Here is a 449,436-nt window from a genome sequence, read left to right as displayed (position 1 = left end):
GGCGCTGCTGATCATCGAAGGCCCGCTGAAGGACATGGACGCCCAAGCCGCCCATGCGCTGGGGCAGCGGCTGATCGACATGGTGGAGCGGGGGCTGTAGCCTGAATGCGCCCCTGGGTCAGACAGCCGGCGCCGCACCGGCGCGATGCGCTCGCCCCATCGCGGCGCCCGAGACAAATTCATACACCGCTGATGACGGCGTCGAGCGCTCCGACGAGTTCGCTGGCCTGAGATCGCAAGTTGCCTTGCGAGGTGCCGAGATCTTTCACGCGAAAGGGTGCAGAAAGATGAGGCAGGGCGACCAGGGCATTGCCCTCCCATTGCACCTGCGGGCACAACGCGCGAGGCAATGCGGCAGGCATGTGCTTGCGCAATGCGAGCGGAATGACAAGCCGCGTCGGCAATGCGGAGAGGAGATCGCTCTGGACGTCCACCATCCAGGGAATGTCCGGACGTTGAAGCTTCGAGGGGTTGGGATAGATATCGAACTGGGCCACTGCGCGCGTTCACCAAGGTCTGAATTCTTCGCCGAAGACGCCGATGCGTTCGACGAGTTCGTTTTGCGCAGTGATCCAGTCCTTGTATGTTTCACCGAACTCCCGCTTGCGCTGGGCCATGGACTTCTTCTGCTCCAAGGCCTCCAACTCTGCAAAGCGCGCTGCGGAGACGATCACACCGGCTACGCGATCGTTCTTCATCACGTGGACGGGTTCGCGCTCGGCTTGGCCGAGGTAGTAGCCGAATCGATTCTTGGCTTCGGTGGCACTGATCTGCATGGGTGATCCTCGGAGGGGGTTAGCCATTTTAGCTATTTTTCCGCAGCGTGACTTCAGCGCGAGCTACAGATACATCTTCTGCAGCAGCCGGATCAGCGTCTCGCGTTCGCGCGCCGTGAGCCGCGCGCTCGCATCGGTCTCGAGCTGCGTCACGGCCTGCTCCGCCTCGCCGATCAGCTTTTCGCCGGCTTCGGTGAGATGCAGCCCCACCGCGCGGCCGTCATGCGGATGCGGCCTGCGCTCGATGAGGCCGCGGCTGTCGAGCGTGGCGACCAGGCTCACCAGGTTGGGCGGCAGGATGTCGAGCGTGTTGCACAGCTGGCGCGAGGTGGCGCCCGGGTTGTGCGCGAGCAGCGACAGCACCGAGAAATCGATCTGCTTGAGGCCATACGGCGCCATGCGTTCGGCGAACAAGCTGCTCACGATCAGCCAGGCGCGCCGCGCGTTGTAGCCGACGAAGGCTTCCAGCACACGGGTATCGAGCCGGTCGGACTTGGCGTTGGCAGCCGCCGGCGGCGCTGCTTTTGTTGAACTGCTCTTGGAGGGACGGGGCATGGCCCGAGCGTAACCGCGCCGGGCCGCGCGGGTCTATCCGCTAGCCGCCGGCGACCGGCAATTTTGCGGCGTCGTGCGCCATGGCAACACCTTCGCAGGCGCGCTTGACGATGCCCATCCGCATCTCGAACTCGGGCAGCACCCAGCGCCGGAAGGCTGCGGCGGGGCCGGCTCGCGCGGCGCGCTCCGCATCCGATGCCTCGGCCGCATCGATGCGCGCCCAGGCCCAGGCCATCATCGTGAGCATCACCACGCGCAGGTAGTCGTCGGCCACTTCGTACGGCAGCACGGGGTTGGCATGCGCGGCCATCGCAATGGTGGTGCCCAGGTAGCGCAGCTGCGCGAGCCGCCGCTGCACGTCGGCATCGGCGTCGCGCGAGGCGTCGAGCGTGTCGCGCAGTTCGAGCAGCACGGCCGACATGCCGGCGCCGCCGTCGGGCAGCACCTTGCGCACGAGCAGGTCGATGGCCTGGATCTCGTTGGTGCCTTCGTAGATCATGGTCACGCGCGCGTCGCGCACGACCTGCTCGATGCCCCATTCGCGCACATAGCCGTGGCCGCCGAACACCTGCAGGCATTCGCTCGCGCCATGAAAGGCCTGGTGCGTGCAGGCGGCCTTGAGCACCGGCGTGACCAGCGAGCACCAGCGCTGTGCGCGCTCGCGTGCCTTGGGGTCGGCGCCGTGCGCGGCCACGTCGAGCATCAGGGCGCTGCGGTAGGCAAGCGTGCGCGCGCCTTCGATCCAGGCGCGCTGGGTGTCGAGAATGCGGCGGATCGCGGGATGCTCGGCGATGAGGTCGGCGGCCTCGCTGCCGCGGCTCGCAGGCACGGCGCCGGGCGCGCGCATCTGGCGGCGCTCCAGCGCATAGGCATCGGCCTTTTGCCAGGCGGCATCGAGCAGGCCGATGCCCTGCAAGGCCACGTGCAGGCGCGCCGCATTCATCATCACGAACATCGCCGCCAGGCCGCGGCCCGGCTCGCCGACAAGCCAGCCGGTGGCTTCGTCGAAGCGCATGACGCAGGTGGGGCTGCCATGCAGGCCCATTTTTTCCTCGATGCGCTCGCAGTGCACCGCGTTGCGCGTGCCATCGGGCAGCACCTTTGGTACCAGCACCAGCGACAGCCCTTTCGGCCCCGCGGGCGCATCGGGCAGCCGGCACAGCACCAGGTGCACGATGTTCCGTGTCAGGTCGTGCTCGCCGCCGGAGATGAAGATCTTGCCGCCGCTCACGCGCAGGCTGCCATCGGCCTGTGGCACGGCGCGCGTGCGCACCTGGCCCAGGTCGCTGCCGGCGTGGGCTTCGGTGAGGCACATGGTGGCGAGCCACTCGCCCGACGCGAGCTTGGAAAGGTAGCGTGCGCGGAGTTCCGCGCTGCCGTGGTGCTTGAGGCAGGCGTAGGCGCCGTGCAGCAGCCCCGGCGCCATGGTGAGCCCGTGGTTGGCCGCGCTCAGCCATTCGTAGAGGATGGCTTCGAGCACCGCCGGCAGGCCTTGCCCGCCGTCTTCCGCCGCAGCCGACAGCCCGGGCCAGCCGCCATCGACCAAGGCCTGGTAGGCCTCGCGAAAGCCCGGCGGCGTGGCGACCTCGCCCTGGCTGAAACGGCAGCCGATCTCGTCCCCGCCGCGGTTCGACGGTGCCACCGCCTCGGCCACGAAACGCGCCGCTTCGTCGAGCACCTGGCCCTGCAGCGCCTCGTCGACCTCCGCGAAGGGCGCCAGTGCGCGCAGCGCCGACGGGGCGTCGAGCACCGCGTTCAGGATGAAGCGGTGGTCTTCAGGGCGGGGGCGGTAATCCATGGGCGTATCAGGACTCGGCGGTGAAGCCGATCTTCTTGACCAGCGGGCCCCAGCGCTCGTATTCGGCCTGGAGCGACTTCTTCATCTCTTCGGGCGAGGAGCCGTGTGCGACCAAGCCGACCGACAGCAGCCCCTCGGCCACGGCCTTGTCCTTGAGCGCGGCCTGGATGGCCGTGCTCGCCGTCGCGATCACGTTGGCGGGGGTCCTCGCCGGCGCGAAGAAGCCGAACCATTCGTCGGCCACGATCTCGGGGAAGCCCTGCTCGGTGAAGGTGGGCACGTCGGGCAGGTAGGCGGGGCGCTGTGCGCCCGAGGAGGCGAGCACGCGCAGCTTGCCGGCCTTGGCGAAGGGCAGGCAGTCGCCCACCGGGGTCATGCTGGAGGCGATCTGCCCGCCCACCACGTCGTTGATGGCGGGCAGCGAGCCGCGGTACGGAACATGGCGCAGGTCGGTGCCGGTGTTCAGGCCCAGCAGCGCGCCCAGGAAGTGCGGCGTGGAGCCTGCGCCGGGCGAGCCGTAGCTGGCCTGGCCGGGGTTGGCCTTGGCCCACGCGATGTAGTCCTTCAGCGTCTTCACGCTGGCCGGCACCATCGGGCCCACGGCCAGGCCGTGCGTCATCACGGCGCCGATCGAGATGGGCGCGAAGTCGGCGAGGCCGTAGCTCAGCTTGGTATAGATGTGCGGGTAGGTCGACAGCGCCGAGGCCTGCGCGAGGCACAGCACCGAGCCGTCGGCCGGCGAGGTCTTGAGCGTGTCGAGCGCAATGCGCCCGCCCGCGCCCGGCTTGTTCTCGACCACGGCGTTGCTCTTCGAATACGGCGTGTCGCCGAGCTTCTCGGCCACGCGCCGCGCCACGCTGTCGCCCGCGCTGCCGGCTGGAAAGCCGTAGTAGATCTTGGCCTGCTGCACGGCCTCGGCGAGCGCGCCGAGCGGATACAGGGTGCCGAGTGCGGCGGCGCCGCCGAATGCCTTCACGAACTGGCGTCTGTTGGTCATGGTTTGTCTCCTTGGGGGTGTGGGGCTGGGTCAGCGCGGCGCCATGCGCAGGGCACCGTCGATGCGGATCACCTCGCCGTTCAGGTGCCCGTTGGTCACGATGTGGCAGGCGAGTTCGGCAAACTCCGAGGGCTTGCCCAGGCGAGGGGGGAACGGAATCGATGCGGCCAGCGATTGCTGCACGGCCTCGGGCAGTTCCATCAGGAGCGGCGTGGCGAAGAGCCCGGGCGCCACGGTGCACACGCGGATGGCGTGCTGCGCCAGGTCGCGCGCCATCGGCAGCGTCATCCCGACAAGGCCGCCCTTGGACGCGCTGTAGGCCTGCTGGCCCACCTGGCCGTCGAAGGCCGCGACCGAGGCGGTGAAGAGCATCACGCCCTTTTCGCCGTTGTCCAGCGCATCGAGCTTGGCGCAGCGCGCCGCGAACAGGCGCGCCATGTTGTAGCCGCCGATCAGGTTGATGTTGACCACGCGCACGAAGTCCTCGAGCGGCGCCGGGTTGCCGTCCTTGCCGACGATGCGCTTCGCGCTGCCGATGCCGGCCACGTTCATCAGGATGCGCGCGGTGCCGTGTGCCGCTGCGGCCTTGTCGAGCGCGGCGTTGACGCTCTCGGTGTCGGTGATGTCGCAGGTGCAGGCGACCCCGCCGATCTCCGCGGCGACCTTTTCGGCGAGCTCGGCATTGCGGTCGAGCACCGCCACCTTGGCGCCAAGGCGTGACAGCTCCCGCGCAGTGGCTTCGCCGAGGCCCGATGCGCCGCCGGTCACGAGCGCGGCTTGTCCTTCGATCTTCATGGTGTGGGGTCTCCTGGATGAATCAGCGGGGCTTCAGGGTGAAGGGGAGGGTGTCGGCATGCAGCGCCTCGACAAGATCGGCGCGGTGCTTGAGCACGGCGCGCTGGTTGATGGAGCCCTTGTCGGTCACTTCGCCCTTGTCGATGGACGGCGGCTCGGCCATCAGGTGGAGCCGCGCGATGCGGTTGGCGCTGCCGGTGCCCATGGCCGCGAGTTCGTTGGCCACCTGCTGGAAGTGCGCTTGCACCGGTGCGCTTTCGAGTACCTGCTGCATCGTTGCGTCGGCGGGCAGGCGGGCCAGCTGCCGCACCTTCTGGGTCGGGAAGACCAGCGCGCCGACTTCCTTCAGGTTGATGCCGGTCAGCACCGCATCCTGCACATAGGGTGCACCGGCTGCGATGATCTTGGCCCGCAGCGGACCCACGCTCACGAAGGTGCCGGTGGCCAGCTTGAAGTCTTCGGCGATGCGGCCGTCGAAGCGCAGGCCGCGGTGGATGTCGTCGTCGTCGATCCACTTCACCGCGTCGCCCGTCGAGAAGAAGCCCTCTTCGTCGAAGGCCTCGGCCGTGGCCTCGGGCGCGCGCCAGTAGCCCGGCGTGATGTTGGGGCCGCGGTAGCGCACCTCGGTCTTGCCGTCGACCTCGATCAGCTTGAGCTCGATGCCGGCCGCGGGAAGCCCCACGTCGCCCGACTTGACCTCGGGACCGGTGACGTAGAGCGCGAAGGGTCCGGACTCGGTCATGCCCAGGCCCGTGCCCATGACGATGCGCTCGCCGACCTCGGCCTCCTGCGTCTTGTGCAGGCTGTCCCACACGGGCTGCGACAGCGCGGCGCCCGAATAGAAGAACATCTTCACGCGCGACAGCAGGTTGCGGCGCAACACCGCGTCGGTTTCCATGGCGTGCGCAATGGCCTCGAAGCCGGTCGGCACGTTGAAGTAGATGGTGGGCGCGATCTCGCGCAGGTTGCGCAGGGTCTCGGCCATGCCGCCCGGCGTGGGCTTGCCGTCGTCGATGTAGAGCGTGCCGCCGTTGTCCAGCACGATGCCCACGTTGTGGTTGCCGCCGAAGGTGTGGTTCCAGGGCAGCCAGTCGACCAGCACCGGCGGCTCCTCGCCCAGGGCGGGAATCGACTGGCGCAGCTGCTGCTGGTTGGCGCACCACATGCGATGCGTGTTGATCACCGCCTTGGGCATCTTGGTGGAGCCCGAGGTGAAGAGAAACTTGGTGATGGTGTCGGGGCCGGTGGCGCGCATCGCGGCATCGATGGCGGGCGTTGCGGGTGTGGCGGCCAGTGCGTCGAACGGCGTGACGGCGCGGCCTTCGACGGTGCCTTCGGCGATGACGACTTCGGTGGCCGCGGGCACCGCCGCGGCAATGGCGCGGCCGAAGCGCGCGGCGTCGGCGGCAAAGACCAGGCCGGGCGTCAGCGTGTCCATCACGTGGCGCAGTTTCTCGAAGTCCTGGCTCACCACCGAATAGGGCGGAGACACCGGGCAGTAGGGCACGCCGGCATACAGGCAGCCGAGCGCCAACAGCGCGTGTTCGATACCGTTCTCGCTGAGGATCGCGACCGGGCGCTCCGCATCCAGGCCGCGGTCGAGCAGCGCCTGGCCGATGCTGCGCGCCTTTTGCAGCGCCTGGGCGTAGCTCACGCGCTGCCAGTCGCCGGTGCTGCCGTCGGCCAGCCGCTCGCGGCGGGCAATGAAGGTGCGGGCGGGCGCGGCCTCGGCCCAGTGGGCCAGGCGGTCGGTCATGCGATTGCGATAGGGCGCGAGCGGCGTCTCGGCCCGCAGGTACTTGACGCCCGGCGGACCCTCGCGCAGCACGGCGCGGGTGACGCCGAACGCCAGCGGCCTGTATCGGATCGTGGTCATCCCTTGCTCACCTTGGCGCCGCGGCCTTCGAGGAAATCGCGCACGCGTTCCTTGGCCTCGGGCGCGTTCTGCACGATGCCGGACATCAGCGCCTCGGTGAAGAAGCCATGGTCGGCAGACTGCTCGGCAATGCGCGGCAGCGCGTGCATCAGTGCGTAGTTGGTGAGCGGCGCGTTGGTGGCCACGCGTTTCGCAAGCTCGAAGGCCTTGTCGAAGGCCGCGCCTTCGTCGACCAGGTACTGCGCGAAGTTGGCGCGCTCGCCGTCCTCGGCGTTGTACACGCGGCCGGTCATCATCATGTCGGTCATGCGGGCCACGCCGATCAGCTTGGGAATGCGCACCGAGCCGCCGCCGCCCACGAAGATGCCGCGCGAGCCTTCGGGCAGCGCGTAGAAGGTGCTGCGGTCGGCCACGCGGATGTGGCAGGCGCTCGCCAGTTCGAGGCCGCCACCCACCACCGCGCCGTGCAGCGCCGCGATCACCGGCACCGGGCCGTGCTGGATCAGGTCGAGCGCGGCATGCCAGAGGCGCGAGTGCTGCATGCCCTGGCCCGCGTCGCGCTCTTTCAGCTCGCTCAGGTCGAGGCCGGCGCAGAAGTGCGGGCCCTCGCCGTCGAGCACCGCGGCGCGCACCGTGGACGGCAGGGTCTCGAAAGTATTGCGCAGCGCGAGCACCAGGCTGTCCGAAAGCGCGTTGCGCTTGGCGCCGCGCGTGAGGCGGACGATGGCAACTTCGTCGCGGATGTCGAGGTGGAGATCGGGATTGGTCATGATTGCATTCGTGTGTGAGTTGGATTATGGTTATGATAAATAATCAATTCAAGGCACTTGGACGCCTCAATTCCTAGGGATTTACCCGTACTGGAGACATCGACATGGACCACCGGAACCTGATCGCGATCGACATCCACACCCACGCCGAAGTGAGCTGCTGGAATCCGTTCGACAACTACGGCGAGGAATACGACCGCGCCGCCGACAAATACTTCGGCTCGAGCGGCCGGCCGACCATTGCCGAGAGCGTGGCCTACTACCGCAAACGCAAGATCGGCCTGGTGATGTTCATGGTCGATGCCGAGTCGAACATGGGCCGCCGCCGCATTCCGAACGAGGAGATTGCCGAGGCCGCCGCACAGAACAGCGACATGATGATCGCCTTCGCGAGCATCGATCCGCACAAGGGAAAGATGGGCGCCCGCGAGGCGCGCCGGCTCATCGAGGAGCACGGGGTCAAGGGCTTCAAGTTCCACCCGACCGTGCAGGGCTACCACCCCTACGACAAGATGGCCTGGCCCATCTACGACGTGATCGCCGAGTACAAGCTGCCGGCCATCTTCCACACGGGCCACAGCGGCATCGGCTCGGGCATGCGCTGCGGCGGCGGGCTCCGGCTGGAGTACAGCAACCCGATGCACCTGGACGACGTGGCCATCGACTTTCCGGACATGCAGATCGTGATGGCGCACCCCAGCTTTCCGTGGCAGGACGAGGCGCTGAGCGTGGCCACGCACAAGCCCAACGTGTGGATCGACCTGTCGGGCTGGAGCCCCAAGTATTTTCCGAAGCAACTGGTGCAGTACGCCAACACGCTGCTGAAGGACCGCATCCTGTTCGGCAGCGACTACCCGCTGATCACGCCCGACCGCTGGATGAAGGACTTCGAGGCGGCCGGCTTCAAGCCCGAGGTGATGCCGGGCATCCTGAAGGGCAATGCGGTCAGGCTGCTGAAGCTGGAGGGCTGAAGGGCTAGCCGTCGGCTTCTTCCTTCACGCGCATCTCCGCCTCGCCTGCGGGCCCGTCCCAGTCGCGGCCCGAGCGCCGCTGACGCTCCTCGCGTTCGCGCGCCATCTGTTCCTCGAACTGCTGGCGGCCGGCCTTGTTGGCAGCGATCAGCTTGGCGCGGTCCTTGTAGTGCGGGTAGATGTCGTCGCTGAGCTTGATGTTCCGGCGGCGGAACCGCAGCGCCGTTTCACGGGCCTCGTGCGCGGGCCAGCCCAGCGCCTCGAGCGTCGAGCGGGCGCTGCGCAGCGACGACTCGAACACCTCGCGCTCGACCTCCGTCACCCCGCGGTCACGCAACTGGAAGAGGTGGGTCACGTTGCGGGCCCGCGCGATGATGCGCGCCTGCGGAAAGTGCTCCTTCACCAGGTCGACGATGTCCAGCGACTGCTCGATGTCGTCCACCGCCACCACGATGGCCTTGGCCGTGCCGGCGCCGGCCGTGCGCAGCAGGTCCAGCCGGGTCGCGTCGCCATAGAACACGCGAAAGCCGAACTGCCGCAGGCCCTCGACGGTGTCGGCGTCGTGGTCGAGCACCGTCACGCGCAGGCCCTGCGACATCAGCATGCGGCCGACGATCTGGCCGTAGCGGCCGAAGCCGCAGATCAGCACCTTGGCGTCCTGCTGCTCGGAAATTTCTTCCAGCTGCGGGCCGTTGCCGCGGCTGTAGCGCGGCAGCACGAACTTGTCGAGCAGCACCAGGAGGAGCGGTGAGAGCAGCATCGACAGCGCCACCGCGCCGATCAAAAGCGACGTGATCTCGGGCGGCAGCACGTCCGGCCCCGCGGCCTGGAACACCACGAACGCGAACTCGCCGCCCTGCGCCAGCAGCAGCGTGAACACGGGGCGCTCCTGGTAGGCGAGGCCCATGGCCTTGGCCAGGGCGTAGATCACCGCCAGCTTGATGGCCATGAAGCCGACCACCAGCATCGCCATGAGCCAGGGGCTCGCGATCAGCACGCCGAAGTTGATCGACATGCCCACGGCGATGAAGAACAGGCCCAGCAGCAGGCCCTTGAAGGGCTCGATGTCGGTTTCGAGCTCGCGGCGGTATTCGCTTTCAGCCAGCAGCACGCCGGCGAGGAAGGCGCCCAGCGCCATCGACAAACCCACGAACTGCATCAGCGCCGCGATGGCCACCACCAGCAGCAGCGCCGCGGCGGTGAAGATCTCTGGCGTGTCGCTGCGTGCGATCCAGCGCAGCAGCGGGCGCAGGGCCAGGCGGCCGCCGAGGATGATGCCGGCGATCACGCCGACGATCTTCAGGCCTTCCAGGGCGCGGTCGAAGCCGGTGAGCGACTGCTCAGCCGCGGTGGCGCCCGCCAGCAGCGGCAGCAGCGCGAGGATGGGAATGGCCGCCACGTCCTGGAACAGCAGGATCGAAAAGCCCGCCTGGCCGCTCGGTGTCCTGAGCAGGTTGCGTTCGCCGAACACCTGCAGCGCGATGGCCGTGGACGACAGGGCGAGGCCGAGCGCCGCCACCAGGGCCACGCGCCATTCGGCACCCGCGGCCCAGCCCACGGCGAACAGCACCGCGGCACAGCTCAGCACCTGCGCCGCGCCCCAGCCGAAGATGGGCCGGCGCAGGTTCCACAGGCGCTTGGGTTCGAGTTCGAGCCCGACCAGGAACAGCATCAGCACCACGCCGAACTCGGCAAAGTGCAGCACGTCTTCGACGCTGGAAACAAGCCCGAGCCCCCAGGGACCGATGGCGATGCCGGCCACGAGGTAGCCGATGATGGAGCCCAGGCCCAGGGCCTTGGAAAGGGGCACCACCAGGACGGCCGCGCTCAGGTAGATCAGGCTGCTGGTCAGCCAGGCGGGTGCGTGTTCCATGCTCAGGCCGCGCCTTCTTCTTTGTTGTTTTCTTCGTTGGCGGCGGACATCGAAGCCAGGCCGCGGGCCGTGGCGGACTGGAAGGCGCCGGACACCGTGTCGTCATGCTCGGGCGGCCGATCGATCTCGGGCACCGGGCAGGCCACGCAGGCATCGAGTTCGTCGAGTTCCGGCCACTGGGGATAGCTGCCCAGGCGCTGGACGAAGACTTCCACATGCGCCGCCACTTCGTCGTCGCCCGCGCTGCGCGCACCGTGGAATACCAGCGGCGGCAGGAAGCGCATGCCGCAGAGTGCGGCGGTCTGCTCGTAGGGTGGCAGGAAGGCGTCGAAGAAATAGCGGTTGTAGCTTTGCGGGTGGTAGCTCGCCTCGGGTCCACCGGTGGTGGCGACCAGCCAGCAGTCCTTGCCCTGGAGCGCGGCACCCCCGCGGCCATAGGCCCAGCCGTAGCTGAGCACGTCGTCGAACCAGAGCTTTTGCAGCGGCGGTGCCGAATACCACTGGATCGGGTGCAGCAGCACCACGAGGCTGGCCTTGGCGAGCCGGGCCTGCTCGGCCTCGACGTCGATCGAGAAGTCGGGGTAGCTGCCGTAGAGGTCGTTCACCTCCACGCCCGGCACGGCGCGCGCCGCCGCCAGCAGCTGCCGGTTCACGCGGGAATCGCGCCAGTGCGGATGGGCCGCGAGCACATAGATGCCGCCTGCTTCGGCGGCGGATGTTGTTGTCGTCATGCAGCGAACATAGCGCAAGTGTGTCGCGATGCCGACAGCCGGCCCGGCAAGCTTGGCGATAGAGTGCCCCGCATGACCAAAAAGACATTCCAGACCCTTCAGGATCTTGCCGCCTGCGTCGGCCAGGAAGTTGCCGTGAGCGACTGGATCACCGTCACGCAGGAGCAGGTGAACCAGTTCGCCGAGGCCACGGGCGACCACCAGTGGATCCATGTGGACGTCGAGCGCGCCAAGGCCGGTCCTTTCGGCGGCCCGATCGCGCACGGCTTTCTCACGCTGTCGCTGCTGCCGCGCTTCTACGAGAGCGCGTTCGACGTGACCGAGTCGCGCATGGGCGTCAACTACGGGCTGAACCGGGTGCGCTTCATGTCGCCGGTGCCGGTGGGCAAGCGCCTGCGCGCGCGCATGAAGCTGCTCACCGCGGAGCCGATTGCGGACGACGGCCTGCAGATGACCTGGGAAGCCACCATCGAGCTCGAAGGCGCCGCCAAGCCGGCCTGCGTGGCCGAGTCGGTGGTGCGCCGCTACCGCTGACGGCGCACTTCGCTGCTACATGCGGCGGTCGGTCACTTCGCCGTAGGTCGCCGCACCCTGGCGGGTGACGCCGAGCGCGCCGGCGCGCACCGCGGCGCGGTCGACGTTGCCGCCGCTCTGCCTTGCCACGCCGGTACCGCCATTGCCGATCTGCACCGGCTGGCGCGCCTGGGCCTGGACCTCGGCACGCGATTGCGTGGACTGGAAAGGCGCGGGCGGCAGCGGATTCTGTTCGCCCTGGAAAGCGTGGGCGCCGGCGCTGAGGCCGAGCGTGGCAAAGACGGCATAGGCAATCGACTGGGCATTCATGGCGTAACTCCTTGGGCAAGCGGTGGATGGGCGGGATGCCCGGTCGATCCACCGGGCATGCCTCTCATACGGCGCCGAGTGCCGATCGGATTCGCCCTTTGCGCCGCAAGGGCCGGGTTCGTTCAGCCGAAGCCGTTCTGCCGCCAGGCCTCGAAGACGGTCACCGCCACCGCATTCGAAAGATTCAGGCTGCGCTGCCCCTCGCGCATCGGAAGCCTGAGACGCTGGGGCTCGGCGAAGCCATCGCGCACCGCGGGCGGCAGGCCGCTGGTCTCCGAGCCGAACACCAGCCAGTCGCCGGGCTGGAAGCGCACGTCGTGCACGGCCCGCGTGCCGCGCGTGGTGAGCGCGAACATGCGCCCGGCTGGCGGCCGTTCGGTGTCGAGCAGGGCCTGCCAGGCGGCATGGCGCCTGACCTCGGCGTACTCGTGGTAGTCGAGCCCGGCGCGGCGCAGCAGGCGGTCGTCCATCGAGAAGCCCAGCGGCTCGACCAGGTGCAGCGTGCAGCCGGTGTTGGCCGCGAGGCGGATCACGTTGCCCGTGTTCGGCGGGATTTCGGGGTGGACCAGGACGATATGGAACATGCGCCGATTGTCGCGGCGCGCGTGACGCTCAGTGCGGCGGACCGGTCCGTGCGAACACGATGGAGGTCACGTGGGCCGCGCCGGCCAGCCGCAGCGCCGTGGCGGCCGAGAACAGCGAGGCGCCCGTGGTCATCACGTCGTCCACCAGCACGATGCGCAGGCCCTGCAGCTGGCTGGCGCGCAGCGGCTCCACCGCAAAGGCGCCGCGCAGGTTGCGAAGGCGCTCGGCGCGCCCAAGGCCGATCTGCGCCGGTGTGTCCCGGGTCCGAAGGAGCAGTGTGGCGTCGGTCTTGCCGGGCGCGAGCCGGCGCGCCAGCTCCAGCGCCTGGTTGAAGCCCCGTTCGCGCAGCCGGGCGGGCGCCATCGGCATCGGGAGCACGCTGTCGCACTGCTCCAGCGCCGGCTCCACCCACGGCACGCTGCGCATCAGCGTGGCCAGGGGGCCGGCCCAGCCGGCCTCGCCGCGGAACTTGAACTGGGCGATGCAGTCGGGCCACGGCCAGGCATAGGTGCAGGCCGCCAGGCAGGCATCGAGGGGCGGCGGTTCGCCCACGCATTCGCCGCAGCGGGCAACGCCCTCGGGAATGGGCAGCGCGCAAGTGCTGCAGCGTGCGGCCGGCGGTGCGAAGCGGGCCACGCAGGCGTCGCAGACCCGGCGCGACGGCCAGGCGCGGCATACCTCGCACTGGCTGGGCAGCCGTGCAAGAAGAGAGGTCAAAGGGCGGGCGGCCCAACGGCTGAACATGGGCTCAATATACTCACGGCCCCATGGCCACCGACCCCGCAAGAAGACCGCCGACCATCGACCCCACGGCGGCTGTACGCTGGAGCCGGCTCGCGCCCGCCGCCGGTTCGCCCTGGCTGCACGAGGAAATCGGCCGCCGGATGGAAGACCGGCTGCAATGGATCAAGGCGCAGCCCCGCACCTGGGCCGACTGGGCGCCCCTGCGCGGCGGCCTCGAGGCGCACGAACTCGTGGCCAGGCGCTATCGCGAGGCCGGCTGCTTCGTGATCGAACCCGAACCCGCGCTGGCCGGCGCGACCGGCGCGGCGCTGGCCGCGCCCTGGTGGACCGCGCGCCGCTGGCAGGCCGGCAAGGCCCGCTTCGATGCGCCGCCCGAAGAGGGTGTGGACCTGCTCTGGGCCAACATGTCGCTGCACATGGCCGCCGACCCCGAGGCGCTCATCGCCCGCTGGCACCGGCTGGTGGCGACCGATGGCTTCCTGATGTTCTCCTGCCTCGGCCCCGACACGGTGCGGGAACTGCGGGCGCTGCACGCGCGCCTGGGCTGGCCGGCCGCGGGCCACGAATACACCGACATGCACGACTGGGGCGACATGCTGGTGCATGCCGGTTTCGCCGAGCCGGTGATGGACATGGAACGCATCGTGCTTACCTGGGCGACGCCCGAGGCGGCCCTGGCCGAACTGCGCACGCTGGGCCGCAACCTGCATCCGGCGCGCTTCCCGGCGCTGCGCGGCAAGGCGTGGCACCGGGCGCTGAAGCAGGCGCTGCCCGAGCTGGCGCCGGCCCAGGAGGGCGGCGGGCGCATCGCGCTGACCTTCGAAGTCATCTATGGACACGCCTTCAAACCGGCGCCGCGCGTGGCGCTTTCGGCCGAGAGCGCGGTGTCGCTGCGCGAGATGCGCTCCATGCTGCAGCGCGGCCGGCCCGGCGCCTGAGCCGCCGGGCCGCCGGGCCGCTCCCAAGGCGAAGACCGTAGCGCGGCGGTATCGAATGAACGCCGGGGTGCGCAAGCTGCGCATCGGCGGCGGCTACCTGTGTGTCTACCCGCTACAATCCGCCGTTGCGTGAAACTCGCGGGTGTTGTTCCGCGAACGAGGGCTGTCCGATCCTGTGGAGACAAGGGGCCGGCCGGTCGTCGACGCACCGATTTGCTGAACTCGCCCGTGTCGAATTCCGTCTTTCGTTTTGCCACCGTTTCAGGCCAGAGCATCCATTGGTTCCTGAAGCGGAACTGCTCGGTGACGCCGAGCCAGCTCGGCTGGCTCTACGCGTCGCTGTGCGTGGTGTCGCTCGGCATCGGCACGGTCTTCTGGCTGCACGGCGCGCCGCTGGTGCTGCCATTTGCCTGGCTCGAACTGGCCGCCGTGGGTTTCGCGTTCATGCTGTATGCACGGCACGCGACCGACGGAGAGAAGATCGCGCTGCAGGGCGGGCGGCTGGTGGTGGAGCTCGAGAACGGTGGCGACTACGAGCGCACGGAATTTTTACCGCACCAGGTGCGGATCGAACCGCAGGCCGGCGATCGCTCGCTGATCGAGGTCTCGGGTCAGGGTCGGTCGGTCAGGGTGGGGCGCTATGTACGCCCGGAGTTGCGAGCCGCACTGGCGCGCGAGATTCGCATGGCGTTGCGTGGCGCCTGAGGGCTCGCGCGGCGCTGCACGGTTGGGTTTGTTGAAAAAATTGAGAAACGTGAACACGATGAAGAGCATTTGGCGCAACAAGTACAGGCCGGCGAATCTGTTGCTGGCGGCCGGCGCGGCTTTCAGCGGCGCGGCGCACGCAGTCAACGATCTGCCCGGCGGCCCCTCGGTGCGCCAGCTGAACCTTCCGCTGGGTGTCACCAAGATCGCGCAGGAACAGCACTTCCTGCACACGGTGATGATGATCCTGTGCACGGTCATCTTCGTTGCCGTGTTCGCGGTCATGTTCTATTCGATCTGGAAGCATCGCAAGTCGGTCGGCCACAAGGCGGCCAACTTCCATGAATCGGTGGTGGTCGAGGTCATCTGGACCATCGTGCCCTTCATCATCGTGATCGCGATGGCGCTGCCCGCCACCAAGGTGCTGGTGGCCCAGAAGGACACCACCAACGCCGACCTCACCATCAAGACCACGGGCTACCAGTGGAAGTGGGGCTACGACTACCTGAACGGCGAAGGCGAGGGCCTGGCTTTCATCTCGACGCTCGACAGCTCGCAGCGCGCCATGTCCGACGCCGGCGCCAAGGGCGCGATGCCCGACGACTACCTCTTCAAGGTCGACAATCCGCTCGTCGTGCCGGTGCAGAAGAAGGTACGCATCATCACCACCGCCAACGACGTGATCCACGCCTTTGCCGTGCCCCAGCTGGGCATCAAGCAGGACGCGATTCCCGGCTTCGTGCGCGACACCTGGTTCCGTGCCGAGACCGTGGGCGACTACTACGGCCAGTGCCAGGAACTCTGCGGCAAGGAACACGCCTACATGCCCATCCATGTGAAGGTGGTCTCGGCCGCCGACTACACGGCGTGGGTCGATGGCAAGCGCAAGGAAGCCGCGGCCAAGCTCGACGACCCGACCAAGGTCTGGGCGCTGCCCGACATGATGACGCGCGGCGAGAAGGTCTACGCCGCCAACTGCGCCGCCTGCCACCAGGCCAACGGCAAGGGCGCGGGCCCGATCAAGCCGCTGGACGCGAGCCCCAAGGTGGTCGATGCCGACCACAAGGTGCAGCTGCTGGTGCTGCTCAACGGCCAGAACAATGGCGCGATGCCCTCCTGGAAGCAGCTGAGCGATACCGATCTCGCGGCCGTTGCCACCTACACCAAGAACAGCTGGTCGAACAAGACGGGCCAGCTGGTGCAGCCGGCCGAAGTGCTGGCCTTGCGCGGCAAGTGATCGCAACGATCCCGCCCCAGCGCCCCGCGACGAAGAAATTGCAAGGAACAACGAAATGAGTGCAGTCCTCGACCCCCACGGTCACGCCCACGACGGCCACGCACACGATGAGCACCACGCAGCGCCCACCGGCTGGCGCCGCTGGGTGTTCGCCACCAACCACAAGGACATCGGCACGCTCTACCTGCTGTTCAGCTTCACGATGCTGATGGTGGGCGGCGTGCTCGCGCTGATGATCCGCGCCGAGCTGTTCCAGCCCGGCCTGCAGCTGGTGAACCCCGAGCTGTTCAACCAGTTCACCACCATGCACGGCCTGATCATGGTGTTCGGCGCCATCATGCCGGCGTTCGTGGGCTTTGCGAACTGGATGATCCCGCTGCAGATCGGCGCATCCGACATGGCGTTCGCGCGCATGAACAACTTCAGCTTCTGGCTGTTGATCCCGGCGGCGCTGATGCTCGTGGGCTCGTTCTTCATGCCCGGCGGCGCACCGGCCGCGGGCTGGACGCTCTATGCGCCGCTCACGCTGCAGATGGGCCCCTCGATGGACGCCGGCATCTTCGCGATGCACATCATGGGCGCCTCGTCGATCATGGGCTCGATCAACATCATCGTCACCATCCTGAACATGCGCGCGCCCGGCATGACGCTGATGAAGATGCCGATGTTCTGCTGGACCTGGCTCATCACCGCCTACCTGCTGATCGCCGTGATGCCCGTGCTCGCAGGCGCCATCACCATGACGCTGACCGACCGCCATTTCGGCACCAGCTTCTTCAACCCCGCCGGCGGCGGCGACCCGGTGATGTACCAGCACATCTTCTGGTTCTTCGGCCACCCCGAGGTCTACATCATGATCTTGCCGGCCTTCGGCATCATCAGCCAGATCGTGCCGGCGTTCTCGCGCAAGCGGCTGTTCGGCTACGCCTCCATGGTGTACGCCACCTCGTCGATCGCGATCCTGTCGTTCATCGTCTGGGCGCACCACATGTTCACGACCGGCATGCCGGTCACGGGCCAGCTGTTCTTCATGTACGCGACCATGCTGATCGCGGTGCCGACGGCGGTGAAGATCTTCAACTGGATCGCCACCATGTGGCAGGGCTCGATGACCTTCGAGACCCCCATGCTGTTCGCCGTGGGCTTCATCTTCGTGTTCACGATGGGCGGCTTCACCGGCCTCATCCTGGCCATCGCGCCCATCGACATCCAGCTGCAGGACACCTATTACGTGGTGGCCCACTTCCACTACGTGCTGGTGGCCGGCTCGCTCTATGCCATGTTCGCGGGCTATTACTACTGGGCGCCCAAGTGGACCGGCGTGATGTACAACGAATCGCGCGGCAAGCTGCACTTCTGGTGGTCGCTGATCTCGTTCAACGTGACCTTCTTCCCGATGCACTTCCTGGGCCTGGCCGGCATGCCGCGTCGCTATGCCGACTACCCGATGCAGTTTGCCGACTTCAACGCCGTGGCGTCGATCGGCGCCTTCGCCTTCGGCCTGGCCCAGGTCTATTTCTTCTTCTTCATCGTGCTGCCGAACATGCTCGGCAAGGGCGAGAAGGCGCCGCAGAAGCCCTGGGAAGCCGCTGAAGGCCTCGAGTGGGAAGTGCCGTCGCCGGCGCCTTTCCACACCTTCGAGAACCCGCCCAGGCTCGACCCGACTGCCACCAAGGTGATCGGCTGACCGCTTTCCGCGTGCCAGCCCGCATGACGACAATGACCACACCCGAACAGCGAAGGAACAACCGGCGAATGGGGCTCACGCTGGCCTCCATCGCCGTGCTGTTCTTCCTCGGATTCCTGGTCCGCATGATCTGGTTCAGCGGACGCTGAAGCAGCAGTGAACGGAGCCGCCCGCATGAGCCTCGGTCAACGCATCAAGCGCGCCAATGTCCGCATGGTCGGCAAGCTGGCCGTGGTGGCCTGCGGCATGTTCGCGTTCGGCTATGCGCTGGTGCCCCTGTACCGCGCCATCTGCGAAATGACCGGCATCAACATCCTCGCGCTCAGCGAACTCGAGGTGCCCGGCGGCGCGAGCGGCGGCAAGAACGTGCGCCTGCCCGACAACACCCAGGTCGACACCACGCGCACCATCACGGTCGAGTTCGACTCCAACGTGCGCGGCGGCCTCTGGGACTTCAAGCCCGCCGAGCGGACCATGCAGGTGCACCCGGGGCAGCTCAACACCGTGATGTACGAGTTCCAGAACGTGCAGAACCGCCGCATGGCGGCACAGGCCATTCCGAGCTATGCGCCTCAGCAGGCCGCGCCGTACTTCAACAAGCTCGAGTGCTTCTGCTTCAACCAGTACACGCTCGATCCGGGCGAGAAGAAGCAGTGGCCGGTGGCGTTCGTGATCGACCCCAAGATCTCCAAGGACGTGAAGACCATTACGCTGTCGTACACCTTCTTCGAGGTCGGCGGCAAGACGCCCCCGGCCCCGGTGGCCGCTGCTCCGAATGCCGCCCATGAGCCCCGTTCGTGACCGGTGCCAATCCGCCCCCCAAGGCCACGCTGTGGGAGACGGTGAAAGCCGTCTGCTGGTCGTTCTTCGGAGTGCGCAAGAAAAGCGCCTACCAGGACGACCTGGCCAAGCTGAACCCGCTGCACATCATTGCGGTGGCCTTTGCCGCGGTCATCGTTTTCATCGTCGGCCTGGTGCTGCTGGTGCGCTACGTGGTTGCGCACGCATGAGCCACCCGGCCCGAGACATCCAGAACCCATCGAATCGAGAGAAGAAAGAAAGCCAGGAGCTGATATGAGTTCAACCACCCACGGCACCACGCCTTACTACTTTGTGCCGGGGCCATCGGCCTACCCGGTCATGGCCGCCACCGGCCTGTTCTTCGTGATTCTGGGCGCGGGCCAGTGGATCAACGGCCACCAGTGGGGCGCATGGTCCCTGCTGATCGGCATGGTCGCGTGGCTCGCCACGCTGTTCGTGTGGTTCCGCACCGCCATCGGCGAAAGCGAAAGCGGCCAGTACGGCCACAAGATCGACCTCTCGTTCCGCTGGAGCATGAGCTGGTTCATCTTCTCCGAAGTGATGTTCTTCGGCGCGTTCTTCACCGCACTGTGGTGGACCCGCACGCACTCGCTGCCGGCGCTCGGCAGCCTGGAAAACGCGCTGCTCTGGCCCGACTTCAAGGCCGTCTGGCCCAGCATTGCCGCTGGCGCGACCGGCTCGCCGGCCGACATCGTCGAGCCCTTCCAGACCGTCGGCCCGTTCTGGCTGCCCACGATCAACACCGCGCTCCTGCTGAGCTCGGGCGTCACGCTCACCATCGCGCACCACGCGCTGCGCGCCGACCATCGTGCCCAGTGCATCCGGTTCATGTGGCTCACCGTGCTGCTCGGCGTCATCTTCCTGGGCGTGCAGGGCTACGAATACCACCACCTGTATACCGAGCTGAACCTCAAGCTCAGCTCCGGCGCCTACGGCTCGACCTTCTTCATGTTGACCGGCTTCCACGGCCTGCATGTGTTCATCGGCATGCTGATGCTGCTGTTCATCACGCTGCGCCTGCAAAAGGGCCATTTCACGCCGGAGCGCCATTTCGGATTCGAAGGCGCAGCGTGGTACTGGCACTTCGTCGACGTGGTGTGGCTCGGCCTCTACATGCTGGTTTACTGGCTTTGACCGAACCCCGCGGCATGCAAACAAAAAGGCGCCGGAAGGCGCCTTTTTCATGGTTCTCCTGGAACGAGCACCACCTACTTGCCGACCGGGAGCCCGGTGGGCTGGATGTAGCCGAGTTTCCAGGCCAGCAGCATGCAAAGGAACAAAAACACGGAAATGCCGATCCGAAAGGTGAGCGCGCGCGCCATGCCGCCGCTCTTGGCACGCCCGTCGCGCCCGTCTTTCAGCATGTAGAAGAGCGCGAAGGCAAGGCTCGCGAAGATGCCCACGAAAGCCAGGGCGATGAAATATTTCATGACTCCGATTATCGGCCGCGCGCCTCATCCGCTCCAGTGACCCCAGAGCCTCTCAAGCCCACCCGGGCGGCGTCCGGGCGAGGCCGTTTCCTGCTGGTCACGCTGGCCGCCGTGCTGACGGTGGCCGCCACGGTGTCGCTGGGCCGCTGGCAGCTTTCGCGTGCGGCGCAAAAGGAAGCGCTGCAGGCCGAGATCGAATCGCAGAAGCAGAAGCCTCCGCTCGCACAGGCCGAATTCCTGTCGCTCGAAGCGCCGGCCGGCGAACTGCACCGCCCGGTGCGGCTGCGGGGCCTCTGGCTGACGCCGCAGACGGTGTACCTGGACAACCGGCAGATGCACGGCGTGCCGGGCTTCTACGTCCTGACGCCTTTCGCGCTCGAGGGCAGCGACCAGACGGTGATGGTGCAGCGCGGCTGGGTGCAGCGCAATTTCAACGACCGCACGCACCTGGGCGCGGTCGACACCCCGCCGGGACTCGTCGAAGTCACGGGCCTGATCGAGCCGCCGCCCGGCCACTTGTTCGAACTCGGCAAGCCGGCGCCGGCCGCGTCGGCACCGGACGCCGCGGGGTCTTCGCCCATCCGGCAGAATCTCGACCTGGAAGCGTTCCGCGCCGAAACCAAGCTGCCGCTGCGCACCGATGTGTCGCTGCAGCAGGTCGGCCCTGCTTCCGAGGGGTTGCAGCGCGACTGGCCGGCCCCCGCTCTGGGTCTGGAGAAGCACTACGGCTATGCATTCCAGTGGTTCGGGCTCTCGGCCCTCGTGGTAATCCTCTATGTCTGGTTCCAATTCATTGCCCCCTTCCGCCGCTCGAGGCGCCGCGCACGCGATGCACGCAGCCTCTGACGAACCGCTGGGCCTGACGGTGCATTCGATGCCGTCGCCCAATCAGGCGCTCGACGGCGCCGAGGGCCGCCGCACGGCCGTCGGGCGCTGGAAGATGATCGCCGTGATGCTGATGTGCGCCGCGCCCGTCATCGCCTCGTACTTCACCTACTACGTGATCCGCCCCGAAGGGCGCAGTGCCTATGGCGAACTCATCGACCCGCAACGCACGCTGCCGGTGCTCGCCGCCACCGACCGCAACGGGTCGCCGGTCGATCTTTCCACGCTCAAGGGCCAATGGCTGCTGGTGGCGGTGGCCGACGCGGCCTGCGATGCGCTCTGCGAACAGCAGCTCTACCTGCAGCGCCAGCTGCGCGAAAGCCTGGGCCGCGAGAAAGACCGGCTGGACCGCGTCTGGCTCGTGAGCGACGCGGCGCCCCGTTCCGGCGCGGCTGGACCAGGGCCTGCACGGCGCCACCGTGCTGCGCGTGCCGGCCGCGCAACTTGCCACATGGCTCGCACCCGTCTCCGGCCACGCGCTGGCCGAGCACCTGTACGTGGTCGATCCCATGGGCAACTGGATGATGCGGTTCCCCGCCCGAATGGACGCCAAGGGCGCAAGCCGCGCCAAGCGCGACCTCGACCGCCTGCTGCGCGCATCGGCCTCCTGGGACGAGCCCGGCCGCTGACATCGCATGATCGATACCGGTTCGCTCTACGACCTCCGGCCCATCGCCTGGCTGATGGCCGCCGGCGTGCTGATCGCGCTCGGTCCGCTGGTGTGGGTGTGGCGCCGCAACGCGGGCGCCGGGCCGGCGCGCCGGCTGCACGCGCTCACGGTGCTCACGCTGTTCCTCACCTTCGACCTCACGCTGTTCGGCGCCTTCACCCGGCTCACCGACTCGGGCCTGGGCTGTCCCGACTGGCCCGGCTGCTACGGCAATGCGAGCCCGGTGGGTGCGCGCCATGAGATCGCCACGGCGCAGGCGGCCCAGCCGACCGGGCCGGTCACGCACGGCAAGGCCTGGGTCGAGATGGTCCACCGCTACCTGGCCACCGGGGTCGGCGTGCTCATCCTCGTGCTGGCGGCCGCCACCTGGGTCGTGCGCTGGCGCCGGCGCCGCCAGCCTGCTCCGGAGGGCGAGCACGCCACGCTCAGCGCATGGTGGCCCGCGGCCACGCTGGTCTGGGTCTGCCTGCAGGGCGCGTTCGGTGCCCTGACCGTCACCTGGACGCTCTTTCCCGCCATCGTCACGATGCACCTGCTCGGCGCCATGGTGCTGCTGGTGCTGCTGTGCATCCAGGCGGTGCGCTACCGGCAGGCGGCTGCGGACCGGCTGCCCGCGGCCGTGTCGCCGTCGCTGCGCAACGGGCTGCTCGCGACCTCCGCATTGCTGCTGCTGCAGATCGGGCTCGGCGGCTGGGTCAGCACCAACTATGCCGTGCTGGCCTGCACCCAGTTCCCGACCTGCCAGGGCAGCTGGTGGCCGCCGATGAATTTTGCGCAGGGCTTCGAAATCTGGCGCCACCTGGGCGTCACCGGCGGTGGCGCACCGCTCGACTTCTCCGCCCTCACCGCCATCCACTACGTGCACCGGCTGATGGCCTATGCCGTGTTCGCGGCGCTGGGCCTGCTCGCGTGGCAGCTGCGCCGCATTCCCCCGCTGCGTCCGCAGGCTCGCTGGCTCGCGGGGCTGGCGCTGCTGCAGCTCGCAACCGGCTTGGGCAACGTGCTGCTCGGCTGGCCGCTGGCGGCCGCGGTGCTGCACACCGGCGGTGCCGCGGCGCTGGCCGTGGTGCTGACCTGGGCGGTTTGCGAGAGCCGCCGCGGGGCCGCCGCCGCGGCAACCGCACTCGACAGCGGCAAGGCGCCCGGCGCCCCGCACAACAACAACCAGAGGGAGGCCGCCGCGTGAGCACGCCGATTTCCGTGCAGCAGACCAGCACCGCCAACGTGCTGCGCCAGTTCTATGCGCTGACCAAGCCACGCGTGGTGCAGCTGATCGTCTTCTGCGCGCTCATCGGCATGGTGCTGGCCGTGCCGGGCCTGCCGTCGTGGGCCGACGTGCAGCGCGCCGTGCTGGCCTGCATCGGCATCTGGCTGGTGGCGGGCGCGGCCGCGGCGTTCAACTGCCTGGTCGAGAAGGGCATCGACGCCAAGATGAAGCGCACCGCCTGGCGTCCCACCGCCCGCGGGCAGCTCAGCGACCTGCAGGCGCTGGTGTTCTCCGCGCTGCTGTGCGCGGCCGGCTCCGCGCTGCTGTGGTTCCAGGTCAATCCGCTCACCATGTGGCTGACCTTTGCGACCTTCGTCGGCTATGCGGTGGTCTACACCGTCATCCTCAAGCCGCTCACGCCGCAGAACATCGTGATCGGCGGCGCCTCGGGCGCGATGCCGCCGGTGCTGGGCTGGGCCGCGATGACCGGCGACGTCAGCCCGGAAGCGCTGATCCTGTTCCTCATCATCTTCCTGTGGACCCCGCCGCATTTCTGGGCCCTGGCGCTCTATCGCGTGGAGGACTACCGCAAGGCGGGCCTCCCGATGCTGCCCGTGACGCACGGCAACGAGTTCACGCGGCTGCAGGTGCTGCTGTACACCTTCATCCTGTTTGCCGCTTGCCTGATGCCTTTCATCTACGGCATGAGCGGCTGGCTCTACCTCGCGGTGGCGGTGGGCGTGAGCGTCGGCTTCACGGGATACGCCTTCGCGCTCTGGCGCAACTACTCCGACACGCTCGCGCGCAAGACCTTCAAGTTCTCGCTGATTCACCTGAGCGTGCTGTTCGCGGCATTGCTCGTCGACCACTACCTCCGCTGAATCGATCGAATGCCTGCTTCCATGAACAAGCGAAATGCCCTTCAACTGATGGCCGGCGGCGCGGCATGGGCGGGCATTGCCGCCACGCTGGGGCTTTCGGGCTGCAGCGAACCCAAGCCCAGCTTCAATGCGGTCGACATCACGGGCGCCGACTACGCCAGGGACTTCTCGCTGAAGGACGCCGACGGCAAGGTACGCACGATGGCCGATTTCAAGGGCAAGGTGGTGGTGCTGTTCTTCGGCTACGCCCAATGCCCCGATGTGTGCCCGACCACCATGACCGAGATGGCGCAGGTCAAGCAGCAGCTCGGCAGCGACGGCGACAAGCTGCAGGTGCTGTTCGTCACGGTCGATCCGGCGCGCGACACGCCCGAGGTGCTGAAGGCCTACATGGGCGCGTTCGACCCGGGCTTCGTGGCGCTGATTCCCACGCCCGAGCAACTCGCCACCATCGCCAAGGACTTCAAGGTCTATTTCAAGAAGGTCGAGGGCAAGACGCCCACGAGCTACTCGATGGACCATTCGGCCGCCAGCTTCGTCTACGACACCAGCGGCCGGGTGCGGCTGTACGCGCGCTACGGCGCCGGCGTGGCGCCCATGGTGTCCGACGTGAAGGCGCTGCTCAAGGCCTGAGCAGGCGCTGCTTCATCCGATGGATGCCGCCGCCGCGCTCGCCCCGGTTGAACACCTGAAGGCCCGAAAGGGCGCCTTCCGCATCGCGCTCATACCGCCCGAGGTGCTGGGCGCGCTCAACGACGGCTTGCTCGAAACCGTCAACCTGAACGAATTTCTCGCGCTCGAACTGCCGCGGCTCGCACGCAGCGTGGCGGGCCACATCGGCCTCGATTCCGCGAGCGAACGGCTGGACGACACCCTCGCCATGCTCGGCGCCTTCAAGCCGATGCAGCGGCACGGCCACATTGCGCGGGCCCTCTACGACCTCGCGGCGCAGCATGCCGAGCGCGACGCCGTGGCCCACCGGCTCGCCACGCACGCGAGCGACGCCGCGCGCTGCTGGGCCGCCCAGTGGGTCACGCTCTCGGGCCTGCCGCTGGCTGCGCAGCTCGAAGCGGTGCGGCGCTTTGCGGCCGATCCGCACTTCGGCGTGCGCGAAATCGCCTGGATGGCGGTGCGCGATGCCGTCATCGGCGCGCTCGACGAATCGCTGGCGCTGCTGCAGCCGTGGACGGCCGACGCCGATCCCAACATCCGCCGCTTTGCCAGCGAGCTCACGCGCCCGCGCGGCGTGTGGTGCGCGCAGATCGACGCGCTCAAGGCCGAGCCCTGGCGCGCGCTGCCGCTGATCGAGCCCCTGCGCGCCGACCCCAGCCGCTACGTGCAGAACTCGGTGGCCAACTGGCTCAACGATGCGAGCAAGACCCAGCCCGAATGGATCGACCGGCTCTGCGCGCGCTGGGCAGAGGAATCCGACTCGCCGTCCACCCGGTACATCGTCAGGCGCGCCATGCGGACGCTGTCGAAGCAGGCATGAAAAAGCCCGGCATGGCCGGGCTTTTTCAGGGAGGCAGAGCGGCGCTCAGGCGTAGTCGGCCAGCGCCTTCTTCATCTTCTTCATGGCCGCGACTTCGATCTGGCGAATGCGCTCCGCGCTCACGCCGTACACCGCCGCCAGGTCGTGCAGCGTCATGCCGCCCGAGCCGTCGTCGTTGACCTTGAGCCAGCGCTCTTCGACGATGCGGCGGCTGCGGTCGTCCAGCGCTTCCAGCGCGGTGGCGATCCCGTCGCTCGAGAGCCGGTCGCGCTGCTGCGATTCGAGCAGCGCGGTCGGTTCCTGCGAGGCGTCGGCCAGGTAGGCGATCGGGCCGAAGGCTTCGTCGCCGTCGTCCGACGGGCCCGGATCCAGCAGCACGTCGCCGCCCGACAGGCGGGTTTCCATCTCGAGCACTTCTTCAGGCTTGACATTGAGCCGCGTCGCCATCTGCGACACCTCTTCGGGGCTCAGCGTTTCGCGGTGCGTGCCGTTGTCGGCCGCGGCCGAGTCGGCCTTGAAGCCCTGCTTCATCGAGCGCAGGTTGAAGAACAGCTTGCGCTGGGCCTTGGTCGTCGCGACCTTGACCATGCGCCAGTTCTTCAGGATGTACTCGTGGATCTCGGCCTTGATCCAGTGCATGGCGTAGCTCACGAGCCGCACGCCCTGGTCGGGGTCGAAACGCTTCACGGCCTTCATGAGGCCGACATTGCCCTCCTGGATCAGGTCGCCGTGCGGCAATCCGTAGCCCAGGTACTGGCGCGAGATGGAAACCACGAGGCGCAGGTGCGAGAGGATCAGCGCACCGGCCGCTTCGAGGTCGTTGTGGTCGCGCAGACGGCGTGCGAAGCCCTGCTCTTCTTCGAGCGTGAGCATCGGCAGGCGGTTGGCGGCCGAGATATAAGCATCCAGGTTGCCCAGCGGCGGCACCATCGACCATGGGTTGGCGACGGCGAGCTGGTTGGCAGAGGCTCCAGACAGCGTGGTCATCAGGGGAAACTCCTTTGTATTGGGCATATTAGCACTCGATTAGAGGGAGTGCTAAGCCAAGGGTTCCCCCGGAGTTTCTATCGGGCCGATAGGCAAAACCGTCAGCCGGAGGACGGTGTGGCTGGCGGCGCGGTCCGACCCGGCGCTCTACCAGCGGATACCCAGGCGCAGAAACAGCCTCGAAAGTACAAAAAGGGGCCCTACCCAAAGGTATTGGATGTCTTCGAAGAAGGAAGGTTTCCTGTCTTCCATCTTGTGGCCGACGAATTGGAAGATCCATGCCACGACGAAGATGGCGGCGGAAACCGGCAGTACAAGGGCCCCCATGGCATGCACCGCCGCCAGTACCAGCGCCGTTCCGGCGAGCATCGTGGCCAGGAACACCGGTGAGCGCAGGGTGGCGTAGTACACGAGGCTCGCCGCCACGAAGCCGTAGGCCACCCAGGGGTGCAACGCGAACAGCAGGCCGACGATGCTCAGCATGATGGCCGGGATCGCGACGAAGTGGATCAGCTCGTTGGTGGGATGGCGGTGGCTTTCGCCATAGTGGGCCAGCAGCCGGTCGACCTTGCGGTCGCCGGTCGCCAAGGGGGCGTCGGCGGTGTGCAGCATGTTGTGTCTCCAGGGCGCCGTTCGGTGCGGCGGGTCTCCGGATGGTGCCCCTGCGAGCAGCCGGTGGCAAGTGCTATGAATCCGGGAGCAAGCGGCTGCCGCGTCAGCCCAGCAGTGCCTGCGCGAACTCGCGCGCGTTGAAGGTCTCGAGGTCCTCGAGCTTCTCGCCCACGCCGATGAAATAGACCGGGATCGGACGCTCGCGCGCAATGGCGCACAGCACGCCGCCCTTGGCCGTGCCGTCGAGCTTGGTCACCACCAGGCCGGTGAGGCCCAGCGTCTCGTCGAAGGCCCTGACCTGCGCCAATGCGTTCTGGCCCGTGTTGCCGTCGATCACCAACAGCACCTCGTGCGGCGCCGTGGCGTCGGCCTTGGTGACTACGCGCTTGATCTTCCTGAGCTCGTCCATCAGGTGCAGCTGCGTGGGCAGCCGGCCCGCGGTGTCGACCAACACCACGTCCTTGCCGCGCGCCTTGCCGGCCGTCACGGCGTCGAAGCTGACGGCGGACGGGTCGCCGCCTTCCTGGCTCACGATCTCGACAGTGTTGCGGTCGGCCCAGACCAGCAATTGCTCGCGCGCCGCGGCCCGGAAGGTGTCGGCCGCCGCGAGCAGCACCGATGCGCCCTCGTTGGCCAGGTGCTTGGTGAGCTTGCCGATGGAGGTGGTCTTGCCGGCGCCGTTGACGCCCGCCACCATGATCACCGTCGGCGTGAACTGGCCGATCACCAGCGGCTTCTCGAGCGGCTTGAGCAGGTCGGTGATGGCGTCGGCCAGCAGCCGCTTCACCTGCGACGCGTCGGTCGCCATCTGGCGCTTGACCCGGCCGCGCAGGTCGTCGAGCAGGAATTCGGTGGCCTTGACGCCGGCGTCGGCCATCAGCAGGGCCGATTCGAGCTCCTCGTAGAGCGCCTCATCGATCTGGGCGTTGACGAACACCGCCTGGATGCCGGTGCCGGTCTTGCGCAGGCCGGTCTTGAGCTTGTCGAACCAGCCCTTGCGCTCGGCCGCCAGGGCCGGGTCGGCGAGGGGTGCGGGCGGGGGGGCAACCGGCTCGGCAGGCGCGGGTGCCGGCTCAGGGGCGGGAGCAGCGGCAGGGGTCGGAGCCGGCGCGGCGGCCAAAGGCGCGGGGGGAGCGGGTGGAGGAGGGAGAACGGGCGGCGGCGGTGCCACGGGCGCCGCAGGCGCAGCTTCCTCCACGGCGGGCTTCGAGCCGAACCAGCTCGACGGCGAGAACACCGAGCGCGCGGGCGCGGGCTCGGGGGGCGGTGCAGGCTCGGCGGCCAGGGAGGGCGCCGGCACGGCCGGGGATTCGGCAGGCGGTTTTTTCTTGAAGAAACTGAACATCGGAAGCTTTTTACAATCCGACCCATTCTATGAAACACCCCTCGCCACGCCGTGCTGCGTCCGGTGCGGTGCTGGCAATGGCGCTTTCTGCGCTGTGGGCCATGCCTGCGCAGGCCCAGTCCACACCGGCTCCAGCCGCTCCATCGCCCGCCGCCGCAGCGGCACCCGCGCCCCAGCAGTTCACCCTCGCCAACGGCATGACGCTGCTGGTGCTGCCCGACCGGCGCGCGCCCACCGCGGTGCAGATGGTCTGGGTACGCGTGGGCTCGGTCGACGAGGTGGACGGCACCTCGGGCGTGGCCCACGTGCTCGAGCACATGATGTTCAAGGGCACCAAGGACATCAAGCCCGGCGAGTTCTCGCGCCGCGTGGCCGCGCTGGGCGGGCAGGAGAACGCGTTCACCACGCGCGACTACACCGGCTACTACCAGCAGATCCCGGTGGCGAGCCTGGAGCAGGTCATGAAGCTCGAGTCGGACCGCTTCGCCAACAACCAGTGGTCCGACGACGAGTTCAAGCGCGAGATCGAGGTGGTCAAGGAAGAGCGCCGCCTGCGCACCGAGGACCAGCCGCGCGCCTTGCTCGGCGAACAGCAGAGTGCGGCCGTCTTCACCGCATCGCCCTACCACCGGCCCGTGGTCGGCTGGATGAGCGACCTCGACGCCATGACGCCCGACGACGCGCGCGCCTTCTTCCGCCGCTGGTACGTGCCCGCCAATGCCGCCGTCGTGGTGGTCGGCGACGTCGACGTGGCGCAGGTGCGCGCCCTGGCCGAGAAGTACTACGGCGGCATTCCGGCCCGCGCCGTGCCCGCGCGCAAGCCGCGCACCGAGCCCGCGCAGCGCGGCATCCGCCGCATCGAATTCAAGGCGCCGGCCGAGCAGGCCTACGTGTCGCTCGCGTTCCGCATTCCGCAGCTGGACAGCATCGACGCCGCCGACTCCGATGTGTGGGCGCTCACGGTGCTGTCGGCCGTGCTCGACGGCTACACGGGCGCGCGGCTCGACCGCGCGCTGACGCAGGGCCCGAACCGCGTGGCCGATTCGGTCGGCGCCTATTCGGGGCTCGCGGGACGCGGACCGCAGCTGTTCATGCTCGTGGGCGTGCCGGCGAACGGCAAGAGCGCCGAGACGGTCGAGGCCGCGCTGCGGGCCGAAGTGGCACGCGTCGCGAAGGAGGGCGTGGGCGAGGCCGAACTCGCGCGGGTCAAGACGCAATGGGTGGCGAGCGAAACCTACAAGCGCGATTCCGTGATGGCGCAGGCCCGCGAACTCGGCAGCAACTGGGTGCAGGGCCTGCCGCTGGACACCAGCGCGCGGGTCGTCGCCAAGCTGCAGGCGGTGACGCCGGCGCAGGTCCAGGCGGTGGCCGGCAAGTACTTCGGAGACGACCAGCTCACCGTGGCGACCCTGCGGCCCCTGCCGCTGGACGCCAAGCCCCGCGGCCGCGGATTTGCAGCGCCCCAGGGCGAGCTGCGCTGAGAGGCCGCATCCCATGACCCCCATGAAAAAAACCCTGCGATCCGTTCTGTTCGCCGCCCTTGCCGCCACGGGCATCCACGCCGCGCAGGCGGCACTGCCGATCGAGCACTGGACGCTCGCGAGCGGCGCGAAAATCTACCTCGTGTCGACCCAGGCGCTGCCCATCGTCGACGTGCAGATCGACTTCGACGCCGGCAGCCGGCGCGATCCGGCTGCGCAGGCCGGCCTGGCGAGCGTGAGCGCAACCATGGTCGAGAAAGGCGTGCGTGCTGGCAAGAACGGCGAGCCGGCACTCGACGAGAACGCGCTCGGCGAAGCGTGGGCCGACCTGGGCGCGGAGTTCAACGCCAGCGCGGGCAACGACCGCGCGAGCTACTCGCTGCGCACCTTGTCCGACCCTGCGCTGCTGGCCAAGGTCGTGGCACTGGCCTCCCGCGAAATCGGCGAGCCGGCGTTCCCCGACGACATCTGGCAGCGCGAGCGCGAGCGCATCAATGCCTCGCTGAAAGAAGCCAACACCAAGCCCGCGACCATCGCAGGCCGCGCCTTCGCGCAAGGCGTCTACGGTATGCATCCCTACGGGCAGGAGGTCACCGAAGCCACGCTCGCGCGGATCGACACCGCGGCCATGCGCCAGCGCTACCAGCAACTCATCGTGCCGTGCCGCGCCAAGCTCAGCATCGTGGGTGCCGTGACCCGGACCGAGGCGGAAGCCATGGCCACCGCGCTGCTCTCGCGGCTGCCCGGCCCCGAGGCCTGCACGCCGCTGCCCGCGATTGCACCTGTGACCGCACTCGCGGCGCCCAAGGACGAGCGCATTCCGTTCGCTTCGGCGCAGGCCCATGTGCTGATCGGCCAGCCGGGCTACCCGCGCAAGGACCCGGACCACTTCGCGCTCACGCTCGGCAACTACGTGCTGGGCGGCGGCGGCTTCGTCTCGCGGCTGACCAGCGAGGTGCGCGAGAAGCGCGGGCTGGCCTACAGCGTGTACAGCGGGTTTTCGCCGGGCCTGGATGCCGGTGCGTTCCGCGTGGGTTTCCAGACGCGGCCCGACCAGGCCGAGGAAGCCGTCAAGGTCTCGCGCGACGTGGTCGCGAAGTTCGTGGCCGAGGGCCCGACCGCCGCCGAGCTCAAGGCCGCGAAGGACAACCTGATCGGCGGCTTTCCGCTCTTGCTGGACAGCAACCGCAAGCTCATCGGCAACGTCGCCAACATCGCCTGGTTCGACCTGCCGCTCGACTACCTAGACACCTGGACCGCGCGCATGAACGCGGTCACGGCGGACGAAGTCCGCGCCGCCTTTGCGCGCAAGCTGCAGCCCGCGCGCATGGTGACCGTGGTGGTGGGCGGAAAGCAGTAGGCGGCCTTTTCAGCCCAGCGCGTGCGCGCCGCTCGCGGCGGCGGTGCGCACCGCCGCCTTGAGCCGCTCCAGCAGTTGCGGCGCCGCGCGCGCCTGCTGCCAGTAGAGCGGCACCTGCAGCGTGGAGTCCGGCACCAGTTCGACCAGCGCGCCCGTGCGCAGCGCTTCGGCCGCCATGCTGGCCGGAAGCATCCCCCAGCCCATGCCGGCGCACGCCGCGTCGACGAAGCCGGGCGCGGAGGGCAGCCAGTGGCGGGGCGTCTCGATGCTGCGATGGCAGATGCGCCGCACCCAGCGCGCCTGCAGCCGGTCCTTGCGGTCGAACACCAGGCTCGGCGCCTGGGCCAGGGTCCGCGCACCCACGCCCTTGCCGAAATGGCGGCGCACGAACCCGGGGCTCGCGGCGGCCACGTAGTGCATGGCGCCCAGCGCTTCGCTGTTGCAGCCCGCGACCGGCTGCGCCAGTGCGGTGACAGCGGCCAGCACCGCACCGCTTCGCAGGCGCTCGGCCGTGTGGTCCTGGTCGTCCACGGTCAGGTCCAGCAGGGCGGATTCCTCCTGCCGTGCAAAGGCGGATGCGGCCGCCATGAACCAGGTGGCGAGGCTGTCGGCGTTCACCGCCACGCGCACCGTGACCCGCTCGGCCGCGCTGCCGCTTGCGCCGCCCATGCCGAGCGCCGGGAGCGCGTCGCGCAACTCGTGCTCCAGCATGCCCACGCGCTCGATGTGGCGGCACAGCTGCTGTCCGGCCTCGGTAGCCACGCAGGGCTGGCCGCGCACCAGCAGCGCGCCGCCCGTGCGCTCCTCGAGCAGCTTCACGCGTTGCGAAACGGCCGAGGGCGTGACGTTCAGCGCGCGCGCCGCGCGCTCGAAGCTGCCTTCGCGCACCACGGCGGCCAGTGCATTGAGGGCGGCGTAGTCGAGCATGCATCCTCCGGATTAGGAAAACTGAATCTGGCTTAGGAAGTTTAGTTTGAGTTAACGGGGCCGCGGCGGCAAGCTTGCGCCATGGCTTACGAACAGATCACCGCCGCATTCATCAACGGGCTCTTCATGAGCCTGGTGCTCATCGTCGCCATCGGCGCGCAGAACGCGTATGTGCTGCGCCAGGGCCTGCGGCGCGAGCACGTGAGCGCCGTGGTGCTGTTCTGCGCCGCCAGCGATGCGGTGCTGATCGCAGCGGGCGTGGCCGGCATGGCGCAGGCGCTGCAAGGCCGGCCCGCATTCGCCACCGCGCTGGCGGGACTCGGCGCACTGTTTCTTGGCGCGTACGGCTTGCGGGCGCTCTGGCGGTCGCGGCGCGCCGGCACGCTGCAGGCGGCCGCGCAAGGCGCATCGCTTTCGCGCGCGGCCGTGCTGGCCCAGGCGGCGGGTTTCACCTTGCTGAACCCCCATGTCTATCTCGACACCGTGCTGCTCGTGGGAAGCACCGGCGCGCAGTATGGCGGCTCGCTCAAAGGCTGGTTCGTCGCGGGCTCGGCGCTGGCCAGCGCGCTGTGGTTCTCGGCGCTGGGTTTCGGTGCGCGGTGGCTGGCACCGGTGTTTGCGCGTCCGCGTGCCTGGCGAATGCTCGACGCGTTGATCGGCGGCACGATGCTGGTCCTGGCGGCGTTGCTCGCGCGGCGTGCCCTCCTGGGCGCCTAGGGAACGTCTGCACAAAGCCACCTTGAGGCGCAGTCGTGTCTTTGGTTTGAATCTTTCGGAAAAGTGTGTTTCAAGCGATGCCGACTCGACAATAATACGTATTACTTTGTCATTAAGGTCGGCAAAGACTCAAGTTGCCGATCGCATTTCGTTCCTCGCGACCGGCCCCTTGCGCGCGCAGGCGAATGCCACTCCTGGGCTCGGCGCCTTCGACCCTTCAAACAAGGAATTCGCCTTCATGCGCCCAGCCCGCCACGCCCCAATGCCTCCCGAAACTTCACAGGCCGGCGTCTCACGCCGCCGCTATCTGGGCCTGGCGGCGGCGGGGCTGGCCTCGCCCCTGCTGCAGGCCTGTGGCGGTGGCTCCAGCGGGCCCTCGTGGTCCGCCGTACCGACGGAGCCCGAGGCTGAGCCCGAGTCCGTGCGTTGGTGCCGCGACGCAATACGCACGGCGCTGGGCCGCAGCGACAGCCAGACCGCCGCCGTGTCGGTGGCCCTGCTGGCCGGGGATCGCGTGGTGTGGCGCGAAGCCTTTGGCTTTGCCAACCGCCAGCGCAACCTGCTGGCCACGCCCGACACGCGCTTCAACGTGGCATCCATTTCCAAGGTGGTCACGGCGCTGGCCGTGATGATCCTGCGCGATCGCGGCCAACTTACGCTGGACCAGCCGCTGGCCGAACTGCTGCCCGCCTTTCGCATGCGCTCCGAGGGCTACACCCGCATCACCGTACGCCATCTGATTTCGCACGCATCGGGCGTGCCGGGCAACAACTACCGCAATGGCGGCAATCCCGTGCCCTACCCGGACTACGCGCAGGAAACGATGGCGGCCATCGCGCAATCGCGCCTGAAGCACGAGCCAGGCGACATGGCGATGTACTGCAACGACGGCTTCACCCTGGTGGAGCCGCTGGTCAAGCAACTCAGCGGGCTGGCCTTTCCCGCCTTTGTCGAGCGCGAAATCTTCGCGCCGCTGGGCATGAGCCACACGGGCTATGCGCTCGCGCCGGCGGCCGAGGGCAGCTTCGCCCAGGCGCACAGAAACGGGCAGGCCTTGCCACAGGAGTTGCCCGCGAACTATGCGAGCGGCGGCGTGGTCTCCACGCCCACCGACCTGATGAAACTGGCGCGCCTGTTGCTGGACGAGGGCGCCTACGAAGGCCGGCGCATCGTGTCGGCCGACGGGGTGCGCGAAATGGGCCGCGACCAGCGCGCCCACACGCGCGTCATCCCCGACCCTGCGTCTTCCCTGTGGCGCTGGGGACTGGGTTGGGATTCGGTTCAGCAGCCGGCGCTGGAAGCGGCCGGCGTGCGCGCCTGGAGCAAAGGCGGCGCTTACGAGTTCTACGGCACGCAGCTGTTCGTGCTGCCCGAAGCGCGCCTGGCCATGCTGATCACCGGCAGTGGACTGGACTACGACCCGACCGCGCTGGCCGAAGGGCTGATGGTGCGCGTGGCCGCCGAACGCGGCGCGCGCCGTGCGGCACCCCTCGCGTCCGCCGTGCCCGCACCCGTCTCCCCTGCGCCCGAGCGCGCCGCGCTGGAAGGTGTCTATGCCAACTTCAGCGCGCCCCTGCAAGTGCGGGCCGCCGCCGACGGCTCGCTGACCTTGCAACGATGGGAGTCGCCCTGGGTCGTCGTGCAAACCTTGCGCGCGCGCAGCGATGGCTATTGGTGGGCCGAGGGGCAAAGCAGCATCTGCTACCGCTTCCAGACGGTCGGCGGCCACCGCTACCTGAGCCAGCGCACGCTTGCCAGTCATTCGCTGTACTGGGCCGAGGAGCCCATCGGTGAATGGCTGCCGCCGCTGGACACCCCGCTGCCAGCCGCGTGGCAGGCACGGCTGGGCAGCCGATGGCAGCGCGTGAACGACCTGAAGGATTCGCTGCCGGGGTTCAAGCCATGGATCTGGGACATTGGCGAGCTGGCCGAGTTGCCGGGCTACGTCCTGCTGGACAACGGGCAGGTGGTCCGCGTGATCGACGACGATCAGGCCGGCATGACCGTGCAGATCCCCGTCATCGTCGGGCGAGACCTGATGGAGCTGAACATGGTGCGCAGCGACGGCAAGGAAGAGCTGCATGCCGGCGGGATGATCTTCCAGCGCATCCCGGTTTAGACAAGGCCGTCTGGCGGGCCGCCCAGGCGGTCCTTCGACGCGCCGCTGCTTCAGCCCCGCCCGCACGGCGGCGTTAAGCTCGCGCCATGCCCCAGAAGAAAGCCGCAGCCGCCCAGCGTTCCCCCTCGAAGCCATCGACACCGCCCGCGCGTGCGAAAGCGCTGCCGCGCGAGGTGCGCATCATTGGCGGCCAATGGAAGCGCAGCCGCCTGCCGGTGGCCGACAAGCCGGGCCTGCGCCCGACCCCCGACCGCGTGCGCGAGACGCTGTTCAACTGGCTCGCGAGCATGGCTGGCGCGAGCGGCGGCGAGCTGCCGGGCTGGCATTGCGTCGATGCCTTCGCGGGCACCGGGGCACTCGGGCTCGAGGCCGCGTCGCGCGGCGCCGCCAACGTGCTGCTGTGCGAGCAGGACGCCGCATTGGTGGCCCAGCTCCAGGCCGCCAAGGCCAGGCTCTCGGCCGAAACCGTCCGCATCGAGCGGGGCAACGGGCTCACTGCGCTCGAACGCACCGCGGCGGGCAGCCTCGATGCCGTGTTCCTCGACCCGCCTTTCGACAACGCGGCGCTGTACGAACCTTCGCTGCGCGCCGCGGCACGCGCCGTGAAAGCCGCGGGTGCGGTCTACCTGGAAGCGCCGCGCCGCTGGAGCGGCGAAGAGCTGGCTGCCGTCGGCCTTGTTGAATTTCGTTACCTGAAGGCAGGTGCGGTCCATGCGCATCTGCTGCGGCCCGCTGCAAACGGGACTGCATAATCCGCCGGACAAGCCGCACCGGCTGCATGAGGAAGAAGACCATGGCCAGCAACGTGATCGCGGTTTATCCCGGCACTTTCGATCCCATCACCCTCGGCCACGAGGACGTGGTGCGGCGTGCAACCCAGCTTTTCTCGAAGGTCATCGTCGCGGTCGCGGCGGGCCATCACAAGAAGGCGCTGTTCTCCCTGCAAGAGCGCATCGAGATGGCGCGCGAAGCCGTGCAGCCGTTCAGCGACCAGGTCACGGTAGAGAGCTTTTCGGGCTTGCTGCGCGACTTCGTCGTGGCGCGCGGCGGCAAGGCCATGGTGCGCGGATTGCGCGCCGTGACCGACTTCGACTACGAGTTCCAGCTCGCGGGCATGAACCGCTCGCTGATGCCCGACGTCGAAACCGTATTCCTCACGCCGAGCGACAAGTACCAGTTCATCTCGAGCACCTTCGTGCGCGAGATCGCCATGCTCGGCGGCGAGGTCCACAAGTTCGTCTCGCCCGATGTGGAGAAGCAACTGGCAGCCAAGGTGCGCAGCCTGGGTCGTGAATAGCCGACTCCCTTTGCCTCGCCTTCATCCGCTTGGCGACGCGGCGCTGCTGTGCGAGCTGCCGCCCCCGGCCACGCTGGCGCACCAGCAGCAGATCTGGGCGCTGGGCGCCGAGGTGCAGCAGTGGGCCGGCGTGGGCGAGGTGCTGCCGGGCATGAACAACCTGACGCTGACTTTCGATCCGACCGCGATCGGCATCGATGCGCTCATGGCGCGCGTGAACGAGGCATGGCCGCGGCTGCCTGCAGCGGCCATCGAAGGCCGGCGGGTGGAGATTCCGGTGACCTACGGCGGCGAGCACGGACCCGACCTGGCCGACGTGGCGGCCCACACCGGGCTCTCGCCGGCCGAAGTGGTGCGGCGCCACAGCGCGGCCGAATACGTGGTCTACCTGCTCGGCTTCCTGCCGGGCTTCGCCTTCATGGGCGGACTCCCGCCCGAACTGGCCACGCCGCGCCGGTCGGAGCCGCGCACGGCGGTGCCCGCGCGGTCGGTCGGCATCGGCGGCGAGCAGACCGGCATCTATCCGCTGGTGTCGCCGGGCGGCTGGCAGCTGATCGGCCGCACCGCGCTCGAGCTCTTCGATCCGAAGGCCGAGCCTCCGACCCTGCTGCGACCGGGCGACCGCGTGCGCTTCGTCGTCGAAAGCGTGCAGACATGATGCTGGTCCAGAAGCCCGGCATGCTGGCTTCGGTGCAGGACCTCGGCCGGCATGGGCAGCGCCAGCTGGGCATCTGCCCCGGCGGCGCGCTCGACGTGCTGGCGCTCACGCTCGCGAACCGGCTGGTCGGCAATGCCGACGGCGCGGCCGGCCTCGAGATCACGATGGGCGGCTGCGAGCTGCGCTTCGAGACCGCGACCCGCATCGCGCTGGTGGGAGACGGCTTCGGCGCACGGCTGGACGATGCGCCGCTCTGGCCCTGCTGGAGCGTGCCGGTGGACGCGGGCGAGGTCCTCAGGCTCGCTGGCGCCAACGCCGCAGGCGTGAAGAAGGCCGGGCTGCGCAGCTGGCTCGCGGTGGCGGGCGGCATCGATGTGCCGCTGGTGCTCGGCTCGCGCAGCACCGACCTGAAGGCGGGGTTCGGCGGCCATGAGGGCCGCGCGCTGCGCAAGGGCGACCGGCTTGCGCTGGGCCCTACGGCGCTCGATACCGCAAGATTGGCTAGGCGTCCCTTCGGCCTGCGCGGCCCCGACTGGGGGTCCGAAGAAGATGAATCCATCGCCTTGCGCGTGCTGCCCGGCCCCGAGTTCGACCAGTTCACCACGGCCTCGCAGGCACAACTCTGGAGCGAGCGCTGGCGCATCACCACGCAGAGCAACCGCATGGGCAGCCGCCTCGCGGGCCCCGAACTCAAGCGCAAGCGCAGTGCCGACATGCTCTCGTCGGGCGTCATACCCGGCACCATCCAGGTACCGCCCTCGGGCCTGCCGATCATCCTCATGGGCGACGCGCAGACCACCGGCGGCTATCCGCGCATCGGCGTGGTGATCCGCGCCGACCTGTGGAAGCTCGCACAGGCGCCGCTCGAGGGCAGGCTGCGGCTCGTGCAGGTCGACATGGCCGAGGCGCTCGAGGCCTGGGCCGAGCAGCAGCGCTACCTGGCGCAAGTGGCGCACGGCCTCGCGGCTGCGGGCTGGACGAGACCGGCATAGACTTGGCGGCTGCAGGCGCACGCCGGTTCGGCGATGCGCCACCAGGAAGGACAAAACCCATGCACATCGACCTCAATGCCGACCTCGGCGAAGGCGCCGGCAGCGACGAAGCACTGCTCGGCCTCGTGAGCTCGGCCAACATCGCATGCGGTTGGCATGCTGGCGACCCCAAGACCATGCGGCAATGCGTGCGCTGGGCGATCGAACACGGTGTCGCCATCGGCGCCCATCCGAGCTTTCCGGACCGCGAAAATTTCGGCCGCAGCACCATGCACCTGCCGCCCGACGAGATCGTCTCCAACGTGCTCTACCAGGTCGGCGCGCTGGCCGCGATCGCCAAGGCAGAAGGCGGCAAGCTCTCCCACGTGAAAGCGCATGGCCAGCTCTACAACCAGGCGGTGAAGGAGCCCGAACTCGCCGACGCGCTGTGCGAAGCGGTGCGGCGTTTCGATCCCTCGCTCAGGTTCTTCGGCCTGGCGGGGAGCGGCATGATCGAGGCCGCGCGCCGCGCCGGGCTCACGCCCGTCGAAGAGGTGTTTGCCGATCGCGGCTACATGCCCGACGGCAGCCTGGTGCCGCGCAGCCAGCCCGGCGCGCTGATCGAGGACGAAGAACAGTCGCTGGCCCAGACGCTCTCGCTGGTGCGCGACCGCAAGGTCACGGCCATCGACGGCAGCACCGTGCCGGTCAATGCCCAGACCGTCTGCCTGCACGGCGACGGCGCCCACGCGCTGGCTTTTGCGCGCCGCATCCGCGACCGACTTCAGCAAGAAGGCATCGCGGTTCGCGCGGTGTCCTGAAACCGCCATACAGCCGTGGCGCAGCGAACCAACGTCCTCCTGACTGGCTTCGATCCGTTCGACCGCGAAGCCCTCAATCCCTCATGGGAAGCCGTGCGTGCGCTGGACGGCTGGCGGTGTGGCCGCGCGACCGTGCATGCGCGGCAGATGCCATGTGTCTTCGGCCAGGCGATCGAGACGCTGGCCGCTGCCATGGACGAGCTGCAGCCCGAACTGGTGCTGTGCATCGGCCAGGCCGGCGGCCGCGCCGAGATCACGCCCGAGCGGGTGGCCATCAACATCGACGACGGCCGCATTGCCGACAACGCGGGCCGCCAGCCCATCGACGTGCCTGTGGTGCCGGGCGCGCCGGCGGCGTATTTCTCTACGCTGCCGATCAAGGCCATGGTGCGCGACCTGCGCAAGGCCGGTATTCCCGCATCCGTGTCGAACAGCGCGGGCACCTTCGTCTGCAACCACATCTTCTATGGCCTGATGCACCGCATGGCCGCGGTCCCGGTGCCGGGGCAGCGCGGCGGGTTCATCCACATCCCTTACCTGCCCGAACAGGCGGCACGTTTCCCGGGCCTGCCGAGCATGTCGCTGGCCACGATGGTCGAGGGGCTGCGCGTTGCGGTGGCCACCGCGCTGGCCGTTGAAAAAGACGTGGCCGAAACCGGCGGTCAGCTCCACTGAGCCAGCCACGAGAGCAGCGCCGCATTGACGACTGCGGGCTTCTCCATCGTCAGCATGTGGCCGCATTGCGCCACCCACACCACCTCGGCGTGCGGCACCAACGCCGCGATCTCGCGCGTGCAGTCGGGCGGGGCCAGCCGGTCGGTATCGCCGCAGACCAGCAGCACCGGTGCGCGCAGCGCGGGCAGGTGGGTGCGGGCATCGGGGCGCCGCATCACGGCGCGGTTCTGCCGGATCAGCTGCTGTGCGCCGGCGTCCAGGATGATCTCGAGGTAGCGCTGCACCAGCGCCTCGTCGGCCGCCTGCGCCGGGTGGAAAGCGAAGACCACGTTCGGCTCGATCACCTCGCGCAGGTCGCCCTGTTCGAACAATTCGATCGCGCCTTCGCGCAGCTCGTACATGTCGGGCGCCTCGGGCCGCGGATTGGTGCCCAGCAGCGCGAGCCCGGCGATGCGCTCGGGTGCTTGCCGCGCGGCTTCCATCGCGATCATGCCGCCCATCGATGCGCCGCAGAGCACGAGCGGACCGGGGTGCTCGCGCAGCACGGCCGCGGCCATGGCCTCGATGGTGTCGTGCCGCGCATGGGCATCGCTCACACGCGCTTCGAATTCGGGCGGAATGACGGGAAGCTGCGCTTCCCAGAGGCGCTCGTCGCAGGCGAGGCCGGGCAGCAGGACAAGGTGGGGCATGGGCGCATTTTGCGTGATCCGGCGACCGGCAGGCTGCGGGTGGCGGCCATGCAACAGATGCCGCCATCGGGCGCTCGGCCGTCACGCATGCGATGGAGAATGGGCGTTCCATGCCCACGTCCCCACCCGATTCCCCGACCGAAATCATCCTGATCCGCCACGGCGAAACCGCCTGGAACCGCGAGCTGCGCTTCCAGGGGCATGCCGACGTGCCCCTGAACGACATGGGCCATGAACAGGCTCGCCGCCTGGGCCTGCGGCTGGCGGGCGAAACGGCCCAGCACATCGTCAGCAGCGACCTCATGCGCGCGCAGCAGACTGCCGCGCCCGCGGCTTCGCAGCTGTCGCTGCCGGTGGTCACGTCGGTGGGGTTGCGCGAGCAGCATTTCGGCATCGTCGAAGGCATGCGAGCCGACGAGATCCAGGCGCTGCATCCGCGCGCGTGGGAGCAATGGCTGGAGTTTCGCGAGGACCATGCCATGCCCGAGGGCGAATCGGCGCGCGAATTCCACACCCGCATCGTCGCGGCGCTGGGCACCCTGGCCAGCACGCACCGCGGACAGCGCCTGATCGTCGTCACCCATGGCGGCGTGCTCGACATGGTGTGGCGCACCGCGCGCGGGCTCAGCCTCAGCGGGCCGCGCCAGAGCGACATTCCCAATGCGGGATTCAACCGCATCCGCATGGCCGACCCCGCGATGCCCGACGCGATCGAGATCGTCGACTGGGCCGACACGCGGCATCTTGCCGACCTGCCGCCGCAGCCGGTCTACGACCAGCGGCGGCATCTCGAGAAGAACTGAGCCGCTGGCGCAGGCCCGCCTCTCCAGCGGGGCGGCCGGCTTGTCGTCTCAGAACCGCGAGGCCAGTTGTTCGAGCCCGAGCCGCGCATAGACGGCGCCGGCCTGGCGCCGCAGGCGCAGCGACTCGGGCTGGCCGTTGAACTGCTGCTGCAGCATGCCTTGTGCGCCCGTGAGCGTGGCCTGGCTGCCGGCGCGCACGAGGGCGTCCAGGTACACCTGCTCGAACAGGTCGCGCTGCGCGTGGCTGCCGCCAATCTCGAGCAGTCGGGGCAAGGCCATGCCCAGCCCTTCGATGGAGGAAGCGAAATCGCCACGCGCATGCGCAACGAGGCCGCGCGCGGCCGGCACGCACACGTGCTCCCAGGCGGCGCGAACGGAGAGCGGCGCGCGTGGCGCATGGGCCTCGATGTTGCGCAGCAGCACATCGGCCTCGGGCCGGCCCGCGCGGGCCAGCCCATACAGGTACTGCAGGTCGAGGAAGGGCAGCACATGGTCGGCCGTGCGCTGCACAAGGTAGCCGCTCACGTCGTCCCATCGCGTACCGACGTCGATGCCCGCGAGCTCGAAGCGCGCGAGCAGCGAGACGGCGCCGATCTGGTCCTGCGAGTAGTCCTTGACCACGCCCCACACCTCGCGGTCGTACACCTCGAGCGCTTCGGCATCGCGACCGAGCTCGATGAGGAACAGCGCCACATGCCACCAGTTGTGCGTGACCATGAAGGAGTTGAGCCCGGTCCAGGTGCCGCTCACTTCCTGCATGAACGCCAAGCCTTCGGAGAGCCGGCCTTCGGTGAGCATCACATGCGCCAGCGCATGATGTGCCCATGGTTCCTTGCGGCACATGCCGATGGCGCGGCGGGCGCTGGTTTCGGCCTCGCGCATCAGGTGGCACTGCTCGTAGCCGAAGGCGGCCATGCCGTGCACGTAGGGCACGTCGCCGGCGGCCGGCAGCGCCGCGAGCGCCAGGCGCAACATGCCGGGGCAGTCGCCGGTGTTGAAGCAGTGGTATTGCCCCAGCTTCACCGAGACGAGGTCGCGCGGATGGTCGCGCGCCTGCTCCGTGTGCAGCACGATGGCCTTGGCGATGTCGCCTTCGGCCCAGGCCTCGATGGCCGCGATGTAGCGCTGCTCGCGCGGAGTGGCGCGGTGTGCTGCGGCGCGGGCCTTGACGAGGAAGGGCTGCGCATGGGTCACGGCATCGCGCGATTCCGCGAAGAGGTGCAGTGTCGCGCAGTAGGCCTGCACGAGGGGGCTCGCGTCGCGGTCGGCCAAGGCAAGCAGGTTGACCGCGCGCGCCTCGCTCGACAAAAAGCCCACGGCGAAGTCGTCGACGAACGGCAGGCTCGCGGCGTCGTCGAGCGTGAGCGGGTTGCCGAAGCTGTCGGCATGCAGCGTTGCAGGAGGCATGGCGCCGATGGTGCCACGCCCCGGCGCAGGCTTCAAACGCCCGCTTGCTGGTGGCGGTATTCCTGGGTCTTGCCGCCGTAGCCGTAGGCCGCACCGCGCGCATCGATCACGTGGATGTACGACACCTCGTGCAGGTCGGGCCGGATCCGCGCCATGGCGGCATGCACCTCGCGCAGGTAGCGCGCCTTCTCGGCCTTGGTGTTGGTCTCGTCCGTCACGCTGATGTCCAGGTGGAAGGCCGACTTGCCGAGCGAGGCCAGCGACTGCCCGCCGATGAACCAGGTGTCGGCGGGAATGTACTGCACCGTGATGGCGATCACCGGCAGCTGCTTGCCGAGCACGCTCTGGGTCAGCTCGGCGACCGTGTCGACGGTCTTGCGGGTGAGCTGGGCGTCGGGCTGGCCCGACAGGTGAACAACGATATGCGGCATTTGGAACTCCATGAATGAATGAACAATGGGGTCATTGTGGAGATCGCCTATCAATCGGAAAAGCGGGAATATATGATTGATGCCATCGGTAAAACGTATGGATAGAGATGCAGACCTTCGACCTGGAACAGCTTCGCACCCTGGCCGCCGTGATCGATGCCGGCAGCCTCACGGCCGCTGCGCCGCGGGTGTTCCTCTCGCAGTCGTCGGTCAGCGAGCAGATCCGCAAGCTGGAGGAGCGGGCAGGGCAGTCGCTGCTCACGCGCAGCAAGGCCGGCGTGGCGCCAACCGAGGCGGGCGTGCGGCTCCTGGCCTATGCGCGCCGCATCCTCGCGCTCAGCGACGAGGCGTTTCGCGACCTGCATGGCGAGATCCTGCAGGGCGAGCTGAGGCTCGCGGTGACCGACTACTTTCGCCCCGGCGATCTCACGCGGCTCCTGGGCCGACTCGGCGAGCGCTATCCGCGGGTGCGGCTGAACGTGAGCATCCTGAAGAGCGACGCGCTCCGGGCCGCCTATGCGAATGGCGAATTCGACGTGGGGCTGGCGATGAATATCGCGGGTGCGGCGTCATCGCCGGAGCGGGCCCCGAAGGCACCCGTCATCCGGCGCGAATCGCTGGCTTGGCTCGGCGCCGCGGGCATGCGGCTGGAGCGTGGCGAGCCGCTGCGCCTGCTGGCCTTGCCGGACACCTGTTCGCTGCACCAGTTCACCGTGGCGCTGCTGCGGCGGCGCCGGGTGCCGTATGCGCTGGCGCATGTGGCTTCGGGGGTGGCGGGCCTGCAGTCGGCATTGGCCGCGGGGCTGGGGGTGGCCTGCCTGAACGAGTCCGCGGTGTGCGACGGGGTGGTGCGGCTGGCGGCGCCGCATGGGTTGCCGGCCTTGCCCCGGGTCGCGTTCCAGTTCTTGCCCGGCCGCAGGGGTGAGACGGAATTCGTGACGCGGGCCAGGGAAATGCTGGCGACGCACCTGGTGTAACACACCTCGGGGTAGCGCTTGATTTGGGCGCTGCTGTTCAGGGCGCGAGCGCGGCCCCGAACAGCAGTGCTAAGGTCCGACAGGCCAGGGCCGCTGCGGTTCACGAATCTGCTCGAACGCACGCGAGACGCGCAGCACGCCGAGGTCGTCGAAGCGCTTGCCCGCAATCTGCAATCCGATCGGCAATCCGTCGGCCGAGTACCCGCAGTTCACCGACGACGCGGGCTGCTCCGACATGTTGAATGGCACCGTGAACCCGATGTGCTCCAGCGGCCGCAGCGGATCGTTGGTCGGCGAGGGTGCTTCGGCGGCGGCGGGCATGTTGGGCGACACGGGTGAAATCACGTAGTCGAAGCGCGCGCAGGCCTGCACCGCCGCCACGCGCGTCGCATGGAACTGGCTGAAGCCGCGGAACACGTGCTCGCCGCTGAATTCCGCCGCGCTCTCGGCCCATTCGCGGATGTAGGGCAGCACCTTGGCGCGCTGGTCGGGACGCAGGGCCTTCATGTCCACCAGCGAGCGCATGCGCCACAGGTGGTCCATGCCGTCGAGCATGGTTTGCGACATGAACGGCTGCATCGTCTCGACGACGGCGCCGGCCTTTTCGAACAGCCGCGCCGCATGCTCGACCGCGGCCTGGATCTCGGGCTCCACTGCGAGCCCGCAGCCCGCGTCCAGCAGCAGGCCGATGCGCAGCCCGCGCAGATGGTCGGGCGAGACGTCGAAGTTGGCCCAGTCGATGTCCTGCGGCGGCAGGCTCATGCTGTCGCGCGCGTCGGGCCTGGAGAGCACCTGCATCATCAGCGCGGCATCGCCGACGCTGCGGGTCATCGGCCCCGCGGCGCGGCCCATGTACGGCGGATCGATCGGGATGCGGCCCAGGCTCGGCTTGAGCGTGAAGATGCCGCACCAGCTCGCGGGCAGCCGCAGCGAGCCGCCGATGTCGGTGCCGATGTGCAGCGGTCCATAGCCGGCGGCGGCGGCCGCACCGGCCCCGGCACTCGATCCGCCCGGCGTCTTGCGCAGGTCCCACGGATTGCGCGCCAGCTTGTGAAAGCTCGACAGCCCCGAGGACAGCATGCCGTAGTCGGGCATGGTGGTCTTGCTCACGACCACCGCGCCGGCTTCCTTCAGGCGCGCGGCCGGCGGCGCGTCCGCTGCCGCCGGCTTCAGGTCGACGGCGGCGGTGCCGGCGGGCATCGGGTCGCCGCGCGTGGCGATGTTTTCCTTGATGGTGGCCGGCACGCCGTCGAGCGGGCCGAGCGCTTCGCCGCGCTGCCAGCGTGCCTCCGAGGCGCGCGCCTGTTCGAGCGCGGCTTCGGGCCTGAAGAGCCAGGTGGCCTGCAGCTGCGGCTCCCACCGCTCGATGTGCGCAATGACGGCCTGCGCAACCTCGACCGGCGAGAGGCGCTTTTCGCGGTAGGCGGCCGAGAGTTCCCGCGCGGAAAGGTCGTTGAGCGAAGAAGAGGACACGTCCGCGCTCATCCCCAGGAGAGGGCCGAGAGGTCGTTCACGAAGATCGGGTTCTCCTTCCAGAGGCCCTTCACGTTCTTCTTCGCAATGGTCGGGAACTGCGGCTGGTAGAGGAAGCCGTTGGCCGCGTCGGTGGCCAGCAGCTTCTGCGCTTCGCCGAGCAGCTTGTTGCGTTCGGCCGCATTGCCCGTGGACTTGATCTTGTCGAACAGCGTGTCGAAGGCCTTCGACTGGTAGCCCCAGTAATAGTCCGCCTTGGCGTAGTTGCCGAGGTCGAAGGGCTCGACGTGCGAGACGATCGACAGGTCGTAGTCCTTGTTGCCGTAGGTGCCGCTGAGCCACTGCGCCCACTCCACGTTCTGCACCTTCACCGTGATGCCGATCTTGGCCAGCTGGGCCACGATCACTTCGCCGCCCTGGCGCGCGTAGGGTGGCGGCGGCAGGGTCATGGTGAGTTCGAGCGGGGTCTTCACGCCGGCTTCGGCGAGCAGCTTCTTGGCCTTCTCGATGTCGAAGGGGTTGATGCCGGTGGTGTCGACATAGCCCGCGGCGCCCGGCACGTAGTGGCTGCCGATGGGCACGCCAAAGCCGTCGGCCGCGCCCTCGATTACCGCCTTGCGGTCGATGGCCGCGAGGATGGCGCGGCGCACGCGCACGTCGTCCAGCGGCTTCTTCCTGTTGTTGATCGACAGGATCGTCTTGGCCCGTGAGCCGGCCAGGATGGTCTGGAACTGCGGGTTGTTCTTGAACTGAGGCACCACGCGCGTGCCGATGCGCGTGAACACGTCGACGTCGCCGGCCAGGAGCGACGCAGCTTGCGCGGCGGCGTCGGCGATGAAGCGGAAGGTGACCTTGTTGATCTTCGCGGTGCCCGGGCTGCGGAAGCCCTCCCACTTGCTCAGCGTGAGCGACGAACCCTTGGCCCAGCTGTCGAGCTTGTAGGGGCCGGTGCCGACCGGCTTGGTGGCGTTGGTGTCGGCGCTCTTGGGCTCGACGATCACGGCCGTGGCCTGGCCCAGTACGAAGGGAAGGTCGGGATCGATTTCCTTGTTGATGATCACTACGGTGTGCTCGTCCACCACCTGCGTGCTCAGGTTCGCGAACGTGCGCTTGTCCTTGTTGGTGCTCTTCTCGCCGCCGGCGCGGTCGAACGCGAACTTCACGGTGTTGGCGTTGAACGGCTCGCCGTTCTGGAACTTGACCCCACGCCTGAGCTTGAAGGTGTAGGTCTTGAGGTCGGGCGAGACTTCCCAGCTTTCGGCCAAGAGAGGCGTCACGTTGCCGTCGGCGTTGATCTTGGTGAGCGTCTCGAGGATGTTGTAGTGCACGACCTCGGCAATGGCGGCCGCGGCCCCGGCAGTCGGGTCGAGCCCCGGCGGCTCGAGTGCCATGCCGATCACGATGGCGTCCTTGCGTCCCTGCGCCATGCCGGCGATGGGAGAGGCCATCGCGACAGTGGCGCCGGCGGTGGCAAGGAGGGTGCGACGGTTCAACATACGTTGTGATCTCCGGAAAAACGGTGAGTGCGAATGACTGCTTCCACGGTGGGCCGCGCCCCGATGGGAGGCGCCGCGCCGCGAAGGAAGGACACGCAGCACGAAAGATGCCACGCGCGCAGCAAAGTCATTCTCTCGCAGCGGGCGCCTTGCCGCTGTGCCCGGGAGTCGGTTTTTCCTCCGGACGTTCCCGGATGCCGACTCAGCGCCAGGAAAGCGCGGCAATGTCGTTGACGAAGATCGGCGTGTCTTTCCAGAGCCCGCGCAGGTTGCGCGCCGCCACCGTGATGAACTGCGGCTGGTAGAGGAAGACATTGGCCGCCTCCTCGGCCAGGAGGCGCTGCGCATCGCCCAGGTAGCGCAGCCGGTCGGCGGTGCGAGCGCTGTTGCGCGCCTTGTCGAACAGCTCGTTGAAGCTGGCCGACTGGTAGCCCCAGTAGTACTCCGGCTTGGTGTAGTTCACGAGGTCGAAGGGCTCGACGTGCAGGATCAGCGAGAGGTCGTAGTTCTTGTTGCCATAGGTGCCGCTGATCCACTGGGCCCACTCCACGTTCTGGATCTTGGCGACGATGCCCACCTTGGCCAGCTGCGCGGCGATGAGCTCGCCGCCCTGCCGTGCATAGGGTGGCGGCGGCAGCACGAAGTCGAGTTCGAGCGGCGTTTTCACGCCGGCCTCGGCGAGCAGCTGTCTCGCCCTCTCGGGGTTGTACGGGTTGATGCCTGTCGTGTCCACGTAGCCCGGCGCGCCCGGCACGTAGTGGCTGCCGATGGCCACGCCGCGGCCATCCGCGGCCGCCTCGATCACGGCCTTGCGGTCGATGGCCGCGGCAATGGCACGCCGCACGCGCACGTCGTCCAGCGGCTTGCGCCGGTTGTTGATGGCCAGGATCGTCTTGCCGCGCGAGGCGTTGAAGACGACCTGGAAGCGCTTGTCGCCCTCGAACTGGGGCAGGCTGCGCGAGACCGAGGCATGCGGGAACAGGTCGATGTCGCCCGAGAGCAGGGCCGTCGTCTGCGCGGCCGGCTCCGAGATGAAGCGGAAGCTCGCCTTGCGGATCTGCACTGACTCGGCATTGCGCCAGCCGTCCCACTTGGCAAGCACGATGGACGATCCCTTGGCCCAGCTGTCGAGCTTGTAGGGGCCGGTGCCGACCGGCCTGGTGGCGTTGGTCTCGGCCGTCTTCGGCTCGACCATGATGGCGGAGGCCTGGCCCAGCAGGAAGAGCAGCTCGGGCTCGATCTCCTTGTTGATCAGCACCACCGTGTGCTCGTCGATCACCTGCACCGCCATGTTCGTGAAGGTGCGCTTGTCCTTGTTGGTGCTGTTGGCCGCGGCGGCACGGTCGAACGAGAACTTCACCGTGCCGGCATTGAAAGGCTCGCCGTTCTGGAACCGCACGCCGCGCCTGAGCTTGAAGGTGCAGGTCTTGAGGTCTGGCGAGACTTCCCAGCTCTCGGCCAGCAGCGGCGTCACGCTGCCGTCTGAATTGATCTTGGTGAGCGTTTCGAAGACGTTGTAGAGCACCACCTCGGCGATCTCTGCGCCGGCCTTGGCGGTGGGGTCGAGGCCTGTGGGTTCGAGCGTGAGCGCCAGCACCAGCGCGTCTTTTTTTCGCTGCGCCAGGGCGATCGTCGGCAGCGCAAGGGGAGCCAGGGCTGCGGCGCCGGTGGCGAGCAGGGTACGTCGTTGGAGCATGAAGCAATGTCTTCGGAAAAGAGGCAGGCATCTTCCCCGAGCGGCGGCCGGCGCGCAACCAGATGCTTATGAGCCACTCATCCTAGGGGAGGCGCGCGACGCCCCGATGTCAGACCGTGCGGCGGCGCGAGAGCTCAGGCCGCCAGCAGCGTGCCGCCGGTGGGCGTGCGCGGCACGGCGTCGAGCAGCGTGCGCGTGTACGGATGCTGCGCATTGCGGAACAGCTCGCCGGGCGGCCCCTGTTCGACGATCTTGCCCTTCCAAACCACGCAGACCTCGTCGCACAGGTGGTTGACCACCGCGAGGTCGTGGCTGATGAGCAGGTAGCTGATGCCGAACTGCTGCTGCAAGTCCTGCATGAGGTTGAGCACCTGGGCCTGCACCGAGACGTCGAGCGCGCTCACCGGTTCGTCGGCCACGATGAGCTTGGGGCGCGTGATGAGCGCGCGGGCGATCGCGATGCGCTGGCGTTGGCCGCCCGAGAATTCGTGCGGGTACTTGTCCATGTCCGTGGTGCGCAGGCCCACGGCGGCGAGGGCCTCCGAGGCCTGCTCACGCTGCTGTGCGCGGGTGGTTGCGGCCAGTGCCTCGAGCGGCTCGGCCACGATGCGTGCCACGGTCTGGCGCGGATCCAGCGAGCCATAGGGATCCTGGAACACCATCTGGAAATCGCGCCGGGCGGCGCGGAGTTCGTTCCGCGGCAGCTGGTGCAGGTCGCGGCCCAGCATGCGCACGCTGCCCGACGTGGGCGTGTCGAGCGCCATCACCAGGCGCGCGATGGTCGACTTGCCCGAGCCCGATTCGCCGACGATCCCCAGGCTGCGGCCCGCTGCCACCTCGAAGCTGACGCCGTTCAGCGCCTTCACGAGCGGCGGCGGGCCGAAGAGCTTTTCTCGCGGCAGGGCATAGTGGCGAACGAGATCGGTCACCTCTAGCAAGGGTTGATCGCTGGCAGGCTGGCTCATGATGCGAGTGCGCCTTCCGCCGCAATTTCCTCCAGCCGGATGCAGCGCACGGCATGGTCGTGCCGCAATACCGTGGGCGGCGGACGGGTTGCGTGGCAGGCATCGACCGTGTACTTGCAGCGGCCCGCAAAGGGACAGCCGGGCGGCAGGTCGACCAGTTCGGGCACGCTGCCGCGGATGGTCGCCAGGCGAACGCCGCGCGGCGCGCCGAGCGCCGGCCGCGCTGCGAACAGGCCCTGCGTGTACGGATGCGCGCGCTCGGCAAAAACCGATTCGGTCGGGCCGCTCTCGACCACGCTGCCGCCATACATCACCAGCATCTTCGAGACCGTCTGGGCAATGACGCCGAGGTCGTGCGAGATCAGGATCAGTGCCATGCCCCGCTCGGCCACCAGGCCCTGGATGAGTTCGAGGATCTGCTTCTGGATGGTGACATCGAGCGCGGTGGTGGGCTCGTCGGCAATCAGCAGGTCGGGGCCGCAGGCCAGGGCCATGGCGATGCCGATGCGCTGGCGCTGTCCGCCCGAGAACTGGTGCGGGTAGGCATCGAGCCGCGAAGCCGCATCGGGAATGCCCACGCGATCGAGCAGCGCCAGCACTTCCTTGCGCGCTTCGGCAGCCGATAGCCCGCGGTGAAGGCGCAGCGGTTCGCCGACCTGGCGCACGATGGTGTGCACCGGGTTCAGCGCCGTCATCGGCTCCTGGAAGATCATGCCGATGCGGTTGCCGCGGATCTGGCACATGGCTTTTTCATCGCGCCCCACGAGTTCGGTGCCGTCGAAGCGGATGCTGCCGGTCACCTTGGCGGTGGACGGCAGCAGGCCCATCAGCGACTGCACCGTGATCGACTTGCCGCAACCCGATTCGCCGACGATGCCCAGCGTTTCGCCGCGCTCGAGCGTGAAGCCGATGCCGCGCACGGCCTCGGCCGGGCCGCGCTGCGTTTGCAGTTCGATGTGCAGGTCGTTGACTTCGAGAAGAGGCATGGTGCTTAGCGGGCGCGCGCCAGGCGCGGATCGAGCAGGTCGCGCAGCCCGTCGCCGAGCAGGTTGAGGCCGAGCACCGCCATCGCGATGGCCATGCCGGGGAACACCGCGAGCAGCGGCGACTGGAACATCATGGTCTGCGCCTCGCTGAGCATGCGGCCCCACGAGGGCTGCGGCGGCTGCGTGCCCAGTCCGAGGTAGGAGAGGGCGGCCTCGGCCAGGATGGCGATCGCGAAGCGGATGGTGATCTGCACGATCAGCACGGCCGAGATGTTGGGCAGCACGTGCTGCATCGTGATGGCGAACGAACCCTTGCCGCAGGCGCGCGCCGCCGCCACGTACTCGCGCGACCAGATGGCGTTGGCCGACGCGCGCGTGATGCGCGCGAAGGTCGGGATGTTGTAGATGCCGATCGCGATGATCGCGTTGACGATGCCGGCGCCGAACACGGCCGTCATCATGATGGCCGACAGGATGGCCGGGAAGGCGAGCGAAAAGTCGGTGAGCCGCATGATCGCCTCCTCGACCCAGCCGCGCCGTGCCGCCGCCAAGAGGCCCAGCGCCGTGCCGACGACGAGGCCAATGCCCACGGCGATCACGCCCACCAGGATGGATGCGCGCGCGCCCACCAGCAACAGCGACGCCACGTCGCGCCCATAGGTGTCGGTGCCCAGCCAGTGCGAGCCCGAAGGCGGCTTCAGCTTGCTGGCCATGTCCATCTCGTAGGGCGACCAGGGCGTCCACACCAGCGAGACGGTGGCGGCCAGCAGCAGGAGCAGCGTCAGCACGCCACCGAGCACGAAGCTGCGGTGCCGCACCGCCCGGCGCCAGAACCCCGCCACCTTGAGTGCCGCTGCGCTGGGAACGGTCATCGCCGTCATATGTCGCTCGCCTTGATGCGCGGGTCGATCACGGCATAGAGCACGTCGACCACGAAGTTCACGATGACCACCATGGCCGCGAGCAGCATCACGCAGTTGCGCACCACGATGAGGTCGCGGTTGCTGATGGCCTGGAAGATCAGCCGGCCCAGGCCCGGGAGGTAGAACACGTTCTCCACCACGATGGTGCCGGCCAGCAGTTCGGAAAACTGCATGCCCATGACGGTGACCACCGGGATCATGGCGTTGCGCAGCACATGGGTCCAGAGCACCGCGCGCTGCGAGACGCCCTTGGCGCGCGCGGTGCGCACGAAGTCTTCGCGCATCACCTCGAGCACCGCCGAGCGCGTGATGCGCGCGAGGATGGCGGCCTGGACCACCGCCAGCGAAAGCGCCGGCAGCAGCAGCGACTTGATGCCCGCCAGGATGCCCTCGCTCCAGCCCTCGAATCCGCCAGCCGAGAACCACTGCAGCTGAACCGAGAACACCAGGATCAGCAGGATGGCGAACCAGAAATTGGGAATGGCGATGCCCACCTGGGTGAGCCCCATCAGGCCGACGTCGCCGAGCTTGTTGTGGCGCGCCGCAGCCGTGACGCCCACCAGCAGCGCAAGCACAGTGGTCAGGGCCATCGCGAGCAGCGCGAGCGGCACGGTGAGCGCGAGCCGTTCCAGGATCAGGTCGAGCACCGGCGAGCTGTAGGCGTAGCTGTCGCCCAGGTTGCCGGTCAAAAGGCCGGCGATCCAGTGCCAGTAGCGCGTCCAGGCGGGCTGGTCGAGGCCGAGCTTGGTGGCGAGGGCGGCCACTGCCTCGGGCGCGGCATCGGGGCCCATGAGCATCTGCGCGGCATTGCCGGGCAGGATCTCCAGGACGAGGAAAACGATGACCGAGGCGCCGATCAGGGTACCGATCAGCGTGGCGAGGCGCTTGAGAATGAACAGGCTCATGGGGCGGGGCGCAGCATAACCCGACTCCTGCAACAAGCGTGCCTTGTTCGCGATAATCGGGTATGGCCCTCATGATCACCGACGAATGCATCAACTGCGATGTCTGCGAGCCCGAGTGCCCGAACGATGCGATCTACATGGGCGCCGAGTTCTACGAGATCGACCCGCACAAGTGCACCGAATGCGTCGGGCACTTCGACGAGCCCCAGTGCGTGCAGGTGTGCCCCGTCGCGTGCATTCCGATCCATCCCGAGCATGTGGAAAGCCGCGAGACGCTGTGGCAGAAATTCGAACGGCTCACCGCGGCCAAGGCCGCAGCAGCCGCTGCACTCGAACCGCGGCCTCCGGCGCCTTCAGCCGGCGCTTGAGTCGGACGCGGCCTTCCGTTTTTTCTTCTTGCCGCCGTCGCCCGGGGTGGCCGCCGGCTTTCCATCGGCCGGGCCGCTGAAGCGCGCGCTCGACTTGCGCGGCTCGGCGCCGAGTTTCTGCGCGCGCGCCCGCGCCAGCTGCTCGGAAGACGCGAGCCGGCGTTCGGCAATGGCGGCTTGCCGCGAATCGCTGGCCGACCGTCGGCCCCGCTCGTAGGCTTCTTTTTCCTGCGACAGCCGAATGCGCTCCAGCTGGTCGGCACGGGCTTCGGCCTGGCGTGTGCCGGCCTCGGCCGCGCGGCGGTCCGCCTCGGTGCGGGAGTCGTCGACTTTCACCGGCTTTCCGCCCTCGCAGGGGCGGTCGGTGTAGGTGTTGCCGCAGCGGTAGGCCTCGGCCCTGGCCTGCGCCGCGGCGGGGTTCCAGAAAGCGCCGGAAGCTATCAAGAATATAGCCATGCCCGCTCTTGCGGCGGTGATTCTCTTTGTCATTTTTCTCCCTTTCTTCTCTCGCTCTTCGCGCCCTGAGGCCGGCTGGGTCAGGGGGCCGCGGGCGCGCCTCCATCGCCGGGCTCCCGCCGCGGCGGTTTGGGCCGTGGCGGTTTGCTCGTGTGAATGATCAGGGTGGCTTTTTCCATCTCGCCTGCGACCAGTGCAGGTGCCGCGTGCAGGGTGCGCACGATGGCATCCTCGATGGCTTCGCGCTGTTCCTTCAGCGGCTTCTTGAGCACCCAGTTGATGACCTCCGACTTGACGCCAGGGTGTCCGATGCCCAGGCGCAGGCGCCAGTAGTCGCCGGTGCCCAGTTGCGCATGGATGTCGCGCAGGCCGTTGTGCCCGGCATGGCTGCCGCCGAACTTGAGCTTGGCCTGCCCGGGCACCACGTCGAGCTCGTCGTGAGCCACGAGGATCTCCTCGGGCGCGATCTTGAAGAAGCGCGCGAGCGCGCCCACCGACTTGCCCGACAGGTTCATGAAGGTCTGCGGCTCCAGCAGCCAGACGCTCTGCCCGCCGATGTTCGCGCGTGCCGCAAGGCCGTGATAGCTGCGCTCGGGCGCGAGATTGAGCTTCCAGTCGCGTGCGAGCGCATCGATCCACCAGAAGCCCGCGTTGTGCCGGGTGGCTTCGTATTCAGGCCCGGGATTCCCGAGGCCGACAAACAGCTTGATCATGGGTGGAATTATCCCGCCGCCCCAAAAGCAAAAGGCCCGCACGAAGCGGGCCTTTTGCAGGGTGCGGGAAGAATTACTTCTTCGCGGCGGGCTTGGCCGTCTTGGCGGCAGGCTTGCCGGCAGGTGCGGCGCCTTCGGCAGGTGCTGCACCTTCGGCGGCAGCGGCCGGCTCTTCGGCAACCAGCGGAGGCACGGCCGACACGATGACGGGGTTCAGCTTGCCGTGGCTCACGAACTTCACGCCCTTGGGCAGCTTGATGTCGCTGACGTGGAGCGTGGCGTTCTTCTTCAGGCCGGAGAGGTCGACCTCGAGGAACTCGGGCAGGTCGCTCGGCAGGCAGCTCACTTCGAGCTCGTTCATGACGTGCGTCACGAGGTTGTGGTCGAGCTTGACGGCGTCGGACTCTTCTTCACCCTTGAAGTGGAGCGGCACCTTCATGTGCAGGCGGGTCTTGGCATCGACGCGCTGGAAGTCGATGTGCTGGACCAGCTGGCGGAACGGGTGGTACTGCACGTCGCGCAGCAGCACTTTGCTGGTGGCGCCGCCGAGTTCCATTTCGAGGATCGACGAGTGGAAGGCTTCCTTCTTGAGGGCGTGCCACAGCGCGTTGTGATCGAGCTCGATCAGCTGGGGCTGGCCTTCACCACCGTAGACGATACCGGGCGTCTTGCCCGAGATGCGGAGACGGCGGCTCGCACCCGTGCCCTGCTTGGCGCGCTCAAAAGCGACGAATTTCATAACAACTCCTGTGAGAGTCCACCGCGACCAGTGCGACTCCGGTTCAACAAGGGCGCCATGCCCCAAAAGGAAAGTGGCGCCCGCTTTTTGCTCGGGTCAGAACAGGTTGTCCTGGTCCGAGAACAAACTCATGACCGACTCGCCCTTGGCAATGCGCTGGATCGTTTCTGCGATCAGCGGCGCCACGGAGAGTTGGCGGACCTTTCCGCACGACAGTGCGCCGTCGGAAAGGGGAATGGTGTTGGTCACGACCACTTCGTCGAGCGCGGAGTGGGTGATGCGCTCGATGGCCGGGCCCGAGAAGATCGGGTGCGTGCAGTAGGCGTAGACGCTTTTCGCGCCGCGCTCCTTGAGCACTTCGGCCGCCTTGACCAGCGTGCCGGCGGTGTCGATCATGTCGTCCATGATCACGCAGTTGCGGCCGTCGATTTCGCCGATGACGTTCATGACCTCGCTCACGTTGGCCTTGGGGCGGCGCTTGTCGATGATGGCGAGGTCGCAGTTCAGTTGCTTGGCGAGCGCCCGTGCGCGCACCACGCCGCCCACGTCGGGCGACACCACGATCAGGTCTTCGTAGTTCTTCTGGCGCAGGTCGCCCAGCAGCACCGGCGACGCGTAGATGTTGTCGACCGGGATGTCGAAGAAGCCCTGGATCTGGTCGGCGTGAAGGTCCATGGTGAGCACGCGCTCGACGCCCACGGTCTCCAGCAGGTTGGCCACCACCTTGGCCGAGATCGGCACGCGGCTGGAACGCGGGCGGCGGTCCTGGCGGGCATAGCCGTAGTAGGGAATCACCGCGCTGATCCGCTCGGCCGACGCGCGCTTGAGCGCATCGACCATGATCAGCAGTTCCATCAGGTTCTCGTTGGTCGGTGCGCAGGTCGACTGCACCACGAACACATCGCGCGCCCGGACGTTCTGGTTGATCTCGACGGTGACTTCGCCGTCGGAGAACCGGCCCACGCGCGCGGCGCCCAGCGAGGTGCCGAGGTTGTGCGCGATTTCCGCGGCCAGGCCAGGATTGGCGTTACCGGTGAAAACCATGAAATCAGGGTGATTAGCCTGCATGAGCGCGTCCCGGCAGTGCGAATTGGCTTTTAGGAAGCCGCCAAAGAATTTGAGTCATGGCGACCCTGGGGCCGCCGATTATTGCAGCGGGCAGCTGCAGAAGAAACACTGCGGCCGGTGGGCCGCAGTTTGAAAGCGCTGCGGCGGTGAAGCCGCAGCCTAGAAGAAATTTGGCAGGGGAGAAAGGATTCGAACCTTTGCATGCTGGAATCAAAATCCAGTGCCTTAACCAACTTGGCGACTCCCCTACACGGGTCGATGGTTTTCACCACCAACCGTTATGTCGCATCAGACCCGTGACGGCCCGATCATCTTCAGGTCGCCCATCCCCAAAGTGGATGAACGGCCAGGTTGCTGCATTGGCGAACCTGCCAGCCCGCGGGGGCTTCGGCCAGTTCCGCTTCTTGCGGCCCTTGCGGCAATTTCGCGAACACCGAACTTCCGGAGCCGGTCATCCGGGCTTTCAGCCCTTGGGCGCCGAGCCAATCGATGGCCTCGGAGACCGCGGGGCAAAGCCGCTGTGCAACCGGCTGCAGGTCGTTGTGGCCAAAGTCGAAAACCTTGAAAGCGCTGCTTTCGCGGTCTTGGGCTTCAAGCTGTTCGCTATCTGCAGCAAAGCCCGAGATTATAGCAACAGGAGTTGCGCGTTGAAGCTCCGGGTCAGAAAAAATTAGCCGGGTGTCGAGTCCCTCGGGGGGCTTGACCACCACGAACCGTGCCGCAGGAATGTTCACGGGCGTGATTTTCTCGCCGATTCCCTCGACCCACGCGTTGCGCCCGCCAAGGAAGAACGGCACGTCGGCGCCCAGTGTCACGCCGATGTCGGCCAGGCGCGACAGCGGCAGGTTCAGCTTCCAGAGCCGGTTGAGCGCCAGCAGGCAGGTGGCGGCATCGGAAGAGCCGCCGCCCATGCCGGCCTGGGCCGGCACCTGCTTGGCAATGCCGATGTGGGCGCCCAGCCCGGGCGCCGCATGTGCCTGCAGCGCGCGCGCCGCGCGCAGCACCAGGTCGTCGGGCGGCAGTGCGGTCGTGAGGTCCTCCCGGCTGAGCTGGCCGTCGCGGCGCAATTCGACATGGAGCGTGTCGCACCAGTCGATCAGCATGAAGACAGACTGCAGCAGGTGGTAGCCGTCTTCGCGCCGGCCGGTGATATGCAGGAAGAGATTGAGCTTGGCCGGTGCGGGAAGGTCGTAGATCGCCTTCATGACCGTTCGAACACGATGCGCAGGTCCGCCGTGGGACTGGGGGCTTCGCGCGTGGCCTGCAGGCGCCCGTTGGCGACCTGTTCCAGGTTCGGGCGCCAGCCGGGCACGGCTTCGTCCCGGCCCGCGAGCCAGCCGAACAGTGCGCCGACGGGAATCGCGGCACCGGTGGCGGCTTCGATCAATGCGTCGACAGATTCGTAGCGGCGCACTTCGCTGCCGTTCTTGAGCAGCGCTTCGCCGGGTGCCCAATGCAACTGGGCCAGCGTGCTGCCGATGGGGCTCGTGAGCGAGAGTTCACCCGTCTCTGGCGAGCCGCGCAACTCGAACAGCGCGGAGAAGGTCTGCACGGGCTGGCTGTCGATGCGCAGCGACATGCGTCCGCTCCATGCGTCCGCGGTGCCCTGGGGCCGGGGGCTGCCCGGAAGCTGCGCGCAGCCCGATGCGAGCAGGAGCGCCGCGGCGCCCGCTGACAGCACCACCCGTCGGCCACCCTGGGGACGCGGGGAAGGCAGCGCTGTCACGGCTTGACCCGCAAGCGCTTCAGCGTCTCCTGCAGGGTTTCGTTCTCGGCATCGCTCAGCAGCGCTTCCTTCCAGATCGTGACCGCGCGGTCCTTCTGGCCAGTAGCCCAGAGCACTTCGCCGAAATGCGCGCCGATTTCCGGATCGGGCCGGGTCTTGTAGGCGGCTTCCAGAATGCGGATGGCCTCGGTCGTGTTGCCGAGGCGGAATTCGACCCAGCCCAGGCTGTCGGCAATGAAGGGGTCCTGCGGCGCCAGCTGCACGGCCTTCTGGATCAGCGTGCGCGCCTCGTCGAGCCGGATCTTTCGATCGGCGAAGGAGTAGCCGAGCGCGTTGTAGGCGTTCTGGTTCTCGGGCTTGAGTTCGATCAGCCGGCGCAACAGCCGCTCCATCTCGTCAAGGCGGTTGAGCTTCTCGGCCACCATGGCCTGGTCGTAGACCAGGTCGCTGTCGTTGGGCGCGGCAACGGACGCCTGGGCCAGCATGTCGTAGGCCGCCTGGTATTGCTTGGCGTCCCTCAGCAGTTGCACTTCGGCAAGGAATTTCTGTTTCTTGTCCTCGGCCGTGCGCTCGGGCAGGGCGCGCACGATTTCGCGCGCCTGGGGCAGCTTGCCCTGGCGTGCCAGCAGGCCCGCGCGGCGGGTCTGCGCGACGACGAGGTCGTCGGTGCTTTCGACGCGGGCGAGCCAGCGCTCTGCGGCCGTGTAGTCCTTGCGGCGTTCCGCCAGCTGCGAGAGCACGAGGTACGCCTGGGTCACGCCACGCTGGCGGTCGTCCGCGTCCTTCTGGCTGCCTGCCAGGTCGATATAGCGCTTGAGCGATGTTTCGGCCGCCGCGTCCTGGCGGGCCTGCGCCTGCAGGCTGCCGAGCAGCAGCCAGGGCTCCGCGAGTTCAGGCCGGGTCGAGGTGAGCGTCTGCAATTGCGCAGCGGAATCCGGGAAGCGGCGGTTTTCGACCAGCACGCGTGCATAGGCGATGCGCAGGTCCGGCGGCGCCTTGGGGTTGTTGGCCAGGTACCGCGTGACGATCGGTTCAGCGAGCGGCTGGTTGGGATCGATCATCTCGAGCGCCAATGCGGGCGGCGCGTCGGACGCGGGGTCGAGCTGCTGGCCCTTGAATGCGGCCTCCAGGGCGCCGGAGGTGTCGCCGGCATTCAGGCGCAACCGGCCGACCGTCGCCCAGGCCAGTCCGGCGCTGGTGGGGCTCTTGAGCTCGTCGACCAGCGCCTGCTCCACCACCGAGGCGGCCAGCTTCTTGTCCGACGCTCGGGCGTAGTTGCGCGCAATCACGGCCATCAGCATCGGACGCTCGATCTGCGGCGTGGCCGCGATCTCGGCGCGCAGCGGTGCGACGGTTTCGCCGATGCGGTTGAGCGCGATCAGGATCTGGAGTTCGATGCGGCGTGCATCGCGCGAGTTGGGCAGCGTTTCCTGCCACGCGCGTGCGGCCGCCAGGGCCGCATCGCCGGAGCGCGATTGCAGCGCGATCTCGACCGCGCGCTGGAACAGCTTGCCGTCCCGCAGCCGCCGGGCGGCATCGAGCACCAGCGCGTAGCCCGATCCCGGATCGCCCGCCCGCGTGGTCATCTCGCCCATCAGGATCTCGTAGAACAGCTCCGCAGTCAGGGCGGAGGGCTGCGAGGGGGGTTCGACAGCGGTCTTGGCGGCAGCGGGCTTCGCGGCCGCGGGTGGCGCGGCAGGCCTTGTTCCCGGGCGGGGCGGGGCCGTCCGCTCGATGATCGGCGCCGGACTCTTGGGCGACGCGGGGTCGGAGGTCTGCGCCTGCACGGCGCAAGCCAGCAGGACGAGAGACGCGGCCGCCGCAAGGCGGTGTCGGCGGGGCGATGGAATCATCGAACCATAATAATCCAAGCTTTTGAGCCAGCATTACGTGGGGCTTCGTCGCCGCCCGGAGTTTTCAATTTCATGCCTGAGCTTCCCGAAGTCGAAGTCACGCGGCGCGGTTTTGCCGAACGCATTGCCGGTGCGCGCATCGATGCGGTCCGCATCGGCAAGCCTCTGCGGTGGGCGCTCATGGTCGCGCCCGAGGCACTGGTTGGCCGACGGGTGCTGCAGGTGCGCCGGCGCGGCAAGTACCTGCTGATCGACCTGGACCGGGGCCTGCTCCTGCTGCACCTGGGCATGTCGGGCAGCCTGCGCTTCGATATGGCGCTTCCCGCGCCCGGGGTCCACGACCATTTCGACCTGGTGACCGACCGCGGCACGCTGCGCCTCAACGACCCGCGCCGCTTCGGTGCCGTGGTCTACGTCGAGGACGAGGCCGCGCCTTGGGCCATCAAGCTGCTCGGCGGCCTCGGCATGGAGCCGCTGGGCGACGCATTCGACCTGGATGCCTTCCATGCCGGGCTCCGCAAGCGCCGCACTGCGGTGAAGCAGGTGCTGCTCGCGGGCGACGTGGTGGTGGGCGTGGGCAATATCTATGCGTCGGAGGCCCTGTTCCAGGCGGGCATTCGGCCGACGCTCTCGGCCGCGCGCATCAGCCGGCCGCGGGCCGCCAGGCTGCATGCCGCGGTGCGCGAGATACTCGCCAGGGCGGTGGAGAAGGGCGGCAGCACCCTGCGCGACTTCTCCAATGTCGATGGGCAGAACGGCTACTTCCAGCTCGAGGCGACGGTCTACGGCCGTGCCGGCGAGCCCTGTCGGGTCTGCGCAACGCCCATCCGGCTGCTGCGCCAGGGGCAGCGTTCGACTTACTATTGCCCCAACTGTCAAAAATAGTGTTCCGGCATCCCCTCCAAATTTCCTGCAGACGGTTGCTCCACGCGTTGCGATGCTATATTTGTAAGTCGTTTCTTACATATTCCCTTTGAGCCGCTCCTTCAATCAACAACTCGATCAGCACGGCGCCTGGCGAAGCAATTTTGCGCATCGCCTCCAGTGGCTGACCCGCTGGCTGACCGACAACGAGCTGCTCGACCAGGCTGTGGCCGAGCGCCTGCGCGGCCTGGAGCTGCAGATCCGCACCAGCAAGGTCATGGTCGCGTTCGTGGCCGAGTTCTCGCGCGGCAAGTCGGAGCTGATCAACGCGATCTTCTTCGCGGGCTATGGGCGCCGCATCATGCCGGCCAGTGCCGGGCGCACGACGATGTGCCCGACCGAACTGGGCTATGACGCCGCGCAGGCGCCCAAGCTGCGGCTGCTGCCGATCGAAACCCGCCTGGAGCCCCATTCGCTCACGCACTGGCGCGAAAAACCCACGCGCTGGACCGAGATCGCCATCGACGTGGAAGACGCCGGGCAATTGGCCCAGGCCATGGGCAAGGTGGCCGAGGTGCGCTGGGTCAGCAAGGACGAGGCGCATGCGCTGGGCTTCTGGAACGAAGAAACGCCCGACGACAACCCGGTGCAGGACGCAGAAGGCCGGGTCGAGATCCCGCGCTGGCGCCATGCCATCCTGAACATGCCGCATCCCTTGCTGGAGCAGGGGCTGGTGATTCTCGACACCCCGGGGCTGAACGCCATCGGCGCCGAACCCGAACTCACCGTCAGCCTGATTCCGCAGGCGCACGCCGTGGTCTTCATCCTGGGGGCGGAAACCGGCGTGACGCGTTCCGACCTGTCCATCTGGCGCGAACACCTCGTCACCGAAGGCGAAGGCAGTGACACGCGGTTCGTGGTGCTCAACAAGATCGACACCATGTGGGACTCGCTCAGCACGCCCGCGCAGATCGAGCTGCAGATCGAGCGCCAGCGCGAAGTGGCGGCCAGGTTTCTCGAGGTCCCGCTGGTGCAGGTGCTGCCGGTGTCGGCGCAGAAGGGCCTGCAGGCAAAGATCCAGCGCGATGCCCGGCTGCTCGACGCGAGCCGCCTGCCGGCGCTCGAAACCCTGCTTGCCGACGGCGTGCTCGGCAAGCGCGAAACCATGCTCCGGCTCGCAGTGGATGCCGGCATGGTGGCGCTGCGGGCCGAGGCCGAGCGCATCCTGAAAGTGCGCCAGCGCGACCTGTCGGAGCAGGCGCTCGAACTGCAGGGCCTGCGCGGAAAGAACATCTCGGTCATACGCCACATGCGTGCGCGCATCGACCAGGAGCAGAACGAGTTCGAGGGCAGCAACACGCGCATCCTGGCGCTGCGCTCGGTTCAGGGCAAGCTGCTGCGCGAGGTCTACGCCGTGCTCGGCCGTACCGCGCTCAAGGCCGACATGGTGCGGCTTTCGGGCGCGCTCAAGCGTCCGGGCATCAAGCTCAATGTGCGCAAGGTGTACGGCGAAACCTTCGACTCGCTGCGCAACAACCTGCGCGAAGTGCAGGCGACCACGGCCGAGATCCAGTCGATGCTGCACGCCACGTTCCGCCAGCTCAACGCCGAGCAGGGCTTCACCCTGCAGGCGCCCGCCGAACCCGACCTGAGCAGCTTCGAGCAGGAGCTGAGCCAGATCGAGCAGAGCCATATCCATTACCTGGGCGTCGGCAACATGCTGAAGCTGGCGCAAGCGGATTTCTGCGACAAGCTCGTGCGCGCGCTCGCGAGCCGGCTGCGGCTGGTCAACGAGGCTGCAATGACCGAGGTCGAGCGCTGGAGCAAGGGCGCCAGCGCACAGATCGATGCGCAGCTGAAGGAGCGCCGCCGCAATTTCAGCAAGCGCATCGAGGCCATCGAGCGCATCCAGAGCGCGGCAGGCAATCTCGACGAGCGCCTGCTCGAACTTTCCGCGCAGGAGACCAGCCTGTCCGAGCTGCATGTGCGGCTGCAGGAATTCACGTCGATGATCACCCAGCAGGGAAGGCCGGCCGCCGCCATCGGCGAACTGCGTGCGGCCTGATCGTCCGGTGTTGTCCGCAGCGGCTCCGCATCCGCAGGAATCGACTGGTTTCGCCCAGCGCATCGTCGATTGGCAACGCAGCCACGGGCGCAGCGAACTGCCGTGGCAGAACACGCGGGATCCCTACCGCGTGTGGCTGTCGGAGGTCATGCTGCAGCAGACCCAGGTGTCCACGGTGCTCGGATACTTCGCGCGCTTTCTCGAACGCTTTCCAAACGTGTCGGCCCTGGCTGCCGGCACCGAGGACGAGGTCTTCGGGCTCTGGAGCGGCCTTGGCTACTACAGCCGCGCGCGCAACATGCATCGCTGCGCAGGCGAGGTGGTGGCCCGTTTCGGCGGCGAGTTTCCGCGCACGGCCGCAGAGCTTGCGACGCTTCCCGGGATCGGCCGTTCCACCGCCGCGGCCATCGCGGCCTTCTGCTTCGGGGAGCGGGTCGCGATTTTGGACGGCAACGTGAAGCGCGTGCTGACACGCGTGCTCGGCTTTGGCGGCGACATGTCTTCGGCCGCACAGGAGCGCGCGCTGTGGGACCAGGCCACGCAGCTGCTTCCGCCGGCCGAGCAGAAAGAAGCCATCGCGCGCTACACGCAAGGGGTCATGGACCTGGGCGCCACCGTCTGCCTGCCGCGCAAGCCGAGCTGCATGATCTGCCCGGTCAACTCGGCCTGCGTGGCGCTGCGGGAGGGCCAGCCGGAACGTTATCCCGTCAAGACCCGCAAGCTGAAGCGCAGTGCCCAGTCGCTCTGGGTGCTGCTGGCGCGGGATGCCGTAGGCCGCGTCTGGCTGGAGAAGCGGCCGGCGAAAGGCATCTGGGCGGGGCTTCACTGCCTGCCGGTGTTCGACAGCCGCGAAGACCTGGAGGCCGCGCTGCCGCCCGCTGGACAACGCCACGTGCAAGACCTCGCGCCCTTCGTGCACGTGCTCACGCACAAGGACCTGCACCTCCACCCGGTGCTGCTGGGCGGCGTGCAGCCTCAAGGCGAGGGCGCGCGCTGGGTGCCGGCGGACGAGTGGCGTCGCCTGGGGCTGCCGGCGCCCGTGCGCAAGTTGCTCCTGGAAACCAGCCCAAGTTAGCGTTCCGGCTCCTTCGTGGAACACCGAGGAACCGGCTTTGCCGGGCCTCTGGTGTTGGGGGGGTGGTGTAGCGACACGAAGTGCGCGAAGACTGGGGGCGAGCCTAGTTCGCGTCGAGTTCGCGGTGCCGCTTGAGGGCACCCCAGCGCGTTCCGAAGGCGCGCGCCAATTGCTCGACCAGGAACACGGAGCGGTGCTGGCCGCCGGTGCAGCCGATGGCCACCGTCACATAGCTGCGATGGTCGCGCGCCAGCGCATCGAGCCAGCGCGAAAGAAACTGCTCGATGTCGTCGTACATGCGCGCCACGTCTTCATGCTCGCGCAGCCATTCGATCACCGGCGCATCGCGGCCCGTGAGCGGGCGCAGCGTGGCCACGTAGTGCGGGTTGGGCAGCATGCGCACGTCGAACACGTAGTCGGCGTCGAGCGGCACGCCGCGCTTGAATGCGAACGACTCGAACACCAGCGTCAACGGGCTCTGCGGCGCCGAGATCAGTGCCTTGATGTAGCTTTGCAGCTGGGCCGGGCGGATGAGGCTGGTGTCGATCACGTCGGCACCGTCGCGCAGGTCGGCCAGCAGCTCGCGCTCGAGTTCGATCGCCTGCACCAGCGCGCGCTCCTGTTCGGGCGCATCGGTGCGCCCCTCCTGGCGCGACAGCGGATGGCGCCGGCGGGTCTCCGAATAGCGCCGCAGCAGCGCATCGGTGGTCGCGTCGAGGAACAGCGACCGCAGCGAGACGCCGTCTTGCCGCAGCGCATCGAGCTGCTGCGGAACGATCGGCAGCGACACGCCGCTGCGCACGTCCATGGCAATGGCCACGCGCTGGGCCTGCTGCTCGTGCTGCAGCGCGATGAAGGGTGTCAGCAGCTCCGGCGGCAGGTTGTCGACGCAGTAGTAGCCCGCGTCTTCCAGCGCATGCAGCGCCACCGACTTGCCCGAGCCCGACATGCCGGTGATGAGCACCAGGTCAAGGGCCATCACAGCGCTGCCGAAGTCTTGTGGCCCAGCATTTCGCGGGCATGTGCCAGCGAAGTCTGCGAGACCTTCTCGCCGCCGAGCATGCGGGCGATTTCGCGTGCGCGGTTGTCGTCGTCCAGCCGTGCGACGCCGCTTTCGGTGCGCGGGCCGTCCTGGCCCGCCGCGGTCGTCTGGCGCTTGGAAACCACCAGGTGGTGATCGGCGCAAGCCGCCACCTGCGGCAGATGGGTCACGGCCAGCACCTGGCGGTCGCGCCCGAGCTGCTTCATGAGCCGTCCCACGGTCTCGGCCACGGCCCCGCCCACACCCGCATCGACCTCGTCGAAGATCAGCGTCTGCGCGGTGCCGAGCTGGCTCGTGGTGACCGCAATCGCCAGGGCGATGCGGGACAGCTCCCCGCCCGAAGCCACCTTGCCGATGGGGCGCGGCGTGCTGCCCGGATGCCCGCTCACCAGGAAGGCAATGTCTTCGAGGCCGGCGCGGCCAGGCTGCGCCAGCGCGCTGCAGTTCGACCTCGAACCGCCCGCCCTGCATGCCCAGCCCCTGCATGGCCTTGGTGACCGCTTCGGCGAGGCGCGGCGCCGCCTGCTTGCGCAATTTGGCCAGCGCCCGGGCTTCCTTCATGTAGCCCTGCTGCGCGCTTTGCTCGGCGCGCTCCAGCCCTTCGAGATCGCCTTGCGCATCGAGCGCCTTCAGCTCGTCCTGCCAGCCCGCCAGCAGCGACGGCAGGTCGCCGGGCGTGCGCTTGTAGCGGCGCGCCAGGGACATCCAGAGCCCCATGCGCTCGTCCAGTTCGGCCAGGCGCTGCGGATCGGCCTCGGCGTCGCGCAGGTAGCCGTGCAGCGAATGCGCGGCGTCGGACGCCTGCGCCACGCTGGAGGCCAGCACCTCGCCCAGCGCGCGGAATTCGGGCTCGATGTGCTCGCAATCCTGCAGCAGGGCGACCGCGCGCGAGAGCGCCGCCAGCGCGCCGCTGTCGTCGTCTTCCAGCGCCTGGCTGGCACCCTGGGCCGCCTCGATCAGGGCCTGCGCGTTGGAGGCCCTTGCGTGCTGGGTCGAGAGCTCGTCCCACTCGCCTTCGGCGGGGGCCAGCTTCATCACCTCGGCGATCTGCCATTGCAGCCGCTCGCGCTCGCGCTGCAAAGAGTCTTGCGCCGAGCGCGCATGGTCGAGCGCGGAAAGCGCTTGCCGCCAGCCTTGCCAGGCCGCGTCCAGCGCGTCGGTGCGCACGCCGGCATAGGCGTCGAGCAGGCCGCGCACGGCTTCGGGCCGGGTCAGGCTCTGCCACGCATGCTGGCCATGGATGTCGAGCAGGCGGTCGCCAAGCTCCCGCAGCTGCGTGGCCGTGGCCGGGCAGCCGTTGATCCAGCCGCGGCTTCGGCCCTGCAGGTCGACCGTGCGGCGCAGCAGCAGCGCGTCCCCGGATTCGAAGCCGCCTTCATCGAGCCAGGCGGCAAAGGCCGGATCGGCGTCGAATTCGGCGCTGACGTCCAGCCGCTCGGCGCCCTCGCGCACCGCGCCCGCATCGGCGCGGTTGCCGAGCGCGAGCTGGAGCGCGTCGATCAGTATGGATTTGCCCGCGCCGGTTTCGCCGGTGAGAACCGTGAAGCCGCCGGACAGATCGAGTTCGAGTGATCGCACGATCACGAAGTCGCGCAGTGCGATGCGTCGCAGCGCCATCTCAGGAGCCCCCTTCGTTCCAGTGAAGTTTCTTGCGCAGCGTGTCGAAATAGCTCCAACCGCGCGGGTGCAGGAAGCGCACCCGGAAGTCCGAGCGCCGCACCACCACGCGATCGCCGATGGCCAGCGACGCCAGCGACTGCATGTCGAAATTGGCGCTGGCATCGCGCCCCGACACGAGTTCGATCACGATCTCGTCCGCGTCGGGCAGCAGCACGGGGCGGTTCGACAGCGTGTGCGGTGCAATCGGCACCAGCACCCAGCCGGGCACCGCGGGGTGCAGCAGCGGCCCGCCGGCCGACAGCGCGTAGGCCGTGGAGCCGGTCGGCGAAGCGATGATCAGGCCGTCCGCGCGCTGGTTGGCCACGAAATGCCGGCCCACCGAGACGCGCAGCTCGACCATGCCCGAGGTGGCGCCGCGGTTCACCACCACGTCGTTCATTGCGAGCGCATCGAACACCGAGGCGCCGTCGCGCATGACCTGCGCATGCATGAGGCTGCGGTGGTCTTCTTCGTATTCGCCGGCCAGCATCGGCACCAGCGTGGCCTGGTAGTTGTCGAGAGGAATGTCGGTGATGAAGCCGAGGCGGCCGCGGTTGATGCCGATCAGCGGAATGCCGTAGCACGCGAGCTGCCGGCCGATGCCCAGCATGGTGCCGTCGCCCCCCACCACCAGGCCGAGGTCGCATCGTTGGCCGATTTCCTCCACACTCAGCGGTTCGTAGCGGCCGCCGGCGAGGGCGTCGGCATCGGCCTGGCCATCCGCCGATTTTTCGACGAACACCTGGCAACCTTGGGATTCCAGGAACGCACCGATATCTTCCATCACGCCGTCGCGCGCGTCTGCCTGCGCCCGGGCGCCTGAAGCCTGGTATTTGCCGATCAGTGCAACGTGGCGGAAGCGGGAAGTCATATGTACAAATTACAACACTAAAATCTTGCAATGCTGGACGACCGTGCCAAGTTGCTCCTCAAGACGCTGGTCGAGCGTTACATCGCCGAAGGCCAGCCGGTCGGGTCGCGGACTTTGTCGCGCGCGCCCGGTCTGGACCTGTCCCCCGCGACCATCCGCAACGTGATGTCCGACCTCGAGTCGCTCGGGCTGATCGTCAGCCCGCACACCTCGGCCGGACGCATTCCCACCGCGCGCGGCTACCGGCTTTTCGTCGACACCATGCTCACCGCGCAGCGCGAACAGATGAGCGCGCCGAGCCTTGCGCCCGACCAGCCGCAGAAGGTGATCGCCAACGCGGCCAACCTGCTGTCCAACCTGTCGCAATTCGTCGGCGTCGTCATGGCGCCGCGTCGCGCCTCGGTCTTCAAGCAGATCGAGTTCCTGAAGCTCTCCGACCAGCGCTTGCTGGTGATCATCGTCTCGCCCGATGGCGACGTGCAGAACAGGGTGATCTTTCCGGAAGCCGACTATTCGCAGTCGCAGTTGGTGGAAGCATCCAACTACATCAATGCCCACTACGCAGGCCTCACGATCGAGCAGGTGCGCGACCGGCTCCAATCCGAAGTCGAGAAGCTGCGCGGCGAAATTGCCGCGCTGATGCAGGCGGCGGTCAAGGTCAGCTCCGAGGTGCTCACCGAGGCGCAGGAAGACGACGTCGTGATTTCCGGCGAGCGCAACCTGCTCTCCGTGACCGATTTTTCGAGCGACATGGGCCAGCTGCGCCGCGCGTTCGAGCTGTTCGAGCAGAAGGCGCAGCTCATGCGGCTGCTCGACGTGTCCAGCAAGGCCGAGGGCGTGCGCATCTTCATCGGCGGCGAGAGCCAGGTGGTGCCGTTCGAGGAGCTTTCCATCGTCAGCGCCAACTACGAAGTCGACGGGCAGGTGGTGGGCACGCTCGGCGTGATCGGCCCCACGCGCATGCCCTACGAGCGCATGATCCAGATCGTGGACATCACCTCGCGGCTGGTCAGCAATGCGCTGAGCCACCGCAAGTAGGCGGCGCCGAGAATAGAATCGTGGCCTCTCGTGGGCCGTTAGCTCAGTTGGTTAGAGCAGCGGACTCATAATCCGTTGGTCGATGGTTCAAGCCCATCACGGCCTACCACCTGCTTGGCATTCATTTGCTGCCTGGTTCGCCGGGGCCAAAAATGGATGCTATAATCGATAGCTGTGCGGCTGTAGCTCAGTTGGATAGAGTACTTGGCTACGAACCAAGGGGTCGTGGGTTCAATTCCTGCCAGCCGCACCACTCTCTTGAATGGCCCAGAAGGTTTCGATCTTCTGGGCCATTTTCTTTTGGGGTCTTCGCTGGCGAAGCCGCCGCGGGCACGCCACGCCGCGAATCCGGCACGCCGGTGCGCGTGGGGCTAAAGTCAGCCACACAGACAACTGCGCAAGACATCATGAGCATCTCGGCACAGCGGCTTGCAATCCTGTTCTTCGTCCTGGCCTGGGCAACGGGCGCGGCATCGGCGGGAACCATCACGTGCGTTCCGGCGGCAAGCAACAGTCAGGCAGCGCCATTCAACTGGGTCCGGAGGATCGCGATCGACGAGCACTCGCGCACCGTCAACATGGATGTCGTGCGTTCCCGGACCAAGGACACCGAAACCATGGGCAAGATGAGGGCCGACCTGGTCCACATGGAAGACAGCCCGTCCGGCGAGCCGGTGTATGTTTTCAACTCGATTCCCACCGCGGGCGCGGAGGCCACGCACCTTTTCAGGCTGTCCAAGGCCGGCGAGTGGCGACTGATCAGCGCCTCGGTCGTTGTCACGAACAAGCTGCCGGCGCTGCGGGCCGTCGAGCAAGGCGTGGTCTTCGACTGCAAGCGCTCGGACCTGGGCTGACAAAAGCAGATTCGGAGCTTCTACCGTGAGCAAGGCATTCACCAAGGAAACCGACGCCGAGAGCGACGACGACGGCGCGGACGGCAGCGTTCCCGCGCTGCCCAGCGGCAGCAAGAACTACATCACGCCGGCAGGGTATGCGCGGCTGCGCGACGAATTGCTCCAGCTGATGGACGAAGAGCGCCCCAAGGTCGTGGAGGCCGTGCACTGGGCTGCCAAGAACGGTGACCGTTCGGAGAACGGCGACTACCTCTATGGCAAGAAGCGGCTGCGCGAGATCGATCGGCGCATCCGCTTTCTCACCAAGCGGCTCGAGATTGCCGAGGTCACCGACCCGTCGGTGCACCATGGCAGCGACCAGGTCTTTTTTGGCGCCACCGTGCGCTACGTCGACGAAACCGGCAACGAACGCAGCGTGACGATCCTCGGCATCGACGAGGCGGAGAGCGCCAAGGCGCAGGTCAGCTGGATTTCTCCCATTGCGCGCGCGCTGCTCAAGTCACGCGAGGGCGACGTGGTGAAGCTCGTGACGCCGGGCGGCACGCACGAGGTCGAACTGCTGTCGGTCAGCTACCCGGCGCCGGGCACGAGCGCGGCATAGCACGCTGCGGCGCTGCGGCTTGACTTCAGGGCGCAGGCACGGTGCGCGCGGCGGTCAGCACCGAGGCGGTCCGGCGCGCGGCGCGCAGCACGGCGTCCAGGTGGGTCCGGTCGCGCACCGCGATCACGAAGCGCAGGTCGGTCGAATCCTGCGGCGTCTCGTCGGCCATCTCGACGTGCGTGATGTCGGCTTCGGCATCGGCCAGCGTTGCGGCCACGCGGGCCAGCACGCCCTTGTCGTTGCGCACGGTGATGACCACGCCGGTCTCGAAGGCGCGGGTGGGTTCATCGGCCCATTCGACTGCGAAGAAACGCTCGCTGTCCTTGTGGCGCAGGCGCTGGCCCACGCCGCAGCTTTCGGTGTGCACCACCAGCCCTTCGCCATGGCCCAGGTAGCCGACGATCTCGTCGCCCGGGATGGGCCGGCAGCACAGCGCAAAGCGCACCGATGAGTTCTCGCTGCCGTCGAGCGTGACGGCGCCTTGCGAAATGGTTTCGTGCGAAATGAAGCGTTCGCGGCTCAGCAGCAGGGCGTCCGGCCGCTCGCCAAGTTCAGACAGCATGGCCACGAGGCGTTTGGCCACGATGCTGGCAATCCGCTTGCCCAGGCCGATGTCGGTCAGCAGTTCGGCGCGGGTCCGGTTGCCCGTGAAGCGCAGCAGTTTTTCCCACAGCGGCTGGTGTTCGGCATCGTCGGCCGGCAGCTTGCTCAGGCCTTCGGCGCGCAGCGCCTGGGCCAGCAGCTTCTCGCCCAGGCCTTCGGATTCGGCATGGGCCAGCGTCTTCAAATAGTGGCGGATCTTGGAGCGCGCCCGGCCGGTTCGCACGAAGCCGAGCCAGGCCGGGTTGGGCGTCGACACCGGCGCGGTGATCACCTCGACCACGTCGCCGTTCTTCAGCTCGGTGCGCAGCGGCACCTGGTCGCCGTTGATGCGTGCGGCCGAGGTGTGGTCGCCGATGTTGCTGTGGATGGCGTAGGCAAAGTCGACCACCGTGGCGCCGCGCGGAAGGGCGAGGATCTGGCTCTTGGGCGTGAACACGTAGACCGCGTCCGGGAACAGGTCGACCTTGACGTGGTCCCAGAATTCGGCGGCGTCGCGGGTTTCGTCCTGGATGTCGAGCAGCGACTGCAGCCACTTGGTGCCGAGCCTGTCGTTGCTGGCCGCATTGGGTTCCGCGGCCTTGTAGAGCCAGTGCGCCGCCACGCCTGATTCGGCCACCACGTGCATGGCCTCGGTGCGCAATTGAAACTCCACGTTCACGCCGGCCGGGCCCACCAGCGTGGTGTGCAGCGACTGGTAGCCGTTGAGCTTGGCGATCGCGATGTGATCCTTGAACTTGCCCGGCAGCGGCTTGTACATCTGGTGCAGGATGCCCAGGCCGGTGTAGCAGGCGATCACGTTCGGCACGATCAGGCGGAAGCCGTAGATGTCGGTCACCTGGGCAAAGCTCAGGTGTTTTTCTTCCATCTTGCGGTAGATGGAATAGAGCGTTTTCTCGCGCCCCGCGATGCGCAGCGTCATGTTGGCGTTGGCAAAGGCGGACTCGACCTCGCGCTGCACCTTCTGGATCAGGTCGCGGCGCCGGCCCCGGGCCCTGGCCACGGCCTTGGACAGCGTGGCGTAGCGCCACGGTTTCAAATGGCGGAAAGACAGTTCCTGCAGCTCGCGGTAGGTCTGGTTCAGGCCCAGCCGGTGCGCGATGGGTGCGTAGATCTCGAGCGTTTCGCGCGAGATGCGGGCCCATTTTTCGCGCGGCGCATCGTCCAGCGTGCGCATGTTGTGCGTGCGGTCGGCCAGCTTGACCAGGATGACGCGCACGTCGCGTGCCATCGCCAGCAGCATCTTGCGGAACGATTCGGCCTGGTTCTCTTCGCGGGTATTGAACTGCAGCTTGTCGAGCTTGGTGAGCCCGTCGACCAGTTCGGCCACCGGAGCGCCAAAGCGCTCGATCAGCTCCGGCTTGGTCACCCCGCAGTCCTCAATCGCGTCGTGCAGCAGGGCGGCCATGAGGGCCTGCGCATCGAGCTTCCATTCGGCGCATTGCGCCGCCACGGCAATCGGGTGCGTAATGTAGGGCTCGCCGCTGTTGCGTAGCTGGCCCAGGTGGGCCTCGTCGGCAAAACGGTAGGCGCGGCGGACCAGTTCGGTGTCTTCGGGGCTCAGGTAGTCGAGCCGGGCCGTCAGCGCGGCAAAGCTTGCGGCGGCCGCATTCAGCGCCGCCGGGCTCGGCTTTGGCGTGCCCGAAGGGGCATGGGACTGATGTTTGGCGACCGCACTCATGGCTATCACTTTAGCGTGACCGCTGTATGGGCGCGTCCAGACGTAAAAAAAGCACCGCTTTGCGGTGCCTTTTCGTTGCAGGGGTGCGTCAGATCAGCCCGGCACCTTCTTGAGCATTTCGATGCCGATCTTGCCTTCGGCGATCTCGCGCAGGGCGGTCACGGCGGGCTTGTTCTTGCTCTCGATCTTGGGCGCGTGACCTTGGCTCAGCATGCGCGCACGGTACGTGGCGGCCAGCACCAGCTGGAAGCGGTTGGGGATCTGAAGCAGGCAATCTTCGACGGTGATGCGGGCCATGATGGAGTCTTTCGGTCAGGTGAGCAGGGAAATCAGGGGATGTTCAGGGCGGCGAATGTGTCGGCACGTGCGCGGCGCTGTGCAGAATACCGAAGCCGCTGAGCGTGGACGATCGCCTTGAGATCGAAAAGCGCGCGCTCAAATAACTCGTTGATTATAACGAAGTCGAATTCCCCCGCCCGGGCCATCTCTTCGGCGGCATTCTTGAGGCGAAGCTCGATGACGGCCGCGCTGTCCTCGCCGCGGCGTTCCAGCCGCGAGCGCAGTTCTTCCCAGCTGGGCGGCAGGATGAAGATCATGACCGCATTGGCAAAGGTCTTGCGGATCTGGATCGCGCCCTGGAAATCGATCTCGAGGATGACGTCGGCCCCCTGGGCAATGCGCTCCTCGATGGCTTTCTTGGAGGTGCCGTAGCGGTGCCCGTGCACATGGGCCCACTCCACGAAGCCGTCGGCCGCGATCATGGCCTCGAACTCCGAAGGCGAGGTGAAAAAGTACTCCCGGCCGTGCTTTTCCTGCCCGCGCGGTGGCCGCGTGGTGTGCGAAACCGAAGGCTGGACGGCCGTGTCCAGCTCCATGAGCGCCTTGACCAGGCTCGATTTGCCGGCACCGCTCGGTGCCGCGACGACAAAGATGTTGCCCGGATAGTCCATTCGCTCGCTCATTCGATGTTCTGTACCTGTTCGCGCATCTGCTCGATCAGCACCTTCATGTCCACGCCGATGCGCGTGAGCTCCAGCGCGGCCGACTTGGAGCCCAGTGTATTGGCCTCGCGGTGCAGCTCCTGGATCAGGAAGTCGAGCCGCTTGCCGATCTCGCCGCCCTTCTTGAGCAGCCGCTCGATCTCGTCGAGGTGCGAATTGAGGCGCGTGAGCTCTTCCGCCACGTCGATGCGGATGGCAAAGGCCGTGGCCTCGTTCAGCGCCCGGTCCTGGGCCGCCTCGGGCAGGGTGCCGCCCGTGAGGCCCATGGCCTCTTGCCAGCGCTCCAGGAAACGCGCCCGCTGCTGCTCCACCAGCTGGGGAATCAGCGGGCCGGCCTGTTCGACCAGCGTGCGCAGCTGCGCCAGGTGGGCCTCCAGCATCTTGGCCAGCCGCGCGCCTTCGCGCTGGCGGGCGGACATCAGCGCGTCCAGCGCCTTGCCGGTCACGTCGAGCAGGTCGCCGCCCCAGTCGCCACGCGCGGCGCTGTCGCCGCCTGCCAGGCGCAGCACGTCGGCCACGCTCAGGTCGCGGGCGCTGGGCAGCCAGGCCTTGATGCCGTCCTGCACCCCGTTGAGGCGCTGAAGCAGCTTGACGGAGGGCTCGACCACGCCCGCCTGCGCGGTGTTCTCGATGGCGGCCCGCACCTCGACCTTGCCGCGCTTGAGCTTGCCCGTGAGCAGCTCGCGCAGCGCGGTTTCATGCTGGCGCAGTTCCTCCGGCAACTTGAAGGTGAGGTCGAGGAAACGGCTGTTGACCGAGCGTATCTCGACCCCGAGTCGTCCCGCGGCGGTAGGCCGTGCTTCGGCTTCGGAGTGGCTGCCAACGGGGCCGTTCTGGCCACTGGCATAGCCGGTCATGCTGTAAACTGGCATTGCGCCTCACTGTGGTTTTTGCTTGCATGCACCGAGGCGACGGCATGGCGTTCGCTTGCCGCACCATCGCCTTCGGGCGAAACTCCCGGATTATGTCAAAGGTCAAGCCTTCGCCCCTGCCGCCCGATACGGTCATTGGCGGTTACCGCATCGTTCGCCGGCTTTCAGCAGGCGGGTTCGGCGTCGTCTATCTCGCCATCGACCCCAGCGGACAGCAGGTAGCCGTCAAGGAATACCTGCCGTCTTCGCTGGCTACGCGCGGGCCGGGCGAACTCACGCCCGAGGTTCCGCCCGAAAAGCTCTCGCTCTACCGGCTGGGCCTGAAGAGCTTTTTCGAGGAAGGGCGCTCGCTGGCCCAGATCTCCCACGCCTCGGTGGTGAGCGTTCTCAATTTCTTCCGCGAGAACGAGACCGTCTACATGGTCATGAACTACCTGGAGGGCGCGACCCTGCAGGACTTCGTGGTGACCGCGCGCGACCTCAAGCGGCCCAAGGTCTTCCGCGAATCGACCATCCGCTCGCTGTTCGATGAGATCCTCCGGGGCCTGCGCATCGTGCACCAGTACAAGATGCTGCACCTGGACATCAAGCCCGCCAACATCTTCGTCACCGACGAAGACCGCGCGGTGCTGATCGACTTTGGCGCCGCGCGCGAAGTGCTCAGCAAAGAGGGCATCTTCATCCGCCCGATGTACACCCCCGGCTTTGCCGCCCCCGAGATGTACCGGCGCGATTCGTCCATGGGCCCCTGGACCGACATCTATGCCATTGGCGCGTGCATCTACGCCTGCATGCAGGGCTACCCGCCCAACGACGCGCCGCGGCGCATCGAGAAAGACCGGCTCAGCCTGTCGCTGTCGCGTGTGCGCGGCGTGTATTCCGACAATCTCATCGAAGTGGTCGAGTGGTGCATGTCGCTCGATCCGCTCTCGCGCCCGCAGTCCGTCTTTGCGCTGCAAAAGGAACTGAGCCGCGAAGGCGAGCGGCGCTACACCAAGCTCACCGTGGGTGAAAAGGTGCGGCTTTCATTCGACAACATCCGTTCCTTCGACAAGAAGGCCGCGCCCAAGGCGGCGGCACCAACCACGCGTCCGGCATGAAATTCTCGGTATTCCAGGTCAGCCGCAAGGGCGGCCGTCTCAAGAACGAAGACCGCATGGGCTATTGCTACACGCGGGAGTCCGGCCTCTTTGTGCTGGCCGACGGCATGGGCGGCCACCCCGAGGGCGAGGTTGCGGCCCAGCTGGCCCTGCAAACCATCGCGGCGCTCTACCAGCGCGAGGCCCGCCCGACCGTCAAGGACGCCAAGGCCTTCCTGGCCGAATCGGCCATGGCCGCGCACCAGCAGATCATGCGGTACGCCAGCCACAAGGCCATGCTCGACACGCCGCGCACCACAGTCGTCGCGGCCCTGCTGCAAGGCACTACCGCCACCTGGATGCATTGCGGCGACTCGCGCCTCTACGTGGTGCGTGACGGGCGCCTGCTCACCCGCACGCGCGACCATTCGCATGCCGAGCGCCCGCGCCCGCACGGTTCCGACATGCCCGTCAACCGCAACCTGCTGCTCACCTGCCTGGGTTCGCCGACCACGCCGCTTTTCGATATTGCAGCCCCGCTGCAGCTGCAGCGCGGCGACCGCATCATGCTGTGCTCCGACGGCGTCTGGGGCGTGCTCGACGACGCCGTCATCGTGCACACCCTGTCTTCCGACAAGCCGGTGTCCGATGCCGCGCCCGACCTGGCCGAAATGGCGCTGCGCAAAGGCGGCGTCCACAGCGACAACGTCACGCTCATCGCGCTCGAATGGGAGCAGCCCGATTCCACGCGCGAAGACCGCGGCGTTTCCACCGAGACCATCGACGAAGGCGTCTTTGCCTCGACCATCCAGGCCGGCATGCCCTCCGACGGCGAGCTCGAAGACATGGACGAAGACGCCATCGAGCGCTCCATTGCCGAAATCAACGAGGCCATTCGCCGCTCCGCGAAAAAGAAGATCTGACATCCGGCGTGCCGCGCCTTGCGTGGCCGCGGCCGATGCGTTCCGTTCCACATCCACGCACCCCTCACAAACAATGACTGCTTTCACACGAAGCGGCGGCCGTGCCGCCGACCAGCTGCGCCCGGTGCGCATCACCCGAGGTTTCACCATCCATGCCGAGGGTTCGGTGCTCATCGAGTTCGGCCAGACGCGCGTGCTGTGCACCGCTTCGGTCGAAGAGCGCGTGCCGCCGCACAAGCGCGGCAGCGGTGAAGGCTGGGTCACGGCCGAGTACGGCATGCTGCCGCGCGCCACCCACACCCGCAGCGACCGCGAGGCCGCGCGCGGCAAGCAAAGCGGCCGCACGCAGGAGATCCAGCGCCTCATCGGCCGCTCGATGCGCGCCGTGTTCGACCTTGCCGCGCTGGGCGAACGCACCATCCACCTCGACTGCGACGTGCTGCAGGCCGACGGCGGCACCCGCACCGCGGCCATCACCGGCGCATTCGTTGCCGCGCAGGACGCCGTCAACAAGCTGCTGGCCACCGGCAAACTGGCCGCTTCGCCCATCAAGGGCCACGTGGCCGCCATCTCGGTCGGCATCGTGGCCGGCACGCCGCTGCTCGACCTGGAATACACCGAAGACTCGGCCTGCGACACCGACATGAACGTCGTCATGACCGGCGCCGGCCATTTCGTCGAAGTGCAGGGCACCGCCGAAGGCGCCGCCTTCTCGCGCGACGAGATGAACCTTCTGCTCGGCCTGGCCGAAAAGGGCATCGGCGAACTCGTCGTGATGCAGCAGCAGTCTCTGGTTTCGAAGTAATTTCAAGTGAAGGCAATGCAACTGGTCCTGGCCTCCAACAACGCCGGCAAGCTGGCCGAGCTCCAGCAGCTGTTTGCAGAGCTGGCCGTCACGCTCGTGCCCCAGTCGGCACTGGGCGTGGGCGAGGCCGAGGAACCGTTTCGCACCTTCGTCGAAAACGCGCTGGCCAAGGCCCGCCACGCCAGCGCCGCGACCGGCCTGCCCGCCATGGCCGACGACGCCGGCCTTTGCGTCGATGCCTTCGGCGGGTTGCCCGGCGTCGACACCGCCTTCTATGCCACGCAGTTCGGCTATGCCAAGGGCGACGCCAACAACGTCAAGGCCCTGCTCGAGCAGCTCGACGGCGTGGTCAACCGGCGCGCCGCGCTCGTCAGCACGCTGGTCGCGCTGCGCGGGCACGACGACCCCGAGCCGCTCATCGCCTTCGGCCGCGTGGTCGGCGAAATCACCCGGGCACCCATTGGCGACAACGGCTTCGGCTTCGATCCCGTCATGTACCTGCCCGGCTTCGGCAAGACCTTTGCGCAGCTGCCGCCCGAAGTAAAAAACGCCAACAGCCACCGGGGCCAGGCGGCCAAGGCCATGCTGGCGCTGATACGCGAACGCTGGTTCTGAGCATGGCCACTGTCGTCCCTATCCAGTCTGCGCAGCCCACCGGCGCGCCGAAGGCCAACGACGTGCTGCACTGGATGCGGCCCGGCCCGCTGCAACTTGCGGCGCTGCCGCCGCTGTCGCTCTACATCCACCTGCCGTGGTGCCTGCGCAAGTGCCCCTATTGCGACTTCAACTCGCACGAGTGGCGAGCCACCAATGAGGCCGAGGCCGACGGCATTCCCGAGGCAGGCTACATCGACGCGCTGGTTGCAGACCTGGATGCCGCGCTGCCGCTCATCTGGGGCCGCACCGTCCACACCATCTTCATCGGCGGCGGAACGCCCAGCCTCTTTTCGCCGCAGGCCATCGACCGCCTGCTCGGCGACGTGCGCGCGCGCCTCAAGCTGGCACCCGACTGCGAGATCTCGCTCGAGGCCAACCCCGGCACCTTCGAGCGCAACCGCTTTCGCGCCTATCGAAGCGCAGGCGTCACGCGCCTGTCGGTGGGCGTGCAGAGCTTCAACGACGAGCACCTGAAGGCATTGGGCCGCGTGCACGACCGCGGCCAGGCCATTGCCGCCGTCGAAGAGGCCGCGAGCGCCTTCGACACCTTCAACCTCGACCTGATGTACGCGCTGCCGGGCCAGACCGTCGAGGGCCTAGATGCCGACCTGACCCAGGCGCTGGCGCTCGCGCCGCCGCACGTCTCGGTGTACCACCTCACCATCGAGCCCAACACCTGGTTCGCCAAGTTTCCGCCCACGCTGCCCGAGGACGACACGGCCTATGCCATGCTCGACCGCATCACCGAGCGCACCGCCGCAGCTGGCATGTCGCGCTACGAGGTTTCGGCCTATGCACGCCCCGGCCACACCTGCGCGCACAACCTCAACTACTGGCAGTTTGGCGACTACCTTGGCATTGGCGCCGGTGCGCACAGCAAGCTCAGCTTCGCCCACCGCATCGTGCGCCAGGTGCGTTTTCGTGAGCCGCGCCTGTACATGGACAACGCCCGCGCGGGCGCCGCCGTGTCGCAGAGCGAAGAAGTCGCGCTGGCCGATTTGCCGTTCGAGTTCATGCTCAATGCCCTGCGCCTGAAAGAAGGCTTCACGCTGCCCCAGTTCAGCGAGCGCACCGGCCTGGCCATGACCAGCATCCAGAAAGGCCTGGAAGAAGCCGAGCGCAAGGGCCTTGTCGCTCGCGACCTGCACCGCGTGTGGCCCACCGAGCGCGGGCTGGATTTTCTGAGCGACCTGCAGACGCTTTTCCTGCCCGAGGGTTGAGGCCGCAGGTCAGCATAAAATCGACGGTTCGGAGAGTTGGGTGAGTGGTTTAAACCAGCAGTCTTGAAAACTGCCGACGTGAAAGCGTCCGTGAGTTCGAATCTCACACTCTCCGCCAGAAGCCTGATATCTCGATCGTGAGCCAGGCAGCAAGCTTCTCGGCATCGGGACCGAGCTTGCTTGAGTCAGCCCCCGGTCGGTATGCGGAAGCATTTCGGGATTGCCGCAATGGCAATCATCGACCTCGCTCCGGCCAACTCGTCCTGATTTTCCGGCCATCAATGTGGGACCGTGCCCGCGCTGTTCCCTTTCGCCCAGGTCCGCTACCAGTGGCATTGCCCGTCGACGCGGATGCAGGGCAGGACAAAAGTACCAGGCTTTTGAGTGGCGATCCGGGACTTATCGATAGAGAACGCAGGACATTCTCTCCGTGTGCTCGCCTTGCTGGCGCGATCTAATTTGCGAACAAAAGCAATTCAGAGTCGATATCGGCACGCGCCGGCATTCCGGCGTCCACCAAGGAAGCACATGACCACCATTACCGGCTCCAATGGCAATGACGTTCTCACCGGCACGACCGGCAGCGACACCATCAACAGCGGCAACGGGGACGACAGCGTCAACGGCGGAGCTGGGAACGATTCATTGAATGGCGGCGCGGGAAACGACACGCTCGATGGCGGCAGTGGTAGTGACCAGCTCAACGGAGGATCGGGGGCCGACACCCTGATCTACAACGTCAGCGAAAACACCGCGGCAGGCACCAGAGACGTGTACACCGGCGGAGCGGGCGTCGATGCGCTCCAGATCCAGTTCACGCGGGCCCAGTGGCTGGACTCTGCCACCCAGACGCAGATCTCCGCCTATCTGGCCCATCTTGCGGCAGTGACCAACGCGAAGACCGGTGAAGTTTCCAATGGCTCGGCAAGCGATTTCGTTTTCAGTTTCGGATCGTCCACGCTGACCGTCCAGATGACCGAAGTCCTGAGAGTCCTGGTGGATGGGGTCGAGGTCAATCCGGCCAACGAAGTTGCAAGGGCATTGGGCGATGCAGGCACGACGACGGAAGACGGCCCGGGGATCCAGATCCATGTCTTGCAGAACGATCTGGTCCCTGACCTGGTCAAGAGCTTGGCGCTGGCCTCGGCGCCGGCCCACGGGACTGCGACGCTCGTGCAGCCGGCAATGGGCGATCCGTCGACCTGGTATTTCCAGTATCAGCCCCATGCTGCCGATTTTCAGCATCTCGCCGCGGGCGAGAACGCAACCGACACCTTCAGCTACCAGGTGACCGACGCCGATGGCGGAACGGGACTGGCCACGGTGACGGTCACCGTCACCGGCACCAACGACGGTCCGGTGATCACCTCCCAGGATTTGGCGGGCGCGGTGAGCGAGCAGATCGCGCCGGCGGGCGTGCTGAGCGACAGCGGTGTCATCGGCTTCAGCGACCTGGACCTGAGCGACGTGCATCTGGTGAGCGCTACCGGCACGCCGGTTGGCAGCGTGCTGGGCAGCCTGACTGCAGTCAAGAACGCCGACACCACGGGAACCGGCACGGGCGGCCAGCTCACCTGGACTTACAGCGTGCCCGGCACCGCTGTCGAGTACCTGGCCGCCGGCCAGACCCGGATCGAGAGCTTCACCCTCACATTGAACGATCAGCACGGCGGCATCGTCACCCGGCAGATCGACGTGACCATCGCCGGCACCAACGACGTGCCGACGATCGGTGCGGCAGATGCCACCGCAGCGGCGACCGAGGATGCAGCGTCGCCCACCCTGGTCAACAGCGGCACGATCACGTTCGACGACGTGGACCTGAGCGATGCGCATAGCGTCAGCGTCGCGGCCGGTCCAGGCAACACGCTGGGCGGGGTATTGATGGCCGGCGTCAGCGATACGGCCACGGGCACGGGCGACGGCATGGTGAGCTGGCACTACAGCGTCGCCAATGCGGCCACGCAGTATCTGGCCCAGGGTCAGACGGCGACGGAGACCTTCACTGTCAGCATCGGCGATGGAAACGGCGGCACGGTCCAGCAGCAGATCACCGTGGCGGTGACCGGGACCAACGATGTCCCGGTGATCGGTGGTGTGGCCACCGGCACGGTCAACGAGGATGCCTCGACCCCGAACCTGAGCACCAGCGGTGCTCTGACGATTGCCGATGTCGACCAAGGCCAGTCGACCTTCGCGCCTCAAGCAAGCACCGCCGGCAGCAATGGCTACGGCAGCTTCGCGCTGGCGGCCGATGGCAGCTGGACCTACACGGCGAACAACAGTCAGGCGGCGATACAGCAGCTGGGCGCAGGCCAATCGATCATCGACAGCTTCACGGCCGTGTCTTCCGACGGGACCGCCAGCCAGCTTGTGACCGTGACCATCACAGGGACCAACGACGTGCCCGTGATCGGTGGTGTGGCCACCGGCACGGTCAGCGAGGATGCCTCGACCCCGAACCTGAGCACCAGCGGTGCTCTGACGATTGCCGATGTCGACCAAGGCCAGTCGACCTTCGCGCCTCAAGCAAGCACCGCCGGCAGCAATGGCTACGGCAGCTTCGCGCTGGCGGCCGATGGCAGCTGGACTTATGCGGCCAGCAACGGCCAGGCAGCGATACAGCAGCTGGGTGCGGGCCAATCGATCATCGACAGCTTCACGGCAGTCTCGTCCGACGGGACCGCCAGCCAGCTTGTGACCGTGACCATCACAGGGACCAACGATGTCCCGGTGATCGGTGGTGTGGCCACCGGCACGGTCAGCGAGGATGCCTCGACTCCGAACCTGAGCACCAGCGGTGCTCTGACGATTGCCGATGTCGACCAAGGCCAGTCGAACTTCGCCCCACAGGCGAGCACCGCCGGCAGCAATGGCTACGGCAGCTTCGCGCTGGCGGCCGATGGCACCTGGACTTATGCGGCCAGCAACGGCCAGGCAGCGATCCAGCAGCTGGGCGCAGGTCAGTCGCTCATCGACAGCTTCACGGCAGTCTCGTCCGACGGGACCGCCAGCCAGCTTGTGACCGTGACCATCACAGGGACCAACGACGTGCCCGTGATCGGTGGTGTGGCCACCGGCACGGTCAACGAGGATGCCTCGACCCCGAACCTGAGCACCAGCGGTGCTCTGACGATTGCCGATGTCGACCAAGGCCAGTCGACCTTCGCGCCTCAAGCAAGCACCGCCGGCAGCAATGGCTACGGCAGCTTCGCGCTGGCGGCCGATGGCACCTGGACTTATGCGGCCAGCAACGGCCAGGCAGCGATCCAGCAGCTGGGCGCAGGTCAGTCGATCATCGACAGCTTCACGGCAGTCTCGTCCGACGGGACCGCCAGCCAAGTGGTCACGGTGACGATCACTGGCACGAACGACATTCCAGTGATTGGCGGCGTCTCGAGTGGGGCAGTCAGCGAGGATGCCTCCACGCCGAACCTGAGCACCAGCGGTGCTCTGACGATTGCCGATGTCGACCAAGGCCAGTCGACCTTCGCGCCTCAAGTAAGCACCGCCGGCAGCAATGGCTACGGCAGCTTCGCGCTGGCGGCCGATGGCAGCTGGACCTACGCGGCAAGCAACGGCCAGGCAGCGATCCAACAGCTGGGCGCAGGTCAGTCGCTCATCGACAGCTTCACGGCAGTCTCGTCCGACGGGACCGCCAGCCAGCTTGTGACCGTGACCATCACAGGGACCAACGATGTCCCGGTGATCGGTGGTGTGGCCACCGGCACGGTCAACGAGGATGCCTCGACCCCGAACCTGAGCACCAGCGGTGCTCTGACGATTGCCGATGTCGACCAAGGCCAGTCGACCTTCGCGCCTCAAGCAAGCACCGCCGGCAGCAATGGCTACGGCAGCTTCGCGCTGGCGGCCGATGGCAGCTGGACCTACGCGGCAAGCAACGGCCAGGCAGCGATCCAACAGCTGGGCGCAGGTCAGTCGCTCATCGACAGCTTCACGGCAGTCTCGTCCGACGGGACCGCCAGCCAGCTTGTGACCGTGACCATCACAGGGACCAACGATGTCCCGGTGATCGGTGGTGTGGCCACCGGCACGGTCAACGAGGATGCCTCGACCCCGAACCTGAGCACCAGCGGTGCTCTGACGATTGCCGATGTCGACCAAGGCCAGTCGACCTTCGCGCCTCAAGCAAGCACCGCCGGCAGCAATGGCTACGGCAGCTTCGCGCTGGCGGCCGATGGCAGCTGGACCTACGCGGCCAGCAACGGCCAGGCAGCGATACAGCAGCTGGGTGCGGGCCAATCGATCATCGACAGCTTCACGGCAGTCTCGTCCGACGGGACCGCCAGCCAGCTTGTGACCGTGACCATCACAGGGACCAACGATGTCCCGGTGATCGGTGGTGTGGCCACCGGCACGGTCAGCGAGGATGCCTCGACTCCGAACCTGAGCACCAGCGGTGCTCTGACGATTGCCGATGTCGACCAAGGCCAGTCGAACTTCGCCCCACAGGCGAGCACCGCCGGCAGCAATGGCTACGGCAGCTTCGCGCTGGCGGCCGATGGCACCTGGACTTATGCGGCCAGCAACGGCCAGGCAGCGATCCAACAGCTGGGTGCAGGTCAGTCGATCATCGACAGCTTCACGGCCGTGTCTTACGACGGGACCGCCAGCCAAGTGGTCACGGTGACGATCACTGGCACGAACGACATTCCTGTGATTGGCGGCGTCTCGACCGGCGCGGTGATTGAGGATGGCTCAGCACCGAACCTGAGCATCAGCGGTGCTCTGACGATCGCCGATGTCGATGCGGGACAGTCGACCTTCGCGCCTCAAGCAAGCACCGCCGGCAGCAATGGCTACGGCAGCTTCGCGCTGGCGGCCGATGGCAGCTGGACTTATGCGGCCAGCAACGGCCAGGCAGCGATCCAGCAGCTGGGTGCGGGTCAGTCGATCATCGACAGCTTCACGGCCGTGTCTTCCGATGGGACCACCAGCCAAGTGGTCACGGTGACGATCACTGGCACGAACGACATTCCAGTGATTGGCGGCGTCTCGACCGGCGCGGTGAACGAGGATGGCTCAGCACCGAACCTGAGCGTCAGCGGCGCGCTGACGATTGCCGATGTCGACCAAGGCCAGTCGAACTTCGCCCCACAGGCGAGCACCGCCGGCAGCAATGGCTACGGCAGCTTCGCGCTGGCGGCCGATGGCACTTGGACTTATGCGGCCAGCAACGGCCAGGCAGCGATCCAGCAGCTGGGTGCGGGTCAGTCGCTCATCGACAGCTTCACGGCCGTGTCTTCCGACGGGACCGCCAGCCGGGTGGTGACCGTAACCATCGCTGGCACCAACGATGCACCTGTCCTGAGTGCTGCCGCGACACCCCTCCTGGTGTCGGTCAACGAGGATGCCGGCGCACCGATCGGGGCCGTCGGGACGCTCGTATCCAGCCTGGTGAATCTGAATCCGCCGGCCGGCGGCCTCGACAACGTGACCGATGCGGACAGCGGCGCCGTCACCGGCATCGCGTTGACCGGTGTGAATGCCGCCAACGGAAGCTGGTGGTACTCCACCAACGGAGGCACCAACTGGGCGGCAGTGGGTGCGGTGTCGGGCGCGTCAGCACTGCTGCTGGCCGCGGACGCGAATACGCGTGTCTACTTCCAGGCGAATTCGAACTTCACCGGCACAGTCAGCGACGGCATCACCTTCCGCGCCTGGGATCAGACGAGCGGGACGGCGGGAACCACGGCGAGCACAGTCGCGAACGGGAACAGCTCTGCGTTCTCGAACACCACCGACACCGCGAGCATTGCCGTCAACGCGGTGAACGACAACCCGGTCGCCGCGGCCGACAGGATCATCGTGTCGAGCAGCACGCTGGTCACGCTGTCGGCGAGCTCGCTGCTCGCCAATGACACCGATATCGACGGTCTCGCCTTGACGATCACCGGCGTCAGCGGCGCAGTCGGGATTTCGGGCCTGACCCTGGACGCCGCCAATGGCACGATCAGCTTCACCAGTGGCAGCACGGCGGGTGCCACGGCCGGCAGCTTCCAATACACCGTGTCGGATGGAGCCGGGGGCACTACCACGGCTACGGCAACGATCGACGTCAGGGCAGTGTCCGGCGGCAACGGCGCCGACACGATCGATCTCAGCACGAGCGGCACCTACCAGGCCTCCTTCATCGATGGCCGCGGCGGTGCCGACGACCTGACCGGCGGTGCGGGAGGCGACGTTTTCATCGGAGGAAGCGGCAACGGGGCCGACACGCTGCTCGGATCCTCCGGGAACGACCTGCTGATCGGCGGCGACGGCAATGACGCACTGTCGGGCGGCGCGGGCAACGATGTGCTGCGCGGCGGCCTCGGCAACAACGACGCAATGGACGGCGGCGCCGGCAGCGAAGACCTGCTCGACTTCTCGGACGGCACCGTGGCGCTCAATTTCACGCTGGTCCAGAGCGCCGCATCGACTAGCATCGCCAACGGCACCGCCGGGCTCGGCAACGGCGACACCTACCTGAACATCGAAGGCGTGATCGGCACCGATCTGGGCGACACCCTGACCGGCAGCGCAGCGAACGATATCCTCCGGGGTGGCAAGGGCAACGACACGCTCGACGGTGCCGGCGGAAACGCGGACCTGCTCGACTTTTCCGACGGCACCTCCGGCCTCACCTTCACGCTGACCCAGAGCAGCAGCACGACAAGCTTCAATGCCAGCGCTGCGGGGCTCGGGACCGACAACTACAGGAACTTCGAAGGCGTCATGGGAACGGCCTTCAGCGACACTATCACCGGTTCGGCGTCGAGCGACCAGTTGCGCGGAGGGGGCGGCAACGATGCGATCAACGGCGCTGCCGGCGACGACCGCATCGTCGGCGGAGCTGGTGCCGACATACTCACCGGCGGCGCGGACAACGACACCTTCGTCTTCGACTCGGCACCCAACGCGGTGGATTCGGTCACCGACTTCGATGCGTCCGGATCGGCGGCGAGCGGCGACCTGATCGAGTTCTCGCGCGGCACGTTCACGGCCCTGACGACCGCGAGCGGGGGCACGCTGTCGGCGGCTGAATTTGCATCCCTGGACGGCGGTGGTGCAGGAGGCACGGTAGGGGCAGGCGTGCATGTGATCTACGACAGTGCGACCGGCAACCTGTACTACGACACCGACGGCCTGAGCGCCGCCAATCGCACGCTGGTGGCGACGCTGACGCTGGCCAATCCGGCCGACACCTTCGACAGCAACGACATCAAGGTCGGCCTGTGAGCTTCCGCCTGCCGCCTGCGGATGCGGGTGGCCGCACACCAGAGAGATCGACATGAAGCCTCTTCTCCAGCTTCTTGAGCGACCGCTTCTTTTTGTCGCGGGCTTCTCGTTTTTGGTGAACCTGCTGCTGCTCGCCCCCGCGCTATTCATGCTGCAGGTTTTTGACCGCGTGCTGACGAGCCAGAGCCGAGAGACGTTGCTGGTGCTGTTGCTTGGCGTCGCCGTGGCGCTTGGCCTGATGCTGATGCTGGACTATCTGCGCAGCCGGTTGCAGGGCGTCGCGGGCAACCTGATCGCCGACCAGCTGTCCCCGGTCGTGGCCAGGGTCATGCTGGCACGCGCAGCACGCCGCGCCGAGCGCGCGCCTTGCGAAGGCTTGCGCGACGTCGCGGCGCTGCGAAATCTGTTTTCCTCCCAAGGGCTGCTCGCCCTGTTCGATGTGCCATGGACGTTTGTCTATGTCGCGGTCATCTGGCTCGCGCATCCGATGCTCGGTATGGCCGCGGCCGCCGCGTCGGTATTGATGCTCGTACTTGCCGTAGTGAACGATCGCATCACGCGCCGCGATATCGAATCCTTGCAGAAGGAAGCGGCCAGGGCCACGCGCTACCTGGAATCCTCGATGCAGAACGCAGAGCTGGCGCAGTCGCTTGGAATGGGGGAGGCGGTGATCGGGCGCTGGCGGCATCTCAACGCCGGCGTTGCTGCCCTGCAGGGGCCGACCGCGCGCAAGTCGGTGGCGATGGCTGCGCTTACGCGCACCACGCGACAGGCGGTGCAGGTGCTGCTGCAAGCACTGGGTGCCTACCTCGTCATCACGGGGGAAGGCACGCCGGGCATCCTGGTGGCCTGCACCATCCTGCTCGGCCGGGCACTTGCGCCGATCGAACAGGTGGTGGGAAGTTGGCGCGTACTGGCCGAGGGGCGCTTGGCCTTCGCGCGCCTGTCCAAGGTACTGGGCGCTGCCGAGCGTCAGCCGCCGCGCATGGCGCTGCCGGCGCCGAGCGGCCGCCTGCATGCGGAGGGCCTCGTGTTCCGGCCCGCGCAAGGGGAGCGGATGATTCTCGCCGGCGTCTCTTTGAGCCTGGAGCCCGGCGAGTCGCTGGCAATCACAGGCTCGAGCGGTGCCGGCAAGTCGACCTTGGTGCGTCTCTTGACCGGCCTGTGGGAACCGAATGCTGGTGTCGTGCGGCTGGACGGTGTCGACCTCGCTCAATGGCCGCGCGAAGAACTCGGCCCCTGGCTCGGCTACGTGCCGCAGGATGTCGAGTTGTTCGCCGGTACCGTTGCCGCCAACATCGCGCGGCTGGGCACGGTCGACCCTGACAAGGTCGTGCAAGCGGCACAGCGTGCCGGCGTGCATGCGCTGATCCTGACGCTGCCCGAGGGCTACGACACCGTCGTCGACAGCATGGGCGTGATGCTGTCGCCGGGCCAGCGCCAGCGCATTGCGCTGGCCCGCGCGCTTTATGGCAATCCAAAGCTGCTGGTGCTGGACGAGCCCAACTCCAACCTGGACGGGGCGGGCGAACTGGCGCTGGGCGAGGCCCTGAAGGCGCTGCGCGGGGAGGTCACGGTGGTCGTCGTCACGCATCGCAGCGCTCTTGTGCAGCACATGGACAAGCTTCTGGTGCTGGAGGCTGGCCGAGTCAAGCAGTACGGGCCGGTGGCCGAAGTGATGCAGACGATCAGGCGTTCGGGACAGGGCACGGGCAGCGCCCAGGTGGTGGTGATGCCGCCGCGCACTGCGGAGAAGGTGTCATGAGTACAACGCGCGGCCGCTCCAGGCAAGATCGCACAGCCGTGCGCAGCATGGAGGTTGCCCGATGATTCATCCGGGGCATGCGATCGCGGCCAACGACCCGCTGGCGCTCCACGTGCGCGAAGCGCGTCGCCTGACGCATTGGGGCCTGGCCGTTCTGGTCTGTGGGCTGTTCCCGGCTGCTGCGTGGCTGGGCTTTGCGCCGCTGTCTTCCGCCGTTGTGGCACAGGCCCATGTGAAGGTGGATCTGAACCGGCGGCCGGTACAGCACGCCGAAGGCGGCATCGTGCGTGAAGTCCTGGTGCGCGATGGCCAGCATGTGCGGCAGGGGGAGCCCCTGCTGGTGCTGGGCGATGTCTCGGTCGATGCCGACCGCAACAGGCTCGATCACCGCGTCAAGACCGAGCGCGCCAGTCTCGCGCGGCTGGACGCGGAGCAGACCATGGCGCGCGCCATTGCCTTTCCTCCCGACGTGATCGAGACCGCGGCGGCCGACCCGCGCCTGGCAGCGCAGCTGGACAAGGAGCGCGCACTGTTCGAGGCGCGGCGTGACGCGTTGGTCGGACAGGTGCGGCTGCTGCGTTCGCAGCGCGAGAAGGTGGCCGAGGAAATTGTTGCGCTGCGCGCCCAGATCATGCAGGCGAGCGAGTCGATGAAGTTCCAGAAGAGCGATCTGGAGACCAACCGCAAGCTGCTCAAAGACGGCTTCGTTTCGGCCGCGCGTATCGCGCAGTTCGAAGGCACGGTGGCCGACTATGGCGTGAAGATCGAGGAGCGGCGCGCGGAGCTTGCGCGTGCCGAGCAGCGCACGGTCGATGCAGACCTGCGCATCCGCTCGCTGGAGAGCGAGTACCGTCAGCAGGCGAGCGATCAACTCAAGGTCACGGCGGCCCGGCTGGCCGAGATCGAGCAGGAGCGGCGCAAGTCGGCCGATGCCTCGGCGCGTCAGGTGATCACGGCGCCGGCCAGCGGCGAGATCATCGACCTGAAGTATTCCACGCCCGGCGCAGTGATTCCGCCTCGCGAGACCATCGCCGACGTCGTGCCGGACGACAGCCGGCTGATGACTGACGCGCGCGTGCGTCCCGAGGACATTGGCCGGATCCAGCGCGGGCAGGCGGCCGACATCCGCTTCACGGCGTTCAAGTACCGCACCACGCAACTGGTGCGCGGCAAGGTGGTTTACGTATCGGGCGACCGTCTGATCGACCGTGCGACCAACGCTCCTTACTACTCGGTGCTGGTCGAGGCCGATCCGCCTTCGCTCGCCACGGCGGGAGACCTGAAGCTGCTCGCAGGCATGCCGGCCGAAATCTACCTGCAGGGGGAGGAGCGCACTGCGCTCCAGTACCTGATGGAGCCGATCACCCAGGTGCTGCGCCGCGCCGCGCGCGAGCGTTGATGCGCCGCGGCCCCGTGTCTGGCGCTCAGGCCTCCTGAGGCTTCTCTGGCCTATCGGCTGCCCTTCCGCACAGGGCCCGACGGCTTGTCGAGGTCCCTGAAAAACTCGGATGGCTGAACCCCCAGCCCTTCGATGATCTTCAGAATGTTGATCAGCGCGAGGTTGTGTTCGCCACGTTCGATTCCTCCCATATAGCTGCGATCGATGCCGCAGAAATCACCGAACGGTTCCTGGGAATAGCCAAGGTCCTTTCTGCGGCGGCGAACGGCCGCGCCGAAGGCAACAAGTTCGGGTGCCATCTGCTTGTCTGAAGTACCTGTCTTGACCATGCAGCAATGGTCGAGTTGTACCGCATAAACCTCCACGGGATGAAGTTTCACGGTGTCAGCTACCGTCACTCGAACCGGATCTGCGCGACGGTCGGCGCGTTCGGTTCCCGCGTGTTGGCATTCGCAATGGCGCCGTCCTTTTCGTTCCTGAACCAGTAGCGGCAGCCGGTGCGCGCAATCATCGTCACGCACATGGAGCCGTCGGGGTTGATGAACCATTTGCCGGATGCGCGCCCGGGGCCGCTGCGGTTGGCAAAGTCGACGCGGCCGTCCGAATAGAACTGCCAGTGCGACACCATGCCGGTCGCAAGATTGTTCGAGACGATGGCCTTGCCGATGAGGGTGCTCTCGATCTCCGCCCTGCTCAGGAAGACGCGATCGTGGATGGGCGCCGGTTCATCCGCCATGGCGGGGATGGCAACAATGCAAATGAGCGCGGGGATGGCGTAGCGTGTGAACATGGCATGCCCTTCTGACGTTGCCGGAAACGTCACGCAAAAAGGGGCAAGCTCGACCAGAACGTGGGTCCGCCGCGCTGAGGTGTGCGCGGTGGCGAAGGTCTTCTTCGACAAGTCTGCTCAGTGGATTCGATTCCTCGGGTAGTGGTGGGCTGGGCGGGTGCATACAGGGGCACTGGCCCCGCGTTGCGTGCGCCCGCCGCCGGTGGCGTTACATGAAACTAACGAAATAGTGCTACGCCCACGTGCACGACGTGCGTTGCGCATGCGCGAGCCAGGCCTGTTTTTCCCGACGTCGCAATGCGGCACCTTGGCGCCGCACGCAAGCCACGTGTGCAAGAAGGCGGTCTTCGATTGCAGCGGTGGCACGGCTTGTACTCCGGTGGGGCCCCCGGACGAAGGCCGAAGGGCGTTGATGGCAACCGCCGGTCGAGAGCGCCCTGGCAAGGCGTCCGCAACGGCGGGAGAGCACTATGGAGTCAACGCGGGCCCCGCCTGTATGGCCTTGTGTCTCGCGTATCGCCCTTGTAAGCGCGCCCGCACGGGGCCGCAGCGCGGCCGAGGCGAATGCTTTGCGCTCACGCCGTTGTCCAAAACCATCAGAGTCGAACACGATGGTTACGGGATATTTTCCGCCGAACGCTTTACACAGCGCCTGCTCATCCACATGGCAAAACGCGTGATCCGCGCTGTCGAGGTCTCGCCGAGCCCTCTCCACTGGGGGAGTAGAAACCCGAATGTCTTTTCATGCAGGACGAGGCCTTTCGTCGTCAACCCCGTCGACCCCGGCCGCCGTGTAGGACCTTAGCTCGACCCGACGGTCGGCAAACATGTGAAGTTTGCACATCTTGTTGCTCACCGAAGCAGTCGTAAAGCGCCTTTGGCCGTACCTTTGTATTGCACTGCAACATGCGGACGCGGCGGCCCCTGGGCGACGACGGCTCCGATCAGGTTGCAGGCAAGTTCCTTTTCATTCATTGGATGTTGCGCCGGTCCTTCGGCGCACGCCGTCGCTCAATCAAAGAGGTGGGGTATGCGTGTGTCGAAACTGCCTTTCATCGTTTTTTCCCGCGGCCAGCGCCGCGCCGGCAGCCCCAGGGCGCGCCACACTCCGCGCGGCGCTTGCAAAGGCCGACAGGGAGGCGCCTTCGTTCCCAAGCTGGCGGCCTACGCGCTGCTGGCCTTCGTGCTGTGGCTGATGATCGCAACGCTGGTCCAGCCGCTCTTGTCTTCGCAGGCGACGCGTGCGGTGCTGCAGGCCCCCGTTGGCCTGATCACTTCGCCGATTGCGGGCGTGGTCTCCCAGATGGTGGTGCATGCGCGCGACACGGTGGAGCCCGGCACCACCGTGGCCACGGTGCGCAACCCGACCGTGAGCCAGGAAATCCTCACCACGCTGCGGTCGCAGCACCTCGCGCTGCAAAGCCAGCTGGCGCAGTTGGGCAACCAGTTCAAGGCCGACAACCAGGAGATGCGGTCGGTCGGGCAGGAGGCCACGGTGCACCGCGAGGCGTCGGTGGCGCAGGCCTGGGAGGCCTGGCAGATCGCGCGGCGGCAGCGCGACGTGGCGCACAGCATGGTCGAAGAGCAGGAGAACAAGGTCAAGACCAACCAGGCCTTGCTCGCAGAGGGCGCCATCAGCGAGCAGGTGATGAACGCGTCCCAGGCGCAGCTCAACACCGCGCGCGCCGCTGCGTCGGTCGCGGAGCAGGCCTTTGCCGGACAGGCCCAGACCGTGGCCAGTGCCGGTCAGGGCGCCTTCGTGGGCACCGGCGGCAACAGCCTTTTCCAGACGCTCGCCAGCCGGCGCGAGGTGCTGCGCAACAGCGTGGGCCGTGCGCAGCAGGACGGCGCGGCCATCCTCCAGCAACTCAAGCAGGTGATCCAGCTCGAAGACGAGGAGCGGCGCCGGGTCGAGAAACTGTCTGCCTACGAAATCAAGGCGACGCAAGCCGGGCAGGTTCATTCCGTGCTCGCACCTGAAGGCGCCTACGTCACGGCCGGTGCCTCGCTGGTGCGCGTGACCGATTGCAGCCGGCTCGGCGTGGTGGCGGTGTTTCCGGCGCGCGTGGCCAAGCGCCTGAGCATCGGCTCGCTGCTCGACGTGACGCTCACCGAGAAGGGCGCCGCGGTCCCGGCACGCGTGGAGCAGCTGCTGCCGGTGGTGTCCGAAGAGCTGCAGAGCACCTACAGCGTGCCCTTCCCCTATGCCGAGCAGGGCTCCATCTACGCCGTCGCGCGCATCGAGGGCAAGGACGTCCAGACGGCCACCGCGGCCGAGGGCGGCAACCTGTGCGCGCCCGGCAAGGTGGTGACGGCCACGCTCAAGTCCTGAGCGCAGGCAGGAACGTCCCACCCCGCAACGAAAGCCACCCATGCAGGTCTTCCCCTTGTCCCGGACCCTGGCGCATTGCGCCCTGGCATCGATGGCCCTGGCGCTCCCGATGTCCGCGGCCCTGGCCCAGCAGGCCCGGCAGCCCGCAAGCGCCGCGCAGCAGGCGCTGGCGCGGCAAAGCTGCGAGGGGTTGCGGCGTGCCGTGGTGGAAGACCAGAAGGGCGCTTCCTCGGGGCCGCTCTTTCTCACCAGCTACCGGCTGGCGGACGCGAGGCAGGGGACGCCCCTGGAGCCCGCACTGGTGGGCGTGGCCTTCACCTATGACAACGCACTGGCTGGCATCGCCTTGCTCGCGTGCGGCGACACCGCATCGGCCAGGCGCATCGGCGATGCAGTGGTGCGTGCGATGGAGCGCGACCCCAACGTGGCCGACGGGCGCGTGCGCAATGCCTACCGCGCCGGCCCCATGGCCGAGGACAAGGCCGCATTGCCGGGGCGCTGGGACACGGCCAAGAACCAGTGGATCGCCGACGCCTACCAGGTGAGCACGGCCACCGGCAACGTGGCCTGGGCCGCCTTGCTGCTGCTGAACCTGAACGAGGCCGAGCCTTCGCCCGCCTACCTGGCGAGCGCGCGCAAGCTGCTGGGCTGGATCGAGCAGCGCACGCGCGCGAGGAACGCGCCCGACGGCTACAACGGCGGCTGGTATGGCTGGGACAACGCGCAGCGCGCGCAGACCTGGAAGTCGACCGAGCACAACATCGACATCGCCATGGCGGCCGCATGGGCGGCGCGTGCCGCGGGCGGGCAGGCCGACGCCGAGCGGCAGCAGGCGCGCACCGCGCTGGAGTTCGTGCGCCGCATGTGGAACCCGTCGGAGCAGCGCTTCCATATCGGCACGAAGGAAGACGGCGCCACCATCTCCACCGAGAGCTCCGGCCTGGATGCGCAGCTGTGGCCATTGCTGGCCGCGCCCGAGGGCTCGTGCCCCTGGACGCGCGGGCTGGACTGGGTGGACAAGAACCATCGCTCCGGCGAGGGCTATGGCTTCTCGCGCAATCCCGACGGCATCTGGACCGAGGGCACCGCGCAAGCGGCCGCCACGCTGGTGGCACGCAAGGGCGCGGCACCCGAGCCCCTGTGGCAGTTGCTGGCATCGCAGCGCGCCGCCAACGGCCTTTACTACGCAACACCGAGTTCGCGCATTTCCACCGGCCTGGCCATCGGCCCCGACTCGGCCGGAGCCGACTTCTTCTACTACCGCTGGCCCCACCTGGGCGCTACCGCCTGGATCGCGCTTGCCGCGACCGGCTTCAACCCCTTTACCGGCAAGACCACTGCCGCAGGAGCTACTTCAACATGTCCCACCTGATCGCCACACCGGAGTTCCAGCTCAACGCACTGGTTGCGGGGCTCGCGCTCCTCCTGATGACCTGGGGGCGGGTGCAGCGCGCTTCCGACCGCATGCTGTTCGGCGGCCTCACGGCGCTGCTGCTGATGCGGTATGCGGTATGGCGCGTGGTGGCCACCATGCCGCCGTCGGACCTGGGCTTCGAGACGCTCTTCGCCTGGGTGTTCCTGGCGTTCGAGCTGACGGCCATCGTCTACACGCTGATGTCCATCCACATGCTGGTGCGGCGGCGCGACAACCACCACCTGGCCGACCGCGGTGAAGCCGAGCTGCGCCGCCTGGGCGCGAAGGTGCCTGCGGTGGACGTGTTCATCTGCACCTACAACGAAGAACTGGACGTGCTCGAGAAGACCATCATCGCGGCGCAGGCCATCGACTATCCGCAGTTGAAGGTGTGGGTGCTCGACGACACCCGGCGCGACTGGCTGCGCGACTATTGCGAGCGCAAGGGCGTGCACTATGCGCGGCGGCCGGACAACAGCCATGCCAAGGCCGGCAACCTGAACAACGGCCTGCGCATTTCGGCGGACGTGACCAACGCGCCCTACATCCTGGTGCTGGACGCCGACTTCGCGCCGCAGCGGCAGATCGTCTACCGCATGCTGGGCCTGTTCTCGGACCGCAAGGTGGGGCTGGTGCAGACGCCGCAGTTCTACTACAACGCCGACCCGATCCAGCACAACCTGCGCGCCACCGACAGCTGGGTGGACGAGCAGCGCGTGTTCTTCGACGTGCTGCAGCCCGCCAAGGATGCGGTCGACTCGGCCTTTTGCGTGGGCACGTCGTTCATCGTGCGGCGCGACCTGATCACGGCCGCCGGCGGCTTCCCGGTGGGCAGCGTGTGCGAAGACATCCACACCACCTACCTGCTGCTGCGCCACGGCTACATCACGCGCTGGCTCGGCGAGCGGCTGTCCAACGGCTTGTCGGCCGAGAGCATCATCGACTACATCAACCAGCGCAGCCGCTGGTGCCTGGGCACGGTGCAGCTCGCGCTCCTGCCCCAGGGGCCGCTGCGCGGCAAGGGCTACAGCCTGTCCGCGCGCATGCACTTCCTGCACGGACTGCTGCACTGGCTCGGCAAGCCCTTCATGGCGCTGATCATGCTGGCGCCGGCGCTCTACTGGTACGCCGGCGTCTCGGTCTTCCATGCCACGCCGCAGGCCTTTGCCGCCTACGGGCTGCCGCCGCTGGTGATGTTCTGGGCCTACAGCTACTGGATCAGCGAGCGGCGCTGCCTGCCCGTGTTCAGCGAGGTGAGCCAGCTGGTGGCGGCCATGGCGGTCACCAGCACGCTCGCGAGCGCCATGCTGCGGCCCTTCGGCCGGCCTTTCAAGGTGACGAACAAGGGGCTGGACCGCACCAAGACCGTCGTTCACTGGAAGCTGGTCGCCATGTTCGGCGGGCTGCTGGTGGCGCTGCAACTCGGCGGCGCATCGGTGGCCCTGAGCGGTGAGGCGCTCACGCCGGGCGACGAACTCAACCTGGTGTGGACCGGCATTGCGCTCTTGCTGTGCCTGGCCGCGCTCATGGCCTGCGTCGACCTCCCGCGCCCCGACCAGGAAGAGCGCTTTCCCTGGCGCGCGCGCACCAGGGTGCGCACCGCGGCGGGCGAGGGCGAGGCGCGCTTCGTCAACATTGCGCTCGATGGTGCGCTGATGGAAGCCAAGGCGCCGCTCAAGCGCCTGCGCGCAGGGCAGCCGCTCGAGGTCTACGTCGATTCCGTGGGCTGGCTGCCGGCGCTCGTGGCCGGCAGGAATTCCGCCGGCGCCGAGCTGAAATTCGCCGGCATCACCGAGGCCCAGCGCGAGAGCCTGGTGAGCCACGTCTTCAACGTGCCGCCGAGCCACGTCGCCGTGCAGGTGCGGCCATGGGGCGCGGCTTCGGCGCTGCTCGCGAGTGCGGGGTTCGGCGCGCCGGGCGCGGGATTCATGCGCCTGTTCCTGCGCATCTGCCTGCTGGTGCTCGCGACGAGCGTGGTGCTGGTGGTGAGCGGATGCAATCTCACGCCGCCGCTCAAGCAGCCCGACACGGCCCTGCCCGGGCAGTGGCCCGCGGGCACCGCGGTGCCCAAGGCGGAGCCGGTGGACTGGCGCGGCTTCGTGCAGGACGACGAACTGCGCGGGCTGATCGCCACTGCGCTGACGCAGAACCGCGACCTGCGCGTCTATGCCGCCAAGGCGCGCGAAGCGCGGGCCATCTATGCCGGAAGCCGCGCCTCGCTGTTCCCGCAGATCGGGTTGTCCGGCCATGCCCAGCGCGCGCAGACCACGCCGCAGGGCTCGCTGAGCCCGATCGGCAACGTGCCGACCGACGGCGGCGTGTCCAACAGCTTCGACGTGCAGGCCGGCGTCACCTCGTACGAGCTCGACTTCTTCGGCCGCCAGCAAAGCACGGCGCAGCAAAGCGGCGCGCTGGCCGAAGCAGGCGACAAGGACTTTGCGGCCGCGCGCATGAACCTGGTGGGCGAGGTGTCGAACGCCTATCTCACGCTGCGCGCCGACCGCGCCTTGCTTGCGCTGGCCAATGCCAACGAGTCCGGCTTGTCTTCCAATGCCGACATGATCGGGCGCGCCAAGGCGGCCGGCGGCGCCGCACAGCTCGACGTGTACCGCGCGCAGTCGCTGCTGCAGAACGCGCGCGTGCGGCAGGAGGAATACCGCATGCGCGTGGCGCAGGATCTCCAGTGGCTCAATGTGCTGGTCGGCCAGCCGGTGCCACCCGACACCGGCAGCACGCGGCCGTGGCCCGAGCGTTCGACGGCGCCGGTGACGGCGGGCCTGCCTTCCAGCCTGCTGCAGCGCCGGCCCGACCTGCTGGCTGCCTATTCAAGGGTCGAAGCCGCCAACTCGGGCGTGGGTGCAGCCAAGGCCGCGATGCTGCCGACCATCTCGCTCACGGCGCTCGCGGGCGGCATCAGCGGGGATCTGTCGTCGCTGCTCAGCAGCGGCAACCGCAGCTGGGCGGGCGTGCTGGGCGTGTCGCTGCCCTTGTTCGACTGGGGACGTCGGTCGGCCAACATCACCGCCAACGAAGAGCGGCTTGCGGCGGCCATGGCCTCGTACGAGTACGCGGCGCAAGTCGCATTCAAGGAAACCGCCAACGCGCTGATTGCCGAAGACCACCTGCGCCCGCAGCTGGAGGCGCAGCAGGCCCGCGTGCAGTCGCTGGAGAAAGTGGCCAGCATCTCGCGCACGCGCTTTCGCGGCGGCCTGGAAGACTACTTTTCGAGCCAGGATGCGCAGCGCGAGCTCTATGCCGAACAGCAGCAGCTGATCGAGCTGCAGCTCAAGGCGGCCGTGAACGTCGTCAACCTGTACAAGGCGCTTGGCGGAGGCTGGGGCGGCGCGCAGGGCTGAGTGGCTTGCGCGCGGCCGGTTGCAGTTGAAAGGGGAAGGCGGTCAGGCCGCGTTGATGGCGTCCTTCAGCGCCTTGCCGGCGGCGAACTTCGGGCTCTTGCTCGCCTTGATGGTGATCGCCTGGCCCGTGGACGGGTTGCGGCCGGTGCGTTCGGCACGGCTTGCCACAGTGAACGTGCCAAAGCCGATCAACTGAACGGACTCGCCGCGCACCAGGGCGCGCGACAGCTGTTCGAGCGCGGAATCGAATGCGCGGCCCGCGTCGGCCTTGCTGAGGTTCGTGTCTTCCGCAATGGCGGCAATGAGTTCGGTCTTGTTCAAAGCAGGGGTTCCTTTTCAGTAGAACGGTGGGGAAATTCTGGGCTGGCCAAACAGAGAGAGAGAGTTTGACGGAATGCGCGGCGTGATTCTCGATCAGTGCTGTGAAGGATGTCGCTGATCGTTCATCAAATCCTCGCGCGTCCTCTCATGAGCGTGAAGTACTGGGCAGAGTTGCATCTTAGATAGCCCCGCCGGCGTAAAACAAATCCGAGCGTGAAACATTTCCTCGAAGGAACCGGCGGCGCCGCCTATCTTGGCGCCCTTTGCCGGCGTGCTGGCGCTGTCCGGAACGGTTTCCCCCTATTTCACGCGACCAATGAACAAATCTGAACCCGCGAGCTTTCGCCTCCAGAGCTGGCGGGGAACATTGACGGCCGCCTTGGTCGGCCTCCTGATCGTGCTCGCAATGGCCATGAAGTGGCTCGTCGAACTGCAGGTCGAGGCAGCCGAGGAACGCCGCTCGCTCGAGGCGGTTGCGCGCGCGCTGGAGATGCGCTGCTTCGAGCTTGCTTCGCATCGCGCCACGCAGGCATGCCGGGCGGAAGTTGCGGCCCAGCAGGCCTCCGCCCCCTGAGCAACGGCTACTGCTTCCGAGGTTTTTGCGCCCGCGTGGCAGGGGCCTTCGGCTTCTCGCGCGCCGCAGCCTCCAACGGCGCGCATCCTGCAAACTCCTGCGGCGTGCCCACGTTCAAAAGCGGCAGCAGCGCGGCAACCGGTGCCACCGCACCCAGCGCCACGGCGGCGCCCAGCTTAAGCGCAACCGCACCCTTGTCGACGCCTACATCGGGGTTCTTGAGCGTGCCCTTCACATAAAGCGGCGAGCGCAGCGAAAGGACCCGCAGCGCCTTGTTGCGCGGCTGGATCTCGAGCGCGAGCTGTTCGGTCGCCAGGTTGATGAGGCCCGTCACCTCGATGATGGATTCGTCCGTGTCCAGCACGAAGGACCGCGCCTGCATGACGCCCTGCGTCACCTTGAAGTCGCTAACCAGGCAATTGAGCTGAACCTGCCGGTCGCCGAAGAGCTGGGTTGCGACCACGTTGCCGATGTTCAAGCCCATGGCTTCGAGCAGGAACTTGCTGATGGTGCCCTTGCTCACCAGGGCTTTCACCTCGCCGTTAGACGTGCCCAGCAGGGTCCCGATCGAATTGCCCGAGGCGGACAGCGCGGCATCGCCGCCCACCTCACCCAGGCTGGCCCGCATGGTGTCCATGCTCGGAATGAGCTCCTTGATCTTCAGGCGGCGTGCCGAGAGCTGCAGGTTCGCACGGATCGGGTTTTGCCGGCCGTCGAGCTTGACCGTCGCGGCCAGCGTGCCGCCCGCAACGCCGAAGCTCAGGGGCGTGAGCGAGAGCACGCTGTCCTCCAGATGCAGGTCGGCCACCAGGCTCTCGATGGGCAAGTCCTTCGCATGCAGGATCTTGCGGCCCGCGAACTTCACCTCCGCGTCGATGCTGCCCCAGCTTGCCGTGTCGAACTTCTCCACCGGCAGCACCTTGCCGGCGGGCTGGACGGCCGCGGCCCCGCGCTTGGCCTTGCTGGCGTTGGAGTCCGCACCGATCAACGGTGCCAGGTCTTCCAGCCGCAGCTGGTTGGATTGGACCTGCCCGCGCAGCAGCGGCCGGGGCTGGCGCGAGATGTATTCCAGCGTGCCTGCAATGTCGCTGGCGCCCACGCTGCCCTTGAAGTTTTCGTACAGCCAGCGCCCGCCCGCCTTGTCGAGCTTGCCGACCAGATGGCCTTCGGTGCTGAACGGCGGCGTGTTGGGCAGCGTGATGCCCGTGATCGGGTACAGGTGCGCCATGCTGGCACCCGAGAGCTTGAGCCGCAGGTCCAGCGCCGCCAGCGCGTCGGGCTTGGTCAGCGTGCCGGCCACATCGATGCGCGTGGCGCCGATCTGCACGCCGGCTTGCAGCGGGTAAGGCTTGCTGTCCTGCTGCAGCGAAAGCACTGCACCGGCCTGGCCGCTTCCGCGCACCGGCGTGTTGCGGAACGTGCCGCCGAGCTTCCAGCCGATGCCGTAGCCCTCGGCGCTCTCCTGCGGGAGGCTGTCGATGTCGATCTTCATGTCGATCTTGGCCGCTGCATCCACGAGCTTCACCGTGCCGTGGCTCAGCACCAGCCGCTGCAGGTCGAGCTTCCAGGCCGATGGCGCCGCGTTGTCGGCGGCGGCCAGCGTCCAGTTGTTCTTGCCGTCGGCGGTGCGTTCGAGCGAAAGCACCGGTCCGTCGAGTTCCAGCGTGGGAATGCGGATCGTGTGGTTCAGCAGCGGCAGGGGGTTGAGCGAGAAGGTCAGCTGCCTGATCTGTGCCAGGTGCGGGCCCGATTGACCCCAATCGGCATTGCCCAGGGTGATGTCCTGCGCTTTCAGCCGGGGCCACGGCACCCAGCGCCGCCAGCCGGTTTCTGCCTCGGGGCTGTCCCATTGCAGCACCAGGTCGCCGTTGATGGCGAACGGGCGGCCGGTCGCTTCGCCGACGCGTTGATTGATCCACGGCCTGGCGCGGTTCCAGTCGAAGTTCAGGGCCACCACGAAGCAGATGGCGACCAGGACCGACAGGAGAAGCAGGGTCCAACCCGCAATGCGGGGGAACATCGATTTCATTCAGACTCCCTTGAGACGGCGTTGGCGTGAGGCAGCCATGCCGTGCACTGTACCTTTCGCAGCGCCGCGTGGCTGCGAGGGGCGCCAGCGGGGTCTAGCGCAGCACCAGCACTGGAACGTGCGAATGCGTCAGCACGTGCAGCGTCTCGCTGCCCATCAAGAGCCGCGCAAAGCTGCGGCGTCCGTGCGAGGCCATCACGATCAGGTCGCATTGCTGGTTCTTGGCCGTGGCGATGATCGACTCGGCCACGTGGTTCGACTTCATGACGATGGCCTGCGCGCTGCGAACCCCCTTGGCGGCGGCGGCGCTGCGAACCGCGTCGACCAGCCGCTGGCCGCTCTGGTCGGCCTGTTCCTGCGAGGCTTCGATCTCGCGCTGGTCCAGCATCATGGAGCCTTCGAAGTAGCCGTAGGGCTGGACCGGCACGACGTTGACGCCGACCAGTTCGGCCTGGGTCAGCACGGCGAGGTCGATGGCGGTTGCAACCGCCTTTTCGGAGAGCGACGAGCCATCGGTGGCGACAAGGATGCGCTTGTACATGGCCGACTCCTTGGCCCCCGGCACTGCGGGTGCCTTCGCATCCAGTCTAGGCACGGGGCGACGGCCCTTCAAGCAAAGCAGCTTGGCTGCGGCCTCTAATCGCGCGCACTCCCGCAAGCGCGCGGCCTGGCCCGTCGAGACCGGATGAACGGGCTGTGCGGGTGGCTCAGCCGAGGTCGAGCTTCCTGTGCTCGCCGAGCGATGGGGGCTGGTCGCCGCCGATCGCGGCCCTGGCCATCTTCAGCAGCTGGACCATCTTGCTTTCCTTCACGTCCCAGTATTCGGCGCCGACGATCTCGACGGCGAGCAGGGCCAGGTTCGGGTCGGCCGCGCCGCCCGGGAACCAGGCCTTGGCGGCGCTGTTGAAAAGCGATTCCTTCCGCGCCTGGTCTTCCTGGATCAGGGCGCGGCCGGTCACCGACACATAGCTGTCGGCATCGGTGTTGGCGTAGGCCACGTTCACGCTGGGATCGTTCGCCACGTGGCGCGCGATGTCGCCATCCCTCGGAACGAAGAAGTAGAGCGTGGAGCCTTCCTCGAGGTTCTTGCTCTGCGTGGTCAGCGGATGGCTGTGCAGTTGGCCGTCGTCGTGGCGATGGGTCAGCATGCCGTAGCGGGTGTCCTTGATCAGGTCCCAGAGCTTGGCGTGTTCGTCGGTGGTGGTCATGGGTGCTCTCGGCGTTTTCGCGCGTGGTTCGGTAAATCGGAGAGGCCACCGTAGGTGGCCATCGGCCGGCGCCATGAGGAAGTTGGGCGCGTGCGCGTGTCATCCGATGCCGACGCCAACGCGCGGCAGGTGCAGATGCAGTACGGCCCGGCTGCGACGCCGGGCGTGGATTCAGGCAGCCGTGAGCATGCCGCGCGTTTCGATGAAGGCCACCACCTCGGCCAGGCCCGCAAGCGTCTTGAGGTTGGTCATCACGTAGGGGCGCTGGCGGCGCATGCGCTGCGTGTCCTGCTCCATGACGTCGAGGTTGGCGCCGACGTAGGGGGCGAGGTCGGTCTTGTTGATGATGAACAGGTCGCTCTTGGTGATGCCGGGTCCGCCCTTGCGTGGAATCTTCTCGCCGGCGGCCACGTCGATCACGTAGATGGTCAGGTCGGACAGCTCGGGGCTGAAGGTGGCCGCGAGGTTGTCTCCGCCCGATTCGACGAACACCACGTCGGCATCGGGAAAGTCCTCGAGCATGCGGTCGATGGCCTCGAGGTTGATCGAGGCGTCTTCGCGGATGGCGGTGTGCGGGCAGCCGCCGGTCTCCACGCCCATGATGCGCTCGGCCGGCAATGCGCCAGCCACGGTCAGCAGGCGCTGGTCTTCCTTGGTGTAGATGTCGTTGGTGATGGCGACCAGGTCGTACTTGTCGCGCATCGCCTTGCAGAGCATTTCGAGCAGCGTGGTCTTGCCCGAGCCGACCGGTCCGCCGATGCCGACGCGAAGGGGCGGCAATTTCTTGGTGCGATGGGGAATATGGTGCAGTGCGGAGGTCATGGGCGTTGTCCGGTTCGATCAGCTTCTGAAGAGGCGCGAGTATTGTGTTTCATGGCGTGCCGACAACACGGCCAGGAGGGGCGCAAAGGCTTGGCGCTCATCGTCGCCGAGGGCCATCGCGCGCTCGACGGCGGCGGGAATTTCATTCGCGAGCCGCGCCAGGATGCGCTGGCCCGCGCTCTGTCCGAGCGGCACGGCCTTGACCGCGGCGGCCACCATGTTCTCGGCCCAGCCGAAGGCGAAGGCCAGGCAGCCGTCGGTGGTCGTGGCGCCGGTGCGGCTCAGCGCGAAGGCGAAGGCAACGGGGTAGCTTGCGGGCAGGTCCGCAAAGACCTCCGCCGTGTCGGTGTGATGCAGCTTGAGCCACTCGACGAACGAGCGGCCCATCTGCTCGGTCTGAAGGAAGAACTCGGCCGATTCGCGCGTGGCGAGAACCCATTGGTTGAGCGCGCGGATGCGCTCGGCGTCGCCGGCGCGCCAGGCGGGTATGGCTTGCGCGACCAGTGCAAGGTCGCCGCGCGCGAAGCCCAGATGCAACTGGTCGGACAGCCATTCGATGGCCTTCGATTCCGAGTCGATGCCGGCCCATTCGACTGCGGCTTCGACGCCTTCCGAATAGGAGAAGCCGCCGACGGGCAGGGCGGGGGATGCCAGCCAGATGAGCTGCAGGAGGCTGTGGGCGTCGGGCATGTCAGCTTTCTGGGTGCTGCAGTTCAGGGCGCGTCTCAGTGAGAGTGGCCGTGATGGTCATGCTCGTCCAGAAGCTCCGGCGCGAGCACAAGCGGCCTCGGCCCCTTGTCGTTGCCATGCGATTGAGCATGGTCATGACTGTGCCCACCGCCATGCGAATGCTCGTGCGACCCGTAGGCGCCGCCCTCCGGCTCGAAGGCTTCCTCGACGGCCACCACGATCAGGTGCATGGAGCGCAGCATGTCGGCCAGCACATGGTCGGGCTCGATCTTCAGGTGGTCGGGCTTGAGTTCGATCGGCACATGCCGGTTGCCCAGGTGATAGGCCGCCCGCGTCAAGTCGAAGGGCGTGCCATGGGCCGTGCAATGCGTGATGCGCAGCACCGGCTGCGGCGCCGCAATGACGCGGACCAGCGAGCCGTCTTCGGCCACCAGCACGTCACCGCCGCGCACCGCGGTGCCGCGCGGCAGGAACACACCGATCTGCCGGCCCTGCGAGTCGGTGACGTCGAAACGGCTTTTCTGGCGCACGTCCCAGTCCAGTTCGATGGTGGCGGCGCGCTTCCGCAGCACGGGCGCAAGGCCGCGGCCCTGGGGCATGAGTTTGTTGGCGGTGAGCATGGGAACTTGCTTTCAGCGGGAAGACGTCGTTAATATAACGTCTGTTATAACTTTGGAGCCCTGTATGCCGGCACTCAAATTGACCCAGATCGGCAACTCCGTCGGGGTGATTCTTCCCAAGGAAGTGCTGGCGCGGCTCAAGGTGGAAAAGGGCGATACGCTGTTCCTGACTGAGGCTGCCAATGGCGTCACCCTCACGCCGTACGACCCCGACGTCGAAGAACAGCTGAAGCTGGGCCGCGAATTCATGCGTGAGTTCCGCGATACCTTCCACCAGCTCGCCAAATGAGCGCCTGGCGCTGGATCGACGGGCGCACCCTGATCCTGTTGCATGACGAAAGCCTTGCCGAGCATGGCGGGGCCTCGGGCCTTCGCGATGAAACGATGCTGCAGTCCGCGCTGTCGCGCCCGCTCCACCTTGTGAACTACGGATCGCCCGACGTGGCTGATCTCGCGGCGGCCTACGGTGTGGGCCTGGCCAAGAACCATCCGTTCGTCGATGGCAACAAGCGCGCAGCATTCCTGTCCGTCGGTCTGTTCCTTGCCCTCAACGGCCAGCGGTTGGTGGCGACGCAGGCCGAGGCCACGCTGGTGATGTTCGACGTGGCCGCCAGCGCCATGGACGAAAAGGGCTTTGCCACCTGGATCCGTGGCCACATGGCAGCTCGTTCGGCCTGAGGCCCGCAGCATCTAGAACAGGAAATACCGCTGCGTCAGCGGCAGCTGCACCGCGGGATCGCAGGTCAGCAGATGCCCGTCGGCGCGCACCGCATAGGTCTGCGCATCGATCTCCATCTTCGGCGTGTAGCTGTTGTGGATCAGGTCCTTCTTGCGCACGTTGCGGATGTTCTTCACCGCGCTGAGGTGCTTGGCGAGGCCGTAGCGCTCCTTGATGCCCGCGGCCAGCCCGGCCTGGGAGACGAAGGTGAGCGAGCTCTTGGCCAGCGAACCGCCATAGCTGCCGAACATGGGCCTGTAGTGCACCGGCTGCGGCGTGGGGATCGATGCGTTGGGGTCGCCCATGGCCGCCATGGCGATGGTGCCGCCCTTGATGAGGGTGAAGGGCTTCACGCCGAAGAAGGCGGGTTTCCAGATCACGATGTCGGCCCACTTGCCGACCTCGAGCGAGCCCACCTCGTGTGCGATGCCGTGCGCGATGGCGGGGTTGATCGTGTATTTGGCCACGTAGCGCCGGGCGCGAAAGTTGTCGTTGCGCTCGTTGCTGTCCACCGAGCCTGCACCCGCGCCGGGCGCGGGTGGCAGCCAGCCGCGCTGCAGCTTCATCTTGTGCGCGGTCTGCCAGCAGCGCAGCACCACTTCGCCGACGCGGCCCATGGCCTGGCTGTCGGAGCTGAACATGCTGATGGCGCCCAGGTCGTGCAGCACGTCTTCGGCGGCAATGGTTTCCTTGCGGATGCGCGACTCGGCGAAGGCCAGGTCCTCGGCAATGCCGGCATCCAGGTGGTGGCACACCATGAGCATGTCGACGTGCTCGTCGAGCGTGTTCACTGTGTAGGGCATGGTGGGGTTGGTGGAAGAGGGCAGGAAGTTCTCCTCGCCCACCACGCGCAGGATGTCGGGTGCGTGCCCGCCGCCCGCGCCTTCGGTGTGGAAGGCGCAGATCGAGCGGCCGCCCACGGCGGCGATGGTGTTCTCGACGAAGCCCGATTCGTTGAGCGTGTCGCTGTGGATCGCCACCTGGGTGTCGGTGGCGTCGGCCACGTCCAGGCAGTTGCTGATGGCAGAGGGCGTGGTGCCCCAGTCTTCGTGCAGCTTCAGGCCGATGACGCCCGCTTCGATCTGCTCGTGGAGGGCGTCGGGCAGGCTGGCGTTGCCCTTGCCGAGGAAGCCGAGGTTCATGGGGAACGCGTCGGCCGCCTGCAGCATGCGTTCGATGTGCCAGGGGCCGGGCGTGGCGGTGGTCGCGAAGGTGCCTGTGGCAGGCCCGGTGCCGCCGCCGAGCATGGTGGTCACGCCCGACGCCAACGCTTCCTCGATCTGCTGCGGGCAGATGAAGTGGATGTGGCTGTCGATCCCGCCGGCGGTGACGATGTTGCCCTCGCAGCTGATGATCTCGGTGCCCGGGCCGATGACGATGTCCACGCCCGGCTGCACGTCGGGGTTGCCGGCCTTGCCGATGGCGGCGATGCGGCCGCACTTCAGGCCGATGTCGGCCTTCACGATGCCCCAGTGGTCGAGGATCAGGGCGTTGGTCAGCACGGTGTCGACAGCGCCGCCGGCGGTGGGGCCGCTGGCCTTGCCGTCGCGCGTGCGCTGCGACTGCGCCATGCCGTCGCGGATCGTCTTGCCGCCGCCGAATTTCACTTCTTCGCCATAGCCGCCGGCGCGCAGCGTGTAGTCGGCTTCGACCTCGATCACGAGGTCGGTGTCGGCAAGGCGGACCCGGTCGCCCACGGTGGGGCCGAAGATTTCGGCGTAGGCACGCCTTCCGATCGTTGCCATGGGTTAGAGCTTTCCCTGGATGAGGCCGCGAAAGCCATAGACGACGCGGTCGCCCGAAAAGTCGACCAGCTCGACCGTGCGCTGCTGGCCCGGCTCGAAGCGCACCGCGGCGCCCGAGGCAATGTTGAGCCGCATGCCGCGCGCGGCCTCGCGGTCGAAGCCGAGCGCGCCGTTGGTCTCGGCAAAGTGATAGTGCGAGCCGACCTGGATCGGCCGGTCAGCGGTGTTCTGCACCACCAGGGTGAGGGTGCGGCGGCCGGGGTTGAGCGTGTGCTCGCCCTCGTCGGTGAAAAGCTCGCCGGGGATCATCAGGCGGCCTGGGAGAGCAGCGTGGCACCCAGCGCCACCACCGCGGCGCCCGCCACGCGCGGCAGCCAGGCATTCGCATGGCGCAGCGCCCATCCCGCTGCAATGCCAGCGAGGTGAAGCAGCACGGTGGCCGCGACCATGCCGGCCAGCGTCAGCGCCGCACCCTGCGCGTGCACGAGTTCATGACCGTGGGCCAGGCCATGGAAGACGGCGAACAGGCCCGCCACTGCCGCGGCCGCGGCCGCCGGCAGGTGGATGCGCGCGGCCACGAGCAGGCCCAGCACCAGCAGCGAGGCAGCAATCATCGGTTCGACCGCCGGCAACTGCACGCCTGCGAGGCCCATCAGCGCGCCCGCGAGCAGCATGCCGGCAAAGGCCAGCGGCGCCCACAGCAGATCGGGCCAGGCGCGGCGCGCGGCCAGCGCGCTCCAGAGGCCGACCGCGACCATGGCCGCCAGGTGGTCGGCGCCGGTGAGCGGGTGCATGAAGCCGGCCGCGAAGCCGTGGTGCATGCCGGCGTCCGCGCCGGTATGGGCGGCGGCGGCGAACGGCAGCAGCAGGGCGGCAAGGGCAAGGGTCTTGGAAGCGTTGTGGCGCATGGCAGGTCTTTCTTGTTCTGGCGGGGGAGTCAGACGATGGGCTGGTGGACGGTGACCAGCTTGGTGCCGTCGGGGAAGGTGGCTTCCACCTGGATGTCGGGGATCATCTCGGCGATGCCGTCCATCACGTCGGCGCGGGTGAGCACCGTGCGGCCTTCGCTCATGAGCGCTGCAACGCTCTTGCCGTCGCGCGCGCCCTCCATCACGGCGGCCGAGATCAGGGCCACGGCTTCGGGGTAGTTGAGCTTCAGGCCCCGGGCCTTGCGGCGCTCGGCCAGCAATGCTGCAGTGAAGATCAGCAGCTTGTCTTTTTCGCGCGGGGTCAGTTCCATGGGGGCGGCATCGGATGGCGGAGGTCGGCCATTATTGGGCAGGCTTGGGCTTTGCAACAGTCGTGCCGGTGTTCGCCAAACGACGTATGGATGGCACGAAAGATGCACCGAAACGGTGTGAATCCCGCCGAGACACCCCCCACCACCGATGACGCGCCGCAACGCATCGTCAAGGTCCGGCGCGACTACAACAGCTGGGTGGCGAGCGAGACGCTCGAGGACTACGCCCTGCGCTACACCCCGCAGCGCTTTCGCAAGTGGTCCGAATGGCGGGTGGCCAACACGGCGTTCGGTGCGGCGTCGTTCCTCATCCTGGAGGCGGTCGGCGCCACGCTGCTGGTGCAGTACGGCTTCGCCAATGCGTTCTGGGCCATCGTGGCCACGGGCCTCATCATCTTCCTGGCGGGCCTGCCGATCAGCGTGTATGCCGCGCGCTACGGCGTCGACATGGACCTGCTCACGCGCGGCGCGGGCTTCGGCTACATCGGCTCCACGCTCACCTCGCTGATCTACGCGTCGTTCACCTTCATCTTCTTTGCGCTCGAGGCGGCGGTGATGGCCTATGCGCTCGAACTGGCGCTGGGCGTGCCGCCGGTCTGGGGCTACCTGGTGTGCGCGCTGGTGGTGATCCCGCTGGTCACCCATGGCGTGTCGGCCATCAGCAGGCTCCAGCTCTGGACGCAGCCGCTCTGGCTGGTGATGCTGGTGGTGCCTTTTGTCTTCGTGCTGGTGCGCGATCCTGGTGCATTCGCGGGCATCGTGCACTACAACGGGTCGAAAGCCAGCACCAAGGGTTTCGATCTGCACCTCTTTGGCGCTGCGCTGACCGTCGGCATTGCATTGATCACCCAGATGGGGGAACAGGCCGACTACCTGCGCTTCATGCCGGCGCGCACGGCGGGGAGCGCCCGGCGCTGGTGGGCCGGCGTGCTGGCAGGCGGGCCCGGCTGGGTGCTGCTGGGCGTGCTCAAGATGCTGGGCGGCGCGCTCCTGGCCTACCTTGCGATCACGCACATGGTGCCGGTCGAGCGTGCGGTCGACCCGAACCAGATGTATCTCGCGGCCTACGAGTACGTGTTTCCCAACTATGGCTGGGCCGTGGCCGCTACCGCGCTCTTCGTCGTGATCTCGCAGCTCAAGATCAACGTGACCAACGCCTACGCGGGCTCGCTGGCCTGGAGCAATTTCTTCTCGCGCGTGGCCCACAGCCATCCGGGGCGGGTGGTGTGGGTGGTGTTCAACGCGCTCATCGCCTTCATGCTGATGGAGATGAACGTGTTCGAGGCGCTGGGCGACGTGCTCGGCCTGTTCGCCAACATCGCCATCGCCTGGATGATGGCGGTGGTGGCCGACCTGGTCATCAACAAGCCGCTGGGCCTTTCGCCGCCGGGCATCGAGTTCAAGCGGGCGCACCTGTGGGACATCAATCCGGTGGGGGTCGGTGCGATGGCACTGGCCTCGCTGTTGTCGATCACCGCCCACCTGGGCCTCTTCGGGCCGCTGGCGCAGGCTTTCTCGGCGCTGATCGCGCTCGGCACGGCGCTGGTGGTCTCGCCGCTGCTGGCTTGGGCCACCGGCGGCAAGTACTACCTCGCGCGAGGCACGGCGGCCCATGGCGCGGTCGCGTTTGCGCCGGCTGCGGGCGGGCGCGCGGTCCGCTGGGCGCGCGTCGAGAACGACGCGGACGGGCGCGGCGCCGAGGGCAGCTACCAGCGCCTCAAGGTGCAGCACTGCGTGATCTGCGAGCGCGAGTACGAAGGGCCGGACATGGCCCATTGCCCGGCCTACCAGGGTGCGATCTGCTCCCTGTGCTGCACGCTCGATGCGCGCTGCGGCGACCTGTGCAAGCCGCATGCGAGCCTGTCGGCGCAATGGTCGTCGGTGCTGCGCTGGCTGCTGCCGCGCTTCAGCTGGCGCTATCTGGACACCGGGCTGGGGCACTTCCTGCTGCTGATGCTGATCATCGTGCCGGTGCTGGCGGTGGTGTTCGGCGTGCTCTACCAGCAGGAGCTGCGCGCCATGGCCGACAGCGTGCTGCAGATGGCGTCGCAGTCGGAACTGGCCGAAGCCCTGGCGAATGCCCAGCAGTCTGCGTTGCGCTCGGGCTTTCTCAAGGCCTACATGGCGCTGCTGGTGATCGCCGGCGTGGTGGCCTGGTGGCTGGTGCTGGCGCACCAGAGCCGCCGGGTCGCGCAAGAGGAATCGAACCGCCAGACGCACCTGCTGATGCGCGAGATCGAGCTGCACCGCGCGACCGACCGGGCGCTGCAGTCGGCCAAGCAGACGGCGGAAGAAGCGCGCGAGGTGGCCGAGCAGGCCAAGCTCGCAGCCGACCTGGCGCGCCGTGCCGCCGACCAGGCCAACCAGGCCAAGAGCCGCTATATCAGCGCCATCAGCCACGAGCTGCGCACCCCGCTCAACAGCATCCTGGGCTATGCGCAGCTCATGGGCGAAGACCATTCGGTGCCGCCGCACCGCCAGCAGGCGGTGGCGGTGATCAAGCGCGGCGGCGAGCACCTGCTGTCGCTCATCGAAGGCACGCTGGCCATTGCGCACATCGAAGCCGGCAAGCTCACGCTCCATGCCAGGCCCATGCGCTTTGCCGATACCCTGCGCGAACTGGCCGACATGTTCGAGCTGCAGGCGGCCGAGAAGGGACTGCGCTTCCGCTTCGAGACGACCGGCAGCTTGCCCGAGGTGGTGCGCGCCGACGAGAAGCGCGTGTGCCAGATCCTCATCAACCTGCTGGGCAACGCCATCAAGTTCACCGGCGCGGGCGAGGTGACGCTGCGGCTGTCGTATGCGCGGGAGTTCGCGTCGGTCGAGATCGAGGACACCGGGCCCGGCATGACGGCCGCGGACATCGAGCGCATCTTCGAGCCCTTTGCGCGCGGCCATTCGGCGGCGGCTTCCACGCCCGGCGCCGGGCTGGGCCTCACCATCGCCAAGATGCTGACCGACCTGATGGGCGGCGAGATGAAGGTGCGCAGCACGCCGGGAGAAGGCTCGCTGTTCTGCGTGCGGCTCTTCCTGCCGCGCGTGCACGATGCGGCGGTTGCCGCAGGCCGGCCGGTTCCAATGCAGCGCCCGCGGCGCGGCTACGAAGGCCCGCGCCGGCGGCTGCTGGTGGTCGACAACGAGGAGGCCGACCGCGACCTGCTCGGCCATGTCCTGGCGCCGCTCGGCTTCGAGCTGCGCACCGCCGCCAGCGGGCATGACGCCCTCGACCTGATCGCGGCCGGCTACCGGCCCGACGCGGTGTTCGTCGACCTTGCCATGCCCGGCATCGACGGCTGGGAGACGATCCGGCGCGCGCGCAAGCTCGGGCTGGCCGATGCATCGGTCGCCATCGTGTCGGCCAACGCCTTCGACAAGGGCCTGGACAACGACGCCGGCATTGCGCCGGAAGACTTCTTCGTCAAGCCGGTGCGCCACACGGAGTTGCTCGACTGGCTCGAACGCCGCCTCGGCCTGCGGTGGACGGACACTGCGGCCAAGCCCGCGCCCGCCGCCTTGCCGCGCGCCATGCTTGCGCCTGCGGTGTCGCGGCTGCGCGCGCTGGACGAAGCGGTGAGCCTGGGCTATTTTCGCGGCATCATGAACCAGCTCGACGAGATCGATGCCGAACAACCCGAATGCGCGGCATGGACCGAGGCGCAGCGCGTGCTCGCGCGCCAGTTCCAGTTCGAGGCCATGGGCCGGGCGCTGGCCGCCGCGGTGAGCGCGGCCTGAAGAACAAGGCCCCCATGGAAACCACTCCGCTCGCAAGAACGCTGCGCGAACAGGGCGCCAACAGTGACCTGGTGCTGATCGTCGACGACGTGCCCGACAACCTCGCGGTGCTGCACGACGCGCTCGACGAGTCGGGCTACACCGTGCTCATCGCCACCAGCGGCGAGCAGGCGCTGCAGCGCGCCGCGCAGGCGCGCCCCGACATCGTGCTGCTCGACGCGATGATGCCGGGCATCGACGGCTTCGAGGTGGCGCGCCGCCTCAAGGCCGATGCCGCGACGGCGCACATTCCCATCGTCTTCATGACCGGGCTCACTGAAACCGAGCACCTGGTGGCCGCACTGGAAGCTGGCGGCGTCGACTACGTCACCAAGCCGATCAAACCGAAGGAAGTGCTGGCCCGCATGAACGTGCACCTGCAGGGTGCCCGCCGCGCCCGGCAGGATGCGCGGCAGGCCGGCCAGGCGCGCAATGCGCTCGACGCCTTCGGCTACGCCAGCATCACCGTGCGCCTGCCCGAGGGCCGGTTGATCTGGCAGACGGCGCTGGCGCGCGACCTGCTGCAGCGCTACTGCGACACCCGCGCCCCCGAGACGCCGCCGGCGGTGCTCGAATGGCTGCGGCGCCATGCCCCCGATGCGCGGCAGCAGGGCATCGAGCCGCCGGCGCTTTCCATCGTGCGGCCGAGCGTGGGGGGCACGCCGAGCGCCGCCGGGCCGCCCCAAGGCGAGAGCGGCCCCCTCGGGGGGCAGCGAGGACACGCAGTGCCGAGCGTGGGGGCCACGCCAACCGCGAGCAGCCTCAGCCTGCGCCTGCACCGCCAGACCGGCCAGGACGACGATGGCGACGAATGGATGATCGTCATGCGCGAGGTGTCCGACACGGCGGTGATCGAGGCCATGAGCCTGAGCCTGAAACTCACGGCGCGCGAGGCCGAGGTGCTCTACTGGGTGGTGAAGGGCAAGACCAACAAGGACATCGGCGAAATCCTCGGCAGCAGCCCCGCCACGGCCAAGAAGCACCTCGAGCGCGTGTACGTCAAGCTCGGCGTCGAAACCCGCACGGCTGCGGCGGGGGTGGCCATCAAGCGCATCCGCGAGCTGCAGCCGCAATTCGAGATCTGAGAGGGCCGGCCGTCCATAGAATCGCCGGGTCCTCGGGGGATGCTGGCGATGAACGACAACAAGCGCAGAACAACGATTCGATGGCCGCGAACCGCGTGGCTGCTGGCGGCCACCTGCGTTTTTGCAAACGCGGCGCGGGCTGGCGGCCATTTCGACGTCGACGATGCCGGGACGCTCGATCCGGGCCAGTGCCAGTACGAAGCCTGGTGGGGGCGCACCGGCCCGGAACCGGTGAAAGTGCTGCATGTCGGCCCGTCGTGCCGTGTGGGCCCGTTCGAACTGGGGCTGAGCCTCGACCGGCTTTCCGTAGGCGGCGTGCGCTCGATCGTCGGGGGCCCGCAACTCAAATGGAACTTCCTGGGCCCGGCCGCGGATGCGCCGCTGAGTGCGGCGCTGTCGCTCGGCGCCGCTTTCGACCTGACGCGCGGCGGCCGTGCAGGCGGGCAGTTCGTGTTGCCGGTCACCTGGCGTCCGGCCGGTAGCCTGCAGATCCATGCCAACCTCGGCGCCGACTGGGCCACGGGCACCGGCGTCCGGACGGGGCGTGGCGGGCTGGCTGCGGAGTGGGCGCTGGATGACAAGCTTTCCTTGATTGCGGAACGCAGCCGCGCCTCGGGTCTCTGGACGTCGCGCGTGGGCGGGCGCTTCAGCCTCACGCCGCTGATCAGCGTGGACGTCAGCGCCTCTATCGCCGGGCCGCAGCGCGTGCGCGGCTTCGTCGTGGGGCTGAACCACGAGTTTTCCTGGCGGTAGTCCTTCGGGGGAAGCGCGGTCAGCGCCCGGATTGCACCTTGATCCGGATCGTGTTGACGTCCCAGCCCTGGCTGCGCAGCCGCGTGACCAGCATCGGCGACAGCTGGCGCAGCTTGGCGGCGGCGGCGCTGCCGTTGACCAGGAGGCACCATACGTCCCCTTCGGCCGGCCCGGCCTGGACGGCCGGGCGCATGGCGGGCGGAATCAGCCCCTCGACCGCCCGCAGTCGCTCGCTGGCGTCGCGGGCCCGCGCAATCAGGCTCGCCAGGGTGGGCGAACCTTCGGCGGCCTGCTGCAGCGTGAACGGGGGGACGGAGCGGCGATTCATGGGTAATCCGGGGGATGGAACAAGACAGCTAAAATGCCCGGTTTGCCGACGCTTGCGCCGGCAGATCGGTCTGGAGCCGCTTGCTTTCGAGGCTTGCATTCGAAGAAGGCGCGCCCAACTGCTTTCACCATATCTTAGGGAATCCGGTCGCAGTGCCTGTCGTGTCAGGCGCCCGCCCATCTCCACGCCAATGGCAACCAACTTCCTGACCCAGATTTTCGGCAGTCGCAACGATCGGCTCCTCAAGCAGTATCGCAAGACGGTGGAGCGCATCAATGCGCTCGAACCCGAATTCGAGAAGCTCACCGACGACGGGCTGCGCGCCAAGACAGAGGAGTTCAAGGGCCGCATCGCCAAGGGCGAGACCCTCGACGACCTGTTGCCGGAAGCATTCGCCACCGTGCGCGAAGGCTCCAAGCGCGTCATGAAGATGCGCCATTTCGACGTCCAGTTGCTCGGCGGCATGGCGCTGCACAACGGAAAGATCGCCGAAATGCGCACCGGCGAGGGCAAGACCCTGACCGCGACGCTGCCGGTCTACCTGAACGCGCTCTCGGGCAACGGCGTGCACGTGGTCACCGTGAACGACTACCTCGCCAACCGCGACGCGCAGTGGATGGGGCGCTTGTACAACTTCCTGGGGCTGTCTGTGGGCATCAACCTGCCGCAGATGCCGCGGGAAGAAAAGCAGCAGGCCTACGGCAGCGACATCACCTACGGCACCAACAACGAGTACGGCTTCGACTACCTGCGCGACAACATGGTGTACGAGCCCGGCGACCGGGTTCAGCGCCGCCTGAACTACGCCATCGTCGACGAGGTGGACTCCATCCTGATCGACGAGGCCCGCACGCCGCTGATCATCAGCGGCCAGGCTGAAGACCACACCGACCTGTACCTCGCCATCAACAAGGTGGTGCCTCTCTTGACCAAGCAGGAGGGCGAGGCCGACCCGCGCACGGGCGAAGGCGTCACGGTGCCGGGCGATTTCACGGTCGACGAAAAGACCCACCAGGTGTTCCTGACCGAGGACGGCCACGAGAAGGCCGAGCAGCTCTTGAGCGAATTCAAGCTGCTGCCCGAAGGCGCTTCGCTCTACGACCCGGCCAACATCACGCTGATGCACCACCTGAACGCGGCGCTGCGTGCACGGCACTTGTACCACCGCGACCAGCATTACGTGGTGCAGCAGGGCGAAGTCGTCATCGTCGACGAATTCACCGGCCGCCTGATGACCGGCCGCCGCTGGAGCGACGGCCTGCACCAGGCCGTCGAAGCCAAGGAAGGCGTGCAGATCCAGGCCGAGAACCAGACGCTCGCCTCGATCACCTTCCAGAACTACTTCCGCCTGTACAACAAGCTGGCCGGCATGACCGGCACGGCCGACACCGAGGCCTACGAGTTCCAGGAAATCTACGGTCTCGAGACCGTCATCATCCCGCCGAACCGCGTCAGCAAGCGCGACGACCAGCTCGACCGGGTCTACAAGACCACGCGCGAAAAGTACGAGGCGGCGATCCAGGACATCCGCGAGTGCTACGAGCGCGGCCAGCCCGTGCTGGTGGGCACCTCGTCGATCGAAAACTCCGAGATCATCGACGGCCTGCTCACCCAGGCGGGCCTGCCGCACCAGGTGCTCAACGCCAAGCAGCATGCGCGCGAAGCCGACATCGTGGCGCAGGCCGGCCGCGCCAAGATGATCACCATCGCGACCAACATGGCCGGCCGCGGGACCGACATCGTGCTGGGTGGCAACATCGAGAAGATGATCGAGGCCATCGAGAACGACGAAGGCCGGGACGCAGCCGCCAAAGAAGCCGACATCGCGCACGTGCGCGCCGAATGGACCAAGGACCACGAGTTCGTGAAGTCGCTCGGTGGCCTGCGGATCATCGCGACCGAGCGCCACGAGTCGCGCCGCATCGACAACCAGCTGCGCGGCCGTTCGGGCCGCCAGGGCGACCCGGGCTCCTCGCGCTTCTACCTGAGCCTGGACGATCCGCTGATGCGCATCTTCGCGGGCGACCGCGTGAAGGCGATCATGGACCGCCTCAAGATGCCCGACGGCGAAGCCATCGAAGCCGGTATCGTCACGCGCAGCATCGAGAGCGCGCAGCGCAAGGTCGAGGCGCGCAACTTCGACATCCGCAAGCAGCTGCTCGAGTACGACGACGTGTCGAACGACCAGCGCAAGGTGATCTACCAGCAGCGCAACGACATCCTCGACGCGGCCGATCTCACGGCGCAGATCGCGGCGCTGCGCGAAGGCTGCTTCACCGACCTGGTGCGGCAATACGTGCCGTCCGAATCGGTCGAGGAACAGTGGGACCTCGATGCCCTGGAGAAGTCGCTCTTCAACGAGTGGGGCATCGACATGCCGCTCAAGAAGGAAATCGAGGCGGCCGAGGCCGTGAGCGACGAGGACATCGTCGAGAAGGTGGTCAATGCCGCCAACGACAACTTCGGCGCCAAGGTGGCGCTGATCGGCCAGGAAAACTTCACCCAGTTCGAGCGCATGGTGCTGCTGCAGAGCATCGACACGCACTGGCGCGAGCACCTGGCCTCGCTCGACTACCTGCGCCAGGGCATCCACCTGCGCGGCTATGCGCAGAAGCAGCCCAAGCAGGAATACAAGCGCGAAGCCTTCGAGCTCTTCGGCCAGCTGCTCGACTCGGTCAAGAACGAAGTCACGCGCCAGCTCATGACGGTGCGCGTGCAATCGGGCGAACAGTTCGAAGAGGCCGCGGAAGCACTCGAGAGCCGCGGCGAGAACGTCTCCAACATCACCTACAGCGCGCCGACCGAGACCGGCGAAGTCGAGGTTCGCCTGGACGAGGAAAACCAGCGCCGCATCGCGGCCGCGGGCATGGGGCTCGGCACGCTCAGCGCCGAAGCCGCAGCGTTCGCGCGTGTCGGCCGCAACGACCCGTGCCCGTGCGGCAGCGGCAAGAAATACAAGCACTGCCACGGCAAGCTCAGCTGACCCAGAAACTTCCGAAGAGAAATAACCGCCATGCCCGTGAACCTGTCCGCTCCTGATCCTGCCGCCTTGTTCGCGGTGCCCGGCGTCCGCATCGGCGTGGCCGAAGCGGGCGTGCGCAAGGCCAACCGCAAGGACCTGACCGTCGTTCTGATCGACGAGGGTTCGGCGGTCGGCGGCGTGTTCACCCAGAACCGCTTCTGCGCCGCGCCGGTGCAGGTCTGCCGCGACCATCTGGCCGCCAACTACGGCATTCGCGCGATGGTGATCAACACCGGCAACGCCAACGCCGGCACGGGCGAAGACGGCCTGATGCGCACGCGCTCCACCTGCATCGCGCTCGCGCGCCACCTGGAAATCGCGCCGGAGCAGATCCTGCCGTTCTCCACCGGCGTGATCATGGAGCCGCTGCCGGTGGACCGCATCGAGGCCGGCTTGCCCGCCGCGCTGGCCGATGCGTCGGAGAACCACTGGGCACGTGCCGCCGAGGGCATCATGACCACCGACACGATCCCGAAGGCTTTCAGCCAGCAGGCCGAGGTCGGCGGCGCCACCGTCACCATCACCGGCATCAGCAAGGGCGCGGGGATGATCCGCCCCAACATGGCGACCATGCTGGGCTTCATGGCCACCGACGCCAAAGTCGATCCTGCGCTGATCCAGCCGCTGGCCAAGCTGCTGGCCGATGCTTCGTTCAACCGCGTGACGATCGACGGCGACACATCCACCAACGATTCCTTCGTGGTCATCGCGACGCAGAAGGCGGCGCACGCCCCCATCACCTCTCTGGACTCGGCCGACGGCCAGGCGCTGGTGACCGCGATGCAGAACGTGGCGCGGCAGCTGGCACAGGCCATCGTTCGCGACGGCGAGGGCGCCACCAAGTTCATCACCATCCAGGTCGAAGGCGGCCGCACGGCGGACGAGTGCAAGCAGGTGGCCTACGCCGTCGCGCACTCGCCACTGGTCAAGACCGCGTTCTTCGCCAGCGATCCGAACCTGGGCCGCATCCTGGCGGCGGTGGGCTATGCGGGCATCGCCGATCTGGACCAGACCGGCATCGACCTGTTCCTGGACGACGTGCACGTGGCGGTCAAGGGCGGACGCAATCCCTCGTACCGCGAGGAAGACGGCCAGCGCGTGATGAAGCAGAGCGAGATCACCGTGCGCATCGGCCTGGGCCGCGGCAATGCGAGCGAGACCGTGTGGACCTGCGACCTGAGCCACGAGTACGTGACCATCAACGCCGACTACAGGTCATGATGGCCCCCACGCTCCGCACTTCGTGTCGTCGCTGCCCCCCGAGGGGGCGCTCAACGCCCTTCGGGCGGCCGGGCGGGCGTCGATGAACGAGCAGTTCCAGAAGCTGCTGGAGCGTGCCGAACAGCTGATCGGCCGCATCGAGTCGATCCTGCCGCAGCCGCTTTCGGCGCCGGCCGACTGGAACGCGTCGATCGCCTGGCGCTACCGCCGCCGCAGCTCGGGCCACGGCGTGCTCGAGCCGGTGATGCACGTGGCCGGCATGGCGCTCGATTCGCTGAAGGAAATCGACGTCCAGAAGGAAAAGATCGAGCGCAACACGCGGCAGTTCGTCGAGGGCAAGCCGGCCAACAACGTGCTGCTGACGGGTGCGCGCGGCACCGGCAAGTCGTCGCTCATCCGCGCCTGCCTGCAGGCCTACGCGCCGCAGGGGCTGCGGCTGATCGAGGTCGACAAGGCCGAGCTGACCGACCTGCCCGACATCGTCGAGGTGGTGTCGCAGCGGCCCGAAAAATTCATCGTGTTCAGCGACGACCTGAGCTTCGACGAAGGCGAGCCGGGCTACAAGGCGCTGAAGTCGATCCTGGACGGTTCGATTGCGGCGGCCACGCCCAACGTGCTGATCTACGCGACCAGCAACCGGCGCCACCTGCTGCCGGAATACATGAAGGACAACCTCAGCTACACCCACACCGAAGACGGCGAAGTGCACCCCGGCGAGGTGATCGAGGAGAAGATCTCGCTGTCGGAGCGCTTCGGCCTGTGGGTGAGCTTCTATCCCTTCAGCCAGAACGAGTACCTGGCGATCGTCGCCGAGTGGTTGTCGTCGTTCGGCGTGGATGCCGCGGCCATCGAGGCGGCTCGGCCCGAGGCGCTGGTGTGGGCGCTCGAGCGCGGTTCGCGCAGCGGCCGCGTGGCCTACCAGTTCGCGCGCGACTACGCCGGGCGGGCTTCTGCATGAGCGCACAGCCGCAACCCCAGGATCGCAAGCACACCGAGGTGGCAGTGGGCGTGCTGATTCGCCCGCACGACGATGCCCTGCTGCTGTCGACCCGGCCCGAAGGCAAGGCCTATGCAGGCTACTGGGAATTTCCAGGCGGCAAGATCGAGGCCGGCGAAACGGTGGAAGAGGCCCTGCGCCGTGAACTGCACGAAGAGCTGGGCATCACCATCGCCGCTGCCGAGGTCTGGAAAGTCACCGAGCACGACTATCCGCATGCGCTGGTGCGGCTGCACTGGTGCAAGGTCACGTCCTGGAGCGGCGAATTCGAGATGCGCGAAGGGCAGGCCATGCGCTGGCAGCAGCTGCCGCTCGACGTGGCGCCGGTGCTGCCGGGTGCGCTGCCGGTGCTCGAGTGGCTGACCCAGGAACGCGGGCTGCCTGCGTCGGCGGCGCTGGCGGTTTCGACCCTGGCCTGATGGACAGGGCCGCGCGGTCGGGCGCACGCGCACCGCGGGCCTGAGGCACGGCATGTTGCATCCCAAGTACCGCGCCGACATCGACGGACTGCGTGCCGTGGCGGTGGCTTCGGTGCTGGCCTTCCATGCGTTTCCCGACGCGCTGCCGGGCGGCTTCATCGGCGTCGACATCTTCTTCGTGATCTCGGGTTTCCTGATCACGACGATCATCATGCAGAGCCAGGCGGCGGGCGACTTCAGCTACCGCGACTTCTATGCGCGGCGCATCCGGCGGATCTTTCCTGCGCTGACGCTGGTGCTGCTGGCCACACTCGCCTTCGGCTGGTTCGCGCTCCTGCCCAGGGAGTTCACCGAACTCGGCAAGCAGGCGGCCGGCGGCGCCGCCTTCATCGCCAACTTCATCTTCTGGGGCGAGGCCGGCTATTTCGATACAGCCGCGGAGACAAAGCCGTTGCTGCACCTCTGGTCGCTGGGCATCGAGGAGCAGTTCTACATCGTCTGGCCGCTGCTGCTCGCACTGGCGTGGCGCCGGCGCTGGCCGGTGCTGCGGGTGCTGTGGGCGCTGGCGGTGGTTTCGTTCCTGGTCAATGTGCTGACGATCCATCCCTTTCGCACGGCGGCGTTCTATTCGCCCGCTTCGCGCTTCTGGGAACTGATGGTGGGCGGCATCCTGGCCTGCATGCGCCTGGGGCCTGCCAGGGGGCCGATGCCGGCCTGGCGCAGCCACCTGCAGTCTTGCGTGGGGGTCGGGCTGATCGTGCTGGGGCTCGTCATGACGCGCAGCGACAAGGCGTTTCCGGGCTGGTGGGCGCTGCTGCCCACGCTGGGCGCGGCAAGCTGTATCGCGGCCGGACCCACGGGGGTGCTGAACAGGCATGTGCTCGCCAGCCGTCCGATGGTGTGGATCGGACTCATCAGCTATCCGCTCTATCTGTGGCATTGGCCACTGCTGGTCTACGCACGCATCGTGAACGAAGGCGAACCGTCGCCATGGGTTCGTGCGGCCATGGTGCTGGCGAGCGTGGCGCTGGCCTGGCTCACCTACCGGTTCGTCGAGCGCTTCACGCGGGCGCGCGCGAACCTTGGCATGCTGCGCACGCTCGTGGGCGGCAGCATGGCGATTGCCCTGGCCGGACTGCTGGCACTGGGTGGCATGCCGCCGCGCAACGGCAGCGACCTGCTGCGCAAGGTGACCGATGCCACGGCGGACGACAACTACTACGCCGGCTTCGCGCAGCAGAAGCTCGGCGCCTTTCCGGTCAAGCGCGTGGGCGACGGACCGCGCAAGGTCCTGCTGATCGGCGACAGCCACGTTCAGCAATATGCACCGCGCGCACTGGCGCTCGCACGCAGCACCCCGGAGCGCATGGCCACGGCGTACTTCGCGACTTACGGCGCCTGCCCGCCGGTGCCCGGCATGGTGGCCGAGGGCAACCCCGGCTGCGGCCAGGCGCGGCGCGAAATGCTGACACTGGCCATGGATCCGCAGATCGACACGGTGGTGGTCGGCGCCTGCTGGAACTGCTACTTCACGGGCGACTTTCCGCTGCCGTTCTATTTTCAGGACGGTGCTTCGGCCTACCTCGTGAACAACGGCGGCGCGGGCCTCGGGCGCTCGCTGGCGGCGCTCGAGAAGCTGCTGGCGCAGCTGGTGCAGCACAAGAAGAAGGTCTACCTGCTGCTGGACAATGCGAGCGGCCCCGACTTCGAACCGCGGCGCCTCATCGAAGGCAGCCGCATGGGCAGGATGGTGGCGCTCACCAGCACCCCCGTGGCGCCCCTGCCGGCCGAACAGGCGCGGCTCAACGAGCAGCTGCGCGCGATCGCGCTTTCGAGCGGAGCCGAACCCATCGAGCCGATGGCAAGGCTGTGCGAGAAGGGGCAGTGCCTGCGCGCCACCGTCGACGATGCGCCGGCCTACAAGGACCGCGAGCACCTGCGCCCGGCGTACGTTCGCCGGTACGCAGACTACATGGACCGCGTCTTCCTGGGGCCGTAGCGCAACACGCGCCTACTGGACCTTCGTGGGATCGCCGAAGGGCTCGTCATCGGCCGGCGCTTCGGTCGGCATGCGGAACTCTTCGCTGGCCCAGGCGCCGAAATCGATGCCCTTGCAGCGAGCGCTGCAGAACGGGCGATAGGGATTGCTCTCGGCGTAGACACTGTCGCCGCCACACGCAGGGCAGCGGACGATCCGCTCGCCGATCTTGTTCACTTCGCTCATCAGGTAGCCTCCGTGCTCCGCACTGCGGTGCGAGCCCCCTTCGGAGCGGCCGGACTGGGGCTGCTCATGCGCAAAGGGTGAGTTCGAATGCCGCGTCGTCCGTGCTCGGGTGCAGCCGGTCGTCGGCTTCGTGCCGCATCAGCCGTACCGAGACCATGAGCCGGTTGCCGCTGATCTCGGGAATGAGCCCGAGCGCGGGGTCGATGCGCAGCCGCAGTAGCTGGAAGCTGCGGCCTTGCGGCAGGTTCTGCTGGAACTGGCCGCCCGAGGCGATGACCTTGTACGGCACATCGGCATCGCGCAGCAGCTTGAGCAGCAGGTAGATGGATTCGGCCAGCGGCGACAGCGTGGCGGACCAGCGTTCGAGGTCGGCGCGGCGGCTCGCGGCGCTGCGGTGCTGCCAGGCGTAGTAGGCAGGCAGGTCGAATTCGCAGGTGCCGCCCGGAATGCCCGCGCGGCTGCGGATGCTCATCAGCCACTCGTTCTCGGTCAGGGCCTGGCCGGCCTTGCCGGCGACACCGTTGAGCGTGGCGAAATTGCGCTCGAGCTGGGCCACCACCTGGTCGAGCACGGCCTCCGCGATGGCCGGATTGCCGCGGTACCCGTTGAAGACGTTCTTGTGCTTGTCGAGGTCGCGCATCACGTCGGCCTTGAGGTCGGCGCGCGCGGCAACGTCCATGATCTCGAAGATCGTGACGAGCGCGTAGTGATGCGAGAGCGCGGACTCGGAGGGCACCAGTTCCCCGAGGCGGCGGAACAGGTGCTCCAGCCGCAGGTAGGTGCGGATGCGCTCGTTGAAGGGGTACTCGTAGAGGATCACGCGTATGTGCCGGTTTCCTGACGGGCCATCATAGCTTCAGGGCGATTTCGATGGAGGCGTGGGCAGCACTTCGCGCACGGCGGCGAGCATGCGTTCGCCCAGCGCGAGCTGGCCGTGCATGGACATGTGGGTGTCGTTCGAGAAATAGAAGTCCCGTATCTGCGTGTGTTTTTCGCGCGTGAAGGCGTAGAGATCGGGCCCGAGGCCGGAGGCGCGGAACCCTGCCTCGAAATCCTTGGAGTAGTCGGGCTTCAGGTACACGGTGGTCTTGTTGGGAATCACCATCCACATGATAGGAAGCTTGCCGTGCGCCTTTGTGAAATTCTTCATCCACTCCAGGTGCGCGGGAGTCAGCGGGCCGTTGTCGTCATCTTCGGCGAAAAAAGGCATCTTGTCGCAGGAGCGGTGCGAGAAGAGCTTGCAACCGTCAGGCACCGGCCGGACCCAGGTGTTCCAGTCGAAGTGGACGTCTGTTGCAGAATTTTTCGCTTTCCAGGTGTTGTAGTAGGTCGTGATCCCCGTCAAGAACTGCACGTTCCAGTTGGGCGCGGGGCTGGGCACGGTCTCGTCGGGCGTGATCAGCGGATGGTCCATGGCGTCATAGGGCCGGATCATCTTCTGGCACTTCACGCTGTCCTTGGTCCGGTCGCCCAGCAGGCGCTCCACGCTCTCGATGATGATCAGCTTGCCTTTGAAACCCGTGCGCTCGATCCACTGGTCGAAGTCGCTGCACAGCGCGTTCTCGTACTGGCCCCAGTAGGTGGTCGAGACCCGGTAGCCCGCCTTGGCAAGCACCGACTGCCAGCGGAAGGTCATCGAGAAGCTGTCGCCGATGACCAGGATGTCGGCCTTGTCGACCGGCGTGCCTTTCAGGAAGGCGGGATCGACCTTGGGCGGCGGGTCGGTCCAGCCGAATTCGCGTTCGGACAGGCGCCCGATCCGCGTGAGGTCGCCGTAGGGCACGGGGCTGGTGAGCGAAACGATCCACAGCGCCATCAGGGCGACGTAGCCGAAGAGAAAGAATCGCAGCCAGACTTTGGCGGGCGTCGTCATGTCGAATCAGAATTGGAAATAGAGGAACGGGCTGTAGTTGCCCAGCTTCGAGACGCACCAGGCGAAGAGCAGGAAGGTGCCGATCGCAAGCACGGCCGAGGAGACCCAGGCCATGACGGGCTGGCCCGCAACCGCCTTCGGATGGGGAATCCAGCGCTCCAGCGAGATCGTCGGGGGCAATGCAAGGCAGATGATGATGCCGACCAGCATGGTCTGGAAGAACTCGGGCTTGCGGAACGGCACGGGACCCAGCTCGCTGAACGCCGAAGCCGGGGCGCCGTGCATGCCGAGCATGCCCTTGTAGATGGCCATGGCCGTGTGCACGCCATCGGCGCGGAAGACGATCCAGGCCACCACCACGCAAAGGAACGTCAGCAGCCAACCCAGCACGTGGGCCACGCGTCCCGGCTTGGCATTGCGCCGCACCCTGGCATTCCAGAGGTGATTGATCATCAGGAACACGCCGTGCATCGCGCCCCAGATCACGAAGGTCCATGCGGCGCCGTGCCAGAGCCCGCCGAGCAGCATCGTGAGGAACAGGTTCAGGTAGCGCCGCGCCGGGCCCTTGCGGTTGCCGCCCAGCGGCACGTAGAGGTAGTCGCGCAGGAAGTTGGACAGCGAGATGTGCCAGCGCCGCCAGAACTCGATGATGTTGGTCGACTTGTAGGGCGAGCGGAAGTTGAGCGGCAGCTGCACGCCCAGGCACAGCGAGAGGCCCACGGCCATGTCGGAGTAGCCCGAGAAATCGAAATAGATCTGCAGCGTATAGGCCAGCGCGCCGAACCACGAGGTATAGAGCGTGGGCTCGATGCCCTTGTGCACGCCGTTGAACATCATGTCGGCGTACTGCCCCATGGGGTCGGCGATCAGCAGCTTCTTCGCGAGGCCGAAGGTGAAGATCGCCACGCCGAGCGCCACCTTGTTGGGGTCGAGCCGGTAGGTGGCCGGGTTCGCGAACTGCGGCATCATCTGCGCGTGATGCAGCACCGGGCCCGCGATCAAATGCGGAAAGTAGGTGACGAACAGCACGTAGTGGATGAAGCTGCGCTCATGCACCTTGCCCTGCCAGCAATCGACCAGGAATGCGATCTGGGTGAAGGTATAGAACGAGATGCCGATCGGCAGCACGATGTGCAGCAGCGGAATCTGCGACAGGCCGGCCGAAGCCAGGCCTTCGTTCACGTTCGACACGAAGAAGTTGGCGTACTTGAAGACCGCGAGCACGCCCAGGTTGACGACCAGCGCCACCACCAGGAGCGTCTTGCGCTTGCGGTCGTCCCGGCCGGGCGCGGGCGAAAGGTGCAGGCCGAACCAGTAGTTGATGCAGATGGACGCCACCAGAAGCGGAAGCGCCTTGACGCTCCACCAGCCGTAGAAGAACAGCGAGGCCAGGGCGAGAAAGCCGGCTGCGGACCGGGCGTTGCGCTTGCCGATCAGGAAGAAGCCGATCAGGACCAGCGGAAAAAAGACAAAAATGAAGGGATACGAATTGAAAAGCATCGCGGGAGGAGGGGCACTCCGGCGAGCGCCTTTTTGTCTTGGTCGTTATGCGGCCGCTCTGGCGGCAAGTCTCGGATTATCGCGTGCCGGGCGATGCCCACCGCTTCCACAGACTCCGGACCTCGACACCGAGTTCCTCCAGCGAGAGCGTCTCGTTGAAAATGACCGCGTCGGCGGCGGCCCGGCGCAACCTGCGTGCGGCCTGCTGGGCGATCACCGCGTGCACGGCTTCGGGCGTCCATCCGGAGCGTGCCACGACGCGCCGCAACTGGGTTTCCTCGCTCGCATCCACCACCAGCACCCGGTCAACGTTGGCCCGCCAGCGGCCTGATTCGACCAGCAGCGGAACATCGAACACCACCACGGCACCCGGCCCCGTGGCCGCTGCCATTCGCTCCGTCTCGGCGCCGATCAGCGGATGGAGGATGGATTCGAGCCGCTTCCTTGCGCTGTGGTCGGAGAACACGAGTTGCCGCATGCCTGCCCGATCCAGGCCACCGTCGGACGCAATGACGGACTGCCCGAAGGCGGCTTCGATGGCCGGCATTGCAAGGCCTCCGGGCTGTGCGATGCGGCGCGCGATGGCGTCGGTGTCGACCAGCACCGCACCCTCTGCCACCAGCAGTGAGGCGACGGTGCTCTTGCCGCTGCCGATGCCTCCGGTCAGGCCGATGCGCCGCATCACTGGCCTTTCAGCGGGCGAATGCGCCAAGGGGGAAGGCGAAGGGAATCCATTGCCGCACGAGCTCGGGGCTCGCAACGAGGCAGACAAGGCCGGCGCCGGCCAGGAAGGGACCGAAGGCCATCGGGATGTCCTTGTGCGCCAGCTTGCCGATCAGGCGCAGTGTCAGGCCGATCACGGCGCCCACCAGCGACGAGACGAGGATGATGGCAATGAGGTAGTCGGCCCCCAGCCAGGCACCGAGCGCTGCGAGCAGTTTGAAGTCGCCATGTCCCATGCCTTCCTTGCCCGTGACCAGGCGATAGCCATGGTACACAAGCCAGAGGCTCAGGTAGCCGAACACGGCCCCCCAGACCGCCGAACTCAGCGCGACGCCGGTCCAGCCCATGGCCGCGCCGACAAGGCCCAGCCAGAGCAGCGGATAGTTGAGCGCATCGGGCAGGAACTGGGTGTCGAAATCGATCAGGAACTGGCAGATCAGCAGCGCCGCGAAAGCGGCCCAGAGTGCGGCGGTCGGCGTGACCCCGAAGCGGTAGGCGCAAAGAGCGAACAGCGCACCGGTGATCAGTTCGACCAGCGGATAACGCAAGCTGATCGACGTCTTGCAGGCACCGCAGCGGCCCCGCAGGAAAAGATAGCTCAGCACCGGAATGTTCTCGTACCAGCGGATCTTGTGGCCGCAGGCCCCGCAGCGCGAAGCCGGGCGCGCCAGGTCGAAGGGCGGCAGGCCTTCGATCGCGAGCGCTGCCTTGTCCGCCGCGGCTTCGAGGCCTTGCGGCGGCGCTGTCTTGGCGCCGAACACCAGCGACCACAGCGACGGCATGTCCTTGGACGACATCAGGTTGGCGACGGCGTCGCCGAGCCATTCCCGGTACATCATCACCGGAGTGCGGTAGATCACGACGTTGAGGAAACTGCCGACCAGCAACCCGAGGACGCCGGCAAAAGCGGCGTCGATCTCCTGCGACACCAGCATCAGACGACCTGGCCCAACTTGAAGATGGGAAGGTACATCGACACCACGATGCCGCCGATGATCACGCCCAGGAACACGATGATGATGGGCTCCATCAGGCTGGAGAGGCCCGCGACCATGTCGTCCACCTCGGATTCGTAGAAGTCCGCGGCCTTGCCGAGCATGTGGTCGATGGAGCCGGACTCTTCGCCGATGGCCGTCATCTGGATCACCATCGAGGGGAACAGGTTGACGTTGGTCATGGCGGTGGTGAGGCTGGTGCCGGTGGAGACCTCCTGCTGGATCTTGGCCGTGGCATCGCTGTACACCGTGTTGCCCGACGCGCCGCCGACCGAATCGAGCGCCTCCACCAGCGGAACGCCGGCGGCGAACATGGTGGCCAGCGTGCGGGTCCAGCGGGCCACGCACGATTTTTCGATCAGGGTGCCGAAGATCGGCACGCGCAGCAGCGCGCGGTCCATGAATCGTTGTACCCGTTCATTGCGTTTCCAGGCCTGCAGGAAGAAGTAGGAGCCACCGCCGATCACGCCGAAGATCAGCCACCAATACGAGACGAAGAATTCGCTCATGGCCATCACGAACAGCGTCGGCGCGGGCAGGTCGGCGCCGAACGACGTGAACACCTGCTTGAACGCGGGAATCACGAAGATCATGATGACGGCCACCACCACGAACGCGACCACGACCACCGAGGTCGGATACATCAAGGCCGACTTGATCTTGGACTTGATCGCCTCGGTCTTCTCCATGTAGGTGGCCAGCCGGTCCAGCAGGTCTTCCAGGATACCGGCCGCTTCGCCGGCCTCCACAAGGTTGCAGTAGAGGTTGTCGAAATACTTCGGAAACTTGCGGAAGGCGGCGGAAAGCGAGGTCCCGGTCTCCACGTCGCTGCGGATGTCGTTGAGCAGCTTGGCAACGCTCGGATTCGCATTGCCACGGCCGACGATGTCGAACGACTGCAAGAGCGGCACGCCGGCCTTCATCATCGTTGCCAGCTGGCGCGTGAAGATCGCGATGTCCTTGGGCTTGATCGACTTGCCCGAGCGCATGCGGCGCTTCTTGACCTTGGACGCGAGAACGCCCTGGCGCCGCAGGGCGGCCTGCACCTGGTTCTCGCCGGCGGCCCGGAGCTCGCCGCGCACCAGCTTGCCGTTGCGGTCCTTGCCCTCCCACTCGTAGACGAATTCCTTGAGCGTGTTTGAGCCACGGGTGGATGCCACTGTTGCCATTCGATCTCCGATTTCTTGCAGTGTGTGCGTTATTCGTTGGTGACAGCCACCACTTCTTCGAGTGAGGTGAGACCTTGCATGACTTTTCTGAGTCCGGACTGCCGCAGCGAGCGCACGCCCTCGGCTTCCGACTGGCGGGCGATGTCCAGCGCGCTGCCGTCGCGCAGGATGATGGCCTGGATGGCCTCGGAAATCGGCATCACCTGGTAGATGCCGACCCGGCCCTTGTAGCCGCCGTTGCACGCAGCGCAGCCGACCGGCCGGTACGGCTTCCAGGTGCCGTTGAGTTCCGCTTCCTTGAAGCCCGCGTCGAGCAAGGCCTGCCGCGGCACATCGGCCGGCGCGCGGCACGCATGGCACAGGCGGCGGGCCAGCCGCTGCGCGGTGATCAGGATCACGCTCGATGCGATGTTGAACGGCGCAATGCCCATGTTCCGCATGCGCGTGAGGGTGGTCGGCGCATCGTTGGTGTGCAGCGTCGACAGCACCAGGTGGCCGGTTTGCGCGGCCTTGATCGAGATGTCGGCGGTTTCGAGGTCCCGGATTTCGCCGACCATGATGATGTCGGGATCCTGCCGCAGGAAAGCGCGCAGCGCCGTCGCGAAGGTCAGGCCGGCGCGCTCGTTCACGTTCACCTGGTTCACGCCGGGCAGGTTGATTTCGGACGGGTCTTCCGCCGTGGCGATATTGACCCCGGGCTGGTTCAGCAGGTTCAGGCAGGTGTACAGCGACACCGTCTTGCCCGAGCCCGTGGGTCCGGTCACCAGCACCATGCCGTAAGGGCGGCCGATCGCGTTCAGCAACCGCTCCTTTTCGTCGGCGTCATAGCCGAGCGCATCGATGCCCAGGCGCGCGCTGCTCGGGTCGAGAATACGGATCACGATCTTCTCGCCGAACAGCGTGGGAAGCGTGCTCACGCGAAAGTCGATCACCCGGTCCGGGCCGATCTTGAGCTTCATGCGGCCGTCCTGCGGCACGCGCTTCTCCGAGATGTCGAGCCGCGAGATCACCTTGATACGGGAGGCGAGCTTGTCCTTGATGAGCGTGGGCGGGCTCGCGATCTCGCGCAGTTCGCCGTCGATGCGAAAGCGCACGCGGTAGTTGTGCTCGTAGGGCTCGAAGTGGATGTCCGAGGCGCGCATGCTGACGCCGTCGAGCAGCATCTTGTGAAGGAAGCGGACAACCGGCGCGTCATCCACCTCGGCGATGGCTTGTTCGTTCGCATCGCCCGACGTATCGGCCGCAACGTCGTCGAACTCGAACTCCACGGTTCCGACGATGCTGTTGAGGCTTTCCGACGCAGTGACGGCGGCGGCTTCGATCATGCGCGACAGCTTGTCGTATTCGGCGATGACCCAGTCCACGCCCATCTGCGAGGCAAACTTGATCTTCTCGACCGCTTGCTGGTCCGAAGGGTCTGCCGTTGCAACGATGAGACGGTTGTTGCGCTTGCTGAGCACCACGATCCGGTAGGCCTGGCACAGCTTCGGGTCGAGCAGGTCCTTGGGCAGGCGCTGGTGGTCGATGGCGTCCAGGTCGAGCAAAGGAGCGCCGAACGCCGAGGAAAGGGTGTGGGCCAGGTCGGCGGCCGACACGGCCCCGCTGCCGGTCAGCTCTGCAATGAAGCTGGTGCGGCCGCTCAGCGACTTCTGATAGATGTCTTCCGCAGCCTTTGCCGGCAGCTTGCCGGCCGAGACCAATGCGCGCGCAAGGCCCGGCAGGGCGATTTGCGTATTTTCTTTAACAGGAAGTTCGGCAGCGGCCATTCAGCGGAATTGCAAGAGATGTGAAAAAGTGCTTCACGATCATCGCTGAACGCCCTCGCCATGTAAATCGCTACGCAGCAACAGGCATGGGCATTATTGGTGCCAGCCGAAAAGACTGGTCGGGGTGAGAGGATTCGAACCTCCGGCCTCTACGTCCCGAACGTAGCGCTCTACCAGGCTAAGCTACACCCCGATTTGGTTGCAAAAAAGAGAAAATCGTCCTTGCCAACTCTGGTGAGGTGTTCAGGCACGTCGCTCAAGCAACTGAGCCGCCAATTGTAGCAAACCGTCGGCGTGCAAATTCGACGGGAAGTCGCGAAGCGCATCAATCGCGCGTTTTGCCTCGTCGGCCGCGGCCGCGCGCGAGGCGTCCAGCGCACCCGTGCTGTGGACGATTTCGACGATCTTGCCCAGTTGGGCCGTGTCGCCCGCCTCGATGGCCGCGCGAACCAGCGCGGCCTGGTCGGCGCTGCCGCGCTGCATGGCGAAGATCAGCGGCAGCGTGGTCTTGCCTTCGCGCAGGTCGTCGCCCACGTTCTTGCCGGTTTCGTGGGCGTCCCCGGCGTAGTCGAGCACATCGTCGATCACCTGGAACGCCGTGCCGAGGGCCTGCCCGTAGGTGGCGCAGGCTTCCTCCACTTCGGGCGTGGCGCCCGCGAGCACGGCCGCAAGCCGCGTGCTGGCTTCGAACAGCTTGGCCGTCTTGGAGCGGATCACGCGCAGGTAGGCGGCCTCGTCCAGCGACGCGTCGTGCATGTTCATCAGCTGGAGCACTTCGCCCTCGGCAATCACGTTGGTCGCCTCGGCCAGGATCTGCATGATGCGCATGTTGTTTGCATCCAACATCATCTGGAAGGCGCGCGAGTAGAGGAAGTCGCCGACCAGCACGCTGGCGGGGTTGCCGAACGATTCGTTGGCCGTGGGCCGTCCGCGGCGCAGGGTCGATTCGTCCACGACGTCGTCATGCAGCAGCGTTGCGGTGTGGATGAATTCCACCACCGCTGCCAGGTTGAAGCGCTGCTCGCCGGTGTAGCCGAGGGCGCCGGACATCAGGAGCAGCAGCGCAGGCCGCAGGCGTTTGCCGCCCGCGGAGATGATGTATTTGGAAACCTGGCTGACCAGGGGTACGCCGGTATCGAGGCGCCGCGCAATCACACGGTCGACTTCGACCATGTCGCCGGCGATCAAATCCAGCACGGTGGCGGTGGGGGAGGTATCGGCGGCGTGAACTGGCAAAGCGTTTGCGCGCGGCGCGTCTGAATACGAAGGTGGCAGCGGCACAAGGCCGCAAAGGCGCAGATTATAGGGAGCAGCGCGTGCGATCCCGGCACGACCCACGCCAAACCATGTTAGCGCACGCATACCGTGCTAGAATCTTGGGCTCTGCGGAATTCGCCGCGGAGCTCATATTCCCAAGAGGTTCACATGTACGCGGTCATAAAAACCGGCGGCAAGCAGTATCGCGTTGCTTCCGGCGAAAAAATTAAAGTAGAACAGATTGCTGCGGATGTAGGCCAGGAAATCGTGATCGATCAGGTTCTCGCAGTCGGCAACGGCAGCGAAATCAAGGTCGGTACGCCCCTGGTGTCCGGCGCAACGGTGACAGTCACGGTACTGTCGCACGGCAAGCACGACAAGGTGCACATCTTCAAGATGCGCCGTCGCAAGCATTATCAGAAACGTCAAGGCCATCGCCAGCAGTTCACCGAACTGCAAATCGGCGCGATCGCCGGCTAAGGAGCAGATTCCATGGCACAGAAAAAAGGCGGCGGCTCAACGCGAAACGGGCGCGATTCCAAGCCCAAGATGCTCGGCGTGAAGGCGTTCGGCGGCGAACTGATCAGCGCAGGCTCGATCATCGTGCGCCAGCGCGGCACCCAGTTCCACCCCGGCGTGAATGTCGGCGTGGGCAAGGACCACACGCTGTTTGCGCTGGTTGACGGCCACGTGTCGTTCGGCTTCAAGGGCGCACTGAACAAGCACATGGTCAACGTGACCCCCGCGGCATAAGCCCAGGTCACTTCGATCAGCTCGAAGCCCCGCTTTGCCGGGGCTTCTTCATTTGTACACTGGATACCCCATGAAGTTCGTCGACGAAGCCTTCATCGACATCGCCGCTGGCGATGGCGGCAACGGCTGCGTGTCGTTCCGTCATGAAAAATACAAGGAATTCGGCGGCCCAAACGGCGGCGATGGCGGCCGCGGCGGCCACGTCTACGCGGTGGCCGATTCCAACCTCAACACCCTGGTCGATTTCCGCTACTCGCGCCGCCACGAGGCCAGGCGCGGCGAGCACGGCATGGGCTCCGACATGTTCGGCGCCGCCGGAGACGACATCGTGCTGAAGATGCCGGTCGGCACCATCATCTCCGACGCCGAGACGGGCGAGGTGCTGTACGAGCTGCTGAAGGAAGGCGAGGTCGTCACCATCGCCAAGGGCGGCGACGGCGGCTTCGGCAACATGCGCTTCAAGAGCGCCATCAACCGCGCGCCGCGCCAGAAGACGCCAGGCTGGCCCGGCGAGAAGAAGAGCCTCAAGCTCGAGCTCAAGGTGCTCGCCGACGTCGGCCTGCTCGGCATGCCCAATGCGGGCAAGTCGACCCTGATCAGCGCCATCTCGAACGCGCGTCCGCGCATCGCCGACTATCCCTTCACCACGCTGCACCCGAACCTGGGCGTGGTGCGCGTCGGCCCGGAACAGAGCTTCGTGGTGGCGGACCTTCCCGGCCTGATCGAAGGCGCATCGGAAGGTGCGGGCCTTGGCCACTTGTTCCTGCGCCACCTCCAGCGCACGCGCCTGCTGCTGCACGTGATCGACATGGCGCCTTTCGACGACGCCGTCGATCCGGTGGCACAGGCCAAGGCCATCGTCGGCGAGCTCAAGAAGTACGACACCGCGCTTTACGAGAAGCCGCGATGGCTCGTGCTCAACAAGCTCGACATGGTGCCCGGCGACGAACGCGCGGCGCGCGTAAAAGAATTCGTCAAGCGCATGCGCTTCAAGGGCCCGGTGTTCGAGATCTCCGCGCTCACGCGGGAGGGCTGCGAGCACCTGGTGCAGGCGGTCTACCAGCACATCAAGGCGCAGCAGGTGGCCGAGCAGGTGCCGGTCGAAGTCGACCCGCGCTTTGCCGAATTGCCGCCATCTGCCGATCCGACCTGACGGCCTGGGGAAAAAACCAGAGCACCGCCAGCCGGTGCAATTGCACGAACAGCCGCACATCCCGTATTCACGACACGACCGCACAGCCCTCCATGACCTCGAATTCCGGATCCACTGCATTGCGGGATGCCCGCCGAATCGTCGTCAAGGTGGGCTCCAGCCTCGTGACCAATGACGGGCGCGGGCTCGACGAGGCCGCCATCGGCGAGTGGTGCCGGCAGCTGGCGGTGCTGGTGCAGGGTGGGCGCGAAGTCGTGATGGTGTCCAGCGGCGCCATCGCCGAAGGCATGAAGCGGCTCGGCTGGCGTACCCGGCCGCATGAAATCCATGAACTCCAGGCCGCCGCGGCCGTCGGGCAGATGGGCCTGGCCCAGATGTACGAGACCAAGTTGCGCGAGAACGAGATCGGCAGCGCCCAGGTGTTGCTGACCCACGCCGACCTCGCCGACCGCGAACGCTATCTCAATGCGCGCTCGACCCTGGTCACGCTGCTCGGGCTGCGCGTGGTGCCGGTCATCAACGAAAACGACACCGTCGTCAACGACGAGATCAAGTTCGGCGACAACGACACGCTCGGCGCGCTGGTGGCCAACCTGGTCGAGGCCGACGCGTTGATCATCCTCACCGACCAGAAGGGCCTCTACACGGCCGACCCGCGCAAGGACCCGGAAGCGAAATTCGTGCACGAGGCGGCCGCCGGCGACCCGGCACTGGAAGCCATGGCGGGCGGCGCGGGCTCCAGCATCGGCCGCGGCGGCATGATCACCAAGATCCTCGCAGCCAAGCGGGCGGCCGGGTCGGGCGCCTCCACCGTCATCGCCTGGGGACGCGAGCCCGATGCGCTGCTGCGCCTCACGCGCGGCGAGCCCATCGGCACCCTGCTGGTGGCGCAAACGGCCAAGCACCAGGCGCGCAAGCGCTGGATGGCCGACCACCTGCAATTGCGAGGCGCCGTGACGGTCGATGCCGGCGCTGCAGCCAAGGTGCGCGCCGAGGGCAAGAGCCTGCTGCCCATCGGCATGACCAGCGTGTCGGGTGAATTCTCTCGCGGCGACGTGATCGCGGTGCGCGATGTCGACGGTGCGGAGCTGGCCCGCGGCCTGGCCAATTATTCGAGCGTCGAAGCCCGGCTGCTGTGCCGCAAGCCGTCGAGCGAGTTCGAGCGTTTGCTGGGCTACGTGGCGGAGCCCGAGATGGTCCACCGCGACAACATGGTGCTGATGCCCAGCTGATGAGAAACGGGGCGCGATGCCCCGTTGCCGGTCTATTGCACTTCGCGAACCGGATTGCGCAGGTTCTGGACCATGTCGCCGACCGAGTTGCGCGGCGCGTTGCCGCGGCACAGCGCCTGGGTCGACAGCGCCTTGGCGTAGCGCGAGTTCAGGTCGTTGATGCGCTTCCACTCCGGCGTCTTGGTTTCCTGCCATGCGCCGTTGTTGTAGCGGGCGTAGCTCTTTACTTCCGCGGTCGAGCAGCGCACGCCTTCATAGAACGCATTGACGCCGCCGCCGCTGCGGTTCTGCGCCACCACCACGTAGCGCACGATGCCATCGCGGGTGATCGCGATCGTGCTCGGGTCGATGCCGAATTTCAGGCTCATGTACGGAGGCATCTCGATCGGCAGCAGGCGGCTTTCGCTGAAAGCCGGCGGCGGTGGGGCGGCGGTTTCCACCCACTCGGCATCGGCCTCCGACCGCTTGGGCGGTGGCGGCATGCCTGACTGCGCCCAATCGGGGTTCTCGGTGTCGTGGTTGCCCGAGGCACAGCCGGCGAGGACGCCGAAGCATGCAAGCAGAAGGATGCGTTCAGCGTTGCGACGGAAAGAAAGGCGTTTTGCTGGGAGGAGAAGGTTCATCGCTCGCGGTGTTGATGTCGGGATGCGGGTCGAAACTGCCGCCGGGCGGCAGGTCCAGGCCTGCGGGTGCACCGCCGTCTGGCGTGTGGCGCTCGAATTCACGGGCGCGCACGTTGCTGCGCAGGAAGCGGTTGCGGAAATCCTGCCGCGGCAGGTAGCGAGCAAGCTCGGTCAGCGCCATTTCGTAGACGCCGCGCTTGAACTCGACGACCACGTCGAGCGGCACCCAGTAGTCGTGCCAGCGCCAAGCGTCGAATTCAGGATGGTCGGTGGCACGCAGGTTCAGATCCCAGTCGTGGCCGATGAGTTGCAGCAAATACCAGATTTGTTTCTGGCCCTTGTAGTGGCCCCGTGCGTCACGGCGGATGAACCGATCCGGCACCTCGTAGCGCAACCAGTCGCGGGTACGGGCCACGATGCGCACGTGCTCCGGATGGAGCCCCACTTCCTCATGCAGCTCCCGGAACATGGCTTGCTCCGGACTTTCGCCGCGGTCTATGCCGCCTTGCGGAAACTGCCAAGAATGCGTGCGTATGCGTTTGCCCCAGAAAACCTGGTTTCTCTGGTTGAGCAGGATGATGCCGACGTTGGGCCTGAAGCCGTCCCGGTCGAGCATAATCAAACCCCAATTTTTGAACTGAGTCGATTATGCATGCCGGGTTGCACTCGGCAAGCGACCGATGCCAGGCTTTCGCGGTCTCCCCCGAGAGTTGTCCCCCACATTCCCTACCGATTCCATCACGCGCGATCCCGATGAAAGCTTCCCGATTTTTTGTCTCCACGCTCAAGGAAGCGCCCGCTGACGCCGAGGTCGCGAGCCACCGGCTCATGATGCGGGCCGGCATGATCAAGAAACTCGGCACGGGCATCTACACCTACATGCCCATGGGGCTGCGCGTGATCCGCAAGGTCGAGGCCATCGTGCGTGAAGAGATGAACCGCGCCGGCGCCGTCGAGCTCACGATGCCCGTGGTGCAGCCGGCCGAGTTCTGGCAGGAGACCGGCCGCTTCGACAAGATGGGCCCCGAGCTGCTGCGCATCAAGGACCGCCACGACCGCGACTTCGTGATCCAGCCCACCAGCGAAGAGGTGGTGACCGACATCGCGCGCCAGGAGATCCGCAGCTACAAGCAGCTGCCGAAGAATTTCTACCAGATCCAGACCAAGTTTCGCGACGAGCGCCGTCCGCGCTTCGGCCTCATGCGTGGGCGCGAATTCATCATGAAGGACGCCTACAGCTTCGACCGCGACCTCGACGCGGCCAAGGCCAGCTACCAGGTGATGGCCGACGCCTACCGCCGCATCTTCGACCGCTTCGGCCTGCGCTACCGCGCGGTGGCGGCGGACAGCGGTGCCATCGGCGGCGACCTGAGCGAAGAGTTCCAGGTCATTGCCGCGACCGGCGAGGACGCCATCGTCTATTGCCCGGGCAGCGACTACGCGGCGAACATGGAGAAGGCCGAAGCCCTGGCGCCGGCCGGCCCGCGCGCCGCGGCTGCCAAGGCGCTCGAAAAAACGCCCACGCCCGGCAAGAGCACCTGCGCCGACGTGGCCGAACTGCTCGGCGTGCCGCTTTCCACCACCGTCAAGTCGCTGGTGCTGGCCACCGACATCCTCGACGAGGCCGGCAACCCCAAGGGTTCGCAGGTCTGGCTGCTGCTGCTGCGCGGCGACCACGACATGAACGAAATCAAGGTCGGCAAGGTGCCGGGCCTGGACAAGGGCTTCCGCTTCGCGACGCTGGCCGAAATCGAAGAGCACTTCGGCTGCAAGCCCGGCTATCTCGGCCCGCTCAACCTCAGGAAGCCCGTCAGGCTTGTGGCCGACCGCGAGGCCGCCGTGCTGTCCGACTGGATCACCGGTGCCAACGAGGTCGACTTCCACATGACCGGCGTCAACTGGGGCCGCGACCTGCCCGAGCCCGAGCTGGTGGCCGATTTGCGCAACGTGGTGGCCGGCGATCTTTCGCCCGACGGCAAGGGCGTGCTCGCCATCGAGCGCGGCATCGAGGTGGGCCATGTGTTCGTCCTCGGCACCAAGTACAGCAAGGACATGAACGCCACCTATCTCGACGAAGGCGGCAAGCCGCAGTTCCTGGAGATGGGCTGCTACGGCATCGGCATCACGCGCCTGCCCGCCGCTGCCATCGAGCAGAACCACGACGAGCGCGGCATCGTCTGGCCCGACGCGCTGGCACCGTTCACCGTGGTGGTCTGCCCCATCGGCATGGACCGCAGCCCCGAGGTCAAGGCGGCCGCCGAAGCGCTCTACGAGCAACTGCTCGCGGCCGGCGTCGACGTGCTGCTGGACGACCGCGGCGAGCGCCCGGGCGCGATGTTCGCCGACTGGGAGCTGATCGGCGTGCCGCACCGCGTGGTCATTTCCGACCGCGGCCTGAAGGAAGGCCAGCTCGAATACCAGCATCGCCGCGACACCGCCGCGACCAAGGTGCCGGCAGGCGGCATCGCCGAGTTCATCACCGGCAAGCTCGCCCAATGAGCCTGGAGGGCGGCCTCTCGCGACGCCGGTGCCTGGGCGGGGCCGCGGCGGCAGGCGCGCTCTCGGTGCTGTCGCTGCCGCAGGCGGCCCACGCCGGCGCGCAGATCGAAGAGCCGCTGATCGACTCGGTGCGCACGGCGCTGAGTTCGGCCGTGCACAACAAGGCGCCGCCGGTGCCCGAGTTCTCCAGCACCGAGGCGCGCCTGACGTACCTGCGCTGGCTCGGTGAAATGAGCGAGCGGCTCAAGAAGAAAATCGCCGACTGGCCGACGCGCAAGGAATTCCTCCAGACCGTCTGGTACGAAAGCAAGCGCTCGGGGCTCGACGTGAGCCTGGTGCTCGGCCTGGTCCAGGTCGAGAGCAACTTCCGCAAGTTCGCCGTCTCCAGCGCCGGCGCGCGCGGCTACATGCAGGTCATGCCGTTCTGGACCCGCGTGATTGGCGACAGCGACCCCGCCAAGCTGTTCCACATGCAGACCAACCTGCGCTTCGGCTGCGTCATCCTGCGCCACTACCTCGACCGCGAGAACGGCGACCTGTACATGACCCTCGGGCGCTACAACGGCAGCCGGGGCAAGGCGCCGTACCCGAACGCTGTGTTCTCGAACCAGCGGCTCTGGACATTCGTGGACAGGGACCGCTCGGCAGCCTGACTTTCGCGAGCTTGGCTCGCGTGGGATATTGTCGATAGTGCATCGGTACTCAAGTACAACGTTGCCAAGACTCACAACTGGTCCGTCGGCACGAACCACGAAAACAGCAGCAGCTGTAGCCGCGTCAGCAAGCTCGAGTCGGGTTCGCTGTCCAGCACTTCGTTGTCGACGTCGCCGGTGCCGATCCATTGCACGTTCTTGCCGTCGGGCATGAGGACCACGCGGTAGACACCCTCGATGTCGTCCAGCTGGTAGGCGTAGAGCAGTGCCTGGGCCAGCTCGAAGCTGCGCACGCGCACGCCGAACTCGGTGTTCAGCCGCGCCGAACGGGGGTCGAGGTTCATGGAGCCGAGCAGCACCCATTCGCGATCGATCAGCGCCAGCTTGGCATGCAGGCGGCCACGGGCTTTCTTGAGCAGGGTCCGGAACTGGCGGTTGCGCTTGAGCTGCTCGGTGCTGACCTCGTACAGGTTCACGCCCAGCTTGAGCATGTCGACGCGGAAGCGGTTGTAGTTGATGTTGACCAGCGGCTCATCGCTGTCGGCAAGGGAGTTGGTGACGATGCTGATTCGCACGCCGCGCGCGCGCCCCTCCCGGATGCGCGCCATGCCTTCGTCGCCAGGAATGAAATAGGGCGATATGACGATCACGTCCGAGCGCGCGGTGGCTGTCATTTCGTGGAAACGCGCCGCGAGCGACTCGGCCGGTGAGGCAAGGGTGCCGAGGGCCTTGTGGGGGCTGTCGGCCGCGGCATGGGCGTCGGCGCGCATCCATTTGACCCGCGCAAGATCGGCCAGCTGGGTGCCGAGCGGCGGGTCGCCCATCAGATCGGTTCCGGAGAGCTGGGCTGGCGGCGGTGCGTTGGCCGGTGCGGTGGCGGCCTCGAACTCGGATTTCAGCGCCTCCCGGCTGCCGCTCTCGCCGGCAATCCGCTGGAGCGGATAGACCACGTCGCTGTTCCAGTACGTGTCGAAGATGCGCGCCGCTTCCGGCACCACCGGACCGGCCATGGCCAGTTCGAAGTCGATGAAGTTGGCGCCGTCGCTGCGCAGGAAGTATTCGTCGGCCAGGTTGCGGCCGCCAGCTATCGCCATGGCGCCGTCGGCCACGAAGAGCTTGTTGTGCATCCGGTGGTTCAGGCGGCGGAAGTCGCCAAAGAACTCGAGCCACCGCGTCGCCGAGTGATCGCGGGCGTTCACGAAAGGATTGAACAGCCGGACCTCGGCATTCGGCTCCGCGGCAAGGCCGAGCAGCAGGCGGTCCATGCCTGTCGTGTAGAAATCGTCGAGCAGCAGGCGCACCCGCACGCCGCGACGGGCGGCGTTGCGCAGCTCGCGCAGCAGCAATCGGCCGGTCTTGTCGTTGCCGAGCTGGTAGGTCTGGACATCGAGCGAAGTCTCTGCCCGGCGCATCAGCTCGAGCCGGGCGTCGAGCGCGAAGGATGCCTCCACGAGCGGCCGGATGCTCGAGAGCCCGTCTTGCGCCCCGGCGTCCAGGCTCGCCGCAGCACGGCCGAGCGTGGTGGCAGGGGAGGCCCCCATCGAGAGCGTCGGCGGCTCGGCCTCGCGTGGAGGAAGGCCGGCGCATCCTGACAGGACCATGGCCAGTCCAACAGCCACCAGCCGCAGCGCCAAGCCACGCAACGAGGGAAACGACGGGGCAATGAGCTTGAGCATGGGGGCCTGCCAACGCACAGAACGTGCGGCCGGATCGTAGCCGCTTTGCATCCGGCCACGGAGGCCCGCCGCAGAGGCTGAACGCCCCTTGTCGCTCCGGGGAAATCGAAACAAATGAGGCCTTCTCATTATTAGAATGCGAATCGTTCTTAATAGTATTCAGAGGCGGAGAAGGAATGAAGGGTTCGATGGCGCGGCGCAGGGTCGCCACGGTGCTGGCCGGCTGCATGGCCATTCATGTGCATCAGCAGGTTCTGGCCCAGACCACGGCGCCCGGCGCGCTGCCGGAGGTGAAGGTCGATGCAAATGCCGAGCCCGAGACCGCAACGTCGCCGGTGATCGGGTACCGCGCCAGGAATGCCGCCACTGCCACCAAGACCGACACGCCGCTGTCGGAAACCCCGCAGTCCGTCACCGTGGTCACGCGCGACCAGATGGTGGACCAGGGCGCCAACAACGTTCAGGACGCACTCAACTACGCCGCCGGCGTGCGCTCCGACGCCTACGGACTCGATTCACGGACCGACTCCGTGCGCGTGCGCGGCGCCACGCCCGACGTCTACCTGGACGGCCTGCGCCAAGCCTACGGCTACTACACCAGCACCACGCGCACCGAGCCCTACACGCTGGAACGTCTCGAAGTGCTGCGCGGACCTTCGGGCATGCTGTTCGGTGCCGGCACGGCCGCGGGCGTGGTCAACATGGTGAGCAAGCGGCCGCTGCAGGAGTCGCAGCGCGAGGTGGGCATTCAGTTCGGCAGCTTCGGGCGCAAGCAGATCCAGGCCGACCTGACCGGCCCCCTGAACGCCGACGGCACGGTGTCGTACCGGCTGATCGCCTTACAGCGCAAGTCGGACACGCAGGTCGACCACGTGCCCGACGACCGCAGCGTCATCGCGCCGTCGCTCACCTGGCGGCCCAGCGCGGCCACCTCGCTCACCCTGCAAGGCTTGTGGCAGAAGGACAAGAGCGGCAGCAGCTCGCAGTTCCTGCCGTGGGAAGGCACGCTGCTGCCGAACCCGAATGGGCGATTGCCGACCAGCCGCTTCATCGGCGAGCCGGGCCTCGACTACTACGACAGCGAGCGGCAGACCTTCGGCTGGCAATTCGAGCACAAGTTCAACGAGAGCTGGACCTTCCGGCAGAACTTCCGCTATGCACGCAACGAGAACGACAACCGCTACCACTATGGTGCGGCGTTCAGCGGCGCGCAAAGCTGGGATGCGACTGACCCGGTCTTCAAGCGCGTGCTCGGCCGCTACTACGACAGCTACCTGACGCGCAACCGCACACAGACGCTCGACAACCATGTCGAGGGCCATTTCCAGACCGGTGCGCTCAAGCACACGCTGCTGGTCGGGGCGGACTTCGCACGCCAGCGCGAGAACGTCTGGGGCGGAACGACGGTCGACACCATCGACGTCTACGCGCCGGTGTATGGCCACGTCGACCTGCCCGAGCGCACTGCATTGCCGCGCACGCGGCAGCGCCAGAACGGCATCTATCTGCAGGACCAGATGAAGCTCGGCAACTGGATCTTCGTCGCCGGCCTGCGCCACGACAAGGCCGTGTCCAGCGCCGCGGGCAGCGAGGCCGAGGAAAGCAGTGCAACGACCAAGCGCTTCGGCCTGATGTACGCATTGCCCTCTGGCTGGTCGCCGTACCTGAGCTACAGCGAATCGTTCACGCCGCAGTCGCCGATCAACGGACGGATCTTCACGCCGCTGCGCGGCGAGCAATGGGAGGCCGGCATCAAGTACGAGCCGAAGGACCGCGCGCTGGCGTTCAGCGCCGCGGTATACGACCTGCGCGAAAAGAACCAGATCACCTCGCCGGCGTTGAACGTGTATGCGCAGGCCGGCAAGACCAGGACGCAGGGTGTCGAACTCGAAGCCAAGGGTTCGATCGGATCGAACCTCGACCTGGTCGCCCACTACAACTACACCGACGCGGACGAGCAGATCGAGGGCCTGCCGAAGCACCAGGCGAGCGTCTGGGCCAAGTACCGTTTCGCGATCGGCAATGTCAGCGGCTTCTCGGCCGGTGCCGGCGTGCGCGTGATGAGTTCGTTCCGCGACCTGCAATTCGGCGTCGGTCCGCGCGTGCCGGGCGTGGCACTGGCCGACCTGGTCTTTGCGTACGAAAACGCGCGCTGGCGCTACGCGCTCAACATCAACAACGTGACGGACAAGGTCTACGTCAGCACCTGTCTCTCGCGCGGTGATTGCTGGTACGGCTCCCGCCGCAGCGTCGTGGCCAGCGTGACCTACCGCTTCTGACATTTCACTTTCGACGAGGGCATCGACACATGAACAGCCGAAAGATCAAGGCCTGGGCCTGGGTGCACAAGTGGAGCAGCCTCGTGTGCACGGTGTTCATGCTGCTGTTGTGCATCACGGGATTGCCGCTGATCTTCCATCACGAGATCGGCCACCTGCTGGGCACCGAGGTGGAGGCGCCCAAGATGCCCGCGGACACCCCGCGTGTGAGCCTGGACCGCGTGCTGGAAACCGCGCGCGCCAAGCACCCCGACCGCGTGGTGCAGTTCGTCTCGCAGCCCGAGGACGACGACGGCCTCTGGCTCGTCACGCTCACGCCCACGCCCGAGCCCACCGAAGATTTCAAGTCCGTCGCCATCGATGCGCGCACCGGCGCGGTTCTCGCGCAGCCCAAGTTCGACGAGGGCTTCATGTACGTGATGTTCAAGCTGCACATCGACCTGTTCGCGGGGCTTGCGGGCAAGCTCTTCCTCGGCTTCATGGGCCTGCTGCTGCTGGTGGCCATCGCCTCGGGCGTGGTGCTCTATGCGCCGTTCATGCGCAAGCTCGATTTCGGCACCGTGCGGCGCGAGAAGCGGCCGCGCCTCAAGTGGCTCGACCTGCACAACCTGCTGGGCATCGTCACGCTGGTGTGGCTGTTCGTCGTGGGCTCCACCGGCATGATCAACACCTGGGCCGACCTGATCATCAAGTACTGGCAGTACGACCAGCTCAGCACGCTGCTCGCCCCCTACAAGAACGAACCGACCGTGCCCGTGGCCGAGCGTGCCTCGGTGCAGCGCTCGATGGAGGTTGCGCATCGGCAGGCGCCCGGCATGAAGCTGTCCTTCATCGCGTTTCCGGGCACATCGTTCTCGAGCCCGCACCACACGACCTTCTTCATGCGCGGCAACGAGCCCTTCACTTCGAAGCTGCTGCAGCCGGTGCTGGTCGATGCCAAGACCGCGCAGGTGACTGCCGCCCCGAAGATGCCGTGGTACCTGACGGCGCTGCTGGTCTCGCAGCCGCTGCACTTCGGCGACTATGCGGGCATGCCGATGCAGATCATCTGGGCGCTGCTCGACATCGCGACCATCATCGTCCTGGGCAGCGGGCTCTACCTGTGGCTCAAGCGCGGCCATGCCGTGCCGGCGCCCGCGGCCGCGTGCCGGACTCCGCAGCAAGGCGAGCAGCAGCCCGACCCATCGCCGGCCATGAAGGTGCAGGCATGAAGCACCGTCACGCCTTCCGGCGCATGTGGGGCTGGCCGATTGTGCTGGGCCTGCTGACCGCCATCGGCCTGGTTTCCGCGCTGTTCAGCGACGGCGGCGCGGGCGACGTGCTGGCCTGGTTCGCGCTCGGCCTGCCCGTGGCCGTGTGCGCCTGGTACGGCTGGCGCAGGAACTGAGAGGCGCCCGAAAATGCAAATGCCGGCGCGAGGCCGGCATCGGTTGCTCTTCACAAGGGGCAGGAAGCCCCCTGGTTCAAAGGCCCGCCGCGGCGCGCAGCGCGGCCGCTTGCGTGGTCGCTTCCCAGGTGAACTCGGGCTCTTCGCGGCCGAAGTGGCCGTAGGCGGCGGTCTTCTGGTAGATCGGGCGCAGCAGGTCCAGCATCTGGATGATGCCCTTCGGACGCAGGTCGAAGAACTCGCGCACGAGCTCGGCGAGCTTGTCGTCGGGAATCACGCCGGTGCCCTCGGTGTAGACCGTGATGTTCATCGGCTGGGCCACGCCGATGGCATAGGCCACCTGGATCTGGCACTGGCGCGCGAGGCCGGCGGCCACGATGTTCTTGGCCACGTAGCGCGCGGCGTAGGCGGCCGAGCGGTCGACCTTCGAGGGGTCCTTGCCCGAGAACGCGCCGCCGCCGTGCGGGCATGCGCCGCCGTAGGTGTCGACGATGATCTTGCGGCCGGTGAGCCCGCAGTCGCCCTGCGGGCCGCCGATGACGAAGCGTCCGGTCGGGTTGATCAGGTAGCGCGTGTTCTGCAGCCATTCCTTCGGCAGCACGGGCTTGATGATCTCCTCGATGATGGCTTCGTTGAACGAGGCCTTCATCTTGGTGGACGTCTCGCTCTGGTCGGGGCTGTGCTGCGTGGAGAGCACCACGGTGTCGATGCTGTGCGGCTTGCCGTCGACATAGCGCATCGTGACCTGGCTCTTGGCGTCCGGCCGCAGGAAGGGCAGGCGGCCGTCCTTGCGCAGCTGGGCCTGGCGCTCGACGAGGCGGTGCGCGTAGTAGATGGGCGCGGGCATCAGCTCTGGCGTTTCGTCGCAGGCGTAGCCGAACATCAGGCCCTGGTCGCCGGCGCCGGTGTTCAGGTGGTCGTCGCTCGCGTGGTCCACGCCCTGCGCGATGTCGTTGGACTGCTTGTCGTAGCAGACCATCACCGCGCAGCCCTTGTAGTCGATGCCGTAGTCGGTGTTGTCGTAGCCGATGCGCTTGATGGTGTCGCGCGCGACCTGGATGTAGTCGACGTGCGCGTTAGTGGTGATCTCGCCGGCAAGCACCACGAGGCCGGTGTTGGTCAGCGTCTCGGCGGCCACGCGGCTGCGCGGGTCCTGCTCGAAGATCGCGTCGAGGATGGCGTCCGAGATCTGGTCCGCGACCTTGTCGGGATGGCCTTCGGAAACGGATTCGGAAGTGAAGAGAAAGTCGTTCGCCATTTGTTCAATGCTCCTTGAGGTGATTTGGCGCGTTGCCAACTCCGCGGAGCCCTGGCGAACGCTTTAGCAGATGCCGATGAATCGGCGGGGCACAATCGCTCTTGCGCTTGTGTTTGTCGCCCTGCAAGTTGTTCCGTAACTCGGCGACAATTTGCATTCTATTCGAGCCGCGCCTTTTCGTGCGCGCGCGTCCTGGTATTCACACTCCCTGTCTGCCCATGGTCACCTTGTTCCGCCTGCTTGCCCGCGTACCGATGCCCCTGATGCATCGGCTCGGCGCGTTGCTGGGCTGGATCGTCTGGTGGTGCGCGCCGGACTACCGCCGGCGCTTCAAGGCCAATGCCGAGAGCGCCGGCGTCACCCCCGACCAATACCGCCCCGCCATTGCGGCCGCCGGCCAGATGGCGGCCGAGCTGCCGTGGCTGTGGCTGCGCCCGCAGGGCGAGAGCGTGCTGAGGCGCGTGGTGCGATGGGAAGGCGTGGAGGCCTTCGAGGCCGCCATGCAGGCGAAGAAGGGCGTGATCCTGGTCGCGCCGCACCTGGGCAGCTGGGAGATGTGCGGCCAGGCCATCGGTGAACGCTTTCTCGACGCCTACGGACCGATCACGGCGCTGTTCCGTCCCGCGCGCAAGAAGTGGATGGCCGAGCTGATCGCTGCGGGTTCGCGCGACCGGCCCGGGCTGCAAACCCTTCCGACCAACAACACCGGCGTGCGCGGCCTGATCCGCACGCTGCGGGGTGGCGGCTACACCGGCATCCTGCCCGACCAGGTGCCGCCCCTGGGGCAGGGCGTGTGGGCCCCGTTCCTGGGCCGGCCCGCCTACACCATGACGCTGCTGCCGCGCCTCGCGCAGCAGACCGGTGCCGCCTGTTTCCTGAGCGTGTGCGAGAGGCTGCCGCAAGGCGCCGGCTACGTGGTCCGCTTCGAGCCCATCGTGGGCACGCCGCTCACCGATCCGGCCGCGCCCATCGAGGCCGCGGCCGCGGCCATGAACGACGCCATCGGCCGGCTGATCCGCAGCCTGCCGGGGCAGTACGTGTGGGACTACGCGCGCTACAAGGAGCCCCGCGGCGAAACCGTCGCAGCCACCGCCAGCGGAGAGCAGGCGCGATGAGTTTCGGATCCCGCCTCGGCATCGGCTTCATGCGCGCGATTGCGCCGCTGCCCCTCCCGTTGATCCGCGGCTTCGGCGCGGTGCTGGGCCGTGTGCTCCACACCGTCGCCGTGCCGCGCCGCCGCGTGGTGGATACCAACCTGGCGGTGTGCTTTCCGGACAAATCGGAAGCCGAACGCCGCCGCATCGCGCGCGAGACCTTCGTCTTTGTGGCGCAGTCGTGGCTCGATCGCAGCTGGCTCTGGCATGCGCCCGAAAAGGTGGTGGCCAGCCGACTCAAGGTGGTGGGCGCGGCCCGGGAGATCGATGAGATCGCCAATGGCGACGAGCCGATGATCCTCTTCGCGCCGCACTTCTACGGCCTCGATGCCGCAGCCACGGCATTGACCATGCACACGCCGCGGCCCTCGGCCACCATCTACACCACCCAGCGCGATCCCATGGTCGACGAATGGATTCGCGAAGGCCGCACGCGCTTCGGCAACGTGGCCGCGCTCAATCGCGTCGACGGCATCAAGCCGGTGCTCGGAGGCCTGCGCAAGGGCGGCCTCCTGTACCTGCTGCCCGACATGGACTTCGGCCGCGACCAGACCATCTTCGTGCCGTTCTACGGCGTGCAGGCCGCGACCGTGCCCTCGCTCTCGCGCTTTGCGCGGCTGGGCAAGGCCAAGGTGGTGCCGGTGGTCTCGAAGCTCACGCCCGAGGGCTACCAGATTCAGGTGCTGCCGGCGTGGCAAAACTTCCCGACGGACGACGTCGAAGCCGATACGGCGCTCATGAACCAGCGGCTGCAGGGCTACATCGACACCATGCCGTCGCAGTACTACTGGGTGCACCGCCGCTTCAAGACGCGGCCCGAAGGTGAAGCGCCCATCTATTGACGGGGGCGAGGCGGACGCCTCAGTTGCGCTGCAGGAAGCGCTCGATCTCGCGCGCGACCAGTTGCGGCTGCTCGTGCACGATCCAGTGGGTGGCCCCGGGCACTTTTTTGATCTCGAGATCCGGCACGTACGCGTCGAGGCCCTCGAGCAGGCCCGGCAGCAGCGCGGCGTCGTCGAGTGCCCAGAAGACGAAGGTCGGCACGTTCACGGTGAGCCGTTCGTGCGGCAGCACCGGAATGCCGTCGATGCCTTGGCCGGGCAGCGGCGGTTTCATCGGCGTCACGCGGTAGAGATTGCAGGCGCCCGTGAGGCCGGCACTCCACACCTCGCGGTACTGCTGCTTCACTTCTTCGGTCAGCCATCCGAAGCCTTCGGGCCCTGCCTTCATCAAAGTGAAGAAGGGCCACATGCGCTTGAAGTCGTCGGCCGCGAGCAGGGCTTCGGCATCGGGCCTCGCGAGAAAGTTCATGTACGCGCTGGCTTGCTGCTGCGCCGGGTTGTTGCGCAGTTCGCGCGTGAAGGTGCCCGGGTGCGGTGAATTGATGATGACCAGCCGGCCGACCTGCTCCGGAAAAGCATTGGCATAGCCCCACCCGAAGGCGCCGCCCCAGTCGTGCGCGACCAGCACGGCCATGCTGCCGTCCTTGCTTTCGGTGGCCACCAGCTGCTGGACGTCCTGGATCATCAGGTGGGCCTTGTACGCCGCCACCTCCGTCGGGGCGCTCGATTTCTCGAAGCCACGCAGGTTGGGCGCGAGGCAGCGGTAGCCGCCATGCGCGGGATCGGCAAAGTATTCGAGCAGCTCGTCCCAGATGAACGCGGCCTCCGGAAAACCATGCAGGAACACCATCAGCGGCCGGCCGGGCGTGCCGGCGGCGCGGCAGCTCAGCGTGGTGCCGTTGGGCAGGCTGCGCTGGAACGTTTCGATCATGCTTTGTCTCCTTCGACTTCCGTTGCTATTGTTTTAATAGTGAACCACGCAGATGAAACGCTGGCGAGCCGGTTTTCCCTAGGTGTCTTCCGGCGCCGGCGGTTCCACCGCTTCGGCGTCAGTCTCCGCGGGTGCTTTTCCGGGGGGATGCGCCCAGCGCCACAGCAGCTCGGCGGCTTCCCCCACGCCCTGCTTCTTGAGGGCGGAAAACAGTTTGACCTCGCCGCCGCCGGCTTGCAGTCGCGTAATGGACAGCACCTTGGCGCCTTCGCTGCGCGTGAGCTTGTCCGACTTGGTCAGGAGGATGAGGAACTTGAGCCCCTGCTGCACGCGGGGGCGGATCACGTCGAGCAGGATCTCGTCCAGCTCGGTGAGGCCGTGGCGCGGGTCGCACATCAGCACCACGCCGCGCAGGTTTTCGCGGGTCATCAGGTAGTTGCCCATGACGCGCTGCCAGCGCAGCTTGGCTTCCCTCGGCACCGCGGCATAGCCGTAGCCGGGAAGGTCGGCCAGCACGGCGTCGTCGGCCTTCTGCTTTCCGACGCCGAACAGGTTGATGTGCTGGGTGCGGCCGGGCGTCTTGGAGGCGAAAGCCAGCCGCGTCTGCTGGGTGAGCGTGTTGATCGCGGTCGACTTGCCGGCATTCGAGCGGCCGACGAAGGCGATTTCGGGCAGCTCCAGCGCGGGCAAATGCTCCAGCTGCGGGGCACTGGTGAGGAAGTGGGCGGTGTGCAGCCAGCCGAGCGCAATGCGCTCGCGCTCGGCGACGAGAGGGTCCACGGCAGGGGTCGCGCGGGAAGGGGGAGCAGCGTGCTTGCGCGACGGGGAGGTCATCAATGAGCTTTCGGAACGGGCTGCCATTGTAGAATCGCGGGGTTTTGCGCCAATAAATCGAGCCCCCGATATGAAGTTGTTTGCCAATTTTCTGCTTGCAGCCCTCATGGGCGTCGCAGCCAGCGCGAGCCTTGCGGCCGACGATCACGCCGCCGCACCGGCTGCCGCACCCGCGGCGGCCAAGCCGGCCAAGCCCGATCCCGCCAAGGGCGACGCGGTGTACAACGCAGCCGCCCAGGCCTGCGCTTCCTGCCACAACGCGGACGGCAACTCGGCCATTGCGGCAAACCCGAAACTGGCGCAGCAGCACCCCGAATACATCCTCAAGCAGCTGCAGGAATTCAAGTCCGGCAAGCGCAAGAGCGCGATCATGCAACCCATGGCCGCCAAGCTGTCCGACGAGGACATGCGCAACATCGCCTGGTTCGTGGGCACCAAGAAGATCAAGACCGGCTTCTCCAAGGAGAAGGACCTGGTGGCCCTGGGCGAAAAGATCTACCGCGGCGGCATTGCCGACCGACAGGTCCCGGCCTGCGCCGGCTGCCACAGCCCCAACGGCGCCGGCATGCCCGCGCAATACCCGCGCCTGGGCGGCCAGCACGCCGAGTACACCGCGGCACAGCTTGTTGCCTTCCGGGACAACGTGCGCCAGAACAGCGCGCCCATGACCGGCGTTGCGGCCAAGCTCAACGACCGCGAAATCAAGGCTGTCGCGGATTACATCGCCGGCCTGCGCTGAAGCGCCCGCGCACGCCCCGCGGCGTGAACTAACCGCCGATAAAAAACCCAAACAAAGGGCGGGCCGATCCAGCTGGATGGCCCGCCCTTTGCTTTTCCACTCATTCCTTCTTCCCGTCTGCCGATGTCTGTCTCCACCCATGGCCTTCGCGTTCATCGCGGCCCGCAAGCGCTTCGCGCCGGGGTGGAGCTGTTTTCGTCGATGCGGTTCGCGATTGCGCTGCTCACCATCATCTGCATCGCATCGATCATCGGCACCGTGCTCAAGCAGCACGAGTCGATCAACAACTACGTCAACCAGTTCGGCCCGTTCTGGGCCGAGCTGTTCCGCGCGGCCAAGCTGGATTCGGTCTACAGCGCCTGGTGGTTCCTGCTGATCCTGCTGTTCCTGGTGATCAGCACGTCGCTTTGTATCGCGCGCAACACGCCGCGGATCTTCGTGGACCTGAAGACCTTCAAGGAAGGCATTCGCGCCCAGAGCCTCAAGGCCTTCGGCCAGCGCGCCGAGACCCGGCTCCACGAAGCGCCCGCCGCCGCCGCCAACCGCATCGGCCAGTTGCTGGTGAGTGGCGGCTGGAAGGTCAAGCTGCAGCAGCGCGAAGCCGCGAACGGCCATGCCGAGGCGGGCTGGATGGTGGCCGCTCGCGCCGGTGGCGCCCACAAGCTCGGCTACATCGCGGCGCACAGCGCCATCGTGCTGGTGTGCATCGGCGGCCTGCTCGACGGCGACCTGGTGGTGCGCGCCCAGACATGGTTCAACGGCAAGAGCGTGTTCACCGGCGGCGGCATGATCGCCGACGTGCCGGCCCAGCACCGGCTGTCGCCGCGTAACCCGACCTTCCGCGGCAACATCCTGGTGCCCGAAGGCGCGCAGGGCAGCGTGGCCATCCTGCAGCAATCCGACGGCGTGCTGCTGCAGGAACTGCCGTTCTCCATCGAGCTCAAGAAATTCATCGTTGACTACTACTCGACCGGCATGCCCAAGCTGTTTGCGAGCGAGGTGGTGCTGCATGACCGAGAGACCGGCGCGCAGGTTCCGGCGCGCATCGAGGTCAACCACCCGGCCAGCTACAAGGGCGTGGAAATCTACCAGTCGAGCTTCGACGACGGTGGCTCCAAGGTAAAGCTCAAGGCGGTGCCAATGGCCGCCGCGGCCAAGCCCTTCGACGTCGAGGGCGTCATCGGCGGGCCGAGCACCGAGATCACCAACGGCAAGGAAAAGCTCACGCTCGAATACGCGGCGCTGCGGGTGATCAACGTCGAGAACTTTGCCGATGGCGGCGCCATGGGCAGCGGCGCCGACGTGCGCAAGGTCGACCTGCGCCACGACATCGAGTCGCGCCTGGGTGCCGCCAACAAGACCAGCAAGCCGAAGGTGCTGCGCAACATCGGCCCGAGCATCGGCTACAAGCTGCGCGATGCCGCGGGCCAGGCGCGCGAGTACCAGAACTACATGGTGCCCGTCGACACGGGAGACGGCCAGCCGGTGTTCCTGCTCGGCATGCGCGAGAAGCCCGAGGAGCCGTTCCGCTACCTGCGCGTACCGGCCGACGACCAGGGCTCCATGGACAGCTTCGTGCGCATGCGCACCGCGCTGGCCGACGCCGATACCCGCAACCGCGCCGTCGAGCGCTACATCGCCAAGGCGGTGGACCCAAAGCGGCCCGAGATGGCCGAGCAGTTGCGTGTCTCGGCGGCGCGCGCGCTGGCATTGTTTGCCGGCAGCGAACGCGCCAAGGCCGATGCCGCCACCAAGGGCGGCTGGCAGGCCATTGCGGAATTCATGGAGGCCAACGTGCCCGAAGCCGAGCGTGAACGTGCCGGCGCGGTGCTGGTGCGCATCCTCAACGACGTGCTGTTCGAGGTGCTCAACCTGAGCCGCGAAGGCGCCGGCCTGGCGGCACTGCCGAGCGACCAGGCTTCGCAGGCTTTCCTGACCCAGGCGGTGCTGGCGATCAGCGACGCCTACTTCTACCCGGCGCCGGTCGCGATGATGATGACCGATTTCACCCAGGTGCAGGCCAGCGTGTTCCAGGTGGCGCGAGCGCCCGGCAAGAACGTGGTCTACCTGGGCTGCCTGTTGCTGATCATCGGTATTTTTGCCATGCTGTACGTGCGCGAGCGCCGGCTGTGGGTGTGGCTTGCACCCGGCGGCGCAAGCGCCGGAGACAACACCACCGCCGCCACGATGGCGTTCTCGGTCAACCGCAAGACCATGGACAGCGATCGCGAGTTCGAGCACCTCAAGCACAAGCTGCTTGCGCTCCAGAAAGAAGGACAGGCCACGCCATGAACACCACCACCCTCACGCTCCACGAAAGCTGGTTTTCGCGCCGCAATCTTTTCGACTGGGTGTTTGCGGCCCTGGTGCTCGCGGGCGGGCTCTTCGCCTTCACCCGGTACGCCAGCTCGATGGACTACTACGAGAAGCCCATCCTTGCCGCGGCCATGGTCGCCATCGTCGCCATCTGCTGGTTCTGGCGTCCGCTGCGGGTGCTGGCCCTCGTCGTGGCGGCGGCCTCGCTGCTGGCCATTGCGTCCTACCAGGGAGACCTGGCGCGCGCCGACACGGTGTTCTGGCTCAAGTACTTCCTGTCGAGCCAGTCGGCCATTCTCTGGATGAGCGTGCTGTTCTTCATGAGCACGCTGTTCTACTGGTTCGGATTCTTCGGCGGCAAGCAGGGCGATACCTTCGACCTGATCGGCTCCCGCCTCGCCTGGGCCGCCGTCGCCATGGCGCTGATCGGCACCATGGTGCGCTGGTACGAGAGCCACCTGCTGGGGCCGGACATCGGCCACATTCCCGTCAGCAACCTGTACGAAGTGTTCGTGCTGTTCTGCTGGCTCACGACGGCTTTCTACCTGTACTTCGAATCGCGCTATGGCACGCGCACGCTCGGCGCCTTCGTCATGCTGGTGGTGAGCGCGGCGGTCGGCTTTTTGCTCTGGTACACGCTGGTGCGCAATGCGCACGAGATCCAGCCGCTGGTGCCCGCGCTGCAGAGTTGGTGGATGAAGCTGCACGTGCCGGCCAACTTCATCGGCTACGGCACGTTCGCCCTTGCTGCCATGGTGGCGTTCGCCTACCTCATCAAGGAACAGGCACAGGAGACGCGCTGGTACAAGCTCGCGCCGATCTGGCTCCTGGGCGTGGCGCTGTGTTTCGTGCCCGTGGCATTCCGCCAGCGCGTGCAGGAGGCTGGCGGCAGCTACTGGGTCATCTATGCGGGCATCTCGGCGCTCATCGCCGCGGGCATCCTGCTCGGGCGCCGGCGCATCGCCGCCAGGCTGCCGGCGAACGAGGTGCTCGACGACGTGATGTACAAGTCGATCACCGTCGGCTTCGCGTTCTTCACCATCGCCACCGTGCTCGGCGCCCTGTGGGCGGCCGATGCCTGGGGCGGCTATTGGAGCTGGGACCCGAAGGAGACCTGGGCCCTGATCGTCTGGCTGAACTACGCGGCCTGGCTGCACATGCGGCTGGTCAAGGGCCTGCGCGGCACGGTGGCCGCATGGTGGGCGCTGGGCGGCCTGGCCGTGACCACCTTCGCGTTCCTGGGCGTGAACATGTTCCTGAGCGGACTGCACAGCTATGGCACCTTGTAAGGCGGGCGGGCGGCTTTTTCGCAAGAATTGAAACCATGCGCTGCCATTGCGCGTAACCGAAGCAGGGGATTCCACGAACTACCCTCCGCCACAACGATTCACGCGAAAGGCCACCAACATGTCGTTCCATTCCCGCCCAGACGGTCGCAGCAGCGGTTTCATTCATCCGTTCTCCAGCGAGATCACGCCGCGCGCGGTCTACGAAGGCCGGCGCGACCTGCTGAAGCTGATGGCCGGCGGCGCCGCGGGCGCCGCGCTCGCGAGCTTTGCCGGGCGCGAGGCCTTTGCCCAGGCGACAGGCCCCCACAAGCTTGCGCTGCTTCCGGGCGCCAAGTCCACGGTGCCGGGCGCGCAGACGATGGAAAAGCTCACCGAGTACAAGGACGCGACGAGCTACAACAACTTCTACGAGTTCGGCACCGACAAGGGCGACCCGGTCAAGAATGCGGGCACGCTCAAGACCCGGCCGTGGACGGTGGAGGTCGAGGGCCTGGTCAAGAAGCCCGGCAAATACGGCATCGAGGACCTGCTGAAGCTCAGCGCGCAGGAAGAACGCATCTACCGCCTGCGATGCGTCGAAGGCTGGTCCATGGTCATTCCGTGGGTGGGCTACTCGCTGGCCGAGCTCATCAAGAAGGTCGAGCCCCAGGGCAACGCCAAGTACGTGGAATTCCTGACGCTGGCCGATCCCAAGACCATGCCGTTCGTAGGTTCGCGCGTGCTGGATTGGCCCTACACCGAGGGCCTGCGCATGGACGAAGCCATGCATCCGCTCACGATGCTGGCTTTCGGCATGTACGGGGAAGTGCTGCCCAACCAGAACGGCGCGCCGGTGCGCCTCGTGGTGCCCTGGAAATACGGCTTCAAGTCGGCCAAGTCGATCGTCAAGATCCGCTTCGTCGAAAAAGAACCGAGCACGGCCTGGAACAAGGCCGCGGCGCAGGAATACGGCTTCTACTCGAACGTCAACCCCAACGTCGACCATCCGCGCTGGAGCCAGGCAACCGAACGCCGCATCGGCGACGGCGGCGGGCTGTTCGCCAAGCGCAACAAGACGCTGATGTTCAACGGCTATGAAGCCCAGGTCGGCCAGCTCTATGCGGGCATGGACCTCAAGAAGAACTACTGAGCGGGCACGCCGCCTACCGGCCCTTGCCATGAACAAGCTGCTCATGCACCCGGCGGCCAAGCCGGTCATTTTCCTGCTGTGCCTGCTGCCGTTCGCGCGGCTCACCTACGGTGCGTTCACCGACGGGCTGGGCGCGAACCCGGCCGAGTTCCTGATCCGCGCCACCGGCGACTGGACCCTGCGCTTCATCTGCATCGTGCTGGCCGTGACGCCGCTGCGCGTGATCACCAAGGCCAATGCGCTGGCGCGCTTTCGGCGCATGCTGGGGCTGTTCGCGTACTTCTACGTGGTGCTGCACCTGCTGTGCTACAGCTGGTTCGACATGGGCTTCGAGTGGGCCGACATCGCCAAGGACATTGCCAAGCGGCCGTTCATCCTGGTGGGGTTCTCGGCCTTCGTGCTGCTGACGCCGCTGGCCGCCACCTCGTTCAACCGGGCCATCAAGGCGATGGGCGCCAGGCGCTGGCAGATGCTGCACAAGCTGGTCTACCTGATCTCCGGTCTCGGCTTGCTGCACTTCTTCTGGATGCGCGCGGGCAAGAACAACTTTGCCGAGGTGTTCGTCTATGCCGCGATCATCGCGGTGCTGCTCGGCTGGCGCGTGTGGAACCATGCGAGCAAGCGCAAGCCGAAGGCGCCCGCAGGCGTGCGCGGCAACAGCGAGAAGCCGCTGCGCAGCGCCGGCTGACCGGCGCGCGCTTCAGCCTTCGACCTGCTCGCTGCGCAGCTGGTCTTCCATCGTCTCGCGGCGGCGGATCAGCGTGGCGCTTTGGCCGCTCACCAGCACCTCGGCCGCACGGCCGCGCGTGTTGTAGTTGCTGGCCATGCTCATGCAATAGGCACCCGCGGACAGCACGGCCAGCAGGTCGCCGGCGACCACGTTGAGCGCGCGGTCGCGGCCGATCCAGTCGCCGCTCTCGCAGACCGGCCCGACCACGTCGTAGGTGGTTGCACCGCCGGCGCGGATCCGCAGCGGCACGATCTTCTGGAAGGCCTGGTACATCGCGGGACGCGGCAGGTCGTTCATGGCCGCATCGACGATGCAGAAATTCTTGTCCTCGCCGGGCTTGGTGTAGAGCACCTCGGTCACGCAAACGCCCGCGTTGCCGACCAGCGAGCGTCCGGGTTCGATCACCAGCTTGCGCTGGCCGAAGCCGCGCGCATCGAGCCGCGCGAGCAACTGCTGCCAGAGCGCATCGGCCTTGGGCGGCACTTCGCCGTTGTAGTCGATGCCCAGGCCGCCGCCGAAGTCCAGATGGTGGATGGGCACGCCGGCCGCCTCGATGGCCTCGACCAGGTCGAGTATCCGGTCGCAAGCGTCCAGGTACGGCGAAGCCTCGGTGATCTGCGAGCCGATGTGGCAGTCGATGCCGACCACCTCGAGCCCCGGCAGCCTGGCCGCATGGCGATAAGCCTCGACCGCGCGGTCGTGGGCGATGCCGAACTTGTTGCCCTTGAGCCCGGTGGAAATGTAGGGGTGCGTCTTGGGATCGACGTTGGGATTGATGCGGATGCTGATCGGCGCGCGGGCGCCCTCGGCCAGTGCCACTTCGTTGAGCACGTCGAGCTCGGCCTCGCTCTCGACGTTGAAGCACGCGATGCCGGCCGCCAGGGCCTGCCGCATTTCGCCGCGACTCTTGCCGACCCCGGAGAAGATGATCTTCGACGGGTCGGCACCGACCGCCAGCACGCGCGCCAATTCGCCACCGGAAACGATGTCGAAGCCGCAGCCCGCCTCTGCGAACACGCGCAGCACGCCCAGCGACGAATTCGCCTTCATGGCATAGCAGATCAGGGCATCGCGGCCCTCGAAGCCGCGCTGGTAGGCCGCCAACGCGTCCAGCATCCATTGCTTCGAATAGACGAACAGCGGTGTGCCGTGTTCGCGCGCCAGCGCATCCAGGCTCACGCCTTCGACGTGCAGCGCGTCGTCGCGTTGCACCACATGCGGATGGCCGGGCAGGGGAGAGGCGTTTGTCGTCACTTGGGTGCCCTGCTGCCGGTGGCCGGCGCCGGTTCGCTGCTGGCCGCAGCGGGCTTGGGCGCCGCCTCGGCCTCGGAGGTGTCGCGCGGCCCGCCCGGCGTGATCAACTGCGGCAAGGTGGCCCGGTGGGCGGCCGCCGGATCGGTTGGCAGGTAGAGCGGCCCACGCTGCCCGCAGGCAGCCAAACCGCCCGCCGAGGCAGCGAGGCAGACCATGAGCGCAGCGCGGCGCGGGGCGCTCACTAGAATTTGACGAACATTCAACATAGCGAAATTGTAATGACCGACTCCGAATACATGGACCGCGCCGAAGCCGCACTCGCTGCCATCGAGCGCGGCTGCGACCGCATCAACGACGCGACCGACGCCGATATCGACAACCAGCGCGTGGGCGGGATGATCACGATTTCATTCAAGAACGGCAGTCAGTTGATCGTGAATCTGCAAAAGCCCCTGCAGGAGATCTGGCTCGCCGCGCGCTCGGGTGGCTATCACTACCGGCACGACGGCAAGGCCTGGGTCGACACCAAGACGGGCGAAGAATTCTTCGGCAATCTGTCGCGCGAAGCGACTTTGCAGGCGGGGCAGCCGCTGGAGTTCGCGGCCGCCGATTGATCCGCGACTTCAGTTCCTGAACAGATCGAGGATGCGATTGCGTTCTTCCGGCGGTGGCGGCGGGCTCACCGGAACGCCGCTCAGCGACTCCGCGGGCGGGGTCGCCGCGCTCTCCACGCCCAGGCTGGCGACGCCGCGGCCTGGCGCGTAGTCGTCGTAGTACCACTCGCCGCCCACACTGACGATGCCTTGCGGCGGCGTGGCAGACAGTTCGGTCACGGGCACGCCCTTGATGGCGGTTTCCATGTAGTTGATCCAGATCGGCAGGCTCAGGCCGCCGCCAGTTTCGCGGTCGCCCAGGTTGCGCGGCGTGTCGTAGCCGATCCACGAGATGGCCGTCATCGTCGGCTGGAAGCCTGCGAACCACGCATCGAGCGAGTCGTTGGTGGTGCCGGTCTTGCCGTACAGGTCGGTGCGCTTGAGCATGGCTTGCGCCTTGGCGGCGGTGCCGGCGCGCGTCACGGACTGCAGCAGCGTGTCCATGATGAAAGCGTTGCGCTGGGGAATGGCGCGGATCGTCTCGTTGAGCAGCGGCGGCTGCTTGTCGACCAGCACCTTGTCCTTGTGGTCGGTGATGCGGGTCACGAGATACGGATTGACGCGGTAGCCGCCATTGGCGAACACCGAATACCCCACGGCCATCTGCATCGGCGTGACCGATCCGGCGCCCAGTGCCATGGGCAGGTAGGCGGGATGCTTTTCCTTGTCGAAGCCGAAATTGGTGATCCAGTCTTGCGCATAACGCGTTCCGATCGATTGCAGGATGCGGATCGAAACCAGGTTTTTGGATTTCATCAGTGCGGTGCGCATCGACATCGGGCCGTCGTAGCCGCCGCCATAGTTCTTGGGTTCCCAGGGCTGCCCGCCGGTGGTGCCGGCATCGAAGAAGAGCGGGCCGTCGTTGATGACGGTGGACGGCGTGAAGCCCTTCTCGAGCGCGGCCGAGTAGATGAAGGGCTTGAAGCTCGAGCCCGGCTGGCGCCACGCCTGCGTGACGTGGTTGAACTTGTTCTTGCCGAAGTCGAACCCGCCCACCAGCGCCTTGATTGCGCCATCCCTCGGGTCCATGGCGACGAAAGCGCCTTCCACCTCGGGCAGCTGGGTGATCTCCCAGGTGTTCTTGGGCGTCTTGACGACGCGGATCACGGCGCCGCGGCGAATCTTGATGTTGGGCGGCGCCTTGTCGGAGAGGCCCGACTGCGCGGGCTTGAGGCCTTCGCCGGTGATCTGCACGGGATCCCCGTTGCCGCGCACGGCGGAGATTTCCTTCGCATTGGCCTTGAGCACCACGGCGGCCATCACGTCGCCGTTGTCGGGGTGGTCGGTCAGCGCGTCGTCGACCGCTTCGTCCAGGTCCTTCGGGTCGCTGGGCAGGTCGACGAACTTCTCGGGCCCGCGATAGATCTGGCGCCGCTCGTAGTCCATGATGCCCTTGCGCAGCGCCTTGTAGGCGGCGGCCTGGTCGGCGGCCACCAGGGAGGTGTAGACCTTGAGGCCCCGGGTGTAGGTGCTGTCGCCATACTGCGCATACATCAGCTGGCGCACGGTTTCTGCCACGTACTCGGCATGCAGCCGGTTCGGGTCGGCCGCGTCGCGCAGGTGGAGTTCTTCCTTCTTGGCTTCGGCCGCCTGCTCGGCGGTGATGAAGCCGGCCTCCTGCATGCGGTCGATCACATAGAACTGGCGACCGCGTGCGCGCTGCGGATTGTTGACCGGGTTGTTCGCGCCAGGTGCCTTCGGCAGCCCTGCGAGCATGGCCGCCTGCGCAATGGAGAGTTCCTGCAGGGGCTTGCCGAAATAGGCCTCCGAAGCGGCCGCGAAGCCGTAGGCGCGGTTGCCCAGGTAGATTTGGTTCAGGTAGATCTCGAAGATCTGGTCCTTGGTGAGCAGGTGCTCCAGCTTGAAGGTGAGCAGCACCTCGTAGATCTTGCGGGTCAGCGTCTTTTCCGAACTCAGGTAGACGTTGCGGGCCACCTGCATCGTGATGGTCGATGCACCCTGGCTCTTCACGCGGTTCATGTTGGCAAGGCCTGCGCGCACCATGCCCTTGTAGTCGACCCCGCCGTGGTCGTAAAAGCGCGTGTCTTCCGCAGCCAACACAGCGTCCTTCATGAGCTTGGGGATCGCCGCGATCGGGGTTAGATTGCGGCGCTCTTCGCCGAATTCTCCGATCAGGACGCCCTCGGCGGAGAACACGCGCAGGGGCAGCTTGGGACGGTAGTCCGACAGCTCCGAGATGTCCGGCAAGTTGGGGTAGGCAACGGCGAGGGCAACCGCGATCACGCACAGGACCGCCAGAACGCTGGCTGCGGCAATCCCGAACCCCCAGACCAGGAAGCGCAGCAGCCATTTCAGCCAGGCTGGTCGTGCGGGTGGGGGAGTCTTGGCTGGCCCTTTGGGGCGTGTAGTTTCTTGCATGTGGGCCCGGAGAGTCACCGCACATTATAAAAAGCCGGCACTTCCCGGGGCCGGAACTTAGGCGCATCGTTGCGGGCTAAACCAAAAGTTACTGAATGTGGCTTCAACGTCTGGTTTTGACAACGTTCCGGGTATTCGCCGACCCGGGGTACTTGGATGCCGCTACGCGTACTGCTAGCATGCAACCGAACGCACTTTTTTCCATTGGTTACAAATGCAGGGGTAAAGGGACCTAACTTGGCTGCTTTCGGATCATTGTTTCGCCGTCAGAACGCTCCCATGCTCGGTCTGGACGTCAGTTCGTCCAGCGTCAAGCTGGTCGAGCTCGGCCGTGAAGCCAGCGGCAAGCTGGTTCTGGAGCGCTGCGCGATCGAACCCCTGGAACGGGGCTGGATCACCGACGGCAACGTCGAGAAGTTCGACGAAGTGGCCGAAGCCGTGCGCCGCGTGGTGCGCAAGAGCGGTACCCGCACGCGCAATGTCGCCCTGGCGCTGCCTCCCTCGGCCGTCATCACCAAGAAGATCATTCTTCCTGGCGGCATGAGCGAGCAGGAACTCGAAATCCAGGTCGAGTCCGAAGCCAACCAGTACATCCCGTTCTCGCTCGACGAGGTCAGCCTCGATTTCTGCGTGACCGGGCAGAGCACCGCGTCCGCCGGCGACGTCGAAGTGCTGATTGCCGCGTCTCGCAAGGAGAAGGTCCAGGACCGCGAAGGGCTGGCCGAAGCGGCCGGCCTGAAGGCGGTGATCCTCGACGTCGAGTCCTATGCTTCCCGCCTTGCCACCGCTCGCCTGATCGAGCAACTTCCGGGCAAGGGCGTCGATGCCGTCGTCGCGCTTTTCGAGGTGGGTGCTTTCACCACCAGCATGCAGGTGCTGCGCAACCAGGAAGTGCTGTACGACCGCGACCAGGCCTTCGGCGGTGCCCAGCTGACCCAGTTGATCGTGCGCCAGTACGGTTTCTCCGCCGAAGAGGCCGAAGCCAAGAAGCGGAGCGGCGACCTGCCCGACGACTACGGCTCGAGCGTTCTCCGGCCTTTCGTGGAAAGCATCGCGCAGGAAATTGCCCGCGCATTGCAGTTCTTCTTCACCAGCACGCCCCACAACCGTGTCGACTACGTGCTGCTTGCAGGCGGCTCGGCTTCGCTGCCCAGCCTCACCAGCGCCGTGACGCGCCAGACTTCTTTCGCCTGTTCGCTCGTGAACCCGTTCGACGGCATGGAGCTGGGTGCGAACATCCGCGAGAAGAAAGTCCGGCGTGAGGCGCCTTCCTATCTGACCTCCTGCGGTCTGGCCATGCGGAGGTTCATGCAGTGATTCTCATCAACCTGCTTCCGCATCGCGAAGCCGCACGCAAGCGGCGGCGCGAGGCCTTCTACGGCACCCTGGGCGGTGCCGCGGTGCTCGGCGTCCTGATCGCCGGCCTGGCCTTTCTCTGGTTCGAGGCGCAGATCTCGGCCCAGCAAGCCAAGAACACCTTCCTCAAGACCGAGATCACCAAGCTCGACGCCGAAATCAAGGAAATTTCCACGCTGCAGGATGAAATCGCAGCGCTGCGCGCACGCCAGCAGGCGGTCGAAGACCTGCAGGGCGACCGCAACCTGCCGGTGCACCTGCTCAACGAACTGGTCCGGCAGCTGCCCGACGGTGTCTATCTGACCAGCATGAAGCAGGACAACCAGACGGTCACGCTGCAGGGCATGGCGCAGTCCAACGAGCGCGTGTCGGAGCTGCTGCGCAACCTGGGCAACAACAGCCCATGGCTGGTCAAGCCCGAACTGGTCGAGATCACTTCCGCGACAGTGAGCCTGAGCCAGCGCGACCAGCGCCGGGTGGCGAACTTCACGATGCGCATCGGCCTGAAGCGGCCGACCGACGCGCAGAAGGCCGCGGCCGACAAGGCGCTGGCCGCAGCGGCGCAGGTCAAGGGGTAACGGATCATGGCAAGCAATCGCCCCTCTCAAAAAATGGATGTCGGCGCCGCACTGCGCGGTTTCGGCGACCAGTTCCGCAACCTGAATCCCAACGACCCGGCCAGCTGGCCGGCCGTGCCGCGCTATGCCCTGTGCCTGGCGTTGACCGCCCTGGTGCTGGCGGGATTGTGGTTCGTGTGGCTGACCAATTCGAACGACGAGCTCGAGAGCGAGCGCGCGAAAGAAGTTACGCTGCGCACCGACTACCAGAAGAAGGTGGCGCTCGCCGCCAACCTCGATCTGCTGAAGAAGCAGCGCGAGCAGGTGCAGCAGTACGTGACGCTGCTCGAAAAGCAACTCCCCAGCAAGGCTGAAATGGACGCGCTGCTGTCCGACATCAACCAGGCCGGCCTCGGCCGCAGCCTGCAGTTCGAGCTGTTCCGCCCCGGTCAGGTTTCGGTGAAGGACTACTACGCCGAGCTGCCGATCGCCGTGCGCGTGACCGGCCGGTACCACGACATCGGCTCCTTTGCGGCCGACGTCGCGAGCCTGTCGCGCATCGTGACGCTGAACAATCTCACGATCGTTCCCCAGAAAGACAAGGACGGCACCCTGACGATGGATGCGACGGCACGCACCTACCGCTACCTCGACGACGAAGAGCGGGCGGCCCAGAAGCGCGCTGCGGCGCCAAAGGCCAAGAAATGAGGACGACCGCCAAACTCCTGTGGCTGGCCGTGGCCGCCCTCGGCCTGAGCGCCTGTGCCGATTCGGAGCAGGAAGACCTGCGCCGCTGGATGGTCGAGCAACGCGCACAGGTGAAGCCCAATGTGCCGCCGATCACCGAGCCCAAGAAATTCACGCCGCAGGCCTACACCGAAGGCGCGGCTTTCGAGCCGTTCAACCTGCTCAAGCTGACCCAGGCGCTGCGCCGGGATTCGAACCAGCCCAGCACGTCGGAGCTGATCGCGCCTGAACTGGTGCGCCGCAAGGAGGCGCTGGAAGCTTTCCCGCTCGACACCATGGCCATGGTGGGCAGCATGAACCGTAACGGCCAGCCGGTGGCGCTGGTGCGGGTCGACAAGCTGCTCTACAAGGTGCGTGTCGGCGAGTACCTGGGGCTCAACTACGGGCGCATCACCCGTATCAACGAAACCGAAGTCGCCTTGCGTGAAATCGTGCAAGACGCCGCCGGTGAATGGATCGAACGCGTGGCGACATTGCAGCTGCAAGAGAGTGCGAAGAAATGAATCACAAAAAATCTACGATGGCACAGCGGCTGCGAGCTGCCGGGCTGGGTCTCCTGGCATTCGGCGCACTCGCGATTGCCCATGCGCAAAACGCCATCGAAGCGGTGACCAGTTCGACCCAATCCGGCGCCGAGGTGATCCGCATCGACCTGGCGCAGCCGCTCGCGGCGGTGCCGACCGGCTTCGCGGTGCAGACGCCGGCGCGCATCGCGCTTGATTTCCCAGGCGTGACCAACGCGATCGGCCGCTCCGCCATCGAGGTGAACCAGGGCAACCTGCGTTCCGTCAACGTGGTCCAGGCCGGCGACCGCAGCCGCGTGGTGCTGAATCTCAAGCAGGCGACCGCCTACAAGGCCGAGATCCAGGGCAAGTCGCTGCTGGTGATCCTCGAACCCGTGGCCGGCACGGCCCTGGCTTCGTCCACGCCCACCGTCTTTGCGGAAAACCGCAATCGCGACACCCTGCCGCTGCGCGACGTGGACTTCCGCATGGGGTCGGACAACACCGGCCGAGTGATCGTCGACCTGCCGAACAACCAGGTCGGCGTCGATGTGCGCCAGCAGGGCAAGAACCTCGTCGTGGAGTTCACCAAGTCGACCCTGCCGGAAGGCCTGCGCCGCCGCCTCGACGTGGCCGACTTCAACACGCCGGTCCAGCTCATCACCTCGCAGCAGTCGGGCGACCGCGTGCGCATGACGATCGAGGCCAAGGGCGACTGGGAGCACAGCGCCTACCAGAGCGAAAACCAGTTCGTGGTCGAAGTCCGCGCCCGCAAGGTGGACCCGGCCAAGCTGACGCAGGGCGTGGGCTACAACGGCGAGAAGCTCTCCCTGAACTTCCAGAACATCGAGATCCGTTCGCTGCTGCAGGTGATCGCCGACTTCACGAACTTCAACATCGTGACCTCCGATTCCGTCACCGGCGCGCTGACGCTCCGCCTGAAGGACGTGCCGTGGGACCAGGCGCTCGACATCATCATGCAGGCCAAGAACCTGGGCATGCGCAAGAACGGCAGCGTGCTGTGGATCGCGCCCAAGGATGAAATCAACGCCAAGGAAAAGCTCGAGTTCGAGGCCAAGGCCACGATCGAGAACTTGGAGCCGGTGCGCACCCAGTCGTTCCAGCTCAACTACACCAAGGCCATCGCGATTGCCCAGGGCCTGACCGGCACCGGCGCTTCGTCGGGCGGCGGCGGCGGCTCCGGCACCACCACGCGCATCCTGAGCCCGCGCGGCAGCGTGATTGCGGAATCGCGCACCAACCAGCTGTTCGTGTCGGACATTCCGTCGCGCCTGGCCCAGGTGGCCGAACTGATCCAGAAGCTGGACATCCCGGTGCGCCAGGTGCTCATCGAAGCGCGGATCGTGGAAGCGTCGGACACCTTCGGCAAGTCGCTCGGCGTGCGCCTGGGCGGCGGCATCGCCGGCGAGCGCTTTGCCTCGTCGTCGGGCAACCGGGCCTTCGGCAACATCGGGATGATGCCCGTCGTGAGCGCGGGTACCAATGCCACCGGCGGCGCAAGCACCGCCACCACCACCTGGACCAACTCCAACTTCATCAACCTGCCCGCAGGCGATGCCGGCGGCACGGGCAACGCGGCCGGCGCCTTCGCGATCTCGCTGTTCAATTCCAGCTTCTCGCGCATGCTGAACCTCGAGATCTCGGCACTGGAAGCCGACGGCAAGGGCAAGCTGGTGTCCAGCCCCCGCGTCATCACGGCCGACCAGACCAAGGCGCTGATCGAGCAGGGCGAAGAAATTCCCTACCAGCAGGCCACGTCCAGCGGCGCCACCTCGATCTCGTTCCGCAAGGCGGTGCTGAAGCTCGAAGTCACGCCGCAGATCACGCCCGAAGGCAACATCATCCTCACGCTCGACGTGAGCAAGGATGCCCGCGGCGTCAATACTTCGGCCGGCCCGGCCATCAACACCAAGCACGTGCAGACCGAAGTGCTGGTCGAGAACGGCGGCACGGTCGTCATCGGTGGTATCTTCGAACTCACCGAAACCAATGACGAATCGCGCGTGCCGGTGCTGGGTGAAGTGCCCTACCTGGGTGCACTGTTCCGCAAGCGCGAACGCGTTGCCAACAAGACCGAAATGCTCGTCTTTATCACTCCGAAGATGATTACCGACCGCAACGCCGCGCGCTGACGCGCAGGCGTAGCAGCCACCGCGTGGCGGTCGCACTCGTCGGGTTGCCCGGCGCCGGCAAATCTGCAGTAGGCCGGCGCCTGGGTGCGCGCCTGGACCTTCCATTCGTCGATACCGACCATGTCGTCGAGCAGCGCATCGGCTGCTCGATCCGCGACTACTTCGACCGCGAAGGCGAAACGGCCTTTCGCGACCTCGAGCAGACCGTGATTGCCGGTCTTGCGTCCCAGGCCCACGGCGTGCTGGCGACGGGCGGCGGAGCGGTGCTGCGGGAGGCCAATCGCAGGCAGCTGCGGGACCACTTCCACGTGATCTACCTGCGCTCCTCGCCCGAAGACCTGTTCCGGCGCCTGCGCCATGACGTCAAGCGGCCGCTGCTGCAGGTGGCCGATCCGCTGGGACGGTTGCGCGAACTGCATGACGCGCGCGATCCGCTCTACCGCGAAACGGCCCACGACGTGGTCGACACCGGCCGCCCGTCGATCGCCATGCTGGTGAACATCATCGTGATGCAGCTCGAGCTGGCCGGCATCGTCGCGCCGGGATCCCGGCCCGAAGAACCCACGGCCTGAACCGGCCGGGCCGCAGCGCCTAAACTCGCTGCATGTCATTGCCCGCATCTTCCGCACCCCCCGAACGCGTCGATATCCAGCTCGGCGAACGCAGCTACCCGATCCTCATCGGGGCCGGCCTGCTGGACGATCCCGGGAGTTTTGCCGCGGTGCTCCCGGCCGCCACCGCGCTGGTCGTGAGCAACACCACGGTGGCGCCGCTCTACGCCAAGGCCTTGCACGCCGCGCTGGCCGGCCGGTTCCGTACCGTGCACCTGCTCGAACTGCCCGATGGCGAAGTGCACAAGAACCTGCAGACCCTGAACCTGATCTTCGACGCGCTGCTCGGACACGGCAGCGACCGCAAGACCGTGCTGTTTGCGCTGGGCGGCGGCGTGGTGGGCGACATGACCGGCTTTGCCGCCGCGAGCTACATGCGCGGCGTGCCGTTCGTGCAGGTGCCGACCACGCTGCTGGCGCAGGTCGATTCCTCCGTCGGCGGCAAGACCGCCATCAATCACGCGCTCGGCAAGAACATGATCGGCGCGTTCTACCAACCGCAGCTCGTGGTGTGCGACCTGCGCACGCTGCAGACGCTGCCGCCGCGGGAACTGAGCGCCGGGCTGGCCGAGGTCATCAAGTACGGGCCCATCTACGACATGGCGTTCTTCGATTGGATCGAGGCGAATGTCGACGCGCTGGTGGCGCGCGATCCGGCCGCGCTGGCCCACGCGGTCAAGCGCAGCTGCGAGATCAAGGCCCTCGTCGTCGGCGAGGACGAACGCGAAACCGGCCTGCGCGCGATCCTCAATTTCGGCCACACCTTCGGCCACGCGATCGAGTCGGGCCTGGGCTACGGCGAATGGCTGCATGGCGAAGCGGTCGGCTGCGGCATGGTCATGGCGGCGCACCTGTCGCAGCGGCTCGGCGGTGTCGATGCCGCGTTCGTCGAACGGCTCACCCGGCTCATCGGGCGCGCCGGCCTGCCCACCGTCGGCCCCGCGCTGGGCGCCGAGCGCTACCTCGAACTGATGCGGGTCGACAAGAAATCCGAAGCCGGCGAGATCCGCTTCGTGGTGATCGACAAGCCGGGCTCGGCCGCGGTCAGCGCCGCGCCCGATGCGCTCGTGCGCGAAGTGCTCGCGCAGTGCTGCCGCGCGGAGTGAGTCCCGCGCCAAGGTGCACCGATGAATCTTGCGGCCTACGCCTGCCACCCTGCGCAGTCGCGCGGAAGGCGCCATGCCGAGCCGCCGGCGCCCACGCGCGATGCGTTCCAGCGCGACCGCGACCGCATCGTGCATTCCACGGCATTCCGGCGGCTGGTCTACAAGACCCAGGTGTTCCTGAACCATGAAGGCGACCTGTTCCGCACGCGGCTCACGCATTCGCTCGAGGTGGCGCAGCTGGGCAGATCGATCGCGCGGGCCTTGCGGATCAACGAAGACCTGGTCGAGGCCATTGCCCTCGCGCACGACCTGGGCCATACGCCCTTCGGCCATGCGGGACAGGATTCGCTGAATGCCTGCATGGAAGGCCATGGCGGCTTCGAGCACAACCTTCAAAGCCTGCGCGTGGTCGATGCCCTCGAACTGCGCTATCCGCAGTACGACGGCCTGAATCTCAGCTTCGAGACCCGCGAGGGCATCCTCAAGCACTGCTCGCGCGCCAACGCGGAACGCCTGGAGGCCGCCGAACCCGGCGGCGTGGCCCGGCGCTTCCTGGACCGCACCCAGCCGGGGCTCGAAGCGCAGCTTTGCAACCTGGCCGACGCCATCGCCTACAACGCGCACGACATCGACGACGGCGTGCGCTCGGGGCTGATCACCGTCGAGCAGCTCGGCGAGGTTCCTCTCTTCGAGCGCTACCGCCGCGAGGCGCTGGCCGAACATCCCCACCTGGAAGGGCGGCGCGTGCTCTACGAGACGATCCGCCGCATGCTCAGTGCCCAGGTCTACGACGTGATCGACGCCACCCGTGCGGCCATCGAAGCGGCGGGACCCGCCGATGCGAAGGGTGTGCGGCACGCCGCGCCGCTGGTCGCGTTCAGCGACGCCATGCAGGCGCAGTCCAGCGAGCTCAAGGGCTTCCTGTTCCGCAACCTCTACCGCCATCCGCAGGTCGCGCAGACAACCGAGCAGGCGCAGCAGGTGGTGCGGGAGCTGTTCGAGGCCTACCTCGAGCGCCCCGGGGAGATGCCGGTCGCCTATGCCGAGCGGCGCGACCGGTACCGTTCCGTGGCCGACTACATCGCCGGCATGACAGACCGCTTTGCCATGCGCGAGCACGAACGGCTGACCGGCCGGCGGGGCATCGCATGAGCGCCGGCCGTTCCGAAGGCGCAGCCCGCCAGGGCGAGGGCGTTGCGATGGGGCCGGCCACCGGGGCATCCGCGCGCGTTCCCGCGGCTGCATTTGCCGTGGTCTTGGGCGGTGTCAGCGCGGCGCTGCATCTGGGCAAGCTGCCGCCCGCCGTGCCTGCGCTGCAGGCATCGCTCGGCATCGGCCTGGTCGAGGCGGGTTTCCTGCTCTCGCTGGTGCAGGTCGCCAGCATGACCCTCGGGCTCGCGGCGGGGCTGGCGGCCGACACCATCGGCCTGCGCCGCAGCATGCTGGCGGGGCTGCTGGTGCTGACGGCGGCCAGCCTACTGGGCGGCGCTGTCGGCGCGGGTCTTCTCGGCGCTGCGCATGCGGTGCAGTGGCTGCTGTTTTTGCGGGCCGTCGAGGGCATCGGTTTTCTCCTGGCGGTGATGCCAGGCCCCGGGTTGATCCGCGCATTGACGCCGCCGGGGGCGGACAAGGCGGCGCTGGGCGTCTGGGGCGCGTACATGCCGCTCGGCGTGGCGCTTGCGCTGCTGCTCGGGCCGGCGCTGATCGGGTGGGGCGGATGGGGCGACTGGTGGTGGGCGCTGTCCGCGGTCTCGGCCGCCGCGGCGCTCTGGCTCTGGGCGGCCGTGCCGGCGGATGGGCTTCGGTCCGGCACTCCGGCAGCGAGCGCCACGCCGGACGGATGGTCGTCGCGCCTGCGCGCCACCGTCGGCGCCCGCGCACCCTGGATGATCGCATCGAGCTTTGCGGTGTATTCGGCGCAATGGATGGCCGTGATCGGCTTCCTGCCGGCCATCTATGCCGGCGCCGGGGTGCCGGCGGGCTGGAATGCGGTGCTCACCGCCATCGCGGCTGCGATGAACATCGTCGGCAACCTCGCGGGCGGCAGGTGGCTGCAGCGCGGCGTTGCGCCGGAGCGCCTGCTGCAAGGGGGTTTCCTGGCGATGGCGCTGGGCGGCGTGGCGGCTTTCGCGCAGGTGGGGCAGGGGGCCGATGCGCTCGGCCTGCCGCCGGCGCTGCGCTATGCCGCGGTCTGCGCTTTTTCGCTGGGCGGCGGCATGGTGCCTGCGACCCTGTTCCTGCTCGGGGTTCGCCTGGCGCCGGGGCCCGCCACCGTTTCCACGACGATCGGGCTCATGCAGCAGGCCTCGTCGCTGGGGCAGTTCCTCGCGCCCCCCGCGGTCGCATGGGTGGCTCACCGTGTCGGCGGATGGCACTGGACCTGGGCGGCCACGTTGGCGTGCTCGCTGGCCGGGATGGTCCTCGCTCGCCGCCTGGGGCGAATACGCCTGGCAGCAGGAGTGGCATGACAGGCGCAGCGACAATCGAGGCCATTCAGGCCGAAGCCGATACGCGGCGCTGGCTCGAGCGCGCGGTGATCGGGCTCAACCTGTGCCCGTTCGCAAAGGCGGTGCACGTGAAGGCGCAGATCCATTACGCCGTGTACCTGCCCGCCGACGACGCCGCGCTGGTCGACGCGCTGCTGGCACAGGCCCATGAACTCGCCGCGCTCGATGCCTCCGTGCGCGACACCACCTTGCTGATCACACCCAACACCTTGGGCGATTTCCTGGACTTCAACGATTTCACTGCGCGCGCCGAACGCAAGCTCGCCCGCGCCGGTTTCGACGGCGTGTTCCAGCTCGCGAGCTTTCACCCGCAGTTTCAGTTCGCGGGCACGGAAAGCGGCGACATCGCGAACGCGACCAATCGCGCGCCGTACCCCACGCTGCACCTGCTGCGCGAAGACAGCGTGAGCCGTGCGGTCGAGGCGTTTCCCGAGGCCGAAGCCATCTTCGAACGCAACATCGAAACCCTGGAAACACTGGGGCAGGACGGCTGGGCTGCGCTCGGCGTGGGCCCAGGGAGCGCCCGATCATCATGAATGCACAAGCGACTCGGGCGGTGAAGACCGCCAAGACCTCCAAGACTTCCAAGGCCGAAGCCGAACTGGCCGAAGTCCTGCGGCCGGGGCAATCCATCGAGCTGCTCAAGGAACTGCACATCCTCACGCGCGAAGGCCGCCTCAACCAGGACTCCCGGCGCAAGCTCAAGCAGGTCTACCACCTGTTCCAGTTCATCGAGCAGCTGCTGCGCGAACTGCCCGGTGGTGGGGCCGAGGCCACGCTCGCCGACCATGGCGCGGGCAAGTCGTACCTTGGCTTCATCATCTACGACCTGTTCTTCCGCGCCCGCGAGGGTGGCCACGTCTACGGCATCGAGACGCGGAGCGAACTGGTCGAGAAGTCGAGGGCGTTGGCACGGCAGCTGGGTTTCGATCGCATGTCGTTCCTGAACCTCACGGTGGCCGAATCGGCCCAGGCCGAGGAACTGCCGGAGCGGATCGACGTGGTCACCGCACTGCACGCCTGCGACACCGCGACCGACGACGCCATCGCCTTCGGGCTCGCCAAGAAGGCGCGCTGCATGGTACTGGTGCCCTGCTGCCAGGCCGAAGTGGCGGCCTGCCTGCGCGAGACCAAGGCGCTGGCCTTGTCGCGAACGCCATTGGCCGAACTCTGGCGCCATCCGCTGCACACGCGCGAGATCGGCAGCCAGCTCACCAACGTGCTGCGCTGCCTTTATCTCGAAGCCCACGGATACAGCGTCACCGTCACCGAGCTGGTGGGCTGGGAGCACAGCATGAAGAACGAGCTGATCCTGGCGCGACACACCGGTCAACGCAAGGCCGCCGCAGCGGCGCGTCTCGGCGAGCTGCTCGCGCAGTTCGGACTCGACGCGCTGGGCGATACCCGGTTTCGCCTGCCCTGAGGTCCTGCCGAAGCGCGCACTTTCGATCCACGCCATGGCCCGTCTGCCCCGCCTCACGCTCGCCGACATGCCGCACCATGTGATCCAGCGCGGCAACAACCGGCAGGTGATCTTCGTCGATCGGGCGGACCACGAACGGCTGCTGGGCCTGCTGGCCGAGGCCGCCACCCGCTTTGGCGTGGCGCTGCATGCCTATGTGCTGATGGACAACCATTTCCACCTGCTGGCCACGCCCGGCACCACCACGGGGTTGCCGCAGTTCATGCAGTCGGTGGGCCGCAGCTACGTGCGCTACTTCAACGACCGCCATGGCCGAAGCGGCACCCTGTGGGAAGGGCGCTACAGGTCGACCCTGATCCAGACCGATCGATACCTGCTGACCTGCATGGCCTACATCGACCTCAATCCCGTGCGGGCCGGGCTCGTGGCCGACGCGCGCGATTTTCCATGGTCCAGCCACGGCCACTATGCGGGCCTGCGCCATGACAGGCTGCTGACGCCCCACCCGCTGTACTGGGAGCTGGGCAACACGCCCTTCGCGCGCGAAGCTGCATACGCGGAGTTGGTGCGTTCCGGCGTGCGCCAGGTGGACCAGGGCACGCTCACCGAGGCCACTTTGCGCGGGTGGGCGGCGGGTGATGCCGAATTCCTCGCTTCACTTCAGAAAGCCACTGAACGCCGGGTTGCGAAGGCCAGGGCTGGACGTCCACCTTCGGCTACTCGGTCCTGACCGCGTCTGCGCGGCAAGGCCGAGCAGCGGCGTTGTCGACGAATTCAATATGTCCCTAATTAATTTCTGACCAAGAAACTCGGATTCAAATTGGAATCTGACCCCAAATAAAGTATTTGGCATTCTTTGTGCATCGCAATATCCTTCTCTTCCCTGCGAAAACTGAAGGAGTGCGCCATGACGACGGCTGCCGAGATCGAACATCTCCAACAACACGGTCTGTATTCCGGTGCCGACGAGCACGATGCCTGCGGCGTCGGCTTCGTGGCGCACATCAAGGGCGAAAAGAGCCATGCCATCGTGCTGCAGGGCCTCAAGATCCTCGAAAACCTGGACCATCGTGGTGCAGTCGGCGCCGACAAGCTCATGGGCGACGGCGCGGGCATCCTGATCCAGCTGCCCGACCACCTGTATCGCGAAGAAATGGCCAAGCAGGGCGTCACGCTGCCGCCGCCCGGCGAATACGGCGTCGGCATGATCTTCCTGCCCAAGGAACACGCCTCGCGCGAAGCTTGCGAGCAGGAAATGGAACGCGCCATCAAGGCCGAAGGCCAGGTGCTGCTCGGCTGGCGCGACGTGCCGGTGAACCGCGACATGCCGATGTCGCCCACGGTGCGCGCCAAGGAACCACTGCTGCGCCAGGTGTTCATCGGCCGCGGCAACGACGTGATCGTGCAGGACGCGCTGGAACGCAAGCTCTACGTGATCCGCAAGACCGCCAGCGCCAACATCCAGCGACTGAAGCTCAAGCACAGCAAGGAATACTACGTTCCGAGCATGTCGAGCCGCACCGTGGTCTACAAGGGCCTGCTGCTTGCCGACCAGGTCGGTACCTATTACCTCGACCTGCAGGACAAGCGCTGCATCTCGGCGCTCGGGCTGGTGCACCAGCGCTTCTCGACCAACACCTTTCCCGAGTGGCCGCTGGCCCACCCGTACCGCTATGTCGCCCACAACGGCGAGATCAACACGGTCAAGGGCAACTACAACTGGATGAAGGCGCGCGAAGGCGTGATGTCTTCGCCCGTGCTGGGCGCCGACCTGCAGAAGCTCTACCCGATCAGCTTCGCCGGCCAGTCCGACACCGCCACCTTCGACAACTGCCTCGAACTGCTGACGATGGCCGGCTACCCCATCAGCCAGGCCGTGATGATGATGATTCCCGAGCCATGGGAACAGCACGCCACCATGGACCCGCGTCGCCGCGCGTTCTATGAATACCACGCCGCCATGCTCGAGCCGTGGGACGGCCCGGCCTCCATCGTGTTCACCGACGGCCGCCAGATCGGCGCCACGCTGGACCGCAACGGCCTGCGCCCCTCGCGCTACTGCGTGACGGACGACGACCTGGTCATCATGGCGTCGGAATCGGGCGTGCTGCCGGTGCCCGAGCAGAAGATCGTGCGCAAGTGGCGCCTGCAGCCCGGCAAGATGTTCCTGATCGACCTGGAGCAGGGCCGCATGATCGACGACGAGGAGGTCAAGGCCACCCTCGCCAACAGCAAGCCCTACAAGCAGTGGATCGAGAACCTGCGCATCAAGCTCGACAGCGTCAACGCCGAGCCGGCCGCAACGGCGATCAAGGCGCCGGTGAGCCAGGTGGCGCTGCTCGATCGCCAGCAGGCCTTCGGCTACACCCAGGAAGACATCAAGTTCCTGATGAGCCCGATGGCGCAGGCCGGCGAGGAGGGTATCGGCTCCATGGGCAACGACAGCCCGCTGGCCGTGCTCTCCAACAAGAACAAGCCGCTCTACAACTACTTCAAGCAGCTGTTCGCGCAAGTGACCAACCCGCCGATCGATCCGATCCGCGAGGCGATCGTGATGTCGCTGGTGTCCTTCATCGGCCCCAAGCCCAACCTGCTGGACATCAACCAGGTCAACCCGCCGATGCGGCTCGAAGTGAGCCAGCCGATCCTCGACTTCGCCGACATGGCGAAGCTGCGCGACATCGGGACCTACACGCAGGGCAAGTTCAAGAGCTACGTGCTCGACATCACCTATCCGCTCGCCTGGGGCGACGAAGGCGTCGAGGCCAAGCTGGCCTCGCTGTGCGCCGAAGCCGTGGACGCCATCAAGGGCGGCCATAACATCCTGATCGTGAGCGACCGCGGCGTGAGCCCCACGCAGGTCGCGATCCCCGCCGTGCTGGCGCTCTCGGCGGTGCACCAGTACCTGGTGCGCGAGGGCCTGCGCACCACGGCCGGCCTGGTGGTCGAAACCGGCTCGGCCCGCGAAGTGCACCACTTCGGCGTGCTGGCAGGCTATGGCGCCGAAGCCGTGCACCCCTACCTGGCCATGGAAACGCTGGCGGCCATGCATGCCGACCTGCCGGGCGACATGAGCGCCGAGAAGGCGGTCTACAACTACGTCAAGGCCATCGGCAAGGGTCTCTCCAAGATCATGTCGAAGATGGGCGTCAGCACCTACATGAGCTATTGCGGCGCCCAGCTGTTCGAAGCCATCGGCCTGAACACCGAGACGGTGAACAAGTACTTCACCGGCACGGCCAGCCGCGTGGAAGGCATCGGCGTGTTCGAGATCGCCGAGGAAGCCATCCGCATGCACAAGGCGGCGTTCGGCGACGATCCGATCCTCTCCAACATGCTCGATGCCGGCGGCGAGTACGCCTGGCGCACGCGTGGCGAAGAGCACATGTGGACGCCCGACGCCATTGCCAAGCTGCAGCACAGCACGCGCTCCAACAACTGGAACACGTACAAGGAATACGCACAGCTCATCAACGACCAGAACCGCCGCCACCTCACGCTGCGCGGCCTGTTCGAGTTCAAGCTGGACCCGGCCAAGGCCATTCCGGTGGACGAGGTCGAGCCCGCGGCCGAAATCGTCAAGCGCTTTGCCACTGGCGCGATGTCGCTCGGCTCGATCAGCACCGAGGCGCATTCCACGCTCGCGATCGCCATGAACCGCATCGGCGGCAAGAGCAACACGGGCGAGGGCGGCGAAGATCCGGCGCGCTACCGCAACGAGCTCAAGGGCATCCCCATCAAGAAGGGCGACACGCTCAAGAGCGTGATCGGCGCTGCCAACGTCGAGGTCGACCTGCCCCTGCAGGACGGCGACTCGCTGCGCTCGCGCATCAAGCAGGTGGCTTCGGGCCGCTTCGGCGTCACGGCCGAGTACCTGTTCTCGGCCGACCAGATCCAGATCAAGATGGCGCAGGGCGCCAAGCCGGGTGAGGGCGGCCAGCTGCCCGGCGGCAAGGTGACCGAATACATCGGCAAGCAGCGTTATGCGGTCCCGGGCGTGGGCCTCATTTCGCCGCCGCCGCACCACGACATCTACTCGATCGAAGACCTGGCGCAGCTGATTCACGACCTGAAGAACGCCGCGCCGCACGCCAGCATCAGCGTCAAGCTGGTGAGCGAAATCGGCGTGGGCACCATCGCGGCCGGCGTGGCCAAGTGCAAGAGCGACCACGTGGTGATCGCAGGCCATGACGGCGGCACGGGCGCATCGCCCTGGTCGTCGATCAAGCATGCCGGCAGCCCGTGGGAAATCGGCCTGGCCGAGACGCAGCAGACGCTGGTGCTCAACCGCCTGCGCAGCCGCATCCGCGTGCAGGCCGACGGCCAGATGAAGACCGGCCGCGACGTCGCCATCGGCGCGTTGCTGGGCGCCGACGAGTTCGGCTTTGCCACCGCGCCGCTGGTGGTCGAGGGCTGCATCATGATGCGCAAGTGCCACCTCAACACCTGCCCGGTGGGCGTGGCCACGCAAGACCCGATCCTGCGCAAGAAGTTCTCGGGCAAGCCCGAGCACGTGGTCAACTACTTCTTCTTCGTTGCGGAAGAAGTGCGCCAGATCATGGCCCAGCTCGGCATCCGCAAGTTCGACGACCTGATCGGCCGCGCCGACTTGCTCGACATGCGCAAGGGCATCGAGCACTGGAAGGCCTCGGGCCTGGACTTCAGCCGCCTGTTCGCGCTGCCGATCGTGCCGGCCGACGTGCCGCGCTACCACGTCGAGAACCAGGACCATGGCCTGGAGCGTGCGCTGGACGTCAAGCTGATCGAGAAGTCGCGCCCGGCCATCGAGCGCGGCGAGAAGGTGCAGTTCATCGAGGTCGCGCGCAACGTCAACCGCTCGGTCGGCGCCATGCTGTCCGGTGCGCTGACCAAGGTGCATCCGCAGGGCCTGCCCGACGATTCGATCCGCATCCAGCTCGAAGGCACGGGCGGCCAGTCGTTCGGCGCGTTCCTTGCGCGCGGCATCACGCTGTACCTGATCGGCGATGCCAACGACTACACCGGCAAGGGCCTTTCGGGCGGCCGCGTGGTGGTGCGCCCGAGCCTCGATTTCCGCGGTGAAGCGGTGCGCAACACCATCGTCGGCAACACCGCGCTGTACGGTGCGACCACCGGCGAGGCCTATCTCTGCGGCGTGGCCGGCGAACGCTTCGCGGTGCGCCTGTCGGGTGCCACGGCCGTCGTCGAAGGCACCGGGGACCACGGCTGCGAATACATGACCGGCGGCACGGTGGCCGTGCTCGGCAAGACCGGCCGCAACTTCGCGGCGGGCATGAGCGGCGGCGTGGCTTTCGTCTACGACGAAGACGGCCAGTTCGCCTCCCGCTGCAACCTCTCGATGGTGTCGCTGGACAAGGTGCTGACCTCGGCGGAGCAGACGGCAAGCATGCATCGCAAGATCTGGCACGGCGGCGATACCGACGAGGCCCAGCTCAAGAAGCTGCTCGAAGAGCACCACCGCTGGACCGGCAGCAAGCGGGCACGCGAACTGCTCGACAACTGGGCCGAGGCGCGCACCAAGTTCGTCAAGGTGTTCCCGAACGAATACAAGCGTGCGCTGGCCGAGTTGCACGACCGCAAGGTCGAGCTCACGAGCAGCGGCAACAACGCGCACATCGGCCTGGAACCGCACGCGCTGGCCGCACAGCAGGCCACGCCAGCCGCGGCCTGAGCCGGCGACAAAGAGAACAAAAGGAAAGCAAGCGATGGGAAAGATCACAGGCTTCATGGAGCATGAGCGCGTCGAGGAGGGCTACAAGCCCGTCCAGGAGCGCGTCAGGCACTACAAGGAATTCGTCGTCGGACTGACGGTCGAGCAGGCCAAGGTGCAGGGCGCACGCTGCATGGACTGCGGCACGCCGTTCTGCAACAGCGGCTGCCCGGTCAACAACATCATTCCGGACTTCAACGACCTCGTGTACCGCAACGATTGGCAGAACGCCTTCGCGGTGCTCGACTCGACCAACAACTTCCCGGAGTTCACCGGCCGCATCTGCCCCGCGCCCTGCGAGGCCGCCTGCGTGCTCAACGTGAACGACGACCCGGTCGGCATCAAGTCGCTGGAACACGCGATCATCGATCGCGCCTGGGACGAAGGCTGGGTGGCGCCGCGCGTTGCCAAGCACAAGACCGGCAAGAAGGTGGCGGTGGTGGGTTCGGGTCCGGCCGGCATGGCCGCGGCGCAGCAGCTCGCGCGCGCCGGCCACGACGTGACGCTGTTCGAGAAGAACGACCGCATCGGCGGCCTGCTGCGCTACGGCATCCCCGACTTCAAGATGGAGAAGACGCACATCGATCGCCGCGTCGAGCAGATGAAGGCCGAGGGCGTGACCTTCCGTACCGGCGTGATGGTCGGTGCCGCGAAGGACCCGCTGGGCAAGGGCTCCAAGGTGACCAATCTCGCCAAGGAAACCGTCACACCCGAGCAACTGGACAAGGAGTTCGATGCCGTGCTGCTCACCGGCGGTGCCGAGCAATCGCGCGACCTCCCGGTGCCGGGGCGCGACCTTGACGGCATCCACTTCGCGATGGAGTTCCTGCCGCAGCAGAACCGCGTCAATGCGGGCGACAAGGTCAAGGGCCAGTTGCGCGCCGACGGCAAGCACGTCATCGTGATCGGCGGCGGCGACACCGGCTCCGATTGCGTGGGCACCAGCAATCGCCACGGCGCGGCCAGCGTCACGCAGTTCGAGCTGATGCCCCAGCCTCCCGAGGAAGAAAACCGCCCGCTGACCTGGCCCTACTGGCCGATCAAGCTGCGCACCAGCTCCAGCCACGAAGAAGGCTGCGAGCGCGAGTTCGCGATCTCCACCAAGGAGTTCATCGGCGAAAAAGGCAAGGTCACCGGCCTCAAGACGGTCCGGGTCGAGTGGAAGGACGGCCGCATGCAGGAAGTGGCGGGCAGCGAGCAGATCCTCAAGGCCGACCTCGTGCTGCTGGCCATGGGCTTCGTGAGCCCCGTGGCGCCTGTGCTGGAGGCCTTCGGTGTCGAGAAGGATGCGCGCGGCAACGCCAAGGCCACGGTCGACTTCATCGGCGGCTACGCCACCAATGTGCCCAAGGTGTTTGCCGCAGGCGACATTCGCCGCGGCCAGTCGCTGGTGGTCTGGGCGATTCGCGAGGGGCGCCAGGCTGCGCGCTCGGTGGATGAATTTTTGATGGGATTCAGCGACTTACCGCGCTGATTTTTGTTTCAGTTCTGCGGGGCCCATCGCGGCCCCGCTATCATTCGCGGAAACCGCATGCCGGGATGCCTGAAGAGGCGCCCGGCTTTTTTATTGAGATGGACCCAGCCGCACTGCCACACCCTTTTGTAGAGTTCCGCGATGTTTCGTTCGGCTACGGCGCGCGCGCGATTCTCGACCGGGTGTCGTTTGCCGTGCCGCGCGGCAAGGTCACGGCTTTGATGGGCGCCTCGGGCGGCGGCAAGACGACGGTGTTGCGGCTCATCGGCGGACAGCAGCGGGCGCAGCGCGGCGAAGTGCTTTTCGACGGCCGCGACGTCGGCAAGCTCGACGCCGCCGGCATGTACCAGGCGCGGCGTCGCATGGGCATGTTGTTCCAGTTCGGTGCGCTGTTCACCGACATGAGCGTGTTCGACAACGTCGCCTTTCCGCTGCGCGAGCACACGCAGCTCTCGGAGGCGCTGGTGCGCGACATCGTGCTCATGAAGCTCGATGCGGTCGGCTTGCGCGGCGCGCGCGACCTGATGCCCAGCGAAGTGTCAGGCGGCATGGCGCGCCGCATCGCGCTTGCGCGTGCCATTGCGCTGGACCCCGATCTTGTCATGTACGACGAGCCGTTTGCCGGGCTCGACCCCATTTCGCTCGGCACTGCGGCACGGCTCATACGCCAGCTGAACGACACGCTCGGGCTGACCAGCATCGTGGTGTCGCACGACCTCGAGGAAACCTTCCGCATCGCCGATCACGTGATCATCCTGGCCAACGGCGGCATTGCCGCACAGGGCACGCCGGACGAAGTGCGCGAAAGCGCCGATCCGCTGGTCCACCAGTTCGTCAATGCCCTGCCCGACGGGCCGGTGCATTTTCACTACCCCGCGATCGGCATCGAGCAGGATTTTGGCAATGAGGGGGGAGCATGAGCGCAGCGCTGGGCCGCCCCGAGCAAGCGAAGCCCCCCTCGGGGGGCAGCGAGGACACGAAGTGCCGAGAGTGGGGGTCCGTATGACCTGGTGGAAGCCAGCCGACGTCGGCTATGCCGCGCGCAGCAAGTTGGCCGACCTCGGCCATGGTGCCAAGCTGTTCCTGCGTCTCGTGGTGCAGGGGGCACAAAGCTTGCGTCGTTTCGGGCTGGTGCGCGACCAGATCCATTTTTTGGGCAACTACTCGCTGGCGATCATTGCGGTGTCGGGGCTTTTCGTCGGTTTCGTGCTGGGCCTGCAGATGTACTACGCGCTGCAGCGCTACGGTTCTTCCGAGGCGCTCGGCCTGCTGGTCGCGCTGAGCCTGGTGCGCGAGCTCGGGCCGGTGGTGGCGGCGCTGCTCTTCACCGGGCGGGCCGGTACCTCGCTCACGGCGGAAATCGGCCTCATGAAGGCCGGCGAGCAGCTCAGCGCCATGGAGATGATGGCGGTCGACCCGGTGCAGCGCATCCTGGCGCCGCGTTTCTGGGCCGGCGTGATCACCATGCCGCTGCTGGCGGCGGTGTTCAGCGCCGTGGGCATCATGGGCGGCTACGTGGTCGGCGTGCTGATGCTGGGCGTGGACCCGGGTGCCTTCTGGGGCCAGATGCAGGGCGGTGTCGATGTGTGGCGCGACGTCGGCAACGGCGTGATCAAGAGCATCGTGTTCGGTTTCACGGTGACCTTCATTGCGCTGCTGCAAGGCTTCGAGGCCCAGCCGACGCCCGAGGGCGTGTCGCGTGCAACCACCCGCACCGTGGTGATGGCGTCGCTTTCGGTGCTCGGGCTCGACTTCTTGTTGACCGCCATGATGTTCAGTATTTGAAGGAGCTCCGCTCCAATCGTTCTAGAGAGTGCAAACCATGCAACGTTCCAATAGCGACATATGGGTGGGCCTGTTCGTCCTGATCGGCGGCGCGGCGCTGCTGTTCCTCGCGCTGCAGTCGGCCAACCTGCTGAGCCTGAACTTCCAGAAGACCTACAACGTCACCGCGCGATTCGACAACATCGGCGGCCTCAAGCCCCAAACGGCCGTCAAGAGTGCCGGCGTGGTGGTGGGCCGTGTGGAATCCATCTCGTTCGATGACAAGTCATTTCAGGCCCGCGTCACATTGGCATTACAAAACCGTTACAGTTTTCCCAAGGACAGCTCGCTCAAGATCCTGACCAGTGGCCTGCTCGGCGAGCAGTACATCGGCATCGAAGCGGGCGCCGAGGAGAAGAATTTGCAACCCGGCGACACCATCACCGCAACCCAATCGGCCGTGGTGCTGGAAAACCTGATCAGCCAGTTCCTCTACAGCAAGGCAGCCGACGGCAATACGACGCCGGCGCCGGGAACAGCCAACAAGAAATGAAAACAAGCCTTTTTTCGTCCTTCGCTCTTAAAAACATAGCGAACCGTGCCCATTGGATGGGCGCCGCAGCTGCTTTTGCACTGCTTGCAGGCTGCGCGAGCGGTCCCCATGCGAATCCCGCGGACCCTTTCGAGCCCTTCAACCGCGGCGTCACGAGCTTCAACGACACGGTCGACGAAGCGGTGCTGGTGCCGGTGGCCACGGCCTACCAGCGCGTGCTGCCCTCCATGGTGCGTACCGGCGTGAGCAATTTCTTCGGCAACCTGGGCGACGTCTGGAGCTTTGCCAACAGCGTGGCCCAGCTCAAGCTGCAGAACAGCGCGGAGACCTTCATGCGGGTCAACGTGAACACGTTCTTCGGTCTGGGCGGCCTGCTGGACATCGCCACCGAAGCCGGTATCGATCGCCACGAGGAAGATTTCGGGCAGACGCTCGGCCGCTGGGGCGTGGGCTCGGGCCCGTATGTCGTGCTGCCGCTGCTCGGCCCCTCGACCCTGCGCGACACCGCGGCCTTGCCCGTGGACCGCGCCGGCAGTGTGCTGGGCAACATGAACGACGTGGCCTGGCGCAATTCGTTGTCGGTGCTCGAAGCCGTCGATACGCGGGCCAAGTACCTGCGCGCGGGCCGCCTGCTCGACGATGCGGCGCTCGACAAATACACCTTCACGCGGGACGCGTACCTGCAGCACCGCCAGAACGACGTGTACGACGGCAATCCGCCTGACGACGAAGGCGGCAAATAGAGGCGTGCGAACGGCGCTCGGGCGGGGCAGCGCAGCGCTCCTGCTTGCATCCGGTTTCAAGGCTTCATCTGCCCTTCAGGGAACCCGGTCGGCGTGGAACTCGTCGAACACGTTCTTTCCAGCAGGCGCTTGATCCATGCGCCTCGCGTGTACTTCAAAAATTTCAAGGGAATCGCCATGAACAACAAGATCCTGCAACGCCGCGGCTTTGGCCGCCTTGTACTGGCCAGCGCGCTGCTTTTTGGCGCGGCCGCGGCTTTCGTGCGCCCGGCACTTGCGGCCGACGAGGCCCCCGATGCGCTGGTCAAGCGCCTGTCGACCGATGTGATCGAAACCATCAAGGCCGACACTTCCATCAAGTCGGGCGACATCAGCAAGATCATGGTGCTGGTCGACAGCAAGATCATGCCCAATGTCAACTTCCAGCGCATGACGGCTTCCGCCGTGGGCCCGGCATGGCGCCAGGCCACGCCCGAGCAGCAGAAGAAGCTGCAGGAAGAATTCAAGACCCTGCTGGTGCGCACCTACGCCGGTGCGCTCGACCAGGTGAGCGACCAGACTGTCACGGTCCGTCCTTTCCGCGGTTCGCCTGAAGACACCGACGTGCTGGTGCGCACCGAGGTCAAGGGCCGCGGCGATCCCGTCCAGCTCGACTATCGCCTCGAGAAGACGCCCGGCCAAGGCGGCGGCTGGAAGGTCTACAACCTCAATGTGCTGGGCGTCTGGCTGGTCGACACCTACCGCACCCAGTTCGCGCAGGAAATCAACGCCCGTGGCATCGACGGCCTGATTGCAGCGCTGGCCGCGCGCAACAAGGGCAACAACGGCAAGAGCTGACGCCATGCTGGTGCTGCCGACCAAACTCACCCACGACGATGCCCCGGCCTGCATGCGCATGCTGCAGCAGGGGCTCAAGGGGCAGGCCGATACGTCCACCGTGGTGGACGCCAGTGCACTGACGCACTTCGACTCGTCGGCGTTGGCGGTTTTGCTGGAGTGTCGGCGCGAATCCAGCGCGCTCGGCCGCGGTTTTGCCGTGAAGGGGCTTTCGCCCCGGCTGCGCGAGCTCGCTGCGCTCTACGGCATCGCGGGGCTTCTGCCGGCAGCACCCTGAGCACCCTCAGAAAGGGGCGATCCGGCAGCGGCGGCGTCAGGGCATCGGGGCGCCGCAAAGCGGCAAGCACCGGCGCCCCGTAAAATCGCCGGCTCTCATGCCCGCGATCTCATTCCAATCGGTCTCCAAGACCTACCCCCCCTCCAAGCAGCAGCGGGCCCAAGGCAAGCAGGGCCTGCGCGCCGTCGACGAGGTCAGCTTCCAGATCGAGCCGGGCGAGTTCTTCGGCTTGCTCGGCCCCAATGGCGCGGGCAAGACCACCCTCATCAGCATGCTGGCCGGCCTGTCCCGGCCCACCGCCGGCGCGATCAGCGTCCATGGCTTCGACGTGCAGCGCGACTATGCCGAAGCCCGGCGCCAGCTCGGCATCGTGCCGCAGGAGCTGGTGTTCGACCCCTTCTTCAACGTCCGCGAATCGCTGCGCATCCAGTCGGGCTACTTCGGCATCAAGAACAACGAGGCCTGGATCGACGAGCTGCTGCAAAGCCTGGGGCTGGCCGACAAGGCCACGGCCAACATGCGCCAGCTCTCGGGCGGCATGAAGCGGCGTGTGCTGGTGGCGCAGGCGCTGGTCCACAAGCCGCCGGTCATCGTGCTCGACGAGCCGACGGCCGGCGTCGACGTCGAACTGCGCCAGACGCTGTGGCAGTTCGTCGCCAGGCTCAACAAGCAGGGCAGCACCGTGCTGCTCACCACCCACTATCTCGAAGAAGCCGAGGCGCTGTGCAGCCGCATCGCCATGCTCAAGCAGGGCCGCGTGATCGCGCTGGACCGCACCAGCGAGCTGCTGAAGTCCGCCGCCAGCAACGTGCTGCGCTTCAAGACCGATGCCATGCTGCCCTGGGCCATCGCGCAGCATGCGCGCATCACCGGGCGCATCGTGCAGTTGCCGGCGCAGAACGCCCATGAAGTCGAACAACTGCTGGCCGCGATCCGCGAAGCCGGCGTCGCGGTGGAAGACGTGGAAATGCGCAAGGCCGATCTGGAAGACGTGTTCATCGACCTGATGGCGGGCGAGCAGACGCCGCTGGAGGTGTCGAGATGATGGCTGTTACCGGGTGGCGCGCGCTGCTTTACAAGGAAACGCTGCGCTTCTGGAAGGTCGGCTTCCAGACCGTGGGCGCACCGGTGCTCACCGCGCTGCTGTACCTCATGGTGTTCGGCCACGTGCTCGAAGACCACGTGAAAGTGTATGGCTCGGTCGGCTACACCGCGTTTCTCGTGCCTGGCCTCGTGATGATGAGCGTGTTGCAGAACGCCTTCGCCAACAGCTCGTCATCGATCATCCAGAGCAAGATCATGGGCAACCTGGTGTTCGTGCTGCTCACGCCGCTGTCGCACTGGGGCTGGTTCCTCGCCTATGTGGGCTCGTCCGTGATCCGTGGGCTGGCCGTGGGGCTCGGCGTGTTCGTCGTCACGGTCTTCTTCGCAATGCCCGACTTCGTTGCGCCGCTCTGGATCCTGGTGTTCGCGCTGCTGGGCGCCGCGATGCTGGGTACGCTGGGGCTCATCGCCGGCCTCTGGGCCGAAAAATTCGACCAGATGGCTGTGTTCCAGAACTTCCTGATCATGCCGATGACGTTCCTCTCGGGCGTTTTCTATTCGATCGGGTCGCTGCCGCCGTTCTGGCAGGGCGTGAGCCACCTGAACCCCTTCTTCTACATGATCGACGGATTCCGCTACGGCTTCTTCGGGGTGAGCGACGCCTCGCCCTGGCTCAGCCTCGGCATCGTCGGCGCCGCGTGGCTGGTGGTGAGCGCCGTTGCCGTCCACCTGCTGAAAATCGGCTACAAAATCAGAGGCTGAAAGGCCCATCTCAATTCCCATGACCGCCGAAGAACTCCAGGCCCTGATCCAGTCCCATCTCCCGTGCGAGCACATCTCGCTCGAGGGCGATGGCCGCCACTGGTACGCCACCATCGTCTCGGCCGAATTCGAGGGCAAGCGCGCGATCCAGCGCCATCAGCGGGTCTACGCCACCCTGGGTGCGAAAATGCATACCGACGAGGTGCATGCGCTCTCGATGAAAACCTTCACGCCGGCCGAATGGGCGGCGATCGACAAGTAAGCAACGGGCGGCCGCGGCGGCCCTCAATTTCGCTGGATTCCTGATGGACAAACTTCTGATTCGCGGCGGGCGCCAGCTTCGCGGCGAGGTACTCATTTCCGGCGCCAAGAACGCCGCGCTGCCCGAGCTGTGCGCGGCCCTGCTCACCGACAAGCCTGTGACGCTGTACAACGTGCCGCGCCTGCAGGACGTGTCGACGATGCTCAAGCTGGTGCGCAACATGGGCGTGACCGCCGAGCGCGACGACAACGGCACCGTGCAGCTCAACGCCGGCGACCTCACCAACCCGGAAGCGCCCTACGAACTGGTGAAGACCATGCGCGCCTCCGTGTTGGCCCTTGGCCCGCTGCTGGCGCGCTTCGGCCATGCCAAGGTGTCGCTGCCGGGCGGCTGCGCCATCGGCTCGCGCCCGGTCGACCAGCACATCAAGGGCCTGCAGTCGATGGGCGCCGAGATCGCGGTCGAGCACGGCTACATGCTCGCGAAGCTGCCGGCCGGCCGTACCCGCCTGAAGGGCGCGCGCATCCTGACCGACATGGTCACCGTCACCGGTACCGAGAACTTCCTCATGGCGGCCGCGCTGGCCGAGGGCGAGACGCTGCTCGAGAACGCCGCGCAGGAGCCCGAGATCGTCGACCTGGCCGAGATGCTGATCCGCATGGGCGCGAAGATCGAAGGCCACGGCACCAGCCACATCCGCGTGCAGGGCGTCGAAAGACTGCGCGGCTGCGAGCATGCGGTGGTGGCGGACCGCATCGAGGCGGGCACCTTTCTGTGCGCGGTTGCGGCCACGGGCGGGGACGTGTTCCTGCGCCATGCCCGCGCCGACCACATGGACGCCGTGATCGACAAGCTGCGCGATGCCGGCTGCACGGTCAGCCCGGAGCAAGGCGGCGTTCGCATCGCTTCCACCGCTCCGGCCTGCGAGCACCTCAAGGCGCAGAGCTTCAGCACCACCGAATACCCCGGCTTCCCGACCGACATGCAGGCGCAGTTCATGGCCTTGAACGTGATCGCGCGGGGCGCCTCGATGGTGACCGAAACCATTTTCGAGAACCGCTTCATGCACGTGAACGAGATGGTGCGCCTGGGCGCCACCATCCATGTCGAGGGCAAGGTGGCGATGGTCGAGGGCGTGCAGCAGCTCTCGGGCGCCACCGTGATGGCGACCGACCTGCGCGCGTCGGCCAGCCTCGTGATTGCCGGGCTGGTGGCCGACGGCGAGACACTGATCGACCGCATCTACCACCTGGACCGCGGCTACGACCGCATGGAAGCCAAGCTGCGCGGCCTGGGCGCCGACATCGAGCGCGTGGCGGGAGTCGCCGCATGATCGCTCTCGCATCTGAGGAGTCGCCATCGTGATCACTCTTGCTCTGTCCAAGGGCCGCATCTTCGAAGAGACGATGCCCCTGCTGGCCGCGGCCGGCATCGAGGTCACCGAAGACCCGGAAAAATCGCGCAAGCTGATTCTCGCGACCACGCGGCCCGACGTGCGCGTGGTGCTGGTGCGCGCGTCCGACGTGCCCACCTATGTGCAGTACGGCGGCGCCGACCTCGGCGTGACCGGCTCCGACGTGCTGCTGGAGCACGGCAACCAGGGCCTCTACCAGCCGCTCGACCTGCGCATTGCGGCCTGCCGCCTCAGCGTGGCGGTGCGTGCCGACTACGACTACGCCTCGGCCGTGAAGCAGGGCTCGCGCCTGCGCGTCGCCACCAAGTACGTGGGCCTGGCGCGCGAGTTCTTCGCGAGCAAGGGCGTCCACGTCGACCTGATCAAGCTCTACGGCAGCATGGAGCTTGCGCCGCTCACGGGCCTGGCCGACGCCATCGTCGACCTGGTCTCCACCGGCAACACGCTCAGGGCCAATCACTTGGTCGAAGTGGAGCGCATCATGGACATCAGCGCGCGCCTGGTCGTCAACCAGGCCGCGCTCAAGCTCAAGCGCGAGCCGATCCGCCGCATCATCGACGCCTTTGCGTCCGCCATTCCTGCAGCCAACACGCCCTGAGTTCTTCACCGCAGCGCCATGACACTGAAAGCAGCACCCGTTCGCCTCTCCACGGCTTCAGCAGGCTTCGATGCCGAGTTCAAGGCGCGGCTGCATTGGTCCGCGGATGCCGATGCGGCCATCGAGAAGGTGGTGGCCGACATCCTGGCCGATGTGCAGAAGCGCGGCGACGAAGCGGTGCTGGAATACACGAATCGCTTCGACAAGCTCAGTGCCAAGACACTGCATGAACTTGAATTGACGCAAGCCGAACTGAAGGCCGCGTTCGAGTCGCTGCCCGCCACGCAGCGCGATGCACTCGAAGCCGCCGCACGGCGCGTGCGCAGCTACCACGAGGCCCAGAAGAAGGCGAGCGGCGAGAGCTGGAGCTACCGCGATGCCGATGGCACGCTGCTCGGCCAGAAGGTCACGCCGCTCGACCGCGTCGGCATCTATGTGCCGGGCGGCAAGGCGGCCTATCCGTCGAGCGTGCTGATGAACGCCATTCCGGCGCATGTCGCGGGCGTGGGCGAGATCATCATGGTCGTGCCAACGCCCAAGGGGGAGAAGAACCCGCTCGTTCTGGCCGCCGCCTACGTGGCCGGCGTCACGCGCGCCTTCACCATCGGCGGCGCCCAGGCCGTGGCCGCGCTCGCCTACGGCACCGCCACCATCCCCGCGGTCGACAAGATCACCGGCCCCGGCAACGCCTATGTCGCGGCCGCCAAGCGCCGCGTGTTCGGCACCGTCGGCATCGACATGATCGCGGGCCCGAGCGAGATCCTCGTGCTGGCCGACGGCAGCACGCCGCCCGACTGGGTGGCGATGGACCTGTTCAGCCAGGCCGAGCACGACGAACTCGCGCAAAGCATCCTGCTGTGCCCCGATGCGGCCTACATCGACCGTGTGCAGGCCGAAATCGACCGCCTGCTGCCCACCATGCCGCGCGGCGAAATCATCGCGGCCTCGCTCAACGGCCGCGGTGCGCTGATCCACACCCGGAGCATGGAAGAGGCCTGCGAGATCAGCAACCGCATCGCACCCGAGCACCTGGAAGTCAGCAGCAGCGAACCCCAACGCTGGGAGCCCCTGCTGCGCCATGCCGGCGCGATCTTCCTGGGCGCATTCACCAGCGAAAGCCTCGGCGACTACTGCGCCGGACCGAACCACGTGCTGCCGACCAGCGGCACGGCGCGCTTCTCGAGCCCGCTGGGCGTCTACGACTTCCAGAAGCGCTCCAGCCTGATCGAAGTGAGCGAGGCAGGCGCCCAAGTGCTGGGCCCCATCGCCGTGACATTGGCAGAGGGCGAAGGCCTGCAGGCGCACGCCGAAGCGGCGCGCTTGCGCCTGCGTATGATCTGAGGCCCTAAAACAAACGCTCCAGGGAGGAGCAAGCCAAATGATTCATCATCTTCATGGTTCGCGTATTTTCAGGTTGGCCACCGGCCTTGTTGCCATCGCAGCCCTGCTCGCCGCTTGCAGCCAGATGCCGCGCGCGCGCGACGAGTCGTCCGCCGGGTCGGAAACATCCAGCGGGGCCGCGCCGGCGCGGCTTGGTAGCGGGGCGGCGCCGGCGCGGCTCGGCACCCAGTGGGGCGAGGGCGTCGAGTCGAAGTCCCGCTCCGTGGCTGCGACGCGGCTGTCCGAGCAGCCCGACGAAGTGGCCGCCATCGGCTACAACGAAGCCTCCGCCGTGCGGCGAGACGTGGGCAACAACCCCGAGCGCCGGCTCAACCTGCCCCTGGTGCAAGGCGATGTCGAATGGTCCGTGCTCGACGAGAACGGCCGGCCCCTGCCGCTGCAGCGTGCGCGCCGCGGCGCCGAGACGTTCCGCCTTGCCGGCATCGAGGGCTCGCGCTACACGCTGCGCTTCAGGAACCTGAGCGACCGCACCTACGAGGTGGTTGCCACCGTCGACGGCCTCGACGTGCTGAGCGGCAGGCCTGGCAGCCTGCGCAACAGCGGCTACATGTTGAACCCGCAGCAGGTGCTCGACATCCAGGGCTTCCGCAAGAGCCAGGACGAGGTGGCGGCATTCCGCTTCGCCGCTCCGGGCCGCGCTTATGCGGCGAACACCGAAGCGGGCGATGTGCGCAACCTCGGCGTGATCGGGGCCGCGCTGTTCGAGCTGGAGCAGCCCCAGGCGCCCCGGCGTGCCCGCCGCAGTGCCGCGCAGACGCAGCCGAGCCCCTTCCCGGCCGACGGCTCGTACGCGCCCGCGCCGCGATACCGCCAGTAAACGCCATGAGCCCTGCCGCCGTCCTGCTGCTGCCGCGCCTTTCGGTGCTGTTGCTCGCGCTGGTGGCTGGCGCCGGTGCGCAGGCCATGAGCATCCGCGAGCTGCGCACGCTCGAAGCCAACGAGAAGGACGGCAAGGCGTACGCAAGCTACTACCTCGTCGGCGTTCTCGAAGGCCTGCGCGAAGGCGTGGAAGCGTCGCAGCGCAACGGCCAGAAGCCGGTCTTCTGCATCGAAGGCCGGCGCCTGGAACCCTCCATGGCGCGCTCTCTCTATCAAACCGAGCTGCTGCGCAATGCCGACAGCTATGAAGCCGACATGCCCGTGCAACTGGTCATGGCCGGCGCCCTCAGAAACAGCTTCCGCTGCACCCGATGACAACTTCTCCCGGCGTCCGCCCGATCGACCGCATCCGTTCCGACGTTCAGTCCATGCATGCCTACGCCGTGCAGGACGCACGCGGCTTCGTCAAGCTCGACGCGATGGAAAACCCCTTCGGCCTGCCGCCCGCGCTGCAGGCCGCGCTCGGCGCGCGGCTCGGCGCGCTGGCGCTCAACCGCTACCCCGGCGAGCGGGGCGATGACCTCAAGCGCGCGCTGGCCGCGCATGCGCACATGCCCGAAGGCTTTGCGCTGATGCTGGGCAACGGTTCCGACGAACTGATCTCGCTGCTGGCGATTGCCTGCGACACGCCCGGCGCCACGGTGCTCGCGCCCGTACCCGGCTTCGTGATGTATGCCATGAGCGCTCAGCTGCAGGGGCTGCGTTTTGCCGGCGTGCCGCTCACGGCCGATTTCGAGCTGGACGAGGCGGCCATGCTCGCCGCCATTGCGCGCGAGAAGCCCGCCATCGTGTACCTGGCCTATCCGAACAACCCCACGGCCAACCTCTGGGACGATGCCGTCGTCGAGAAGATCGTCGAGGCCCAGGGCGCGCAGGGCGGCCTGGTGGTGATCGACGAGGCCTACCAGCCTTTCGCCGCCAGGAGCTACATCGACCGCATCGCACGGCACGGCCATGTGCTGCTGATGCGCACGCTCAGCAAGTTCGGCTTGGCCGGCATCCGCCTGGGCTACCTCATGGGCCCCGCGGCGCTGGTCGCCCAGATCGACAAGGTGCGCCCGCCCTACAACATCAGCGTGCTCAACTGCGAATGCGCTCTCTTCGCGCTCGAGCACGCCGAAGTGTTCGAAGCCCAGGCCAGGCAGATCCGCGAGGAGCGGCATCGCCTGCTGATGGGCCTGGGCCGGCTGGCGGGCGTGAAGACCTGGCCGAGCGATGCCAACATGCTCCTCGTGCGCGTTCCCGATGCCGCCAAGACCTTCGAGGGCATGAAGAGCCGCGGAATCCTGGTGAAGAACGTTTCTAAAATGCACGAATTGCTCGCCAACTGCCTGCGCCTCACCGTCGGAACGGCCGACGAGAATGCGCGGATGCTCGCGGCACTCGAAGCCTCACTATGACCACCCCCCAAACCGCCGACACCGGCACCGCCGCGCGCACCGCATCGGTCACCCGCAACACCGCCGAAACCAGGATCACCGTCAGCGTCAACCTCGACGGCACCGGCAAGGCCAAGCTTTCCACCGGCATCGGCTTCTTCGACCACATGCTCGACCAGATCGCCCGCCACGGGCTGATCGACCTGGACATCGACTGCCAGGGCGACCTGCACATCGACGGCCACCACACCGTGGAAGACGTCGGCATCACGCTGGGGCAGGCGGTTGCCAAGGCCGTGGGCGACAAGAAGGGCATCCGCCGCTACGGCCACGCCTACGTGCCGCTGGACGAAGCGCTCAGCCGCGTGGTCATCGACTTTTCGGGCCGCCCGGGCCTGGTCATGGACGTGCCGTTCACGAGCGGCATGATCGGCACCTTCGACAGCCAGCTCACCTACGAATTCTTCCAGGGCTTCGTGAACCACGCCTTCGTCTCGCTGCACATCGACAACCTCAAGGGCGTCAATGCGCATCACCAGTGCGAAACCGTGTTCAAGGCCTTCGCACGCGCGATGCGCGGTGCGCTCGAACTCGACCCACGTTCCGTGGGCGTCATCCCCTCGACCAAGGGTTCGCTCTGAAATTCCCCAGCGAACAGCTATGAAATCTGTAGCAAATACCGTCGCGGTCGTCGACTACGGCATGGGCAATCTCCGCTCCGTCTCGCAGGCCGTGCAGCATGCGGCCGAGCAGGTGGGCGTGCAGGTCTTCGTCACGTCGGACCCCGAGGTGGTGCGCAAGGCCACGCGCGTGGTGCTGCCGGGGCAGGGCGCCATGCCCGACTGCATGCGCGAACTGCGCGACTCGGGCCTGCAGGAGTCGGTGCTCGAGGCCGCGGCGAACAAGCCGCTCTTCGGTGTGTGCGTGGGCATGCAGATGCTGCTGTCGCGCAGCGACGAGGGCCCGACCGACGGCCTCGGTCTCATCCCCGGCGAGGTCGTCAAGTTCGAGCTGGCCGGACGGCTGCAACCCGACGGCAGCCGCTTCAAGGTGCCCCAGATGGGCTGGAACCAGGTGCGCCAGGCCCAGCCGCATGCCGTGTGGACGGGCGTGCCGGACATGAGCTATTTCTATTTCGTTCACAGCTTCTACGCGCGGCCGGCGGACGCACGGCACAGCGTAGGCGAGGCAGATTACGGTGCGAGCTTTACCGCGGCCATTGCACGCGATAACATTTTTGCCACCCAGTTCCACCCGGAGAAGAGTGCGGACCATGGGTTGCAGCTCTATCGAAATTTCCTCCACTGGAATCCCTGACCTTATATTTCCGCCCGGGCCGAACCCTCCTCAGCCCGGTTTCCGCACACTCGCGTCACTTCCATGCTCCTCATTCCCGCCATTGATCTCAAAGACGGCCACTGCGTTCGCCTCAAACAGGGCGACATGGACCAGTCCACCATCTTCAGCGAAGACCCCGCCGCCATGGCCCGAAAGTGGGTCGAGGCCGGCGCGCGGCGGCTGCACCTGGTCGATCTGAATGGCGCGTTCGCCGGCAAGCCGCAGAACCACGCGGCCATCAAGGCGATCCTGCGCGAAGTCGGCGACGACATTCCGGTGCAGCTGGGCGGCGGCATCCGCGACCTGGACACCATCGAGCGCTACATCGACGATGGACTGCGCTACGTGATCATCGGCACCGCCGCCGTCAAGAACCCGGGCTTCCTGAAGGACGCCTGCGTGGCCTTCGGCGGCCACATCATCGTGGGGCTCGACGCCAAGGACGGCAAGGTCGCCACCGACGGCTGGAGCAAGCTCACGGGCCACGAGGTGGCCGACCTCGGCAAGAAGTTCGAGGACTACGGCGTCGAGTCGATCATCTACACCGACATCGGCCGCGACGGCATGCTCTCGGGCATCAACATCGACGCCACGGTGAAGCTCGCGCAGGCCCTGACCATTCCGGTGATCGCATCGGGCGGCCTGTCGAACATGGCCGACATCGACCAGCTCTGCGCGGTCGAGTCGGAGGGCGTCGAGGGCGTGATCTGCGGCCGTGCCATCTATTCGGGCGACCTCGACTTCGCCGCCGCGCAGGCCCGCGCGGACGAGCTCGCCGGCGCCTGAGGCCCTTGCGTAGCGCGGCGTGCTCTCCGCGCTTTCCATTGCCAACTATCGATCGCTGCGCCAGCTGACGGTGCCGCTCGGCCGGCTCACGGTGGTCACAGGGCCCAACGGCAGCGGCAAATCCAGCGTGTACCGCGCGATGCGACTATTGGCCGACATCGCCAATGGCGGCGTGATCCGTTCGCTGGTACGCGAGGGCGGGCTGTCTTCCACACTGTGGGCCGGCCCGGAACGCTTTTCAGCCGCCATGCTGCGCGGCGATACCCCGGTGCAGGGCACCGTGCGCAGTGAGCCGGTTAACTTGCGACTGGGATTCTCGGGCGTCGAAACAAGCGATTTCGGCTACGCCATCGACATCGGCCTGCCACCGCCTGTTCCGCCCACGGCTTTTTCACGCGATCCCGAAATCAAGCGCGAGGCCATCTGGAGCGGACCGGTGCTGCGGCCCGCCACGCAGCTGGTCGACCGCAAGGGCGCCTCGCTGCGGCTGCGCGGCGACCGCAGCGGAAGCTGGGAGCCCGTGGGCCGGCCCATCGCCCAGTTCGCCAGCATGATGACCGAGTACGCCGATCCGCATGCCGCGCCCGAGATGCTCACGCTGCGCGAGCAGATGCGCTCCTGGCGCTTCTACGACCACTTTCGCTCCGACGCCGATGCGCCCTCGCGCCAGCCGCAGATCGGTACCTACACGCCGGTGCTCGCCAACGATGGCGCCGACCTGGCCGCCGCGCTGCAGACCATTCGCGAGATCGGCGACAGCGAGGCGCTCGACCGCGCCGTGGACGACGCGTTTCCCGGTGCGCGCATCCAGGTGCGCGTGAACGAAGACCGCTTCGAAACCCTGATGCATCAGAACGGCCTGCTGCGGCCCCTGACGGCGGCGGAGCTGTCGGACGGCACCCTGCGCTACCTGCTCTGGATTGCCGCGCTTCTCACGCCCCGTCCGCCGGCGCTGCTGGTGCCGAACGAGCCTGAGACCAGCCTGCACCCCGACCTGTTGCCCGCGCTGGGCCGGTTGATCGCGCAGGCTGCGCGGGAGTCGCAGATCATTGTCGTGTCCCATGCCCCGCGGCTGATCGCCGCGCTCGAAGACAGCGACGACCTGCAATCGGTGGTGCTCGAGAAACGCTTGGGCGAAACCCGCATCGCCAATCTCGACATGAGCGAGATCCCGCACTGGGCGTGGCCGGCGCGCTGACTGCCGGCGCGCTTATTCCGCCTTCACCGCCATTGTCTGGAGGATCGCTTCCAGCTGCGCGCTCATCGGGAGGTTGATGCTTTCGCCGGTGGGCAGCTTGCGCAAGAACCATCGCTTGTACTGGCGCTCGATTTCGCCGTCTTCGGCCAGCACCTGGAAGGTGTCGTTGATCACCTTGCCCAGCTGCGCGTCTCCCTTGCGGTACATGATGCCGTAGGGGTCGTAGGAGAGATAGTCGCCCACCACCTCGTACTCGGCCCTGGCCGCGTCGCGGGCAATGAGGCCGTAGAGCAGCACGTCATCGGTGGCAAAGGCGTCGGCCTGGCCGCTCTTCACGAGCCCGAACGAATCGGCGTGGTCCCGCGCCACCACCAGGTTCACGCCGAGCTTGAACTTCTGCGAGAGCTCGCCCAGCGTCTTCTCGTTGGTGGTGCCCGCGGTCACTGCCACCCGCTTGCCGGCCAGGTCGCGGAACGACTTGATCGGCGAACCCTTCTTCACCAGCACCTTGGTGCCCGAGACGAACATCGTGGGCGAGAAGCTCACGCGCTTCTGCCGCTCGAGGTTGTTGGTGGTCGAGCCGCATTCGAGATCGACCGCGCCGCTCTCGACCGCGTCGATGCGCGAATCGGAGGTCACGGCCGCCCACTTGATCGCGAGGCTCTTGTTCACCGCGTCTTCGATGGCCGTGACCAGCGCGCGGCAAAGTTCGATCGAATAGCCGATGGGTTCGCCGCGCGCGTTGAGAAAGGAAAACGGCACCGACGATTCCCGGTAGCCGATGGTGATGGCGCCGGCCTGCCGCACCTTGGCCAGGGTGCCGGTCAATGTCTCGGGGGCCTGCGGCTGCGCCAAGGCGGGCGCAGCGCCAACGAGCGCAGCGGCCGCCAGCACGCCGGCCAGGAAAACCGACAGCATGGCCTTGGATTTCACGGCAGTCCTCACGCGTGTGCCGGATGGGCGAGGGTGGCCGCGGCCTCGGCGTCGAGCGCCTTGGCGTTCGATGCCGCGTCGCTCTCGGAGAGCAGTTCGCCCTCCCATTTGGCGACCACCGCCGTGGCGATGGAGTTGCCCACCGCGTTGGTGGCCGAGCGGCCCATGTCCAGGAAGGTGTCCACGCCCAGGATCAGCAGCAGGCCGGCCTCGGGAATGTCGAAGTGGTTGAGCGTGGCGGCAATCACGACCAGCGAGGCGCGCGGCACGCCGGCCATGCCCTTGGAGGTGAGCATCAGGATCAGCAGCATCGTGATCTGCGTGCTGAGCGGCATGTGGATGTTGTAGGCCTGCGCGATGAACAGCACGGCAAAGGTGCAGTACATCATCGAGCCGTCGAGGTTGAACGAATAGCCCATCGGCATCACGAAGCTCGAGATCTTGCGCTTCACGCCGAAGCGGTCGAGCGCCTGCAGGATCTTCGGATAGGCGGCTTCGGAGCTGGCGGTGGCAAACGACAGCAGGAAGGCCTCCTTGATGAGCACCAGCAGCTTGAACACCCGCGGCCCCAGGAAGGAGAAGCCCGCCAGCACCAGTACGCCCCACAGTACGAACAGGCCCAGGTAGAAGTCGCCCATGAACACGGCGAACTTGAGCAGGATGCCCAGGCCATTGACCGCGACGGTGGCGGCCATGGCGGCCATCACCGCGAGCGGCGCCAGCTTCATGACGTAGCCGGTGATCTTGAGCATGGCGTGCGAGAGTTCGTCGATGGCGGCCACCAGCGTCTTGGCCTTGTCGCCCAGCGAAGCCAGCGCCACGCCGAAGAACATGGAGAACACCACGATCTGCAGGATCTCGTTGTTGGCCATGGCCTCGGCGAACGACTTGGGCACCATGTGGCTCACGAAGTCCTTCAGCGTGAACTTGGCGGTGGCCAGGTTGGCCGAAGAGCCGATGTCCGGCAGCGGAAGGCCGAGGTTCTCGCCGGGCTTCAGCACGTTGGCCATCACGAGGCCGATGACCAGCGAGATCAGCGACGCGGTGAAGAACCAGCCGAGCGACTTGCCGAACACGCGCCCCACCGACTTGGCATCGCCCATGTGCGCGATGCCCACCACCAGCGTGGAGAACACCAGCGGGCCGATCAGCATCTTGATGAGTCGCAGGAACACGTCGGACACGATCGACACGTAGCCCGCGATCTGGGCGGCGGCCTTCTTGTCGGGAAAGCTCGTGAAGATCATGTAGCCGACAAGAATGCCGAGCACCATGGCAATCAGGATCCAGGCCGCGGCCGGCAGTTTCTTTCTCATGTCTGTCCCTTCGATGTAGGTGTGTTTCTGGGGCGCGGGCGCATCGGCCGGCAGCCTCTTCTTGCGCGGCAGGCGAAGGGTATCCAAGAAGGTCCCCTGCGTGCAACCGGCACCGGCGCGGCGGCGATGAAGCCTTAAGTGTCCAATGCCAATTCCGTGCCCGGAATTCGCTGCCTACAATTCTCCGATGGACATCAACCCGATCGAGTTTCGCGGCCGGCCCGCGCTTCACGCCGCGGCGTCCGACGGCAGTGCCTTCATCGTGTCGCTTCACGGGGCGCAGCTGCTTTCCTGGACCACCGCCGACAGGATGGAACGCCTCTACCTGAGCCCCCGCGCGGTGTTCGACGGGCAGGCCGCGATCCGCGGCGGCGTGCCCATTTGCTGCCCTCAGTTCAACCAGCGCGGCATGTTGCCCAAGCATGGATTCATGCGCAATCTGCCTTGGGAAAACCGCGGTGTCGATCCCACTTCGGGCGAATTGGTCCTGCGGCTGCGCGACGACGCGGCAACCCGCAAGCTCTGGCCGCACGCTTTCGAGGCACGGTTGCACGTCGGCATGGGCGCGGGCCGCTTGCGCACCACCCTGACGCTGCTCAATGTGGACCATGCGCCGTTCAGCTTTGCGGCGGCGCTGCACACCTACCTGCGCGTCGACGATATCGCGCAAGTGCGGCTGGAAGGCCTCCAGGGTGCCGCCCGATGGGATTCGCTGCGCGACGACCGCCATGTGGAAACGGCGCCGGCGCTGCGCTTCGATGCCGAGTTCGACAGCGTCTATGCCGCGCCCGCCAAGCCGATGCGGCTGGTGCAGCCGGGCGGCACCCTCGAGATCTCGCAAAGCGCGAGCTGCAGCGAAACTGTGGTCTGGAACCCCGGTGCGGCGCTCGGTGCGAAACTCGCGGACATGCCCGAAGACGGCTATCGGCACATGCTGTGCGTCGAGGCCGCGCGCATCGACGAGCAGGTGCTGCTCCTGCCCGGCGCCCAGTGGCAGGGCTGGCAGCAGCTGCGCGTACTCTGAACGAACCTTTCCTTACCCCCCCATGCTCGCAAAACGCATCATTCCCTGTCTCGACGTCACCGGCGGCCGCGTGGTCAAGGGCGTCAACTTCCTCGAACTGCGCGATGCCGGCGACCCGGTCGAGATTGCGGCCCGCTACAACGCGCAGGGCGCCGACGAGCTCACTTTTCTCGACATCACGGCCACCAGCGACGGGCGCGACCTGATCCTGCCGATCATCGAGGCGGTGGCTTCCCAGGTCTTCATTCCGCTCACGGTGGGCGGCGGCGTGCGCACCGTGGCCGACGTGCGCCGGCTGCTCAATGCGGGCGCCGACAAGACCAGCTTCAACTCGGCGGCCATCGCCGATCCGCAGGTGATCAACGACGCGTCGCAGAAATACGGTTCGCAATGCATCGTGGTGGCCATCGACGCCAAGCGCCGCAGCCCCGAGGAGGCCGCGACGCGGGGCGCGGGCTGGGACGTGTACAGCCATGGCGGACGCAAGAACACCGGCCTGGACGCCGTCGAGTGGGCAACCGAGATGGTGCGCCGCGGCGCCGGCGAGATCCTGCTCACCAGCATGGACCGGGACGGCACCAAGAGCGGCTTCGACCTCGAACTCACCCGGGCGGTGAGCGACGCCGTCAGCGTGCCGGTGATCGCCTCTGGCGGCGTCGGCAGCCTCGATCACCTGGCCGACGGCATCCAGACGGGCGGCGCCGATGCGGTGCTGGCCGCCAGCATCTTCCACTATGGCGAGCACACGGTCGGCGAGGCGAAAGCCCGCATGGCCGCGCGGGGAATCCCGGTGCGAATCGACTCCTGAGGGGTCTTTGCCCATCCCCGACAATAGCGCGATGAATTGGCTCGATGAAGTGAAGTGGGATGCGGCCGGCCTGGTGCCCGTGATCGCGCAGGAACAGGGCAGCAACGACGTCCTGATGTTCGCCTGGATGAACCGCGAGGCGCTCGAAAAGACCGCGGAGCTCGGCCGCGCGGTGTATTTCAGCCGCTCGCGCAACAAGCTCTGGTTCAAGGGCGAGGAATCAGGCCATGTGCAGACCGTGCACGAGATCCGCCTGGACTGCGACAACGACGTGGTGCTGCTCAAGGTCACGCAGCTCGGGCATGAGCCCGGCATTGCCTGCCACACCGGCCGCCACAGCTGCTTTTTCAGCAAATACGCCAACGGCCAGTGGACCGCGGTCGAGCCGGTCTTGAAAGACCCGGAGTCGATCTACAAATGAGCCCCGCAGTGAACACCTCCGACGCCCTCGCACGCCTTGCCGCGGTCATCGAAAGCCGCTTGCCCGCACGCGGTGGCGATCCGGAAAAAAGCTACGTGGCGCGCCTGCTGCACCGGGGCCCCGATGCCTTCCTGAAGAAAATCGGGGAAGAAGCGACCGAGGTCGTGATGGCCGCCAAGGACGCCGACCATGGCGGCGACCGCTCGAAAATAGTGAACGAAGTGGCCGATCTGTGGTTCCACACCATGGTGGCGCTGGCCCACTACGGCTTCTCGCCCGCCGAGGTGGTTGCGGAGCTCGAGCGGCGCGAGGGCACCAGCGGCATCGAGGAAAAAGCCTTGCGAAAGGCACAGGCCCGCGAGGCATCCAACGATTGAAAGGACATCCCATGCCCAACGACATCGTGAACGTGGAACCCGACGACTCCCTGAAGACCTGGGGCTGGGTCAGCTATATCCTGCACCTGATCGTGGCCATTGGCGCCGTGCTGCCCGGAGCGCAGGCTTCCGTGGTCCTCCTGCTCGTTGCGCTGGTGATCGACTTCGTGAAGCGCGACGATGCCGCCGGCACCTGGCAGGCCTCGCATTTCAGCTGGCGCATCCGCTCGGTGCTGTGGGCCGGGCTGCTGTACCTCGTCACCTCGTGGCTCTGGCTGTTGTTTCTGGTGCCGGGCTGGATTGCCTGGAGCCTGATTTCGCTGTGGTTTCTCTACCGGATCGTGAAGGGCATGATCCGCATGAAAGACAGCCGCCCCATGGAACCCCAAGATGTCATCTGATCCGAACTGCGTCTTCTGCAAAATCATCGAAGGCAAGATCCCCTCGCGCAAGGTCTACGAAGACGACGAACTGTTCGGTTTTCACGACATCGCGCCCTGGGCGCCGGTCCATTTCATGCTGGTGCCCAAGCGGCACATCGCCTCGATGGCGCAGCTCACGCCCGATGACGCGGCGCTGATGGGCAAGATCATGACGCTGGCGCCCAAGCTGGCCCTGGAGCAGGGCTGCAAGCCCTATCCCGACGGCGGCTACCGGGTGGTCGTCAACACCGGCGCGGAAGGCGGACAGGAGGTCCACCATCTCCATGTCCATGTCATGGGCGGTCCCCGCCCCTGGCTTCGCGGCTGAACATTAGGCCAAACTGTCACATTCCGCCCGACTAAAATCGGACACATTCTTAGGAGTCTTCCATGGGTTCATTTTCAATCTGGCACTGGCTGATCGTGCTGCTCGTCGTGGTCATGATCTTCGGCACCAAGAAGCTGCGCAACATGGGTTCCGACCTGGGCGGAGCCGTGAAGGGCTTCAAGGACGGCATGAAGGACGGCAGCACCACCGATGCGACTGCCGCATCGTCGGCCCCCGCGGCCCAGGTCACCGGCCAGCCTGCCAACAGCGACAAGTCGACGATCGACGTCGAAGCGCGCCAGAAGTCCTGAGCGCGGGTCATAAGTGCTCGACCTCGGCATTGAGAAGCTGGCGCTGATCGGCGTCGTGGCGTTGATCGTGATCGGACCGGAAAAGCTGCCGCGCGTGGCGCGCACGGTCGGCACGCTGCTGGGCAAGGCGCAGCGCTACGTGAACGACGTCAAGGCCGAAGTGAACCGCTCGATGGAGCTGGACGAACTGCGCAAGATGAAGAGCACCGTGGAGGATGCGGCGCGCGACGTCGAGCACAGCATCCAGAGCGGCGCGAGCGATCTCGAGAAGCAGTTTTCCGGCTCTGGCGAAACGCTTTCCGCTCTGGCCGAACCCGAGCCAACGGTGCCGGAATACCGCCATCCCCGCAAGAACTGGCGCCTGAAGCAGGGCGCCACGCCGCAGTGGTACAAGGCCCGCAACGGCGTGCGCACCAAGGCGCTGTCCGGCGCCGCGCGCGTGGCGCGCTTTCGTCCCCACAAGATCAACTAGCGGCTTTCACACCCCTCGCGTTCCTCGTGCGCCGCACGCCGGCCGAAGCCACGCTTTCCCCTGCTTTTTCTCCTCCCAATGGCCGATTCCGACAACAAGAACAAAGACGCAGAAGACGAGTTGGCGGGCACCGAACAACCGTTCGTGCAGCACCTGGTCGAACTGCGCGACCGGCTGCTCTATTGCGTCTATGGCCTGGTGATCGCGGGCGTGCTGCTGGCCATCTGGCCCGGCCCGGGCGGGCTCATCGACCTGATCGCCATGCCCATCCGCGCGCACATGCCGGCGGATGCCAAGCTCATCGCGATCGGCGTGTTCTCGCCGTTCTTCGTGCCGCTCAAGGTGCTCATGATGACGGCGGTGCTGCTGGCGCTGCCCTGGCTCATGTACCAGGCCTGGATGTTCGTTGCACCCGGCCTCTACAGCCATGAAAAGCGCTTTGCGCTGCCGCTGATCTTCTTCGGCAGCCTGCTGGCCTACGCGGGCATCGCCTTCGTGCAGTTCTTCGTGCTGGACAAGATGTTCAGCTTCATCCAGAAGTTCACGCCCGCCGCGGTGGCCGCCACGCCCGACATCTCCTCGTACGTCGAGGCCATCCTCTCGCTCTACATCGCCTTCGGCGTTGCCTTCCAGGTGCCGATCGTCGTGATGCTGCTGGTGCGCTTCGAGATGGTGACCATCGAGAAGCTCAAGTCCTTCCGCGGGTACTTCATCGTGGTGGCCTTCGTGGTGGCGGCGGTGCTCACGCCGCCCGACGTGGTGTCGCAGCTGGCGCTCGCGATCCCGATGTGCCTGCTCTACGAGGTCGGCATCATCGGCGCCCGCTACTTCGCCCAGGGCAGCAAGAAGCCGGAAGAAGAAGGCGCCGACTCCTCGGCGTCTTCCTGAACGGTCATTCGGGCTGGTTGGGAACCTGCCGCACCGGGCTGCGCGGGCGCAGGCCCGGGGTCACGTCCAGTTCCATCTTGTCGGTGCCGCGCTGCAGCGCAAAGCGCGCGGTGCTGCCGGGCTTCAGGCCTGCCACGGCGGTCAAGAGGGTCGGGACGTTGTCGATCTTTCTTTCGCCGACGGAGGTGATCACGTCGCCGGGACGGATGCCGGCCTTGGCCGCGGGACCGTTCTGCAGCACGCCCGTGATGATGACGCCGGCATTCGCCTTCACGCCGAAGGTCTCGGCCAGTTCCGGCGAGAGCTCGTTCGGCTCCACCCCGATCCAGCCGCGGCGCACCTGGCCCTCTTTCACGATGCCTTCGAGCACGATCTTGGCCATCGACACGGGAATCGCGAAGCCGATGCCCATGCTGCCGCCCGAGCGCGAGTAGATCGCGGTGTTGATGCCCTGCAGGTTGCCGGCGACGTCGATCAGCGCACCGCCCGAGTTGCCCGGGTTGATGGCGGCATCGGTCTGGATGAAGTTCTCGAAGTTGTTGATGCCGAGCTGGTTGCGCCCCAGCGCCGACACGATGCCGCTGGTGACCGTCTGGCCCACGCCGAACGGGTTGCCGATGGCCAGCACCTGGTCGCCCACCTGGAGTTCGTCGGAATTGCCCAGCACGATGGCGGGCAGCTTGTCCATTTCGATCTTGAGCACCGCGAGGTCGGTGTCCGGATCGGTGCCGATCACCTTGCCGCGCGTGTGGCGGCTGTCGTTGAGCGTGATCTCGATTTCGTCCGCGCCTTCGACCACGTGGTTGTTGGTCAGCACGTAGCCGTCTGAACTCACGATCACGCCGCTGCCCAGGCCGACCTGGGGCTGGTCGCCCTGGTCGCCGAAGAAGAACCGGAACCACGGATCGTTGCTGCGCGGATGGCGCTGCGCGGCCTTGCTGGTGTTGATGCTCACGACCGCCGGCGAGGCTTTCTTGGCCGCCGCGCTCAGGCTGCCGGCCACCGGCACCGAGGGGGCGCCGGCCGGCGCCTGGACGACCGACACCACGCCGCCCAGCGACGTGGCACGGCGGCTGATCCACTCGGGCTTGAGTGTCGCCACGACGAAGTAGGCCGCCAGCAGGACGGTCACGGCTTGGGCAAAGAGCAGCCAGGTACGTTTCATGAAACTATGATTGAACGAAGAAAACGCGCCGCCCACGCGGCGCCTCGCCCATTGTCCCTCAAGCCCCGTTTGGCAGAAACCGCGCGAACCTGTCGAGATTGGGTACCCTACGCACGGCCGGCCGGCCGGTCCGTGGCCAGCCGCGCTGCGAAGCCCCATGCCATGCGCAACGAAGATGGGAGCGCGACAATGTCGCGATGAGCACCACCCGCCATGAACTGCTGCACGCCTTCGACCTGCTTCTTGCGCCCTCGCGCTTCAAGGACTACGGACCGAACGGCCTGCAGGTCGAGGGCCGCACCGTGGTGCGGAAGATCGTCTCCGGCGTCACCGCGAGCCGCGCGCTGATCGAAGCGGCCATCCATGCGGAGGCCGACGCCATCTTCGTGCACCACGGCCTGTTCTGGCGCGGGCAGGACAGCTGCATTACCGGCTGGATGAAGCAGCGCCTGGGCTTGCTGCTGGGCGACGACGTCAACCTCTTCGCGTATCACCTGCCGCTCGATGCGCACCCCGAACTCGGCAACAACGCCCAGCTCGGCCTGCAACTGGGGCTGCTGGCGCATGCCGGGTCGGCCGGGCGCTTCGGCGACCAGGAGCTGGGCTTTCTCGGCGCGCGCGACAGCGGCGAGAGCTTTGCCAGCGCCAGGGAGCTCGCCGCCCATGCGGAGAAAACCCTCCACCGGCCCGTCACGCTGGTGGACACCGCACATCGCCCGATCAAGAACATCGCCTGGTGCACGGGCGGCGCACAAGGCTACTTCGAGGCCGCCATCGCTGCCGGGGCCGACGCCTTCATCACCGGGGAGATCTCCGAACCCCAGGCGCACTACGCCCGCGAGATGGGCGTCGCTTTCCTGGCCTGCGGGCACCACGCCACCGAGCGCTATGGCGCCCCGGCGGTGGCCGGACACGTGGCAGCCCAGCTCGGGCTGAAACACGAGTTCATCGACATCGACAACCCCGCATGAGCGCAAAGGCTCCTGGCGCACCCATCGCCATCACGCTCGGCGACCCCGCGGGCATCGGCCCGGAAATCATCGCCAAGGCCTTCCGGCAGGCATCCGACGCGACACGCGGAACTTTCGTGGCCGGCGACGTCGCCACGATGCGCCGCGCGTCCCGGGCACTGGCGGTGCCGGGGGAACCCGCCTGGCCAGTGGCCGAGATCGGCCAGGCTGCCGAGGCGTCCGATGCCCCGCCCGGTTGCATTCCCGTGCTCCAGGTGGTGGCGCCGCCCGCAGGCATCGTGCCCGGCCGCATCAGCGCCCAGGCGGGCCGCGTGGCCGGCGAATGCGTGGTGTGGGCCGCGCGGGCGGCGCTGCGCGGCGAGATCGCCGCCATCGTGACCGCCCCGCTGCACAAGGAGGCGCTGGCCGCGGCGGGCTTTCCGTATCCGGGGCACACCGAGTTGCTGCAGGCCGAAGCCGCCGCCCATGCGGGCCTTGCAGTAGAGGGCATGCCAGTGCGCATGATGCTCGCCAACGACGAGCTTCGCACCGTGCTGGTGAGCATCCACATGTCGCTGCGCGACGCGATCACGGCAGTGAGCTACGGCAGCGTGCTGGAAACGCTGCGCATCACCCACCGCGCCTTGCACCGCGTGCTCGGGCGGACGCCGCGCATCGGCGTGGCGGGTCTCAATCCGCATGCCGGCGAGGGCGGGCTGTTCGGCTCCGAGGAGCGCGACATCATCGCGCCGGCGATTGCGGCTGCGCGGGCCGAGGGCATCGACGCCGATGGACCGCACGCGCCCGACACCGTCTTCATGCGCGCGCGCGACAAGGCCGGGGTTTCGGGGAGCGGCGAGTTCGACGTGGTGATTGCGATGTACCACGACCAGGGCCTGATCCCGGTCAAGTACCTGGGCGTGGAAAAGGGCGTGAATGTGACGCTCGGCCTGCCGCTGGTGCGCACCAGCCCCGATCACGGCACCGCGTTCGATATAGCAGGCACTGGCCGCGCCGATGCGTCGAGCCTCGTCGAGGCGCTGCGCATGGCCAAGAAGCTGGCCGGCGCCTGAAAGAAGTTCAGGGCCGCTTGAGGCTGTCGCGTATCTCGCGCAGCAAGGCGATGTCTTCGGGAGGCGCCACCGGCGCTGCCGGGGCATCCGCATGGCGCCGGCGCAGCTTGTTGATCTGCTTGACCATCATGAAGATGATGAATGCGAGGATGACGAAGTTGACCGCGATGGTGATGAAGTTGCCGTAGGCCAGCACCGGCACCCCGGCCTTCTTGAGGTCGGCCAGGTTGCCCGGAACGCCGGCCGGCACGCTGCCCAGCACCACGTAGAGATTCGAGAAGTCGAGCTTGCCGAACACCAGCCCGACAATCGGCATGATGATGTCGGCCACCAGGGAGTCGACGATCTTCCCGAACGCCGCACCGATGATCACGCCCACGGCCAGGTCGACCACATTGCCCTTGATGGCAAATTCCTTGAACTCGCTGATGATGCTCATGGTCAATAGGCTCCGGATGCTTGGTGTTGAACTGACGCGAGTATGCCTGCGGAAGCCGCCGTTTAGAACAACCTTCACCTCAAACGCTTAATGCAAAAGATTTCTTTTTGCCGTTGATCTGTTTTAATAGAGCTTTCGCAATCGGCAACGGCGTAACGCTAAAGTTGCCAATTCTTTTTCGATCGGATGAATAGTTTCTGGTTAATTGCCACCGGATTCGGTGACAGCGGCTTCCTGTTGCCCGCCGCATTGGGCGTTGCGCTCTGGCTTGCAATCGATCGCGGCACGCGCCCGGCCGCGGTGCATTGGGTGCTGCTATTTGGCGCATGCGGATTTATCGTGATGCTTTCCAAGCTCGCCTTCATGGGCTGGGGAATTGGCAGCGCACATTTCGATTTCACCGGTTTCAGCGGCCACACGGCCTTGGCGACCAGCGTCTGGCCGGTGATCTTCTGGCTGGTTGCGCTGCGCCGTGCACCGATCGTGCGCTTGAGTGCCGCGTTGGCCGGGTGGGCATGGGCCGTCTTCATCGGCGTCTCCCGCCTCGCGCTGGAAGTTCATTCCACGGCCGAGGTCGTGGCGGGCGTTGCCCTCGGAACCTTGGTGAGCGCAAGCTTCGTCCGCCTCCAGTGGCACCGGAAGATGCGGGTGCATACACCCCGCTGGCTGGCGCCCGTGCTTGCTGTGCCGCTATTGTTTTTCATAGTGCTCGGCCGCCCCGCACCGACGCAGTACGCGCTGGAAAGGCTGGCGGTCTGGATGGCGGGTATCGAACGCCCCTTCACCCGCGCCGACCTTCTGCAGGCGCGCCAGCCAGCACGCGGACCGATGTGATTGCACAACTGCTTACAAAATAGTCAAAGTCCTCACAGAGACGTTTACGCCTATCTTTTGTCGTTCCAATGCGACATCTTGTCGGGTTGAGCTGTTAATTAATAGTTAACATTTTCAAATCGCCCCATCTCTCTTGTTTCGGGTCCTCGAGGGTGCTTTTCCCAATGGGAACGGGGTCCTGCTATTGGACTTTCAGATAACCCCCGGCGATGGGGGGTTGATCCGCAAACAGACACATTTTTTGCACCTATTGCGCCCAAAGTGTGCGGCTCGGGGGCGGCGACAATTCGGCCAGCCCGCCTGCCATTCATGCGGGCTTGCTTTGGCGACCGTGAAAAAAGGTCCCGGCCCGATCTGGAAGCGGGCTCGGGCCTTGCATATGAATTTGCGGTTGCGGAAAACCAATTCGTGCAATGGGGATCAATTTGACACGCTACGTGTACCCGGTGGGGTGGGGTTTTGCCCTAGTGGGCGCACTGTTGCTGCAGGGCTGCGCACCGGGTTTCAGCTCAGTGTCTGCGTATGAAGCTGACCAGAGCCTGCCTCCGGAGTTCCAATACCTGCCCGCAGACGGTGCGCCGGATGGCGTCATCACTTCCATTTCGCCCGCGCTCATCCGCGCCATGGCCGAGGCGCAGCCAACCTCCGTTTCGCCGGAGGTGAAGGCTCTTTTCGGCGAGGCGCCGGTGTACACCATCGGGCCCAGCGACGTGGTGGGTGTCATCGTCTACGACCATCCGGAGCTCCTTCCCAATGCGGGCGCCGTGATCACGCAGCAGGCCGACCCGACCGGCATCAGCGTGGCACCGGGGTTCATCGTCGGTGCGGACGGGCAGATCACCTTTCCCTACATCGGCCGCGTCAAGCTCCAGGGTCTGACCGAGATCGAGGCGTCCGACCTCATTGCGCGCCGCATTGCCGCCTACATCAGGGATCCGCAGGTGACCGTGCGCATCCAGTCCTTCAGGAGCCGGCGTGCCTTTGTCGAAGGCGAAGTGCGCACCCCCGGCCTGCAGATCTTCACCGACGTGCCGATGACGCTGGCCGAAGCCATCAGCCGCGCTGGCGGCATCACCGCGAACGGCGACCGCTCGTTCGTGACGCTCACGCGCGGCGGCAGGACCACGCTCGTCAACCTGCCCAGCCTGCAGGACCTGGGTGCCGACGCGAGCCGCATTCCACTGCAGAACGGCGATGTGATCCAGGTGCGGCACCGCGACGAGAGCAAGGTGTTCGTGATGGGCGAGATCGCGCGTCCTTCGGCGCTGCTCATGCACAACGGCCGGCTCAGCCTCAACGAAGCGCTCGGCGAAGCAGGCGGTCCCAACCTGAATTCGGCCCACACGGGCCAGATCTACGTCATCCGCAACAACGCGAGGGGCTTGCCGGCCATCTTCCACCTGAACGCCAGGAATCCCGCGGCACTGGCGCTGGCCGAGCGTTTCTCGCTTCAGCCGCGCGACGTGGTCTACATCGATTCGGTGCCGCTCGTCACCTGGAACCGCCTGGCCAGCCTGATCCTGCCGGCCGCCCAGGTCATCAATGCGGGCGACGAAGTCTGGAGCCGCCACAGATGAAATCGATCCTCACAGTCTGCATCGGCAACATCTGCCGCAGTCCGATGGCGGAAGGCATCCTGGCCGCGGGCCTGCCGCACCTTCGCGTGGTCTCGGCCGGAACGGGCGCGCTCGTGGGCAAGCCCGCCGATGCCACGGCGCAAAGCCTCATGCAGGCGCGCGGCATCGACATCTCGGGCCACGTCGCGCAGCAGGTCTCCCAGCTGCTGTGCCGCCAGGCCGATCTCATCCTGGTCATGGACATGGCGCAGCGCCGCTATCTCGAATCGGCCTACCCGTTCGTGCGCGGCAAGGTCTTTCGCATTGCCGAGGCCGCCAAGCAGGACGTGCCCGATCCCTACCGCCAGGGCGAAGCGGCCTTCGCGCATGCGCTGTCGCTCATCGACGTCGGCGCTGGGACATGGATCGACCGCATCCTGAAGATCACAAGAACCGAGCAGCAACCGACATGAACGCACCCCAGCAAGCCGCCCTGCCGATGCCAGCGCTGGAAGAGGAGGGCGACAAATTCAGCCTGGTCGAGTACCTGGACATCCTGATCGACAACCGGTGGCTCATCGCCATCGTTGTCGGCGTGATGCTGCTCCTGGGTGTTGCCTATGCCTTCTTCGGCAAGCCCATGTACGAGACCAACGTGGCCGTGCAGGTCGAGGATTCCGGCAACTCGGCCGGCAGCTTCCTGGGCGATGCCGCGTCGTCGCTGCTGAGCGTGAAGACGCCCGCCGCAGGCGAGATCGAAATCATCAAGTCGCGCGCCATCCTCGGCCAGGCGGTAGAGAACACCAAGCTGTACATCAGCGCCGTGCCGCGCTACGCGCCCGTGGTGGGCAGCTGGATGGCGAGGCGCGCCACCGGCTTGTCGGAACCCGGCTTCATGGGGCTTTCGGGCTATGTCACGGGTACCGAAAAGATCATGGTTCCGCAATTCGACGTCCCGCCGGACTTCGAGGAAAAGCAATTCACGCTGACGGCGGAGCCGGACAACCGCTACGAGCTGACCCACCCCGATCTCAAGGCGCCGCTCAGCGGCACGGTGGGAACGCCGCTGGCCGCCAGCTTGCCGAGCGGCAATCTCCGGCTCCTGGTGAGTTCGATCCATGCGAAGCCCGGCGCGCAGTTCCAGCTCGCGCGCTACTCGAAGCAGCTCACGCTGCTTGCGTTGCAGGACAACCTCAAGGTCGTCGAGAAGGGCAAGCAGTCGGGCGTGCTCGACGTGGGCTGGAAGAGCCCGAGTCCCGAGAAGCTGACGCAGCTGCTCAACGAGATCGGCCGCCTCTACGTGCGCCAGAACATCGAGCGCAAGGCGGCCGAGGCCGAAAAGACCCTGGGCTTCCTGGACACCGCGCTGCCCCAGTTCAAGAAGCAGCTGGAGCAATCCGAGGACCTCTACAACCGCTACAGGAACGAGAACGGCACGGTCAGCCTGGACGACGAGGCGAAGAACGCCCTGACCCAGACCGTCGACCTGCAGTCCAAGCTGCTCGAGGCACAGCAGAAGCGGCGCGAACTCTCCGCTCGCTTCACCGACAAGCATCCCGCGATCCAGACGCTGGATACGCAGATATCGGCGTGGAAGGGCGAGATCGCCTCGGTGGATACGCGCATCCGGAAGATGCCGCTGCTGCAGCAGAACACGGTGCAGATGCAGCGCGACATCAAGGTCAACACCGACCTCTACGTGTCGCTGCTCAACAGCTCGCTGCAGATGCGGCTGGCCAAGGAGGGCAAGGTCGGCAACGTGCGCCTGCTCGACGAGGCCATCGTGCCCGAGGAACCCGTGTGGCCCAAGCGGCCGTTGATCATCGCCGTGGCGCTGCTGCTGGGCTTGATGGCCGGTGCCGCCGCCGCGATCGCCAGGAACGCGTTCTTCGGCGGCATCCGCAATCCGAGCGAGATCGAGATGCACACCGGGCTGAACGTCTACAGCAGCATTCCGCTGAGCCCCGCCCAGCGGACGATCGACAGGAGCATCGAGAGCAGGGCGCCGGGCGCCCACATCCTCGCGCTCCAGTATTCCGAAGACCCCGCGGTCGAAAGCCTGCGCAGCCTGCGCACGGCACTGCAGTTCGCCATGCTGGAAGCGTCCAACAACCGCCTGCTCATTTCGGGTGCCACGCCGGGCGTCGGGAAGACTTTCGTTTCGGTCAATTTCGCGGCCATCACTGCGGCGTCTGGCAAAAAAGTCCTTTTGATCGACGCCGACCTGCGCAAGGGCCGGGTCAATCAATTCTTCTCCATGCCGCGAACCGCCGGCCTGTCGGAATTGATTGCCGGCACGCTGGGCTTCGACAAAGCCGTTCGCCCGTCCGTGCTGCCCAATCTGGATGTCATCACCACGGGCATGCTTCCTCCCAATCCGGCGGAATTGCTCCTGAGCGAATCCTTCACGCAGATCCTGGACAAGCTGTCGCCGGGCTACGACCTCGTGATCATCGATACCGCCCCGGTGCTGGTGGCGGCGGACACCGCGTCGGTCGCGCCTCTCGCGGGCTCGCTGCTGCTTGTTGCGCGTGCTGAAAAGACCCAGCTCGGCGAATTGAACGAGAGCGTCAGAAGACTGGCCCATGCGGGTTGTACTGCAAATGGCGTAATTCTCAATGCCATGGACTTATCCCGCAGGCATGCGGGCAACGGTGGCTATAAATACGGCGGTTACCGTTACACACACTATAAATACAAAAACAACAGGGATACCACCTAGTGCAGGGCGGCTTTCTGGGAAAATTAAATTGAATTGTGGCAATTGCCGCATAACGCGCCGATCAGTACCGCCAATAAATTCTAATAAAAAAGGTTTACGGCCATTGCGTCATTCTTTTGTATTAGGTATTTGAATTCACCGCAAGCGCGCTGATTGCCGCGCTGTGCAACCTTCAAGGCTTCACCTGACGGGCCCGCATGGGCTCGCCAATGGATTGCCACGTGTCATCGAACCCCGAAGGGGGCAAGCGCCGGCTTGTAAGACGAAAGGTACTCCTGAAAATGAGAGTTCTCGATCTGCAAATCCGTTTTCGTCACCCACGTGAAAACGGAGCATGCATATGACCAATTTCCCTCGCGAGGAGACGCTCGCACCAGGGGGCGAAGAGGTGGGCAGCGCAATCGCAGGCGAGATGGCGTGGATCAAGGTTCGTCACCCGGCCATGCTGCGCGCCGGAAAAAGAGCGGTGGATATTGCAGCGTCGCTGTTTTTCTTCAGTGCATTCGGCTGGCTGTATGTGCTGATCGCCGTGGGTGTTTTCATCAGCTCGGGGGCCCCGGTGCTGTATTCGCAGCCGCGTTTCGGGCGCGGCGGGCGCGTGTTCAGGTTCTACAAGTTCCGTTCGATGCTGCCGGACTCGGCCCGCATCCTGGAGGAGCACCTCGCGAGCGATCCCGTGGCGCGCCAGCAGTGGGACGACTACCAGAAGCTGGAAAACGACCCGCGCATCACCCGCTTCGGCAAGTTCATCCGCAAGACCAGCCTCGATGAACTGCCGCAGTTCTGGAACGTGCTCGTGGGCGACATGAGCCTGGTCGGCCCGCGGCCCTGCATGCTCGACCAGAAGAGCCTGTACGGCGCCGACTGGTCGTTCTACTGCGCCGTGCGTCCCGGAATCACGGGGCTTTGGCAGGTGAGCGGCCGCAACCAGCTGAGCTACAAGAAACGCGTGGCGCTGGACGTCACCTACGTGGAGACGCTGTCCGTCGGCAGGGACATCGGGATCTTCCTCAGGACCATCTGGGTGGTCGCCGTGGGCCATGGTTCAAGGTGAAACCGGCATCGCGATGAACAAGATCCTGATCTGCGCGGTGCCGTTCAGCGACAACCTCGGCGACGGGGTGATTGCGGCATCGCTGGCGCACATTGCGGGGCTCAAATATCCGGACGCCAAGGTCGAATTCCTGGACATTGCCGGCCGTGCGGGATTCCAGGAAGAAAACCTCCGGGGCGGCGGCGCGTTCGAGCTCTTTGCAAAACTGCCTTCGCTGCTGCGTTCGCTGATCGTCTTCCTGTATTGCCTCAAGGGCTATTTTCTGGCCTGGCGCAAGAACTGGAAGGCCGCGGTCAGCGACGCCGATCTCGTGGTCATCGGCGGCGGGCAATTGTTTTGCGACGTGGCGCTCAATTTTCCGTCGAAGCTCTATTTCCTCAGCAGGCTGCTGCGCGGAAAGCGCGTGGTGGTCGTGTCGGTGGGCGTCACGGGCAAATGGTCGTTCTGGGGCCGCTTCCTGGTCAAGCGCTTCATGGAGAACGCCCGGCCAGTGTTCTATGCCACCCGCGACCAGGACTCGGCCAACAACCTGCATGCGCATTTCAGGGTTCCCAGAAGCAGCATCCGGGTCGTCCCCGATCCCGCGCTTGTCTGCGCCGACGCATTCGCAGAGGAACTCTCTCCTGAAAAAAACTGGGACATCGGGATTTGTGTCAGCAGCCTCGACGCGCTGGTCATGAACTCGGAGTACGCGAACTCCAATTCGACCGAATCCGCCAAGTTTTTTGCCGCGCTCGCCGATGCGCTGCGCGCGCGGGGCAACCGCGTGCTCTATTTCACCAATGGCGCCTCCGAAGACAACAAGGTGCTGAGCGAAATTTCATCGGAATCGGGCGCGCTGAAATCCGGCTTCTTCGTTCCGCGGCATCCCGATGAACTCGTTTCCCTGATCAGCGCCTGCTCATGCGTTGTGGCCCATCGGCTGCACGCAAACATCGTTGCATACAGCCTGAACATTCCATCGGTGGGGATGAATTGGGACAAAAAAGTCGAATCCTTCTTCGAATTGACGAAGCGAAAGCGCTATTTGTTCGACCTGTCGCCGCGCATCGAAAAACTCGAGGAGTCGGTGCTGGGTGCCCTGAACGAAAAAACCCCCGACCGGCAAACCCTCGAGCTGCTCAAGCGCGAAGTGGTTGCCGGCATCCATGCCTTGATCTGAGGGAGCGGCGATGAAGATATTGCACATTGCCGAGACCCTCAAGGGCGGCCTGGAAACCTACCTTCGGATGGTCTCCGGATTCCAGCAGAACTCACCGGTGATCACGCAGGCCAAGTTCATCCTGCCGGGCCCGGTGGATTGGCTGAGTTCGAAGGACACCCACGTGGTTGCAACCGCGCGCAGTCCGTTGGCGCTCGCCAGCTACGCGGCCGAAGTACGCAGGATCATCCGGACCGAGCGTCCTTCGGTGCTTCACCTGCACAGCTCCATTGCCGGTGGGATCGTCCGCGCCATGGCGCTCCTCGGGCAGGTCCCGCAGGAGACGAAGATCGTCTACTGCTCCCATGGTTGGGCGTTCGACCAGATCGGCCCTTCGTACAAGAAGTCGATCTACCGGTGGACCGAATGGCTGCTTTCGTACTGGAGCGACGCCATCATCTGCATCAGCGACCATGAGCTGCGGATCGCTGAAAAATTCGGCATCAAGCGCTGCCGGTGCATCCCCAACGGGATCACCCCGGCGGCGGCGCTGCTGGAACAGGGCGCACCCGAGCGGCAACTGCCGCACACCCGGCGGCTCCTGTTCGTGGGTCGGCTGGATCGGCAAAAGGGCATCGATGCACTGCTCGAGTCTTATGCGCGCGTGCGGCCCGGCTTCAAGCTGGTCGTCGTCGGCGGCGCGGTTCGAAACGATCTCTCGCTCGTCCCGTCCGAGGACATCGAATTCAAGGGATGGCTCGAAAAGGACGCGCTCGAGGCGGCCTACCGGTCCTGCGACGCGATCATCGTTCCCTCGCGATGGGAGGGCTTCGGGCTCGTCGCGGTGGAGGCGATGGCAAGAGGCAAGCCGGTGTTCGCGTCGGCCGTGGGCGGGCTCGTGGACATCGTCGAAGACGGCCGCAGCGGGCGGTTGTTTCCGCTCGAACGCATCGACGAAATGCTCCGTGAGATCGACCAGATCCCGGCTGATGACATGGCGCGGATGGGGCGGGCGGGGCGAAGGATCTTCGAGAAGAAATACACCGCCGACCGGATGAACTCCGCCATCGTCGACCTGTACAAGGAGTCGGTGCTTTGATGATGAAGTCTTCGTTCGTTGCCAGCGCCTTGCAGCGCCTGCCGGGCCTCTTCAGGCTGTTGTGCGCATCGGCCGCTATCGCGGCGGTGTCCTGTGCGGCCCAGGCGCGCGGCATCGCCGATCTCGGCACCGACTATCCCACCGCACTGAGCGTGCAGATCGACCCGGCCGACATTTCCGACGCAGACCTGAACGAGATCAGGGCCGCGGGGTTCGAGTTGGTCCGGTTCGGTGTGCGGCCGCCCATCAAGAGCGTCAACCCGGCCCAGATCGACTATTCGAAACTGATCCGCCGCGTGCGGAACGCAAGGCTCGAGGCCATCGTCACGCTGTTCGGTGGCCGGGAGATCTGGGGCCACGAGCCGTCGGACCCGGGCGGTGGCCAGAGGGAAAAGCTGTTCGCGAACTTTGCGGCCGAATTCATGAACGCGCATGCCGCCGACGTGGCGGTCTGGGAGCTGTGGAACGAGCCCGACCACAAGACCTTCCTGAACCCGGCGCTGTTCTCCAACTTCGAGACCGCGACCGCGGAGTTCTGCAGCAGCATCGCGCAGCTGAAGAGCCCGCCGAAGATCGTCATGGGCTTCGGCTTCGCGAAGCTTCCGTTCAATGCGGGCCAGGTACCGCCGCAGCTTGAAAACGCCTTCGTCTCGGGCGCCAAGGCCAACTGCCTGACGGACATCTCGATCCACCCCTACCGCTCGGTGCCGGAAACGGCCGTGGGCGACTACGCCCGCCTTCGCGCGAGGCTCGACGAGATGCAGCTCGGCAAGGTCGGCATCGTGGCGTCGGAATGGGGCTACGCGTCGTACCTGCCCGTGCGCGACCGCAACATGCAGGCCTCGCTGATCCTGCGTGAATACCTGACCAACGTCGCCGCGGGCATCAAGCTACTGAACCTCTACGCCTGGAAGGACCGCGGAACCTCCACCGTTTCGCGCGAAGACAATTTCGGCCTCAAGTCGAAAGGCGGCGAGAAGAAGGAAGCCTTCTCGAGCCTGACCGAATTCCTCAAGATTGCACGCACTTCGAAAAAGGTTTCGTACGACAGCAACGGCAGCCTGAACAAGCTGGTGCTGAGCCGCGGAACGACCTTGCTGCACGTGGTGTGGACGCAAAACGCAGAGCAGAACGTGCTGATTCCCGCAGCCAGGGGAAAGAAGTGCACGCGCGTCGACTTCTTTCCGCAGGTGCATCACGGAAGCTGCGGCAGCCCGGTGGAAGGGGGCGTTGCGGCCAAGGCTTCCAGCTATCCGGTGCTGTTCTCCATTGCGGACTAGGGGATGGCGTCCGGCATACGAAAACGCCTCGGCGGTCCGATCCTTGCCGTTGCAGACCAGTGCATCTACAGCGCGAGCCAGCTGCTGCTGAGCTTCGCGCTCGCGCGGGCGTTGTCTCCGTCGGATTTCGGCATCGCCTCGGCATTCCTGGCGATTGCCAGCTTCCAGTACATCCTGCACACCGCGGTGGTCCATGAGCCCCTGCTGATCAGGCGCCACTACGCCAATCTTGCCGCTGTCTGGTGGAGCTGGGCGCTGGTGCTCGCGGTGTCGCTGGCCGGTTTCCTGGCCTGGCAGTTCACGAGCTTCCCGGGGCCGGCAAGCTGGGCCGGCGTGGCGCTGATCGTGGGCTACGAGATATTCTGGCTGTCTCGCAGCGTGCTGCTTGTCGGCCGCCGGTACCTGGTGCTGTGCATCTCCGGCGTGGCGATCGGCATCGGCTACGTGGCGGTCCTCATCGGGGCCAAGCCGGCCACGTGGACGCAGGCTTTGTTGTGGATCGCGGTGATCCAGCTGCCTTTTGCGGTGTTGATCGCCGGGTCGTTGACAGGCGTGATCGCACCGCTGCCCGCGCCCGCCGATTCCCAGGCACTGACGGTGAGGGAAGCCGCGAGCTACGGTTGGAAAGCCAGTCTTTCACAGCTCATGAGCTGGATCATGACGGGCGGCGCGATCCTGCTGCTGGGCTCCTCGGCAGATTCGGCACAAGGCGGCCTGCTGAAGATCTACATCACGTTCCTGCTGCCCATGCAGTACGTCTTGCTGGCACTGGGCTACTACATCCTGCCCAGGCTGGCGGCCGGCTGGAACACCGACAGGCGAGGGGAGGCTTTCAGGCTCTTCATCCAGTTCGCGCTCTTCGGTTTCGTGGTGGCCGAGATCGGCGGCGTGCTGCTGGGGCTGCTCGGGCCGCAGCTGGTGGTGCTGGCGTTCGGCAGGAACTACGGCGGCATGGATTTCTCGCCGTTCTTCTACGCGCCGGCCATCTTCGGCCTCACGATGTGCCTGCGAACGGGCTTCAGGGCCGCGGCGCGCCCCGGAGCCCTTTTGTGGTGCTCGGCGTTCGGTGCGCTGGTCTTCGCGGCCGGCATGATCGTGGCGAAGCCGCCCATCTCCTACATCCACACCATCAACGCCATGACGCTCGGCTTCGCATGCATGGCGGTGATGATGATCGGCTGGTTGTTCGTCATCATGCGCGGCGCCGGTGCTGCCGCGCCGGCGCGCTGAGTCCACGCATCGCGCATCCCGTGTTCGAACGCCGGCGCCCCGGAAACCTGGGGCGACGTCGGCATGGCTACGGACGCTCGAAGTTCAGGATGTTGTCGCCCGCCTTCGGGCCGCTGCTGTCGGGCGGCGCGAACTTGAAGGCGCTCGGGTCCCGCGCGGAAGTCATCTCGTAGAGCGGGTGGATCCGGGCCAGGCGCGCACCGCCGTCGCGCACCAGCGGCGCCCACGCGAAGTTGGCGGTGAACTTGTTCGAGCGCGGCAGCAGCGCATCGAAGGGCACGGAAAGATAGATGCCCTTGTCGAAGCTGCCTTCGCCGAACTGCCGGGCCGACACGTTGGTCTTGGTGACGTAGGCGCCGAGCACCACGCCGTTGTCGAAGCGCCGGCTGATGTCGATGGTGACCCCGCGATCGCCTGCCAGGTACTGGCCCGCACTGACCTTGGCCAGCACGCCGTGCCAGCCGGTGTCCCAGTAGAGCGTCGCATGGCCGGTGTTGACCTTGTAGTCGCGCAGGCCAAAGTCCTGCTCGAAGTCGCGTTGCCGCACATGGTTGAAATCGACGCCGATGGCCATGCGGCTGCGCCAGGGCCGATAGAGCCATTCCCCGCCGACGCCCGCATACATGCTCTCGAGCGCACCGCCGTACACGCTGTAGTACTGGTTGTCGGTGAGACGGCCGACATGGGTGAGCTGGAACACCGGCATGGTCAGCCGCTTCGAGGTGACGTACTCGCGCTGGTAGGTGCGCACGCGCGGCAGGTTGCTGGGCGCGGTATAGGTGAACTTGTCGAAATTGTCGACGAGGCGCAGGTTCAGTGCGCCGTTGACCCAGGTGCTCGGCGTGAAACGGTACTCCGCCACCGCCTGCACGCCGACCTGGAACAGAACGAACGCGTTCGGACCGCCGAGGATCTGGCCGAGGCTCGGCGTGAGGCCGATGGTGAATTTCTGCACGGGGCGCTCCCATGGCGCCAGTGCCTTGTCTTCCGCGGCGGTCGCCGTGGCGCTCCCGCCCTTCGCCGTGTCGAGGGCCGGCTGGTCGGCGCCGAGCGGCGGGGGCGCATAGTCGCGCTGGCTTGCCGCGCGCAGCTCGCCCGGCGCCTGCGCCTGGTAGTGCGCCGTGACCCATTCGCCGCGGTCGACCACCTGCGCGTGCAGCGCCAGGCCCCGTTCCGAATAGTGCAGGACAAAATTCTTGACCGACGCCGGCGCGTCGCGATGCAGCACCGCGATGATCTGCTCGACACGGGCGGTGCGGTAGACGGTGGCGCTTTCGGTGATCCACACGTGCAGCATCGGGCCCTGCGGCGCAATGCGCTGCACCGTCCATTCGGTGCGGCTTTCGATGTCCGCCGCCGTGGCCGCCCAGCCCGGTGAAGCGGCAGGCGGCTGCGGCGAAAAGCGCGGCATCGGTGCATCCGCCGTCTTCGGCATCTGCATCGTTGCCAGGTTGGTCTGCAGCGTGAGACCCACCATGACCTTGTTGCCGCGCTCGAAGCCGGCCGAGAACGTCACGCCGGGCGCATACCGGTACTCCAACCCGATGTTGAAGGGCGAGCGCTGCCGCTGGTTGTTCTGGAGCGGCTCGTTCTTGTAGTCGTTGCCTTCGTACTCGAGCTTGACGGTCAGCGGATCCCAGGGCGTGCGCCACTGCACCCCGCCGAACAGTGCGGCGGGTCCGCGAAAGAGCCGGCCGAAGTTGGCGCCGCCCCATGTGGTCTCGCTCACGCGGGTCTTGAAACGGCTGCTCAGGGCGTTGAGCGGATTGCCGATGTTGCCGCTGCTCCCCATGTAGCCCCATCCGATGCCCAGGCTGAAATCCAGGTCCCCGTGGCGCTTGCTCGCCACCAGGTACTCGGACGAAAAGAGCCCGGTGCCGCCGATGTCGCGAAAACCCAGCGCCACCTCCGGAAGGTAGGCCGACTCTTTCCAAAGCCGCGCCTTCAGGTCGATGCTCTTGTCCTTGTAGCCCTGGTTGCTGAGGCCGATGCCGTAGATCCGGTTGCTGACCGAGGTGTAGCGGAACCCGGCTTCGAGCCAGTCCAGCGGCTGGAACATCACGTTCAGCCGCGTATAGGGCGAGACATGCGTGAGGGATGTGCGCATGTCGCCCGCCTGGCCCATGCGGGCGGTGGGCGTCTGCAGCAAGCCGGTCTCGCCCCAGTCGTTGCCGCTGGACTGGAGCGCGCGGTATTGCGGCGCCGCATCGGGGCGTACCGAAATGGCGGTCGGGGCGAAGGGTGCGGCTTGCGCCGTTGGCGCTGATGGTGCTGGTGGCACGGCGCGCGCAGCCGGGAAGGGCGTTGCCGTGGCCATGGCGCCGTCTTGCGGCGACGGCCCTTGCGTGGCCAGGAACTTGATCATGCCCTCCGACAGCGCGTTCAGGTCATCCTGTCCGCGCGGCGCAGCCCAGACCCAGGCGCCTGGTGCCGGCTCGTCGGAGGGATGCGCATTCCACGGCGAGACGCCCACGCGCGCGGTGCGGCCGTCGGGCTGCGCGACCCATGCCCAGTCGTGCTTGCCTTCGGAGTCGCAGGCCGCCACGTAGTCCCACGCCGTGCGGCCCGCCTCGTGCGTGACCTGGCAAAGCTGCCCGTCGGGGCGCACGACCGCGATCGTCTTCAGCGCGGGCGGAGGACCGACGAGTTGCTGGCCCGCTTTCAGCACGGGGTCTTCTTCCGGATGCGCCTCGAGCCATCGCGGGTCCACGATGCCGAGCGCGACGCGCCCAGTCACCGGCAGGCCCTGCAGCCATGCGATCAACTGCAGGCGCTCGCCCTGTTGTTCGCGCGGTGCGCGCCGCGAGGCCGCGTCGAGCCGCAGCAGCAATTGGTTCTTCAGGAATTGCTGCGCCAGCCGCTCCTGCGGAACACGCCACGAGAGGCCGGGCGCCGCCGTCCCGGCCGGCTGGCGCAGCAGCCAGGCACTGAGCCGCTCACCGGGGCGGATGTCGGCATCGCTGGCCGGGGTCGTGCTGTCGACGGGATTCCCGAGCGACTGGGCGCCGGCGGCGCAACTCGCGGCCAGTGCGCAGGCGACTGCGGCGCGAAGGCGCCAGGGGTGCTTGGCAGTGCCACGGGGAATCAAACTGCTCATTGACCAGCGCTCGCCGCTGCGACGGGTGCTGGGGGGGAAGGCGTCCACTGCTCGAAGCTCATACACAGGTCATTGGAAATACATTGCTCGGAATAGACGACCCGGGGCGTGCCGCCCGCGTGCGAGACGCCGAAGCGCGCGGGAGGCAGCGAGGCCCCCGAAGGGCGCGAAACGCTGCGCTCTTCGTACCAGCGCAAGGACGAGGCCGCGGTGCCCGCCAGGGCGGTCTGCCCGGGCGCGGCGATGGGCGCCAGCGCAATGTCGTCGCGAATGCCGAAACGGTAGCCCGGCATCATGTCGCGCTCGCGCTGGTAAGCCTTCGGCTGCGAGGCGTCCGCGGCGCCGGGCCATGCCGGCAGCGCCGAAAAACGCACCTCGCGCCAGTCGGTGGCGAGGCCGGTGGTTCCCACCAGGCGCCCATCGAGCAGCCTGACGACTTCGCCGGCGCTGCTGTACCAGACCTCGACGGCACCTTCTGGGCGATGGTTGATGTAGCCGAGCACCATGTAGACCGGCTGCCCGCCGGCGACGACGCGCAGATAGCGGTAATTCGGGTTGAAGGTCGGCGCGGGTGCCGCGGCGGCGCCACCATAGATATGCCGCGCCGTGGCCAGCATGGCCGAGGATCCGGAAGAACAGCCGCCAATGCTCAAAAGAAATGCCGACAAAAGACAGCATTCAATCAATCGCGTGGCAGGACCGCCGCGCGGAGCTTTGGGCGAATGCCCTCCCGGCAGGAGGGCCCGCACAGTTATTTCGTGCCGGTCGTGCCCGTGCCGCCTGTGCCGCTGGTGCCGCCCGTGCCGCTGCCCCCGCCGCTGTTGCCCCCGTTTCCGCTGGCAATGGCTGCTGCCAGTCCGATGCTTGCGGCCACGCCGCCGGCCTGGTTGGCCGTGATGCGGCCCGCCGAGGAACTGGTTGCGCCGGTGGCGCTGGCCGGCTGCGGGCCGGGGGTCTGGACCGGAGGCGGATTCTGCGGCGGCGTCTGGGCGAACGCCGAAGAAATACCCAAAGCGCTTATAAAAGCTGCGAAAACCAATGGCTTAATTTTCATTGCGAATATCCTCGTATTTAGCAATTGACAGTTAGGTCAAGATTAGCAGCTAGCGTAGTGCACCGCAACAAATTCGGCCTTTTTACAGGCTTATTGGGTGCAATTCGGTGTGTCGAAATGTCTTTCAAATCCGAATTAATTAATTGTTCTTAATTGAACGGGATGGGCGGAAGGACCGCAGATTCGTGCCCGGCCGGACCGGCGCCGTTGAATATGCGCGCAACAGCCCGCTACAATCGCCGGTTGACCCTGCTCCAGCGAAGAAGACTTAGAGGATCCCCATGAGTGACATGACCTCCGGCTCCCCCCGGATCGACACAAGCAAGCGGACGTGGTTGATCGCATCCAGCTGTGCCGGCGTAGCGGGAGGCGTGGCCACCGCGATTCCCTTTGTGAGTACATTCCAGCCTTCAGAGAAGGCCAAGGCCGCAGGCGCTGCGGTCGAGGTGGACATTGCCGGCCTCAAGGTCGGCGAGAAGATCACCGTCGAGTGGCGCGGCAAGCCGGTGTGGATCCTCAAGCGCACGCCCCAGCAGATTGCCGAGCTGCCCAAGCTCGACGGCCAGCTGGCCGATCCGCTGTCCAAGCGCCACCCTGACGAATTCACCCCCAAGTACGCGCAGAACGAACACCGCTCCATCAAGCCCGACGTGCTGGTGGTGGTGGGCATTTGCACCCATCTCGGCTGCTCGCCCGTCGACCGGCTCCAGGCCGGCCCGCAGCCCTCGCTGCCCGCCGACTGGGAAGGCGGCTTCCTGTGCCCTTGCCACGGTTCCACGTTCGACCTGGCCGGCCGTGTCTTCAAGAACAAGCCCGCGCCCGACAACCTGCCTGTGCCCCCGCACATGTACCTGTCGGAAACCAAGCTCCTGATCGGTGAAGACAAGAAGGCCTGAGGCAGAAGAAGAACATGGCTGAATTCCACGAAATTTCCCCCAACGCGCCCGCGGGCGAGAAGCTGCTCAACTGGGTCGACAACCGCTTCCCGCTGACCAAGCTCTGGAACGACCAGTGGGGCAAGTACTACGCGCCCAAGAACTTCAACTTCTGGTACATCTTCGGCTCGCTCGCGATGCTGGTCCTCGTGATCCAGATCGTGACCGGCATCTTCCTCGTGATGCACTACAAGCCCGATGCGAACCAGGCGTTCGCTTCGGTCGAGTACATCATGCGCGACGTGCCCTGGGGCTGGCTCATCCGCTACATCCACTCGACGGGCGCCTCGGCGTTCTTCATCGTGGTGTACCTGCACATGTTCCGCGGCCTCATGTACGGCAGCTACCGCAAGCCGCGCGAGCTGATCTGGGTCTTTGGCTGCGCGATCTTCCTGTGCCTGATGGCCGAGGCTTTCATGGGCTACCTGCTGCCCTGGGGCCAGATGAGCTACTGGGGCGCCCAGGTGATCGTGAACCTGTTTGCCGCCATTCCCTTCGTCGGCCCCGACCTCGCGCTGCTGATCCGCGGCGACTACGTGGTGAGCGACGCCACGCTCAACCGCTTCTTCAGCTTCCACGTGATCGCTGTGCCGCTGGTGCTGCTCGGCCTCGTGGTGGCCCACCTGATCGCGCTGCACGAAGTGGGTTCGAACAATCCCGACGGCATCGAGATCAAGGCCAACCGCGGCCCCGATGGCCATCCGCTCGACGGCATTCCGTCGCACCCGTACTACACGGTGCACGACATCTTCGGCGTGGTGGTGTTCCTCACGATCTTCTCGGCTGTGATCTTCTTCGCGCCTGAAGCGGGTGGGTACTTCCTCGAGTACAACAACTTCATCCCGGCCGATTCGCTCAAGACGCCCAACCACATCGCGCCGGTCTGGTACTTCACGCCGTTCTATTCGATGCTGCGTGCGACCACCGACGACATGGTGAACGTGTTCGCGCTGATCATCGGCCTGGCCGCCGTGCTGAACTTCGTCAAGGGCCGCTCGAGCACGGCGCTGAAGATCGCGCTCGTGGTCGTGGCCGCCGTGGCGATCTTCCTGCTCAAGGCCTTCGACGCCAAGTTCTGGGGCGTGGTCGTGATGGGCGGCTCGGTCATCATCCTGTTCTTCCTGCCATGGCTCGACCACAGCGAAGTCAAGTCGATCCGCTACCGCCCGAGCTGGCACAAGTATGTCTACGGCGTCTTCGTGTTCTTCTTCCTGATCCTGGGCTACCTGGGCATCCAGGCGCCCGGCGTCTGGGGCAACCTGGTCATCGGTTCGTTCGTGCTGGACATCGCGCAGACCATTTCGCAGATCGGCACGCTTTTCTACTTCGGTTTCTTCCTGCTCATGCCGTGGTGGAGCAGCAAGGGCGAGTTCAAGACCGTGCCCGACCGCGTGACCTTCGCCGCCCATTGAAAAGCCCCACAGAGCTTGAGAGAAACACGATGAAGAAAAGCATTTCCGGCTGGCTCGCGGTGGTGGGCCTGGCATTGGGCCTGACCTTCTCCGCGGCCGCATCCGCCGAGTCCGGCGGCCTTGCCTGGGACAAGGCGCCCAACAAGACCAACGACGTCGCCTCGCTGCAGAACGGCGCCAAGCTGTTCGTCAACTACTGCCTGAATTGCCATTCGGCGGCCTTCATGCGCTACAACCGCCTGCAGGACATCGGCATCAGCGAGCAGCAGATCAAGGACAACCTCCTGTTCGCCACCGACAAGGTCGGCGAGACCATGAAGGCCAACATCGACGCCCGCCAGGCCAAGGACTGGTTCGGCACGACGCCGCCCGACCTGACGCTGGTGGCACGTTCGCGCGCCGGCCACGGCGGCACCGGTGCCGACTACCTGTACACGTACCTGCGCACCTACTACCGCGACGACACCAAGGCCACGGGCTGGAACAACCTCGTGTTCCCGAGCGTTGCCATGCCGAATCCGCTGTGGGAGCTCCAGGGCGAGCGCCGCCCGGTCTACACCAAGATCTCGCAGCATGGCCACGAGACCGAAGTGTTCAAGGGTTGGGAGCAAGTCACTCCCGGTGCCATGACGCCGCTGCAGTTCGACACCGCGGTCGGCGACCTGGTGAGCTACCTGCAATGGATGGCCGAGCCGGCCCAGAACACGCGCATCCGCATCGGCGTGTGGGTCCTGCTGTTCCTGCTCGTGTCGCTCATTTTCGTGTGGCGACTGAACGCCTCGTACTGGAAAGACCTCAAGTAGTTCCGCTCACGCCGACTGGACGCCGCGCGTCCGGTCCCACAGAGTGGGTTGCCAACGCGACCCACTCTTTTTGATTTTTAGGAGTCTCTCGCCATGATGGTCTTGTATTCAGGAACGACCTGCCCCTTTTCCCACCGCTGCCGCTTCGTGTTGTTCGAGAAGGGCATGGACTTCGAAATCCGCGACGTCGACCTCTACAACAAGCCCGAAGACATCGGCGTGATGAATCCCTACGGACAGGTGCCGATCCTGGTCGAGCGCGACCTGATCCTGTACGAGTCGAACATCATCAACGAGTACATCGACGAGCGCTTTCCGCATCCGCAACTGATGCCCGGCGACCCGGTCGACCGTGCGCGCGTGCGCCTGTTCCTGCTCAACTTCGAGAAGGAATTGTTCGTGCACGTGGCCACGCTGGAGAATCGCACGGCCAAGGGCAACGAGAAGGCGCTGGAAAAGGCCCGTGCGCACATCCGCGATCGCCTGACGCAGCTCGCCCCGGTGTTCCTCAAGAACAAGTACATGCTGGGCGACAATTTCTCGATGCTCGACGTGGCGATCGCGCCGCTGCTCTGGCGCCTCGATTACTACGGCATCGACCTCAGCAAGAATGCGGCGCCGCTCCTGAAGTACGCCGAGCGCATCTTCTCGCGCCCTGCGTACATCGAAGCGCTCACCCCTTCCGAAAAGGTCATGCGCAAGTAACTCTGCGTCCACCGTTCTCCGCTGCTTCCATGATCAACGCGCTCGAGTCGTCATCCACCCGCCCGTACCTCATCCGGGCGCTGTACGAATGGTGCACCGACAACGGGTTCACGCCCTATGTCGCGGTGCAGGTGGACGACACCGTCCAGGTGCCGCGCGAGTACGTCAAGAACGGCGAGATCGTGCTGAACATCAGCTTCGATGCGACCAGTTCGCTCAAGCTCGGCAACGATTTCATCGAGTTCAAGGCGCGTTTTGCCGGCAGTGCGCGTGAGATCGTCGTCCCCGTGGGCCGGGTGATCGCCATCTATGCACGCGAGAACGGCCAGGGCATGGCTTTTCCCGCGCCCGTGCCCGCCGGCAGCAATGCCGACGGGGGCAGCGCCGCGTCGCCGGCGGCCGGCGCGCCGTCGCCGCAGGGGCCGGCACGCATGCCGCTGCGCGATGCGTCGCGCGGCAACGAGGGCGACGCCAGCCGGATCGTCCACCTCGTGACGGACGAAGCGGCCGATGGCGGCAATGACGCCGGCTCGCCCATCGACCCGGACGATGAACCGCCGCGGCCACCGGCCGGGGGCGGCAGCCGTCCGTCGCTCAAGCGCGTGAAGTAGCCAGACAGCGGGCCGGAGCTGGACGGGCGGATTGTTCCGCACCGTTAAAATCCGGCCAGAGAATTCGTGCCGCTTTAGCTCAGTTGGTAGAGCACCCGCCTTGTAAGCGGAAGGTCGTCAGTTCGATTCCGACAAGCGGCACCACATCTTCACAGGGGATCAGCAGCGCCCCTTCTTGGCCTGTCCCGGTGGGCAATGGCCTCCGCCGCCGTGGCCTTCGCGTTCGGCGTGATGCGGTTGTTCCGCGCGCCGCCAGTCGCCTTCCCTCCACCGCCAGCCACCGTCGGCCTGGACCCAGCGTCCGGGCGCATACGCGTGGTCGGGGCGTGCGGCCTGCCAGTAGCCGGTGCGCCACACGTAGGCGCGTTCGTTCCATTGCCAGTGGCCAGGCACCCACACCTGGCCGGCCCGCGGACCCGGCATCGGCTCATAGCGCGGCGCGGGTGGCGCGACCTGGATCAGGCCAGGCACGTTGATGTTGACCGAGACCTGCGCCGCGGCGGGCAGGGCGGCCGCGGCGAGCGCGGCGGCGACGAAGAGAGTGGAGACTTTCATTGAGACCTTCAAAGGTGGGAACACGCATGCACAACGCAGGCCAGCGGAAAGTGTAGTCAGGACATTCCCCCGGATCCCCAGGCCGATGAACCGTTCGGCCGTAGGCGGCGGTGCCGCGTTCTCGCGGGCAGCCTCCGCCGAGGCCTCAGATCGCGCCCACGCTGCCCGTGATCGGCAGCACGATGCCGGTGATGTAGCTCGCGCAGCTCGGCGCGGCAAGGAACACGTAGGCGGGCGACAGTTCCTCCGGCTGGGCCGGTCTCTGCAGGTCGGTCTGCTTGCCGAAGTCCTTCACCTTCTCGGGCGGGCTGTCCGCGGGATTCAACGGCGTCCAGACCGGCCCCGGCGCGATCGCGTTGACGCGGATGCCCTTGGGCAGCAGGTTGCTCGCGAGCGACTTGGTGAACGCGTGGATGGCGCCCTTGGTGGTCGAGTAGTCGAGCAGGTGTGCGCTTCCTTCCAGGCCCGTGACCGAGCCGGTGTTGATGATCGACGCGCCCTGGCGCAGGTGCGGCACCGCGGCGCGCGCCATCTGGAAGTAGCCGAAGACGTTGGTCCGCAGCGTCATGTCCAGGCGTTCGTCGGTGATGTCCTCGATCGAGGCCGCATGCAACTGGAACGCCGCGTTGTTCACGAGGATGTCGAGCTTGCCGAAGGCTTCGAGCGTCTTGTCGACCGCTTCGCGGCAGAACGCCGGGTCGGACACGTCGCCCCTGATCGTGATGCAGCGCGCGCCTTCGGCCTCCACGTGGCGACGGGTTTCCTCGGCGTCCTGGTCTTCGTCGAGGTAGGCGATGGCCACGTCGGCGCCTTCACGGGCATAGAGTACCGCCACGGCGCGTCCGATGCCCGAATCACCACCCGTGACCAGTGCCGTCATGCCCTCGAGCTTGCCGCTGCCCTTGTAGTCGGGCGCTTCGAAGCGGGGACGCAGCGCCATTTCCGCTTCGAGGCCCGGCTTGCGGAGGTGCTGGGCCGGCATGGGATTGACGGGTTGTGGCCGCTTGCCGGTCTGCGGCGGCTGGCCGGATGTCTTGGCGGCAGGCTTGGCCTTGTCCTTTTCGTCCTGCGGACGCTGGACGGCGCGCTGCCTCGAGGCGGTGTGCGCCGCGCCTGCGCCGACCCGTGGCTTGGCCGATTTGGTGGGTGTGGCGGTGGTCGATTTCATGGTGCGTGGGCTCCTCTTGCAAAAGTCCACCGTAAAACCGCGCTGGCCCGCCTGCGTAGGAATCCGTCCCGAAAGCGCGCCCGCCGTGTCGCGCGACTTCCACTTTGCTTGCAAAGGCTGACGACGCGCGCCTACGCCCCGCCGCGCGCCGGTTGCGCAATGTCGGGACCTCTCGACTCAGGAGTACAGGCCATGGAGCCTGACAAGGACACGGCCAAGAAAGCCACGCACGGCAACAAGATCAAGAGCAACAACGGCACCGACCGCGGCGGCCTCGCGGGGCGCCGGCCGCCTCGCCAGGGACATCCCTCGATCGAGGCCCTGACGCACCGGAACATCGAGTCGATCCTCGCGCTGGAAGAAGAAAACCGCCGTGCCAAGCCCTTTCTCTACAAGGTGGTCTCCCGCATTTCGCGCTTCTGCGGCACCGTGGCCTTCCTGTGGTGGAACCTCGCTTTTTTCGCCACCTGGATCCTGCTCAACGAGCTGGTCTGGCGCATCGATCCCTATCCCTTCACGTTCCTGCTTTTCCTGGTGTCGATCGAAGCCATCGTGCTCGCGATCCTGATCCTGATCAGCCAGAACATGTCGGCCGAGGAGAGCGAGCACCGGCACCACCTGGACCTGCAGGTGAATCTCCTGAACGAACGGGAAATGACGGCATTGCTGCGGCTTGCCACCCGCATGGCGGAAAAGCTGGACCTGCCGCCGGAAACGCATGAAGAGGTGAAAGCCCTGACCGAGCGCGTCGACCCCGGCAAGGTGCTGCACCAGATCGTGCAGGCCGAGGCCTCGCACGAGGACCGCCGCTGACACGCCGGGCGGCGGCTAGGGCAGCTCGGCGCCTTCGACCAGGAAGCGCACGCGCCGCACGCCTTGCCATTCGTCGGCATCGAGCCGGAAGGCCAGCGTCACGCGCGCGGGCAGCGGGTCGGTGTGGCCGAACCAGATGCCGTCGACCGGCTGGCCCTGGTGCCGCAGCTTGAGCGCCAGGTGCTTCTCGCCCACCAGGCGCTGCGACACCACTTCGACTTCTTCGCTGAAGGTGGGCGGCGCGAAGCCCTGGCCCCAGACCTCTCGGTGCAGCGTGTCGACCAGGTCGATGCGCATGTACTCGCGCGCCAGCGGACCGTCGGTGTCGAGCCGGCGCGTCAGCGTGGCGGCATCGAGCCACTCGTGCGCCACTTCTGCCAGCGCCTGTTCGAACACCTCGAACTTGTCGCGTGCCACGGTGCAGCCGGCGGCCATCGCATGGCCCCCGAAGCGCAGCAGCACGCCGGGATGGCGCTTGGCGACCAGGTCGAGCGCATCGCGCAAGTGAAAGCCGGGGATCGAGCGGCCCGAGCCCTTGAGCTCGTGCGCCTTGCCCGGCGCGCCGCTGGCCGCGAACACGAAGGCCGGGCGATGAAAGCGGTCCTTGATGCGCGAGGCCACGATGCCGACCACGCCTTCGTGGAAGTCGGCGTCGAATACGCTGATGGCGGCCGGCGGCGCCTCGCCGCCTTCGGCCGTGGGACCGAACAGCGATTCGGCCAGCAGCAGCGCCTGGTCGCGCATGCCGCCTTCGATGTCGCGGCGCTCGCGGTTGATGCCGTCGAGCATGCGCGCCAGTTCGTCGGCCCGGCCGGCATCGTCGGTCAGCAGGCACTCGATGCCGAGCGTCATGTCGGCCAGCCGGCCGGCGGCGTTGATGCGCGGCCCGAGTGCAAAGCCGAAGTCGAAGGTGGTGGCCACGGCGGCATTGCGCCCCGCAGCCTTGAACAGCGCCGCTATGCCCGCCGGCAACGCGCCGGCGCGGATGCGGCGAAGGCCCTGTGCCACCAGGCGGCGGTTGTTGGCGTCGAGCTTCACCACATCGGCCACGGTGCCGAGCGCCACCAGCGGAAGCAGCACGTCGAGCTTGGGCTGCGAGGCCGGGGTGAAAGTGCCGCGCGCGCGCAGTTCGGAGCGCAGCGCCAGCAGCACGTAGAACATCACGCCCACGCCGGCGATGCTCTTGCTCTCGAAGCCGCAGCCGGGCTGGTTGGGATTCACCAGCACGTCGGCGGCCGGCAGTTCGGGCCCGGGCAGGTGGTGGTCGGTCACCAGCACCTGCAGGCCGCGCGCCTTGGCGGCGGCCACGCCTTCGACGCTGGCAATGCCGTTGTCGACGGTGATCAGCATGTCGGCGCCGCTGTCGGCCACGCGCTCGGCGATCGGCGGCGTGAGGCCGTAGCCGTCGACCACGCGGTCCGGCACCAGGTAGCTCACGTTCCTGGCGCCGAGCAGGCGCAGGCCGCGCACCGCGACGGCGCAGGCCGTGGCGCCGTCGCAGTCGTAGTCGGCCACGATGCACAGGCGCTTGTGCTGCGCCATGGCGTCGGCCAGCAGCACGGCCGCCTCGCGGGTGCCATGCAGGGTGTCGGGCGGCAGCAGCCGCGCCAGGCCGTCGTCGAGCTCGTCCTTGGCGAGCACGCCGCGCGCCGCGAACAGGCGCGCGAGCAGCGGATGCACGCCCGCCTGTTCGAGCGCCCAGACCGTGCGCGGCGGAATTTCCCTCGCGATGATCTTCATAGCGCCTCGAGCACGCTGGCGGCGCGCGGCCTGTCGAACAGGCTGCGTGCCCAGCCCACCAGGCCGCGCTGCTGCACCGCATGGCGCTGCGCCGAGCGGTCGCCGCACAGCGTGAGCGTGACGTCGGCGCCGGAGGTGTAGTCGGCCAGCAGGCTGGCGATCGCGCTCGCATCGAGTGCCTGCCAGGCTTCTGCCCACCCCGCGCCGTCATCGCGCAGCGCCGCCACGCGCAGCGCGTCGCTCACGGTGGGCTGCGTCGCATCGGCCAGAGGAATGTCGGTAGCAAGCGCACCGGTGCCGCTGAGCCAGAAGGAGTTGATCGGCGGCACGCCGCGGGCGGCGCGGTCGTCGTTCACGCGCTGGGTGTAGAGCAGCATCTGCATTTCGTTCTGGAGACGGCGCAGCGGACGTGCGGCTTCGGCCAGCGGCGACCACTGCGAAATCGGGTGGCCCACCGCGCGGTCGATGGAGGCCGTGGCCAGGTCCTTGAAGATCGGCGCGCGCGCGAGCCAACGTCCTGGTGTGGACGAAGGGTGGAGCGCAATGCCGTCTTCCTCGAAGAAGGGATGTGCGGCCGCCAGCAGGGCGGCCGATTCGGCGGCGTCGATCTCGATGGCCGACGGATCGCCCAGCACCACGTCGTCGATGCCGACCTGCCAGTTGCACAGCGAGACCAGTCCCCAGCCTTCGGGGTCGCCCGGTTCGGCGATGCCGGCGTTCCGGGCCTCCAGCGCCGCCCAGGGAATGCATCCGTCGGGCGCCGTGATGCCCAGCGCCCTGGCGAGCGCGCGCTCGTGGGGCGGTGAGCGCGTGCTTTCGTCCTGCGTGTCGGTGTCGGCGAGCGAGAGCCGGGAGAGCAGGGCTTCGAGGTTGGGCAGGCGCAGCGAAGTCCATGCTGCGCGGCACGCCGGGGAACCGCGGCCGGCAAAGGGAATCAACAGATGACGTGGGAGAGGTTCGGCCATTTCCCTATTGTCCGGGATGCTAGGATGAAAAGCCCCCCGAAGCGCCTTTGGCGCATCTCTCTCAAGGGGGCGCACCTGTCGGCCCGGCAAAGCGGAATCCGTGGGTGCACCTGGCTGGGCTCAAACTGAAAATATGCGACTCCCTTATGAACTGCAGCTCGGCTGGCGCTATACCCGCGCGGGCCGGGCGACGCGGCGCAACGGCTTCATCTCCTTCATCTCCGGCGTGTCGATGCTCGGCATCGCATTGGGGGTGGCGGCGCTGATCATCGTGCTCAGCGTGATGAACGGCTTCCAGAAAGAGGTGCGCGACCGCATGCTCGGCGTGGTCTCGCACATCGAGATTCTTTCGCGCGACGGCCAGGCCCTGCCCGACATCGAAGCCATCACGGCGGCCGCACGCAAGAACCCCGAGGTGATCGGCGCCGCGCCCTTCATTGCCACGCAGGCGCTCATTGCGCGCGGCGAAGACATGAAGGGCACGCTGGTGCGCGGCATCGTGCCCAAGCTCGAACCCGAGGTGACCGACATCGACAGCACCGCGCAGAAGGGCACGCTCGACAAGCTGGTGCCGGGCCAGTTCGGCATCGTGCTGGGTGGTGAGCTGGCGCGCTCGCTGTTCGTGCAGCCGGGCGACCAGGTCACGCTGGTGGCGCCGGGCGGGCAGGTCACGCCGGCCGGCGTGGTGCCACGGCTCAAGCAGTTCACCGTGGTGGGCACCTTCGATTCGGGCCACTACGAATACGACTCGGCGCTGGCCATGATCCACGAGGAAGATGCGCAGCGCGTGTTCCGGCTCGACGGGCCCACCGGCATCCGCATCAAGCTCAAGGACCTGAACGAGGCGCGCGACGTGGCCGACCAGATGGCGGTCACGCTGCCGGGCCAGTTCCTCATCCGCGACTGGACGCGCCAGAACAAGACCTGGTTCGCGGCCGTGCAGGTCGAGAAACGCATGATGTTCATCATCCTCACGCTCATCGTGGCGGTGGCGGCGTTCAACCTGGTGTCCACGCTCGTGATGACGGTGACGGACAAGCGGGCCGACATCGCCATCCTGCGCACGCTGGGCAGTTCGCCGCGCAGCATCATGGGCATCTTCGTGGTGCAGGGCGCGATGGTGGGCGTGATCGGCACCGTGGCCGGGCTGCTGCTGGGGCTGGGCATTGCCTACAACATCGACGTGATCGTGCCGGCGCTGGAACGGCTCTTTCACGCCAGCTTCCTGCCGAAAGACATCTACCTCATCAGCAAGATGCCGAGCGACCCGCAGCGCAGCGACATCATGCCGATCGCGATCATTTCGCTGGTGCTGGCTTTCCTCGCCACGCTGTATCCGAGCTGGCGCGCCAGCCGCGTGAATCCCGCCGAGGCCTTGCGCTATGAGTGATGTCGTTCTCAAGGCCCGCGGCCTCACCAAGCGCTTCCACGAAGGGCGCATCGACCTCACCGTGCTGCACGGCGTCGACCTCGATGTGCGCGCCGGAGAAACGCTCGCCATCGTCGGCGCCTCGGGCTCCGGCAAGAGCACGCTGCTGCACCTCATGGGCGGCCTCGATGCGCCCACGGCCGGCAAGGTCGAACTGCTCGGCAAGGACATCGCGCATGCCGACGCGGCCGAGCAGGGCCGGCTGCGCAACGAGCACCTGGGCTTCGTCTACCAGTTCCATCACCTGCTGCCCGAGTTCAGTGCGCTCGACAACGTCGCCATGCCGCTCAAGATCCGCCGCATGGCGCCGGCGCAGGCGGCAGCAGCGGCCACGAAGATATTGGAAAGCGTGGGCCTGGGCGAGCGGCTGCACCACCGCCCGGCCGAACTGTCGGGCGGCGAGCGCCAGCGCGTGGCCATTGCGCGCGCGCTGGTCACGCAGCCAGCCTGCGTGCTGGCCGACGAGCCCACGGGCAACCTCGACCGCAACACCGCGGACACCGTGTTTGCGCTCATGATCGAACTCGCGCACAAGCACCGCACGGCTTTCGTCATGGTCACGCACGACCAGGAACTCGCCAAGCGCTGCGACCGCGTGCTGCAACTGGTGGCGGGGCGGCTGGCGGGCTGACCCCCGGCTCCCACGATCCCTGAGCTGCCCGAGCGCCCCGACCGACGGTCCGGGCCGGCGCTCCGTTACAACTTTGTCACTAGTTTTCACGCTGCCCGCCAGGGGCCGGCGAGTGGCCACTTGTCCGAAAAAGGCCGCTCGTAACTTGTGTATTCAAATGCAATAAATGTTATATTTTCACATATCACTGCGGTCCAGGCTTCTTGTCCATCCCTGTCAGTGAGCCTGAATCTTTCATAAGCAAAGCCGCGCCACTTCGAGCCGGCGCTTTCAACACGGGTCAACGCAGCTTCGGCCGTTTGGGCGCCGAGCGTCGTCCGGAGGGACCATGACGGGCGATAACAATGTTTCCAGGGGCCAGCGTGCCTTGCTGAGCTACAGCGTCGAAGGGCTGGCGCATCGCGAAGAAGTGCTGCTCAAGTCGCTGATCCGGCTGCTCGACCACCGGACCCACCAGAACTGGTCATGGAAGGCCGAACAGGCCGACCTTCGGGTCGTCGGCGAGCAGGTCGACGCCGGAGACCCCGCCGGCCAGCCGGCAGTGCCCACGTTGACCGTCGCGCAGGTCGATCCCCGGCGCGGGCCCTTCCTGGCGCTGCCGCTGCACACCAATGCGCTGGAGGTTGCGCTCAACCAGCTCGGCGCGATGGTGGTTCATGCCCGCGGGCTCGGGCTGGGCGCAACGGAAACTGCAATCAGCGAACTAGAGGAATTCCGCATGCTGCGCTGGCCGCCTGCGGCCGTGCTCGAAGCGCCCATCCGATTGCGGCTCGCCACGCTGATGTCGAACCGGCCGGCCTCGGTGCTCTCGCTCCAGCAGCGTTCCCCCGCCACGCGCCAGGAGTGTGCGGATTTCATGGCCGACCTGCAGCGCGCCGGCTTGCTCGAGCGTCTTCATGCCGCGCCTGCCAACGCCGGCGCCCTCATGGCCGCCGCGAGCCCGGACAGCGTGTCACCCGACAGACGCCCCGCCGCCCCGGCACGCGATCCCGTGCAACCCGGCCTGCTCGCACGCATCAGGAACCGGCTCGGCCTGCAGCCGGCAGGCCCACAATGACCGTAGAACACAAGATCCTCTTCACCGGCACCATGGGCGCCGGCAAAACGACGGCCATTGGCGCGGTAAGCGAGATTCCGCCGGTGAGCACCGACGTGCGCAACAGCGACACCTCGGTCGCGAAGGCCACCACCACGGTCGGGCTGGACTACGGCGAACTCACGCTCGACAACGGCGACAAGCTGCGGCTGTACGGCACGCCGGGGCAGATGCGCTTCGACTTCATGTGGCGCATCCTGGCGCGCGGTGCGCTGGGCGTGGTCATCTTGGTGGACAACAGCCGCCCCGACCCGCTGGCCGATCTCGACATCTACCTCGACGGCTTCGCCGAACTGATCGCGCAGACCGCCTGCGTGGTGGGAGTGGGGCGCATGGAGAAGCATCCGAATCCCGGCCTCGATGCCTATGCGAAACGCATGGAGGACAAGGGCGTGGTCTGCCCGGTGCTGGCGGCCAACGTCACCGATGCGCGCCAGGTCGTGCAGTTGCTGGAACTGCTCCTGCTCCAACTCGAGGTTTGACGGCGCGGCGCTCCTGCTTGTTCCCCTTACTCAATTCAGCAGCAATGAACACCACACCAAGACTCAGGCTGGCGGCCGAATCGGCCATCGACACCTTGATGCGTGAAATCAAGGGTGTGAAAGCCGTGGTGATCTCGACCGAGGACGGCCTGGAGCTGGCCGCGCGTGTCGAGAACACCGCGCAGGTCGCACGGCTGTCGGCCATCGCCAGTTCACTGGCCGCATTGGGTGCGGTGGCCGGCGAAGAGAGCCAGCTGGGCCAGTGCGACAACGTGGCGATCGAAGCCACCCACGGCCACATCCTGATGCTGCAGGCGCGACACCCCGAGATGACGCTGATCGTGAGTGTGGTCACCAGCCGCGAAGCCATCATCGGCCAGGTCCTCTACTTCGCGAAGCAGGCGACGCTGCTGCTGCAGCAGGCCTGACACCCGCATCTGCGCACTTCCATTCCATATCGGTGGCCGCCCATTCCCTTCGCCCGGGTGGCTGCCGACTTTCAGGGGCGAGGACTAGGAAAGATTTCGATGGCAACAATCAAGCAATCCATGGAAGAGCTGATGACCTGTGATGGCGCGCAGTGCGCGGCGGTGGTCGACTCGGGCAGCGGGATGATCCTGGGCCAGATCGGCTCGGGCGTCGACCTCGAGGTGGCTGCCGCGGGCAACACCGAAGTGGTCCGCGCGAAGATGCGCACGATGCGCGACCTCGGGCTGAACGACGTGATCGAAGACATGCTCATCACCCTTGGCAAGCAATACCACATCATCCGCCCGATGCAAAAGAAGGAAGGCCTGTTCGTCTACCTGGTGCTGGACAAGGCCAAGTCGAACCTCGCCATGGCGCGCCGCAGGACGCTCGAGGTCGAACAGAACATGGTCGTCTAGGCGGGGGGGGGCGGCCGGCTGGCCGCTCCGGAGCCTGCGGGCGCAAACGCCATTCGAACAAATCGGAGGCCAGGTGCAGCCGATGCGAAATGCCGCGAAACTGTCGGTCTGGCGGCATGATGCCGTTCTATCACAGGAGCGCTCTCTCATCATGGAAACCGACGACGACACCCAACCCGCGGCCACCGCCGAGCCGCGCAATTCCTACCTGGAAGAAAAAGCCTTCAAGTCGCGCACGCTGCTGATCTTCGGCAGCATCACCGATGCGGTGGCCGCCGACGTGACGCGCAGGCTCATCGCGCTGGATGCCGACAGCGCCGAAAAACCCATCGACATCCTGGTGAGCTCGCCGGGCGGCCACCTGGAGTCAGGCGACGCCATCCACGACATCGTGCGCTTCATCAGCGCCCCCGTGAACATGATCGGCACCGGCTGGGTCGGCAGCGCCGCCACGCATCTCTACCTCGCAGCGCCGCGTGAGCGGCGCGTGTGCCTGCCCAACACGCGCTTCCTGATCCACCAGCCCAGCGGCGGCGCGGGCGGGCAGGCGACCGACATCGCGATCCAGGCGCAGGAAATCATCAAGGCACGGCACCGCATCGCGCACGAGATCGCGCGCGAAACGGGCAAGCCGATCGACGTGGTGCTGGCCGACATCGAGCGCGACCGCTGGCTCTCGGCCGCGGAGGCGGTCGAATACGGACTCGTCTCGCGCATCATCCAGCGCAAGACCGAGCTCCTGTAATTACTTGGGCTTGTAGGCCACCACGTCGATCTCGACTTTCGCATCGACCATGAGCCGCGCCTCGGTGGTCGAGCGGGCCGGCTTGTTTTCACCGAAGTAACCCATGTAGATGCGGTTGAAGGCACCAAAGTCGCGCGCATCCTGCAGCCAGACGGTGCTCTTGCAGACGTCGTCGAGCGTCGCGCCGGCCAGTGCGAGCACCTTTTTCAGGTTTTCCATCACCTGGCGTGTCTGTGCCTCGATGCCGCCCACCACGATCTCGCCTTCGGCATTGGCGGGCACCTGGCCCGACACATAAATGAAATCGCCGGCGCGCACGGCGGGGGAGAAGGGACGCGCCTGGCGGTCCGAGGCGACGGGCGGGGCGCCGAGGTATTCGAGCGGCATGGTGTGAACTCCTGAAGCAAGACAAATGGAAAACGAGGGACCCGAGTATCGGTTGAAACTGAAAAGATATTTCAGAAATGCCGTAAAACAAGGGTTAACACGGATGATTTGGCACAGATACTGCTTCAAAGTGCGGGCCGAACAGAAAGTTTCTTTCAAATCTTGCCTGCCCCACCGAAGGAGTTCCCCATGTCCCACGCCGGTCTAGTCCAGCGCCTGCCGAAGCTGTCGAAGCGCAGCCTGCTGGGCGCGTCCCTCGTCGCACTGCTCTGTGCCGCGCTGCCTCACTCGCCGGCGCAGGCGCAGGGAGCCCGCAACTTCGCCACGCTGGCGATGGTGGCCGAACCGCAGACGCTCGACCCGATGGCCTCCACGGCCGACCTGGTCGGAACCATCATGCAGCACGTGTACGAGACGCTCTACACCTTCGATGCGAAGTGGAACGTGGTGCCGATGCTGGCCGAGACCATGCCGAAGATCTCCGCCGACGGCAAGAGCTACGCCATCACCTTGCGCAACGGCGTGACGCTGCACAACGGCCGCGAACTCAACGCCGACGACGTGGTGGCCAGCCTGCAGCGCTGGATGGACCAGTCGCCGCGCGGCAAGGCCGTAGGCAAGGAGATCGAGAGCCTCAAGGCCAAGGGCGCGCTGGGCGTGGAGATCGTGCTGAAGGCGCCCTATGCGCCGCTGCTGTCGCAGCTCGCACTGCCCAGCGGCATGGCCGCCATCATGGCGAAGGATTCGATCGCCTCGCCGCTCAAGGACTTCGTCGGCACCGGCCCCTACAAGTTCAAGGAGCGCCGTCCCGACCAGTTCGTGCTGCTCACGCGCTTCGACAAGTACACGGCACGCAAGGAGCCCGCGAGCGGCTACGGCGGCAAGCGCGAAGCCGCCATCGAGGAGCTTCGCTTCGTGCCCGTGCCCAACGCCAGCACGCGCGTCGAAGGCGCGCTGGCAGGCCAGTACGACTTTGCCGACCTGCTGCCGGTCGAGGCCCTGCCGCGGCTCGAGAAGTCGAGCGGCAAGACCGTGCCGATCATGACGCCGTCGTTCGGCTTTCCGTACCTCGTGCTCAATACCAAGGAAGGCGTGGCCGCGAACCAGGCCGTGCGCCAGGCTATTCAGTCCGCGCTCGGCGAAGGCGAGATGCTCGCGGCCGGCTTCGGCGACACGCGCTTCTTCGTCGCCGAAGGCAACCACTTCCCCAAGGGCTCGCCGTTCTATTCGACCGCCGGCACCACGCTGTACAACGAGCGCAACGCGGCCAAGGCCAAGGAGGCGGCGGCCAAGGCCGGCTACAAGGGCGAGCCGATCCGCGTGCTCACCAGCCGCCAGTACGACTTCCACTACAACATGTCGCTGCTCATGGCCGAGCAGCTCAAGCGCGCCGGCTTCAAGGTGGACCTGAACGTGGTGGACTGGGCCACGCTGGTGCAGCGGCGCAACGACCCCAAGCTGTGGGACATCTACGTCACCCACTCGGGCCAGTTCCCCGAGCCGATGCTCTCGCCGCCGCAACTTGGCGACGGTGCACCCGGCTGGTGGGATTCGCCGGCCAAGAAGTCGGCACTGCAGGCCTTCAACGTCGAGAGCGATCCCGCCAAGCGCGGCGCGCTCTGGGGCAAGGTGCAGCAGGTGGTCTACGAAGAAGTGCCGTACATCAACGTCGGCAAGTTCAACGGCCTCTCGGCCAAAAGCCCGGCGCTGGACAACTACCAGCCCGCCACCTGGCCGTTCTTCTGGAACGCGCGCATCAAGTAAAGCCCGGCGCCCTGGAGTCCACCCCACATGTTCCGCTATCTCGCCTCCCGCGCCGCCGGCATGCTCGTCGTGCTGGCCATCGTGGCGGTGCTCGTCTTCGTGCTCACGCGCGCGGCCTCGGGCGACCCGGTCTCGGTGCTGCTCGGCGACCAGGCCACCGCGGCCGACGTCGCGCGCGTGCAGAAAGAGTACGGCCTGGACAAGCCGCTGCCGGTGCAGTTCGGCTACTGGCTGCGCGAAGTGCTTCAGGGCAACCTCGGCACCTCGATCTTTCTGCAGCGGCCCGTGACGCAGGCGCTGTGGGAGCGCGCCGAACCGACCACGCTGCTGGCGTTGATGGCCGTCGCCATCGCGGCGCTGATCGGCGTGCCCTGCGGCATTGTCTCGGCGGTGTTCCGCGGGCGGGTGGTCGACCAGCTGTTCACCGGCATCGCGATGCTCGGCGCCAGCATCCCGAGCTTCTGGCTCGGCATCGTGCTGATCCAGGTCTTCGCGGTGTCCTTCGGCTGGTTCCCGGTGTCGGGCTACGGCGCGCCCGATGCGCCATTTGCCGAGCGGCTGCATGCGCTGGTGCTGCCGGCCACGGTGCTGGGATTGCTCAACTCGGCGCTCATCATCCGCTTCACGCGCGCCTCGATGCTCGACGTGCTGGGCGAGGACTACGTGCGCACCGCCCGCTCCAAGGGCTTGAGCGAAAGCACGGTGGTGCTCAAGCACGCGCTGCGCAATGCGCTGGTGCCGATCGTCACGGTGATCGGACTCACGGTCGCGCTGATGATCGGCGGCGCCGTCATCACCGAGACCGTGTTCGGGCTGCCGGGCGTCGGCAACCTGGTGGTGAGTGCGGTGCTGCGGCGCGACTATCCGGTGATCCAGGGCGCCCTGCTCGTGATTGCGGCGATCTACGTGCTGATCAATTTTTCGATCGACCTGCTGTACGCCGTGGTCGATCCGCGCGTGAAGGTTTGAGATGCCAATGCCCCGAATGCTCCGCCAGCTGATGCACCGCCGCATCGTGATGGTTTCCGCGCTGGTGCTGCTGGTGATCGCGGTGCTCGCCATCGGCGCGCCGCTCTTCGCCTCCATCGATCCCAACGACACGGCCGTGCTGCAACGCCTGAAAGGCCCGAGCGCCGAGCATCTGCTGGGCACCGACGAGCTCGGACGCGACATGTACTCGCGCATCGTGCACGGCGCGCGCTACTCGCTCGCCATTGCCGCGCTCACCGCGCTGGGTTCGGTGATCGCCGGCACGGTGCTGGGCCTGATGGCCGGTTTCTTCCGCCGGCTCGACACGCCGCTGATGCGCGTGGTCGACGCGATGATGTCGTTCCCCGACATCCTCCTGGCGATCGCGCTCGTGGCCATTCTCGGGCCGTCGCTCATCAACACCGTGCTGGCGCTGGTGCTGGTGTACACGCCGCGCGTGGCGCGGGTGGTGCGCGCCTCGACGCTGGTGGTGCGCGAGCTGCTGTTCGTCGAAGCAGTGCGCGCGCTGGGCGTGCGCACCTCGCGCATCCTGTGGCGCCACATCCTTCCCAACCTGATGTCGCCGATCCTCGTGCAGGTGTCGTTCATCTTCGCCTACGCCATCCTCGCCGAAGCCGGGTTGTCGTTCCTCGGTGTCGGCGTGCCGCCCGAGATTCCCACCTGGGGCACCATGGTCGCGGGCAGCCAGCAGTATGCGCACCAGGCCTTCTGGGTGGTGCTGTTCCCGGGGCTTGCCATCATCTTCACCGCGCTCTCGCTGCAGTTGCTGGGTGATGGCGTGCGCGACCTGCTCGACCCCAAGCTCAAGAAGACCCTGTGATGACGACCACGACACCACCCCGTCTCCAGGTCAGCAGCCTGAGCACCAGCTTCCCCACTGAGGACGGCCTGATCCGCTCGGTGGCCGACGTGAGCTTCTCGATCCAGCCTGGCCAGACGACCGCGCTGGTGGGCGAGTCGGGCTCGGGCAAATCGGTCACCAGCCTCACGCTGATGCGCCTGTTGCCCAAGACCGCGAATGCGCAGGTCAGCGGCTCGGCTTCATTCGTCACGCGCGAAGGCAAGACGCTCGATCTGCTGCAGATCGGCGAGCGCGAGATGCGCATCCTGCGCGGCAACCAGCTGTCGATGATCTTCCAGGAGCCGATGACCAGCCTGAACCCGGTCTTCACCATCGGCGAGCAGATTGCCGAAAGCGTGCGGCTGCACAAGGGCCTGGACCGCAAGGCGGCCATGGCCCATGCGCTGCGCATGCTCGAACTGGTCGAGATCCCGGCCGCGGCGCAGCGCATCCACGAGTACCCGCACCAGCTCTCGGGCGGCATGCGCCAGCGCGTGATGATCGCGTTGGCGATGGCCTGCGACCCGACGCTCTTGATTGCCGACGAGCCCACCACCGCGCTCGACGTGACCATCCAGGCGCAGATCCTCGAGCTCATGCGCCGGCTGCAGGCCGAGACCGGCATGAGCATTCTCTTCATCACCCACAACCTGGGCGTGGTCGCGCACCATGCCGACGACGTGGTGGTGCTCTATGCGGGCCGCGTGGTCGAGAGCGCGCCCGTGCGGCCGCTGTTCGCGCAGCCCGAGCATCCGTACACCCAGGGCCTCCTGGCCTGCCTGCCGGGCAAGGCGCGCGTGCCGGGGCAGCCCAAGCCCAGGCGCCTGTTCGCGATTCGCGGCCAGGTGTCGAGCCCGCTCGCGCCGCCACCGGGGTGTGCCTTCGAGCCGCGCTGCGACCTTGCGATGGCGGCGTGCAGGGAAGCAATCCCGCCGCTGATCGATGTTCGCGAGGGCCGCCAGGCGCGATGCGTTCGCGTGCAGCCCGATGCGACCCTTGCGAGAGCCGCATGACCCGCGCGCTGCCCCGGTCTTGCTCCCTCTCCCGCGCGCGGGAGAGGGCTGGGGTGAGGGTGCCTCCTGCGCCCCTCGCAAGCACCCTCATCCCCCGCCTTCTCCCGCAAGCGGGAGAAGGAGCCAACACGACATCCCCATGACCACCGCCGCCCCCCTCATCGAAGTCCGCGGACTCAAGAAATACTTCGGCACCAGCGCCCGCCCGGTGCGTGCGGTGGACGACGTGTCGTTCGCCATCCAGCCCGGCGAGACGCTGGGCCTCGTCGGCGAATCGGGCTCAGGCAAGAGCACCATCGGGCGCACCGTGCTGCGGCTGGTCGAGCGCACCGGCGGCCAGGTGCTCTACCGCGGCGACGACATCGGCGCGCTCTCGGGCGAGCGCATGCGCAAGCTGCGCAGCAAGCTGCAGATCATTTTCCAGGACCCGTATGCGAGCCTGAATCCGAAGATGCGCATCAGCGCCATCCTCGGCGAGGCGCTGTCCACGCACGGGCTGCACAAGGGCGCCGCGGCACGGGACAAGCGCATTGCCGAGCTGCTGGAGACCGTGGGCCTGCGTGCCGAGCATGCGAGCCGTTTTCCGCACGAGTTCTCGGGCGGGCAGCGCCAGCGCATCGGCGTGGCGCGCGCGCTCGCGGTCGAGCCCGAGTTCATCGTGGCCGACGAGCCGCTGTCGGCACTCGACGTGTCGATCCAGTCGCAGGTCATCAACCTCTTGGCCGACCTGCGCGAGCGGCTCGGCCTCACCATGCTCTTCATCTCGCACGACCTCGACGTGGTCGAGTACCTGTGCGACCGCGTGGTGGTGCTGTACCTCGGCAAGGTGATGGAAGTGGCCGGGACCGACGAACTGTTCGCACGGCCCTCGCACCCCTACACGCAAGCGCTGCTGGCCGCGAGCCCGAAGCCCGACCCCACGCTCGCCACCGAACGGATCGCGCTCAAGGGCGACATTCCCAGCCCGATCTCGCCGCCCTCGGGCTGCGTGTTCCGCACCCGTTGCCCCCATGCCATCGAGGCCTGCGCGCAGACCGTGCCGCCGCTCGACGAGATTTCTCCCGGACACTACAGCGCCTGTATCCGAAAAGAGCTGCTCTCCCACATTGCCGCATGACCATGAACGACACCACCGCTGCCGCCGACCAGGATTTCAACGACCCGCTGCTGGGCAGCAGCTACAAGGGCTACCCGCGCACCCAGCCGCCGCGCCGGCGCAGCGAGGTGGGCGCCGCGGGCTGGAACGTGCTGGCCGGCGACCTGCCGCTGCCGCTGGCCGTGCTCAAGCGCGAGGCGCTGGAGCACAACCTGGCGTGGATGCAGTCGCGCGTGCGCGCGTGGGGCATCGACCTTGCGCCGCACGGCAAGACCACCATGTCGCCGCAGCTCTTCCAGCGCCAACTCGATGCCGGCGCCTGGGGCCTGACCTTCGCCACGGTGACGCAGCTTGCCGTCGGCGTGGCGGCCGGGGCGCGCCGCACGCTCATCGCCAACCAGGTCGTCAGCGACGAAGACCTGGCGGGCATCCAGCTGCTGCTGCAAGCGCATGCAGACCTGCGCATCGTGTTCCTGGTCGATTCGCTCGCGCAGCTTGCGCTGATCGAAGGCTGGTCGACGCGGCATCCCGAGAGCGTGCCTTTCGAAGTGATGCTCGAGATCGGCGTCGAGGGCGCACGCACCGGCTGCCGCACGCATGAAGAAGCCGTGGCGCTTGCCACCCGCTTGCGCGCCAGCGACGCGGTCAAGCTCGTGGGCATCGAGACCTACGAAGGGCAGGGCGCCACGGGCGCCAGCGAGCCCGACACGGCCTACGCCAGCACGCTGATGGACCGCGTGGAAGCCATTGCGCGCCACTGCGACACGCAGCAGCTGTTCGAGACCGGCGAGGTGCTGGTCTCGGCCGGCGGCTCGGCCATCTTCGACCTGGTCGCCGGCCGCCTGAAGCCCGCACTCGGTTCGCCGGTGCGCGGCCTGCTGCGCTCGGGCTGCTATGTCACGCACGACCATGGCTTCTACAAGCGCATGGTGAGCGCGGTCGACGAGCGCCTGGGCTGCGATTGCGGCGAGAGCCTGCGCCCGGCGATGGAAGTGTGGGCGACGGTGCAGTCGCGTCCGGAGACCGGCCTGGCCATCCTCGCGGTCGGCAAGCGCGACATCTCCTTCGATCTCTCGATGCCGGTGCCGATCGCGCGCGCCGCGCGCGGCATGCTCGAAGCCCAGGCCGTTCCCGCTGGCTGGAAGATCACCGCGCTCAACGACCAACATGCCTACCTGCGCTGGGATGCCTCCGAAGAAGCGGAGGCACCGGTGGTCGGTGACCGCGTGGGCCTGGGCATCTCGCACCCGTGCACCACCTTCGACAAGTGGCACTGGATGCCGGTGGTCGAAGAGAACTACCGCGTGAGCGACGCCGTCGCCATGCACTTCTGAACGCGTGCCGATGACCCCCTCCCTGCTTCAGAAGATCGCCGGGCTCCGCAGCAGCGCGCCCGCCACGCGGCGCGCGATTCTCGACCTGATCCTCGAAGACCCCGACCGCGCGCTCGAAGAAAGCTTCGAACAGCTGGCCGAGCGCTCGCGCAGCTCGGTGCCCACCATCATGCGCACCTGCCGCGACCTGGGCTTTGCGGGGCTGCGCGAATTCAAGCTCGCGCTGGCGCAGGAACTCGCGCTCGGCGGCTCGCCCTTGCACCGGCGCGTGAACATCGAGGACGCGGCCGACGAGGTGGTCGGCAAGATCGCGCGCAGCGCCGCGGCCTCGGTGTCGGGCGTGCGCGGGCAGCTCGACATGCAGGTGCTCGAAGGCGCTGTCGCCGCCATCGCGGCCGCGCCGCACGTGGACCTGTACGGCGCGGGCGCCACCTCGTGGTTCATGGCCAACGACCTGCAGGCGCGGCTCTTCAGGCTGGGCCTCTCGGCCAACGCCTGGACCGACTATCACCTGCAGCAGGTGGCGGGCGCGGCGCAGCGTCCGGGCGGCGTGGTCATTGCCATCTCGCACGTGGGCGGCATGCCTTCGCTGCTCGATGCCGTGGACATCGCCCGCGGGCAGGGCGCCAAGGTGGTGGCGCTCACGCGGCCCGGCACCGCGCTGGCAGCCAGGGCCGATTTCCTGCTCGGGCTCTCGGTGCCGGACGACGCGGTGATGCACGTGGGCATCGATGCCTACCTGACGCACCTCACCGCCATCGAGATTCTCACGGTGCTGGTGGCGCAGCGCCGCGGCGAGCCCGCAGTGCAGCGCCTGCAGCGCGCACGCGAGGCCTTCCAGCGCCACGGCATCGACGCCTCCACGCACCCGCTGCAAAGCTGGGACGGCGGCGGCATCGACAGCAAAGGCCGCGCATCGTGAGCGGGGCCGGAGCCGTCCTGCTCGAAGCCGGCCTCGTGGTCGACGGCTCGGGCGGGCCTTCGTGGCGCGGCGATGTGCTGCTGCGGGGCGACCGCATCGCCGCACTCGGCGAAGGGCTGCGCGGGCGCCTGCCCGACGGGCTCGCGCTGGTCGAGGTCGAGATCGTCGATTGCCGCGCGAAGGTGATCGCACCCGGCTTCATCGACGCCCACACGCACGACGACGCCATCGTGCTGCGCGATCCGCTGTGCCTGCCCAAGGTGTCGCAGGGCATCACCACCGTGGTCACCGGCAACTGCGGCATTTCGCTCGCGCCGTACCGCACGCCGCAGTCCAGGCCGCCGCTCACGCTGCTGGGCGCGGACTCGTTCAGGCATGCCACCATGGCCGAGTACCGCGCGGCCGTCGATGCGGCGCATCCCGCGCTCAACGTGGCCGCGCTGGTGGGCCACACCACCTTGCGCTTCGCAGCCATGGAGGCGCTCGACCGGCCCGCGAGCGGCGACGAGCTCGCCCGCATGGCGGCGCTGCTCGACAGCTGCATGGCCGAGGGCGCGCACGGCCTGTCGTCGGGCCTGTTCTACGAAGAAGCCTTTGCCGCGCCCGCCGACGAGGTGACCGCCCTCGCTCGCGTCGTGGCCCGGCATGGCGGCATCTACGCCACGCACCTGCGCAGCGAGATGCAGCAGATCATCGAGGCGCTGCACGAGGCCGGCGACACGGCCTTCAGCGCCGGCGTGCCGCTCGTGATCTCGCACCACAAGTGCGCCGGCCCGGCCAACTGGGGCCGCACCAAGGAGACGCTGCCGCTGATCGAGGCGCTGGCCGAGCGGCAGAAGATCTCGATGGACGTGTACCCCTACGTGGCCGGCTCCACCGTGCTGCGCGAGGACCTGGTCGACGGCGTCATCGACGTGCTGCTGACCTGGTCCGATCCGCATCCGGCGATGACCGGCCGCCTCATTTCCGACATTGCGCGCGAGTGGGGCACCACCGAAAAGGAGGCCTGCCTGCGTCTGAAGCCCGGCGGCGCCTGCTACTTCCAGATGCAGGAAGAAGACGTGGAGCGCGTCATTGCGCACCCGCTCACCATGATCGGGAGCGACGGCCTGCCGCATGACCGCCATCCGCATCCGCGCCTCTGGGGTGCCTTTCCGCGGGTGCTCGCGCGCTACTGGCGCGAGCGCCGCCTGTTCACGCTCGAGCAGGCCGTGCACAAGATGACCGGCATGACCGCGCGCAACCTGCGCATCGCCGACCGCGGCCTGCTGCGCGCGGGTGCCATGGCCGACGTGGTGGTGTTCGACCCCGATACCATTGCCGACACCGCCACCTACGACAAGCCGATGGGCGTGAGCCTGGGCATCGAACGGGTGTTCGTGAACGGCGTGCTGGCGTATCGCGGCGGGCAAGGCGAAGGCGCCCAGGTGCTTGCGCGCGCCGGGCGCATGCTGACGCGCGCCGCTACGATGTGCGCATGAATGCGAATCACCGAAAGCCCGTTCCGCTCGCCAAGGCCTATCGCCTGCTCAACCACGGCCCCACCGTGCTCGTGAGCGCCGCGCACGGCGGACAGCGCAACATCATGGCGGCGGCCTGGGCGATGCCGCTGGACTTCGATCCGCCCAAGGTGGCCGTGGTGCTCGACAAGAGCACCTGGACGCGCGTGCTGCTGGAGGGCGCGGGCACCTTCGCGCTCCAGGTGCCCACGCGCGCGCAGCTCGACCTGACCGAGGCGCTGGGCAACAGCTCGGGCCGAGAGATCGTCGAGCGTTCGGGCCACGACAAGTTCGCAGCCTACGGCCTCCAGGTGTTCGCAGGCGAGGCCACGGATGCGCCGCTGCTCGAAGGCTGCGCGGCCTGGCTCGAATGCCGGCTCTTGCCCGAGCCGCCGATCCAGCAGCGCTACGACCTGTTCCTTGGCGAAGTGATCGCGGCGCAGGCCGACTCGCGCGTGTTCGCCGAAGGGCGCTGGAACTTCACGGGGCACGACGAACTGCGCACGCTGCATCACGTCGCGGGCGGGCACTTCATCGTCGATGGCGACGCGGTGGATGCGAAGCCGCTCCCGCCCCTCTGACCCTGGTCTTCCGGGCGCCGGCCTGGTTCAGGGCGCCGGCCAGCGCGCGACGGGCGCCACCAGCAGGTGCCGCAAAGCCAGCGCGCCGCACACGGTCGCCAGGCCGATCGCCAGCAGGCCCATCACCGTGTCCGCGAACGAGAGGGTCTCGGGCAGGTCGCTGACGAGGATCGTCCCGGTGTTGTACGCCGCATGCAGCGCAATGCAGGGGATGAGGGAGCGGGTGCGCTCATAAAGCCATCCGAGCACCGCGCCCAACACCAGGCCGACGACGAACTGGTAGATGTTCATGTGCGCCACCCCGAAGAGCAGCGCCGAGCCCATGATGGCCTGCCACCGCGAATAGCGCTGCAGGAACCCGCGCAGCACGATGCCGCGGAACAGCATTTCTTCGAGCAGCGGCGCCATGACGCACACCGCCAGCGTGGCCGCGACGCTGCCGTCGGCCATGCGGCTGAACATCGATTCTTCCCATGCAGAAAGCGGGACCACCCGCACCAGCAGGTTCATCGCGGTCACGATCACGAGCATCAGCCCCGGCACCAGCAGCAGCACGGGCGGCACCACCAGCACCAGCGTGGCCCTGGCAGAGGCCGCGGACTGGTGGAAGAGCGCGCGGTAGGTGAGCTTCTGGTAGTGCATGACGCCGGCGAACACGCAGCCGTTGCCCAGGACCGCGGCAAGCACCCCCATCTGCATCTCGTTCAGCCCGAGCCACCGGTTGGCATCGCGCAGCGCCAGCGCAACGACGAGCTCGCACAGGAAGAGCGCCAGGAACAGGAGAGCGGCTTGCGCCGCGCTGGGAAAGCCCTGGCTTTTCACAGCAGGAAAGGAATGAAGCGCCGGGTGCGGCGCATGTACTCGCGGTAGCCTTCGCCGAAATGCGCGATGCACTCCTCTTCGTCGCGCAGCGCCGTGAGGACGAGCAGCGCGGTGGCGGCCAGCACCAGCGCGAGCGTGAGCCAGGTGAACTGTTTCAGGAAGGCACCCCAGGCCAGCAGCATCAGCGCCGTGTACATGGGGTGGCGGATGTAGCGGAACGCGCCGGCACTGACGATCGACGAGGTCTTTTCGAAGCCGTAGAGCGCAGGGTCGTCGCTGCGCGCCTCGGTCGGCTTGCCCTCTGCCTTGAGCAGCCTGAAGGCATGGATCGGCAGCCAGATCGACAGTGCGAGGAACACGCAGGAGAGCAACTGCGTGAAGGACAGCGGGTCCACATGCCAGACCGGCAGGTTCACGATGATCAGCACCAGCATGCATTCCCACGCGAAGAAGCGGTAGAACCCGTGCGATCCGGGCTGGCGCAGCGGCCCGCGCGAGACGTACAGCAGCGCGGCCGTGCCGGCGACGAAAAGGATGAGCTGGAACCAGAGAAGCATGGCGGCCGAATTTACACGGGCCGCCCGGCTTCAGCCAGAAATGGAAAATCCGCCGTCCACCGGTATGGCCGTGCCGGTCACGTAGTCCGAGGCCTGGCTGGCAAGAAACACGGCCGTACCGGCAATGTCGGCGGGCTTGCCCCAGCGCCCGGCGGCGGCGCGCGCCACCACGCGCTCGTACAGGCCTGGAATCTGGCTGCGGGCGCCATCGGTCAGCTCGGTCTCGAACCAGCCCGGGAGGATGGCATTGACCTGGATGTTGTCGGCCGCCCACGAGAGCGCGGTCGATTTGGTGAGCTGCACGATGCCGGCCTTGCTCGCGGCATATGCGGGGGCATAGGGCGCACCGAAGATCGACATCATCGAGCCGATGTTGATGATCTTGCCGCCGCCTGCCTTCTTCAGGTGGGGATGCGCGGCCCGGCTGCACAGGAAGGCGCTGGTCAGGTTAGTGTCCATCACCTTGTGCCATTCGTCCAGCGCGAGCTGGTCGACGGGCTTGCGCACCGTGGTGCCGGCGTTGTTGACGAGGATGTCCAGCCTGCCGCAGCGCGCGGCCATTTCGTCGGAGGCTTTCTGCACCGAGGCTTCGTCGGCGACATCGACCTCGATCGCGAAGCTGTCGCTGCCCAGGGCCTTGAGCGCTTCCACCGCGGCGGCCGACTTCTGCGCGTTGCGCGCGGCGACGATGACGCGGGCGCCGGCCTGGGCGAGGCCTTGCGCCATGCCGAGGCCGATGCCGCCGTTGCCGCCGGTGACGAGTGCTGTTTTTCCGGTGAGATCGAACATCAGAGGGGGGTAGGTTTCTTGGAGACGAGCGTCAGGATATCGTAGCTCGCGACCAGCTCGCCGTCCTGGTTGGTCACCTCCACGTCCCAGGCCACCACACCCTGGCCCTGGCCGCTCGCATCTTTCTTGTTGCGGTCGGTCTTGCGCTTGCACGTGAGCCGCGCGCGGATGGTATCGCCGATGCCCACGGGCTTGACGAAGCGCAGCGTATCGAGGCCGTAGTTGGCCAGCACCGGGCCCGGCGCGGGCGAGACGAACAGCCCGGCCGCGGCCGACAGCACGAAATAGCCGTGCGCGATGCGCTTGCCGAAGGGCGATTCCTTCGCCGCCACTTCGTCGAAGTGCATGTAGAAATAGTCGCCCGAGATGCCGCCGAAGGCGACGATGTCGGCCTCGCCGACGGTGCGGCGGTGCGTGAGCAGCGAGTCGCCGATGCGCAGGTCTTCGAAATGGCGGCGGAACGGATGCACGTCGCTCTCGCGCACCGCCGCGCCGCGCACGTGCTCGCCCGTGATGGCGGCCAGCATGGTGGGCGAGCCCTGCACCGCGGCGCGCTGCAGGTAGTGCTTCACCGCGCGCAGGCCGCCGAGTTCTTCGCCGCCGCCCGCGCGGCCCGGGCCGCCGTGCTTGAGCTGCGGCAGCGGCGAGCCGTGGCCAGTGGATTCGGCCGCGGCCTCGCGGTCGAGCACCAGCAGGCGGCCGTGCCATGCGGCGGCCACCGGAATGGCCTTTGCAGCGAGTGCCGGGTCGCGCGTGACCAGCGTGCCGACGAGGCTGCCGCGGCCGCGAGCCGCGAGCGCCAGCGCCTCGTCGATGCCGTCGTAGGGCATCAGCGTGCTGACGGGGCCGAAGGCTTCGACGTCGTGCGCCGCGTCATGGTCGAGCGGCTTGCGGCTCAACAGCAGCGTGGGCGCGAAGAACGCGCCTTCGCCCACGCCGTCGCCCACGGGCGAGAAGCCGTCGCGTTCGCCGTACACCAGCTCCGCCCCTTGCAGCAGCGTGGCGACGCGCTCGGCCACATCGGCTTGCTGTGCGTGGGAGGCGAGAGCGCCCATGCGCACCTCTTCACGCGACGGATCGCCGATGACGGTCTTCGCGAGCCGCGCGCGCAGGCGCTCGGCCACGGCATCGAGATGCTGGCGCGGCACGATGGCGCGGCGAATGGCGGTGCACTTCTGGCCGGCCTTGATGGTCATCTCGCGCGCCACCTCCTTCACGAAGAGGTCGAACTCCTCGTCGTCGGGCGTCACGTCGGGCGCGAGGATCGCACAGTTGAGCGAGTCGGCCTCGGCGTTGAACGGGATCGATTGGCGCACGAGGTTCGGATGCACGCGCAGCCTGGCCGCGGTGTCGGCCGATCCGGTGAAGGTGACCACGTCGGCGCCCTCGAGCCGGTCGAGCAGGTCGCCCGTGCCGCCGACCACCAGTTGCAGGCTGCCCTCGGGCAGGATGCCCGACTGCACGATGAGCCGCATCAGCGCTTCGGTCACATAGCTGGTCGCCGTGGCCGGCTTGCCGATGCACGGCATGCCCGCAAGAAAGCTCGGCGCGAACTTCTCGAGCAGGCCCCAGACCGGAAAGTTGAAAGCATTGATGTGCACCGCCACGCCGCCGCGCGGCACCAGGATGTGAGTGCCCGCGAAGCCGCCCTTCTTGCCGAGGGGGAAGGCCGGACCTTCATGCACCAGGTTGCCCGAGGGCAGCTCGTTGGTGCCGATGCCGGCATAGGCGCTCAGCGTGCCCGCGCCGCCCTCGATGTCGATCCAGCTGTCGGCGCGGGTGGCGCCGGTGTGGGCCGAGATGGCGTAGAGCGTTTCCTTGTTCGCGGCTAGGAACTTGGCGAGCGCCTTGAGGCGTTCGGCGCGTTGCTGGAAGTCGAGCGCCATGAGCCCCGGCAGGCCGACGCGGCGCGCGTGCTGCAGCGCCTCGGCGAAGTCGATGGCCTCGGCATGCGTGCTGGCCACGCCTTGCCCGTTGATGGCGCTGCGCAGTGGCTGCGCGCGCTCCTGGCCGATCCAGCGGCCGGCGATGTAGCTTTGGAGTGTGGTGGTCATGAGGTGTCCTTTCACTGTCTTGGTATTGCTCCTTCCGCCGCAGGGGAGGGAGAAACCCCGGGGTCATTCCTTCTTGCCGATGCCCAGGTATGTATCGATGATTCGCTGGTCGTGCATCAGCTCGCGCGCATTGCCGTCGAGTGCCACGGCGCCCATTTCGAGCACGTAGGCGCGGTCCGCCACCTGCAAGGCGGCGCGCGCGTTCTGCTCCACCAGCAGCACCGAGACGCCGTGGCTGCGCAGTTGCGAGACCACGCGCAGCACCTCGCGCACCACCAGCGGCGCCAGGCCGAGCGAGGGTTCGTCGAGCATCAGGAGCCGCGGACGCGCCATCAGCGCGCGGCCGATGGCGAGCATCTGCCGTTCGCCGCCGGAAAGGGTCGAGGCCAATTGCGGGCGTCGCTCGCGCAGGCGCGGAAAGATGCCGAACACCTCTTCCATTCGCGCGCGCTGGTCGCGCTTGCCCTTGCGCCACTGGTAGAAGCCGCCGAGCAGCAGGTTGTCTTCGACCGACATGTCGCCGAACAGCTCGCGCCGCTCGGGCACCAGCGCCACGCCGCGCGCCACCATGGTCTCGACACCGGGACGTGCGATGCGTTCGCCATGCAGCGACAGGCTGCCGCTGGAAGGCAGCAGCCCCATCGCCGCGCACAGCAGCGTGGTCTTGCCGGCGCCGTTGGGGCCGATGACCGTGACGATCTCGCCTTCGTTTACATGCAGCCGCACGCTGTGCACCGCCTCCACGGTGCGGTAGGCGACGCTGAAGCCGTCGAGCTGGAGAACGGGGACGGACATTGAATTACCTTCGCCTTCGGCTGCGGTTCGAGCTAGCTTGGGGCGGCCCGGCGCGGCGCTCATCGCGTCTCCTCCAGCAGCTCGTCGTCGGCGCCGCCCAGGTAGGCTTCGAGCACGCGCGGGTTGGCCTGCACTTCGGCCGGGGTTCCGGTGGCAATCACGGTGCCGAACTCGAGCACCGTGATGCGGTCCGCCAGGTTCATGACGAATTCCATGTCGTGCTCCACCACGAGAATGCCGAGGCCTTCGGCGCGCAGCTGCCCCAGCAGCACGGAGAGCGCGCGCTTCTCCAGGTGCCGAAGGCCCGCGGCGGGCTCGTCGAGCAGCAACACCGAAGGCTGGCCGGCCAGCGCGCGCGCGATCTCGACCACGCGCTGCTGGCCCAGCGAGAGCGATGCGGCCGGCGTATCGGCCTGCGCACCCAGGCCGCAGCGCTCGATCTGGCGGCGGGCTTCGGCCATCAGTGCCGCTTCCTCCCCGCGGTCCAGCCGGAGCATGGCCGCGAGCCAGCCGCGCCTGGCGCGCAGGTGCGCGCCGAGCGCGACGTTCTCGGCCACGCTGCGCTGCCCGAGCAGGCGAACATGCTGGAAGGTGCGCCCGAGGCCGAGCGCGGCGAACACGCGCGAAGGCTTGCCCGTCATCGCCTGGTCCGCAAGCCGCACCTCGCCCGCGCTCGGGTCGTCCACGCCCGAGATCATGTTGAAGAAGGTGCTCTTGCCCGCGCCATTCGGTCCGATGAGCGCATGGATCTCGCCGGCCTTCAGCGTCATCGAGATCTCGTTGTTGGCCACGAGGCCGCCGAAGCGCTTGCTGACGCGGGTCGCCTGCAGCAGCACCTCGCCCTTGGCGGGCAGCTCGCGATGCGCAAGCCGCACGGTGGACGCGGCAGGCCGCGCGGTGCCGTCGTCGGCAGCGGCGTGCGGCCGCACCCAGCGGGCCGCGATGCGAGCCAGCGTGGGCCAGAGCCCCTCCGCGAAACGCTGCAGCACGAAGAGCATGAGCAGGCCGAACACGATCACTTCGAAGTTGCCGCTGCTGCCCAGCAACGAAGGCAGCACGTCCTGCAGCTTTTCCTTCAGCAGCGTGATGAGCGCGGCGCCCAGCACCGCGCCCCACAGGTGGCCCGCGCCGCCCACCACGGCCATGAACAGCAGCTCGATGCCGATGTTCAGGTTGAAGGGCGTCGGGTTCACGAAGCGCTGCAGATGCGCATAGAGCCAGCCGGACACCGCCGCCATCAGGGCAGCCAGCACGAAGAGCTTCACGCGGTGGCGCGCGGTGTCCACGCCCATCGATTCGGCCATGAGCCGCCCGCCCTTGAGCGCGCGGATGGCGCGGCCTTCGCGCGAATCGAGCAGGTTGTGCAGGGCCCAGAGCGCGAGCAGCAGCACGGTCCAGATCACCACGCCCAGTGCGCGCGGTGTCGCGAGCGAAAAGCCCGCGATGACGATGGGCGGCACCCCGGTGATGCCTGTCTGGCCGCCGAGGAAGTCCATGTTGCCGAACAGGTAGTACAGGCTCAGGCCCCAGGCGATCGTGCACAGCGGCAGGTAGTGGCCCTGCAGCTTGAGCGTGACGGCGCCCAGCGCCCATGCGAGCGCGAAAGTCAGCAGCAGGCCGAGCAGCAATCCCGCCCATGGCAGGAGTGCCGGTCCGAAGAGGCCGCCCAGCCACGCCGTGGCCGCGGGCGATGTGCAGATCCATGCGGTGGCGTAGGAGCCCACGCCGACGAAGGCGGCCTGGCCGAACGAGGTCATGCCGCCCACGCCGGTCAGCATGACGAGCCCGGCCGCGACCAGCGCATAGAGGCCGATGTTGCTGAGCACCGACACCGTGAACTCGGGCAGGAAGCCCCAGGACAGCGCCAGCAGCACGACGAGCACGAGCGTGAGCTGGCGCGGCGTGGCCAGCGGCTTGCCCGACGGCAGTGCGCTGGCCTCGATGGGATTGGAAGGCGCGCTCATTCCTCGTCCTCCACGTGGTGGCTGTGCAGCGAACGCCACCACAGCACGGGGATGATCAGCGTGAAGACCAGCACCTCCTTGAACGGGCTGGCCCAGAACGAGGCAAAGGCCTCGAGCTGCCCGACCAGGATTGCGCCCGCGAGCGCCAGCGGATAGCTCGCGAGCCCGCCCACGATGGCGGCGACGAAGCCTTTGAGGCCGATCAGGAAGCCGGTGTCGTAGTACACCGTGGTGAGCGGCGCAATGAGAAGGCCGGAGACCGCGCCGATGAGCGCCGCGAGCGCGAAGCTCAGGTCGCCGGACAGCTCCGTCGGAATGCCAGAGAGCCGCGCGCCCACGCGGTTGATGGCGGTGGCCCGCAGCGCCTTGCCGACCATCGAGCGGCCGAAGAAAAAGAACATCGCGATCACCAGCGCCAGCGTGATGCCCACCACCACCAGCGACTGACCGCTGACCGGAATGCCGCCGATGTCGAGCCGCTCTTCAGAGAACGCGGTGGTGCGGTAGCCCTCGGCACCGAAGAACAGCAGGCCCAGGCCCACCAGCACGCCATGCAGCGCCACCGAGACGATCAGCAGCATGAGCACGCTGGCATCGGCCAGCGGCCGGTAGGCAAGGCGATAGAGCAGCGGGCCGAGGGGCGCGATCAGCACCAGCGTGGTGAGGGCCTGGGCCGCCATCGAGGTCGGCTTGAGCCAGAGCACGAGCACGGAGGCCAGCGCCGGCAGTGCCACGCACCAGGTGAGCGCCGAGCCCCAGTCCACCACCGTGCCGCGCTTCCAGCGCCAGGCCTCGACCACCAGCACCATGGCCGCCAGTGCCACCAGCAGCCACAGCGTGGCCGGCACGCGGCCGGTCTGCAGCACGGCCATCGAGAGCGCGCCGAAGGCGACGAACTCGCCCTGGGGGATGAAGATGACGCGCGTGACGGAGAACACCAGCACCAGGGCGAGCGCCATCAATCCGTAGACGGCACCGTTCACGATGCCGTCCTGCCCCAGGAGCAGGGCGATCTGCAGATCCATAGAAATACCTTCGGGCCTGGCCCGTGTGTCGAATCAGTGTCCGGCGCTTGTGTTGCAGCCAGGCTTGTAGTGCGCCTCCCCTCGAAGGGGAGGCGCGGGACGGTTCAGGGCTGGTACTTCCAGGCGCCGTTCTCGATCTTGACCATCACGCGCGCACGCTGGTCCAGGCCCAGGTGGTCGTTGGCCGTCATGTTGAAGACACCGTGTGCGCCCGACACTTCCTTGACCTGCTCGAGCGCGTCGCGCAGCGCGGCGCGGAACTCGGGCGTGCCGGGCTGGGCCTTCTTGAGCGCAACCGGCACGGCCGAGGTCATCAAGAGGCCTGCGTCCCACGCATGTGCGCCGAAGGTCGACACCGTGTTCTTGCCGTTCGCCCCCTCGTAGGCCGTGACATAGGCCAGGGCCGATTTCTTCACCGGATGGCTCGCGGGCAGTTGCTCGGCCACCAGCACGGGGCCGGCGGGCAGGAAGGTGCCCTCCACGTCCTTGCCGCCGACGCGAAGGAAGTCGGCATTGGCCACGCCGTGGGTCTGGTACATCTTGCCGGCATAGCCGCGCTCCTTGAGCGTCTTCTGCGGCAGTGCGGCCGGCGTGCCCGAGCCCGCGACCAGCACCGCGTCGGCCTTGGCGGCCATGATCTTCAGTGCCTGGCCGGTCACCGAGGTGTCGGTGCGCGCGTAGCGCTCGTTGGCCACGATCTTGAGCTTCTTCAGGTCGGCCGCCTTGGCGAACTCCTGCGACCATCCTTCGCCGTAGGCATCGGAGAAGCCGATGAAGGCCACCGTCTTCACGCCGTTGGCGGCCATGTGCTCGGCAATGGCGAGCGACATCATGATGTCGTTCTGCGGCGTCTTGAAGACCCACTGCTTCTTGGCGTCCATCGGCTCGACGATGCGGGCCGAGGCGGCGATCGAGATCATCGGCGTCTTGGCTTCGCTCGCCACGTCGATCATCGCGAGCGAGTTGGGCGTGGTGGTCGAGCCCAGCACGATGTCGACCTTGTTCTCGGCGATGAGCTTGCGCGTGTTGGCCACGGCCGCCGTGGTGTCGGAGGCATCGTCCAGCACGATGTAGTTGATCTTCTGGCCCGCGATGGTCTTGGGCATCAGCGCGATGGTGTTCTTCTCGGGAATGCCGAGCGAAGCGGCAGGGCCCGTGGCCGAGAGCGTCACGCCGACGTTGATGTCGGCCCATGCGGCAACGGCGGTGGCGCACAGGGCGGCAATCAGCAGGGGCTTGAGGAATTTCATTTTGCTTTGTCTCCGGTTGAAAAATCGTTGTGCGTCAGCGTTCGTCGAACGACAGGGTCACGCGTTCGGTGAGCGGGTGTGCCTGGCAGGTCAGCACGAATCCGGCGGCGACTTCATTCTTGTCGAGCGCAAAATTTCTTTCCATGCGGACTTCCCCCTCCACCAGTTTTGCGCGGCAGGTGCCGCACACGCCGGAGGTGCAGGAGAACGGCACCTCGAGCCCTGCGGCCGATGCCGCATCCAGGATGCTCGGCTGTCCTTCGGTGAAGGTGATCTCGCGCTGGAGCCCATCGCGCACAATGGTGATGCGCGCCTGCTTGGCGTCGCCCGGAAGGGCCTCGTGCACCACCGCGCCCACCGCGCCCACCTCGCCGCTCGCTGCGCCCGCTGGCAGGGCGACGCCGAAGCGCTCGATGTGGATGCGCTCTTCGGGCACGCCCGCGGCAAGCAGCGCCGCCTCGGCTTCGTCGTTCATCTGGAAGGGGCCGCAGATGTAGACATGGTCGATGCTGGCGGCCGGCACCAGCGTGCCGAGGAACTCGCCGATCTTCTCGCGGTCCATCACGCCGAAGCCCAGCGGCGAATCGGTGTGCTCGTCGGAGAACACGTGCAGCAGCACCAGCCGCGTCATGTAGCGGTTCTTCAGGTCCTCGATTTCTTCCTTGAACATCGTGGATTGCAATTGCCGGTTGCCGTAGATCAGCGTGAAGCGGCTCCGGGGCTCGCGCGCCAGCACGGTCTTCATGATCGACAGGATCGGCGTGATGCCGCTGCCGCCGGCAATGCCGACATGGTGGCGCGCGGAGGCTGGCTCGATGGGCACGAAGAATCGGCCCTGCGGCGCCATCACCTGCACCGTGTCGCCGGGCTGCAGGTGCGCGTTGATCCAGTTGGAGAACACGCCGCCGCGAACCTTGCGCACGCCCACGCGCAGCTCGCCGTCGTCCAGGCCGGCGCAGATCGAATACGAGCGGCGCAGGTCCTGCCCGTCGATGTCGCCGCGCAAGGTGAGGTACTGGCCCTGCGTGAAGCCGAACACTTCGCGCAGTTCGGGCGGCACCTCGAACGAGACGACGACGGCCTCCGGGGTGTCGGGCTCGACAGCCTTCACGCGCAGCGGGTGGAATAGGGTGCTCATCGTCTAGATCGGCTTGAAATGTTCGAAGGGTTCGCGGCAGGCCATGCAGCGGTAGAGCGCCTTGCAGGCGGTGGAACCGAAGGCCGAGAGCCGCTCGGTGCGCTCGCTGTCGCAGCGCGGGCAGGCAATGCTCTTCTCGCGGCCTGCCATGCGGCCGAAGAGGCGGATGGGCATGGCGGTGCCGGCCGCCGCTTCGGGTGTGAGGTGGGCCGGTGGCGCGATGCCGTAGGTCTTGAGCTTGGCGCGGCCTTCCTCGCTGATCCAGTCGCTGCTCCAGGCTGGCGCGCGGCGCAAGGTGGTGCGTGCGCGGCCGAGGCCGGCGTGTTCGATGGCGGCGAGCACGTCGTGCGCGATGGCTTCCGTCGCTGGGCAGCCCGAGTAGGTGGGCGTGAGAACGATCTCGAGGCCGTCGTCGTGCTCGATCACTTCGCGCACGATGCCCAGGTCGCAGACCGACACGGCCGGCACTTCGGGATCGGGCACGGTGTGCAGCACGGCCCACGCCGAATCGGTGCGCGAGGCGACGGCGTTCACCACATGCCTCCCGGGTAGGAGCGCTGCAGGTGCTGCATCTCGGCCAGGATGTAGCCCATGTGCTCGCTGTGCACGCCCTTCTTGCCGGTGCTGCGGAAGCCGGTCTCCTTGGGCATGTCGAGGCCGGCCGCGTCGAGCACCTGCTGCATCTCGGCGAACCAGGGTTCGCGCAGTTCGCTCCAGGCCGGGCCGAGTCCGCTGGCGCTCGCGGCTTCGTCCACCGCATCGCTCTCGAACAGTTCGGGCACGTAGAGCCAGAGCTGCTTCAACGCACGCTCGGTGCGGCGGCGCGATTCATCGGTGCCGTCGCCCAGGCGCACCACCCAGTCGCCCGAGTGCTGCTGGTGGTAGCGTGCTTCCTTCACGGCCTTGCCGGCGATGGCGGCCACCTCGGCATCGCTCGATGCGGCAAGGCGTTGCCACAACAGCTTGAGCAGCGTCGAAACGATGGTGTTGCGCACCACGGCAAAGGCGAAATCGCCGCGCGGCAGTTCGACGAGCGTGAGGTTGAAGTAGTCGCGCTCGTCGCGGAGGTAGGCGAGCTGGTCTTCGTCGTGCGCACGGCCTTCGCCCTCGAGCTGGCCGGCGTGCGTGAGCAGCGCGCGGGCCTGGCCGACGAGGTCGAGTGCGATGTTGGCCATCGCGATGTCTTCCTCCAGCACAGGCGCATGGCCGCACCATTCGCCGAGCCGTTGCGCGAGCACCAGGCAGGTGTCGCCGATGCGCAGAAGGTATTGCACGGCGGGCGTGCGGTTGAGTTCTATCGATGCTTGCATGGCGCGCCGCTCACATGTGGTCCACGGACTTGGGCAAGGCATAGAACGTCGGATGGCGGTACACCTTGTCTTCCGCCGGATCGAAGAACATGTCCTTGTCCCCCGGGTCGCTGGCCACGATCTGGTCCGAGCGCACCACCCAGATGCTGCTGCCTTCCTGGCGGCGCGTGTAGACGTCGCGTGCCATCTGGATCGCCATCTTCGGGTCGGCCGCATGCAGGCTGCCGCAATGCTTGTGGTCGAGGCCGGCCTTGCTGCGCACGAACACTTCCCACAGGGGCCACTCTTGTTTCTGTTCGGCGCTCATGCGGCCTCCTTCATCGGTTGCTTGTTGGCATGGGCCATGGCGGCTTCGCGCACCCACGCGCCTTCTTCCCAGGCGTCCACCCGGGCCTGCAGGCGCTCTCGGTTGCATGGGCCGTCGCCGCCGATCACGCGCCAGAATTCGCTCCAGTCGATGGCGCCGAAGTCGTGCGCCTGCCGCTCTTCGTTCCACTTCAGGTCGGGGTCGGGCAAGGTCACGCCGAGGATGCGTGCCTGCTCCACGGCGGCGTCGACGAACTTCTGGCGAAGCTCGTCGTTGCTGAAGCGCTTGATGCCCCAGCGCATCGATTGCGCGGAGTTGGGCGACTGGTCGTCCGGCGGGCCGAACATCATGATCGAGGGCCACCACCAGCGGTTCACCGCGTCCTGCACCATGGCTTTCTGCGCCGCGGTGCCGTGCGTCATCATCGTCAGCAGCGCCTCATAGCCCTGGCGCTGGTGAAAGCTCTCTTCGCGGCAGATGCGGATCATGGCGCGCGCATACGGCGCATATGAGCAGCGGCAGATCGGCACCTGGTTCATGATGGCCGCGCCGTCCACCAGCCAGCCGATGGTGCCCATGTCGGCCCATGTCAGCGTGGGGTAGTTGAAGATCGAGCTGTACTTGGCCTTGCCGCTGTGCAGCGCGTCGAACATCTGGTCGCGCGAGGTGCCCAGCGTCTCGGCCGCGGCATACAGGTAGAGGCCGTGGCCGCCTTCGTCCTGCACCTTGGCCAGCAGGATCGCCTTGCGCTTGAGCGTGGGCGCACGGCCGATCCAGTTGCCCTCGGGCAGCATGCCGACAATCTCGGAATGCGCGTGCTGGCTGATCTGGCGTACCAGTGTCTTGCGGTAGTGCTCGGGCATCCAGTCTTTCGCCTCGATGAAGTCGCCGGCGTCGATGTGCGCGTCGAAGCGTTCCTCGAGCCGCATCTCGTCGGCCGAGCGCACGGCTTTCTTCTTGCCGTCGTCGCCGGCGTCCTTGCCCATGGTGTCCATTGCCTGGGTGTACATGTGCGTGTCCTTTGTCTGCAAAGAGGTTGATGAACCGCGCGCGGCGCTCAGCGCGGGCGCATGTCGATCACGCGGCGGGCCTTGCCGGTCTGCGTGCGTTCGATGGAATCGGGGTCGAACACGCGCACGGTGGTCGAGATGCCGACCAGCGTCTTCACGCGCTCCTGCACCCAGGCGGCGATCGCCTGGCGTTCGGCTTCGTTGCTGGCGCCGTTGCGGTGGTCGAGCTCGCAGTGAACCTCGACCTCGTCGAGTGGACCGTCCCGGCGCACGTGCACCTGGTAGATGCCCGAGAGGCGCTCGTGCGCGAGCACGATTTCTTCCACCTGCGTGGGAAAGACGTTGACGCCGCGGATGATCATCATGTCGTCGCTGCGCCCGACGATCTTGCCCATGCGGCGGAACGCGCGCGAGGTGGGCGGCAACAGGCGCGTGAGGTCGCGCGTGCGGTAGCGCACGATGGGCATGGCCTCCTTGCTGAGCGAGGTGAAGACCAGTTCGCCTTCTTCGCCGTCGGCCTTCGGCTCGCCGGTGTCGGGGTCGATGATCTCGGGGTAGAAGTGGTCTTCCCAGATCACCGGGCCGTCCTTGCTCTCGACGCATTCACTGGCCACCCCGGGGCCCATCACTTCGGACAGGCCGTAGATGTCGACGGCGTCGATGCCGGCCTTGCCTTCGATGTCGCGGCGCATCGCCTCGGTCCACGGTTCGGCGCCGAAGATGCCGATCTTGAGCGAGCTGTCTTTCGCATCGAGGCCCTGGCGCTCGAACTGCTCGATGATCACCTGCATGTAGCTGGGCGTGACCATGATGATGTCGGGCTTGAAGTCCTGGATCAGCTGGACCTGCTTCTCGGTCTGGCCGCCCGACATCGGAACCACGGTGCAGCCCGCGCGCTCGGCGCCATAGTGCGCGCCCAGGCCGCCGGTGAAGAGTCCGTAGCCGTACGCCACGTGGACCATGTCGCCGGGCCGCCCGCCTGCCGCCCGGATCGAGCGCGCGACGAGGCCGGCCCAGGTGTCGATGTCCTTCAGCGTGTAGCCCACCACCGTCGGCTTGCCGGTGGTGCCCGACGACGCATGGATGCGCGCCACCTGCGCGCGCGGCACGGCGAACATGCCGAAGGGATAGTTGTCGCGCAGGTCGCTCTTCACCGTGAACGGAAACCTCGACAGGTCGGCGAGCGACTTGAGGTCTTCAGGGTGCACGCCCTTGGCATCGAAGGCCTTGCGGTAGTGCGGCACGTTGTCGTAGGCACGCTGGAGCGTGGCGCGAAGGCGCCGGACCTGCAGTGCGGTGATCTCGTCGCGGCTCGCGGTTTCGATGGGCTCGAGCTCGCCCGGTGCGGGGTGTCTGGCTGTCATGGATGGTCTCCTCAGGCGGCCACGGCGGGGCGGCCCCTGGCGGTATACGAACGGCCGCGGAACATCGCGATGCGTTCGCCGCGCTGGTTGGTGATTTCGGTGTCGTACACGCCCGTGCGGCCGGCCTTCGAAACCTCGAAGCAGCGCGCGGTGAGCACGTCGCCCTCGCGTGCCGGCGCGATGAAGTCGATCGAGAAGCCCGAGGCCACCGTGAGTTCGTCGTACGAGTTGCAGGCGAAGGCAAAGGTGGAATCGGCCAGCGTGGCCATGAAGCCGCCGTGGCAGATGGCGTGGCCGTTGAGCATGTCGGTGCGCACGCGCATCTCGAGCGTGGCCTGGCCCGGAGCGATCTCGACGATGCGCATGCCGAGGCCCTTGCTCGCGTTGTCGTTCGCGAACATGCCGTCGCGCACGTATTCGGCGGTTTGCTGGGGTGTGCGGGTCGTGCCGGTCATCAGCGGTCCTTGAACACCGGCGCGCGTTTGGCGCGGAAGGCCTCGACGCCTTCGCGGTAGTCGTTGGCGTTGCCCAGGTCGCGTTGGATGCGGGCTTCTTCGCCGAGTGCGGCTTCGAGGCCCATGTCCTGCGCCGCGGCCATGGCCTCGCGCGTGGCGACCAACGCACGGGTCGGCATGGCGGCCAGCTTCAGCGCCAGGGCGGCCACCGTTTCGGCCAGCGCCGCGTCGTCCACGCACTGCCAGATCAAGCCGATGCGCGCGGCTTCTTCGGCGGGCAGCTTGTCGCCCAGCATCGCGATGCCCAGCGCGCGCGCCGAGCCCACGAGGCGCGGCAGCAGCCAGGTGCCGCCGGTGTCGGGCAGGAGCCCGATCTTGGTGAAGGCCTGGATGAAGCTCGCCGAACGCGCGGCCACGACGAGGTCGCAGCACAGCGCGATGTTGGCGCCCGCTCCGGCGGCCACGCCGTTGACGGCTGCAATCACCGGCACCGGCATCGAGCGCAGGCGGGCGACCAGTGGGGCGTAGTAGGTGGAGATGACGTGGCCCAGGTCCTTGGGCGCGGCACCGGGCGTCGGGTCGGGCGCGACCGACGGGTCGGCCAGGTCCTGTCCGGCGCAGAAGCCGCGGCCGGCACCTGTAAGCACGAGGCAGCGCACGCCTTCGTCCTGTGCGGCAAGGTCGAGCGCCGCCATCAGTTCGGCATGCAGCTCGGTCGTGAAGCTGTTGAGCGCCGCGGGGCGGTTGAGGCGCAAGGTGCGAACCGGACCGTCGTTGCTGGTGAGAACTGAAGGTTCTGGCATGGGCTGTCTCTCATCCGAAGGGGTGGGGGTCGATCAACATGCAAACACTATTGACCGACCGGACGGTAGATTTTAAGATCGTCGGCGATGACCGCACAAGCGGGTTGGTTCGGGGTAAACCCTGGGCCGCCTCAAAAGGAGACCGACCGAATGCCCAGCTACTCCATCGACGGCGTGATCCCCGTCGTCGACCCCACGGCCTACGTGCACCCCAGCGCCGTCTTGATCGGCGATGTGATCGTCGGCCCCGGCTGCTACGTGGGCCCCTGCGCGAGCTTGCGCGGCGATTTCGGCCGGATCGTGCTGCAGGAGGGCTCCAACGTGCAGGACCACTGCTGCATCCATGGCTTTCCCGACCAGGACACGGTGGTCGAGGTCAATGGCCACATCGGCCATGGCGCGATCCTGCACAGCTGCGTGGTGCGGCGCGACGCACTGGTCGGCATGAACGCGGTGGTGATGGACGAGGCCGAGATCGGCGAGCAGGCCATCGTGGCGGCCTGCGCCTTCGTGCCGGCCGGCATGAAGGTGCCGGCGCGCTCGCTGGTGGCGGGCATTCCGGCCAAGCTGAAGAAGATGCTCAGCGACGAGGAAATTGCCTGGAAGCTCGAAGGCACGCAGACCTACCAGGCGCTCACCGTGCGCAGCCTCGCGAGCCTGCATGAAGTCGCGCCGCTCGCGCAGGTGGAACCCGGACGGCCGCGCCTGCCCGCGACCGAGGTGCGCTCGCTGATCGCGACGCGGCGCGGCTAGCCCGGCGCGCTTCATGCAAGATCGAGGGTTGCCCGCAACTGCCCATCCAGGAAGAAAGAACACCCGATGCCGCGTGGAAGATCCGCCACCTACGACGACCAGCGCGAACTGATCCTCGCCCAGGCCGCCCAGCTGTTCGCGCGCCGCGGCTATCCGGCCACGTCGATGAACCAGGTGGCCGAGGCCTGCAACCTCTCCAAGGCCACGCTCTATCACTACTACCGGGACAAGAGCAGCCTGCTGATCAGCATTGCCGAGACGCACGTCTCGCGGCTGGCCGCACTGGTGGCCGAGGAAGAGGCCTCGATCCACACCGATGAAGAGCGGTTGCGCCGCTTCATCTACCGCATCGTCGAGGAATACGCGGGCGCCCAGGATGCGCATCGCGTGCTGACCGACGACGTGCGCTTTCTGGAGGAAGCCGACCGCGAGCGCGTGCTCGACCAGGAGCGCCAGGTGGTCGCGGGCTTTGCGCGCGCGGTGTCCGCCCTGCGGCCGGGCGCGCCGAGCGACGACCTTGCCAAGCCGCTGACCATGCTGCTGTTCGGCATGATCAACTGGATGTTCACCTGGATGAAGCCCGGCGGACGGCTCGACCACGCGACGATCGCACCGATCGTGGCCGACCTGTTCCTGGGCGGCATCGGCGCCGTGAAGTCACCGGACCCCGCGGCCATGGCCGCGCCGGTCCAGGCGGCCGATCAAGCCGCCGATCAGGCCGCCGCCAGATAACGCGCCGCCGGCTTGCCGGACTGCGAAGCACCGAACAGCTCGAGGCTCGCACCGGTGAAGCGGGCGAGAAGGGCGGCGTCGTTCACCGACGGCATCGTGATCGCCTCGCCCAGGTCGAGGCCGGCCAGCGCGGCGTCGACGCAATCGTCCGCCTGCATGACCGTGCCTTCGGCCAACGCCGAGACCGGCACGCCGGAGAGCTCCCAGAGGTCGGTGGCGGTGGCCGCCGGCAGCACCAACTGCACCTTCACGCCCGTGCCCGCCACTTCTTCCTGCAACCCGCGGGTGAATGCCGCCACGAAGGCCTTGGTGCCGCTGTAGATGCTGCTGATCGGCAGCGTGTGCACGCCCAGCACCGAGCCGATGTTCACCAGCGTGCCCTGGCCTTTCGCCTTGAAGGCGGTCAATGCGGCGTGGCTCAGGTGCGTGAGGGCGTTGATGTTCACGTCCAGCATGTTCTGCAGCTGCGCGCCCGTGGTCTGCGCGACCGGCGCGAGCGTCGAGACGCCGGCGTTGTTGACCAGCAAAGCGATCGACGGATCGGCGGCCACCGCGTGGGTGACGCGTTCGAGGTCGGCAGGGGCGGCCAGGTCGGCCGCCAGCGTCTGCACTTTGACGCCGTACCGGGCGCGCAGGGCGGCGGCGACTTCTTCCAGCAGGTCGGCGCGCCGCGCCACCAGCAGCAGGTCATGGCCGCGGCGGGCCAGGCGGTCCGCATAGATCTTGCCGAGGCCGGCCGATGCGCCGGTGACGACGGCGGTGCCGAGGGTTGCTTGTTCGCTCATTTGAAATCCATTCAGAGAAGTTGGGTTGGAAGACCGGCTGATTGCAAGCATGATGACCATCATGTTTGAAGTGGCGAAGCATGATGGTTATCATGCTTAACGTCAAGCCGCTCCCGAAGTACCCCGGAACAGAAAGAGGTCGCATGCGATACCCCGCAGCAGAAACCGCCGAAAAGCACCAGAAGATCCTTGCCGAGGCTTCGCGCCTTTTCAAGGAGCGCGGCTTCGATGGCGTGAGCGTGAGCGAGATCATGAAAGCCACGGGCCTCACGCACGGGCCGTTCTACAACCACTTCGACTCGAAGGAGGCGCTGATGGCGGAATGCATCGCCTTCGCCGGGGATGCGGCGCTGGCCGACCTCGATGCGGCCGGCGAGACGCCCGAAGGCATGCGCGCCTATGTGCGCAACTATCTCAGCCCCGAGCACCGCGACTCGCGCGCCGATGGCTGCCTGTTGGCTGCGTTTGCCGCGCACGCGGGCCAGCCGGGCAGCGAGCGGAGCGTGGGAACGCCGTTGACGGTGTACCTGAAGCTGGCCATCGGCCGCTTTGCCAGCAACTTTCCGTGGCGATCGAAGAAGAACGCCCGGGCCGACGCGATCCGCACGCTGGCCTCGATGTATGGCGGAGTGGTGCTGGCGCGCGCCGTGGACGACGCGGCCTTGTCCGAAGAGATCCTGCGCGAGGTGCTGGCCGGCCTTCCCGCCGGCGCCAAGGCCTCGGCTAGAGAATCCGGTTGAACCAGAGCAGCGACAGCCCCGCCGACAGCAGCGTGAGAATGGCCGCGCCCAGCGCGAAGAGCGCGGAGATCTCGGTTTCCTTTTTCTCGACCGTGAGCCGGGAGCTCAGCGTCTCGTAGACCTTCTTCAGATCGGCCGCGGTGCCGGCGTAGAAGTATTCGGCCTGGGTCTTGTTGGCCACGGCCTTGAGCGTTTCCTCGTCGAGCCGCACGCGCATCGACCAGCCCTCGAAGCCGATGGTCTCGCCGTCCACCGTGCCTACGCCCACCGTGTAGATGCGCACGCCGCGATCCGCCGCGGCCTTGGCGGCATCGAGCGGATCGACGCCGGTGGTGCGCTGGCCGTCGGTCAGCATGATGATCGCGGCCGAGGTGTAGGAACCCGGCGCCACCGGGGTGAACTCCTTCGCCTGCTTCTCCGTCTGGTCGATGGGCGTGCCGCGCTGGCGGCTCGGCGCGCTGAACTGCGACACGTCGATGCCCGCATCGGGGAACAGGGTGGCGAGCGAGACCACGATCGCATTGCCCGTGGCCGTGGCGCGCTGCAGCTGGAAGCTGTCGATCGCGGTCACCAGGTCGTCGTGGTTGGTGGTGGGCAATTGCGCCACCTGCGCGCTGCCCGCGAAGGCGACGATGCCGACTTTGACGTGGCGCGGCAGGTCCTTGATGAAAGTCTTGGCCGCCTCCTGGGCCGCGACCAGGCGGTTGGGCAGCACGTCGGCCGCGCGCATGCTGCCGGACACGTCCATCGCGAGGATGATGGTCTGCTGGTTCGACGGCAGCATCACCACGGCCATGGGCCGCGCGGCGGCCACCAGCATGGCGGCCATGGCCAGCAGGAACAGGAAGGGCGGAATGTGCCGCCGGATGCTCTGGCCGGCGCCCATGGCCTCGCGCACGATCGAGAGGCTGGCATAGCGCACCGCCAGCTTCTTCTTGCGGCGGATCAGCCAGATGTAGAGCAACACCAGGAGCGGCAGTGCCGCCAGCAGCCAAAGGAATTGAGGCCAGAGAAAGGTCATGCTGCCACCGCCTTCACTGCGCTGGAGCCGATGCGCGTGCGGCGCTTGCGCATGTCGGCAAAACGAACGATGGCTTCCACCAGGTCGTCGCTGGTCGAAAGCTCGAGTGCGTCGACGCCCGCCTTCGCGAGCGATGCGCGCAACGTGGCTTCGCGTTCGGCCGCCAAGCGGGCAAAGCGCTTGCGAAAGCCCGCGTCATGGGTGTCGACCCAGAGCTGCTCGCCGGTCTCGGCATCGCGCAGCGGCACCAGGCCGAGATCGGGCAGCTCGAGTTCCAGCGGGTCGAACAGCCGCACGGCAATGACCTCATGGCGCTGCACCAGCTGGCCGAGCGGGCGCTCCCAGCCGGGCTCGCTGAGAAAGTCGGACACCACGAACACCGTGGAGCGGCGCGGCATCAGCGTGCCGGCGGATTTGAGCAGGTCGGCCAGCCGCGTCATGCCTTTCTGGCTGGGCGCGGCCTCGATCCTGTCGGCGCGGCGCTCCATGGCGTGCAGCAGGTGCAGCACATGGCGGCGGCCGCTGCGCGGCGGGATCACCGCTTCGAGATCGGTGCCGTAGACCAGCGCGCCCACGCGGTTGCCGTGGCGCGTGAGCAGGCGAGCCAGCACGCCGACGAAGCCGGCCGAGATCTCGCGCTTGGCCTTCTGGCCCGAACCGAAATCGACCGAGCGGCTCAGGTCGAGGACGAACCACGCGGACATCTCGCGGTCTTCGGTGAAGACGCGCACGTGCGGCGTCTGCAGCCGCGCCGTCACGTTCCAGTCGATGTGGCGCACGTCGTCGTGGTGCTGGTATTCGCGCAGGTCCGCCAGGTCGAGCCCGGTGCCGCGCATCAGCGTGCGGTAGTCGCCCTGCAGCAGGCCGTCCAGGCGCCGGATCACCGTCCATTCGAGCCGCCGCAGCGCACGCTCCGCCCCGCCGGCCTCCGCGATGAGCCGTTCGTCGTTGGCGGCCGCGGGGGCCTTACGCCACCAGCTTTTCATATGGACCGGGGAACACCGCGGAACCGGCTTTGCCGGGCCGCTGGTGTTGCCCCCTCGAGGGGGGAGTCGAGCTACACGAAGTGAGCGAGGGACGGGGGTGGGTCATCTCATGCCACCAGCTTTTCATGTTCGAGCGGTTTTGGAGGAGCGGGGACGGCCTTCATGATCTTCTCGATCAGGCTGTCGGGCGTGAGCCCCTCGGACAAGCCTTCGTAGGAAAGCGTCACGCGATGGCGCAGCACGTCGGGCACCAGCGCGGTCATGTCCTCGGGCAGCGCGTAGCTTCGGCCGCGCAGCAGCGCCAGCGCGCGGGCGCCCTCGGTGAGGCTGATGCTGGCGCGGGGGCTGGCACCGAAGGTGATGAAGCGCTGCATGTCCTTCAGGCCGTGCCGGTCGGGCGTGCGCGTGGCCGAGACCAGCTTCACGGCGTACTGGATGAGCGAGGGATCGACGTACACGCGCCGGGCCTCGGCCTGCAGCGCGGCAAGCTGCTCGGTGGTGGCGACCGGGTTGGCCTGGACCTGCGGGCCGATCACGCGCTGGACGATGACGAACTCTTCCTCGTCGCTCGGGTAGTCGACCAGCACCTTCATCATGAAGCGGTCGACCTGCGCCTCGGGCAGGGGGTAGGTGCCTTCGGTCTCGATGGGGTTCTGCGTGGCCATGACCAGGAACGGCCGCGGCACCCGGTGCGTTTCGCCGGCAATGGTGACCTGGCGCTCCTGCATCACCTCGAGCAGTGCGCTCTGCACCTTGGCCGGGGCGCGGTTGATTTCGTCGGCCAGCAGCAGGTTGGCGAACACCGGCCCGAGCGAGGTGCTGAACTCGCCGGTCTTCTGGTTGTAGATGCGCGTGCCCACCAGGTCGGCCGGCACCAGGTCGGGCGTGAACTGGATGCGCTTGAACTGGCCGCGCACGGTGTCGGCCAGCGTCTTGACGGTGAGCGTTTTTGCCAATCCCGGCACGCCCTCGACCAGCAGGTGGCCGCCCGCGAGCATGCCGACCATCACGCGCTCCAGGAAGCGGTCCTGGCCCACCACCACCCGCTTGACCTCGTAGAGGATCTGCTCCATCAGCTCGGCCGTGGCGGTAGAGGTGGAAAAAGGGGTCTCGGTGCTCATGCGATGGTCTCTCTGGATGAACGATCGAAGGGCGGGGCGGTGTCAGAAGGGCGGCGAACCTGCGGCCGACGCCGCGTTTTCGATCGGCACTGCAAATCCGATGCCAATGAAGGTGCGCTGCTGCGTCGGGTTGAGGATGGCGGTGACGATGCCGAGCACCTCGCCGTCCATGTTGATGAGCGGGCCGCCGGAATTGCCCGGGTTGGCCGCGGCGTCGAACTGGATCAGGTTGCCCAGTTCCTGCTTGCCCTCGGGCGAGCGGAACGAGCGCTTGAGGCCCGAGACCACGCCGGCCGATACCGACGGCCCGATGCCGAACGGAAAGCCGACCGCGGCCACCTGGTCGCCGGGCTGCAGGTCGGCGGTCGAGCGCATCACGGCCGGAATGAGGTCGTCGGGAATCTTCTGGGCCTGCAGCACCGCGAGGTCGTTCTCGGGCTGCACGCCGGTGATGGTGGCCACGGCTTCGAGGCCATCGGAGAACGTGACCTTGATGGTCTCCGCGCCGGCCACCACATGAAGGTTGGTCAGGATCACGCCCTTGTCGACGATGACCACGCCGGTCCCCACGCCGCGCTCGACCTCGCCCGGCGGCGCATCGGCTTCGGGCGGCTTGCCGTTGGCAAGATTGCGCCCGCGCTTCTGGGTCTTGGCCTCGGGCGTGGCTTTCTCGGGGCCGTAGCCGACCACGCGCACGACGGAGGGACGCACGATCTCGGCCGCCTTGGCCGCGGGAGAGGGGAGGGTATTGGTCTGCAGCGTGCGCAGCACGGCCGCGTCGATGTCCTTCTGCGTGAGGGCCTTGGCACCATGCCGGGGCCACCACGCGGCGCCGCCGGCCGCGAGTGCGGCGCTCAGCACGACGGAGATTGCAAAAGTGCGCCGGCCGGGCTGCCAGCCCGGCTTGCCGGGCCGCGGAGCAACGGGGGGCGCGGGAGGGGCGCCATCGCCCCCGCCCCCGGATGCGGGCACGGCAGCCTGGTCGGCACGAGGGTCGACCGCTTGCGGCTGCGTGCCGGGCGAACGGCTGTACAAAGCGGGCCTGCGCATCGGGGCACCTCCGGCAAGGGATGACGGGTGATCAGGGAGTCACAGTAGCACGCTTTCTTCTGCCTTGCATCCCTTCGGGCATCATCTCGCCATGGCTGTATTCATCGATACCCACTGCCACCTCGATGCGCCCGAATTCGGTGCGGAGATGCCGGTCATCCGCGCGCGGGCGGCCGAGCGGGGCGTGGCACTGTGTGTCATTCCTGCAGTGGCCGTCTTCAACTTTGGCACCGTGCGCGAGCTCGCGCGGGTGCAGGGCGACGCCTATGCGCTCGGCATCCACCCGCTGTGCACCGGCGATGCGCAGGCGTCCGACCTGGAGGCGCTCGATGCCGAACTTTCCTTGCACCGCGGCGACCCGCGGCTGGTCGCGGTCGGCGAGATCGGGCTCGACTATTTCGTCGCAGGCCTCGACAGCGACAAGCAGGCGCATTTCTTTCACACTCAGTTGCAACTCGCGCGCAAGCACGACCTGCCCGTGCTGATCCATGTCCGCCGGTCGGTCGACAAGGTGCTCAAGCACTTGCGGCAAACGGCGGGCGGCCGGCCATGGCGCGGCATTGCCCATGCATTCAACGGCAGCGAGCAGCAGGCCAACGCCTGCATCGACATCGGCTTGAAGCTGGGCTTCGGCGGCGCCGTGACCTTCGAGCGCGCGTTGCAGCTGCGGCGGCTGGCCGCCACGCTGCCGCTCGATTCGCTGGTGATGGAAACCGATGCGCCAGACATCCAGCCGCACTGGATCTACCGCACGCAAGCGCAGCGCACGGCCGGTGAGCCGCAGGGCCGCAACGAACCCGGCGAGCTGCCGCGCATCGCCGAAGTGGTGGCGCAATTGCGCGGCATCGGCATCGACGAACTGGCCGCGGCCACGACGAAAAACGCGTTCCACGCCATGCCTCGGCTCGAAAGTCTTCTCGCTTTGTCGGAAGGCCGGCCGCACCACGCGTAGGCCGAGGCGCCGTCTTGCGCTTGCGCAGCCGGGCCCTCGATTTTTGCTGTCATCCTTGCTGCTCGAAGTGCCGTTGCTTGTTCAGTGGCAAGTCCGCCACTCCGACAATCCATCCAAAAAAGGAGTTCTCAGATGCCCACAACTTTCGTTCGCACCCTGCCCGTCGTGCTTGCTCTCGCCCTCGCTTCCATCGGCGTGTCCGCCGTGGCACAGACCGCCACCCCGGCCACCGCCGAACCCACCACCACCGAGAAGGTGAAGGAAGCCGGCAAGGACGCGGTCGATGCGACCAAGACGACGACCAAGAAGGCCGTGAACGCCACCGAGCGCGGCACCAAGAAGGCCTGGAACGCGACCAAGCGCACCACCAAGAAGGCCACGCACGCCACCAAGAACGTGGCCGTCAAGACGGGCGACGCGATCGAGACCGCCGGCCACAAGACCGCCGACGGCATGCGCAGCACCGGCAAGGCCATCGGCGAAAAGATCCCTGGCACGGCGGAAAACGAAGCCGCCAAGAAGTAATTGGCGCCCGCCTTCCGCACAAGACCCGCTTCGGCGGGTTTTTTCATGGGCGGCCGGACAGTGCCAAGATAGAGCGCAATCATGAAACCACCCGCCGCATCCGACGCAGCCAGCCAGGTGCTCACGGGCCTTGCGCCCGTCGTCTCGCCCGCGACCGTGGTACTGATCCTCGGCAGCTTCCCGGGCGTGCGCTCGCTCGCGCTGCAGCAGTACTATGCGCATCCGCAAAACCAGTTCTGGAAAATCTTGCAAGCCGCCTGGCCCCACCACCCGCTCCCGATGGGCGCGGACAGCTACCCCCAAAAGAAGCAGTGGCTGCTCGACCGCGGCCTGGGCGTGTGGGATGTGTATGCCGCCTGCGAGCGCGAAGGCAGCCTCGATTCCGCCATCCGCGCGCCGGTGGCCAACGACATCGCGGGACTGCACCTGCCACGGCTCGCCGCCATCGCGCACAACGGCGGCGAGAGCTTCAAGCATGCGCGCCACACGCGCACCCTGGGCGTGCCGGTCTACCAGCTGCCTTCCACCAGCCCCGCCAACGCGTCGTGGAGCTTCGAGCGCAAGCTCGCGGCCTGGCGCGAGGTCTTTGTCGCCCACCACCTTCTTTGATGGCCTCGAGCAAAACCCCCGTCCTTCCCGAAGTCAATTTTTCCGACTGGGGCGACATCCGCTACCTGCACCTGGGCACCGAATGGGTCCAGGGCTCCATGAAGCTCGATGCGCCGTTCGAGATCGAACTCGAATACGTGCAGCGCATGATGGCCTGGCTGCTGTTCGCCGATCCCAAGAGCGTGGCGAGCCGCCATGCGATGCAGCTCGGCCTCGGCGCCGCCACGCTCACCAAGTTCTGCCGCAAGACGCTGCGCATGCGCACCACGGCGGTGGAGCTGAATCCGCAGGTGGTGTCGGCCTGCCGCGGCTGGTTCAAGCTGCCGGCCGACGACCCGAAGCTTCGGGTGGTGATTGCCGACGCCGCGCTCGAGATCCGCAAGCCCGAATGGCGCGGAACGGTCGATGCCCTGCAGGTCGATCTGTATGACCACGAAGCCGCTGCGCCGGTGCTCGACAGCGAAGACTTCTATGCCGGTTGCCGCGCGTTGCTGACCGAAGACGGCTGCATGACCGTCAACCTCTTCGGCCGCTCGTCGAGCTACGAGCGCAGCCTGGAGAAGATCGCCAGTGCGTTCGGGGCCGATGCGGTCTGGGCCTTCAAGCCGACGCGCGAAGGCAACACGGTGGTGCTGGCGCAGCGCACGGCGAGCCGGCCAAAGCGCGAAGCCCTTGCCGAGCGCGGCCAAACGATCCAGACTCGATGGGGCCTGCCCGCGCCGAAATGGCTGCGCGTCTTCAAACCGCTGAATCCCACACTCACCCGACCCTCCGGCCCATGAGCGCTGTCCCCGCCGTTTCCGCCCCCGCCCCGCTGGCCGCGCGCCATGAAGGCCCGCTCGACCTCAGGCGCCTGATCGAATGGCTCGCCACCGATGGCGTGATTTCCCCGGTGGAAGCCAAGCGCACCATCGCGCGCTGCGCCCAGGCCCAGAGCCGGCAGGCGCCGCTGGTGCGGCTCGCCAATGTCGCGATGACGCGCGAAAGCGATGGCAAGCCGCTCGATCTCGAAATGCTCACGCAGTGGCTCGCCGTGCGTGCGGGGCTGACCTACCTGCGCATCGATCCGCTCAAGGTCGACGTGGGCAAGGTGGCCGACACCATGAGCGCGGCCTATGCCGAGCGCCACAAGGTGCTGCCGGTGCAGGTGCTGCCCACCGAGGTGGTGGTGGCCACGGCCGAGCCCTTCCTCACCGACTGGATCGCCGAAGTGGAGCGCCAGTCGCGCCGCACTGTGCGCCGCGTGGTGGCCAACCCGGCCGACATCCAGCGCTACACGGCCGAATTCTTCGCGCTTGCCAAGTCGGTGCGCGCCGCGCAGAAGGCCGGCGGCAACACCGGCGGCGCGAGCTTCGAGCAGCTGGTGGAGCTGGGCAAGAGCACCAAGCAGCTCGACGCCAACGACCAGAGCGTGGTGCAGGTGGTCGACTGGCTGTGGCAATACGCCTTCGACCAGCGCGCAAGCGACATCCACCTGGAGCCGCGCCGCGAGCAGGGCGTGATCCGCTTTCGCATCGACGGCATCCTGCATCCCGCCTACCAGATGCCCATGGGCGTGATGAACGCGATGGTCTCGCGCATCAAGCTGCTGGGCCGGATGGACGTGGTCGAGAAGCGCCGTCCGCTCGATGGCCGCATCAAGACCCGCAACATGCGCGGCGACGAGGTCGAGATGCGCCTGTCGACCTTGCCGACCGCGTTCGGCGAGAAGATGGTGATGCGGATCTTCGACCCCGACACGGCCGTGAAGGACCTCGATGCGCTCGGCTTCGCGCAGCACGATGCGCACCGCTGGGAGCAGCTCGTCACGCGACCCAACGGCATCATCCTGGTCACCGGGCCCACCGGCTCGGGCAAGACCACCACGCTGTATTCCACGCTCAAGCGCGTGGCCACCGAAGAAGTCAACGTGAGCACGGTCGAAGACCCGATCGAGATGATCGAGCCTTCGTTCAACCAGACGCAGGTGCAGCCGCAGCTCGACTTCGGCTTCACGGAAGGCCTGCGCGCGCTGATGCGGCAGGACCCGGACATCATCATGGTCGGCGAAATCCGCGACCTTGCCACGGCCGAAATGGCGGTGCAGGCAGCGCTCACCGGCCACCTGGTGTTCAGCACGCTGCACACCAACGACGCGCCGAGCGCCATCACGCGCCTGATGGAACTGGGCGTGCCTTCCTACCTCATCAACGCCGTGATGCTCGGCGTGCTTGCCCAGCGGCTGGTGCGCACGCTGTGCCCCAACTGCAAGCAGCCCGACGACACGGTCACGCGCGAAAAGCTCGAGGCCATCGTCAAGCCATGGCAGATCACCGGCTCGGTGCGCGCCTACAAGCCCGTGGGCTGCGTCGACTGCCGCATGACCGGCTACATGGGACGCATGGGCCTGTACGAGCTCCTGAGCATCAGCGAGGACTTCAAGGCCCAGGTCAACAAGGAGCCCAACCTCGCGGGGCTGCGCCGGCAAGCGGTGATCGACGGCATGCGGCCGCTGCGCCTGGCGGGCGCCTTGCGCGTGGCCGAGGGCGTCACCACCATCGAGGAAGTGCTGAGCGCCACACCCCCGCTCGAGTGAGCGCGCACCGGATGCGTGCTGGGGGTTATCCCTAGCCTTTCGGTTAGTGGAATCCACATCGGGCTGACCACCAGCTGACTCGACAATCTCGCATCGAAATCTGTTCGAGGAGACTGTTCGTGAAAATCAAGAGTCAGAAAGACTTTTTCTCGGGCCTGATGTTTACGGTCGTAGGTACGGCGTTCGCATGGGGCGCCACCACCTACAGCGTAGGCACCGGCGCCCGCATGGGGCCGGGCTACTTCCCGTTGATGCTGGGCATCCTGATGGCCCTCATCGGCCTGGGGATCATGTTCAGCGGCCTGACCGTCGAAACCGCCGACGGCGAGAAGATCGGCAAGTGGGCCTGGAAGCAGGTGGTGTTCATCCTGGGCGCCAACCTCGCATTCGGCATCCTGCTCGGCGGCCTGCCGAGCATCGGCGTGCCGGCCATGGGAATGATCATCGCGATCTACGCGCTCGTGATCATCTCCAGCCTCGCGGGCCACGAGTTCAAGCTGCAGAGCGTGCTGATCCTGGCCACCGTGCTGGCCATCGGCAGCTATGTGGCCTTCATCTGGGCGCTCAAGCTGCAGATCCAGGTCTGGCCGACCTTCATCACCGGTTGAGAAAGCGCGCAAATGGAACTGTTTGAACACCTCTCGATGGGTTTTGGCGTTGCCTTTACCTTCACCAACCTGCTGTACTGCCTGGCAGGCTGCATCCTGGGCACGCTGATCGGCGTGCTGCCGGGCATCGGGCCGGTCGCGACCATCGCGATGCTGCTGCCCGCCACGTATGCACTGCCGCCGGTGTCGGCGCTGATCATGCTGGCCGGCATCTACTACGGCGCGCAGTACGGCGGGTCGACCACTGCGATCCTGGTCAACCTGCCGGGCGAATCATCGTCGGTGGTGACCGTGATCGACGGCTACCAGATGGCGCGCAAGGGCCGCGCGGGCCCGGCGCTCGCCGCGGCAGGCCTGGGTTCGTTCTTCGCGGGCTGCGTGGGCACGCTGATCCTGGCGGCCTTCGCGCCGCCGCTGACCGAGCTGGCCTTCAAGTTCGGCCCGGCCGAGTATTTCTCGCTGATGATCCTGGGCCTGATCGGCGCCGTGGTGCTGGCCTCGGGCTCGCTGCTCAAGGCCATCGGCATGATCGTGCTGGGCCTGCTGATGGGCCTGGTCGGCACCGACGTGAATTCCGGCGTGGCGCGCTACAGCTTCGACATTCCGGAACTCACCGATGGCATCGGCTTCGTTGCCATTGCCATGGGCGTGTTCGGCTACGGTGAAATCATTGCCAACCTCTCGCGTCCCGACGACGAGCGCGAAGTGTTCACGGCCAAGGTCTCGGGCCTGTTCCCGACCAAGGAAGACTTCAAGCGCATGGTCCCCGCGGTGCTGCGCGGCACGGCGCTGGGTTCGGCGCTCGGCATCCTGCCCGGCGGTGGCGCGCTGCTGGCGGCCTTCGCGGCCTACACCATCGAGAAGAAGACCAAGCTGCACCCGGGCGAAGTGCCCTTCGGCAAGGGCAACATCCGCGGCGTGGCGGCTCCCGAATCGGCCAACAACGCCGGTGCGCAGACCTCCTTCATCCCGCTGCTGACGCTGGGCATTCCGCCCAACGCCGTGATGGCGCTGATGGTCGGCGCAATGACCATCCACAACATCCAGCCGGGCCCGCAGGTGATGACCAGCAACCCCGAGCTGTTCTGGGGCCTGATCGCCTCGATGTGGCTGGGCAATGCGATGCTGATCATCTTGAACCTGCCGCTGATCGGCATGTGGATCAAGCTGCTCTCGGTGCCCTACAAGTTCCTGTTCCCGGCCATCGTGCTGTTCTGCGCCATTGGCGTGTACTCGACCAACAACAACACCTTCGACATCTGGATGGTGGGCATCTTCGGCCTGGTGGGCTACAGCTTCTTCAAGCTGGGTTGCGAGCCTGCGCCGCTGCTGCTGGGCTTCATCCTCGGGCCGATGATGGAAGAGAACCTGCGCCGTTCGCTGCTGCTGTCGCGCGGCGACTGGAGCGTGTTCGTCACGCGTCCGATCTCCGCCAGCCTCTTGGCCGCCGCGGCGCTGCTGCTGGTGATCGTGCTGCTGCCGGCCGTCAAGTCGAAGCGCGAGGAAGCCTTCGTCGAAGTCGACTGAGCCTCGCTGACCGATGCTGAGAACGGCGCCTTCGGGCGCCGTTTCTTTTTCATGGCCTGGCCGGTTTCGGCGGACTCATGTGCTGCCTGGCCATGGCGAGAAAAGCCATCGCCGCCGGGCTCAGGGGATGCTTGGCCAGCCGGATGGCGACGACCGGGTACTCGAGGACCGGCCGCGTCACGCCCACCGCGCGCAGGTTGCCCGGCATCAGCACCTCGACATAGCGCGGCAGCAGCGCCACGCCCGCGCCCGCCTGGATGAGCCCGAACGCGGTCGACAGCATGGACACGTGGTGCACGACCCGGGGATAGATGTTGGCCACGCTCGAGAGCTGGCGGCTCACGGCCCGCCACACGTTGGCGTCCGGGTTCACATGGATGAAGGGCAGCGATTCCAGGTGCTTGGCATCGACCACCACGCGCTGCGCCAGCGGATGGTCGTCGCGCACGAACAGCGCCATGCGTTCGGAAAAGAGAGGCTCGGTGGCCAGTTCGGAATGCTTCTGGCCAATGTCGGAGCCGAAGCCCAGGTCCGCCTCCTGCGAGAGGATGCGCGAGATCATTTGCTCCGCCGTGCTGTCGAGCAGCGTGGTGGCGAGCGTGGGGTGCTCGCGCGAAAAGCGGGCGAGCATCGGCGGAAGCAGGGCACCCGCTGTGAGATGGCCCACCGCGAGCACCACGCGGCCTTCGCGCAACTGCGATTGCGAGCGGCAGGCGTCGACAGACTCATCGATGAGCCGCAGCGCGCGCACGGCGGTCTCGACCATCACCTGGCCGGCACTCGTGAGGCGGATGCGGCGGCCCCGCACCACCAGCGGCTGGCCGAGTTCTTCTTCCATGCGCTTGACCAGGTGGCTGATGGCCGGCTGCGTGAGTTGCAAGGCTTCCGCCGCGAGCGTGAAGCTGCCCGATTCGGCGACGGCTGCCAGCGCCCGCAACTGCTGCAGCGAGATATCTTCCGTGGGCGACCTTGCCATAAACAACGCTCATAGTTGAATAAGCCCGATTATCTGGCTTGATGCACCACGGCTGCATAGCATGCAAGGTTTCTCCACACGGCCAGACTCCAAGCACCATGAAACGAATCCGGTTCCTTCAGGGCGTTGCCGTTGCGCTTTGCATGGCTGCATCGACGGCCAGCCTGGCCCAGGGCTACCCCAACAAGCCTGTGCGGCTCATCGTGCCGTTCCCGGCGGCGGGCGCGACCGACCTCTTTGCCCGCACACTGGGGCAGAAGATGAGCGAGAAGCTCGGCACCACGCTGGTCATCGACAACAAGCCGGGCGCCGGCGGTGCCATCGGATCCGACCTGGCCGCCAAGGCGCCGCCCGACGGCTACACGCTGCTGCTGGCCACCACCAGCACGCATTCGATCGGCCCGGCCATCACCAGCAAGCTGCCCTACGACACGGTGCGCGATTTCTCGCCCATCGCGCATGTGGGCGATGCGCCCAGCATCATGCTGGTGCCGGTCGACTCGCCCGCCAGGACCGTGCGCGAATGGATCGCCTACGCCCAGAAGAACCCGGGCAGGCTCAACTATGCCTCCAGCGGCAACGGCACCATCGTGCAGCTCACCGCCGAGCTCTTCAAGGCGCAGGCCGGCGTGTTCGTGACGCACATTCCCTACAAGGGCACGGCGTTGGCCATTCCCGACCTGATCAGCGGCAAGGTCGACGTGCTGTTCGACTCGCTGCCCACCGGCATGCCGCACGTGCGCGACGGACGCTTGCGCGCGCTCGGCGTCACCTCGCTGAAGCGCAGCCCGCTCGCACCCGAATTGCCTCCGATCGCGGACACGCTGCCGGGTTACGAATCGAACACCTGGTTCGGCTTCTACGGGCCGAAGGGACTGCCGGCGGACATCGTGGCGCGTGTCAACAAGGCCGCGAACGAAGCGCTGGCCGACCCCGAAGTGAAGGAAAAGCTTTCGCGCCTGGGCATCGAACCTGCGGCCCCGGGCACGCCCGAGCAGTTCGCGAAGATGGTGGCCGCCGACGCCGCCAAATGGAAAAAAATCGTGGTCGAGCGCAAGATCACCAACGACTGACGAGACGCACCAATGAACTTCGATTTCAGCAACCCCTACCTTTCCACCCGCATCCCGATCTTTGCGCGCAACGTGGTGTCGACCTCGCACCCGCTCGCCTCGCAGGCGGGCTTGCGCATGCTGCAGCAGGGCGGCAATGCCGTCGACGCGGCCATTGCCACCGCTGCCGTCATGACGCTGGTCGAGCCGGTCAGCAACGGCCTGGGCAGCGATGCGTTCTGCATCCTCTGGGACGGCAAGGAGCTGCACGGCCTCAACGCCTCCGGTCCCGCGCCCAGGGCGTGGACGCCCGAGTACTTCAAGGCCAAGTACGGCGCCGATGCGACCACGCCGCCGATGCGAGGCATCGACTCCGTCACCGTGCCCGGCGCGGTGCGCGCCTGGGGGGCGCTCTCCGATCGGTTCGGCAAGCTGCCTTTCGCCGACCTGCTGGCGCCGGCCATCGACATCGCCGAGCGCGGCTACCTGGTGCCGCCCGTGGTGCAGCAAAAATGGGCGGCCGCCACGCCGGTGCTCGAATCCGTGGCGGGCTTCGCGCAGGCCTTCATGCCCTGGGGCCGCGCGCCGGAGGTGGGCGAACTGTTCCGCTTCACGGCCGCGGCACGCGCGCTCAAGGCCATTGCCCGCACCAAGGGCGAGGCCTACTACAACGGCGAGATCGCCGAAGCGCTGGCCAGGTTCTCGAAGGAGCAGGGCGGCGCCCTCACCGTGGCCGACCTCTCGGCCTACCAGCCCGAATGGGTCAAGCCCATCTCGCGCGATTACCGCGGCCACACGCTGCACGAGATCCCGCCCAACGGACAGGGCATCGCGGCGCTGATCGCGCTCGGCATCCTCGAGAAGTTCGACATTGCTTCGCTGCCGGTCGACTCGGTCGCTTCGCAGCACCTGCAGATCGAGGCCATGAAGCTCGCCTTTGCCGACGTGTACCGCTACGTCTCGGAGCCATCGTCGATGACGGTGACCCCCGCGCAAATGCTCGATGACGCCTACCTCGCATCGCGTGCGAGACTCATCGACGTGAAAAAGGCACAGGACTTCAAGGCCGGCAACCCCGTGAAGGGCGGCACCATCTACCTCACGGCCGCCGACGAGAGCGGCATGATGGTGAGCTTCATCCAGAGCAACTACATGGGCTTCGGCTCAGGCTGCGTGGAACCCGAGTTCGGCATCAGCCTGCAGAACCGCGGACACGGGTTCAGCCTCCAGGCCGAGAGCCCGAACGTCGTGGCGCCGGGCAAGCGTCCGTTCCACACCATCATCCCGGCCTTCCTCACCAAGGACGGCCAACCGGTGATGAGCTTCGGCGTGATGGGCGGCAACATGCAGCCGCAGGGCCACATGCAGACGCTGGTGCGCATGCTCGACTACAAGCAGAACCCGCAGGCCGCCTGCGATGCGCCGCGCTGGCGCTTCAACGCGGGGCTCGAGATCAACGTCGAGGCCGCGATGAACCCGAACACGGTGCAGGGGCTGCGCGCGCTGGGCCACCAGCTCGACGTGATCGACGACTCCTACCAGGACTTCGGCGCCGGCCAGTTCATCTGGCGCGCGGGCGATCCGTCGGTGGAAGGCTACCTCGCGGCCAGCGATCCGCGCCGCGATGGCGTGGCCGCGGGCTTCTGACGCACGCGTGATGATCGAGGGATGACCAAGTCCGCCGTACAGACCGGCATTCCCTTTTCCGCAGGCGGCGCAAAAAAGAGCATCGGGGCCGGCCTCGTGCTGGCTTCGCTGGGTGCGATCGCATTCAGCGGCAAGGCGATCATCGTCAAGCTGGCCTACCGCTATGGCGTGGACGCGATCACGCTCATCATGCTGCGCATGCTGTTCGCGCTGCCGCTGTTCGCGGTCATGGCATGGTGGGCCGGGCGCGGCAAGCCCGCGCTCACCTTGCGCGACTGGCTCGGCGTGATCGGGCTCGGCTTCTCGGGCTACTACCTTGCGAGCTTTCTCGACTTTGCGGGGCTCGCCTACATCTCGGCCAGCTTCGAGCGGCTGATCCTCTATCTCAACCCCACGCTGGTGCTGCTGTTCGGCTGGCTCATGTACCGGCGGCGCGCCACGCGGCCGCAGGTGCTGGGCATGATCGTGAGCTATGCCGGCGTGCTGCTGGTGTTCGGGCACGAGCTGTGGATCGGCGGCGGCGGCAAGGGCGGCGGCGCGGCGGCCTGGGGTGCGTTCCTGGTGTTCCTGAGCGCGGTGAGCTACGCGGGCTACCTCGTCTACAGCGGCGAGTTCGTCAAGCGCCTCGGGTCGCTCAGGCTCGTGGGGCTGGCCACCACCGTCGCCTGCGTGCTGTGCATCCTGCAGTTCGTGCTGGCGCGGCCGATGAGCGCGGCGCTGCAGGTGGCGCCCGAAGTCATCTGGCTGTCGGTGCTCAATGCCACGCTGTGCACGGCGGTGCCTGTCCTGATGGTCATGATGGCCATCGAGCGCATCGGCCCCGCCATGGCGGCGCAAACCGGCATGATCGGGCCGCTGTCGACCATTCTCATGGGCGTGGTCATTCTCGGCGAGCCGTTCACCGCGTGGATTGCGGCCGGCACGGTGCTCGTGATTGCGGGCATCTTCGTTTTCACACGCACGGGGCGCTAGCGCCCCGGCGAATCAGGAGCAGGAACATGGATCTGGGCATCGCAGGCAAGACCGCGCTGGTGTGCGGCGCGAGCAAGGGACTCGGCTACGGCTGCGCCGAGGCGCTGGTGCGCGAAGGCGTGAACGTGGTGATCGTGGCGCGCGGCGCCGAGGCGCTCGACGCAGCGGCTGCCCGGCTGGCGGCGGCGGCAGCCGGTTCGCCGGCGCCTTTCGTCAAGCACGTGGCGGCCGACATCACCACCGAGGCCGGCCGCGCCGCGGTGTTCGCGCTGGGCCATGACTTCGACATCGTCGTGACCAATGCCGGCGGGCCGCCGCCCGGCGATTTCCGCAACTGGGACCGGGAGGCCTGGATCAAGGCCGTCGACGCCAACATGCTGACGCCCATCGAGCTCATCAAGGCCACGGTGGACGGCATGGCCAGGCGGGGTTTCGGGCGCATCGTCAACATCACCTCGAGCTCGGTCAAATCGCCGATCGACATCCTCGGGCTTTCCAACGGCGCGCGCAGCGGCCTCACCGGCTTCGTGGCCGGCGTGGCGCGCACGCCCATCGCGGCGCAGGGCGTGACCATCAACAACCTGCTGCCCGGATCGTTCGACACCGACCGCCTCAAGGGCACGATGGCCGGCGCGGCCCAGAAGACAGGCCAGGATTTCGACACCGTGTGGGAAGCCCGGAAGAAGAACATTCCCGCCCGGCGCTTCGGCACGCCGGCCGAGTTCGGCGCCATCTGCGCCTTCCTGTGCAGCATGCAGGCCGGCTACATGACCGGGCAAAACGTGCTCGCCGACGGCGGCGCCTACCCGGGCACTTACTGAGCTCGCCCAGCCGTCGCCCGGGCGTTGTCGAATCAGCGCCGCGACGACACCACGATGCCGCCCACGATCAGCGCGAAGGCCGCGCCGTGGTACCAGTGCGGCGGCTCGCGCAAAAAGGCCGCGGACAGCAGCGCGGCGAACAGCGGCGTGAGGTTCATGAAGAAGCTCGCGGCCTGCGGTCCCGCACGCTGGACGCCGCTGCCCCAGCACCGGTAGGCCAGCACCGCGGGTCCGATGCCGATGAAGGCCAGCGCCGCGAAGAGCGGCCAACCGGGCACCAGATAGGCATCGGTCAGCGTCCATTCCCCGGCCGCGAACACGCCCGACCACGCAAGGCCGAAGACCATCTGCGCCATCAGGAAAGCGGCCCAGTCCTGCCGCACGGCCTGGGGCTCCCGCGTGCGCGCCAGTGTCCAGCTGTAGAAGGCCCACGCGATGGTGCCCAGGATCATGTACAGGTCGCCCGGCACCAGCTGCAACCCGAGCAGTTGGCGCCATTCCCCGCGGCACAGCACCAGCAGCACGCCCAGCATCGAGAGCAGCGAGCCGGCGATCTCGCGCGCGCCGATGCGGGCGCCGAAGAAGATGGCGCCGGTCGCGAGCATCCACAGCGGCACGCTGGAGCCCACCAGCGTGACATTGATGGGCGTGGAGGTCTGCAGCGCCAGGTACTGGAACGCGTTGTAGGAGCCAATGCCGAGCAGCCCCAGCAAGGCGTAGCGTTTCCAGTGCGCCCACATGGGGCTCGCCGGGCGCAGCACCGCCCACGCGAGCGGCAGCAGCAGCGCGAAGGCGATGACCCAGCGCACGAAGTTGAGCGTGAGCGGCGACACCAGCTCGCGCACCAGGCGGCCGACCACCGCGTTGCCGGCCCAGAGCAGCGGCGGCACGGTGAGAAGGAAGACGGTGGAAAGCGTGAGGCGCTGCGGCGGTGTCTGCATGGCTGACGACTCTACCGGGCATTGCCCTTGGCCGCCGCGGCAGGGCCAAACGTGGCAGGATGCGCATCTCTTTTTTCCGCCTGCCTGGAGACTGCACAGATGATGAGCAAAGCCGTCCGAATCGACCGCCACGGCGGTCCCGAAGAACTCAAGATCGTCGACGTGGAAGTCGGCGAGCCCGGGCCGGGCGAGATCCGCATCCGCCACAAGGCCGTGGGCCTGAACTTCATCGACACCTACCAGCGCAGCGGGCTCTATCCGTTCCAGATGCCGCTTCAATTGGGCATGGAAGCCTCGGGCGTGGTCGAGGCCGTGGGCGAGGGCGTGGCGCATCTCAAGGCCGGCGACCGCGCAGCCTATGCGAGCCAGCCGCCCGGCGCCTACAGCGAGTTGCGCGTGATGCCCGCCAAGACCGTGTGCAAGCTGCCCGACGCGATCTCCTTCGAGACCGGCGCGGCCATGATGCTCAAGGGCTTGACCACCCAGTACCTGCTGAAGAAGACGCTGCCGGCGGAAGGCCTGCAGCCAGGCGACTTCATCCTGTTCCACGCGGCGGCAGGCGGTGTCGGATTGATCGCCTGCCAATGGGCCAAGGCATTGGGCCTGCAGCTGATCGGCACCGCGGGCAGCGACGCCAAGTGCAAGCTCGCGCTCCAATATGGCGCCGCGCACGCCATCAACTACAGCACCGAGAACTTCACGGCCCGCGTGAAGGAGATCACCGGCGGCAAGGGCGTGAAGGCGGTGTACGACTCGGTGGGCAAGGACACCTGGGAAGGCTCGATCGAGTGCCTGCGCCCGTTCGGCCTGCTGGCGGTGTTCGGCAACGGCTCGGGCCCGGTGCCGCCGATCAGCCTGGGCACGCTGGCATCCAAGGGCTCGCTCTATGTGACGCGGCCCACGCTGTTCACGCACATCGCCACGCGCGAAAGCACCCAGGCCATGGCCGACGACCTGTTTGCCGTGGTGCAGAGCGGTGCCGTGAAAATACCGATCGACCAGCGCTATGCACTGGCCGACGTGCAACAGGCGCACCGGGACCTGGAAGCGCGCAAGACCACCGGCTGCACCATCCTCACGCTCTGACGCGAGGGCAGGGCGGCCGCGCCGCAGGCCGCGGGCCAGCCTTGTCCTACCCGTGCTGGGGTGTCATGCCTTCGTATCGCCTGAGACGTACTTTGTAGCCTTCGACAAAGCCCGGGAGGCCAGCCCATGGACACTGTCAGAACCTTCATCGTCGAGGACAACCCGACCATCCGCGACGCCCTTGCCGGCACCTTGCGCGAAGTCGCCCGGGTCGACCCCGTGGGGCAGGCGGACTCCGAGCGCGAAGGCATTCGCTGGCTGACCGGCAACCTGTCGCAGTGGGACCTTGCCGTGGTCGACCTGTTCCTGCGGGACGGCACCGGCTTCAGCGTGCTCGAAGCCTGCCGCAACCGCGAGCCCACGCAGAAGATGGTGGTGCTCAGCAACCACCTGACGCCCGAGACGCGCCGCAAATGCATGCAGCTGGGCGCCGATGCGGTGTTCGACAAGGCCACCGAGATCGACGACCTGATCGACTTCTGCCTGCGCCGCCGGCAGGAGCAGTTCATGGCCTCGATGCCCGCAGCCCTCTGACGCCCGCCGCACAGCCGGGGGTGGCTTGCCCCTGGCCGCCGATCCGGATCGGCGCGGGTCAGCCTTCGATCTTGCCCAGGCGCGATTCGCGCAGCCGGCTCGGCGCCAGCGCCCCTGCGGACTCCAGGATCGGGTAGGCGATGGAGCAGATGTGCGAGTTGATGCGCTTCAGGTCGCTGATCAGGTCGATGTGCAGCGAACTGGTCTCGATGCTCAGCGTCGTGCGGTCGGAGAGCCGGTCGAGGTGGGTGGTGGCATAGGCCCGCTCGAGATCGCGGAAGCGGGCCTTCTCCTGCAGCAGCTTCTGCGCGTCGCGCACATTACCGTTGAGGAAGACGCTCATGCTGAGCCGCAGGTTGGCCACCAGCCGGCCATGCAGCTCGACGATCTCGGCCATGCCAGCTTCCGAGAAATTGCGCTGCGGCTTGATCTTCTTGTCTTCGATGTCGATGATCACGCGCTCGATGATGTCGCCGATCTGCTCCATGTTGATTGTGAAGCTGATGATGTCGGTCCAGCGCCGGCTTTCTTCCTCCCCGAGTGCTTCGCGCGAGATGCGCGTCATGTAGTACTTGATGGCCGAATAGAGCTCGTCCACCGTGTCGTCGAGCTGCCGCAGCTCCTGCGACAGGCGCAGATCGTTGTGGCGGATCACGTCGAGCGTGCCGATGAGCATCGTCTCCACGATGTCCGCCTGGTGCAGGGCCTCGCGCGCCGCATTCGAAATGGCGAGCGAAGGCGTTGAGAGCGCGGAGGGATCGAGATGGTGCGGCCGCATGGACGTGGCGGGCTGCTGCGGCACCGGCAGCATCCGGGTGACCAGGGCCGCGACCCATTGCGTGAGGCCGATGAAGCCCAGGCTGATGACCACGTTGAACGCCAGGTGGAACAGCACCACGCCGTGCGTCGCATTCGGCACGTGCGGCTGCACGTAGCGCAGCCAGAGCCCGACGAAGGGCGTGACGATGGCCACGCCCAGCGCCTTGAACAGCAGGTTGCCCACCGTGACCTGCCGCACCGACACGGCCGACTTGGCCGTGGTGAGCACCGCGAGCAGGCCGCTGCCGAGGTTGGCGCCCAGCACCAGTCCGAGCGCGACGTCCAGCGGCACCACATTGGAGCTGGCCATGGCCGCCACCAGCAGCACGACGGCCAGGCTCGAGTACGCCACGATGGCGAGGGCCGCGCCGATGGTGATCTCGAGCAGCACGTCGCTGTTGAGCGAGGCCAGCAGCGCGCGCACGGCCGGCGCGGAGAACAGCGGTTCCGTGGCCTCCACCACCAGCTGCAGCGCCAGCAGCATCAGGCCCAGGCCGATGAGCACCCGGCCCACCCGCCCGGCCACGCTGGCCGAGCGCGAGATGAACAGCACCACGCCGACGAAGATGAACATGGGCGAAAGCCACGACAGGTCGGCGGAGAACAGCACCGAGATCAGCGCCGTGCCCACGTCGGCCCCCCGCATCACCGCCAGCGCCGCCGGCAGCGTGACCAGCCCCTGCCCCACGAAGGAGGAAGTCATCAGCGAGGTGGCGGTGCTCGATTGCACCAGCGCCGTGACGCCGATGCCCGACAGGGCGGCCGTGAAGCGGTTGCGCATGCTCTGCACCAGGATCTTGCGCAGGTTGGCGCCGAACACGCGCAGCACGCCCGTGCGCACGAGGTGCGTGCCCCACACCAGCAATGCAACGGCGGCCAGCAGGTTCAGGAGATGCTTCATGGGGGGCGGTTTCTGTCCTTTTCGTTTGGGTTCGTTTTCGACCCCATTTTCCACATGTATGGGCTCAACGATCAAACACCGTTGTCATGGAACGGAAAAGGGCGAGCCGGCGCCCGCGCGCCGAGCCCCCGTGGGCTTGCGGAAGTTCCGGCTTCCGGCTCTATTTTCCCCGGCGGACCCGCCGGATCTCGTCGAGGATCAGGCAGATCGCGCCCAGCGTGATCGCGCTGTCGGCCGCATTGAACGCCGGGAAATACCAGTTGCCGGCATGGAAGCTCAGGAAGTCGACCACGTAGCCGTGCATCATCCGGTCGATGACGTTGCCGATGGCACCGCCCAGGATGCAGGCCATCGAGAACGAGAACAGCTTCTGCCCCGCGTGCGACTTCAGCATCCAGACGATGAAGATCGCGGCCGCCACGCCGATGGCCGTGAAGAACCAGCGCTGCCATCCCGAATGGTCGGCCAGGAACGAGAACGCCGCGCCCGTGTTGTGCGCGCGGACCACGTTGAAGAAGCTCGTCACGTAGGTGGCGTCGCCGAGCTTGTAGTAGCCCAGGATCAGCGTCTTGGTGAACTGGTCGATGATCAGGATGATCGCGGCCAGCCCGAGCCAGGGCCAGATGCTCCCGCTGCGCGAACGCGAGGCCGACATGGTGCGTGCGCCCGCCATCACGCAAAGCTCCGGGGCTCGCCGGCGCCGAACAGGTTGCTCGTGCAACGGCCGCAGATCGTCGGATGCGCCGCGTCGTGGCCCACGTCGCTGCGGTAGTGCCAGCAGCGATCGCATTTCTGCGACGTGCTGGGCGTCACCACGGTGGACAAGGCCTCGGCCGCGGCCAGCTCGACGGCCGAAGCAATGAAGACGAACTTCAGGTCATCGCCCAGCGACCCCAGCAGCGCGAAGTCGTCGGCCGGTGCGCTGAGCTGCAGATTGGCCTGCAGCGACGAGCCCACCTTGCCTTCTGCGCGCACCGCCTCGATCTCCTTGTTCACCACGTCGCGGATCTCGCGGATGCGGCCCCACTTGGCGAGCAGCGCTTCGTCGGGTGCGGCGAACTGGCTGTAGGTCTCTGCGAAGATCGACTCGCCCGGCTCGCCTGTGCTGACGAACTTCCACGCCTCTTCGGCGGTGAAGCTCAGGAACGGCGCCATCCAGCGCAGCATGGCTTGCGAGATGTGCCAGAGCGCGGTCTGCGCACTGCGGCGCGCGAGCGAGCCCGGTGCGGTGGTGTAGAGCCGGTCCTTCAGGATGTCGAGGTAGAAGCCGCCCAGGTCTTCGGAGCAGTAGATCTGCAGCTTGGCGACGACCGGATGGAACTCGTACACCTTGTAGTGCGCGAGGATCTCGGCCTGGAACTGCGAAGCGCGCGCGAGCGCGTATCGGTCGATCTCGAACAGCTGGTCGAGCGGCACCGCGTCTTTCGCGATGTCGAAGTCGCTGGTGTTCGCGAGCAGGAAGCGCAGCGTGTTGCGGATGCGGCGGTACGAGTCCACCACCCGCGCCAGGATCTTGTCGTCGCCCGCGATGTCGCCCGAGTAGTCGCTCGCGGCCACCCAGAGGCGGATGATTTCCGCGCCCAGCTTGCTGCTGATTTCCTGCGGATCGATGCCGTTCTTGAGCGACTTGCTCATCTTGATGCCCTTGGCATCCACCGTGAAGCCGTGCGTGAGCAGGCCGCGGTAAGGCGCGCGGTCTTCGAGCGCGCAGGCGATCAGGAGCGACGAGTGGAACCAGCCGCGATGCTGATCGTGGCCCTCGAGGTACAGGTCGGCCTCCGGGCCGGCGGCGTGGTGCACGTTGGGGTGCGTACCGCGCAGCACGTGATAGAAGGTCGAGCCCGAGTCGAACCACACCTCGAGGATGTCGGTGCTCTTGGTGTAGTGCGGCGCGTCTTCGGCGCCGAGGATTTCCTCGGCCGTGACGCGGCTCCAGGCCTCGATGCCGCCCTTCTCGACGATGTCGGCGGCCTGGTCGAGGATTTCCATCGTGCGCGGATGCAGCTCGCCCGAATCCTTGTGCAGGAAAAACGGGATCGGCACGCCCCAGCTGCGCTGGCGCGAGATGCACCAGTCGGGCCGGTTGGCGATCATGTCGTGCAGCCGCGCCTTGCCGTTCTCCGGATAGAAGCTCGTCTTCTCGATGGCTTCGAGCGCGGTCTGGCGCAGCGTCTTGGGCGCCTTGTCCTTGGTGAACACGCCTTCGCCTTCGTCCATGCGGACGAACCACTGCGCCGCCGCCCGGTAGATCACCGGCGTCTTGTGGCGCCAGCAGTGCGGGTAGCGTGTGGGTGATGGTTTCGGTGGTGAGCAGGCGGTTGGCGTCGCGCAGTGCCGCGATGATGACCGGCACCGCCTTCCAGATGTTCTGCCCGCCGAAGAGCGGGAAGTCGGGCGCATAGCTGCCGTTGCCCTGCACCGGGTTCAGGATGTCGTCGTACGCCACGCCGTGCGCGATGCAGGAGTTGAAGTCGTCCACGCCGTAGGCGGGCGAGGAGTGCACGAGCCCGGTGCCGTCGGTGGCGGTGGCGTAGTCGGCCAGGTACACCGGCGACAGGCGCTTGTAGCCAGCATCGGCGTCGTACAGCGGGTGCTCGAACTCCAGGCCGCCGAGCTTCTCGCCCTTGACCGTGGCCAGCACCTTGCCGTCCAGCGCATAGCGCGTCATGCACATCTCGACCAGCGAGTTGGCGAGGATCAAGAGGCCGCGCTCGGTGTCGACCAGCGAATACTCGATCTCCGGGTTCAGGTTGATTGCCTGGTTGGCCGGGATGGTCCATGCGGTGGTGGTCCAGATCACGGCAAAGATGTCGCCGAGGATTGTGTGATCGGTCTCGAAGGCCTTGAGCACCTTCTCGCGCTCATGCGCCTTGAAGGCTACGTCCAGGGTCTGGCTCTTCTTGTCGGCGTACTCGATCTCGAACTCGGCCAGCGACGAGCCGCAGTCGAAGCACCAGTACACGGGCTTCAGGCCGCGGTAGACAAAGCCGCGCTCGATCACGCGCTTGAATGCGCGCAGCTCGCCGGCCTCGTTGGCAAAGTCCATCGTCTTGTAGGGATGGTCCCATTCGCCCAGCACGCCCAGGCGCTGGAAGTCGAGCATCTGCTGCGCGATCTGTTCCGTGGCGTAGGCACGGCTCTTGGCCTGCATCTCGTCACGGCTCAGGTTGCGGCCGTACTGCTTTTCGATGGCGTTCTCGATCGGCAGGCCGTGGCAGTCCCAGCCGGGCACGTAGAGCGCGTCGTAGCCTTCGAGCTGGCGCGCCTTGGTGATCATGTCCTTCAGGATCTTGTTCACCGCGTGGCCCATGTGGATCTGGCCATTGGCGTAGGGCGGGCCGTCGTGCAGGATGAACTTGGGCGCGCCGTGGCGGGCGTCGCGCAGGCGGTGGTAGCGGCCTTCGTCGTTCCATTCCTTCACCCAGCCCGGTTCGCGCTTGGGCAGGTCGCCGCGCATCGGGAAGGGGGTGTCGGGCAGGTTCAGCGTGGAACGGTAGTCGGTGGGGGAAGCGGCGTCAGACATGTTGGGGTGCGAAACAGAGGGGCTTCGACAGGCTCAGCCCGAACTGCATTGAGCGGTCGGTGCGGAAGAAAAGCCGTTCGCCCTGAGCTTGTCGAAGGGCGGCAGCACGGTGCGTGCAGGGCTAAATTCGATCCCGCGTCGTCTGGCGATGGGTTTCGGCGTGGGTCGATGCAAAGAACGCGCGCGCGTCGCGCCCATCCTTGGCGATGCCCGCTGTGAGGGCCTCGAGGCTGGCGTAGCGCAATTCGTCGTGCAGTTTGTGCAGGAGTTCCACGCGGACGATTTTACCGTAGGCCCCTTCGGCTCCCAGATGCGAGGGCCACTCCAGGCAATGCGTCTCCAGCAATACCCGGCCGGCGTTGACGTCGTTCGCGTCCAACGAAGGCCGCACACCGAGGTTGGCGACGCCGGGCAGCGGCTGGTCGGCCAGCCCGTGCACCAGCACCGCGAAGATGCCGCTGGCGGCCGGCTTCCAGTGCTTGAAGCGCAGGTTGAGGGTGCGGAATCCGTCGTCCTTGCCGGGCTGGGAGGCGCCCAGCGCACGGCCGAGCTTGCGGCCATGGACCACGTGGCCCGAGATCGTGTAGGGCCGGCCGAGCAGGTGCTGGGCGTCCGTCATGCGGCCTTCGGCCAGCGCATCGCGCACGGCCGAGCTGGAAACCCGCAGGCCATGGACCTCGTAGCTGTTCATGCGCGCCACGTCGAAGCCGTGCGCATCGCCCGCCGCATCGAGCATGGCGTAGTCGCCGGCCCGCCGGGCTCCAAAGCGGAAGTCGTCGCCCACCAGCACGTAGCGCGCGCCCAGGCCCTCGATCAGCACGTTCTGGATGAATTGCTCGGGGGATTGGGACGCCAGCCGGCTGTCGAACGGCAGCACGATGGTCTGTGCGACGCCGCAGGCCGCGAGTTCGGTCAATTTGTCACGCAAGGTGCCGATGCGCGCAGGCGCGAGATCGGGTTTCTTGGTGACGGCAGCAAAATAATCGCGCGGGTGCGGCTCGAAGGTGAGCACGCAGCTGGGCAGCCCGCGGTGTCGCGCCTCGGTCTGCAACAGTGCGAGCATGGCCTGGTGGCCACGGTGCACGCCGTCGAAATTGCCGATGGTGAGGGCGCAGGCCGGAGCCACGCCCGGGTGCCGGAAGCCGCGGAAAACCTGCATTGGTGAGTATCTTTTTGATAGCGCCTTGCGCCCGTCGAACGGGCGAACCAGGCCGTTTTGTCACAAAGCCGGTATATTGTGACTCAGTGCGTCGCCTGAAGTGGTCTCCGGCGCGCTCCGTGTCCCTGGTCTTTCCGTGATTCTTCCCTTTTTGAGGAGGCGTGTGGTGAAGGTCTTGAAGCTGTCGGCCCAAGGGCTGCCCCAGTCATGGATATCGCTCGAACAGGCGGTCATCCACTATGCGGCGGACGAAGTCCGCTGGGAAGTGGGCGCGCAGGTGGCCGTGTTCCGTGGCGGCCACAACGCCATCACGGGCGAGCAATCGCAGATCGCGATCAACAGCATCATCGGCACCAAGGGCGTGCCGCGCATCAACCCCTTCACCCAGCGGCCAGGGCTCACCAACAGCAAGCTCTTTGCGCGCGACCGCAATGTCTGCGCCTACTGCGGCGGGCATTTCCACGAAGACGAGCTCACGCGCGAGCACATCATTCCGTTCGCGCAAAAGGGCATCGACACCTGGATGAACGTGGTCACGGCATGCAAGCCCTGCAACCATCGCAAGAGCAGCCGCACGCCCGAGCAGGCCAACATGCCGCTCCTGTACGCGCCCTATGTGCCCAGCCTCTGGGAAGACTTCATCTTGAGGAACCGCCGCATCCTGGCGGACCAGATGGAGTTTTTGATGGCGCACCTGCCGCAGAGCTCGCGGCTTCACGATAGCTAGTGCTTGTCTCGTTGATTCATAGGCATAAGAACGGCTGCCGATCTACTGGCCGGCGCACGAGTGTGGCCGACCGGGCGGCTTGTGCCCCGCCGGGCCTCGGCCAAAGCGAAGACTTTCGTGTTCATCGCTCTGTACGCCTCGCAGCGACCCCGGGTTTGCCTCGCCCTGGCAGCGTCGAAACGGCGGCATCGGCCCGTTAAGATCGCCACCTCTTTATGCCCGCATGGAGCGGGCAGTTCCTGTCGTCAGAAAATCAATAAAAGAGGGATCAGCGCCACATGGCCAATGCGTCGATCGCGAGCACACCGGTTCCGGCTTCGGCCGACGAAGCTGAATCGTGGGTACGCGGCGAACTGATCCGCAGCCTGATGCGCTCGGCGCGAGGCTCCTACATCGTCTCGGCGGCGCTCATGCCGCTGATGGTCGGGCTGAACTGGAGCTACATCCCGCATTGGGAACTGCTCACGTGGCTGGCCGCCGGCCTCATTGCCACCGCATGCCGCGCGTGGGGCGCCCAGGTCTATGCCGTGCGCTATGCGGGCCGGAGCGCGGCCGCGCAGCAGCAGTTCACCGAACGCTACGGCTTCATCTGGAGCACCAGCGCGGTGGTCTGGGGCACGTCGGTCCTCCTGTTCTTCGAGCGCACGCCGCAGGTCAACCAGTTCATGAGCTGGCTGATCGTGGCCGGCGTGGGCACCTTTCCGCTCAACGGGCTGGCGCTGCATCCGCCACTGCTCAAGCGCTACGTCAATACGCTGTTCATCACGATGCTGGGCGCGGTGCTGATCCGGCTCTTGAGCATCAACATCGTGGAGCCGCATTTCCAGTACGGCTTCCTGATGCCCATCCTGCCCATCCTGCATTGGTTCCTGCTGCTGCGGGCGGGGCGTCACATCCACGAGACGGCGCGCAACAGTCTGGAGCTGCTGTTCCACAACCACATCCTGATCAAGTCGTTGACCCAGCAGAGGCAAGCGGCGGTCGCGGCGGTGGCGATGAAGAACCGCTTTCTCGCCAGCGCCGCGCACGACATGCGCCAGCCCGTGCTGGCACTGTCGCTCTATGCCGACTGGCTGCGCAACGAGCCCGAGCTGGTGCTGGAACTCGCGCCCAAGATCGTTCGCGCGACGCATGCCGTGAACGCGCTGTTCGATTCGATGTTCGACCTGGCGCGCATCGACTCGGGCCAGGTGCGGCTGCACATCGAGCGCGTGGACGTGGGCGAGCTGCTGCATGACCTGGAGCTGCAATACCGTCCTGTGGCCGAAAGCCGCGGCCTGGACTTCCGCGTGCACGTGACCGAAGGCAGCTTTCTCACCGATCCGATCCGCGTGCGCCGCATGATCGGCAACCTGCTGGCCAACGCCATCAAGTACACCGCCGACGGTGGCGTGCTGCTGGCCTCGCGCGGAGCGGGCGAGGACCTGCGCATCGAGGTGTGGGACACCGGCATCGGCATTGCGCCCGAGAACCTGCGCGACGTGTTCCTGGAGTTCTACAAGGTGGCCGACCATGCCGGCACGTCCGACGGCTTCGGCCTCGGCCTGGCCATCGTCGCCCGCCTCTCCCACGTGCTCGGCCACCCCGTCAGCGTGCGCTCCCGCCTCGGCAGCGGCAGCGTCTTCCGCGTCGCACTGCACGACGCCGACGAAGCCGTCGCCCAAGCCCGCGTCAGCGCCTCCGGCGGCTGACGACTCCCGCACCCATAAAAAAACCGCGCAAGAGCGCGGTTTTCAGCAGCCTCCTAACGGCCGACCTGTCCCTTCCAGAAACACCGAGGAACCGGCTTTGCCGGGCCTCTGGTGTTGCCCCCGGTAGGGGGAGGGAGGAGCGCACGAAGTGCGCGGAGCCTGGGGGCGAGCTCTAATTGTTCGAGATCAACCCATTGGTGCGCGCATAGTGCAGCGCCTGCGTGCGGCTCTTCACGCCCAGGCGGCGGAACAGGCGCCACAGGTGCACCTTCACCGTGTGCTCGCTGATCTCCAGGTCGGTGGCGATGTCGCGGTTGCTCATGCCCTTGTCGAGCATCGCGATCAACTGCGTCTGGCGCTTGGAGAGCTTGCTGTTGCTGGCCAGCGCGGGCTCGTCGGCCTCTTCGGAGCCGGCCATCAGCAGGCCGCGCAGGGCCGCGGCCAGCTCGGCGGAGCTCGCCGATTTCTCGATGTAGGTGTCGGCACCCGCTTCGATGCAGGCGTCTTCCATGTCCGCCGCCGGCGCTGCCGAATACACGGCGATCGGCACGTTGGGATACACCTGCTTGACGGCGACCACGCCGGAAACGCCGTTGGTGTCGGGCAGCTTCAGGTCCAGGCAGAAGAGGGTGGGCGCACCGCGCTGCTGGACCGAACTCGCGAGCTTGTCGAGACGCTCGAGCTCGACGATATTCTCGGCCGGCCGCAGGCGACGCAACACCATCACGATGGCGTCGCGCATCAGGGGGTGGTCGTCGATGACATAAATGCTCATGTTTTCTTCCTTAGTGATCGCACCGTCTTCTCTCGTTTTTCCTCGGCGGGTAAGCCGATGGATATGGCCGGGTCAGCTCCCGTTGGTAGGGGCCGTTGCTTCCGCCAGTGCTTCCAGCGCCTCGTTCGCGGCGCGCAATTCTTCGGGGCTCGAGGGCTCGAGCTGATCGGCCATCCCGGCCAGCGCCGCGCCGCGCTGCTGCTGCAGGGCGGCAATGGCGCGGCCGGCCTCTTGCGGCGAGGCAAAGCCGCGGCTCTGCAGCAAGGCTGCGCCCTGCGCATCGAGCAGCTTGAAATAGAACAGGCCATCGCGCTCGCGGTACTGCTTGAAGCTTGGCCTGGCCACCTTGGCCTTGCGCGCGCCGGCCTTGACGCTACCCGCCGCAAGGTTGCGCAGGCCCACCGCATGGCGCAGCTCGGCCATGAAGGGGCGCGCGAGCTTACGGGCCTTTTCGGCGCCGACGAGCAGGATGCGCTCGATCTCCGCCGGGTCGTTCATCAGCGCTTCGTAGCGCGCGCGCAGCGGCGCCACTTCGAGGTCGATGCGCTCGAACAGCATCTGCTTCGCGTCGCCCCAGCCGATGCCTTCGGCAAAGGCCTTGCGCAGCGCCTCGGTTTCGTCGGCGGTGGCAAAGGCCTGGTAGATCTGGAACAGCGCCGAGCCCTCGGTGTCCTTGGGCTCGCCGGGGGCGCGCGAGTCGGTCACGATGCTGGCGATCTGCTTTTGCAGCTGCGCGCGCGGCGCGAACATGGCGATCGTGTTGCCATAGCTCTTGCTCATCTTGCGGCCGTCCAGGCCGGGCAGCGTGGCCACAGCGTCGTCGATCTCGGCTTCGGGCAGTGTGAAGTGCTCGCCGTACTGGTGGTTGAAACGCTGCGCCATGTCGCGCGCCATTTCGATGTGCTGCACCTGGTCACGGCCCACGGGCACCTTGTGCGCGTTGAACATCAGGATGTCGGCGCCCATCAGCACCGGGTACATGAAGAGGCCGGCGGTCACGTCGGCGTCCGGGTCTTCGCCCTTGGCGATGTTCTTGTCGAGCTGCGCCTTGTAGGCGTGCGCGCGGTTGAGCACGCCCTTGCCGGTCACGCAGGTAAGAAACCAGGTGAGTTCGGGGATCTCGACGACGTCGGACTGGCGATAGAAGGTGACGCGTTCGGGGTCGAGCCCGCAGGCCAGCCAGCTCGCGGCAATCTCGAGCGTGGAGCGCTGGATCAGCGCCGGCTCCTGCACCTTGATGAGCGCGTGGTAGTCGGCCAGGAAGAAGAAACTCTCCACGCCCGGCGCGACGCTCTGCCGCACCGAATGGCGGATCGAGCCGACGTAGTTGCCGAGGTGCGGGGTGCCCGACGGCGTGATGCCGGTCAGGACGCGCAGGGGAGCGGAGGGGGAGGTAGCCATGGGAGAGTGAACTTAACCTAGCAAGGCCGTGAGCGGAGAGATGAGCAGGTTGATGACCATGTAGCCGACGTCCATCAGTGGGCGCAGCCAGAAAGTGCTGACGACGCCCGCGATCACCAGGCCCATCACGATGAAGAACCCGAAGGGCTCGATGCGTGCGAGGAAGTTCTGCGCCGGGCCGTTGGGGAGCAGCCCCGCGAGCACCCGGCCGCCGTCCAGCGGAGGCAGCGGAAATAGGTTGAAAGCCCACATGACGAGGTTCACCAGCACGCCGCCTTGCGCCATCTTGATGAAAAAGGTTTCATTCACGCCGGCCGCAATGAGTGCGACCAACACCAGCGCCCAAAAAATGGCCTGCACGAAATTCGATGCCGGCCCGGCCAGGGCCACCCAGATCATGTCGCGCTTCGGATGGCGCAGGCGGCCGAAGTTCACCGGCACCGGTTTGGCATACCCGAAGAGAAAGGCTCCAGAGGTGGCAAAGTAGAGCATCAGCGGCATCAGGATGGTCCCGATGGGATCGATGTGCTTCATGGGATTGAGCGTCACGCGGCCCATCACTTCGGCGGTGTTGTCGCCGAAATAACGCGCCACATAGCCGTGCGCCGCTTCATGCACCGTGATCGCGAAGATCACGGGCAGTGCGTAAATAAGTACGGTCTGTATCAGGTTGGAAATATCCACTGTGCAATTGTCTCAGACAGAGTTGAAGGCCCCGGTGCCGCTTGTCAGAGGCCGAGCACCGCCAGCGCGCCGCGGCCTTGCCGCACCACGACCGGATCGTCGCCCGAGCCCATGGGCGTGAGATCGACCACGGTGGTGGGTTGCGACGGGCAGGCGCCCGCGTCGATGACGGCGCCGATCTGTTTCTCGAAGCGCTCGCGGATGGTCTGCGCGTCGTTCAGCGCCTCCGTTTCTCCGGGCGCGATCAGCGTGGTGGCCAGCAGCGGCGCGCCGTGCAGCATCAGCAGTTCGAGCAGCACCTTGTGGTCGGGCACGCGCAGGCCGATGGTCTTGCGCTGCGGATGGCTCACGCGCCGCGGCACCTCCTTGGTGGCTTCGAGCAGGAAGGTGTAGGGCCCCGGTGTCGCGGCCTTCAGCAGCCGGTACTGCTTGTTGTCGACACGCGCGTAGTTGGCCAGTTCGCTCAGGTCGCGGCAGATCAGCGTGAGGTGGTGCTTCTCGTCGACCTGGCGGATGCGCCGCAACTGGTCGACGGCGTCCTTGTCGTCCAGGTGGCAGGCCAGCGCGTAGCTCGAATCGGTGGGCACGGCCACGATCTCGCCGCGCTGCAGCAGCGCCGCGGCCTGCTTCAGCAAGCGTTGCTGGGGGTTCTCGGGATGGACTTCGAAGTACTGGGCCATGAGGAAAAAAACTCCTGATCAGGATTCCGCCGGTTCGATGGGCACGCGGCGCTCGCGCACCGTGAGCCAGGCGCCGGCGGCGCCGCACACGGCGATCATCGCCATGCCGATGAGCGAGAAACGGTCGGGCACATGCGAGAAGACGAGCCAGCCGCCGAGCATGGCAAAGGCGATCTGCGCGTAGAGATACGGCGTGAGCGTGGAGGCCGGCGCGCGCTGGTAGGCGAGGATGAGAATGAAATGCCCCACGGTGCCCATGAACCCCATCAGGCACAGCAAGGCCCACCAATGCCACGACGGCAGCGCGGTCCACACAAAGGGCAGGGTCAGCGAGGCAATCAGCGCGCCGACCCAGCCGGTGTAGAAATGCATGGTCAGCGGGTTCTCGGTTTGCGCCAGCTTGCTGGTGAGCACCTGGAACCATGCATTGGTCAGCACCAGCCCCACAGGCAGCAGCACGGCCCAGCTGAATGCATCGCCGCCCGGCCGCAGGATGACCAGCGTGCCGATGAAGCCTCCGGCCACCAGCGTCCAGCGCAGCGGCGAGACATATTCCTTGAGCGTGGTGGCCGCTAGCAGCGTGATGACCAGCGGCGCAATCAGCACGATCGACGTGAACTCGGCCAGCGGCATGTAGCGCAGGCTCAGGAAGGCCAGCGTGCTCGACACCAGCAGCAGTGCGCCGCGCAGCAGCTGGTAGCGCGGGTGCTGCGTGCGCAGCAGTGCGGTGCCATGCCGCGGCAGCAGCACCGCGGTGGTGGCCACGGCCTGGAAGGCATAGCGGAACCACACGCCCATGAGGATGGGCACGGCGGCGGTCGAAGTCTTAGTGGCGGTGTCGAGCGTGGCAAAGCAGGCGACGGCCACCAGCACCAGGCCGATGCCCGCGAGGATGCGTCCGGACTCCGCGTCGCGCGCTTGGCGCGAAGCGGCGCGGGCGTTCGCGAGTGCCGCTGTGGCTGCGCTGTCGGTGCCGGGCCCGGGGCTCTGGCTCACTGCTGGATTCGGTCGCTGAGCAGTTCCCACACCGGCGTGAGCGCGCCGGGCAACGGTGGCAGCTTGCCGAGATCGCAATGGCTTTCGCCCGGGCTGTGGAAATCGCTGCCGCGCGAGGCGGCGAAATCGAATTCGAGCGCCTTGTCGGCGTACTCGACGTATTCGGCTGTCGTATGGCTGCCGGTGACGACCTCGATCGCCCGTCCGCCATGCGCCTTGAATTCGAGGAACAGCGCGTATTCCTCGTTGGCGGTGAACTTGTAGCGCCCGGGATGCGCAATGACGGCCATGCCCTTGGCGGCCGTGATCCACTTCACCGCATCCTTCAGCGACGCCCAGCGGTGCGGCACGTAGCCGGGCTTGCCTTCTGTCAGGTACTTGCGGAACACCTCGGAGGTGTCGCGGCAGTGCCCCTGCTCGACCAGGAAGCGCGCAAAGTGGGTGCGCGAGATCAGCTCGGGGTTGCCGACGAACTTGAGCGCGCCTTCGTAGGCACCGTGGATGCCGACCCTGGCCAGCCCCTCGGCCATTTCCTGCGCGCGCTTGCCGCGGCCGCCGCGCGTGTCGTACAGGCCCTGGGTCATCGCGGCGTCGTCCGCGTCGAAGCCCAGCCCGACGATGTGCACCGTCTCGTTGGCGAAAGTGACCGAGATCTCGGTGCCGGTGAGATAGCGCAGGCCGTTGGCGCGCGCAGCGGCAGCCGCGCGGTGCTGGCCGCCGACCTCGTCGTGGTCGGTGAGCGCCCAGAGCTCGACGCCGTTGGCTGCCGCGCGCGCGGCCAGTTCTTCGGGCGTCAGCGTGCCGTCGGAGACCACGGAGTGGCAGTGCAGATCGGCGTTGAGAATGGTGGACACATCGTCATTCTATTGGGTCTGGAAATCGATGCGGGCGCATGGATGCTATTGGGGTTGCTATTAAATAAATAGCATTACTGCGCGTGCCGGCGCGGTTCAGCGCTTCTTGCGGAAAGCTGCCCAGGCGGCCGCGGCGGTGAAACTCGCGACGATCGCCACCACGATCCAGAACCCGTGCTTGTGCTCGGCCAGCGGAATGCCGCCCACGTTCATCCCGAACAGGCCCGCGAGGATGTTGATCGGCAGCGCGAGCACGGTCACCACCGTGAGCACGAACAGGCTGCGGTTGTTGTCCTCGTTCACGTTGGCGGCAATTTCTTCCTGCAGCAGCTTGATGCGCTCCTGCAAGGCCTGCATGTCGCGCAGAACCACCGAGAACTCCTCGGTCGAGCCGCGCAATTCCTGCACGTCGGCCTCGGCCATCCACGCCGGTGGCCCCTGAAGCAGGCGGAACAGGGCCGCGGGCTCGGGCGCCAGCAGGCGCTGCAACCGCACCAGCAGCCGGCGCAACACCCCGAGCCGCGCGCGCTTGTGGTCGAGCCGGCCGGCCAGCAGCTCGTCCTCGATGCGGTCGATGCGCGACGTGACGCCGCGCACGATCTTCACCAGCACGTCGGCCTGTGCGCGCAGCAGGTGCTCGAGCAGTTCGGTGCTGGAGCGCGGCGCGTCGCCGGCCTTGACGGCCGTTCGCAGCGCATCGACCGAGCGCAGTGGCTTGGCGCGCGCCGTGACCACCAGCCGCGGGCCCACGCTGATCCAGAGCGTGGAGATGTCCGACGGCTCGAAGCTGAACTCGAAGTGCACGTCGTTGATGACCGCGATCAGCGAATCGTCCGCACGCTCGATGCGCGTGGAGGGCAAGCCCTCGTGCAGCGTTTCGTAGAAGGTGTCGGAGAGCCGCGCGTGGCGCAGCAGCCATCGCTCAGCGTGCGCATGGCTCAGGTTGAAATGCAACCACAAGTAGGCGGGCTCTTGCGATGCGGGCGCGCCGGTGCCCAGCCAGGCCGCAGCCTGGGCCGAATCGATCGCGCGCACGGGCTCCGGCGCGCCGGCGTCGAACAGGTAGCCGCAGATCAGCCCGGCTTCGTCGCCGCCGTAGGAGTTGGCGGCCAGGTCATGGAGTGCCGGCAAGGTGCGAGTGGGTCAGGGAAGACGGGCGAATGGTTGGCCCGATGGTGTTCGCGCCACATGACAACTTCGTGTCCATGCGCCGCGGTCCGTCACGCGACGGTCATGTGCGGCGGGCAGCATGCCTTGTCCACCTCTTCCTACCTGCCCTGCCATGATGCTGACGAGCGCACTTCCCGACCACGAAGACCTGATGCAACGCATCGCACGCGACCTGATCGACAGCTATGACGAAGAGCTCGAGCTCGAGATCGAGGACCGCGGCATCGATGGGCTGGAACCCGCGGCGCACCCGGGCGACAAGGCTGCGCGGCAGGCTTACTTCAAGGAGCTGTTCCGGCTGCAGGGCGAACTCGTGAAGCTGCAGGACTGGGTGCAGCACCACAAGAAGAAGGTGGTCATCCTGTTCGAGGGCCGCGACGCGGCAGGCAAGGGCGGCGTGATCAAGCGCATCACCCAGCGGCTGAACCCCCGCGTGGCGCGCGTGGCCGCACTGCCCGCGCCCAACGACCGCGAACGCACGCAGTGGTACTTCCAGCGCTATGCCGCGCACCTGCCGGCCGCCGGCGAGATGGTTCTGTTCGACCGCAGCTGGTACAACCGCGCCGGCGTGGAGCGCGTGATGGGCTTTTGCACCGACGACGAGTACGAGGAGTTCTTTCGCACCGTGCCGGAGTTCGAGAAGATGCTGGTGCGCTCGGGTATCACGCTGATCAAGTACTGGTTCTCCATCACCGACGACGAGCAGCACATGCGCTTTCTCGGCCGCATCCACGACCCGCTCAAGCAATGGAAGCTCAGCCCGATGGATCTGGAGAGCCGCCGCCGCTGGGAGGAATACACCAAGGCCAAAGAGACCATGCTGGAGCGCACGCACATTCCCGAAGCGCCCTGGTGGGTGGTGCAGGCGGTCGACAAGAAGAAGGCGCGCCTCAACTGCATCAGCCACCTGCTGGCCCAGCTGCCCTACCAGGAGGTGCCGCATCCGCCGGTCGAACTGCCGGCGCGGGAGCGCCATGCCGACTACCTGCGCCAGCCCGTGCCAGCCCACATGATCGTGCCGGAAATCCACTGAGCCCTGCGGCCGTTTGGCCGGCCGGCGCTTTGCCCTCACACTGCGCCCATGGTCCGTCGTTCCACCGCAACCCTTTTCGCCCGCGCCTACGAGCGCAACCTGAAGGCGCTGACCAAGCTCACGCTCAGCAACAGCAAGCGCGTGACGGGCCAGGTCAAGCGCGCCACCGCCAAGCGCCTGAAGCCGCCGCCGGGCCGGGGCGACTGGCTCAGCGGCGTGGCGCTGGGCCCGGGCGGCGCGCGCGGGTATCACCTGTTCCGGCCTGCGGACCTGAAGCTCGCTGCGGGTGAAAAGCTGCCGCTCATGGTCATGCTGCACGGCTGCGGCCAGACGGGGCGCGACTTCGCGGCCAGCACGCGCATGAATGCGCTCGCCGTGCGGCAGCGCTTCCTGGTGCTCTACCTGGAGCAGGACAGGCTCGCGCATCCCCAAGGCTGCTGGAACTGGTACGAACGCCGCTCGGGCAAGGCCGACGCGGAGGCCGGCACGCTGATGGCCGCCGTCGACCAGGCCTGTGTGCTGTACCCGGTGGACCGCGAGCGCATTGGACTGGCGGGCCTTTCGGCGGGCGCCAGCATGGCCGCGTTGCTGGCCACGCGCTATCCGCTGCGCTTCAAGGCCGTCGTCATGCATTCGGGCGTGGCGCCGGGCGCGGCCAAGTCTTCGGCCACCGCCCTGGGCGCCATGCGCGGCCAGCACACGCCCCCCATGCCATCCACCGCCGTCGGCAAGGCCATGGGCGCGGCCGCCGTCTTTGCGACCTTGCCGCCGATGCTGGTGTTGCACGGCACCGCCGACGGGGTGGTGGCGCCCAGCAACGCTGTCAACAGCGCGGCCGTGTGGGCCACGGCCCTGGGTGCGAACCCGGGCAAGCCGCGCACGCTCCAGCGCGGCAAGCGGCACCCCATGCAGGTCACCGAGTTCCGGCGCAAGGGCCGCACGCTGGTCACGCTGTGCGAGATCGCGCGCCTTGGGCACGCGTGGAGCGGCGGCGCCTCGCGCCTGCTGTTCAGCGACCCGGAGGGGCCTGACGCCACGCGCATGGCGTGGGCCTTTGCGGTCGCGCAGTTCAAGCGCGAGGCCGCAAATTCGATCAAGCCCGCGAAAGCCTAGTCCTGCGTGGGCGGCGGCAGTTCAGAGAGCTTCGAGGCCACGCGCACGCATGCGGCGATCAGGTCGCGAACGATGCGCTCATCCACATTCATGTCGCCTTCGTATTCACCGAGGTTTCGTATTTCGTGGCCTTTGGCCAAGACCCTCCACACCTCGGGGCCCAACTCCAGCGTATGAGGCAACACCTGGAAGACGATGAAGCGGTTGCTCGACCGGTAGCCATGCCAGCGCAGCGCTGCGAGGCACATGGCATGCGCTGCGTTGTAGGCGAGATCGAACCGGCCTTCGACGGAGATCTGCATCACCTGGGCATCCGCCAGGCGTGCAAGGCCGGAACGCAACAGGCCCGCGAATTCGCGAGCATCCGGGGGTTCTGCGGCGAGCGGCTTGGCCGGGCCGCAGAGGTTCTCAAGCGGGGAGGTCACGCGCGTCACCGATGACCCAGAGCTTGGGCTGTTCCATGACGCGCTTCACGAACGACTCGCCGTCTTTGTGCTTTCGCATCAGTTCTTTTCTTGTGAACATGGTCGGGTTCACTGTACGGCCAAGGCGTGCCGACACTGCATCGAGGGCAAGAAACAGGTCCGCATACGCAAGTTTTTCACTGATCAGCAGCAAGTCGATGTCGCTGGCAGCCGTGTCTTTGTTCTTGGCTACCGATCCGAACACGAAGGCGGCTTCGATTTGCGCGGCAAGCGGTTCCAAGGCTTCGCGCAGCGGACCTGCAAGGCCGAAGGTCTTGCGGACAATGCTGCTCAACTCGTCGTAGATCGGCGCCGCGGCGTTCGCTTGGTAGTGCTTCTGGTTGCCTACGCGCGATGTGATGAGCAAGCCGCTGGCGGTCAGCTGCTTGAGTTCGCGCTGCACCGCGCCGGAGCCTGCGCCCGTGAGCCTGATCAATTCGGTGGCAAAGAAACTGCGGTCCGGCTGCCCGAAAAGATAGCCAAGCACACGTTGCTGGGTGGACGTGAAAAGGGCGTCCGCCAAGCTAGTGCCTTTCTGGATCTGCGCGGCGGACGACAAGGACTTACCCATTCTGGGCATTTTAAAGCCCAAAATGGGCTTTATGACCTCGAGTGACTTCACGCTAACGCATGAACGAGCCGGAGTGCGGATCCGTCGCCTGAGTACCTCCGTGTACGCCACCCGGCGTATTTCTGGCAAGCGGGCGAATCCGCAGACTCTCTCCATCGTCCGGCAGGCCCGGCGACAAAGGTTTCAACCACCCTGGAGCAGGAGTCCACATGCAACGTCGTTTCACACTCAAGGCGCTCACCGCCGCCGTCGCCCTGGCCAGCATCTCCGCTGCGCCGGCCTTTGCCGCCGACACCATCAAGGTCGGCGTGCTGCATTCGCTGTCGGGCACGATGGCCATCTCGGAAACCGTGTTGAAAGACACCGTGCTGATGGCCATCGAGGACATCAACAAGAAGGGCGGCGTGTTGGGCAAGCAGCTGGAGCCCGTGGTGGTCGACCCGGCTTCCAACTGGCCGCTGTTCGCCGAGAAGACCAAGCAGCTGCTCGGCCAGGACAAGGTGTCGGTGATCTTCGGCTGCTGGACCTCGGTCTCGCGCAAGTCGGTGCTGCCGGTGGTCGAGGAAATGAACGGCCTCTTGTTCTACCCCGTGCAGTACGAAGGTGAAGAGCTGTCCAAGAACGTGTTCTACACCGGTGCGGCCCCCAACCAGCAAGCCATTCCGGCCGTCGACTACCTGATGAGCAAGGAAGGCGGCGGCGCCAAGCGCTGGGTGCTGCTGGGCACCGACTACGTGTACCCCCGCACCACCAACAAGATCCTGCGCGCCTACCTCAAGAGCAAGGGCGTGAAGGACACCGACATCGACGAGAAGTACACCCCCTTCGGCCACAGCGACTACCAGACCATCGTCGCCGACATCAAGAAGTTCTCGGCCGGCGGCAAGACGGCCGTGGTGTCGACCATCAACGGCGACTCCAACGTGCCGTTCTACAAGGAACTCGGCAACGCCGGCCTCAAGGCCAAGGACGTGCCCGTGGTGGCCTTCTCGGTGGGTGAAGAAGAACTGCGCGGCGTGGACACCAAGCCGCTGGTCGGCCACCTGGCCGCATGGAACTACTTCATGTCGATCAAGAACCCGACCAATACGGCGTTCATCAAGCAGTGGAGCGACTACGCCAAGGCCAAGAACATCGCCGGCCACAAGGACAAGCCGCTCACCAACGACCCGATGGAAGCCACCTGGATCGGCATCCACATGTGGAAGCAGGCCGTGGAGAAGGCCAAGAGCACCGACACCGACAAGGTGATCGCCGCCATGGCCGGCCAGACCTTCACGGCGCCCTCGGGCATCGTGTCGAAGATGGACGAGAAGAACCATCACCTGCACAAGAGCGTGTTCATCGGCGAGATCAAGGCCGACGGCCAGTTCAGCGTGGTGTGGAAGACGCCGGGCCCGGTCAAGGCCAAGCCATGGAGCCCGTACATCGAAGGCAACGACAAGAAGCCTGACCAGCCGGCTGGCAAGTCGATGTAATTTCATCGGAAAGCCCTTTGCCTTGCTCCCTCTCCCCTTGGGGAGAGGGCAGGGGTGAGGGCAGCGGCGGTCATCGGGCCGCCGCGTCTTATGGAAGGCCCCCGGCCCTCACCCCAACCCTCTCCCCGGGGGGAGAGGGGGCAACACGAAATTGAACATGCTTCGACGACCCCTTCACTGTGCACTCGCCGCCATGCTCTTCATGGCAACGGCCGTCCACGCGCTGACCGCCGACGAAGCCAGGGCCATCGCCTCGGGCGAATCCGAATCGCGCATCACCGCGCTCAACAAGGCCGTGCTCACGGCCGACGATAAGACAGCGGCCTTCATCCAGGCCATGTCCGACGACACGGTCAAGTACACCGAAGACAAGGTCTTCGTGATGAAGGACGACAAAGGCTACGACCCCGTGACCGGCGCCGAAGTGAAGGTGCCCGACACGGCCGAGGACGTGGTCAACAACAACCTGATGCGCGGCGCGCTCGATGCCGCGCAGGCCGCGCTCAAGCTCACGAGCAAGGACGACGCGGTTCGCGCCGAAGCCGCGCAGGCGCTCTTCAAGGAGCCCGACGAATCGCGCATCCCGATGGTCGAGAAGGCGCTGGCCGCAGAGACCAACCCCGCCATCAAGGCGCAGCTCCAGCTGGTGCGCGCCGCCGGCATGCTGACCAGTGCCGACAAGGCCAAGCGCCTGGCCGCGGCCAAGGAACTCGGTGCCAACAGCAGCCCCGACACCAAGCTGCTGCTCAACCAGCGGCTCGCCGACGAGACCGAGGCCGACGTCAAGGCCGCCATCGTCGCCTCGATCGCCAGCATCGACGGCTCGCTGGTGTGGGGCGACCGCATCAACGCCGTGTTCAGCGGCATCAGCCTGGGCTCGGTGCTGCTGCTCGCGGCGCTCGGGCTGGCCATCACCTACGGGCTGATGGGTGTCATCAACATGGCGCACGGCGAGCTGATGATGATCGGTGCCTATGCCACCTACGTGATGCAGGGCATCTTCCAGCGCTACATGCCCGAGGCGGCTTTCGGCTGGTACCTGGTGGCCGCCATTCCGGTGGCGTTCCTTGCATCGGCGCTCGTGGGGGCGGTGCTCGAACGCGGCGTGATCCGCTTCCTCTACGGCCGGCCGCTGGAGACGCTGCTTGCCACCTGGGGCATCAGCCTGATGCTGCAGCAGCTCGTGCGCTCGCTGTTCGGCGCGCAGAACGTCGGCGTCGAAAACCCGGGCTGGATGAGCGGCGGCTTCACCATGCTGAGCAACGTCACGCTGCCGTGGAACCGCATCTGCATCATCGTCTTCGCGGTGCTGGTGCTGCTTGCGATGGGCTGGCTCATCGGCCGCACGCGGCTGGGCTTGTTCGTGCGCGGCGTGACGCAGAACCGCCCGATCGCCTCGTGCATGGGCGTGAACACCGCGCGAATCGATACCTACGCCTTCGCGCTCGGCTCCGGCATTGCCGGCCTCGCGGGCTGCGCGCTGAGCCAGATCGGCAACGTCGGGCCCGACCTCGGCCAGAGCTACATTGTCGACAGCTTCATGGTGGTCGTGATGGGTGGCGTGGGCCAGCTCGCGGGCACGGTGTACGCGGCCATGGGCCTGGGCATTCTCAACAAGTTCATCGAAGGCTGGGCGGGTGCGGTGCTCGCCAAGATCGCGGTGCTGGTCTTCATCATCATCTTCATCCAGAAGCGTCCGCAAGGCATCTTCGCGATGAAGGGCCGGAGTGCAGAGGCATGAGCAAGGTCGTATTGCCAACCAAGGGGCCGCTTCTGAGCGGCAAGGGCTGGACAGCCTTCTTCGTCGCGCTGATCGTGGTGTGCGCGGTGGCACCGGTGCTCAACATGGTGGTGCCTGCCGGCAGCCCGCTGCACATGAGCGACTACGCCGTGGCGCTGGTCGGCAAGATCATGTGCTACGCCATCTGCGCGCTGGCCATGGACCTGATCTGGGGCTACACCGGGATTCTCTCGCTGGGCCACGGGCTCTTCTTTGCGCTGGGCGGCTACATGATGGGCATGTACCTCATGCGGCAGATCGGCCGCGACGGCAACTACAAGAGCGACCTGCCGGACTTCATGGTGTTTCTCGACTGGAAGACGCTGCCCTGGCACTGGACCTTCAGCGACAGCTTCATCGCCACGCTGGTCCTCATCGTCGCGGTGCCGGGGCTCATTGCCTTCGTCTTCGGCTTCTTCGCGTTCCGCTCGCGCATCAAGGGCGTGTATTTCTCGATCATCACGCAGGCCATGACCTTCGCGGCGATGCTGCTGTTCTTCCGCAACGAGACGGGCTTCGGCGGCAACAACGGCTTCACCGACTTCAAGCGCATCCTGGGCATTCCAGTTGCCACGCAGGAGATGCGCATGACGCTCTTCGCGCTCACCGGCCTCACGCTGCTCGGCTTCTTCCTGTTTGCCCGCTGGCTCATCGGCAGCAAGTTCGGCCGCGTGCTGCAGGCCATCCGCGATGCGGAAACGCGCGTGATGTTCTCGGGCTACAACCCGCTGCCCTACAAGCTCACGATCTGGGTCATTTCGGCCATCATGTGCGGCGTGGCGGGTGCGCTGTACGTGCCGCAGGTCGGCATCATCAACCCCGGCGAGATGAGCGCGGCCAACTCCATCGAGATCGCGATCTGGGCCGCGGTCGGCGGGCGCGCGACGCTCATCGGGCCGATCATCGGCGCCTTCATCGTCAACGGTGCGAAGAGCTGGCTCACGGTGGCCTACCCGGAATACTGGCTGTACTTCCTCGGCGCCTTGTTCATCGCCGTCACGCTGTTCCTGCCGAACGGCATCGTGGGCCTGGTACGCAAGTGGCTGTCCCGCGAGAGGAAGCTGCCGAGCGCCGGCCGCGAAGAAGCGCAGCGCGCCGTCGCCGCCGCGCAAGGCATGGAGCCGGAGGTGCTGCACGTGCCGCTGGTCGCGCCCGAAGCGAAGGGAGCGCGCGCATGACGCCCGACCTGATGGAAGCCGGCGCGGAGCGCGCCGCACGCGCGAAGGGCCTGCACCCGATGAGCGGCAGCACCGAGTCGGGTGGCCGCTCGGCCGGCTTCGGCCGCATCGCAACGCCGGGCGAAGTGGACGTGACGCACGGCCGCATCCTGTACCTGGAAGACGTGAGCGTCAGCTTCGACGGCTTCAAGGCCATCAACAAGCTCTCGCTCGACATTGCGCCGGGCGAACTGCGCTGCATCATCGGCCCGAACGGTGCGGGCAAGACGACGATGATGGACATCATCACCGGCAAGACGCGGCCCGACGAGGGCACGGTGTTCTTCGGCAGCACCATCGACCTGCTGCGCCACCGCGAGGCCGACATCGCGCAACTGGGCATCGGCCGCAAGTTCCAGAAGCCGACGGTGTTCGAGCACCTCACCGTGTTCGAGAACCTCGAGCTCGCGCTCAAGACCAACAAGGGCGTTCGCGCGTCGATGCTGTTCCGGCTCGACTCGGCGCAGAGCGACCGGCTGGCCGAGGTGCTCCACACCATCCACCTGTCCGACAGCGTGTCGCGCCTGGCCGGCAACCTGAGCCACGGACAGAAGCAGTGGCTGGAGATCGGCATGCTGCTGATGCAGGACCCGAAGCTGCTGCTGCTCGACGAGCCCGTGGCCGGCATGACCGACGAGGAAACGGCCCGCACGGCAGAGCTGTTTCTCACGCTCAAGGGCAAGCATTCGCTGATGGTGGTGGAGCACGACATGAGCTTCATCCGCACCATCTCCGAGATCGTGACCGTGCTGTGCGACGGATCCGTGCTGGCGCAAGGCACGCTGGACGAAGTGCAGGCCGACGAGCGCGTGATCGAGGTTTACCTGGGCCGCTGAGGAACCGATGCCATGCTGACAGTCAAGAACATCCACCAGTACTACGGCGGCTCCCACATCCTGCGCAACGTGAGCTTCGAGGCCACGCTGGGCAAGGTCACGGTGCTGCTCGGCCGCAACGGCGTCGGCAAGACCACGCTGCTGAAATCCCTGATGGGCCTGGTTCCCATCAAGAGCGGGAGCATCGAGCTGCAGGGCAAGCCGATCCACAAGGCGACGCCGTATGAACGGGCAAGGGCGGGCATCGGCTTCGTGCCCCAGGGCCGCGAGATCTTCGCCCGCCTCACCGTCGAGGAAAACCTGCGCATGGGGCTGGCCTACAAGAGCGGCAGCACGCCCGTGCCGGCCGAGCTGTTCGAGTTGTTCCCGGTGCTCAGGCAGATGATCAACCGCCGCGGCGGCGATCTCTCGGGCGGGCAGCAGCAGCAGCTGGCCATCGCGCGTGCGCTGGCACCCAGGCCCAAGCTGCTGATCCTGGACGAGCCGACCGAAGGCATCCAGCCCAGCATCATCAAGGACATCGGCCGCGTGATCCGCATGCTGGCCGACCGCGGCGACATGGCCATCGTGCTGTGCGAGCAGTACTACGACTTTGCGCAGGAACTGGCCGACGATTACCTCGTGATGGAGCGCGGCGAAGTGATTGCGCGTGGCCTCGGCAAGGACATGGAAGCGCAGGGCGTGCGCCAGCTCGTGGCCATCTGATCGGGTCCGGGCCGCATAGCGGTACCGGCCGCACATCGACAGCGTATCGGCAGGGATTCAGGGTTTACCCTAAAATTCGGCTTCTGCCCGCGTCGCCGGGCACCCTCCCAGGAGCCCGGCCTTGAACGCCTCCCCACCCGCGCTGGACAGCGCGGACACCGACCTTTCCGCTTCGTCTTCCGCCTCGCGCGCCAACTTCATGCGTGCCGTGCTGGCCCTCGGGGTCGGCGGCTTTGCCATCGGCACCGGCGAGTTCGTGATCATGGGCCTGCTGCCCGAGGTGGCACGCGACATCGGCGTCACCATTCCGCAGGCCGGCCACGTCATCAGCGCCTATGCGCTCGGCGTGGTGATCGGCGCCCCGGTGCTCGCGGTGCTGGCCGCGGGCTGGCGCCGCCGCGCGCTGCTGATCGCGCTCATGGCCGTGTTTGCCGCCGGCAACTTCGCCAGCGCCATGGCGCCGGGCTACATGTCGCTCAACCTGCTGCGCTTTGCGACCGGGCTGCCGCACGGCACCTACTTCGGCGTTGCCGCGCTGGTGGCCGCCACGCTCGCGCCGCCGGGGCGCCGCGCGCGGGCGGTGGGCCTCGTGATGCTGGGGCTCACGGGCGCCACGCTGGTCGGCGTGCCGATCGCCGCGTGGCTCGGGCAGCTTTTCGGCTGGCGCGCGGCCTTCGTGTTCGTGGGCGTGATCGCGCTGATCGCCATGGCGCTGCTGCGCCGCGACATCCCCGACCTTGCCGCGCCCGCGGGCGCGAGCCCCTGGCGCGAGCTTGGCGCGCTGAAGCGCAAGCAGGTGTGGTTCACGCTCGGCATCGGCGCCATCGGCTTCGGCGGCATGTTCTCGGTGTTCAGCTACATCAAGCCCACGCTGATCGAAGTGGCCGGCCTGCCGCTGGGCGGCGTGCCTTTCGTGCTCGCGCTGTTCGGCCTGGGCATGGTCACCGGCAACATCGTCGGGTCGCGGCTGGCCGACAGGTCGCTGATGCGCACCATCGGCGGCCTGCTCGTGTATGCGGCGCTGGTGCTCGCGGCATTCACCTTCGCGGCGCACAACGTCTTCACGGCGGCGTTCAACGTGTTCCTCATCGGCACCACCGTCGCCATCGGGCCGGCCCTGCAGATCCGCCTGATGGACGTGGCCGGCGACGCGCAGACGCTTGCCGCCGCGCTCAACCACTCGGCCTTCAACATGGCCAATGCGCTTGGCGCGTGGCTTGGCGGCGTGGCCATTGCAGCGGGCCTCGGCTGGACATCGACCGGCTGGGTCGGCGCCTTGCTGGCGCTCGCGGGCGTGGGCATCTTCGGCTGGGCCGTGATGAGTGCACGCGCGAGCGTGCAGCCCGGCGGCGCCCAGCGCGCGACGGGCATTTTGTAAAGCGCAAAGGCCGCCGGAAAGCCTCGCGTCATGGGCGCGAAGTGATTGCACAATGGCGCCCACCATGCCCATGCACCTGCTCGCCACCGTCCGACCCATGCGGGCGCGTCCCGTGCGCAGAAGCGAATGAACGCGGCCCGGCCTGTCTCGCAAAAGCGCCGACTGCTGATCGGCGGGATGGCCGCCGCATCGCTCGGCCACCCGTTCCTGCGGCTGAACGCGCAGCCACAAAGCGCGCGCGAACTCTTCACGCTCGGCGTGGCATCGGGCAGCCCGCGGCCTGACGGCGTGGTGCTGTGGACCCGCCTCGCACCCGATCCGCTGCAGGGCGGCGGCATGGGCGAGGCGCCGGTCGAGGTGCGCTGGGAAGTGGCGCACGACGAGAACTTTGCGCGCATCGCCGCGAAGGGCAGTGCCACGGCCGATGCGTCGCTCGCGCATTCGGTGCATGCCGAAGTGCAAGGCCTCGCGCCGGGTCGACCCTACTGGTATCGCTTCACGGCCGAAGGCGTGCGAAGCCCGGCCGGCCGCACCCGTACCGCACCGGCCGAAACCGACGCCTCACCGCAGCCGCTGCGCTTTGCCTTCGCGTCGTGCCAGCAGTACGAGCAGGGCTACTACGCGGCCTACCGCGACATGGCCGAGCAGCCATTCGACTTCGTCGTGCACCTGGGCGACTACATCTACGAAAGCTCGTGGGGATCGCGCCACGTGCGCCGCCACCAGGGCGGCATTCCCACGCAGCTCGCGGAGTTTCGCGATCGCCATGCGCTCTACAAGACGGACCCGCAGCTGCAGGCCGCGCACGCCGCGTTCCCCTGGCTCGTGACCTGGGACGACCACGAGGTGGCCAACGACTACACCGACGACGTGTCGCCGCGCACCGCCGATCCCGCGCAGTTTCTGGCCGTTCGCGCCGCGGCCTACCAGGCGTGGTACGAGCACATGCCCGTGCCTGCCAGCATGCGGCCGACCGGCGCCGCGGCCACCATCTACGGCCGCCACCGTTTCGGCCGCATGCTCGACGTGTTGCTGCTCGATGGGCGGCAGTACCGCTCGCACCACGCTTGCCTGGCAGGCCGCAGCGCCTCGCCGCTGGCCGACTGCGCCGACCGGCTTGCGCCCGAGCGCAGCTTCCTCGGAAAGAAGCAGGAGGCCTGGCTGGCGAACGAACTGGCCGCGCCGCCCGCGCGCTGGACCGTCATTGCGCAGCCCACGCTGATGGCCGAGGCCGACCGCAAGCGCGGCCCCGCGCATGGGTATTGGATGGACGGCTGGGACGGCTACGCCGCGTCCCGCGCGCGGCTGCTCGACAGCGTGGCCGCCATCAAGGCGCGCGGTGGCGATGCACTGGTCATCAGCGGCGACGTGCATGCCTTCTGGGCCGCCGACCTGCGCCGCGAGCCGCAGGGCCCGGCGGTGGCGACCGAATTCGTCGGCGGCGCCATCACCTCCGAAGGGCCCAGCGCCGCCAACGTGGCCCATATGCTCGCGAAGAACGAACACCTTCGCTACGGCCGCGGCGACAAGCGCGGCTATGCGCACATGGCACTCGACGCGCACGGCTGCACGGTCGAGTTCCGCGCCGTGGAAGACGAAAAATCCGCGGACAGCGCGGTGAGCACGATGGCCCGCTTCGCGGTGGAGCGCGGCGCGCCCGGCGTGCACCTCGAAGCGACCTGAATCCCGGGCCGCCAGCAGGTTTGCGCGGCCGTGTCTATGATGGCCGCCGCCCTTTCTCTCCGTCATCTCCCTCGATCGAGACCACCATGAGCATCCCCACCACCCGCCTCGGCCGCACGGGCCTCACCGTGTCGCGGCTTGCGCTCGGCACCATGACATTCGGCCTGCAGACCGACGAGGCGGTGTCGCACCGCATCCTGGACAAGGCCGCCGAAGGCGGCATCAACTTTCTCGACACGGCCGACGTGTACCCGCTCGGCGGCACTGTCGAAACCACCGGCCGCACCGAGGAAATCATCGGCCGCTGGTTGCAAAAGCAGGGCCCCACGGGCCGTCGCCGCTTCGTGGTGGCGACCAAGGCGGTCGGCAAAGGTCGGCCCCAACAGCTGGGACCAGGGTGCCTCGCGCAAGCACCTGCTCGATGCCATCGACGCCTCGCTCCAGCGTTTGCAGACCGATCATGTCGACCTGTACCAGCTGCACAGCGACGACCGCGAGACGCCGCTCGAAGAGAGCCTGGAGGCGCTCGACGTCATCGTCAGGTCGGGCCGCGCGCGCTACATCGGCGTGTCCAACTTCCTGGCCTACCGGCTGGCGCGCGCGCTCGGCAGGGCCGAGCTCCACAAGCTCACGCGCTATGTGTCGGTGCAGCCGCGCTACAGCCTGCTGTTCCGCGAGATCGAGCGCGAGCTGCTGCCGCTGGCGGGCGAAGAGGGCCTGGGCGTGATTCCCTACAACCCGTTGGCCGGCGGCCTGCTCACCGGCAAGTACAAGCCCGGCGCCAAGCCCGAGGAAAACACGCGCTTCACGCTCGGCACCGCCGGCGGCATGTACCAGGACCGCTACTGGAACGAGCGCAGCTTCAACACCGTGACGCAACTGCACCAGCTGGCCGACGAAGCCGGCGTGCCGCTCGCGACGCTGGCCGTGGCATGGGTGATGGCGAACCCGCTGATCACCGCGCCGCTGCTGGGCGCGAGCCGGCCCGAGCAACTCGATGCCACGATCGCGGCGGCCGACTACAAGCTGGACCCCGCGCTGAAGCAGAAGCTCGACGAGCTTACGGCCGACTACCGCAAGGGCGACGCGCCACGCTAGGCCTGTCGAGTGAAACCCAATCCCGCGCTGCTGCCATGGCACAGCTGATGTCGCTGCTGGTGCAGAACGCGATCGCGATCGTCTTCGCGGCGAGCTTTGCCGCGCGGCTCGGATTGCCGGTGCCCGCGGCCGCGGTGCTGGTGGTGTCCGGGGCGCTGCTGGCGGCGGGCAGCGTGTCGGTGGCGGGCGTGGTGATGGCGGCGGTGCTGGCCAACCTGCTGGGCGACGGCGCCTGGTTCTATGCCGGGCGCCGCTTCGGCTACCGCTTCATGCGCCTCCTGTGCCGCATCTCGCTGTCGCCCGACTCCTGCGTGCGGCGCGGCGAATCGCTCATCGGCCGCTGGGGCGGGCTCTCGCTGGTGGCCGCCAAGTTCGTGCCGGGCGTGTCGGTGGTTGCGCCCCCGATGGCCGGCGCACTGGGCATGCCGGTGTGGCGCTTCATCGTCTTCGACATTGGCGCGGCACTGGTCTGGACCGGGGTTTTCCTCGGGCTGGGCTGGGTGTTTCGCGACCAGATCCAAGAGGTGCTGGCCATGCTGGCCCAGGCCGGCGGCATTGCCACCCTGGCGCTGGCGGTGGTACTGGCCGTGATGCTGGCGGTGCGCTTCTGGCGTCGGCGTGCGTTCATGCGGCTCACCGGCATGCCGCGCATCACCGTGGACGAACTGCACGAGCTGCTCGCGGGCGAGACGCCGCCGCTGGTGATCGACGTGCGTGGCGAGGCCGGCGTGCAGGTCGATCCGCGCCGCATTCCCGGTGCGTTGCCCTACACGCTCAAGGCGCTGCAGCAGCGCCATGCGGAACTGCCGCTCGTCGGCGGGCGCGACGTGGTCCTCTATTGCAACTGCCCCAACGAGGTGTCCGCGGCCCAGGCGGCACGCGTGCTGCTGGCCCGTGGTGCGCGGCGGGCCCTGCCGCTGACAGGCGGGCTCGACGCCTGGGTCGCGTCGGGCCGGCCCACCAGCGTGCATTGAGTGAACGCCCGTCAGGCGGCGGTTCGCGGCCGCACCCGGTGGTAGTCTTGCCCCCCGATGAACCTCCGCACCAAGATCGTCGCGCTGGCTGTGGCACCGCTGCTGGTGGCGCTGGTGCTGGTGGCCCTGGCGGTGCGCCACCAGGAACATGACCTCGCCCGGCGCGAGCGCGCCCTCATCGAGAAAAGCTACATGGACCAGCGGCGCAGCGAACTGCGCAGCTATGTCGACCTGGCCGTGAGTACCGTGCGGCCGCTCTACGACGCCGGCCAGGACGACGAAGAGACCCGCACCGAAGCCCTGCGCCGCCTCGCCGCGCTCGACTACGGCGACGACGGCTACTTCTTCGTCTACGACATGCAGGGCCGGTCGCTCATGCATTCACGCCAGCCCGACCTCGTCGGCAAGAACCTCTGGGACCTGCGCGACGCGCACGGCCGCTTCACCATCCAGGACCTGATTGCGGGCGCACGCGCGGGCGGCGGCTACGTCGAGTACGAGTGGCGCAAACCGTCCAGCGAGCAGATGGCGCCCAAGCTCGGCTACGTCACGGCGCTGCCGCGCTGGAACTGGATGGTCGGCACCGGGCTGTACCTGGACGACATCGAAACGACCATGAAGGCGCTCGACCGCCAGATGAGCGCTAACGTCACCACCACGCTGCTCTGGATCGCCGGCATTGCGGCGCTGTGCCTGGCGGTGGTGAGCGCCACCGGGCTGCTGCTCAACCTCAGCGAACACCGCGTGGCCGAAGCCAAGCTGCGGCTGCTCGCGCGGCGCGTGGTGCAGTCGCAGGAAGAAGAGCGCGGCCACCTTGCGCGCGAACTGCACGACGGCACCAGCCAGACCCTGGTGTCCGCCAAGCTTCTGATCGAATCCGCCGTGGAAGCGCTGCTCCGCGACAGCAAGGCCGCGCCGCCCGCACTTGCGAAGGCGCTGCAAAGGCTCAACGATTCGCTGCTCGAAGTGCGCCGCATCTCGCACCGCCTGCGGCCCGCGTTGCTCGACACGCTCGGCCTGCCCGCTGCGCTCCAGCGCCTGGGCGACGAGTTTGCCGAAGAGGGCAGCATCGATGCATCCATCATGATCGAAGGCGAGGCCTACGAGCTCTCGCAGGAAGCCAAGACCGCGCTCTTCCGCGTCACGCAAGAGGCGCTCACCAATGTGCGCAAGCATGCCAAGGCGCACCGCGTGCACATCGACCTGGGCTTCTCCGACGTCGAAGGCGTGCGCCTCAAGATCGGCGACGACGGCATCGGCTTCGACGTCGACGCCATGCAACTCGATCCGCGGCGCGGCATCGGCCTGCGCAACATGCGCGAGCGCATGGAGTCCATCGGCGGGCGCCTTCGCGTGACCTCCGGCGAAGGCGGAACCACCATCGTCGCCGAAGTGCCGACCCACAGCGCAAAGCCGGAGTAGGCCGCAGTCAGACCATGGCAAACCAACACGCCCCGCCCATCCGCCTGTTCCTGGTCGACGACCATCCACTGGTGCGCGACGGCCTGCGCGCACGGCTGGGTGCCATGCCCAATCTCGAGATCGTCGGCGAAGCCGGCAGCGCGGCCGAGGCGCTGGCGCTGGTCGATTCGCTCCAGCCCGACCTGCTGCTGATGGACGTGGGCATGAAAGACATGAACGGCATCGACCTGGCCGCGCTGGTGTTGCAACGCCAGCCCGCGCCGCACGTGGTGATGCTCAGCATGTATGACAACCCCGAGTACGTGCAGAAGGCGCTGCAGGTCGGCGCGCGCGGCTATGTGCTGAAAGACGCGCCAGCGGCCGAGATCGTCGCAGCCATCGAGGCCGTGTCAGGCGGCGGGACTTTCCTGAGCCCGGCCGTGTCGAAGAAGCTGTTCCGCAACCAGGCGCCCAGGCCGCTGCTCACGCCGCGCGAGAGCGAGATTCTCAGCGCACTAGGCCGGGGCGAATCGAGCAAGCAAATTGCGCGCGACCTGGGCCTGAGCGTGCGCACCGTGGAGGCGCACCGGCAGAGCATCAAGCGGCGGCTGGGCATCGAGGGGCAGGCCGAACTCATCAAGTATGCGGTGGAGCATGCGAGGGAGTTTGGGCGGGAGTGAACTGTTGCCCGCCGCGTGTTGGCGAAACGCTCCGGGTCAGGATTTCGCACCATCGGCACATTTTCTTCCCCCTTATGTAAGCACGCGGTTTTCGTGTGCCTGGCTCATGGTCTTCTCGCTGCACCGACGCATCGTCGGATACCCTCCTGCTTACCCCTGCCGGCCCCGCTCCGAACCTGCATCCAAATGCCCAATCTCCCCCACAGTCCCGCCGCCGACCGCAACAAGCAGCCCATCCTCGATGCCCTGAAACGCATCCTCGGCGATTGCGGCATGGCGCTGGAGATCGCTTCCGGTACAGGCCAGCACGCGGCGTGGTTCGCGGCATGCATGCCTCGATGGACCTGGCAGCCCACCGACGCCGATGCGCGCATGCTTCCCGCGCTCGCTGACCGGGTCGCGGAAGCCGCGTTGCCCAATCTGCGCCCGCCGCTGCTGCTCGATGTGATGGCGTCGCGCTGGCCATTGCGGGGCGATGAACAGGATGAGCGGTTCGATGCGATCTACTGCGCCAACATGCTGCACATTGCGCCTTGGGCCACATGCGCCGCGCTGATGCAAGGCGCCGCGCGGCATCTGCTTGCCGGCGGGCTGCTGATCACGTACGGGCCTTACTTCGAAGATGGAGTGCCGACCGCGCCGAGCAATCTGGCGTTCGACGAAGACCTGCGTGCCCGCAATCCCGATTGGGGCATACGCCGCCTGGAAGACGTGGTGGCAGTGGCCCATCGCTCAGGCCTCGCATTGCGGGAGCGGCATCCCATGCCCGCGAACAACCTTCTCCTGGTCTTTGGCCTTTGAGGCGACAAGGGTGGTCAGGGGCATTTGGCACGAAAGCCATCGACCACTTGTCCGAACAAGCGCGCCGAGGCTTCCCTGTCGGGCCGGCAGATCAGCAGCAGGCCGATCAGCTTGCGGCTGGAGACATAGCCGAAGTAGAGGAAGAGGCGTTCGGCGTTGACTTCAACGGCATAGGTCATCTCCGTTCCCTTGCCGTTCGGGTGCGGCCTCACCATCCACCGAAGCACTTCCACGCCGCCGGGGCACTGCTGCCTGTACGCCGCGATCTGCCCGTTCATGTTCGTCTCGGCCACTTTGGAGCCCTGGTCTTCCGCGATCGAGAAGAGGCCCAGCTTGACGACGATCGTTGCACCTTCCTCCTCCGACCGGAAGGTGAAGGTTCCGGCTTCCGCGCTTGGCACCGCCTTCCAATGGCCGTCGAGGTCGAGGGAGAACTCGTCGTAGGAATGCCGCGCAATGCCGCCGGAATGGATTGCGCCAGGGAGCAAGGCAGCCGGCGCTGAGAACGCGTAGTTGAGCTTCGACGCGGACTGCTCCTTGACGCATGGGTACGTACCCGGCTCCTCGACATGCGTTGCCATCGGCATCTCCTCCTGAAAGTTATTTGCGTGAGGAGTATCTCGCGGGGGTGACATTTTCCTAGTCGGGAGATCGCGGGTCGACGTGACTTTTGGCACGGAATAGCATGAACTCCTAGACTCTTCCTCCAGCAGCGCTTCGATGCCCGGCAACAGATAGTCCACCGCAAAGATACCCATGACCAATCCCTCCACCCCCTCCCGCGTCGCCGTCGTCACCGGCGGCGCGCGCGGCATCGGCCTGGCGATCGGCCGCTGGTTCCTCGCGCATGGCTACAACGTCGCGCTGCTCGACATCGATGGCGTCACGCTCGACCAGGCGGTGGCCGGCCTGGCCGAGCCAGAGCGGGTGCTTGGCTTGCATTGCGATGTCTCGGACCCTGCGCAGGTCGGCCGTGCGGCGGAGGCGGTCGTCGTGCGCTTCGGGCATGTCGATGCGCTGGTCAACAACGCGGGGATTGCGGTGTTCAAGCCGGTGCTCCAGACCTCGTTCGAAGAATGGCGCGCGGTGCTCGCAACCAACCTTGACGGCGCGTTCCTGTGCACGCAGGCGTTCGGCGCGTTGATGGTGGCGCGCGGGCGCGGGGCGGTGGTCAATGTCGCGTCGATCTCGGGCCTGCGCGCGAGCACGCTGCGCGTGGCGTACGGCACGAGCAAGGCGGCGCTGATCCACCTGACGAAGCAGCATGCGGTGGAGCTGGGCAATGCGGGCGTGCGGGTGAACGTGATCGCGCCGGGCCCGGTGGAAACCGAGATGGCCAAGCTGGTCCACACGGTGGCGATCCGCTCCGACTACTACGACACCATTCCGCTGGGCCGCTACGGCACGCCGGAAGAGATGGCCCACACGGTCGGCTTTCTGTGCAGCGACGCGGCGAGCTACATCAATGGCCAGGTGATCGCCGTGGATGGCGGCTTCGACGCCGCAGGAGTCGGCCTGCCGACCTTGCGCAAGGGACCCGCTGCGGCCTGACCGGCAGATCAGCGCACGCGCGGAACCGCGGACGTCAGCAGCGCAAGTGCTTGGTTCAGCGTGGAGGCCGCGAAGCGTTCTCCCTTCGAGTACCCGATGCGCACCACGATGAGATCGTGCGACGGCACCACGACCACGAACTGGCCTCCGGCGCCAAGCATGTAGTAGGCCGACGTCGGCACCGACAGCGCGCCCGTTCCGTTGAGCCAGAAGAAGCCGCCATAGATCGGGCGCTTGTCCGCGGCCCATGCCGGTGCCACGCTGCTCACGAAGTTGACGAAGCCTTCGGGCAGGAGGCGCTCGCCGTTCCACACGCCGTCCTGCAGATAGAGATTGCCAAGGCGGGCCCAGTCGCGCGCGGACATGAAGTCGTAGCCCTGGGTCAGAAAGTTGCCGTAGGGATCGGTCTCGATCACCATCGAGCGGATGCCGATCTTGTCGAAGAGCGCGCGCTGGGGAAACGAGAGGTACTCCTCGCCGCGCTTTTCCACCGCGAGGCGGACCAGGTAGTTGGCAAGCACCGGATCGGTATTGCGGTAGCGGCCCACCGCGCCGGGCGGCCACTGCTGCGGCCGCGTGGCCGCATAGTTGAAGGCGTTGATGCGGCCGGTGTAGTAGTAGATGTGGTCCGGGTAGGTGCCGTTGGGATCGAAGTCCGGGTCGTCCGGCGCCTTGATGCGCAGCCCGCTCGACATCTGCAGGATGTCGGAGATCTTGATCTTCTGCCGCTCGTCGCCGGCGGTTTGCCACTCGGGTATCGGCGCGGGCTGGTCGAGCCTGTACACACCCTGCTTGATGAGCACGCCCATCATCGTGGCGACCACGCTCTTGCCCATCGACCACGATTCGAGCGGCGTCGTGGCGCCGATGCCGTTCATGTAGCGCTCGGCAATGATGCGTCCCTTGTGCGTGACCACGAAGGCCGATGTGTAGGCCTCCTGCACGCTGAAGGCGGCCTCCACGGCCTCGTTGACCTTGGCCATGTTGACCTGCGCAGGCGGCGCGTCGCCGGGCAGCACGTCGCCCATGGGCCAGGGTTGCGTCGCGGGATCGGGCAGCGTGCTCGTCACCACCACGGGCGTGAAGAACACGTCGTCGCGGCCGGCCGGCAGCGTGACGCAGCCCTGCGAGCCGAAGTGGCGCGCCACCAGCGTCGGGCCATTGGGAATCGAGATGCGGACTTCTTTCCTGGCGCGGTCGACCACCGGCTTGCCGACGTTCTTGCGCTGGTCGTACGGCCCGACGAAGTAGCCCAGGCTTTCGGCCGCAACGTCGGGGTCGATGCCGGTGATGAACACCGCGGAGCACATCGCCTTGGCATAGCCGGAGGTGTTGTGCTCCAGCACGTTGCCGGGTGGCGGCACGTAGGGCGTGTTGATTTCGAGGGCCCGTGCGCGGGCGATGAGCGCCTCGCGTTCGGGCAGCTGCGCCGTGGTGGGCGGCGCGGGCGCGATTGGAAGGCCGATGCCTGCGCCACCCCCACCGCCGCCGCCACCCCCGCCACCGCAGGAGGCCAGCACGACGGCAAGGCCGAAGGCCGCGGCAATGGTGGCGAGTGAATGGCGGAGCGAGCACTTCATGGGCGGGTCCTTGGGTCTTCGCGGGAAGCGATGGATGTGCCGCAAGCAGGGTCGGCACCCGCGGCATTCTGTGTGAATACCCTGCGGCCGGCCAGCGCTTTTCAACGGCCGCGCATGCGATGTAGCTCCAAGGTTCTCACCGGTGCGGGCAAGCCGGGCCGACGTTGTCAACGGCACATGTCGTAGCCGCCGGTCTCCAGGTGCAGGTGGTCGCGGTGCACGGCGTTGTAGTCGGGGCCGAGCACGCCATTGAAGAAGCGGCAGGCGCCGCGGTGCGCGTCGAGCAGCAGCATCGCCGCGGGATCGCTGGTGGTCTCGGCACCGGTGGCCGCACGGTCGCGGGGCCAGGCTTGCAGCACGGTGATGCGCCTGCCATCGGCCAGCACGAGGCCCGCCACATCCAGCGCATCGGCCGTCGCGTGCCGGCTGCGCGACGCACCGGGCACGGCGCCTTCGCCGCGGTTCACGTTGCGGCAGGCATAGCTGCCGAGGTGGTCGATGGCCACCACCGGCTGGCCGAAGCGCTGCATGGCGGCGGGCTGCAGCGCGTGCGTCTCCCACATGAAGAAGGACAGCGCCATCGGGCAGCTGAGCGAGGGTGCGGTCCCCAGGCGCACGCCGGCGGAACGCAGCCTCACGGCGTTCTCGAAACCGCAGCCGGGGCCGGTGACGCGATCGGGCAGCCGGTCGTACTGCATGCCGGTTTGCGCCAGCGCCGCAAGGCAGCGCGCCGGGTCGCGGCGCGCACGCGAGAGCTTGAAGCCGGTCAGCCAGTCGGGTGGGGCGGCCACGTCCAGCGGCGCCCACGGGTTGAAGCGCTCCGGAATCTCGACGGCGCCGGTGGCGACGGCCCACGCAGCCACCGCGCCCAATGCGAGCGCGGCGCAAGCCATGGCCGCGCCGAGCCGGCGCTTGCGGCGCGATGCCGTCGGCTCGACCGGGTCGTCGGAAGGCGCCATGCCGCGGATCCTGCGTGCCGCGTCAGGGCTGTGCGGCAAGCAGCGGGTCCAGCTCGGCCCGCAGGCGCCGGATCGCGACTTCGTGCCGCAGCGTCTGTGCGCCGCGTCCGTAGGTCATCGCCTTGCGCACGAGCCGCAACTGCTCGCGCTGCAGTTGCGTCTTCAGCCGCCGCGCGCGCAGGCCGAAGCGCCAGCCGATCTGCCTGCGCACCCTGTAGCGCAGCAAGGGCGCGCCCAGGCGCAGCCATTCGTCGTCGCGGATCAGGTCGCGCTCCGGCACGAAGTAGGCCGCCTGCGCATGAAGGTAGCTGCCGTTTTCGCGCGCTGCTTCGCGCCAGAAGAGCCAGGCCGCGGCCATCGCGGGAATGCCCTTGACGGCCAGCAGCAGTGCCATCTGGCCGTACCCGCCATCGAACAGATCCTCGAGCCACGGCGAATTCCAGATGAAGTGCATGGCCCACGCGAGCGCGAAGCACAGCAGGGCGCATGCGATCCTCGCTGCCATCGGGCGCTGTGGGTGGAGCAGGAACCACGCAACGCCGAAGGAGGAGATCGTGGTGTAGGCCGCATGGCTCCAGAGCCCGCTCAGCAGCCCGCGCGTGAGCAGGTTGAGGAGCACGGGGTACACCTGGTTCTCGAGCGGAAAGTGCATGGATGCATTGACGGTGTACCAAAGGTTCTCGACCACCTGGAAGCCGAGTCCCGTCATGGCGCCCACGATCAGCACCGAAAGGCAGGTCTGGAACTGGTTGCGCGCGACCAGCACCACCAGCACGACGCCGGCCAGCTTCAAGAATTCCTCGGTGATCGGCCCCGCGACGGCCGGCCCCCAGGCCGCGCCGAAATCCGGCGACACCAGCTTGGCGCACAGGCTCTGGATCGCGATGTTCGCCGGCGCCGCAAAGTACACCGCGCCCAGCCCGCCCCATGCAAAAGCCAACGCAAACGCTGCTGGCGGGTGCTGCTCCAGCAGGTCCAGCGCCCGGAAGACGAGGAGAAAGGCCAGGGTGTAAATGGCCCACACCAGGATGCCGAGCACGGCGGTGACGGGGACCACGCGGAACCCGGTCCAGAACATGTGGGCCGTGTAGAACAGGCCGTTGACGATCAGCGCCGCCAGCACCCAGAAGGCTGCGCGGCGCGGCTGGAAGAACGGGTCGGTGCCGACGGGCCAGTCGCCCGGCTCGCGTCGCGCGGCGGCGTGGCGGTTCATGGCGGCGCCTCCAGGTCCATCGACTCGAGCATGCTGCTGGCGTCCTCCATCGCTTCGCTCAGGCCGTCGGTGGCACCGTAGAAGTCGACCTGCACCAGCGACCGGCGCCGGAGGTCAACCACCTGCCAGAAGCGGCCGGCCAGCGTGGCGCTGTAGTAGGCGAAGGTCTTGCCCTGCAACCCCCAGGGCGTGACGAAGTCCGAGACATCGCCATCGATGCGCAGCCGCTGGGCGCGCTCCATGAGGCGCTGCTGGCGCACCAGCGGACCGTCGGGCCCGCCCGACCACGGGCCGGTCGTCACCATGAACTTGTGGCCGCCCTTGAACAGCATGAGCGACCGGCCCGCCTTCGAGCGCGACACGTCCATCTCCCATCCGCTGGCGGGAACGAATCGCGCGCGGCCGACCTCGATCATCTCACCCGCAGCCAAGGGCCGGTTGGCGGGCGTGTGCCTGTCCCAGAACACGAGGCCGCCCACGTAGGCGGCCATGGCCAGGAGAACGGCGAACGCCGCTGGCCAGGTGCGGTACGGTATGCGGCGGGATGGCTCGGGCATGCGCTGATCGTGCCATGCGTCAGCGCACGGCCTGCCGCCTTCGCCAGTCCCCGGGTGGCAGGCCGAAGCGCCGCTTGAACGCGCGGCTGAAGGCCGCCTCCGACTCGTACTTCGCATGATCGGCAATGGTCTTGATCGGCAGTTCGCTGCTCTTCAGGTGCTTTGCCGCGAGCTGCAGGCGCCAGTGCCCGAGGTATTGAATGGGCGGCTGGTCGAGAAAATGCCTGAAGCGTTCGCTCAGCACCGTGCGCGACACGCCCACGCCGCGTGCCAGGCTCTCGAGGGTCCAGTCCTGCAGCGGCTCTGCATGCAAGAGCCTCAGCGCCGCCCCGACCACGCCATCGTTGTATGCCGCGAACCAGCCCACCTCGTCCGCCGACAGCCCCTGCATGTGCTTGCGCAGGATCTCCACGAACATCAACTCGGTCAGGCGCGGCAGCATGCTTCGCCAGCCGGGCTGGGCCCGGCTCGCTTCGGTCACGGTATGGCGGATGGTGGTCGCGAGCCATTGATCGGCCGGCGTGGTGTCGGGGCTGATGTGGAGCACGTCGGGCAGGTGCCGCAGCACGGGGTGGAACAGCAGCTCGTCGCAGCGGATGAACCCGCAGATGATGCTGGTGCAATTGCCGCCTCCGCCATGCTCGACCACCGGCATGCCGGCCCACGGGAGCTGCGGCAGCAACTGGCCGATGTGCACCGGCGCCGTGGCGTCCGCGCCGCTCAGGCGATGCAGGCCGCCATAGGGCAGCAGCACGGCGTCTCCGCTGTTCAGCCACACGGGTTGTTCCCGGTCGGGCAGGTCGAGCCGGCAGCCGCCCGAACCGATGACGTGGAACGGAATCACCCGGCTCGTGCCGAGCGAGAGCATCGCGGCCAGCTGGCCCGAATCGGCGCTGGTCACCGACCACGGTTCGCGGAACTCGGCGCGGAACAGCACCATGCCGCTGACCTGCATGCTCTCCAGCAGGTCGGACAGCATGTCGTTCGCAGGGCCTGGCGCTGTTTGGGTCAAGACTTCCGGCATTTTGGTCATGGTCGGCCTCCGGCACGAAGCGTACGCTGCCTTCACTCAAACTCATTCGATGGAGACAGCAATGAACACCGATGCACGCGATCTGGTTGTGGTGATTACGCATGGAATCGACCATGAATTGTCCTCCGTCGGGCTCGTCATCGCGCTGGGCGGAATGACCTCGGGCCTCAAGGTATCCATTTTCCTCACGAGCGCGGGCGTCGACCTCGTGCGGCGCGGCGCGTCCGACAGCACACACGTCAAGCCGCTGGAGCCGCTGGCCGACATGCTGCGCGACTTCATCGGCCGCGGCGGCACGCTCTGGGCCTGCACCCCCTGCGTCAAGAGCCGCGGCTACACGCAGGAGAACCTGCTCGAAGGCGTCGTCATCGCCGGGTCGAGCGTGATGCACGAGCTCATCAAGCAGGGCGCGGCAACCTTGAGTTTCTGAAGCACGCGGGGGCGGTTGCGGCCCTGCGGAGGGCGAGCCTTCGCAGGGGCGATGCGATAGAGTGCGGCCACGTCCACAAGACCCGCCATGCCCCATGGATGACGCATCCGCACCCACCCGTCGCCGCATGCCGCTGCTGCTCCGGCTGCTTTCCATAGGCGCCTGCCTGCTCGCGCTGGGTTGCGCCAGCCCCCGGGCGCCGGCGCCTTCGGCCGGCTACAGCAGCTCGCCGCTCACGGCCGAACAATCGAACGGCGTCGCGATCCATGCGCTGGGCCTGGTCGGCACGCCGTACCGTTACGGTGGTAACACGCCGGAAGGCGGTTTCGATTGCAGCGGGCTCATCGGCTACGTCTACCAGAACAGCGCGGGCCAGGCCACGCCGCGCACGGTGGCCCGCATGGCGGCGTTCGGCCGGCCGGTGGCCGCGTCCGACATCCGCTCGGGCGACCTGGTGATCTTCGGCGCTTCCACCCCCACGCACGCGGGCATCTACGTGGGTGCAGGCCAGTTCGTGCATGCCCCATCGACCGGCGGCGAGGTGCGGCTCGACCGGCTCGATGGTGTCTACTGGTCGCGCCAGCCGATGCAGGCGCGGCGACTCTAGGGGTTTGGAACGCCCCGCTCAATCCGACTTAACGGACGAGCGTTGACATTGGTTCTACGGGGATGCCTGCCTTGGGGCGGAACGATCGGTGTGGCATGCTGTGCCGGTATCACCGAACCTCGGAGAGGTCCCCATGAAAAAACTCATCATCCTGGCCGTTCTTGGCCTTGTCACCGCCGTTCCGGCGTTCGCGCAGCGCGACGATTCCCCTGAAGGCGACCGACGCTACTGCGCCAGCGGCCGCTCCGGCGTCGATTTCAACACCTGCATGTGGCGCATGCAGCGCGACCGCGAGCAGCGCTACGACCGCCGCGAACAGCGCGCCTACGAGAGAGAGCAGCGGCGCGAATACGAGCGCCGGGAGCGCTGGGCCGAACAACCGCCGCCGCCGCCGGCCTACCGCCAGTGGGACGGCCCGCAGGGCGGCGAGCAGCCCCGTCTGAGCGACATGCAGCAGCGCGCACTGGACAACTGCAACCTGCTGGCGCCGCGCGACCAGCCACGTTGCCGCGCGACGGTCATGTCGACCGTCCGCTGACGCGGTCGCTGCGCAGGGAGCGCAGGGGCGCGTCGCGCGGCTAGGGTTTTCCATTAAGAGTTCCCACGCAGGGCGCCCACGCGGTCCGACGGATGCGGCTTCGCGGCCGTCGGGGAACACTCCCGGGTTCCAATCCCGAGGAGACATTCCCAATGCACAGCATCCGCCGCCACCTGGTGTGGCTCGTCGTGGCCGTGGCCGGCGCATTCGCGCTGGCCACCGTCGCCCTGACCCGTGGTGAAAGCGTCAACGCCCTTTGGGTGGTGACCGCCGCGATCTGCACCTACCTGATCGCCTACCGCTACTACAGTCTCTTCATCGCCGAGAAGGTGCTCGGGCTGGACGGCAACCGCAAGACGCCGGCGCACCGCCACAACGACGGGCTCGACTACGTGCCCACCGACAAGAACGTGCTGTTCGGCCATCACTTCGCGGCCATCGCGGGCGCCGGCCCGCTGGTGGGCCCGGTGCTCGCCGCGCAGATGGGCTACCTGCCCGGGCTGCTGTGGGTGCTGGCGGGCGTGGTGTTCGCGGGCGCGGTGCAGGACTTCATCATCCTGTTCATCTCCACGCGGCGCGACGGCCGCTCGCTCGGCGACCTGGTCAAGCAGGAGATGGGCACCGTGCCCGGCATGATCGCGCTGTTCGGCACCTTCATGATCATGATCATCATCCTCGCGGTACTGGCGCTGATCGTGGTCAAGGCGCTGGCCGAATCGCCGTGGGGCACCTTCACGGTGGCGGCCACCATTCCGGTGGCGCTCTTCATGGGCGTGTACCTGCGCTTCATTCGCCCGGGCCGCATCGGCGAGGTCTCGGTGATCGGCTTCGTGCTGCTCATGCTCGCCATCTTCGGCGGCCAGGCCGTGAGCCAGGACCCCGCGTGGGCGCCGCTCTTCACCTTCGATGGCAAGGCGCTCACGTGGATGCTGGTGGGCTACGGCTTCGTTGCCGCCAGCCTGCCGGTGTGGCTGCTGCTGGCGCCGCGCGACTACCTGTCGACCTTCCTGAAGATCGGCACCATCATCGCGCTGGCGCTGGGCATCGTGTTCGTCATGCCGACGTTGCAGATGCCCGCGCTCACGCAGTTCGCGCAAGGCGGCGGGCCGGTGTGGGCGGGCAGCATGTTCCCGTTCCTGTTCATCACCATCGCCTGCGGCGCGGTGTCGGGCTTCCATGCGCTGATCTCGTCGGGCACCACGCCCAAGATGCTCGACAACGAGCGCCACGCGCGCTTCATCGGCTACGGCGGCATGCTGGCCGAATCGTTTGTCGCGGTGATGGCGCTGGTGGCGGCTTCATGCATCGAACCCGGCATCTACTTTGCAATGAACAGCCCCGCCGCGCTGGTGGGCAGCACCGCGCAGCAGGCGGCGCAGACCATCTCGAGCTGGGGCTTCGTGGTCACGCCGGAGATGCTGGTGCAAACCGCCAAGGACGTGGGCGAAAGCACCATCCTCGGCCGCGCGGGCGGTGCGCCGACGCTGGCCGTGGGCATGGCCCACATCCTGCACCAGGTGATCGGCGGCCAGGCCATGATGGCCTTCTGGTACCACTTCGCGATCCTGTTCGAGGCGCTCTTCATTCTCACGGCGGTGGACGCCGGCACCCGCGCCGGCCGCTTCATGCTGCAAGACCTGCTGGGCAGCTTCGTGCCCGCGCTCAAGCGCACCGATTCGCTGCCGGCCAACCTGTTTGCCACGGCGCTGTGCGTGGCGGCCTGGGGCTACTTCCTCTACCAGGGCGTGGTCGATCCGCTGGGCGGCATCAACACGCTGTGGCCGCTCTTCGGCATCTCCAACCAGATGCTGGCCGCGGTGGCGCTGCTGCTGGGCGTGGTGGTGTTGTTCCGCATGAAGCGCGAGCGCTATGCGTGGGTGGCCATTGCGCCGGCCATGTGGCTCCTGGCCTGCACGCTGACCGCGGGCTGGCAGAAGATCTTCTCGCCCGATCCGAAGATCGGCTTCCTCTCGCACGCGGCCAAGTACACCGAAGGCCTTGCCAACGGCGTGCTGGTGGCGCCGGCGAAGACGCCCGAGGCCATGTCGCGCATCGTCTTCAACGACCGGCTCGATGCGGCGCTGTGCGCGCTCTTCATGTTCGTGGTGCTGAGCGTGCTGGTCTACAGCATCAAGGCATGCCTCGCGGCCCGCGCGGCCAACCGGCCGACCGCGCAAGAGACGCCGTTCGAGCCGCTGGCCGCATCGGCCGCGCGCTGAGCATGGCCATGGGTCTCGCATTGCCGGAAGCCGGGCGCTACTTCGCCCGCTCGCTCAAGCAGTCGCTGCGGCTCATGGTCGGCATGCCCGACTACGACGCCTACCTGACCCACATGGCGGCCACGCACCCGGACCGGCCGCCGATGAGCTACGAGGCCTTCTTCCGCGAGCGGCTCGAGGCGCGCTACGGCGCGGGCAAGGGACGCTGCTGCTAGCCTCAGGCGCCGGCTGAGCCCGGCTGTGCGAAATCCAGTTTCTTTTTGCAAGCGCTTGCGGTCACGATGCCTTCCACACACAACCGAATGGTGGAGAACATCGATGGCATCCGAACTGAACCTGATCACGAGCTGGTCGCTGCGCTGGCGCATTTTTCTTGCGGGCGTGCTGTGTCTCGTGGCGGCGCTTTCCGCGGCGCAGCCGCCCGGCCCGGGCGTGGTGCTGCATGCCGAGCAGCGCTTTCAGTTGGCGCTGGAAGCGCAGTCGGCCCGCGACTACCGCGCCATGCTCCAGGAGCTCAGGCAGTCGGCATCGCAGGGCAATGCCGAGGCGCAGGAGATGCTGGGCATGGTGCTGCTGGCCGGTCCCACGCTGTACGGCAACGCGATCGCGGCCGATCGCTGCGAAGCCCGCCGCTGGATGCTTCGGGCCGCATCGCAGGGCAGCGACACGGCGCGAGTCCAGCTCACGTTCCTGAACAGGCTGCGCCACGCCCCGGCCGGCAGCAACGCCTGCGAGTGAGCCTGCATCCAGGGGAGCCGTCACGTGCGGTTACCAGCGCGTGTGGGAGGATGTCTCATCGGCGAATGCGGGGCTAGACTCTTCGTTCACGCAATCCTCGGCACGAGGCCGACTCATCATGAAACCCTGGTTCATTCCCCTCGCGCTGGCATTGGCCAGCGCCGCCCATGGCGCTGAAAACTGCGAAGCCCTGCGCGCGCAGATCGAATCGAAAATTGCCGCATCGGGCGTGACGCGTTTCAGCGTCACCACCGTCGATGCCAACGCACAAGCCGGCGGACAGGTGGTGGGCAGCTGCGATCTCGGCAGCAAGAAGATCGTCTACCAGCGCGAAGCCGCCTCCCAAACGGACGGCACTCCGGCGCGCCCCGCATCGGCCCCCGCAAACGAACGCATCCTGACCGAATGCAAGGACGGCACGGTGACCGTCGGCGGCAGCTGCAGGCAGTAGGCTGCCGCCGTCCGCCCGCCGCAACTTTTTCCGGAGCCCGTTCTTGTCCAGCAAAGTCTCTCGCATCGCACTCTCGGCTTCGGCCGCCGCCATCGGAAGCATCGCGGCGTACTGGGGCCTCCTGGCCGTGCGCCAGGGCCACATCCTGTTCAACGCCAGGAAGCTCCCCGTCGTCCATCTGTCCGACGATTTCTCGACCTACTCGCACACGGTGCCCGGCGGCATGGTCCGCGGCTACGTCTATCACCCGGAGGGCGAAGACGCGCTGCAGGACCTGTTCATCTACTTTGCCGGCCGCGGCGAAGACGTGCGCGCCACCGCGCAGGCGCTGCACTGGCTGCCCGATGGCTTCGGGTTCGCCGCGGTCAACTACCGCGGCGTGGCCGATTCGCAGGGCCATCCTTCCGAGGTCGCCTCGGTGGCGGACGCCATCCAGTTCGCCGGGCATTTGCGCAAGGCCTTCCCGAAGGCGCGGTTGCATGTCGTGGGGCGCAGCCTCGGAACCGGCGTGGCAATCCAGCTGGTGGCGCAGCAGCATTTCTCGAGCCTGCAGCTGGTCACGCCCTACGACTCGATGCTCGAAGTCGCGAAGCGGCGCTTTCCGCTGGTTCCGCTGTCGCTGTTGCTGCGGCATCGTTTCGATTCGCTCACGCACTGCAAGGAAGTGGCCGCGAAGACGCAGGTGCTGCTGGCCGAACGCGACGACGTGGTGCTGCCCGAGCGCTCGCAAAAGCTCATCGCGGCCTGGCCGACGCCTGTGAGCGTGCAGACCGTTCCGGGTTCCGACCATCACAGCATCATGGGGCTCGAAGCCACCTGGCTTCACCTGATCGATTTCGCGCTGACGGCCATTCTTCCGGAGCCTGAACCCGTCGAGCCCGTGGCCGCCTGAGCCGGGCGGAAGACGCCCGCTCAGCCTTGGTTCAAGGCCGCAAAGCCGCGCTCCAGATCCGCGAGCAGGTCCGAGGGTGCCTCCAGCCCCACGTGCAGCCGCAGCACGGCGCCGCGCGCGCTCCAGTCGGTCACGCTGCGGGCCGTGCGCATGTTCGCCCAGGCCACGAGGCTTTCGTAGCCGCCCCACGACGAGCCGCGGCCGAACAGCGAAAGGGCGTCGACGAAGCGCTCGACAGCGGAATCCGCGATGCCGGGCCGCAGCTCGAACGAGACCAGCCCGTTGGTGCCGCGGCAATCGCGCTTCCAGAGTGCGTGGCCCGGGTGCTGCGGCAGCGCGGGGCAGAACACCGCCTGCACTTCAGGCCGCGCCTCGAGCCAGGCTGCCACTGCCAGCGCATGCCGCTCGTGCATCTGCAGCCGCGCCGAGAGGGTCCGGATGCCGCGCAGCACCAGCCAGGCGTCGTCGGGGCTCACCGTCATGCCGAAGGCATCGCAGCGCTCGTTGAGCGGCTGCCAGGCTTCGCGCGTGGTGGCCACCGTGCCCATCATCACGTCGGAGTGGCCCGAGAGGTATTTGGTCGCGGCCATGAGCGAGATGTCGGCACCCAGCGCGAGCGGGTGGTATTGCACGCCCGAACCCCAGGTGTTGTCCGCCGCCAGCAGCGCGCCGCGCGCATGTGCCAGCCCGGCCAGCCGGGGCAGGTCGCACATCTCGTACACCAGCGAGCCGGGGCACTCCGCGTACACGAGCCGCGTGTTCGGCTCGAAGCGTTCTTCCACCCCGCTGCCGTCCGCAGCGAAGAAGGTGCAGCGGATGCCGTAGGGGTCGAGAAAGGAATGAACGAGGTTGCGTGCCGGCTCGTACACGCTGTCGGACATCAGCACGTGGTCGCCCGGCTTCAGGTAGGACAGCAGCACCATGCCGATGGCTGCGAGGCCGGTCGGAAAGAGGCGCGTGCGAAAGCCGCCTTCGAGTTCGCTCACCGCATCTTCGAGCGCGAAGGTGGTGGGCGTGCCGCGTGCGCCGTAGCTGAACACGCGCTCGTCGCCGCGTCGCGCGCGGGCATCGCGCATGTCGGCCACGCTGTCGAACACCACGGTGCTCGCGCGCACCAGCGGCGGGTTGACGGGCTTGCCGCCCGTGTGGAGAGACTGCTTGCCGGTATGGGCAAGTCGCGTCTCCAACGCCTGCGCGGGGGCATCGTTGTGCGAGGAAGCGTGCGAGGAATCGGACATGGTGGTGGAACGCAGGGCGTGGTGCGCGGGGCCTCTATGGTGCGTCAATCGGCCTTGGCGCCCGAGAGCTTGACGACGCGCGACCAGCGCTCGATGTCCTGGCGCAACTGCGCGGCAAAGGCTTCGGGCGTGTTGGCCACCACTTCGCTGCCGCCGTCGGTCACGAGCTTGCTCACCTCGGGCAGGCGCAGCGTGCGCACGATGGCTTCGTTCAGGTAGGCCACGCGCTCGGGCGGCGTGCCGGCGGGCGCGAAGAAGCCGTACCAGTCTTCGAACCGCGCATTCGCATAGCCCAGCTCCTCGAGCGTGGGCACCTTGGCGAACACGCCGATGCGGCGCGGGCTGGTGACGGCCAGCACGCGCAGCTTGCCGCTCTGCACCATGCCCGCGACGGACGCGGTGGAGGTCACGAGCACGTCGACCTGGCCGCCGAGCAGGTCGGTGAGCGCGGGGCCTGCGCCCTTGTAGGGCACGTGGGTCATGTCCACGCCGCTGTCCTTTTGCAGCACCACGCCCACCAGGTGCGAGAGCGTGCCGTTGCCGGGCGTGGCATAGGTGACCTTGCCGGGGCTCGCCTTGGCGCGCGTGGCGAGATCGGCAAAGGTCTTGTAGGGCGAGTTGGCGTCCACCACCAGTGCGAGCGGCGCCGCATTGGCCTGCGTGATGGGCACGAAGTTCTTCAGCGGATCGAAGCCCGGCGCCGAGTAGAGCGAGGGGTTCACCGCCATGATCGAGACCTGCGAGGTGAGCACCGTGTAGCCGTCGGGCTTGGCCTCGGCGACCGACCTGGCGCCGATGTTCCCGCCCGCGCCGCCGCGGTTGTCCACGACTGCGGCCTGGCCCATGATTTCGGGCAGGCGCGTGGTCACCAGCCGGGCCGTGGCGTCGTTGCCGCCACCGGGTGGAAACGGCGAGACGAACTTCACCGTCTGCGAGGGAAAGCCGTTGCGCGCCGGCAGCGGCTGGGCCGAGGCAGGCTGCAGGACCAAGGCCGCGAGCCATGCGGCGGCGATGCAGAGGCGGGCGAGGCGCGGAACGCGATGGACAGACGGCATGGCGGGACTCCGGGGTGAGGAAACGGACAATGGCGAACGAAGAAGGAAACGAAACCGGCTCAGGCGTGCGATGCGGTGGGCAGCCTGAAGGCCGCGCGCTCTTCGGCGTCGAGCTGCGCGACGAGGCCCGTCTCCCAGGCCAGGTAGCGGCGCGCCGCTTCCTTGTTGCCGTCATGGCGGTCGTGCACGAAGAACAGGTAATCGATGCACTCGGCGTCGGCGGGCAGCCCGGGCGTGGCTTCCACCGGCAGGCCCGCACCGCGCCATGCGGCCACGCCGCCTTCGAGCAGCAGCGGGGCGGGCAAGCGGCCGGCAAGTTCGGAGGCTGCGCTCCAGGCCGCGAGCGCGGCGTCGTCGGCCACCAGCACGAGTTGGCGCGCTTCGCTCCCGGTATGGGCGTCGGCATCGGCGGCCAGGCGTGAGCGGATCGACCAGCGTGCCTGCGGAATGTGGCCGGCCCGGAACTGCATGCTCGGCCGCAGGTCGATCAGCGCCACGTCGCCGCGAGCGAGGCGCGCCGACAGTGCCTGCGCATCGATGGTCGCCAATGGCGGCGGCGCGGGAGCGTCGGCAGGCGCAAGCGCCAGGCCGCTCGCAAGGCCGCCTTCGAGCACGCAGGCGTCGTGGCCCATCTGCCGCAGCCAGCTCGCGACGGTCGGCGCGCGCACGCCGTCGTCGTCGAAGAGCACCAGCCGCGCGCCGCGCACGCCGACGTACTGGTCGCCGGCCTGCATCAGTTGGCCGCCGGGCGTGTGCTGTGCGCCCGGCAGGCTGCCGGCCGCGAATTCCTCCGGCGTGCGCACGTCGCAGAGAAAGAGCGTGCGGCTCGCGTCGCTGGCCCATTGCGCCACAGTCCGCGCGGTGACCGTGGGCACGCCGAAGCGCTCGGCCAGTGCCCTGGCGGCCGGCCGGAGATCGGCGTTGCCGCTGTCGGCCGGGTAGCGCCGCGTGCCGCCATGCTCCAGGGTGTGGTCGTTCAGGTACCAGCCCTGCGTGCCGTTCTCCAGCGCGAACACCGGGTTGGGCAGGCCGAGGTTGATCAGCGTCTGCGCGCCGATGATGCTGCGCGTGCGGCCCGCGCAATTGACGACGATGGGCGTGGCGGTGTCGGGCACCAGATGGCGCACGCGGTAGGCGAGTTCGCCGTTGGGGCAGCAGGTGGCCGTGGGGATGTTCATCTTGTGGAACTCGCTCACGGGCCGGCCGTCGAGCACCACGACTTTTTCGTTGCGCGCCAGCATGCCGGCCAGCTCGTCGGCACTGACGCGGGGCGTGTGATAGACCTCTTCGGCCAGCTCGCCGAAAGTCTTCGACGGCAGGTTGACGCCCGCAAAGAGCGCATGGCCCGCGGCCCTTCCAGGCACGGGTGCCGCCCTGCAGCACATGCACGCCGGTGTAGCCCAGCGCGGCAAGGCGCACCGCGGCTCGCTCGGCCACGCCGGCATCGCCATCGTCGTACGCCACCACCCGCACGCCGCGCCTCGGCACCAGGCGCGGCGCATCGAGTTCGAGCCGGCTGAACGGCAGCGGAATGCCGTAGAACAGATGCGCCTCGCCGTACTGGCCATGCTCTCGCACGTCGAGCAGCGCGATCTCGCCGCCGTCGTGCAGCCAGGATTTGAGGGTCTTCGGATCGATGAAGGAAGTCGTCATGGGCAGGAGAAAGAATCAGTGAAGCGAAAGCGGCCGGGCGAGCAACGCCGTGCGGCGCCGCACCGCGGCCCGCATCGAAAAACGGAAAACGGGGCGACTAGCGCCGCGTCTGCACGCCGATGCCCATCGTCTGGTACGTGCCGGCCGCCAGGTCGTACGCGGTGCGCTGGTTCAGCGTCTCGAGCGCGCGGCCGTACATGTGCAGGTGGCGGATGACCTGCTCGCCCTGGATCTCGACCGAGTGGATGTCCTCGGGCATCAGCGCGATGCCTTTGCCCGGTTCAACGACCACGAGCGCGGTTTCCTCGAGCTTGCCGACGCCCGGCACGGCGCCGTCGTCGCGGCGCTCGTACACGCGGTTGTGCTCGGTGCCTTCCACCGCGGCAATGCAGGCCCAGGTGGTGTGGTTGTGCGGCACGATCTTCTTGCCCGGCCGCATCACGTTCAGGTAGAGCGCATAGCTCTGGTCCGGGTCTTCGGCAATCAGGTAGCGGGCCTGGTGCTCGCCGGCTTCGGGGGCCGGGAAGTCGGCCGCGCCCCAGTAGCCGGTGCGTGCGGCCAGCGCGACGAGCGCATCGAGCACCGCATCGAGCTTTTCGCGCGTGGGTTCAGCGCCGCCAATGGCTTTCTTCATCTGGTCGATGGACGCGGCGACCGCCTCGTGGCGCTGGTCGGACAGGGTGCTCATGCAGTTTCTCCAGTGGGGATGCTTGTCGAGGTGTGCATTCACTGTAGTGACGCGGGCCTGGCCCGACAATCCAGCCCGCGCACGAAATACATCAATAAAATTAATGTATGCCCACGCTCGATCTTGAACTGCTGCGCTCCTTTGCGGCGGTAGTCAGCCACCACAGCTTTGCGGCCGCGGCCGTGCACCTGGGGCGCACGCAGTCGGCCATCACGCAGCAGATGCAGCGGCTCGAAGAACAGGCGGGCCATCCGCTGTTTGCGAGGCAGGGGCGGCAAAAGCGGCTGACCGAGCATGGCGAGCGGCTGTTGACCTATGCGCACCATCTGCTCGCGCTCAACGACGAGGCACTGCGCAGCCTGCGCCAGGGCGAACTGGAGGGCAACCTGCGCATCGGCGCGCCGCACGACGTGGCCGAGACCATGCTGCCGCTGCTGCTGACCGAGGTGGCGCGCACGTCGCCGCTGCTGCAGCTGGACATCCACATCGGCCGCAGCCCCTACCTCATGACATCGCTCAAGAGTGGCGAGGTCGACATGATCATCTCGAACCGCGCCGATCCGCAGTTCGACGGCGTGGTGCTGCGCAATTCACCGACCGTGTGGCTATGTGCCGCCAGCTACGTGCACGACCCGGCCAAGCCGGTGCCGCTGATCATGGCCGACGGGCCCAGCATCTTCCGGCGCATCGGGCACGAGGCGCTCGATGCGGCGGGCGTGGCCTGGACGCCGCGCTACACCTCGTCCAGCCTGATCGGCATCAAGGCCGCATTGCGCGCCGGCCTGGGCGTGACGGCGCGCGGCGTGGAACAGCTCGATGCGGGCCTTCGCGTGCTCGGCGCGGGCGACGGCATGCCGCGCCTGCCCGACCTGGCCTACTACCTGTACGTGCGCAGCCACGTCGTGAACCCGGTGACGCGGCAGGTGTTCGAGACGCTGAAGAAGCACCTGCGGCTGCCGCGCACCGACATGCCGGCCTGAACGGCAAAGGGCCTACGTGGCCCAGATGCGCGGAGTGCTCGCGGGCAATTGCCATAGCTCGGCGCGCCACGCCTGCCACACCTGCCGCAGCAGCTGCATCGCGGGCTCCACCACCGGCGTGAGCACGCGCAGCACGACGATCTCGGCATGCGGGCTCGTCGCGCCCGCGCTCTCCTCCAATCCATGCGCCTCGATCGCGCTGCGTGCAAGCGCCAGCAGCGCCTCGCGCCGCGCCTTCGTGGCCGGCGTGCCCGCCACGAAGAACAGCGACGCGATGCAGCGGTGCCCGCCAAAGCCCAGCGGGCTTTGCAGCAGCCGCTGGTCCGCCGCGTCGATGCGCCCGCGCTCGAGCCAGACGCCGGGCACTTCGATGTGCTGCAGGTAGGTGCCGCGCTCGAAGGGCTGGTTGGCGTTGGGCAGGCCCAGCGCCGTCACGTCCCAGCCGATCATCTCGGCGCCGGCTTCGGCCTCGATGGTGAGGCGGTTCTCGGCCCGGCAGCCGCTGTAGCAGATGGCCTCCAGCGGAAGCCACTCGAGCCGCGCGCCCGCGGCAAGCCGGATGCGCGTGCGCTGCAGCGCCAGCTCGCCTTCGGAGCGGTAGAAGCGCGAGGCACCGGGCGTGGTGATCAGCCCGTGGCTGCCGTCCGCCGCCTCGATGTCGATGTCCAGCGTGTCGCCGCCCACCAGCCCGCCCGGCGGATGCACCAGCACGTTGTGGCAGATCGCATCGCCCTCGGGATAGAGGCTTTGCAGGATGCGCAGCGGCCCGTCATGCCGAAAGCGCGCCACGCTGCGGGAGGATTCGTGCCGGTAGTCGAGATGAAGATGGGCGTGCCAGGACATCCAACGAGTCTATTCGCCCCGTTTCTTCGCCAGAAACACCGTGGAACCGGCTTCGCCGGGCCACTGGTGTTGCCCCCGGTAGGGGGTTGGCGTAGCGACACGAAGTGCGCGAAGACTGGGGGCGAGCCTATTTCCATGCACCGTCGTGCGCCGCGCTGGCTTCGTGCAGCAGCGCGGGGCCGATGCATTCGATCGGATGCGGTGAGGCACGGAACACGTCGCGGCACGACAGCTCCGCGTCGCGCTGGTCCTGGCGCTCGCCGCGGAACACGCGCAGCCGCTCGGCGTCGATGCCGTACACCACGCGGCCGATGTTCGACCAGAAGATGGCGCCGGCGCACATCACGCAGGGCTCGCCCGATGCATAGAGGGTGGCGCTGGCGAGCGCCTCGCGCGTGAGCCCGCGCCCCGCGAGCGCGCGCAGGGCATTCACCTCCGCGTGCGCCGTGCAGTCGCCGGTCTCGGTATTGCTGTTGCCGGCTTCGGCCAGCACCTCGCCGTCGGCCGAGACGATCACGGAGCCGAAGGGCCGGTTGCCACGGCGCCGGGCCGCATGCGACCAGACGATGGCCTTGCGCAGGTAGCGCTCGTCGCGTTCGTCGAGCGCAGTTTCTTCGGGATATGCGGTAGGGCTGCCAGTGAAATTCATGTCTTCGATCATGTCTTGATCAGGGTTCGTTCGCTGCGCAATGGCAGCATCGACGTATTGAAGATCGCGTCGGACGCGGGCTTGACCTTGAGGCCGAAAACTTCCACGACCTCGTCGACCTGCAGCTCGAGCGTGAGCTTCTTGATATCGCCCAGGCCGTGGCTGCGCGTGTCCGCCGCGCCCACGTATTGCGCCGTGACGCCCCAGCGCTCCAGCTCCAGCTTCTCGTCGAGGATGGGTTCGCGCTGGCGCATGGCGGCAATGCTGGGCCCGGGGTTGGCAAAGGTCTCGACGATGGCGCGGTTGGTGGCGCGCAGGAAGGCCGCGACCAGCTTCGGATTCTGCGCGATCAGGTTGCTGCTCGCGAGAATGGCGTTGCCATAGAGGTTGACGCCCGCGTCCGCATACTTGAGCACCGAGAGCTCCTCGCTCTTCATGCGCGCGAAAAGCGAAATGGCGGAATCGTGAAAGTAGGTGGCCGCATCCACGTCGCCGCGCACCATCACGTTGTCGCGCGCGCTGAAGTCGGTGGTCTGCCACTGGAACGCGTCGCTGCGCATGCCCTGCTTGCGCGCCACCATGGGCCAGGCGCGGCGGGTCGATTCGACGGCCGCGGCGGCCACCTTCTTGCCCGCGAGGCTCTTGAAGTCGCTCGTCACGCCGCGGTCCTTGCGGCCGATGATCACGAAAGGCGCGCGGTTGTAGTACTGGTACACGGCCTGCACCATCGGCGTGCCGGGATTTTGCGCATTGAACTCGACCAGCGAGCTGATGTCGCCGAGCCCCATCTGGTAGACGCCGCTCGCAATGCGCGTGATCGAGGCCACCGAGCCCGCCCCGGTGTCGATGCTCACGTCCAGGCCTTCGTCCCTGTAGTAGCCCTTGCTGTGCGCAAGAAAGAAAGGTGCGGTCTGGCCGTTGATGCGGAAGTCGAGCGTGAACTTGATCGGGGTCAGCTTGCCGCCGCCCTGGGCGAACACGGCGGGGGCTGCGAGAGGAAGCAGGGCGGCGCCGCTGGCGCCAAGAAAGAATCGACGTTGCATGGGAAGCCTCGGAATCTCCTGGGTCTTGAATCCCCCGCACAAGGCAGGGGGCGCTTCAAGAGCAATTTCCGGGCGGGCGCACAACCATGGTGCGTGCGCTGCTGAACGCTTCTACTCTTGCACGAGGCAATGCACGACACGTGCCAAGCCGCTTGCCGCCGTCCTGCACCCTGACGTTGCGACCGAACGCTTGGGAGATGCCACTCCGCGCCACAATGCGGGCGCGCAATTTGCAAGGCAGAAGGCGCAGAGTAGAAGCGTTCAGCCCCCGCGGCAGGAAATTGCTCTTTCACGTTCGTTCGTACCCACGCGCAACCGAAGGAGTCCCCACGCATGCTCGTCACCCGACAACCCGTCTTTCGCAAGTTCTGGCATGCCGTCATGCCGCTCACCGAGCTGGCCAGCGGCCCCAAGCCCTTCAGGCTGCTGGGCGAAGACATCGTCCTTTTCCTCGACCCCGAGGGCCAGCCGGCCGCCTTGCGCGACCGCTGCTGCCACCGCACCGCGAAGCTGTCGAAGGGTTGGTGTGTCGACGCCGAGGGCCGGGCCTGCGGGCAGGGCGCCATCCAGTGTGGCTATCACGGCTGGACCTACGACCGCAGCGGGCAGGTGATCCGCATTCCGCAGTACGAGGCCGACCGAAAGATATCGCCGGAGTACAAGACCACCGCCTACCGCTGCACTGCGCGCTACGGCTATGCATGGGTGGCGCTGGAAGAACCGATTGCCGACATCCCGGACATTCCGGAGTTCGGCGAACCGGGCTACCGCACCATCTTCCAGTTCTATGAAGAGTGGCAGACCAGCCCGATGCGCGCGCTCGAGAACTCTTTCGACAACTCGCATTTCAGCTTCGTGCACCGCGCCACTTTCGGCGTGGCCGCCAGTCCGAAACCGAGCAGGTACGAGCTGGTGGAGAACGAAGGCGGCTTCTGCGCCGAGACGGTGATCGAGGCGGCCAATCCGGCCAGGTTCCACGCGATCAGCGGCGTGGCGGACCCGATCACCACGCGCCACATGCGCAACGCCTATTTCCTGCCGTTCTCGCGCCGGCTCGACATCGAATACCCGAGCGGCGTGCGCCACATCATCATCAACTGCTTCACGCCCATCGACGACGGCCGCATGCAGCTGTGCCAATGGCTGTTCCGCAACGACACCGAGGCCGACTGCGCGGCGCAGATGCTGATCGACTTCGACGAGGAGATCACGCGCGAGGACAAGGACATCCTCGAATCGACCGACCCCGATGCGTTGGTCGACACGCGCCGGCGGGGTGTTGAATATTCGATGGAATCGGACCGGCCGGGGATGCTGATCCGCAAGCACCTGATGCAGCTATTGTCGAAGCACGGTGAGGCGGAGGTGTACCGCGGCATGACGAGCGCGACCATTCCAATTGCAAAAGCCGCGTGAGCGGCCGCTGTATCAAGCGTGTGCCGTGGCCGGATTGGGGCGCGTTGCCCGCGGCGAACGGGTCTCGTAGCGGTCCATCGCCAGCCCGTCCGTACGGATCTCCGGACGCTGGCCAGTCACGAGGTCGGAGATGAGCTTGCCCGAACCGCAGGCCATGGTCCAGCCGAGCGTGCCGTGGCCGGTGTTGAGGAACAGGTTCGCATAGCGCGTGGCGCCGACGATGGGCGTGCTGTCGGGCGTCATCGGGCGCAGGCCGGTCCAGAAGGTGGCGCGCGGCAGGTCGCCGCCGGGGAACAGGTCGCTCACCACTTTCTCGAGCGTGGCGCGGCGGTGCGGGTTCAGCCGCAGGTCGAAGCCGCCGAGCTCGGCCATGCCGCCCACGCGGATGCGGTTGTCGAAGCGCGTGACGGCCACCTTGTAGGTCTCGTCCAGCACGGTCGATTGCGGCGCCAGCGACTCGTCGAGCAGCGGCACGGTGAGCGAGTAGCCCTTGACGGGGTACACCGGAATGTCGAGTCCCAGCGATGCGACGGCGGCGCGCGAATAGCTTCCGAAGGCCATCACGTAGCGGTCGGCCGTGAGGATCTTGCCGGCGCTGGTGCGCACGCCCGTGATGCGGTCGCCCGCCATTTCGAGCCCCTCGACCGCCTGGCCGAAGCGGAAGTCCACGCCCATGCCGCGTGCGATGTCCGCCAGGCCGCGGGTGAACAGGTGGCAGTCGCCGGTTTCGTCGTTGGGCAGGCGCAGGCCGCCCGTGAGCCGGTCGCGTGCGCCGGCCAGCGCGGGTTCGACACGCGCCAGCGCATCGCGGTCGAGCAGCTCGTAGGGCACGCCGCATTCCTCGAGCACCGCGATGTCGCGCTGCACCGCATCGAGCTGCGCCTGGGTGCGGAACAGCTGCAGCGTGCCGCCGGTGCGGTGTTCGTAGTCGAGGCCGGTGTCCGCACGCAACTGCTGCAGGCAGCCGCGGCTGTATTCGGCCACGCGCATCATGCGTTCCTTGTTGACCGCGTAGCGCTCGGGCGAGCAGTTGCGCAGCATCGCCGCCATCCAGCGCAGCTGGAACAGCGTGCCGTCCGGCCGGATGGACAGTGGGGCGTGCTTCTGGAACATCCACTTGAGGGCCTTCAGCGGGATGCCGGGCGCGGCCCATGGCGTCGAGTAGCCCGGCGACACCTGCCCGGCATTGCCGAAGCTGGTTTCTTCCGCGGGGCCGGACTGCCGGTCGAGCAGCGTCACGTCGGCGCCGGAGCGCGCGAGGTAGTAGGCCGTCGTGGTGCCGATCACGCCGCCGCCAAGAACGATGACTTTCATGGGTATTTCCGCGAATGAAGGTGAATAGATGGACTCTAAAGTGCACAATGCGGTGGATTTCATCGTTGTTTATCGTTTTGCAGTGAAATCCGCTGAAAGAAATCGGATTCATGCCCCCTCTGAAGTGAAATGCCCGAACTCGACCGCATCGACCGCAAGATCCTCGACCTGCTGCAGCGCCAGGGGCGCATTTCCATGACCGAGCTGGCGGAGCGCATCGGCCTCTCGGCATCGCCATGCGCCGAGCGGGTGAAGCGCATGGAGCGCGAGGGCGTCATCAGCGGCTACCACGCGCATGTGTCGCCCGAGGCGCTGGGCAAGACGCTGCTGGTGTTCGTCGAGATCAAGCTGTCGGCCAAGTCGGGCGACGTGTTCGACAAGGTCCGCAAGGAGCTGCTGCACATGCCCGAGGTGCTCGAATGCCACCTGGTGTCGGGCAGCTTCGACTACCTCGTGAAGGCGCGGCTCAGCGGCATGAGCGAGTACCGGCACCTCCTGGGCGACATCCTCAAGAAGCTGCCCGTGGCGGCGGAGTCGCACAGCTACGTGGTGATGGAGGAGATCAAGGAAACGCTGATGCTCGCGGTGGACCGCTGAGCGGGGCTGCCGCGGGCTACGATGGCGCGGCATCCACACCCCACAAGGACATCGGCATGAGCATCACGGTCCGGCGCGACGGCACCACGGGTACGCGTCACATCCTCAAGATCCGCAACCACGAAATCGCCATCGACGCCTCGCCGGCGGGCGGCGGCAGCGATGCGGGGCCCGAGCCCCACGACCTCTACGACGCCTCGCTGGCCGCCTGCAAAGCGCTCACCGTGCTGATCTACGCACGGCGCAAGGGCATGCCGGTGGAAGACATCGAGGTGGTGGTCGACCGCGACGACAGCGAGGAGCGCAAGGGCGTCTACCGCCTGAAGTCGAGCCTGCGCGTGACGGGCGAGCTCACCGAGGCCCAGCGCGACGAGCTGCTGCGCGTGGCGGGCAAGTGCCCGGTGCACCGGCTCATGGCCGAGGTCAAGACCGAAATCGAGACCGGCTGGGCCTGAAACCCCTGGTCAGGTCCGATGCGGGGCGACGATTTACACTACCCGGTTCCCCCCGGGCGCCCTCTACAGGACACTTTCAACAATGAAGTGGGTCATTCTTGCGATCTTCGCGCTCAGCGCGCTCTACGTTCATTTCCGCGGCCAGGTGCGGCATCGCTTCTTCAGGCAGCTGTCTGATCACTCGACCTTCCTGGCGCCGCTGAACGCCTTCATGTACATCTTCTCGAAGGTGCCGAGCACGCCGTACCTGTCGCCCGCGCAGTTTCCGGAGATGCGCGTGCTCGAGGAAAACTGGCAGGTCATCCGCGAAGAGGCGCTCGCCATGCGCAACGGGGGCAGCATCAAGGCCTCGAGCCAATTCAACGACGTGGGCTTCAACTCCTTCTTCAAGAGCGGCTGGAAGCGCTTCTACCTCAAGTGGTACGACGAGGCGCATCCCTCGGCGGCCATCCTGTGCCCCCGCACCACCGAGCTGCTCAAGGGCATCGGCACCATCAAGGCCGCCATGTTCGCCGAGCTTCCGCCGGGCAGCCGCCTGGTGCGCCACCGCGACCCGTTCGCCGGCTCGCTGCGCTACCACCTGGGGCTGTGGACGCCCGGCGTGGAGGGCTGCTACATCGACGTGGATGGCCAGCGCTACCACTGGCGCGACGGCGAGGCCGTGGTGTTCGACGAAACCTACATCCACTACGCCGAGAACACGACCGACCACGACCGCGTGATCCTGTTCTGCGACATCGAGCGCCCGCTGAAATACCGCTGGGCCAGTGCGGTGAACCGCTGGTTCGCCAAGAACCTGCTCGCGGCAGCCGCTTCGCCCAACGATGCGGGCGACAAGACGGGCGGCATCAACCGCGCGTTCAAGTACATCTACCAGATCCGCGTCATCGGCAAGCGGCTCAAGGCCTGGGACAAGCGGGCGTACTACCTCGTGAAGTGGTCGATCTTCGGCGGCCTGGCGCTCTGGATCTTCTGGTAGGGCGCAAGCGCGCCGCACGGTGCACGGCCGCCGCTGACCGCCCATGTCCTTCGCAGCCAAAGACCTGTCCGTCCCCGTCGACCTTGCCAGCGCCCAGGCACTGATCGAGGCGGTGCAGGCCGAAGCCGCGGCGCAGCGGCTCGCCCTGCGCGCGCCGCCCGCCGCGCCCACCACCTGCTGCGGGCGCGGCTGCAACGGCTGCGTGTGGGAAGGCTGGCTCGCGGCCATCGCGTACTGGCGCGACGAGGCCTCGCTGCTGCTGGGCTAGTGCGACCTAACGCGCTTCCCAGAAGCCGCGGTGCGTGGCGATCATTTCTTCCGCCACCTCGGCTACCGGCCCGATCACCTCGATCTTCTTCTGCCCGCGCGCGAAGACTTCGCGGCAGGGCAGGCTCAGCGTGGGGTTTTCGGGATGGTCGCCCGTGAGCGCGAGCAACGCGCTTTCCTCGGCGCCGTAGACGACGCGGCCGATGTGGGCCCAGTAGCTGGTGCCCGCGCACATCGCACACGGCTCGAAGGTGGTGACCAGCGTGCACTGCCACAGGTAGTCGGCCGGCCAGTTCTGCGCGGCATGGCGCGCCAGCGTGGCTTCGGCGTGGTTCACGGTGTCGATGTTGCCCTGCTCGGCGAGGATCGTTTCGCCGTCAGGGGCGACGAGCACGGCGCCGAAGGGATGGCGGCCCATCCCCATGGCGCGGCGGGCCACGTCGTCGGCGCGGCGCAGCGCGCGGATGATCTGGTCGCGTGTCATCTGCAGTGCCTCATTGGTTTTGCGATCCGCGGTGCGCCCAGCCGGTGGTGTGCTTCTCGATCACGCTGAAGAGTTCGTACATCAGCATGGCCATGGCGCCGACCACCATCAGGCCCGCGAAGGCCAGGCCCATCTGCATGGCCGAGCCGGCGGAGATCAGCAGGTAGCCGATGCCTTCGTTGGCGGCGGTCATCTCGCTGACCGTGGTGCCGACGAAGGCCAGCGTGATCGCCACCTTGAGCGAACCGAAGAAGTAGGGCATGGAGCGCGGCAGGCCGATCTTCATGAGCACGTCCCAGCGCTTGGCGCCGAGCACGCGCAGCACGTCTTCCAGTTCGGGCTCCAGCGTGGCGAGTCCGGTGGCGATGTTCACCATGATCGGGAAGAAGCTGATCAGGAAGGCCGTGAGGATCGCCGGCCCGACGCCGATGCCGAACCACACGACCAGGATCGGCACGAAGGCCGCCTTGGGCAGTGCATTGAACGCCGTCATGAGCGGATAGATCGCCGCATACGCGATGCGCGAGCTGCCGATCACGAAGCCCATCAGCACGCCGACGACGATCGCCAGGCCGAAGCCCGCCATCGTGACCCAGAAGGTGCGCCACGCGTGGCCCGCGATGATTTCCTTGAATTCCCAGAACTGGGTCCAGATGCGCAGCGGGCTCGGAAAGATGAAGTCCGAGACGCCGAAGCCTGCGCAGATCACCTGCCACAGCAGGATGACCGCCACGAGCAGCAGCCAGGGCGACCAGCGTTCGAGTTGCTTGGTGTTCTTCATGGCGCGGCTCAGTGGGACGCGGCAGCGGCCGCGGTTTGCGCCGCGCTGATGCCCGTGTTGCGGATGGCGCCGATGTGCCCGCGCAGCTCCAGCACGATGTCGGTGAACTCCTTGGTGTAGGTGAGCTCCAGCTCGCGCGGACGCGGCAGCTCGATCTCGCGCTTGACCACGAAGCGGCCGGGGCTCTTGCTCATCACGTACACCGTGTCGGCCAGGAACACCGATTCGCGCAGGTCGTGCGTCACCAGGATGACGTTGAACTGCTGCTCGGTCCAGAGGTCGCGCAGGATGCACCAGAGCTCCTCGCGCGTGAAGGCATCGAGTGCGCCGAAGGGCTCATCGAGCAGCAGCATCTTGGGCTCGTGGATGAGCGCGCGGCAGATGCTCGCGCGCTGCTGCATGCCGCCGGAGAGCTGCCACGGAAACTTGTCCTCGTAGCCCGCAAGGCCCACCTTCTGCAGCAGCTTGCGCGCACGCTCGACGTATTCCTTGCGCCTGGCCTTGAAGCTGGAGCGGTAGGGCTCGACGATCTCGAGCGGCAGCAGCACGTTGTCCACCGTGGTGCGCCAGGGCAGCAGCGAGGGCGCCTGGAACGCCATGCCCGAGATCTTGAGCGGTCCGGTCACGGGCTGGCCGTCGATGCGGATCTTGCCCATCGACGGCATCTTCAGGCCCGTGGTGAGCTTCATGAAGGTCGACTTGCCGCAGCCCGACGGCCCGACGATGGCGATGAACTCGCCGCGCTTCACCTTCAGGTCGATGGCCTCGACCGCGAAGTGGTTGGCGCGCAGCAGCTCCTCGTTGTAGGCGAGCCAGACGTCCTGGAAATCGACGAAGGAAGCAGCGGCCGCGCTCGGTGCCTCCGCCATCACTTGCGCAGCACGCCGTTGAGCTCGGCCGCGGGCGGCAGCAGCGCGGCCGTCCATACGGCGTCGGGGCTCACGCGCGTCTTGGTGTTGAAGGCGTCCGACACCTGCGAGGCCATCAGCGACATGCGGCCCGCGTTGGCCGCGCCAAAGCCTTCGCTGCGCGCGTCGGCGCTGTTGATCACGGTGTCGATGGCCAGCTGCAGGCGGCGGGTTTCGAGCTTGCTGTCGATGATGCCGTCGCGCGCCTTCACCGATTCGATGGCGACCGCGGGATTGGCGATGACTTCCCTCGCGCCCTTGGCAAAGGCGGAGAGGAATTTCTTCACCGCCTCGGGGTTCTCCTTGATGAGCTTGGGCGACGCGATGATCACGTTGCCGTAGAGCTTCACGCCATAGTCGGGGTAGGGCAGCACGACGATGTCCGCCGCCTTGGCGCCGCGCGCCTCCAGGTTCAGCAGCGAGGTGAAGGTGAAGCCGGTGATGGCGTCGATGTCGCCGCGGATCAGCATGGTTTCGCGCAACGTCGGGTCCATGGCGGTCCAGTTGACGGCGCCGATGTTGTTGGCCTTGGCGAAGATCGGGAATGCGCGGCGGCCGGCGTCGAATACCGGCGCACCCATCTTCTTGCCGGCCAGGTCGGCCGGCTTGGCGATGCCGCTCTTCTTGAGCGCCATGACCGAGGCCGGCGTGTTGTTGTAGACCATCATCACCGCCACCGGCTTGTTCGGGCTGTCGGGGTTGTTGGCGTGGAATTCCATCAGCGCGGCCAGGTCGGCAAAGCCCATTTCATAGGCGCCCGATGCCACGCGCGTGACCGTGCCGCCCGAGCCGTTGCCCGCGTCGATGGTCACGTCCAGCCCCGCGGCCTTGAAGTAGCCCTTGGCGGCCGGGTGCAGGAACAGCGCGGCCGGACCTTCGAAACGCCAGTCGAGCTGGAACTTGATCGGCGTCGTGGTCTGGGCCAAGGCCGGAGAAAGGCCGAAGCTGAGGGCCGAGGCGGCGAGGAAGGACTGGAGCAGTTGGCGCTTGTTCATGCGGGATCCGTGGAAGGTGAATGCTTCTGCATTCAAGCAAAAACGGTGCCCGCACGCGATTGGTGCGAACCCCCGGGTTGCACCCGGGGGTTTGCGGCGAGCGCCTACTTCAGCGCCGTGGTCGCGTTGGCCACCGCCAGTGCCGTCATGTTGACCACGCGCCGCACGGTCGACGAAGGCGTGAGCACGTGCGCCGAGCCCGCGGCGCCCAGCAGGATGGGGCCGACCGTGATGCCGTTGGCACCCGTCATCTTCAGCACGTTGTAGAGGATGTGGGCCGAATCGAGATTGGGGCACACGAGCAGGTTGGCCTCGCCGGTGAGCGTGCTGTCGGGCAGGGCGGTGCGCCGCACTTCTTCCGACAGGGCCGCATCGCCGTGCATCTCGCCGTCGCATTCGATGTCGGGCGCCAGCTGCGCGAACAGGTCGCGCGCGAGCCGCATCTTGCGGGCCGAGCCGCGGCTCGAGGTGCCGTAGTTCGAGTGCGAGAGAAACGCCACCTTCGGCGGCAGCCCGAAGCGGCGCACCTCTTCGGCCGCCATCAGCGCAATGCTCGCGAGCAGTTCGGCGCTCGGGTCTTCGTTCACGTTGGTGTCGGTGATGAACACCGTGCGCTTCTCGAGCGTGAGCGCATTCAGCGTCGCAAAGCCCGGCGCACCGCGCTTCAGGCCGATGAGGTTGCGGATGTGTTCCAGGTGCACGTCGAAGCGCCCGACCAGGCCGCAGATCATGGCGTCGGCATCGCCCAGGTGCATCATCAGCGCGGCAATGGTGGTGTTGGAGCGGCGCACCATGGTCTTGGCGGCCTCCGGCGTCACGCCGCGGCGGCCCATGAGCTGGTGGAAGCTCTCCCAGTAGGTGCGAAAGCGCGGATCGTCCTCGGGGTTGACGATCTCGAAGTCGGTGCCCGCGCGGATGTGCAGGCCGGCCTTCTGGATGCGCGCCTCGATCACCGCGGGGCGTCCCACCAGGATGGGCTGGGCCAGGCCTTCGTCGATGGCCCATTGGGCGGCGCGCAGCACGCGCTCGTCCTCGCCCTCGGCGTAGGCCACGCGCTTGGAGGCCGCGATCTTGGCGGCGCTGAACACCGGCCGCATGAACATGCCGGTCTGGTAGACGAAGCGCGTCAGGTGCTGGCGATAGGCATCCAGGTCTTCGATCGGGCGCGTGGCCACGCCCGAAGCCGCGGCCGCCTTGGCCACGGCCGGCGCGATGCGCAGGATGAGCCGCGAGTCGAAGGGCTTGGGAATGATGTAGTCGGGGCCGAACGACAGCTCCTGCCCGGCATAGGCCGTGGCGACTTCCTCGCTGATGTCGGCCTTGGTGAGCTCGGCGATCTCGCGCACGCAGGCCAGCTTCATTTCTTCCGTGATCTTGCTCGCGCCGCAATCGAGCGCGCCGCGGAAGATGTACGGGAAGCACAGCACGTTGTTGACCTGGTTCGGGTAGTCCGACCGGCCTGTGGCGATGATGCAGTCGGGCCGCACGGCCTTGGCGAGCTCGGGGCGGATCTCGGGCTCCGGGTTGGCCAGCGCCAGGATGATCGGCTGACCGGCCATGGTCTTGACCATGTCGGCGCTCATCACGCCGGGCGCGGAGCAGCCCAGGAACACATCGGCGTCCTTGACCACGTCGGCCAGGGTGCGGGCGCCGGTGTCTTTCTGGGCGTAGCGCGATTTCGATTCGTCGAACCCGCCCGCGCGGCCCATGTAGATCAGGCCCTTGGAGTCGCAGGCATGGATGTTGGCGGGCTTGGCGCCCAGGCCCACCATCACGTCCAGGCAGGCGATGGCGGCCGCGCCGGCGCCCGAGACGGCGATCTTCACGTCTTCGATCTTCTTGCCCACCAGTTCGAGGCCGTTGATCAGCGCAGCGGCCGAGATGATGGCGGTGCCGTGCTGGTCGTCGTGGAACACCGGGATGTTCATGCGCTCGCGCAGCTTCTTCTCGATGTAGAAGCACTCGGGCGCCTTGATGTCCTCGAGGTTGACGCCGCCCAGCGTGGGCTCCAGCGCCGCGATGATGTCGACCAGCTTGTCGGGGTCGTTTTCGGCCAGTTCGATGTCGAACACGTCGATCCCGGCGAATTTCTTGAACAGGCAGCCCTTGCCTTCCATCACCGGCTTGGCGGCCAGCGGGCCGATGTTGCCCAGGCCCAGCACCGCCGTGCCGTTGGTGACCACGCCCACGAGGTTGCCGCGCGCGGTGAATTCGGCCGCCATCGACGGATCGGCCGCGATGTCCAGGCACGGGTAGGCCACCCCCGGCGAATACGCCAGCGACAGGTCGCGCTGGTTCAGGAGCGGCTTGGTCGGGGTGATCGAGATCTTGCCCCGGACGGGGGATCGGTGGTATTCGCGCGCTGCTTCGCGAAGAGCTTCTTCTGCGGGTGACAGGGGTGCAGCCATGAAAAGTCTCCTTGTTTCTGACGGGCAATGAGGCTACCGCAAAAGCATGGCCTTCCGCCTCAGGGAGAGCGAGCCGTGATGCAACAAGCCGCAAGCGCCGGGCGCCCGACTCGCTAAACTCCGCGCTGCTGCCGGGGTTGCCTGGCCGGCATCCCCGTGCATCGGCCCACCGGCCGGCCAACGTCAACAATGAAGAACGACCCAGGATGGAGCGCATGACGCCAGGACCTTTCACCAGCACAGAGCCCGACGTCGTGGTCATCGGCGGCGGGCCCGCGGGCTCCACCGTGGCGGCGCTGCTGGCCGACAAGGGGCACGACGTGGTGCTGATCGAGAAGGCGCAGCACCCGCGCTTCCATATCGGCGAATCGCTGTTGCCCATGAACATGCCGCTGTTCGACCGGCTCGGCGTCCGCACCGAGGTCGAGGCGATCGGCATCAAGAAGCACGGCGCCGAGTTTGTCTCGCCGTGGCACGACCACACCAGCCACTTCGACTTCGGCGAGGCGATGGACAAGAGCTTTCCGTATGCCGTGCACGTGCGCCGCTCGGAGTTCGACGAGCTGCTGTTCCGCCACGCCGCCAAGCGCGGGGTGCGCACCTTCGAAGGCCAGCGGGTCACCGGCGTCGACATGGACGCCGGCAAGGGCACGCCCGGCAACCGGCCGCTGGTGAAGGTCAAGGCCGACGACGGCGCCGAGATCCAGTGGCGCCCGCGCTTCGTGATCGATGCCAGCGGACGCGACACGCTGCTGTCGAACCAGTTCGATGCCAAGCAGCGCAACCGCAAGCATGCGAGCGCGGCGCTCTATGGCCACTTTGCCAATGCCGAGCGCCGGCCGGGCCGCTTCGAGGGCAACATCTCGCTGTTCTGGTTCGACCACGGCTGGTTCTGGTACATCCCGCTCAAGGACGGCACCGTGAGCGTCGGCGCCGTGGCCTCGCCCGCGTACTTCAAGCGCCGCCAGGGTGCGTCGCTGGAAGATTTCCTCATGCAGACCATTGCGCTCGCGCCCAAGCTGGCCGCGCGCCTGAAGAACGCCACGCTGATGGAAGGCGCCACCACCACCGGAAACTACGCCTACGACTCCAAGTTCTGCCGCGGCGACCGCTTCATGATGGTGGGCGACGCCTATGCCTTCGTCGACCCGATGTTCTCGTCGGGCGTATACCTGGCGATGAACAGCGGCTTCGAGGCTGCCGCCGCCGCTGATCTATGGCTCAAGGGCGAGGCGAAGGAAGCCGAGCGCGCCTTCCGGCACTATGAAAAGGTCATGAAGCACGGGCCGAAGATGTTCTCGTGGTTCATCTACCGCATCACCTCGCCCGCCATCCGCCGCCTCTTCATGGCGCCGCGCAACATCTGGCGCATGCAGGAGGCGCTCTTGTCCATCCTGGCGGGCGACCTGTTCCGCGACACGCCCATCGGCCCGCGCTTCTGGGGCTTCAAGGTGACCTACTACGCCTCGTGCATCGGCATCCTGCCGCAGGCCATCAAGACCTGGGCATGGCGCCGGCGCAACCTCAAGGAATCTCTCGAGGCCGCGAAGACCTGAGCCGGAGGTTCAGTCCGGGGTCACCGTGTGCTGCGCCAGCGCCTCGAGCGCGCGCACCAGGGCCGAGTGGTCCTGCTGACCGTGGCCGAGCGCCGCGCAGGCATTCATCAACTGGGCCGCGCCGGCCGTCTGGGGCAGCGCCACGCCCAGCGCACGGGCGCTCTGCAGCGCGAGGTTCAGGTCCTTCTGGTGCAGCGAGATACGGAAGCCCGGCGCGAAGGTGCGCTTGATCATGCGTTCGCCGTGCACCTCGAGGATGCGCGAGCTGGCAAAGCCGCCCATCAGCGCCTGGCGCACCTTGGCCGGATCGGCGCCCGCCTTGGACGCGAACAGCAGCGCCTCGCCCACGGCCGCGATGTTCAGCGCCACAATGATCTGGTTGGCCACCTTGCAGACCTGGCCGTCGCCCACGTTGCCCACCAGCGTGACGTTCTTGCCCATCTTCTCGAGCAGCGGGCGCACCTGGCCGAAAGTGCCTTCGTCGCCGCCGCACATGATCGTGAGGCTCGCGGCCTTGGCGCCCACTTCGCCGCCCGACACCGGCGCATCGATGTAGCCGCAGCCCAGCGCGAGGATGCGCTTGGCAAAGGCCTTGGTGGCAATCGGATCGATGGAGCTGCAGTCGACCACGATCTTGCCGCATGAGTCCTTCAGGCCTTCTGCCACGCCCTGCGTGCCCGGCTCGCCGAACAGCACCTTCTCCACGTCGGGCGTGTCGGGCACCATGATGAAGATCACGTCGGCCAGGCGCGCCACCTCGGCGGCCGAGGCGCAGATGGTCGCCTTCGAGATGAAGGGCTCGGGCGTGTTGCCCTGGGTGTTCACGAACAGCTGGTGGCCCGCGTCGAGCAGATGGCCCGCCATGGGCGCGCCCATGATGCCGAGGCCGATGAATCCGATTTTTTGCGATTGCGACATGTCTTCAGTTTCCTTGGGTGCTGTTGTCTGGGTTCACTTCTGCGGGGCCAGGGCCTGGCGCCATCCGAGTCCGTCGACCGTGTCGGTGCGCGGCTTGTATTCGCAGCCGATCCAGCCCTCGTAGCCGATCGAATCGATGTGCCTGAAGAGCCAGGGGTAGTTGATCTCGCCCGTGCCCGGCTCGCCGCGCCCGGGGTTGTCGGCCAGCTGGATGTGGCCGATGCGCGCAAGGTGCTTGGACAGCGTGTTGCCCAGCTCGCCTTCCATGCGCTGCGCGTGATAGATGTCGTACTGCACGCGCAGGTTCGACGATCCCACCTCCTCGATCAGGGCGAGTGCCTGGTCGGTGCGCGTCAGGAAGAAGCCCGGGATGTCGAAGGTGTTGATGGGCTCGATCAAGAGCCGCAGGCCGGCCGCTTCGAGTTCGCCGGCGGCCAGCCGCAGGTTCTCGACCACGGTCTTGTGGGCGGCCTCGGTGCTCACGCCCGCCGGCAGCTTGCCGACCAGGCAATTGAGCTGCGGGCAGCCCAGCGCGGTGGCGTAGTCGATGGCCATCGCGATGCCTTCGCGGAACTCGCCGGTGCGGTCCGGATGGCAGGCGATGCCGCGCTCGCCCTTGTCCCAGTCGCCGGCCGGCAGGTTGTGCAGCACCTGCTGCAGGCCGTTGGCGCGCAGCGCGGCCGCGAGTTCCTTCTTCTCGAAGGGGTAGGGAAACAGATATTCCACCGCCTCGAAACCCGCCTTGGCGGCGGCCTCGAAGCGTTGCATGAACGGCAGCTCGGTGAAGAGCATCGTGAGATTGGCTGCGAACTTGGGCATGGTGCGTGTCTCCGTGCTCAGTCCAGCATCTCGGCCGCAACGGCGGTGGGCGCATCGGCCGGGTGCTCGGCCAGGGGCTCGAACTCGGTGATGTTGTCGATCTCGGTGCCCATGGCGATGTTGGTCACGCGCTCCAGCATCACCTCGATGACCACCGGCACGCTGAACTCGGCCATCAGCGCCTCGGCGCGCTGGATCGCCGGTGCGATCTCTTCCTGCTTGTTCACGCGGATCGCCTTGCAGCCCAGGCCTTCGACCACCTTGAGATGGTCCACGCCGTAGCTGCTCTCGATGCCCGCATCGGGCCCCGCGTTGATGTTGTCGAACGCGAGCTGCACGCAGTAGTCCATCTCGAAGCCGCGCTGCGCCTGGCGGATCAACCCGAGGTAGGAGTTGTTGACCACGATGTGGATGTACGGCAGCTTGAACTGCGCGCCCACGGCCAGCTCCTCGATCATGAACTGGAAGTCGTAGTCGCCCGAAAGCGCGACGATCTTGCGCGACGGGTCGGCGGCCCGCACGCCCAGCGCGGCCGGAATGGTCCAGCCCAGCGGGCCGGCCTGGCCGCAGTTGATCCAGTGGCGCGGGTTGTACACGTGGAGGAACTGCGCGGCCGCGATCTGCGAGAGCCCGATGGTGCTCACGTAGCAGGTGTCGTTGCTGAAGTTGTTGTTCATGCACTGGTACACGCGCTGCGGCTTCATCGGCACGCTGTCGAAGTTGGTCTTGCGCAGCATGGTCTTCTTGCGCTCGATACAGTCCCTGGCCCATGGGCGGCGGTCGGGCAGCTTGCCGGCGGCCTTCATCTCCTCGGCCACCGCCACGAACTGCTCCAGCGCAGCCTTGGCGTCCGACACGATGCCGAAGTCCGGCGTGAACACGCGGCCGATCTGCGTGGGCTCGATGTCCACGTGAACGAAAGTGCGGCCCTTGGTGTACACATCGATCGAGCCGGTGTGCCGGTTGGCCCAGCGGTTGCCGATGCCCAGCACGAAGTCGCTCGCCAGCATGGTCGCGTTGCCGTAGCGGTGGCTGGTCTGCAGGCCGCACATGCCGGCCATCAGCGGATGGTCGTCGGGAATCGCGCCCCAGCCCATCAGCGTGGGAATCACCGGGACGCCGGTGGCCTCGGCAAAGCGCACCAGCAGGTCGCTCGCATCGGCGTTGATCACGCCGCCACCGGCCACGATCAGCGGACGCTCGGCCGCATTGAGCATGCCGATGGCCTTCTCGATCTGCGCCCGCGTGGCGGCCGGCTTGTAGGGCGTGAGCGGTTCGTAGCTGTCGATGTCGAATTCGATCTCGGCCATCTGCACGTCGAACGGCAAGTCGATCAGCACCGGGCCCGGGCGGCCCGAGCGCATCAGGTGGAAGGCCTGCTGGAACACCTGCGGCACCTGGCCGGGTTCGCGCACCGTGACCGACCACTTGGTGACCGGCTTGGAGATCGACTCGATGTCGACCGCCTGGAAATCTTCCTTGTAGAGCCGGGCGCGCGGCGCCTGGCCCGTGATGCAGAGGATCGGAATCGAATCGGCCCAGGCCGAATACAGGCCCGTGATCATGTCGGTGCCCGCGGGCCCCGAGGTGCCGATGCACACGCCGATGTTGCCGGCCACGGCACGCGTGTAGCCCTCCGCCATGTGCGAGGCGCCCTCGACGTGGCGCGCGAGAATGTGGCCGATGCTGCCGCGCTGGCGCAGCGCGGAATACATCGGGTTGATGGCCGCACCGGGCACGCCGAAGGCCTGCGTCACGCCTTCTTTTTCCATCACCAGCACGGCGGCCTGGACTGCTTTCATTTTTGCCATGGGACTGTCTCCTTGAGTTGGGCCCACTTTAGGAAGCGAAGGCCATTCGAAGAAGACGGCTGGGGACCATAAAACCTATTCCGTCTTGGAATAACTGGCTACCATCCGGCCATGGACCGACTCTTGGCAATGGAAATGTTCGTGCGCGTGGTCGAGACCGGCAGCTTCTCGAAAGCGGCGCTCGAGTTCCACACCACCCAGCCCACCGTGACCAAGCAGGTCGCGGCCACCGAGGCGCGGCTGAAGGTGCGGCTCCTCAACCGGAACACGCGCGGCGTGAGCCTCACCGAACCGGGCGCGCTCTACTACGAGAAATGCAAGAACATCGTGCGCGAGGCCGAGGAGGCCGAGAGCATCGTGCAGCTGCGCCAGAACCAGGCACAAGGGCTCTTGCGCGTCGGCACCTCCGTGGCCTTCGGCCGCCGGGTGGTGGTGCCGCTGGCACTCGAGTACATGCGCCGGCATCCGCAGGTGCAGCTCGACCTGAGCTTCGAGGACCGCTATGTCGATCTCATCGCGCAGGGCATCGACGTCGCCATCCGCATGGGCAAGCTGGCCGATTCGTCACTGGGCGCGCGCTATCTCGGCACCAACCCCTGGGCCATGGTCGCCGCGCCGGGGTACCTGAAGAAGCACGGCACGCCCAAGCGGGCGCAGGACTTGAGCGCACACGTGGCCCTCATCTACAGCAGCGTGGTGGGCGACGAGTTCTGGCGCATGCACACGCCCAAGGGCGATGCGGTGACGGTGCCCGTCTCGGGCCGCTTCCGCTCCAACAACCTGTCCGCCGTGCTGGCCGCCGCGCGCGACGGCTTGGGCATTGCGCTCATGCCGCGCTACGTTGCGAGCGAATCGCTCGCGGCGGGCAAGGTGGTCGAGGTGCTGGGCGACCACGCATTGCCCGAGCAGGAGATCCACGCCGTCTTTCCCTCGCCCAAGCTGGTGCCGGGCAAGGTGTCGGGCTTCGTGGCGTTCCTGCAGGGGCGGTTTGCCGAGGGGTGGTGGGGGCGATAGATCCGCACCTGCAAAGCGACTCGAGCCATTTGGGATCTTGTTGCCGAATTGTGATTTGGACGTGCCGCCTTGCGTGTGCCTCGCATGCCTGTTTCTTCTGTGCGAAATTGCAGGAATTCGCCAGCGATAAACAATCGACGTTTACGGCCGCGTTGGCTTCCACTGCAAACTAGCAGTCGACTCACTGCCTCATGTCGGCAGATCGCTACTCGCCGTCACCTCTTCGCTCAACCATTTCGCTCGTCTCGGTAGCGAGATTGATCTCAATGAAACCGTTTCTGATCCTCGTCGTGAGCACATTCCTGTTTGCTTGTTCCGACAAAAAAGATGAAGCAAATGCAGAACCTCAGAAAAACTCAACCGACATGTATAAGACGCCTTCCAAGCCGAATAGAGCGGCAGACAAAGGATTCTGAGACTAGGCTTAAGAATGGCGCAATACGGAATTCTCGGCGTCCATGAGGCGCCAGATCTGGGCTGAAGTTTTCCAACGGACTTTGCCGGTGGGCATGGGATACCTCCCAACAGGTTTTGCATTTGGCGTGCTGGCTGTACAAGCGGGTCTTTCGCCGCTGCTCGCAGTGGCGATGAGCATGTTCGTGTTTGCAGGTGCCCTGCAATTTGCGGCAATCGCCATGCTGACTTCTCCCGTGGGGTTGGGTGCACTGGTCTTGACGACCTTGCTCGTCAATCTTCGGCATGTGCTCTACGCAGTTCCGTTGATTGATCATCTGCCGCTGCGGCGCCTCAGCAGGGCCTATGTGGTTGCCGCATTAACGGACGAAAACTATTCCGTACTGACCACGCTGCCAGCTTCCGAACGCCCACGGCTTGCAACACGCATCAGCCTGTGCAATCACGCCTACTGGATTTTGGGAACGGGTCTCGGCGTGGTGCTCGGCGGTCAGGCGGGTGGCTGGATTCCGAATCTCGACTTGGCGCTTCCGGCGCTTTTCACCATCCTGGCAATCGAACAGTACCTTGCACGCCGACGTTGGATGCCCGTCCTCATAGGCTTGGTCAGCGTCCTCCTGGCGATCACGTGGTTTCCCGGCTATGAGTTGATCTGCGCACTAGCCCTTGGCTTGGTGGTTCTGTTGGCATGTGCGGTTGCCGCGCCACCGGTGTCGAGCAACGAAGAGGTCGAGAATTGATGCAATCGGTTGATCCTTGGCTATCTCTGGCCGCAATGAGCGGAATCACCATCCTTCTGCGGGCGGTTCCGCTGCTCATGAGCAAGTCTTTGCTGCGGGCGCCATGGATGCTGCGCCTGAATCAGGAATTGCCGCTTTGCGTCATGGTGATCCTGGTTTCAACCACCTTGACAGGGTCGCGAGGAGGTGGCCCGTTGTGGTCACAGATGGCGTTGCAAGTTCTGGCTTTGGGCTGCGTCGCATTGAGCTATCTGCGCTGGCGCAACGCGCTGGGGAGCGTTGTGCTCGGCGTGGCGGTGCTTGCCGTGCTGACGCGCTACATCCGTTGAATGAGCGAAACCACGGGTTTGCTGGCCCGTGAATCGTGGCTTGTTCGAGGCAACCGATCTTTCGCGCAATGCTCAAGCCGGCACGAACGCGCCGTGCAGCCCCAGCGGCAGCGCATAAGGCAGCGTCGCTTGCGCCACCGGTCCCGCCGCCAGCCGATCGGCCGCGAAGCACGACAGCAGCGTCTTCTGCCGGCCGAAGTCGAACGCCGTGCCCAGCACCCAGCCGGGCCCGGCGCCGTCCGGCACGAAGACATGCTCTTCCACCATGGCCTGTGCGCCGTAGCTGAAGCGTTCGCTGCCGCCGTTTTCGACATCGGTTCGCGCGATGGCGCCGAAGCCGGGCACATCGGGGCGGGTCTGCGTGGCGTGCAACACATGGCGGTGGCGCAGGCCGACGCGGCGCGGGTCGATGCGCGGAAACTCGGCTTCGGGCGCGAGCGCTTGCTGCGTGGCCTTGCCCGCGGCCAGGTCCAGCGTGGCAACGGTGAGGCGCGGATCGGGGCTCTTCACGCGGCGTGCCCGCATCACTTCGCGGCTGGTCGTGAAGACCGAGCTTGCGTTGTCCGACCGCACGTAGTCGATGTGGATGAGCGTGCCGCGCGGCGTGTCTTCTTCCCACGCGTTGCCGACGTGGAACAGGAAGCCGGCCGGCAGCGTGAGCACCTGGCGGCGCTCCCAGTTCTCTTTGTCGACCACCAGCGCGCGCATGCCGAGTTCCGGCCGCCACACGTGGGCGTCGAGAAAGCTCGCGCCGGCCTCCTTGCGCTTGCCGTCGTAGACCAGCGGCGGCATCAGGAAGACCAGGTGCCGATCCGTCACCGCGAAGTCGTGGACCATCGGCATGTCGGCAACCGGAACCACCGCCGCGCGCCGCAGGGTGCCGCCTGGCGAAATCTCGTACAGCGCCAGCAGCCCCTGGCCGGCGCTCACGCCGAAGTTCCACACGGTGCCGTCCGGATCGATCTTGGGATGCGCCGAGAACGGCATGCCCGCGAGGTCGGCGCGCCAGGTCTTCACGCCCAGCGTGGCCAGCGTATGCGCGTCGACGCGCGTGGCCGAGCCGCCTTCCCACAGCGCCAGCACTTCGCCCTGCATCGGCAGCACGCTGGTGTTGGCGACGTTCAGGCTGTCGGCCGAGGCGGGCGGCTCGACACCTGGCGGCATGGTGCCGAAGGCTTCGAAGAGGCGGCGGCCCGCCCGCACCTCGGCCTCGCGCTTGGGCGTGGCGACATAGCGGCCCTGGTGCCGCACGTCGGCCCCGTCAATCACGAAGCGGTGCACCATGCCATCGCCGTCGAACCAGTGGTGGTAGCGCTCGCCGCCCAGGTCGTGGCCCGCCGGGCCGATGCGAAACAGCGTGCCGGCCACGGCATCGGGAAAGCGCCCGCGCACCGTGGCGCGGGTCAGCGGCAGGTCGCCTCGCGGCGTGGCGAAGCCGGTCTTCCAGGGCGCGCCCGAGGCTTCGAACCGGGCTTGCCAGTCGTCGGTGGCGGCCGCGCGGGCCAGCGGTGCCAGGAGGGGGAGGGCGCCGGCCGTCGCCAGCAGGCGCAGGAGTTCGCGTCGTTCCATGGCGATGCTCCTCAGCGCAGGTGGATGAGGGTCTGCAGGTCGGCGTCGACGCTGATCGCCGCGGCATCGAAGGCCGGCGCGCCCCGGTTGCCCTTCGCATCGTTCGAGAAGCCGTAGCGCTCGGTCGGCATGCCCATGAGGTTGGCGTCGAGCTTGCCGTTGCCGTTCTCATCGGCGAACGCGCGAAGTGCATAGCGCCCCGGCGCCAGTCCCGTGAACACGAGCCGGGCCTTGCCGCCCTGCATCGGCGCGGTCTGCGAAGCCACGGCCTTGCCGTCGGCGTAGCTGGCGGCGTCGTTGTACAGCGCCACATAGAGCGTGGCTTCGGTGGCCGGGCCGTCGGCGACGGAAAGGCTCAGGTCGGCCGCCAGTGCGGCCAGCGGCGAAAGCAGCGCGGCGGCACACAGGGCGCGTGCACCGTTACGGGAGAGAAGGAAGTTCATCGAAAGGGCCTCATCGCAGTGATTGAAGCCTCGACGATCCCGCAGGCGACATGTGCCCGCCAGTGCCTTGCGATGAAACCCAGGAATGCCTGCGCGAAGTGCACGCGGAAGGCGCGGCGCGCATTCGACTGGCGCCCCGGGCAGCCCTGCCCGGGCCTTGTGTCAGTTGTTCTTCTTGTCGTCCCCGGGCTCGGCTTCCAGCTGGCCCGACTCGATGAACAGGCTCCACGCTGCCATGAACAGCGCCGCGATCACGGGCCCGATCACGAAGCCGTTGATGCCGAAGATCGCCATGCCGCCGATGGTCGACATCAGCACGATGTAGTCGGGCATCTGCGTGTCCTTGCCCACCAGCACGGGGCGCAGGATGTTGTCGACCAGCCCGATCACGAACACGCCGACGAAGATCAGGATGCCGCCCTGCCAGAAATGGCCCGTGGCGAGGTAGTAGATGGCCACCGGCCCCCAGATGAGCGCCGCGCCCACCGCAGGCAGCAGCGAGAGAAAGGCCATGAGCACGGCCCACAGCAGCGCGCCCTGCACGCCGAGCAGCCAGAACGCGATGCCGCCGATGGCGCCCTGCGCGATGGCCACCGCCACGTTGCCCTTCACGGTGGCGCGGATCACGGTGGTGAACTTGTTCAGCAGGTAGTGGGTGTGCGGCTTGGCCAGCGGCACCGCCTCGCGCATCATCTTCGACAGCGAAGACCCGTCGCGCACGAGGAAATACAGCAGGTACAGCATCACGAAGAAGCTGATCACGAAGTCGAAGGTGTTCTGGCCGATGGTGAGCGCCTGCCCCGCGATGAGCTGGCTGCCCTGCGCGGCGCCTGCGGAGATGCGGGCCTGCCAGGCTTCCATGTCGCCGAGGTTGAAGCGGTCGAACAGGCTCAGCACCCATTGCGGCAGTGCATTGAGGATCTGCTGGAAATAGGACGCGAAATTGATCTGCCCCGACCGGATGTTCTGTGTGACCTGCACGATTTCCTGCACCAGCGACACGCCGACCATGGCCAGCGGAAGAATCACGATGAACAGGCAGATCGTCAGGGTGGAAAGCGCCGCGATGTTGTGCCGGCCGGGCATCTTGCGCAGCAGCCCCTTGTAGAGCGGGGTGAACAGGATCGCAAGCGCCACCCCCCACAGCACCGCGCCGAAGAACGGCATCAGCACCCACAGGAAGGCGACCGTGACGATGGCGAGCAGGGCGAGGAACACGCCGCGCTGGAGTTGGGGTGAATTCATAGGTGATCCGGACTGTAGCCGAGCCGGAATGCACGCCCGTGTCGGCCGGGATGCCCTTGTGTTCGTCGCCGCGCCGGCACCCGGGGCCGGACCTCGCCGGCCGCGGATCAGCGCCGGGCGCGCGGCAGCGCCACCGGTGCCAGGGTGGCGCGCAGCCGGGCCGGGGCGTCGGGGCCGGCCGCGGTGTCCACTTCGAGCGAGCGCTCGACGTTGCCGATGTGCTCGAGCATCAGCGTGCGCGCCCGGGCCGTGTCGCCGGCCTCCAGCGCAGCGACGATGGCGTCGTGCTCCGCGCAGGACTGCCCGGCTTCGTGCCGGGACTGGTAGAGGGTGGCGGCCAGCGTGGTGCGGGCCGTGAGGTCGCGCAGCACGTCGACCAGCAGCTGGTGCCCCATCTGCTCGGCCAGGCACACATGGAAGTCCGCCAGCAGGAAGGCGCGCGTGGCGGCGTCGGCGCCCTCGATGGCGCGGCGCTCGTCGGCGATGTGGTCGCGCAGCTTGCGGATCACCTTCTGCAGCGGCCGGCCCTCGCTCTCGGCCAGGATGCCGGCCTCGACGATGCGCCGCGCCGAGAACGCATCGCGCGCCTCCTCGGCCGAGGGCTCCACCACGTACCAGCCGCGGCGCGACTGCACCTCGACGAAGCCGCGCGCCTGCAGCTGCATGAGCGCCTCGCGCACCATGGTGCGGCTGACCGCGAAGTTCTCGGCCAGCGCCTGCTCGCCGAGCCGCTCGCCGGGCGCGAGCTTCTGCGCCAGGATGGCTTCGACCACCCGCTCGGCAATGGCGGTGGGAGTGACGTCGGTGGCCATCGGCATCAGTGGCTGGCGGCGCCAGCGCCCAGCGGCGCCACCGGCAGCTCGGGCTCGGCCAGCGGCTCGTCGTCGGGCGAGTAGGAGCCGTCCAGCACGGCATGGGCCCGTTCGCGGTCGATGTCGCCCTCCCACGCCGCAATGGCCACCGTCGCCACGCAGTTGCCGATCAGGTTGCCCAGTGCGCGCGCGATGCCCATGAACCAGTCCACCGAGAGCACCAGCACCAGCCCGATGGCCGGAATGGCCGGAATCGCATGCAGCGTGGCCGCCAGCACCACGATGGCCGAGCCGGGTACGCCGTGCGCGCCCTTGGAAGTGACCAGCGCAATCGCCAGGATGGTCAACAGGTCCGCCATCGAGATCGGCGTGTTGGTGGCCTGGGCGATGAACACCGCCGCCAGCGTGATGTAGATCGAGAACGCGTCCAGGTTGAACGAGTAGCCCGTGGGAATCACCAGGCCCACCGTCGAGTCGCGGATGCCCATGCGGCGCAGCTTGGCCATGATCTGGGGCAGCACGCTGTCCGACGAGGTGGTGGCGAACACGATGGCGAGCTCTTCGCGCAGGTAGCGCAGCAGCTTCCAGAGGCTGAAGCCCGACATGCGCATGACCAGCCCGAGCACCACGAAGACGAAGACCAGCACCGCGCCGTAGAAGAGCGCGACGAGCATGCCCAGCTGCTTGAGCGAGCCGATGCCGTATTTGCCCACGGTGAAGGCGATGGCGCCCAGCACGCCGAGCGGCGCCAGCTTGATGATGATGCCCATGATCTTGAACAGCACCAGCGACAGAGAATCCACCACCGCGCCCACCGGCTTGCCCCGGTCGCCCAGCAGCGACAGCGCGCAGCCGAACAGCACCGCGAACAGCAGCACCTGCAGCACGTCGCCCGTGGCGAAGGCATTCACCACCGTGGTGGGGATCAGCTTCATCAGGAATTCGACGGTTCCGCCGCTCGTGAGCTTGTCGGCGTTCGACGCATAGGCGCTCATGGCGGTGGCGTCGAGCTTGCCCGGGTCCACGTTCATGCCCGCGCCCGGCTGGAACACGAAAGCCAGCACCAGGCCCATGCCCAGCGCAATGGTGGTCAGCACCTCGAAGTAGATCAGCGCCTTCACGCCGACCCGTCCCACGCGCTTCAGGTCGCCCGCGCCCGCGATGCCGTGCACCACCACGCAGAACACCAGCACCGGGATGATCATCTTGATCAGCTTGATGAAGCCGTCGCCGAGCGGCTTGAGCTTGACGGCGAACTCCGGCGCGAAGAGGCCGGCGAGCACGCCGAGCACCAGCGCGATGACGACCTGGCCGAAGAGGGATTTGGCAAAGCGGGGCATGGCGGACCTTCCAGCAGTTGAATGCAAGATCACCACAATCTTGCATACAAGCAATGTAGGCAAGAATGGCCGGCTGCGCAGCAGGGTATTCCCGCACCGGATCAACGAGGCGAAAGTCCACGGTCACGCTCAAGCGGGGCGCGGGGTACTTCAAGTCCGACGCCTACAAGGTCACCATGAAGAAGGAAGGCTTCGCGGACGTATCGCAACAAGTCGACAGCCAGGTCAGCGGCTGGTACATAGGCAACCTCATGCTCGGAGGGCTGCTGGGAATGCTGATCATCGATCCAGCGTCCGGTGGCATGTACACCTTCCCCGATGCGGTCAAGGGCACGCTGGCGCCGAACGTCGGCGGGGCCGGCGGCAATGCGGCGGTGCCAGCGCCGGTCAAGGTCAATTAGCCATGGCGCCGCATGGCCCGACCTGAAGGGGGATGCGGCGCGCTCTTCATGCCATGCGCTTTGGCCCACGAGCCAGGCTCATTGGGCGGGTCCACCGGCTTGTCCGAATGTCCCTTTGTTTCGTGCCTGATGGATCACACGAAAGCACAGCAGGGAGTCCGGAGGAGCGCGCCGCATCCGGGTTGCAGATTGCGCGGTTCAACTCGCGCCCTGTGTGTCGGCGGGACGCCGAAGCGCTGTAGGACTTGCGCCAACGCCGGGGGGCCCTGGCGTTGCGGGCTGCGCGGTTTACGATTTGCAGGATGCGAACACTGCCCCTCTCCACATCCAGCGAAATTCCGGTCCTCGGCCTCGGCACCTGGCGCATGGGCGAGGCCTCCGGCCGCCGCAAGGCCGAGGTGGCCGCGGTGCGCGAGGCCATCGCCATGGGCTACCGCCTGATCGATACCGCCGAGATGTACGGCGAGGGCGGCGCCGAAACGGTGCTCGGCCAGGCGCTGGCCGAAGCCTTGCGCACGGGCGACGTGCGCCGCGACGAGCTCTTCATCGTGAGCAAGGTCTATCCGCACAACGCGAGCCGGCGCGGCACGCCGGAGGCCTGCGAGCGCAGCCTCCAGCGCCTCGGGCTCGACATGATCGACCTGTACCTGCTGCACTGGCGCGGCAGCCATCCGCTGCGCGAAACGGCCGAGGCCATGCAGGCGCTGGCAGCGCGTGGGCGCATCGCGCATTGGGGCGTGAGCAATTTCGACGTCGACGACATGCAGGAGTTGTCGCAGGCCGTGGGCGAGGGCCCCGGCTGCGCGGCCAACCAGGTGTACCTGTCGCTCGGCGAACGCGGTCCTGAATTCAGCCTGCTGCCCTGGATGCGCGAACGAGGCATGCCGCTGATGGCCTACAGCCCGATCGACCAGGGCGCGCTGGCCGCGGATGCCGCGTTGGAAGAACTGGCCGCCCGGCTCGGCGTGACCGCCGCGCAGCTCGCGCTGGCCGCGGTGATTGCGCGGCCCGGCGTGGTGGCGATTCCGAAGGCCGTGCGCCGCACGCACCTCGAAGAGAACCTCGCCGCGGCCCGGCTGGTGCTGGACGCGGCAACGCTCGAAGAATTGGATCGCCTGCACCCGCCGCCGCAGCGCAAGACGCCGCTGGCGATGATCTGACGGCCCTCAGTGCGCTTCGGCCTGCTTGGCCGCCGCGATCACGGCCTCGTCGTCCTGCTTCGCGCCGTTGAGGAACAGGTTCAGCAGCACCGCGCTGATCGACGCCAGCAGGATGCCCGATTCGACCAGCGAGTGGATCGCGTGCGGCATCCATTGCTTGAAGTTGGGCGCAATGAGCGGGATCATGCCGATGCCGATCGACACCGCCACGATCATCGCGTTGTGCCGGTTGCCCTTGAAATCCACGCCCGAGAGAATGCGGATGCCCGTGGCCGCGACCATGCCGAACATCACGAGCCCGGCGCCGCCGAGCACCACCGTGGGCAGCGACTCGATCAGCGCCGCCATCTTCGGCAGCAGGCCCAGCACCACCAGGATCACGCCGCCGGCCACGCAGACATAGCGGCTCTTGATGCCGGTGACCGCCACCAGGCCCACGTTCTGCGAGAAGCTGGTGTACGGAAAGGTGTTGAAGATGCCGCCGATGAGCGTGCCCAGGCCATCGGTGCGCAGGCCCTTGGCAAGGTCTTTCTGCGTTATCTTGCGGTCGGTCATCTCGCCGAGCGCGAGGAACATGCCGGTCGACTCGATCATCACAACGATCATGATCAGCGTCATGGTGAGGATCAGGATCGGGTCGAACTGCGGCATGCCGAAGTGGAACGGCAGCACCACGTCCACCCACGCCGCCTTGCCGACTTTCTCATAGGTCATGAGCCCCGTGATCGACGCCACCACCGCGCCGATCACGATGCCCAGCAGCACCGAGATGTTGGCGATGAAGCCCCTGGCGTACTTGACGATCAGCAGGATGGACACCAGCACCAGCGCCGCCACGCCGAAACCCGACAGGTCCGCGTACTTGGGGTTGGGCACCGTCGGCATGATGGCAAAGCCCTTGGGCACCGCGGGAATCGAGCTGCCCGGCGACGTCACTTCGGCCAGCCACTTCGCGTAGACCGGATCGACCAGCGCCGGTGCGGTCGGCCCCACCGGGTTGCCGAAGATCCAGTTGATGCCCACGCGCATCAGGCTGATGCCGATCACCGCGATGATGGTGCCCGTGACCACCGGCGGAAAGAAGCGCAGCATGCGGCTCACCAGCGGCGCGATGAGTATCGACACCACGCCCGCGCCGATGATGGCGCCGAACAGCAGCTGCGCACCGTTCTGGCCCGGGTTGGCATTGGCGATGGCGACCATCGGGGCGACCGACGCGAAGGTCACGCCCATCATCACGGGCAGCCTGATGCCGAACCACTGCGTGGCGCCCAGCGCCTGGATCAGCGTGGCAATGCCGCAGCAGAACAGGTCGGCCGAGATCAGCAGCGCCACCTCGTCGGGCGACAGCTTGAGCGCGCGCCCGACGATCAGCGGCACCGCCACGGCGCCCGCGTACATCACCAGCACGTGCTGCAGGCCCAGGGCCGCGAGCTTGCCTGACGGCAGCCGCTGGTCCACGGGATGGATGGTCTGAACAGTGGAAGAGGTCTCGGCCGTCATCGTGCATCTCCTGGCGCAGCAAGGGGAACGGGCGTGGGCGGCGCGGGAGTCCGTGCGTCCACCAAGTGTGTACGCCAAACTGTATACAATTTATGCCGCAATATGGATGCAGGAAAACCCGCACCGGTGCGGCGGCGCTGTCAGGCGAGCAGGGCCTTGACCAGGTCGAGCTGCCGGTCCGGCTTTTCGGTGCCCAGCGCCAGGCTGGCCTCGATGCGCTCAAGGTGTTCGGTCATGCAGGCCACGGCGCCTTCCGCGTCGCCCTTGCGGCAGATGCGCAGGAACTCCGAGTGCTCGTCCGACGAACAGTGCGGGTCGTTCGACGAGTGATAGAGCATGGCGATGAGCGAGCTGCGCGCCACCAGTTCGCGCACAAGCTCGGCCAGCGTCTTGTTGCCCGTGGCCTCGGCCAGCGCCACGTGGAAATCGCCCAGCACCTTCTCGCGCACCGTGCCCGTGGTGGTGGTCTGGCGCAGCGCGGTGCGCTCGAAGCGGATGTGCTGCTCCAGCACCTGGTAGTCGCGCGGGCGTGCATGGGCAATGAAGAGGCGCACCACTTCGCTCTCGAGGATGCGGCGCACCGCGAACACCTCGCGCGCCTCCTGCACCGTGGGCTGGCAGACGAACGCGCCCTTGTCGGGGATCATCTCGATGAGCTTGTCCTTCGACAGCATCAGCAGGGCCGCACGGATCTTGGTGCGGCTCACCGAATAGACCCGCCCCAGCGCTTCCTCGCGCAGCCAGGTGCCGGGCGGCAGGCGCTTCTCGACGATGGCGGTGGCGATGTCCTGCGCAATGCCCTCGATCGAGCTGCCCTTGTCGGTGGTGGCAGCGGGCCCGTTGTCGGCCGGGGCGGCGGTGGCAGGGGAGGCGGGAGATTTGGAGCTGGCGCGGGGCATGCCGGGATTGTGGCTCAGCAGCGTGGCCGGCGCGCCCGCATCGTTCTCCCCTGATTCTTTCTATGCCGCTGGCAGCGTGAAGCTTTCGAGCGCGCCCGTCATCCGCTTGGGCAGCGGGTGGGCCAGTTCACCGTGCTTGCTGGTCCGCAGCTTCAGGGCGACGAGCGATTCGACGAGCTTGGTGGCCGCGGCCACGCCGTCGATCACCGGCACGCCGAGCAGCCCGCCGATGTGTTCGCACAGGTCGGTCATGCCCGCACAGCCGAGCACGATGCAGTCGGAGCCGTCTTCGTCGAGCGCACGCCGGCATTCGCCCACGATGCGTTCGCGAGCATTGGAACCGGGCTCCTCGAGTTCGAGGACCGGCAGCTCGCAGGCGCGCACGTTGGCGCAGAAGCGCTCCATGCCGTAGATCTCGGCCAGGTGCCAGGCCTGGCCCATCGTGCGGCCCAGCGTCGTCACCACGCTGAAGCGGCTCCCCACCATGCTGGCCAGGTGCATCGCGGCTTCAGCGATGCCCACCACCGGTCCGCGGGCCAGCTCGCGGGCCGCCTTCAGGCCCGGGTCGCCGAAGCAGGCGATCACGTAGCCGTCGACGCCCTGGCGCTCGCCCGCCGCAATCTCCTGCAGCAGGCCGGGCACGGCCAGCGCCTCGTCGTAGTGGCTCTCGATGGAGAGCGGCCCCATGGCGGGACTGGCCGCGACGATCTCGGTGCCGGCGTGCGCCACCGCGCGGGCGCAGGCGCCGATCTTCTCGGTCATGCTCCAGGTGGTGTTGGGATTGATGATCTTGATGCGCACGGCGCGGTCCTTCTCTTTCGGTGTTTCAGGTCTTGTTGCTGCGGTTCAGCAGGACATAGAGGACGAAGCCCAGCCCCATGCCGATGAACCATGCATAGTTCGCGCCACCGCGCAGCGCCGGCACCATCACGCAGAGGATCGGCACCAGCGCGGAGGGAACCAGCGCCTGGATCGCCTTCGGGTTGTAGCCGCCGCTGTACCAGTATTTGCCCTGGGTGCTCATCGAGTAGAGCGCGTCCACGTCGATGTATTGCTTCCGCACGATGTAGTAGTCGGCAATCAGGATGCCGAACAGCGGGCCGATGAACGAGCCCAGCACGTCGAGCGTGTAGTGGATCACTTCGGGGCTGTTGTAGAGGTTCCAGGGCGTGAGAAACACCGAGCCCACGGCGGCGATCATGCCGCCCGTGCGCCAGCTGATGTGCTGCGGCGCCACGTTCGAGAAGTCGAAGGCCGGGGAGACGAAGTTCGCGACGATGTTGATGCCGATGGTCGCGATCATGAAGGTCAGCGCGCCCAGCACCACGGCGGTGGTGCTGTCGATCTTGCCCACGGTGTGCACCGGATCGGTGATGAGCTCGCCGAACACCGGCAGCGTGGCGGCCGTGGTGATCACGGTCAGGAGCGAGAAGAACACGAAGTTGATCGGCAGGCCCCAGAAGTTGCCTTTCTTCACCGCGTCGAAGCTCTTCGTGTAGCGCGAGAAGTCGCCGAAGTTCAGCATCGGGCCGCTGAAGTAGCTCACCACCAGCGCAATGGCCGAGAGCATGACGGGCAGCGCATCCCAGCCCTGGAACTTGATGCCGCCCAGGTTCAGGTCGATCTTGCTCCAGCCCGCCTTCCACACCAGCCAGCCGCAGAGCACGGCCATCACCACGTACACGGCCGGGCCGGCCCAGTCGATGAACTTGCGGATCGCTTCCATGCCGTGCCAGAACACGAAGGCCTGCAGCACCCACATGATCATGAACGCCACCCAGCCCAGGGTCGAAAGGCCCGCGAAGCCGTGTTGCGCCACGTCGGCATACGGTGCCAGGTTGGGGAACATGTGCAGCGCCAGCACCATGAAGGCGGCCGATGCGAGATAGGTCTGCACGCCGTACCACGCCACCGCGATCAGCCCGCGGATGATGGCCGGGACGTTGGCGCCCAGCACGCCGAAGGGGGCGCGGCACACCACGGGGTAGGGCACGCCCGTCACCTGGCTGGGCTTGGCCACCAGGTTGCAGAAGAACTGCACGATCACGATCCCCACGAGCAGCGACACCAGCACCTGCCAGCTCGACAGGCCCAGCGCGAACAGGCTGCCGGCCGTGATGTAGCCGCCCACGCTGTGCACGTCGGACATCCAGAACGCGAAGATGTTGTATTGGCCCCAGGTCTGCTTCTTCAGCGGCGCCAGGTCTTCGTTGGTCAGCCGGGGGTGGTAGCCGGGCTTGATCAGCGCGTTGGATTCGGCATGCGGCGCATGGCCGGCTTCGCTCGCCCCCGTGGGGGCCTGGCTGACGACTGTGCTCATGGTCTTTCCTCGTGCGAATGGTGGGTTGAGGGACCGCTGTCCGGCACATTTTGCGCGCCGGAGGATCGGGTGCGTTATTTGTATACAAAAACCGTGTGCAATCAAGTCCATCCCGCGATTCATATATCCGTAGATTCCCTGATGCCGCGGCGGACGAAAAAACGGCGCCGATGGCTTGCAGCCATGGCGCCTCTCGCGGTGCGGACGTGGTGAATCTAGCCGGCGATCACTCCGCCTCGACCGGGGCTAGCATGGTCCCGCGGCAGTTCGGCGAGCCGCAGTGGCAGGGGTATTTGTCGGCCGTCGAGCCGTCGTCCGCGGTCAGCGAATAGTCGATGAACAGCTCGTCGCCTGCATCCACCGGCACCAGGGTCTGGAACTTCAGCATCAGCTCGCCCGCGTCGTCGTACTCCTCGACCGCCTCGCAATTGGGGTCGCAGGCGTGGTTGAGGTGGCGCGTGCCGTTGCCGCCCTTGGCGCCGTCGATCGTCTCGTGGTTGGACAGCGTGAACAGGTAGGTGAGCTGGTCGTTCCACGACCTGGCGGCGATCTCCTCCCGCGTGTAGCGGCGGCCTTCGTAGAGGCCGAGGAAGGCCTCGGCGGGCAGGTCGCGCGTCGCGAACGCACCCAGGCCGTGCACCCCGCTGGGGGCGACGCGGATGTTGGGCGTGGACGATGTCTGCTTGCGGGGTTTCATGTGCAAAGGAGCTGTGGAGAGGGCGGGCGGGGCAAGCGCCAAGTGTGCACCAGCGCCCGCTCATCCATTCGGCTCTTCGCCCGCCTGGGCCTGGAACATGCGCGTGAAGTCGCAGCATTCCTGCGCCAGCATCACGATGGACGAGGTGAGCGCGCTGCGGTGCTCGCCCTTGTGCATGGCCACGTAGCGCACCACCGGCAGCGGCGGCACGACCTCGATGACGGCCAGCATGCCGGCCGAGACGAGCGGCTCGAGGCACTCGCGCGGCAGGTAGCTCACGCCCAGGCCCGACACCGTGAGCCCGGTCAGCGCCACGAGGTTGCTCACCACGATGGTGTCGGACGGCTGCACGCCCTGGTCCTTCATCCAGGCGTCGTAGGCGCGGCCGGTGCCGGAGTTCTTGCCTTGCACCAGCATGCGGTACCGCGCCAGCTCGTGCAGCCGCATGCTGCCGGTGGCGGGCACCACGCCGGGCTTGCACATCCAGGCGCTCTTCACCTGGCCGATGGCCTTGCTCTGCATGCGCGAATCGGCAAAGGTGTCGGGCACGATCACCAGGTCGAGCTCGTCGGCCAGGAGCTTGTCGCGCAACTGGAGGCTGTCGTCCACGTCGGGCTCGAGGATGACCTTGGGATAGTGCTGCTGGATCAGCCCGACCAGCCGGGGCAGCCAGGTCATGGCCGTGAGTTCGGTCACGCCGATGCGCAGCCGCCGTTCCACCACGCCCGGCTTGCTGAACTGCTCGACGGCCGCATCGCGCTGCTCGAGCAGCCGTGCCGCGAGCACGTACATCTCCTCGCCTTTTTCGGTCAGCCGCGCGGTGCGCTGGCTGCGGTCGAAAAGCGGGGTATCGAACAGCAGTTCGAGCTCATGCACCCGCTTGGACACGGCCGATTGCGAGGTGTGAAGCTGGTTGGCCGCCTGCGCGAAGCCGCCGAGCCTCGCGATCCAGTACAGGGCTTCGAGCTGCTTGAAGGTCATCACGGTGCGGCTGGGTATTGATTCGTTTTATTCATGTTATTCGATCACAAAAAATCGCTTTTGGAAATTTGAGGCGACGCCGAAGATTCGTCCCGTTGCCTCGTCGCCCGTGTACTTCCTGCCTCATCTCCAAAGGACCATGCCATGAACCTCAAACTGTCCCTCGCGCTCGGCGCCAGCATCGCGCTGCTCTGCGGTACGTCTTTCGCGCAAGAAAGCCCGACGCTGCGCAAGATCAAGGAAAGCGGCACGGTGCAGATCGGCAGCCGCGACACGCAGATTCCGTTCTCCTACAAGACCGGCGCGGAGAGCGCGCCCATCGGCTTCACCAACGAGATCTGCCTGAAGGTGGTCGACGCGATCAAGGCCAGGCTCGGCCTGCAGAAGATTGAGGTGCGCTACACGCTGCTCAACTCGACCAATCGCATTCCGCTGGTGCAGAACGGCACGGTCGATCTCGATTGCGCGACCACCACCAACACGGTGCAGCGCCAGCAGCAGGTCGACTTTGCGCCGAGCCACTTCGTCACCAACATCACCGCTGCGGTCAAGAAGAACTCGGGCATCAACTCGATCGCCGACCTGCAGGGCAAGACCGTCGCCACGGTGGCGGGCAGCACTTCGATGCAGTTGCTGCGCGGCTTCCGCAAGACCGAGAACATCGAGGTGCAGGAAATCGCGGGCAAGGACACGGCCGATGCCTTCTTGCTGCTCGCGAGCGACCGCGCCGTGGCGTATGTGCTGGACGACGTGCAGCTGGCTGGCCTCATCGCCAACCAGCCCAACGCCTCCGACTACAAGCTCCTGAAGGACGTGCTGCGGCAGGAGCCCTACGGCATCATGATGCGCAAGGACGATCCCGAGTTCAAGGCCATCGTCGACCAGGCCGTGACCGAGATGATGAAGTCGGGCGCCATCGACAAGCTCTACGCCAAGTGGTTCATGTCGCCCATTCCGCCGCGCAACGTGAACCTCAACTTCCCGATGTCCGACGCCGTGCGCGAGGCCTACAAGAACCCGAACAACAAGGGCGTCTGAGAATGCCGGCCACTACTCACCATGCCCGCGGGTTGGCGTTTCCCGATGCGCTGATGCGCGAGGTGAAGAATCGCTTTCTCCATGTCGACCACGACCACCACGGGCGGGAGCGCCTCTACTTCGACAACGCGGGCGGCTCGTTCCGCCTGAAGGCGGCGGCCGAGCGCTTCATGCAGGTCGATGCGATTCCCGACAACGCCGAGCGCATCCACGCCACCGCGGTCGAGCTGCAGAAGATCCAGGCCACGGCAGCCGCCGACCTGCGCACCATCCTCAACGCAGAAGGCGGCAGCGTCTATGCGTCGCTCACGGCATCGGGCGCGATGTTCGACATGGTGCGCGCAGTGGCCGAGAACGTGCCGGGCACGAACATGGTCACCACCGTGCTGGAGCATCCTTCGTCGTTCGATGCCATGAGCCTCTATGCCGGCAAGACCGGCCGCGAGCTGCGGGTGGCGCGGAGCAACCCCCAGACCGGCGGTGTCGATGCCGACGAGATCGTGCGGCTGGTGGACAAGGACACTTGCCTGCTCAACGTGATCTATGCGTCGAACATCTCGGGCGCCAAGCTCGACATGGATCAGATCGTGCGGCGTTCGCGCGAGATCAAGCCCGATCTCTACATCGTGGTGGACGCCGTGCAGCACGCGCCCCATGGATTGATCGACCTGCAGAAGACGCCTGTCGACGGCATCAACATGGCGCCCTACAAGTTCTTCGGCTGCCGGGGCTCGGGGCTGTCATGGGTGTCGGCGCGCGCCGCGCTGCTGCCGCACCACAAGCTCGCGGGCAAGAAGCCCGACTTCTGGGACCTCGGCAGTTCCGCGCCGTGGCAATTTGCGGTGGTCACCGAAATCGTCGACTACGTGTGCTGGCTCGGCCGCCACTTTTCGGATGCGACCGAACGGCGGGCACTGTTCGAAGCCGGCATTGGGCACATCGAGCTGCACGAGCGGGCGCTGCTCGCAGCGCTGCTCGACGGAACCGCCAATGCCGCGGGGTTGCGCAGCATCGAAGGCGTGAAGGTCTTCCTGGATCACCCCGACCTGACCAAGCGCGACCTCATCATCGGCATCGGCTTCGACCACCTGGACTGCACGCAGGCGGTGGTCGAGTACGGCAAGCGCGGCGTGACGGTGTACGAGCGCGTGGCAAGCAGCATCTACTCCCGGCGAATGCTCGACTCCTTCGGGCTCGAAGGCACGGTGCGCGTGTCGCCCCTGCATTGCAACTCGCTCGCCGACATGGAGAAATTTCTCCGTGTGACCCAGGACATTGCCGTCAGCGCGAATGGGCGGAAGACAGGAAGCGCCGGATGACCGGCACCACCTGATCGAGGTGTGTCTCGAGCAGCCAGTGCCCGCCGTCCGTCAGCACCAGTTCGGCATTCGGAATGTCGCGCAGGTAGGCGCGCGCGGAAGCCTCGGGCATGTATCCGTCGTTCGGCCCCCAGACGATGAGCGCGGGCGGCTGGTGTTCACGCAAATAGGCCTGGTAGCGCGGAAACCATTCGAGGTTCTGCTTCAGGCCTTCCATCAGCTTGCGCGCAAGCTCCCGCCGCGGCGGCGTGTTCATCAGCGGCCAATGCAGCTTCCAAAGGTCCGGCGGTATCTGCGCGGCCTGCGCTTGTGACACCTCGCCGACGAACTCGGCGCGAAAGCCGTCTTCGCTCACCGCTTCGTCGAGGACTGCGCGGTTCTCCGGCGACGGGTCGCGCCAGAATTCCTGGATCGCCTTGTACTTCGGGCCGAGCGTGTCCTCGTAGATGTCGCCGTTCTGGATGATGAGCGCGGCCACCCGCCCAGGGTGCCGGATGGCCAGGCGCAGGCCGATCTGCGAACCGTAGTCGTGCAGGTACAGGCTGTACCTGTCGAGCCCCAGCCTGTTGCAGAAGGCTTCGAGAAAGCCCGCATACGCATCGAAGTCGAAGCCGACATCGCCGGACGGTGTATCGCTCAGGCCGAAGCCCGGGTAGTCGGGCGCCACCAGGCGCCACCTGTCCGCGAGCGCGGGCATGAGCCGGCGGTACTGGAAGGACGAGCATGGATAGCCGTGCGGGAGCAGCAGCACCGGTGCATCGCGTGGGCCGGCTTCGCGGTAGAAGATCTGCATGCCGTCGACATCGATGAATCGATGCGCGACCGCATGCGCATCGGCGGGCAACGAGGGCATGGGACTGCGTTCGTTCATGCGCGCCATGCTGCACGCCGGTGCGTGCCGGCGGGTGTAGGTGGCTGCTGATGCGCCGCGTCGGACGCACGCAACGCGGCGCGCAGCACCTGCTCGGAGATTCAGCCCAGCAGGTCGCTCAGCGTGCGCGCAATCACCTTGGTGGCGCGGCGCAGGTCTTCGAGCACCACGCGCTCGTCGCTGCGCTTGGCGTGCGACTCGAGCACGGTGCGCGGGCCGGCGCCGTAGATCACGCCGGGAATGCCGGCTTCGCCGTACAGGCGCACGTCGGTGTAGAGCGGTGTGCCCATGGCCTTGATGGGCTCGCCGAACACCGCCTGCCCGTGCTTCTGGATCGCATCGACCAGCGGCTTGTTGCCGGCCAGCGGCTTCATCGAATTGGCCAGCAGCATGCGCTTGATCTCGACCGTGATGCCGGTGCTCTCGGCGGCCGCGTCGGCGATCACCTTGCGGATCGTTGCTTCGACCTCGGCCGGGTTCTCTTCGGGGATCATGCGGCGGTCGAGCTTGAACACCACCTTGCCCGGAACCACGTTGGTGTTGGTGCCGCCTTCGATGCGTCCCACGTTGAGGTAGGGGTGCGTGATGCCTTCGACCTGCGACGTCACCTGCTGGTAGAGCGTGTTCTGCGCATAGAGCGCGTTGAGGATCTTCACGGCGCCTTGCAAGGCATCCACACCCGTGGTGGGGATGGCCGCATGCGCCATCTTGCCGTGCACGGTCACTTCCATCTGCAGGCAGCCGTTGTGGGCCGTGACCACCTCGTAGCTGAAGCCGGCCGCGATCATGAGGTCGGGCTTGGTGAGCCCCTGCTTGAGCAGCCAGCCCGGGCCGAGGATGCCGCCGAATTCCTCGTCGTAGGTGAAGTGCAGCTCGACGCTGCCCCGGGTGGGCCTGGCCGCTGCCTCGAGCGCGCGCAGCGCGAAGGTGAAGCTCGCGAAGTCGCTCTTGCTCACGGCGGCGGCGCGGCCGTAGAGGCTGCCGCCTTCGATCTCGCCGCCGTAGGGGTCGTGCGTCCAGCCTTCGCCGGGCGGCACCACGTCGCCGTGCGCATTGAGCGCCACGGTGAGGCCGCCCGCGCCGTACTGGCGGCGCACGATCAGGTTGGTGATCGATTCGAGGCCGTAGTCCTTCACCTCCTGCGCGGGCACCGCGTGCTTCTCGGCGTCCAGGCCGAAGTCCTCCAGCAGCTCGGCGGTGCGCTCCGCATGCGGCGCGTTGTTGCCGGGCGGCGTGTCGGTGGGAACGCGCACCAGTTGCTGCAGGAACTGCACTTCCTCGTCGAAGTGCGCGTCGATCCAGGCGTCGAGCTTGGCGTAGTCGGTCATGTCTTTTCTTTTCAGTGGGCTTGTTCGGCGGCCAGGTCGTCCAGCAAGTGCCGGAAGGCTTCGACCGCGAGCTGGATGTCGTCGTTGGTGCTCGATTCGAGCGGGTTGTGGCTGATGCCCGAGTTGATGCCGCGCACGAAGAGCATGGCCTGCGGCATCACTTCATGCAGCTTCATCGCATCGTGGCCGGCGCCGCTGGGCATGCGGAACAGCGGAATGCCCAGTGCATCGACGGCTTTTTCCCAGCGCTTCTGCCAGTCGGGTGCGCTCGGCGCGGCGGCGGCGCGCATGGTTTCCTCGAGTTCGAAGCGCAAGCCCCGGCGCTCGCAGATGGCCTTGAGTTCGCCGACCACGTCGGCGTCCAGCGCGTCGCGCTGCGCGTTGTTGGGCGCGCGCAGGTCGAGGCTGAACTTGCAGCGGCCCGGCACCACGTTGATCGAGCCGCTGGGCACTTCGAGCATGCCCACGGTGCCGACCGAATCGCCGTCCCTGGCGGCACGGCGCTCGGTGTACAGGATGAGCTCGGCGACCGCGGCGGCGGCATCGCGGCGCCGGTCCATGGGCGTGGTCCCCGCGTGGCTCGCCATGCCGATCACCTCGCCCACGTAGCGCACGCTGCCATTGATGGAGGTGACGATGCCGAGCGGAAGATCGAGTTCGGTGAGCACCGGGCCCTGCTCGATGTGGACCTCGACAAAGCCCAGGTAGCGCGACGGATCGCGCTGGATCTTCGGGATCTCGGCTTCGTCCAGGCCCGCGTGCTGCATGGCTTCGCGCATGGTGATGCCGTCGGCATCCTTCTGGTCGAGCCAACGCGGATCGAAGTGGCCGATGAGCGCGCCCGACCCGAGAAAGGTGGCCTTGTAGCGCTGGCCTTCTTCCTCGGCAAAGCCCACCACCTCGAAGCCGAAGGGCAGGCGCCTCCCTTGGCGCTTGAGCTCGCGCACGCAGGCCATCGGCACGAAGATGCCCAGGCGGCCGTCGTACTTGCCGCCGTTGCGCACGGTGTCGTAGTGCGAGCCGGTGAGCAGGGCCCGGGCACCGGGCGTGCTGCCCTCGTAGCGGCCGACCACGTTGCCCACCGCATCGATGTGCACCGAGTCGAAGCCGCAGTCGCGCATCAGGCCGGCGATCTGGGCGGCGCAGGCGCGGTGCGCGTCGGTCAGGTAGGTGACGGTGAGCTGGCCCTTTTCCGCGTAGCCGGGATCGGTGTGCGCGGAGAGCGCCTCCTGCCAGTCCCACACGTCGTTGCCGAGCGAGACGTCGGCGGCAAGCTTGTCGTCCAGGCGGATCTCGGCGATGCGGTGGATGTTGCGCAGCGCCTCGCCCAGTTCGAACGCGGGGTGATGGTGCAGCCGGCGCTCGAAGGTGTCGATGATCTCGCGCTTGGCAAGGCCCGTGCCGCGCGGCCCGCGCACGGCCAGGATGAACGGAAATCCGAACTTCGCGTTGTAGCCGGCATTGAGCTGCTGGATCTTCGCAAACTCCTCGGGCGTGCAGTCCGTGAGGCCGGCCTTGCTCTGCTCGTGGGTCGACTCGGCCGTGAGCGTCTTGCTGACCATCGCCTTGCCCGCAAGCTCGGGGTGGGCGCGGATCAGGCCGATCTGTTCATCGGCCGACGACCCGGCCAGCGCCTGCACCAGCGCATGCTTGAGGTGGGCAAGCGAGCGGAATGGCCGTGCCGCCAACGCGCGCCGCGCGATCCAGGGCGAGTGCTCGTAGATGCCGTCGAGCAGCGCGACGGCTTCGTCGGGCGTGGCGGCGTTGAGTTGTTCGAGGGTGAGGCTCATGGTCAGCTTCCTTTGGCGGCCGCTTCGAACGGGTGCGCCTGCTTCCAGTGGCGCGCGATGTCCAGGCGCCGGCAGACCCACACGCTGTCGTGCTGGGCGATGTGGTCGAGAAAGCGCTGCAGCGCCGTGATGCGGCCGGGCCGCCCGAGCAGCCGGCAGTGCATGCCGATGCTCATCATCTTGGGGCTGTTGTCGCCCTGCGGATCGCCTTCGGCATAGAGCGCGTCGAAGGTGTCCTTCATGTACTGGAAGAACGGGTCGGCGTGCGAATAGCCCTGGGGCAGCGCAAAGCGCATGTCGTTGCAATCGAGCGTGTAGGGCACGATGAGCTGCGGCACCACCGTGCCGTCGGTCTTCTGCACCTTCATCCAGAACGGCAGGTCGTCGCCGTAGTAGTCGCTGTCGTATTCGAAGCCGCCGTAGTCGGCCACCAGCCGCCGCGTGCGCGGGCTGTCGCGGCCTGTGTACCAGCCCAGCGCGCGTTCGCCCGTGAGCTTCTCGATGGCTTCCATGCCCAGGCGCATGTGCTCGCGCTCGGTGGCTTCGTCCAGGTTCTGGTAGTGGATCCAGCGCCAGCCATGGCAGGCGATCTCGTGCCCCAGTTCCTTGAAGGCCGCGGTGAGCTCCGGATAGCGTTCCAGCGCCATGCCCACGCCGAAGACGGTGAGCGGCAGGCCACGCTTCTCGAACTCGCGCAGGATGCGCCACACGCCGGCGCGCGAGCCGTATTCGTAGATGCCTTCCATGCTGATGTGCCGGTCGGGAAAGCTGGCCGGGTTGAACATCTCGGAGAGGAATTGCTCGGAGCCCGCATCGCCGTGCAGCGTCGCGTTCTCGCCGCCCTCTTCGTAGTTGAGGACGAACTGCACCGCAATGCGCGCGCCGCCGGGCCATTGGGCGTGCGGCGGGTTGCGGCCATAGCCGACGAGGTCGCGCGGGTAGGGCAGGGTGGTGTCGTAGACGGTCATGGGTGGATCAGGACAGCGCCAAGGCAATGTCGTTGGTGGGAACCTTGCGGTCGAACGTGAGGTTGGCCTCGACGTGCTCCAGGTGTTCGGTCATGAGGCGCACGGCGCGCTCCTCGTCGCGCGCGGCCAGCGCCTTGACGATGTCGGCGTGCTCGTCGTTGGAGTGCTCGGCCGCGCTGGTGCTCTGGTACATGAGCGTGATGAGGGCGCAGCGCGAGATCAGCTCGCCCAGGATCTGCGCCAGCACCTGGTTGCCCATGAGCTCGGCCATGCGCACGTGGAAGTCGCCGAGCAGCTCGGTGCGGCCCGAGATGTCTTCGCCCGACACGGCCGATTTTTCGAGCGACACGTGATCCCTGAGCGCCTTGATCTTCGCGGGCGTGACGGTGCGCACGAACTCGCGCGTCATCTCGGCCTCGAGCATGCGCCGCACCTTGAACACCTGCCGGGCCTCGTCGACCGCGGGCGCTGCCACAAAGGCGCCGCGCGCGGGCTCGAGGCGGATGAGCTTGTTCTGCGACAGCTGGAACAGCGCCTGGCGCACCAGCGTGCGCGAGACACCGAAATGGTCGGCCAGCTTCTGCTCGGCCAGCTTGGTGCCGGGCTGCAGCCGGTGCTCGACGATGGCCTTGGTCAGCGCGTCGACGATCGAACGTGTGGTGGAGGACTCCATTTTTTTCATGATAGACCCAAAGCCGGTAACTGTATACACTTTTGTCCACCGGAATTTCCCGCACCAATTTTCGACGAAGGAGCGCCCCATGGGCCTGAGCACCCACGTACTCGACACGATGCACGGCGGCCCCGCGGCCGGCATGGAGGTGGCGCTGTACACCACCCAGGGCGACGCCGCCACGCTGGTGAAACGGTTCACGCTGAATTCGGACGGCCGCAGCGACGGGCCGCTCTACGACAACGCTTCGCTCCAGGCCGGCACCTACCGGCTGGTGTTCGACGTGGCGGGGTATTTCAAGGCGCGGGGCGTGAAGCTGCCCGAGCCCAATTTCCTCGGCAAGGTCTCGCTGGACTTCGGCGTGGCCCACACCGACCAGCACTACCACGTGCCGCTGCTGGTGAGCCCGTGGAGCTATTCCACGTACCGCGGCTCCTGAGGTCAGTCGCCTTGCTGCTGCCCTTCGGTGAGCGTGTCGAGCTGGAAACGGCCGCTCTTGTCCCACAGCCAGGTGTCGGTCCACGTGACCGCGCCCAGGCGCGTGGCGGGCGGGAAGGGCGAGGCCTGCAGCACGGCGCGCTCGATCTCGGCAATGACTTCGGGCGCATGCTTGGGCGCGCGCATCCAGTGCAGCGACAGCACCTTGCCGCCCGCGTCGAGGTTGACCTGCAGCGTGCCCACGGCATAGAGCATGGGCGGCATCTGGCCGCCGTAGATGCGCGAGCGGTTGGCCTCGTAGATGTGGCGGGCGGCATCGCGGCGGTACTCGCGCGCGGTGGCCGCATTCGATGCGCGGGGCACCGCGCCGGACGCGCCGCGCCCGGGGCTGGCGTCGCTCAACTGGCCGGGAACGGTGCCCGTGCTCCCGCAGCCGGCGAGCCACAGGGCGGAAGAAAGAACGGATGCCGCCCATGCAAGGCGGCGCGGCGTAAGCTGGCGATTCATCGCCGGGGTTATACCGTGACTCCAGTGCAACACCGCAACCGAAGGTATCGGAAATGAACGGCATGGTCGATCAGCTGCTGGCCCGACTGGCACATGAAGACGCGGTGCTGGTGCGCGTCGAATCCACCCAAGGGTCGGCGCCGCGCGAGGCCGGCACCTGGATGGCGGTGTGGGCCCAAGGGCTCACCGGCACCATCGGCGGCGGGCAGCTCGAGTTCCAGGCGACGGACGAGGCTCGCGAGCTGCTGGCCGGCAAGCGCACCATCGACGGCATCCGGCGCTATCCACTCGGCCCGAGCCTGGGGCAATGCTGCGGCGGCGTGGTGTTTCTTTCGTACCGCCGTATCGGCACCGCCGATGCGGCGGCGCTGCGGCGCGAACTGGTCGCGCCGCTCAAGCCCGTGGCGCTGTTCGGCGGCGGCCACGTGGGCGCCGCGCTGGCCCGGCTGCTGGCCAGCCTGCCGTTCACCGTGCGCTGGATCGACAGCCGCGACGGCGTGTTTCCCGAGGCGCTGCCGGCGCAGGTCGAAACCGAGCACTCGGAACCGGTGCAGGACGCCGTGGCCGCGCTCGCGCCCGAAAGCCGCGTGCTCATCATGAGCTTCAGCCATGCCGAAGACCTGGACATCGTCATCGCCTGCCTCCGGCGCCTGCGTGAGCGGAACGACCTGCCCTACATCGGCCTGATCGGCAGCAAGACCAAGTGGGCGACCTTCAGCCACCGGCTCGAGGCGCGCGGCTTCAGGCCCGACGAGCTGGCCCGCATCACCTGCCCGATCGGCGTGCCCGGCATCACGGGCAAGGAGCCCGAAGTCATCGCCGTGGCGGTGGCGGCACAGTTGTTGCAATCGCTGGGGTGAACAGGGTTTCCCGCCGGCCCCGACGACAAAAAAACTATCGCGCCACTTGCCAAAACTGTATACACTTTCGGTCCACAACAAGCCGCAGCGGAGCGAGGCCCATCTCATGGAGCCTGCGTTCGCGGCACTTTCTCTGCTTACAGCGCCCGCAGTGGTGAGCAGGCTGAAGACACCCCTTCGCGGCGCCTCCATGCGCCCACGGGGTTGAGAAAGAGCACCCCCCATGGAAAGCTATTACCTCGACTGGGCCAACCTGCTGCTGCGCTGGGTCCACGTCATCACCGCCATCGCCTGGATCGGCGCCTCCTTCTACTTCGTGATGCTGGACAACAGCCTGGAGAAGCCGCAGGACGCCGAATCGCTCGACAAGGGCGTGGGCGGCGAGCAATGGGCCGTGCACGGCGGCGGCTTCTACAACATGCAGAAGTACGCGCTGGCGCCCAGGAAGCTGCCGGACCACCTCCACTGGTCGTACTGGGAAAGCTACAGCACCTGGCTCACGGGCTTTGCGCTCTTTACCATGTCGTACCTGTGGAACGCCAGCACCTACCTGATCGACAAGTCGAAGATGGACTGGCAGCCGGGCGCGGCCATCGGCGTGGCGCTGGCCTTCTTCGTCGTGTTCTGGATGGTGTACGACGGCATCTGCCAGGTCTTCGGCCGGCGCAAGAACGGCGACACCATCGTCGGCGTGCTGATCGCCGTCTTCATCGTGTTCGCGACCTGGCTGGCCTGCCAGTGGTTCGCGGGCCGCGCGGCCTTCCTCCTGGTGGGCGCCATGATGGCGACCACGATGAGCGGCAACGTGTTCTTCTGGATCATTCCGGGGCAGCGCAAGAACGTGCAGGCGCTGCGCGAAGGGCGGCCGGTCGACCCGGTGCACGGGCAGCGCGGCAAGCAGCGCAGCGTGCACAACACCTACTTCACGCTGCCGGTGCTGTTCGCGATGCTGAGCAACCACTACAGCTTCACCTACACGCACAAGTACAACTGGATCGTGCTGCTGCTCATCATGCTGGGCGGCGCGGCCATTCGCCAGTTCTTCGTGGTGCGGCACCGCTTCAAGCTCGGCAATGCGGGCCATCCGCTGCCCTATGCGCTGATCGGCATCGTGGTGCTGGGGCTCACCATCGTCTGGATGAAACCCGAGCCGGTGGCCGCGCCGGCCGCATCGCAAGCTGCACCGGCCGTTGCCTACAAGGACGTCCAGAAAGTGCTGGAGCAGCGCTGCTTCATGTGCCACGGCGCGACCGTGCAGATGAAGAACGTGCGCGTCGATACGCCCGACCAGGTGGCGGCGCATGCGCAGGCCATCTACCAGCAGGTGGTGGTGACCAGGATCATGCCGATGAACAATGCCACGGGCATCACCGAGGAAGAACGCGCATTGGTCGGCCGCTGGTTCCAGGCCGGCGCCAAGACGAATTAGACGCAGCGATGACCGCGGTCAAGAGCGCGGCACGGCACTCGCAGCACAATCGCCGGCTGGAGACAAAGCAAGCCATGAGCGCATCGACCCCTTCCTTCGGCCCCGCCCCCGATCCGCGCGAGGCACCGCGCGCCTTCCTCGAGCACCTCTACCGCGTGGCGGTGGACCGCGCGCTGCCGTTGTCCACGCTCGGCGCGCATCTGCCGCCGCCGCCCAAGGGCCGCACGCTGGTACTCGGTGCCGGCAAGGCCGGCGGTTCGATGGTGCAGGCGCTCGAAGCCCTGTGGCCGGCCGACGCGCCGCTCTCGGGCCTTGTCGTCACGCGCTACGGCCACATCCCTCCGCGCCCCGAAGGCGTGCCGCAGCGCATCGAACTCGTCGAGGCCGCGCATCCGGTACCCGATGCGGCGGGCCAGCAGGCGGCTGAGCGCATCCTCGCGCTCACCCAGGGGCTCACGGCCGACGACCTCGTGCTGTGCCTGATCTCGGGCGGCGGCTCGTCGCTGCTCGTGTTGCCGGCCGAAGGCCTCACGCTGTCCGACAAGCAGCGCATCAACAAGCAGCTGCTCGACAGCGGCGCCGGCATCGGCGAGATGAACTGCGTGCGCAAGCACCTGTCGCGCATCAAGGGCGGCCGCCTCGCCGCGGCCTGCGCGCCGGCGCGCGTGGTGACGCTCACCATCAGCGACGTGCCGGGCGATGACCCCGCCGTCATCGCGAGCGGCCCCACTGTGCCCGACGCCACCACCTGCGCCGATGCGCTCGCGATCCTCGACCGCTATGGCATCGAGGTGCCGGCGCCGGTGCGCGCCCAGCTCGAAAGCGGGGCGCTCGAAACGCCCAAGCCCGGCGACGCGGTCTTCCAGGGCCACGAAGTGCACATGATCGCGACACCGCAGCAATCGCTCGAAGCGGCAGCCAGGGCGGCGCGCGAGGCCGGCATCGAGGCGCACATCCTCAGCGACGAGATCGAAGGCGAGTCGCGCGAGGTAGGCAAGGTGCATGCGGCATTGGCGCGCGCCGTCGCGCACCGTGGCCAGCCGTTCGCGCGGCCCTGCGTCATCCTTTCGGGCGGCGAAACCACCGTCACGATCCGGCCGCGCCAACCCGGCCAGGCCAAGGGCCGCGGCGGCCGCGCCGGCGAGTTCTGCATGGGCCTGGCGGGCGCACTGATGGGCCAGCCCCAGGTGTGGGCGCTGGCCGCCGACACCGACGGTATCGACGGCGTGGAGGACAACGCCGGCGCGTTCGTCACGCCCGACACGCCGGCGCGCGCCACGGCCGCGGGCACGAAGCTGCCGGACCACCTCGACCGCAACGATGCCTACGGCTACTTCGAGGCCATCGGCGACCTGTTCGTGACCGGGCCCACGAACACCAACGTGAACGACTTCCGCGCGCTCCTGATCCTGTAGCGCGCAGGAAGGCCGGTTTCCCTGCGCCGGCGGGCTTTGTGAACTCGGGTTAATCTATGCACCCGGCGGCAAATTGCCGCCGCTGACGCAAGCGCACCCTCCAGGTGCCGCACCGCGCATCCAGATTTCCCCTTTTTCCACCCACATCCCGTCCTCGAAGGAAAAGTTCGCCATGACCGCCACCTACACCGACACCCGCCTGCTGATCGACAACGAATGGGTCGACGCCACCGGCGGCAAGACGCTGGACGTCGTGAACCCCGCCACCGGCAAGGCCATCGGCAAGGTGGCGCATGCCAGCATCGCCGACCTCGACCGTGCCCTGGCCGCCGCCCAGCGCGGCTTCGAGAAGTGGCGCAACACGCCCGCCAACGAGCGCGCCGCCGTGATGCGCCGCGCCGCCGGCCTGATCCGCGAACGCGCGCCTGAAATCGCCAGGCTGCTGACGCAGGAACAGGGCAAGCCGCTGGCCGAAGCCAAGGGCGAGACGCTGGCCGCCGCCGACATCATCGAATGGTTCGCCGACGAAGGCCGCCGCGTCTACGGCCGCATCGTGCCCTCGCGCAACCTGGCCGCGCAGCAGCTGGTGATCAAGGAGCCGCTCGGCCCTGTCGCCGCGTTCACGCCATGGAACTTCCCGATCAACCAGATCGTGCGCAAGCTCGGCGCGGCGCTGGCCACCGGCTGCTCGTTCCTGGTGAAGGCGCCCGAGGAAACCCCGGCGTCGCCGGCCGCGCTGCTGCAGGCTTTCGTCGATGCGGGCATTCCCCCCGGCACCGTGGGCCTGGTGTTCGGCAACCCTGCCGAGATCTCTAACTACCTGATCTCGCACCCGATCATCCGCAAGGTGACCTTCACGGGTTCGACGCCGGTCGGCAAGCAGCTGGCGGCGCTGGCCGGCTCGCACATGAAGCGCGTCACCATGGAGCTGGGCGGGCACGCACCGGTCATCGTGGCCGAAGACGCCGACGTGGCGCTGGCCGTCAAGGCCGCGGGCGCCGCCAAGTTCCGCAACGCGGGGCAGGTCTGCATCTCGCCCACCCGCTTCCTGGTGCACAACAGCCTGCGCGAGGAATTCGCCCGCACGCTGGTCAAGTACACCGAAGGCCTGAAGCTCGGCGACGGCCTCGCCGAAGGCACGACGCTCGGCCCGCTCGCCAACGCGCGCCGCCTCACGGCCATGGCCCATGTGCTGGACGACGCGCGCAAGAAGGGCGCGACCGTGGCCGCGGGCGGTGAACGCGTCGGCGATTCGGGCAACTTCTTCGCGCCCACGGTGCTGACGGACGTGCCGCTCGATGCCGATGTGTTCAACAACGAACCCTTCGGCCCGATCGCGGCGATCCGCGGCTTCGACACACTCGAGGAAGCCATTGCAGAAGCCAACCGCCTGCCCTTCGGCCTGGCCGGCTACGCATTCACCAAGTCGATCAAGAACGCGCACCTGTTGAGCCAGCGGCTCGAACTCGGCATGCTGTGGATCAACCAGCCCGCCGCCCCCTCGCCGGAAATGCCGTTCGGCGGCGTGAAGGATTCGGGCTACGGTTCCGAGGGCGGCCCGGAAGCGCTCGAGGCTTACCTGAACACCAAGGCTGTGTCGATCATGAGCATCTGAGCGGCTCGTTCGCCGGCTCGGGTTCTTTCGGAAGAACGGCATCGCTTCGCGGCGGTGCCGTTTTTTTTCGTGCATCGCGTTGTTCGGGGCGCCGCTCCCGCGCCCTGCACAGCAGCGCCCCGAACAAAGAGCCAAGAGCAAACATCACTGCCACCCATACCGCCTCGCATACCAGCCCTTGACCGCCTGCGTCAGCGCCGCATACCCCGCCAGTATCGCGGCCAGCCACGGAAAGTAGGCCAGCGGCAGCGCCTGCAACCTGAAGTAGTGCGCAAGCCGGCCCATCGGCAGCCAGATACCGGCCGCGACAATGGCGGCGCCCATTGCAAGCAGCGGCCAGGCGGCGCGGCTTTGCAGGAACGGGATCTTGCGCGTGCGGATCAGGTGCACGATCAGCGTCTGCGACAGCAGGCCCTCGATGAACCAGCCCGACTGGAACAGCGTCTGCTGTGCCGCGGTGTTGGCCGAAAAAGCGAACCACATCACCGCGTAGGTCAGGATGTCGAATACCGAGCTCAGCGGGCCGAAGAACACCATGAAGCGGCCCAGGTCGGCGGGGTTCCACTGCTGCGGGCTCTTGAGAAACTCCTCGTCCACGTTGTCGAAGGGGATCGCGATCTGCGACACGTCGTACAGCAGGTTCTGCACCAGCAGATGCAGCGGCAGCATCGGCAGGAACGGCAGGAACGCGCTCGCCACCAGCACCGAAAAAACGTTGCCGAAGTTCGAGCTTGCGGTGAGCTTGATGTACTTCAGCATGTTGGCGAAGGTGCGGCGGCCCTCGACCACGCCTTGCTCCAGCACCATCAGGCTCTTCTCCAGCAGGATGATGTCGGCCGACTCCTTGGCCACGTCCACCGCGCCGTCCACCGAGATGCCGATGTCCGCGGCGCGCAGGGCCGGTGCATCGTTGATCCCGTCACCCATGAATCCGACCACATGCCCGTTGGCATGCAGCGCGCGCACGATGCGCTCCTTGTGCGCAGGCGTGAGCTTGGCGAACACCTGGTGCCGCTCGGCGAGCGTGCGCAGTTCATCGTCGCCCAGCGCCTCGATCTCGCGGCCCAGCACGATGCGGCCGGCATCGATGCCCACGTCCCCGCAGACCTTGCGCGTGACCAGTTCGTTGTCGCCCGTCAGCACCTTCACCGCCACGCCGTGCGCGGCCAGCGCGCGCAGCGCGGGCGCGGTCGACTCCTTCGGCGGATCGAGAAACGCCACGTAGCCCAGCAGCGTGAGTCCCGATTCGTCGGCGACGCCGTAAGCCGGCTTGCGCGCTTCGGCCGTACGCGTGCAGCTTGCCACGGCCACCACGCGCAATCCTTGTGCGTTCAGCTCCGACGCCACGCGGTGGATGCGCGCGAGCAGGCCGGCATCGAGCGGCAGCACCTCGGCGCCTCGCTCGACGAAAGTGCACACCGACAGGATTTCCTCCAGTGCGCCCTTGCAGATCAGAAGGTGCTCTTTGCCGCGGTTCTCCACCACCACCGACATGCGGCGGCGAGAGAAGTCGAAAGGCACTTCGTCGAACTTGCGCCACGCCGTTTCCTGCCCCGCGCCGGGCTGCAGCTCGGCATGGTCCAGCACCGCCTTGTCCAGCAGGTTCTTCAGGCCGGTCTGGTGGAAGCTGTTCAGGTAGGCGAGCTGCAGCACATGGTCCGACACCTCGCCCCATGCGTTGGTGTGGCGTTCCAGCACGATGCGGTCCTGCGTGAGCGTGCCGGTCTTGTCGGTGCACAGCACGTCCATGGCACCGAAGTTGTGAATGGCTTCGAGCCGCTTCACGATCACCTTGCGGCGCGACATCACCACCGCGCCCTTGGCGAGCGTGGCGGTCACGATCATCGGCAGCATCTCGGGCGTGAGGCCGACCGCGATCGACAGCGCGAACAGCGCCGCCTCCCACCAGTCGCCCTTGGCCACGCCGTTGATCACCAGCACCAGCGGCGCCATCACCAGCATGAAGCGGATCAGCACCCAGCTCACGCGGTTGATGCCGGCCTGGAATGCGCTCGGCCCGCTGTCGGCGGCGGTCACGCGCTCCGCGAGCGCGCCGAAGAAGGTGCGCTCGCCGGTGTGCACGATGAGCGCCGTGGCGGTGCCGCTGATCACGTTGGTGCCCATGAACAGCAGGTTCTCGCGTTCGAGCACGCCCGCTTCACGGCCGGACCGGTCGAGGGGGAATTTCTCGACCGGCATCGCCTCGCCGGTCAGCGCCGATTGGCTGATGAACAGGTCCTTGGTGGCCAGCAGGCGGCAATCGGCCGGGATCATGTCGCCGGCCGAGAGCGCGATCACGTCGCCGGGCACCAGGTCGCGCATAGGCACTTCGATGCGCACCGCGCCTTGGGTGCCGGCGCCGGGCCGCAGCACGGTGGCGGTGTTGCTCACCATGGCCTTCAGGCGCTCGGCCGCGCTGTTGGAACGCGACTCCTGCAGGAAGCGCAGCACGGTCGACAGCACCACCATGCTGCCGATCACGAGCGCGGCCTTCATGTCCTCCGTGGCATAGGAGATCAGCGCCAGCACCGTGAGCAACAGGTTGAAGGGGTTGCGGTAGCACTGCCACAGGTGCGTCCACCAGGAAAGCGGCTGCTCGTGGCGCACTTCGTTGCTGCCGATGCGTTTGCGCAGCAGCTGTGCATGGCTTTCCTCGAGGCCTTGCGGCGAACTGCCGAGGCTGGCGAGCAGTTCGCCGGCACCGGCGTGCGATGCGGCGGCCAGTGCCGTGGCAATGCCGGGCGGCACGGCGGCCGAGGCCACGCCCACCGGTTTCGCGCCCAGCAGCACCTGCCAGCGCTCGAAGTGGTGCAGCATGCGGCGGCTGCGCAGAAAGCTCTCGAAAACGGACTTCAGGACGTTCTTCACTTTTTTTCCTTCACGGCGCCGGCCGCGAAGGGAAGAACCTCCCGCGTCAATCAGGCGTGGGCATCCCCTGGCGGTGCGGCGCACTGCACTTGGTTGTCATCGATCGGGCGAAACAGGGGGGCGGCGCCGAGCGGCGCCAAGGAGAAGCGGGTTCCATGGAAGGCCTCCTGGGTGCTCGATGCGGGCGTTGGGGTGTTGCGATGAGGCGGCGCTTCAGCGCTGCGCCGTGCGGGACGGTTGCTCCAGCAGCAGGAAGAAGCTGCGGATGCGCCGCGTGGTCCAGAGCGCGGCGGCCCGGTCGAGCATTTCGTTCTCGGTGTCCTGCCTGGTGGACGCGGTGCGCGCAGGTGCGTTCGCCGATGGGCGAGCGGATTCCCGCACCGGCCGCTGCGCTTGCGGCTGTTGCTGCTGACGGGACTGGAATTGACGCATGGCAAGGCTCCTTCGCAATGAAGGGCCTCGTGCACGGACACACGCAAGCTGACTGAAAAAGTCAGTGACGAAGAACCGCGGGATTTGGGAAGGGGAGAACCGTGGGCCTGAACGGCGAACGGGTCACGCTGCGTGCACGGCGGCCGCAGCGCAAGGAGCCTGCGCTAGAGGGCCGGATGTGTCACGCCTGCCGAGGCACGCGTCTTGTCACTGATCCAACTGGCACTGTCCACGCACGGGGCTCCGAAATAAAGATGCGGGATTGTTGCACTGCGTCATGAGTGCCGTCAACCCTTGGCCGCGGCATTGCGCACGGCGCGCCGGCTCAGTTGCACTGGAACAGCACGCCCGATTCGGCCGGTGCCTTGCCGAGCCAGCGGGGCTCTGCGCCCTTGGCGCTGCAATAGTCGCCGGCCTGGGTGTAGGTCGGGGCACGCAGGGCGCCGTTGCGCATGGGCACCACTTCGTTGGGAGTCGACGAGCAGCCCGTGACAAGCAAGGCAAGCAGGGCAAAAGGAAGAAGGGTGCGCCAGTTCATCGGGCCATTCTAAGACGCCACCTCTTCGCACAGCGCGCGGATCGAAGGCGGGATCGGCACCGCGCGGATGCCGCCGCCTTCGCGCCTGGCCGCAAAGATGCGCACCTCTTCGCATTCGAGGATCAGGTCGTCGCCGCGCGCCACGCGGTAGGTCTGCACGAAGCTCTTGTCGCGCCACTCGGTGATGCGCACCGCGATCTGCAGCGTGTCGCCGTAGCTCGCGGCCTTGACGAAGCGCGTGTGGGTGTCGACCAGCGGCGTGCCGATCACGCCCAGCGTCTGCGCCGTCTCTTCCCAGCGCGGGACGCCGCACTCGGCAAAGAAGTGGCGCGAGGCCGCATCGATCCAGCGGAAGAAGTTGGGGAACCAGACGATGCCGGCGGGATCGCAGTCGCCGAACTCGACGCGCGCGGTGTAGGTGATTTCTTTGCTGCTGCTCATCGGGTCATTGTCGAGGGCGTTCAGTCCGCGCTGATCTTGCGGTCGCGGATCACCGCGCCGAAGCGCTGCGAATCGGCCGCGGCGCGCTGGTGGAACTCGGCCGGCGAGCCCGGCACCGCTTCGCCGCCGAGCGCAGCGATGCGCTCCTTCACGGCCGGCAGCGCGAGCGCCCGGTTGATCTGCGCATTGAGCTGCGCCACCACCTCGGGCGGCGTGCCGGCAGGCGCGTAGAAACCGAACACGGTATCGGCGTCGAAGCCGCGCAGGCCCGCCTCGTCGAGCGTGGGCACGTCGGGAAACTGCGCGGAGCGGTGCGGACTGCCCACCGCCAGCAGCCGGAGCTTGCCGGCGCGCACCTGCTGCAGTCCGATGCCGGGGTCGAAGGCGTAGTCGATCTGGCCCGCCAGCAGGTCCTGCAGCGCAGGCGCCGCGCCGCGGTACGGCACGTGCAGCGCGAAGACGCCGGCCTGGCCCTTGAACATCTCGCCCGCCAGGTGCGGCGAGCTGCCGTTGCCGGGAGAGCCATAGGAGAGCTTGCCCGGATTGGCCTTGAGGTAGGCGATGAACTCGCGCACGTTGGTGGGCGGCAGCGAAGGCCGGGTCACGAGAAAGACCAGCACGCGCGCGGCCGCGGCCACCGGCACCAGGTCCCTGGCCGGGTCGAAGCTCATGCGCGCATACAGGTGCGGATTGACCGACACCATGCCGCCCGAACTCATGAGCAGCGTGTAGCCGTCGGCCGGCGCGCGCGCCACGGCCTCGCCGCCGACGTTGCCGTTGGCGCCCGCGCGGTTCTCGACCACCACGGGCTGCTTGAGGAATTCCTGCAAGGGCTGCGACACCGCGCGGGCGATCTGGTCGGCGGCGCCACCCGGCGGAAAGTTGACGACCACCTTGATCGGCTTGGTGGGCCAGGCGGTGGGCTGCGTCTGTGCTTGCACCGCGGGGAGCAGCGCGCAGGCCACGGCGGCGAGCAGGCTTCGGCGCCAGGCGAGGGTGTTGCGGGTCATGGTGTGGTGTCTCCTGTTCGTTATGAAGATTGCAGGTCAGGCGGTGGTGGACGGCGGCCGCTTCATCCAGCGGATGGGCTGCGCCTGCATGGGCCGCGGCGCCGCGCCGTGGCGCACCAGCGCGGCGTCGAGCGCCTTGCCGCCTTCGTCGGCCAGGGCTGCCTCGCGTGCCGCGGCGATCGCGTCGGCGCGCGTTGCCGCCGGCAAGGCCGCGCGGGCCGCGAGCTCGTCGATCACGTGCAGAAGGTTGTGCTTGCCGCGCTCGTTGGTGCTGCCGTAGCCCTTGATGAGCCGGCCGCACAGCGCCAGCTCGCGGCCCAGGGCCCAAGCTTCGCGCGTGCCGGTCTCCACGGCCGCGAGCCAGCGTTCGATCAGCACCTGCTCGTCGGCAAAGCGCTGGCCGCGCCGGCGCAGCCATTTGAGCGACGACAGGAGCCGCAGCGACGCCATGCCGAAGACCGAATGGCTGCCCACCTTGAGCGGCAGCGCCCAGGGCTCCCGGCCGCTGGCCTGCCGCCGGCGGTCCCAGGCCGTGATGCGGCGCGCGAGGCCCGGCGGCAGCAGGGCGGCGAACTCGGCGGTGCCGGGCTTGAAGTGGTCGTAGACCTTCACGAGGTCGTCGTCGGTGGCACGCACTTCCTGCCGCACGCGCTGCGCGCGGCTCGCGCGGCCCTTGAGCGCGGCCACGCGCACGATGTCGTCGAAGGCCATCCACAGCGCGAGCCAGCGCGCGGTTTCGCGGGTGACGGCAAAGCCTTGGGCGCCTGCCGGATCGGCGATGCGCTCGGCATCGAGCACCCTGGCGAGCCTCGCCGCATAGAGTTCGGCATAGGCGGCGTCCTGGTAGTCGAGCACGCGCGCATGGCCGAGCGCGAGCATGTCGTGCACGGCGGGCGGAAAGCGCTGTGCGAGTTCATCGGCGAGCGGACGCGCGGGCGGCGGCGCATCGTGCGTATCGCCCGCCATCACGCTGCTCACGAAGGCGGCTTGTGCACGCGGCGCGCTCACCGCATCGAAGGCGGCCGCAAAGCCGCGCAGGCTGGCCGCCGCCATCTTGCCCAGCTTCTCGGGCGCGCTGGTGTTGCCGCCGCGCACCACGTGCTCATAGGCCGCGCGCGGAAACGGAAAGAGGCCGCTGCCCGCGATGGCGCCGAGCATCACGGCGCTGACCACGGTGCCGGCCTCGCGCGCCACGGCGTTCATGTCGAACACATGGTGCTCCCGGCTGAACGCCTTGACCACGTCGAGCAGTTGCTGCGCATCGGCGCGACCGTCGCCGGGCTGCATGCGCTCGGCCGTGGTGAAGATGCGCGCCGACGAGCTGATGACCAGCGTGCGCAGCGGCGCGCTCATGCCATTGCCGATCTGGCGCGCGGTCTCGAGCAGCTCCGACGACACGATGGCGTCTAGCGTGCCCGGCACCGGGCTCAGGCTGAACACCGGGCGCCTGCCCCCGAGCTGCGCGAACGGCACCGGAAACACCTCGATGTAGTAGGTGGTGGCGCCGGTGCGCTGCGCCACGCCGGGAATCGAGGTGCTCTGCACCGCATAGCCCGCATGGCGGGCGATGTCGACCAGCCATTCGGTGAGCACGCCGCCGCCTTCGCCGCCCAGGGCGCAGACGAGCAGGGTGAGGGGACGGTTCTGTTCCATGTCCTGGCCCTTCATGCGGGTTGCAGCGCGCGCACGAAGGCGCCGCGCAGCGAATGCAGCAGGCGCTCGTGCCACTTGGGGTTCTGTACCACCTCGGCGCGATAGAAGCTCGGGCACAGCGTGGCCGCGTGGGCGTTTTCGCCGCACAGGCCGCAGCCCACGCAGCCGTCGATCACGGTGGCCACCGGGTCGACCTTCAGCGGATCGGGGTTGTCCTTGAGTGTGAGCGTGGGGCAGCCTGAAAGGCGGATGCAGGCGTGGTCGCCGTTGCACACGTCTTCGTCGACGCCGTACTTCACGCGCACCACCCGTTCGCCTTTCTTCAGCAGGCTGGCGATCCAGGGCTTGATGCGGCGCTGCCGCTCGAGCTGGCATTCGCCCTCGGCAATCACCACCTTCAGGCCGTCGAAGTCGCTGGTCAGGGCCTCGGTCAGCGTCTTGCGCATGCGCTCCACGTCGTAGGTGGTGACGGTGCGCATCCACTTGACGCCCAGGCCCGTCAGCGTGGCCTCGATGGTCTGGTTCTTGTCGACCAGGCTCTGCTGCTTGTCGATGGCACGCTCCTTGGTTTCGTCGTCGGGCGTGGAGATGATGTCTTGCGTGCCGGTGGCCGAGGTGTAGCCGTTCTTGAAGATCAGCAGCACCGCGTCGTCGCCGTTGAAGAGGGCGCTCTGCACGCCGGTGAGCAGGCCGTTGTGCCAGAAGCCGCCGTCGCCCATGATCGACAGCGTGCGGCGGTTCATCATCGGCGCGACGCCCGCGCGGCTGGCCAGGCTCATGCCGTAGCCGAGGATCGAATGCCCCATCGAGAACGGCTCGAAGGTGCCGAAGGCATGGCAGCCGATGTCCGCGGCGATGTGCACCGGTCCGGTCTCCAGCTGCGCGAGCTTCAGGGCCGAGAACACGGGGCGCTCGGGACAGCCGACACAGAAGCTCGGCGGCCGGGCGGGCAGCAGCGTTGCCAGTTGCCGCGCCACCGCTTCGCGGCGCTCCCTGTTGCCGGCCAGCCAGGCCTCGGCCGAGGACAGCGCTTCGCCATGTTCGATGTACCGTGCCGCGAACTTGCCGATGCCGCCCGCGAGCACCTCGACGCCGTATTCGCCCGCCGAGGGCAGCATGTCCTTGCCGTGCAGCGGCGCCTGGATATCGCGCCGGCGCAGCAGGGTCGCGATGTCCTGCTCGATGTATTCGGGCTGGCCTTCTTCCACCACCAGCACCGCGCGCTTGCCGACGCAGAAGTCGGCCACCTGTTCGGGCACCAGCGGGTAGGCCACGTTCAGCACCAGGATGGGAATGTCGGTCTCGCCGAACGCATCGGCCAGGCCCTGCTGCTGCAGGCTGCGCACCAGCGCGTTGTAGAGCCCGCCCTGCACCACGATGCCGAGGTCGGCATGCCGGTCGCCCGCGATGAGCTCGTTCAGCCCTTGTTCGACGATGTAGCGCCGCGCCGCCGGAATGCGCTCGTCGCCCTTGAGCTTTTCGTGGCGGAAGGTCACGGGCGGGTGCGCGAGCCGCATGTAGTCGAAGCCCGCGGGCTCGTTCATCGGTGCGCGGGTCGAGACCGCGGGCGCGACGTTGTCCTTGCATTCGAAGCTGCCGCGCACGTGGCAGGTGCGGATGCGCAGCTCCATGAGGCAGGGCATGTTCGAGGCCTCCGAGAGCCGGAAGCCGTGTTCGACCATGCGCACCATCACGCCCAGGTCGGGCCGCGGATCGAGCAGGCACATGCTCGACTTGAGCGCATAGGCATGCGTGCGCTCCTGGATCACGCTGGCGCCCTCGCCGTAGTCCTCGCCCACCACCACCAGCACGCCGCCGGTCACGCCCGGCGACGAGAGGTTGGAGAGCGCATCGGCCGCCACGTTGGTGCCGACGATCGACTTCCACGTGACGGCGCCGCGCAGCGGATAGTGGATGGACGCGCCGAGCATGGCCGCGGCCGAGGCCTCGTTGGAGCAGGCCTCCACATGCACGCCGAGCTCGTCCATGTAGGCCTTGCCCTGCACCATCACGTCGAGCAGGTGCGACACCGGCGCGCCCTGGTAGCCGCCCACGTAGGCCACGCCCGATTGCAGCAGGCCCTTGGTGATCGCGAGGATGCCCTCGCCATGGAAGGTGTCGCCGGCGCCCAGGCGCAGCAGCTCGACTTCCTTGCTGAATGAAACTTCCATCGTGTCTCTTTTTCTCGTGGGAGCCGTGCAGTGTGGTCGCCGCATCGCCATACATCAATAAAATAAGCAAGCTATGCGACATGAACCTCATGCATATTGAAAAGCTCGACCTCAACCTGTTGCGGCTCTTCGATGCGGTCTTCCGGGCCCGCAGCGTGAGCCGTGCGGCCGAGGCGCTGGGCCTGACCCAGCCGGCGGCCAGCCACGGCCTCACGCGGCTGCGCCTGTTGCTGGGCGATGCGCTCTTCACGCGCACGCCCGGCGGCGTGGCGCCCACGCCCCGGGCCGAGCGGCTGGCGGTGCCCGTGCAGGCGGCGCTGGCCATGCTGCAGCAGGCCCTGTCGGAACCCGAGCGCTTCGACCCGGCCACGTCGCGCAAGCTGTTCCGCATCCACATGAGCGACATCGGCGAGGGCCGCTTCCTGCCGGCGCTGATGGCCCGGCTGCGCGAGCTGGCGCCGGGCGTGCGCGTCGAGACCATGCCGCTGGCCACCGGCGACATCGCCGCGGCTCTCGACGGCGGGCGCATCGACTTCGCCTTCGGTTTCCTGCCCCGGGTGAAGGACACGCAGCGCGCCCAGCTGCTGAAGGACCGCTACATCGTGCTGCTGCGCGAGGGCCATCCCTTCGCCAGGCGGCGGCGCAGCGGACAGGCGCTGCTCGAGGCGCTGCACGAGCTGGACTACGTGGCGGTGCGCACCCATGCGGACACCCTGCGCATCCTGCAGCTGCTGAACCTCGAGGACCGGCTGCGCCTGACCACCGAGCATTTCATGGTGCTGCCCGCCATCGTGCGCGCCACCGACCTGGCCGTCGTGATGCCCCGCAACATCGCGCGCGGCTTTGCCGAGGGAGGGGGCTACGCCATCGTGGAGCCGCCGTTCCCGCTGCGCGACTTCACGGTGTCGCTGCACTGGAGCAAGCGCTTCGAGGCCGATCCGGCCAACCGGTGGCTGCGCCAGGCGATCACGGCATTGTTCTCGGAGCGCTCGTGAAGCCGGACCCCCGTTCATGCAGCGGTCAGGCTGGGATGCCACCATCGCCGCCCATGAAGAAACGCATTCCCTCCTTCCTGCGCCACGTGGGTCCCGGTGTGGTCACCGGTGCGGCGGACGACGATCCGTCGGGCATTGCCACCTACACGCAGGCGGGGGCGCAGTTCGGCACCGGGCTGCTCTGGACCGTGTTTCTTTCGCTGCCCTTCATGGTGGCGATCCAGCTGGTGTCGGCGCGCATCGGCCGGGTCACGGGCAAGGGGGTGGCGGCCAACATGCGGGAACACATGCCGCGCGGCTTCCTGGTCGTGCTGGTGGCGCTGCTGGTGGCGGCCAACACCATCAACATCGCGGCCGACATCTCGGCGATGGGCGAGGCCATGCAACTGGTGGCGGGCGGCGGCGCGCACTTTTATTCGCTGGTCTTCGGCGTGGTCACGGTGCTGCTGCAGGTGTTCGTTCCCTACCGCAAGCTGGCCCACATCCTCAAGTGGCTGACGCTCACGCTGTTCGCCTACGTGGCGGCGGTGTTCTCGGTGCAGGTGGAGTGGGGGCGGGTGCTGCACGACCTGGTCGTGCCCCGGCTGCAATGGAGCGGGGACTACTGGATGATGATCGTCGCGCTGCTCGGCACCACGATCTCGCCCTACCTGTTCTTCTGGCAGGCCTCGCAGGAAGTCGAGGAGCTGCGGCTCAAGGGCGGCCAGCGCGGCACCGAGCACGACGTGCGGCGCGACCTGCGGCGCGTGCGGCTCGACACCTGGATCGGCATGACCTTCTCCAACCTGATCGCGTTCTTCGTGATGGTGGTCGGGGCCTCGGTGCTGTTTGCGGCAGGCGTGCACGACGTGACCTCGGCAGCGCAGGCGGCCGAGGCGCTGCGGCCGCTGGCCGGCGACTTCGCCTTCTGGCTCTTTGCCGGCGGGATCATCGCCACCGGCCTCCTGGCCGTTCCGGTGCTGGCTTCATCGGCTGCCTATGCCGTGGCCGAGGCTTTCGGGTGGGAGGAGGGGCTCGAGCGGCATTGGCGCGAGGCCAAGGAGTTCTACGCCATCATCGCGGTCGCCACGCTCGTCGGCACCGCGCTCGACTTCACGCCCATTGACCCGATGAAGGCGCTCTACTGGAGCGCCGTGATCAACGGCGTGGTCGCGGTGCCGATCATGGCGGCCATGATGATCCTGGTGACGCGCGAGAAGGTAATGGGCGCGTTCACCTCGGGGCGGCGCACGCGCTGGCTCGGCTGGGGCGGCACGGCGCTGATGGGCTTCGCGGCGCTGATGATGGGATGGGACCTGGTGCGCTGAAAGGGTCCCCCCGGGCCCCATGGCCCGGGAATTGCTCCTGCTTTTGAGGGTTTCTCCCTAGGTCGCATACCCGCGCCGGCATACGCAATATGGCTCCCACGGTATGTGGGCCGGGGCGCAACCGGCTAACGTCCGGGCATGGCCGGGAAAACCGGTCGACCACGAGCCAAAAAGCATGAGCACAGAGCGCAACAACATCCAACCGGTCCGCTTCTTCCATCGCGGCAAGATCGTCGAGATCCGCGGCGTGCATCCGACCCGCTCGGTGCTCGACTGGCTGCGCGAGGACGCGCACTGCACCGGCACCAAGGAAGGCTGCAACGAGGGGGACTGCGGCGCCTGCACGGTCGTCATCGGCGAGCTGGCCTCGGCTGCCGATGCGCCCGGCGCTGTCGGCGGGCTGCAGCTCCAGACGGTCAATGCCTGCATCCAGTTCCTGCCGACGCTGCACGGCAAGGCGCTCTTCACCGTCGAAGACCTCAAGGACCAGTGCCCCGCCAATGCACCCGCCGCCACCGAAGTGCAGGGGCAGGACAAGCGCCCGCATCCCGTGCACCGCCTGCATCCGGTGCAGCAGGCCATGGTCGATTGCCACGGTTCGCAATGCGGCTTCTGCACCCCGGGCTTCGTGATGTCGCTGTGGTCCGCGTACGAGCACCACCAGGCCGAGGGCACCCAGCCCACGCGCCAGCAGCTGGCCGACGAGCTGTCGGGCAACCTGTGCCGCTGCACCGGCTACCGGCCGATCCTGGACGCGGGCCAGCGCATGTTCGACCTGCCCGCGGTGCGGCTCGATACCGAGCCCGTGGTGGCCGCGCTCACGGCCTTGCGCGGCAGCGAGGGCTTCGACTACGCCGCGCCGCTCGGCGCCCGCATGGACCATTTCCATGCGCCCCGGACGATCGCGCAGCTCGCGGCGCTGCGCCAGGAGAAGCCGGGTGCGCAATTGCTCTCGGGCTCGACCGACGTCGGCGTGTGGGTGAACAAGCAGTTCCGCGACCTGGGCGACATCATCTATGTCGGCGACGTGGCCGAGATGAAGACCGTCGAAGTCCGCCAGGACGATACGGACGGCGAGCTCTACATCGGCGCCGGCGCCTCGCTCGAATCCGCCTTCGAGGCGCTGGTCCAGCGCGTGCCCAGCCTCGAGGACGTATGGCTGCGCTTTGCCTCGCCGCCCATCCGCCATGCCGGCACCATGGGCGGCAACGTGGCCAACGGCTCGCCCATCGGCGATTCGCCGCCGGTGCTGATGTCGCTCGATGCCGAGATCGAACTGCGCCGCGGCGACGCCGTGCGCCGCATGCCGCTCTCGGCGTTCTATGTCGACTACATGAAGAACCAGCTGCAGTCCGGCGAGTTCGTGCAGGGCCTGGCGGTTCCGCTCGCGGCCATGCAGCGCCAGGTTCGCGCCTACAAGATCAGCAAGCGCTTCGATTGCGACATCTCGGCGCTGTGCGCGGGCTTCGCGATCGAATTCGACGCCGGCAGCGACATGGTCCAAGCCGTGCGCCTGGCCTTCGGCGGCATGGCCGCCACGGTCAAGCGTGCCGCGGCCGCCGAGGCCGCGCTCGTGGGCAAGCCGTGGACCCAGGCCAGCGTCAACGCCGCCAGGCAGGCGCTCTCGCAAGACTTCCAGCCGCTGTCGGACATGCGTGCCTCGGCCGGCTACCGCCTGCAGGTGGCGCAGAACCTGATCCAGCGCTTCTGGCTCGAAACCCGCACCGAAGACGCGCTGTCGCTCGAAGAAACCAGTGTCTGGAGCGCGATGCCGCATTCGACAACGATCAAGGCCGACAAGGCCGCGCAAGGGGTCTGACATGAACAAGCCCATCGACGCCCGCCTGCTGCAGCCCTCCGAGGCTTTTTCCGACTACCTCAAGAACACCGCCGCCCGCATCGACCAGGGCGCCGAATCCCTGGCGCACGACCAGGGCGCGCGTGTCGGCATCAGCCGGCCGCACGAATCGGCGCACCTGCACGTGGCCGGTGAAGCGACCTACATCGACGACATTCCCGAAATCACCGGCACGCTGCATTGCGCGCTCGGCCTCTCGCCCGCGGCCAACGGGCGCGTCACGGCGTTGTCGCTCGATGCGATCCGCGCCATGCCGGGCGTGGTGTCGGTGCTCACCGCCGACGACATCCCGGGCACCAACGACTGCGGCTCCATCATCCACGATGACCCGATCCTCTTGCCCGTGAACGAGGGCGGCGAGATCCGCTACCTCGGCCAGCCCGTGTTCGCGGTGATTGCCGAAACGCGCGAGGCCGCGCGCCGCGCCGCTTCCAAGGCCAGGGAGGCGATGACCATCGAGGCAGAGCCCCCCGTGCTCACCCCGCAGGACGCGCATGCGCGCGGCCAGTACGTGGTGCCGCCGATGCACATCGTGCGCAGCGGCGGCGCGGCCAACGAGGGCGACGAGGCCGCCGTGCGCGCGGCCATCGCCAAGGCACCGCACCGCCACAAGGCCACGCTGGACGTGGGCGGTCAGGAGCAGTTCTACCTCGAAGGCCAGATCAGCTACGCCATTCCGAAGGAAGGCGGCGCGCTGCACATCCACTGCTCCACGCAGCACCCGAGCGAGATGCAGCACCTGGTGGCGCACGCGCTGCACCTGCAGTCGAACGAGGTGCATGTCGAATGCCGGCGCATGGGCGGCGGCTTCGGCGGCAAGGAATCGCAGTCGGCGCTCTTTGCCTGCGTGGCGGCGGTGGCGGCCAGCAAGCTGCGCCGTCCCGTGAAGCTCCGGCTCGACCGCGACGACGACTTCATGATCACCGGCCGGCGCCACTGCTTCTGGTACGAGTACGAGGTGGGCTACGACGACGAGGGCCGCATCCTCGGTGCGGAGATCACCATGGTCTCGCGCGCCGGCCACTCGGCCGATCTCTCGGGCCCGGTGATGACGCGCGCGCTGTGCCACTTCGACAATGCCTACTGGCTGCCCAACGTGGCGATGCACGGCTATTCGGGCAAGACCAACACGCAGAGCAACACGGCGTTCCGGGGCTTTGGCGGGCCGCAGGGCGCGATCGCGGTCGAGAACATCATGGACTCGGTGGCGCGCGAGTTGAAGCGCGATCCGCTCGACGTGCGGCGCATCAACTTCTACGGCAAGGCCGAGAACAACGTCACGCCCTATCGGCAGACCGTGACCGACAACATCGTGCACGAGCTGGTCGCCGAGCTCGAGACCAGCAGCGACTACCGCGCGCGGCGCGAGGAGATTGCCGCCTTCAACGCCAAGAGCACTGTGCTCAAGCGCGGCCTGGCGCTGGCACCGCTCAAGTTCGGCATCTCGTTCAATGTGAAGCACTTCAACCAGGCCGGCGCGCTGGTGCATGTGTACACCGACGGCTCGATCCTCGTGAACCACGGCGGTACCGAGATGGGGCAGGGCCTCAACACCAAGGTGGCGCAGGTGGTGGCGCACGAGCTGGGCGTGAGCTTCGAGCGCGTGCGCGTCACCGCGACCGACACCACCAAGGTGGCCAACACCTCGGCCACGGCCGCATCGACCGGCGCCGACCTGAACGGCAAGGCTGCGCAGGATGCGGCCCGGCAGATCCGCGAGCGGCTGGCCGAAAGCGCGGCCGAGCGCCACGGCGGCAAGGCGGCCGAGGTGCGCTTTGCCAACGACAAGGTCGAGGTCAACGGCCGCTCGCTGGCCTTCAGCACCGTGGTGGGCGAGGCGTATCTCGACCGCAAGCAGCTCTGGTCCGACGGCTTCTACGCCACGCCCGGCCTGAGCTGGGACAAGGACAAGATGCAGGGCCGTCCGTTCTACTACTACGCCTACGGCGCGGCGGTGAGCGAGGTGATCGTCGACACGCTCACCGGCGAATGGAAACTGCTGCGGGCCGACATCCTGCACGACGCGGGCAAGTCGCTGAACCCGGCCGTGGACATCGGCCAGGTCGAAGGCGCGTTCATCCAGGGCATGGGCTGGCTCACCACCGAAGAGCTGGTGTGGCATCCGAAGACCGGGCTGCTCACCACGCACGCCCCCAGCACCTACAAGATCCCGACGGCCAACGACTGCCCGCCGGTGTTCAACGTGCGCCTGTTCGAAGGCCAGAATTTCGAGGACTCGATCCACCGCAGCAAGGCCGTGGGCGAGCCGCCGCTCCTGCTGCCGTTCTCGGTCTTCTTCGCGATCCGCGATGCGGTGTCCGCTGCAGGCGGCCACAGGGTCGATCCGCCGCTCCAGGCGCCGGCCACGAGCGAGTCGATTCTTCGCGCGGTCACCGCCGTGCAGTCTGCCTAGCCACTCGTAGACTTTGGCGCATGTCCAAAGTCCTCCCAATGCCCTACGTCCTGATCACCTTCGCGAAACAGCGCGGAACCGGCCCTGCCGGGCCGCGGGTGGCCGCTGCCGCGGGGGACCGCCATGCGTGACCAGGCCCTGTTCGACAAGATCGATCTTCATCTGATACGGGTGCTCCACACCGTGCTGACCGACCGCAGCGTCTCCCGTGCCGCCATCCGCCTGGGCATGTACCAGCCGGCCGTGTCGGCCGCGCTGAAGCGTTTGCGCGAGCTGTCGGGCGATCCGCTGCTGGTGCGCTCGGGCTCGGGCATGGTGCCGACCGATGCGGGCCTGCGCATGATCGAGCCCGCGGCCAGCATCCTGCGCGCCGCCGAGATGCTGTTCTCCGATGCGCGCGGCTTCGAGCCGCAGTCGGCGGCCACCACCTTCCGCATCGCGGCGAGCGACTACATGGACCCGCTCTTCCTGCCGATGCTGGTGGCGCACGTGAAGCGCGAAGCCCCGCTGTGCCAGATCGAGATCCACGCGCTCACGCCCGATTCGGACTACCACGGCCACCTGGCCCTGGGGCAGGTCGACCTGGTGATCGGCAACTGGCTGAAGCCGCCGGAAGACCTTCACATGGCGCGGCTCTTCGGCGACGAGGTGGTGTCTCTGGTGAACCAGGACCATCCGGCGGTGCGCCGCGGCTGGGACCTGGAAACCTGGCTCGCGGCCGAGCACATCGCGCCCACGCCCATGCACCCGGGCGGGCGCGGCATCATCGACCAGATGCTCGACGAGCTCGGGCGGCAACGCAACATCACCGCGCGCTGCGCGCACTTCAGCCTCATTCCCGACATGGTGGCGTCGAGCCTGCTGGTGCTCACCACCGGCCGCCAGTATTGCGAGCGCTTCGCGGCGCGGCTGCCGGTGAAGATCCTCGATTGCCCCGTGGCGCTGCCGCGCCTCATGTACTACCAGCTCTGGCACGAGCGCACCCACTCGTCGAGCTCCGCGCGCTGGCTGCGCGACTGCATCAAGGGCGTGGCGGCGTCGCTGCGGCCTGCGGCGCCGCCACCCGCCTCGGCCCCGGCCTCGCGCGGCGCCGCCTTCTCTGAGATTCCGGATCCGCCCTGAAGCCTTCGGCCGCGCCGGCGACGCGGCATGGGCAACGATGAAATCAATCGCCAAATACAACAGCTGGAGACAAGCGACATGAACAGGTTTGAAGAGGTGCCCAAGGTCACCGACTCCCGTGCCTCGGGGAGCACCGAGGCCGCGCGCACGCGCAGCGCGGCCGGCACCGCGCCGTACGCCAACGCGAACTGGCTTGAACGCATGTTCAAGCTCACCGAGCACAACACCACCGTGCGCACCGAAGTCATCGCGGGGCTGACCACCTTCCTCACGATGGCCTACATCATCTTCGTGAACCCGTCGATCCTCGGCGATGCCGGCATGCCGAAGGGCGCGGTCTTCGTGGCCACCTGCCTGATCGCGGCGCTGGGCACGCTGATCATGGGCCTGTACGCCAACTATCCGATCGCCATGGCGCCGGGCATGGGCCTGAATGCCTACTTCGCCTACGTGGTGGTGCTGGGCATGGGCTACACCTGGCAGGTGGCGCTGGGGGCGGTGTTCATCTCGGGCTGCCTGTTCCTCATCGTCACGGTCACGGGGCTGCGGGAGCTTTTCATACAGGGCATACCGCATTCGTTGCGAACGGCGATCACCGTGGGCATCGGCATGTTCCTCGCGCTCATCGCGCTCAAGAGCGCGGGCGTGGTGGCGGCCTCGCCGGCCACCTTCGTCACGCTGGGCGACCTGCATTCGGCGCCGGTGGTGCTCGCGACGCTGGGCTTCCTGGTCATCGTGGTGCTCGACCGGCTCAAGGTGCGCGGCGCCATCCTGATCGGCATCATGCTGGTGACGGTGCTGTCGTTCTTCTTCGGCGGCAACAAGTTCCATGGCGTGTTCGATGCGCCGCCGTCGATCGCGCCCACCTTCATGCAGCTGGACATACTGGGCGCGCTCAAGGGCGGCATCCTGAACGTGGTGCTGGTGTTCTTCCTGGTCGAGATGTTCGACGCCACCGGCACCCTGATGGGCGTGGCCAAGCGCGCCGGCCTGCTCGTGCCCGGCAAGATGGAGCGCATGAACAAGGCCCTGCTGGCCGACAGCGGCGCCATCTTCGCGGGCTCGCTGCTCGGCACCTCGAGCACCACGGCCTACGTCGAAAGCGCGGCGGGCGTGCAGGCCGGCGGGCGCACCGGCCTCACGGCCGTGGTGGTGGCGGTGCTCTTTCTCGCCTGCCTCATGATCTCGCCGCTCGCGGGCTCGGTGCCGGCCTATGCCACCGCACCGGCATTGCTCTTCGTGGGCTGCCTGATGCTGCGCGACCTGGTCGAGCTCGAATGGGAAGACACGACCGAGGTGATCCCGGCCGTGGTGACCGCGCTGGCCATGCCTTTCACCTACTCGATCGCCAACGGCCTGGCCTTCGGCTTCATCACCTACGCGGTGCTCAAGCTTTTCACGGGCCGGGCACGGGAAGTGCATGCGATGGTGTGGGTGATCGCGGCGATTTTCCTGTTCAAGTTCGCCTATGTAGGAGGACACTGAGCGGAGCGCCGTCGGGCGCCGATGGACGCGGGACGTCATTAAACTCATGGCTGTTCCCGCATGTTGATGTTGAACGAGACAAACCCACGAAACCCGGCATGACAACCCCCAGACTCCAGCTCGCGAACATCACCAAGCGCTACCCCGCGGTGGTGGCCAACAGCGACATCTCGCTGGCCGTGGCACCGGGCGAGATCCATGCCGTGCTCGGCGAGAACGGCGCCGGCAAGTCGACGCTGATGAAGATCATCTACGGCTCGGTCAAGCCGGACGAAGGCACGGTCACCTTCGACGGCCAGGCCGTTGCGTTGAAGAATCCGCAGCAGGCGAGGGCGCTGGGCATCAGCATGGTGTTCCAGCACTTCAGCCTGTTCGACACGCTCACCGTGGCCGAGAACGTGTGGCTGGGCCTTGACAAGTCGCTGCAGCTGGCCGAGGTGGCGCGCAGCATCACGGCCAAGGCGAGCGAATACGGGCTGGACATCGATCCTTCGCGGCCGGTGCACACGCTGTCGGTGGGCGAGATGCAGCGGGTCGAGATCATCCGCGCGCTGCTCACCAACCCCAAGCTGCTGATCCTGGACGAGCCGACCTCGGTGCTCACGCCGCAGGCCGTGGTCAAGCTGTTCGGCGTGCTCAACAAGCTGTCTTCCGAAGGCTGCAGCATTCTCTACATCAGCCACAAGCTGCACGAGATCCGCGAGCTGTGCACGGCCTGCACGGTGCTGCGCGGCGGCAAGGTCACGGGCGTGTGCAACCCGCAGAACGAAAGCAACGAGTCGCTCTCGCGGTTGATGATCGGCAGCGAGCCGCCGCCCCTGCAGCACCGGCCGGTGCATGCTGGCGCGGTGGCGCTGCGCGTCGATGCGCTCACGCTTGCGCGCGAAGACCAGTTCGGGGTGGACCTCGAAGGCATCTCGTTCCAGGTGCGGGCCGGCGAGGTGGTCGGCATCGCGGGGGTGTCGGGCAACGGCCAGAAGGAGCTGCTCTACACGCTTTCGGGCGAAGACGTGCGGGCCGATGCGGCCATGGTGCAGGTGTTCGGCAAACCGGCCGGCCGGCTGCGGCCGCGCGCGCGGCGCGCCATGGGCCTGCACTTCGTGCCCGAGGAGCGGCTGGGCCGCGGCGCGGTGCCCACGCTGGGGCTCGCGCACAACCTGCTGCTCACGCGCAGCAACGCGGTGGGCAAGGGCGGGTGGATCCGGACGGCGGCGCTCGAGGCGCATGCCAAGGCCATCATTGCGCGCTTCAACGTCAAGGCGGGCGGGCCCGGCGCGGCGGCGCGCTCGCTCTCGGGCGGCAACCTGCAGAAGTACATCGTCGGCCGCGAGATCGACGCCAACCCCAAGCTCTTCATCGTCTCGCAGCCGACCTGGGGCGTGGACGTGGGCGCGGCGGCGCTGATCCGCAGCGAGATCCTTGCGCTGCGCGATGCGGGCTGCGCGGTGCTGGTGGTCAGCGAAGAGCTCGACGAGCTGTTCGACATCAGCGACCGGCTGCACGTGATTGCCAAGGGGCGGCTGTCGCCCTCGATCGACCGCGCCGCCGCCACGCTGCCGCAGATCGGTGAATGGATGAGCGGCCTCTGGGACCGCGGCGGCGCATCGGCCGCAGTGAAGGAACCCACCCATGCTTAAGCTCGAACCCCGTCCGGAGCTTTCGCGCTTCTGGACCTTCGCCTCGCCGATCCTGGCGCTGCTGATCACGGTGCTGATCGGCGTGGCGCTGTTCGCCGCGCTCGGCAAGGACCCGGTGAAGGGCCTGCTGGTGTTCTTCTACGAACCCATCAAGAGCGGCTACGCGATCGGCGAACTCACGATCAAGGCAACGCCGCTGCTCATCATCGCGCTCGGCCTCGCGGTGTGCTTCCGCTCGAATGTCTGGAACATCGGCGCCGAGGGCCAGTTCGTGTTCGGCGCGATTGCCGCGGGCGGCGTGGCGCTGCTGGCCGACAAGACCACGGGCTCGTGGATCGTGGTGGCCATCCTGGTCGCGGGCACGGTCGGCGGCATGCTGTGGGCCGGTATCGTGGCGTTCCTGCGCGACCGATTCAACGCGAACGAAATCCTGGTGAGCCTGATGCTGGTGTACGTGGCGACGCTGCTGCTCGGCTACATGGTGTTCGGCCCCTGGAAGGATCCGCAGGGCTACAACTTCCCGCAGTCCAAGACCTTCGAGGCGGTGACGCAGATCCCGCGCCTTTTCAAGGGTTCGCGCGTGAGCATCGGGCTGATCATCGCGCTGCTGGGCGTGGGTGCGCTCTGGGTGTTCCTGTTCCGCACGCGCGCGGGTTTTGCGCAGCAGGTCGGCGGTCTTGCGCCGGCGGCCGCGCGGTATGCGGGTTTCTCGGCACGGCGCGCCATCTGGATCGCGCTGCTCACCTCGGGCGGCGCGGCGGGCCTGGCCGGCGCACTCGAAGTCGCGGGCCCGCTGGGCCAGCTCACGCCGTACGTGCCGGCGGGCTATGGCTTCGCGGCCATCATCGTGGCCTTCGTCGGCCGGCTGCATCCGGTGGGCATGGTGTTCTCGGCCATCCTCATGAGCATGTTCTACATCGGCGGCGAGCTCGCGCAATCGCGGCTCGGCCTGCCCAAGTCGCTCACGGGCGTGTTCCAGGGGCTGCTGCTGTTCACGCTGCTGGCCTGCGACACGCTCATCGCCTATCGCATCCGGGGCAAGGCGGCCGTCAAGGCACCCACGGCCGGAGGGGCGACTTCTTCGCTGCAGGCCAGCACGCCGATGACTGCGCCTGCTGCGCGTTCTACTGAAGGAGCGCTCTAGGATGAACGCCTGTACTTATGTTCGCCGCGCTGTGCGTACTTGTTCGGGGCGCGATCCCGCCGACGGGGTACCTTTCTCCGCGAATGTCCTCCGGCCTGCGGCCTCCCCCTTTATTTCGCTGCGCAAGGCACCCCATCGGCGTGCTCGTTGTACACGGCGGTGGTTGATCGGGCGGAACAACCGCAGCGCCTGGTGTGCACAGGGCGCCGGGTGCTCCCCGCAGCGAAATAAAGGAGGAGGCGAAGCCGGGGGACATTCGCGGAGGGGAGTACCCGGTGGCCTGTGCACTCGCCCTGAACAACAACGTCAATCAAGCAACCAGTGCTGGAGCAAATGACATGGACAGCTACGCACTCCTGCTAGGTTCCACCCTCAGCGCCGGCACCGTCCTGGCGATCGCCGCACTGGGCCTCCTCATCAACGAGAAAGCCGGCATCGTCAACCTCGGCGCCGAGGGCATGATGCTCTGCGCCGCCATCGCGGGCTTCGCGACGGTCGTCATCACGCACAACCCCTGGCTCGGCTTCCTGGCAGGCATGGCGGCCGGGGCGCTGCTCGCGGCCTTCTTCGGGGTGCTGGTGATCTGGCTCAACACCAACCAGTACGCGACCGGGCTTGCGCTCAGCCTCTTCGGCGTCGGCTTCTCGGCCTTCGTGGGCATCAACTTCGTGCAGGCCAAGCTGCCCGAGAGCGTGTCTTATGCCGTGCCGGTGCTCAGCGACATTCCGCTCGTCGGACCCGCGCTGTTCCGCCACCACCCCATGGTGTATTTCGCGGTCGTCCTGACTTTCGGGCTCATCTGGTTTCTCTACCGCACACGCGCCGGGCTGGTGCTGCGCTCGGTCGGCGAGTCGCCCGAATCGGCGCATGCGCTCGGTTATCCGGTGCGGCGCATCCGCTTCCTGGCGGTCATCGTCGGCGGTGCGCTGTGCGGGCTCGCCGGTGCCTACCTCTCGACCGTGTATACGCCGCTCTGGGTCGAAGGCATGGTGGCCGGCCGCGGCTGGATCGCGCTGGCGCTCACCACCTTTGCCACCTGGCGGCCGATCCGCGTGCTGCTGGGCGCCTACCTGTTCGGCGGCGTCTCGATGCTGGGCTTCCACCTTCAGAGCAGCGGCGTCGACGTGCCGCCGCAGTTTCTCAGCATGCTGCAGTACATCGCGCCCATCGTGGTGCTGGCGCTGATCTCGCGCAATCCGGCCTTCATCCGCATCAACATGCCGGCCTCGATAGGGAAGCCGTTCTACCCCGGCTCATAATCTCGCATCTCGATTTCCGCCAACCTGTCCTTTTTGAGGATTTCCGACAATGAATGATCTGAACAAGCGCTCCCTGCTCAAGCTGGCCGCCCTCACGGCGGTCGCTTCGGCGGCCCTGATCGGCTGCGGCAAGAAAGAGGAAGCCGCTGCACCGGCCGCCACGCCCGCACCGGCGCCGGCACCCGCGGCCGCCGCACCGGCACCGGCTGCGCCGCTCAACATCGCATTCGCCTACATCGGCCCGGTGGGAGACGGCGGCTGGACCTTTGCGCATGACAACGGCCGCAAGGCGCTCGAGAAGGAATTCGGCGACAAGATCAAGACCACCTTCGTCGAGAGCGTGCCCGAAGGCGCCGACGCCGAGCGCGTGTTCCGCGACATGGTCGGCCAGGGCAACAAGCTGATCTTCGGCACCACCTTCGGCTACATGGAGCCCATGCTCAAGGTGGCGACCGACAGCAAGGACGTGAAGTTCGAGCATGCCACCGGCTACAAGACGGCCGAGAACATGCGCACCTACGACAGCCGCACCTATGAAGGCGCCTACATGGCCGGCGTGATCGCCGGTGCCATGACCAAGACCAACACGCTGGGCGTGGTGGGCTCGGTGCCCATTCCCGAGGTGCTGCGCAACATCAACAGCTTCACGATGGGTGCCCAGTCGGTCAACCCGAAGATCACCACCAAGGTGGTGTGGGTCAACGAATGGTTCAGCCCGCCGAAGGAAACCGAAGCCGCCACCGCCCTCATCAACGGCGGCGCCGACGTGCTGTTCCAGAACACCGACTCGCCGGCCGTGCTCAAGACCGCGCAGGAAAAAGGCAAGCGCGCGTTCGGCTGGGATTCGGACATGACCGCCTATGGCCCCAAGGCCCACCTGGCCTCGGCCACCATCAACTGGGCCCCGTACTACATCAAGGCCACGCAGGACGCGCTCGACGGCAAGTGGGCCACGGGCCAGAGCTGGTGGGGCGTGAAGGAAGGCGCCATCGACATCGTCTCGATCGCCGAAGACGTGCCGGCCGAAACCAAGGCCAAGGTCGAGGAAGTGAAGAAGGGCCTGAAGGACGGCAGCTTCGTGATCTGGAAGGGCCCGATCCTCGGCCAGGATGGCAAGGAAGTGGTTGCCAAGGACGCCGTGGCCGACGACAAGTTTCTTTCGGGCGTGAACTTCTACGTCAAGGGCGTGGAAGGCAAGGTGCCGGGCGGCGACAAGAAGTAGGCAGCAGCAGCCGCGCTCGCTTTACCTTCCGGAAACGCGCGCGACATTTTCAGTTGCGACCCGCGGCATCACAATGCCGCGATGAGCGCTCCCGCGATTGCCCTGAACCGGTTCGGCCTCGGCGCCCGGCCCGACGAGCCGGCGCCGGCCGACCCGCAGCGGTGGCTGCTTTCGCAGCTCGATCGCTTCGAGGCGTTGCCCGCGCCGTGGCAGTCCGCGGCGCACACGCCCGCGTTGGTCGAGGCCTGGCTCGCGCAGCAGCGCGCGGTCAGGCAGGCCCCCGAGGGCCAGCGCGCCGGCATTCGCGAAGCCTACCTTCGCCAGGGCCGGGACGACTACGTGGCGGCCGTGGCCGCGCGCACCCACAGCGCCCTGCAGGCCTCCGCGCCCTTCGTGGAGCGCCTCGTTCACTTCTGGTCCAACCACTTTGCCGTGTCGGTCGACAAGCTGCTGGTGGTGGGCCTTGCGGGCGGTTTCGAAGCCGACGCGATTCGCCCGAACGTGCTCGGCCGCTTCGAAGACCTGCTGCTGGCCGCGGTGCGCCACCCGGCCATGCTGCTGTACCTGGACCAGGCCCAATCGGTCGGCCCCGGCAGTCCCGCCGCCCAGCGTGCGCAGGAGCGGCAGGCGCGCGTGCGCGGCCTCAACGAGAACCTGGCGCGCGAGATCCTCGAGCTGCACACGCTGGGCGTGCGCAGCGGCTACACGCAAGACGACGTGACCGAGTTCGCGCGCGCACTCACCGGCTTGACGCTGCCGGCCGATGAACCGGACAAGGGCAATGAAGCCCCCTTCCGCTTCGTGCGCGCCTTGCATGAGCCCGGCGCCCGGACGGTGCTCGGCCGCAGCTACGCCGAGGGCGGCGAAGAGCAGGCGTTGGCCATCATCCACGACCTGGCCACCGCACTGGCAACGGCCCGCCACGTCGCGACCAAGCTCGCGCGCCACTTCGTTGCCGACGATCCCCCGCCCGCGCTGGTGCAGCGCCTGGCCGACACCTTCTCACGCACCGGCGGAGACCTGCCGCGCGTGTACCGCGAACTGGTCGCGTCGCCCGAGGCCTGGCAGCCCGTGCCGGCCAAGTTCAAGTCGCCGTGGGACTGGGGCATTTCCAGCCTGCGCGCGGCAGGACGGCGCGAGCTGCCGCCGAGGCAATCCACCACGCTCATGAACCAGCTCGGCCAGCCCGTGTGGCGGCCCGGCTCGCCGGCCGGCTATGGCGACCTGGCCGGCACCTGGGCCGCGCCCGACGCGCTGATCCGGCGCGTGGAAGCCGCGCAGCGCTTTGCCGAGCAGGCCGGCGATGCCGTCGACGCCAGGGCGCTGGCGCCCCGGGTCCTGCCGGGCGGCGCGCTGGGCGCGGCCACCGCGGACGCGATCGCCCGCGCGGACAGCGGCAGCACCGCCCTGGCGCTGTTGCTGGTCTCCCCCGAGTTCCTGAGGAGATAGGCATGACCCTGCACCGACGCAGCTTCCTGGGCGCCGCCGCGCTGCTCGCCGCCCCCACCGTGCTGTTTGCGCAGGCCGCCACCGAACGGCGATTCGTCTTCATCGTCCAGCGCGGCGCGGCCGACGGCCTGAACAGCGTCATTCCCTATGCGGAGCCGGCCTACGCGAGTGCGCGCGGCGCCCTGGCGATCGACCCCGCCAGCGCCCTGAAGCTGGACGGCACCTTCGCACTGCATCCCTCGCTCGCGAATCTCCATAGGCTGTACGCGTCAGGGCAGGCGAGCTTCTTCCATGCGGTCGCTTCCCCCTACCGCGAGCGCTCCCATTTCGACGGCCAGAATGTGCTGGAGACCGGTGGCAACGCGCCCTACCAGGTCAAGGACGGCTGGATGAACCGGTTGCTGGGCGTGCTGCCGCGCACGGGCAAGGAGGCGATTGCGTTCTCGCCCGCCATTCCCATGGCGCTTCGCGGCGCGGTCGAGGTGACGTCGTATGCGCCTTCCGCGCTGCCCCAGGCCAACGAAGACCTGATGGCGCGCGTGGCGCAGCTCTATGCCACGGACGGCCAGCTGCATGCGCTGTGGTCCTCGGCCCTGGAGGCCCGCGGCATGGCGGGCGGCATGGCCGATGGCGCCAAGCGGCAGGACGCGGCCGCGCTGGGACGCATGGCGGCGGGCTTCCTCGGCCGGGCCGACGGCCCTCGCATCGCGATGATCGAGACCGGCGGATGGGACACGCACAGCGGCCAGAACGCACGGCTGGCGGCCCAGCTCAGGAACCTGGACAACCTGCTCGGTGCGCTCCAGGAAGGGTTGGGCGCGGCATGGGACAAGACCGTGATCCTCGTGGCCACCGAGTTCGGCCGGACCGTGGCGGCCAACGGCACCGGCGGTACCGACCACGGCACCGGTGCGGTCGCGATGATGGCCGGCGGTGCGGTCCAGGGCGGGCGCGTCGTGGCCGACTGGCCCGGTCTTGCCAGCGCCAACCTGCTCGACGGACGCGACCTGAAGCCGACGCTGGCGCTCGACGCGCTGGTCACGTCCGCGTGCGCGGAGAGCTTCGCGCTGGAGCCGGAACGGCTTGCGCGGGTGCTGTTCCCCCACGGCACGCGTGGCAAGCCGTTGCCGGGCCTGCTGCGCTCGTCGGCGTGAGCGCCATCGGGCCCGGACCCGCGCGCATCCGCAGCACAATCTCCCGGTGAAGGCGCTCGCTGTCCGCGTGCGCTCGAGGCCGAGACGGCCTCACGCCGCAAGCCTATCGAATCCATGACCCATCCTGATGCCTCCGGCCGCGCGCTGATCGACGACTGCACGCGGGCTTCCCTCCAGCTGCTGGAACACAACCTCACGCCGCACGGCATCCTGGCCGCCAGCCGGACCGAGGCGGCCGTGGCGCGGCGCTACACGCGCATCTTCGGGCGCGACGCGGCCATCTGCGTGATGGCCATGTGCGGCAGCGGCGTGCCCGCGCTCGAAGAGGGTGCGGTGGCCAGCCTCGACGCGCTCGCGGGCCAGCAGGCGGCCAACGGCCAGATTCCCAAGTACGTCGACCCCGAAGGCCAGGACGCCGACTTCTGGTACCTGGGCTGCATCGACGCCACGCTGTGGTGGCTGCTTGCGGTGGACCACGTGCGGCGCCATGGCCAGGTCGGCGCCTCGCACTGGAGCGGCGGGGTGGAGCGCGCCATCGGCTGGCTGCTGGCGCAGGAGCACCAGCACTTCCGGCTGCTGCAGCAGAACGAGGCCAGCGACTGGGCCGACATCATGCCGCGCTCCGGCTATGTGCTGTACACCAATGCGCTCTGGTACGAGGTGAAGCGCCGCTTCGCGCTCGACCATGCCGAAGCCACGGGGCATCACTTCAACCACCTGTTCCACCCCTACCAGCAGGACCTGCCCGAGTACCACCGCGCCCGGCTGCTGCGGCACTATGCGCGCCGCGGCCGAACCGATCCGGGCCTGTACCTCAGCTTCGTGAATCTTTCCTTCGTCGGCAACGAGGGCGACGTGTTCGGCAACGTGCTGGCCATCCAGAGCGGGCTGGCCGATGCCGCGATGGCGAAGCGCATCGTCAAGACGATTGCCGCGGCGCGCGCCTGCGATCCTTACCCGATACGCGTGGTGCTGCACCCTCTCACGCGCGAGCATGAGCTCTGGCGGCCCTACATGGCGCGCCACCAGCAGAACGTGGTGCACCAGTACCACAACGGCGGCATCTGGCCCTTCGTCGGCGGGTTCTGGGTCATGGCACTGGCCCGCGTGGGCTTGCACGAGATGGCCTGGTCCGAACTCGCGCGCCTCGCGCATGTGAACCAGCTCGGCGGCTGGCGCTTCACCGAATGGTTCCACGGCCGCACGCTGGCGCCGATGGGCATGGCCGGCCAGAGCTGGAATGCCGCGACCTTCCTGTTGGCGCGGCGTGCGCTGGAAGAGGACGCGGCGGCGTGGTGACGGTCACGGGGGTGGCAGCGGCTGGGAAAGAATCCATCCGGCCAGGGCCTTGGCCTCGGCATCGGCCACATGGGGCTGGCGGGGCATGATCACGCGGCCCCAGGCGCCGACGCTGCCCGCCTGGATCCTGGCCGCGAGCCGCGCGGGTGCCGCGGGGTCGTTGCGGTAGCGGGCCGCGACTTGCGCGAAACCTGGGCCCACCTGCTTGTGGGCCATGCCGTGGCAGGCCAGGCACCCGCGCTCGCGCGCCAGCGCCTGGACGTTGTCGACCGTGGCCGCAAAACCCGGCTTGGCCATCGGCAACGAGGCGAAAAGGCAGGGCAAAAGGAGCCGGTGGATGAGCTTGGAAGGCGTCATGGGGCGTATACGTTCTGGCGCATCTTCGGTGGGGCGGCTGCGCTTATGCTGTGCGAGATCACAACGCCGATTTTCCCACCATGACCGACCATCGCCCCCTTTTCGACCCGAGCCTCGGCAGCAGGATCGCGGCCGAACGCCTGCCCGAGCTGCTGCGCGCCATGCCCAAGGCCGAGCTGCACATGCACATCGAAGGCTCGCTCGAACCCGAGCTGATCTTCGCGCTCGCGCAGCGCAACGGCGTGGCCATTCCGTATGCGAGCGTCGAAGACCTGCGCAAGGCCTATGCCTTCACCAACCTGCAGAGCTTTCTGGACATCTACTATGCGGGCGCCAGCGTGCTGCTGAAGGAGCAGGACTTCTACGACATGGCCTGGGCCTACCTGGAGCGCGCGGCGGCCGACAACGTGGTGCACACGGAGATGTTCTTCGATCCGCAGACGCACACCGCGCGCGGCGTGCCGATGGAAGTCGTGGTCCACGGGCTGCACCGCGCGTGTGCCGACGCGGGGCCGAAGCTCGGCGTGAGCGCGGCGCTCATCCTGTGCTTCCTGCGCCACCTGAGCGAGGAAGAGGCCTTCGAGACACTGGAGCAGGCGCTGCCGCATCGCGACAAATTCATCGGCGTGGGGCTCGACTCGAGCGAGGTCGGCCATCCGCCCGAGAAGTTCGCGCGCGTGTTCGCGCGCTGCCGCGAGCTGGGCTTCCACCTCGTCGCGCATGCGGGCGAAGAGGGCCCGCCCGCCTACGTGTGGAGCGCGCTCGACGTGCTCAAGGTCGAGCGCGTCGACCACGGCGTGCAGAGCGCGAAAGACCCGGCACTCATGAAGCGGCTCGCGCAGGACCGCATCCCGCTCACAGTGTGTCCGCTGTCTAACCTCAAGCTCTGCGTGTTTCCCGACCTGGCGCAGCACAACCTCGGCGCGCTGCTCGATGCAGGGCTGGTCGCCACCGTCAACTCGGACGACCCGGCCTACTTCGGCGGCTACATGAACCAGAACTTCACGCAGACCTTCGCGGCCACCGGCCTCGACGTGCAGCAGGCCTGGCAGCTCGCGGCCAACAGCTTCGAGGGCAGCTTCATCGATGCGGCGGCCAAGCGCGCCTATGTCGATCGGCTCAACGCCGTCTTCGCGAGCTTCTGATCAGCGGCGGCGGAGCGCGGCACCAGCAGCGGCATCGCGACCAGGGCGCAGGCGCTGGCCGCCAGCCACACCAGCGGCCAACCCTGCAGCGCGAGCAGGTGCGGAATCGAGAAGGGCGTGACGAAGCACACCAGGAACACGCTGGTGTTCGCCATGCCGAGCGCGGTGCCCGCGCGCGCCGCACCGGCCAGCGTGGCGAGTTCGGTGTAGGCCACGCCGTGCCAGGCCGAGACGCAGACCCCGCTCGCGGCCAGCAGCAGCACCAGTGCGATGCGCAGCGCCGCTGAATCGGGGGCGTGCGTGCCCGCGGCCAGCACCAGCCCTGCGAGACCCGCGAACAGCAGCACGCTGAGTGCGCTGCATGCGCGCAGGTAGGCCGGCCGGTTGCGCCGCCGGTCGGTCCAGCGGCCGCTCCAGACGCGCATCGCCATCGCGCCGATCTGCACGAACACCATGGTGGCCGTGATGGTCGCGAGGCCGGCGCGGCCGAAGTCATGGAGGAACACCGTGCCGAAGGACAGCACCGCGAACTGCGGCGCGCAAAGAATCCCGATGCCGGCCACGATGCGCCAGACGCGCGCATCGCGCAGCGGCCCGCCGCCTTTCGGTGCATCCGCCGGCCCGGCGTTTGTGTGCGGTGCCACCGGCGGCTCATGCACCCAGGCCCAGCTCATGGCTGCGCTCAGCGCGCACAGCAGCGCCAGCAGGCCGTAGAGCGCAGCGAAGCCGAAGTGCAGTGCCACGAACGGAAGCACCAGCGCGCCAATGCCGCCGCCCAGAGGCACGGCCGTCTGCCGGATGCTCATGGCGAGCCCGCGCTCCCCGGCCTCGAACCAGGTCATGACCGCGCGGCCGCTCGCGCCATTGACGCTGCCGCCCAGCAGGCCGACCAGCAGCAGTCCGCCGCCCAGCCAGCCCAGACCTGGAATGTGCTGCGCGCCGGGCGCTGCCCAGAGGGCCATCGCGACGAGCGCGATCGCGGTGCTGCCCAGGCCCGTGAGCAGCACCGGCCGGTCGCCCCAGCGGTCGGTCAGGAGGCCCCATGGCAGCTCGCTCACCGCGATGCCCAGGCCCATGAGGCCGAGCACCAGGCCGAGGGTCGCGTTGTCGAGCTGGTAGCCGGTGCGCATCAGCACGGCGGTCATCGGGATGCCGCTGAAGGCCACGGAGAAGGCCGCATTGGCAGCCACGCCCGCGGCCAGCACTTTCCAGCGGTGGGACGGCAGGTGCGAAAGGGAGGGGAAGGGTTGCGTCATGTCGAGGCGCAGTTTCCGCGGTTGCAAAGGTTTTGAAAATCAGAAAATAATGAGGTGATCGTTCCAAAAAACAGGACGGTTGAAGGAGAAGGTATCCATGTCCCAGGTGATGTTCGATCTCGATGTGCTGCGCAGCTTTTCCACCGGCATCGCGCTCGGCAGCTATGCGCGCGCGGCCGACAAGCTGGGCCGCTCCACGTCGGCCGTGAGCGCGCAGCTCAAGAAGCTGGAGACGCAGGCCGGCACCGTGCTGTTCCGCAAGGCCGGCCGGGGCCTGGAGCTCACCGACGCGGGCGAAACGCTGCTGGCCTATGCGCACCGCATGCTCGAGCTCAACGAAGAAGCCGGCGCTGCGATGCGCGGTGCCGACCTGCAGGGCTGGGTGCGGCTCGGCCTGCAGGAAGATTTCGGCGAGACGCTGCTGCCCGCGGTGCTGGGCCGCTTTTCGCGCGCGCATCCCAAGGTGCGCATCGAGGCTTGCGTGGCGCGCAGCGCCGAATTGCGTGAACGGCTCGAACTGCGGCAGCTCGACCTGGCGCTCGCGTGGGACACCGGCGAGCAGATGACGCCACATGGCGAGCGCGTGGCGCGCCTGCCGCTGCAATGGATCGGCCCCCGGTCGCCCGACGCGCTCGACGCGGCCTGGTGGAAGGAGCGGGAGCAGCGCGCCGGTGCGCGCAAGAGCAGGGAGCCGCTGCCGCTGGTGCTGCTCGATGCGCCGTGCCCGCTGCGCGAGATCGTCACCGCCGCGCTCGACCGTGCCGGCACCCCATGGCGCCACGCATTCACCAGCGCCAGCCTCGCGGCATTGTGGGCCGCCACCTCGGCCGGTCTCGGGCTCTCGGTGCGCACGCCGTTCGGCCTGCCTGCGCACGTGCGCGCCATCGACCGCACCGCGGTCGGCCTGCCGGCGCTGCCGCAGATGTCGCTCATGCTCTATCGCGCGCAGGCGTCGGCGGAAGCGCCCGTGGGGCGGCTGGCCACGCTGCTGCTCGAAGCCGTGCGCCAGCATGTGCAGGCGGCGGCGCACTAGAATCCGCACCCCGCAGCCGGGCGTCCCGGCCGGCTGCGGGTTCGTGCTTTTCCGGGGCCATGTAGAGGACCACCATGTACAAAAACCTCGCGGGCCGCGCCGTCCTGGCGTGGTTGGCCGCTTGCTTTTTCGCCTGTTTTTTATCTCCCGTTTTTTCGCAGACTCAGGCGCCGAAAGAGCCGCTGAAGATCGGCTTCGTCTACGTCACGCCCGTGACCGATGCCGGCTGGGTGCGCCAGCATGAAGAAGGCCGCAAGGCCGTCGAAGCGGCGCTGGGCGCCAAGGTGAAGACCACCTTCGTCGAGAACGTGCCCGAGGGCGCCGACGCCGAGCGCGTGATCCGCGACCTGGCGCATCAGGGCAACCGGCTGATCTTCACGCCCAGCTTCGGCTACATGGAGCCGACGCTCAAGGTGGCGAAAGACTTTCCCGACGTGAAGTTCGAGTCGGTCACCGGCTACAAGGCCGCGCCCAATGTGGCGACCGCCAATGCGCGCTACTACGAGGGCCGCTACCTCGCGGGCATTGCGGCAGGCCGCATGACGAAGACGAACATCGCGGGCTACGTGGCGGGCTTTCCGATTCCCGAGGTGCTGCAGGGCATCAATGCGTTCACGCTCGGCATGCGCTCGGTCAATCCGAACGCCAAGGTCGTCGTGGTGTGGCTCAACGAATGGTTCGATCCGCCGAAGGAGCGCGACGCCGCCATGGCGCTGTTCAACCAGAACGCCGACGTGCTCGCCTTCCACACCGGCTCCACCGCGGTGATGGCCGCGGCGCAGGAGCGCGGCAAGATGGCCGTCGCCTACCACTCCGACATGCGCAAGATCGCGCCCGACGCGCAGATCGTCGCCGTTACGCACCAATGGGGCGGCTACTACACGCAGCGCGCGCAGGCGGTGCTCGATGGCAGCTGGAAGAGCGGCAACATCTGGGGCGGTGTGAAGGAAGGAATGATCCGCGTCGGCGACTTCGGCAGCAAGGTGCCGCAGGCCGTGCAGCAGGAAGTGCTCGCGCGCCAGCAGGACATCGCGGCCGGCAGGCTGCAGCCGTTCCGCGCCGTGGCGGGCGACGTGCGCGACAACGAAGGCCGCGTCGCCATTGCCAGGGGCGCGCAGCTGACCGACGAGCAGGTCCTGAAGATGAACTGGCTGGCCGAGGGCGTGCAGGGGCGCGCCGGGCGCTAGCGTCTGCGAGCCCCGAGCGGCTTTGGCATATAGCACTCATACGCGCATGGAAATTGCGGCGCGCCGGGGCTGGTTTACCCTCCACGGCAACGATGAAAAAAGCCTACCGCGCCTCCCTCCTGCGATTCGACGATGCCGGCCTGCCGGTTTTCGATGAAGACGGCCTCCTGGTCGTGGCGCCCGACGGCGCCGGCCGCCAGCGCGTGCTCGATGCCGGCAGCCATGCCGCCGTGGCGCCGCGCCACGCCGATGCGGAGCTGACGCATCTGCCTGGCCGCATCCTCGCGCCGGGCTTCGTGGACATGCACATCCACTTCCCGCAGACCGACATCATCGGCGCGCCGTCGTCCGGGCTCTTGCCCTGGCTCGAGAACTACACCTTTCCCGCGGAAGCGAAGTTTGCCGATCCCGCGCATTCGAACGAGGTGGCAGGCGTGTTCTTCGACGAGCTGCTGCGCAACGGCGTGACCACCTCGCTCACCTTCGCCACCTCGCACGTGGCGTCGGTCGATGCGTTCTTCGAAGGCGCGCAGCGCCGCGGCCTGCGCATGATCAGCGGCAAGGTGCTGCAGGACCGGCACTCGCCCGACGGCGTGCGCGACCAGACCGAGCAGAGCCTGATCGACTCCGAGGCGCTGATTCGCAAATGGCACAACGTCGATCGCCTGGGCTATGCCATCACGCCGCGCTTTGCGCCTGCGAGCACCGATGCCCAGATGCGCGGCGCGGGTGAGCTGGCCGCCAAGTACGCCGACACCTGGATCCAGTCGCACGTGGCCGAGAACCGCGACGAGGTGGCGTGGGTGCGCGAGCTCTATCCCGAGGCGCGTTCGTACCTCGACGTGTATGCGGGCTTCGGCCTCATGCGCGAACGCGCGGTGTACGCGCACTGCATCTACCTGGACGACACCGACCGCGCGCTGCTGCGCGACACGAAGACCGCCGCGGCCGTGAGCCCGACCAGCAACCTGTTCCTGGGCAGCGGCTTCTTCGACTTCGACGCGGCCGACCGCGTCGGATATCCCTACGGGCTGGCCAGCGACGTGGGCGGCGGCACCAGCTTCAGCCCCTTCCACACGATGATGGCTGCCTACTACGTGGGCCGTGAGGGCCAGACCAAGACGGGCGTGAGCATCGCGCCTTCGCAGCTCTGGTGGCGCCACACCGGCGGCGCGGCGCGCGCGCTGGGCCTGGATGGCGTGGTCGGCAACCTGCAGCCCGGCTGCGAGGCCGACTTCCTGGTGCTCGACCCGGCCTCCACGCCGCTTTTGGGGCGCAAGGCCGCGCGCGCCGAGAGCCTCGAGGAGCTGCTGTTCGCGATGATCGTGCTCGGCGACGACCGCCTGGTCGAGCGCACGGTGATCTCGCAGGCGGGCTAGCCGCGGCCCGCCGCGGCGGGGGCGCGGTCATGCGCATGCCACAATTCGTGCCATTCCTCCCCCCGCAGATCAGCGACCGCATATGAGCATCAAGAGCGACAAATGGATCCGGCGCATGGCCGAGCAGACCGGCATGATCGAGCCCTTCGAGCCCGGCCAGGTGCGCGAGGCCGCCGGCCACAAGATCATCAGCTACGGCACTTCGAGCTACGGCTACGACATCCGCTGCGCACCTGAATTCAAGGTTTTCACCAACATCCACAGCACCGTGGTCGATCCGAAGAACTTCGACGAGAAGAGCTTCGTCGACATGCACGGCGACTTCTGCATCATTCCGCCCAACAGCTTCGCGCTGGCGCGCACGGTCGAATACTTCCGCATCCCGCGCAACGTGCTCACCATCTGCCTTGGCAAGAGCACCTATGCGCGCTGCGGCATCATCGTCAACGTGACCCCGTTCGAGCCCGAATGGGAAGGCTACGTGACGCTCGAATTCAGCAACACCACGCCGCTGCCGGCGAAGATCTACGCGGGCGAAGGCTGCGCGCAGGTGCTGTTCTTCGAGAGCGACGAGGTCTGCGAAACCAGCTACAAGGACCGCGGCGGCAAGTACCAGGGCCAGCGCGGCGTCACGCTGCCCAAGACCTGAGCACCCCCGGGAGCCTGCGCGGCGCCCGCTTTCCGACGGCGTCCCCGCAGGCATCCGAATGCCTGTTTTGCTTACAAGGGCCCGGCACGGACAAAGTACCATCCAGCGACGCTCCGGCAACTTCAGCAACGCCGGCAAGGAGACCGCGATGAGATGGGAAGGCAACGAACAATCGGAGAACGTCGAGGACCGGCGCAGCAGCGGGGGCGGCGGCAGCTTCTTCGGCGGGCGCAGCATCGGCATCGGCACCATCGCGGTGGCGCTGGTCGCGGGGTGGATCTTCGGCATCAATCCGCTGACCGTGCTCAGCATGCTGAGCGGCGGTGGCGGCGTCGAGCAGGCGCAGGTGCAGCAAGGCCCCGCGCCCAAGCCGCCTTCCGGGGATCGCGAGGCGGCGTTCGTATCGACCGTGCTGCGAAACACCGAAGTGGTCTGGACTGCCATCTTCAAGCAGAACGGCGGCACCTACCAGCCGCCGCGGCTGGTGCTGTTCCGCGGCGCCACGGCCACGGCGTGCGGCACGGGCCAGGCGGCCATGGGGCCGTTCTACTGCCCCGGCGACAAGAAGGTCTACATCGACCTGGGCTTCTACGACACGATGAAGAACCAGCTCGGCGCGCCCGGCGAATTCGCCCAGGCCTACGTCATTGCGCACGAGGTCGGCCACCACGTGCAGGACGAGCTCGGCGTCACCGCCAAGGTCGACGGCATGCGCGGTCGCCTGAGCCAGTCGCAGAACAATGCGCTGAGCGTTCGCGTCGAGCTGCAGGCCGACTGCTTCGCGGGGATCTGGGCCCATCATTCGCAGGAGTCGAAGAAGTGGCTCGATCCGGGCGACATCGAGGCCGCGATGAATGCTGCGCAGAAGATCGGCGACGACGCTTTGCAGCGTTCCGCGGGCCGTGCCGTGGTGCCCGACAGCTTCACCCACGGGTCCAGCGCGCAGCGCCAACGCTGGTTCGGCGCGGGGTACCAGAGCGGCGACATCAAGTCCTGCGACACCTTCAACGCACGCAGCCTTTGACAATTGATCGGCTTGAAGGCCCGTCATACCTGGATTCGGTGCTATTGAATAAATAGCAACGCCGCCATCGCGGGCGTTGTCACACCATCGTCACTGCCATTTTTTGCGGCAATGCGACAATAGAAGGCTTAATGACAAGCTCCTTCTCCAATCTATCGCTGGCGGAACCGCTGGCGCGCGCCGTAGCCGAAATGGGCTACGAGACCATGACTCCCATCCAGGAGCAGGCCATTCCGGTCGTGCTTTCGGGCCAGGACGTGATGGGGGCCGCGCAGACCGGCACCGGCAAGACCGCGGCTTTCTCGCTGCCTTTGCTGCAACGCATGCTCAAGCACGAGAACACGTCCACGTCGCCCGCGCGGCACCCGGTGCGTGCACTGGTGCTGCTGCCCACGCGCGAACTGGCCGACCAGGTGGCCCAGCAGGTCAAGCTGTATGCCAAGTACACCAACCTGCGCAGCACGGTGGTGTTCGGCGGCATCGACATGAAGCCGCAGACCCTCGAGCTCAAGAAGGGCGTCGAAGTGCTGGTGGCCACGCCGGGCCGGCTGCTCGACCACATCGAGGCCAAGAACGCGGTGCTCAACCAGGTGGAGTACGTGGTACTCGACGAGGCCGACCGCATGCTCGACATCGGCTTCCTGCCCGACCTGCAGCGCATCCTCAGCTACCTGCCCAAGCAGCGCACCACGCTGTTGTTCTCGGCCACGTTCTCGCCCGAGATCAAGCGGCTTGCGGGCAGCTACCTGCAGAACCCCGTCACCATCGAGGTGGCGCGGCCGAATGAGACGGCCTCCACCGTCGAGCAGCACTTCTACAGCGTGTCCGACGACGACAAACGCCGCGCGCTCAAGCAGATCGTCACGCAGCGCGGCATCACGCAGGCGTTCGTGTTCGTCAACAGCAAGCTCGGCTGCGCGCGCCTCGCACGCTCGCTGGAGCGCGATGGCCTTCGCACCACCGCGCTGCATGGCGACAAGAGCCAGGACGAGCGCCTGAAGGCGCTGGCCTCCTTCAAGGCTGGCGAAGTCGACCTGCTGGTGTGCACCGACGTCGCGGCCCGCGGGCTCGACATCAAGGACGTGCCGGCGGTGTTCAACTTCGACATTCCGTTCAACGCCGAAGACTACGTGCACCGCATCGGCCGCACGGGCCGTGCCGGCGCCTCTGGCCTGGCCGTGAGCTTTGCAAGCGGCGGCAACGATGCGCGCCTGGTGGCCGACATCGAGAAGCTGATCAAGAAGAAGATCGAGCTCGAACCGGTCGAGTTCGAGGAAGACAAGCCGCGCGGCCGCATCAACGACGGCCGCCGGCACTGGCGCGAAGAGGGCGAGGCCGGCGACGCGCGCGACGTGCTCGACCAGCCGCGCGAACGCAGCAGCATCGGCGCCGATGCGCGCCGCGGCGGCGGACGCCCGCACCGCGCGCCGCAGGCATCGCGCGATCCGTTCTTCGACAAGCCCTACGAACCGGGCCAGGCCGACGCCACGCCAGCCTGGGAAGCCGCCGCCAAGGCGGCCCCCGCGCGCGGCATCTCGAGCAACATCAAGAGCAAGCGCAAGGTCGCGGCCCTGTTCAAGAGCGCCGAGACCCTCTGAACCCGCTTCGGGCTATCTCCATCCGCGGTGCCAACCGTAGCGCGGATGGTGCCAGCCGTAGCCGTAGCGCGGGTTGTAGTTCCATACGAAGCCCACGCCCGGCGACGCATAGGTCGGTGCCACATAGGCCACCCCGGGTGGCGCGGCATAGACCGGTTGCGCAGGTGCGACCACGCAGCCGCTGAGAGCGGCCGCCAGCGCGGCGGCGGGGAGTGCGAGTACAGGCAGTCTCATGGGATGCTCCTGGAAAGAGTGGATCGGTATTCCCAGGAAACGCCCCGCGCGAGCGGCGGATGACCGCCTTTACCCCGCCGAAATATTGTGACCGGCCCGTTGCAGGCCGGCCCACTCAGATCACATGGAAATGGTGCGTGCCGTCGCGGCCCAGTTGCGCGACCAGGCCGTACTCCCAGTCCAGGTACGCTTGCATGGCTTCCGCCGGCGCGTCCGTGCCTTCGTAGGGCCGCCGGTAGCGGTCGGTGCGCGGCGTCGCGAGCCGCGTCTCGCCGGCCTCGGCTTCGAAGCCCGCTGCAAACCATGCCGCGTTGCCTCCCGCCAGCACCAGCACTTCCACATCGTGCTGGCCGCGCGCATCGAGAAGCTGGCGCAGGTCTGCCGCGGCATAGCGCGCGAGCAGGCTGCTGCCGCAGGTCAGCACGTAGCGCGGCGCCGGCGGAATGGCCGTGCCCACCGCCGCTGCCAGCTGGGCGCGAATGGCATACCAGGCGCCCGGAATGTGCCGCTTGACGTAGTTGGCGCTGGTGGTCACGTCGATCACCGTGGCGGCCTGCTGCTTCAGCAAGCCCGCGAGGTCGTTGGGCGAGATCTCGCGGATGGCGAGCGGAGGCAGCGGATAGGCCGGCGGCGGCGCGGCCTTCTCGCCGAAGACCGAGGCGGCCGGCACCGTGTCGGGCACATACACCTCCCACCCCATCTGCGCGAGCCACGACGCAGTCATTGACGCGCGCACGCCGTCGTCGTCGGCCAGCACGATGCGTGCGCCGCGCACCGGCACCTGGTGATCGGTTTCCTGCACCAGCTGCCCGCCCGGCGCGCTCGCGAAGCCGGGCAGGTGGCCTGCGTCGTATTCCTCGGGCGTGCGCACGTCGAAGCGGTACAGCGTGCGGTCCGGTGCTTCGAGCGCGTGCAGCGCATCGAGCGCGATGCGGCGCACGCCAGCCTTGTCCGCCACGCGCCGCGCATCGGCCTGTGCCTGCGCGCGATGCGCATCGGACACCGCAGCGGGGGCCTTGCGGTCCGCGCCATGGTCGAGCGCCTGCCCCGCGAGCTTCCAGCCGATGGTGCCGTTGCGCAGCGCCGCCACCGGGTTGGGTATGCCCGCGTTCACCAGCGATTGCGTGCCGATGATGCTGCGCGTGCGGCCCGCGCAATTGACGATCACCTGCGTGGCGGGATCGGGTGCGAGCTCACGCACGCGCAGCACCAGTTCGGCCCCGGGCACGCTGGTGGCCGACGGGATGCTCATGGTGCGGTACTCGTCGAAGCGGCGCGCATCGAGCACCACCACGTCGGCCTTGCCATCGACCAGCGCCTTCACCTCGGGCGCGGAGAGCGACGGCGTGTGCCGCTCGTGCTCGACCAGTTCGCCGAAGGACTTGCTCGGCACGTTCACGTCGCGGAACAGCTCGCCGCCGGCCGCGCGCCAGCCATCGAGGCCGCCTTCGAGCAGGTGCAGGTTGGTGTAGCCCAGCGAGGCCAGCGTGCGCGCGGCCAGCGGCGCGAGGTCGGTGCCGCCGTGCGCACCGTACAGCACGATGAAGGTGTCCAGCCGCGGAATGCGCCGCCAGGCTTCGATCTCGATGCGCGAGAGCGGCAGGTTCGCGGCCCACAGCGGATGTTCCTGCGCAAAGGGATCTTCCTCGCGCACGTCGAGCAGCGCGGTTTCGCTCCGCGCGTCGAGGCGTGCGCGAACGGCGGCAAAGGTCACGAGGGGAAAGGCGGATGCAGTGGTCGTCATGCGGCGGTCGTCGGTCTGAGTTCGGCGGAGCGGTCCCACAGATTGGGAAGAAGCGTGTTGGAGTAACCCGAGACAAAGGGCTTGCGTCCGCCCTCGGCCGGGTAAGTATGACGCCGCACGGCGCCGATGTTGGCGCCGTACACGTGGATGCTGATCGACACGCGGTCGGCGTGCGCGTTGTGCACGCGGTGCAGGTCGCCGACGCGGGGCGACACGGCCTCGACGCGCCCCGCATCCAGCCGCACGACCGGGCCCTCGGGGCGGGCATGGCCATCGGGCCCCAGCGCGTAGCCCTGGCTGTATTCGGCGCCGCGCAGCATGCCGATCAGGCCCCACACCGTGTGGTCGTGCACCGGCGTGGCCTGGCCCGGCCCCCACACAAAGCTCACGACCGAGAAGCGTTCGGTGCTGTCGGCGTGCAGCAGGAACTGCCGGTAGTGCACCGGGTCGGGTTGGGCGAAGGCATCGGGCAGCCAGTCGTCGCGTGCGACCAGCGCCCGCAGCAGGGCCCCGCCTTCATGAAGGATGCGGGGCTCGTCGGGCGCAGCGTCGAGCAGGCGGCCGAACGCGCCCACGAATTCGCGCAGCGGCGCAATGCCGGGTGCCGCGCTCACGCCGGCCGTTTCCAGACCTGCGCGTCGGTGATGGCGCGCACGTCCACGCGCACCGGCAGGATGCCGTCGCGCGCCGATCGGTCGGCCACCGTCTGCAGGGCGACGATGTCGGCCTCGGACACCGGACGGCCCGTGACCGAGGCGCGCGCCGTGATGATCCGGGCCGATTCGATCGGCAGGCGCGTGAGCTGGCTGTAGGCCTGCGCATAGGCCTCCGGATTGGCCAGCGCCCATTCGCCGGCGCGCGCGAGCCGGTCCAGGAACTGCACGATGGCCGCGCGCTTGGTCGGGTCGGCCAGCGACGGCTCGCTGGCGGTGATGAAGCCCAGCGCCGTGTTGATGCCGCGCCCGTCGCGCAGGATGCGCCCGCCCTGCTGCAGCGCGATCGTGTAGTAGGGATCGAAGACGGCCCAGGCATCGATCTGCTTCGAGGCGAAGGCTGCGGCCGCATCGGTCGGCAGCACGAATTTCACCGTGACCTCGTCGCGCCGCACGCCGGCTTCTTCGAGCGCGCCGTAGAGCTGGTACTGCGAGATGCTGCCGCGCGCGGACGACACGATCACGGTCTTGCCGCGCAGGTCGGCCACCTTCTGCAACGGGGAATCGGGTTGCACCACGATGCCGAGCGCATCGGCCTTGCCCACGCGCGTGGCGACGATCTTGAGCGGCGTGCGGCCGACAGCCGCGGCCAGCACCGGGAGGTCGCCGGCCACGGCCGTGTCGACTGCCGCGCTGCGCTGCGCCTCGAAGAGCGGCGCCGCACCCTGGAAGTTGGCCCACTTGTAGGCAAAGGGCGCAGCCTCGAGTGCCTTCGATGCCTCGAACAGCGCGCGCAAGCCGCCCGCCTGGTCGCCGAGCACCAGCGCGGCCTGCGGCTGCGCCCATGCGCGCAGCGCGCCAGTGGCGGCGAGGGAGAAGGCGGCGCCCTGCTTGAGCCAGTTGCGGCGCGAGGCCTTCGAAAAGATCAGGTCGGTCATGCGGCGGCTCCAGGGTTCAGCAAGGCACGCACGCCTGCGGCAATGAGGATTGCGTCGTTCTGCGGCGTGTGGATGCGGCTGCACAGCACGTCGCGGTAGTGCCGCTCCAGCGGGTTCTGCCGCGTGAGGCCATGGTTGCCGCTCAGCTGGAGCGCGAGCTCGACGGCGCGTATCGCGTTGTTCGTCACGGTGTACTTGACGAGGCCGCTCTCGGCGGCGGGCTGTGCGCGGCCTTCGTCCACGGCGCGGGTGGCATCGTCGAGCAAGACGCGGTTGGTGCGCAGCAGCGCGGTGATTTCGCCCACATGCTCCTGCACGCGCGGCAGGCTCGCGAGCGGCGCGCCCAGGCTGCCGGGCGCACGCTGGTTCAGGAAGTTCACGAGCCAGTCGCGCGCGGCCTGTGCCACCGCGTCATAGAGGCTCGCGAGCAGCACCGTCATCCAGGCCTGCTGCGTGGCATGGGCGTCGATGTCGGTCTGGCTGCCGGCGTCGGGCGCCCAGTCGGCCGGCGCACGCAGGTCCACGGCATGGCCGAGGTCGACCGCCACGTTCTCGAACACCACCTCGTGGCTGCCCGACGCGCGCAGGCCCAGGTGGTCCCAGCTCGCGATCACGCGCACGCCGGGCGCGTCGCGCGGCACCAGGAACACGCCGGTGCGCGGTGCGGTCTCGTCGGTGCGCGCCCACACGGCGAGCCAAGAGAGGCCTTCGATGCCGGTGGTGTAGAGCTTGTGCCCGTCGATCTTCCAGCCGCTGCCTTCGCGGCGAGCGACCGTGGCCGGCAAACCGCCACGCGCGGGCGAGCCCAGCGCGGGCTCCACGCGCAGCGCGTTGATGAGCGCACCGCGGTCCACCGCCTCGCGCAGCACGCGTTCGCGCAGGTGCGGCGGCCAGCGGCTGTGGCTGCGTGCGATGGCGTGGTGCTGCAGGTAGGTCATCGTGAGGATCAGCGCGGTGGCCGGCTCGCCGCGTGCCACCGCCGCGATCACGCGCCGCGCCGTGGCCAGCGTGGCGCCCTGGCCGCCGTACGCCGCGGGTGCCACCAGGCCGACGAGGCCGTGCGATTGCAGCGCCTCGAAGTTCGGCCGCGGAAAGGCGGCGCTGCGGTCGTGGTCGGCCGCGGTGGCGGCGAACTGCGCCGACAGCCGCGCGAGCAGGGCTACGTCGACGGCATCGACGGCGGCAGGGGCGGGATGTTCTTTCGTGGCCGGCGGGCGGCGCAAGGGGAGTGCACTCATGGTCCGGCACGTTAGCGGCGGCCGGGCGCCACGAAAACGACGCATCCCGCATATGCAAACTCGTTTTTCTGCGTTCGCTTTCGGTGCCCGCCTCGGTACCGTCCGGGCCATGAAAACTGATTTATCGATGGACCGGCGGCGACTGCTCCAGGCCGCCGCGGCCTGGGGCACGGTGGTCGCGACAGCCGGGGCGCAGGCCGCGGCGCCGGCGCGCGACCTCGCGGGCGTGACCTTGCGCGTGGGCACCTACAAGGGGCTCTGGCGGCCGCTGCTGCAGGCATCGGGCCAGGCCAACACGCCCTACAGGATCGACTGGCGCGAGCTCAACAACGGCGTGCTGCACATCGAGGCCATCAACGGCGATGCGCTCGACCTGGGCTCGGGCAGCGAAATTCCGCCGGTCTTCGCGGCGCGCCAGAAATCGAGCGTGAAGCTGGTGGCGGTGACGCATGAAGACCTGAACAACCAGGCCACGCTGGCACGCAAGGATTCGCCGATCCGCAGCATTGCCGACTTCAAGGGCAAGCGCGTGGGCTATGTGCGCGCCACCACCTCGCACTACTACCTGGCCCGGCAACTGGCCGAGGCGGGGCTCTCGTTCAGCGACATCCAGGCCGTGAGCCTCACGCCGTCGGACGGTCTTTCTGCCTTTGCGCGCGGCGACCTCGATGCCTGGGCCATCTATGGCTACAACGGCCAGCTTGCGCGCACGCAGTACGGCGCGCGCACCATCAAGACCGGCGTGGGCTATCTGTCGGGCAACTTTCCCATCTACGCCAACCCGCGCGCGCTGGACGACGCGCTGCGGCGCGCGGCATTGAGCGACCTGCTGCAGCGGCTGCAGCGGTCGTTCGCATGGATCAATGGCAACTTCCTGGCCTATGCGCGCGCGCAATCGGCCGAGACGCGCGTGCCGGTCGGCGACCTGGTCGAACTCTTCAACGGCCGCAGCGGCGACTACAGCCTCGGCCCCGTCACCGACGCCGTGGTGCGCAGCCACCAGCAGGTGGCCGACACCTTCCTGAAGATCGGCGTGCTCGACGGGCCGGCCGACGTGAGGCCGCTGTGGGACCGCAGCTTCGAGAACGTGCTGCGCCTCCCCGCCGCCTGAACACCCCCGCATCCACACTGACAACACGAGGACACCATGAGCCAGAACGACGTTGAATTCATCGGCATGATCCAGGGCCAGAAGGTCTCGGAGATCCACGCGGCCAAGGGCCCGGCCATCGACCGCGAGTATGTACGCGCCTTTGCGCAGGCCCACGAGAACGCGGGCTTCGACCGCGTGCTGGTGCCGCACCATTCCACCAGCCCCGATGCCACGCTGACGGTGGCCTACGCCGCCTCCGTCACCGAGCGCATCCACTTCATGCTCGCGCATCGCCCCGGCTTCGTCGCGCCCACGCTGGCCGCGCGGCAGTTCGCCTCGCTCGACCAGTTCAGCGGCGGGCGGCTCGGCGTGCACTACATCTCGGGCGGCTCCGACGAGGAGCAGCGCCGCGACGGCGACTGGCTCAACCATGACCAGCGCTATGCCCGCACCGACGAATACCTGGAGGTGCTGCACAAGGTGTGGACCGCCGAGAAGCCCTTCGACCACGAAGGCGCGCACTACCGTTTCCAGAACGCGTTCTCCGAAGTGAAGCCGGTGCAGACGCGCCATGGCAAGCCGCATGTGCCGGTGTATTTTGGCGGTGCGTCGGAGGCTGCGATTCCCGTGGCCGGCAAGTACGCCGACGTGTACGCGCTCTGGGGCGAGTCGCTGGACCAGGCACGCGAACTCACCACGCGCGTGCGCGCAGAAGCCGCGAAGCATGGGCGAAGCGTGCGCTTCTCGGTGTCGTTCCGGCCGATCCTCGCGGAGACCGAAGACGCCGCATGGGCGCGCGCCGAACGCATCCTGGCCGAGACAAAACGCCTGCGCGTGGTGCAGGGCTACAACCGCGGCGGCCCGCAGCAGAGCGAGGGCGCAAAGCGCCTGCTGGCCGCGGCCGAGAAAGGCTCGCGCCTGGACAAGCGGCTGTGGACCGCGGTGGCGCAGGAAATCGGCGGCCGCTCCAACAGCACCGCGCTGGTCGGCACGCCCGAGCAGGTGGCCGATGCGCTGCTCGACTACTACGACCTGGGCGTGACCACCTTCCTGATCCGCGGCTTCGATCCGCTGGAGGATGCGGCGGACTACGGGCGCGAGCTGATTCCGCGCACGCGTGAGCTGGTGGCGCAGCGCGCGGCGTCGATCCGCAAAGCGGCTTAGCTTGTCTTTCTCCCTCCCCTTCGGGGGAAGGAGCAATACCGAATACCGAGGAGTTCCTGTTCATGAGTGCCGTTCTTTCCATCGACCGCCAGGCGCCGCAGCCGCTCCGGCTCAACCCGAACCCGCAGCAGAAATACTGGTTCGACCCCATCCCGCCGCGCACCAGCGTGCAGGCCGAGCGCCGCCACCGGCAGGAGCGCCTCGCAGGCGCCTTCCGCCTGTTCGCACGCTTCGGCTTTGCGCAGGGCCTTGCGGGCCACATCACGGCGCGCGACCCGGAGCTTGCCGACCATTTCTGGGTCAACCCGCTGGGCATCCACTTCTCGCGCATCAGGGTTTCCGACCTGCTGCTGGTCAATGCGAAGGGCGAGACGGTGATCGGCGACAGGCCGCTCAACAAGGCCGCGTTCGCGATCCACGCCGCGATCCACGAGCACAACCCGAAGATCGTTGCCGCCGCGCACACGCACTCGACCTACGGCAAGGCCTGGTCCACGCTGGGCCGCAAGCTCGACACGATCACCCAGGACGGCTGCGTGTTCCACGACGACGTGGCGCTGTTCGACGACTTCACGGGCATGGTGGTCGACACCAGCGAAGGCGACCGCATCGCACACGCGCTGGGCGACAGGAAGGGCGCGATCCTCAAGAACCACGGCATCCTGACCGCGGGTCCGACGGTGGAGGCCGCGGCATGGTGGTACATCGCGCTGGACAACGCCTGCCACACGCAGCTGCTGGCCGAAGCCGCGGGCAAGCCGCAGCCCATCGACGAGGCGACGGCGCGCCACACGCACAGCCAGATCGGCGGCCCGGAGGGGGCCATCCATTCCTTCGACAGCCTCTATGAAGGCCTGGTCGAAGCGGAACCCGAACTGCTGCTCTAAAGAAAAACTACCGGAGTTCCCGATGACAGTCTCTCTTTCACGCCGCGGCGTGCTGCGCGCGGGCGGCGCTGCCGCGGTGGTCGCCTCGGGCGGCCTGATCGCCTCGCAGGCGTTCTCGCAGCAGGCCCGCAAGCTCACCTTCGCATGGAACGCCGCGGCGTTCTGCCTGTCGCCCGTGGTCGTTGCGCAGGAGCGCGGCTACTTCGAGCGCAACGGCCTGCAGGTGGACCTGATCAACTACACCGGCTCCACCGACCAGCTGCTGGAGTCGCTGGCCACGGCCAAGGCCGATGCGGCGGTGGGCATGATCCATCGCTGGCTGAAGCCGCTGGAGTCGGGCTTCGACGTGAAGATCGTCGGCAGCTCGCACGGCGGCTGCGTGCGGCTGGTGGGCGCCAAGGCCGCGGGCGCCACCAGTCTCGCGAGCCTCAAGGGCAAGATCATCGGCGTGTCGGACATCGCGAGCCCGGGCAAGAACTTCTTCTCGATCCTGCTCGCCAAGAACGGCATCGATGCCGAGCGGGACGTGACCTGGCGCCAATACCCGGCCGACCTGCTCGACATCGCCGTGCAGAAGGGCGAGATCCACGCCATTGCCGATGGCGATCCGAACGTCTACCTGATCGAGAAGCGCAACAAGGGCGCGTTCGTGGAGATCGCGAGCAACCTCTCGGGCGAATACAAGGACAAGGTCTGCTGCATCGTCGGCGCGCGCGGCGAACTGGTGCGCAAGGACAAGCCGGCGGTGGCGGCGTTGGTGCGCGCGATTGCGCAGGCCTCCGACTACGTGGCGGAGAACCCCAACGAATCGGCCAGGCTCTTCGCCAGGTATTCGCCCAAGGTGCCGATCGAGGACCTGCGGGCGCTGCTCGGCACGCTCACGCACAACCACCATCCGCTGGGCAGGAAGCTGCGCGACGAGGTGGAGTTCTATGCGCGTGATTTCCGCGGTGTCGGCGTACTCAAGAAGACCACCGACCCGGTGCGCTTCGCCGAGCACGTCTCTTTCGATCCCCTCGCATGAGCACCCCCGATCCCGCATTGGGCTTCGATGCCCACCCTTTCCGGGAGAGGGCGAGGCAAGGAGCCACGGCGCCCGAACGCACGACCGCTCCTGCTTCGGCATCGCGCCGTAGCCAGGCAGCGCTGCCCCTATGGCACATCGGCTTCGTCGCCGCCGCCACATGGTTCGCCCTCGGCCTCGTCACCCTCTACTGGCCGAACCATGCCGTGGGCTTCAGCGACTGGGCCTACACCGACGAGTTCGGCATCGCCGCCCTCGTGGGCGGTGCACTGCTGCTGGCCGTCGCGTTGCTCGGCCCGCGCGCCGGCCGCATCGAACGCGCATTGCGGCCGGCCGGTCCCTGGCTCGTCGCACTGCCCGTGCTGTTCGCCGTCTGGGAGATCGCAACGGCCAAGCTCGCGCTGCTTCCCACGCCGTTCTTCGCACCGCCGCAGAGCCTCGTCGAAACCTACATCGACGACTGGCGCCGCCTGGGCGAGAGCCTGCTGCACTCGGCGCGCCTGCTCGGGCACGGCTTCGTGCTGGGTGCGCTCGCGGGCTTCCTCACGGGCGTGACCATCGGCTGGTCGCGCATCGCGGGCTACTGGGTGCACCCGGTGCTGCGATTTCTCGGGCCCGTGCCGGCCTCGGCGCTGCTGCCGCTGGCGTTCTTCTTCTTTCCATCGAGCTATGCGGCCGCGGTGTTCCTGATCGCGCTGGCCACCGGCTTCCCGGTTGCGGTGCTCACCTGGTCGGGTGTCGCGGGCGTCAACCGCAACTACTACGACGTGGCGCGCACCATGGGTGCGAGCGAGCGCTTCCTGGTCTTGCGCGTGGCCATTCCGGCGGCCTTGCCGCAGGTGTTCGTGGGGCTCTTCATGGGGCTGGGCGCAGCGTTCTCGGTGCTGGTCACGGCCGAGATGATGGGCGTGAAGGCCGGCCTCGGCTTCTACCTGTCGTGGGCGCAGGGCTGGGCCTCGTACTCGAACATGTATGCCGCGCTCATCGTCATGGCCGTGTTGTGCTCGGGCCTGATCACGCTGCTCTTCAAGGTGCGCGACCGCGTGCTGTCGTGGCAGAAGGGGACCGTGAAGTGGTAGCCGTTGCCGAAGCAGGCGTGCGCCCGGCCGGCGCCCGCATCGACATCCGCGGCGTGAGCCACTGGTTCGACGTGCCGGCGGGGCCGCTGCAGGTGCTCGACGACATCGACCTCACGGTGAAGCCGGGCGAGTTCGTCGCGCTGCTGGGGCCCAGCGGCTGCGGAAAGTCGACGCTGCTGCGCCTGGTGGCCGGGCTCGAACCCGCCACGGCCGGGCGCATCGCGCAGGACGGTGCGCCGATCACGAAGCCCGATCCGTCGCGCATCGTGGTGTTCCAGGACCCGACGCTCTACCCCTGGCGCAGCGTATGGGACAACGTGGCGCTCGGCCTGCAGGCGCGCGGCGTGCTCAAGGCGCAGCGCGGGCGTGTCGACGAGGCGCTCAGGCTCGTCGGCCTCACCGACTTTGCCAAGGCCTTTCCACACCAGCTCTCGGGCGGCATGGCGCAGCGCGTGGCACTGGCGCGCGCGCTGGTCAACGATCCGCAGCTGCTGGTGCTCGACGAGCCGCTCGGCAAGCTCGACTCGCTCACGCGCATCGCGATGCAGAGCGAGCTCGTCAACCTGTGGCAGCGCGCGGGCTTCTCGGCGCTCCTGGTCACGCACGACGTGGAAGAGGCGCTGTTCCTCGCCAACCGCGTGATCGTGCTGAGCGACCGGCCGGCGCGCATCGCGGCGGAGATCGTGGTCGACCTGCCGTACCCGCGCCATCGCGGCCATGCGCGCCTGGCCGAGCTTCGGCACGAAGCGCTGCGGCACCTGGGGCTCGACGCAACGTGGTGACATGAACGGCGCACCCGGGGCCGATTGGCTCAACCTGCTGATCGGCCTGCTCCAGGGCGCGCAGCTGCAGCTCTTGCGCGCGCTCGATGCGCTCGGGCTCGCAGCGCAGGTGCATGGCCAGCCGGCATGGCCGTGGCCGCACCGGCTGTCGGGCGAGAACCTGCTGATCGACCTGGGACAGGCGCGAAACCTTGCGTGGACGCTGGGGTTCGTCGCCGTGGCGGTGCTGGCGCTGCTTTTGGCGCTGGCCTGGCGGCGTGCGCGCCTCTACTTTCTCGCGCTGGTGCCGATGCTGCTGATCGCCGCGCCCTGGCCGGACGCACGCGTGGTGCTGGTGCCGGCCACGCCCACCAGCTTCCAGTCGTCGCCGACCGGCTTCACGGCCGCTTCGATTGCCAGGGGCCGCACGCTCTATGCGCAGAACTGCACGGCCTGCCACGGCGCCGACGGCAAGGGTGAAGGACCGCGCGCGGCATCGCTGGCGGTGTGGCCGCCGAACCTCGGCGGTCCCTTGCTCTGGCGGCGCGCCGACGGCGACCTGCTCTGGCGCATTCTTCACGGCACGCCCGGTGCGCGGCAGGCTGGCGGGGCGGCGATGCCCGGCTTCGGCGCGGTGCTCGACGAGGCCGACGCCTGGGCACTGATCGACTACATGAAGGCGCTCGGCGCGGGCCAGAGCCTGCGCGCGCTCGGCAACTGGCCGCAGCCCATCGGCCTGCCGGACATGGCGGTGCGCTGCGGTTCGCAGCCTGTGCGCACGCTCGCGAGCTGGCGCGGACAGCGCGTGCGCATCGTGGCCGGCACCGAAGCAACCGCAGAAGACCCGCGGCTTGTCACCGTGCGGCTGCTGCCTTCGGCCGGCGGCGGAGCCGATGGCGATTGCGTGGCCGATGCGCCCGCTGCATGGCAGGCGCTGGCGCTGATCGCCGGCCCAGACGAACTGGCCGGTACGCAGCTGATTGCCGACCGCGACGGCTGGCTGCGCGCGCGCAGCCAACCGGGCAGCGGGGCCTAGTCCGACGACGACCTGCTGTGCCGCAGCGAAGGAGCGCCCGCCGCAGCGGCGCAGCGCGGCGCGCAACCGCCCGACGGCCTGGGCGCACTGATCGCGCGCATGGATGCGCAGCCGGTGCGCTTCGTCAAGGGCGGCTTCATCCACTGATTTCTTTTTTCTTTTCTCGACCGCACACGGAGAACCCATGAACCCATTGCAACCCAGCCGGCCACGCAGGCAACTTCTCGCGCAGGGCCTTGCCGCCGCCACGGCGCTGGCCTTGCCGGCTTTCTCATTGCAGGCCCGCGCGCAGGGCCGCCCGGTGCTCAAGGCCGGCGACCAGAAGGGCGGACTGCGCGCGTTGCTCGAAGCGGCCAACGGCCTCGAAGGCCTCGGCTACGACATCCAGTGGTCGGAGTTTCCCGCGGCCGCGCCGCTGGCCGAGGCGCTCAACGCGGCCGCGGTCGACTCCGGGCCCATCGGCGATGCGCCGCTCATCTTCGCGCTCGCCGCGGGCACACGGGTCAAGGCCATCGGTGCGAACCGCTCGGATTCCTACGGCACGGCGGTGCTGGTGCGGCCCGACTCGCCGCTCAAGACCGCCGCCGACCTCAAGGGCAAGAGCATCGCGACCAACCGCGGCTCCATCGGCCACTACGTCACGCTCAAGGCCATCACCGCGGCCGGCCTGAAGCCGGAGGAGGTGAACATCCGCTTCCTTGCGCCGGCCGACGCCAAGCTCGCGCTCACGCAAGGCTCGGTCGATGCGTGGGCCACCTGGGAGCCCTACACCGCGCTGGCCGAGGTGAGCCATCACGCGCGCGTGCTCGTCAGCGGGCGCGGGCTGCTGCCCGGGCTCAGCTACCTCGCGGCCACCGATGCGGCCATTGCCGCCAAGCGGCCGGTGCTGCAGGATTTCTTGCAGCGCGTGGTGAAGGCGCAGCTCTGGTCGTACCGCAATGTCGACGCCTACTCGGCCGCGCTGGCGCGCATCATCGGCATCCCGCCCGAAGCGGCGAAGCTCCAGTTCGAGCGCCGGCAGCAGAAGTGGGTGCCCATCGATGCACAGGTCGTCGCCGACCAGCAGGGCACGGCCGACTTCTACCGCCAGGTCGGTCTCATCAGGCAGCCGCTCGATGTGAAGGGCACCTTCGACTCGGGCTTCGGCGTCGCGGCGCAGGGTTGATCATGCACGGCCGCGCCCCGCGGCCCGCACCAGCTGCGACAGCCGCTTGACCAGCGGCTCGAAGCGTTCCGCCGAGGTGTTGCCGTAGCCCAGCACCAGGCCGTTGTCCGCCGCCGTCGGCTCCATCGCGAAGCTCGACAGCGGCACGGGCGCGAGTCGATGGCGCAGTGCCTCTTCGGCGATCCGCCGGTCGTCGAAGCGCGGCGGCAGCCGCACCGTGAGGTGCAGCCCGCAGTGGCCGCCGTCGATCTCGTGCGGCACCTCGAGGTGCCGGGCCAGCGCCAGCCGCAAGGCCTGCTGCCGCTCGCGGTAGAGCCGCCGCATGCGGCCCAGGTGGCGGCTGAACTGCCCGCTCTCGATGAAGCCGGCCATGGCCAGCTGCTCGTGGCGGTGGCCGCCGCGCAGCATTTCCCCGAGCGCCGCCTGCACCACCGCCATGAGCTGCCGCGGCAGCACCAGGAAGCCGAGCCGCAGCGACGGGAACATCGTCTTGCTGAAGGTGCCGATGTAGAGCACCGGTGCGTCGTCCACCAGCCCCTGCATGGCGCCGATGGGTTCGCCGGTGTGGCGGAATTCGCTGTCGTAGTCGTCCTCGATGATCCATGCGCCGTGCCGCCGGGCCTCTGCGATCAGCGCCAGGCGGCGCGCGATGCTCAGCACCGCGCCAGCGGGGTACTGGTGCGAAGGCGTGGTGTAGACCAGGCGGGGCGGGTGCTTCCGCCAGTCGGCCGCACTGGCGCACAGGCCTTCGGCGTCGACCCGCATGGGCACGATGCGCATGTCGCCGGCATGCATGGCCGCCTTCGCTCCGCGATAGCCCGGGTCTTCGACCCAACCCGTGTCGCCGGGATTCGCGAGCAGCCGCACGCACAGCGAAATGGCCTCCTGCGCGCCCTCGGCAATCACCACCTGCGAGGGGTCGCATCGGACGCCGCGCGCAAGCGCCAGGTGCCGTGCAATGGCCGCGCGCAGCGGCGGTTCGCCCAGCGGATCTCCGTAGCCGAGCGTGGCCGGGCCCGCGGCACGCATGGCCCGGTCCAGCGCACCGCGCCAGGCCGCGGACGGAAAGTGCGACAGCGCGGGCACGCCGGGGCGCAGGGCCGCGTCCGGTATCGGGAAGGGCGTGCCCGGCTTGATGCCGGCCAGGCGACGCGCGGTGGCCGGCGCGCCGGTGGATTTGCCGATGTGCTCCGGCAATGCCGGCGATGTCAATTCGATGACGCGCGTGCCCTGGCGGTCCGGCCGCACGTAGCCCTCGGCGGCCAGGTGCTCGTAGGTGGCGGTGACGGTGTTGCGCGAGATCGCGAGCGCTTCCGCCAGTGCGCGCGAGCCGGGCAGCCGGCAGCCCGGCGCCAGGCTGCCGTCGAGAATGGCCCGCTTCAGGCGCTCGTGCAGCTGGCGCTGCATCGGGCCGGCCTCGCGATGCCGGGCCAGCGGGGATTCGAACAGTGCGGCGGCGTCGAGGTGGGGCAGCTTGCTCATGCGTTGGAACGTGGCACCATGAATTGGCTATGGCGTGGCACTTCCTGTAGCGCCACGAGGAACGTACTTTAGCGTTCCCCGGCACCGCCGCTCCCTTGCTTCCGAAAGCCTTCCCATGTCAGCTCGCCACAACGAATACGGCCAATCCATCGGTCCCCTGGTGCCCGGATGGACGCCCCGTTCCCAGCCGCCGCGCCGCCCCATCGTGGGGCGCTACTGCGTGCTCGAACCGCTTGATGCCGCCAGGCACGCCGACGACCTTCACGCCGCCTATGCGCTGGCACCCGACGCTCGCGACTGGACGTACCTGTTCTTCGAACGGCCCGCCGACCTGGCCAGCACCCGCGCCTACGTCGAACGCGCCGCGCAGGGCACCGATCCGATGCACTTCGCGGTCATCGACCTCCAGAGCGGCCGGGCCGTCGGCACGCTGGCGCTGATGCGCATCGACCCGGCGCACGGCACGATCGAGGTCGGCGCCGTCGTTTTCTCGCCGCTGCTGAAGCAGACGCCGATGTCGACCGAAGCCCAGTACCTGCTGATGAAGCTGGCTTTCGACGAACTCGGCTTCCGGCGCTACGAATGGAAATGCGACAGCTGCAACGAACCGTCGAGGCGCGCGGCCACGCGGCTGGGCTTCCAGTTCGAGGGCATCTTCCGGCAGGCGATCGTCTACAAGGGCCGAAGCCGCGATACCGCGTGGTTCTCGGTCACCGACGGCGAGTGGCCGGCGCTGCGCACCGCTTTCGAACGTTGGCTGGCGCCCGGGAACTTCGATGCGCAAGGCGCACAGCGCATTGCGCTGGACCGCTTCCGCTTGCCGCGCACCTGACGATCTTCAGCCTGGCTGGCCGGGCTTCTGCGCCTGCTCGCACTTCACCTGGATGAGCTCGCGCTCGTCCAGCGTGCCGCCGATGCGCACGGCGCTCAGGCAGCCGCCCCAGACACAGCCGGTGTCGGTGGAGAGCAGGTCGGGCCGTGAAAGCCAGCCGAGCGTGGACCAATGTCCGAAGGCCACCGTGGCACCGGCGGTCTTGCGGCCGGGCACGTCGAACCAGGGCATGAAGCCGTCGGGCGCGGTCGCGGCCCCGTCCTTGGCGTCGAACTCCATCACGCCATCGGCCGAACAGAAGCGCATGCGCGTGAGCGCATTGACGATGGCGCGCAGCCGAGTGCTGCCCGCGAGCGCGTCGTTCCATTGCGCCGGCTCGTTGCCGTACATGTCCAGCAGGAACTCGCCCAGCGCCGGGCCGCGAAGCACCGATTCGACTTCGGCCGCCAGCACCAGCGTGTCGCCCACCGTCCACTGCGGCAGCACGCCTGCGTGCACCATGAGCAGGTCGCCGCCGCCGATCTGCATGTGCAGCGCCATGTGCTGCTGGCGAACCCATTCGAGCATGGCTTCGCTGTCGGGCGCCTCGAGCAGCGCCGCCAGCGTGTCCTTGCGGCCGGGCTTGCGCGCGCCGTGTGCCACGCCCAAGAGGTGCAGGTCGTGGTTGCCGAGCAGGCTCAGCGCGGAGGCGCCGTAGCCCTGCACGCGCCGCAGCACGGCCGCCGAGTCGGGCCCGCGGTTGACCAGGTCGCCCAGCAGCACGGCAGTGTCTCGGCTGGGGGAAAAACCGATCGTCGCGAGCAGCCTCTGGAGCGCGGCGTCGCAGCCCTGGATATCGCCGATCAAGTAAAGTGCCATGTCCTCATTTTCACCCCCCGTTCATGGATGTTCTCCTGCTGGCCTTGCTGACCACGCTGAATGCGCTGTTCGCAATGTCCGAAATGGCCCTTTCAACCAGCCGGCGCGCGCGCCTGGCGGCGCTGGCCGAGACAGGGGACGCCGGCGCCGAGGCTGCGCTCAGGCTCATGGAGGAGCCTACGCACTTCCTCTCGACCGTGCAGATCGGCATCACCTCGATCGGCATGCTCAGCGGTATCGTGGGCGAGGCCGCCTTTGCGGCGCCGCTCGCGGTCTGGATGGAGGGCCTGGGCATGGGCCGCGGCACGGCCAGCGTGGTGTCCACCGCGGTGGTGGTGACCGGCATCACCTTCTTCACCATCATCTTCGGCGAGCTGGTGCCCAAGCGCATCGGCCAGCTCTACCCGGAGCCCGTGGCGCTGTGGGTGTCGCGCCCGATGCGCGGCCTGGCCAAGGGCGCCAAGCCCTTCGTCTGGCTGCTTGCGAGCGCCACGGCCGCCGTGCTCAAGCTGCTGCGCATCGACGCCAACGCCGCGCGCTCCATGACCGAGGAAGAAATCTCCGCCAGCCTCGAAGAAGGCGTGGATGCCGGCGTGATCGAGCAGCACGAGCACCAGATGGTGCGCAACGTGTTCCACCTGGACGACCGCCGGCTGTCGTCGCTGATGATCCCGCGCGCCGACATCGAATGGCTCGACGCGTCGGACACCGTGGCAGAGGCGCTCCAGAAGGTGGCGGACGCGGGAGCCCTCAACATCGTGCATTCGTGGTACCCCGTGTGCCGCAATTCGCTCGACGACGTGGTGGGCGTCATCAGCGTGGCGCACCTGCTGCGCCTGGGCACCGCGCATGACGGCGTGCTCGGGCAGGAAGCCGCGCCCGCGGTGTTCGTGCCCGAGACGCTGACCGGCATGGAGCTGCTCGAGCAGTTCCGCGAGCGCGGCGGCCGGCTGGTCTTCGTGGTCGACGAATACGGCGTGGTGCAGGGCCTCATGACGCCGCGCGACATGCTCGAAGCCATCACCGGCGAACTCCAGCCCGGCACCCTCACCGACGCCTGGGCGCGCGAGCGGCCCGACGGCGTGTGGGAGCTCGACGGCCTGATGCCCGTCTCCGAGCTGCGGGCGCGGCTCGGCATCCGCGAGCTGCCCGACGAGGAGCGCGGGCGCTACAACACCGTTGCCGGCCTGCTCATGGCCGTGTCGGGCCACCTGCCCGAAACCGGCGAGGTCATCGACTGCGCCGGCTGGCACTTCGAAATTGCCGCGCTCGAGGGGCGCCGCATCGACCGCGTGCTGGCGGCGCCCGACGCGCTGGCGTCGAAGAACGACTAGGCCCTCGCGATGCTCACGCTGCTTGCCCTTGCCTGCCCGCAATGCTCGGCGCCCTTGCCGCGTGCCGCGCGCTGGCGCACCGTCAATTGCAGCTATTGCGGCGCCACCATCACGCGCGGCGGGGAAACCGTCGAACGCGAGAGCTTCCGCGCAGCGCTGCGCCGGGCGAATGCCGCGAATGGCGACACCGGGCGCATGCTGCAATGGCGCGGCGCGCGCTACCGGGTGCTGGCACCATTGGCCCTCGGCGAGCACAGCGAGGTGCTGCTGGCCCAGCGGCTCGGCGCACTGCCCGAGCGCGTCACGGTCAAGCTGGCGCGCGAGTCCGCCGATGGCGCGGTGCTGCTGCGCGAGGCCGCGGTGCTGCAAGCCCTGCAGGCGCTGGCCCTGCCGGGCGCTGCGTATTTCACCCGGCGCCTGCCGCAACCCGTGGGCACCGGGCTGGCCGAAGGGCTTGCCGAAGGCGTACGCCAGGCCCTGGTGCTGCGCCACCCGGCGGGTTTCTGGGGCAGCCTGCACGACGTGCGGCAGGCCCAGCCGAATGGCATCGATGCGCGCCATGCCGTGTGGCTCTGGCGCCGCATGCTCGAGGTGCTGGCCTTCGTGCACGACGCCGACTGGACCCACGGCGACCTGTCACCCGCGCATGCGCTCGTGCATCCGCGCGACCATGGCGTCCTGCTCGTCGGCTGGTCGCGGGCGCGGCAGGCATCGGGCTCGGCGCATGCCGCCGCCGCGGCGCGCGACCTGATGCAAAGCGCCTGGACCGTGCGCGCAGTGCTGCACGGCGGCACGTCGGACGACAGCCCCGGCCTCGGCGCCCGCACGCCCGCGCCGCTGGCCGCCTTGCTGCGCCGCTGCAGCGAAGACGCCGCCGAATGCCAGCGGCTCGGCGCGCGCGGCATCGAGCAGGCGCTCTCCAGCGCGTCGCACGAAGCCTTCGGCGCGCCGCAGTTCGTCCACTTCGATCCGACGCCCGGCGCCTGAAGACAACCCGGCAGAAAAACACAGAGGAGCACACACCCATGGGCTACGGAAACTACTCGCACGCCGCTCATACGGCACTCATTGCCGACCGCGCGGCCAAGTCCGGCTCCGAGGTGTTCACCCAGACCGCCACGCACCCGCTGATGAACCCGCACGGGCTCAAGGTGCGCGAGTCGCGCGACAACGCCGACCATCCCAATTCGCTGGGCATTGCGTTCGCGCTCGACGTCACGGGCTCGATGGGCGACATCCCGCAGATCCTCGCGCGGCGCGAACTGCCCACCTTCATGAAGCTGCTGACCGATTGCGGCGTGGCCGATCCGCAGCTCCTGTTCATGGCCATCGGCGACGCCAACTCCGACCATGCGCCGCTGCAGGTGGGCCAGTTCGAATCGACCGCGCCGCTCATGGACCAGTGGCTGACCTGGAGCTACCTCGAAGGCGGGGGCGGCGGCAGCGGCGAAGAAAGCTACGAGCTGGCCTTCTACGTGATGGCGCAGCACACCGACATGGACTGCTGGGTCAAGCGCGGCAAGCGGGGCTACCTGTTCGTCACGGGCGACGAGCTGCCGTATCCCGCCGTCTCGCACCGCCAGGTCGAGGGGCTGATCGGCGAAAAGCTCGATGAAGACATCCCGATCGAGGAAGCCATCGCCGCCGCGGCCGAGACCTGCCACCTGTTCTTCCTGATTCCCGATGCGCAGCGCCGCCGCCGCTGCGAGCCGCGCTGGCGCGAGCTGCTCGGCGACCACGTGATCTGCATGGATTCGCCCGACGATGCCTGCGCCGTGGCGGCCGGCATCGTGGCGCTGACCGAAAAGGCCGTGCCCAATCTCGACGGCCTGGCCCGCGTGATGTCCGCCACCGGCATGGAAAAGCAGCGCGTCGCCGGCGTGCTGCATGCGCTGGATGGCTATGCCGCGCTGCTCGACCCGCTGGCGCCCCGGCGTGCGCCGCCTTCGGCCGGCTCGGCGCCGCGCTCCTCGTGGTGGAAGCGTCTCTTCGGTTGACGGCAGTGTGAGCTCCGCGGCGCACCCGGCGCGCTACGTCTCGCTGCTCGGCCTCGGCTTCGGCGACTGCGGCAAGGGCCTCTTCACCGACCACCTGTGCGGCGCGCTGCGCGCCCACACCGTGGTGCGCTTCAACGGCGGCGCGCAGGCCGGCCACAACGTCGTGCTGGCCGATGGCCGCCACCACACCTTCTCCCAGTTCGGCGCCGGCAGCTTCCACGCCGGCGTGGCGACCGTGCTCGCCAGCCCCGTCGTGGTGCACCCGACCGCGTTGCGCGTCGAGGAAGAAGCGCTCTGCCGCGTGGGCGTGGGCGACGCCTTCGCTCGCCTGCTGGTCGATGCGCGCTGCCGCGTCACCACGCCGTTCCACCAGGCCGCGGGTCGCCTGCGCGAATGGGCCCGGGGCGCGGCGGCGCATGGCAGCTGCGGCGTGGGTGTCGGCGAAACGGTGCGGCAGGCGCTGGCCTCACCCGGCACGGCCCTGCATTACGGCGACCTGCGGCAGCCCTCGCTCGCGCTCGACAAGCTCGAGGCCTTGCGCATCACGCTGCGGCGCGAATTCGAAGGCTTCGCAGCGCCGCATGCCGAAGCCGCGCAGGAGCTGGCGCTGCTCGGCGATGCGGGGGTTGGACGGCGCTGGCTCGATGCGGCGGCGCCATGCCTGCGGCTGTCGCCGCCCGCAAGTGCCGATGCCATCGGCCAGCGCCTCGCGCGTCCCGGCAGCGTGCTGTTCGAAGGCGCGCAGGGCGTGCTGCTGGACGAGTGGCGCGGCTTTCATCCGCACACCACCTGGAGCACCATCTCCACCGCCGCCGTCGAAGCCGTGCTGCGGGACGCCGGCATCGGCGCCCCCGTGCAGCACCTGGGCGTGCTGCGCAGCTATCTCACGCGCCACGGCCCCGGGCCGCTGCCCACGCACGACCGCGCGCTCGACGCGCGGATGGCGGAACCGCACAACGCGGACGAAGGCTGGCAGGGCGCGTTCCGCCGCGGCCATCCCGATGCGGTGCTGCTGCGCTATGCGCTCGACGCGGTCGGCCCGCTCGACGGGTTGGTGGCGAGCCACCTGGACGCGGTGGCCGGTGCGGGCCTGCGCTGGTGCGCGGGCTATCGCAGCGCCGATGACGGGACCCGCCTTGCATCGCTTCCGTTCACCGGCGGTGCGCCGGATCTCGACCGGCAGCATCGCCTGACCCGCTTGCTGGAAAGCGCGCAGCCGCTCTACGAGCCCGATGCCATCGCCGATGCCGAGGCATGGATCGAGCGTGTCGAAGCGCTGAGCGGCCGGCGCGTGCGCCATGGCGCGTTCGGGCCCACGCGCGGCGCGGTGCGGTCCTTGCATGCGGGGAACGATTCCTGAAGAAGCCGCCCGGCTCTGAAGCAGAATCCGAAGCCATCACCACGACCGACAGCCCACCATGAACCCGTCCGAAGACATCTACACCGAGCCCGACGCCGACCCCGACACGCTGGCCAACCTCGGGCCGCTCCGGGCCATGGCCGGCGTCTGGGAGGGCAGCCGCGGCGTGGACGTCAAGCCCAAGCGCGAAGGCCCGAAGACGCAGGTCTACATCGAGCGCTACGAGCTCCAGCCGATCGATCCGCAGACCAACGGCCCGCAGCTGCTGTATGGGCTGCGCTACCACACCTACATCCACAAGCCCGGCCTCACCAAGATGTACCACGACCAGGTGGGCTACTGGCTCTGGGAGCCGGCCACCGAGACCGTGCTGCACACGCTGGCCATCCCGCGCGGGCAGGTGGCCATGGCCAGCGGCCATGCCAAGGCCGGCGACACGCGCTTCACGCTCAGTGCCGAGCGCGGCAGCCTGGTGAACGGCATCGTGTCCAACCCCTTCATCGAGCACGCCTTCACCACGGTGGCGTGGAACATCACGGTGACCCTCAATGCCGACGGCACCTGGTCGTACGACCAGGACACCGTGATGCAGATCCAGGGGCAGGCCGAGCCGTTCCACCACACCGATCGCAACACGCTGACGCGCGTGGCGGCGCCGGGACTCAACCCGCTCGCGATGCCGGGTGCGCCCGCGGCCGTGACGACCCAGCCAAGGCCGTAGCGCCGGAGGCGCGGCGCCTCACCAGCGGACCTTCAGCCCCACGCTGGCGTTGATGCCGCTCTTCACGCGCGCCCCGCCGCCCGAGGCCCACAGCTTGCCCACCTCGCCATAGAGGCTCATGGCCGGGGTGAGCCGCAGCGTGGCGCCCGCGGCCAGCTCGGTGCTGGTGCCGCCGGTGCGGCTGGCGATGTCGGTGTAGCCCGCCGGACCGATGAAGCGCGTGACGTCCGTGCCGCTGCTGCTGCGGTAGAGGTTCAGCCGCGCATAGGGTTGCAGCGGGCCGGCACCCGTGGTCATCTCGCCCTTGATGCGGACACCCGCGCGCACCACCCATCCGCTGTGGCTGTCCTGCTGCACCAGCGCCCCGGCGATGCTGGCGTCGTCCAGGCTCACGCGCTGGTGCACCAGCTGCAGCTGCGGCTCGACGATCCAGTCCGGCGAGATCCGAAAGCCCTGGCCCACCTCGATCGACGCCAGCAGGCTGTTGCCCTTGCCCGAGCCCGCGGAACCCAGCGCGGTCGATGCGGTGTAGCGGTGGCGGCCGGCCTGCAGCACGCCGTCCAGGTACAGGCCGCCGTCGTTCTTCCAGGTGGCGTAGGCACCGAGGTACTGGCTGCGCAGCTGGCTGGAACCGACCGCGTAGTTCGGCAGGCCGCGCGCAAAGCCGTTCACGTCCATGCGGCCCTCGAGCTCGCCGACGTACAGGCCCACGTGCCAGGCCGGGTTGGCCCAGAGGTCGACGCCGGCCTGGAAGCCCGTGAGCCGCCCCTCGCTGCGCGCGCTGGCGGTGCCGGCCTGGCCGATGGTGCGGTCCATGCTGATGAGGCGGCCCCAGACCTGGCGGTATCCCTGGCTGTTCGCGGCGGTGGCGGCATGGGCCGCGCCATCGTCGTCGCCCACGCGCTGGTGCAGGTTGCCGACCATGGCCAGGTTGGCCTGGCGGAACTGCTCGGGCAGCGCGGCGTACAGCGGCACTTCGACGCGGTAGGTGGGCACCGCCACGGTCGATGGCGTGCCGACGTCTTCGCCCAGCGGGTTGCCGTCGCGGCCGTTGCCCTGTGGTGGCCCCGGCGGAGCCGGAGGCGTCGGCGGGCCCGGTGGCGCTGGTGGCGCAGGCGGTGCCGGTGGCGCAGGCGGCACAGGCGGTCCTGGAGGCGCAGGCGGTCCCGGTGGCGCGGGCGGCGGCGGAGGTGGTGGAGGTGGAGGAGGAGGCGGCGGCGGAGGAGGAGGAGGAGGCGGCGGCACGACGATGATGCCGGAGCGCAGGTACCAGTTCTCGCCCGCACCTGCAGCGTCGGCCGCATGCAGGCGGTACTCGTAGGCGCCGGCGTCGACGTGGCCGCCCGCGAGAACGAAGGCGCTGCGGGTGGTCTGTGCGGTCGTGGTGGCCCCGTCCATCGCGGTCACCACCTCGATGCCACTGCCGGTGGTCAGCGCGCCCAGGCCGCCCAGGTTGGTGATCTGTATGAATGTGGTGCCGCTCGCGACGGCCGAGCACCCGCACAGGATCAACCGGTCGCTCAGGCTGCTGCTCGTGCCGAGGGCCGTGCCCAGGCGCAGCGTGCCGCCGTTGCCGACCCAGGGGCCCTGCACCGTGAGCGTGGCGCCCGGCACGCTGCTCAGCAGCGAGACGGTGCCGCCGATGGCCATCGATGCGATGGTCTGGCTGTGGCCGGCCAGGTCGAGCGTGGCGCCCGGCGCCACCGTGAAGTTGCTGGCGTGGCTGAAGGTATTGGCCGCGCCCGCGCGCAGGGTGCCCGCGGCGACGTTGGTGGGGCCCGTGTACGTGCTGGCTGCGCCGAGCGTCAGCGTGCCCGCGCCATCCTTCACGAGCCCGCCGACGCCCGAGATCGGGCCCGACCACGCCATCGCATGGCTGTGGGTGTCGATGGTGCCGGTGCCATCGATCCGCAGCGCGTTGGCCATGTCCAGGCCGCCGGCGCCGGCGATCACGCGGGCGGTGGCGCCGCTGTCGATGCCGATGGCGCCCGTGAGCGACGAGCCCGCGTTCACCGTCAGGCTGTTGCTGCCGCCGGTGAATCTCACGGCCGCGGCGCGCGTGACGCCATCGCCGCCGAGGCCACCTGCAATGGTGCCGTTGTTGGCGATGGAGAGGTTGGCGCCCACCACGCCCTCGCCGCCGGTGCCATGGGCGCCGCTCGCACCGCCATTGCTGTTGGCGCCACCGATGCCTCCGGTTCCTCCGGCGATGGTGCCGCCGTTGACCAGCGTGGCGCCCGCGCCGGTCGACCAGAAGCCGATGCCTCCATCGCCGCCGCTGCCGGGCCCGCCGCTGCCGCCCGCTCCGCCGCCGCTGGCACCACCCGCGCCCCCGGCGCCGCCGATGAACTGGCCGGTGTTCTCGACCGCCACGGTGCTGCCGGCCAGCGTGACGCCGTGCCCACCGGCACCGCCGCCGCCGCCCGCCGCGTTGAAGCGGGCCGGCAGCAGTTCGGAGCCGCCGGCCCCACCGGCACCGCCGGCGATGGTGCCGCTGTTGGCGAAGCCGAGGCCCGGCGCTGTTGCGCGGAGGAAGAATCCGCCGCCTCCGCTGCCGCCGCCACCGCCCTGCGAATACGCATCGCCGCCCTTGCCGCCGGCGCCGCCCGTCGAGTTGCCGAAGGCATGGTAGTTGCCGACGGGGCCGGTCAGCGTCGACCCGTAGCCCCCCGCGCCGCCGCCGCCGGCCGCCCAGAAGCCATCGCCTCCGGCGCCGCCGCGGCCTCCCGTGATGCTGCCGAAGGACGTGGCCGTGCCGGGACCGATCGCAAGCCCGTAGGACCCGCCGCCGCCCCCGCCGCCATAGCCGTTGCCCGCGCCGAACCCGCCCGTCTGCGATTCGCCCGCGCTGCCGTCGGCCCCCGGCAACGCGCCCGCCGCACCGCCCGCGCCTGCGGTCGCTCCCGCGAAAGAGCCGATGCTCGCGGCGGACCCCGCTGCCACGCCTGCCTCGGTCGACGAGCCGCCGTCCCCGCCGCGGGCCCCGAGGTTGATGTCGTTCAGGCCGCCCGCGCCGCCGCTGCCGTCGCTGCCGCCCGATCCGCCGTGCAGGTCGGTGTTGGTGGGCTGGCCCCCCACGCCGCCAGCGGCCAGCGCCGTGGCGGCACTGAGGGACAGCACCGCGATGGCGATGGCGTGCAGGCCGCACAGCGCAGCCGCGCGATGGCCACTGCCCACGCTGGCCGAGCGCGCATGGCCGCGTGAGATTTCGGGTGCGGCCACCCAGGCGTCGCGGGCGGGGTTCCAGAGAGTGCGGAATATCCTGTTCATGGTTTCACCTTCCTGTGGGATCGGTCTGTCGCGCCTTCAGGCGGCGCGCCGCGCTGCAAGCAGCAGGAGCAGAAAAACGACCACCGCCAGCGACCCGAGCAGGGCGAACTCGACGAACGACATGCCTGCGTCTTCCCGAAGCAGGCTCGCGAAATTTATTTGCCGCGGTTCGAGCGGTTCCATGCGTGTCCCCGGTGGTTATGGCCGACCGGCGCCGCCCGTTCCCTGCGCTGGGCACGGGCGTTTCGCCGTGGAGTCACTGTAGGAATTGCGCTGCCCGCGCACATGGGCCGTGCGTCACTTTCGAGGCGAGACAAGCGTCCCGCGGCATCTGCCGGGAAGGGTGACAAATCGCCTGCCCGCGCAAGGGCGTCGCGTGCCGCGTGCCTCCTCTTGTCCTACAGGCACGGCGTCGCTCAGCCGTGAGGATGGAGGCATGAGCAAACTGATCCTTGCGTGCCTCGGCGCGGCCGCCTGTTGGGCCGCCGCCGCTGCCATGGCGGAACCCGTGAAGCTGCCCGTCGACAGCGACGAGAAAGGCACCCTCTACGTGGCCCCCAACATCAATCCCACCGAAACCTCGGCCTACACCAAGGGCGCGACCGTGGGCGTGCAGCGGCCCGACGGCAGCGGAACCTACATCGGCACCGACACCTCCACGCCCCGGCCCACCTATTCGCTGGGCGCGAGCACCGGCGGCAACGTCTCCCTCACGGGCGGCGTGCTGTCGGATGGCAAGACCAACAACGGCGTGAAGGCCGGGGTCACCATCAAGTACTGAGAAAAGACGGCGCCGGGCAGGCCCTCAGACGTAAGTCCCATACACGATGAACCCGTCGTGCGTGGCGACCTTGTTGTAGAGCTTGCGGCCGGCCGCGTTGGTGGTGTGCGTCTGCCAGTAGAGGCGGTGTGCGCCCACGCCCTTGACGTGCGCGCATACACCCTCGATCAGCTGGCGTCCCACGCCGCGGCCGCGCTCGGTGGGCAGCGTGAACAGGTCCTGCAGGTAGCAGACCGGTTCGATGCGCGTGGTGCTGCGATGAAAAAGGTAGTGCGTGAGCCCGACCAACTGGCCGTTGCGCTCGGCCACGAGCGCATGCACCGGTTCGTAGGCATCGAAGAAGCGCTGCCATGTGGCCTGCGTGATCTCGTGGGGCAGGGCGGTGGGACCCTCGCGCTTGTAGAAGGCGTTGTAGCCATCCCAAAGCGGCTTCCATCGCGCGAAGTCGTCGCGCGTGGGAGGGCGGATCACGAGGGAAGCGGGAGAAGTGGTCATCATCGGCATCATCGTGCCTGGCGTCGTGGCCTGTCTGTTCTATCTGCCGACGCGGTGGCTCGCGCAAGGCCGGCTTCCCTGGAAAGGGCGCATGTCACCGGCGCCAGGTTCGGCAGCGGCGGGAACACGGGCGGCTCGCCGGCCGGCCCCATCGACTCTTCGAGAAAATCGAGCATCGTGCGCATGGCCGCGCTGTTGTGGCGCCGCTGCGAGTACGCCGCATACAGCCAGTGGTCGTGCGGCATGTGCTCGCGCAGCACCGGCACCAGCGCCCCGCGCTCCAGGTGCGACTGCGCCAGCGGCTCCGGCACGTAGGCCACGCCCGCGCCGCGCAGCGCCAGCTCGATGAGCGCGACCGCGTCGTTGGCCTCCAGCCGGCTGTGCACCGGCACGTCGACGGCCTTGCCATCGGTCTCGAAGGGCAGGTGGGTGGTGGGCTTGGCCGAATAGCTCAGCACGTCGTGGCGGGCCAGGTCCTCGGGCACGCGGGGAATGCCGCGCCGGGCCCAGTAGGCCGGGCTCGCGCAGACCACCATGTCGAACGGCACCAGCCGGCGCACGATGAGGTTCATGTCGTCGATGCGCCCACCCGTCAGGTGGATGTCGATGCCTTCCTCGATCAGGTCGATCTCGCTGTTGGTGAACACCAGGCTCACGTACACGTCGGGGTACAGCTGGATGAACTCCGCGATCACGTCGGACAGCCAGCCGGCAATCAGCCCGTGCGGCGCGCTCATGCGCAGCCGCCCGCGCGGACTCGAGGCGTGGGCCTGCAGGTCGTTCAGCGTGGCCTCGGCCATGTTCACCAGCTCGGCGCTGCGGTCCAGCAGCACCTGGCCGGCATCGGTCAGGCTCAGCGAACGGGTGGAGCGGTTGAGCAGGCGCACGCCGCTGCGCTCTTCGAGCTCGGCCACATAGCGGCTGACCGTGGCTTTCGACATGCCCAGCGAGATGGCTGCGCGGGAAAAGCTGCGCCGGAACGCCACTTCGCGGAATGTTTTGATGAGATCGAGGCCGTCCATGGTGGCTGCATTGTTCCAGTTCCCGCCAAAGGGCGCTGATCCAGCCGGCGGGTTGCTGCGTATAGGGCGTGGCGGCACCGCTCCCGGGGCCGCGAACAAGGACCCATGCGCATGCCGCAAGCCACAGAAATCGCCATCCGCTCGGTCGAGCAGGGCCTGGTGCCCGACCGCCTGGTGCGCCTGGGCATCCGCCGCCTGCTGAAGGCGAGGCTGGCCGAGCTGCACGGCGGCGCCGCGGCCGGCACCGCAGAGCTCACCGGGGAGTTCCTGCGCGGCATGCGCTCCGCCGCGCTCGCCCCCTTGCCCGAAAAGGCCAACGAGCAGCACTACGAAGTGCCGGCGGGCTTCTTCGGCGCGGTGCTGGGCCGGCACCGCAAGTACAGCAGTTGCTTTTGGCCCGAGGGCGTGGACGGCCTTTCGCAGGCCGAGACCGCGGCGCTCCAGGCCACCTGCGCCCGCGCCGACCTGCGCAACGGGCAGGACGTGCTCGAACTGGGCTGCGGCTGGGGCTCGCTGTCGCTCTGGATGGCGCAGCACTACCCGGCGAGCCGGATCACGGCGCTCTCCAACTCGCATTCGCAGCGCGAGTACATCGAGATCGAAGCCGCGCGGCTCGGGCTGCACAACCTCAGCGTGGTCACCCGCGACTTCAACCGCTTCGACACGGCCGAGCGCTTCGACCGCATCGTCTCGGTCGAGATGTTCGAGCACCTGCGCAACTGGCCGCGCGCCTTCGCCAATGTGGCGCGCTGGCTCCGTCCCGAAGGCCGCTTCTTCATGCACGTGTTCGCGCACCGCGACGCACCCTATGCCTTCGAGGAGCGCGACGCCAGCGACTGGATGAGCCGCCACTTCTTTTCCGGCGGCATGATGCCGAGCGACGATCTCGCACTGCGCTGCCAGGACGACCTCCGCGTGCTCGAGCAGTGGCGCTGGGATGGCACGCACTACCAACGCACCGCCGAGGCATGGCTGCGGAACATGGACGGCCGCCGCACCATGCTGTTCCCGTTGTTCCGCAAGACCTACGGCGACGCCGCCGAGGTGTGGTGGACCCGCTGGCGGCTTTTCTTCATGTCGGTGGCCGAGCTGTTCGGCTTCGAGGACGGCCAGCGCTGGTGGGTGAGCCACTACCTGTTCGAGCGGCGCGCATGACGGCAAGGCCCACGCGCGCCGTCCAGCTGTCCAACTTCGTCGTGTTCCAGCTGGCGTGGTTCGCCGCGGTGCTGGGCGCGGCGCATGGCATGCCACTGGCCGGCACGGCCTGCGTGGCGGCCGCCATCGGCTGGCACCTGTGCGTATCGGCGCGGCCGGTGCAGGAGGCGCGGTTGGTGGCGCTGGCCTGCCTCGCGGGCTTCGCGATCGAAACCGCCGTCGTGCTGCAGGGCCACGTGGCCTATCCGTCGGGCCAGCCGGTGCCGCAGCTGGCACCCTACTGGATGGTGGCGCTCTGGGGGTTGCTCGCCATTGCACTGAACGTGACGATGCGCTGGCTCCGTCCACGGCCCTGGCTGGCCGCGGGGCTCGGCGCGCTTGCCGGTCCGCTGGCTTTCGCCTCGGGGGTGCGGCTTGGCGGCGCGCGCTTCGTCGATGCGCAGCCCGCGCTGATCACGCTGGCGCTGGTCTGGGCGATGCTCATGCCGGCGCTGGTGTGGCTTTCCGTTCGCTTCGACGGGGTCAGCGTTCCGGAGCCGCAACGTGGCTGAGAACGCGGGCCTTGCCGGCACGGCCCTCGCCGGGCTCGCCTTCACCGCGGCGCTGGCAATTGCGACCTGGCTTGCGAGCCTGGTGCGGCGCGATGCGAGCCTGGTCGACCGGGTCTGGGCGCTGTGCATCGCGGGTGCGGGCGCGGTGTATTTCTTCTTGCTGCAGCCGCAGGCGGGGCCGCGCGGGCTCTGCATGCTGCTGGTGGCTGCTGCATGGGCGTTGCGGCTCAGCCTTTTCATCACGCGCCGCAACTGGGGCCATGGCGAAGACCGGCGCTACCGCATGATCCGCGAGCGCAACCAGCCGAACTTCGGCCTCAAGAGCCTCTGGCTCGTGTTCGGCTTGCAGGCGGTGCTGGCCTGGATCGTCTCGGCGCCGCTGCTGGCCGGCATGGTGGGCAGCCCCGCGTTGAACCTGCTCGACGTGGCCGGCCTTGCGATCGCAGTTTTCGGCATCGGCTTCGAGGCGGTCGGCGATGCGCAGATGGCGCGCTTCAAGGCCGACCGCGCGAGCGCGGGCCAGGTGATGGACCGGGGCCTCTGGCGCTACACGCGGCACCCCAACTACTTTGGCGAGGCCTGCGTCTGGTGGGGGCTGTGGCTCATGGCCATGGCGGGCTCGGGCTGGGGCGGCGCATGGAGCGCCGTGTCGCCGGTGCTCATGACCGTGCTGCTGCTCAAGGTCTCGGGTGTGAGCCTGCTCGAGAAAGACATTGCCGAACGTCGCCCCGCGTACCGCGCCTACATCGCGCGCACCAACGCCTTCGTGCCCGGCCCCGTGCGCAAGGAGGCGCCATGACGCCGGGCCGGCACGGCTGGCTGCGGCGTGCCGCAGTGCTGGCCGCCTGCGCGGCGGCGCCCCTTGCCGTGCACGCCAACGATTGGAACTTCAGCGTCTTTCTCGACGAGAAGCCGATCGGCGAGCACCGCTTCAGCGTGGCCGGCCCCGCCGATGCGCGCAAGGTGGTGAGCGAGGCCGCGTTCAATGTGAAACTGCTGGGCCTCACCGTCTACCGCTACCGCCATCGCGCGGTCGAGAGCTGGCGGGGCGACTGCCTGGCCGGGCTCGATGCGACGACCGACGACGACGGCAAGTCCAGCCGCGTGCGCGCCGAAGCCGAGGGCGACGGCCTGGCGGTGGTCACCGACGCGGGCACGCAGGCGCTCAAGGGCTGCGTGATGAGCTTCGCGTACTGGAACCCCGCCATCCAGCGGCAGGCGCGGCTGCTCAATGCGCAGACGGGCCGCAGCGAGAGCGTGCAGGTGCGCGCAGCGGGCGGCGGCATGCTCGACGTGCGCGGACGGCGCGTGGCGGGCACGCGCTGGCGCATCGAAGGGCCGGCACAGCCGATCGACGTCTGGTATTCGGCCGAGGGCGAGTGGCTCGGGCTGGATTCGACCGTCGACGGCGGGCGCAATCTGTCCTATCGCCTGAAGTGATCCGCCGCATCCATCGGTTCTTGTCCTTGTTTCATCAGGAGCGTTCCATGTCCCTCCGGCAATTCGCCATCGCCTACGCGGCCTCCGCCGTGGTCTTCCTGGTGCTCGACGCCATCTGGCTCACCGTCATGGCCGACCGGCTCTATCGCCCCGCGATCGGCCACCTGATGCTCGAGCGTTTCGCGCTCGGCCCGGCGGTGGCGTTCTACGCGATCTACCTGGCCGGCGTGGTGGTGTTCGCGGTGTCGCCCGCGCTCGCGAGCGGCCGATGGCTCACCGCGCTCGGCCTCGGCGCGCTGCTCGGGCTGATGGCCTATGCGACCTACGACCTGACCAACCAGGCAACGCTCAAGGACTGGGCGTGGACGGTGACGATCGCAGACCTGTGCTGGGGCACTTTCGTCACCGCCGCGGCTGCGGCCGCCGCCGCCAGGATCACGCTGGCTTTGGGCGCCGGCCGCTGACGCAGCGGCGGGCCCCAAGGGGCCTGCCCGGCATCAGCTACATGCCGACCAGCGCGCCCAGCGTGCGCGCCACCACGCCGTTGAACAGCACCCGCCCGCGCACCGAGGCCAGGCAGATGCATTCGCCGCCGGCCTGCACCACCGGCTGGTGATGGAAGCTGCCGTCGGCCTCGTCGAAATCCCCCGGTCCGAACATCGAGCGCCCGTCATGGAAGGTGCCGTAGAGCACCTGCGTGAGCTCGGAGTCGCTGTGGGTGTGCATCGGTAGGTTCTTGCCCGCGCCGATGCGCAGCAGGAACACGTTGGCCGCCGGGTCGTCCGGCAGCGTCACGCGGCTCCAGCGCATGCCCGGCCCGAGCCAGCGCCAGCGCGTGGCGGGACACCCCGCCAGCGAGCGCGGCCAGGCCATGCCGGGCGGAAGAGGGGGTTGCGGCACGGGAGCGGGCCGCGGCCGTGGCTGCGGCGGCGCGTCGATGGCGGCCAGGGTGCGCGCGAGCGCGTCGGGTGCCAGGGCCTGGGGCGAGAGTTCTTCGAGCAGCACGCCGCCGGCCGCCTCGAAGACGCGCATCCGCTCGCGGCAATGCGCGCAGCCTTCGACGTGGCTGGCGACGACCACCGAATGCCCGAGCTCCAGGCTGCCCGCCGCATGGGCCAGCAGCAGTTCGTCGCCAGGATGGTGTTGAATGGTCATGGTTCGAGTCCGTCGAGCAGCCGGCGCAGATGGCGAACGGCCAGGCGCACGCGCGATTTCACGGTGCCGAGCGGCAGGCCCAGCGCCTCTGCGATCTGCGAATGCGGCTGCTCCTCGTAGAAGGAAAGGCGCAGCACCTGCGCCTGCTCGGCCGGCAGCTGCGCGATCGCCTCGCGCACGCCGGCCTCGCGCTGTCGCGTGAGCAGCACTTCGTCGGGTTGGGGAAGGGTGTCGGGCGTCTCGTCGCCGTCGAGTTCGTCCACTTCGGCCGTGCGGTTGCCGATGCGCCTGAAATGGTCCACCCGCAGGTTGCGCGCAATGGTGAAGATCCAGGTCGAGACATTGGCGCGGCCGGCGTCGAAGCTCTGCGCCTTGCGCCAGACGCTCACCATGGCCTCCTGCGCCAGCTCCTCGGCCAGGCCCTCGGACGTGCCGAGCCGCATCAAATAGGACTTCACGCGCGGCGCGAAATGCTTGAACAGCGCGGCGAAAGCCTGCCTGTCGGCGTTTCGCGCCACGGCTTCGGCCAGGCTGTTGAGTTCTTCGCTTGTCGGCATCGCGTCGCGGCCCTGATGCAGTGTCACGATCGACAGCCAGGGCGCTCGCGGTCGAGTCCGCGAGAGGACCGGTGCCTGGGGGTGTCGGGCGGTGTTCATGCTGCTCCTACGCACCGTCGGCGGAATTAGATCACAGCAGGCTCGACCGCAAATCCAAAATCGCGGCGGCTGCGTACAAGTGGGCACATGTTGTTTCCGGAGCTTTCATGACCGTTGCCGCCGCGCCCGACGCGTCCCCGCCGTCCACCCGAGCCGCCGGCGGGGCGGCGCTCGACATCGCCGTCATCGGCAGCGGCATCTCGGGGCTGTCGGCGGCCTGGCTGCTGTCGCAGCGGCACCGCGTCACGGTGTACGAGGCCGACAGCCGGCCCGGCGGCCACAGCAACACCGTGCAGGTGGGCGCCGGCGCCGGGGCGATCGCCGTCGACACCGGCTTCATCGTCTACAACGAATCGGCCTACCCGAACCTCACGGCCCTGTTCGCGCACCTGGGCGTGGCCACGCAGCCCTCCGAGATGTCGTTTGCCGTGAGCCTGGACGGCGGCGGGCTGGAATATTCGGGCAGCGGGCTGCGCGGCCTGTTCGCGCAGCCTGCCAACCTCGCGCGCCCGCGTTTCTGGTCGATGCTGCGCGACCTGGTGCGCTTCTACCGGCAGGCGCCGGCCGATGCCGCGCGCTTCGGGCTGCAGCCGCTCGACAGCTACCTGGATGCACGCGGCTACGGACGCGCCTTCCGCGACGACCACCTGTACCCGATGGCCGCGGCGATCTGGTCGGCCCCGGCCGCCCGCATCGGCGACTACCCGACCGAGGCCTTCGTGCGCTTCTGCGAGAACCACCAGCTGCTCGACCTTGGCAATCGCCCCGCATGGCGCACCGTGACCGGCGGCAGCGCGTGCTATGTGCGGCGGCTGGCGGAAAGCGTCGGCCTGGGGCTGCAGCTGGACAGCGCCGCCCTCGACGTGCGGCGCGAGGCCGATGCCGTCTACGTGCGCGCCGAAGGTTCGGCCGTTCCCCGGCGCTTCGACCACGTGGTGGTCGCCACCCATGCCGACCAGGCGCTGCGCCTGCTGCCCGACGCGAGCGGCGCCGAGACCCGGCTGCTGGGCGCCTTCGGCTACAGCCGCAACCGCGCGGTGCTGCACAGCGACCCGGCCCTGATGCCCAGGCGGCGTGCCGTGTGGTCGAGCTGGAACTACGCGGCCGACCGCGGCCGGGACGCGGCACCCTGTGTGACCTACTGGATGAACCGGCTGCAGGGCATCGAGGACACCACGCCGCTTTTTCTCACGCTCAATCCGGCGCGCGAGCCCGGCGCCGGGCAGGTGATCCGCAGCGAGGTGTACGAGCACCCGGTGTTCGACGCACGCGCCATGCGCGCGCAGCAAGAGCTCTGGTCGCTGCAGGGACAGCACCGCACCTGGTTCTGCGGCGCGTATTTCGGATCGGGCTTCCACGAGGACGGCCTGCAGGCGGGCCTTGCCGTCGCGGAGCAGCTGGGCGGCGTGCGCCGGCCATGGAACGTGGCCAACGAGTCGGGCCGCATCCGGCTGCGCCCCACCGTGGCCGCGGAGGCTGCTTGAAGAACGATTCCGCGCTCTACG

General features: G+C 67.4%; 429 protein-coding genes, 6 tRNA genes and 6 pseudogenes (2 of these 441 only partly in view). 257 read left to right on the top strand and 184 right to left on the bottom strand.

Annotated features, from left to right (window positions below; all coding sequences use genetic code 11):
* A protein-coding gene (locus tag ABID97_RS24055) for a TetR/AcrR family transcriptional regulator (RefSeq protein ID WP_354401290.1) crosses the window boundary here: on the top strand, nt 1-100 show its 3' end. It extends 563 nt beyond the left edge of the window; 100 of the gene's 663 nt are visible here — the last part of the coding sequence; its start codon lies off the left edge, out of view; its stop codon occupies nt 98-100.
* A 79-nt stretch (nt 101-179) separates the two neighbouring features.
* Here ABID97_RS24055 and ABID97_RS24050 read toward each other — a convergent pair whose 3' ends face one another.
* The 8 genes from ABID97_RS24050 to ABID97_RS24015 form a co-directional block, all read right to left on the bottom strand.
* Nucleotides 180-497, bottom strand: coding sequence for a CcdB family protein (locus tag ABID97_RS24050; RefSeq protein ID WP_354401289.1), 318 nt, complete (start codon nt 495-497; stop codon nt 180-182).
* 9 nt (nt 498-506) lie between these two features.
* A complete protein-coding gene (locus ABID97_RS24045; RefSeq protein ID WP_354401288.1) occupies nt 507-776 on the bottom strand; it encodes a type II toxin-antitoxin system prevent-host-death family antitoxin in 270 nt (89 codons plus the stop codon).
* Between the two features lie 63 nt (nt 777-839).
* Complete coding sequence (locus ABID97_RS24040; protein WP_354401286.1) at nt 840-1,331, bottom strand: MarR family winged helix-turn-helix transcriptional regulator; 492 nt, start codon at nt 1,329-1,331, stop codon at nt 840-842.
* Between the two features lie 40 nt (nt 1,332-1,371).
* Nucleotides 1,372-3,129, bottom strand: a complete 1,758-nt coding sequence (locus tag ABID97_RS24035; protein WP_354401285.1) for an acyl-CoA dehydrogenase family protein — start codon at nt 3,127-3,129, stop codon at nt 1,372-1,374.
* Between the two features lie 7 nt (nt 3,130-3,136).
* Nucleotides 3,137-4,126, bottom strand: a complete 990-nt coding sequence (locus ABID97_RS24030; RefSeq protein WP_354401284.1) for a Bug family tripartite tricarboxylate transporter substrate binding protein — start codon at nt 4,124-4,126, stop codon at nt 3,137-3,139.
* A gap of 30 nt (nt 4,127-4,156) precedes the next feature.
* Nucleotides 4,157-4,921 (bottom strand): SDR family NAD(P)-dependent oxidoreductase, encoded by a 765-nt coding sequence (locus tag ABID97_RS24025; protein ID WP_354401283.1) that lies wholly within the window; start codon nt 4,919-4,921, stop codon nt 4,157-4,159.
* A gap of 22 nt (nt 4,922-4,943) precedes the next feature.
* Nucleotides 4,944-6,797 carry a feruloyl-CoA synthase gene (locus ABID97_RS24020; protein ID WP_354401282.1) on the bottom strand — a complete coding sequence of 618 codons (1,854 nt, stop codon included), beginning with the start codon at nt 6,795-6,797 and terminating at the stop codon, nt 4,944-4,946.
* Nucleotides 6,794-7,567 (bottom strand): crotonase/enoyl-CoA hydratase family protein, encoded by a 774-nt coding sequence (locus tag ABID97_RS24015; RefSeq protein WP_354401281.1) that lies wholly within the window; start codon nt 7,565-7,567, stop codon nt 6,794-6,796. Before ABID97_RS24015 ends, ABID97_RS24020 begins: the two co-directional genes overlap by 4 nt.
* A gap of 104 nt (nt 7,568-7,671) precedes the next feature.
* On the opposite strand from ABID97_RS24015, the gene ABID97_RS24010 reads away from it, so the two are divergent.
* Nucleotides 7,672-8,538: an amidohydrolase family protein gene (locus ABID97_RS24010; RefSeq protein WP_354401280.1), complete on the top strand. Its 867-nt coding sequence runs from the start codon at nt 7,672-7,674 to the stop codon at nt 8,536-8,538.
* Between the two features lie 4 nt (nt 8,539-8,542).
* Here the strand turns inward: ABID97_RS24010 and kefC are convergent, their stop codons facing one another.
* The gene (kefC, locus tag ABID97_RS24005) at nt 8,543-10,411 is read right to left on the bottom strand and encodes a glutathione-regulated potassium-efflux system protein KefC (protein ID WP_354401279.1); all 1,869 of its coding nucleotides are present in this window, start codon (nt 10,409-10,411) and stop codon (nt 8,543-8,545) included.
* 2 nt (nt 10,412-10,413) lie between these two features.
* Nucleotides 10,414-11,142 carry a glutathione-regulated potassium-efflux system oxidoreductase KefF gene (kefF, locus tag ABID97_RS24000; RefSeq protein WP_354401278.1) on the bottom strand — a complete coding sequence of 243 codons (729 nt, stop codon included), beginning with the start codon at nt 11,140-11,142 and terminating at the stop codon, nt 10,414-10,416.
* Between the two features lie 72 nt (nt 11,143-11,214).
* On the opposite strand from kefF, the gene ABID97_RS23995 reads away from it, so the two are divergent.
* The gene (locus tag ABID97_RS23995) at nt 11,215-11,676 is read left to right on the top strand and encodes a MaoC family dehydratase (RefSeq protein WP_354401277.1); all 462 of its coding nucleotides are present in this window, start codon (nt 11,215-11,217) and stop codon (nt 11,674-11,676) included.
* Between the two features lie 15 nt (nt 11,677-11,691).
* Here the strand turns inward: ABID97_RS23995 and ABID97_RS23990 are convergent, their stop codons facing one another.
* From ABID97_RS23990 to ABID97_RS23980, 3 genes are all read right to left on the bottom strand, one after another.
* A complete protein-coding gene (locus tag ABID97_RS23990) occupies nt 11,692-11,985 on the bottom strand; it encodes a DUF4148 domain-containing protein (protein WP_354401275.1) in 294 nt (97 codons plus the stop codon).
* 122 nt (nt 11,986-12,107) lie between these two features.
* Nucleotides 12,108-12,569 carry a tRNA (uridine(34)/cytosine(34)/5-carboxymethylaminomethyluridine(34)-2'-O)-methyltransferase TrmL gene (trmL, locus tag ABID97_RS23985; RefSeq protein WP_354401274.1) on the bottom strand — a complete coding sequence of 154 codons (462 nt, stop codon included), beginning with the start codon at nt 12,567-12,569 and terminating at the stop codon, nt 12,108-12,110.
* Nucleotides 12,570-12,597: 28 nt separating this feature from the next.
* The gene (locus ABID97_RS23980) at nt 12,598-13,314 is read right to left on the bottom strand and encodes a ComF family protein (protein WP_354401272.1); all 717 of its coding nucleotides are present in this window, start codon (nt 13,312-13,314) and stop codon (nt 12,598-12,600) included.
* 23 nt (nt 13,315-13,337) lie between these two features.
* Here ABID97_RS23980 and ABID97_RS23975 point away from each other — a divergent pair, with 23 nt between their 5' ends.
* From ABID97_RS23975 to ABID97_RS23940, 8 genes are all read left to right on the top strand, one after another.
* Entirely contained in the window at nt 13,338-14,252 is a 915-nt protein-coding gene (locus tag ABID97_RS23975) for a class I SAM-dependent methyltransferase (protein ID WP_354401271.1), read from the top strand.
* A 228-nt stretch (nt 14,253-14,480) separates the two neighbouring features.
* Nucleotides 14,481-14,957: a DUF2244 domain-containing protein gene (locus ABID97_RS23970; protein WP_354401270.1), complete on the top strand. Its 477-nt coding sequence runs from the start codon at nt 14,481-14,483 to the stop codon at nt 14,955-14,957.
* Between the two features lie 58 nt (nt 14,958-15,015).
* Complete coding sequence (gene coxB / locus ABID97_RS23965) at nt 15,016-16,194, top strand: cytochrome c oxidase subunit II (protein ID WP_354401269.1); 1,179 nt, start codon at nt 15,016-15,018, stop codon at nt 16,192-16,194.
* Between the two features lie 55 nt (nt 16,195-16,249).
* Nucleotides 16,250-17,881, top strand: coding sequence for a cytochrome c oxidase subunit I (gene ctaD, locus ABID97_RS23960; protein ID WP_354401268.1), 1,632 nt, complete (start codon nt 16,250-16,252; stop codon nt 17,879-17,881).
* Between the two features lie 32 nt (nt 17,882-17,913).
* Nucleotides 17,914-18,030 (top strand): cytochrome oxidase small assembly protein, encoded by a 117-nt coding sequence (locus tag ABID97_RS23955; protein WP_354401267.1) that lies wholly within the window; start codon nt 17,914-17,916, stop codon nt 18,028-18,030.
* A 25-nt stretch (nt 18,031-18,055) separates the two neighbouring features.
* Complete coding sequence (locus tag ABID97_RS23950; protein WP_354401266.1) at nt 18,056-18,682, top strand: cytochrome c oxidase assembly protein; 627 nt, start codon at nt 18,056-18,058, stop codon at nt 18,680-18,682.
* Nucleotides 18,679-18,891, top strand: coding sequence for a DUF2970 domain-containing protein (locus tag ABID97_RS23945; protein WP_354401265.1), 213 nt, complete (start codon nt 18,679-18,681; stop codon nt 18,889-18,891). Before ABID97_RS23950 ends, ABID97_RS23945 begins: the two co-directional genes overlap by 4 nt.
* 64 nt (nt 18,892-18,955) lie before the next feature.
* Entirely contained in the window at nt 18,956-19,837 is an 882-nt protein-coding gene (locus ABID97_RS23940) for a cytochrome c oxidase subunit 3 (protein ID WP_354401264.1), read from the top strand.
* A gap of 74 nt (nt 19,838-19,911) precedes the next feature.
* Here the strand turns inward: ABID97_RS23940 and ABID97_RS23935 are convergent, their stop codons facing one another.
* Nucleotides 19,912-20,133, bottom strand: coding sequence for a twin transmembrane helix small protein (locus tag ABID97_RS23935; protein WP_354401263.1), 222 nt, complete (start codon nt 20,131-20,133; stop codon nt 19,912-19,914).
* Between the two features lie 36 nt (nt 20,134-20,169).
* Between ABID97_RS23935 and ABID97_RS23930 the strand changes: the two genes are divergently transcribed.
* The 6 genes and pseudogenes from ABID97_RS23930 (at nt 20,170) to ABID97_RS23905 (ending at nt 25,268) form a co-directional block, all read left to right on the top strand.
* The gene (locus ABID97_RS23930) at nt 20,170-20,979 is read left to right on the top strand and encodes an SURF1 family protein (RefSeq protein WP_354401262.1); all 810 of its coding nucleotides are present in this window, start codon (nt 20,170-20,172) and stop codon (nt 20,977-20,979) included.
* Nucleotides 20,963-21,647: pseudogene (locus ABID97_RS23925) on the top strand (redox-active disulfide-containing membrane protein). Before ABID97_RS23930 ends, ABID97_RS23925 begins: the two are co-directional and overlap by 17 nt.
* Nucleotides 21,648-21,653: 6 nt before the next feature.
* Nucleotides 21,654-22,874 carry a COX15/CtaA family protein gene (locus tag ABID97_RS23920; protein ID WP_354401260.1) on the top strand — a complete coding sequence of 407 codons (1,221 nt, stop codon included), beginning with the start codon at nt 21,654-21,656 and terminating at the stop codon, nt 22,872-22,874.
* Nucleotides 22,871-23,776 carry a heme o synthase gene (gene cyoE, locus ABID97_RS23915; protein WP_354401258.1) on the top strand — a complete coding sequence of 302 codons (906 nt, stop codon included), beginning with the start codon at nt 22,871-22,873 and terminating at the stop codon, nt 23,774-23,776. Before ABID97_RS23920 ends, cyoE begins: the two co-directional genes overlap by 4 nt.
* Before the next feature lie 21 nt (nt 23,777-23,797).
* A complete protein-coding gene (locus tag ABID97_RS23910; RefSeq protein ID WP_503012793.1) occupies nt 23,798-24,409 on the top strand; it encodes an SCO family protein in 612 nt (203 codons plus the stop codon).
* Between the two features lie 19 nt (nt 24,410-24,428).
* Nucleotides 24,429-25,268, top strand: coding sequence for a DNA alkylation repair protein (locus tag ABID97_RS23905; RefSeq protein WP_354401254.1), 840 nt, complete (start codon nt 24,429-24,431; stop codon nt 25,266-25,268).
* A gap of 45 nt (nt 25,269-25,313) precedes the next feature.
* Here ABID97_RS23905 and rpoH read toward each other — a convergent pair whose 3' ends face one another.
* The 3 genes from rpoH to ftsY form a co-directional block, all read right to left on the bottom strand.
* Entirely contained in the window at nt 25,314-26,255 is a 942-nt protein-coding gene (rpoH, locus tag ABID97_RS23900; RefSeq protein ID WP_354401252.1) for an RNA polymerase sigma factor RpoH, read from the bottom strand.
* A gap of 147 nt (nt 26,256-26,402) precedes the next feature.
* Nucleotides 26,403-26,867, bottom strand: a complete 465-nt coding sequence (locus ABID97_RS23895) for an Mpo1 family 2-hydroxy fatty acid dioxygenase (protein WP_354401250.1) — start codon at nt 26,865-26,867, stop codon at nt 26,403-26,405.
* Nucleotides 26,868-26,970: 103 nt separating this feature from the next.
* Nucleotides 26,971-28,212, bottom strand: a complete 1,242-nt coding sequence (gene ftsY, locus ABID97_RS23890) for a signal recognition particle-docking protein FtsY (protein WP_354401248.1) — start codon at nt 28,210-28,212, stop codon at nt 26,971-26,973.
* 29 nt (nt 28,213-28,241) lie between these two features.
* Here ftsY and ABID97_RS23885 point away from each other — a divergent pair, with 29 nt between their 5' ends.
* Nucleotides 28,242-29,693, top strand: a complete 1,452-nt coding sequence (locus ABID97_RS23885) for a M16 family metallopeptidase (RefSeq protein ID WP_354401246.1) — start codon at nt 28,242-28,244, stop codon at nt 29,691-29,693.
* 13 nt (nt 29,694-29,706) lie between these two features.
* A complete protein-coding gene (locus ABID97_RS23880; RefSeq protein ID WP_354401244.1) occupies nt 29,707-31,053 on the top strand; it encodes a M16 family metallopeptidase in 1,347 nt (448 codons plus the stop codon).
* Nucleotides 31,054-31,062: 9 nt separating this feature from the next.
* Here ABID97_RS23880 and ABID97_RS23875 read toward each other — a convergent pair whose 3' ends face one another.
* Complete coding sequence (locus tag ABID97_RS23875) at nt 31,063-31,980, bottom strand: LysR family transcriptional regulator ArgP (RefSeq protein ID WP_354401242.1); 918 nt, start codon at nt 31,978-31,980, stop codon at nt 31,063-31,065.
* 81 nt (nt 31,981-32,061) lie between these two features.
* Here ABID97_RS23875 and ABID97_RS23870 point away from each other — a divergent pair, with 81 nt between their 5' ends.
* The 8 genes from ABID97_RS23870 to pcp all read left to right on the top strand — a co-directional run bounded on the left by ABID97_RS23870 (nt 32,062) and on the right by pcp (nt 39,238).
* On the top strand, nt 32,062-32,697 hold the full coding sequence (locus ABID97_RS23870) for a LysE/ArgO family amino acid transporter (RefSeq protein WP_354401240.1): 636 nt from the start codon (nt 32,062-32,064) through the stop codon (nt 32,695-32,697).
* A gap of 262 nt (nt 32,698-32,959) precedes the next feature.
* Nucleotides 32,960-34,816 (top strand): serine hydrolase domain-containing protein, encoded by a 1,857-nt coding sequence (locus ABID97_RS23865; protein WP_354401238.1) that lies wholly within the window; start codon nt 32,960-32,962, stop codon nt 34,814-34,816.
* Nucleotides 34,817-34,902: 86 nt separating this feature from the next.
* Nucleotides 34,903-35,568 (top strand): RsmD family RNA methyltransferase, encoded by a 666-nt coding sequence (locus ABID97_RS23860; RefSeq protein ID WP_354401236.1) that lies wholly within the window; start codon nt 34,903-34,905, stop codon nt 35,566-35,568.
* Nucleotides 35,569-35,609: 41 nt separating this feature from the next.
* Complete coding sequence (gene coaD, locus ABID97_RS23855; protein ID WP_354401234.1) at nt 35,610-36,113, top strand: pantetheine-phosphate adenylyltransferase; 504 nt, start codon at nt 35,610-35,612, stop codon at nt 36,111-36,113.
* Between the two features lie 10 nt (nt 36,114-36,123).
* A complete protein-coding gene (pxpB, locus tag ABID97_RS23850; RefSeq protein WP_354401849.1) occupies nt 36,124-36,771 on the top strand; it encodes a 5-oxoprolinase subunit PxpB in 648 nt (215 codons plus the stop codon).
* Nucleotides 36,768-37,763, top strand: a complete 996-nt coding sequence (locus ABID97_RS23845; RefSeq protein ID WP_354401232.1) for a 5-oxoprolinase subunit C family protein — start codon at nt 36,768-36,770, stop codon at nt 37,761-37,763. Before pxpB ends, ABID97_RS23845 begins: the two co-directional genes overlap by 4 nt.
* Before the next feature lie 59 nt (nt 37,764-37,822).
* Nucleotides 37,823-38,563: a 5-oxoprolinase subunit PxpA gene (gene pxpA, locus ABID97_RS23840; RefSeq protein WP_354401230.1), complete on the top strand. Its 741-nt coding sequence runs from the start codon at nt 37,823-37,825 to the stop codon at nt 38,561-38,563.
* A gap of 15 nt (nt 38,564-38,578) precedes the next feature.
* The gene (gene pcp, locus ABID97_RS23835; RefSeq protein ID WP_354401228.1) at nt 38,579-39,238 is read left to right on the top strand and encodes a pyroglutamyl-peptidase I; all 660 of its coding nucleotides are present in this window, start codon (nt 38,579-38,581) and stop codon (nt 39,236-39,238) included.
* On the opposite strand, the gene ABID97_RS23830 is transcribed toward pcp, so the two are convergent.
* Nucleotides 39,226-39,927, bottom strand: a complete 702-nt coding sequence (locus ABID97_RS23830; protein WP_354401227.1) for an alpha/beta fold hydrolase — start codon at nt 39,925-39,927, stop codon at nt 39,226-39,228. The genes pcp and ABID97_RS23830 overlap by 13 nt on opposite strands.
* Before the next feature lie 110 nt (nt 39,928-40,037).
* Here ABID97_RS23830 and ABID97_RS23825 point away from each other — a divergent pair, with 110 nt between their 5' ends.
* Nucleotides 40,038-40,730, top strand: a complete 693-nt coding sequence (locus ABID97_RS23825) for a histidine phosphatase family protein (protein ID WP_354401226.1) — start codon at nt 40,038-40,040, stop codon at nt 40,728-40,730.
* A gap of 48 nt (nt 40,731-40,778) precedes the next feature.
* On the opposite strand, the gene ABID97_RS23820 is transcribed toward ABID97_RS23825, so the two are convergent.
* Together ABID97_RS23820 and ABID97_RS23815 are read right to left on the bottom strand one after the other, a co-directional pair.
* Nucleotides 40,779-42,137: a tetratricopeptide repeat protein gene (locus tag ABID97_RS23820; protein WP_354401225.1), complete on the bottom strand. Its 1,359-nt coding sequence runs from the start codon at nt 42,135-42,137 to the stop codon at nt 40,779-40,781.
* Between the two features lie 32 nt (nt 42,138-42,169).
* Complete coding sequence (locus tag ABID97_RS23815; RefSeq protein ID WP_354401223.1) at nt 42,170-42,568, bottom strand: tautomerase family protein; 399 nt, start codon at nt 42,566-42,568, stop codon at nt 42,170-42,172.
* A 107-nt stretch (nt 42,569-42,675) separates the two neighbouring features.
* On the opposite strand from ABID97_RS23815, the gene ABID97_RS23810 reads away from it, so the two are divergent.
* On the top strand, nt 42,676-43,545 hold the full coding sequence (locus ABID97_RS23810) for a LysR substrate-binding domain-containing protein (RefSeq protein ID WP_354401221.1): 870 nt from the start codon (nt 42,676-42,678) through the stop codon (nt 43,543-43,545).
* 69 nt (nt 43,546-43,614) lie between these two features.
* On the opposite strand, the gene ABID97_RS23805 is transcribed toward ABID97_RS23810, so the two are convergent.
* The 7 genes from ABID97_RS23805 to ABID97_RS23775 all read right to left on the bottom strand — a co-directional run bounded on the left by ABID97_RS23805 (nt 43,615) and on the right by ABID97_RS23775 (nt 51,989).
* A complete protein-coding gene (locus tag ABID97_RS23805) occupies nt 43,615-45,030 on the bottom strand; it encodes an amidase (RefSeq protein ID WP_354401219.1) in 1,416 nt (471 codons plus the stop codon).
* Nucleotides 45,027-46,514: an ABC transporter substrate-binding protein gene (locus ABID97_RS23800; RefSeq protein WP_354401217.1), complete on the bottom strand. Its 1,488-nt coding sequence runs from the start codon at nt 46,512-46,514 to the stop codon at nt 45,027-45,029. Before ABID97_RS23800 ends, ABID97_RS23805 begins: the two co-directional genes overlap by 4 nt.
* 202 nt (nt 46,515-46,716) lie before the next feature.
* Complete coding sequence (locus ABID97_RS23795; protein WP_354401215.1) at nt 46,717-48,210, bottom strand: ABC transporter substrate-binding protein; 1,494 nt, start codon at nt 48,208-48,210, stop codon at nt 46,717-46,719.
* A gap of 134 nt (nt 48,211-48,344) precedes the next feature.
* Nucleotides 48,345-49,175 (bottom strand): ATP-binding cassette domain-containing protein, encoded by an 831-nt coding sequence (locus ABID97_RS23790; RefSeq protein ID WP_354401213.1) that lies wholly within the window; start codon nt 49,173-49,175, stop codon nt 48,345-48,347.
* Complete coding sequence (locus ABID97_RS23785) at nt 49,172-50,161, bottom strand: ABC transporter ATP-binding protein (protein ID WP_354401211.1); 990 nt, start codon at nt 50,159-50,161, stop codon at nt 49,172-49,174. The genes ABID97_RS23790 and ABID97_RS23785 overlap by 4 nt, the downstream gene beginning before the upstream one ends.
* 5 nt (nt 50,162-50,166) lie before the next feature.
* Nucleotides 50,167-51,042 carry an ABC transporter permease gene (locus tag ABID97_RS23780; protein ID WP_354401209.1) on the bottom strand — a complete coding sequence of 292 codons (876 nt, stop codon included), beginning with the start codon at nt 51,040-51,042 and terminating at the stop codon, nt 50,167-50,169.
* Nucleotides 51,039-51,989: an ABC transporter permease gene (locus tag ABID97_RS23775; RefSeq protein WP_354401207.1), complete on the bottom strand. Its 951-nt coding sequence runs from the start codon at nt 51,987-51,989 to the stop codon at nt 51,039-51,041. Before ABID97_RS23775 ends, ABID97_RS23780 begins: the two co-directional genes overlap by 4 nt.
* A gap of 62 nt (nt 51,990-52,051) precedes the next feature.
* Between ABID97_RS23775 and ABID97_RS23770 the strand changes: the two genes are divergently transcribed.
* On the top strand, nt 52,052-52,357 hold the full coding sequence (locus ABID97_RS23770; RefSeq protein WP_354401205.1) for a YfhL family 4Fe-4S dicluster ferredoxin: 306 nt from the start codon (nt 52,052-52,054) through the stop codon (nt 52,355-52,357).
* Here ABID97_RS23770 and ABID97_RS23765 read toward each other — a convergent pair.
* The 8 genes from ABID97_RS23765 to ABID97_RS23730 all read right to left on the bottom strand — a co-directional run bounded on the left by ABID97_RS23765 (nt 52,343) and on the right by ABID97_RS23730 (nt 58,912).
* Nucleotides 52,343-52,813: a hypothetical protein gene (locus ABID97_RS23765; protein WP_354401203.1), complete on the bottom strand. Its 471-nt coding sequence runs from the start codon at nt 52,811-52,813 to the stop codon at nt 52,343-52,345. The two genes, ABID97_RS23770 and ABID97_RS23765, sit on opposite strands and share 15 nt — an antisense overlap.
* 80 nt (nt 52,814-52,893) lie before the next feature.
* Complete coding sequence (gene pth, locus ABID97_RS23760; protein WP_354401201.1) at nt 52,894-53,526, bottom strand: aminoacyl-tRNA hydrolase; 633 nt, start codon at nt 53,524-53,526, stop codon at nt 52,894-52,896.
* 73 nt (nt 53,527-53,599) lie between these two features.
* The gene (locus tag ABID97_RS23755; protein ID WP_354401199.1) at nt 53,600-54,265 is read right to left on the bottom strand and encodes a 50S ribosomal protein L25/general stress protein Ctc; all 666 of its coding nucleotides are present in this window, start codon (nt 54,263-54,265) and stop codon (nt 53,600-53,602) included.
* Nucleotides 54,266-54,361: 96 nt separating this feature from the next.
* On the bottom strand, nt 54,362-55,333 hold the full coding sequence (locus ABID97_RS23750; protein ID WP_354401197.1) for a ribose-phosphate pyrophosphokinase: 972 nt from the start codon (nt 55,331-55,333) through the stop codon (nt 54,362-54,364).
* A gap of 171 nt (nt 55,334-55,504) precedes the next feature.
* Nucleotides 55,505-55,581: transfer RNA gene (locus ABID97_RS23745), tRNA-Gln, on the bottom strand.
* 66 nt (nt 55,582-55,647) lie between these two features.
* Entirely contained in the window at nt 55,648-56,538 is an 891-nt protein-coding gene (gene ispE, locus ABID97_RS23740) for a 4-(cytidine 5'-diphospho)-2-C-methyl-D-erythritol kinase (RefSeq protein WP_354401195.1), read from the bottom strand.
* Nucleotides 56,535-57,059: a lipoprotein insertase outer membrane protein LolB gene (locus tag ABID97_RS23735; RefSeq protein WP_354401193.1), complete on the bottom strand. Its 525-nt coding sequence runs from the start codon at nt 57,057-57,059 to the stop codon at nt 56,535-56,537. The genes ispE and ABID97_RS23735 overlap by 4 nt, the downstream gene beginning before the upstream one ends.
* Nucleotides 57,056-58,912 (bottom strand): tetratricopeptide repeat protein, encoded by a 1,857-nt coding sequence (locus ABID97_RS23730; RefSeq protein ID WP_354401191.1) that lies wholly within the window; start codon nt 58,910-58,912, stop codon nt 57,056-57,058. Before ABID97_RS23730 ends, ABID97_RS23735 begins: the two co-directional genes overlap by 4 nt.
* Nucleotides 58,913-58,984: 72 nt before the next feature.
* On the opposite strand from ABID97_RS23730, the gene mutM reads away from it, so the two are divergent.
* The 3 genes from mutM to mutY all read left to right on the top strand — a co-directional run bounded on the left by mutM (nt 58,985) and on the right by mutY (nt 62,916).
* On the top strand, nt 58,985-59,797 hold the full coding sequence (gene mutM, locus ABID97_RS23725; RefSeq protein ID WP_354401189.1) for a bifunctional DNA-formamidopyrimidine glycosylase/DNA-(apurinic or apyrimidinic site) lyase: 813 nt from the start codon (nt 58,985-58,987) through the stop codon (nt 59,795-59,797).
* 88 nt (nt 59,798-59,885) lie between these two features.
* Entirely contained in the window at nt 59,886-61,841 is a 1,956-nt protein-coding gene (locus tag ABID97_RS23720) for a dynamin family protein (protein ID WP_354401187.1), read from the top strand.
* Nucleotides 61,842-61,851: 10 nt separating this feature from the next.
* On the top strand, nt 61,852-62,916 hold the full coding sequence (gene mutY, locus ABID97_RS23715; protein ID WP_354401185.1) for an A/G-specific adenine glycosylase: 1,065 nt from the start codon (nt 61,852-61,854) through the stop codon (nt 62,914-62,916).
* Nucleotides 62,917-63,019: 103 nt separating this feature from the next.
* Here mutY and rapZ read toward each other — a convergent pair whose 3' ends face one another.
* The 3 genes and pseudogenes from rapZ to ABID97_RS23700 form a co-directional block, all read right to left on the bottom strand.
* Nucleotides 63,020-63,895, bottom strand: coding sequence for an RNase adapter RapZ (gene rapZ, locus ABID97_RS23710; RefSeq protein ID WP_354401183.1), 876 nt, complete (start codon nt 63,893-63,895; stop codon nt 63,020-63,022).
* Nucleotides 63,895-65,575: pseudogene (recN, locus tag ABID97_RS23705) on the bottom strand (DNA repair protein RecN). The gene rapZ and the pseudogene recN overlap by 1 nt, the downstream one beginning before the upstream one ends.
* 1 nt (nt 65,576) lies before the next feature.
* A complete protein-coding gene (locus ABID97_RS23700) occupies nt 65,577-66,488 on the bottom strand; it encodes an NAD kinase (protein WP_354401181.1) in 912 nt (303 codons plus the stop codon).
* Nucleotides 66,489-66,518: 30 nt separating this feature from the next.
* Between ABID97_RS23700 and hrcA the strand changes: the two genes are divergently transcribed.
* The 5 genes from hrcA (at nt 66,519) to greB (ending at nt 68,981) form a co-directional block, all read left to right on the top strand.
* The gene (gene hrcA, locus ABID97_RS23695) at nt 66,519-67,526 is read left to right on the top strand and encodes a heat-inducible transcriptional repressor HrcA (protein ID WP_354401179.1); all 1,008 of its coding nucleotides are present in this window, start codon (nt 66,519-66,521) and stop codon (nt 67,524-67,526) included.
* A gap of 32 nt (nt 67,527-67,558) precedes the next feature.
* Nucleotides 67,559-67,635: transfer RNA gene (locus ABID97_RS23690), tRNA-Ile, on the top strand.
* Between the two features lie 67 nt (nt 67,636-67,702).
* Nucleotides 67,703-67,779, top strand: a tRNA-Arg gene (locus tag ABID97_RS23685).
* Between the two features lie 154 nt (nt 67,780-67,933).
* Entirely contained in the window at nt 67,934-68,380 is a 447-nt protein-coding gene (locus ABID97_RS23680; RefSeq protein WP_354401177.1) for a hypothetical protein, read from the top strand.
* A gap of 25 nt (nt 68,381-68,405) precedes the next feature.
* On the top strand, nt 68,406-68,981 hold the full coding sequence (gene greB / locus ABID97_RS23675; RefSeq protein ID WP_354401175.1) for a transcription elongation factor GreB: 576 nt from the start codon (nt 68,406-68,408) through the stop codon (nt 68,979-68,981).
* A gap of 25 nt (nt 68,982-69,006) precedes the next feature.
* Here the strand turns inward: greB and ABID97_RS23670 are convergent, their stop codons facing one another.
* From ABID97_RS23670 to ABID97_RS23655, 4 genes are all read right to left on the bottom strand, one after another.
* Complete coding sequence (locus tag ABID97_RS23670) at nt 69,007-71,262, bottom strand: RelA/SpoT family protein (protein ID WP_354401173.1); 2,256 nt, start codon at nt 71,260-71,262, stop codon at nt 69,007-69,009.
* Nucleotides 71,263-71,355: 93 nt separating this feature from the next.
* On the bottom strand, nt 71,356-71,559 hold the full coding sequence (gene rpoZ, locus ABID97_RS23665; protein WP_021009011.1) for a DNA-directed RNA polymerase subunit omega: 204 nt from the start codon (nt 71,557-71,559) through the stop codon (nt 71,356-71,358).
* A 32-nt stretch (nt 71,560-71,591) separates the two neighbouring features.
* Entirely contained in the window at nt 71,592-72,212 is a 621-nt protein-coding gene (gene gmk, locus ABID97_RS23660; RefSeq protein ID WP_354401848.1) for a guanylate kinase, read from the bottom strand.
* A gap of 8 nt (nt 72,213-72,220) precedes the next feature.
* The gene (locus ABID97_RS23655) at nt 72,221-73,135 is read right to left on the bottom strand and encodes a YicC/YloC family endoribonuclease (protein ID WP_354401171.1); all 915 of its coding nucleotides are present in this window, start codon (nt 73,133-73,135) and stop codon (nt 72,221-72,223) included.
* Between the two features lie 92 nt (nt 73,136-73,227).
* Here ABID97_RS23655 and ABID97_RS23650 point away from each other — a divergent pair, with 92 nt between their 5' ends.
* The 9 genes from ABID97_RS23650 (at nt 73,228) to ABID97_RS23610 (ending at nt 88,225) form a co-directional block, all read left to right on the top strand.
* A complete protein-coding gene (locus ABID97_RS23650; protein ID WP_354401169.1) occupies nt 73,228-74,235 on the top strand; it encodes a serine/threonine protein kinase in 1,008 nt (335 codons plus the stop codon).
* Nucleotides 74,232-75,137, top strand: a complete 906-nt coding sequence (locus tag ABID97_RS23645; protein ID WP_354401167.1) for a PP2C family protein-serine/threonine phosphatase — start codon at nt 74,232-74,234, stop codon at nt 75,135-75,137. Before ABID97_RS23650 ends, ABID97_RS23645 begins: the two co-directional genes overlap by 4 nt.
* Nucleotides 75,138-75,210: 73 nt before the next feature.
* Nucleotides 75,211-75,942 carry a ribonuclease PH gene (rph, locus tag ABID97_RS23640; protein WP_354401165.1) on the top strand — a complete coding sequence of 244 codons (732 nt, stop codon included), beginning with the start codon at nt 75,211-75,213 and terminating at the stop codon, nt 75,940-75,942.
* A 15-nt stretch (nt 75,943-75,957) separates the two neighbouring features.
* Nucleotides 75,958-76,557, top strand: coding sequence for a non-canonical purine NTP pyrophosphatase (locus ABID97_RS23635; RefSeq protein ID WP_354401847.1), 600 nt, complete (start codon nt 75,958-75,960; stop codon nt 76,555-76,557).
* A 2-nt stretch (nt 76,558-76,559) separates the two neighbouring features.
* Complete coding sequence (hemW, locus tag ABID97_RS23630) at nt 76,560-77,819, top strand: radical SAM family heme chaperone HemW (protein WP_354401163.1); 1,260 nt, start codon at nt 76,560-76,562, stop codon at nt 77,817-77,819.
* A gap of 30 nt (nt 77,820-77,849) precedes the next feature.
* Nucleotides 77,850-77,937: transfer RNA gene (locus ABID97_RS23625), tRNA-Ser, on the top strand.
* A gap of 410 nt (nt 77,938-78,347) precedes the next feature.
* The gene (locus ABID97_RS23620; protein WP_354401161.1) at nt 78,348-85,061 is read left to right on the top strand and encodes a beta strand repeat-containing protein; all 6,714 of its coding nucleotides are present in this window, start codon (nt 78,348-78,350) and stop codon (nt 85,059-85,061) included.
* A 52-nt stretch (nt 85,062-85,113) separates the two neighbouring features.
* On the top strand, nt 85,114-86,826 hold the full coding sequence (locus ABID97_RS23615; protein ID WP_354401159.1) for a type I secretion system permease/ATPase: 1,713 nt from the start codon (nt 85,114-85,116) through the stop codon (nt 86,824-86,826).
* A 61-nt stretch (nt 86,827-86,887) separates the two neighbouring features.
* Nucleotides 86,888-88,225, top strand: a complete 1,338-nt coding sequence (locus ABID97_RS23610) for an HlyD family type I secretion periplasmic adaptor subunit (RefSeq protein ID WP_354401157.1) — start codon at nt 86,888-86,890, stop codon at nt 88,223-88,225.
* 50 nt (nt 88,226-88,275) lie between these two features.
* Here ABID97_RS23610 and ABID97_RS23605 read toward each other — a convergent pair whose 3' ends face one another.
* Nucleotides 88,276-88,605, bottom strand: coding sequence for a helix-turn-helix domain-containing protein (locus ABID97_RS23605; RefSeq protein WP_354401155.1), 330 nt, complete (start codon nt 88,603-88,605; stop codon nt 88,276-88,278).
* Nucleotides 88,606-88,619: 14 nt separating this feature from the next.
* Nucleotides 88,620-89,126, bottom strand: a complete 507-nt coding sequence (locus ABID97_RS23600; protein WP_354401153.1) for a hypothetical protein — start codon at nt 89,124-89,126, stop codon at nt 88,620-88,622.
* 919 nt (nt 89,127-90,045) lie between these two features.
* On the opposite strand from ABID97_RS23600, the gene ABID97_RS23595 reads away from it, so the two are divergent.
* From ABID97_RS23595 to ABID97_RS23585, 3 genes are read left to right on the top strand one after another with little or no spacing between them, the layout of a single operon-like run.
* On the top strand, nt 90,046-91,347 hold the full coding sequence (locus ABID97_RS23595; RefSeq protein ID WP_354401151.1) for an HlyD family secretion protein: 1,302 nt from the start codon (nt 90,046-90,048) through the stop codon (nt 91,345-91,347).
* Nucleotides 91,348-91,387: 40 nt separating this feature from the next.
* Nucleotides 91,388-92,719, top strand: coding sequence for a hypothetical protein (locus ABID97_RS23590; protein ID WP_354401149.1), 1,332 nt, complete (start codon nt 91,388-91,390; stop codon nt 92,717-92,719).
* A complete protein-coding gene (locus tag ABID97_RS23585) occupies nt 92,707-96,117 on the top strand; it encodes an efflux transporter outer membrane subunit (RefSeq protein WP_354401147.1) in 3,411 nt (1,136 codons plus the stop codon). The genes ABID97_RS23590 and ABID97_RS23585 overlap by 13 nt, the downstream gene beginning before the upstream one ends.
* A gap of 42 nt (nt 96,118-96,159) precedes the next feature.
* On the opposite strand, the gene ABID97_RS23580 is transcribed toward ABID97_RS23585, so the two are convergent.
* Nucleotides 96,160-96,438, bottom strand: a complete 279-nt coding sequence (locus ABID97_RS23580; protein WP_354401146.1) for an HU family DNA-binding protein — start codon at nt 96,436-96,438, stop codon at nt 96,160-96,162.
* Nucleotides 96,439-96,754: 316 nt separating this feature from the next.
* Here ABID97_RS23580 and ABID97_RS23575 point away from each other — a divergent pair, with 316 nt between their 5' ends.
* A complete protein-coding gene (locus tag ABID97_RS23575; RefSeq protein ID WP_354401145.1) occupies nt 96,755-97,012 on the top strand; it encodes a hypothetical protein in 258 nt (85 codons plus the stop codon).
* A 7-nt stretch (nt 97,013-97,019) separates the two neighbouring features.
* On the opposite strand, the gene ABID97_RS23570 is transcribed toward ABID97_RS23575, so the two are convergent.
* The 6 genes from ABID97_RS23570 to ureE form a co-directional block, all read right to left on the bottom strand.
* Complete coding sequence (locus ABID97_RS23570; RefSeq protein ID WP_503012826.1) at nt 97,020-99,032, bottom strand: AsmA family protein; 2,013 nt, start codon at nt 99,030-99,032, stop codon at nt 97,020-97,022.
* A gap of 103 nt (nt 99,033-99,135) precedes the next feature.
* Nucleotides 99,136-99,582, bottom strand: coding sequence for a universal stress protein (locus tag ABID97_RS23565; RefSeq protein ID WP_354401846.1), 447 nt, complete (start codon nt 99,580-99,582; stop codon nt 99,136-99,138).
* 166 nt (nt 99,583-99,748) lie between these two features.
* The gene (locus ABID97_RS23560) at nt 99,749-100,249 is read right to left on the bottom strand and encodes a pyridoxamine 5'-phosphate oxidase family protein (RefSeq protein WP_354401143.1); all 501 of its coding nucleotides are present in this window, start codon (nt 100,247-100,249) and stop codon (nt 99,749-99,751) included.
* Between the two features lie 171 nt (nt 100,250-100,420).
* Nucleotides 100,421-101,071 carry an urease accessory protein UreG gene (ureG, locus tag ABID97_RS23555; protein WP_354401142.1) on the bottom strand — a complete coding sequence of 217 codons (651 nt, stop codon included), beginning with the start codon at nt 101,069-101,071 and terminating at the stop codon, nt 100,421-100,423.
* A gap of 18 nt (nt 101,072-101,089) precedes the next feature.
* Entirely contained in the window at nt 101,090-101,761 is a 672-nt protein-coding gene (locus ABID97_RS23550; protein WP_354401141.1) for an urease accessory protein UreF, read from the bottom strand.
* A gap of 35 nt (nt 101,762-101,796) precedes the next feature.
* Nucleotides 101,797-102,381: an urease accessory protein UreE gene (gene ureE, locus ABID97_RS23545; RefSeq protein WP_354401140.1), complete on the bottom strand. Its 585-nt coding sequence runs from the start codon at nt 102,379-102,381 to the stop codon at nt 101,797-101,799.
* Between the two features lie 64 nt (nt 102,382-102,445).
* On the opposite strand from ureE, the gene ABID97_RS23540 reads away from it, so the two are divergent.
* Nucleotides 102,446-102,670, top strand: a complete 225-nt coding sequence (locus ABID97_RS23540; RefSeq protein ID WP_354401139.1) for an AbrB/MazE/SpoVT family DNA-binding domain-containing protein — start codon at nt 102,446-102,448, stop codon at nt 102,668-102,670.
* Nucleotides 102,667-103,059: a type II toxin-antitoxin system death-on-curing family toxin gene (locus ABID97_RS23535; RefSeq protein WP_354401138.1), complete on the top strand. Its 393-nt coding sequence runs from the start codon at nt 102,667-102,669 to the stop codon at nt 103,057-103,059. The genes ABID97_RS23540 and ABID97_RS23535 overlap by 4 nt, the downstream gene beginning before the upstream one ends.
* A gap of 12 nt (nt 103,060-103,071) precedes the next feature.
* Here ABID97_RS23535 and ureC read toward each other — a convergent pair whose 3' ends face one another.
* Genes ureC through ABID97_RS23515 form a run of 4 tightly spaced genes read right to left on the bottom strand, consistent with a single transcriptional unit; the run spans nt 103,072 to nt 106,084 of the window.
* Nucleotides 103,072-104,844, bottom strand: coding sequence for an urease subunit alpha (ureC, locus tag ABID97_RS23530; protein ID WP_354401137.1), 1,773 nt, complete (start codon nt 104,842-104,844; stop codon nt 103,072-103,074).
* Nucleotides 104,845-104,847: 3 nt separating this feature from the next.
* Entirely contained in the window at nt 104,848-105,153 is a 306-nt protein-coding gene (locus tag ABID97_RS23525; RefSeq protein ID WP_354401136.1) for an urease subunit beta, read from the bottom strand.
* Nucleotides 105,153-105,752, bottom strand: coding sequence for a HupE/UreJ family protein (locus tag ABID97_RS23520; RefSeq protein WP_354401135.1), 600 nt, complete (start codon nt 105,750-105,752; stop codon nt 105,153-105,155). The genes ABID97_RS23525 and ABID97_RS23520 overlap by 1 nt, the downstream gene beginning before the upstream one ends.
* Nucleotides 105,753-105,781: 29 nt before the next feature.
* Complete coding sequence (locus ABID97_RS23515) at nt 105,782-106,084, bottom strand: urease subunit gamma (RefSeq protein WP_015867014.1); 303 nt, start codon at nt 106,082-106,084, stop codon at nt 105,782-105,784.
* Nucleotides 106,085-106,186: 102 nt separating this feature from the next.
* Between ABID97_RS23515 and ABID97_RS23510 the strand changes: the two genes are divergently transcribed.
* The 3 genes from ABID97_RS23510 to ABID97_RS23500 are packed head-to-tail and all read left to right on the top strand — an operon-like array spanning nt 106,187 to nt 111,693.
* The gene (locus tag ABID97_RS23510) at nt 106,187-109,816 is read left to right on the top strand and encodes an ATP-binding protein (RefSeq protein ID WP_354401134.1); all 3,630 of its coding nucleotides are present in this window, start codon (nt 106,187-106,189) and stop codon (nt 109,814-109,816) included.
* Between the two features lie 14 nt (nt 109,817-109,830).
* Nucleotides 109,831-110,940 carry a response regulator transcription factor gene (locus tag ABID97_RS23505; RefSeq protein WP_354401133.1) on the top strand — a complete coding sequence of 370 codons (1,110 nt, stop codon included), beginning with the start codon at nt 109,831-109,833 and terminating at the stop codon, nt 110,938-110,940.
* A 48-nt stretch (nt 110,941-110,988) separates the two neighbouring features.
* The gene (locus ABID97_RS23500) at nt 110,989-111,693 is read left to right on the top strand and encodes a PA4824 family protein (protein WP_354401132.1); all 705 of its coding nucleotides are present in this window, start codon (nt 110,989-110,991) and stop codon (nt 111,691-111,693) included.
* 19 nt (nt 111,694-111,712) lie between these two features.
* On the opposite strand, the gene ABID97_RS23495 is transcribed toward ABID97_RS23500, so the two are convergent.
* Nucleotides 111,713-112,021 (bottom strand): hypothetical protein, encoded by a 309-nt coding sequence (locus ABID97_RS23495; protein ID WP_354401131.1) that lies wholly within the window; start codon nt 112,019-112,021, stop codon nt 111,713-111,715.
* 190 nt (nt 112,022-112,211) lie between these two features.
* Here ABID97_RS23495 and secA point away from each other — a divergent pair, with 190 nt between their 5' ends.
* The 5 genes from secA to ABID97_RS23470 all read left to right on the top strand — a co-directional run bounded on the left by secA (nt 112,212) and on the right by ABID97_RS23470 (nt 119,679).
* Nucleotides 112,212-115,004, top strand: a complete 2,793-nt coding sequence (gene secA / locus ABID97_RS23490) for a preprotein translocase subunit SecA (protein ID WP_354401130.1) — start codon at nt 112,212-112,214, stop codon at nt 115,002-115,004.
* 30 nt (nt 115,005-115,034) lie between these two features.
* Nucleotides 115,035-116,264 (top strand): bifunctional glutamate N-acetyltransferase/amino-acid acetyltransferase ArgJ, encoded by a 1,230-nt coding sequence (argJ, locus tag ABID97_RS23485; RefSeq protein ID WP_354401129.1) that lies wholly within the window; start codon nt 115,035-115,037, stop codon nt 116,262-116,264.
* A gap of 82 nt (nt 116,265-116,346) precedes the next feature.
* Nucleotides 116,347-117,222, top strand: coding sequence for an ATP-binding protein (locus ABID97_RS23480; protein ID WP_354401128.1), 876 nt, complete (start codon nt 116,347-116,349; stop codon nt 117,220-117,222).
* On the top strand, nt 117,219-117,680 hold the full coding sequence (locus ABID97_RS23475) for a (deoxy)nucleoside triphosphate pyrophosphohydrolase (RefSeq protein ID WP_354401126.1): 462 nt from the start codon (nt 117,219-117,221) through the stop codon (nt 117,678-117,680). The genes ABID97_RS23480 and ABID97_RS23475 overlap by 4 nt, the downstream gene beginning before the upstream one ends.
* Before the next feature lie 52 nt (nt 117,681-117,732).
* The gene (locus tag ABID97_RS23470) at nt 117,733-119,679 is read left to right on the top strand and encodes an acyltransferase family protein (protein ID WP_354401125.1); all 1,947 of its coding nucleotides are present in this window, start codon (nt 117,733-117,735) and stop codon (nt 119,677-119,679) included.
* Between the two features lie 12 nt (nt 119,680-119,691).
* Here the strand turns inward: ABID97_RS23470 and ABID97_RS23465 are convergent, their stop codons facing one another.
* The 10 genes from ABID97_RS23465 to ABID97_RS23420 all read right to left on the bottom strand — a co-directional run bounded on the left by ABID97_RS23465 (nt 119,692) and on the right by ABID97_RS23420 (nt 129,166).
* Nucleotides 119,692-119,904 (bottom strand): DNA gyrase inhibitor YacG, encoded by a 213-nt coding sequence (locus ABID97_RS23465; RefSeq protein ID WP_354401124.1) that lies wholly within the window; start codon nt 119,902-119,904, stop codon nt 119,692-119,694.
* Nucleotides 119,905-119,968: 64 nt separating this feature from the next.
* Nucleotides 119,969-120,724 carry a cell division protein ZapD gene (zapD, locus tag ABID97_RS23460; RefSeq protein ID WP_354401123.1) on the bottom strand — a complete coding sequence of 252 codons (756 nt, stop codon included), beginning with the start codon at nt 120,722-120,724 and terminating at the stop codon, nt 119,969-119,971.
* Between the two features lie 36 nt (nt 120,725-120,760).
* Nucleotides 120,761-121,777 (bottom strand): alginate O-acetyltransferase AlgX-related protein, encoded by a 1,017-nt coding sequence (locus tag ABID97_RS23455; RefSeq protein WP_354401121.1) that lies wholly within the window; start codon nt 121,775-121,777, stop codon nt 120,761-120,763.
* 6 nt (nt 121,778-121,783) lie between these two features.
* Complete coding sequence (locus ABID97_RS23450) at nt 121,784-123,277, bottom strand: MBOAT family O-acyltransferase (RefSeq protein ID WP_354401120.1); 1,494 nt, start codon at nt 123,275-123,277, stop codon at nt 121,784-121,786.
* A 76-nt stretch (nt 123,278-123,353) separates the two neighbouring features.
* Nucleotides 123,354-123,959, bottom strand: a complete 606-nt coding sequence (gene coaE / locus ABID97_RS23445; protein ID WP_354401119.1) for a dephospho-CoA kinase — start codon at nt 123,957-123,959, stop codon at nt 123,354-123,356.
* Between the two features lie 10 nt (nt 123,960-123,969).
* Nucleotides 123,970-124,935, bottom strand: a complete 966-nt coding sequence (locus ABID97_RS23440; RefSeq protein ID WP_354401117.1) for a prepilin peptidase — start codon at nt 124,933-124,935, stop codon at nt 123,970-123,972.
* Complete coding sequence (locus ABID97_RS23435; RefSeq protein ID WP_354401116.1) at nt 124,935-126,164, bottom strand: type II secretion system F family protein; 1,230 nt, start codon at nt 126,162-126,164, stop codon at nt 124,935-124,937. The genes ABID97_RS23440 and ABID97_RS23435 overlap by 1 nt, the downstream gene beginning before the upstream one ends.
* Before the next feature lie 29 nt (nt 126,165-126,193).
* On the bottom strand, nt 126,194-127,930 hold the full coding sequence (gene pilB / locus ABID97_RS23430; RefSeq protein ID WP_354401114.1) for a type IV-A pilus assembly ATPase PilB: 1,737 nt from the start codon (nt 127,928-127,930) through the stop codon (nt 126,194-126,196).
* A gap of 116 nt (nt 127,931-128,046) precedes the next feature.
* Nucleotides 128,047-128,123: transfer RNA gene (locus ABID97_RS23425), tRNA-Pro, on the bottom strand.
* Nucleotides 128,124-128,173: 50 nt separating this feature from the next.
* Entirely contained in the window at nt 128,174-129,166 is a 993-nt protein-coding gene (locus ABID97_RS23420; RefSeq protein ID WP_354401112.1) for a polyprenyl synthetase family protein, read from the bottom strand.
* Nucleotides 129,167-129,355: 189 nt separating this feature from the next.
* Between ABID97_RS23420 and rplU the strand changes: the two genes are divergently transcribed.
* From rplU to proB, 4 genes are all read left to right on the top strand, one after another.
* A complete protein-coding gene (gene rplU / locus ABID97_RS23415; RefSeq protein ID WP_307699372.1) occupies nt 129,356-129,667 on the top strand; it encodes a 50S ribosomal protein L21 in 312 nt (103 codons plus the stop codon).
* A gap of 12 nt (nt 129,668-129,679) precedes the next feature.
* The gene (gene rpmA / locus ABID97_RS23410) at nt 129,680-129,940 is read left to right on the top strand and encodes a 50S ribosomal protein L27 (RefSeq protein WP_354401110.1); all 261 of its coding nucleotides are present in this window, start codon (nt 129,680-129,682) and stop codon (nt 129,938-129,940) included.
* Between the two features lie 70 nt (nt 129,941-130,010).
* On the top strand, nt 130,011-131,093 hold the full coding sequence (gene cgtA / locus ABID97_RS23405) for an Obg family GTPase CgtA (RefSeq protein WP_354401108.1): 1,083 nt from the start codon (nt 130,011-130,013) through the stop codon (nt 131,091-131,093).
* Nucleotides 131,094-131,185: 92 nt separating this feature from the next.
* The gene (gene proB / locus ABID97_RS23400; protein ID WP_354401106.1) at nt 131,186-132,325 is read left to right on the top strand and encodes a glutamate 5-kinase; all 1,140 of its coding nucleotides are present in this window, start codon (nt 131,186-131,188) and stop codon (nt 132,323-132,325) included.
* Nucleotides 132,326-132,357: 32 nt separating this feature from the next.
* Here proB and ABID97_RS23395 read toward each other — a convergent pair whose 3' ends face one another.
* A complete protein-coding gene (locus ABID97_RS23395) occupies nt 132,358-132,807 on the bottom strand; it encodes a CNP1-like family protein (RefSeq protein WP_354401104.1) in 450 nt (149 codons plus the stop codon).
* A 91-nt stretch (nt 132,808-132,898) separates the two neighbouring features.
* The gene (locus tag ABID97_RS23390; protein WP_354401845.1) at nt 132,899-133,564 is read right to left on the bottom strand and encodes an RNA pyrophosphohydrolase; all 666 of its coding nucleotides are present in this window, start codon (nt 133,562-133,564) and stop codon (nt 132,899-132,901) included.
* Nucleotides 133,565-133,701: 137 nt separating this feature from the next.
* Here ABID97_RS23390 and ABID97_RS23385 point away from each other — a divergent pair, with 137 nt between their 5' ends.
* Entirely contained in the window at nt 133,702-135,447 is a 1,746-nt protein-coding gene (locus tag ABID97_RS23385) for a proline--tRNA ligase (RefSeq protein ID WP_354401103.1), read from the top strand.
* Entirely contained in the window at nt 135,444-136,100 is a 657-nt protein-coding gene (locus ABID97_RS23380; protein WP_354401101.1) for a lytic transglycosylase domain-containing protein, read from the top strand. Before ABID97_RS23385 ends, ABID97_RS23380 begins: the two co-directional genes overlap by 4 nt.
* Before the next feature lie 71 nt (nt 136,101-136,171).
* On the opposite strand, the gene ABID97_RS23375 is transcribed toward ABID97_RS23380, so the two are convergent.
* Nucleotides 136,172-137,776, bottom strand: a complete 1,605-nt coding sequence (locus ABID97_RS23375; RefSeq protein WP_354401099.1) for a phospholipase D family protein — start codon at nt 137,774-137,776, stop codon at nt 136,172-136,174.
* 176 nt (nt 137,777-137,952) lie between these two features.
* Between ABID97_RS23375 and ABID97_RS23370 the strand changes: the two genes are divergently transcribed.
* The 3 genes from ABID97_RS23370 to ABID97_RS23360 are packed head-to-tail and all read left to right on the top strand — an operon-like array spanning nt 137,953 to nt 141,442.
* The gene (locus ABID97_RS23370; protein ID WP_354401098.1) at nt 137,953-140,055 is read left to right on the top strand and encodes a TonB-dependent siderophore receptor; all 2,103 of its coding nucleotides are present in this window, start codon (nt 137,953-137,955) and stop codon (nt 140,053-140,055) included.
* Nucleotides 140,056-140,084: 29 nt separating this feature from the next.
* On the top strand, nt 140,085-141,266 hold the full coding sequence (locus ABID97_RS23365; protein WP_354401096.1) for a PepSY-associated TM helix domain-containing protein: 1,182 nt from the start codon (nt 140,085-140,087) through the stop codon (nt 141,264-141,266).
* A complete protein-coding gene (locus tag ABID97_RS23360; RefSeq protein ID WP_354401094.1) occupies nt 141,263-141,442 on the top strand; it encodes a hypothetical protein in 180 nt (59 codons plus the stop codon). The genes ABID97_RS23365 and ABID97_RS23360 overlap by 4 nt, the downstream gene beginning before the upstream one ends.
* A gap of 76 nt (nt 141,443-141,518) precedes the next feature.
* Here ABID97_RS23360 and metK read toward each other — a convergent pair whose 3' ends face one another.
* Nucleotides 141,519-142,700 (bottom strand): methionine adenosyltransferase, encoded by a 1,182-nt coding sequence (gene metK / locus ABID97_RS23355; protein WP_354401092.1) that lies wholly within the window; start codon nt 142,698-142,700, stop codon nt 141,519-141,521.
* A 218-nt stretch (nt 142,701-142,918) separates the two neighbouring features.
* Here metK and ABID97_RS23350 point away from each other — a divergent pair, with 218 nt between their 5' ends.
* Both ABID97_RS23350 and ABID97_RS23345 read left to right on the top strand, forming a co-directional pair.
* Entirely contained in the window at nt 142,919-143,815 is an 897-nt protein-coding gene (locus ABID97_RS23350; protein WP_354401090.1) for a lysophospholipid acyltransferase family protein, read from the top strand.
* Nucleotides 143,812-144,696 carry an LpxL/LpxP family acyltransferase gene (locus tag ABID97_RS23345; RefSeq protein WP_354401089.1) on the top strand — a complete coding sequence of 295 codons (885 nt, stop codon included), beginning with the start codon at nt 143,812-143,814 and terminating at the stop codon, nt 144,694-144,696. Before ABID97_RS23350 ends, ABID97_RS23345 begins: the two co-directional genes overlap by 4 nt.
* Nucleotides 144,697-144,715: 19 nt before the next feature.
* Here the strand turns inward: ABID97_RS23345 and ABID97_RS23340 are convergent, their stop codons facing one another.
* The gene (locus ABID97_RS23340) at nt 144,716-145,627 is read right to left on the bottom strand and encodes an alpha/beta fold hydrolase (protein ID WP_354401087.1); all 912 of its coding nucleotides are present in this window, start codon (nt 145,625-145,627) and stop codon (nt 144,716-144,718) included.
* A 78-nt stretch (nt 145,628-145,705) separates the two neighbouring features.
* Nucleotides 145,706-146,461, bottom strand: a complete 756-nt coding sequence (yihA, locus tag ABID97_RS23335) for a ribosome biogenesis GTP-binding protein YihA/YsxC (RefSeq protein ID WP_354401085.1) — start codon at nt 146,459-146,461, stop codon at nt 145,706-145,708.
* Between the two features lie 70 nt (nt 146,462-146,531).
* Between yihA and ABID97_RS23330 the strand changes: the two genes are divergently transcribed.
* The 5 genes from ABID97_RS23330 (at nt 146,532) to msrQ (ending at nt 152,622) form a co-directional block, all read left to right on the top strand.
* Nucleotides 146,532-147,200 (top strand): c-type cytochrome, encoded by a 669-nt coding sequence (locus ABID97_RS23330; RefSeq protein WP_354401083.1) that lies wholly within the window; start codon nt 146,532-146,534, stop codon nt 147,198-147,200.
* Between the two features lie 123 nt (nt 147,201-147,323).
* Nucleotides 147,324-149,492, top strand: a complete 2,169-nt coding sequence (locus ABID97_RS23325) for a cytochrome c biogenesis protein ResB (RefSeq protein ID WP_354401082.1) — start codon at nt 147,324-147,326, stop codon at nt 149,490-149,492.
* The gene (gene ccsB, locus ABID97_RS23320; protein ID WP_354401081.1) at nt 149,489-150,805 is read left to right on the top strand and encodes a c-type cytochrome biogenesis protein CcsB; all 1,317 of its coding nucleotides are present in this window, start codon (nt 149,489-149,491) and stop codon (nt 150,803-150,805) included. Before ABID97_RS23325 ends, ccsB begins: the two co-directional genes overlap by 4 nt.
* A gap of 118 nt (nt 150,806-150,923) precedes the next feature.
* The gene (gene msrP / locus ABID97_RS23315) at nt 150,924-151,934 is read left to right on the top strand and encodes a protein-methionine-sulfoxide reductase catalytic subunit MsrP (protein ID WP_354401080.1); all 1,011 of its coding nucleotides are present in this window, start codon (nt 150,924-150,926) and stop codon (nt 151,932-151,934) included.
* Nucleotides 151,935-151,962: 28 nt separating this feature from the next.
* Nucleotides 151,963-152,622 carry a protein-methionine-sulfoxide reductase heme-binding subunit MsrQ gene (msrQ, locus tag ABID97_RS23310; RefSeq protein ID WP_354401078.1) on the top strand — a complete coding sequence of 220 codons (660 nt, stop codon included), beginning with the start codon at nt 151,963-151,965 and terminating at the stop codon, nt 152,620-152,622.
* A 12-nt stretch (nt 152,623-152,634) separates the two neighbouring features.
* Here msrQ and lysA read toward each other — a convergent pair whose 3' ends face one another.
* Entirely contained in the window at nt 152,635-153,918 is a 1,284-nt protein-coding gene (lysA, locus tag ABID97_RS23305; RefSeq protein ID WP_354401077.1) for a diaminopimelate decarboxylase, read from the bottom strand.
* Complete coding sequence (gene lptM, locus ABID97_RS23300) at nt 153,915-154,160, bottom strand: LPS translocon maturation chaperone LptM (RefSeq protein ID WP_503012792.1); 246 nt, start codon at nt 154,158-154,160, stop codon at nt 153,915-153,917. The genes lysA and lptM overlap by 4 nt, the downstream gene beginning before the upstream one ends.
* A 36-nt stretch (nt 154,161-154,196) precedes the next feature.
* Here lptM and cyaY point away from each other — a divergent pair, with 36 nt between their 5' ends.
* Entirely contained in the window at nt 154,197-154,532 is a 336-nt protein-coding gene (gene cyaY / locus ABID97_RS23295; RefSeq protein WP_354401073.1) for an iron donor protein CyaY, read from the top strand.
* 9 nt (nt 154,533-154,541) lie between these two features.
* Here cyaY and ABID97_RS23290 read toward each other — a convergent pair whose 3' ends face one another.
* Nucleotides 154,542-156,950 carry a penicillin-binding protein 1A gene (locus tag ABID97_RS23290; RefSeq protein ID WP_354401071.1) on the bottom strand — a complete coding sequence of 803 codons (2,409 nt, stop codon included), beginning with the start codon at nt 156,948-156,950 and terminating at the stop codon, nt 154,542-154,544.
* Between the two features lie 237 nt (nt 156,951-157,187).
* Between ABID97_RS23290 and ABID97_RS23285 the strand changes: the two genes are divergently transcribed.
* The 33 genes from ABID97_RS23285 (at nt 157,188) to ABID97_RS23125 (ending at nt 190,332) form a co-directional block, all read left to right on the top strand.
* A complete protein-coding gene (locus ABID97_RS23285) occupies nt 157,188-158,267 on the top strand; it encodes a pilus assembly protein PilM (RefSeq protein WP_354401069.1) in 1,080 nt (359 codons plus the stop codon).
* Complete coding sequence (locus ABID97_RS23280; RefSeq protein WP_354401068.1) at nt 158,264-158,884, top strand: PilN domain-containing protein; 621 nt, start codon at nt 158,264-158,266, stop codon at nt 158,882-158,884. The genes ABID97_RS23285 and ABID97_RS23280 overlap by 4 nt, the downstream gene beginning before the upstream one ends.
* Before the next feature lie 6 nt (nt 158,885-158,890).
* Entirely contained in the window at nt 158,891-159,571 is a 681-nt protein-coding gene (locus ABID97_RS23275) for a type IV pilus inner membrane component PilO (protein ID WP_354401067.1), read from the top strand.
* Nucleotides 159,568-160,113, top strand: a complete 546-nt coding sequence (locus ABID97_RS23270; protein ID WP_354401066.1) for a pilus assembly protein PilP — start codon at nt 159,568-159,570, stop codon at nt 160,111-160,113. The genes ABID97_RS23275 and ABID97_RS23270 overlap by 4 nt, the downstream gene beginning before the upstream one ends.
* Entirely contained in the window at nt 160,110-162,266 is a 2,157-nt protein-coding gene (locus tag ABID97_RS23265) for a type IV pilus secretin PilQ (RefSeq protein ID WP_354401065.1), read from the top strand. The genes ABID97_RS23270 and ABID97_RS23265 overlap by 4 nt, the downstream gene beginning before the upstream one ends.
* 23 nt (nt 162,267-162,289) lie before the next feature.
* Nucleotides 162,290-162,838 carry a shikimate kinase gene (locus tag ABID97_RS23260; RefSeq protein ID WP_354401064.1) on the top strand — a complete coding sequence of 183 codons (549 nt, stop codon included), beginning with the start codon at nt 162,290-162,292 and terminating at the stop codon, nt 162,836-162,838.
* 32 nt (nt 162,839-162,870) lie between these two features.
* The gene (aroB, locus tag ABID97_RS23255; RefSeq protein WP_354401063.1) at nt 162,871-163,983 is read left to right on the top strand and encodes a 3-dehydroquinate synthase; all 1,113 of its coding nucleotides are present in this window, start codon (nt 162,871-162,873) and stop codon (nt 163,981-163,983) included.
* A 21-nt stretch (nt 163,984-164,004) separates the two neighbouring features.
* Entirely contained in the window at nt 164,005-165,135 is a 1,131-nt protein-coding gene (locus tag ABID97_RS23250) for a deoxyguanosinetriphosphate triphosphohydrolase (RefSeq protein WP_354401062.1), read from the top strand.
* 47 nt (nt 165,136-165,182) lie between these two features.
* Nucleotides 165,183-166,451, top strand: a complete 1,269-nt coding sequence (locus ABID97_RS23245; protein WP_354401844.1) for an MFS transporter — start codon at nt 165,183-165,185, stop codon at nt 166,449-166,451.
* Nucleotides 166,448-167,026: a DUF1415 domain-containing protein gene (locus tag ABID97_RS23240; protein ID WP_354401061.1), complete on the top strand. Its 579-nt coding sequence runs from the start codon at nt 166,448-166,450 to the stop codon at nt 167,024-167,026. The genes ABID97_RS23245 and ABID97_RS23240 overlap by 4 nt, the downstream gene beginning before the upstream one ends.
* Entirely contained in the window at nt 167,023-167,913 is an 891-nt protein-coding gene (locus tag ABID97_RS23235; protein ID WP_354401060.1) for a class I SAM-dependent methyltransferase, read from the top strand. Before ABID97_RS23240 ends, ABID97_RS23235 begins: the two co-directional genes overlap by 4 nt.
* Before the next feature lie 34 nt (nt 167,914-167,947).
* The gene (locus ABID97_RS23230) at nt 167,948-168,643 is read left to right on the top strand and encodes a transposase (protein WP_354401058.1); all 696 of its coding nucleotides are present in this window, start codon (nt 167,948-167,950) and stop codon (nt 168,641-168,643) included.
* A 177-nt stretch (nt 168,644-168,820) separates the two neighbouring features.
* The gene (locus tag ABID97_RS23225; RefSeq protein WP_354401057.1) at nt 168,821-173,584 is read left to right on the top strand and encodes a glutamate synthase-related protein; all 4,764 of its coding nucleotides are present in this window, start codon (nt 168,821-168,823) and stop codon (nt 173,582-173,584) included.
* Nucleotides 173,585-173,618: 34 nt separating this feature from the next.
* Nucleotides 173,619-175,097 (top strand): glutamate synthase subunit beta, encoded by a 1,479-nt coding sequence (locus tag ABID97_RS23220; protein ID WP_354401056.1) that lies wholly within the window; start codon nt 173,619-173,621, stop codon nt 175,095-175,097.
* 65 nt (nt 175,098-175,162) lie between these two features.
* Nucleotides 175,163-176,017 (top strand): ABC transporter ATP-binding protein, encoded by an 855-nt coding sequence (locus ABID97_RS23215; RefSeq protein WP_354401055.1) that lies wholly within the window; start codon nt 175,163-175,165, stop codon nt 176,015-176,017.
* Nucleotides 176,018-176,099: 82 nt separating this feature from the next.
* Complete coding sequence (mlaE, locus tag ABID97_RS23210; protein ID WP_354401054.1) at nt 176,100-176,882, top strand: lipid asymmetry maintenance ABC transporter permease subunit MlaE; 783 nt, start codon at nt 176,100-176,102, stop codon at nt 176,880-176,882.
* Nucleotides 176,883-176,919: 37 nt separating this feature from the next.
* Complete coding sequence (gene mlaD / locus ABID97_RS23205; RefSeq protein ID WP_354401053.1) at nt 176,920-177,414, top strand: outer membrane lipid asymmetry maintenance protein MlaD; 495 nt, start codon at nt 176,920-176,922, stop codon at nt 177,412-177,414.
* Nucleotides 177,411-178,157, top strand: coding sequence for an MlaA family lipoprotein (locus ABID97_RS23200; RefSeq protein WP_503012791.1), 747 nt, complete (start codon nt 177,411-177,413; stop codon nt 178,155-178,157). The genes mlaD and ABID97_RS23200 overlap by 4 nt, the downstream gene beginning before the upstream one ends.
* Nucleotides 178,158-178,334: 177 nt before the next feature.
* Nucleotides 178,335-178,994: an MlaC/ttg2D family ABC transporter substrate-binding protein gene (locus ABID97_RS23195; protein ID WP_354401050.1), complete on the top strand. Its 660-nt coding sequence runs from the start codon at nt 178,335-178,337 to the stop codon at nt 178,992-178,994.
* A gap of 4 nt (nt 178,995-178,998) precedes the next feature.
* The gene (locus ABID97_RS23190; protein ID WP_354401049.1) at nt 178,999-179,271 is read left to right on the top strand and encodes an STAS domain-containing protein; all 273 of its coding nucleotides are present in this window, start codon (nt 178,999-179,001) and stop codon (nt 179,269-179,271) included.
* A 97-nt stretch (nt 179,272-179,368) separates the two neighbouring features.
* Nucleotides 179,369-180,316: an ABC transporter ATP-binding protein gene (locus ABID97_RS23185; RefSeq protein ID WP_354401048.1), complete on the top strand. Its 948-nt coding sequence runs from the start codon at nt 179,369-179,371 to the stop codon at nt 180,314-180,316.
* A complete protein-coding gene (locus ABID97_RS23180) occupies nt 180,313-181,077 on the top strand; it encodes an ABC transporter permease (protein ID WP_354401047.1) in 765 nt (254 codons plus the stop codon). The genes ABID97_RS23185 and ABID97_RS23180 overlap by 4 nt, the downstream gene beginning before the upstream one ends.
* A gap of 19 nt (nt 181,078-181,096) precedes the next feature.
* Nucleotides 181,097-181,339: a BolA family protein gene (locus ABID97_RS23175; RefSeq protein WP_354401046.1), complete on the top strand. Its 243-nt coding sequence runs from the start codon at nt 181,097-181,099 to the stop codon at nt 181,337-181,339.
* A gap of 43 nt (nt 181,340-181,382) precedes the next feature.
* Entirely contained in the window at nt 181,383-182,672 is a 1,290-nt protein-coding gene (gene murA / locus ABID97_RS23170) for a UDP-N-acetylglucosamine 1-carboxyvinyltransferase (RefSeq protein WP_354401045.1), read from the top strand.
* Nucleotides 182,673-182,700: 28 nt separating this feature from the next.
* On the top strand, nt 182,701-183,351 hold the full coding sequence (gene hisG, locus ABID97_RS23165) for an ATP phosphoribosyltransferase (protein WP_354401044.1): 651 nt from the start codon (nt 182,701-182,703) through the stop codon (nt 183,349-183,351).
* An 18-nt stretch (nt 183,352-183,369) separates the two neighbouring features.
* Nucleotides 183,370-184,692, top strand: a complete 1,323-nt coding sequence (hisD, locus tag ABID97_RS23160; RefSeq protein ID WP_354401042.1) for a histidinol dehydrogenase — start codon at nt 183,370-183,372, stop codon at nt 184,690-184,692.
* 37 nt (nt 184,693-184,729) lie between these two features.
* Nucleotides 184,730-185,569: a hypothetical protein gene (locus ABID97_RS23155; RefSeq protein ID WP_354401041.1), complete on the top strand. Its 840-nt coding sequence runs from the start codon at nt 184,730-184,732 to the stop codon at nt 185,567-185,569.
* A gap of 5 nt (nt 185,570-185,574) precedes the next feature.
* Nucleotides 185,575-185,946: a hypothetical protein gene (locus tag ABID97_RS23150; protein ID WP_354401039.1), complete on the top strand. Its 372-nt coding sequence runs from the start codon at nt 185,575-185,577 to the stop codon at nt 185,944-185,946.
* Complete coding sequence (gene hisC / locus ABID97_RS23145; RefSeq protein WP_354401038.1) at nt 185,943-187,031, top strand: histidinol-phosphate transaminase; 1,089 nt, start codon at nt 185,943-185,945, stop codon at nt 187,029-187,031. Before ABID97_RS23150 ends, hisC begins: the two co-directional genes overlap by 4 nt.
* Complete coding sequence (gene hisB / locus ABID97_RS23140; protein WP_354401036.1) at nt 187,028-187,651, top strand: imidazoleglycerol-phosphate dehydratase HisB; 624 nt, start codon at nt 187,028-187,030, stop codon at nt 187,649-187,651. Before hisC ends, hisB begins: the two co-directional genes overlap by 4 nt.
* Nucleotides 187,652-187,670: 19 nt before the next feature.
* A complete protein-coding gene (gene hisH, locus ABID97_RS23135; protein ID WP_354401035.1) occupies nt 187,671-188,327 on the top strand; it encodes an imidazole glycerol phosphate synthase subunit HisH in 657 nt (218 codons plus the stop codon).
* A 63-nt stretch (nt 188,328-188,390) separates the two neighbouring features.
* Nucleotides 188,391-189,134, top strand: coding sequence for a 1-(5-phosphoribosyl)-5-[(5-phosphoribosylamino)methylideneamino]imidazole-4-carboxamide isomerase (hisA, locus tag ABID97_RS23130; RefSeq protein ID WP_012746319.1), 744 nt, complete (start codon nt 188,391-188,393; stop codon nt 189,132-189,134).
* 19 nt (nt 189,135-189,153) lie between these two features.
* Nucleotides 189,154-190,332: an AAA family ATPase gene (locus ABID97_RS23125; protein ID WP_354401033.1), complete on the top strand. Its 1,179-nt coding sequence runs from the start codon at nt 189,154-189,156 to the stop codon at nt 190,330-190,332.
* Nucleotides 190,333-190,344: 12 nt separating this feature from the next.
* Here ABID97_RS23125 and ABID97_RS23120 read toward each other — a convergent pair whose 3' ends face one another.
* Together ABID97_RS23120 and ABID97_RS23115 are read right to left on the bottom strand one after the other, a co-directional pair.
* Nucleotides 190,345-191,265: an amino acid ABC transporter substrate-binding protein gene (locus ABID97_RS23120; RefSeq protein WP_354401032.1), complete on the bottom strand. Its 921-nt coding sequence runs from the start codon at nt 191,263-191,265 to the stop codon at nt 190,345-190,347.
* A gap of 8 nt (nt 191,266-191,273) precedes the next feature.
* Entirely contained in the window at nt 191,274-192,581 is a 1,308-nt protein-coding gene (locus tag ABID97_RS23115; RefSeq protein ID WP_354401031.1) for a dicarboxylate/amino acid:cation symporter, read from the bottom strand.
* 187 nt (nt 192,582-192,768) lie between these two features.
* On the opposite strand from ABID97_RS23115, the gene ABID97_RS23110 reads away from it, so the two are divergent.
* From ABID97_RS23110 to tatC, 9 genes are all read left to right on the top strand, one after another.
* A complete protein-coding gene (locus ABID97_RS23110) occupies nt 192,769-193,605 on the top strand; it encodes a D-hexose-6-phosphate mutarotase (protein ID WP_354401029.1) in 837 nt (278 codons plus the stop codon).
* Nucleotides 193,606-193,627: 22 nt separating this feature from the next.
* Nucleotides 193,628-194,413, top strand: a complete 786-nt coding sequence (gene hisF / locus ABID97_RS23105) for an imidazole glycerol phosphate synthase subunit HisF (protein WP_354401027.1) — start codon at nt 193,628-193,630, stop codon at nt 194,411-194,413.
* A 31-nt stretch (nt 194,414-194,444) separates the two neighbouring features.
* Nucleotides 194,445-194,834, top strand: coding sequence for a phosphoribosyl-AMP cyclohydrolase (gene hisI, locus ABID97_RS23100; protein ID WP_354401026.1), 390 nt, complete (start codon nt 194,445-194,447; stop codon nt 194,832-194,834).
* On the top strand, nt 194,831-195,211 hold the full coding sequence (locus ABID97_RS23095) for a phosphoribosyl-ATP diphosphatase (protein WP_354401024.1): 381 nt from the start codon (nt 194,831-194,833) through the stop codon (nt 195,209-195,211). Before hisI ends, ABID97_RS23095 begins: the two co-directional genes overlap by 4 nt.
* An 11-nt stretch (nt 195,212-195,222) precedes the next feature.
* Nucleotides 195,223-195,612: a DUF4870 family protein gene (locus ABID97_RS23090; protein WP_354401022.1), complete on the top strand. Its 390-nt coding sequence runs from the start codon at nt 195,223-195,225 to the stop codon at nt 195,610-195,612.
* Nucleotides 195,602-195,961, top strand: a complete 360-nt coding sequence (locus ABID97_RS23085; RefSeq protein WP_354401021.1) for a histidine triad nucleotide-binding protein — start codon at nt 195,602-195,604, stop codon at nt 195,959-195,961. Before ABID97_RS23090 ends, ABID97_RS23085 begins: the two co-directional genes overlap by 11 nt.
* Before the next feature lie 62 nt (nt 195,962-196,023).
* A complete protein-coding gene (gene tatA / locus ABID97_RS23080; protein ID WP_354401020.1) occupies nt 196,024-196,272 on the top strand; it encodes a Sec-independent protein translocase subunit TatA in 249 nt (82 codons plus the stop codon).
* 13 nt (nt 196,273-196,285) lie between these two features.
* Nucleotides 196,286-196,744 carry a Sec-independent protein translocase protein TatB gene (gene tatB, locus ABID97_RS23075; RefSeq protein WP_354401019.1) on the top strand — a complete coding sequence of 153 codons (459 nt, stop codon included), beginning with the start codon at nt 196,286-196,288 and terminating at the stop codon, nt 196,742-196,744.
* A 78-nt stretch (nt 196,745-196,822) separates the two neighbouring features.
* On the top strand, nt 196,823-197,632 hold the full coding sequence (tatC, locus tag ABID97_RS23070) for a twin-arginine translocase subunit TatC (protein WP_354401018.1): 810 nt from the start codon (nt 196,823-196,825) through the stop codon (nt 197,630-197,632).
* Nucleotides 197,633-197,636: 4 nt separating this feature from the next.
* On the opposite strand, the gene ABID97_RS23065 is transcribed toward tatC, so the two are convergent.
* Nucleotides 197,637-198,797, bottom strand: coding sequence for a trypsin-like peptidase domain-containing protein (locus ABID97_RS23065; protein WP_354401017.1), 1,161 nt, complete (start codon nt 198,795-198,797; stop codon nt 197,637-197,639).
* Nucleotides 198,798-198,994: 197 nt separating this feature from the next.
* Here ABID97_RS23065 and ABID97_RS23060 point away from each other — a divergent pair, with 197 nt between their 5' ends.
* Nucleotides 198,995-199,768: a Nif3-like dinuclear metal center hexameric protein gene (locus ABID97_RS23060; protein WP_354401016.1), complete on the top strand. Its 774-nt coding sequence runs from the start codon at nt 198,995-198,997 to the stop codon at nt 199,766-199,768.
* A complete protein-coding gene (gene pdxA / locus ABID97_RS23055; RefSeq protein ID WP_354401014.1) occupies nt 199,765-200,820 on the top strand; it encodes a 4-hydroxythreonine-4-phosphate dehydrogenase PdxA in 1,056 nt (351 codons plus the stop codon). Before ABID97_RS23060 ends, pdxA begins: the two co-directional genes overlap by 4 nt.
* A gap of 7 nt (nt 200,821-200,827) precedes the next feature.
* Here the strand turns inward: pdxA and mscL are convergent, their stop codons facing one another.
* A complete protein-coding gene (mscL, locus tag ABID97_RS23050; RefSeq protein WP_354401013.1) occupies nt 200,828-201,259 on the bottom strand; it encodes a large conductance mechanosensitive channel protein MscL in 432 nt (143 codons plus the stop codon).
* A 186-nt stretch (nt 201,260-201,445) separates the two neighbouring features.
* Here mscL and ABID97_RS23045 point away from each other — a divergent pair, with 186 nt between their 5' ends.
* The 9 genes from ABID97_RS23045 (at nt 201,446) to ABID97_RS23005 (ending at nt 212,175) form a co-directional block, all read left to right on the top strand.
* Nucleotides 201,446-202,093, top strand: a complete 648-nt coding sequence (locus ABID97_RS23045; RefSeq protein ID WP_354401011.1) for a phosphatase PAP2 family protein — start codon at nt 201,446-201,448, stop codon at nt 202,091-202,093.
* 413 nt (nt 202,094-202,506) lie between these two features.
* Nucleotides 202,507-203,670, top strand: coding sequence for a polysaccharide biosynthesis/export family protein (locus ABID97_RS23040; protein WP_354401010.1), 1,164 nt, complete (start codon nt 202,507-202,509; stop codon nt 203,668-203,670).
* Nucleotides 203,667-204,122 carry a low molecular weight protein-tyrosine-phosphatase gene (locus ABID97_RS23035; protein WP_354401009.1) on the top strand — a complete coding sequence of 152 codons (456 nt, stop codon included), beginning with the start codon at nt 203,667-203,669 and terminating at the stop codon, nt 204,120-204,122. Before ABID97_RS23040 ends, ABID97_RS23035 begins: the two co-directional genes overlap by 4 nt.
* On the top strand, nt 204,119-206,371 hold the full coding sequence (locus tag ABID97_RS23030) for a polysaccharide biosynthesis tyrosine autokinase (RefSeq protein WP_354401008.1): 2,253 nt from the start codon (nt 204,119-204,121) through the stop codon (nt 206,369-206,371). The genes ABID97_RS23035 and ABID97_RS23030 overlap by 4 nt, the downstream gene beginning before the upstream one ends.
* Before the next feature lie 340 nt (nt 206,372-206,711).
* Nucleotides 206,712-207,425: a sugar transferase gene (locus ABID97_RS23025; protein ID WP_354401006.1), complete on the top strand. Its 714-nt coding sequence runs from the start codon at nt 206,712-206,714 to the stop codon at nt 207,423-207,425.
* Nucleotides 207,426-207,438: 13 nt separating this feature from the next.
* A complete protein-coding gene (locus ABID97_RS23020; RefSeq protein ID WP_354401005.1) occupies nt 207,439-208,587 on the top strand; it encodes a polysaccharide pyruvyl transferase family protein in 1,149 nt (382 codons plus the stop codon).
* Nucleotides 208,588-208,597: 10 nt separating this feature from the next.
* Nucleotides 208,598-209,665 carry a glycosyltransferase family 4 protein gene (locus tag ABID97_RS23015; protein ID WP_354401003.1) on the top strand — a complete coding sequence of 356 codons (1,068 nt, stop codon included), beginning with the start codon at nt 208,598-208,600 and terminating at the stop codon, nt 209,663-209,665.
* Nucleotides 209,665-210,945, top strand: coding sequence for a glycoside hydrolase 5 family protein (locus ABID97_RS23010; protein WP_354401002.1), 1,281 nt, complete (start codon nt 209,665-209,667; stop codon nt 210,943-210,945). Before ABID97_RS23015 ends, ABID97_RS23010 begins: the two co-directional genes overlap by 1 nt.
* Nucleotides 210,946-210,948: 3 nt before the next feature.
* Nucleotides 210,949-212,175 carry a lipopolysaccharide biosynthesis protein gene (locus ABID97_RS23005; RefSeq protein WP_354401000.1) on the top strand — a complete coding sequence of 409 codons (1,227 nt, stop codon included), beginning with the start codon at nt 210,949-210,951 and terminating at the stop codon, nt 212,173-212,175.
* Nucleotides 212,176-212,242: 67 nt separating this feature from the next.
* Here ABID97_RS23005 and ABID97_RS23000 read toward each other — a convergent pair whose 3' ends face one another.
* Entirely contained in the window at nt 212,243-215,272 is a 3,030-nt protein-coding gene (locus ABID97_RS23000; protein ID WP_354400999.1) for a YjbH domain-containing protein, read from the bottom strand.
* Nucleotides 215,269-215,889 (bottom strand): YjbF family lipoprotein, encoded by a 621-nt coding sequence (locus tag ABID97_RS22995; protein ID WP_354400997.1) that lies wholly within the window; start codon nt 215,887-215,889, stop codon nt 215,269-215,271. Before ABID97_RS22995 ends, ABID97_RS23000 begins: the two co-directional genes overlap by 4 nt.
* 105 nt (nt 215,890-215,994) lie before the next feature.
* On the opposite strand from ABID97_RS22995, the gene ABID97_RS22990 reads away from it, so the two are divergent.
* The 7 genes from ABID97_RS22990 (at nt 215,995) to ABID97_RS22960 (ending at nt 220,936) form a co-directional block, all read left to right on the top strand.
* Nucleotides 215,995-216,354 (top strand): hypothetical protein, encoded by a 360-nt coding sequence (locus ABID97_RS22990; protein ID WP_354400996.1) that lies wholly within the window; start codon nt 215,995-215,997, stop codon nt 216,352-216,354.
* A gap of 253 nt (nt 216,355-216,607) precedes the next feature.
* On the top strand, nt 216,608-217,222 hold the full coding sequence (gene petA / locus ABID97_RS22985; RefSeq protein ID WP_354400994.1) for a ubiquinol-cytochrome c reductase iron-sulfur subunit: 615 nt from the start codon (nt 216,608-216,610) through the stop codon (nt 217,220-217,222).
* 14 nt (nt 217,223-217,236) lie between these two features.
* A complete protein-coding gene (locus ABID97_RS22980) occupies nt 217,237-218,673 on the top strand; it encodes a cytochrome b (RefSeq protein ID WP_354400993.1) in 1,437 nt (478 codons plus the stop codon).
* Between the two features lie 29 nt (nt 218,674-218,702).
* Complete coding sequence (locus ABID97_RS22975; protein WP_354400992.1) at nt 218,703-219,476, top strand: cytochrome c1; 774 nt, start codon at nt 218,703-218,705, stop codon at nt 219,474-219,476.
* Nucleotides 219,477-219,569: 93 nt separating this feature from the next.
* Nucleotides 219,570-220,181, top strand: a complete 612-nt coding sequence (locus ABID97_RS22970) for a glutathione S-transferase N-terminal domain-containing protein (protein WP_028260168.1) — start codon at nt 219,570-219,572, stop codon at nt 220,179-220,181.
* A gap of 29 nt (nt 220,182-220,210) precedes the next feature.
* Nucleotides 220,211-220,792 (top strand): ClpXP protease specificity-enhancing factor, encoded by a 582-nt coding sequence (locus ABID97_RS22965; protein ID WP_354400991.1) that lies wholly within the window; start codon nt 220,211-220,213, stop codon nt 220,790-220,792.
* A 68-nt stretch (nt 220,793-220,860) separates the two neighbouring features.
* Nucleotides 220,861-220,936: transfer RNA gene (locus ABID97_RS22960), tRNA-Thr, on the top strand.
* Between the two features lie 15 nt (nt 220,937-220,951).
* Here the strand turns inward: ABID97_RS22960 and ABID97_RS22955 are convergent.
* Nucleotides 220,952-221,347, bottom strand: coding sequence for a hypothetical protein (locus tag ABID97_RS22955; protein WP_354400990.1), 396 nt, complete (start codon nt 221,345-221,347; stop codon nt 220,952-220,954).
* Nucleotides 221,348-221,492: 145 nt separating this feature from the next.
* A complete protein-coding gene (locus ABID97_RS22950) occupies nt 221,493-222,515 on the bottom strand; it encodes an SDR family oxidoreductase (protein WP_354400989.1) in 1,023 nt (340 codons plus the stop codon).
* A 192-nt stretch (nt 222,516-222,707) separates the two neighbouring features.
* Between ABID97_RS22950 and ABID97_RS22945 the strand changes: the two genes are divergently transcribed.
* Nucleotides 222,708-223,328: a DUF1003 domain-containing protein gene (locus ABID97_RS22945; protein ID WP_354400988.1), complete on the top strand. Its 621-nt coding sequence runs from the start codon at nt 222,708-222,710 to the stop codon at nt 223,326-223,328.
* Nucleotides 223,329-223,343: 15 nt separating this feature from the next.
* On the opposite strand, the gene recJ is transcribed toward ABID97_RS22945, so the two are convergent.
* Together recJ and ABID97_RS22935 are read right to left on the bottom strand one after the other, a co-directional pair.
* Nucleotides 223,344-225,068, bottom strand: coding sequence for a single-stranded-DNA-specific exonuclease RecJ (gene recJ / locus ABID97_RS22940; RefSeq protein ID WP_354400987.1), 1,725 nt, complete (start codon nt 225,066-225,068; stop codon nt 223,344-223,346).
* Nucleotides 225,065-226,033: a hypothetical protein gene (locus ABID97_RS22935; RefSeq protein WP_354400986.1), complete on the bottom strand. Its 969-nt coding sequence runs from the start codon at nt 226,031-226,033 to the stop codon at nt 225,065-225,067. The genes recJ and ABID97_RS22935 overlap by 4 nt, the downstream gene beginning before the upstream one ends.
* A gap of 133 nt (nt 226,034-226,166) precedes the next feature.
* Here ABID97_RS22935 and ABID97_RS22930 point away from each other — a divergent pair, with 133 nt between their 5' ends.
* From ABID97_RS22930 to ABID97_RS22900, 7 genes are all read left to right on the top strand, one after another.
* Nucleotides 226,167-227,423, top strand: coding sequence for a lipoprotein-releasing ABC transporter permease subunit (locus tag ABID97_RS22930; RefSeq protein WP_354400985.1), 1,257 nt, complete (start codon nt 226,167-226,169; stop codon nt 227,421-227,423).
* Nucleotides 227,416-228,093: a lipoprotein-releasing ABC transporter ATP-binding protein LolD gene (gene lolD, locus ABID97_RS22925; protein ID WP_354400984.1), complete on the top strand. Its 678-nt coding sequence runs from the start codon at nt 227,416-227,418 to the stop codon at nt 228,091-228,093. The genes ABID97_RS22930 and lolD overlap by 8 nt, the downstream gene beginning before the upstream one ends.
* Nucleotides 228,094-228,421: 328 nt before the next feature.
* Nucleotides 228,422-229,150 carry a hypothetical protein gene (locus tag ABID97_RS22920; RefSeq protein ID WP_354400983.1) on the top strand — a complete coding sequence of 243 codons (729 nt, stop codon included), beginning with the start codon at nt 228,422-228,424 and terminating at the stop codon, nt 229,148-229,150.
* Nucleotides 229,147-229,671, top strand: a complete 525-nt coding sequence (locus ABID97_RS22915) for a GTP-binding protein (protein ID WP_354400982.1) — start codon at nt 229,147-229,149, stop codon at nt 229,669-229,671. The genes ABID97_RS22920 and ABID97_RS22915 overlap by 4 nt, the downstream gene beginning before the upstream one ends.
* Before the next feature lie 44 nt (nt 229,672-229,715).
* On the top strand, nt 229,716-230,099 hold the full coding sequence (locus tag ABID97_RS22910; protein WP_354400981.1) for a roadblock/LC7 domain-containing protein: 384 nt from the start codon (nt 229,716-229,718) through the stop codon (nt 230,097-230,099).
* 99 nt (nt 230,100-230,198) lie between these two features.
* Entirely contained in the window at nt 230,199-230,558 is a 360-nt protein-coding gene (locus ABID97_RS22905) for a hypothetical protein (protein WP_354400980.1), read from the top strand.
* A gap of 151 nt (nt 230,559-230,709) precedes the next feature.
* On the top strand, nt 230,710-231,303 hold the full coding sequence (locus ABID97_RS22900) for an ATP-dependent Clp protease proteolytic subunit (protein ID WP_354400979.1): 594 nt from the start codon (nt 230,710-230,712) through the stop codon (nt 231,301-231,303).
* Here ABID97_RS22900 and ABID97_RS22895 read toward each other — a convergent pair whose 3' ends face one another.
* Nucleotides 231,304-231,690: a RidA family protein gene (locus tag ABID97_RS22895; RefSeq protein ID WP_354400978.1), complete on the bottom strand. Its 387-nt coding sequence runs from the start codon at nt 231,688-231,690 to the stop codon at nt 231,304-231,306. It lies immediately after the preceding gene.
* Nucleotides 231,691-231,879: 189 nt separating this feature from the next.
* Here ABID97_RS22895 and ABID97_RS22890 point away from each other — a divergent pair, with 189 nt between their 5' ends.
* The 9 genes from ABID97_RS22890 to ABID97_RS22850 all read left to right on the top strand — a co-directional run bounded on the left by ABID97_RS22890 (nt 231,880) and on the right by ABID97_RS22850 (nt 241,730).
* Complete coding sequence (locus ABID97_RS22890; protein ID WP_354400976.1) at nt 231,880-233,454, top strand: ABC transporter substrate-binding protein; 1,575 nt, start codon at nt 231,880-231,882, stop codon at nt 233,452-233,454.
* 27 nt (nt 233,455-233,481) lie between these two features.
* Nucleotides 233,482-234,423, top strand: a complete 942-nt coding sequence (locus ABID97_RS22885) for an ABC transporter permease (protein WP_354400975.1) — start codon at nt 233,482-233,484, stop codon at nt 234,421-234,423.
* 1 nt (nt 234,424) lies between these two features.
* Nucleotides 234,425-235,264: an ABC transporter permease gene (locus tag ABID97_RS22880; RefSeq protein WP_354400973.1), complete on the top strand. Its 840-nt coding sequence runs from the start codon at nt 234,425-234,427 to the stop codon at nt 235,262-235,264.
* Nucleotides 235,264-236,298, top strand: a complete 1,035-nt coding sequence (locus tag ABID97_RS22875) for an ABC transporter ATP-binding protein (protein WP_354400971.1) — start codon at nt 235,264-235,266, stop codon at nt 236,296-236,298. Before ABID97_RS22880 ends, ABID97_RS22875 begins: the two co-directional genes overlap by 1 nt.
* A 139-nt stretch (nt 236,299-236,437) precedes the next feature.
* A complete protein-coding gene (locus ABID97_RS22870; RefSeq protein ID WP_354400970.1) occupies nt 236,438-237,415 on the top strand; it encodes an ABC transporter ATP-binding protein in 978 nt (325 codons plus the stop codon).
* Nucleotides 237,412-238,728 (top strand): amino acid deaminase, encoded by a 1,317-nt coding sequence (locus ABID97_RS22865; protein ID WP_354400969.1) that lies wholly within the window; start codon nt 237,412-237,414, stop codon nt 238,726-238,728. The genes ABID97_RS22870 and ABID97_RS22865 overlap by 4 nt, the downstream gene beginning before the upstream one ends.
* A gap of 10 nt (nt 238,729-238,738) precedes the next feature.
* The gene (locus ABID97_RS22860) at nt 238,739-239,650 is read left to right on the top strand and encodes a MurR/RpiR family transcriptional regulator (RefSeq protein WP_354400967.1); all 912 of its coding nucleotides are present in this window, start codon (nt 238,739-238,741) and stop codon (nt 239,648-239,650) included.
* Entirely contained in the window at nt 239,647-241,131 is a 1,485-nt protein-coding gene (locus ABID97_RS22855) for an N-acyl-D-amino-acid deacylase family protein (protein WP_503012790.1), read from the top strand. Before ABID97_RS22860 ends, ABID97_RS22855 begins: the two co-directional genes overlap by 4 nt.
* The gene (locus ABID97_RS22850; protein WP_354400966.1) at nt 241,128-241,730 is read left to right on the top strand and encodes a flavin reductase family protein; all 603 of its coding nucleotides are present in this window, start codon (nt 241,128-241,130) and stop codon (nt 241,728-241,730) included. The genes ABID97_RS22855 and ABID97_RS22850 overlap by 4 nt, the downstream gene beginning before the upstream one ends.
* Before the next feature lie 27 nt (nt 241,731-241,757).
* Here ABID97_RS22850 and ABID97_RS22845 read toward each other — a convergent pair whose 3' ends face one another.
* From ABID97_RS22845 to ABID97_RS22770, 16 genes are all read right to left on the bottom strand, one after another.
* Nucleotides 241,758-242,552: a CPBP family intramembrane glutamic endopeptidase gene (locus ABID97_RS22845; RefSeq protein ID WP_354400964.1), complete on the bottom strand. Its 795-nt coding sequence runs from the start codon at nt 242,550-242,552 to the stop codon at nt 241,758-241,760.
* Nucleotides 242,549-243,109: a methyltransferase family protein gene (locus ABID97_RS22840; RefSeq protein WP_354400962.1), complete on the bottom strand. Its 561-nt coding sequence runs from the start codon at nt 243,107-243,109 to the stop codon at nt 242,549-242,551. The genes ABID97_RS22845 and ABID97_RS22840 overlap by 4 nt, the downstream gene beginning before the upstream one ends.
* Before the next feature lie 30 nt (nt 243,110-243,139).
* Nucleotides 243,140-243,898, bottom strand: a complete 759-nt coding sequence (locus ABID97_RS22835) for an SDR family NAD(P)-dependent oxidoreductase (protein WP_354400961.1) — start codon at nt 243,896-243,898, stop codon at nt 243,140-243,142.
* The gene (gene paaZ / locus ABID97_RS22830) at nt 243,898-245,952 is read right to left on the bottom strand and encodes a phenylacetic acid degradation bifunctional protein PaaZ (protein ID WP_354400959.1); all 2,055 of its coding nucleotides are present in this window, start codon (nt 245,950-245,952) and stop codon (nt 243,898-243,900) included. The genes ABID97_RS22835 and paaZ overlap by 1 nt, the downstream gene beginning before the upstream one ends.
* 63 nt (nt 245,953-246,015) lie before the next feature.
* Nucleotides 246,016-246,747 (bottom strand): ABC transporter ATP-binding protein, encoded by a 732-nt coding sequence (locus ABID97_RS22825; RefSeq protein WP_354400957.1) that lies wholly within the window; start codon nt 246,745-246,747, stop codon nt 246,016-246,018.
* A gap of 59 nt (nt 246,748-246,806) precedes the next feature.
* Entirely contained in the window at nt 246,807-248,711 is a 1,905-nt protein-coding gene (locus ABID97_RS22820; RefSeq protein ID WP_354400955.1) for a branched-chain amino acid ABC transporter ATP-binding protein/permease, read from the bottom strand.
* Nucleotides 248,708-249,736 (bottom strand): branched-chain amino acid ABC transporter permease, encoded by a 1,029-nt coding sequence (locus ABID97_RS22815; RefSeq protein WP_354400953.1) that lies wholly within the window; start codon nt 249,734-249,736, stop codon nt 248,708-248,710. Before ABID97_RS22815 ends, ABID97_RS22820 begins: the two co-directional genes overlap by 4 nt.
* A gap of 104 nt (nt 249,737-249,840) precedes the next feature.
* Nucleotides 249,841-250,986: an ABC transporter substrate-binding protein gene (locus tag ABID97_RS22810; RefSeq protein ID WP_354400952.1), complete on the bottom strand. Its 1,146-nt coding sequence runs from the start codon at nt 250,984-250,986 to the stop codon at nt 249,841-249,843.
* 34 nt (nt 250,987-251,020) lie between these two features.
* Nucleotides 251,021-252,124 (bottom strand): 1,2-phenylacetyl-CoA epoxidase subunit PaaE, encoded by a 1,104-nt coding sequence (gene paaE / locus ABID97_RS22805; RefSeq protein WP_354400950.1) that lies wholly within the window; start codon nt 252,122-252,124, stop codon nt 251,021-251,023.
* A gap of 3 nt (nt 252,125-252,127) precedes the next feature.
* Nucleotides 252,128-252,658, bottom strand: coding sequence for a 1,2-phenylacetyl-CoA epoxidase subunit PaaD (paaD, locus tag ABID97_RS22800; protein WP_503012789.1), 531 nt, complete (start codon nt 252,656-252,658; stop codon nt 252,128-252,130).
* The gene (paaC, locus tag ABID97_RS22795) at nt 252,655-253,434 is read right to left on the bottom strand and encodes a 1,2-phenylacetyl-CoA epoxidase subunit PaaC (RefSeq protein WP_354400948.1); all 780 of its coding nucleotides are present in this window, start codon (nt 253,432-253,434) and stop codon (nt 252,655-252,657) included. Before paaC ends, paaD begins: the two co-directional genes overlap by 4 nt.
* A 10-nt stretch (nt 253,435-253,444) precedes the next feature.
* On the bottom strand, nt 253,445-253,741 hold the full coding sequence (gene paaB, locus ABID97_RS22790; RefSeq protein WP_157612645.1) for a 1,2-phenylacetyl-CoA epoxidase subunit PaaB: 297 nt from the start codon (nt 253,739-253,741) through the stop codon (nt 253,445-253,447).
* Nucleotides 253,738-254,751 carry a 1,2-phenylacetyl-CoA epoxidase subunit PaaA gene (gene paaA / locus ABID97_RS22785; protein ID WP_354400947.1) on the bottom strand — a complete coding sequence of 338 codons (1,014 nt, stop codon included), beginning with the start codon at nt 254,749-254,751 and terminating at the stop codon, nt 253,738-253,740. The genes paaB and paaA overlap by 4 nt, the downstream gene beginning before the upstream one ends.
* Nucleotides 254,752-254,798: 47 nt before the next feature.
* Nucleotides 254,799-256,115: a phenylacetate--CoA ligase PaaK gene (gene paaK / locus ABID97_RS22780; RefSeq protein WP_354400946.1), complete on the bottom strand. Its 1,317-nt coding sequence runs from the start codon at nt 256,113-256,115 to the stop codon at nt 254,799-254,801.
* Nucleotides 256,116-256,126: 11 nt separating this feature from the next.
* Complete coding sequence (gene paaI, locus ABID97_RS22775; RefSeq protein ID WP_354400944.1) at nt 256,127-256,570, bottom strand: hydroxyphenylacetyl-CoA thioesterase PaaI; 444 nt, start codon at nt 256,568-256,570, stop codon at nt 256,127-256,129.
* On the bottom strand, nt 256,570-257,373 hold the full coding sequence (locus ABID97_RS22770) for an enoyl-CoA hydratase-related protein (RefSeq protein ID WP_354400943.1): 804 nt from the start codon (nt 257,371-257,373) through the stop codon (nt 256,570-256,572). Before ABID97_RS22770 ends, paaI begins: the two co-directional genes overlap by 1 nt.
* Before the next feature lie 150 nt (nt 257,374-257,523).
* On the opposite strand from ABID97_RS22770, the gene ABID97_RS22765 reads away from it, so the two are divergent.
* Together ABID97_RS22765 and ABID97_RS22760 are read left to right on the top strand one after the other, a co-directional pair.
* Nucleotides 257,524-258,126, top strand: a complete 603-nt coding sequence (locus tag ABID97_RS22765; RefSeq protein WP_354400942.1) for a phenylacetic acid degradation protein PaaY — start codon at nt 257,524-257,526, stop codon at nt 258,124-258,126.
* A gap of 66 nt (nt 258,127-258,192) precedes the next feature.
* Nucleotides 258,193-258,858, top strand: a complete 666-nt coding sequence (locus tag ABID97_RS22760) for a TetR/AcrR family transcriptional regulator (RefSeq protein ID WP_354400941.1) — start codon at nt 258,193-258,195, stop codon at nt 258,856-258,858.
* Here the strand turns inward: ABID97_RS22760 and ABID97_RS22755 are convergent.
* Nucleotides 258,840-259,643, bottom strand: a complete 804-nt coding sequence (locus tag ABID97_RS22755) for an SDR family NAD(P)-dependent oxidoreductase (RefSeq protein WP_354400939.1) — start codon at nt 259,641-259,643, stop codon at nt 258,840-258,842. The genes ABID97_RS22760 and ABID97_RS22755 overlap by 19 nt on opposite strands.
* A 143-nt stretch (nt 259,644-259,786) precedes the next feature.
* Here ABID97_RS22755 and ABID97_RS22750 point away from each other — a divergent pair, with 143 nt between their 5' ends.
* A complete protein-coding gene (locus ABID97_RS22750) occupies nt 259,787-260,383 on the top strand; it encodes a TetR/AcrR family transcriptional regulator (protein ID WP_354400937.1) in 597 nt (198 codons plus the stop codon).
* Here the strand turns inward: ABID97_RS22750 and ABID97_RS22745 are convergent.
* From ABID97_RS22745 to ABID97_RS22730, 4 genes are all read right to left on the bottom strand, one after another.
* Nucleotides 260,367-261,404, bottom strand: coding sequence for a VWA domain-containing protein (locus tag ABID97_RS22745; RefSeq protein WP_354400936.1), 1,038 nt, complete (start codon nt 261,402-261,404; stop codon nt 260,367-260,369). The genes ABID97_RS22750 and ABID97_RS22745 overlap by 17 nt on opposite strands.
* Entirely contained in the window at nt 261,401-262,390 is a 990-nt protein-coding gene (locus ABID97_RS22740) for a DUF58 domain-containing protein (protein WP_354400934.1), read from the bottom strand. Before ABID97_RS22740 ends, ABID97_RS22745 begins: the two co-directional genes overlap by 4 nt.
* Before the next feature lie 107 nt (nt 262,391-262,497).
* Nucleotides 262,498-263,511: an AAA family ATPase gene (locus tag ABID97_RS22735; protein ID WP_354400933.1), complete on the bottom strand. Its 1,014-nt coding sequence runs from the start codon at nt 263,509-263,511 to the stop codon at nt 262,498-262,500.
* A 42-nt stretch (nt 263,512-263,553) separates the two neighbouring features.
* Nucleotides 263,554-264,561, bottom strand: coding sequence for a S1C family serine protease (locus tag ABID97_RS22730; RefSeq protein ID WP_354400932.1), 1,008 nt, complete (start codon nt 264,559-264,561; stop codon nt 263,554-263,556).
* A gap of 91 nt (nt 264,562-264,652) precedes the next feature.
* On the opposite strand from ABID97_RS22730, the gene ABID97_RS22725 reads away from it, so the two are divergent.
* The 7 genes from ABID97_RS22725 (at nt 264,653) to ABID97_RS22695 (ending at nt 271,357) form a co-directional block, all read left to right on the top strand.
* Nucleotides 264,653-265,513 (top strand): TatD family hydrolase, encoded by an 861-nt coding sequence (locus ABID97_RS22725; protein WP_354400930.1) that lies wholly within the window; start codon nt 264,653-264,655, stop codon nt 265,511-265,513.
* A gap of 132 nt (nt 265,514-265,645) precedes the next feature.
* Nucleotides 265,646-266,038 carry a hypothetical protein gene (locus ABID97_RS22720; RefSeq protein ID WP_354400928.1) on the top strand — a complete coding sequence of 131 codons (393 nt, stop codon included), beginning with the start codon at nt 265,646-265,648 and terminating at the stop codon, nt 266,036-266,038.
* 81 nt (nt 266,039-266,119) lie between these two features.
* The gene (locus ABID97_RS22715; RefSeq protein WP_354400926.1) at nt 266,120-266,647 is read left to right on the top strand and encodes a DNA-deoxyinosine glycosylase; all 528 of its coding nucleotides are present in this window, start codon (nt 266,120-266,122) and stop codon (nt 266,645-266,647) included.
* Nucleotides 266,647-267,429: a class I SAM-dependent methyltransferase gene (locus tag ABID97_RS22710; RefSeq protein WP_354400925.1), complete on the top strand. Its 783-nt coding sequence runs from the start codon at nt 266,647-266,649 to the stop codon at nt 267,427-267,429. Before ABID97_RS22715 ends, ABID97_RS22710 begins: the two co-directional genes overlap by 1 nt.
* On the top strand, nt 267,426-269,222 hold the full coding sequence (gene tfpB / locus ABID97_RS22705) for a type IV pilus assembly ATPase TfpB (RefSeq protein WP_354400923.1): 1,797 nt from the start codon (nt 267,426-267,428) through the stop codon (nt 269,220-269,222). The genes ABID97_RS22710 and tfpB overlap by 4 nt, the downstream gene beginning before the upstream one ends.
* Before the next feature lie 119 nt (nt 269,223-269,341).
* Entirely contained in the window at nt 269,342-269,830 is a 489-nt protein-coding gene (locus ABID97_RS22700) for a tripartite tricarboxylate transporter TctB family protein (RefSeq protein WP_354400921.1), read from the top strand.
* Between the two features lie 12 nt (nt 269,831-269,842).
* Nucleotides 269,843-271,357, top strand: a complete 1,515-nt coding sequence (locus ABID97_RS22695) for a tripartite tricarboxylate transporter permease (protein WP_354400920.1) — start codon at nt 269,843-269,845, stop codon at nt 271,355-271,357.
* A gap of 49 nt (nt 271,358-271,406) precedes the next feature.
* Here ABID97_RS22695 and ABID97_RS22690 read toward each other — a convergent pair whose 3' ends face one another.
* Complete coding sequence (locus tag ABID97_RS22690) at nt 271,407-272,333, bottom strand: LysR family transcriptional regulator (RefSeq protein WP_354400918.1); 927 nt, start codon at nt 272,331-272,333, stop codon at nt 271,407-271,409.
* Between the two features lie 98 nt (nt 272,334-272,431).
* Between ABID97_RS22690 and ABID97_RS22685 the strand changes: the two genes are divergently transcribed.
* From ABID97_RS22685 to ABID97_RS22670, 4 genes are read left to right on the top strand one after another with little or no spacing between them, the layout of a single operon-like run.
* Nucleotides 272,432-273,406, top strand: coding sequence for a Bug family tripartite tricarboxylate transporter substrate binding protein (locus tag ABID97_RS22685; protein ID WP_354400917.1), 975 nt, complete (start codon nt 272,432-272,434; stop codon nt 273,404-273,406).
* A gap of 12 nt (nt 273,407-273,418) precedes the next feature.
* Entirely contained in the window at nt 273,419-275,032 is a 1,614-nt protein-coding gene (locus ABID97_RS22680; protein ID WP_354400916.1) for a gamma-glutamyltransferase family protein, read from the top strand.
* A gap of 21 nt (nt 275,033-275,053) precedes the next feature.
* Nucleotides 275,054-276,004 carry a DMT family transporter gene (locus ABID97_RS22675; RefSeq protein ID WP_354400915.1) on the top strand — a complete coding sequence of 317 codons (951 nt, stop codon included), beginning with the start codon at nt 275,054-275,056 and terminating at the stop codon, nt 276,002-276,004.
* 26 nt (nt 276,005-276,030) lie between these two features.
* Nucleotides 276,031-276,825, top strand: a complete 795-nt coding sequence (locus tag ABID97_RS22670; RefSeq protein ID WP_354400913.1) for an SDR family oxidoreductase — start codon at nt 276,031-276,033, stop codon at nt 276,823-276,825.
* Nucleotides 276,826-276,857: 32 nt separating this feature from the next.
* Here ABID97_RS22670 and ABID97_RS22665 read toward each other — a convergent pair whose 3' ends face one another.
* A complete protein-coding gene (locus ABID97_RS22665) occupies nt 276,858-277,766 on the bottom strand; it encodes a DMT family transporter (protein WP_354400912.1) in 909 nt (302 codons plus the stop codon).
* Nucleotides 277,767-277,868: 102 nt separating this feature from the next.
* Between ABID97_RS22665 and ABID97_RS22660 the strand changes: the two genes are divergently transcribed.
* Complete coding sequence (locus ABID97_RS22660) at nt 277,869-278,852, top strand: quinone oxidoreductase family protein (protein WP_354400911.1); 984 nt, start codon at nt 277,869-277,871, stop codon at nt 278,850-278,852.
* Between the two features lie 126 nt (nt 278,853-278,978).
* Entirely contained in the window at nt 278,979-279,386 is a 408-nt protein-coding gene (locus ABID97_RS22655) for a response regulator (protein ID WP_354400910.1), read from the top strand.
* Nucleotides 279,387-279,444: 58 nt separating this feature from the next.
* On the opposite strand, the gene ABID97_RS22650 is transcribed toward ABID97_RS22655, so the two are convergent.
* From ABID97_RS22650 to ABID97_RS22635, 4 genes and pseudogenes are all read right to left on the bottom strand, one after another.
* A complete protein-coding gene (locus tag ABID97_RS22650; RefSeq protein WP_354400908.1) occupies nt 279,445-281,106 on the bottom strand; it encodes a Na/Pi cotransporter family protein in 1,662 nt (553 codons plus the stop codon).
* 160 nt (nt 281,107-281,266) lie between these two features.
* The gene (lspA, locus tag ABID97_RS22645; protein WP_354400906.1) at nt 281,267-281,779 is read right to left on the bottom strand and encodes a signal peptidase II; all 513 of its coding nucleotides are present in this window, start codon (nt 281,777-281,779) and stop codon (nt 281,267-281,269) included.
* Nucleotides 281,779-284,629: pseudogene (ileS, locus tag ABID97_RS22640) on the bottom strand (isoleucine--tRNA ligase). Before ileS ends, lspA begins: the two are co-directional and overlap by 1 nt.
* Nucleotides 284,630-284,750: 121 nt before the next feature.
* A complete protein-coding gene (locus ABID97_RS22635; protein ID WP_354400904.1) occupies nt 284,751-285,788 on the bottom strand; it encodes a bifunctional riboflavin kinase/FAD synthetase in 1,038 nt (345 codons plus the stop codon).
* 166 nt (nt 285,789-285,954) lie between these two features.
* Between ABID97_RS22635 and ABID97_RS22630 the strand changes: the two genes are divergently transcribed.
* Entirely contained in the window at nt 285,955-286,515 is a 561-nt protein-coding gene (locus ABID97_RS22630; RefSeq protein ID WP_055804374.1) for an HNH endonuclease, read from the top strand.
* Nucleotides 286,516-286,793: 278 nt separating this feature from the next.
* Nucleotides 286,794-288,206, top strand: coding sequence for a surface-behavior sensor histidine kinase ShkS (shkS, locus tag ABID97_RS22625; protein WP_354400903.1), 1,413 nt, complete (start codon nt 286,794-286,796; stop codon nt 288,204-288,206).
* A 172-nt stretch (nt 288,207-288,378) separates the two neighbouring features.
* On the opposite strand, the gene ABID97_RS22620 is transcribed toward shkS, so the two are convergent.
* The 7 genes from ABID97_RS22620 to ABID97_RS22590 all read right to left on the bottom strand — a co-directional run bounded on the left by ABID97_RS22620 (nt 288,379) and on the right by ABID97_RS22590 (nt 294,727).
* A complete protein-coding gene (locus ABID97_RS22620) occupies nt 288,379-288,981 on the bottom strand; it encodes a response regulator transcription factor (RefSeq protein WP_354400902.1) in 603 nt (200 codons plus the stop codon).
* Nucleotides 288,982-289,053: 72 nt separating this feature from the next.
* A complete protein-coding gene (locus ABID97_RS22615) occupies nt 289,054-290,382 on the bottom strand; it encodes a tryptophan--tRNA ligase (protein WP_354400901.1) in 1,329 nt (442 codons plus the stop codon).
* Between the two features lie 12 nt (nt 290,383-290,394).
* On the bottom strand, nt 290,395-291,066 hold the full coding sequence (locus ABID97_RS22610) for a site-2 protease family protein (protein WP_354400900.1): 672 nt from the start codon (nt 291,064-291,066) through the stop codon (nt 290,395-290,397).
* A gap of 44 nt (nt 291,067-291,110) precedes the next feature.
* Nucleotides 291,111-291,746 carry an L-threonylcarbamoyladenylate synthase gene (locus ABID97_RS22605; protein ID WP_145745539.1) on the bottom strand — a complete coding sequence of 212 codons (636 nt, stop codon included), beginning with the start codon at nt 291,744-291,746 and terminating at the stop codon, nt 291,111-291,113.
* Between the two features lie 18 nt (nt 291,747-291,764).
* Nucleotides 291,765-292,742 (bottom strand): DMT family transporter, encoded by a 978-nt coding sequence (locus ABID97_RS22600; protein WP_354400899.1) that lies wholly within the window; start codon nt 292,740-292,742, stop codon nt 291,765-291,767.
* A complete protein-coding gene (locus ABID97_RS22595) occupies nt 292,739-293,596 on the bottom strand; it encodes a 3',5'-nucleoside bisphosphate phosphatase (protein WP_354400898.1) in 858 nt (285 codons plus the stop codon). The genes ABID97_RS22600 and ABID97_RS22595 overlap by 4 nt, the downstream gene beginning before the upstream one ends.
* Nucleotides 293,597-293,692: 96 nt before the next feature.
* Nucleotides 293,693-294,727, bottom strand: coding sequence for a transporter (locus ABID97_RS22590; protein ID WP_354400897.1), 1,035 nt, complete (start codon nt 294,725-294,727; stop codon nt 293,693-293,695).
* 151 nt (nt 294,728-294,878) lie between these two features.
* On the opposite strand from ABID97_RS22590, the gene ppk2 reads away from it, so the two are divergent.
* Nucleotides 294,879-295,799, top strand: a complete 921-nt coding sequence (gene ppk2 / locus ABID97_RS22585) for a polyphosphate kinase 2 (protein ID WP_354400896.1) — start codon at nt 294,879-294,881, stop codon at nt 295,797-295,799.
* 48 nt (nt 295,800-295,847) lie between these two features.
* A complete protein-coding gene (locus ABID97_RS22580) occupies nt 295,848-296,912 on the top strand; it encodes an extracellular catalytic domain type 1 short-chain-length polyhydroxyalkanoate depolymerase (protein WP_354400895.1) in 1,065 nt (354 codons plus the stop codon).
* On the opposite strand, the gene ABID97_RS22575 is transcribed toward ABID97_RS22580, so the two are convergent.
* The gene (locus tag ABID97_RS22575) at nt 296,909-297,346 is read right to left on the bottom strand and encodes a hypothetical protein (RefSeq protein ID WP_354400894.1); all 438 of its coding nucleotides are present in this window, start codon (nt 297,344-297,346) and stop codon (nt 296,909-296,911) included. The genes ABID97_RS22580 and ABID97_RS22575 overlap by 4 nt on opposite strands.
* Complete coding sequence (locus tag ABID97_RS22570) at nt 297,321-297,998, bottom strand: nucleotidyltransferase domain-containing protein (protein ID WP_354400893.1); 678 nt, start codon at nt 297,996-297,998, stop codon at nt 297,321-297,323. The genes ABID97_RS22575 and ABID97_RS22570 overlap by 26 nt, the downstream gene beginning before the upstream one ends.
* 158 nt (nt 297,999-298,156) lie before the next feature.
* Between ABID97_RS22570 and urtA the strand changes: the two genes are divergently transcribed.
* From urtA to ABID97_RS22510, 12 genes and pseudogenes are all read left to right on the top strand, one after another.
* The gene (gene urtA, locus ABID97_RS22565) at nt 298,157-299,425 is read left to right on the top strand and encodes an urea ABC transporter substrate-binding protein (protein WP_354400892.1); all 1,269 of its coding nucleotides are present in this window, start codon (nt 298,157-298,159) and stop codon (nt 299,423-299,425) included.
* A gap of 193 nt (nt 299,426-299,618) precedes the next feature.
* On the top strand, nt 299,619-301,166 hold the full coding sequence (urtB, locus tag ABID97_RS22560) for an urea ABC transporter permease subunit UrtB (RefSeq protein WP_354400891.1): 1,548 nt from the start codon (nt 299,619-299,621) through the stop codon (nt 301,164-301,166).
* The gene (gene urtC / locus ABID97_RS22555; RefSeq protein ID WP_354400889.1) at nt 301,163-302,383 is read left to right on the top strand and encodes an urea ABC transporter permease subunit UrtC; all 1,221 of its coding nucleotides are present in this window, start codon (nt 301,163-301,165) and stop codon (nt 302,381-302,383) included. Before urtB ends, urtC begins: the two co-directional genes overlap by 4 nt.
* Nucleotides 302,380-303,258, top strand: coding sequence for an urea ABC transporter ATP-binding protein UrtD (urtD, locus tag ABID97_RS22550; RefSeq protein WP_354400888.1), 879 nt, complete (start codon nt 302,380-302,382; stop codon nt 303,256-303,258). The genes urtC and urtD overlap by 4 nt, the downstream gene beginning before the upstream one ends.
* Before the next feature lie 12 nt (nt 303,259-303,270).
* Nucleotides 303,271-303,963, top strand: coding sequence for an urea ABC transporter ATP-binding subunit UrtE (gene urtE / locus ABID97_RS22545; protein ID WP_354400886.1), 693 nt, complete (start codon nt 303,271-303,273; stop codon nt 303,961-303,963).
* 121 nt (nt 303,964-304,084) lie between these two features.
* Complete coding sequence (locus tag ABID97_RS22540; RefSeq protein ID WP_354400884.1) at nt 304,085-305,341, top strand: MFS transporter; 1,257 nt, start codon at nt 304,085-304,087, stop codon at nt 305,339-305,341.
* Between the two features lie 126 nt (nt 305,342-305,467).
* Entirely contained in the window at nt 305,468-307,024 is a 1,557-nt protein-coding gene (locus tag ABID97_RS22535; protein WP_354400882.1) for an alkaline phosphatase D family protein, read from the top strand.
* 86 nt (nt 307,025-307,110) lie between these two features.
* Nucleotides 307,111-308,122, top strand: a pseudogene (locus ABID97_RS22530) (aldo/keto reductase).
* Nucleotides 308,123-308,157: 35 nt separating this feature from the next.
* Entirely contained in the window at nt 308,158-309,096 is a 939-nt protein-coding gene (locus ABID97_RS22525) for a DedA family protein/thiosulfate sulfurtransferase GlpE (protein WP_354400880.1), read from the top strand.
* A gap of 57 nt (nt 309,097-309,153) precedes the next feature.
* Nucleotides 309,154-310,518: a cache domain-containing protein gene (locus ABID97_RS22520; protein WP_354400879.1), complete on the top strand. Its 1,365-nt coding sequence runs from the start codon at nt 309,154-309,156 to the stop codon at nt 310,516-310,518.
* 14 nt (nt 310,519-310,532) lie between these two features.
* On the top strand, nt 310,533-311,177 hold the full coding sequence (locus ABID97_RS22515; protein ID WP_354400878.1) for a response regulator transcription factor: 645 nt from the start codon (nt 310,533-310,535) through the stop codon (nt 311,175-311,177).
* Between the two features lie 186 nt (nt 311,178-311,363).
* Nucleotides 311,364-311,978, top strand: a complete 615-nt coding sequence (locus ABID97_RS22510) for a DUF938 domain-containing protein (RefSeq protein WP_354400877.1) — start codon at nt 311,364-311,366, stop codon at nt 311,976-311,978.
* 14 nt (nt 311,979-311,992) lie between these two features.
* Here the strand turns inward: ABID97_RS22510 and ABID97_RS22505 are convergent, their stop codons facing one another.
* Nucleotides 311,993-312,559 carry a hypothetical protein gene (locus ABID97_RS22505; RefSeq protein ID WP_354400875.1) on the bottom strand — a complete coding sequence of 189 codons (567 nt, stop codon included), beginning with the start codon at nt 312,557-312,559 and terminating at the stop codon, nt 311,993-311,995.
* Between the two features lie 175 nt (nt 312,560-312,734).
* Here ABID97_RS22505 and ABID97_RS22500 point away from each other — a divergent pair, with 175 nt between their 5' ends.
* Nucleotides 312,735-313,529 (top strand): SDR family NAD(P)-dependent oxidoreductase, encoded by a 795-nt coding sequence (locus tag ABID97_RS22500; protein WP_354400873.1) that lies wholly within the window; start codon nt 312,735-312,737, stop codon nt 313,527-313,529.
* Between the two features lie 8 nt (nt 313,530-313,537).
* On the opposite strand, the gene ABID97_RS22495 is transcribed toward ABID97_RS22500, so the two are convergent.
* From ABID97_RS22495 to ABID97_RS22475, 5 genes are all read right to left on the bottom strand, one after another.
* Nucleotides 313,538-315,109 carry a serine hydrolase domain-containing protein gene (locus ABID97_RS22495; RefSeq protein WP_354400872.1) on the bottom strand — a complete coding sequence of 524 codons (1,572 nt, stop codon included), beginning with the start codon at nt 315,107-315,109 and terminating at the stop codon, nt 313,538-313,540.
* 167 nt (nt 315,110-315,276) lie between these two features.
* Nucleotides 315,277-316,068, bottom strand: a complete 792-nt coding sequence (locus tag ABID97_RS22490) for an extensin-like domain-containing protein (protein ID WP_354400871.1) — start codon at nt 316,066-316,068, stop codon at nt 315,277-315,279.
* Nucleotides 316,069-316,090: 22 nt separating this feature from the next.
* Nucleotides 316,091-317,281, bottom strand: a complete 1,191-nt coding sequence (locus ABID97_RS22485) for a PrsW family intramembrane metalloprotease (protein WP_354400870.1) — start codon at nt 317,279-317,281, stop codon at nt 316,091-316,093.
* Complete coding sequence (locus ABID97_RS22480) at nt 317,278-317,838, bottom strand: hypothetical protein (protein ID WP_354400869.1); 561 nt, start codon at nt 317,836-317,838, stop codon at nt 317,278-317,280. The genes ABID97_RS22485 and ABID97_RS22480 overlap by 4 nt, the downstream gene beginning before the upstream one ends.
* 19 nt (nt 317,839-317,857) lie before the next feature.
* Nucleotides 317,858-318,871 carry an AraC family transcriptional regulator gene (locus tag ABID97_RS22475; RefSeq protein ID WP_354400868.1) on the bottom strand — a complete coding sequence of 338 codons (1,014 nt, stop codon included), beginning with the start codon at nt 318,869-318,871 and terminating at the stop codon, nt 317,858-317,860.
* Nucleotides 318,872-318,932: 61 nt separating this feature from the next.
* Between ABID97_RS22475 and ABID97_RS22470 the strand changes: the two genes are divergently transcribed.
* The 8 genes from ABID97_RS22470 to ABID97_RS22435 all read left to right on the top strand — a co-directional run bounded on the left by ABID97_RS22470 (nt 318,933) and on the right by ABID97_RS22435 (nt 324,746).
* Nucleotides 318,933-319,301 (top strand): DsrE family protein, encoded by a 369-nt coding sequence (locus ABID97_RS22470; protein WP_354400867.1) that lies wholly within the window; start codon nt 318,933-318,935, stop codon nt 319,299-319,301.
* Nucleotides 319,302-319,395: 94 nt separating this feature from the next.
* Complete coding sequence (locus ABID97_RS22465; protein ID WP_354400866.1) at nt 319,396-319,908, top strand: C40 family peptidase; 513 nt, start codon at nt 319,396-319,398, stop codon at nt 319,906-319,908.
* 133 nt (nt 319,909-320,041) lie between these two features.
* Entirely contained in the window at nt 320,042-320,446 is a 405-nt protein-coding gene (locus ABID97_RS22460; protein WP_354400865.1) for a hypothetical protein, read from the top strand.
* Between the two features lie 152 nt (nt 320,447-320,598).
* Complete coding sequence (locus ABID97_RS22455; RefSeq protein WP_354400864.1) at nt 320,599-322,665, top strand: carbon starvation CstA family protein; 2,067 nt, start codon at nt 320,599-320,601, stop codon at nt 322,663-322,665.
* An 8-nt stretch (nt 322,666-322,673) separates the two neighbouring features.
* A complete protein-coding gene (locus ABID97_RS22450) occupies nt 322,674-322,880 on the top strand; it encodes a YbdD/YjiX family protein (RefSeq protein ID WP_081269276.1) in 207 nt (68 codons plus the stop codon).
* Between the two features lie 103 nt (nt 322,881-322,983).
* Nucleotides 322,984-323,403 (top strand): SEL1-like repeat protein, encoded by a 420-nt coding sequence (locus ABID97_RS22445; protein WP_354400863.1) that lies wholly within the window; start codon nt 322,984-322,986, stop codon nt 323,401-323,403.
* A gap of 118 nt (nt 323,404-323,521) precedes the next feature.
* On the top strand, nt 323,522-323,854 hold the full coding sequence (locus tag ABID97_RS22440) for a DUF1161 domain-containing protein (protein WP_354400862.1): 333 nt from the start codon (nt 323,522-323,524) through the stop codon (nt 323,852-323,854).
* Between the two features lie 43 nt (nt 323,855-323,897).
* Complete coding sequence (locus ABID97_RS22435) at nt 323,898-324,746, top strand: alpha/beta hydrolase (RefSeq protein ID WP_354400860.1); 849 nt, start codon at nt 323,898-323,900, stop codon at nt 324,744-324,746.
* Between the two features lie 20 nt (nt 324,747-324,766).
* Here the strand turns inward: ABID97_RS22435 and metC are convergent, their stop codons facing one another.
* The 4 genes and pseudogenes from metC to ABID97_RS22415 all read right to left on the bottom strand — a co-directional run bounded on the left by metC (nt 324,767) and on the right by ABID97_RS22415 (nt 329,380).
* Nucleotides 324,767-325,984 (bottom strand): cystathionine beta-lyase, encoded by a 1,218-nt coding sequence (gene metC / locus ABID97_RS22430; protein ID WP_354400859.1) that lies wholly within the window; start codon nt 325,982-325,984, stop codon nt 324,767-324,769.
* Between the two features lie 44 nt (nt 325,985-326,028).
* A complete protein-coding gene (locus ABID97_RS22425) occupies nt 326,029-327,039 on the bottom strand; it encodes a Bug family tripartite tricarboxylate transporter substrate binding protein (protein WP_354400858.1) in 1,011 nt (336 codons plus the stop codon).
* A 59-nt stretch (nt 327,040-327,098) separates the two neighbouring features.
* A pseudogene (locus ABID97_RS22420) lies at nt 327,099-328,692 on the bottom strand (rhodanese-like domain-containing protein).
* A gap of 97 nt (nt 328,693-328,789) precedes the next feature.
* Nucleotides 328,790-329,380: a mercaptosuccinate dioxygenase gene (locus ABID97_RS22415; protein ID WP_354400857.1), complete on the bottom strand. Its 591-nt coding sequence runs from the start codon at nt 329,378-329,380 to the stop codon at nt 328,790-328,792.
* A gap of 107 nt (nt 329,381-329,487) precedes the next feature.
* Here ABID97_RS22415 and ABID97_RS22410 point away from each other — a divergent pair, with 107 nt between their 5' ends.
* Complete coding sequence (locus ABID97_RS22410; RefSeq protein WP_354400856.1) at nt 329,488-330,360, top strand: LysR substrate-binding domain-containing protein; 873 nt, start codon at nt 329,488-329,490, stop codon at nt 330,358-330,360.
* 12 nt (nt 330,361-330,372) lie between these two features.
* Here ABID97_RS22410 and ABID97_RS22405 read toward each other — a convergent pair whose 3' ends face one another.
* From ABID97_RS22405 to ABID97_RS22395, 3 genes are all read right to left on the bottom strand, one after another.
* Nucleotides 330,373-331,203 carry an urease accessory protein UreD gene (locus ABID97_RS22405; protein WP_354400854.1) on the bottom strand — a complete coding sequence of 277 codons (831 nt, stop codon included), beginning with the start codon at nt 331,201-331,203 and terminating at the stop codon, nt 330,373-330,375.
* 127 nt (nt 331,204-331,330) lie between these two features.
* Nucleotides 331,331-331,852, bottom strand: a complete 522-nt coding sequence (locus ABID97_RS22400; protein WP_354401842.1) for a nucleoside deaminase — start codon at nt 331,850-331,852, stop codon at nt 331,331-331,333.
* Between the two features lie 8 nt (nt 331,853-331,860).
* Entirely contained in the window at nt 331,861-332,895 is a 1,035-nt protein-coding gene (locus ABID97_RS22395) for an ABC transporter substrate-binding protein (protein ID WP_354400852.1), read from the bottom strand.
* A 333-nt stretch (nt 332,896-333,228) separates the two neighbouring features.
* Between ABID97_RS22395 and ABID97_RS22390 the strand changes: the two genes are divergently transcribed.
* On the top strand, nt 333,229-334,311 hold the full coding sequence (locus ABID97_RS22390; protein ID WP_354400850.1) for an aromatic ring-hydroxylating dioxygenase subunit alpha: 1,083 nt from the start codon (nt 333,229-333,231) through the stop codon (nt 334,309-334,311).
* A 12-nt stretch (nt 334,312-334,323) separates the two neighbouring features.
* Here the strand turns inward: ABID97_RS22390 and ABID97_RS22385 are convergent, their stop codons facing one another.
* A complete protein-coding gene (locus tag ABID97_RS22385; protein ID WP_354400849.1) occupies nt 334,324-335,688 on the bottom strand; it encodes a D-amino acid dehydrogenase in 1,365 nt (454 codons plus the stop codon).
* Between the two features lie 66 nt (nt 335,689-335,754).
* Between ABID97_RS22385 and ABID97_RS22380 the strand changes: the two genes are divergently transcribed.
* The 4 genes from ABID97_RS22380 to ABID97_RS22365 all read left to right on the top strand — a co-directional run bounded on the left by ABID97_RS22380 (nt 335,755) and on the right by ABID97_RS22365 (nt 337,924).
* The gene (locus ABID97_RS22380) at nt 335,755-336,222 is read left to right on the top strand and encodes an Lrp/AsnC ligand binding domain-containing protein (RefSeq protein ID WP_055803119.1); all 468 of its coding nucleotides are present in this window, start codon (nt 335,755-335,757) and stop codon (nt 336,220-336,222) included.
* Nucleotides 336,223-336,278: 56 nt separating this feature from the next.
* Nucleotides 336,279-336,677 (top strand): OsmC family protein, encoded by a 399-nt coding sequence (locus ABID97_RS22375; protein ID WP_354400848.1) that lies wholly within the window; start codon nt 336,279-336,281, stop codon nt 336,675-336,677.
* Between the two features lie 82 nt (nt 336,678-336,759).
* Complete coding sequence (gene lpxO / locus ABID97_RS22370) at nt 336,760-337,656, top strand: lipid A hydroxylase LpxO (RefSeq protein ID WP_354400846.1); 897 nt, start codon at nt 336,760-336,762, stop codon at nt 337,654-337,656.
* A 43-nt stretch (nt 337,657-337,699) separates the two neighbouring features.
* The gene (locus ABID97_RS22365) at nt 337,700-337,924 is read left to right on the top strand and encodes an oxidoreductase-like domain-containing protein (RefSeq protein WP_354400845.1); all 225 of its coding nucleotides are present in this window, start codon (nt 337,700-337,702) and stop codon (nt 337,922-337,924) included.
* Between the two features lie 6 nt (nt 337,925-337,930).
* On the opposite strand, the gene ABID97_RS22360 is transcribed toward ABID97_RS22365, so the two are convergent.
* From ABID97_RS22360 to ABID97_RS22340, 5 genes are all read right to left on the bottom strand, one after another.
* Complete coding sequence (locus ABID97_RS22360; protein ID WP_354400844.1) at nt 337,931-338,407, bottom strand: nucleoside deaminase; 477 nt, start codon at nt 338,405-338,407, stop codon at nt 337,931-337,933.
* A gap of 10 nt (nt 338,408-338,417) precedes the next feature.
* Nucleotides 338,418-339,188 carry an ABC transporter permease gene (locus ABID97_RS22355; protein WP_354400843.1) on the bottom strand — a complete coding sequence of 257 codons (771 nt, stop codon included), beginning with the start codon at nt 339,186-339,188 and terminating at the stop codon, nt 338,418-338,420.
* 8 nt (nt 339,189-339,196) lie between these two features.
* Entirely contained in the window at nt 339,197-340,057 is an 861-nt protein-coding gene (locus tag ABID97_RS22350) for an ABC transporter ATP-binding protein (RefSeq protein WP_354400842.1), read from the bottom strand.
* Complete coding sequence (locus ABID97_RS22345) at nt 340,057-341,091, bottom strand: ABC transporter substrate-binding protein (RefSeq protein WP_354400841.1); 1,035 nt, start codon at nt 341,089-341,091, stop codon at nt 340,057-340,059. The genes ABID97_RS22350 and ABID97_RS22345 overlap by 1 nt, the downstream gene beginning before the upstream one ends.
* A 104-nt stretch (nt 341,092-341,195) precedes the next feature.
* The gene (locus tag ABID97_RS22340; RefSeq protein ID WP_354400840.1) at nt 341,196-343,499 is read right to left on the bottom strand and encodes an NADP-dependent malic enzyme; all 2,304 of its coding nucleotides are present in this window, start codon (nt 343,497-343,499) and stop codon (nt 341,196-341,198) included.
* 215 nt (nt 343,500-343,714) lie between these two features.
* Between ABID97_RS22340 and ABID97_RS22335 the strand changes: the two genes are divergently transcribed.
* Nucleotides 343,715-345,055, top strand: coding sequence for an NAD(P)/FAD-dependent oxidoreductase (locus ABID97_RS22335; RefSeq protein WP_354400839.1), 1,341 nt, complete (start codon nt 343,715-343,717; stop codon nt 345,053-345,055).
* 9 nt (nt 345,056-345,064) lie between these two features.
* Here the strand turns inward: ABID97_RS22335 and ABID97_RS22330 are convergent, their stop codons facing one another.
* The 3 genes from ABID97_RS22330 to gcl are packed head-to-tail and all read right to left on the bottom strand — an operon-like array spanning nt 345,065 to nt 348,603.
* Complete coding sequence (locus ABID97_RS22330; protein ID WP_354400838.1) at nt 345,065-345,973, bottom strand: 2-hydroxy-3-oxopropionate reductase; 909 nt, start codon at nt 345,971-345,973, stop codon at nt 345,065-345,067.
* 33 nt (nt 345,974-346,006) lie between these two features.
* Entirely contained in the window at nt 346,007-346,792 is a 786-nt protein-coding gene (gene hyi, locus ABID97_RS22325) for a hydroxypyruvate isomerase (RefSeq protein ID WP_354400837.1), read from the bottom strand.
* A 17-nt stretch (nt 346,793-346,809) separates the two neighbouring features.
* Complete coding sequence (gene gcl / locus ABID97_RS22320; protein WP_354400835.1) at nt 346,810-348,603, bottom strand: glyoxylate carboligase; 1,794 nt, start codon at nt 348,601-348,603, stop codon at nt 346,810-346,812.
* Between the two features lie 111 nt (nt 348,604-348,714).
* Between gcl and ABID97_RS22315 the strand changes: the two genes are divergently transcribed.
* The 3 genes from ABID97_RS22315 to ABID97_RS22305 all read left to right on the top strand — a co-directional run bounded on the left by ABID97_RS22315 (nt 348,715) and on the right by ABID97_RS22305 (nt 351,100).
* Nucleotides 348,715-349,617 (top strand): LysR family transcriptional regulator, encoded by a 903-nt coding sequence (locus ABID97_RS22315; protein ID WP_354400833.1) that lies wholly within the window; start codon nt 348,715-348,717, stop codon nt 349,615-349,617.
* Between the two features lie 458 nt (nt 349,618-350,075).
* Entirely contained in the window at nt 350,076-350,771 is a 696-nt protein-coding gene (locus ABID97_RS22310; RefSeq protein ID WP_354400831.1) for an AzlC family ABC transporter permease, read from the top strand.
* Nucleotides 350,771-351,100: an AzlD domain-containing protein gene (locus ABID97_RS22305; RefSeq protein WP_354401841.1), complete on the top strand. Its 330-nt coding sequence runs from the start codon at nt 350,771-350,773 to the stop codon at nt 351,098-351,100. The genes ABID97_RS22310 and ABID97_RS22305 overlap by 1 nt, the downstream gene beginning before the upstream one ends.
* Before the next feature lie 72 nt (nt 351,101-351,172).
* On the opposite strand, the gene ABID97_RS22300 is transcribed toward ABID97_RS22305, so the two are convergent.
* The 5 genes from ABID97_RS22300 to ABID97_RS22280 all read right to left on the bottom strand — a co-directional run bounded on the left by ABID97_RS22300 (nt 351,173) and on the right by ABID97_RS22280 (nt 356,509).
* Complete coding sequence (locus ABID97_RS22300) at nt 351,173-352,669, bottom strand: carotenoid oxygenase family protein (protein WP_354400829.1); 1,497 nt, start codon at nt 352,667-352,669, stop codon at nt 351,173-351,175.
* Between the two features lie 11 nt (nt 352,670-352,680).
* Complete coding sequence (locus ABID97_RS22295) at nt 352,681-353,112, bottom strand: DUF2141 domain-containing protein (RefSeq protein WP_354400827.1); 432 nt, start codon at nt 353,110-353,112, stop codon at nt 352,681-352,683.
* Between the two features lie 162 nt (nt 353,113-353,274).
* Nucleotides 353,275-354,357 carry an AI-2E family transporter gene (locus ABID97_RS22290; RefSeq protein ID WP_354400825.1) on the bottom strand — a complete coding sequence of 361 codons (1,083 nt, stop codon included), beginning with the start codon at nt 354,355-354,357 and terminating at the stop codon, nt 353,275-353,277.
* Nucleotides 354,358-354,464: 107 nt separating this feature from the next.
* Nucleotides 354,465-355,169, bottom strand: a complete 705-nt coding sequence (locus tag ABID97_RS22285) for a GntR family transcriptional regulator (RefSeq protein WP_354401840.1) — start codon at nt 355,167-355,169, stop codon at nt 354,465-354,467.
* A gap of 5 nt (nt 355,170-355,174) precedes the next feature.
* On the bottom strand, nt 355,175-356,509 hold the full coding sequence (locus ABID97_RS22280; protein WP_354400823.1) for a C4-dicarboxylate transporter DctA: 1,335 nt from the start codon (nt 356,507-356,509) through the stop codon (nt 355,175-355,177).
* Nucleotides 356,510-356,685: 176 nt separating this feature from the next.
* On the opposite strand from ABID97_RS22280, the gene ABID97_RS22275 reads away from it, so the two are divergent.
* Together ABID97_RS22275 and ABID97_RS22270 are read left to right on the top strand one after the other, a co-directional pair.
* Nucleotides 356,686-356,910 carry a hypothetical protein gene (locus tag ABID97_RS22275; RefSeq protein WP_354400821.1) on the top strand — a complete coding sequence of 75 codons (225 nt, stop codon included), beginning with the start codon at nt 356,686-356,688 and terminating at the stop codon, nt 356,908-356,910.
* 302 nt (nt 356,911-357,212) lie between these two features.
* Nucleotides 357,213-358,070, top strand: a complete 858-nt coding sequence (locus tag ABID97_RS22270) for an aldo/keto reductase (protein ID WP_354400819.1) — start codon at nt 357,213-357,215, stop codon at nt 358,068-358,070.
* A gap of 6 nt (nt 358,071-358,076) precedes the next feature.
* Here the strand turns inward: ABID97_RS22270 and ABID97_RS22265 are convergent, their stop codons facing one another.
* From ABID97_RS22265 to ABID97_RS22240, 6 genes are all read right to left on the bottom strand, one after another.
* Nucleotides 358,077-359,573 (bottom strand): nucleobase:cation symporter-2 family protein, encoded by a 1,497-nt coding sequence (locus ABID97_RS22265; RefSeq protein ID WP_354400817.1) that lies wholly within the window; start codon nt 359,571-359,573, stop codon nt 358,077-358,079.
* 140 nt (nt 359,574-359,713) lie between these two features.
* Nucleotides 359,714-360,472, bottom strand: coding sequence for a GntR family transcriptional regulator (locus tag ABID97_RS22260; protein ID WP_354400815.1), 759 nt, complete (start codon nt 360,470-360,472; stop codon nt 359,714-359,716).
* 60 nt (nt 360,473-360,532) lie between these two features.
* Complete coding sequence (locus ABID97_RS22255) at nt 360,533-361,273, bottom strand: aspartate/glutamate racemase family protein (RefSeq protein ID WP_354400813.1); 741 nt, start codon at nt 361,271-361,273, stop codon at nt 360,533-360,535.
* 25 nt (nt 361,274-361,298) lie between these two features.
* The gene (locus tag ABID97_RS22250) at nt 361,299-362,792 is read right to left on the bottom strand and encodes an NCS1 family nucleobase:cation symporter-1 (protein ID WP_354400811.1); all 1,494 of its coding nucleotides are present in this window, start codon (nt 362,790-362,792) and stop codon (nt 361,299-361,301) included.
* A gap of 226 nt (nt 362,793-363,018) precedes the next feature.
* On the bottom strand, nt 363,019-363,489 hold the full coding sequence (locus ABID97_RS22245; protein WP_354400809.1) for an SET domain-containing protein: 471 nt from the start codon (nt 363,487-363,489) through the stop codon (nt 363,019-363,021).
* Nucleotides 363,490-363,549: 60 nt separating this feature from the next.
* Nucleotides 363,550-364,470 carry a LysR family transcriptional regulator gene (locus ABID97_RS22240; RefSeq protein ID WP_354401839.1) on the bottom strand — a complete coding sequence of 307 codons (921 nt, stop codon included), beginning with the start codon at nt 364,468-364,470 and terminating at the stop codon, nt 363,550-363,552.
* Between the two features lie 144 nt (nt 364,471-364,614).
* On the opposite strand from ABID97_RS22240, the gene ABID97_RS22235 reads away from it, so the two are divergent.
* Nucleotides 364,615-365,508 (top strand): amino acid ABC transporter substrate-binding protein, encoded by an 894-nt coding sequence (locus ABID97_RS22235; RefSeq protein WP_354400807.1) that lies wholly within the window; start codon nt 364,615-364,617, stop codon nt 365,506-365,508.
* A gap of 2 nt (nt 365,509-365,510) precedes the next feature.
* On the top strand, nt 365,511-366,827 hold the full coding sequence (locus ABID97_RS22230) for an aminotransferase class V-fold PLP-dependent enzyme (RefSeq protein ID WP_354400805.1): 1,317 nt from the start codon (nt 365,511-365,513) through the stop codon (nt 366,825-366,827).
* Here ABID97_RS22230 and ABID97_RS22225 read toward each other — a convergent pair.
* From ABID97_RS22225 to ABID97_RS22205, 5 genes are all read right to left on the bottom strand, one after another.
* Nucleotides 366,790-367,698 (bottom strand): alpha/beta fold hydrolase, encoded by a 909-nt coding sequence (locus ABID97_RS22225; protein WP_354400803.1) that lies wholly within the window; start codon nt 367,696-367,698, stop codon nt 366,790-366,792. The two genes, ABID97_RS22230 and ABID97_RS22225, sit on opposite strands and share 38 nt — an antisense overlap.
* Before the next feature lie 101 nt (nt 367,699-367,799).
* On the bottom strand, nt 367,800-369,026 hold the full coding sequence (locus ABID97_RS22220) for a M20 family metallopeptidase (protein ID WP_354400802.1): 1,227 nt from the start codon (nt 369,024-369,026) through the stop codon (nt 367,800-367,802).
* Between the two features lie 11 nt (nt 369,027-369,037).
* Nucleotides 369,038-370,816, bottom strand: a complete 1,779-nt coding sequence (uraD, locus tag ABID97_RS22215) for a 2-oxo-4-hydroxy-4-carboxy-5-ureidoimidazoline decarboxylase (RefSeq protein WP_354400800.1) — start codon at nt 370,814-370,816, stop codon at nt 369,038-369,040.
* A 2-nt stretch (nt 370,817-370,818) separates the two neighbouring features.
* Complete coding sequence (gene puuE / locus ABID97_RS22210; protein WP_354400799.1) at nt 370,819-371,784, bottom strand: allantoinase PuuE; 966 nt, start codon at nt 371,782-371,784, stop codon at nt 370,819-370,821.
* Nucleotides 371,785-371,791: 7 nt separating this feature from the next.
* A complete protein-coding gene (locus ABID97_RS22205) occupies nt 371,792-372,466 on the bottom strand; it encodes a GntR family transcriptional regulator (RefSeq protein WP_354400797.1) in 675 nt (224 codons plus the stop codon).
* Nucleotides 372,467-372,545: 79 nt separating this feature from the next.
* Here ABID97_RS22205 and uraH point away from each other — a divergent pair, with 79 nt between their 5' ends.
* Nucleotides 372,546-372,896: a hydroxyisourate hydrolase gene (gene uraH, locus ABID97_RS22200; RefSeq protein WP_354400795.1), complete on the top strand. Its 351-nt coding sequence runs from the start codon at nt 372,546-372,548 to the stop codon at nt 372,894-372,896.
* A 2-nt stretch (nt 372,897-372,898) separates the two neighbouring features.
* Here uraH and ABID97_RS22195 read toward each other — a convergent pair whose 3' ends face one another.
* On the bottom strand, nt 372,899-373,402 hold the full coding sequence (locus ABID97_RS22195) for a hypothetical protein (protein ID WP_354400793.1): 504 nt from the start codon (nt 373,400-373,402) through the stop codon (nt 372,899-372,901).
* Between the two features lie 53 nt (nt 373,403-373,455).
* Here ABID97_RS22195 and xdhC point away from each other — a divergent pair, with 53 nt between their 5' ends.
* The 4 genes from xdhC to ABID97_RS22175 all read left to right on the top strand — a co-directional run bounded on the left by xdhC (nt 373,456) and on the right by ABID97_RS22175 (nt 378,721).
* Entirely contained in the window at nt 373,456-374,262 is an 807-nt protein-coding gene (xdhC, locus tag ABID97_RS22190) for a xanthine dehydrogenase accessory protein XdhC (protein WP_354400792.1), read from the top strand.
* 223 nt (nt 374,263-374,485) lie between these two features.
* Nucleotides 374,486-375,691 (top strand): urate hydroxylase PuuD, encoded by a 1,206-nt coding sequence (locus ABID97_RS22185; RefSeq protein WP_354400790.1) that lies wholly within the window; start codon nt 374,486-374,488, stop codon nt 375,689-375,691.
* Between the two features lie 74 nt (nt 375,692-375,765).
* Nucleotides 375,766-377,106, top strand: coding sequence for a glycerate kinase type-2 family protein (locus ABID97_RS22180; protein WP_354400789.1), 1,341 nt, complete (start codon nt 375,766-375,768; stop codon nt 377,104-377,106).
* Nucleotides 377,107-377,278: 172 nt separating this feature from the next.
* The gene (locus ABID97_RS22175) at nt 377,279-378,721 is read left to right on the top strand and encodes an NAD-dependent succinate-semialdehyde dehydrogenase (RefSeq protein ID WP_354400788.1); all 1,443 of its coding nucleotides are present in this window, start codon (nt 377,279-377,281) and stop codon (nt 378,719-378,721) included.
* Between the two features lie 144 nt (nt 378,722-378,865).
* On the opposite strand, the gene mgtA is transcribed toward ABID97_RS22175, so the two are convergent.
* From mgtA to ABID97_RS22140, 7 genes are all read right to left on the bottom strand, one after another.
* Nucleotides 378,866-381,589 carry a magnesium-translocating P-type ATPase gene (gene mgtA, locus ABID97_RS22170; RefSeq protein ID WP_354400787.1) on the bottom strand — a complete coding sequence of 908 codons (2,724 nt, stop codon included), beginning with the start codon at nt 381,587-381,589 and terminating at the stop codon, nt 378,866-378,868.
* Between the two features lie 213 nt (nt 381,590-381,802).
* Nucleotides 381,803-382,021 (bottom strand): hypothetical protein, encoded by a 219-nt coding sequence (locus ABID97_RS22165; RefSeq protein ID WP_354400785.1) that lies wholly within the window; start codon nt 382,019-382,021, stop codon nt 381,803-381,805.
* Nucleotides 382,022-382,346: 325 nt separating this feature from the next.
* The gene (locus ABID97_RS22160; protein ID WP_354400784.1) at nt 382,347-382,559 is read right to left on the bottom strand and encodes a hypothetical protein; all 213 of its coding nucleotides are present in this window, start codon (nt 382,557-382,559) and stop codon (nt 382,347-382,349) included.
* 9 nt (nt 382,560-382,568) lie between these two features.
* Nucleotides 382,569-383,000: an acyl-CoA thioesterase gene (locus ABID97_RS22155; RefSeq protein ID WP_354400783.1), complete on the bottom strand. Its 432-nt coding sequence runs from the start codon at nt 382,998-383,000 to the stop codon at nt 382,569-382,571.
* Nucleotides 383,001-383,020: 20 nt separating this feature from the next.
* Nucleotides 383,021-384,010 (bottom strand): Bug family tripartite tricarboxylate transporter substrate binding protein, encoded by a 990-nt coding sequence (locus ABID97_RS22150; RefSeq protein ID WP_354400782.1) that lies wholly within the window; start codon nt 384,008-384,010, stop codon nt 383,021-383,023.
* A 36-nt stretch (nt 384,011-384,046) separates the two neighbouring features.
* On the bottom strand, nt 384,047-385,663 hold the full coding sequence (locus ABID97_RS22145) for an indolepyruvate oxidoreductase subunit beta family protein (RefSeq protein WP_354401838.1): 1,617 nt from the start codon (nt 385,661-385,663) through the stop codon (nt 384,047-384,049).
* An 11-nt stretch (nt 385,664-385,674) separates the two neighbouring features.
* Nucleotides 385,675-387,834, bottom strand: a complete 2,160-nt coding sequence (locus ABID97_RS22140) for a thiamine pyrophosphate-dependent enzyme (protein ID WP_354400781.1) — start codon at nt 387,832-387,834, stop codon at nt 385,675-385,677.
* Between the two features lie 80 nt (nt 387,835-387,914).
* Here ABID97_RS22140 and ABID97_RS22135 point away from each other — a divergent pair, with 80 nt between their 5' ends.
* The 13 genes from ABID97_RS22135 to ABID97_RS22075 all read left to right on the top strand — a co-directional run bounded on the left by ABID97_RS22135 (nt 387,915) and on the right by ABID97_RS22075 (nt 406,178).
* Nucleotides 387,915-388,829: a LysR family transcriptional regulator gene (locus tag ABID97_RS22135; protein WP_354400780.1), complete on the top strand. Its 915-nt coding sequence runs from the start codon at nt 387,915-387,917 to the stop codon at nt 388,827-388,829.
* Between the two features lie 53 nt (nt 388,830-388,882).
* The gene (locus tag ABID97_RS22130) at nt 388,883-390,136 is read left to right on the top strand and encodes an NRAMP family divalent metal transporter (protein WP_354400778.1); all 1,254 of its coding nucleotides are present in this window, start codon (nt 388,883-388,885) and stop codon (nt 390,134-390,136) included.
* Between the two features lie 175 nt (nt 390,137-390,311).
* A complete protein-coding gene (gene xdhA, locus ABID97_RS22125) occupies nt 390,312-391,955 on the top strand; it encodes a xanthine dehydrogenase small subunit (RefSeq protein WP_354400777.1) in 1,644 nt (547 codons plus the stop codon).
* 1 nt (nt 391,956) lies between these two features.
* Entirely contained in the window at nt 391,957-394,407 is a 2,451-nt protein-coding gene (gene xdhB / locus ABID97_RS22120) for a xanthine dehydrogenase molybdopterin binding subunit (protein ID WP_354400776.1), read from the top strand.
* Nucleotides 394,408-394,530: 123 nt separating this feature from the next.
* Nucleotides 394,531-395,529: a LysR family transcriptional regulator gene (locus ABID97_RS22115; RefSeq protein ID WP_354400775.1), complete on the top strand. Its 999-nt coding sequence runs from the start codon at nt 394,531-394,533 to the stop codon at nt 395,527-395,529.
* Nucleotides 395,530-395,607: 78 nt separating this feature from the next.
* Entirely contained in the window at nt 395,608-397,014 is a 1,407-nt protein-coding gene (locus ABID97_RS22110; protein WP_354400774.1) for an NCS2 family permease, read from the top strand.
* Between the two features lie 98 nt (nt 397,015-397,112).
* Nucleotides 397,113-398,651 (top strand): ABC transporter ATP-binding protein, encoded by a 1,539-nt coding sequence (locus ABID97_RS22105; RefSeq protein ID WP_354400773.1) that lies wholly within the window; start codon nt 397,113-397,115, stop codon nt 398,649-398,651.
* Nucleotides 398,644-399,795, top strand: a complete 1,152-nt coding sequence (locus ABID97_RS22100; protein ID WP_354400771.1) for an ABC transporter permease — start codon at nt 398,644-398,646, stop codon at nt 399,793-399,795. The genes ABID97_RS22105 and ABID97_RS22100 overlap by 8 nt, the downstream gene beginning before the upstream one ends.
* Nucleotides 399,796-400,133: 338 nt before the next feature.
* A complete protein-coding gene (locus ABID97_RS22095; RefSeq protein WP_354400770.1) occupies nt 400,134-401,054 on the top strand; it encodes an ABC transporter permease in 921 nt (306 codons plus the stop codon).
* A 49-nt stretch (nt 401,055-401,103) separates the two neighbouring features.
* Nucleotides 401,104-402,276, top strand: a complete 1,173-nt coding sequence (locus ABID97_RS22090) for a BMP family ABC transporter substrate-binding protein (RefSeq protein ID WP_354400769.1) — start codon at nt 401,104-401,106, stop codon at nt 402,274-402,276.
* Nucleotides 402,277-402,357: 81 nt separating this feature from the next.
* Complete coding sequence (locus ABID97_RS22085; RefSeq protein ID WP_354400768.1) at nt 402,358-403,725, top strand: DUF1800 domain-containing protein; 1,368 nt, start codon at nt 402,358-402,360, stop codon at nt 403,723-403,725.
* Between the two features lie 2 nt (nt 403,726-403,727).
* The gene (locus ABID97_RS22080) at nt 403,728-404,879 is read left to right on the top strand and encodes a DUF1501 domain-containing protein (protein WP_354400767.1); all 1,152 of its coding nucleotides are present in this window, start codon (nt 403,728-403,730) and stop codon (nt 404,877-404,879) included.
* 114 nt (nt 404,880-404,993) lie between these two features.
* Complete coding sequence (locus ABID97_RS22075) at nt 404,994-406,178, top strand: amylo-alpha-1,6-glucosidase (protein ID WP_354400765.1); 1,185 nt, start codon at nt 404,994-404,996, stop codon at nt 406,176-406,178.
* Nucleotides 406,179-406,181: 3 nt separating this feature from the next.
* Here ABID97_RS22075 and ABID97_RS22070 read toward each other — a convergent pair whose 3' ends face one another.
* Nucleotides 406,182-406,535, bottom strand: coding sequence for a c-type cytochrome (locus tag ABID97_RS22070; protein WP_354400764.1), 354 nt, complete (start codon nt 406,533-406,535; stop codon nt 406,182-406,184).
* 80 nt (nt 406,536-406,615) lie between these two features.
* On the opposite strand from ABID97_RS22070, the gene ABID97_RS22065 reads away from it, so the two are divergent.
* The gene (locus tag ABID97_RS22065; protein ID WP_354400762.1) at nt 406,616-407,680 is read left to right on the top strand and encodes an adenosine deaminase; all 1,065 of its coding nucleotides are present in this window, start codon (nt 406,616-406,618) and stop codon (nt 407,678-407,680) included.
* Here ABID97_RS22065 and ABID97_RS22060 read toward each other — a convergent pair.
* Nucleotides 407,641-408,936 (bottom strand): MFS transporter, encoded by a 1,296-nt coding sequence (locus ABID97_RS22060; RefSeq protein WP_354400761.1) that lies wholly within the window; start codon nt 408,934-408,936, stop codon nt 407,641-407,643. The genes ABID97_RS22065 and ABID97_RS22060 overlap by 40 nt on opposite strands.
* Nucleotides 408,937-409,033: 97 nt before the next feature.
* Between ABID97_RS22060 and ABID97_RS22055 the strand changes: the two genes are divergently transcribed.
* The 6 genes from ABID97_RS22055 to ABID97_RS22030 all read left to right on the top strand — a co-directional run bounded on the left by ABID97_RS22055 (nt 409,034) and on the right by ABID97_RS22030 (nt 415,806).
* Nucleotides 409,034-409,969: a LysR substrate-binding domain-containing protein gene (locus ABID97_RS22055; RefSeq protein ID WP_354400759.1), complete on the top strand. Its 936-nt coding sequence runs from the start codon at nt 409,034-409,036 to the stop codon at nt 409,967-409,969.
* A gap of 74 nt (nt 409,970-410,043) precedes the next feature.
* Entirely contained in the window at nt 410,044-411,156 is a 1,113-nt protein-coding gene (locus ABID97_RS22050) for a BMP family ABC transporter substrate-binding protein (protein ID WP_354400758.1), read from the top strand.
* A 92-nt stretch (nt 411,157-411,248) separates the two neighbouring features.
* Nucleotides 411,249-412,535 (top strand): guanine deaminase, encoded by a 1,287-nt coding sequence (guaD, locus tag ABID97_RS22045; RefSeq protein WP_354400756.1) that lies wholly within the window; start codon nt 411,249-411,251, stop codon nt 412,533-412,535.
* An 82-nt stretch (nt 412,536-412,617) separates the two neighbouring features.
* Complete coding sequence (gene dcd, locus ABID97_RS22040) at nt 412,618-413,184, top strand: dCTP deaminase (protein WP_354400755.1); 567 nt, start codon at nt 412,618-412,620, stop codon at nt 413,182-413,184.
* A gap of 148 nt (nt 413,185-413,332) precedes the next feature.
* Nucleotides 413,333-414,208 (top strand): KPN_02809 family neutral zinc metallopeptidase, encoded by an 876-nt coding sequence (ypfJ, locus tag ABID97_RS22035; protein ID WP_354400754.1) that lies wholly within the window; start codon nt 413,333-413,335, stop codon nt 414,206-414,208.
* Nucleotides 414,209-414,339: 131 nt separating this feature from the next.
* Complete coding sequence (locus tag ABID97_RS22030) at nt 414,340-415,806, top strand: DEAD/DEAH box helicase (RefSeq protein ID WP_354400752.1); 1,467 nt, start codon at nt 414,340-414,342, stop codon at nt 415,804-415,806.
* Nucleotides 415,807-415,818: 12 nt separating this feature from the next.
* Here ABID97_RS22030 and ABID97_RS22025 read toward each other — a convergent pair whose 3' ends face one another.
* The 5 genes from ABID97_RS22025 to ABID97_RS22005 all read right to left on the bottom strand — a co-directional run bounded on the left by ABID97_RS22025 (nt 415,819) and on the right by ABID97_RS22005 (nt 420,613).
* Nucleotides 415,819-416,040 (bottom strand): hypothetical protein, encoded by a 222-nt coding sequence (locus ABID97_RS22025; protein WP_354400751.1) that lies wholly within the window; start codon nt 416,038-416,040, stop codon nt 415,819-415,821.
* 115 nt (nt 416,041-416,155) lie between these two features.
* Nucleotides 416,156-417,784, bottom strand: coding sequence for a rhodanese-related sulfurtransferase (locus ABID97_RS22020; RefSeq protein WP_354400749.1), 1,629 nt, complete (start codon nt 417,782-417,784; stop codon nt 416,156-416,158).
* Nucleotides 417,781-418,398, bottom strand: a complete 618-nt coding sequence (locus ABID97_RS22015; RefSeq protein ID WP_354400748.1) for a cysteine dioxygenase family protein — start codon at nt 418,396-418,398, stop codon at nt 417,781-417,783. The genes ABID97_RS22020 and ABID97_RS22015 overlap by 4 nt, the downstream gene beginning before the upstream one ends.
* Nucleotides 418,395-419,375 carry an ABC transporter substrate-binding protein gene (locus tag ABID97_RS22010; RefSeq protein WP_354400747.1) on the bottom strand — a complete coding sequence of 327 codons (981 nt, stop codon included), beginning with the start codon at nt 419,373-419,375 and terminating at the stop codon, nt 418,395-418,397. The genes ABID97_RS22015 and ABID97_RS22010 overlap by 4 nt, the downstream gene beginning before the upstream one ends.
* Nucleotides 419,372-420,613: an acyl-CoA dehydrogenase family protein gene (locus ABID97_RS22005; protein ID WP_354400746.1), complete on the bottom strand. Its 1,242-nt coding sequence runs from the start codon at nt 420,611-420,613 to the stop codon at nt 419,372-419,374. Before ABID97_RS22005 ends, ABID97_RS22010 begins: the two co-directional genes overlap by 4 nt.
* 109 nt (nt 420,614-420,722) lie before the next feature.
* Here ABID97_RS22005 and ABID97_RS22000 point away from each other — a divergent pair, with 109 nt between their 5' ends.
* The 8 genes and pseudogenes from ABID97_RS22000 (at nt 420,723) to ABID97_RS21965 (ending at nt 428,822) form a co-directional block, all read left to right on the top strand.
* A complete protein-coding gene (locus ABID97_RS22000) occupies nt 420,723-421,724 on the top strand; it encodes an ABC transporter substrate-binding protein (protein ID WP_354400744.1) in 1,002 nt (333 codons plus the stop codon).
* Nucleotides 421,725-421,760: 36 nt separating this feature from the next.
* Nucleotides 421,761-422,870: an LLM class flavin-dependent oxidoreductase gene (locus ABID97_RS21995; RefSeq protein ID WP_354400743.1), complete on the top strand. Its 1,110-nt coding sequence runs from the start codon at nt 421,761-421,763 to the stop codon at nt 422,868-422,870.
* Between the two features lie 62 nt (nt 422,871-422,932).
* The gene (locus ABID97_RS21990) at nt 422,933-423,757 is read left to right on the top strand and encodes a class II aldolase/adducin family protein (RefSeq protein WP_354400742.1); all 825 of its coding nucleotides are present in this window, start codon (nt 422,933-422,935) and stop codon (nt 423,755-423,757) included.
* A 22-nt stretch (nt 423,758-423,779) separates the two neighbouring features.
* The gene (locus tag ABID97_RS21985) at nt 423,780-424,781 is read left to right on the top strand and encodes an ABC transporter substrate-binding protein (RefSeq protein WP_354400740.1); all 1,002 of its coding nucleotides are present in this window, start codon (nt 423,780-423,782) and stop codon (nt 424,779-424,781) included.
* Nucleotides 424,778-425,860, top strand: coding sequence for an ABC transporter permease (locus ABID97_RS21980; protein ID WP_354400738.1), 1,083 nt, complete (start codon nt 424,778-424,780; stop codon nt 425,858-425,860). The genes ABID97_RS21985 and ABID97_RS21980 overlap by 4 nt, the downstream gene beginning before the upstream one ends.
* Nucleotides 425,854-426,642, top strand: a complete 789-nt coding sequence (locus tag ABID97_RS21975; RefSeq protein WP_354400737.1) for an ABC transporter ATP-binding protein — start codon at nt 425,854-425,856, stop codon at nt 426,640-426,642. Before ABID97_RS21980 ends, ABID97_RS21975 begins: the two co-directional genes overlap by 7 nt.
* Nucleotide 426,643: 1 nt before the next feature.
* Nucleotides 426,644-427,804: pseudogene (locus tag ABID97_RS21970) on the top strand (c-type cytochrome).
* Nucleotides 427,805-427,841: 37 nt separating this feature from the next.
* Nucleotides 427,842-428,822 (top strand): ABC transporter substrate-binding protein, encoded by a 981-nt coding sequence (locus tag ABID97_RS21965; RefSeq protein WP_354400736.1) that lies wholly within the window; start codon nt 427,842-427,844, stop codon nt 428,820-428,822.
* Here the strand turns inward: ABID97_RS21965 and pdxR are convergent, their stop codons facing one another.
* Nucleotides 428,823-430,304, bottom strand: a complete 1,482-nt coding sequence (pdxR, locus tag ABID97_RS21960; RefSeq protein ID WP_354400734.1) for a MocR-like pyridoxine biosynthesis transcription factor PdxR — start codon at nt 430,302-430,304, stop codon at nt 428,823-428,825. It abuts the gene before it with no gap.
* A 115-nt stretch (nt 430,305-430,419) separates the two neighbouring features.
* On the opposite strand from pdxR, the gene ABID97_RS21955 reads away from it, so the two are divergent.
* The gene (locus tag ABID97_RS21955; protein ID WP_354400733.1) at nt 430,420-431,136 is read left to right on the top strand and encodes a GNAT family N-acetyltransferase; all 717 of its coding nucleotides are present in this window, start codon (nt 430,420-430,422) and stop codon (nt 431,134-431,136) included.
* A 6-nt stretch (nt 431,137-431,142) separates the two neighbouring features.
* Here ABID97_RS21955 and ABID97_RS21950 read toward each other — a convergent pair whose 3' ends face one another.
* Nucleotides 431,143-431,994: a symmetrical bis(5'-nucleosyl)-tetraphosphatase gene (locus tag ABID97_RS21950; protein ID WP_354400731.1), complete on the bottom strand. Its 852-nt coding sequence runs from the start codon at nt 431,992-431,994 to the stop codon at nt 431,143-431,145.
* A gap of 23 nt (nt 431,995-432,017) precedes the next feature.
* Between ABID97_RS21950 and ABID97_RS21945 the strand changes: the two genes are divergently transcribed.
* From ABID97_RS21945 to ABID97_RS21925, 5 genes are read left to right on the top strand one after another with little or no spacing between them, the layout of a single operon-like run.
* Nucleotides 432,018-433,328: a hemolysin family protein gene (locus tag ABID97_RS21945; RefSeq protein ID WP_354400729.1), complete on the top strand. Its 1,311-nt coding sequence runs from the start codon at nt 432,018-432,020 to the stop codon at nt 433,326-433,328.
* Nucleotides 433,329-433,337: 9 nt separating this feature from the next.
* Complete coding sequence (locus ABID97_RS21940) at nt 433,338-434,315, top strand: serine/threonine-protein kinase (RefSeq protein WP_354400727.1); 978 nt, start codon at nt 433,338-433,340, stop codon at nt 434,313-434,315.
* A 38-nt stretch (nt 434,316-434,353) separates the two neighbouring features.
* A complete protein-coding gene (locus ABID97_RS21935) occupies nt 434,354-435,325 on the top strand; it encodes a VWA domain-containing protein (RefSeq protein WP_354400726.1) in 972 nt (323 codons plus the stop codon).
* Nucleotides 435,326-435,332: 7 nt separating this feature from the next.
* Nucleotides 435,333-436,685, top strand: coding sequence for an adenylosuccinate synthetase (locus tag ABID97_RS21930; RefSeq protein WP_354400724.1), 1,353 nt, complete (start codon nt 435,333-435,335; stop codon nt 436,683-436,685).
* A gap of 58 nt (nt 436,686-436,743) precedes the next feature.
* Entirely contained in the window at nt 436,744-437,406 is a 663-nt protein-coding gene (locus ABID97_RS21925) for an FABP family protein (protein ID WP_354400723.1), read from the top strand.
* 18 nt (nt 437,407-437,424) lie between these two features.
* On the opposite strand, the gene ABID97_RS21920 is transcribed toward ABID97_RS21925, so the two are convergent.
* Nucleotides 437,425-440,676 (bottom strand): autotransporter outer membrane beta-barrel domain-containing protein, encoded by a 3,252-nt coding sequence (locus tag ABID97_RS21920; protein WP_354400722.1) that lies wholly within the window; start codon nt 440,674-440,676, stop codon nt 437,425-437,427.
* Nucleotides 440,677-440,712: 36 nt separating this feature from the next.
* A complete protein-coding gene (locus ABID97_RS21915; protein WP_354400721.1) occupies nt 440,713-440,859 on the bottom strand; it encodes a hypothetical protein in 147 nt (48 codons plus the stop codon).
* A 253-nt stretch (nt 440,860-441,112) separates the two neighbouring features.
* Between ABID97_RS21915 and ABID97_RS21910 the strand changes: the two genes are divergently transcribed.
* Nucleotides 441,113-441,457, top strand: coding sequence for a hypothetical protein (locus ABID97_RS21910; RefSeq protein ID WP_354400719.1), 345 nt, complete (start codon nt 441,113-441,115; stop codon nt 441,455-441,457).
* Between the two features lie 24 nt (nt 441,458-441,481).
* Here ABID97_RS21910 and ABID97_RS21905 read toward each other — a convergent pair whose 3' ends face one another.
* Nucleotides 441,482-441,952 (bottom strand): GNAT family N-acetyltransferase, encoded by a 471-nt coding sequence (locus ABID97_RS21905; protein ID WP_354400718.1) that lies wholly within the window; start codon nt 441,950-441,952, stop codon nt 441,482-441,484.
* Nucleotides 441,953-441,960: 8 nt separating this feature from the next.
* On the bottom strand, nt 441,961-442,974 hold the full coding sequence (locus ABID97_RS21900; protein ID WP_354400716.1) for a LysR family transcriptional regulator: 1,014 nt from the start codon (nt 442,972-442,974) through the stop codon (nt 441,961-441,963).
* Nucleotides 442,975-443,085: 111 nt separating this feature from the next.
* Between ABID97_RS21900 and ABID97_RS21895 the strand changes: the two genes are divergently transcribed.
* The 5 genes from ABID97_RS21895 to ABID97_RS21875 are packed head-to-tail and all read left to right on the top strand — an operon-like array spanning nt 443,086 to nt 446,584.
* Entirely contained in the window at nt 443,086-444,129 is a 1,044-nt protein-coding gene (locus ABID97_RS21895; RefSeq protein WP_354400715.1) for an SAM-dependent methyltransferase, read from the top strand.
* A complete protein-coding gene (locus tag ABID97_RS21890; RefSeq protein WP_354400714.1) occupies nt 444,126-444,680 on the top strand; it encodes a DUF2878 domain-containing protein in 555 nt (184 codons plus the stop codon). Before ABID97_RS21895 ends, ABID97_RS21890 begins: the two co-directional genes overlap by 4 nt.
* Nucleotides 444,673-445,479 (top strand): DUF1295 domain-containing protein, encoded by an 807-nt coding sequence (locus tag ABID97_RS21885; RefSeq protein ID WP_354400712.1) that lies wholly within the window; start codon nt 444,673-444,675, stop codon nt 445,477-445,479. The genes ABID97_RS21890 and ABID97_RS21885 overlap by 8 nt, the downstream gene beginning before the upstream one ends.
* Entirely contained in the window at nt 445,476-446,120 is a 645-nt protein-coding gene (locus ABID97_RS21880) for a DUF6134 family protein (RefSeq protein WP_354400711.1), read from the top strand. Before ABID97_RS21885 ends, ABID97_RS21880 begins: the two co-directional genes overlap by 4 nt.
* A 47-nt stretch (nt 446,121-446,167) precedes the next feature.
* Entirely contained in the window at nt 446,168-446,584 is a 417-nt protein-coding gene (locus tag ABID97_RS21875; protein ID WP_354400709.1) for a DUF2177 family protein, read from the top strand.
* A 37-nt stretch (nt 446,585-446,621) separates the two neighbouring features.
* Here ABID97_RS21875 and ABID97_RS21870 read toward each other — a convergent pair whose 3' ends face one another.
* A complete protein-coding gene (locus tag ABID97_RS21870) occupies nt 446,622-447,275 on the bottom strand; it encodes a ChrR family anti-sigma-E factor (protein ID WP_354400708.1) in 654 nt (217 codons plus the stop codon).
* Nucleotides 447,272-447,859: a sigma-70 family RNA polymerase sigma factor gene (locus ABID97_RS21865; RefSeq protein WP_354400706.1), complete on the bottom strand. Its 588-nt coding sequence runs from the start codon at nt 447,857-447,859 to the stop codon at nt 447,272-447,274. Before ABID97_RS21865 ends, ABID97_RS21870 begins: the two co-directional genes overlap by 4 nt.
* Nucleotides 447,860-448,038: 179 nt before the next feature.
* Here ABID97_RS21865 and ABID97_RS21860 point away from each other — a divergent pair, with 179 nt between their 5' ends.
* Nucleotides 448,039-449,415: an NAD(P)/FAD-dependent oxidoreductase gene (locus tag ABID97_RS21860; protein ID WP_354400705.1), complete on the top strand. Its 1,377-nt coding sequence runs from the start codon at nt 448,039-448,041 to the stop codon at nt 449,413-449,415.
* Nucleotides 449,412-449,436: the beginning of a DUF1365 domain-containing protein gene (locus ABID97_RS21855; RefSeq protein WP_354400703.1), read on the top strand. 770 nt of this gene lie beyond the right edge of the window; only the first 25 of its 795 coding nucleotides appear in the window; the start codon lies at nt 449,412-449,414; its stop codon lies off the right edge, out of view. The genes ABID97_RS21860 and ABID97_RS21855 overlap by 4 nt, the downstream gene beginning before the upstream one ends.

This window comes from Variovorax sp. OAS795 (assembly GCF_040546685.1).
Lineage (GTDB): Bacteria > Pseudomonadota > Gammaproteobacteria > Burkholderiales > Burkholderiaceae_C > Variovorax.
The sequence above is the reverse complement of the archived record's forward strand: the minus strand, read 5'-3'. Positions and strand labels throughout refer to the sequence as shown.

Bases quoted from the DNA above. Each gene is read 5' to 3' on its own strand.
- ABID97_RS24045 (WP_354401288.1), bottom strand. From the start codon at position 776: ATGCAGATCAGTGCCACCGAAGCCAAGAATCGATTCGGCTACTACCTC.
- ABID97_RS24040 (WP_354401286.1), bottom strand. From the start codon at position 1,331: ATGCCCCGTCCCTCCAAGAGCAGTTCAACAAAAGCAGCGCCGCCGGCG.
- ABID97_RS24035 (WP_354401285.1), bottom strand. From the start codon at position 3,129: ATGGATTACCGCCCCCGCCCTGAAGACCACCGCTTCATCCTGAACGCG.
- ABID97_RS24030 (WP_354401284.1), bottom strand. From the start codon at position 4,126: ATGACCAACAGACGCCAGTTCGTGAAGGCATTCGGCGGCGCCGCCGCA.
- ABID97_RS24025 (WP_354401283.1), bottom strand. From the start codon at position 4,921: ATGAAGATCGAAGGACAAGCCGCGCTCGTGACCGGCGGCGCATCGGGC.
- ABID97_RS24020 (WP_354401282.1), bottom strand. From the start codon at position 6,797: ATGACCACGATCCGATACAGGCCGCTGGCGTTCGGCGTCACCCGCGCC.
- ABID97_RS24015 (WP_354401281.1), bottom strand. From the start codon at position 7,567: ATGACCAATCCCGATCTCCACCTCGACATCCGCGACGAAGTTGCCATC.
- ABID97_RS24010 (WP_354401280.1), top strand. From the start codon at position 7,672: ATGGACCACCGGAACCTGATCGCGATCGACATCCACACCCACGCCGAA.
- kefC (WP_354401279.1), bottom strand. From the start codon at position 10,411: ATGGAACACGCACCCGCCTGGCTGACCAGCAGCCTGATCTACCTGAGC.
- kefF (WP_354401278.1), bottom strand. From the start codon at position 11,142: ATGACGACAACAACATCCGCCGCCGAAGCAGGCGGCATCTATGTGCTC.
- ABID97_RS23995 (WP_354401277.1), top strand. From the start codon at position 11,215: ATGACCAAAAAGACATTCCAGACCCTTCAGGATCTTGCCGCCTGCGTC.
- ABID97_RS23990 (WP_354401275.1), bottom strand. From the start codon at position 11,985: ATGAATGCCCAGTCGATTGCCTATGCCGTCTTTGCCACGCTCGGCCTC.
- trmL (WP_354401274.1), bottom strand. From the start codon at position 12,569: ATGTTCCATATCGTCCTGGTCCACCCCGAAATCCCGCCGAACACGGGC.
- ABID97_RS23980 (WP_354401272.1), bottom strand. From the start codon at position 13,314: ATGTTCAGCCGTTGGGCCGCCCGCCCTTTGACCTCTCTTCTTGCACGG.
- ABID97_RS23975 (WP_354401271.1), top strand. From the start codon at position 13,338: ATGGCCACCGACCCCGCAAGAAGACCGCCGACCATCGACCCCACGGCG.
- coxB (WP_354401269.1), top strand. From the start codon at position 15,016: ATGAAGAGCATTTGGCGCAACAAGTACAGGCCGGCGAATCTGTTGCTG.
- ctaD (WP_354401268.1), top strand. From the start codon at position 16,250: ATGAGTGCAGTCCTCGACCCCCACGGTCACGCCCACGACGGCCACGCA.
- ABID97_RS23955 (WP_354401267.1), top strand. From the start codon at position 17,914: ATGACCACACCCGAACAGCGAAGGAACAACCGGCGAATGGGGCTCACG.
- ABID97_RS23950 (WP_354401266.1), top strand. From the start codon at position 18,056: ATGAGCCTCGGTCAACGCATCAAGCGCGCCAATGTCCGCATGGTCGGC.
- ABID97_RS23940 (WP_354401264.1), top strand. From the start codon at position 18,956: ATGAGTTCAACCACCCACGGCACCACGCCTTACTACTTTGTGCCGGGG.
- ABID97_RS23935 (WP_354401263.1), bottom strand. From the start codon at position 20,133: ATGAAATATTTCATCGCCCTGGCTTTCGTGGGCATCTTCGCGAGCCTT.
- ABID97_RS23920 (WP_354401260.1), top strand. From the start codon at position 21,654: ATGATCGATACCGGTTCGCTCTACGACCTCCGGCCCATCGCCTGGCTG.
- ABID97_RS23910 (WP_503012793.1), top strand. From the start codon at position 23,798: ATGAACAAGCGAAATGCCCTTCAACTGATGGCCGGCGGCGCGGCATGG.
- ABID97_RS23905 (WP_354401254.1), top strand. From the start codon at position 24,429: ATGGATGCCGCCGCCGCGCTCGCCCCGGTTGAACACCTGAAGGCCCGA.
- rpoH (WP_354401252.1), bottom strand. From the start codon at position 26,255: ATGACCACGCTGTCTGGAGCCTCTGCCAACCAGCTCGCCGTCGCCAAC.
- ABID97_RS23895 (WP_354401250.1), bottom strand. From the start codon at position 26,867: ATGCTGCACACCGCCGACGCCCCCTTGGCGACCGGCGACCGCAAGGTC.
- ftsY (WP_354401248.1), bottom strand. From the start codon at position 28,212: ATGTTCAGTTTCTTCAAGAAAAAACCGCCTGCCGAATCCCCGGCCGTG.
- ABID97_RS23885 (WP_354401246.1), top strand. From the start codon at position 28,242: ATGAAACACCCCTCGCCACGCCGTGCTGCGTCCGGTGCGGTGCTGGCA.
- ABID97_RS23880 (WP_354401244.1), top strand. From the start codon at position 29,707: ATGACCCCCATGAAAAAAACCCTGCGATCCGTTCTGTTCGCCGCCCTT.
- ABID97_RS23875 (WP_354401242.1), bottom strand. From the start codon at position 31,980: ATGCTCGACTACGCCGCCCTCAATGCACTGGCCGCCGTGGTGCGCGAA.
- ABID97_RS23870 (WP_354401240.1), top strand. From the start codon at position 32,062: ATGGCTTACGAACAGATCACCGCCGCATTCATCAACGGGCTCTTCATG.
- ABID97_RS23865 (WP_354401238.1), top strand. From the start codon at position 32,960: ATGCCTCCCGAAACTTCACAGGCCGGCGTCTCACGCCGCCGCTATCTG.
- ABID97_RS23860 (WP_354401236.1), top strand. From the start codon at position 34,903: ATGCCCCAGAAGAAAGCCGCAGCCGCCCAGCGTTCCCCCTCGAAGCCA.
- coaD (WP_354401234.1), top strand. From the start codon at position 35,610: ATGGCCAGCAACGTGATCGCGGTTTATCCCGGCACTTTCGATCCCATC.
- ABID97_RS23845 (WP_354401232.1), top strand. From the start codon at position 36,768: ATGATGCTGGTCCAGAAGCCCGGCATGCTGGCTTCGGTGCAGGACCTC.
- pxpA (WP_354401230.1), top strand. From the start codon at position 37,823: ATGCACATCGACCTCAATGCCGACCTCGGCGAAGGCGCCGGCAGCGAC.
- ABID97_RS23830 (WP_354401227.1), bottom strand. From the start codon at position 39,927: ATGCCCCACCTTGTCCTGCTGCCCGGCCTCGCCTGCGACGAGCGCCTC.
- ABID97_RS23825 (WP_354401226.1), top strand. From the start codon at position 40,038: ATGCCCACGTCCCCACCCGATTCCCCGACCGAAATCATCCTGATCCGC.
- ABID97_RS23820 (WP_354401225.1), bottom strand. From the start codon at position 42,137: ATGCCTCCTGCAACGCTGCATGCCGACAGCTTCGGCAACCCGCTCACG.
- ABID97_RS23815 (WP_354401223.1), bottom strand. From the start codon at position 42,568: ATGCCGCATATCGTTGTTCACCTGTCGGGCCAGCCCGACGCCCAGCTC.
- ABID97_RS23810 (WP_354401221.1), top strand. From the start codon at position 42,676: ATGCAGACCTTCGACCTGGAACAGCTTCGCACCCTGGCCGCCGTGATC.
- ABID97_RS23805 (WP_354401219.1), bottom strand. From the start codon at position 45,030: ATGAGCGCGGACGTGTCCTCTTCTTCGCTCAACGACCTTTCCGCGCGG.
- ABID97_RS23800 (WP_354401217.1), bottom strand. From the start codon at position 46,514: ATGTTGAACCGTCGCACCCTCCTTGCCACCGCCGGCGCCACTGTCGCG.
- ABID97_RS23795 (WP_354401215.1), bottom strand. From the start codon at position 48,210: ATGCTCCAACGACGTACCCTGCTCGCCACCGGCGCCGCAGCCCTGGCT.
- ABID97_RS23790 (WP_354401213.1), bottom strand. From the start codon at position 49,175: ATGAGCCAGCCTGCCAGCGATCAACCCTTGCTAGAGGTGACCGATCTC.
- ABID97_RS23785 (WP_354401211.1), bottom strand. From the start codon at position 50,161: ATGCCTCTTCTCGAAGTCAACGACCTGCACATCGAACTGCAAACGCAG.
- ABID97_RS23780 (WP_354401209.1), bottom strand. From the start codon at position 51,042: ATGACGGCGATGACCGTTCCCAGCGCAGCGGCACTCAAGGTGGCGGGG.
- ABID97_RS23775 (WP_354401207.1), bottom strand. From the start codon at position 51,989: ATGAGCCTGTTCATTCTCAAGCGCCTCGCCACGCTGATCGGTACCCTG.
- ABID97_RS23770 (WP_354401205.1), top strand. From the start codon at position 52,052: ATGGCCCTCATGATCACCGACGAATGCATCAACTGCGATGTCTGCGAG.
- ABID97_RS23765 (WP_354401203.1), bottom strand. From the start codon at position 52,813: ATGGCTATATTCTTGATAGCTTCCGGCGCTTTCTGGAACCCCGCCGCG.
- pth (WP_354401201.1), bottom strand. From the start codon at position 53,526: ATGATCAAGCTGTTTGTCGGCCTCGGGAATCCCGGGCCTGAATACGAA.
- ABID97_RS23755 (WP_354401199.1), bottom strand. From the start codon at position 54,265: ATGAAATTCGTCGCTTTTGAGCGCGCCAAGCAGGGCACGGGTGCGAGC.
- ABID97_RS23750 (WP_354401197.1), bottom strand. From the start codon at position 55,333: ATGCAGGCTAATCACCCTGATTTCATGGTTTTCACCGGTAACGCCAAT.
- ispE (WP_354401195.1), bottom strand. From the start codon at position 56,538: ATGAAGGCGATCTACGACCTTCCCGCACCGGCCAAGCTCAATCTCTTC.
- ABID97_RS23730 (WP_354401191.1), bottom strand. From the start codon at position 58,912: ATGATTCCATCGCCCCGCCGACACCGCCTTGCGGCGGCCGCGTCTCTC.
- mutM (WP_354401189.1), top strand. From the start codon at position 58,985: ATGCCTGAGCTTCCCGAAGTCGAAGTCACGCGGCGCGGTTTTGCCGAA.
- rapZ (WP_354401183.1), bottom strand. From the start codon at position 63,895: ATGGCCCTTGACCTGGTGCTCATCACCGGCATGTCGGGCTCGGGCAAG.
- ABID97_RS23700 (WP_354401181.1), bottom strand. From the start codon at position 66,488: ATGACTTCCCGCTTCCGCCACGTTGCACTGATCGGCAAATACCAGGCT.
- hrcA (WP_354401179.1), top strand. From the start codon at position 66,519: ATGCTGGACGACCGTGCCAAGTTGCTCCTCAAGACGCTGGTCGAGCGT.
- ABID97_RS23680 (WP_354401177.1), top strand. From the start codon at position 67,934: ATGAGCATCTCGGCACAGCGGCTTGCAATCCTGTTCTTCGTCCTGGCC.
- ABID97_RS23670 (WP_354401173.1), bottom strand. From the start codon at position 71,262: ATGAGTGCGGTCGCCAAACATCAGTCCCATGCCCCTTCGGGCACGCCA.
- rpoZ (WP_021009011.1), bottom strand. From the start codon at position 71,559: ATGGCCCGCATCACCGTCGAAGATTGCCTGCTTCAGATCCCCAACCGC.
- gmk (WP_354401848.1), bottom strand. From the start codon at position 72,212: ATGGACTATCCGGGCAACATCTTTGTCGTCGCGGCACCGAGCGGTGCC.
- ABID97_RS23655 (WP_354401171.1), bottom strand. From the start codon at position 73,135: ATGCCAGTTTACAGCATGACCGGCTATGCCAGTGGCCAGAACGGCCCC.
- ABID97_RS23650 (WP_354401169.1), top strand. From the start codon at position 73,228: ATGTCAAAGGTCAAGCCTTCGCCCCTGCCGCCCGATACGGTCATTGGC.
- ABID97_RS23645 (WP_354401167.1), top strand. From the start codon at position 74,232: ATGAAATTCTCGGTATTCCAGGTCAGCCGCAAGGGCGGCCGTCTCAAG.
- rph (WP_354401165.1), top strand. From the start codon at position 75,211: ATGACTGCTTTCACACGAAGCGGCGGCCGTGCCGCCGACCAGCTGCGC.
- ABID97_RS23635 (WP_354401847.1), top strand. From the start codon at position 75,958: ATGCAACTGGTCCTGGCCTCCAACAACGCCGGCAAGCTGGCCGAGCTC.
- hemW (WP_354401163.1), top strand. From the start codon at position 76,560: ATGGCCACTGTCGTCCCTATCCAGTCTGCGCAGCCCACCGGCGCGCCG.
- ABID97_RS23620 (WP_354401161.1), top strand. From the start codon at position 78,348: ATGACCACCATTACCGGCTCCAATGGCAATGACGTTCTCACCGGCACG.
- ABID97_RS23615 (WP_354401159.1), top strand. From the start codon at position 85,114: ATGAAGCCTCTTCTCCAGCTTCTTGAGCGACCGCTTCTTTTTGTCGCG.
- ABID97_RS23610 (WP_354401157.1), top strand. From the start codon at position 86,888: ATGATTCATCCGGGGCATGCGATCGCGGCCAACGACCCGCTGGCGCTC.
- ABID97_RS23595 (WP_354401151.1), top strand. From the start codon at position 90,046: ATGCGTGTGTCGAAACTGCCTTTCATCGTTTTTTCCCGCGGCCAGCGC.
- ABID97_RS23590 (WP_354401149.1), top strand. From the start codon at position 91,388: ATGCAGGTCTTCCCCTTGTCCCGGACCCTGGCGCATTGCGCCCTGGCA.
- ABID97_RS23585 (WP_354401147.1), top strand. From the start codon at position 92,707: ATGTCCCACCTGATCGCCACACCGGAGTTCCAGCTCAACGCACTGGTT.
- ABID97_RS23575 (WP_354401145.1), top strand. From the start codon at position 96,755: ATGAACAAATCTGAACCCGCGAGCTTTCGCCTCCAGAGCTGGCGGGGA.
- ABID97_RS23570 (WP_503012826.1), bottom strand. From the start codon at position 99,032: ATGTTCCCCCGCATTGCGGGTTGGACCCTGCTTCTCCTGTCGGTCCTG.
- ABID97_RS23565 (WP_354401846.1), bottom strand. From the start codon at position 99,582: ATGTACAAGCGCATCCTTGTCGCCACCGATGGCTCGTCGCTCTCCGAA.
- ABID97_RS23560 (WP_354401143.1), bottom strand. From the start codon at position 100,249: ATGACCACCACCGACGAACACGCCAAGCTCTGGGACCTGATCAAGGAC.
- ureG (WP_354401142.1), bottom strand. From the start codon at position 101,071: ATGACCTCCGCACTGCACCATATTCCCCATCGCACCAAGAAATTGCCG.
- ABID97_RS23550 (WP_354401141.1), bottom strand. From the start codon at position 101,761: ATGCCCGACGCCCACAGCCTCCTGCAGCTCATCTGGCTGGCATCCCCC.
- ureE (WP_354401140.1), bottom strand. From the start codon at position 102,381: ATGCTCACCGCCAACAAACTCATGCCCCAGGGCCGCGGCCTTGCGCCC.
- ABID97_RS23540 (WP_354401139.1), top strand. From the start codon at position 102,446: ATGCCGGCACTCAAATTGACCCAGATCGGCAACTCCGTCGGGGTGATT.
- ABID97_RS23535 (WP_354401138.1), top strand. From the start codon at position 102,667: ATGAGCGCCTGGCGCTGGATCGACGGGCGCACCCTGATCCTGTTGCAT.
- ureC (WP_354401137.1), bottom strand. From the start codon at position 104,844: ATGGCAACGATCGGAAGGCGTGCCTACGCCGAAATCTTCGGCCCCACC.
- ABID97_RS23525 (WP_354401136.1), bottom strand. From the start codon at position 105,153: ATGATCCCCGGCGAGCTTTTCACCGACGAGGGCGAGCACACGCTCAAC.
- ABID97_RS23520 (WP_354401135.1), bottom strand. From the start codon at position 105,752: ATGCGCCACAACGCTTCCAAGACCCTTGCCCTTGCCGCCCTGCTGCTG.
- ABID97_RS23515 (WP_015867014.1), bottom strand. From the start codon at position 106,084: ATGGAACTGACCCCGCGCGAAAAAGACAAGCTGCTGATCTTCACTGCA.
- ABID97_RS23510 (WP_354401134.1), top strand. From the start codon at position 106,187: ATGCACCGAAACGGTGTGAATCCCGCCGAGACACCCCCCACCACCGAT.
- ABID97_RS23505 (WP_354401133.1), top strand. From the start codon at position 109,831: ATGGAAACCACTCCGCTCGCAAGAACGCTGCGCGAACAGGGCGCCAAC.
- ABID97_RS23500 (WP_354401132.1), top strand. From the start codon at position 110,989: ATGAACGACAACAAGCGCAGAACAACGATTCGATGGCCGCGAACCGCG.
- ABID97_RS23495 (WP_354401131.1), bottom strand. From the start codon at position 112,021: ATGAATCGCCGCTCCGTCCCCCCGTTCACGCTGCAGCAGGCCGCCGAA.
- secA (WP_354401130.1), top strand. From the start codon at position 112,212: ATGGCAACCAACTTCCTGACCCAGATTTTCGGCAGTCGCAACGATCGG.
- argJ (WP_354401129.1), top strand. From the start codon at position 115,035: ATGCCCGTGAACCTGTCCGCTCCTGATCCTGCCGCCTTGTTCGCGGTG.
- ABID97_RS23480 (WP_354401128.1), top strand. From the start codon at position 116,347: ATGAACGAGCAGTTCCAGAAGCTGCTGGAGCGTGCCGAACAGCTGATC.
- ABID97_RS23475 (WP_354401126.1), top strand. From the start codon at position 117,219: ATGAGCGCACAGCCGCAACCCCAGGATCGCAAGCACACCGAGGTGGCA.
- ABID97_RS23470 (WP_354401125.1), top strand. From the start codon at position 117,733: ATGTTGCATCCCAAGTACCGCGCCGACATCGACGGACTGCGTGCCGTG.
- ABID97_RS23465 (WP_354401124.1), bottom strand. From the start codon at position 119,904: ATGAGCGAAGTGAACAAGATCGGCGAGCGGATCGTCCGCTGCCCTGCG.
- ABID97_RS23455 (WP_354401121.1), bottom strand. From the start codon at position 121,777: ATGACGACGCCCGCCAAAGTCTGGCTGCGATTCTTTCTCTTCGGCTAC.
- ABID97_RS23450 (WP_354401120.1), bottom strand. From the start codon at position 123,277: ATGCTTTTCAATTCGTATCCCTTCATTTTTGTCTTTTTTCCGCTGGTC.
- coaE (WP_354401119.1), bottom strand. From the start codon at position 123,959: ATGCGGCGCATCGGCCTGACCGGAGGCATCGGCAGCGGCAAGAGCACC.
- ABID97_RS23440 (WP_354401117.1), bottom strand. From the start codon at position 124,935: ATGCTGGTGTCGCAGGAGATCGACGCCGCTTTTGCCGGCGTCCTCGGG.
- ABID97_RS23435 (WP_354401116.1), bottom strand. From the start codon at position 126,164: ATGGCAACAGTGGCATCCACCCGTGGCTCAAACACGCTCAAGGAATTC.
- pilB (WP_354401114.1), bottom strand. From the start codon at position 127,930: ATGGCCGCTGCCGAACTTCCTGTTAAAGAAAATACGCAAATCGCCCTG.
- rplU (WP_307699372.1), top strand. From the start codon at position 129,356: ATGTACGCGGTCATAAAAACCGGCGGCAAGCAGTATCGCGTTGCTTCC.
- rpmA (WP_354401110.1), top strand. From the start codon at position 129,680: ATGGCACAGAAAAAAGGCGGCGGCTCAACGCGAAACGGGCGCGATTCC.
- cgtA (WP_354401108.1), top strand. From the start codon at position 130,011: ATGAAGTTCGTCGACGAAGCCTTCATCGACATCGCCGCTGGCGATGGC.
- proB (WP_354401106.1), top strand. From the start codon at position 131,186: ATGACCTCGAATTCCGGATCCACTGCATTGCGGGATGCCCGCCGAATC.
- ABID97_RS23395 (WP_354401104.1), bottom strand. From the start codon at position 132,807: ATGCCGCCACCGCCCAAGCGGTCGGAGGCCGATGCCGAGTGGGTGGAA.
- ABID97_RS23390 (WP_354401845.1), bottom strand. From the start codon at position 133,564: ATGCTCGACCGGGACGGCTTCAGGCCCAACGTCGGCATCATCCTGCTC.
- ABID97_RS23385 (WP_354401103.1), top strand. From the start codon at position 133,702: ATGAAAGCTTCCCGATTTTTTGTCTCCACGCTCAAGGAAGCGCCCGCT.
- ABID97_RS23380 (WP_354401101.1), top strand. From the start codon at position 135,444: ATGAGCCTGGAGGGCGGCCTCTCGCGACGCCGGTGCCTGGGCGGGGCC.
- ABID97_RS23375 (WP_354401099.1), bottom strand. From the start codon at position 137,776: ATGCTCAAGCTCATTGCCCCGTCGTTTCCCTCGTTGCGTGGCTTGGCG.
- ABID97_RS23370 (WP_354401098.1), top strand. From the start codon at position 137,953: ATGAAGGGTTCGATGGCGCGGCGCAGGGTCGCCACGGTGCTGGCCGGC.
- ABID97_RS23365 (WP_354401096.1), top strand. From the start codon at position 140,085: ATGAACAGCCGAAAGATCAAGGCCTGGGCCTGGGTGCACAAGTGGAGC.
- ABID97_RS23360 (WP_354401094.1), top strand. From the start codon at position 141,263: ATGAAGCACCGTCACGCCTTCCGGCGCATGTGGGGCTGGCCGATTGTG.
- metK (WP_354401092.1), bottom strand. From the start codon at position 142,700: ATGGCGAACGACTTTCTCTTCACTTCCGAATCCGTTTCCGAAGGCCAT.
- ABID97_RS23350 (WP_354401090.1), top strand. From the start codon at position 142,919: ATGGTCACCTTGTTCCGCCTGCTTGCCCGCGTACCGATGCCCCTGATG.
- ABID97_RS23345 (WP_354401089.1), top strand. From the start codon at position 143,812: ATGAGTTTCGGATCCCGCCTCGGCATCGGCTTCATGCGCGCGATTGCG.
- ABID97_RS23340 (WP_354401087.1), bottom strand. From the start codon at position 145,627: ATGATCGAAACGTTCCAGCGCAGCCTGCCCAACGGCACCACGCTGAGC.
- yihA (WP_354401085.1), bottom strand. From the start codon at position 146,461: ATGACCTCCCCGTCGCGCAAGCACGCTGCTCCCCCTTCCCGCGCGACC.
- ABID97_RS23330 (WP_354401083.1), top strand. From the start codon at position 146,532: ATGAAGTTGTTTGCCAATTTTCTGCTTGCAGCCCTCATGGGCGTCGCA.
- ABID97_RS23325 (WP_354401082.1), top strand. From the start codon at position 147,324: ATGTCTGTCTCCACCCATGGCCTTCGCGTTCATCGCGGCCCGCAAGCG.
- ccsB (WP_354401081.1), top strand. From the start codon at position 149,489: ATGAACACCACCACCCTCACGCTCCACGAAAGCTGGTTTTCGCGCCGC.
- msrP (WP_354401080.1), top strand. From the start codon at position 150,924: ATGTCGTTCCATTCCCGCCCAGACGGTCGCAGCAGCGGTTTCATTCAT.
- msrQ (WP_354401078.1), top strand. From the start codon at position 151,963: ATGAACAAGCTGCTCATGCACCCGGCGGCCAAGCCGGTCATTTTCCTG.
- cyaY (WP_354401073.1), top strand. From the start codon at position 154,197: ATGACCGACTCCGAATACATGGACCGCGCCGAAGCCGCACTCGCTGCC.
- ABID97_RS23290 (WP_354401071.1), bottom strand. From the start codon at position 156,950: ATGCAAGAAACTACACGCCCCAAAGGGCCAGCCAAGACTCCCCCACCC.
- ABID97_RS23275 (WP_354401067.1), top strand. From the start codon at position 158,891: ATGGCAAGCAATCGCCCCTCTCAAAAAATGGATGTCGGCGCCGCACTG.
- ABID97_RS23270 (WP_354401066.1), top strand. From the start codon at position 159,568: ATGAGGACGACCGCCAAACTCCTGTGGCTGGCCGTGGCCGCCCTCGGC.
- ABID97_RS23265 (WP_354401065.1), top strand. From the start codon at position 160,110: ATGAATCACAAAAAATCTACGATGGCACAGCGGCTGCGAGCTGCCGGG.
- aroB (WP_354401063.1), top strand. From the start codon at position 162,871: ATGTCATTGCCCGCATCTTCCGCACCCCCCGAACGCGTCGATATCCAG.
- ABID97_RS23250 (WP_354401062.1), top strand. From the start codon at position 164,005: ATGAATCTTGCGGCCTACGCCTGCCACCCTGCGCAGTCGCGCGGAAGG.
- ABID97_RS23245 (WP_354401844.1), top strand. From the start codon at position 165,183: ATGGGGCCGGCCACCGGGGCATCCGCGCGCGTTCCCGCGGCTGCATTT.
- ABID97_RS23240 (WP_354401061.1), top strand. From the start codon at position 166,448: ATGACAGGCGCAGCGACAATCGAGGCCATTCAGGCCGAAGCCGATACG.
- ABID97_RS23235 (WP_354401060.1), top strand. From the start codon at position 167,023: ATGAATGCACAAGCGACTCGGGCGGTGAAGACCGCCAAGACCTCCAAG.
- ABID97_RS23230 (WP_354401058.1), top strand. From the start codon at position 167,948: ATGGCCCGTCTGCCCCGCCTCACGCTCGCCGACATGCCGCACCATGTG.
- ABID97_RS23225 (WP_354401057.1), top strand. From the start codon at position 168,821: ATGACGACGGCTGCCGAGATCGAACATCTCCAACAACACGGTCTGTAT.
- ABID97_RS23220 (WP_354401056.1), top strand. From the start codon at position 173,619: ATGGGAAAGATCACAGGCTTCATGGAGCATGAGCGCGTCGAGGAGGGC.
- ABID97_RS23215 (WP_354401055.1), top strand. From the start codon at position 175,163: ATGCCTGAAGAGGCGCCCGGCTTTTTTATTGAGATGGACCCAGCCGCA.
- mlaE (WP_354401054.1), top strand. From the start codon at position 176,100: ATGACCTGGTGGAAGCCAGCCGACGTCGGCTATGCCGCGCGCAGCAAG.
- mlaD (WP_354401053.1), top strand. From the start codon at position 176,920: ATGCAACGTTCCAATAGCGACATATGGGTGGGCCTGTTCGTCCTGATC.
- ABID97_RS23200 (WP_503012791.1), top strand. From the start codon at position 177,411: ATGAAAACAAGCCTTTTTTCGTCCTTCGCTCTTAAAAACATAGCGAAC.
- ABID97_RS23195 (WP_354401050.1), top strand. From the start codon at position 178,335: ATGAACAACAAGATCCTGCAACGCCGCGGCTTTGGCCGCCTTGTACTG.
- ABID97_RS23190 (WP_354401049.1), top strand. From the start codon at position 178,999: ATGCTGGTGCTGCCGACCAAACTCACCCACGACGATGCCCCGGCCTGC.
- ABID97_RS23185 (WP_354401048.1), top strand. From the start codon at position 179,369: ATGCCCGCGATCTCATTCCAATCGGTCTCCAAGACCTACCCCCCCTCC.
- ABID97_RS23180 (WP_354401047.1), top strand. From the start codon at position 180,313: ATGATGGCTGTTACCGGGTGGCGCGCGCTGCTTTACAAGGAAACGCTG.
- ABID97_RS23175 (WP_354401046.1), top strand. From the start codon at position 181,097: ATGACCGCCGAAGAACTCCAGGCCCTGATCCAGTCCCATCTCCCGTGC.
- murA (WP_354401045.1), top strand. From the start codon at position 181,383: ATGGACAAACTTCTGATTCGCGGCGGGCGCCAGCTTCGCGGCGAGGTA.
- hisD (WP_354401042.1), top strand. From the start codon at position 183,370: ATGACACTGAAAGCAGCACCCGTTCGCCTCTCCACGGCTTCAGCAGGC.
- ABID97_RS23155 (WP_354401041.1), top strand. From the start codon at position 184,730: ATGATTCATCATCTTCATGGTTCGCGTATTTTCAGGTTGGCCACCGGC.
- ABID97_RS23150 (WP_354401039.1), top strand. From the start codon at position 185,575: ATGAGCCCTGCCGCCGTCCTGCTGCTGCCGCGCCTTTCGGTGCTGTTG.
- hisC (WP_354401038.1), top strand. From the start codon at position 185,943: ATGACAACTTCTCCCGGCGTCCGCCCGATCGACCGCATCCGTTCCGAC.
- hisB (WP_354401036.1), top strand. From the start codon at position 187,028: ATGACCACCCCCCAAACCGCCGACACCGGCACCGCCGCGCGCACCGCA.
- hisH (WP_354401035.1), top strand. From the start codon at position 187,671: ATGAAATCTGTAGCAAATACCGTCGCGGTCGTCGACTACGGCATGGGC.
- hisA (WP_012746319.1), top strand. From the start codon at position 188,391: ATGCTCCTCATTCCCGCCATTGATCTCAAAGACGGCCACTGCGTTCGC.
- ABID97_RS23115 (WP_354401031.1), bottom strand. From the start codon at position 192,581: ATGAGAAAGAAACTGCCGGCCGCGGCCTGGATCCTGATTGCCATGGTG.
- ABID97_RS23110 (WP_354401029.1), top strand. From the start codon at position 192,769: ATGGACATCAACCCGATCGAGTTTCGCGGCCGGCCCGCGCTTCACGCC.
- hisF (WP_354401027.1), top strand. From the start codon at position 193,628: ATGCTCGCAAAACGCATCATTCCCTGTCTCGACGTCACCGGCGGCCGC.
- hisI (WP_354401026.1), top strand. From the start codon at position 194,445: ATGAATTGGCTCGATGAAGTGAAGTGGGATGCGGCCGGCCTGGTGCCC.
- ABID97_RS23095 (WP_354401024.1), top strand. From the start codon at position 194,831: ATGAGCCCCGCAGTGAACACCTCCGACGCCCTCGCACGCCTTGCCGCG.
- ABID97_RS23090 (WP_354401022.1), top strand. From the start codon at position 195,223: ATGCCCAACGACATCGTGAACGTGGAACCCGACGACTCCCTGAAGACC.
- ABID97_RS23085 (WP_354401021.1), top strand. From the start codon at position 195,602: ATGTCATCTGATCCGAACTGCGTCTTCTGCAAAATCATCGAAGGCAAG.
- tatA (WP_354401020.1), top strand. From the start codon at position 196,024: ATGGGTTCATTTTCAATCTGGCACTGGCTGATCGTGCTGCTCGTCGTG.
- tatC (WP_354401018.1), top strand. From the start codon at position 196,823: ATGGCCGATTCCGACAACAAGAACAAAGACGCAGAAGACGAGTTGGCG.
- ABID97_RS23065 (WP_354401017.1), bottom strand. From the start codon at position 198,797: ATGAAACGTACCTGGCTGCTCTTTGCCCAAGCCGTGACCGTCCTGCTG.
- ABID97_RS23060 (WP_354401016.1), top strand. From the start codon at position 198,995: ATGAGCACCACCCGCCATGAACTGCTGCACGCCTTCGACCTGCTTCTT.
- pdxA (WP_354401014.1), top strand. From the start codon at position 199,765: ATGAGCGCAAAGGCTCCTGGCGCACCCATCGCCATCACGCTCGGCGAC.
- mscL (WP_354401013.1), bottom strand. From the start codon at position 201,259: ATGAGCATCATCAGCGAGTTCAAGGAATTTGCCATCAAGGGCAATGTG.
- ABID97_RS23045 (WP_354401011.1), top strand. From the start codon at position 201,446: ATGAATAGTTTCTGGTTAATTGCCACCGGATTCGGTGACAGCGGCTTC.
- ABID97_RS23040 (WP_354401010.1), top strand. From the start codon at position 202,507: ATGGGGATCAATTTGACACGCTACGTGTACCCGGTGGGGTGGGGTTTT.
- ABID97_RS23035 (WP_354401009.1), top strand. From the start codon at position 203,667: ATGAAATCGATCCTCACAGTCTGCATCGGCAACATCTGCCGCAGTCCG.
- ABID97_RS23030 (WP_354401008.1), top strand. From the start codon at position 204,119: ATGAACGCACCCCAGCAAGCCGCCCTGCCGATGCCAGCGCTGGAAGAG.
- ABID97_RS23025 (WP_354401006.1), top strand. From the start codon at position 206,712: ATGACCAATTTCCCTCGCGAGGAGACGCTCGCACCAGGGGGCGAAGAG.
- ABID97_RS23020 (WP_354401005.1), top strand. From the start codon at position 207,439: ATGAACAAGATCCTGATCTGCGCGGTGCCGTTCAGCGACAACCTCGGC.
- ABID97_RS23015 (WP_354401003.1), top strand. From the start codon at position 208,598: ATGAAGATATTGCACATTGCCGAGACCCTCAAGGGCGGCCTGGAAACC.
- ABID97_RS23010 (WP_354401002.1), top strand. From the start codon at position 209,665: ATGATGAAGTCTTCGTTCGTTGCCAGCGCCTTGCAGCGCCTGCCGGGC.
- ABID97_RS23005 (WP_354401000.1), top strand. From the start codon at position 210,949: ATGGCGTCCGGCATACGAAAACGCCTCGGCGGTCCGATCCTTGCCGTT.
- ABID97_RS23000 (WP_354400999.1), bottom strand. From the start codon at position 215,272: ATGAGCAGTTTGATTCCCCGTGGCACTGCCAAGCACCCCTGGCGCCTT.
- ABID97_RS22995 (WP_354400997.1), bottom strand. From the start codon at position 215,889: ATGCTGGCCACGGCGCGGCATATCTATGGTGGCGCCGCCGCGGCACCC.
- ABID97_RS22990 (WP_354400996.1), top strand. From the start codon at position 215,995: ATGCCCTCCCGGCAGGAGGGCCCGCACAGTTATTTCGTGCCGGTCGTG.
- petA (WP_354400994.1), top strand. From the start codon at position 216,608: ATGAGTGACATGACCTCCGGCTCCCCCCGGATCGACACAAGCAAGCGG.
- ABID97_RS22980 (WP_354400993.1), top strand. From the start codon at position 217,237: ATGGCTGAATTCCACGAAATTTCCCCCAACGCGCCCGCGGGCGAGAAG.
- ABID97_RS22975 (WP_354400992.1), top strand. From the start codon at position 218,703: ATGAAGAAAAGCATTTCCGGCTGGCTCGCGGTGGTGGGCCTGGCATTG.
- ABID97_RS22970 (WP_028260168.1), top strand. From the start codon at position 219,570: ATGATGGTCTTGTATTCAGGAACGACCTGCCCCTTTTCCCACCGCTGC.
- ABID97_RS22965 (WP_354400991.1), top strand. From the start codon at position 220,211: ATGATCAACGCGCTCGAGTCGTCATCCACCCGCCCGTACCTCATCCGG.
- ABID97_RS22955 (WP_354400990.1), bottom strand. From the start codon at position 221,347: ATGAAAGTCTCCACTCTCTTCGTCGCCGCCGCGCTCGCCGCGGCCGCC.
- ABID97_RS22950 (WP_354400989.1), bottom strand. From the start codon at position 222,515: ATGAAATCGACCACCGCCACACCCACCAAATCGGCCAAGCCACGGGTC.
- ABID97_RS22945 (WP_354400988.1), top strand. From the start codon at position 222,708: ATGGAGCCTGACAAGGACACGGCCAAGAAAGCCACGCACGGCAACAAG.
- recJ (WP_354400987.1), bottom strand. From the start codon at position 225,068: ATGAAGATCATCGCGAGGGAAATTCCGCCGCGCACGGTCTGGGCGCTC.
- ABID97_RS22935 (WP_354400986.1), bottom strand. From the start codon at position 226,033: ATGGCCGAACCTCTCCCACGTCATCTGTTGATTCCCTTTGCCGGCCGC.
- ABID97_RS22930 (WP_354400985.1), top strand. From the start codon at position 226,167: ATGCGACTCCCTTATGAACTGCAGCTCGGCTGGCGCTATACCCGCGCG.
- lolD (WP_354400984.1), top strand. From the start codon at position 227,416: ATGAGTGATGTCGTTCTCAAGGCCCGCGGCCTCACCAAGCGCTTCCAC.
- ABID97_RS22920 (WP_354400983.1), top strand. From the start codon at position 228,422: ATGACGGGCGATAACAATGTTTCCAGGGGCCAGCGTGCCTTGCTGAGC.
- ABID97_RS22915 (WP_354400982.1), top strand. From the start codon at position 229,147: ATGACCGTAGAACACAAGATCCTCTTCACCGGCACCATGGGCGCCGGC.
- ABID97_RS22910 (WP_354400981.1), top strand. From the start codon at position 229,716: ATGAACACCACACCAAGACTCAGGCTGGCGGCCGAATCGGCCATCGAC.
- ABID97_RS22905 (WP_354400980.1), top strand. From the start codon at position 230,199: ATGGCAACAATCAAGCAATCCATGGAAGAGCTGATGACCTGTGATGGC.
- ABID97_RS22900 (WP_354400979.1), top strand. From the start codon at position 230,710: ATGGAAACCGACGACGACACCCAACCCGCGGCCACCGCCGAGCCGCGC.
- ABID97_RS22895 (WP_354400978.1), bottom strand. From the start codon at position 231,690: ATGCCGCTCGAATACCTCGGCGCCCCGCCCGTCGCCTCGGACCGCCAG.
- ABID97_RS22890 (WP_354400976.1), top strand. From the start codon at position 231,880: ATGTCCCACGCCGGTCTAGTCCAGCGCCTGCCGAAGCTGTCGAAGCGC.
- ABID97_RS22885 (WP_354400975.1), top strand. From the start codon at position 233,482: ATGTTCCGCTATCTCGCCTCCCGCGCCGCCGGCATGCTCGTCGTGCTG.
- ABID97_RS22880 (WP_354400973.1), top strand. From the start codon at position 234,425: ATGCCAATGCCCCGAATGCTCCGCCAGCTGATGCACCGCCGCATCGTG.
- ABID97_RS22875 (WP_354400971.1), top strand. From the start codon at position 235,264: ATGACGACCACGACACCACCCCGTCTCCAGGTCAGCAGCCTGAGCACC.
- ABID97_RS22870 (WP_354400970.1), top strand. From the start codon at position 236,438: ATGACCACCGCCGCCCCCCTCATCGAAGTCCGCGGACTCAAGAAATAC.
- ABID97_RS22865 (WP_354400969.1), top strand. From the start codon at position 237,412: ATGACCATGAACGACACCACCGCTGCCGCCGACCAGGATTTCAACGAC.
- ABID97_RS22860 (WP_354400967.1), top strand. From the start codon at position 238,739: ATGACCCCCTCCCTGCTTCAGAAGATCGCCGGGCTCCGCAGCAGCGCG.
- ABID97_RS22850 (WP_354400966.1), top strand. From the start codon at position 241,128: ATGAATGCGAATCACCGAAAGCCCGTTCCGCTCGCCAAGGCCTATCGC.
- ABID97_RS22840 (WP_354400962.1), bottom strand. From the start codon at position 243,109: ATGCTTCTCTGGTTCCAGCTCATCCTTTTCGTCGCCGGCACGGCCGCG.
- ABID97_RS22835 (WP_354400961.1), bottom strand. From the start codon at position 243,898: ATGTTCGATCTCACCGGAAAAACAGCACTCGTCACCGGCGGCAACGGC.
- paaZ (WP_354400959.1), bottom strand. From the start codon at position 245,952: ATGACCACCACACTCCAAAGCTACATCGCCGGCCGCTGGATCGGCCAG.
- ABID97_RS22825 (WP_354400957.1), bottom strand. From the start codon at position 246,747: ATGTCCGTCCCCGTTCTCCAGCTCGACGGCTTCAGCGTCGCCTACCGC.
- ABID97_RS22820 (WP_354400955.1), bottom strand. From the start codon at position 248,711: ATGAGCGCGCCTTCCAATCCCATCGAGGCCAGCGCACTGCCGTCGGGC.
- ABID97_RS22815 (WP_354400953.1), bottom strand. From the start codon at position 249,736: ATGGATCTGCAGATCGCCCTGCTCCTGGGGCAGGACGGCATCGTGAAC.
- ABID97_RS22810 (WP_354400952.1), bottom strand. From the start codon at position 250,986: ATGAAATTCCTCAAGCCCCTGCTGATTGCCGCCCTGTGCGCCACCGCC.
- paaE (WP_354400950.1), bottom strand. From the start codon at position 252,124: ATGAGCACCCTATTCCACCCGCTGCGCGTGAAGGCTGTCGAGCCCGAC.
- paaC (WP_354400948.1), bottom strand. From the start codon at position 253,434: ATGCAAGCATCGATAGAACTCAACCGCACGCCCGCCGTGCAATACCTT.
- paaB (WP_157612645.1), bottom strand. From the start codon at position 253,741: ATGAGCGCCGAACAGAAACAAGAGTGGCCCCTGTGGGAAGTGTTCGTG.
- paaA (WP_354400947.1), bottom strand. From the start codon at position 254,751: ATGTACACCCAGGCAATGGACACCATGGGCAAGGACGCCGGCGACGAC.
- paaK (WP_354400946.1), bottom strand. From the start codon at position 256,115: ATGACAGCCAGACACCCCGCACCGGGCGAGCTCGAGCCCATCGAAACC.
- paaI (WP_354400944.1), bottom strand. From the start codon at position 256,570: ATGACCGGCACGACCCGCACACCCCAGCAAACCGCCGAATACGTGCGC.
- ABID97_RS22770 (WP_354400943.1), bottom strand. From the start codon at position 257,373: ATGCCAGAACCTTCAGTTCTCACCAGCAACGACGGTCCGGTTCGCACC.
- ABID97_RS22765 (WP_354400942.1), top strand. From the start codon at position 257,524: ATGCCCAGCTACTCCATCGACGGCGTGATCCCCGTCGTCGACCCCACG.
- ABID97_RS22760 (WP_354400941.1), top strand. From the start codon at position 258,193: ATGCCGCGTGGAAGATCCGCCACCTACGACGACCAGCGCGAACTGATC.
- ABID97_RS22755 (WP_354400939.1), bottom strand. From the start codon at position 259,643: ATGAGCGAACAAGCAACCCTCGGCACCGCCGTCGTCACCGGCGCATCG.
- ABID97_RS22750 (WP_354400937.1), top strand. From the start codon at position 259,787: ATGCGATACCCCGCAGCAGAAACCGCCGAAAAGCACCAGAAGATCCTT.
- ABID97_RS22745 (WP_354400936.1), bottom strand. From the start codon at position 261,404: ATGACCTTTCTCTGGCCTCAATTCCTTTGGCTGCTGGCGGCACTGCCG.
- ABID97_RS22740 (WP_354400934.1), bottom strand. From the start codon at position 262,390: ATGAAAAGCTGGTGGCGTAAGGCCCCCGCGGCCGCCAACGACGAACGG.
- ABID97_RS22735 (WP_354400933.1), bottom strand. From the start codon at position 263,511: ATGAGCACCGAGACCCCTTTTTCCACCTCTACCGCCACGGCCGAGCTG.
- ABID97_RS22730 (WP_354400932.1), bottom strand. From the start codon at position 264,561: ATGCGCAGGCCCGCTTTGTACAGCCGTTCGCCCGGCACGCAGCCGCAA.
- ABID97_RS22725 (WP_354400930.1), top strand. From the start codon at position 264,653: ATGGCTGTATTCATCGATACCCACTGCCACCTCGATGCGCCCGAATTC.
- ABID97_RS22720 (WP_354400928.1), top strand. From the start codon at position 265,646: ATGCCCACAACTTTCGTTCGCACCCTGCCCGTCGTGCTTGCTCTCGCC.
- ABID97_RS22715 (WP_354400926.1), top strand. From the start codon at position 266,120: ATGAAACCACCCGCCGCATCCGACGCAGCCAGCCAGGTGCTCACGGGC.
- ABID97_RS22710 (WP_354400925.1), top strand. From the start codon at position 266,647: ATGGCCTCGAGCAAAACCCCCGTCCTTCCCGAAGTCAATTTTTCCGAC.
- tfpB (WP_354400923.1), top strand. From the start codon at position 267,426: ATGAGCGCTGTCCCCGCCGTTTCCGCCCCCGCCCCGCTGGCCGCGCGC.
- ABID97_RS22695 (WP_354400920.1), top strand. From the start codon at position 269,843: ATGGAACTGTTTGAACACCTCTCGATGGGTTTTGGCGTTGCCTTTACC.
- ABID97_RS22690 (WP_354400918.1), bottom strand. From the start codon at position 272,333: ATGGCAAGGTCGCCCACGGAAGATATCTCGCTGCAGCAGTTGCGGGCG.
- ABID97_RS22685 (WP_354400917.1), top strand. From the start codon at position 272,432: ATGAAACGAATCCGGTTCCTTCAGGGCGTTGCCGTTGCGCTTTGCATG.
- ABID97_RS22680 (WP_354400916.1), top strand. From the start codon at position 273,419: ATGAACTTCGATTTCAGCAACCCCTACCTTTCCACCCGCATCCCGATC.
- ABID97_RS22675 (WP_354400915.1), top strand. From the start codon at position 275,054: ATGACCAAGTCCGCCGTACAGACCGGCATTCCCTTTTCCGCAGGCGGC.
- ABID97_RS22670 (WP_354400913.1), top strand. From the start codon at position 276,031: ATGGATCTGGGCATCGCAGGCAAGACCGCGCTGGTGTGCGGCGCGAGC.
- ABID97_RS22665 (WP_354400912.1), bottom strand. From the start codon at position 277,766: ATGCAGACACCGCCGCAGCGCCTCACGCTTTCCACCGTCTTCCTTCTC.
- ABID97_RS22660 (WP_354400911.1), top strand. From the start codon at position 277,869: ATGAGCAAAGCCGTCCGAATCGACCGCCACGGCGGTCCCGAAGAACTC.
- ABID97_RS22655 (WP_354400910.1), top strand. From the start codon at position 278,979: ATGGACACTGTCAGAACCTTCATCGTCGAGGACAACCCGACCATCCGC.
- ABID97_RS22650 (WP_354400908.1), bottom strand. From the start codon at position 281,106: ATGAAGCATCTCCTGAACCTGCTGGCCGCCGTTGCATTGCTGGTGTGG.
- lspA (WP_354400906.1), bottom strand. From the start codon at position 281,779: ATGGCGGGCGCACGCACCATGTCGGCCTCGCGTTCGCGCAGCGGGAGC.
- ABID97_RS22635 (WP_354400904.1), bottom strand. From the start codon at position 285,788: ATGCAGGTTTTCCGCGGCTTCCGGCACCCGGGCGTGGCTCCGGCCTGC.
- shkS (WP_354400903.1), top strand. From the start codon at position 286,794: ATGGCCAATGCGTCGATCGCGAGCACACCGGTTCCGGCTTCGGCCGAC.
- ABID97_RS22620 (WP_354400902.1), bottom strand. From the start codon at position 288,981: ATGAGCATTTATGTCATCGACGACCACCCCCTGATGCGCGACGCCATC.
- ABID97_RS22615 (WP_354400901.1), bottom strand. From the start codon at position 290,382: ATGGCTACCTCCCCCTCCGCTCCCCTGCGCGTCCTGACCGGCATCACG.
- ABID97_RS22605 (WP_145745539.1), bottom strand. From the start codon at position 291,746: ATGGCCCAGTACTTCGAAGTCCATCCCGAGAACCCCCAGCAACGCTTG.
- ppk2 (WP_354400896.1), top strand. From the start codon at position 294,879: ATGATGCTGACGAGCGCACTTCCCGACCACGAAGACCTGATGCAACGC.
- ABID97_RS22580 (WP_354400895.1), top strand. From the start codon at position 295,848: ATGGTCCGTCGTTCCACCGCAACCCTTTTCGCCCGCGCCTACGAGCGC.
- urtA (WP_354400892.1), top strand. From the start codon at position 298,157: ATGCAACGTCGTTTCACACTCAAGGCGCTCACCGCCGCCGTCGCCCTG.
- urtB (WP_354400891.1), top strand. From the start codon at position 299,619: ATGCTCTTCATGGCAACGGCCGTCCACGCGCTGACCGCCGACGAAGCC.
- urtC (WP_354400889.1), top strand. From the start codon at position 301,163: ATGAGCAAGGTCGTATTGCCAACCAAGGGGCCGCTTCTGAGCGGCAAG.
- urtD (WP_354400888.1), top strand. From the start codon at position 302,380: ATGACGCCCGACCTGATGGAAGCCGGCGCGGAGCGCGCCGCACGCGCG.
- urtE (WP_354400886.1), top strand. From the start codon at position 303,271: ATGCTGACAGTCAAGAACATCCACCAGTACTACGGCGGCTCCCACATC.
- ABID97_RS22535 (WP_354400882.1), top strand. From the start codon at position 305,468: ATGAACGCGGCCCGGCCTGTCTCGCAAAAGCGCCGACTGCTGATCGGC.
- ABID97_RS22525 (WP_354400880.1), top strand. From the start codon at position 308,158: ATGGCACAGCTGATGTCGCTGCTGGTGCAGAACGCGATCGCGATCGTC.
- ABID97_RS22520 (WP_354400879.1), top strand. From the start codon at position 309,154: ATGAACCTCCGCACCAAGATCGTCGCGCTGGCTGTGGCACCGCTGCTG.
- ABID97_RS22515 (WP_354400878.1), top strand. From the start codon at position 310,533: ATGGCAAACCAACACGCCCCGCCCATCCGCCTGTTCCTGGTCGACGAC.
- ABID97_RS22510 (WP_354400877.1), top strand. From the start codon at position 311,364: ATGCCCAATCTCCCCCACAGTCCCGCCGCCGACCGCAACAAGCAGCCC.
- ABID97_RS22505 (WP_354400875.1), bottom strand. From the start codon at position 312,559: ATGGCAACGCATGTCGAGGAGCCGGGTACGTACCCATGCGTCAAGGAG.
- ABID97_RS22500 (WP_354400873.1), top strand. From the start codon at position 312,735: ATGACCAATCCCTCCACCCCCTCCCGCGTCGCCGTCGTCACCGGCGGC.
- ABID97_RS22495 (WP_354400872.1), bottom strand. From the start codon at position 315,109: ATGAAGTGCTCGCTCCGCCATTCACTCGCCACCATTGCCGCGGCCTTC.
- ABID97_RS22490 (WP_354400871.1), bottom strand. From the start codon at position 316,068: ATGGCGCCTTCCGACGACCCGGTCGAGCCGACGGCATCGCGCCGCAAG.
- ABID97_RS22485 (WP_354400870.1), bottom strand. From the start codon at position 317,281: ATGAACCGCCACGCCGCCGCGCGACGCGAGCCGGGCGACTGGCCCGTC.
- ABID97_RS22480 (WP_354400869.1), bottom strand. From the start codon at position 317,838: ATGCCCGAGCCATCCCGCCGCATACCGTACCGCACCTGGCCAGCGGCG.
- ABID97_RS22475 (WP_354400868.1), bottom strand. From the start codon at position 318,871: ATGACCAAAATGCCGGAAGTCTTGACCCAAACAGCGCCAGGCCCTGCG.
- ABID97_RS22470 (WP_354400867.1), top strand. From the start codon at position 318,933: ATGAACACCGATGCACGCGATCTGGTTGTGGTGATTACGCATGGAATC.
- ABID97_RS22465 (WP_354400866.1), top strand. From the start codon at position 319,396: ATGGATGACGCATCCGCACCCACCCGTCGCCGCATGCCGCTGCTGCTC.
- ABID97_RS22460 (WP_354400865.1), top strand. From the start codon at position 320,042: ATGAAAAAACTCATCATCCTGGCCGTTCTTGGCCTTGTCACCGCCGTT.
- ABID97_RS22455 (WP_354400864.1), top strand. From the start codon at position 320,599: ATGCACAGCATCCGCCGCCACCTGGTGTGGCTCGTCGTGGCCGTGGCC.
- ABID97_RS22450 (WP_081269276.1), top strand. From the start codon at position 322,674: ATGGGTCTCGCATTGCCGGAAGCCGGGCGCTACTTCGCCCGCTCGCTC.
- ABID97_RS22445 (WP_354400863.1), top strand. From the start codon at position 322,984: ATGGCATCCGAACTGAACCTGATCACGAGCTGGTCGCTGCGCTGGCGC.
- ABID97_RS22440 (WP_354400862.1), top strand. From the start codon at position 323,522: ATGAAACCCTGGTTCATTCCCCTCGCGCTGGCATTGGCCAGCGCCGCC.
- metC (WP_354400859.1), bottom strand. From the start codon at position 325,984: ATGTCCGATTCCTCGCACGCTTCCTCGCACAACGATGCCCCCGCGCAG.
- ABID97_RS22425 (WP_354400858.1), bottom strand. From the start codon at position 327,039: ATGCCGTCTGTCCATCGCGTTCCGCGCCTCGCCCGCCTCTGCATCGCC.
- ABID97_RS22415 (WP_354400857.1), bottom strand. From the start codon at position 329,380: ATGAGCACCCTGTCCGACCAGCGCCACGAGGCGGTCGCCGCGTCCATC.
- ABID97_RS22410 (WP_354400856.1), top strand. From the start codon at position 329,488: ATGCCCACGCTCGATCTTGAACTGCTGCGCTCCTTTGCGGCGGTAGTC.
- ABID97_RS22405 (WP_354400854.1), bottom strand. From the start codon at position 331,203: ATGTCCTGGCACGCCCATCTTCATCTCGACTACCGGCACGAATCCTCC.
- ABID97_RS22400 (WP_354401842.1), bottom strand. From the start codon at position 331,852: ATGAATTTCACTGGCAGCCCTACCGCATATCCCGAAGAAACTGCGCTC.
- ABID97_RS22395 (WP_354400852.1), bottom strand. From the start codon at position 332,895: ATGCAACGTCGATTCTTTCTTGGCGCCAGCGGCGCCGCCCTGCTTCCT.
- ABID97_RS22390 (WP_354400850.1), top strand. From the start codon at position 333,229: ATGCTCGTCACCCGACAACCCGTCTTTCGCAAGTTCTGGCATGCCGTC.
- ABID97_RS22385 (WP_354400849.1), bottom strand. From the start codon at position 335,688: ATGAAATCCACCGCATTGTGCACTTTAGAGTCCATCTATTCACCTTCA.
- ABID97_RS22380 (WP_055803119.1), top strand. From the start codon at position 335,755: ATGCCCGAACTCGACCGCATCGACCGCAAGATCCTCGACCTGCTGCAG.
- ABID97_RS22375 (WP_354400848.1), top strand. From the start codon at position 336,279: ATGAGCATCACGGTCCGGCGCGACGGCACCACGGGTACGCGTCACATC.
- lpxO (WP_354400846.1), top strand. From the start codon at position 336,760: ATGAAGTGGGTCATTCTTGCGATCTTCGCGCTCAGCGCGCTCTACGTT.
- ABID97_RS22365 (WP_354400845.1), top strand. From the start codon at position 337,700: ATGTCCTTCGCAGCCAAAGACCTGTCCGTCCCCGTCGACCTTGCCAGC.
- ABID97_RS22360 (WP_354400844.1), bottom strand. From the start codon at position 338,407: ATGACACGCGACCAGATCATCCGCGCGCTGCGCCGCGCCGACGACGTG.
- ABID97_RS22355 (WP_354400843.1), bottom strand. From the start codon at position 339,188: ATGAAGAACACCAAGCAACTCGAACGCTGGTCGCCCTGGCTGCTGCTC.
- ABID97_RS22350 (WP_354400842.1), bottom strand. From the start codon at position 340,057: ATGGCGGAGGCACCGAGCGCGGCCGCTGCTTCCTTCGTCGATTTCCAG.
- ABID97_RS22345 (WP_354400841.1), bottom strand. From the start codon at position 341,091: ATGAACAAGCGCCAACTGCTCCAGTCCTTCCTCGCCGCCTCGGCCCTC.
- ABID97_RS22340 (WP_354400840.1), bottom strand. From the start codon at position 343,499: ATGGCTGCACCCCTGTCACCCGCAGAAGAAGCTCTTCGCGAAGCAGCG.
- ABID97_RS22335 (WP_354400839.1), top strand. From the start codon at position 343,715: ATGACGCCAGGACCTTTCACCAGCACAGAGCCCGACGTCGTGGTCATC.
- ABID97_RS22330 (WP_354400838.1), bottom strand. From the start codon at position 345,973: ATGTCGCAATCGCAAAAAATCGGATTCATCGGCCTCGGCATCATGGGC.
- hyi (WP_354400837.1), bottom strand. From the start codon at position 346,792: ATGCCCAAGTTCGCAGCCAATCTCACGATGCTCTTCACCGAGCTGCCG.
- gcl (WP_354400835.1), bottom strand. From the start codon at position 348,603: ATGGCAAAAATGAAAGCAGTCCAGGCCGCCGTGCTGGTGATGGAAAAA.
- ABID97_RS22315 (WP_354400833.1), top strand. From the start codon at position 348,715: ATGGACCGACTCTTGGCAATGGAAATGTTCGTGCGCGTGGTCGAGACC.
- ABID97_RS22310 (WP_354400831.1), top strand. From the start codon at position 350,076: ATGAGGCGCCAGATCTGGGCTGAAGTTTTCCAACGGACTTTGCCGGTG.
- ABID97_RS22305 (WP_354401841.1), top strand. From the start codon at position 350,771: ATGCAATCGGTTGATCCTTGGCTATCTCTGGCCGCAATGAGCGGAATC.
- ABID97_RS22300 (WP_354400829.1), bottom strand. From the start codon at position 352,669: ATGGAACGACGCGAACTCCTGCGCCTGCTGGCGACGGCCGGCGCCCTC.
- ABID97_RS22295 (WP_354400827.1), bottom strand. From the start codon at position 353,112: ATGAACTTCCTTCTCTCCCGTAACGGTGCACGCGCCCTGTGTGCCGCC.
- ABID97_RS22290 (WP_354400825.1), bottom strand. From the start codon at position 354,357: ATGAATTCACCCCAACTCCAGCGCGGCGTGTTCCTCGCCCTGCTCGCC.
- ABID97_RS22285 (WP_354401840.1), bottom strand. From the start codon at position 355,169: ATGGCCACCGACGTCACTCCCACCGCCATTGCCGAGCGGGTGGTCGAA.
- ABID97_RS22280 (WP_354400823.1), bottom strand. From the start codon at position 356,509: ATGCCCCGCTTTGCCAAATCCCTCTTCGGCCAGGTCGTCATCGCGCTG.
- ABID97_RS22275 (WP_354400821.1), top strand. From the start codon at position 356,686: ATGAAGAAGGAAGGCTTCGCGGACGTATCGCAACAAGTCGACAGCCAG.
- ABID97_RS22270 (WP_354400819.1), top strand. From the start codon at position 357,213: ATGCGAACACTGCCCCTCTCCACATCCAGCGAAATTCCGGTCCTCGGC.
- ABID97_RS22265 (WP_354400817.1), bottom strand. From the start codon at position 359,573: ATGACGGCCGAGACCTCTTCCACTGTTCAGACCATCCATCCCGTGGAC.
- ABID97_RS22260 (WP_354400815.1), bottom strand. From the start codon at position 360,472: ATGCCCCGCGCCAGCTCCAAATCTCCCGCCTCCCCTGCCACCGCCGCC.
- ABID97_RS22250 (WP_354400811.1), bottom strand. From the start codon at position 362,792: ATGAGCACAGTCGTCAGCCAGGCCCCCACGGGGGCGAGCGAAGCCGGC.
- ABID97_RS22245 (WP_354400809.1), bottom strand. From the start codon at position 363,489: ATGAAACCCCGCAAGCAGACATCGTCCACGCCCAACATCCGCGTCGCC.
- ABID97_RS22240 (WP_354401839.1), bottom strand. From the start codon at position 364,470: ATGACCTTCAAGCAGCTCGAAGCCCTGTACTGGATCGCGAGGCTCGGC.
- ABID97_RS22235 (WP_354400807.1), top strand. From the start codon at position 364,615: ATGAACCTCAAACTGTCCCTCGCGCTCGGCGCCAGCATCGCGCTGCTC.
- ABID97_RS22230 (WP_354400805.1), top strand. From the start codon at position 365,511: ATGCCGGCCACTACTCACCATGCCCGCGGGTTGGCGTTTCCCGATGCG.
- ABID97_RS22225 (WP_354400803.1), bottom strand. From the start codon at position 367,698: ATGAACGAACGCAGTCCCATGCCCTCGTTGCCCGCCGATGCGCATGCG.
- ABID97_RS22220 (WP_354400802.1), bottom strand. From the start codon at position 369,026: ATGACCGACTACGCCAAGCTCGACGCCTGGATCGACGCGCACTTCGAC.
- uraD (WP_354400800.1), bottom strand. From the start codon at position 370,816: ATGAGCCTCACCCTCGAACAACTCAACGCCGCCACGCCCGACGAAGCC.
- puuE (WP_354400799.1), bottom strand. From the start codon at position 371,784: ATGACCGTCTACGACACCACCCTGCCCTACCCGCGCGACCTCGTCGGC.
- ABID97_RS22205 (WP_354400797.1), bottom strand. From the start codon at position 372,466: ATGAAAAAAATGGAGTCCTCCACCACACGTTCGATCGTCGACGCGCTG.
- uraH (WP_354400795.1), top strand. From the start codon at position 372,546: ATGGGCCTGAGCACCCACGTACTCGACACGATGCACGGCGGCCCCGCG.
- ABID97_RS22195 (WP_354400793.1), bottom strand. From the start codon at position 373,402: ATGAATCGCCAGCTTACGCCGCGCCGCCTTGCATGGGCGGCATCCGTT.
- xdhC (WP_354400792.1), top strand. From the start codon at position 373,456: ATGAACGGCATGGTCGATCAGCTGCTGGCCCGACTGGCACATGAAGAC.
- ABID97_RS22185 (WP_354400790.1), top strand. From the start codon at position 374,486: ATGGAAAGCTATTACCTCGACTGGGCCAACCTGCTGCTGCGCTGGGTC.
- ABID97_RS22180 (WP_354400789.1), top strand. From the start codon at position 375,766: ATGAGCGCATCGACCCCTTCCTTCGGCCCCGCCCCCGATCCGCGCGAG.
- ABID97_RS22175 (WP_354400788.1), top strand. From the start codon at position 377,279: ATGACCGCCACCTACACCGACACCCGCCTGCTGATCGACAACGAATGG.
- ABID97_RS22165 (WP_354400785.1), bottom strand. From the start codon at position 382,021: ATGCGTCAATTCCAGTCCCGTCAGCAGCAACAGCCGCAAGCGCAGCGG.
- ABID97_RS22160 (WP_354400784.1), bottom strand. From the start codon at position 382,559: ATGAACTGGCGCACCCTTCTTCCTTTTGCCCTGCTTGCCTTGCTTGTC.
- ABID97_RS22155 (WP_354400783.1), bottom strand. From the start codon at position 383,000: ATGAGCAGCAGCAAAGAAATCACCTACACCGCGCGCGTCGAGTTCGGC.
- ABID97_RS22150 (WP_354400782.1), bottom strand. From the start codon at position 384,010: ATGACCCGCAACACCCTCGCCTGGCGCCGAAGCCTGCTCGCCGCCGTG.
- ABID97_RS22145 (WP_354401838.1), bottom strand. From the start codon at position 385,663: ATGGAACAGAACCGTCCCCTCACCCTGCTCGTCTGCGCCCTGGGCGGC.
- ABID97_RS22140 (WP_354400781.1), bottom strand. From the start codon at position 387,834: ATGGAAGTTTCATTCAGCAAGGAAGTCGAGCTGCTGCGCCTGGGCGCC.
- ABID97_RS22135 (WP_354400780.1), top strand. From the start codon at position 387,915: ATGAACCTCATGCATATTGAAAAGCTCGACCTCAACCTGTTGCGGCTC.
- ABID97_RS22130 (WP_354400778.1), top strand. From the start codon at position 388,883: ATGAAGAAACGCATTCCCTCCTTCCTGCGCCACGTGGGTCCCGGTGTG.
- xdhA (WP_354400777.1), top strand. From the start codon at position 390,312: ATGAGCACAGAGCGCAACAACATCCAACCGGTCCGCTTCTTCCATCGC.
- xdhB (WP_354400776.1), top strand. From the start codon at position 391,957: ATGAACAAGCCCATCGACGCCCGCCTGCTGCAGCCCTCCGAGGCTTTT.
- ABID97_RS22115 (WP_354400775.1), top strand. From the start codon at position 394,531: ATGCGTGACCAGGCCCTGTTCGACAAGATCGATCTTCATCTGATACGG.
- ABID97_RS22110 (WP_354400774.1), top strand. From the start codon at position 395,608: ATGAACAGGTTTGAAGAGGTGCCCAAGGTCACCGACTCCCGTGCCTCG.
- ABID97_RS22105 (WP_354400773.1), top strand. From the start codon at position 397,113: ATGACAACCCCCAGACTCCAGCTCGCGAACATCACCAAGCGCTACCCC.
- ABID97_RS22100 (WP_354400771.1), top strand. From the start codon at position 398,644: ATGCTTAAGCTCGAACCCCGTCCGGAGCTTTCGCGCTTCTGGACCTTC.
- ABID97_RS22095 (WP_354400770.1), top strand. From the start codon at position 400,134: ATGGACAGCTACGCACTCCTGCTAGGTTCCACCCTCAGCGCCGGCACC.
- ABID97_RS22090 (WP_354400769.1), top strand. From the start codon at position 401,104: ATGAATGATCTGAACAAGCGCTCCCTGCTCAAGCTGGCCGCCCTCACG.
- ABID97_RS22085 (WP_354400768.1), top strand. From the start codon at position 402,358: ATGAGCGCTCCCGCGATTGCCCTGAACCGGTTCGGCCTCGGCGCCCGG.
- ABID97_RS22080 (WP_354400767.1), top strand. From the start codon at position 403,728: ATGACCCTGCACCGACGCAGCTTCCTGGGCGCCGCCGCGCTGCTCGCC.
- ABID97_RS22075 (WP_354400765.1), top strand. From the start codon at position 404,994: ATGACCCATCCTGATGCCTCCGGCCGCGCGCTGATCGACGACTGCACG.
- ABID97_RS22070 (WP_354400764.1), bottom strand. From the start codon at position 406,535: ATGACGCCTTCCAAGCTCATCCACCGGCTCCTTTTGCCCTGCCTTTTC.
- ABID97_RS22065 (WP_354400762.1), top strand. From the start codon at position 406,616: ATGACCGACCATCGCCCCCTTTTCGACCCGAGCCTCGGCAGCAGGATC.
- ABID97_RS22060 (WP_354400761.1), bottom strand. From the start codon at position 408,936: ATGACGCAACCCTTCCCCTCCCTTTCGCACCTGCCGTCCCACCGCTGG.
- ABID97_RS22055 (WP_354400759.1), top strand. From the start codon at position 409,034: ATGTCCCAGGTGATGTTCGATCTCGATGTGCTGCGCAGCTTTTCCACC.
- ABID97_RS22050 (WP_354400758.1), top strand. From the start codon at position 410,044: ATGTACAAAAACCTCGCGGGCCGCGCCGTCCTGGCGTGGTTGGCCGCT.
- guaD (WP_354400756.1), top strand. From the start codon at position 411,249: ATGAAAAAAGCCTACCGCGCCTCCCTCCTGCGATTCGACGATGCCGGC.
- dcd (WP_354400755.1), top strand. From the start codon at position 412,618: ATGAGCATCAAGAGCGACAAATGGATCCGGCGCATGGCCGAGCAGACC.
- ypfJ (WP_354400754.1), top strand. From the start codon at position 413,333: ATGAGATGGGAAGGCAACGAACAATCGGAGAACGTCGAGGACCGGCGC.
- ABID97_RS22030 (WP_354400752.1), top strand. From the start codon at position 414,340: ATGACAAGCTCCTTCTCCAATCTATCGCTGGCGGAACCGCTGGCGCGC.
- ABID97_RS22025 (WP_354400751.1), bottom strand. From the start codon at position 416,040: ATGAGACTGCCTGTACTCGCACTCCCCGCCGCCGCGCTGGCGGCCGCT.
- ABID97_RS22020 (WP_354400749.1), bottom strand. From the start codon at position 417,784: ATGACGACCACTGCATCCGCCTTTCCCCTCGTGACCTTTGCCGCCGTT.
- ABID97_RS22010 (WP_354400747.1), bottom strand. From the start codon at position 419,375: ATGACCGACCTGATCTTTTCGAAGGCCTCGCGCCGCAACTGGCTCAAG.
- ABID97_RS22005 (WP_354400746.1), bottom strand. From the start codon at position 420,613: ATGAGTGCACTCCCCTTGCGCCGCCCGCCGGCCACGAAAGAACATCCC.
- ABID97_RS22000 (WP_354400744.1), top strand. From the start codon at position 420,723: ATGAAAACTGATTTATCGATGGACCGGCGGCGACTGCTCCAGGCCGCC.
- ABID97_RS21995 (WP_354400743.1), top strand. From the start codon at position 421,761: ATGAGCCAGAACGACGTTGAATTCATCGGCATGATCCAGGGCCAGAAG.
- ABID97_RS21990 (WP_354400742.1), top strand. From the start codon at position 422,933: ATGAGTGCCGTTCTTTCCATCGACCGCCAGGCGCCGCAGCCGCTCCGG.
- ABID97_RS21985 (WP_354400740.1), top strand. From the start codon at position 423,780: ATGACAGTCTCTCTTTCACGCCGCGGCGTGCTGCGCGCGGGCGGCGCT.
- ABID97_RS21980 (WP_354400738.1), top strand. From the start codon at position 424,778: ATGAGCACCCCCGATCCCGCATTGGGCTTCGATGCCCACCCTTTCCGG.
- ABID97_RS21965 (WP_354400736.1), top strand. From the start codon at position 427,842: ATGAACCCATTGCAACCCAGCCGGCCACGCAGGCAACTTCTCGCGCAG.
- pdxR (WP_354400734.1), bottom strand. From the start codon at position 430,304: ATGAGCAAGCTGCCCCACCTCGACGCCGCCGCACTGTTCGAATCCCCG.
- ABID97_RS21955 (WP_354400733.1), top strand. From the start codon at position 430,420: ATGTCAGCTCGCCACAACGAATACGGCCAATCCATCGGTCCCCTGGTG.
- ABID97_RS21950 (WP_354400731.1), bottom strand. From the start codon at position 431,994: ATGGCACTTTACTTGATCGGCGATATCCAGGGCTGCGACGCCGCGCTC.
- ABID97_RS21945 (WP_354400729.1), top strand. From the start codon at position 432,018: ATGGATGTTCTCCTGCTGGCCTTGCTGACCACGCTGAATGCGCTGTTC.
- ABID97_RS21940 (WP_354400727.1), top strand. From the start codon at position 433,338: ATGCTCACGCTGCTTGCCCTTGCCTGCCCGCAATGCTCGGCGCCCTTG.
- ABID97_RS21935 (WP_354400726.1), top strand. From the start codon at position 434,354: ATGGGCTACGGAAACTACTCGCACGCCGCTCATACGGCACTCATTGCC.
- ABID97_RS21925 (WP_354400723.1), top strand. From the start codon at position 436,744: ATGAACCCGTCCGAAGACATCTACACCGAGCCCGACGCCGACCCCGAC.
- ABID97_RS21920 (WP_354400722.1), bottom strand. From the start codon at position 440,676: ATGAACAGGATATTCCGCACTCTCTGGAACCCCGCCCGCGACGCCTGG.
- ABID97_RS21915 (WP_354400721.1), bottom strand. From the start codon at position 440,859: ATGGAACCGCTCGAACCGCGGCAAATAAATTTCGCGAGCCTGCTTCGG.
- ABID97_RS21910 (WP_354400719.1), top strand. From the start codon at position 441,113: ATGAGCAAACTGATCCTTGCGTGCCTCGGCGCGGCCGCCTGTTGGGCC.
- ABID97_RS21905 (WP_354400718.1), bottom strand. From the start codon at position 441,952: ATGACCACTTCTCCCGCTTCCCTCGTGATCCGCCCTCCCACGCGCGAC.
- ABID97_RS21900 (WP_354400716.1), bottom strand. From the start codon at position 442,974: ATGGACGGCCTCGATCTCATCAAAACATTCCGCGAAGTGGCGTTCCGG.
- ABID97_RS21895 (WP_354400715.1), top strand. From the start codon at position 443,086: ATGCCGCAAGCCACAGAAATCGCCATCCGCTCGGTCGAGCAGGGCCTG.
- ABID97_RS21890 (WP_354400714.1), top strand. From the start codon at position 444,126: ATGACGGCAAGGCCCACGCGCGCCGTCCAGCTGTCCAACTTCGTCGTG.
- ABID97_RS21880 (WP_354400711.1), top strand. From the start codon at position 445,476: ATGACGCCGGGCCGGCACGGCTGGCTGCGGCGTGCCGCAGTGCTGGCC.
- ABID97_RS21875 (WP_354400709.1), top strand. From the start codon at position 446,168: ATGTCCCTCCGGCAATTCGCCATCGCCTACGCGGCCTCCGCCGTGGTC.
- ABID97_RS21870 (WP_354400708.1), bottom strand. From the start codon at position 447,275: ATGACCATTCAACACCATCCTGGCGACGAACTGCTGCTGGCCCATGCG.
- ABID97_RS21860 (WP_354400705.1), top strand. From the start codon at position 448,039: ATGACCGTTGCCGCCGCGCCCGACGCGTCCCCGCCGTCCACCCGAGCC.